This is a genomic window from Microbispora sp. NBC_01389 (assembly GCF_045040095.1).
Classification (GTDB): domain Bacteria; phylum Actinomycetota; class Actinomycetes; order Streptosporangiales; family Streptosporangiaceae; genus Microbispora.
In genome coordinates this window covers 7057952-7460551 of the sequence record NZ_CP109552.1, presented here as the reverse complement: position 1 = coordinate 7460551, position 402600 = coordinate 7057952, and the positions used below count along the sequence as shown (strand labels likewise).

At 71.8% G+C, this 402600-nt stretch carries 350 protein-coding genes, 4 tRNA genes, 1 other RNA gene and 4 pseudogenes (1 of these 359 running past the window's edge); 194 read left to right on the top strand and 165 right to left on the bottom strand.

Features of this window, described 5'->3' with window-relative positions:
* The first annotated feature begins 106 nt into the window (after nt 1-106).
* From OG344_RS32895 to OG344_RS32800, 20 genes are all read left to right on the top strand, one after another.
* Entirely contained in the window at nt 107-1390 is a 1284-nt protein-coding gene (locus OG344_RS32895) for a bifunctional folylpolyglutamate synthase/dihydrofolate synthase (protein WP_405086415.1), read from the top strand.
* 17 nt (nt 1391-1407) lie between these two features.
* Nucleotides 1408-1746 carry a DUF4233 domain-containing protein gene (locus tag OG344_RS32890; protein ID WP_405086414.1) on the top strand — a complete coding sequence of 113 codons (339 nt, stop codon included), beginning with the start codon at nt 1408-1410 and terminating at the stop codon, nt 1744-1746.
* An 11-nt stretch (nt 1747-1757) separates the two neighbouring features.
* Nucleotides 1758-3299, top strand: a complete 1542-nt coding sequence (locus OG344_RS32885; protein WP_405086413.1) for a hypothetical protein — start codon at nt 1758-1760, stop codon at nt 3297-3299.
* A 133-nt stretch (nt 3300-3432) separates the two neighbouring features.
* On the top strand, nt 3433-3843 hold the full coding sequence (gene ndk, locus OG344_RS32880) for a nucleoside-diphosphate kinase (protein ID WP_117408856.1): 411 nt from the start codon (nt 3433-3435) through the stop codon (nt 3841-3843).
* Between the two features lie 219 nt (nt 3844-4062).
* Nucleotides 4063-5094: a rod shape-determining protein gene (locus OG344_RS32875; protein WP_405086412.1), complete on the top strand. Its 1032-nt coding sequence runs from the start codon at nt 4063-4065 to the stop codon at nt 5092-5094.
* Nucleotides 5095-5103: 9 nt separating this feature from the next.
* Complete coding sequence (mreC, locus tag OG344_RS32870) at nt 5104-6147, top strand: rod shape-determining protein MreC (protein WP_405086411.1); 1044 nt, start codon at nt 5104-5106, stop codon at nt 6145-6147.
* Between the two features lie 3 nt (nt 6148-6150).
* A complete protein-coding gene (gene mreD / locus OG344_RS32865; RefSeq protein ID WP_327047086.1) occupies nt 6151-6669 on the top strand; it encodes a rod shape-determining protein MreD in 519 nt (172 codons plus the stop codon).
* A complete protein-coding gene (gene mrdA, locus OG344_RS32860) occupies nt 6666-8723 on the top strand; it encodes a penicillin-binding protein 2 (protein WP_405086410.1) in 2058 nt (685 codons plus the stop codon). Before mreD ends, mrdA begins: the two co-directional genes overlap by 4 nt.
* Before the next feature lie 10 nt (nt 8724-8733).
* Complete coding sequence (gene rodA / locus OG344_RS32855; protein ID WP_405086409.1) at nt 8734-9906, top strand: rod shape-determining protein RodA; 1173 nt, start codon at nt 8734-8736, stop codon at nt 9904-9906.
* A 155-nt stretch (nt 9907-10061) separates the two neighbouring features.
* Nucleotides 10062-10310 carry a hypothetical protein gene (locus OG344_RS32850; RefSeq protein WP_327047083.1) on the top strand — a complete coding sequence of 83 codons (249 nt, stop codon included), beginning with the start codon at nt 10062-10064 and terminating at the stop codon, nt 10308-10310.
* Between the two features lie 54 nt (nt 10311-10364).
* Nucleotides 10365-11816 (top strand): hypothetical protein, encoded by a 1452-nt coding sequence (locus OG344_RS32845; protein ID WP_405086408.1) that lies wholly within the window; start codon nt 10365-10367, stop codon nt 11814-11816.
* Entirely contained in the window at nt 11813-12694 is an 882-nt protein-coding gene (locus OG344_RS32840; RefSeq protein WP_405086407.1) for a phosphotransferase family protein, read from the top strand. The genes OG344_RS32845 and OG344_RS32840 overlap by 4 nt, the downstream gene beginning before the upstream one ends.
* A 71-nt stretch (nt 12695-12765) precedes the next feature.
* On the top strand, nt 12766-14688 hold the full coding sequence (locus tag OG344_RS32835; RefSeq protein WP_327047080.1) for a TIGR03960 family B12-binding radical SAM protein: 1923 nt from the start codon (nt 12766-12768) through the stop codon (nt 14686-14688).
* Between the two features lie 69 nt (nt 14689-14757).
* Complete coding sequence (locus OG344_RS32830; protein ID WP_405086406.1) at nt 14758-15528, top strand: TIGR03936 family radical SAM-associated protein; 771 nt, start codon at nt 14758-14760, stop codon at nt 15526-15528.
* Nucleotides 15529-15715: 187 nt separating this feature from the next.
* On the top strand, nt 15716-18676 hold the full coding sequence (locus OG344_RS32825; protein WP_405086405.1) for an Rne/Rng family ribonuclease: 2961 nt from the start codon (nt 15716-15718) through the stop codon (nt 18674-18676).
* A gap of 186 nt (nt 18677-18862) precedes the next feature.
* On the top strand, nt 18863-19177 hold the full coding sequence (rplU, locus tag OG344_RS32820) for a 50S ribosomal protein L21 (protein WP_150940557.1): 315 nt from the start codon (nt 18863-18865) through the stop codon (nt 19175-19177).
* 44 nt (nt 19178-19221) lie between these two features.
* Complete coding sequence (gene rpmA, locus OG344_RS32815; protein WP_030505847.1) at nt 19222-19479, top strand: 50S ribosomal protein L27; 258 nt, start codon at nt 19222-19224, stop codon at nt 19477-19479.
* A gap of 117 nt (nt 19480-19596) precedes the next feature.
* Nucleotides 19597-20946 (top strand): GTPase ObgE, encoded by a 1350-nt coding sequence (gene obgE / locus OG344_RS32810; protein WP_327047078.1) that lies wholly within the window; start codon nt 19597-19599, stop codon nt 20944-20946.
* 47 nt (nt 20947-20993) lie between these two features.
* The gene (gene proB / locus OG344_RS32805; protein ID WP_405086403.1) at nt 20994-22103 is read left to right on the top strand and encodes a glutamate 5-kinase; all 1110 of its coding nucleotides are present in this window, start codon (nt 20994-20996) and stop codon (nt 22101-22103) included.
* A gap of 45 nt (nt 22104-22148) precedes the next feature.
* A complete protein-coding gene (locus OG344_RS32800) occupies nt 22149-23453 on the top strand; it encodes a glutamate-5-semialdehyde dehydrogenase (protein WP_405086402.1) in 1305 nt (434 codons plus the stop codon).
* A gap of 15 nt (nt 23454-23468) precedes the next feature.
* Here the strand turns inward: OG344_RS32800 and OG344_RS32795 are convergent, their stop codons facing one another.
* Nucleotides 23469-24131, bottom strand: coding sequence for a response regulator transcription factor (locus tag OG344_RS32795; RefSeq protein ID WP_327047075.1), 663 nt, complete (start codon nt 24129-24131; stop codon nt 23469-23471).
* 137 nt (nt 24132-24268) lie between these two features.
* Between OG344_RS32795 and OG344_RS32790 the strand changes: the two genes are divergently transcribed.
* Complete coding sequence (locus OG344_RS32790) at nt 24269-25879, top strand: protein kinase domain-containing protein (RefSeq protein ID WP_405086401.1); 1611 nt, start codon at nt 24269-24271, stop codon at nt 25877-25879.
* Nucleotides 25880-25909: 30 nt separating this feature from the next.
* On the opposite strand, the gene OG344_RS32785 is transcribed toward OG344_RS32790, so the two are convergent.
* The gene (locus OG344_RS32785; protein WP_327047073.1) at nt 25910-26920 is read right to left on the bottom strand and encodes a M48 family metallopeptidase; all 1011 of its coding nucleotides are present in this window, start codon (nt 26918-26920) and stop codon (nt 25910-25912) included.
* A gap of 116 nt (nt 26921-27036) precedes the next feature.
* Between OG344_RS32785 and nadD the strand changes: the two genes are divergently transcribed.
* From nadD to OG344_RS32765, 4 genes are all read left to right on the top strand, one after another.
* Complete coding sequence (nadD, locus tag OG344_RS32780; protein ID WP_405086400.1) at nt 27037-27648, top strand: nicotinate-nucleotide adenylyltransferase; 612 nt, start codon at nt 27037-27039, stop codon at nt 27646-27648.
* 517 nt (nt 27649-28165) lie between these two features.
* Nucleotides 28166-28570 carry a ribosome silencing factor gene (gene rsfS, locus OG344_RS32775; RefSeq protein ID WP_405086399.1) on the top strand — a complete coding sequence of 135 codons (405 nt, stop codon included), beginning with the start codon at nt 28166-28168 and terminating at the stop codon, nt 28568-28570.
* Nucleotides 28571-28595: 25 nt separating this feature from the next.
* Complete coding sequence (locus tag OG344_RS32770) at nt 28596-29231, top strand: histidine phosphatase family protein (protein WP_327047070.1); 636 nt, start codon at nt 28596-28598, stop codon at nt 29229-29231.
* A gap of 109 nt (nt 29232-29340) precedes the next feature.
* Nucleotides 29341-29413, top strand: a tRNA-Ala gene (locus OG344_RS32765).
* Nucleotides 29414-29439: 26 nt separating this feature from the next.
* On the opposite strand, the gene OG344_RS32760 is transcribed toward OG344_RS32765, so the two are convergent.
* Nucleotides 29440-30825, bottom strand: coding sequence for a Dyp-type peroxidase (locus OG344_RS32760; protein WP_405086398.1), 1386 nt, complete (start codon nt 30823-30825; stop codon nt 29440-29442).
* A 169-nt stretch (nt 30826-30994) separates the two neighbouring features.
* Between OG344_RS32760 and OG344_RS32755 the strand changes: the two genes are divergently transcribed.
* From OG344_RS32755 to OG344_RS32720, 8 genes are all read left to right on the top strand, one after another.
* Nucleotides 30995-32089, top strand: a complete 1095-nt coding sequence (locus tag OG344_RS32755) for a glutamate--cysteine ligase (protein WP_405086397.1) — start codon at nt 30995-30997, stop codon at nt 32087-32089.
* Nucleotides 32090-32258: 169 nt separating this feature from the next.
* Entirely contained in the window at nt 32259-32612 is a 354-nt protein-coding gene (locus OG344_RS32750; protein WP_405086396.1) for a hypothetical protein, read from the top strand.
* Nucleotides 32609-32995, top strand: coding sequence for a hypothetical protein (locus tag OG344_RS32745; protein WP_327047066.1), 387 nt, complete (start codon nt 32609-32611; stop codon nt 32993-32995). Before OG344_RS32750 ends, OG344_RS32745 begins: the two co-directional genes overlap by 4 nt.
* 116 nt (nt 32996-33111) lie before the next feature.
* Nucleotides 33112-34371, top strand: coding sequence for a CynX/NimT family MFS transporter (locus OG344_RS32740; protein ID WP_405086395.1), 1260 nt, complete (start codon nt 33112-33114; stop codon nt 34369-34371).
* Nucleotides 34372-34424: 53 nt separating this feature from the next.
* Entirely contained in the window at nt 34425-35114 is a 690-nt protein-coding gene (locus OG344_RS32735; protein ID WP_405086394.1) for an SRPBCC family protein, read from the top strand.
* Between the two features lie 189 nt (nt 35115-35303).
* Entirely contained in the window at nt 35304-36062 is a 759-nt protein-coding gene (locus OG344_RS32730) for a dienelactone hydrolase family protein (RefSeq protein ID WP_405086393.1), read from the top strand.
* A 334-nt stretch (nt 36063-36396) separates the two neighbouring features.
* Complete coding sequence (locus OG344_RS32725; RefSeq protein WP_405086392.1) at nt 36397-37290, top strand: DMT family transporter; 894 nt, start codon at nt 36397-36399, stop codon at nt 37288-37290.
* A gap of 304 nt (nt 37291-37594) precedes the next feature.
* Nucleotides 37595-38641, top strand: coding sequence for a LacI family DNA-binding transcriptional regulator (locus tag OG344_RS32720; protein WP_405086391.1), 1047 nt, complete (start codon nt 37595-37597; stop codon nt 38639-38641).
* Between the two features lie 278 nt (nt 38642-38919).
* Here the strand turns inward: OG344_RS32720 and OG344_RS32715 are convergent, their stop codons facing one another.
* A complete protein-coding gene (locus OG344_RS32715; protein WP_405089227.1) occupies nt 38920-39471 on the bottom strand; it encodes a hypothetical protein in 552 nt (183 codons plus the stop codon).
* On the opposite strand from OG344_RS32715, the gene OG344_RS32710 reads away from it, so the two are divergent.
* From OG344_RS32710 to OG344_RS32645, 14 genes are all read left to right on the top strand, one after another.
* Nucleotides 39352-41343 (top strand): DUF222 domain-containing protein, encoded by a 1992-nt coding sequence (locus tag OG344_RS32710; RefSeq protein WP_405089221.1) that lies wholly within the window; start codon nt 39352-39354, stop codon nt 41341-41343. The genes OG344_RS32715 and OG344_RS32710 overlap by 120 nt on opposite strands.
* Nucleotides 41344-42016: 673 nt before the next feature.
* The gene (locus tag OG344_RS32705; RefSeq protein WP_405089220.1) at nt 42017-43006 is read left to right on the top strand and encodes a LacI family DNA-binding transcriptional regulator; all 990 of its coding nucleotides are present in this window, start codon (nt 42017-42019) and stop codon (nt 43004-43006) included.
* A gap of 79 nt (nt 43007-43085) precedes the next feature.
* Nucleotides 43086-44081, top strand: coding sequence for an ABC transporter substrate-binding protein (locus tag OG344_RS32700; protein WP_327047058.1), 996 nt, complete (start codon nt 43086-43088; stop codon nt 44079-44081).
* An 88-nt stretch (nt 44082-44169) separates the two neighbouring features.
* Nucleotides 44170-45681, top strand: coding sequence for a sugar ABC transporter ATP-binding protein (locus tag OG344_RS32695; RefSeq protein WP_405086390.1), 1512 nt, complete (start codon nt 44170-44172; stop codon nt 45679-45681).
* Nucleotides 45678-46724, top strand: coding sequence for an ABC transporter permease (locus tag OG344_RS32690; protein ID WP_405086389.1), 1047 nt, complete (start codon nt 45678-45680; stop codon nt 46722-46724). The genes OG344_RS32695 and OG344_RS32690 overlap by 4 nt, the downstream gene beginning before the upstream one ends.
* A complete protein-coding gene (gene yjfF / locus OG344_RS32685) occupies nt 46721-47707 on the top strand; it encodes a galactofuranose ABC transporter, permease protein YjfF (protein ID WP_405086388.1) in 987 nt (328 codons plus the stop codon). The genes OG344_RS32690 and yjfF overlap by 4 nt, the downstream gene beginning before the upstream one ends.
* Before the next feature lie 45 nt (nt 47708-47752).
* A complete protein-coding gene (gene araB, locus OG344_RS32680; RefSeq protein WP_405086387.1) occupies nt 47753-49402 on the top strand; it encodes a ribulokinase in 1650 nt (549 codons plus the stop codon).
* Complete coding sequence (locus OG344_RS32675) at nt 49399-50058, top strand: L-ribulose-5-phosphate 4-epimerase (RefSeq protein WP_327047053.1); 660 nt, start codon at nt 49399-49401, stop codon at nt 50056-50058. Before araB ends, OG344_RS32675 begins: the two co-directional genes overlap by 4 nt.
* Nucleotides 50055-51536, top strand: coding sequence for an L-arabinose isomerase (gene araA / locus OG344_RS32670; protein WP_405086386.1), 1482 nt, complete (start codon nt 50055-50057; stop codon nt 51534-51536). The genes OG344_RS32675 and araA overlap by 4 nt, the downstream gene beginning before the upstream one ends.
* Nucleotides 51537-51639: 103 nt before the next feature.
* Nucleotides 51640-51712: transfer RNA gene (locus OG344_RS32665), tRNA-Ala, on the top strand.
* Nucleotides 51713-51997: 285 nt separating this feature from the next.
* Complete coding sequence (locus OG344_RS32660; protein ID WP_405086385.1) at nt 51998-52615, top strand: class I SAM-dependent methyltransferase; 618 nt, start codon at nt 51998-52000, stop codon at nt 52613-52615.
* A gap of 39 nt (nt 52616-52654) precedes the next feature.
* Nucleotides 52655-54100, top strand: coding sequence for a SpoIIE family protein phosphatase (locus tag OG344_RS32655; protein WP_405086384.1), 1446 nt, complete (start codon nt 52655-52657; stop codon nt 54098-54100).
* Nucleotides 54101-54174: 74 nt separating this feature from the next.
* Nucleotides 54175-54247: transfer RNA gene (locus OG344_RS32650), tRNA-Ala, on the top strand.
* Between the two features lie 45 nt (nt 54248-54292).
* Nucleotides 54293-54499 carry a DUF6203 family protein gene (locus OG344_RS32645; protein ID WP_405086383.1) on the top strand — a complete coding sequence of 69 codons (207 nt, stop codon included), beginning with the start codon at nt 54293-54295 and terminating at the stop codon, nt 54497-54499.
* A 7-nt stretch (nt 54500-54506) separates the two neighbouring features.
* Here the strand turns inward: OG344_RS32645 and OG344_RS32640 are convergent, their stop codons facing one another.
* Nucleotides 54507-55550: a GlxA family transcriptional regulator gene (locus tag OG344_RS32640; protein WP_405086382.1), complete on the bottom strand. Its 1044-nt coding sequence runs from the start codon at nt 55548-55550 to the stop codon at nt 54507-54509.
* A 71-nt stretch (nt 55551-55621) separates the two neighbouring features.
* On the opposite strand from OG344_RS32640, the gene OG344_RS32635 reads away from it, so the two are divergent.
* From OG344_RS32635 to OG344_RS32610, 6 genes are all read left to right on the top strand, one after another.
* On the top strand, nt 55622-56881 hold the full coding sequence (locus OG344_RS32635) for an MFS transporter (protein ID WP_405086381.1): 1260 nt from the start codon (nt 55622-55624) through the stop codon (nt 56879-56881).
* A complete protein-coding gene (locus tag OG344_RS32630) occupies nt 56878-57579 on the top strand; it encodes a peptidyl-tRNA hydrolase (protein WP_405086380.1) in 702 nt (233 codons plus the stop codon). The genes OG344_RS32635 and OG344_RS32630 overlap by 4 nt, the downstream gene beginning before the upstream one ends.
* Before the next feature lie 76 nt (nt 57580-57655).
* Entirely contained in the window at nt 57656-58681 is a 1026-nt protein-coding gene (locus OG344_RS32625; RefSeq protein WP_405086379.1) for a hypothetical protein, read from the top strand.
* Nucleotides 58682-58719: 38 nt separating this feature from the next.
* Nucleotides 58720-59307 (top strand): nucleoside triphosphate pyrophosphatase, encoded by a 588-nt coding sequence (locus OG344_RS32620; RefSeq protein WP_327047044.1) that lies wholly within the window; start codon nt 58720-58722, stop codon nt 59305-59307.
* 10 nt (nt 59308-59317) lie between these two features.
* Nucleotides 59318-60124 (top strand): EI24 domain-containing protein, encoded by an 807-nt coding sequence (locus OG344_RS32615; RefSeq protein WP_405086378.1) that lies wholly within the window; start codon nt 59318-59320, stop codon nt 60122-60124.
* A 111-nt stretch (nt 60125-60235) separates the two neighbouring features.
* Complete coding sequence (locus OG344_RS32610) at nt 60236-61348, top strand: DUF4192 domain-containing protein (RefSeq protein WP_405086377.1); 1113 nt, start codon at nt 60236-60238, stop codon at nt 61346-61348.
* Here OG344_RS32610 and OG344_RS32605 read toward each other — a convergent pair.
* The gene (locus OG344_RS32605) at nt 61327-61677 is read right to left on the bottom strand and encodes a hypothetical protein (RefSeq protein WP_327047041.1); all 351 of its coding nucleotides are present in this window, start codon (nt 61675-61677) and stop codon (nt 61327-61329) included. The two genes, OG344_RS32610 and OG344_RS32605, sit on opposite strands and share 22 nt — an antisense overlap.
* 225 nt (nt 61678-61902) lie before the next feature.
* Here OG344_RS32605 and OG344_RS32600 point away from each other — a divergent pair, with 225 nt between their 5' ends.
* Nucleotides 61903-62427: a DUF4870 domain-containing protein gene (locus OG344_RS32600; protein WP_405086376.1), complete on the top strand. Its 525-nt coding sequence runs from the start codon at nt 61903-61905 to the stop codon at nt 62425-62427.
* A 53-nt stretch (nt 62428-62480) separates the two neighbouring features.
* Here the strand turns inward: OG344_RS32600 and OG344_RS32595 are convergent, their stop codons facing one another.
* From OG344_RS32595 to OG344_RS32575, 5 genes are all read right to left on the bottom strand, one after another.
* Nucleotides 62481-64067, bottom strand: coding sequence for an ATP-dependent DNA ligase (locus OG344_RS32595; RefSeq protein WP_405086375.1), 1587 nt, complete (start codon nt 64065-64067; stop codon nt 62481-62483).
* A gap of 65 nt (nt 64068-64132) precedes the next feature.
* Nucleotides 64133-65608: a glycosyltransferase family 39 protein gene (locus OG344_RS32590; protein WP_405086374.1), complete on the bottom strand. Its 1476-nt coding sequence runs from the start codon at nt 65606-65608 to the stop codon at nt 64133-64135.
* 330 nt (nt 65609-65938) lie between these two features.
* Nucleotides 65939-66313, bottom strand: a complete 375-nt coding sequence (locus OG344_RS32585; RefSeq protein ID WP_150932449.1) for an FKBP-type peptidyl-prolyl cis-trans isomerase — start codon at nt 66311-66313, stop codon at nt 65939-65941.
* 165 nt (nt 66314-66478) lie between these two features.
* The gene (locus OG344_RS32580) at nt 66479-67189 is read right to left on the bottom strand and encodes a general stress protein (protein WP_405086372.1); all 711 of its coding nucleotides are present in this window, start codon (nt 67187-67189) and stop codon (nt 66479-66481) included.
* A gap of 95 nt (nt 67190-67284) precedes the next feature.
* The gene (locus OG344_RS32575; RefSeq protein WP_405086371.1) at nt 67285-68724 is read right to left on the bottom strand and encodes a GuaB1 family IMP dehydrogenase-related protein; all 1440 of its coding nucleotides are present in this window, start codon (nt 68722-68724) and stop codon (nt 67285-67287) included.
* A gap of 104 nt (nt 68725-68828) precedes the next feature.
* On the opposite strand from OG344_RS32575, the gene OG344_RS32570 reads away from it, so the two are divergent.
* Nucleotides 68829-69338 (top strand): effector binding domain-containing protein, encoded by a 510-nt coding sequence (locus OG344_RS32570; RefSeq protein ID WP_327047035.1) that lies wholly within the window; start codon nt 68829-68831, stop codon nt 69336-69338.
* A gap of 13 nt (nt 69339-69351) precedes the next feature.
* Here OG344_RS32570 and OG344_RS32565 read toward each other — a convergent pair whose 3' ends face one another.
* Nucleotides 69352-70470, bottom strand: coding sequence for a CaiB/BaiF CoA transferase family protein (locus OG344_RS32565; RefSeq protein WP_405086370.1), 1119 nt, complete (start codon nt 70468-70470; stop codon nt 69352-69354).
* 235 nt (nt 70471-70705) lie between these two features.
* Between OG344_RS32565 and OG344_RS32560 the strand changes: the two genes are divergently transcribed.
* On the top strand, nt 70706-72076 hold the full coding sequence (locus tag OG344_RS32560) for an FAD-binding oxidoreductase (RefSeq protein WP_405086369.1): 1371 nt from the start codon (nt 70706-70708) through the stop codon (nt 72074-72076).
* Nucleotides 72077-72105: 29 nt separating this feature from the next.
* Nucleotides 72106-73362 carry a class I SAM-dependent methyltransferase gene (locus tag OG344_RS32555; protein WP_405086368.1) on the top strand — a complete coding sequence of 419 codons (1257 nt, stop codon included), beginning with the start codon at nt 72106-72108 and terminating at the stop codon, nt 73360-73362.
* A 6-nt stretch (nt 73363-73368) separates the two neighbouring features.
* Here OG344_RS32555 and OG344_RS32550 read toward each other — a convergent pair whose 3' ends face one another.
* A complete protein-coding gene (locus OG344_RS32550) occupies nt 73369-74904 on the bottom strand; it encodes a long-chain-fatty-acid--CoA ligase (RefSeq protein WP_405086367.1) in 1536 nt (511 codons plus the stop codon).
* A 154-nt stretch (nt 74905-75058) separates the two neighbouring features.
* On the opposite strand from OG344_RS32550, the gene OG344_RS32545 reads away from it, so the two are divergent.
* On the top strand, nt 75059-76333 hold the full coding sequence (locus OG344_RS32545; RefSeq protein ID WP_405086366.1) for a cytochrome P450: 1275 nt from the start codon (nt 75059-75061) through the stop codon (nt 76331-76333).
* Nucleotides 76334-76379: 46 nt separating this feature from the next.
* Here OG344_RS32545 and OG344_RS32540 read toward each other — a convergent pair whose 3' ends face one another.
* Nucleotides 76380-77630: a hypothetical protein gene (locus OG344_RS32540; RefSeq protein ID WP_405086365.1), complete on the bottom strand. Its 1251-nt coding sequence runs from the start codon at nt 77628-77630 to the stop codon at nt 76380-76382.
* Between the two features lie 471 nt (nt 77631-78101).
* Here OG344_RS32540 and leuS point away from each other — a divergent pair, with 471 nt between their 5' ends.
* Both leuS and OG344_RS32530 read left to right on the top strand, forming a co-directional pair.
* A complete protein-coding gene (gene leuS, locus OG344_RS32535) occupies nt 78102-80564 on the top strand; it encodes a leucine--tRNA ligase (RefSeq protein ID WP_405086364.1) in 2463 nt (820 codons plus the stop codon).
* 180 nt (nt 80565-80744) lie between these two features.
* Nucleotides 80745-82421 carry a cellulase family glycosylhydrolase gene (locus OG344_RS32530; RefSeq protein ID WP_405086363.1) on the top strand — a complete coding sequence of 559 codons (1677 nt, stop codon included), beginning with the start codon at nt 80745-80747 and terminating at the stop codon, nt 82419-82421.
* 69 nt (nt 82422-82490) lie between these two features.
* Here the strand turns inward: OG344_RS32530 and OG344_RS32525 are convergent, their stop codons facing one another.
* Both OG344_RS32525 and lexA read right to left on the bottom strand, forming a co-directional pair.
* The gene (locus OG344_RS32525; RefSeq protein ID WP_405086362.1) at nt 82491-83588 is read right to left on the bottom strand and encodes a MalY/PatB family protein; all 1098 of its coding nucleotides are present in this window, start codon (nt 83586-83588) and stop codon (nt 82491-82493) included.
* An 85-nt stretch (nt 83589-83673) separates the two neighbouring features.
* Entirely contained in the window at nt 83674-84387 is a 714-nt protein-coding gene (gene lexA, locus OG344_RS32520; protein ID WP_405089219.1) for a transcriptional repressor LexA, read from the bottom strand.
* A 429-nt stretch (nt 84388-84816) separates the two neighbouring features.
* On the opposite strand from lexA, the gene nrdR reads away from it, so the two are divergent.
* From nrdR to OG344_RS32480, 8 genes are all read left to right on the top strand, one after another.
* Nucleotides 84817-85275 (top strand): transcriptional regulator NrdR, encoded by a 459-nt coding sequence (nrdR, locus tag OG344_RS32515; protein ID WP_327047024.1) that lies wholly within the window; start codon nt 84817-84819, stop codon nt 85273-85275.
* A 121-nt stretch (nt 85276-85396) separates the two neighbouring features.
* Nucleotides 85397-89332, top strand: a complete 3936-nt coding sequence (locus OG344_RS32510; RefSeq protein WP_405086361.1) for a vitamin B12-dependent ribonucleotide reductase — start codon at nt 85397-85399, stop codon at nt 89330-89332.
* Between the two features lie 234 nt (nt 89333-89566).
* Nucleotides 89567-90499 carry an AAA family ATPase gene (locus OG344_RS32505; RefSeq protein WP_405086360.1) on the top strand — a complete coding sequence of 311 codons (933 nt, stop codon included), beginning with the start codon at nt 89567-89569 and terminating at the stop codon, nt 90497-90499.
* Nucleotides 90496-90975 (top strand): hypothetical protein, encoded by a 480-nt coding sequence (locus OG344_RS32500; RefSeq protein ID WP_405086359.1) that lies wholly within the window; start codon nt 90496-90498, stop codon nt 90973-90975. Before OG344_RS32505 ends, OG344_RS32500 begins: the two co-directional genes overlap by 4 nt.
* Entirely contained in the window at nt 90972-91490 is a 519-nt protein-coding gene (locus OG344_RS32495; protein ID WP_405086358.1) for an HORMA domain containing protein, read from the top strand. The genes OG344_RS32500 and OG344_RS32495 overlap by 4 nt, the downstream gene beginning before the upstream one ends.
* Nucleotides 91487-92374 carry a CBASS oligonucleotide cyclase gene (locus tag OG344_RS32490; protein ID WP_405086357.1) on the top strand — a complete coding sequence of 296 codons (888 nt, stop codon included), beginning with the start codon at nt 91487-91489 and terminating at the stop codon, nt 92372-92374. Before OG344_RS32495 ends, OG344_RS32490 begins: the two co-directional genes overlap by 4 nt.
* Nucleotides 92371-93291 carry an S-4TM family putative pore-forming effector gene (locus tag OG344_RS32485; protein WP_405086356.1) on the top strand — a complete coding sequence of 307 codons (921 nt, stop codon included), beginning with the start codon at nt 92371-92373 and terminating at the stop codon, nt 93289-93291. Before OG344_RS32490 ends, OG344_RS32485 begins: the two co-directional genes overlap by 4 nt.
* 949 nt (nt 93292-94240) lie before the next feature.
* Nucleotides 94241-95590: a glycoside hydrolase family 30 protein gene (locus tag OG344_RS32480; RefSeq protein WP_405086355.1), complete on the top strand. Its 1350-nt coding sequence runs from the start codon at nt 94241-94243 to the stop codon at nt 95588-95590.
* A 140-nt stretch (nt 95591-95730) separates the two neighbouring features.
* On the opposite strand, the gene OG344_RS32475 is transcribed toward OG344_RS32480, so the two are convergent.
* On the bottom strand, nt 95731-96249 hold the full coding sequence (locus tag OG344_RS32475; RefSeq protein WP_405086354.1) for a hypothetical protein: 519 nt from the start codon (nt 96247-96249) through the stop codon (nt 95731-95733).
* 582 nt (nt 96250-96831) lie between these two features.
* Here OG344_RS32475 and OG344_RS32470 point away from each other — a divergent pair.
* Complete coding sequence (locus OG344_RS32470) at nt 96832-97458, top strand: NADPH-dependent F420 reductase (RefSeq protein ID WP_405086353.1); 627 nt, start codon at nt 96832-96834, stop codon at nt 97456-97458.
* 7 nt (nt 97459-97465) lie between these two features.
* Here OG344_RS32470 and OG344_RS32465 read toward each other — a convergent pair whose 3' ends face one another.
* Nucleotides 97466-97900 (bottom strand): YbjN domain-containing protein, encoded by a 435-nt coding sequence (locus OG344_RS32465; protein WP_405086352.1) that lies wholly within the window; start codon nt 97898-97900, stop codon nt 97466-97468.
* A 154-nt stretch (nt 97901-98054) separates the two neighbouring features.
* Between OG344_RS32465 and OG344_RS32460 the strand changes: the two genes are divergently transcribed.
* On the top strand, nt 98055-99119 hold the full coding sequence (locus tag OG344_RS32460) for a cobalamin-independent methionine synthase II family protein (protein WP_405086351.1): 1065 nt from the start codon (nt 98055-98057) through the stop codon (nt 99117-99119).
* A 4-nt stretch (nt 99120-99123) separates the two neighbouring features.
* Here OG344_RS32460 and OG344_RS32455 read toward each other — a convergent pair whose 3' ends face one another.
* The 4 genes from OG344_RS32455 to OG344_RS32440 all read right to left on the bottom strand — a co-directional run bounded on the left by OG344_RS32455 (nt 99124) and on the right by OG344_RS32440 (nt 101618).
* Nucleotides 99124-99690 carry a carboxymuconolactone decarboxylase family protein gene (locus OG344_RS32455; protein ID WP_405086350.1) on the bottom strand — a complete coding sequence of 189 codons (567 nt, stop codon included), beginning with the start codon at nt 99688-99690 and terminating at the stop codon, nt 99124-99126.
* 156 nt (nt 99691-99846) lie between these two features.
* The gene (locus tag OG344_RS32450) at nt 99847-100287 is read right to left on the bottom strand and encodes a hypothetical protein (protein ID WP_405086349.1); all 441 of its coding nucleotides are present in this window, start codon (nt 100285-100287) and stop codon (nt 99847-99849) included.
* Nucleotides 100288-100579: 292 nt separating this feature from the next.
* The gene (locus OG344_RS32445) at nt 100580-100786 is read right to left on the bottom strand and encodes a DUF397 domain-containing protein (protein WP_327047016.1); all 207 of its coding nucleotides are present in this window, start codon (nt 100784-100786) and stop codon (nt 100580-100582) included.
* On the bottom strand, nt 100773-101618 hold the full coding sequence (locus OG344_RS32440) for a helix-turn-helix domain-containing protein (protein ID WP_405086348.1): 846 nt from the start codon (nt 101616-101618) through the stop codon (nt 100773-100775). The genes OG344_RS32445 and OG344_RS32440 overlap by 14 nt, the downstream gene beginning before the upstream one ends.
* Nucleotides 101619-102012: 394 nt before the next feature.
* Between OG344_RS32440 and OG344_RS32435 the strand changes: the two genes are divergently transcribed.
* Entirely contained in the window at nt 102013-102177 is a 165-nt protein-coding gene (locus OG344_RS32435; protein ID WP_405086347.1) for a hypothetical protein, read from the top strand.
* A gap of 247 nt (nt 102178-102424) precedes the next feature.
* Here the strand turns inward: OG344_RS32435 and OG344_RS32430 are convergent, their stop codons facing one another.
* From OG344_RS32430 to OG344_RS32420, 3 genes are all read right to left on the bottom strand, one after another.
* The gene (locus OG344_RS32430; RefSeq protein WP_405086346.1) at nt 102425-103423 is read right to left on the bottom strand and encodes a sulfite exporter TauE/SafE family protein; all 999 of its coding nucleotides are present in this window, start codon (nt 103421-103423) and stop codon (nt 102425-102427) included.
* Between the two features lie 105 nt (nt 103424-103528).
* A complete protein-coding gene (locus OG344_RS32425; protein ID WP_405086345.1) occupies nt 103529-104095 on the bottom strand; it encodes a carboxymuconolactone decarboxylase family protein in 567 nt (188 codons plus the stop codon).
* A gap of 184 nt (nt 104096-104279) precedes the next feature.
* Nucleotides 104280-105335 (bottom strand): hypothetical protein, encoded by a 1056-nt coding sequence (locus OG344_RS32420; protein WP_405086344.1) that lies wholly within the window; start codon nt 105333-105335, stop codon nt 104280-104282.
* A gap of 81 nt (nt 105336-105416) precedes the next feature.
* On the opposite strand from OG344_RS32420, the gene OG344_RS32415 reads away from it, so the two are divergent.
* Nucleotides 105417-105995: a TetR/AcrR family transcriptional regulator gene (locus OG344_RS32415; RefSeq protein WP_405086343.1), complete on the top strand. Its 579-nt coding sequence runs from the start codon at nt 105417-105419 to the stop codon at nt 105993-105995.
* A gap of 101 nt (nt 105996-106096) precedes the next feature.
* Here OG344_RS32415 and OG344_RS32410 read toward each other — a convergent pair whose 3' ends face one another.
* From OG344_RS32410 to OG344_RS32370, 9 genes and pseudogenes are all read right to left on the bottom strand, one after another.
* Nucleotides 106097-106474, bottom strand: a complete 378-nt coding sequence (locus OG344_RS32410) for a pyridoxamine 5'-phosphate oxidase family protein (RefSeq protein WP_405086342.1) — start codon at nt 106472-106474, stop codon at nt 106097-106099.
* Nucleotides 106475-106541: 67 nt separating this feature from the next.
* Nucleotides 106542-106844 (bottom strand): annotated as a pseudogene (locus OG344_RS32405) (pyridoxamine 5'-phosphate oxidase family protein); the annotation flags it as partial.
* Nucleotides 106845-106931: 87 nt separating this feature from the next.
* A complete protein-coding gene (locus tag OG344_RS32400; RefSeq protein WP_327047008.1) occupies nt 106932-107090 on the bottom strand; it encodes a hypothetical protein in 159 nt (52 codons plus the stop codon).
* A gap of 90 nt (nt 107091-107180) precedes the next feature.
* Entirely contained in the window at nt 107181-107633 is a 453-nt protein-coding gene (locus OG344_RS32395) for a carboxymuconolactone decarboxylase family protein (protein ID WP_405086341.1), read from the bottom strand.
* Entirely contained in the window at nt 107630-108574 is a 945-nt protein-coding gene (gene sigJ / locus OG344_RS32390; protein ID WP_405086340.1) for an RNA polymerase sigma factor SigJ, read from the bottom strand. The genes OG344_RS32395 and sigJ overlap by 4 nt, the downstream gene beginning before the upstream one ends.
* Nucleotides 108575-108625: 51 nt before the next feature.
* The gene (locus OG344_RS32385) at nt 108626-109627 is read right to left on the bottom strand and encodes a LacI family DNA-binding transcriptional regulator (protein WP_405086339.1); all 1002 of its coding nucleotides are present in this window, start codon (nt 109625-109627) and stop codon (nt 108626-108628) included.
* Between the two features lie 43 nt (nt 109628-109670).
* Nucleotides 109671-110528 (bottom strand): carbohydrate ABC transporter permease, encoded by an 858-nt coding sequence (locus OG344_RS32380; protein ID WP_405086338.1) that lies wholly within the window; start codon nt 110526-110528, stop codon nt 109671-109673.
* Nucleotides 110528-111421, bottom strand: a complete 894-nt coding sequence (locus OG344_RS32375) for a carbohydrate ABC transporter permease (RefSeq protein ID WP_405086337.1) — start codon at nt 111419-111421, stop codon at nt 110528-110530. The genes OG344_RS32380 and OG344_RS32375 overlap by 1 nt, the downstream gene beginning before the upstream one ends.
* A gap of 40 nt (nt 111422-111461) precedes the next feature.
* On the bottom strand, nt 111462-112775 hold the full coding sequence (locus OG344_RS32370) for an ABC transporter substrate-binding protein (protein ID WP_405086336.1): 1314 nt from the start codon (nt 112773-112775) through the stop codon (nt 111462-111464).
* A gap of 192 nt (nt 112776-112967) precedes the next feature.
* Between OG344_RS32370 and OG344_RS32365 the strand changes: the two genes are divergently transcribed.
* Together OG344_RS32365 and OG344_RS32360 are read left to right on the top strand one after the other, a co-directional pair.
* Nucleotides 112968-114989, top strand: coding sequence for a beta-galactosidase (locus OG344_RS32365; protein WP_405086335.1), 2022 nt, complete (start codon nt 112968-112970; stop codon nt 114987-114989).
* Nucleotides 114990-115110: 121 nt separating this feature from the next.
* Nucleotides 115111-116205 (top strand): arabinogalactan endo-beta-1,4-galactanase, encoded by a 1095-nt coding sequence (locus OG344_RS32360; RefSeq protein ID WP_405086334.1) that lies wholly within the window; start codon nt 115111-115113, stop codon nt 116203-116205.
* A 46-nt stretch (nt 116206-116251) separates the two neighbouring features.
* Here OG344_RS32360 and OG344_RS32355 read toward each other — a convergent pair whose 3' ends face one another.
* Nucleotides 116252-117448 (bottom strand): RNA-guided endonuclease InsQ/TnpB family protein, encoded by a 1197-nt coding sequence (locus OG344_RS32355; RefSeq protein ID WP_405086333.1) that lies wholly within the window; start codon nt 117446-117448, stop codon nt 116252-116254.
* Between the two features lie 29 nt (nt 117449-117477).
* Here OG344_RS32355 and tnpA point away from each other — a divergent pair, with 29 nt between their 5' ends.
* Nucleotides 117478-117705, top strand: a complete 228-nt coding sequence (gene tnpA, locus OG344_RS32350; protein ID WP_405089218.1) for an IS200/IS605 family transposase — start codon at nt 117478-117480, stop codon at nt 117703-117705.
* Nucleotides 117706-117874: 169 nt separating this feature from the next.
* Nucleotides 117875-118282: a hypothetical protein gene (locus OG344_RS32345; protein WP_405086332.1), complete on the top strand. Its 408-nt coding sequence runs from the start codon at nt 117875-117877 to the stop codon at nt 118280-118282.
* An 8-nt stretch (nt 118283-118290) separates the two neighbouring features.
* On the opposite strand, the gene OG344_RS32340 is transcribed toward OG344_RS32345, so the two are convergent.
* Nucleotides 118291-118548, bottom strand: a complete 258-nt coding sequence (locus OG344_RS32340) for a hypothetical protein (protein ID WP_405086331.1) — start codon at nt 118546-118548, stop codon at nt 118291-118293.
* A 163-nt stretch (nt 118549-118711) separates the two neighbouring features.
* On the opposite strand from OG344_RS32340, the gene OG344_RS32335 reads away from it, so the two are divergent.
* The 5 genes from OG344_RS32335 (at nt 118712) to OG344_RS32315 (ending at nt 127192) form a co-directional block, all read left to right on the top strand.
* Nucleotides 118712-120994: a TIM-barrel domain-containing protein gene (locus tag OG344_RS32335; RefSeq protein ID WP_405086330.1), complete on the top strand. Its 2283-nt coding sequence runs from the start codon at nt 118712-118714 to the stop codon at nt 120992-120994.
* A 22-nt stretch (nt 120995-121016) separates the two neighbouring features.
* Nucleotides 121017-122378, top strand: a complete 1362-nt coding sequence (locus OG344_RS32330; RefSeq protein WP_405086329.1) for an extracellular solute-binding protein — start codon at nt 121017-121019, stop codon at nt 122376-122378.
* An 85-nt stretch (nt 122379-122463) separates the two neighbouring features.
* The gene (locus tag OG344_RS32325; RefSeq protein ID WP_405086328.1) at nt 122464-123366 is read left to right on the top strand and encodes a carbohydrate ABC transporter permease; all 903 of its coding nucleotides are present in this window, start codon (nt 122464-122466) and stop codon (nt 123364-123366) included.
* The gene (locus tag OG344_RS32320) at nt 123363-124202 is read left to right on the top strand and encodes a carbohydrate ABC transporter permease (protein WP_405086327.1); all 840 of its coding nucleotides are present in this window, start codon (nt 123363-123365) and stop codon (nt 124200-124202) included. Before OG344_RS32325 ends, OG344_RS32320 begins: the two co-directional genes overlap by 4 nt.
* 59 nt (nt 124203-124261) lie before the next feature.
* Complete coding sequence (locus tag OG344_RS32315) at nt 124262-127192, top strand: glycoside hydrolase family 3 C-terminal domain-containing protein (protein WP_405086326.1); 2931 nt, start codon at nt 124262-124264, stop codon at nt 127190-127192.
* A 153-nt stretch (nt 127193-127345) separates the two neighbouring features.
* Here the strand turns inward: OG344_RS32315 and OG344_RS32310 are convergent, their stop codons facing one another.
* Both OG344_RS32310 and OG344_RS32305 read right to left on the bottom strand, forming a co-directional pair.
* Nucleotides 127346-127780 (bottom strand): hypothetical protein, encoded by a 435-nt coding sequence (locus OG344_RS32310; RefSeq protein ID WP_405086325.1) that lies wholly within the window; start codon nt 127778-127780, stop codon nt 127346-127348.
* Between the two features lie 177 nt (nt 127781-127957).
* Nucleotides 127958-128284 (bottom strand): DUF1330 domain-containing protein, encoded by a 327-nt coding sequence (locus tag OG344_RS32305; RefSeq protein ID WP_405086324.1) that lies wholly within the window; start codon nt 128282-128284, stop codon nt 127958-127960.
* 213 nt (nt 128285-128497) lie between these two features.
* Between OG344_RS32305 and OG344_RS32300 the strand changes: the two genes are divergently transcribed.
* The 4 genes from OG344_RS32300 to OG344_RS32285 all read left to right on the top strand — a co-directional run bounded on the left by OG344_RS32300 (nt 128498) and on the right by OG344_RS32285 (nt 133783).
* Nucleotides 128498-130000, top strand: coding sequence for a protein kinase domain-containing protein (locus OG344_RS32300; RefSeq protein WP_405086323.1), 1503 nt, complete (start codon nt 128498-128500; stop codon nt 129998-130000).
* 2 nt (nt 130001-130002) lie between these two features.
* Nucleotides 130003-131442 carry a serine/threonine-protein kinase gene (locus OG344_RS32295; protein ID WP_405086322.1) on the top strand — a complete coding sequence of 480 codons (1440 nt, stop codon included), beginning with the start codon at nt 130003-130005 and terminating at the stop codon, nt 131440-131442.
* A gap of 51 nt (nt 131443-131493) precedes the next feature.
* Nucleotides 131494-133431, top strand: a complete 1938-nt coding sequence (locus OG344_RS32290; RefSeq protein ID WP_405086321.1) for a hypothetical protein — start codon at nt 131494-131496, stop codon at nt 133429-133431.
* A gap of 97 nt (nt 133432-133528) precedes the next feature.
* A complete protein-coding gene (locus tag OG344_RS32285) occupies nt 133529-133783 on the top strand; it encodes a hypothetical protein (protein ID WP_327046987.1) in 255 nt (84 codons plus the stop codon).
* Between the two features lie 7 nt (nt 133784-133790).
* Here the strand turns inward: OG344_RS32285 and OG344_RS32280 are convergent, their stop codons facing one another.
* Nucleotides 133791-134138: a hypothetical protein gene (locus tag OG344_RS32280; RefSeq protein WP_327046986.1), complete on the bottom strand. Its 348-nt coding sequence runs from the start codon at nt 134136-134138 to the stop codon at nt 133791-133793.
* A gap of 344 nt (nt 134139-134482) precedes the next feature.
* Here OG344_RS32280 and OG344_RS32275 point away from each other — a divergent pair, with 344 nt between their 5' ends.
* The 5 genes from OG344_RS32275 (at nt 134483) to OG344_RS32255 (ending at nt 142312) form a co-directional block, all read left to right on the top strand.
* Entirely contained in the window at nt 134483-135694 is a 1212-nt protein-coding gene (locus tag OG344_RS32275; RefSeq protein WP_327046985.1) for an ROK family transcriptional regulator, read from the top strand.
* 178 nt (nt 135695-135872) lie between these two features.
* Nucleotides 135873-136778 (top strand): TolB family protein, encoded by a 906-nt coding sequence (locus OG344_RS32270; RefSeq protein ID WP_405086320.1) that lies wholly within the window; start codon nt 135873-135875, stop codon nt 136776-136778.
* A gap of 343 nt (nt 136779-137121) precedes the next feature.
* The gene (locus tag OG344_RS32265; protein WP_405086319.1) at nt 137122-140034 is read left to right on the top strand and encodes a glycoside hydrolase family 3 C-terminal domain-containing protein; all 2913 of its coding nucleotides are present in this window, start codon (nt 137122-137124) and stop codon (nt 140032-140034) included.
* Nucleotides 140031-141032, top strand: a complete 1002-nt coding sequence (locus OG344_RS32260) for a LacI family DNA-binding transcriptional regulator (RefSeq protein WP_405086318.1) — start codon at nt 140031-140033, stop codon at nt 141030-141032. Before OG344_RS32265 ends, OG344_RS32260 begins: the two co-directional genes overlap by 4 nt.
* On the top strand, nt 141029-142312 hold the full coding sequence (locus OG344_RS32255; RefSeq protein WP_405086317.1) for a GH1 family beta-glucosidase: 1284 nt from the start codon (nt 141029-141031) through the stop codon (nt 142310-142312). The genes OG344_RS32260 and OG344_RS32255 overlap by 4 nt, the downstream gene beginning before the upstream one ends.
* A 39-nt stretch (nt 142313-142351) precedes the next feature.
* On the opposite strand, the gene OG344_RS32250 is transcribed toward OG344_RS32255, so the two are convergent.
* Nucleotides 142352-143413, bottom strand: coding sequence for an isopenicillin N synthase family dioxygenase (locus tag OG344_RS32250; protein ID WP_405086316.1), 1062 nt, complete (start codon nt 143411-143413; stop codon nt 142352-142354).
* Nucleotides 143414-143605: 192 nt separating this feature from the next.
* Here OG344_RS32250 and OG344_RS32245 point away from each other — a divergent pair, with 192 nt between their 5' ends.
* Nucleotides 143606-144994: a sensor histidine kinase gene (locus OG344_RS32245; protein WP_405086315.1), complete on the top strand. Its 1389-nt coding sequence runs from the start codon at nt 143606-143608 to the stop codon at nt 144992-144994.
* Between the two features lie 18 nt (nt 144995-145012).
* On the opposite strand, the gene OG344_RS32240 is transcribed toward OG344_RS32245, so the two are convergent.
* Nucleotides 145013-145789: a DoxX family protein gene (locus OG344_RS32240; RefSeq protein ID WP_405086314.1), complete on the bottom strand. Its 777-nt coding sequence runs from the start codon at nt 145787-145789 to the stop codon at nt 145013-145015.
* An 81-nt stretch (nt 145790-145870) separates the two neighbouring features.
* Nucleotides 145871-147460, bottom strand: coding sequence for an MFS transporter (locus OG344_RS32235; RefSeq protein WP_405086313.1), 1590 nt, complete (start codon nt 147458-147460; stop codon nt 145871-145873).
* 222 nt (nt 147461-147682) lie between these two features.
* Between OG344_RS32235 and OG344_RS32230 the strand changes: the two genes are divergently transcribed.
* Together OG344_RS32230 and OG344_RS32225 are read left to right on the top strand one after the other, a co-directional pair.
* Entirely contained in the window at nt 147683-150031 is a 2349-nt protein-coding gene (locus OG344_RS32230) for an AAA family ATPase (RefSeq protein ID WP_405086312.1), read from the top strand.
* Nucleotides 150032-150203: 172 nt separating this feature from the next.
* Nucleotides 150204-151904, top strand: a complete 1701-nt coding sequence (locus OG344_RS32225) for an ABC transporter family substrate-binding protein (RefSeq protein WP_405086311.1) — start codon at nt 150204-150206, stop codon at nt 151902-151904.
* Here the strand turns inward: OG344_RS32225 and OG344_RS32220 are convergent.
* The 5 genes from OG344_RS32220 to OG344_RS32200 all read right to left on the bottom strand — a co-directional run bounded on the left by OG344_RS32220 (nt 151892) and on the right by OG344_RS32200 (nt 156245).
* A complete protein-coding gene (locus tag OG344_RS32220) occupies nt 151892-152830 on the bottom strand; it encodes a biotin-dependent carboxyltransferase family protein (protein ID WP_405086310.1) in 939 nt (312 codons plus the stop codon). The genes OG344_RS32225 and OG344_RS32220 overlap by 13 nt on opposite strands.
* A complete protein-coding gene (locus tag OG344_RS32215; RefSeq protein ID WP_405086309.1) occupies nt 152827-153450 on the bottom strand; it encodes an allophanate hydrolase subunit 1 in 624 nt (207 codons plus the stop codon). The genes OG344_RS32220 and OG344_RS32215 overlap by 4 nt, the downstream gene beginning before the upstream one ends.
* Entirely contained in the window at nt 153447-154205 is a 759-nt protein-coding gene (locus tag OG344_RS32210; protein ID WP_327046971.1) for a 5-oxoprolinase subunit PxpA, read from the bottom strand. The genes OG344_RS32215 and OG344_RS32210 overlap by 4 nt, the downstream gene beginning before the upstream one ends.
* 72 nt (nt 154206-154277) lie before the next feature.
* Complete coding sequence (locus OG344_RS32205) at nt 154278-155780, bottom strand: hypothetical protein (RefSeq protein WP_405089217.1); 1503 nt, start codon at nt 155778-155780, stop codon at nt 154278-154280.
* Between the two features lie 210 nt (nt 155781-155990).
* Nucleotides 155991-156245: a hypothetical protein gene (locus tag OG344_RS32200; RefSeq protein ID WP_327046970.1), complete on the bottom strand. Its 255-nt coding sequence runs from the start codon at nt 156243-156245 to the stop codon at nt 155991-155993.
* A gap of 448 nt (nt 156246-156693) precedes the next feature.
* Here OG344_RS32200 and OG344_RS32195 point away from each other — a divergent pair, with 448 nt between their 5' ends.
* From OG344_RS32195 to OG344_RS32185, 3 genes are all read left to right on the top strand, one after another.
* Nucleotides 156694-158778, top strand: coding sequence for a SpoIIE family protein phosphatase (locus OG344_RS32195; RefSeq protein ID WP_327046969.1), 2085 nt, complete (start codon nt 156694-156696; stop codon nt 158776-158778).
* Between the two features lie 218 nt (nt 158779-158996).
* Nucleotides 158997-160691 (top strand): RNA polymerase sigma factor, encoded by a 1695-nt coding sequence (locus OG344_RS32190; protein WP_405086308.1) that lies wholly within the window; start codon nt 158997-158999, stop codon nt 160689-160691.
* 156 nt (nt 160692-160847) lie between these two features.
* Nucleotides 160848-161768: a hypothetical protein gene (locus OG344_RS32185; RefSeq protein ID WP_327046967.1), complete on the top strand. Its 921-nt coding sequence runs from the start codon at nt 160848-160850 to the stop codon at nt 161766-161768.
* A gap of 1 nt (nt 161769) precedes the next feature.
* Here OG344_RS32185 and OG344_RS32180 read toward each other — a convergent pair whose 3' ends face one another.
* Nucleotides 161770-162519 (bottom strand): YaaA family protein, encoded by a 750-nt coding sequence (locus OG344_RS32180; protein WP_405086307.1) that lies wholly within the window; start codon nt 162517-162519, stop codon nt 161770-161772.
* Between the two features lie 72 nt (nt 162520-162591).
* Nucleotides 162592-165048, bottom strand: a complete 2457-nt coding sequence (aceE, locus tag OG344_RS32175; RefSeq protein WP_405086306.1) for a pyruvate dehydrogenase (acetyl-transferring), homodimeric type — start codon at nt 165046-165048, stop codon at nt 162592-162594.
* 33 nt (nt 165049-165081) lie between these two features.
* On the opposite strand from aceE (OG344_RS32175), the gene OG344_RS32170 reads away from it, so the two are divergent.
* A complete protein-coding gene (locus OG344_RS32170; protein ID WP_405089216.1) occupies nt 165082-165726 on the top strand; it encodes a GntR family transcriptional regulator in 645 nt (214 codons plus the stop codon).
* Between the two features lie 35 nt (nt 165727-165761).
* On the top strand, nt 165762-166505 hold the full coding sequence (locus OG344_RS32165; RefSeq protein WP_405086305.1) for a GNAT family N-acetyltransferase: 744 nt from the start codon (nt 165762-165764) through the stop codon (nt 166503-166505).
* Nucleotides 166506-166630: 125 nt separating this feature from the next.
* On the opposite strand, the gene OG344_RS32160 is transcribed toward OG344_RS32165, so the two are convergent.
* Nucleotides 166631-166861 carry a hypothetical protein gene (locus OG344_RS32160; protein WP_150932318.1) on the bottom strand — a complete coding sequence of 77 codons (231 nt, stop codon included), beginning with the start codon at nt 166859-166861 and terminating at the stop codon, nt 166631-166633.
* A 245-nt stretch (nt 166862-167106) separates the two neighbouring features.
* Here OG344_RS32160 and OG344_RS32155 point away from each other — a divergent pair, with 245 nt between their 5' ends.
* The gene (locus tag OG344_RS32155; RefSeq protein WP_327046962.1) at nt 167107-169179 is read left to right on the top strand and encodes a DNA topoisomerase IV subunit B; all 2073 of its coding nucleotides are present in this window, start codon (nt 167107-167109) and stop codon (nt 169177-169179) included.
* A 23-nt stretch (nt 169180-169202) separates the two neighbouring features.
* Here OG344_RS32155 and OG344_RS32150 read toward each other — a convergent pair whose 3' ends face one another.
* The 5 genes from OG344_RS32150 to OG344_RS32130 form a co-directional block, all read right to left on the bottom strand.
* A complete protein-coding gene (locus OG344_RS32150) occupies nt 169203-169490 on the bottom strand; it encodes a hypothetical protein (RefSeq protein ID WP_405086304.1) in 288 nt (95 codons plus the stop codon).
* Between the two features lie 131 nt (nt 169491-169621).
* Entirely contained in the window at nt 169622-169780 is a 159-nt protein-coding gene (locus OG344_RS32145; RefSeq protein WP_405086303.1) for a hypothetical protein, read from the bottom strand.
* A gap of 70 nt (nt 169781-169850) precedes the next feature.
* Nucleotides 169851-170174, bottom strand: a complete 324-nt coding sequence (locus tag OG344_RS32140) for a hypothetical protein (RefSeq protein ID WP_327046959.1) — start codon at nt 170172-170174, stop codon at nt 169851-169853.
* A 14-nt stretch (nt 170175-170188) separates the two neighbouring features.
* On the bottom strand, nt 170189-171199 hold the full coding sequence (locus OG344_RS32135; protein WP_405086302.1) for an SPFH domain-containing protein: 1011 nt from the start codon (nt 171197-171199) through the stop codon (nt 170189-170191).
* Between the two features lie 121 nt (nt 171200-171320).
* Nucleotides 171321-171821 (bottom strand): carbonic anhydrase, encoded by a 501-nt coding sequence (locus OG344_RS32130; protein ID WP_327046957.1) that lies wholly within the window; start codon nt 171819-171821, stop codon nt 171321-171323.
* Between the two features lie 136 nt (nt 171822-171957).
* Between OG344_RS32130 and OG344_RS32125 the strand changes: the two genes are divergently transcribed.
* Complete coding sequence (locus tag OG344_RS32125; RefSeq protein WP_405086301.1) at nt 171958-172332, top strand: VOC family protein; 375 nt, start codon at nt 171958-171960, stop codon at nt 172330-172332.
* 4 nt (nt 172333-172336) lie between these two features.
* On the opposite strand, the gene OG344_RS32120 is transcribed toward OG344_RS32125, so the two are convergent.
* Nucleotides 172337-174838 (bottom strand): DNA topoisomerase (ATP-hydrolyzing) subunit A, encoded by a 2502-nt coding sequence (locus OG344_RS32120; protein WP_405086300.1) that lies wholly within the window; start codon nt 174836-174838, stop codon nt 172337-172339.
* A 237-nt stretch (nt 174839-175075) separates the two neighbouring features.
* On the bottom strand, nt 175076-175651 hold the full coding sequence (locus OG344_RS32115) for a GNAT family N-acetyltransferase (protein WP_405086299.1): 576 nt from the start codon (nt 175649-175651) through the stop codon (nt 175076-175078).
* Nucleotides 175652-175736: 85 nt separating this feature from the next.
* Between OG344_RS32115 and OG344_RS32110 the strand changes: the two genes are divergently transcribed.
* Entirely contained in the window at nt 175737-177848 is a 2112-nt protein-coding gene (locus OG344_RS32110) for a RecQ family ATP-dependent DNA helicase (RefSeq protein ID WP_405086298.1), read from the top strand.
* A gap of 32 nt (nt 177849-177880) precedes the next feature.
* Here OG344_RS32110 and OG344_RS32105 read toward each other — a convergent pair whose 3' ends face one another.
* Complete coding sequence (locus tag OG344_RS32105; protein ID WP_405086297.1) at nt 177881-178774, bottom strand: carbohydrate kinase family protein; 894 nt, start codon at nt 178772-178774, stop codon at nt 177881-177883.
* 280 nt (nt 178775-179054) lie between these two features.
* On the opposite strand from OG344_RS32105, the gene OG344_RS32100 reads away from it, so the two are divergent.
* From OG344_RS32100 to OG344_RS32090, 3 genes are all read left to right on the top strand, one after another.
* Nucleotides 179055-181736 (top strand): GNAT family N-acetyltransferase, encoded by a 2682-nt coding sequence (locus OG344_RS32100; RefSeq protein ID WP_405086296.1) that lies wholly within the window; start codon nt 179055-179057, stop codon nt 181734-181736.
* Nucleotides 181737-181893: 157 nt separating this feature from the next.
* Complete coding sequence (locus OG344_RS32095; protein ID WP_327046950.1) at nt 181894-182472, top strand: DUF5998 family protein; 579 nt, start codon at nt 181894-181896, stop codon at nt 182470-182472.
* A 115-nt stretch (nt 182473-182587) separates the two neighbouring features.
* Nucleotides 182588-183796, top strand: a complete 1209-nt coding sequence (locus OG344_RS32090) for an alkaline phosphatase family protein (protein ID WP_405086295.1) — start codon at nt 182588-182590, stop codon at nt 183794-183796.
* A gap of 61 nt (nt 183797-183857) precedes the next feature.
* On the opposite strand, the gene OG344_RS32085 is transcribed toward OG344_RS32090, so the two are convergent.
* Together OG344_RS32085 and OG344_RS32080 are read right to left on the bottom strand one after the other, a co-directional pair.
* Nucleotides 183858-184334, bottom strand: coding sequence for a hypothetical protein (locus tag OG344_RS32085; RefSeq protein ID WP_405086294.1), 477 nt, complete (start codon nt 184332-184334; stop codon nt 183858-183860).
* 155 nt (nt 184335-184489) lie between these two features.
* A pseudogene (locus OG344_RS32080) lies at nt 184490-184711 on the bottom strand (response regulator transcription factor); the annotation flags it as partial.
* 67 nt (nt 184712-184778) lie between these two features.
* Here OG344_RS32080 and OG344_RS32075 point away from each other — a divergent pair.
* The gene (locus OG344_RS32075; RefSeq protein ID WP_405086293.1) at nt 184779-185657 is read left to right on the top strand and encodes a sulfurtransferase; all 879 of its coding nucleotides are present in this window, start codon (nt 184779-184781) and stop codon (nt 185655-185657) included.
* Nucleotides 185658-185659: 2 nt separating this feature from the next.
* Here the strand turns inward: OG344_RS32075 and OG344_RS32070 are convergent, their stop codons facing one another.
* Together OG344_RS32070 and OG344_RS32065 are read right to left on the bottom strand one after the other, a co-directional pair.
* Entirely contained in the window at nt 185660-188569 is a 2910-nt protein-coding gene (locus tag OG344_RS32070; RefSeq protein ID WP_405089215.1) for a CHAT domain-containing protein, read from the bottom strand.
* A complete protein-coding gene (locus OG344_RS32065; RefSeq protein WP_405086292.1) occupies nt 188569-189129 on the bottom strand; it encodes a hypothetical protein in 561 nt (186 codons plus the stop codon). Before OG344_RS32065 ends, OG344_RS32070 begins: the two co-directional genes overlap by 1 nt.
* A gap of 34 nt (nt 189130-189163) precedes the next feature.
* Between OG344_RS32065 and OG344_RS32060 the strand changes: the two genes are divergently transcribed.
* Nucleotides 189164-190561, top strand: coding sequence for an RNA-guided endonuclease InsQ/TnpB family protein (locus tag OG344_RS32060; protein ID WP_405086291.1), 1398 nt, complete (start codon nt 189164-189166; stop codon nt 190559-190561).
* A gap of 58 nt (nt 190562-190619) precedes the next feature.
* Here OG344_RS32060 and OG344_RS32055 read toward each other — a convergent pair whose 3' ends face one another.
* Nucleotides 190620-191141 carry an RNA polymerase sigma factor gene (locus tag OG344_RS32055; protein ID WP_405086290.1) on the bottom strand — a complete coding sequence of 174 codons (522 nt, stop codon included), beginning with the start codon at nt 191139-191141 and terminating at the stop codon, nt 190620-190622.
* A gap of 46 nt (nt 191142-191187) precedes the next feature.
* On the bottom strand, nt 191188-192231 hold the full coding sequence (locus tag OG344_RS32050; RefSeq protein ID WP_405086289.1) for a S8 family peptidase: 1044 nt from the start codon (nt 192229-192231) through the stop codon (nt 191188-191190).
* 205 nt (nt 192232-192436) lie between these two features.
* On the opposite strand from OG344_RS32050, the gene OG344_RS32045 reads away from it, so the two are divergent.
* A complete protein-coding gene (locus OG344_RS32045) occupies nt 192437-192934 on the top strand; it encodes a DUF3145 domain-containing protein (RefSeq protein ID WP_036404524.1) in 498 nt (165 codons plus the stop codon).
* 74 nt (nt 192935-193008) lie between these two features.
* Here OG344_RS32045 and OG344_RS32040 read toward each other — a convergent pair whose 3' ends face one another.
* The 9 genes from OG344_RS32040 to OG344_RS32000 all read right to left on the bottom strand — a co-directional run bounded on the left by OG344_RS32040 (nt 193009) and on the right by OG344_RS32000 (nt 201549).
* The gene (locus OG344_RS32040; RefSeq protein ID WP_327046943.1) at nt 193009-194481 is read right to left on the bottom strand and encodes a carboxyl transferase domain-containing protein; all 1473 of its coding nucleotides are present in this window, start codon (nt 194479-194481) and stop codon (nt 193009-193011) included.
* Between the two features lie 14 nt (nt 194482-194495).
* Nucleotides 194496-195728, bottom strand: a complete 1233-nt coding sequence (gene fabF / locus OG344_RS32035; RefSeq protein ID WP_327046942.1) for a beta-ketoacyl-ACP synthase II — start codon at nt 195726-195728, stop codon at nt 194496-194498.
* A 90-nt stretch (nt 195729-195818) separates the two neighbouring features.
* Nucleotides 195819-196058, bottom strand: a complete 240-nt coding sequence (locus tag OG344_RS32030; protein WP_405086288.1) for an acyl carrier protein — start codon at nt 196056-196058, stop codon at nt 195819-195821.
* A 78-nt stretch (nt 196059-196136) separates the two neighbouring features.
* Complete coding sequence (locus OG344_RS32025) at nt 196137-197093, bottom strand: beta-ketoacyl-ACP synthase III (RefSeq protein ID WP_327046940.1); 957 nt, start codon at nt 197091-197093, stop codon at nt 196137-196139.
* Nucleotides 197090-197986: an ACP S-malonyltransferase gene (locus OG344_RS32020; protein WP_405086287.1), complete on the bottom strand. Its 897-nt coding sequence runs from the start codon at nt 197984-197986 to the stop codon at nt 197090-197092. The genes OG344_RS32025 and OG344_RS32020 overlap by 4 nt, the downstream gene beginning before the upstream one ends.
* Before the next feature lie 117 nt (nt 197987-198103).
* The gene (locus OG344_RS32015) at nt 198104-199252 is read right to left on the bottom strand and encodes a PucR family transcriptional regulator (protein WP_405086286.1); all 1149 of its coding nucleotides are present in this window, start codon (nt 199250-199252) and stop codon (nt 198104-198106) included.
* Between the two features lie 172 nt (nt 199253-199424).
* Complete coding sequence (locus OG344_RS32010; RefSeq protein ID WP_405086285.1) at nt 199425-199868, bottom strand: DUF350 domain-containing protein; 444 nt, start codon at nt 199866-199868, stop codon at nt 199425-199427.
* A gap of 13 nt (nt 199869-199881) precedes the next feature.
* Entirely contained in the window at nt 199882-201045 is a 1164-nt protein-coding gene (locus tag OG344_RS32005; RefSeq protein ID WP_405086284.1) for a glutathionylspermidine synthase family protein, read from the bottom strand.
* 3 nt (nt 201046-201048) lie between these two features.
* On the bottom strand, nt 201049-201549 hold the full coding sequence (locus tag OG344_RS32000; protein ID WP_327046935.1) for a hypothetical protein: 501 nt from the start codon (nt 201547-201549) through the stop codon (nt 201049-201051).
* Between the two features lie 110 nt (nt 201550-201659).
* Here OG344_RS32000 and OG344_RS31995 point away from each other — a divergent pair, with 110 nt between their 5' ends.
* From OG344_RS31995 to OG344_RS31980, 4 genes are all read left to right on the top strand, one after another.
* Nucleotides 201660-202661, top strand: coding sequence for a PHP domain-containing protein (locus tag OG344_RS31995; protein WP_405086283.1), 1002 nt, complete (start codon nt 201660-201662; stop codon nt 202659-202661).
* 23 nt (nt 202662-202684) lie between these two features.
* Complete coding sequence (locus tag OG344_RS31990) at nt 202685-202960, top strand: helix-turn-helix transcriptional regulator (protein ID WP_405086282.1); 276 nt, start codon at nt 202685-202687, stop codon at nt 202958-202960.
* A 123-nt stretch (nt 202961-203083) separates the two neighbouring features.
* Nucleotides 203084-203797, top strand: a complete 714-nt coding sequence (locus OG344_RS31985; RefSeq protein WP_405086281.1) for a helix-turn-helix transcriptional regulator — start codon at nt 203084-203086, stop codon at nt 203795-203797.
* A gap of 246 nt (nt 203798-204043) precedes the next feature.
* Nucleotides 204044-204439 (top strand): VOC family protein, encoded by a 396-nt coding sequence (locus tag OG344_RS31980; RefSeq protein WP_405086280.1) that lies wholly within the window; start codon nt 204044-204046, stop codon nt 204437-204439.
* 384 nt (nt 204440-204823) lie between these two features.
* Here the strand turns inward: OG344_RS31980 and OG344_RS31975 are convergent, their stop codons facing one another.
* Nucleotides 204824-206680, bottom strand: a complete 1857-nt coding sequence (locus OG344_RS31975; RefSeq protein ID WP_405086279.1) for a trypsin-like peptidase domain-containing protein — start codon at nt 206678-206680, stop codon at nt 204824-204826.
* Between the two features lie 174 nt (nt 206681-206854).
* Nucleotides 206855-209608, bottom strand: a complete 2754-nt coding sequence (gene aceE, locus OG344_RS31970; protein WP_405086278.1) for a pyruvate dehydrogenase (acetyl-transferring), homodimeric type — start codon at nt 209606-209608, stop codon at nt 206855-206857.
* Nucleotides 209609-210142: 534 nt separating this feature from the next.
* On the opposite strand from aceE (OG344_RS31970), the gene OG344_RS31965 reads away from it, so the two are divergent.
* The 8 genes from OG344_RS31965 (at nt 210143) to OG344_RS31930 (ending at nt 214022) form a co-directional block, all read left to right on the top strand.
* Nucleotides 210143-210337, top strand: a complete 195-nt coding sequence (locus OG344_RS31965) for a DUF1918 domain-containing protein (protein WP_150932243.1) — start codon at nt 210143-210145, stop codon at nt 210335-210337.
* 9 nt (nt 210338-210346) lie between these two features.
* On the top strand, nt 210347-210754 hold the full coding sequence (locus OG344_RS31960) for a secondary thiamine-phosphate synthase enzyme YjbQ (protein WP_327046928.1): 408 nt from the start codon (nt 210347-210349) through the stop codon (nt 210752-210754).
* Nucleotides 210755-210895: 141 nt separating this feature from the next.
* Nucleotides 210896-211324: a DUF3052 domain-containing protein gene (locus OG344_RS31955; protein WP_327046927.1), complete on the top strand. Its 429-nt coding sequence runs from the start codon at nt 210896-210898 to the stop codon at nt 211322-211324.
* Between the two features lie 72 nt (nt 211325-211396).
* Complete coding sequence (locus OG344_RS31950) at nt 211397-211852, top strand: peroxiredoxin (protein ID WP_405086277.1); 456 nt, start codon at nt 211397-211399, stop codon at nt 211850-211852.
* Nucleotides 211853-211926: 74 nt separating this feature from the next.
* On the top strand, nt 211927-212280 hold the full coding sequence (locus OG344_RS31945) for a hypothetical protein (protein ID WP_327046926.1): 354 nt from the start codon (nt 211927-211929) through the stop codon (nt 212278-212280).
* Nucleotides 212277-213248 carry an ROK family protein gene (locus OG344_RS31940; RefSeq protein WP_405086276.1) on the top strand — a complete coding sequence of 324 codons (972 nt, stop codon included), beginning with the start codon at nt 212277-212279 and terminating at the stop codon, nt 213246-213248. The genes OG344_RS31945 and OG344_RS31940 overlap by 4 nt, the downstream gene beginning before the upstream one ends.
* Before the next feature lie 15 nt (nt 213249-213263).
* Nucleotides 213264-213338: transfer RNA gene (locus OG344_RS31935), tRNA-Val, on the top strand.
* A gap of 339 nt (nt 213339-213677) precedes the next feature.
* Nucleotides 213678-214022, top strand: coding sequence for a DUF6247 family protein (locus tag OG344_RS31930; protein WP_405086275.1), 345 nt, complete (start codon nt 213678-213680; stop codon nt 214020-214022).
* A 655-nt stretch (nt 214023-214677) separates the two neighbouring features.
* Here OG344_RS31930 and OG344_RS31925 read toward each other — a convergent pair.
* Nucleotides 214678-215337: a response regulator gene (locus tag OG344_RS31925; protein ID WP_405086274.1), complete on the bottom strand. Its 660-nt coding sequence runs from the start codon at nt 215335-215337 to the stop codon at nt 214678-214680.
* Nucleotides 215334-216557 carry a sensor histidine kinase gene (locus OG344_RS31920; RefSeq protein ID WP_405089214.1) on the bottom strand — a complete coding sequence of 408 codons (1224 nt, stop codon included), beginning with the start codon at nt 216555-216557 and terminating at the stop codon, nt 215334-215336. The genes OG344_RS31925 and OG344_RS31920 overlap by 4 nt, the downstream gene beginning before the upstream one ends.
* 210 nt (nt 216558-216767) lie before the next feature.
* On the opposite strand from OG344_RS31920, the gene OG344_RS31915 reads away from it, so the two are divergent.
* Complete coding sequence (locus tag OG344_RS31915; protein WP_405086273.1) at nt 216768-217394, top strand: hypothetical protein; 627 nt, start codon at nt 216768-216770, stop codon at nt 217392-217394.
* 181 nt (nt 217395-217575) lie between these two features.
* Here the strand turns inward: OG344_RS31915 and rph are convergent, their stop codons facing one another.
* A complete protein-coding gene (rph, locus tag OG344_RS31910; RefSeq protein WP_405086272.1) occupies nt 217576-220197 on the bottom strand; it encodes a rifamycin-inactivating phosphotransferase in 2622 nt (873 codons plus the stop codon).
* A 272-nt stretch (nt 220198-220469) separates the two neighbouring features.
* Here rph and OG344_RS31905 point away from each other — a divergent pair, with 272 nt between their 5' ends.
* Both OG344_RS31905 and OG344_RS31900 read left to right on the top strand, forming a co-directional pair.
* Nucleotides 220470-221138: a HEAT repeat domain-containing protein gene (locus OG344_RS31905; RefSeq protein WP_405086271.1), complete on the top strand. Its 669-nt coding sequence runs from the start codon at nt 220470-220472 to the stop codon at nt 221136-221138.
* 6 nt (nt 221139-221144) lie between these two features.
* A complete protein-coding gene (locus tag OG344_RS31900; RefSeq protein ID WP_405086270.1) occupies nt 221145-222155 on the top strand; it encodes a HEAT repeat domain-containing protein in 1011 nt (336 codons plus the stop codon).
* Nucleotides 222156-222212: 57 nt separating this feature from the next.
* Here the strand turns inward: OG344_RS31900 and OG344_RS31895 are convergent, their stop codons facing one another.
* The 4 genes from OG344_RS31895 to OG344_RS31880 form a co-directional block, all read right to left on the bottom strand.
* Entirely contained in the window at nt 222213-222692 is a 480-nt protein-coding gene (locus OG344_RS31895) for a hypothetical protein (RefSeq protein WP_405086269.1), read from the bottom strand.
* Between the two features lie 24 nt (nt 222693-222716).
* Nucleotides 222717-225383 (bottom strand): DUF222 domain-containing protein, encoded by a 2667-nt coding sequence (locus OG344_RS31890; protein WP_405086268.1) that lies wholly within the window; start codon nt 225381-225383, stop codon nt 222717-222719.
* Between the two features lie 185 nt (nt 225384-225568).
* Nucleotides 225569-225901, bottom strand: coding sequence for a hypothetical protein (locus tag OG344_RS31885; protein ID WP_405086267.1), 333 nt, complete (start codon nt 225899-225901; stop codon nt 225569-225571).
* Nucleotides 225902-226235: 334 nt separating this feature from the next.
* On the bottom strand, nt 226236-228065 hold the full coding sequence (locus tag OG344_RS31880; protein ID WP_405086266.1) for a glycosyltransferase family 39 protein: 1830 nt from the start codon (nt 228063-228065) through the stop codon (nt 226236-226238).
* 781 nt (nt 228066-228846) lie between these two features.
* Between OG344_RS31880 and OG344_RS31875 the strand changes: the two genes are divergently transcribed.
* Together OG344_RS31875 and OG344_RS31870 are read left to right on the top strand one after the other, a co-directional pair.
* Nucleotides 228847-230094 (top strand): hypothetical protein, encoded by a 1248-nt coding sequence (locus OG344_RS31875; RefSeq protein WP_405086265.1) that lies wholly within the window; start codon nt 228847-228849, stop codon nt 230092-230094.
* Between the two features lie 35 nt (nt 230095-230129).
* The gene (locus OG344_RS31870) at nt 230130-230741 is read left to right on the top strand and encodes an FMN-binding negative transcriptional regulator (RefSeq protein WP_327046915.1); all 612 of its coding nucleotides are present in this window, start codon (nt 230130-230132) and stop codon (nt 230739-230741) included.
* A gap of 54 nt (nt 230742-230795) precedes the next feature.
* On the opposite strand, the gene pntB is transcribed toward OG344_RS31870, so the two are convergent.
* The gene (pntB, locus tag OG344_RS31865; RefSeq protein ID WP_405086264.1) at nt 230796-232202 is read right to left on the bottom strand and encodes a Re/Si-specific NAD(P)(+) transhydrogenase subunit beta; all 1407 of its coding nucleotides are present in this window, start codon (nt 232200-232202) and stop codon (nt 230796-230798) included.
* Nucleotides 232203-232204: 2 nt separating this feature from the next.
* Nucleotides 232205-233767, bottom strand: coding sequence for a Re/Si-specific NAD(P)(+) transhydrogenase subunit alpha (locus OG344_RS31860; protein WP_405086263.1), 1563 nt, complete (start codon nt 233765-233767; stop codon nt 232205-232207).
* Nucleotides 233768-233961: 194 nt separating this feature from the next.
* On the opposite strand from OG344_RS31860, the gene OG344_RS31855 reads away from it, so the two are divergent.
* Nucleotides 233962-235455, top strand: coding sequence for an AAA family ATPase (locus OG344_RS31855; protein WP_405086262.1), 1494 nt, complete (start codon nt 233962-233964; stop codon nt 235453-235455).
* 79 nt (nt 235456-235534) lie between these two features.
* Here OG344_RS31855 and OG344_RS31850 read toward each other — a convergent pair whose 3' ends face one another.
* Both OG344_RS31850 and OG344_RS31845 read right to left on the bottom strand, forming a co-directional pair.
* Nucleotides 235535-236335 (bottom strand): ABC transporter permease, encoded by an 801-nt coding sequence (locus OG344_RS31850; RefSeq protein WP_405086261.1) that lies wholly within the window; start codon nt 236333-236335, stop codon nt 235535-235537.
* 29 nt (nt 236336-236364) lie between these two features.
* Nucleotides 236365-237084 (bottom strand): ATP-binding cassette domain-containing protein, encoded by a 720-nt coding sequence (locus OG344_RS31845; protein ID WP_405086260.1) that lies wholly within the window; start codon nt 237082-237084, stop codon nt 236365-236367.
* Nucleotides 237085-237247: 163 nt separating this feature from the next.
* Between OG344_RS31845 and OG344_RS31840 the strand changes: the two genes are divergently transcribed.
* Both OG344_RS31840 and OG344_RS31835 read left to right on the top strand, forming a co-directional pair.
* Complete coding sequence (locus OG344_RS31840; RefSeq protein WP_327046909.1) at nt 237248-238426, top strand: histidine kinase; 1179 nt, start codon at nt 237248-237250, stop codon at nt 238424-238426.
* Nucleotides 238401-239066, top strand: a complete 666-nt coding sequence (locus OG344_RS31835; protein ID WP_405086259.1) for a response regulator — start codon at nt 238401-238403, stop codon at nt 239064-239066. The genes OG344_RS31840 and OG344_RS31835 overlap by 26 nt, the downstream gene beginning before the upstream one ends.
* A 32-nt stretch (nt 239067-239098) precedes the next feature.
* Here the strand turns inward: OG344_RS31835 and OG344_RS31830 are convergent, their stop codons facing one another.
* Entirely contained in the window at nt 239099-239308 is a 210-nt protein-coding gene (locus OG344_RS31830) for a hypothetical protein (protein WP_405086258.1), read from the bottom strand.
* A gap of 159 nt (nt 239309-239467) precedes the next feature.
* Here OG344_RS31830 and OG344_RS31825 point away from each other — a divergent pair, with 159 nt between their 5' ends.
* Together OG344_RS31825 and OG344_RS31820 are read left to right on the top strand one after the other, a co-directional pair.
* Nucleotides 239468-240160, top strand: coding sequence for a hypothetical protein (locus tag OG344_RS31825; protein ID WP_405086257.1), 693 nt, complete (start codon nt 239468-239470; stop codon nt 240158-240160).
* Nucleotides 240161-240176: 16 nt separating this feature from the next.
* Nucleotides 240177-242303, top strand: coding sequence for a histidine kinase (locus tag OG344_RS31820; RefSeq protein WP_405086256.1), 2127 nt, complete (start codon nt 240177-240179; stop codon nt 242301-242303).
* Between the two features lie 192 nt (nt 242304-242495).
* Here OG344_RS31820 and OG344_RS31815 read toward each other — a convergent pair whose 3' ends face one another.
* The 4 genes from OG344_RS31815 to OG344_RS31800 all read right to left on the bottom strand — a co-directional run bounded on the left by OG344_RS31815 (nt 242496) and on the right by OG344_RS31800 (nt 246676).
* The gene (locus tag OG344_RS31815) at nt 242496-243521 is read right to left on the bottom strand and encodes an NAD-dependent epimerase/dehydratase family protein (RefSeq protein WP_405086255.1); all 1026 of its coding nucleotides are present in this window, start codon (nt 243519-243521) and stop codon (nt 242496-242498) included.
* A gap of 121 nt (nt 243522-243642) precedes the next feature.
* Entirely contained in the window at nt 243643-244896 is a 1254-nt protein-coding gene (locus OG344_RS31810) for an RNA polymerase sigma factor (protein WP_405086254.1), read from the bottom strand.
* Nucleotides 244893-245291 (bottom strand): YciI family protein, encoded by a 399-nt coding sequence (locus tag OG344_RS31805; RefSeq protein ID WP_405086253.1) that lies wholly within the window; start codon nt 245289-245291, stop codon nt 244893-244895. Before OG344_RS31805 ends, OG344_RS31810 begins: the two co-directional genes overlap by 4 nt.
* Nucleotides 245292-245383: 92 nt before the next feature.
* Nucleotides 245384-246676 (bottom strand): endo-1,4-beta-xylanase, encoded by a 1293-nt coding sequence (locus OG344_RS31800; protein WP_405086252.1) that lies wholly within the window; start codon nt 246674-246676, stop codon nt 245384-245386.
* Nucleotides 246677-246871: 195 nt separating this feature from the next.
* On the opposite strand from OG344_RS31800, the gene OG344_RS31795 reads away from it, so the two are divergent.
* The gene (locus tag OG344_RS31795; protein WP_405086251.1) at nt 246872-249124 is read left to right on the top strand and encodes a hypothetical protein; all 2253 of its coding nucleotides are present in this window, start codon (nt 246872-246874) and stop codon (nt 249122-249124) included.
* On the opposite strand, the gene OG344_RS31790 is transcribed toward OG344_RS31795, so the two are convergent.
* From OG344_RS31790 to OG344_RS31780, 3 genes are all read right to left on the bottom strand, one after another.
* Nucleotides 249114-249737, bottom strand: coding sequence for a maleylpyruvate isomerase family mycothiol-dependent enzyme (locus OG344_RS31790; protein ID WP_405086250.1), 624 nt, complete (start codon nt 249735-249737; stop codon nt 249114-249116). The two genes, OG344_RS31795 and OG344_RS31790, sit on opposite strands and share 11 nt — an antisense overlap.
* A gap of 69 nt (nt 249738-249806) precedes the next feature.
* Entirely contained in the window at nt 249807-251144 is a 1338-nt protein-coding gene (locus OG344_RS31785; RefSeq protein ID WP_405086249.1) for an RNA polymerase sigma factor, read from the bottom strand.
* Nucleotides 251145-251158: 14 nt separating this feature from the next.
* On the bottom strand, nt 251159-251482 hold the full coding sequence (locus OG344_RS31780) for a YciI family protein (RefSeq protein WP_204285203.1): 324 nt from the start codon (nt 251480-251482) through the stop codon (nt 251159-251161).
* Here OG344_RS31780 and OG344_RS31775 point away from each other — a divergent pair.
* The gene (locus OG344_RS31775; RefSeq protein WP_405086248.1) at nt 251379-251891 is read left to right on the top strand and encodes a sporulation protein; all 513 of its coding nucleotides are present in this window, start codon (nt 251379-251381) and stop codon (nt 251889-251891) included. The two genes, OG344_RS31780 and OG344_RS31775, sit on opposite strands and share 104 nt — an antisense overlap.
* On the opposite strand, the gene OG344_RS31770 is transcribed toward OG344_RS31775, so the two are convergent.
* The 3 genes from OG344_RS31770 to OG344_RS31760 all read right to left on the bottom strand — a co-directional run bounded on the left by OG344_RS31770 (nt 251816) and on the right by OG344_RS31760 (nt 257468).
* Nucleotides 251816-253039 (bottom strand): cation diffusion facilitator family transporter, encoded by a 1224-nt coding sequence (locus tag OG344_RS31770; RefSeq protein ID WP_405086247.1) that lies wholly within the window; start codon nt 253037-253039, stop codon nt 251816-251818. The genes OG344_RS31775 and OG344_RS31770 overlap by 76 nt on opposite strands.
* 122 nt (nt 253040-253161) lie before the next feature.
* Nucleotides 253162-256743, bottom strand: a complete 3582-nt coding sequence (locus tag OG344_RS31765) for a BTAD domain-containing putative transcriptional regulator (protein ID WP_405086246.1) — start codon at nt 256741-256743, stop codon at nt 253162-253164.
* Nucleotides 256743-257468: a hypothetical protein gene (locus OG344_RS31760; protein ID WP_405086245.1), complete on the bottom strand. Its 726-nt coding sequence runs from the start codon at nt 257466-257468 to the stop codon at nt 256743-256745. Before OG344_RS31760 ends, OG344_RS31765 begins: the two co-directional genes overlap by 1 nt.
* Nucleotides 257469-257614: 146 nt before the next feature.
* Between OG344_RS31760 and OG344_RS31755 the strand changes: the two genes are divergently transcribed.
* Both OG344_RS31755 and OG344_RS31750 read left to right on the top strand, forming a co-directional pair.
* Nucleotides 257615-258991 (top strand): FAD-binding oxidoreductase, encoded by a 1377-nt coding sequence (locus OG344_RS31755; RefSeq protein ID WP_405086244.1) that lies wholly within the window; start codon nt 257615-257617, stop codon nt 258989-258991.
* Nucleotides 258992-259098: 107 nt separating this feature from the next.
* Nucleotides 259099-259617, top strand: a complete 519-nt coding sequence (locus OG344_RS31750) for a hypothetical protein (protein WP_405086243.1) — start codon at nt 259099-259101, stop codon at nt 259615-259617.
* Here the strand turns inward: OG344_RS31750 and OG344_RS31745 are convergent.
* Complete coding sequence (locus tag OG344_RS31745; protein WP_405086242.1) at nt 259608-260516, bottom strand: MOSC domain-containing protein; 909 nt, start codon at nt 260514-260516, stop codon at nt 259608-259610. The genes OG344_RS31750 and OG344_RS31745 overlap by 10 nt on opposite strands.
* Before the next feature lie 233 nt (nt 260517-260749).
* Nucleotides 260750-261460: a Crp/Fnr family transcriptional regulator gene (locus OG344_RS31740; RefSeq protein ID WP_405086241.1), complete on the bottom strand. Its 711-nt coding sequence runs from the start codon at nt 261458-261460 to the stop codon at nt 260750-260752.
* A 179-nt stretch (nt 261461-261639) separates the two neighbouring features.
* Here OG344_RS31740 and OG344_RS31735 point away from each other — a divergent pair, with 179 nt between their 5' ends.
* The 3 genes from OG344_RS31735 to OG344_RS31725 all read left to right on the top strand — a co-directional run bounded on the left by OG344_RS31735 (nt 261640) and on the right by OG344_RS31725 (nt 265247).
* A complete protein-coding gene (locus OG344_RS31735) occupies nt 261640-262380 on the top strand; it encodes a hypothetical protein (protein WP_405086240.1) in 741 nt (246 codons plus the stop codon).
* 22 nt (nt 262381-262402) lie between these two features.
* Nucleotides 262403-262738, top strand: a complete 336-nt coding sequence (locus OG344_RS31730) for a hypothetical protein (protein ID WP_405086239.1) — start codon at nt 262403-262405, stop codon at nt 262736-262738.
* A 157-nt stretch (nt 262739-262895) separates the two neighbouring features.
* A complete protein-coding gene (locus tag OG344_RS31725; protein WP_405086238.1) occupies nt 262896-265247 on the top strand; it encodes a S8 family serine peptidase in 2352 nt (783 codons plus the stop codon).
* 345 nt (nt 265248-265592) lie between these two features.
* On the opposite strand, the gene OG344_RS31720 is transcribed toward OG344_RS31725, so the two are convergent.
* Complete coding sequence (locus OG344_RS31720; RefSeq protein WP_405086237.1) at nt 265593-266006, bottom strand: DUF1876 domain-containing protein; 414 nt, start codon at nt 266004-266006, stop codon at nt 265593-265595.
* Here OG344_RS31720 and OG344_RS31715 point away from each other — a divergent pair.
* On the top strand, nt 266005-266859 hold the full coding sequence (locus OG344_RS31715) for a universal stress protein (RefSeq protein WP_405086236.1): 855 nt from the start codon (nt 266005-266007) through the stop codon (nt 266857-266859). The genes OG344_RS31720 and OG344_RS31715 overlap by 2 nt on opposite strands.
* Before the next feature lie 34 nt (nt 266860-266893).
* On the opposite strand, the gene OG344_RS31710 is transcribed toward OG344_RS31715, so the two are convergent.
* The gene (locus OG344_RS31710; RefSeq protein ID WP_327046894.1) at nt 266894-267328 is read right to left on the bottom strand and encodes an Hsp20/alpha crystallin family protein; all 435 of its coding nucleotides are present in this window, start codon (nt 267326-267328) and stop codon (nt 266894-266896) included.
* Nucleotides 267329-267501: 173 nt separating this feature from the next.
* On the opposite strand from OG344_RS31710, the gene OG344_RS31705 reads away from it, so the two are divergent.
* Nucleotides 267502-267900, top strand: a complete 399-nt coding sequence (locus OG344_RS31705) for a cupin domain-containing protein (RefSeq protein ID WP_405086235.1) — start codon at nt 267502-267504, stop codon at nt 267898-267900.
* Nucleotides 267901-267931: 31 nt separating this feature from the next.
* Here the strand turns inward: OG344_RS31705 and OG344_RS31700 are convergent, their stop codons facing one another.
* Both OG344_RS31700 and OG344_RS31695 read right to left on the bottom strand, forming a co-directional pair.
* Nucleotides 267932-268474 (bottom strand): hypothetical protein, encoded by a 543-nt coding sequence (locus OG344_RS31700; protein ID WP_405086234.1) that lies wholly within the window; start codon nt 268472-268474, stop codon nt 267932-267934.
* A gap of 170 nt (nt 268475-268644) precedes the next feature.
* On the bottom strand, nt 268645-268935 hold the full coding sequence (locus OG344_RS31695) for a hypothetical protein (protein ID WP_117408272.1): 291 nt from the start codon (nt 268933-268935) through the stop codon (nt 268645-268647).
* 151 nt (nt 268936-269086) lie between these two features.
* On the opposite strand from OG344_RS31695, the gene ppgK reads away from it, so the two are divergent.
* The 3 genes from ppgK to hrpA all read left to right on the top strand — a co-directional run bounded on the left by ppgK (nt 269087) and on the right by hrpA (nt 275227).
* Entirely contained in the window at nt 269087-269824 is a 738-nt protein-coding gene (gene ppgK / locus OG344_RS31690) for a polyphosphate--glucose phosphotransferase (protein ID WP_327046889.1), read from the top strand.
* A gap of 351 nt (nt 269825-270175) precedes the next feature.
* The gene (locus OG344_RS31685; protein WP_405086233.1) at nt 270176-270859 is read left to right on the top strand and encodes a winged helix-turn-helix domain-containing protein; all 684 of its coding nucleotides are present in this window, start codon (nt 270176-270178) and stop codon (nt 270857-270859) included.
* 267 nt (nt 270860-271126) lie between these two features.
* A complete protein-coding gene (hrpA, locus tag OG344_RS31680; RefSeq protein ID WP_405086232.1) occupies nt 271127-275227 on the top strand; it encodes an ATP-dependent RNA helicase HrpA in 4101 nt (1366 codons plus the stop codon).
* A gap of 9 nt (nt 275228-275236) precedes the next feature.
* Here hrpA and OG344_RS31675 read toward each other — a convergent pair whose 3' ends face one another.
* A complete protein-coding gene (locus OG344_RS31675; RefSeq protein ID WP_405089213.1) occupies nt 275237-276022 on the bottom strand; it encodes a gamma-glutamyltransferase in 786 nt (261 codons plus the stop codon).
* 99 nt (nt 276023-276121) lie between these two features.
* Nucleotides 276122-276320: pseudogene (locus OG344_RS31670) on the bottom strand (gamma-glutamyltransferase); the annotation flags it as partial.
* 142 nt (nt 276321-276462) lie between these two features.
* Between OG344_RS31670 and OG344_RS31665 the strand changes: the two are divergent.
* The gene (locus tag OG344_RS31665; protein ID WP_405086231.1) at nt 276463-277116 is read left to right on the top strand and encodes an HAD family hydrolase; all 654 of its coding nucleotides are present in this window, start codon (nt 276463-276465) and stop codon (nt 277114-277116) included.
* A gap of 117 nt (nt 277117-277233) precedes the next feature.
* Here OG344_RS31665 and OG344_RS31660 read toward each other — a convergent pair whose 3' ends face one another.
* Nucleotides 277234-277686: a MarR family winged helix-turn-helix transcriptional regulator gene (locus OG344_RS31660; RefSeq protein WP_405086230.1), complete on the bottom strand. Its 453-nt coding sequence runs from the start codon at nt 277684-277686 to the stop codon at nt 277234-277236.
* Nucleotides 277687-277739: 53 nt separating this feature from the next.
* Here OG344_RS31660 and OG344_RS31655 point away from each other — a divergent pair, with 53 nt between their 5' ends.
* Nucleotides 277740-278903: a serine hydrolase domain-containing protein gene (locus tag OG344_RS31655; RefSeq protein ID WP_405086229.1), complete on the top strand. Its 1164-nt coding sequence runs from the start codon at nt 277740-277742 to the stop codon at nt 278901-278903.
* Between the two features lie 202 nt (nt 278904-279105).
* Here the strand turns inward: OG344_RS31655 and OG344_RS31650 are convergent, their stop codons facing one another.
* The 3 genes from OG344_RS31650 to OG344_RS31640 form a co-directional block, all read right to left on the bottom strand.
* Entirely contained in the window at nt 279106-279675 is a 570-nt protein-coding gene (locus tag OG344_RS31650) for a hemerythrin domain-containing protein (RefSeq protein WP_405086228.1), read from the bottom strand.
* Nucleotides 279676-279757: 82 nt separating this feature from the next.
* Entirely contained in the window at nt 279758-281401 is a 1644-nt protein-coding gene (locus OG344_RS31645; RefSeq protein ID WP_405086227.1) for a serine/threonine-protein kinase, read from the bottom strand.
* Between the two features lie 34 nt (nt 281402-281435).
* Nucleotides 281436-282761, bottom strand: coding sequence for an SGNH/GDSL hydrolase family protein (locus tag OG344_RS31640; RefSeq protein WP_405086226.1), 1326 nt, complete (start codon nt 282759-282761; stop codon nt 281436-281438).
* A 239-nt stretch (nt 282762-283000) separates the two neighbouring features.
* Here OG344_RS31640 and OG344_RS31635 point away from each other — a divergent pair, with 239 nt between their 5' ends.
* The gene (locus OG344_RS31635) at nt 283001-283798 is read left to right on the top strand and encodes a tyrosine-protein phosphatase (RefSeq protein WP_405086225.1); all 798 of its coding nucleotides are present in this window, start codon (nt 283001-283003) and stop codon (nt 283796-283798) included.
* Between the two features lie 36 nt (nt 283799-283834).
* Here the strand turns inward: OG344_RS31635 and OG344_RS31630 are convergent, their stop codons facing one another.
* Nucleotides 283835-284983, bottom strand: a complete 1149-nt coding sequence (locus OG344_RS31630) for a Gfo/Idh/MocA family oxidoreductase (RefSeq protein WP_405086224.1) — start codon at nt 284981-284983, stop codon at nt 283835-283837.
* A 16-nt stretch (nt 284984-284999) separates the two neighbouring features.
* Nucleotides 285000-285905: a PAC2 family protein gene (locus OG344_RS31625; protein ID WP_327046880.1), complete on the bottom strand. Its 906-nt coding sequence runs from the start codon at nt 285903-285905 to the stop codon at nt 285000-285002.
* A 253-nt stretch (nt 285906-286158) separates the two neighbouring features.
* On the opposite strand from OG344_RS31625, the gene OG344_RS31620 reads away from it, so the two are divergent.
* Nucleotides 286159-287127: a 4-epi-cubebol synthase gene (locus OG344_RS31620; RefSeq protein WP_405086223.1), complete on the top strand. Its 969-nt coding sequence runs from the start codon at nt 286159-286161 to the stop codon at nt 287125-287127.
* A 63-nt stretch (nt 287128-287190) separates the two neighbouring features.
* Here the strand turns inward: OG344_RS31620 and OG344_RS31615 are convergent, their stop codons facing one another.
* Entirely contained in the window at nt 287191-289302 is a 2112-nt protein-coding gene (locus OG344_RS31615) for an ATP-binding protein (RefSeq protein WP_405086222.1), read from the bottom strand.
* A gap of 194 nt (nt 289303-289496) precedes the next feature.
* On the opposite strand from OG344_RS31615, the gene OG344_RS31610 reads away from it, so the two are divergent.
* The gene (locus tag OG344_RS31610) at nt 289497-289664 is read left to right on the top strand and encodes a hypothetical protein (RefSeq protein ID WP_405086221.1); all 168 of its coding nucleotides are present in this window, start codon (nt 289497-289499) and stop codon (nt 289662-289664) included.
* Here the strand turns inward: OG344_RS31610 and OG344_RS31605 are convergent.
* Both OG344_RS31605 and OG344_RS31600 read right to left on the bottom strand, forming a co-directional pair.
* Nucleotides 289661-290179: an ATP-binding protein gene (locus OG344_RS31605; RefSeq protein ID WP_327046876.1), complete on the bottom strand. Its 519-nt coding sequence runs from the start codon at nt 290177-290179 to the stop codon at nt 289661-289663. The two genes, OG344_RS31610 and OG344_RS31605, sit on opposite strands and share 4 nt — an antisense overlap.
* 13 nt (nt 290180-290192) lie before the next feature.
* Entirely contained in the window at nt 290193-290399 is a 207-nt protein-coding gene (locus OG344_RS31600; protein ID WP_327046875.1) for a DUF5999 family protein, read from the bottom strand.
* A gap of 295 nt (nt 290400-290694) precedes the next feature.
* Here OG344_RS31600 and OG344_RS31595 point away from each other — a divergent pair, with 295 nt between their 5' ends.
* Entirely contained in the window at nt 290695-291060 is a 366-nt protein-coding gene (locus tag OG344_RS31595) for a LytR/AlgR family response regulator transcription factor (RefSeq protein WP_405089212.1), read from the top strand.
* 82 nt (nt 291061-291142) lie between these two features.
* Here OG344_RS31595 and OG344_RS31590 read toward each other — a convergent pair whose 3' ends face one another.
* The gene (locus OG344_RS31590) at nt 291143-291802 is read right to left on the bottom strand and encodes a response regulator (RefSeq protein WP_405086220.1); all 660 of its coding nucleotides are present in this window, start codon (nt 291800-291802) and stop codon (nt 291143-291145) included.
* A 137-nt stretch (nt 291803-291939) separates the two neighbouring features.
* Here OG344_RS31590 and OG344_RS31585 point away from each other — a divergent pair, with 137 nt between their 5' ends.
* On the top strand, nt 291940-293817 hold the full coding sequence (locus OG344_RS31585; protein WP_405086219.1) for a DUF4118 domain-containing protein: 1878 nt from the start codon (nt 291940-291942) through the stop codon (nt 293815-293817).
* A gap of 54 nt (nt 293818-293871) precedes the next feature.
* Here OG344_RS31585 and OG344_RS31580 read toward each other — a convergent pair whose 3' ends face one another.
* The 3 genes from OG344_RS31580 to OG344_RS31570 form a co-directional block, all read right to left on the bottom strand.
* Nucleotides 293872-294759, bottom strand: coding sequence for a sensor histidine kinase (locus OG344_RS31580; RefSeq protein ID WP_405086218.1), 888 nt, complete (start codon nt 294757-294759; stop codon nt 293872-293874).
* 335 nt (nt 294760-295094) lie between these two features.
* Entirely contained in the window at nt 295095-296069 is a 975-nt protein-coding gene (locus OG344_RS31575) for an ABC transporter permease (RefSeq protein WP_405086217.1), read from the bottom strand.
* On the bottom strand, nt 296066-298711 hold the full coding sequence (locus tag OG344_RS31570; RefSeq protein WP_405086216.1) for an alpha/beta fold hydrolase: 2646 nt from the start codon (nt 298709-298711) through the stop codon (nt 296066-296068). The genes OG344_RS31575 and OG344_RS31570 overlap by 4 nt, the downstream gene beginning before the upstream one ends.
* A gap of 167 nt (nt 298712-298878) precedes the next feature.
* Between OG344_RS31570 and OG344_RS31565 the strand changes: the two genes are divergently transcribed.
* Nucleotides 298879-300081 carry a hypothetical protein gene (locus OG344_RS31565; RefSeq protein ID WP_405086215.1) on the top strand — a complete coding sequence of 401 codons (1203 nt, stop codon included), beginning with the start codon at nt 298879-298881 and terminating at the stop codon, nt 300079-300081.
* A 6-nt stretch (nt 300082-300087) separates the two neighbouring features.
* Here the strand turns inward: OG344_RS31565 and OG344_RS31560 are convergent, their stop codons facing one another.
* Together OG344_RS31560 and OG344_RS31555 are read right to left on the bottom strand one after the other, a co-directional pair.
* Nucleotides 300088-301125: a copper resistance D family protein gene (locus OG344_RS31560; RefSeq protein WP_405086214.1), complete on the bottom strand. Its 1038-nt coding sequence runs from the start codon at nt 301123-301125 to the stop codon at nt 300088-300090.
* Complete coding sequence (locus OG344_RS31555) at nt 301122-301958, bottom strand: copper resistance protein CopC (RefSeq protein WP_405086213.1); 837 nt, start codon at nt 301956-301958, stop codon at nt 301122-301124. The genes OG344_RS31560 and OG344_RS31555 overlap by 4 nt, the downstream gene beginning before the upstream one ends.
* A gap of 179 nt (nt 301959-302137) precedes the next feature.
* Between OG344_RS31555 and OG344_RS31550 the strand changes: the two genes are divergently transcribed.
* Complete coding sequence (locus OG344_RS31550; protein WP_405086212.1) at nt 302138-303394, top strand: CynX/NimT family MFS transporter; 1257 nt, start codon at nt 302138-302140, stop codon at nt 303392-303394.
* A 12-nt stretch (nt 303395-303406) separates the two neighbouring features.
* Here the strand turns inward: OG344_RS31550 and OG344_RS31545 are convergent, their stop codons facing one another.
* Nucleotides 303407-305608 (bottom strand): alpha/beta fold hydrolase, encoded by a 2202-nt coding sequence (locus OG344_RS31545; protein ID WP_405086211.1) that lies wholly within the window; start codon nt 305606-305608, stop codon nt 303407-303409.
* Nucleotides 305609-305794: 186 nt separating this feature from the next.
* Between OG344_RS31545 and OG344_RS31540 the strand changes: the two genes are divergently transcribed.
* Nucleotides 305795-306370 (top strand): GNAT family N-acetyltransferase, encoded by a 576-nt coding sequence (locus OG344_RS31540; RefSeq protein ID WP_405086210.1) that lies wholly within the window; start codon nt 305795-305797, stop codon nt 306368-306370.
* Nucleotides 306371-306395: 25 nt separating this feature from the next.
* Here OG344_RS31540 and OG344_RS31535 read toward each other — a convergent pair whose 3' ends face one another.
* Nucleotides 306396-307406 (bottom strand): LacI family DNA-binding transcriptional regulator, encoded by a 1011-nt coding sequence (locus OG344_RS31535; RefSeq protein ID WP_150932038.1) that lies wholly within the window; start codon nt 307404-307406, stop codon nt 306396-306398.
* A 234-nt stretch (nt 307407-307640) separates the two neighbouring features.
* On the opposite strand from OG344_RS31535, the gene OG344_RS31530 reads away from it, so the two are divergent.
* Together OG344_RS31530 and OG344_RS31525 are read left to right on the top strand one after the other, a co-directional pair.
* Complete coding sequence (locus OG344_RS31530; RefSeq protein ID WP_327046862.1) at nt 307641-309017, top strand: cellulase family glycosylhydrolase; 1377 nt, start codon at nt 307641-307643, stop codon at nt 309015-309017.
* Between the two features lie 151 nt (nt 309018-309168).
* Nucleotides 309169-310395 carry an FAD-dependent oxidoreductase gene (locus OG344_RS31525; RefSeq protein ID WP_327046861.1) on the top strand — a complete coding sequence of 409 codons (1227 nt, stop codon included), beginning with the start codon at nt 309169-309171 and terminating at the stop codon, nt 310393-310395.
* On the opposite strand, the gene OG344_RS31520 is transcribed toward OG344_RS31525, so the two are convergent.
* The 5 genes from OG344_RS31520 to OG344_RS31500 are packed head-to-tail and all read right to left on the bottom strand — an operon-like array spanning nt 310358 to nt 316003.
* A complete protein-coding gene (locus tag OG344_RS31520) occupies nt 310358-311338 on the bottom strand; it encodes a hypothetical protein (RefSeq protein WP_405086209.1) in 981 nt (326 codons plus the stop codon). The genes OG344_RS31525 and OG344_RS31520 overlap by 38 nt on opposite strands.
* A 2-nt stretch (nt 311339-311340) precedes the next feature.
* Nucleotides 311341-312276, bottom strand: a complete 936-nt coding sequence (locus OG344_RS31515; RefSeq protein ID WP_405086208.1) for an SCO2521 family protein — start codon at nt 312274-312276, stop codon at nt 311341-311343.
* 8 nt (nt 312277-312284) lie between these two features.
* The gene (locus tag OG344_RS31510) at nt 312285-313256 is read right to left on the bottom strand and encodes an SCO2522 family protein (RefSeq protein WP_405086207.1); all 972 of its coding nucleotides are present in this window, start codon (nt 313254-313256) and stop codon (nt 312285-312287) included.
* Nucleotides 313253-314167, bottom strand: a complete 915-nt coding sequence (locus tag OG344_RS31505) for an SCO2523 family variant P-loop protein (RefSeq protein WP_327046857.1) — start codon at nt 314165-314167, stop codon at nt 313253-313255. Before OG344_RS31505 ends, OG344_RS31510 begins: the two co-directional genes overlap by 4 nt.
* The gene (locus OG344_RS31500) at nt 314168-316003 is read right to left on the bottom strand and encodes an SCO2524 family protein (RefSeq protein WP_405086206.1); all 1836 of its coding nucleotides are present in this window, start codon (nt 316001-316003) and stop codon (nt 314168-314170) included.
* Nucleotides 316004-316372: 369 nt separating this feature from the next.
* Between OG344_RS31500 and OG344_RS31495 the strand changes: the two genes are divergently transcribed.
* Together OG344_RS31495 and OG344_RS31490 are read left to right on the top strand one after the other, a co-directional pair.
* On the top strand, nt 316373-317392 hold the full coding sequence (locus OG344_RS31495; RefSeq protein WP_405086205.1) for a 2-hydroxyacid dehydrogenase: 1020 nt from the start codon (nt 316373-316375) through the stop codon (nt 317390-317392).
* A gap of 88 nt (nt 317393-317480) precedes the next feature.
* On the top strand, nt 317481-319199 hold the full coding sequence (locus tag OG344_RS31490; protein ID WP_405086204.1) for a thiamine pyrophosphate-binding protein: 1719 nt from the start codon (nt 317481-317483) through the stop codon (nt 319197-319199).
* Here the strand turns inward: OG344_RS31490 and OG344_RS31485 are convergent.
* The 3 genes from OG344_RS31485 to OG344_RS31475 are packed head-to-tail and all read right to left on the bottom strand — an operon-like array spanning nt 319196 to nt 322424.
* Complete coding sequence (locus tag OG344_RS31485) at nt 319196-320131, bottom strand: GNAT family N-acetyltransferase (protein WP_405086203.1); 936 nt, start codon at nt 320129-320131, stop codon at nt 319196-319198. The genes OG344_RS31490 and OG344_RS31485 overlap by 4 nt on opposite strands.
* Nucleotides 320128-321348, bottom strand: a complete 1221-nt coding sequence (locus tag OG344_RS31480) for a M20 family metallopeptidase (RefSeq protein WP_405086202.1) — start codon at nt 321346-321348, stop codon at nt 320128-320130. The genes OG344_RS31485 and OG344_RS31480 overlap by 4 nt, the downstream gene beginning before the upstream one ends.
* Nucleotides 321345-322424, bottom strand: coding sequence for a dipeptidase (locus tag OG344_RS31475; protein ID WP_405086201.1), 1080 nt, complete (start codon nt 322422-322424; stop codon nt 321345-321347). The genes OG344_RS31480 and OG344_RS31475 overlap by 4 nt, the downstream gene beginning before the upstream one ends.
* Nucleotides 322425-322509: 85 nt before the next feature.
* On the opposite strand from OG344_RS31475, the gene OG344_RS31470 reads away from it, so the two are divergent.
* From OG344_RS31470 to rnpB, 4 genes are all read left to right on the top strand, one after another.
* Entirely contained in the window at nt 322510-323364 is an 855-nt protein-coding gene (locus tag OG344_RS31470; RefSeq protein ID WP_405086200.1) for a Nif3-like dinuclear metal center hexameric protein, read from the top strand.
* A 10-nt stretch (nt 323365-323374) separates the two neighbouring features.
* Nucleotides 323375-324115: a zinc ribbon domain-containing protein gene (locus tag OG344_RS31465; protein ID WP_405086199.1), complete on the top strand. Its 741-nt coding sequence runs from the start codon at nt 323375-323377 to the stop codon at nt 324113-324115.
* 65 nt (nt 324116-324180) lie between these two features.
* Complete coding sequence (locus OG344_RS31460) at nt 324181-325374, top strand: bifunctional RNase H/acid phosphatase (RefSeq protein ID WP_405086198.1); 1194 nt, start codon at nt 324181-324183, stop codon at nt 325372-325374.
* Nucleotides 325375-325454: 80 nt separating this feature from the next.
* An RNA gene (gene rnpB / locus OG344_RS31455) (RNase P RNA component class A) lies at nt 325455-325846 on the top strand.
* 76 nt (nt 325847-325922) lie between these two features.
* Here rnpB and OG344_RS31450 read toward each other — a convergent pair.
* Nucleotides 325923-326558 (bottom strand): hypothetical protein, encoded by a 636-nt coding sequence (locus tag OG344_RS31450; RefSeq protein WP_405086197.1) that lies wholly within the window; start codon nt 326556-326558, stop codon nt 325923-325925.
* A gap of 261 nt (nt 326559-326819) precedes the next feature.
* On the opposite strand from OG344_RS31450, the gene OG344_RS31445 reads away from it, so the two are divergent.
* Nucleotides 326820-328250 carry a DUF4041 domain-containing protein gene (locus OG344_RS31445; RefSeq protein WP_405089211.1) on the top strand — a complete coding sequence of 477 codons (1431 nt, stop codon included), beginning with the start codon at nt 326820-326822 and terminating at the stop codon, nt 328248-328250.
* 362 nt (nt 328251-328612) lie between these two features.
* Nucleotides 328613-329239 carry a DUF6461 domain-containing protein gene (locus OG344_RS31440; protein WP_405086196.1) on the top strand — a complete coding sequence of 209 codons (627 nt, stop codon included), beginning with the start codon at nt 328613-328615 and terminating at the stop codon, nt 329237-329239.
* A 515-nt stretch (nt 329240-329754) separates the two neighbouring features.
* On the opposite strand, the gene OG344_RS31435 is transcribed toward OG344_RS31440, so the two are convergent.
* The 10 genes from OG344_RS31435 to OG344_RS31390 all read right to left on the bottom strand — a co-directional run bounded on the left by OG344_RS31435 (nt 329755) and on the right by OG344_RS31390 (nt 340026).
* Nucleotides 329755-330579, bottom strand: a complete 825-nt coding sequence (locus tag OG344_RS31435; protein ID WP_405086195.1) for a S8 family serine peptidase — start codon at nt 330577-330579, stop codon at nt 329755-329757.
* A gap of 29 nt (nt 330580-330608) precedes the next feature.
* The gene (locus OG344_RS31430; RefSeq protein WP_405086194.1) at nt 330609-330983 is read right to left on the bottom strand and encodes a hypothetical protein; all 375 of its coding nucleotides are present in this window, start codon (nt 330981-330983) and stop codon (nt 330609-330611) included.
* A 165-nt stretch (nt 330984-331148) separates the two neighbouring features.
* A complete protein-coding gene (locus OG344_RS31425; protein ID WP_405086193.1) occupies nt 331149-331898 on the bottom strand; it encodes a hypothetical protein in 750 nt (249 codons plus the stop codon).
* Between the two features lie 122 nt (nt 331899-332020).
* On the bottom strand, nt 332021-332305 hold the full coding sequence (locus OG344_RS31420; RefSeq protein ID WP_405086192.1) for a YiaA/YiaB family inner membrane protein: 285 nt from the start codon (nt 332303-332305) through the stop codon (nt 332021-332023).
* Between the two features lie 204 nt (nt 332306-332509).
* Nucleotides 332510-333049, bottom strand: coding sequence for a type II toxin-antitoxin system PemK/MazF family toxin (locus OG344_RS31415; protein WP_405086191.1), 540 nt, complete (start codon nt 333047-333049; stop codon nt 332510-332512).
* 142 nt (nt 333050-333191) lie between these two features.
* A complete protein-coding gene (locus OG344_RS31410; protein WP_405086190.1) occupies nt 333192-334202 on the bottom strand; it encodes an NAD-dependent epimerase/dehydratase family protein in 1011 nt (336 codons plus the stop codon).
* 130 nt (nt 334203-334332) lie between these two features.
* A complete protein-coding gene (locus OG344_RS31405) occupies nt 334333-336612 on the bottom strand; it encodes a SulP family inorganic anion transporter (RefSeq protein WP_405086189.1) in 2280 nt (759 codons plus the stop codon).
* A gap of 53 nt (nt 336613-336665) precedes the next feature.
* The gene (locus OG344_RS31400; RefSeq protein WP_405086188.1) at nt 336666-338576 is read right to left on the bottom strand and encodes a hypothetical protein; all 1911 of its coding nucleotides are present in this window, start codon (nt 338574-338576) and stop codon (nt 336666-336668) included.
* 183 nt (nt 338577-338759) lie between these two features.
* Entirely contained in the window at nt 338760-339305 is a 546-nt protein-coding gene (locus OG344_RS31395; protein WP_405086187.1) for a YbhB/YbcL family Raf kinase inhibitor-like protein, read from the bottom strand.
* 226 nt (nt 339306-339531) lie between these two features.
* Entirely contained in the window at nt 339532-340026 is a 495-nt protein-coding gene (locus OG344_RS31390; protein WP_405086186.1) for an ATP-binding protein, read from the bottom strand.
* Nucleotides 340027-340163: 137 nt separating this feature from the next.
* Between OG344_RS31390 and OG344_RS31385 the strand changes: the two genes are divergently transcribed.
* On the top strand, nt 340164-341006 hold the full coding sequence (locus OG344_RS31385) for a GntR family transcriptional regulator (protein WP_405089210.1): 843 nt from the start codon (nt 340164-340166) through the stop codon (nt 341004-341006).
* A gap of 16 nt (nt 341007-341022) precedes the next feature.
* Here the strand turns inward: OG344_RS31385 and OG344_RS31380 are convergent, their stop codons facing one another.
* From OG344_RS31380 to OG344_RS31360, 5 genes are all read right to left on the bottom strand, one after another.
* Complete coding sequence (locus OG344_RS31380) at nt 341023-342018, bottom strand: aminoglycoside phosphotransferase family protein (protein ID WP_405086185.1); 996 nt, start codon at nt 342016-342018, stop codon at nt 341023-341025.
* Nucleotides 342015-344576 (bottom strand): hypothetical protein, encoded by a 2562-nt coding sequence (locus OG344_RS31375; protein WP_405086184.1) that lies wholly within the window; start codon nt 344574-344576, stop codon nt 342015-342017. The genes OG344_RS31380 and OG344_RS31375 overlap by 4 nt, the downstream gene beginning before the upstream one ends.
* Before the next feature lie 496 nt (nt 344577-345072).
* Nucleotides 345073-347235, bottom strand: coding sequence for a hypothetical protein (locus OG344_RS31370; RefSeq protein WP_405086183.1), 2163 nt, complete (start codon nt 347233-347235; stop codon nt 345073-345075).
* Nucleotides 347232-347930: an ABC transporter ATP-binding protein gene (locus OG344_RS31365; protein ID WP_405086182.1), complete on the bottom strand. Its 699-nt coding sequence runs from the start codon at nt 347928-347930 to the stop codon at nt 347232-347234. The genes OG344_RS31370 and OG344_RS31365 overlap by 4 nt, the downstream gene beginning before the upstream one ends.
* 56 nt (nt 347931-347986) lie before the next feature.
* Nucleotides 347987-348298 carry a hypothetical protein gene (locus tag OG344_RS31360; protein ID WP_405086181.1) on the bottom strand — a complete coding sequence of 104 codons (312 nt, stop codon included), beginning with the start codon at nt 348296-348298 and terminating at the stop codon, nt 347987-347989.
* On the opposite strand from OG344_RS31360, the gene OG344_RS31355 reads away from it, so the two are divergent.
* Nucleotides 348273-348494 carry a hypothetical protein gene (locus OG344_RS31355; RefSeq protein WP_405086180.1) on the top strand — a complete coding sequence of 74 codons (222 nt, stop codon included), beginning with the start codon at nt 348273-348275 and terminating at the stop codon, nt 348492-348494. The genes OG344_RS31360 and OG344_RS31355 overlap by 26 nt on opposite strands.
* Nucleotides 348495-348727: 233 nt before the next feature.
* A pseudogene (locus OG344_RS31350) lies at nt 348728-348881 on the top strand (helix-turn-helix domain-containing protein); the annotation flags it as partial.
* 98 nt (nt 348882-348979) lie between these two features.
* Here OG344_RS31350 and sepH read toward each other — a convergent pair.
* The 3 genes from sepH to OG344_RS31335 all read right to left on the bottom strand — a co-directional run bounded on the left by sepH (nt 348980) and on the right by OG344_RS31335 (nt 354855).
* Nucleotides 348980-351832, bottom strand: a complete 2853-nt coding sequence (sepH, locus tag OG344_RS31345) for a septation protein SepH (RefSeq protein WP_405086179.1) — start codon at nt 351830-351832, stop codon at nt 348980-348982.
* A 462-nt stretch (nt 351833-352294) separates the two neighbouring features.
* Nucleotides 352295-353587 carry a D-arabinono-1,4-lactone oxidase gene (locus OG344_RS31340; RefSeq protein WP_405086178.1) on the bottom strand — a complete coding sequence of 431 codons (1293 nt, stop codon included), beginning with the start codon at nt 353585-353587 and terminating at the stop codon, nt 352295-352297.
* A gap of 77 nt (nt 353588-353664) precedes the next feature.
* Nucleotides 353665-354855 carry an MFS transporter gene (locus OG344_RS31335; protein WP_405086177.1) on the bottom strand — a complete coding sequence of 397 codons (1191 nt, stop codon included), beginning with the start codon at nt 354853-354855 and terminating at the stop codon, nt 353665-353667.
* Between the two features lie 264 nt (nt 354856-355119).
* On the opposite strand from OG344_RS31335, the gene OG344_RS31330 reads away from it, so the two are divergent.
* Entirely contained in the window at nt 355120-356307 is a 1188-nt protein-coding gene (locus OG344_RS31330; protein ID WP_405086176.1) for a lytic transglycosylase domain-containing protein, read from the top strand.
* Nucleotides 356308-356316: 9 nt separating this feature from the next.
* On the opposite strand, the gene OG344_RS31325 is transcribed toward OG344_RS31330, so the two are convergent.
* Nucleotides 356317-357303, bottom strand: coding sequence for a ferrochelatase (locus OG344_RS31325; protein WP_405086175.1), 987 nt, complete (start codon nt 357301-357303; stop codon nt 356317-356319).
* 141 nt (nt 357304-357444) lie between these two features.
* Here OG344_RS31325 and OG344_RS31320 point away from each other — a divergent pair, with 141 nt between their 5' ends.
* Complete coding sequence (locus tag OG344_RS31320; protein ID WP_405089209.1) at nt 357445-359400, top strand: prolyl oligopeptidase family serine peptidase; 1956 nt, start codon at nt 357445-357447, stop codon at nt 359398-359400.
* A 125-nt stretch (nt 359401-359525) separates the two neighbouring features.
* Entirely contained in the window at nt 359526-360347 is an 822-nt protein-coding gene (locus tag OG344_RS31315; RefSeq protein ID WP_405086174.1) for an inositol monophosphatase family protein, read from the top strand.
* A 146-nt stretch (nt 360348-360493) separates the two neighbouring features.
* Here OG344_RS31315 and OG344_RS31310 read toward each other — a convergent pair whose 3' ends face one another.
* On the bottom strand, nt 360494-360658 hold the full coding sequence (locus tag OG344_RS31310) for a hypothetical protein (protein WP_405086173.1): 165 nt from the start codon (nt 360656-360658) through the stop codon (nt 360494-360496).
* A 243-nt stretch (nt 360659-360901) separates the two neighbouring features.
* Between OG344_RS31310 and OG344_RS31305 the strand changes: the two genes are divergently transcribed.
* The 5 genes from OG344_RS31305 to OG344_RS31285 all read left to right on the top strand — a co-directional run bounded on the left by OG344_RS31305 (nt 360902) and on the right by OG344_RS31285 (nt 365838).
* Nucleotides 360902-361555 carry a response regulator transcription factor gene (locus OG344_RS31305; RefSeq protein ID WP_327046807.1) on the top strand — a complete coding sequence of 218 codons (654 nt, stop codon included), beginning with the start codon at nt 360902-360904 and terminating at the stop codon, nt 361553-361555.
* Nucleotides 361556-361578: 23 nt separating this feature from the next.
* Complete coding sequence (locus tag OG344_RS31300; protein WP_405086172.1) at nt 361579-362880, top strand: sensor histidine kinase; 1302 nt, start codon at nt 361579-361581, stop codon at nt 362878-362880.
* A gap of 257 nt (nt 362881-363137) precedes the next feature.
* A complete protein-coding gene (locus OG344_RS31295) occupies nt 363138-363437 on the top strand; it encodes a DUF4193 domain-containing protein (RefSeq protein ID WP_030454398.1) in 300 nt (99 codons plus the stop codon).
* 19 nt (nt 363438-363456) lie between these two features.
* A complete protein-coding gene (locus OG344_RS31290) occupies nt 363457-364209 on the top strand; it encodes a hypothetical protein (RefSeq protein WP_405086171.1) in 753 nt (250 codons plus the stop codon).
* A gap of 231 nt (nt 364210-364440) precedes the next feature.
* On the top strand, nt 364441-365838 hold the full coding sequence (locus OG344_RS31285; protein ID WP_405086170.1) for a trehalose-6-phosphate synthase: 1398 nt from the start codon (nt 364441-364443) through the stop codon (nt 365836-365838).
* Here the strand turns inward: OG344_RS31285 and OG344_RS31280 are convergent.
* Nucleotides 365828-366145, bottom strand: a complete 318-nt coding sequence (locus OG344_RS31280; RefSeq protein ID WP_405086169.1) for a DUF4235 domain-containing protein — start codon at nt 366143-366145, stop codon at nt 365828-365830. The genes OG344_RS31285 and OG344_RS31280 overlap by 11 nt on opposite strands.
* Nucleotides 366146-366214: 69 nt before the next feature.
* Here OG344_RS31280 and valS point away from each other — a divergent pair, with 69 nt between their 5' ends.
* The 6 genes from valS to OG344_RS31250 all read left to right on the top strand — a co-directional run bounded on the left by valS (nt 366215) and on the right by OG344_RS31250 (nt 372658).
* Nucleotides 366215-368758, top strand: coding sequence for a valine--tRNA ligase (valS, locus tag OG344_RS31275; protein ID WP_405086168.1), 2544 nt, complete (start codon nt 366215-366217; stop codon nt 368756-368758).
* Between the two features lie 68 nt (nt 368759-368826).
* A complete protein-coding gene (locus OG344_RS31270; RefSeq protein WP_405086167.1) occupies nt 368827-370119 on the top strand; it encodes an AI-2E family transporter in 1293 nt (430 codons plus the stop codon).
* 64 nt (nt 370120-370183) lie between these two features.
* Nucleotides 370184-370621: a dUTP diphosphatase gene (dut, locus tag OG344_RS31265; protein ID WP_327046800.1), complete on the top strand. Its 438-nt coding sequence runs from the start codon at nt 370184-370186 to the stop codon at nt 370619-370621.
* Between the two features lie 46 nt (nt 370622-370667).
* Nucleotides 370668-371345, top strand: coding sequence for a DUF3710 domain-containing protein (locus tag OG344_RS31260; protein WP_405086166.1), 678 nt, complete (start codon nt 370668-370670; stop codon nt 371343-371345).
* Between the two features lie 235 nt (nt 371346-371580).
* Nucleotides 371581-371973, top strand: a complete 393-nt coding sequence (locus tag OG344_RS31255; protein ID WP_150931955.1) for an OB-fold nucleic acid binding domain-containing protein — start codon at nt 371581-371583, stop codon at nt 371971-371973.
* A gap of 16 nt (nt 371974-371989) precedes the next feature.
* On the top strand, nt 371990-372658 hold the full coding sequence (locus OG344_RS31250; protein ID WP_327046798.1) for a DUF3159 domain-containing protein: 669 nt from the start codon (nt 371990-371992) through the stop codon (nt 372656-372658).
* 63 nt (nt 372659-372721) lie between these two features.
* Here the strand turns inward: OG344_RS31250 and OG344_RS31245 are convergent, their stop codons facing one another.
* Complete coding sequence (locus OG344_RS31245; protein WP_327046797.1) at nt 372722-373390, bottom strand: TrkA family potassium uptake protein; 669 nt, start codon at nt 373388-373390, stop codon at nt 372722-372724.
* Complete coding sequence (locus OG344_RS31240) at nt 373390-374058, bottom strand: potassium channel family protein (protein ID WP_405086165.1); 669 nt, start codon at nt 374056-374058, stop codon at nt 373390-373392. Before OG344_RS31240 ends, OG344_RS31245 begins: the two co-directional genes overlap by 1 nt.
* A 108-nt stretch (nt 374059-374166) precedes the next feature.
* Between OG344_RS31240 and OG344_RS31235 the strand changes: the two genes are divergently transcribed.
* The 4 genes from OG344_RS31235 to OG344_RS31220 all read left to right on the top strand — a co-directional run bounded on the left by OG344_RS31235 (nt 374167) and on the right by OG344_RS31220 (nt 379255).
* The gene (locus tag OG344_RS31235) at nt 374167-376209 is read left to right on the top strand and encodes an APC family permease (protein ID WP_405086164.1); all 2043 of its coding nucleotides are present in this window, start codon (nt 374167-374169) and stop codon (nt 376207-376209) included.
* Between the two features lie 23 nt (nt 376210-376232).
* Nucleotides 376233-377519: a class I SAM-dependent RNA methyltransferase gene (locus OG344_RS31230; RefSeq protein ID WP_405089208.1), complete on the top strand. Its 1287-nt coding sequence runs from the start codon at nt 376233-376235 to the stop codon at nt 377517-377519.
* Between the two features lie 80 nt (nt 377520-377599).
* A complete protein-coding gene (locus OG344_RS31225; RefSeq protein WP_405086163.1) occupies nt 377600-378517 on the top strand; it encodes an LLM class F420-dependent oxidoreductase in 918 nt (305 codons plus the stop codon).
* A 45-nt stretch (nt 378518-378562) separates the two neighbouring features.
* Nucleotides 378563-379255, top strand: a complete 693-nt coding sequence (locus OG344_RS31220; RefSeq protein WP_405086162.1) for a hypothetical protein — start codon at nt 378563-378565, stop codon at nt 379253-379255.
* 119 nt (nt 379256-379374) lie between these two features.
* On the opposite strand, the gene OG344_RS31215 is transcribed toward OG344_RS31220, so the two are convergent.
* Nucleotides 379375-379947 carry a TetR/AcrR family transcriptional regulator gene (locus tag OG344_RS31215; protein ID WP_405086161.1) on the bottom strand — a complete coding sequence of 191 codons (573 nt, stop codon included), beginning with the start codon at nt 379945-379947 and terminating at the stop codon, nt 379375-379377.
* 87 nt (nt 379948-380034) lie between these two features.
* Between OG344_RS31215 and OG344_RS31210 the strand changes: the two genes are divergently transcribed.
* The gene (locus tag OG344_RS31210; RefSeq protein ID WP_405086160.1) at nt 380035-380406 is read left to right on the top strand and encodes a DUF4267 domain-containing protein; all 372 of its coding nucleotides are present in this window, start codon (nt 380035-380037) and stop codon (nt 380404-380406) included.
* A 154-nt stretch (nt 380407-380560) separates the two neighbouring features.
* Here the strand turns inward: OG344_RS31210 and OG344_RS31205 are convergent, their stop codons facing one another.
* The 3 genes from OG344_RS31205 to OG344_RS31195 all read right to left on the bottom strand — a co-directional run bounded on the left by OG344_RS31205 (nt 380561) and on the right by OG344_RS31195 (nt 382870).
* Nucleotides 380561-381190, bottom strand: a complete 630-nt coding sequence (locus OG344_RS31205) for a DUF6879 family protein (RefSeq protein WP_405086159.1) — start codon at nt 381188-381190, stop codon at nt 380561-380563.
* 313 nt (nt 381191-381503) lie between these two features.
* A complete protein-coding gene (locus OG344_RS31200; protein WP_405086158.1) occupies nt 381504-382100 on the bottom strand; it encodes a DUF1707 domain-containing protein in 597 nt (198 codons plus the stop codon).
* A 2-nt stretch (nt 382101-382102) separates the two neighbouring features.
* Complete coding sequence (locus tag OG344_RS31195) at nt 382103-382870, bottom strand: PadR family transcriptional regulator (RefSeq protein WP_405086157.1); 768 nt, start codon at nt 382868-382870, stop codon at nt 382103-382105.
* Between the two features lie 357 nt (nt 382871-383227).
* Here OG344_RS31195 and OG344_RS31190 point away from each other — a divergent pair, with 357 nt between their 5' ends.
* On the top strand, nt 383228-383950 hold the full coding sequence (locus OG344_RS31190) for a metal-dependent hydrolase (protein ID WP_405086156.1): 723 nt from the start codon (nt 383228-383230) through the stop codon (nt 383948-383950).
* A 208-nt stretch (nt 383951-384158) separates the two neighbouring features.
* A complete protein-coding gene (gene acnA / locus OG344_RS31185) occupies nt 384159-386933 on the top strand; it encodes an aconitate hydratase AcnA (RefSeq protein ID WP_405086155.1) in 2775 nt (924 codons plus the stop codon).
* Nucleotides 386934-387002: 69 nt separating this feature from the next.
* Here acnA and OG344_RS31180 read toward each other — a convergent pair whose 3' ends face one another.
* Together OG344_RS31180 and OG344_RS31175 are read right to left on the bottom strand one after the other, a co-directional pair.
* Complete coding sequence (locus tag OG344_RS31180) at nt 387003-387335, bottom strand: type II toxin-antitoxin system PemK/MazF family toxin (RefSeq protein ID WP_405086154.1); 333 nt, start codon at nt 387333-387335, stop codon at nt 387003-387005.
* Nucleotides 387325-387651 carry a ribbon-helix-helix protein, CopG family gene (locus OG344_RS31175; RefSeq protein WP_405086153.1) on the bottom strand — a complete coding sequence of 109 codons (327 nt, stop codon included), beginning with the start codon at nt 387649-387651 and terminating at the stop codon, nt 387325-387327. The genes OG344_RS31180 and OG344_RS31175 overlap by 11 nt, the downstream gene beginning before the upstream one ends.
* A 448-nt stretch (nt 387652-388099) precedes the next feature.
* On the opposite strand from OG344_RS31175, the gene OG344_RS31170 reads away from it, so the two are divergent.
* Together OG344_RS31170 and OG344_RS31165 are read left to right on the top strand one after the other, a co-directional pair.
* Nucleotides 388100-389368, top strand: a complete 1269-nt coding sequence (locus tag OG344_RS31170) for an RNA-guided endonuclease InsQ/TnpB family protein (RefSeq protein ID WP_405086152.1) — start codon at nt 388100-388102, stop codon at nt 389366-389368.
* 196 nt (nt 389369-389564) lie between these two features.
* A complete protein-coding gene (locus OG344_RS31165) occupies nt 389565-390290 on the top strand; it encodes a TSUP family transporter (RefSeq protein WP_405086151.1) in 726 nt (241 codons plus the stop codon).
* 58 nt (nt 390291-390348) lie between these two features.
* Here OG344_RS31165 and OG344_RS31160 read toward each other — a convergent pair whose 3' ends face one another.
* Both OG344_RS31160 and OG344_RS31155 read right to left on the bottom strand, forming a co-directional pair.
* Nucleotides 390349-392307 carry an alpha-L-fucosidase gene (locus OG344_RS31160; RefSeq protein WP_405086150.1) on the bottom strand — a complete coding sequence of 653 codons (1959 nt, stop codon included), beginning with the start codon at nt 392305-392307 and terminating at the stop codon, nt 390349-390351.
* A gap of 353 nt (nt 392308-392660) precedes the next feature.
* Nucleotides 392661-393374, bottom strand: coding sequence for a FadR/GntR family transcriptional regulator (locus OG344_RS31155; RefSeq protein ID WP_405086149.1), 714 nt, complete (start codon nt 393372-393374; stop codon nt 392661-392663).
* Nucleotides 393375-393817: 443 nt separating this feature from the next.
* Between OG344_RS31155 and OG344_RS31150 the strand changes: the two genes are divergently transcribed.
* From OG344_RS31150 to OG344_RS31140, 3 genes are read left to right on the top strand one after another with little or no spacing between them, the layout of a single operon-like run.
* Nucleotides 393818-394906, top strand: coding sequence for a sugar ABC transporter substrate-binding protein (locus OG344_RS31150; protein WP_405086148.1), 1089 nt, complete (start codon nt 393818-393820; stop codon nt 394904-394906).
* Nucleotides 394907-394911: 5 nt separating this feature from the next.
* Nucleotides 394912-396483: a sugar ABC transporter ATP-binding protein gene (locus OG344_RS31145; RefSeq protein WP_327046781.1), complete on the top strand. Its 1572-nt coding sequence runs from the start codon at nt 394912-394914 to the stop codon at nt 396481-396483.
* On the top strand, nt 396476-397528 hold the full coding sequence (locus OG344_RS31140) for an ABC transporter permease (protein WP_405086147.1): 1053 nt from the start codon (nt 396476-396478) through the stop codon (nt 397526-397528). Before OG344_RS31145 ends, OG344_RS31140 begins: the two co-directional genes overlap by 8 nt.
* A 130-nt stretch (nt 397529-397658) precedes the next feature.
* On the opposite strand, the gene OG344_RS31135 is transcribed toward OG344_RS31140, so the two are convergent.
* Nucleotides 397659-397877, bottom strand: coding sequence for a hypothetical protein (locus tag OG344_RS31135; protein WP_405086146.1), 219 nt, complete (start codon nt 397875-397877; stop codon nt 397659-397661).
* 177 nt (nt 397878-398054) lie between these two features.
* On the opposite strand from OG344_RS31135, the gene OG344_RS31130 reads away from it, so the two are divergent.
* The gene (locus OG344_RS31130; RefSeq protein ID WP_405086145.1) at nt 398055-398702 is read left to right on the top strand and encodes a hypothetical protein; all 648 of its coding nucleotides are present in this window, start codon (nt 398055-398057) and stop codon (nt 398700-398702) included.
* On the opposite strand, the gene larE is transcribed toward OG344_RS31130, so the two are convergent.
* Together larE and OG344_RS31120 are read right to left on the bottom strand one after the other, a co-directional pair.
* Nucleotides 398626-399504: an ATP-dependent sacrificial sulfur transferase LarE gene (gene larE / locus OG344_RS31125; RefSeq protein WP_405086144.1), complete on the bottom strand. Its 879-nt coding sequence runs from the start codon at nt 399502-399504 to the stop codon at nt 398626-398628. The genes OG344_RS31130 and larE overlap by 77 nt on opposite strands.
* 13 nt (nt 399505-399517) lie before the next feature.
* A complete protein-coding gene (locus OG344_RS31120; RefSeq protein ID WP_327046773.1) occupies nt 399518-400807 on the bottom strand; it encodes an L-fuconate dehydratase in 1290 nt (429 codons plus the stop codon).
* Between the two features lie 168 nt (nt 400808-400975).
* On the opposite strand from OG344_RS31120, the gene OG344_RS31115 reads away from it, so the two are divergent.
* The 3 genes in view from OG344_RS31115 to OG344_RS31105 are tightly spaced (each overlapping or abutting the next) and all read left to right on the top strand, a layout consistent with a single transcriptional unit that may run on beyond the window.
* On the top strand, nt 400976-401824 hold the full coding sequence (locus tag OG344_RS31115; protein WP_327046772.1) for a fumarylacetoacetate hydrolase family protein: 849 nt from the start codon (nt 400976-400978) through the stop codon (nt 401822-401824).
* A complete protein-coding gene (locus OG344_RS31110; protein WP_327046771.1) occupies nt 401821-402579 on the top strand; it encodes an SDR family oxidoreductase in 759 nt (252 codons plus the stop codon). Before OG344_RS31115 ends, OG344_RS31110 begins: the two co-directional genes overlap by 4 nt.
* A protein-coding gene (locus OG344_RS31105) for an aldo/keto reductase (RefSeq protein ID WP_405086143.1) crosses the window boundary here: on the top strand, nt 402576-402600 show its beginning. It continues 896 nt past the right edge of the window; 25 of the gene's 921 nt are visible here — the first part of the coding sequence; the start codon lies at nt 402576-402578; the stop codon falls past the right edge of the window. Before OG344_RS31110 ends, OG344_RS31105 begins: the two co-directional genes overlap by 4 nt.

Here is a 402600-nt window from a genome sequence, read left to right as displayed (position 1 = left end):
TTTTTGTGCCCCGAATCCGGCCCCGGCCACGGGTGTGCGGTGAAGGGCGACGACGACGTCCCGTACGCTGAGGGTCGTGGAATATCGAGCCGTCGAGCAAGCGATCATGGAGCGAGGGGTTGAGTGGGATTTCGATCCCTCTCTCGATCGGATCGCCGCGCTGATGGAGATCCTCGGCGATCCCCAGAAGTCGTACGAAGTCGTTCACATCGCGGGGACCAACGGGAAGACGAGCACCGCGCGCATGACCGAGGCTCTGCTGCGCGAGCGCAACCTCCGCGTCGGCCGCTACACGAGCCCGCACCTGCAGTCGATGCGCGAACGCATCTCCATCGACGGTGAGCCCCTCTCGGAGGAGCGGTTCACCGAGGTGTACGAGGACATCGCGCCCTACCTGGAGATGGTCGACGCCAGGGTGGGCAGGCTCAGCTTCTTCGAGGTGCTGACGGGGATGGCGTTCGCCGCGTTCGCCGACGCACCCGTGGACGTCGCGGTCGTCGAGACCGGCATGGGCGGGACCTTCGACGCGACCAACGTCGCCGACGGCACGGTCGCGGTGATCACCCCTGTCGCGCTCGACCACACCGACTATCTCGGCCCGGACATCGCCACGATCGCCGGCGAGAAGGCGGGGATCATCAAGCCCAAGGCGACCACGGTGCTGGCGCAGCAGGCGCTGCCCGCCGCCGAGGTGCTGATGCGGAGGGCCGCCGAGGTCGGCGCGGTCGTCGCCCGGGAAGGGCTCGAGTTCGGAGTGCTGCACCGCGAACTCGCGATGGGCGGCCAGATGCTCCAGCTCAGGGGCCTCAAGGGCGTGTACGAGGACGTGTTCCTGCCGTTGTACGGCGCGCACCAGGCCGGCAACGCCGTCGGCGCCCTGGCGGCCGTCGAGGCGCTGACGGCCGGTGACGACCCCCTGGGCGACGAGGTCGTACGGCAGGGGTTCGCCCAGGCGAGCAGCCCGGGGAGGCTGGAGGTCGTACGGCGCGGGCCCACCGTCCTGGTCGACGCGGCGCACAATCCCGCGGGCATGGAGGCGACGGTGGACGCCCTGACCGAGTCCTTCGGCTTCACCCGGCTCGTCGCCGTGGTGGCGGTGATGGCGGACAAGGACGTGGAGACGATTCTGGACCTCCTCGAACCGGTGACCGAGGAGATCGTCGTCACCCGCAACTCCTCCCCGCGGTCCCTGAGCCCCGACGATCTGGCGGTCCGCGCGCAGGCCGTCTTCGGCCCGGACCGCGTCCACATCGAGGACCGGCTGGACGACGCGATCGACACGGGCATCGGGCTGGCCGACCAGGGAGACGAACGGGGCTCCGGGGTCCTGATCACCGGGTCGGTGGTCACAGCCGGGGACGCCCGCGTTCTGCTGAAGGCCGCCAGGTGAGGGCGGAGCACGGCGGCGTGTTCGAGGTGACCCCCGGCATGCGGCGGCTCTGCGCGAGCGTTCTCGGCATGCAGGCGATCGTCGTCGCGCTGGTGACTCCTGTGGCGATCACCATCAACCACGTGTCCCCGGCGCTCGCGGTGACCGTCGGGCTCGGCCTGGCCGTCCTGTGCGTGCTGATCGCCGGCCAGCTGAAGCGGCCCTACGCCTATATCGCGGGCAGCGTGCTGCAAATCCTGACAATCGCTACGGGATTCCTGGTCCCGGCCATGTTCTTCCTCGGGGTGATCTTCGCTGCCCTGTGGATAACGGCCATCTTCGTCGCTCGCCGTGTCGAAGGGGCGACGAAGCGCTAAAGTCGGCTTCCATGGCCGTCCCTCCCGTACCGCAGGCACGGGCCGCCGTGCCGGTCCGTGCCGTGCGCGTCCCCATGCTGGTCGACGTCGTCATCGGGCTGCTCACCGTGGTCGCCCTGCCCCTCGCGGTCGTCGCGATCCCGAACACGATCTCCGTCGTGGCGGCGCTGCTGCCGCCGGGCGTCTCGCAGATCGAGATGATCCGCGCGCACGGTCTCGCGCTGCCCGCCATGCTGGTGACCGTGCCCATCGCCGCGATGGCGGTGCGCAGGTTCCGCGCGGCGCCGATTCTCGTCGCGGGGCTGGCACTGCTCGCGCTCGCGGACGCGGCGGGCGGGTACACCGAGACGGTCGCGCTCGTCGGCGTGCTGCGCGTGCTCCACGGAATCGGCGCGGGCATGCTCGTCCCGGCCACGCTCGCCGCGGTGGCCGAACGTCCCCGCCACCGGGTGCTGCTGCCGATCTGGGCCGGCGCGCTCGCCGCGTCGCTGCTGTCGGCGCAGGCCCTGGCCCTGTGGGCGATCCGGGACGTGTCCTCCTGGCGGGTCACTCTCCAGCCGTACCCGCTGCTCACCGGGGTCGCGCTGGCACTCGCCGCGGTGTACCTCGTCCTGTGGATGGTCACCGGCGGCGCCGGTACGGCCGCCGCGGAGGGTGAGCGGCAGGTCCTGCCCCTGTCACGGCCCACCTCCGCCGAACGCGGCAGGCTCGGGCTGGCCGTCGTGCCCGCCACGGTGATCGCGGCGCTGGGCGTGGGCGTCACCTTCGACTGGCCGCCCATGCTGGTGGTCGCCGCGGCGGCGCTCGCGACGGTGGCGATGCTGGCACTCGCGGCGTTCGGCGCCTTCGAGGGGCAGGGCGGCCGGACCCTCGCGCTCGTCAACGTGGCCGTCGGGCTGGTCGTGCTGCCGACCGCCGCGCAGCTGACCTACATCGAACTGGGCGGCCCGCTGGGTGGTCCCGGACTGCTGGGCCTGTGGGTGCCGTTCCTGGTGGCGGGGCTGGCCGCGCTCGCGGCGGCCGTCCTGGCGGGCAGGGCGCCGGAGACGTCCGCCACGCGGATGACCGCTCTCGGCCTCGCCGCCGTGGTCGGCGGGCTGTGCGCGGTCAGGCTTCTCGTCCCCGCACCCTCCGGCACGCCGCTGATGGTGCCGTTCGTCCTGCTGGCCGCCGGGGCGGCGGTGGCGCTGGTCGGCGCGTTCCGGCTGGCGGGCCTCGGCTCCGCGCTGCTTGGCCTGTCGCTGTGCTTCCCCGCGGTGCTCGCCGGCTTCCTGCTCGGCACCGGGATCCAGGTCAACCGGCTGCGTGAGGCCGCCGGATCCGCCCTGGCCGGGAAGGACGGGGGGAACGCGCTCGTCAAGGGGTTCGTCGACGCGCTGCACATGTGGGCGCTGGTCGGGGGCTTCGTCGTGGTCGGGGTCATCGTGCTCTCGTCGGTCCTGGCACGGCGGAGTGCCGCCGCCATGTCCGCCGGTCAGGTGGTGATCCCCCTGCCGACGCCCTCTCCCGAGGGCGACGACGCCGGGCCGCAGGAGCCGGACACCGTCCACTGACCACGCCGGGCGAGCGGAGTGGCGGGCCCGGACCGGTAAGCTGCCGTTGCGTTGGAGCTCCCAGGCATGCCCGGGAACCGGCGGGTCGGGCGCCACGTGAGCGTCACCCACGACGACAATAGGAGAGAAGACCGTGTCCGAGCGTACGCTTGTCCTGATCAAGCCCGACGGGGTCCGTCGCGGGCTCGTCGGGGACGTCATCGGCCGCATCGAGCGCAAGGGCCTCAAGATCGTGGCGATGGACCTGCGCACGCTCGACGCCGAGACGGCGAAGGCCCACTACGCCGAGCACTCCGAGCGCCCGTTCTTCGGCGAACTGGTGGAGTTCATCACCGGCGGCCCGCTCGTCGCGATGGTGCTGGAGGGCCCGCGGGCCGTCGAGGCGTTCCGCGCGCTGGCCGGGCTCACCGACCCCGTGAAGTCCGCGCCCGGCACCATCCGCGGCGACCACGCGCTGGAGATCGGCGAGAACGTCGTCCACGGCTCCGATTCGCCGGAGTCCGCGGCCCGGGAAACCAAGATTTTCTTTCCCGACCGTTTCTAGTCCTTGCCCCGCGAGAGGCCCCGGTTTAAACCGGGGCCTCTCGTGTTTTCCCAGGTGGTGACCGAGCTTAGGCCGGGGCAGGCCGGTTTTTCCGAGGGCTTGGGAGCTCGATGCGCCCAGTGATGAGCACGTGCCGTTACGATTCGAATGCGATGCGTCATCCCGCACTCCCGCTGAACCCGGTAACCGCTCACCACCTGAAGGAAGGCTTCCTTCCGCATGGGCAGCAAGCTGACATTCCTGGGCCGTGACATGGCTGTCGACCTTGGCACGGCGAACACTCTCGTCTACGTCCGAGGGCGCGGCATCGTCCTGAACGAGCCGTCCGTCGTCGCCATCAACGTCACGACCGGCAAGATCGTGGCAGTTGGGGTCGAAGCGAAGCGGATGATCGGACGGACGCCCGGAAACATCGTCGCGATCCGGCCCCTGAGGGACGGGGTCATCGCCGATTTCGATGTGACCGAGCGGATGCTGCGGTACTTCATCCAGAAAATCCACAAACGCCGGCACTTCGTGCGCCCGCGCATCATCGTGGCCGTACCCAGTGGGATCACCGCGGTGGAGCAGCGCGCGGTGAAGGAAGCGGGCTACCAGGCCGGCGCCCGCCGCGTGTACATCATCGAGGAGCCGATGGCGGCGGCGATCGGGGCCGGTCTGCCGGTCCACGAGCCGACCGGGAACATGGTCGTCGACATCGGCGGCGGCACCACCGAGGTGGCCATCATCTCGATGGGCGGCATCGTGACCAGCCAGTCGATCCGCGTCGGAGGCGACGAACTCGACCAGGCGGTCATCGCCTTCGCCAAGAAGGAGTACTCCCTGATGCTGGGGGAGCGCACGGCGGAGGAGGTCAAGATCGCGGTGGGCTCCGCCTGCGCGACCGGTGAGGACTTCCATGCCGAGGTACGGGGCCGTGACCTGGTCACCGGCCTGCCGAAGACCGTCGTCATCAGCGCCGAGGAGATCCGCCGGGCGATCTCCGAGCCGGTCAACGCGATCGTGGACGCCGTGAAGTCCACGCTCGACAAGTGCCCGCCGGAGCTGTCCGGCGACCTCATGGACCGGGGGATCGCCGTGGCCGGCGGCGGCGCCCTGCTGCGCGGCATGATCGACCGGCTGCGCGAGGAGACCGGGATGCCGGTCCACCTCGCGGAGAACGCGCTCGACTCGGTCGCGCTGGGCTCGGGGAAGTGCGTGGAGGACTTTGAAGCCCTCCAGCAGGTGCTCGTGCCTGAGCCCCGCAGCTAAGGAGCGGTCATGAGAGACACCCGCCGCGCCCGTCTCATGCTCGGCCTCCTTCTCGCCGTCGCGCTGATCCTGATCACCGTGGACAACCGGGCGGGGAGCGACCGCTTCCTCGGCCCGGTGCGCGGCTTCGCGGGGGCGGTGTTCGGGAAGGCCGAACGCGTCGGCGCCGCCGTGACCGGGCCCATCACCGGCTTCGTCGGCATGCTGCGCGACGCGCCGTCGGCCCGCCGCGCCATGGGCGACCTTCGCAAGGAGAACGCGCGACTGCGGGACGAGGTCTCCGCGCAGCGGCTCGACCGGGCGCGGTCCGACAAGCTGGACCGCATGCTCGGGCTGGCGGGGCTCGGCCGCTACCGGATCGTGCCGGCCCAGGTCGTCGCGCGGCGTACGGTGGCCGGGTTCGAGGACACGGTCGAGATCGACGCGGGGGAGGCCGACGGGATCCGGGCCGACATGACCGTGCTGAGCGACCAGGGGCTGGTCGGCAGGGTCATCCAGGCCGGCCCGTCCAGCTCGACGGTCGCGCTGCTGACCGATCCGGCCCTGTCGGCGGGCGCCCGGCTGGAGGGCGGCAACGAACTCGGCGTCGTGAACGGGCTCGGCGAGGCGGGCGGCGGCGGCAACCTGATCAAGTTCCGGCTGCTCGACTCCACCGTGCCGATCGGGGTGGGACGGCGGATCGTGTCGTTCGGCTCCCAGCGGAGCCTGCCGTACGTGCCCGGCGTGCCGATCGGGGTCGTCGAGCGGATCGACAACACCCCCGGCGAGGTCACCAGGACCGCCTACGCGCGGCCCTTCACCGACTTCTCCGCGCTGGACGTCGTCGGGGTCGTGGTCGCGGCGCCGAAGCGGGACCCCCGCGACTCCGTGCTCCCGCCGGTGCCGCCGCCACCGCCGAAACCGCGGCCGCGCGAAGATCGGCGGACCGGCGAGCACAGGACCGGTCAGAGGTCGCTCGAGGACGGGTTCGGCCTCCGGCGGGCCGCGCCACCGAGTGACACGCAGGCCCGCGAGGGTGCGGCGGCCGGCGCCGGCCGCGGCGGGAGGAACTGAACGATGCTCCGCAACGTCACCGCGGCGCTGCTGCTCTTCGTCGCCCTGGTGCTGCAGGTCAGCCTGGTGAACCGGCTGCTGTTCATGTGGGCGCCGGACCTGGTGCTCCTGACGGTCGCCGTGCTCGCGGCCAAGCGCGGGCCGCTGCCGGGCGCGGTCATCGGCTTCTGCGGCGGGCTCGCCTACGACCTGCTGCCGCCCGCCAACCACACGCTGGGCCAGTACGCGCTGGTCCTGTGCTTCCTCGGCTACGCGGCCGGTCGCATGGGCGAGCGCCTGCCGCTGCTCGCGATGGCGGCCTGCGCCGTGCTCGCGCCCGGCATGGTGGCCGGCCTGGGCGCACTGCTCGGCGCGCCGGGGGTCACCTGGGGCGTGCTGGCGACGGCGTGGCCCCGGGCGGCCGTCTGCAATCTCGTGGCCGCTCCGCTGGTGCTGTGGGCGGTCAACGCCCTGTACGGCGGCCGCCGCGGACGCGCGGGTCGTACGGAGCTGGTTCCGGGCTATAGACGGGGGGCGGCATGACACGGTTGCGCGGGCGGCTGATCGTCCTGCAGGTGATGGTCATCGCCATGATCGTCGTGCTCGTCGTCCGGCTGTGGCAGGTCCAGGTGGTGCAGGGATCGCGCTTCGTCACGGTCGCGACGGAGACGCGCACCCGCGAGGTGCGGGTGCCCGCCCTGCGGGGGGCGATCCTCGACTCCTCGGGCCGGCCGCTGGTGCGCAACCGCACGACGCTGGTGGTCTCGGTGGACCGCGGCCGGCTGGAGCGCATGCCGGACGGCGGTGACGCGGTGCTGCGGCGGCTGTCCGGCGTGCTGAAGTTGCCGCTGCCGAAGCTGAAGATGGAGATCCGGGCGTGCGGGCCCGGCGTCAGCCGCCCGTGCTGGCCCGGCTCGCCGTACACGCCGATCCCGGTGGCGACGAACGTCAACCCCAGGGCGGCGCTGCAGATCCTGGAGCGCCAGGAGGACTTCCCGGGGGTCACCGCCGACATCCAGGCGATGCGCGACTACCCGAACGGCAAGGACGCCGCCCAGCTTCTGGGCTACCTGCAGCCGGTGACGCAGAGCGAGCTGGAGAAACGCGAGGGGCTCAAGGCCGACTACTCGGGCGTCGACCTCACCGGCCGCGACGGGCTGGAGCGGACCTACGACGCCGCCCTGCGCGGCACGGCGGGCCTGCGCGCCGTCCAGGTCGACCGGATGGGCAAGGTCATCACGGTCGACCAGCAGTCCGATCCGGTGGCTGGCGACATCCTGGTGACCAGCATCGACGCCAAGGTGCAGCGGATCGTGGAGAAGTCGCTCGACCAGGCCATGCAGGAGATCCCGAACTCCGACGGGGCGGCGGGCGTGGTGCTCGACGTGAAGACCGGCCGGGTGATCGCGATGGCGAGCCGGCCCAACTACGACCCCAGGGTCTGGACGGGCGGCATCACCGAGAAGGACTACCGGCGCCTCCTTTCCGACAAGTCGGGCAAGCCGCTGGTGTCGCGGGCGATCGCGGGCGAGTACGCCCCCGGTTCGACGTTCAAGATCAGCTCAGCCTCGGCGATGATCGCCGACGGTGAGTCGCTGCACGGCACCTTCCAGTGCCCCAGCGCCTACACCGTCGAGGGCAGGTCCTACCCGAACGCGGGCGGCATGAGCCTCGGCGCGATCTCGCTCCACGAGGCGCTGGTGAAGTCGTGCGACACCGTCTTCTACAAGTCCGGATACGAGGAGTGGCTGCGCGACGGCGGCAAGACGCCCAAATCGAAGGTCAAGGAGCCGATGCCGAACATGGCCAAGGCGTACGGCTTCGGTCGCCGCACCGGCATCGATCTGCCCGGCGAGTCGCCCGGCCGCATCCCCACCCGCGCCTGGAAGCGGGACCTCTACAACTCCACCAGGGCCGAGATGTGCAGGCGGGCCAAGATCGGCTACCCGGAGATGAAGAACGAGAGCCGCGCCGCGTTCGCCAAGCGGCTGGCCAACGAGAACTGCCTGGAGGGCATGATCTTCCACGCGTACGAGGCGGTGAACCTGTCCATCGGCCAGGGCGACGTCCTCGTCACGCCGCTCCAGCTCGCGCGGGCGTACGCCGCGCTCGTGGGGGACGGCAACGTGCGCAGCCCGCGGCTGGGCTGGGCGCTGATGCGGCCCGACGGCACGCTGCACAAGGAGATCCCGGTGCCGGTGGAGTATCACCTGCCGGTCAGCGACGAGACCCGCACCTACATCCGCAAGGCGCTCAGCGAGGTGCCGTCGGACGGCACGGCGGCCGGCGCGTTCCGCGGGTTCCCGCTGAACATCGTGAAGATCGGCGGCAAGACCGGCACGGCGGAGGTCTACGGCAAGGAGGACACCTCGTGGTTCGCCTCCTTCGCGCCCGCCGACAACCCGCGGCTGGTCACGGTGGTCATGGTGGCACAGGGCGGCTTCGGCGCCTCGACCGCCGCGCCCGCCGTACGGCGGATCTGGGAGGGCATCTTCGGCCTCGGCAAGGGCGACGACAACAAGCCGGTCCAGCCGGCGCTCCCCGACGGCAAACCGGTCACGCGGCTGCCGGCCATCAGCCGCGACGGGACCCAGTGAGGCGCCTGCCATGACCGAGGCCATGAGGGTGGGACGCGGATCGCTGGCGCGGCGGGCGATCGGCCGCGGCGCGGTCGTCTGGCGGATGGACTGGCTTCTCCTCGGCGCGGTTCTCGCGCTCAGCGTCGTGGGCACGCTGCTGGTGTGGTCGTCGACCAGGACGTGGTCGTCCATCGAGCCGACCGCGATGGCCAAGAAACACGTGATCAACCTGCTCATCGGGCTGGCCCTCTACAGCGCCGTCGCCGTGAGCGACTACCGGTGGCTCCGCACGTACGCGCCGGTCCTGTACGCCGTGGCGCTCGTGGGGCTGGTGCTCGTGCTGACCCCGATGGGTTCCACGATCAACGGGCACCACTCCTGGATCATGGTCGGCGGCGGCTTCGCCGTGCAGCCGGACGAGCTGGCCAAACCGGTGCTCGTGCTGATGCTCGCGCGGCTGCTCGCGCGGCCGTCCGAACGGGATAAGGACCGGCCGCGGGCCCTGAACGTCGCGCTGTGCCTCGCGCTGACCGGCGTGGCAGCGGGCCTCATCATGCTCGAACCCGACCTCGGCACGACGATGGTGCTCGCGACGATCACCGGCGCGATCATCGTGCTCGCCGGGGTGCGCAAGCGCTGGGTGGCCGCCGGGATCCTGCTCGCGGCCACCGCCGGGATCGCGGTGTGGTCGCTGGGGCTGCTCAAGCCGTACCAGGTGGCGCGGTTCACCGCGCTGCTCGACCCGTCGAGCGACCCCCGCGGCGTCGGTTACAACAGCAGGCAGGCCCTGGTGGCGATCGGGTCGGGCGAGTTGTTCGGCAAGGGGCTGTTCCACGGTGGGCAGACCACCGGCCGCTTCGTGCCCGAGCAGCACACCGACTTCATCTTCACCGTCGCGGGGGAGGAGCTCGGCTTCGTCGGGTCCGTCGCCGTGGTGGCGCTGCTCGGCCTGATCCTGCTGCGCGGCGCCCGGATCGCCCAGACGTGCAACGACCGGTTCAGCGCGCTCGTCGCCGGTGGGGTCGTCGCGTGGCTCGCCTTCCAGACCCTCGTCAACGTCGGCATGACCATCGGCATCATGCCCATCACCGGCGTGCCGCTGCCGTTCGTGTCCTATGGCGGCACCGCGACGTTCGCGAACATGACGGCGGTGGCCGTGCTCCAGGCGATCCACCTCAGATCGCGGCCCTTCTCGTCCTGACGTCGTGCTGATGTCGTCCTGATGTCCTCGTGACACTCGCATGAGAGCGGTTCGCAGGGTGGCGGATCCCGGCTCTCACTGGCGGCCGCACGGCGCGGCGAACAGTATGGGAACGGAACAGGTTCGGGGGCTGAACGAACCATTACGGAGGAACGGTGACTCCGGACAACGAGGCGCGGGACCGCCAGCGTGCCCTTGAACTGCTGCGCAGTGCCTTTCCCGACTACCGGATCGTGTACGGCGGCGGCCGGTGGGCCGCCGCGGCCGCGGGCGACCCGCCGACGGTGTGGTTCGCCGAGACGCCGGCGAGCCTGTGCGGACAGCTCTTCACGGCGCAGTTGCGCAGCGGCGGGAGAATCGCGCCCCTCCGGGTGGAGGAGAGCGACTCGCAGTGCGCGAGGTGACCGGTTCGTGACATCGACACCATTAGCGTGCGGGTGTCACCACTGGGAGAGCCGATGACGACACCCTCACGAGGCGGGGACCGGTCCGCCATCCAGATCGCCGGCGGTATCCGCGAGCGCACCCTCGCCGCTCTCGGGGACCCGCCCACGACCGCGGTCTTTCACCAGATCGCCGAGGAGATCCATCTCTGCTGCCCGCGGCTGTCGCGCTTCAAGTGCCTCCGGCTGTCGTACGGGTGGACGGTCGAGGAGGCGATCGAGCGCTTCCACGCGATGTGCGACCGTGAGCGGATCAAGCGCCGGGGGCTCACCGAGCGGTCCTGGCGGGAGTGGGAGGCCGGGGCCCGCCCCGACCGTGACTACACCGACCTGCTGTGCCGGCTGTTCGAGACCGGGCCGGTGCAACTCGGGTTCGCCCGCGACTACACGCCGGAGGAGATGCGCCGCCCGGAACCGGGGCAGCGCGGGCCGTGGGCGCGCGGCGCGGCGCCGGACCTGGTCACGGCCGCTGCCCGGGAGGCCAGCGAGCACGCCGAGCGGGCCGAGACGAGCGAGGTCGGCGACAGCGTGCTGGAGCGGCTGCGCACCCAGGTGATCTGGCTGTCGCGGCGGTACGTCTGGGAGTCGCCGCTGCCGCTGTTCGTCGAGATGCGGGTGCTGCAGGAGCAGGCCCGGCGGGCGCTGGAACGGCGCGTCCACCCGGCCCAGGCCGGTGAGCTCTACTTCCTGGCGGGCACGCTGTGCGGTCTCATGGCCAACGCCAGCATGGACATGGGCCGCCGGATGCCCGCCGACACCCTCGCCCGCGCCGCCTGGACGTACGGCAGGATCGCCGGGCACCAGTCGCTGATGGGGTGGGCGCGCGGCATGCAGGCGTCGGTGGCGCTGTGGGACCGGCGCTACGAGGACGCGGCGGGCTACGCCGAGGCCGGCCTGACCCACCTCCCGAGGGGACAGGGCGGCGCGCGCCTGCACATGCTGCGCGCCCGCGCCGGCGCCATGCTCGGCTGGACCCGGGAGGCCGAGGACGACCTGCTCAAGGCGGCCGACGCCCGAGAGCAGGGGGCGGGAGACGAACTGCACGACGGCTTCGCCGGCGAGTTCGCCTTCCGGCCCGCCAAGCACGCCTACTACACGGCCGTCGCGTACCTCCACCTCGGCCGGCCGGACCGCGCGATCGACCAGGCCCGCGCGGCGCTCGACCTGTACGCGCGGGAGGACCGGCAGAACAGGTCGTACGGTTGCGAGGCGATGGCCGCGGCCCACCTCGTCGCCGCGCATCTGCTGGAAGACGATCCCGCCGGGGCGGAGCGGGCCATGGCGCCGCTGTTCGACCTGCCGCCCGAGCGCAGGATCGACAGCCTGGCCGAGACTCTGCAGGCCGCCCGGCCGCGGATGGGCGGCCCGCTCGCCGACCGGCTGGAGGCGTTCTGCGCGTCCGGCCTGCCCCAGTCGGCGGCCCGCGCGTTGCCGGAGGCGCCGGTGACCGAAGGAGGCGTGGGATGACCGTCTCCACCGTCGCGGGCACCCCGCCCGCGCTCGCGGAGGCCTGCCGCCTGGCGGGGCTCGACGCGTCCGGCGCCCGGCTGCTGCGCAGCTTCGCCAACGTCGTCTACCACCTGCCGGGCGAGGGCGTGGTCGTCCGCCTCGCCGAGACGGGCGCCCCCGGCAAGTACGACCGGCTGGTCACCTCGCTCAAGGTCACGAGGTGGCTGCACGAGCGGGGCTTCCCGGTCACGCTGCCGCTCGACGTGCGCCAGCCCCTCGCGGTGGAGGGCTGCCTGGCGACCTTCTGGCACTACGAGGAGGGCGCGGGCGACGGCGACCCGGTCCCGCTCGGCCTTCTGCTGCGCCGCCTGCACTCCCTGCCGCCCGTGCCGTTCGAGCTGCCGACCTTCGATCCCTTCGGCCGCGTGCGGCGGGCCGTACGCGCGAGCCGCGTGCTGGACGACGAGGAACGGGAGTGGCTGCTGGAGCGGTGCGGGGCACTGGAGGATGCGTACTACGAGCGCGTCGAGTTCGCGCTGCCGTACGGGCTGGTCCACGGCGACGCGCACCGGGGCAACCTGATCCGCACGCGGGACCGGCTGCTGCTGTGCGACTGGGACTCGGCCGGCGCCGGGCCGCGCGAGCTCGACCTGGTTCCCACGCTGCAGGGCGCGCGGTTCGGCGTGTCCGACGCCCAGCGGGACGGCTTCGCCCATGCCTACGGGCACGACATCCGGGACTGGCCGGGATATCCGGTGCTGCGCGACATCCGGGAGCTCCAGACGCTGACGGCCGCCCTGCGCATCGGGCACCGGGACGCGGCGGCGCTCGCGGAGCTGCGTCACCGCCTGGCCTCGCTGCGCGCCGGGGACGACCGGCTGTGGCACCCCTTCTGAGCCCTCCTGGAGCCCCACGAGGGTCGGCAAGATCCGCAGGGGCCACTCCCGGAAGCCGATACCCTGGAGGCATGTCTGTCGAGTCGTTGTTTCCCCGCCTGGAGCCGCTGCTGCCGAGGGTGCAGAAGCCGATCCAGTACGTCGGGGGCGAGCTGAACTCGACGGTCAAGGACTGGGACGAGGCGACCGTCCGGTGGGCCCTGATGTATCCGGACGCCTACGAGGTCGGCCTGCCCAACCAGGGGGTGCAGATCCTCTACGAGATCCTCAACGAGCTGCCCGAGACGCTGGCCGAGCGCACCTACGCGGTGTGGCCCGACCTCGAGGCGCTCATGCGGTCCGAGGGTCTCCCGCAGTTCACCGTGGACGGCCACCGGCCGGTTCGCGCGTTCGACGTCCTCGGGGTGTCGTTCGCCACCGAGCTCGGCTACACGAACCTGCTCACCGCGCTCGACCTGGCGGGGATCCCGCTGGAGGCGGCGGACCGCACCGGCGAGGACCCGATCGTGCTGGCGGGCGGCCACGCCGCCTTCAACCCGGAGCCCATCGCCGGCTTCCTCGACGCCGCCGTGCTCGGCGACGGCGAGCAGATCGCCATCGCGATCTCCGAGGTGCTGCGCGAGTGGAAGTCCGAGGGCAGCCCCGGCGGCCGTGACGAACTGCTGATGCGCCTCGCCTCCACGGGCGGGGTGTACGTCCCGAAGTTCTATGACGTCGAGTACCACCCGGACGGCCGCATCATGCGGGTCGTCCCCAACCGCGACGGCGTGCCGTCGCGCGTCTTCAAGCACACGGTCATGGACCTCGACGAGTGGCCGTACCCGAAGAAACCGCTGGTCCCGCTGGCCGAGACCGTGCACGAGCGGTTCAGCGTCGAGATCTTCCGGGGCTGCACCCGGGGCTGCCGCTTCTGCCAGGCGGGCATGATCACCCGTCCGGTGCGGGAGCGGTCGATCACCACGGTCGGCGACATGGTCGAGGCGGGGATCAAGGAGTCCGGCTTCAGCGAGGTCGGGCTGCTGTCGCTGTCCAGTGCGGACCACTCCGAGATCGCCGACATCACCAGGGGCCTCGCCGACCGTTACGACGGCAGCCAGATCGGGCTGTCCCTGCCCTCCACCCGGGTCGACGCGTTCAACATCGACCTCGCCAACGAGCTGTCCCGGAACGGCCGCCGGTCCGGGCTGACGTTCGCGCCGGAGGGCGGGTCCGAGCGGATGCGCAAGGTGATCAACAAGATGGTCACCGAGGAGGACCTGATCCGCACGGTGACCACCGCCTACTCCAACGGCTGGCGGCAGGTGAAGCTCTACTTCATGTGCGGGCTGCCGACGGAGGAGGACGTGGACGTCCTCGGCATCGCCGACCTGGCCAAGAAGGTCATCAGGGCGGGCCGGGAGGCGACCGGCTCGCGGGACGTCCGCTGCACGGTCTCCATCGGCGGGTTCGTGCCCAAGCCGCACACGCCGTTCCAGTGGGCCGCCCAGTGCGACCACGAGACGGTGGACCGTCGGCTACGGGCGCTGCGCGAGGCCCTGCGCTCCGACAAGGAGTACGGCAGGGCCATCGGCTACCGCTACCACGACGGCAAGCCGTCGATCGTGGAGGGGCTGCTGTCGCGGGGCGACCGCCGCGTGGGCAGGGTCATCCGGGCGGTCTGGGAGGACGGCGGCCGGTTCGACGGCTGGAGCGAGCACTTCTCGTTCGAGCGGTGGATGGCCGCGGCCGAGCGGGCCCTGGAGGGCGAGCCGGTGAACGTGGAGTGGTACACGATCCGTGAGCGGGACGAGCACGAGGTGCTCCCTTGGGACCACCTCGACGCCGGTCTCGACCGCGAGTGGCTGTGGCAGGACTGGCAGGACGCGCTGGGCGACGTCGAGGTCGAGGACTGCCGCTGGACGCCCTGCTACGACTGCGGCGTCTGCCCGACGATGGGTACGGAGATCCAGGTCGGCCCGACGGGCAGGAAGCTCCTGCCCCTCACGGTGATCTGACGCCCGCGCACTGCCTGGACGAACTGCCCGACAAGACGACTGACCGATATTGGAAGGACGACGGAACTGGTGAAACCCGTTCCCGAGGGGCCCGCGCCCGAACCCACGGTGCAGCGCCTGCGCGTGCGTTACGCCAAGCGGGGGCGGCTGCGCTTCACCAGCCACCGCGACATCTCCCGCGCCGTCGAGAGGGCGGTGCGGCGAGCGGGGATCCCGGTGGCCTACAGCGCGGGCTTCAACCCGCACCCGAAGATCTCCTACGCGGGCGCCGCCCCCACCGGGGTGGCGAGCGAGGCCGAATACCTGGAGATCGGCGTCAACCGGGCGTGCGATCCACGCCGGGTGCGCGACGACCTCGACGCCTCGCTGCCGCCGGGACTGGACGTGCTCGACGTGGTCGAGGCGCGGGACGGCGGCCTGGCGGACCGGCTGGAGGGCTCGGTCTGGGAGTTGCGGCTCCCGGGAACCGAACCGGGGGAGGCCGAGCGGGCGGTGAAGGAGTTCCTCTCGGCCGGCCACGTCGAGGTGGAACGCCTGACCAAGAAGGGAATGCGGCGGTTCGACGCCCGCCACGCGGTGCGTACGCTGACCGTCGTGGAGGGGCCGGAGAAGACGGCAGGTCAGGAGCCTGTTCAGCCGTGTGTCATACTTCGTATGGTTGTTCGGCACGAAACACCTGCCGTACGACCCGATGACGTGCTCATGGGGCTGCGTCTCGTGGCAGGCTTCGCGCCGCCGTCACCCGCTGCGGTGACCAGGCTGGCGCAGGGGCCCCTCGACGCGGTGACCGGTGAGCCCGCCGACCCGTTCGACCTCGACCGGGCAGGCGAAGAACGATAAGACTTGCCGCCGCGGCGCCGACAGGAGGCCCGGCGGACCGCGAGAGACGAGAGCCTCCGCGCGGCGCGGAGACGTGCCCGGGGGCTGACGGGAGAGCGCCCGCATGCTCGACAACGAGCCCACTGACGGGGCTGTGAGCCTTGACGGTGAAACGACAACCGAAGACCGCGGCCAGGCCGGGGGGAACGTGGTTTCCTCCGGTGCGGTCCGCGCGTCCACACCACGCCGCCGGTCGGCGAGCCGGCCCGCCGGGCCACCGCCCGAGCCGGACGAACTGCCGCCGCCGGTGACCACGGTGGCCGCCGCTGCCGCGCCCAGGGCGGCGGAGCCCGCTGTGGCCACCGGACCCGCTGTGCCGGAGCAGGCAGGTCGGCCGGAGCAGGGGCAGCCGGGACAGGAGGCGCCGGTCGTCCAGGAGCGGCCGAAGCGGGTCACCCGCCGCCGCGCCAAGACCGCCGAGCCGCCGGCCACAGAGTCTGCCGCCGAGCCCGCCCCGGCGGAGACGCCGGTCGCGGAAGCGCCGGTTGTGGAGACGCCGGTGCCCGCCCAGGCCCCGGCCGGTGACGACGTGGCCCCGGCCGCCGCTCCCGAGCCGGTGAACACCGGGACCGCGAGCGCTGATACCGCGACCACCGGCACCCCGACCACCGGCACCCCGAGCACCGGCACCCCGACCACCGGGCCGGTGGACGGCGGGAACGACGAGTCGGCCGCGCCCACGCGGCGCCGCCGCAGCCGCAAGCGGACGGACGCGCCGGAGCAGGCCGAACCGGCCGAACAGGCCGAGACGCCCGCGCCGGCCGAGGAGACACCCGCGCCGCGCCGCCGCCGCCGTGCCCGCGCGGACGAGTCCGCACCGGAACGATCCAGGGCGATGAGCGCCGCGGAGGCCGAGGTTGCCGCCGCGCTGGGGCTCAACCTGCCCGACGAGGAACCGCTGGACGACGAGCCGCTCGACATCGAGGACATCGACGTCGAGGAGACCGGTGAGACCGAGGAGGAGAACGGCCGGCCGGACGTCGTGGCCGACCCCTTCGGGCTGTCCTCCCGGTCGCAGCCCTCGCCCTCGGTGACCTTCCAGGCGCCGTCGGCGCTGTTCCATCCGCTCTTCCAGGCTCCCGACCCCTTCGCGGTGCCCGTGCAGCGGCCCGCGGCGCCCGCCCCGGCACCGGTGACGGCAGACGACGAGGACATCGAGCAGGAGGAGCCCGAGGAGCTGGAGGAGCCGGAGGAGTCCGCCGATCAGGGCGAGCAGGGCGAGGACGAGTCCGACGGCAGTGGCCGTCGCCGTCGCCGCCGCCGTGGCGGCCGGGGCCGGGGGAGCCGGACGAGGGACGCCGACGAGGGCGAGGAGTCCGAGGACGAGGGCGACGAGCCGCAGGCCGCGCAGGACGACGACGAAGACCGCGAACAGGCCGAGGACGAGTCCGACGGCCAGAGCGGCACCCGTCGCCGCCGCCGTCGCCGCCGCAGGGGCAGCGAGGAGGCCGAGCCCACCCCCGACGACCCGCCGAACACCGTCGTCCGCATCCGGGCGCCGCGCGCGACCCGGTCCACGTCCGTCGACGAGGTCCAGGGCGTACGGGGATCGACCCGGCTTGAGGCGAAGAAGCAGCGCCGCCGCGAGGGCCGCGAGCTGGGCCGCCGCCGGCCGCCGATCATCACCGAGTCGGAGTTCCTGGCCCGGCGCGAGTCGGTCGAGCGGATCATGGTGGTGCGCCGCCAGGGCGGCCGCACCCAGATCGCGGTGCTGGAGGACGGAGTCCTCGTCGAGCACTACGTCAACCGCGAGTCGAGCCAGTCGTACGTCGGCAACGTCTATCTGGGCAAGGTCCAGAACGTGCTGCCCTCGATGGAGGCCGCGTTCGTCGACATCGGCAAGGGCCGCAACGCGGTGCTGTACGCCGGCGAGGTGAACTTCGACACCGCCGGGCTGGAGGGCCAGCCGAAGCGGATCGAGGCGGCGCTGAAGTCCGGGCAGTCGGTGCTGGTGCAGGTCACCAAGGACCCGATGGGCCACAAGGGGGCCCGGCTGACCTCCCAGATCAGCCTCCCCGGCCGCTACCTCGTCTACGTGCCGGACGGCTCGATGACCGGGATCAGCCGCAAGCTGCCCGACAAGGAGAGGACCCGGCTCAAGCAGATCCTGCGCAAGGTCATGCCGGAGAACGCGGGCGTCATCGTGCGCACCGCCGCCGAGGGCGCCTCGGAGGAGGAGCTCGCCCGCGACGTGGCCCGGCTGTCGGCCCAGTGGGAGAACATCCAGCGCAAGGCCAAGTCGGCCAGCCCGCCGGAGCTGCTGTCGGGCGAGCCCGACCTGACCGTCCGGGTGGTCCGCGACGTGTTCAACGAGGACTTCGCCTCGCTGGTCGTCGAGGGCGACGAGGCGTGGACGACCGTGGACGAGTACGTCCGCTACGTCGCCCCGCACCTCACCGAGCGGCTGTCGAAGTGGCAGGAGGAGGCCGACGCCTTCTCCGCCTACCGGATCGACGAGCAGATCGCCAAGGCGATGGAGCGCAAGGTCTGGCTGCCGTCCGGCGGCTCCCTGGTGATCGACCGGACCGAGGCGATGACCGTCGTCGACGTCAACACCGGCAAGTTCACCGGGCAGGGCGGCAACCTGGAGGAGACGGTCACCCGCAACAACCTGGAGGCGGCCGAGGAGATCGTCCGGCAGCTCAGGCTGCGGGACATCGGCGGCATCATCGTCATCGACTTCATCGACATGGTGCTGGAGGGCAACCGCGACCTGGTGCTCCGGCGGCTGCTGGAGTGCCTGGCGCGGGACCGCACCAAGCACCAGGTGGCCGAGGTCACCTCGCTGGGCCTGGTGCAGATGACCCGCAAGCGGGTCGGCCAGGGCCTGCTGGAGGCGTTCTCCACGCCATGCGACTGCTGCCACGGGCGCGGGATCATCGTGTCGACCGAACCGGTCGAGGGCAAGCCCGAGCCGCGCGGCACGCAGGGCAAGATGGCCGTCGAGAAGGCGGTGGCCGACAAGCTGGCGGCGAACGAGGGATCGGTCGCCGCGGCGTCGGCGTCGGCGCGTGAGAGCGTGACCGACGCCATCGACTCAGACGAGAGTGAAGGCTCCGCGCCGTCCTCCCGGGGACGGCGACGTTCCCGCAGGAAGACGGCGGAGTAGCGACTTCCTCACCCGGCGGTCCGCTCGGTTCGACCTGGGTGCCGGATATCCGGTACCCTGGTCATCCGGTGCGCCTGGTGTTGGCGTGCCCGGCTTCGCGCGCCTGCCCGGACCGCCGGTCGTATATCGACAGCAGCTGGATGCGGGGCGCGGCATCTCAGCATTAGCCAGTAGAAGGGTTCCGCGGTGTACGCGATCGTTCGTTGCGGCGGCAGGCAGCAGAAGGTCTCCGTCGGGGACGTCCTCGAGGTGGACAAGGTCGCCGGTGAGGTCGGCTCATCGGTGTCGCTGCCGGCGGTGCTCGTCGTCAACGACGGCGATGTCACCACCGACGCAGCCACTCTCTCCCGGTTCCAGGTGCTCGCCGAGATCCTCGGCGAGACCAAGGGACCGAAGATCCGCATTCTGAAGTACAAGAACAAGAGTGGCTACAAGAAGCGCCAGGGTCACCGCCAGCGGTACACCCAGGTCAAGGTCACCGATATCAACCCCGGAAAGTAGTCTCCCGGGGGATACCCCGGCTTACCCCCGACAGGGAGTGAACCATGGCACACAAGAAGGGCGCCTCGTCCACCCGGAACGGCCGTGACTCGAACGCCCAGCGCCTTGGCGTGAAGCGCTTCGGCGGCCAGCTGGTGAACGCGGGCGAGATCATCGTCCGTCAGCGCGGCACGCACTTCCACCCCGGCGACAACGTCGGCCGCGGCGGCGACGACACGCTGTTCGCCCTGGCCACCGGCCGGGTGCAGTTCGGCACCAAGCGCGGTCGCCGCGCGGTGAGCATCGTCCCGGCCGCGGAGTAGATCCGCCCGGACACCTGTAGCAGCACGATGAGGCGGATCGAGCATTCGGTCCGCCTCATTCGTTTTCTCCGGCCGCGTTCCGGCCGGTTCCGGCACGGCAGTAAGGGGGAGCGGCTGATGGCCGACTTCGTGGACCACGTCGTCCTGCACATCAAGGCGGGTGACGGGGGCAACGGCTGCGCCTCCATCCACCGGGAGAAGTTCAAGCCGCTGGGCGGGCCGGACGGCGGCGACGGCGGCCGCGGCGGGGACGTCATCCTCGAGGTGGACCCCAACACCTCGACCCTGCTCGAATACCACCACCGGCCGCACCGCCGCGCGGGAAACGGCAAGCAGGGCACGGGCTCGAACCGCGACGGCGCCAACGGCGAGGACGTCGTCCTGCCGGTGCCCGGCGGCACGGTCGTGAAGAACGCCAGGACCGGTGAGGTGCTGGTCGACCTGATCGGCTCGGGCACCCGGTACGTCGCCGCGCAGGGCGGCTTCGGCGGCCTCGGCAACGCCGCGCTCGCCAACGCCAAGCGCAAGGCTCCGGGCTTCGCGCTGCTCGGGGAGCCGGGTGACGAGGCCGAGATCGTGCTCGAACTCAAGACCGTCGCCGACGTCGCGCTGGTGGGTTTCCCCAACGCGGGCAAGTCGTCCCTGATCGCGGCGCTCTCCGCGGCCCGGCCGAAGATCGCCGACTATCCGTTCACCACCCTCGTGCCGAACCTCGGGGTCGTCACGGCCGGAGAGACCGTCTTCACGGTCGCCGACGTGCCCGGGCTCATCCCCGGCGCCTCGGAGGGCCGGGGCCTCGGCCACGAGTTCCTGCGGCACGTCGAGCGCTGCTCGACGATCGTGCACGTGCTCGACTGCGCCACGCTGGAGCCGGGACGCGACCCGGTGACCGACTTCGACGTGATCGAGGCCGAGCTCGCGGCGTACGGCTCCCTGCAGGACCGGCCGCGCCTGGTCGCGCTGAACAAGGTGGACGTCCCCGACGGCCGGGACCTGGCCGACATCGTCACACCCATTCTGGAGGAGCGTGGCGTACGGGTCTTCGAGATCTCCGCGGCCAGCCACGAGGGCCTGCGGCCCCTGTCGTACGCGATGGCCGAGATGGTGGCGGCGGCCCGGGCGCAGGCCCCGGTCGAGGAGCCCACGCGCCTGGTCATCCGGCCCAGGCAGCTCGGCGAGGCCGGGTTCTCCGTACGCCGGATCGACGAGAACCGCTTCCAGGTGACCGGCGAGAAGCCCGAGCGGTGGATCCGCCAGACCGACTTCTCCAACGACGAGGCCGTCGGCTACCTCGCCGACCGGCTCGACCGGCTCGGCGTCGAGGATGAGCTGGTCAAGGCCGGCGCGACGGCCGGGGCGGAGGTCGTCATCGGACCGATGGAGGGCGGCTACGTCTTCGACTGGCAGCCGTCGCGGGGCGCCGAGGCGGTCCTCGGGCCGCGCGGCACCGACCTGCGGCTCGGCTGACGGGAGACGCCGGTGGCAGGGGGAGACGAGCGGGAGGGGGAGACGACGTGACGGGCAGGCAGCGGATCGGCGAGGCCGGGCGGCTGGTGGTCAAGGTGGGATCGTCGTCGCTGACGACCCCCGGCGGCACGATCGACGTCGACCGGGTCGACGCGCTGGTGGACGTGCTGGCCGCCCGGCGGCTGGTGGGCGCGCAGATCGTGCTGGTGTCGTCCGGGGCGATCGCCGCCGGGCTCGGCCCGCTCGGGCTGCGCGCCCGGCCCAAGGACCTCGCCACCCAGCAGGCCGCCGCCTCGGTGGGGCAGGGCGTGCTGATCGCCCGTTACACCTCCTCCTTCGCCAGGTACGGCTTACGCGTGGGGCAGGTGCTGCTGACGGCCGACGACATGATGCGCCGCTCGCACCACCGCAACGCCCAGCGGACGCTGGCCCGGCTGCTTGAGCTCGGCATCGTCCCCGTCGTGAACGAAAACGACACCGTGGCCACCGACGAGATCCGGTTCGGCGACAACGACCGGCTGGCGGCGCTGGTGGCCCACCTCATCCACGCAGACGGCATGGTGCTGCTGTCGGACGTGGACGCGTTGTACGACGGAGATCCCCGCAAGGAGGGCGCCGCCCGCATCGCGGAGGTCAGCGGACCGGAGGACCTGGAGGGCGTCGAGCTCGGCACCTCCGGCCGGGTCGGCACCGGCGGCATGATCACCAAGGTGGAGGCGGCCCGCATCGCCACCGGGGCGGGCGTGCCGGTCGTGCTCACGGCGGCGGCGCACGCGGCCCAGGCGCTCGCGGGGGCCGACATCGGCACCTGCTTCCATCCGGGGGGCCGCCACCCCGGCACCCGGCTGCTGTGGCTCGCCCACGCGACGACCGGGCGCGGCCGGCTGCACCTGGACGCCGGCGCGGTCGAGGCCGTGGTGGGGCGGCGGATGTCGCTGCTGCCCGCCGGCGTCGTGAAGGTCGAGGGCGACTTCGCGGCCGGCGACCCGGTCGACCTGTGCGCGCCGACGGGCGTTGCGGTCGCCCGCGGCCTGGTCAACTACGACGCGGGGGAGATCCCCGACCTGCTCGGCCGCTCCACCCGGGAGCTGGCCAGCGCACTCGGCCCGGAGTACGAGCGTGAGCTGATCCACCGGGACGACATCGTGATCCTGTAGTCCCATCCTGTAGTCCACCGAGAAGAAGCGACGGAGCGCGAGGCAATGTCCGAGGCAGTGTCTGAGGTTGTGACCGGGGCTGTGACCGGGGCTGTGTCCGAGAAAGAGGAGTTCCTGGAGGTCGCGCGGGCGGCCAAGGACGCCGCGGCGGCGCTCGCGCCGTTGCCGCGCGCGCCGAAGGACGCGGCGCTGCGTGCCGTGGCCGACGCGCTGGAGGCGGCCACGGACGAGATCGTCGCGGCCAACGCCGCCGACGTGGACCAGGCCAGGGCGAACGGCGTGCCCGAGGCGATGATCGACCGGCTGCGGCTGGACGCCGCCCGGATCGCGAACATCGCCGCCGCCGTCCGCGAGGTGGCCGACCTGCCCGACCCGGTCGGCGAGGTCGTGCGCGGCAGCACACTGCCGAACGGCCTGGAGCTGCGTCAGGTGCGGGTGCCCCTCGGGGTCATCGGCATTATCTACGAGGGCAGGCCCAACGTCACCGTGGACGCGGCGGCGCTGTGCCTCAAGAGCGGCAACGCCGTGCTGCTGCGCGGGTCGTCCAGCGCGTACTCCTCCAACACCGCGCTCGTGCGGATCATGCGGGAGGCGCTGGCGGAGACCGAGGTGCCGGCGGACGCCGTACGGCTCGTGCCCGGACAGACCCGCGAGTCGGTCCGGCACCTCATGCGCGCCCGGGGGCTGGTCGACGTGCTGATCCCGCGCGGCGGCGCGTCGCTGATCAACAGCGTGGTCGAGGAGTCGACGGTGCCGGTCATCGAGACCGGGGTGGGCAACTGCCACGTCTACGTGGACGCCGACGCCGACGTCGAGACCGCCCTGAAGATCCTGGTGAACGCCAAGGCGCAGCGGCCCTCGGTGTGCAACGCCGCCGAGACGTTCCTGGTGCACGCCGCGATCGCCGACGAGTTCGTCCCCAAGGCGCTGACGGTGCTCAAGGACGCGGGGGTGACCGTCCACGGCGACGAGCGGGTGCGGTCCTACGGCGCCGACGTCGTGCCGGCCACCGAGGAGGACTTCACCACCGAGTATCTTTCGCTCGACGTCGCCGCCGCGGTGGTCGACTCGCTCGACGACGCGGTCGCGCACATCCGGCGGTACGGCTCGGCCCACACCGACGCCATCGTGACCCGGTCCCAGCAGGCCGCCCGCAGGTTCGTCGCGACCGTGGACAGTGCCGCGGTGGCGGTCAACGCCTCGACCCGCTTCACCGACGGCGGCGAGTTCGGCTTCGGCGCGGAGATCGGCATCTCCACCCAGAAGCTGCACGCCCGCGGGCCGATGGGCCTGCCGGAGCTCACCTCCACCAAGTGGATCTACATCGGGGACGGGCACATCCGGGTGTGACCCTGAGACCCGGGCTCAGACGCGGGTGAGCACGGGACGCGAGCCGAGGCCCGCGTCCCTCGCCCGCAGCGCCGCGTCCACCCGGCTCGGCGCCTCCAGCTTGGTCAGCACGTTGCTCACGTGGTTGCGCACGGTCTTGGTGGCCAGGCACAGCTCGCGGGCGATCTCGGCGTTCGACCTGCCGTCGGCCAGCCGCTCCAGGATCTCGTGCTCCCGCTGGGTGAGGCCGGGAAACGGGCTGCGGGCCGGCGGCGTGGTCAGGCGGTCCAGCAGCCGGGGGGCCAGCCCGCCGCCGAAGACGACCTGCCCGTGGGCCACCGACGTGACCGCCGCCGCGATCTCCGAGGGGCGTGACCCGGTGAGCAGGTAGCCGTACGCCCCGGCGCGGAGCGCGCCCGTGAAGCCCGCCTCGCCGTCGTCGGCGCCGAGCGCGAGCACCCTTACGGCGGGGCAGCGGCGGGGCAGGGACTCCAGCGCGCCCAGCATGGCCAGGTCGGCCAGCAGCACCCGCGGCGACAGCCGTACGCACAGGCGGAGGGCGTCGAGGTCGTCGCACGCCGTGCCCGCGACGCGGAGGCCGGCCGCCTGGTCGAGGGCGGATCGGATGCCCTCGGCGAGCAGGGGCTTGTCGGCGGCGACCACGACGGTGATCGGGCCGGAGGAGTCGGTCATCGGCATCGCTGTCTCCGTCGTACCTGTGTTTCCGGAGCACACTCTGCCGGGCCGCACTTGTGGGACGGTTGGTGTTGGCTTGTATCGGACCTCGGCGCGCCTCCGCCGATTCGGGCGCCGGGCCCGCTATGGTTGGCGCTCCTATGGCTGGACGTCTCGGGCGGGTCGGCCCCTACACGCTGCTGGAGCGGCTGGGCCGGGGTGGCATGGGCGAGGTGTACCTCGCCGACGGCCGCCGGGGCGACCGCGTCGCCGTCAAGATGCTCCGCGACCCCATCGAGAACGACCCGGACGCGCGCTTACGCCTCGAGCGCGAGGTGCGGGCGCTGCGCAGGGTGGAGAGCCCGTACGTCGCCCAGGTGCTCGACGCGGACCTGTCGGGCGACCATCCGTACCTCGTGATGGAGTACATCGAGGGGGAGAACCTGCTCGACGCCGTACGGCGCGGCGGCCCGCTCAGGGGGCCACAGCTGATCACGCTGGCGCAGGGGCTCGCCGCGGCGCTGGCGATCATCCACGCGGGCGGGATCGTGCACCGCGACGTCAAACCGGCGAACGTGCTGCTCGGCGAGGACGGGCCGGTTCTGATCGACTTCGGGATCGCCCAGGTGCTCGACGCGACACGGGTCACGATGACCGGCACGTTCCTCGGCACGCCCGGCTACTGCGCGCCGGAGGTGTTCTCCGACGAGACGGTGGGAGAGCCCGCCGACGTGCACGGCTGGGCCGCCACGGTCGCGTTCGCGGCCACCGGGCGGCCCACCTTCGGCCGGGGCACCGCCGAGTCGCAGATGTACGCCGTGCTGAACGGCAAGGCCGATCTCGTGGGGGTGCCCCCCGCGCTGCTGCCGCTGGTGCGCGCGGCGCTGCACCGCGACCCCGCCCGCCGTCCCACGGCCGCGCTGATCGCGGACCGCCTGTCCAGGCTCGCGCGGGCCGCCGTCGACCCGCCGGACCGTGCCACTGCCACGCCGTCCGCCACGCCGTCCGCCCCGCAGCGCGGCCGGGAGAACGGCCGGGAGAACGGCGCGGGCGGGCCGGCCGTCGTACAGGTGCGCGCCTCCGCGGAGGCCGCCGCCCGCACCGGCCCGGCCCGCACCGGCCCGGCCCGCACCGGCCCGGCCCGGCCCGGCCCGAGCCCCCGGTTGCGGACCCCGTTGAGAACTCCGGTGAAGGCCTCGGCGCGGACTCAGGCGAAGTCGGCGCCCGGCCCGGCCGCGCCCGAGGGGGCGCTCGGTATCCCGACCGGGAACGCGGCGCTGGTCCTGGTCGCGCTGCTCGCGGTGCCGTGCGTGGTGACGGCGGTGATCTACCCGCCGGCCACCTTCGTGATCACCGCGACGTTCGCCGTGGTGACCAGGGCGATCTGGACGAGCCACTGGCTGGTGCGAACACGCCGGCCCGGCCGGGGGCGCACCTTCCTGCGGGTGCTGCTCTTCCCCCTCACCCTGTCGGGCTCGGCGTTGTCGGCCGTGGTGTGGCCGGGCCTGCCGGCCGCCGCGGCGGCGTTCGCCGCGATCTGGGTGGGTTCCGGCGCGAGCCTGGCGCCCGACTGGTGGTCTCAGGTGGTGCCGGTCACGATCGCCGGGGTCGCCTTCGGGGTGGTCAGCGGCGGGCTCGTCGGGCGGGAGATCGAGCGCGCCGGCGGGACCATACCGGGCCTGCGCCGGGAGGGCCTGCGGGCGCTCGCCGTGCTCGGCGGCTTCGTGCCGCTGTGCGCGGCCGCCGTACGCGCCGTCTCCTACTTTTTCTGACCTTCTGCTGACATCTTCCGAGCGGCCGGGTCAGTTCTCCCGCCGGGCGAATCGGTTGAAGATGCGCTCGCCCGCGTTGACCGCGCCCTCCGCGACGTCGCGCAGCACGCCGATGAACGGGTCCTGCGACTGCGCCCACGACTCCCGGTAGGAGTTGGCCGCGGCCTTGATCTCGTCGGTAAGCCGGGCGTCGGCGTCGTCCTCGCGGCGGGGATAGTCCCCGGCGAGGATGCGGTCGTACTCGCCGGTGCGGCGCCAGCGGTCGAGTTCGGCGACCCGGGTCACGGCGAACGGGTGGGTCGTGCCGAGCATGTTGAGGACCTTGAGCAGGCCGTCGCGGACGTCGCCCGCGGTGTCGTACTCCCTGGCCTGGTCGAGGAACGCCTCGATGTTCATCTCGTGCAGGCGCGAGCCGCCGGCGAGCTTCATGAGCGCGCGCAGCGCGGCGTCGGGGTCCTGCCCGGCGAGCAGGCCGCCCCGGTCGGCGGACATCTCCGCCTTGCGCTGCCACTCCTCCAGGGCCGCGACGATGATCCGCAGGCCGATGTAGCCGAGCGGGATCCAGGCGACCCGCGTGGCCAGCCGGGTCAGGATCGCGAGCATCGTGCCGTAGACGGCGTGGCCCGACAGGATGTGGGAGGTCTCGTGGCCGACGACGAAGCGCAGCTCCTCGGAGTCCATGAGGTCGAGCAGGCCCGTCGAGACGATGATGAACGGCTCGTCGAAACCGATCGCCATCGCGTACGCCTTGGGGTCCTGCTGCACGTAGATCTCGGGAATCCGGTGCAGGTCGAGAATGTAGGCGCTGTCGCGGCCCATGTCGTACAGGGCGCGGAACTGGGTGTCGGTCGTGCGCACGGCGGAGGCGAGGAACATCAGGCGGAGCCTGCGCTCGCTGAACAGGCCGGACGTGCGCTTGAGCACCGCGTCGAAGCCTGAGAGCGAACGCATCGCGACCAGCGCGGACCGGTCGGCGGGATGTTCGTAGGCCCGTGAGCTGATGCCGGGCAGCTGCACGCGGTTGCGATCGGGAGTGGTCATGTTCCGAATGCTATGTCTCAGGGGACGGACGCGCGCGGGACGCCGTGAGGAGCCCGGACGGCGCCCCGGGAGGGCGGTTCACGGACCGGCTGGGTGAGGACGTTAGGGTCCGTTTCATGCGAATCGGGACGGAGATCCGGCGGCTGGGTGTGATGGGCGGGACGTTCGACCCGATCCACCACGGCCACCTGGTGGCGGCGAGCGAGGTGGCGCACCACTTCGATCTGGACGAGGTGGTCTTCGTCCCGACCGGGCAGCCGTGGCAGAAGGCGGACCAGCGCGTCTCGTCCAGCGAGGACCGTTACCTGATGACCGTCATCGCGACCGCGTCGAACCCCCGCTTCTCCGTGAGCCGGGTGGACATCGACCGGCCGGGGCCCACGTACACGATCGACACCCTGCGCGACGTCGCCGCCGCGTACGGGCCGAACGTCGATCTCTACTTCATCACCGGGGCCGACGCGCTCGCGCAGATCCTGAGCTGGCGCGACGCCGGCGAGCTCTTCGACACCGCGCACTTCGTCGGCTGCACCCGGCCCGGTCACCCGCTGCAGGACCCGGGCCTGCCGGCCGGGAAGGTGAGCCTGGTCGAGATCCCCGCCCTGGCGATCTCCTCCTCCGAGTGCCGCGACCGCGTGGCCGCCGGGGAACCCATCTGGTATCTCGTTCCCGACGGCATCGTGCAGTACATCAACAAGCGCCGCCTCTACCGGGACCCGGCCGGCTGAACAGGGGCGGAACCAAGGGGGGGCGAGGGACGCGTGGTCATGGACGCCCCGCGCCCGCCGGATCGCTCTCCGTGGTCAAATGTCCCGAGGTCACCGGGCAGGCTTGCGTCAACTCCCTGGAAACCTTCGGGCTCGGCGATACAGGATCGGAGTACGGCCGCGAGGCACGATGCCGGCACGGGACACGGCACCGGAACCGGCCAGTCGCAGCGGGTCCCGCACGTCAAGCCGACCAGGCATCACCACAAGACGAGGCATCACCACCACCACTGACGACCGGCCCGCGCGGTTCCGCGGGCGACCGGTCCGATGCGACCCCGCACCCGTACGGGCGCGGGGCCGTGCGCGTCTCTCCGGCGGAATCATCGGGCGCGGAAGGACGTTGTATTTCCGATCCCGGGCATAACTCCGGTATCGACAGGGTGTGGCGGTAGGGTCTCCACGGAAAAGCGGGTTGTACGGGGGCCGCGGACTGTGCACCCTTGAAGAACCCGTCAACGGAGGACAGAACCGAATCGTGACAGCATCCGAGAGAGCGGCAGAGCTTGTGCGGGTGGCGGCCGAGGCCGCCGCCGAGAAGCTGGCCGACGACATCATCGCCTACGACGTCAGCGAACAGCTCGTCATCACCGACGCCTTCCTTCTCTGCTCCGCGTCCAACGACCGGCAGGTCCGCGCGATCGTCGACGAGGTCGAGGAGCGGCTGCGCGTCGAGGCCGACGCCAAGCCCGTACGCCGGGAGGGCGAGCGGGAGGGCCGCTGGGTCCTGCTCGACTACCTCGACATCGTGGTCCACGTGCAGCACGAGGAGGACCGCGCCTTCTACGCGCTGGAGCGCCTGTGGAAGGACTGCCCGTCCATCGAGCTGCCGGAGAGCGTACGGCGGGTCGCCGCCCAGCGCGGCCGCGGGGCGAACCCGTGACGGACGCCATCGCCGGGGCGGTGTGATGGGCCGCCGCGTGGTCTGCCTGCGGCACGGGCAGACGTTGTGGAACGTGGAGAAACGCTTCCAGGGGCACACCGACATCGCGCTGGACGAGACGGGGATCGCGCAGGCCGCCCGGGCGGCCTCCCTGCTCGCGGCCCTGCGGCCGACGATGCTCGTCGCCTCCGACCTTCGCCGCGCCTACGACACCGCCTCCGCCCTCGGCCGGCTCACCGGCCTCGACGTCATGGTCGACAAGGACCTGCGCGAACGCGGCGGCGGGGAGTGGGAGGGCCTGACCCGCGACGAGATCAGGGCGGGCTGGCCGGTCGAGTACGAGGCGTGGGAGGCGCCGGGCGGCGAGGACGTCGCGCACGTCGCCGACCGGGTGGCCGAGGCGGTCGAGCGCTGGGCGGGCCGCCTGGCCGACGACGGCCTGCTGGTGATCGCCTCGCACGGCGCCGCGCTGCGGCTCGGCCTCTGCCGCCTGCTCGGGCTGCCGCAGGAGCTGTGGTCGGCGCTCGGCAGCCTGGGCAACTGCTCGTGGTCGGTTCTGGAGGAGGGCCGCCGGGGATGGCGCCTGACGGAGCACAACGCGGGCACCCTGCCCGAGCCGGTCAGCAGCGACGACAGCCCCGCCGCCACCGCGGACGGCTGATACGCCTGTCACCGGTGTTACAGATGTGACCGGTGACGATTAGGTAAACGGAAGGGCATGGATATATGCTCTCCGAGCGCCGCGCCGGGAGGACTCGGAGCGGTGGCAAGGGGCTATAGCGCAGCTGGTAGCGCACCTCCATGGCATGGAGGGGGTCTGGGGTTCGAGTCCCCATAGCTCCACCCACTCGGTGGCGATCAGTGGGGCGTCACAGGCTCTTGAGGTAGGCGAGCGACGGCATGAAGAAGTATTCGCCTCCCTTCATCGTCACCGTCTGAGGAACCTGCTTCTGGGGAGCGCTCAGCTTCTTGCCGTCCCACGCTGTGGGGAAGCGCGCCTTGACCTCCCGGCCGCCCTGGCCGATCACGGGGTCGTGGCCGGTGCCCGCGGCGGGGAAGCCGGGCTCGTCGGCCCAGCTCTGCTGGGTGAACTCGAACTGGGACTGCAGGCTGGAGTTGAACGCCATGAACAGCAGCCCCACGCCGCCGGTCGGCCGGGTCGCCGGGGGCGCGTCGTCCCACGGCTTGTCGGTGCGCCTGCCGTACGTCTGCCCGCGCCGCGCCATCATGACCCCGAGCGCCCGCTCCAGCCCGCCGTCGCGGGAGTCACGGGGGTTGGCCTTGCGGATGTGCGCGCTCACCGGGCATCTGGACCCGGGGTCGTCACGGTAGTTGAAGTCGTTCTGCACCGGGTGGTCATCGGCGCTCGGCCTGCCGTGCAGCCGCAGCGGCGTGCCATTGCGGAACCGGCCCACCAGCATCGCGCCGGCGAGCGGCCGGTCCTCTCCCTTGAAGCCGAGCGCGTCGGCGAGGGCCTCCTCGGCCTCGCGGAACGCGCGGACGTTCTGCTCCAGCTTGCGCAGCACGAGGTAGGTGCCGAAGTGGCGGCTCGGGTGCGGGGCGAGGGGGTCGGCGGCGAGCACGTGGCTCAGCGGGAAGAACGGGTTCCAGTTGGCGCCGGGCTCGGCGGTCACCTGGTCGGCGAGGAACAGCGGCTGGCTGCGGCCGTCCACGTAGCCGAAGTGCTCGATGCCCCGGCCCTGGGCGTCGCGCAGACCCTCGCCCTTCTCCTCGCCGAGGATCTTCGCGGTCTTCGGCAGCAGCGCGAGGACGCGCGTGCGCGTCGCGGCGACAGGTTCGGGGGTGGCGTCCCCGATCAGCACGACCGCGTGGATCTCTCCTTGGTAGTGCTTCTCCCACGCGCCGACCGCCGGGTCGCTCAGGGTGTCTTTGCGCCGTTTCATCCCTGACTTGAACGCGTTGTCGGTGAACTTGGTGGTGGATTCGCCCAGTTTAAGATAACCGGGCTTGCTGATGCCGACGCCGACGTACGGCGTGCCCCGCTTCTTCGAGCGGTTGAAGTCGCGCACCTCCTCAAGGTGCTTCCTGGCCGACTTCATGAGCGGCACCAGGGCGCGCAGGAACCGCCTGCCGTCCGCGCCGTCGCCGAAATGCACGAGCAGCAGGGACATGCTCTCGCGTACGTGCGCCTGCAGGATGTTCGGCTGCAGGTTGTCGAGCATCGCCTTGGTGTCGGCGTCCAGTTTCGCCGAGTCCCAGGCGAGCGGCTTTCCGTTGGACAGGTTGACCGGCATGTCGGTTCCTTTCCCACTTAGTGGAAATATCAGGCCTCCACCGATGAGAACCATCATCCATGGAAAAGGTTCGGCGTACCGGCGAATCGGTGGCGGTCTCGGTGGCCCCGGGTTTCGCCGGTCCGCCCTGGCCAGGCTTACTTTCCGTAGCGGGGGTAGGGGCCCGGGCATGATGAAGAGACGGCCTGTCGGCGTTGAAGAGGAGTTTCTTGTCGTCGACCTCCAGTCCCGGCGTCTCACGCCGCTGGCGGAGTCGATGCTGGAGCGGCTGCCGGACGAGGGGTTCTCGGCCGAGTTGCAGCGATCGGTCGTGGAGACGAACAGCACCCCGTTGGAGGACCTGAGCGACGTACGGGCCGAGATCGTACGGCTGCGCCAGGCGCTCGTCGCGGCCGGCGAGCCGCTGGGCGTGGGCGTCATCGCCGCCGGGACGACCCCCAACACGGGCATCGAGGGCTACACCTTCACCCCGGGGGAGCGCTACCGCTACCTGTCGGAGTCCTACCGGTTCCTGGCCGAGGAGCAGCTCATCTGCGGGGCGCAGGTGCACGTGGAGATCCACGACAGGGACGTGGCGGTGCTCGCCGCCCAGCGCGTCGAGGCGTGGCTTCCCCCGCTGCTCGCCATCAGCGCCAGCTCGCCGTTCTGGATGAACGAGGACAGCGGCTACGCCAGCAGCCGGGCGCTGACCTGGCAACGGTGGCCGACGGCCGGGCCGATCGGCCCGTTCGCCGACGCCTCCGAGTACGACAGGACGGCCGAGGACCTGGTCGCCTCCGGGGTGATCAAGGACGCCGGCATGATCTATTACGACCTGCGGCTCAGCGCCCACGTGCCGACGGTGGAGATGCGCGTCTGCGACTCCTGCCCCCTGGCGGACGACGTGGTGCTGCTGGCCGGGCTCTTCCGGGCCCTCATGAGCAGGGAGATCGAGGCCGTGGAGCGGGGTGAGCCGCCGGCGGGGGAGCAGCGTCTCGCGCTGCTGCGGGCGGCCAACTGGCGGGCGGCCCGCGACGGGCTGGAGGGCGAGCTGTTGTCGCCCGTGACCAGCCGGCCGGCCCCGGCGCCGCGGCTCGTCGCGTGGATGCTGGAGGAGCTGCGGCCGACCCTGGAGGAGCTCGGCGACTGGGAGATCGTGTCGGAGCTCGCCAACGAGGCACTGCTCCGCGGCAGCTCCGCCTCCCGCCAGCGGGGTGCGTTCGCCGTCAACGGCAGGGCCGAGGACGCGGTCGACCTGCTGCTCGCGGAGACCCGGCAGAGCTAGGTCGTGTCTGCTGGATCAAGCCCTGCCGCGCGTGGCCCAGGCGGCGCCTCGCCGCGTTGTCACCTCACCCGCGAGATCGAGTGCGGGCCGGGTCGCGCGAGGGGGTGAGCGGGCGGGCCGATAACCTTCTGGCCATGCCTCCACTGTCCGCCCACCCCCTGAGCACGGCATGAACGGCGCCTACTCGGGCTGGCTGATCGGCGCGGCCCTGCTGCTGGCGCTGGCCGCCGTGGTCACCACCGTACGGAACCGGCCGATGGGGCCGGTGCTGCTGGTGGGGCTGGGGCTGCTGGAGATCGCCGTGCTCGCGCAGGCGGGGTTCGCCCTCGCCGGGATCGGACGCGTCGCGGAGAAGGCGACCTTTGTCGGATACCTGGCGGGGACCGTGGTGATCCCGCCCGCCGCGGTGTGGTGGGGCCGGGCGGAGCGCACGCGCTGGGGCCCCGGCGTCATCGCCGTGGCCGCCTTCACCGTGGCCGTCATGACCGGGCGGCTGCTGCAGGTCTGGGACATGGTCCCGTGAGTGACGCGGCCGTACGGTCCGGGCCCGGGCGGGTGCTCGTGGCCGTGTACGGCGTCTTCGCGCTGGCCGCGACCTCCCGCGCCGCCGTGCAGATCGCCACGCGGTTCGCCGAGGCGCCCCTGGCGTACGCGCTGTCGGCGTTCGCGGCGGTCGTCTACCTCGCCCTGACGGTGGCGCTGGCCCGCGGCGCCGCCCGGGCGGCGCTCGCCGCCTGCCTGGTCGAACTGATCGGCGTGCTGGTCGTCGGCACGCTCAGCCTGGCCGACCCGGCCGCCTTCCCGCACGCCACGGTGTGGTCGGGGTACGGCAGCGGGTACGGCTTCGTGCCGCTCGTGTTGCCCGTGGTCGGCCTGCTGTGGCTGCTGCGCGGCGTCCGCCGCTGACAGTCCTCTCCACGACCCCTCTCCACGACTCTCAGAACCGGGAACAAACGAGGAGTTTGAGGCCTTTGGTAGGGTGTCAAACGTAGGATGACCGGATGAGGGGAGTTGTTGCGGCGATGAGTGCCGTCGTCACGCGGATGGCCACCGGTGGGGCTCCATGGAGGGCCGCGTGGAGAGCGCCGGGCGGGTCGATGGCGTGGCTGATCGCCGGCGGCATCGCCCTCGCCGCGCTGAACCTCCGCACCGCGGTGACCAGCGTGGGCACCGTCCTCGACGAGGTGAGCACCGGGCTCGGCATGTCCGGCGCGACGACCGCGCTGCTGACCACGCTGCCGGTGGTGAGCTTCGCGCTGTTCGGGGCGCTGACACCGGCCATGTCCCGGAGGATGGGGGAGCACCGGCTGCTGCTGACCGCCATCGTGCTGCTCGCCGCGGGTCAGGCCGTCCGTTCCCTCGTCGACTCGGCGGCGCCGTTCATGGCGGCGAGCACGGTCGCGCTGGCGGGCGGCGCGGTCGGCAACGTCGTCATCCCCACACTGATCAAGAAGCACTTCCCACGGCGGTCGGGCGCCATGACGACCGTCTACTCGACCGCCCTTGCGGCCGGGACGATGGTGGCCGCCGCCGCGACCGTCCCCGTGCAGCAGGCCGCGGGCGGCAACTGGCACGTGGCACTCGGGGTGTGGGCGGCCCTGGCCGCCGTGGCCGCGATTCCGTGGCTCGCGCTCAGGCGCGGTGAGCCGGAGCGGCGTAGCACCCCCGCCCGGGCGGCCGGCGAGAGCCTCCTGCGCAGCAGGCTCGCCTGGGCCGTGGCCGGTTACTTCGGGTCGCAGTCGCTCATCGCCTACGTCATGTTCGGCTGGCTGCCGCTGCTGCTGCAGGACAACGGCTACACGAGCGGACAGGCCGGGGTGGTGCTCGCCGTGTTCACCGGGCTCGGCATCCCGATCTCGATGGTGGTGCCCACGCTGGCGACCCGGCTGTCCGGGCAGCGCCCGCTGGTGATCGCGTTCGCGGTCCTGTACGCGGCCGGCTTCGCAGGGATGCTGACCGGGCACGCGATGTGGGCGTGGGCGATGCTCGTGGCGCTCGGCGGCGGCACCTTCCCGCTGGCGCTGGCGATGCTGGCGCTGCGGACCCGGACGGCGCCGGGCACCGCCGCCCTGTCCGCCTTCGGGCAGAGCGCCGGATACCTCATCGCGGGCGCGGGCCCGATCACGTTCGGTCTCCTCCACCAGGTGAGCGGTGGCTGGGCGCTGCCGTTCTGCCTGCTGTTCGCCGCGCTCGCCGTACAGGTCGTCACTGGATGGTACGCGGGCGGCGACCGGACGCTGGAGGACGGGGGCGCTGCCGGGGCCTCTCCCCTCCGGGTTTAGGCCGCCCTCAGGGGGCAGGGCTTGTCGTGCAGCCGAAGAGAGAAGGAGGAGGCATGAGCTCGATCGAACAGTCCATCGATGTGAATGTCCCGATCCGCACCGCGTACAACCAGTGGACGCAGTTCGAGAGCTTCCCGGAGTTCATGGAAGGCGTCGAGTCGGTCAAACAGATCGGCGACACGCGCACCGACTGGGTCGTCGAGATCGCGGGAGTCCGCCGGGAGTTCCAGGCGGAGATCACCGAGCAGCACCCCGACGAGCGCGTGGCCTGGCGCTCACTGGACACGCCGCGGCAGGCCGGGGTCGTCACGTTCCACCGGCTCGGCGACGACACCACCCGCGTCACCCTCCAGATGGAGTACGACCCCGAGGGCTTCCTCGAGAAGGCGGCCGACGCTCTTCAGCTCGTGCGCATGCGCGTCAAGGGCGACCTGGAGCGTTTTAAGGCCTTCATCGAGTCACGCGGCGGCGAGACCGGCGCCTGGCGCGGCGACGTGCCCGGCCCGCACCAGCAGGGCGGAACGGGTTCCGGCGGCGTGTCCGGCGGCGTGTCCGGCGGGGGTTCCGGCACGGGCTACGACATCGGCGAGCCGATGCCGCCGCAGACCGTGAACCCCGACTACCCGCGCGAGACGCCGCTTCCGGCGCCCGGCAGCGGACCGATCCCGCCGGCGCCCGGTACGGGCCCGCTTCCCGGCAGCGGACCGCTGCCGCCGCGGGACACCCCCGGCCCGGTCATCTAGGCCTGCGGCCGACGAGGCGCGTGGGATCCGAGAGGCCCATCTCCTGAGGGACGGGGAGATGGGCCTCTTTCTCGTTATCAAGCCGGAATTCGAGGATTATCGGCAATTTATTTTGTCATGATATGATGGGATTAGAGTGTTATAGCCTTTCGGGCGTCGTTCATTCTGATTATGAAGGGATGCCCGCCCGTGTGCTATGACGCCGACGCCGTACCTCCCGTTCACGGTGCTCCGCGCACGACCACGTCGTCTGAGCGCCTCGTCCTGATCTCGGGCGACGGGGCGGAATTCGCGGCGTTCCTGTCCCGTCCCGGAACACCCACCGGCGCCGCCGTGCTCGTCCTGCCCGACAATCGGGGCCTGTCCGGGTTCTACGAGCAGCTGGCCGTACGCCTCGCCGAGCAAGGGCATCCAGCGCTCGTGATCGACTACTTCGGCCGTACGGCGGGGACCGGCCCGCGGCCGGCCGGCTTCCCGCACATGGAGCACCTGGGCAGGGCGCACAAGGACACCCTTTTCGCCGACATCGCCGCCGGGGCGCGATACCTGCGGGCAGAGGGGCATCAGGACGTCGTCACGCTCGGCTTCTGCTTCGGCGGCAGGCTCGCGTTTTTGGCGGCCCGCCCCGAGTTCGGATTCCGCGGCGTCATCGGCCTGTACGGATATCCGGACACGATCTTCGGCAACCCCGGCCCCACCCAGCTGGCCGGCGAGCTGCGCGGCCCGATCCTCGGGCTGTTCGGCGGCGCGGACGAGGGCATCTCCCCCGAGGTGGTGAAGGCCTTCGGCGAGGCGCTGGACGGCGCGGGCGTCGAGCACGAGTTCGTCACCTATCCGGGAGCACCGCACAGCTTCTTCGAGCTCGGCCGACCGGAACTGGCGGAGGCCTGCGCCGACGCGTGGTCGCGCATCCTCGGACTCCTGGAAGGCGTGCCTGCTCGGCCCTGAGCAGAGCTGCCGCGCTGCCGTTGTGCTGCCGTGCTACCGGGGGCCGGACAGCGGACAGCGGACAGCCCGAGGCGACCTGACCTCGCCTCGGGCTGTCACGATGCCAAGACTACGACTTCGATGCCCGGCCGCGCGCACCGGCACCCCCCAAATGCCGGAAAAGCCGATGTCGTGTTTCGGGAGAGCCCGTTAGTGTGGCCCGCGTGCCAATGATCGTCTCTCCGCCGCCCGCCCGATAGCGGGCGGCGTCATCAGGTGAGCCGGGCCCGGAGGGCCCGGCCGGTGGCCCCTGCCCGCGTACGGGAATCGGGCCCACCTCACCGGAGAGACATCGATGAACCATGCTCCAGCCCTGTCCGTACGGCAGGGTCTTGTCTACGTGTCCACCGCCGCGGCCGCCTGGGGAACCGGCGGCGCGGCGGGGGCGATGCTCCATGACGCGGGCCGGCTGAGCCCCGTCGCCGTGTCCTTCTGGCGCTTCACCTGCGGGGCGGCGCTTCTGCTCCTGGTCGCGCGCGGCCGCCCTTCCTGGCGGGCGGTGCTGCTCGTCGGCCCGGCCATGGCGGTGTGCCAGGCCGCCTACTTCGCGGCGATTGCCGAGACCGGCGTCGCGGTCGCGATCATGATCACCATGGGGGCGGCTCCGCTCTTCGTGGCGGCCGGCGGCCGGATCTTCCTGCGCGAGCCCCTGGGCCGTACGGCTCTCGCCTGCGCCGGGCTCGCGCTCGCCGGGCTGGCCATGCTCACGGGAGGAGCGGCCGCCCCGGCCGGCGCGGCCGGCGCCGGTTACTGCCTGGTGTCGGCTGCCGCCTACTCCTTCGTCACCCTCGCGACCCGCCGCATGCCCGCGGAGGGCGTGGCGGTGTGGGGCTTCGCCGGGGGCGCGCTGTGCCTGCTCCCGCTCGCCGTGGGCGGGGGACTGCTGCCCACCGGGCACACGATGACCAGCGTGCTGCTGCTCGGCTATCTGGCGATCGTGCCGACCGCGCTCGCGTACCGGTTGTTCTTCACCGGCCTGGGCGTCGTGGGTGGTGTCACCGCGTCGGTCGTCTCGTTGCTCGAACCCCTCGTCGCGGCCGTCGCCGGTGTCGTCCTGCTGGGGGAGCGCATGACCGCCGTACAGGTGGGCGGGGGAGCCCTCCTCCTGTGCGCCCTCGCCTGGCTCGCCCGCGCGGAGTTGCGCGATGGGCCGGTGCGGGGGTCACGACCAGGGAAGCCGAGCTGTTAACGGTACCATCAGGTGGGTGGTGTGAAGCGTGCGATCACCAGGCGGAACGGTCCTTTTCGGGGCGTGTCCCGCGGTGATCGCCGCCGGTGCTCACACCGTGCGCCGGTGCCGGCATCGCGTCGGCAGCGCGTTGGACCAGTGGCGGACTCGTCGTGGCGGACTCGTAGCGGTTCGTGGCGGACTCGTAGCGGTTCGTGGCGGGTCGCTGCGGTTCGTGGCGGGTCGCTGCGGTTCGTGGCGAGTCGTGGCGGTTCGTGGCGGGTTCGTTCAGGGCGACTGATCGGAAAGAGCGGGGACGCGGGGGATGACGATGGTGCGGCCTGGAGAGAGCCCGGCCGAGCGCCCGAGGGCGGCGGTCATGGAAGACGTCGCGGAGCTGGCGGGGGTGTCGGCGATGACGGTGTCGCGGGTGCTGAACGCTCCGGAGAAGGTGCGTCCGGAGACGCGGGAGCGGGTGCTGGCGGCGGTGCGGGAGCTGGACTACCGGCCGAACTCGGCGGCGCGGATGCTGGTGACCGGGCGGTCGGGGGTGCTGGGGGTGGTGTGTTTCGACACCACGTTGTACGGGCCGGCGTCGACGTTGTTCGGGGTGGAGCAGGCGGCGCGGGACAGTGACTATCTGGTGAGCATCGCGAGTCTGCCGGTGCTGGATCGGCGGTGGATCGGGCGGGGGGTGGATCGGCTGCGGTCGCAGTCGGTGGATGGGGTGATCGTGGTGGCGCCGCATGAGTCGGCGGCCGAGGGGGTGCGGCAGCTTCCGGCGGGGTTGCCGGTGGTGGTGGTGGGTGGGGGCGGGGATGTGCCGGTGCCGGTGGTGGCGGTCGATCAGGTGGCGGGGGCGGCGCGGGCGACGCGGCATCTGCTGAGTTTGGGGCATCGGACGGTGTGGCATGTGGCGGGTCCGCCGAACTGGGTGGATTCCCGTGGTCGTCTTTCGGGGTGGCGGTCGGTGCTGGAGGCGGAGGGCCGGGTGGTGCCCGAGCCGTTGGTGGGTGATTGGACGGCGTCGTCGGGTTATGAGCTGGGGCGGCGGCTGGCGGCCGATGGCGGGGTGACGGCGGTGTTCGTGGCCAACGACCATATGGCGATGGGGGTGTTGCGGGCATTGCGGGAGGCGGGGCGGCGGGTGCCCGAGGATGTGAGCGTGGTGGGGTTCGATGACGTGCCGGAGGCGGCGTATTTCTGGCCGCCGCTGACCACGGTGCGGCAGGACTTCGGCGAGCTAGGCCGGCAGGCGTTCCGGCTCCTGCTGCACCGCATCGCCGACCGTGACGTCGGGCCGGCGCGCCTGGTCGAGCCCGAACTCGTGGTCAGGGAGAGCACGGCCGCCGCTCCACCGTCCTCGGCGTAACCGGGACGCGGGTCGTTTTCAATGGCCGGCTATCTCAGCACAATAATGGGCTAAATAGAAACATCTGCGTCGCCGCTATCGTCCTTCGCCTGTAGCTCCAACATATCCCGGTGCGCGCTTGTCGCCCGATGCCGGTTCGTGGAAAAATTAGTACAGGATTTCGAATCGGCGAAGGGGATGTGATGGATCTGTCCGACTTCGGTCCTGATCACCCGCATGATTCAGATATCGCCGACGACTGGTGGGATCGTCTGGTCGCCGGCTCACCACTGTGGTCTTCAGAGGGTTCTCTGGCCCGTGAATTCGTACCGATCGCCGATTCCGAAGGGCGAAAGCGCGCCGGTCGGCTCGATGCCCCGGCGAATCCCGCCTTGATTAAGGTATTCGCGACTCGTTCCGGTGCCGCTCCCGGTGACGACCTCGTCGACGGTGACGAAACCGCGAGTGACGCTTCTCCTGATGGCACTCCTCGGGGTGGCGGTGATGCGTCCGGTGGCGTTTCGGCTGGTGCTTCCGATGGCGTGTCTGACGGCGTCTCTGGCGCTGGCCGGGGCGACGCTGGCCGGAATCGGGATGCGGGCCGTGATCGGAATGGCGGCAGCGCGCCTGGTGGTGCGTCTGATGGCGGCGCGTCTGATGGTGCCTTCGGTGGTGCTTCCGGCTCGGGGTCGTCGTGGGTGGCGGTGGCGGCTCTTGTCGAGGCGGCTCGGGTGGTGGCGTTGGTGCCGGTGCCGGAGGACGCGGGTGTGTGTCTGGCCGAGGCTGAGGAGTTGCTCGCGGCCCGTGATCGGATCACTTCGGCGTTGGCGGCCCGGGTGGGTCGTGTCCATCGGGCGGGGGAGGCGAAGAACCACGGGCATGCGTCCACGAAGTTGTGGCTGCGTAGCGCTGGGGGGATGACGCCTGCGGGGGCGGGGCGCCTGTTGACGATGAGCATGGAAGTGCACCGTCTTGCTGAGGTGCGTCGCCTGTTCGCGGAGGGTGGCTTGGCCGAGGGGATTGTGGAGGCGATCTGCACGGCCACCGCGGGGTTGACCGATGAGCAGGCGGCGACGGCTGAGCGGATTCTGCTGGAGTTGGCGAACTCGGCGGGTGCGGCGGAGGTGGCGAAGGCGGGGCGGTACCTACGCGCGGTGCTCGACCCCGATGGGCATGAGAAGGATGAGCAGGCGGATTTCGATCGCCGGTTCTTCCGGGTCCGCCGGCGTAGGGGCGGCGGTGTGGAGGGGGAGTTCTACCTGCCGGTGGAGGCGGCCGCGCGGTTGCGGCACATGCTGGACGTCTACGCCAAGCCGAAGGCGGAGGGTGATGACCGGCCGTTGAGTGTGCGGAACGCGGATGCGTTGATCGCGTTCCTGGAGAACAAGATCGTCACTGAGCTTCTGGTGCTGGTCAACGCCGAATCCCTTCCCGACGACCCTCCGAGTGGCACTGCCTGCGACGAGGGTGAGCCCATCATCGACGACGGCGAGCCCACCATTGAGGAGCCCTCCGGCGAAGAGCGCGCTGACGAAGAGCCCGCCGGCGAAGAGTCAGACGAAGAGCCGGGGGGTGCGGAGCCGGGCACACGGCCATCGGCCGTCGGTCCCGAACGCACAGCCACCAGCCCCGAACGCACAGGCACTGTGCCCCCGGCGGGCGGTGATCACTCAGCCGGCGAGGACGGTAGCTCGACCGTCGCGCCCTCCGCAGGAGACGACACCTCCCCTGCAGCCTCCAGTGCCGCCTCCCGCGCCGCCTGTCGTGCCACCTCCAATGCCGCCGCGGGTGCGGGCGCGGATGCCGCCGCGGGTGTGGGCGCGTGTGGGGGCGCTGACGGGCTGGAGCCTGTCACCGGCCGCGCGGCCGCCGGTAGCTCGCCCATGGACGGTCCGGCTGCCGCCTGGCCGCACTTCGACCCCACCGGCAGCGACGAGCACGGCCACGAGCGCGGCGACCTGCGCGACTGCGATGACGTTCAGCAGGACCACGCCGACGACCCTGACGCAGACCCTGACGACGACTCTGACGACGACCCCGGCACTCAGGAAGAGGGCATCGAGCGAGGACACCGCAGAAACCGAGCGCGGCCGCAGCAGGCACCCCCGCAGCAGGCACGCCCGCAGCAGACGCATGCTCCTGATCCCCCACCCGAGCCCGACGCCCCGCCGGATGCGGAAGGGAGCGACTGCCCGGGAGGCGACGCTTGGCCTGGCGGTGGCGCCTGGCCGGGAGGCGACACCTGGGCCGGGGTGGGAGCCGACGCGCCGCCGGGGGTGGGGCGCAATGTGCCGCCGGGGGTGTGGTTGCGGGGGTTGCCGGGGCTGATCCTGGCGACCGGGCATCTGCTGCCCGTTGTGAGCGTGCATCGGCTGGCCCGCAGCAGCAGCCTGGTGAGGATCGTGATGAACGCCGCCGGGCAGGTCCTGGACATGGGCCGCAAGGTCAGGTTGGCCACCCCCGCCCAGCGCCGGGCGGTCTTCGCCCGGTACGCCACCTGCTGGGTCGACGGCTGCCCCCTGCCCGCCACCATGTGCCAGATCGATCATTGCGACAACTGGTGCAGCGGCGGGCTGACCGACCTCAAGCTGCTCGGGCCGGCGTGCCAGTTCCACAACCGCGACCGCTACCGCCACCCCACCCGCTACACCCGCCGCGAGATCGGCGACGACCGCTGGACCTTCACCTACCGCAACCCCCGAACCACCCGGCGACGCGAATGAGTCACCGACACGCGGATCGGCGCCCGCAGGAGTGGAAGCCGTGCCCGCAGGAGTGGAAGCGGCGCCCGGCGCGGAAGTGCGCCGCTCTGTTCGCCGAGCTTCCTGCTCGCCGTGGTTCTGCCCCCGGGGGTCTGTCCGGCGGGATTGAGGATCAGCCTGCGAAGGCCGATGGCGGCGGCCTCGAAGGGCGGGTAGCGACCGGAATGCCGGTAACGAGCAGGCATGCCCAAGTGGGTCGGCGGCTGGATCCGCTGGGAGCGGGGCGATGGTTTCGGGCACGGATGGGATGCCGCTGGGATGCCGCTGGGATGCCGCCCGCGCCGGCGCCCACTGCCACCGCTCAGGACGATCCCGTCATCACGCCAAGTAACCACCGCGGATGCCCGCGAGGCCGGTGAACAGGTGTTTCCGGTCATGCGATGCGCTCCTCAAATGGTTCTGTTAACGATAACATAGCGTCCGGGACGATGGGTGAGCGTTAACAGCCGAGTTTCGGTCATCAGTAAAGGTCTATGCGGCATGTCCGTCAATAAGGTGTTACCAGGATGTTTCGGCGTAACCGGACCGTGACCGGCGACCTCCTTGACGCAGGGTTGTGTTAACGCTCACAGTTCTTGCCAAGCAGTTGAGAGGAGCGACCGTGGGACCCAGCGTCGAGCGCCGCCCGCCCGTCATGGCCGACGTGGCCAGGCTGGCCGGAGTGTCGCACCAGACGGTCTCGCGGGTGCTCAACGATCACCCGAACGTCCGCGCAGAGACCCGCACCCGGGTCATGCGGGCCATCGACCAGCTCGGATACCGCCGCAACCTCGTCGCCCGGGCACTGGTCACCAAGCACTCGCGCACGCTCGGCGTCGTCAGCTTCGATACGACGCTGTACGGCCCGGCGAGCACGGTATACGGAATCGAGCAGGCCGCCAGGGACGCGGGCTACTTCGTGAGCATCGTGAGCCTGCGGACCATTGACAGGGCCGGCGTGAACGACGCGATCGGCTACCTCGCCGAGCAGGGCGTCGACGGCATCGTCGTCGTCGCTCCGCAGCGATCGGCGGCCCGTGCGCTCGACGACCTGCCGGCGGGCATGCCCGCCGTGGCCGTCGAGGGCTGGCATCAGGGCGACGTCTCCGTGGTGAGCGTCGACCAGGTCGAGGGAGCCAAGCTGGCGACCTCGCATCTGCTCGGCCTCGGCCACGAGACCGTCTGGCATGTCAGCGGCCCCGCTGACTGGCTGGAGGCCGAAGGGCGATGTGAGGGCTGGCGCGCGGTACTGACCGAGGCGGGGCGCCGCGTACCCGACCTGCTGACCGGAGACTGGAGTCCTCGATCGGGCTACCAGGCCGGAAAGCACCTCGCCGCGATGGTCGGCGACGTCACCGCGGTGTTCGTCGCCAACGACCAGATGGCGCTCGGCCTGCTGCGGGCGTTCACGGAGGAGGGGGTGAAGGTCCCCGAGCAGATCAGCATCGTGGGCTTCGACGACATCCCTGAGTCGGAGTTCTTCTCCCCACCGCTCACCACCATAAGACAGGACTTCGGGGCCGTCGGCAGGCGCAGCATCGACGTGCTGCTCCGGCAGATCGAGTCGAACGAGCCGTTGCCCTATGAACGGCTCGTGGTGCCTCCCCAGTTCGTACGAAGGGGAAGCACGACCGGCGTGCGCTAGCCGTACGGAAATCAACCAATTGATCGGCGCTGACCACCTGACCTGTGTTAGCGCTAACAGCGATGAAAGGATCCCCCCAGTGTTGAAGAGGATCTCGGCACTGATCCTGGCGGGCGCTACCGCCCTGACGATGGCCGGATGTGGCGGTGGCGACGGCGACACGTCGGCCAGCGGCGGCTCGTCCGGCGGTGGCGACGACAAGATCGTTATGGGCTTCTCGCAGGTCGGCGCGGAGAGTGGCTGGCGTACCGCCAACACCAAGTCCGTCCAGGAGTCGGCCAAGGAGGCCGGCGTCGACCTGAAGTTCTCCGACGCCCAGCAGAAGCAGGAAAACCAGATCAAGGCCATCCGCTCCTACATCCAGCAGAAGGTCGACGTGATCGCCTTCTCGCCGGTCGTGGAGTCGGGCTGGGACACCGTGCTCAAGGAAGCCCAGACCGCGAAGATTCCGGTCATCCTGACCGACCGGGCCGTGGATTCCAAGGACACCAGCCTGTACAAGACCTTCCTCGGCTCCGACTTCGTCGAGGAGGGCAAGAAGGCCGGCCAGTGGCTGGTCGACGAGTACAAGGACAGCAAGGACACGGTGAACATCGTCGAGCTGCAGGGCACCACCGGCTCGGCGCCCGCCAACGACCGCAAGGCGGGCTTCGGCGACGTCATCTCGGCCGATCCGAAGTTCAAGGTCATCGCTTCGCAGAGCGGCGACTTCACCCGGGCCAAGGGCAAGGAGGTCATGGAGGCCTTCCTCAAGTCCAACCCCAAGATCGACGTGCTCTACGCGCACAACGACGACATGGGCCTCGGCGCCATCGAGGCGATCGAGGGCGCGGGTAAGGTCCCGGGCAAGGACATCAAGATCATCACCGTCGACGCGGTGCACGACGGCATGCAGGCCCTCGCCGACGGGAAGATCAACTACATCGTCGAGTGCTCCCCGCTGCTTGGCCCCCAACTGATGGACCTCGCGAAGAAGGTCGTCAAGGGCGAGCAGGTTCCGCCGCGCGTGGTGACCGAGGAGACCACCTTCACCCAGGAGCAGGCCAAGGAGGCTCTGCCCAACCGCCAGTACTGATCGTAAGCACTGCTTTCCTCACCGGGCCGCCTCTTCCCGGGGCGGCCCGGTGCCGCGACAGTGATGAGGACGAGAGAGGGGCTCCGCTATGGCCGCGCCCGCGCCGATCCTGCGGATGAGCGGGATCGGCAAGCAGTTCCCCGGCGTGAAGGCGCTGGACGACGTCGACTTCCGGCTGCTGCCGGGAGAGGTGCACGCCCTGATGGGTGAGAACGGCGCCGGCAAGTCGACGCTCATCAAGGTGCTTACCGGCGTCTACGACATCGACGCCGGCGAGATCGAGCTGGAGGAAAGGCGGGTCGCCTTCTCCAGCCCGCTGGCCGCCCAGCAGGCGGGCATCAGCACCGTCTACCAGGAGGTCAACCTCTGCGCCAACCTCTCGGTGGCGGAGAACATCTTCATCGGCCGCGAGCCGCGCCGGCTCGGCCGGATCCAGTGGAAGAAGACGCGCCGCCGGGCGGAGGAGATCCTCTCCCGACTCGACCTCGACCTCGACGTGTCGGCGCCGCTGTCGTCGTACTCGCTGGCCATCCAGCAGATGGTCGCGATCGCGCGGGCAGTGGACATCGACGCGAAGGTGCTCATCCTGGACGAGCCCACCTCCAGCCTGGACGCGGGGGAGGTCGCCCAGCTCTTCCGGGTGATGCGCCGGCTCAAGGAGCAGGGCATCGCGATCCTGTTCGTCTCGCACTTCCTCGACCAGATCTACGAGATCTCCGACCGCATGACGATCCTGCGCAACGGCACGCTCGTGGGGGAGTACCTCACCAAGGAGCTGAGCCAGGTCGAGCTGGTCGGCAAGATGATCGGCCGCGAGCTAGCCGACCTGGAGAAGCTGGAGGGCCGCCCGCCCGCCCATGAGGCCGCGCCGCTGGTCGAGGCCGAGCAGCTGGGCCGGTCCGGTGCGATCGAGCCGTTCACGCTCACCATCCACGAGGGGGAGGTCGTCGGCCTGGCCGGGCTGCTCGGCTCGGGCCGTACGGAGATCGCCCGGCTGCTGTTCGGCGCCGACCACGCGGGCACCGGCGCACTGAAGATCGACGGTCAGGCGGTCAGCCTGCGCACGCCCCGTTCGGCGGTCGCCCGCAAGATCGCCTTCTGCTCGGAGAACCGGCGGACGGAGGGGCTCATCCCCGACCTCACGGTCCGGGAGAACGTCATCCTGGCGCTGCAGGCGGCCCGAGGCTGGACCAGGCCGATCCCGCGACGCAGGCAGGACGAGCTGGTCGACAAGTACATCTCCGCGCTGAACATCCGCCCGGCCAATCCCGAGCAGCTGGTCCGGAACCTGAGCGGCGGCAACCAGCAGAAGGTGCTGCTGGCCCGCTGGCTGATCCTGGAGCCCCGCCTGCTCATCCTCGACGAGCCCACCCGGGGCATCGACGTCGGAGCCAAGGCGGAGATCCAGCGCCTGGTCGCCGAGCTGTCGGACGGCGGGATGGCCGTGCTGTTCATCTCCGCCGAGCTGGAGGAGGTGCTGCGGCTCAGCCACAAGGTCGGCGTGCTGCGCGACCGCCGGCTGGTCGCCGAGCTGGACAACGACGAGGGCCTGACCACCGACAGACTCACGGAGACGATCGCGAGCGGAGCCATCTCATGACGCGGTTCCTCAGACACCGGCTGTTCTGGCCCGTCGTCATCCTGGTCGCCCTGCTGGCGCTCAACCTCGTCTTCACCGACAACTTCTTCCGGGTGCAGATGAAGGACGGCCACCTCTACGGCAGCCTCATCGACATCGTCCGCTTCGGCGCTCCGCTGATCCTCGTCTCGATCGGTATGACGCTCGTCATCGCCACCAGCGGCATCGACCTGTCGGTGGGGTCGGTCGTCGCCATCGCCGGCGCGCTGGCCTGTCTGCGCATCAGCGACCTGGGCGACCAGAACTCGATCGGCGGGGTCCTCGGAGCGGTCGGGATCGCGCTGGCGCTCTCGGCCGTGCTCGGCGTGTGGAACGGCCTTCTGGTCGCGGGCATCGGCATCCAGCCCATCATCGCCACGCTGATCCTGATGGTCGCCGGGCGCGGGCTGGCCCAGCTCATCACCGACGGCCAGATCACCACGGTCAACAGCTCGCCGTACAAGCTGATCGGCGGCGGCTACTGGCTCACGCTGCCGTTCTCGATCATCATCGTGGCGGTCGTGTTCGCGCTCACCGCGTTCCTCACCCGGCGCCTCGCGCTGGGCCTGCTCATCGAGTCGGTCGGCGGCAACGCCGAGGCGAGCCGCCTGTCGGGCATCAGCGCCCGCGGCGTGCTCATCACGGTGTACGCGTTCTGCGGGCTGTGCGCGGGCATCGCCGGACTGATGATCAGCTCGAACGTCTCCAGCGCCGACGGCAACAACGCCGGTCTGTGGATCGAGCTCGACGCCATCCTCGCCGTCGTGATCGGCGGCACCTCCCTGGCGGGCGGCCGCTTCTCGCTCGGCGGGACGGTGCTCGGCGCGCTCATCATCCAGACGCTGACCACCACCATCTACTCCATCGGCGTCCCGCCGGAGACCACGCTGCTGTTCAAGGCGCTCGTGGTGACGATCGTCTGCCTGCTGCAGTCCCCGGCCTTCCGCGAGAAGGCGTTCCACCGCCGCAGGCGCCCGCAGGCGTCGAGCCCGGTGGCCGAAGAGAAGGTGAGGGTCTCGGCATGACGAGCGTCACCGGTCTGCTGGACCTCCGCCGCACGGTCCCGCAGAAGTACATCCCCGTCATGGTGACGGCGGGTCTGTTCGTCGCGATGTTCGTCGCGGGCGGCATCCGCTACCGGGGCTTCGCCACCGGGCAGATCGTCCTCAACGTCTTCATCGACAACGCGTTCCTGCTGGTCGTCGCGGTCGGGATGACGTTCGTCATCCTCACCGGCGGCATCGATCTGTCCGTCGGATCGGTGGTCGGGCTCTCCACGATGGTCAGCGCCAGCCTGCTGAAGGACGGCTGGCCGGCGTTCGGGGTCATGGCCCTGGTGCTGCTGATCGGCGCGGTGCTCGGCCTGGGCATGGGCGCGATCATCCACTACTTCGAGATCCAGCCGTTCATCGTGACGCTCGCCGGGATGTTCCTCGCCCGCGGCCTCTGCTACACGATCAGCACCGACTCGATCCCGATCGAGAACTCGACGTTCACGGCGATCGCCCAGACGCGGATCGACCTCGGCGGCGACATGTGGGTCTCGCCGAGCGTGCTGATCGCGCTCGTGGTCGTGCTGGCCGCGGCGTACGTGCTGCACTACACCCGGCTAGGGCGCAACGTGTACGCCACCGGGGGCAGCGAGCAGTCGGCCCTGTTGATGGGCCTTCCGGTGGCCCGGACGAAGATCGCCGTCTACACCGTCAGCGGGTTCTGCTCGGCGCTCGGCGGCCTGCTGTTCGCCTTCTACTCGCTGTCGGGATACGGGCTGAGCGCCGTCGGCATGGAGCTGGACGCGATCGCCGCGGTCGTCATCGGCGGCACGCTGCTCACCGGCGGCAGCGGCTACCTGCTCGGCACCGTGCTCGGCGTGCTCGTGCTCGGCCTGATCCAGACGATCATCAGTTTCGAGGGCACGCTGAGCTCGTGGTGGACCAAGATCTTCATCGGCCTGCTCCTGTTCGCCTTCATCCTGCTGCAGCGGGTGATCACCGCCAGGCGCAGATAGCGCGGGCCCGGGTCCCCTCTCCCTTCTCCCTGGTTTGGAGTGCTTGTGAGCGCTAACAGCGAGCGTTACGTCATCGGCGTCGACTACGGCACACTGTCCGGCCGTGCCGTGGTGGTGCGGGTGAGCGACGGCGAGGAAGTGGGCGGCGCCGTCCACGAGTACGCCCATCGGGTGATCGAGGAGGCGCTGCCGGGCTCGGGGGTCCGCCTCGGGCCCGACTGGGCGCTGCAGTCACCGGCGGACTGGATCGACGTGTTGCGGCACGCGGTGCCGAAGGCCCTGGCCGCCGCGCAGGTCCCGGCCGATCGGGTGGTCGGCATCGGCACCGACTTCACCGCCTGCACGATCCTGCCCGTCACCGCCGACGGCCACCCGCTGTGCGAGCGCTTCCCCGAGCGGCCGCACGCCTGGCCGAAGCTCTGGAAGCACCACGCGGCCCAGCCCCACGCCGACCGGATCAACGCCCTGGCCGCCGAGCGCGGCGAGCCGTGGCTGCCGCGGTACGGCGGCAAGATCTCCTCGGAGTGGCAGTTCGCCAAGGGCCTGCAACTGCTGGAGGAGGACCCGGAGCTCTACGGCCTGGCCGACCGGTGGATCGAGGCGGCCGACTGGATCATCTGGCAGCTCGCCGGCGTGGAGACCCGCAACGTCTGCACCGCCGGATACAAGGGGATCTTCCAGGACGGCGCCTATCCGTCGGAGGACTTCCTGGCCGCGCTCAATCCCGGCTTCGCGGGTTTCGCCGGGAAGCTGGGCGCCGACCTGGCGCCGCTCGGCGGCCTCGCCGGCCGGCTGACCGCGCGGGCGGCCGAGTGGACGGGCCTGCCCGAGGGGATCGCCGTCGCGGTCGGCAACGTCGACGCGCACGTCACCGCGGCCGCGGCCGACGCTGTGCGGCCGGGTCAGATGGTCGCCATCATGGGCACCTCCACCTGCCACGTCATGTGCTCCGACCAGCTCGCCGAGGTGCCCGGCATGTGCGGCGTCGTGCGCGACGGCATCGTCCCCGGGCTGTGGGGCTACGAGGCGGGCCAGTCCGCCGTCGGCGACATCTTCGCCTGGTTCGTGGACAACTGCGTGCCCGCCTCGTACGCCGAGCGGGCCGCGGAGGCGGGGCTCGGGCTGCACGAGTACCTGACCTCGCTCGCGGCCGGGCAGAAGGTCGGGCAGCACGGGCTGGTCGCGCTCGACTGGCACGGCGGCAATCGTTCGGTTCTGGTCGACCACACCCTGTCGGGGGTCGTTGTCGGGCAGACGCTCGCCACCCGCCCCGAGGACGTCTACCGCGCGCTCATCGAGGCCACCGCGTACGGCGCACGCACGATCGTGGAGACCTTCGAGGCCGCCGGGGTGCCGGTCGAGGAGTTCGTGGTCGCCGGCGGCCTGCTGAAGAACCGGTTCCTCATGGAGATCTACGCCGACGTGCTGCGCCGCCCGCTGTCGGTGATCGGCTCCGACCAGGGACCGGCGCTGGGCTCGGCGATCCACGCCGCCGTCGCCGCCGGGGACTACCCCGACATCACCGCCGCCGCGGCGGCGATGGGCAAGCGCGAGACCGCGGTGTACGCGCCCGACAAGGAGCGGGCCGACGCCTACGACCGGCTGTACGCCGAGTACCGGAGGCTGCACGACCACTTCGCGGACGGTGATCTCCTGCACCGGCTCCGCGCGATCAGGAACGAGGCCAGTGCATGATCGAAGAACTGCGCAGGACCGTGTGCGGGCTCCACGCCGAGCTGGTGCGGTACGGCCTGGTGGCGTGGACGGCGGGCAACGTCTCGGGCCGGGTGCCCGGGGAGGACCTGTTCGTCATCAAGCCGAGCGGCGTGTCGTACGACGACCTGACGCCCGAGTCGATCGTGGTGTGCGACCTGGACGGCCATCTCGTCGAGGGCGACCTCGCGCCCTCCAGCGACACGGCGGCGCACGCCTACGTCTACCGGCACATGCCGGAGGTGAACGGCGTCGTGCACACGCACTCCACGTACGCCTCGGCCTGGTCGGCCCGCGGGGAGGCGATCCCGTGCGTGCTCACCGCCATGGCCGACGAGTTCGGCGGCGAGATCCCGGTCGGGCCGTTCGCGCTGATCGGCAACGACGACATCGGCAAGGGGATCGTGGAGACCTTGACAGGTCACCGTTCCCGTGCGGTGCTGATGCAGAACCATGGAGTGTTCACCATCGGGGAGTCGCCGAAGGCGGCGGTCAAGGCCGCCGTCATGTGCGAGGACGTCGCCCGCACCGTCCACATCTCCCGCCAGCTCGGTGAGCCGCTGCCGATCGCCTCCGGCGACGTCGACAGCTTGTACGACCGCTATCAGAACGTCTACGGACAGAGGAGTCACCTGTGAGGTTTTGGTTCCTGACCGGCAGCCAGGGCCTGTACGGCGAGGACACGCTGCGGCAGGTGGCCGAGCAGTCCCAGCGCATCGCCGAGACCCTCGGCGAGGGCCTGCCGTTCGAGCTCGAGTGGCGGCCGGTGCTCACCGACGCGGCGGCGATCCGCCGGGTGTGCCTGGAGGCGAACGCCGACGACGAGTGCGTCGGCCTGATCGCGTGGATGCACACGTTCTCCCCGGCCAAGATGTGGATCGCGGGCCTGGACGCGCTGCGCAAGCCGCTGCTGCACCTGCACACGCAGGCGAACGTGGAGCTGCCGTGGAGCTCCATCGACATGGACTTCATGAACCTCAACCAGGCGGCCCACGGCGACCGCGAGTTCGGCTACATCCAGTCCCGGCTGGGCGTGCCGCGCAAGACCGTCGCCGGGCACGTCAGCGACCCCGCGGTGGTGGCGCGGATCGGCACCTGGGCGCGGGCGGCGGCCGGCCGGGCGGAGGTCGGCTCGCTGCGCCTGGCCCGCTTCGGCGACAACATGCGCGACGTGGCGGTGACCGAGGGCGACAAGGTCGAGGCGCAGCTGCGGTTCGGGGTGTCGGTGAACACCTACGGCGTCAACGAGCTGGTCGAGGCCGTGGACGCCGCCTCGGACGCCGACGTCTCCGCCCTGGTCAAGGAGTACGACGACCTCTACCGGATGGCGCCCGAGCTGCGCGTGGGCGGCGACCGGCACGAGTCGCTGCGCTACGCGGCGCGCATCGAGCTGGGCCTGCGCCACTTCCTGGAGGGCGGCGGCTTCAAGGCCTTCACCACCAACTTCGAGGACCTCGGCGGGCTGCGCCAGCTTCCCGGCCTGGCCGTACAGCGGCTGATGGCCGACGGCTACGGCTTCGGCGGCGAGGGCGACTGGAAGACGTCGGTGCTGCTCCGCACGCTCAAGGTGATGGCGGCGGGCCTGCCCGGCGGCACCTCCTTCATGGAGGACTACACCTATCACCTCACCCCCGGCGAGGAGGTCATCCTCGGCGCGCACATGCTGGAGGTCTGCCCGACGATCGCGTCGGACACCCCCTCCTGCGAGATCCACCCGCTGGGCATCGGCGGGCGCGAGGACCCGGTCCGGCTCGTGTTCGACGCCGAGCCCGGCTCCGCCGTGGTGGTCGGCCTGTCCGACATGGGCGAGCGGTTCCGGCTGGTGGCCAACGAGATCGACGTGGTCGCCCCGCCCGAGCCGCTGCCGGCCCTGCCGGTCGCGCGGGCCGTCTGGCGGCCCCGGCCCGACCTGCGCACCTCCGCCGAGTCCTGGATCACCGCGGGCGCCCCGCACCACACCGTGCTGTCGTCGGCCGTCGGGGCGGATGAGCTGACCGACTTCGCCGACATGCTCGGCGTCGAACTGCTCGTCATCGACGAGGCGACCACTCCCCGGCAGTTCGCGAAGGAACTGCGGTGGAACCAGGCCTACTACCGGCTCGCGCAGGGATTCTGACGTCCGCACGGCCCTTCCCCCTTCTCAGGGGCTTCCCGGGGGAGGGGCCCGTCCGCCGGTTACCCGCCTCCACGCGGACTCCTATACACTGGCTGCGTCGCACGGGGCTATAGCGCAGCTGGTAGCGCACCTCCATGGCATGGAGGGGGTCTGGGGTTCGAGTCCCCATAGCTCCACACACAGGAACACACAGGATCGCCGAAGGGCGGCCGGACCGCGTGACTCGCGGTCCGGCCGCCCTTCGGCGTCGTTCCCCGGCTGGTCAGACACACCGGCGACATAAGGGTTGACAATGATCATTGACTCGATTTCCTGCCAAAAAGCCTAAATAGCTTCGGTATGTCTTGACTTGGTGGGGCGAAGCCCCCTATCTAGAAGAAAGCAAATACAGCTGATCACCAATGGCGGCCATGATGACAATCGAGTCAGGACCGGACAATCCGCGTCGGGAGTACCGAGCCATGCAGGCTGAGGCGTTCAATCGCATCGGCGCCCGGTACGACGAGGCGTTCCCACACAAGGAGGGACAGGTCACCGCCGGTGAATGGTTGATCAAGCAGCTCCAGCCGGGAGCGCGGGTCCTCGACGTGGGCTGCGGCACCGGCGCTCCCACCGCGCAGCAGTTCGCCGAGGCGGGCTGCGAGGTCACCGGCATCGACATCTCCCCGGTCATGCTCGACATAGCCAGGAAGAACGTGCCGGTCGGCACGTTCTTCGAGACCGACGTGCTCGACCTCGACGCCTCGCTCGGCACGTTCGACGCCGTGACGGCCTTCTTCAGCCTGCTCATGCTGCCCCGGCCGCAGATCGAGCGGGCGCTCGGCCGGATCCACGCCGTGCTCGCGCCCGGTGGCCTGTTCTCGCTGAGCATGGTGGAGATCGACCTCGACGACGTGCCCTTCCAGTTCCTCGGCGCGCCGGTGCGGGTGACGGGGTATCTGCGCGACGAGTTGCGCGGGATCGTCGAGGCCGCGGGATTCACCGTGCTGTCGGAGAACCACATCTCGTACGCGCCGGCGACCACGCAGGCGCCGCCGGAGATCCAGCTCTTCGTCAACTGCCGGCGTGACCATCGCTGAACGGCCGCATCCGTGTGGGGAGACGGGGATCCGTCGACCATGCTGCACGACGTCAGCGCGATCGTCCGGGCCGTGGGCGACAGCCCCGGCCCGGAGGAGGCGACCAGGGCCCTGTGCGAGGCGGCGGTGCCGGGGCTGGCCGACGCCGCCGCGGTCTACGTGGACGGCGCCGTCTGGCACCGGGTCGATCCCGGCGAACGGCTCCCGCTGCGGTGGACCGGCGACGACGCCGGTAGTGAGAGCGCCCTGCTCGACGGGCGCCTGCTCGCCGTGCCGCTCCGGGCGTACGGAACGGTCGTGGGCTGCGTGCTGCTGGCGCGCGACGCCGGGCGGCCGCCCTTCGGCCCGGCGGACCTGTTCGCCGCGGGACAGTTCGCCGTTCCCGTGGCGCTCACGATCTTCCACGGCCGGCGCGACCGCAGCCAGGTCGAGATCGTCGAGACGCTGGAGCGTGACATGCGCCCGGGCGCCCCGCCCGACCTGCCCGGGCTGGAGATCTCCTACCGGTACCGGCCGGCGGCCGAGCGGGTGGGCGGCGACTGGTACGACGTGATCCCGCTGCCGGGCAGCAGGGTGGCCCTGGTCGTCGGCGACGTGATGGGGCACGGGCCCGCCGCCGCGGCCGTGATGGGCCGGCTGCGCACGGTCGTGCAGACCCTGGCCGCGCTCGACCTCCCGGCCGAGCAGGTGCTCCACTCGCTCGACGACGTGGCGCAGCGGCTGGCCGAGCAGACCATCACGACCTGCGTCTACTGCGTGTACGACCCGGTGCTGCGCCGGTGCACGATCGCGAGCGCGGGCCACCTGCCGCCGATCCTCCTGGGCGCGGACGGCCGGGCGGAGGTGCTGTCGCCGCCTCGGTGCCCGCCGATCGGGCTGGGTCGCACCCCGTTCGAGACGATGGAGATCGCGGCGGAGGACGGCAGCATGCTCGTCCTCTACACCGACGGGCTCGTGGAGGAACGCGGGGAGGACATCGGCCAGAAGGTGGAGGATCTGCGCCGCCGGCTCTCGGACGGGACGCCGATCGAGGACCTGACCGACGCCGTGCTGTCGGCCGCCCGGGCCGACGACGTCACCATGCTGGCCATCCGCTTCCGCGGCATCCCGAGTGAGCACGTCGCCCAGTGGATGATGGAGCCCCAGCCGATGACGCCGTCGCGGGTCCGCGGCCTGGTCCGCCGTACGCTCGACGCGTGGGGTCTCGCGTCGATGACCCCCGTGGCCGAGCTGCTCGCGTCGGAACTCGTCACCAACGCCGTACGGCAGACGTCGCGGCCCGTGACGATCAGGCTGCTGCGCACCGACCACCTGCTCTGCGAGGTCAGCGATGACAACCACCGTCTTCCGGTGCAGCGCGAGCCCGGGCTGCTCGACGAGGACGGCAGAGGGCTCTACCTCGTGGGCCAGCTCGCCGAGCGCTGGGGGACGAGCCGGGTCGCGGGTGGGAAGACCGTGTGGTTCTCGATGCCGATCCCCGGCTGACGGGATCTTTTTCGGTTAGGCGCTGCCCCGGAAGTCCTATACACTGGCGACGCGCCGCTGGGCGGCGTGGGTAAGGGGCTATAGCGCAGCTGGTAGCGCACCTCCATGGCATGGAGGGGGTCTGGGGTTCGAGTCCCCATAGCTCCACCGAAACAGCGATTATCGCGCCCGTCCCGGGTAGGGGCGAGCGTCATGAAGAGAATCCTTCAGCTCGTCGTCACCCGCTGGCTGACCCGTACGCCGATCGGGATGGTCGTGCTCGGCCTCGGCTGGCTGTTCGCGCGCAAGCGGCGCGCGGATCAGCGGCAGCAGGCGCAGACCCAGGTGCGCCGCGCGCCGGGCCGCCGGTCGGACGACCGGTACGACCGGCGGAGGCCGGTCGCGGGCGGCCGCCGCTGATCATTCCTCAGGAGAGCGCGGCCGGGGTGCGGAACGTCTGCCGGTAGGCGAGCGGGGACACCCCGACGGCGGCGTGCAGATGCTGCCGGAGTGAGACCGCGCTGCCGAACCCCGCCTTCCCGGCGATCGCGTCGACCGGCAGATCGGTGGTCTCCAGCAGATGCCTGGCGTGCGCGACGCGCTGCCCGGTGAGCCACCTGGCCGGGCTGAGGCCGGTCTCCTCCCGGAACCTCCGGGTGAAGGTCCGCACGCTCATGCGGGCGTGCGCGGCGAGGACGGTCAGGTCGACCGGTTCCGCCAGATGTTCCAGCATCCACGTCCGGGTGGGGGCGGTGGTCGTCCCCGCCGGGTCGGGCAGCGGCCGCTCGATGTACTGGGCCTGCCCGCCCTCGCGGAACGGCGGCGTCACGCACCGGCGGGCGGTACGGTTGGCCACCTCCGTGCCGTGGTCGCGCCGGATCACGTGCAGGCACAGGTCGATGCCCGCCGCCACCCCGGCCGAGGTCAGCACATCGCCGTCGTCGATGAACAGCACGTCCGGATCGAGCCGTACGCGGGGGAAGAGGGCGCGGAAGACCGCGGCGTTGCGCCAGTGGGTCGTCGCGGGCCGCCCGTCCAGCAGACCGGCGGCGGCGAGCACGAAGGCGCCGGTGCAGATCGAGATCAGCCGGGCCCGCCCGGCGACCGCCAGCAGCGCCTCGCGCACCTCCTCGTCGAGCGTGCCGTCCGTCAGCGCGCGCCCGTCGTGTACGCCCGGGACCACCACCGTGTGCGCCGTGGCGAGCACGTCCAGGTCGTGGTCGGGGAGGACGCGGTAGCCCGCCCGGGTCCGCACCGGCCGGCCCCCCGGGGAGCAGGTGACGACCTCGTAGAGCGGCCCACGTCCGGGGTCACGTCCGGGGTCACGTCCGGGGTCACGTCCGGGGTTACGGCGAGCGGCCAGGAACACCTGCCCGGGGATGCCCAGGTCGAGCGGCGCGAAGTGGTCCAGGACCATTACGGCGACGCGGTGCGGGCCGGAATGCGGCGCGGGGTGCGGCGCGGAATGCATGGCCGGATTCTTTCACATGTTGACCTCCCGGCCACTGTCCGCCCGGCGGGCGCGACGGGAGGATACTCGCCATGAAGTCGATACACCGTGCCTGGACAGTGGCCGCCGTCGCCTTCGTCGCGATCATCGGGGCGGCCGGCTTCCGGGCGACGCCCGGCGTGCTGATCATGCCGCTGCAGGACGAGTTCGGCTGGACGAGGGGCACCATCTCGCTGGCGGTGTCGGTCAACCTCATGCTCTACGGGCTGTGCGCGCCGTTCGCGGCGGCCCTGATGGACCGCTTCGGCATGCGCCGGGTGGTCGCCTGCGCTCTGCTACTGGTGGCCGTCGGCAGCGGCCTCACCGTGTTCATGACCGCGAGCTGGCAGCTCGTCGCGCTCTGGGGGGTCCTGGTCGGGGCGGGCTCCGGCTCGATGGCGCTCGTCTTCGCCGCCACGCTGACCGACCGCTGGTTCGTCCGGCACCGCGGCCTGGTCACGGGCGTGCTCACGGCCGGCGGTGCCACCGGGCAGCTGGTCTTCCTCCCACTGCTCGCCCACCTCGTGGAGGAGCGGGGCTGGCGGCCGGCCTCGCTCACGGTGGCCGGGGCCGCGCTCGCCGTCGTTCCCCTTGTGTGGTTCCTGCTCAGGGACACCCCCGAGGAGATCGGCCTGACCGCCCTGGGGGCCGACGGGCCGGTCGTCCGTACGCCGGGAGGGGGCGCCGCCGCGCGGGCCGTACGGGTGCTGCGGGACGCGGCGCGCACCCGCTCCTTCTGGTACCTCGCCGGGGGCTTCGCCATCTGCGGCGCGAGCACCAACGGCCTGGTCGGCACCCACTTCATCCCGGCCGCCCACGACCACGGCATGCCCGAGACCGTCGCGGCCTCGCTGCTGGCCGTCATCGGCGTGTTCGACATCGCCGGCACGATCTTCTCCGGGTGGCTGAGCGACCGCGTGGACGCGCGGCTCCTGCTCGTCGTCTACTACGCCCTGCGCGGGCTGTCGCTGCTGGTCCTGCCGCAGTTGTTCGCCGCCACGACCGAGCCGAGCATGCTGGTGTTCATCGTCTTCTACGGCCTCGACTGGGTGGCCACCGTGCCGCCGACCGTGGCCCTGTGCCGCAGGATCTTCGGCGCGGACGGCGCGGTGGTGTTCGGCTGGGTCTTCGCCTCCCACCAGGTCGGCGCGGCCGTCGTCGCCACCGTGGCCGGCGTCACCCGCGACCATCTGGGGAACTACGACCTGGCGTGGTACGGCGCCGGTGCGCTGTGCCTGCTCGCGGCGCTCATGTCGTCCCGTGTCGTCACGCGTGTCCGGGACCGCCGCGATGCTGCGATCCTTGTCGGGTGACCGAGCGCGTTCTTCCCCTGGTCGTACGCATCGAGCGGGCGGCGCCGCCGCGCCGCACCGACGCGCTGGAGGCGGCGGCGACCGCCGTGCCCCGGCTGCTCGACCACGCGGAGAACGGGCACGAGTGGGACGGGGACGAGTGGGACGGGGACGAGTGGGACAGGGAGATCGCCGAGTGGCAGGACGGCCGGATCAGGAAGGTGGTCAGGCGGGCCCGTGGGGCCGAGTGGCGGCGGGCGCTCGCCCTGCCCGGGATCACCGTCGCCGTGCGCACGGCCGAGGTGCGGGTGCATCCGCCGGTGCCGCTGGACGACTGGCCGCGTGACCTCGCCCGGCTCCAGGTGTCGGGCACCGATCTGGCGGACGCCCCCGACGACGCCGTTCCGCCGGAGCCCGGCCCCGATGACGTGGTGCTCTGGGTCAACCCCCGGCTGACGATGACGGCGGGCAAGGCGATGGCCCAGGCGGGCCACGGCGCGCAGTTCGCCTGGTGGGGCGCGGGCGAGGCGGACAGGGCGGCCTGGCGCGGGCGCGGCTTCGCCGTACGCGTCCGGACGGCGGGTCCCGGCCGGTGGGACGCGCTGGCCGCGAGCGGCCTGCCGGTGGTCCGGGACGCCGGGTTCACGGAGATCGAACCCGGCTCGGCGACGATCGTCGTGGACGCCCCCTGGCTGCGGGCGGGCGTTCCCGATCTGTGATGGGGAAGGCACCCGAAAAACCGGGATATGCCGTACGCTCCCGATCGTGTCACCTGGGGACAATGGGACGAAGGCCGTGCCTTCCTACATAGCGGCCGAGGCCGAGACCACGCCACTGCCGAAGATCACGGTCCCGCCGCCGGCACCGGCGTCGAACTCCGGCAAGGGCCTCGGGGACCTGCCGATGCGGGTGGTCTACCGGGCGGTCGTCGTGGCCGCGGGGGTCGGCATCCTGGGCGCGGGTGTCGCCTTCGTGGTGCTCGGCCGGGGCGCTCCCGCTCCGGTCGCCCAGGGGGCCGCCCAGCAGGGAGCGACGCAGCAGGGAGCGACGCAGCAGGTGGTCCTGCCGAGCGGGGTGGCCAGCCCGGCCGCGGTGGCGGGCGACGTGGGAACCGGCGGGGGGATCGGCACGGCGACCGAAGCCGTGGCCACGCCCGGCCTGAGCCCGCTGTCCAGTGCCAGCCCGCTCAGTGCCAGCCCGCAGGCCGGTGTGAGCCCGCCCGGTGTGAGCCCCGAGCCCTCGCCGGGCTCGCCCGACACCGCGATGGCGGCGGCCCTGCACGATCCCCGGGTGCCCACGCTGCCCGCGAACGAGCGCGAGCTGCGCCGCCGGCCCGGGCATCCGGCCCACATCCGCGGCCTGGTCAAGGACCGGCGTTCCGGCGTCGCCCTGCCGCGCTTCACCAAGTCGTGGACGCTCGCCAAGGCGAGCCCGTTCGCCTCCCGGCAGGTGCTGCCGAAGGTCAAGGGGATGTCGTACCGGGGGCTGCTGGTCTCCTGCCCGGTGCCGATCCCGCAGCAGGCGACGCTGCGCGACACCGCCTTCCTGGCGGCGCGGTGGACGCTCAACCACCATCCGTCCGGCGCGACGATCACCTGGACTGCCTCCCAGCCGATGAAGGCGGGCAAGCGGGAGGGCTGGCTGCTGGGATACACCGTGCACTACACGGTGAAGGGCAAGAAGCGGACCTCGGCGGCGGCGCTCGCCCTCGTGGACGTCCCGGACAGGAAGCCCGCCGTCGTGTTCGTCACGATCCCCGACAGCCAGAAGAAGCGCTGGCGCGACATCAACGCCGTGATGTCCTCCGTCAAGGCGCTCTGAGACCCGGATCCGCTGCGCGCGGCACTAAGCTTCGCGGTGTGACGGAACTGATACTCGCCTCCGCCTCACCCGCCCGGCTGGGCGTCCTGCGGTCGGCCGGGCTCGACCCCAAGGTGATCGTCAGCGGGGTCGACGAGGACGCGATCACGGCCGCCACTCCCGAGGAGCTCTGCCTGAAGCTGGCCGTGGCCAAGGCCGTCGCGGTGTCGCGGACGCTCGGCGACGGCTACGTGATCGGCTGCGACTCGGTGCTCGAACTCGACGGCGTCGCGTACGGCAAGCCGGGGACGCCCGAGGAGGCGGTGCGCCGCTGGCACATGATGCGCGGCAGGACCGGCCGGTTGCTGACCGGGCACTGCGTCATGGACGTCGCCGGGGGCGGCACGCGGTCCGAGGTCGCCGCGACCATGGTGCGGTTCGGCACCCCGTCGGACGAGGAGATCGGCACGTACGTCGCGAGCGGCGAGCCGCTGCGGGTGGCGGGGGCGTTCACCCTCGACGGCCTGGGCGGCTGGTTCGTGGAGGGCATCGAGGGCGACCACGGCAACGTGCTCGGCATCTCGCTTCCGCTGCTCCGCCGCCTGCTCGCCGATCTCGGCGTGCCGGTGACGCGCCTTTGGCGCTAGCCTGCCCGCCATGAGTGGCATCGAGCGGCCCGCCGGGCGGCGTGGCGTCGGCGGTTTCGCCGAGGGGATCGGCTTCTGCTTGCGGGGTCTCGCGTGGGTCGCCCGGCATCCCCGCTGGTGGGTGTTCGGGCTGATCCCGGCCCTGATCGCGCTCGTGCTCTACGTCGCGGCGCTGGGGTGGCTGGGCACGCACGCCACCGACGTCGCGGCCTGGGTGACGCCGTTCGCCGACGACTGGAGCTGGCGCGACGTGTTCCGCACGCTGGTCGGCGTGATGATCGTCGTGGTGGGTCTCGCGCTCGCCGTGCTGACGTTCACCGCCGTCACCCTCGTGATCGGCGACCCATTCTACGAGAAGCTCTCGGAGAAGGTCGAGGAGGATCTGGGTGGAGTTCCCGGCGTCGACCTGCCCTTCTGGTCGTCGCTGCTCCGTTCGGTCCGCGACAGCCTCGTGACGCTGTGGTACGTCGTGCTGTTCACGGTGCCGCTGTTCGTGCTCGGGTTCGTGCCGGTCGTGGGCCAGACCGTGGTGCCCGTGGTCGGCGCGTTCGTCTCCGGATTCTTCCTCACGGTCGAGCTGACCGCCCTCGCCATGGAGCGGCGGGGCCTGCGGCGCAAGGAGCGCTTCGCCCTGCTCCGCGCGAACCTGCCGGTCACGCTCGGGTTCGGCGTGCCGCTCTTCGTCGCGTTCATGGTGCCGCTCGTCAGCGTGGTCGCGATGCCGGGCGCCGTCGCCGGCGCCGCCATGCTCGTGCGCCTCCGGCTCGCGCCCGCGGCCCTGCCGGGAGGCCAGGCCAGGGACACGAAACCCGTCTGACGGGGGCCGACGGGGTCCGGGCGCCCACCCGGCCCTCCACAGGTGGCGGGTTGTCCCCAGGGCCGGATGACGGCCGTCCGGGCGGGGCGCCGTCCGGCGAGGCTGTCCGCCATGACGACTCCGAAGCTCGTGCTCTCGACCCCGGCGGACATCCTCTCCGCCGTGCCCTACCTCGTCGGTTTCCACCCGGCCGACAGCCTCGTGGTGACCGGGTCCACCGGTCCCGAGGTGCGTCTGACGACGCGGTGGGACCTCCCGGCCGATCCCGGGGAGCTCGACCGGCTGGTCCCGTTACTCCGCCGCGAGGCGGTGACCTCCGCGTTCCTCGTGGGCTACGGCCCGGGCGCCCTCGTGACCCCCGTCGTCGACGAGGTGACCCGGCTGCTGCGGGCCGGGGACATCCGCGTGACGGAGAGCCTGCGGGCCGAGGGCGGGCGCTACTGGTCCTACTCCTGCGGCAGCGCGACCTGCTGCCCGGCCGAGGGCACGCCGTACGACACCGGCGGCAGCCGGGTCGCGGCCACGGCGGTGATGCACGGGCTGGTCGCGCTGCCCGACCGGGGCAGCCTGCGCCGCTCCGTCCAGCCGTCCGGCGGGACGCGGATGCGGCAGGCCACGCTCCGCGTCGTGGCGGCCCTGCGCACGCGCCTCGCGGCCCGTCACGCAGTGGCCGAGGCGGCGACTGAGGCGGCGACTGAGGCGGCGACTTCGGCGGCGGACCTGGACGAGGAGGTCGCGCGGTTCGTCGGCGAGGCGCTGGAGCGGGTGCGCGCCGCGATCGGCCTGTACGACTCGGGGGGCAGGCTCGGCGACGAGGAGGCCGCGCGGCTCGGGCTGGACCTCGCCGTGATCAGGGTGCGGGACGAGGCGTGGGCGCTGATCGACGACCGGGACGCGCACCTCGCATTGTGGCGTGACCTCACCCGGCGGCTGGAGCCGCGCCACGCCGCGCCCGCGGCCTCGCTGCTGGCGGCGGCCGCGTGGCACCGGGGGGAGTGCGCGCTCGCCGGCATGGCGCTGGAGCGGGCACTCGCCGCTGATCCGGGCTACTCGATGGCGTTGCTGCTACGGCAGGCGCTGACGCACATGATGTCTCCCGCCATGCTCCGCGACCGCATGCCCACCCCGGCGGAACTCGACGACGAGATGGGCGCCCCGAGAGCCGTCTGGCTCGCGCCGCTGCGCGCGCTGCTGGCGCCGGCTCAGACCGGGTCGCTGTCCTGAGCCTGACGACGGCGCTCGTTGTAGGCGCGCATCCGCGCGGGATACCCGGTGAGCTGCACGTCGTAGACCGGCAGGGCGAGATCTCTGGCGACCTTGGCGATGACGGCGGGCGATCCGACGCGGCGGCGGGTCCACTCCCCGTCGTGGGCCACGGCCACCGCCGTGGTGTCGGTGGCGAAGGTCTCGGGCTCGACGTAGAACTCCACACCACGCCGGGTCTTGGCGAACTCGATGAGCGCCTCGATGTCGGCGTCGGTCGCCTCGCGGTCGAACTTGGCCACGCGGACACCGCGCCGCCGCCGGAGCCCGTAACGATCTCGCCATCTCATAAGTGCTTGTATACCGTGCCGCAGATCACGATGGTGTTAAGGGAACGGTCTCGGGGCCATGTCGGGGATGTCCCTGATGTCGGGGGCGCCTCTCCGGAGCAGGATGGAGGCAGACTGGAGACAAGCCGAGCAGGCCGTCGACGGAAGGCGATATTTCTGATGCCCGCGACAGCGACACCACCGTGGCAGGGCCACCCGGCCCCCATGCCGCACCCTCAGTTGCGCGTGACGAACCAGGACCGTGAACAGGTGGTCGAGCACGTCAAGGCGGCCTACGCCGAGGGCAGGCTCGACAAGCACGAGATGGACGAGCGGCTGGACCGGGCGATGACCGCCCGCACCCACGCCGACCTCATGCCGATCATGAACGACCTGTACGGCGCCCGGCCGGCGTACGTGCCCAGGCCGCCCGCGTCCTTCGCTCCCGCCTCCGCCGTGGAGGGAGGCGACCGGGCCGGAGCGGCGGCCGCGCACCTGTTCGCACTGGCGGGCTTCTTCGTCGTCGGCCCCCTGCTGATGATGGTGACCGCGGGCCGCACGTCCCCCTACATCAGGCGGCACGCGGTGGAGGCGCTCAACTTCCACCTCACCGTGATCGGCGCGACCATCCTGCTGCCGTTCACCGTCGTCGGGGTCGTGCTGGTGCCGGTGGTCTGGGTCCTCGGGCTGGTCCTGTCCGTCGTCGGCGGGGTGTCGGCGATCGCCGACACCGAGTTCCGCTATCCGCTGACGGTCCGCCTCGTGAAGTAGGCCTCGTGAAGTAGGCCTCGTGAAGTAGGCCTCGTGAAGTAACGCCGGAAACGTCAGGGCATGATCGCGCGGACGGCGGCGACGGTGTCGGCCTCCTCCGGCCGCTTGTCCGGGCGGTAGCGCAGCACCCGGGCGAACCGCAGCGCCATGCCCCCGGGATAGCGGCTGGACCGCTGCACCCCGTCGAAGGCGATCTCCACCACCAGCGCGGGCGGGAGCATGACGACGTGGCTGCCCCCAGAGCCGTCCCCAGAGCCGCCTGCGGGGCCGTCTGCGGGGCCGTCGGCAGGGCTGCCCGCGGGGCTCTCGGCGATTCGCAGGAACTGCTCGGTCTGCCAGGTCAGCAGTTCGTCGGTGAGGCCCTTGAACGTCTTGCCGAGCATCACGAAGCCGCCCGTCTCCGGGTCGTAGGCGCCGAGGTGCAGGTTCGACAGCCAGCCCCGGCGTCGTCCGCTGCCCCATTCGGCGGCCAGCACGACCAGGTCCAGGGTGTGCCGGGGCTTCACCTTGATCCAGCCCGCTCCCCGCCGGCCCGCGGCGTACGGCGTGCCCAGCGACTTCACGACGACGCCCTCGTGCCCTCGTCGCACCGCGTCGCCGAAGAACGCCTCGGCCTCCTCGGCGTCCCCGGTGACCAGGCGCGGGGTGATCAACCCGGCCGGGACCGTCGTCTCCAGCGCGGCGTGCCGCTCCCGGTCGGGCAGGTCGAGCAGGTCGGCCCCGTCCACCCGCAGGGCGTCGAAGAAGAAGACGGTCAGCGGCACGGTCTCCCGCAGCGACGCGACGCCGGTCCTGCTGGCCACCCGCCCCGAGGTGACCTGGAACGGCTCGGGACGGCCGTCGGGACGCAGGGCGAGGACCTCGCCGTCCAGGACCAGATCGGTGCCGGGCAGGCCCAGCACCGCCTCGACCAGCTCCGGAACCTGACCGGTGATGTCGTCGAGCGTACGGGTGAAGACGGCGACGTCGTCGCCCGACCGATGCGCCTGGACCCGTACGCCGTCGAGCTTCCACTCGACCGCGGCGGGAGCGCCGGCCTTCTCCAGCGCGGCGGTCACACTGGCCGCGCTCTGTGCGAGCATCGGCGCGACGGCCCGCCCGACCTCCAGATGGAACGCCTTGAGCTCCGCCACCCCGCCGCGCAGCGCCGCCGCCCCGACGGCCGGCAGCGAGCCGCGCAGGGTCAGGGCCCGGCGCACCTCGGTGGAGGGCACGTCCGCCGCCCTGGCGATCGCCTCGATCATCACGCCGTCGAGCGCCCCCTGGCGCAGCTCGCCCGTCAGCAGCCGGTGCAGGAACGACTGCTCCTGCCGCGTCACGGCGCCGAACAGCTCACCGAGCAGTTCCCGGCGCGCGGCCTGCGAACCCGTCCCCGACTGGGCCTTGATGCGTCCGAGCAGCGCGTCGATCTGGCCGAGGGTCGCCGTCGCGATCTGGCGGGGCTCGGGAAGGTCGGAGAGGCTCCGCCAGCCCACGCCGATCTGACGCTGCGGCAGCTCTCCCGACAGGTAGGCGATGGCGATCTCGGCCTCGTCCGGGCCCACCCGGCCGAGCAGCTCGGCCAGGTGCCTGATCTTTGCCAGCCGCGCCGAGTCCGCCGCCACGGCCGCGGACGTCCGGGCAAGGTCGATCAGCAACACAACGTAATCCTGCCCTACCGGATGGGCACGTGCCCAGGCAGGGGGCGAATCGCAGGAAGTCGCGGTCAGCTGTAGTGACGCACGAGCGGCCACAGCTCGCGCCAGGGCCGGAGGGGATCGCGGCAGACCGTGATCGGCCTGCCCTGCTCCTCGCCCGGCATCCCGGTCACCGTGCCCACGACCGAGCATTCGGCGAAGACCGTGCGGAGACCGTCGAGCGGATAGCCGACGGAGACCGCCACCCGGGTCCCCTCCGGCGGCGGGCCCCACCACCACAGCTCGTTGTGGCCGCTGTAGACCGCCGGCAGGCCGAAGTCACCCGCCCAGCGGCGCAGCGCGCCGGCCTCGCCGTAGTTCCCCGCGAGCAGCACCGCCCCCGCCCGCTCGCCGGCGGGCAGCGTGCCCACCACCCGCCCGGTCTGCGCCGCCAGGTCTCGCATGCCCACCGACTCGCGGGCGACCTCGTTGATCGCCGCGACCGGCGTGCCCGCGAGGGACGCGGCCGGGACCACCGGCAGTGCCAGGACCACCGCGACCACGGCGTTGAGCGCCAGCGCCACGACGAGGACGGGCCGCCTCCGCCATCCGGCCGCCGTCACGCACCCGGCCGCGAACAGGTAGAGCAGGAAGGCGCCGGCGTAGTCGGGGCGGCCGCCCGAGAACAGGATCAGGGCGCAGGCCACGGGGTAGGCCAGGGCGAGCGAGCGGACCCGCCGGTCACGCCAGAGCCGCAGCCAGCCCGCCACGCACACCACCGCCTGAGGAGGACCCAGCAGCAGGATCTGGAGGGGGATGAAGGCGGCGCGGTTGTCGGCCCCCTCGTCGATGCGCAGGGCCTCGGCCATCTGGAGTTGCGGCCAGTTATGGGTGACCTGGTAGGCCAGGTTGGGCGAGGCGATCGCCAGGGCCAGGAGGGCCCCGAGCCACAGGCGCCTGTCCCGCAGCGCCTCGCGCGGGCCGGCGACGACGAGGCCCAGGCCGGCGCAGCCGAGCAGCAGCACGATCAGGTCGCGGTTGTAGGACGCGATCCCGGCCAGCAGTCCCGTCCAGAGCCAGTAACGGCCGTCGCCGCGCAGCAGCACCCGTAGCAGGCACAGCGTGACCGCGAGCCACAGCACGAGATCGGGGGTGAGGGTCAGCAGCGAGTGTCCCGCGATCAGCGGAAGCACCGCGCCCGCCGTGCCGGCCGCGGCGAGGACCTGCGCGGCGCGGCCTGTGTCCGAATCCCGGGCGCCCAGCTCCCGGGCGACCAGCGCGGCGAGGACGACCAGCGCCCCGGCGCACAGGGCGGGGACGATCCGGAGCGCGACGACCGTGTCCCCGAAGACCGCCGTCGACAGCCGGGCGATCATCGGGGTGAGCGGCGGCGTATCGAAGTATCCGAGCCGGGGGCGCTCGCCCAGCATGCGGAAGTACAGCTCGTCGCGGTGGTAGCCATACCAGGGGCTCACCGCGAGCAGCACGGCCACGACCGCGGCGGCGAGCGCGACCACGGCCCGGGGCGGCCGGACGAGGGATGGCCGGCCGGGGGGCGGCTGCACTGGGGTTGGCTGCACTGGGGTTGGCTGCGCGGGGGTTGGCTGCGCGGGGGTTGGCTGCACGGGGGACACGGTGCTCGCCGGGGCGCCCGCCCCGGCGCTCGGAGGCTCGGCCACACGGGGACCGTCATGAGAGGAGACGTCGTGAGAGGAGCCGTCGTGAGAGGAGCCGTCAGGAGGGGGATCGCCGGTCATACGGCAATCATCCCCGATGCGGCCGGGACCTCACAGGCCCCGCCGGGCGGCGTCCCCCGGTCCCGGACCCGCACCGGACGCCCGATCCCGGACGCCCGGACGTCCCGGGGCACGCGTGGCCGGACGGCGGGGGAGCGGTCAGCCGACGCCGAGCAGGTCGACCACGAAGATGAGCGTCTCGCCCGGCTTGATGACGGTGCCCGCGCCGCGGTTGCCGTACCCGAGGTGCGGGGGGATCGTCAGCCGCCGGCGGCCGCCGACCTTCATGCCGGCCACGCCGCGGTCCCAGCCGGCGATGACCCGGCCGCCGCCGAGCGGGAACTGGAACGGCTGCCCGCGGTTCCAGGAGGCGTCGAACTCCTCACCCGAGGAGAACGCCACTCCGACGTAGTGGACGGTCACGTTCTGCCCCGGCCTGGCCTCCGGGCCGGTCCCCTCCACGAGATCGGCGATCTCCAGGTCGGCGGGCGGCTCGCCCTCGGGGAAGTCGATCTCGGGCTTCTCCAGTGCCACGTGGGTCTCCTGTTCTGTCCGTGCCGGACGTTCCGGCGGCAGACGACTCTACCGCCAGGCTCGTGCGGTGATCCCGCGACGGCGGCCGACACGACGCCTTCCCCGCCGGGTCCGGAAGCAGGCGGGGAAGGCGTCGTCGTTCGCGTGAGAGCGCGCGGGGGGACGTCACATCCTGCGGCCCCTCGACAGCCCGGACTCGTCCCGCGTCTCCCTGTCGCGGGCGTCCTCGTCGAGGACGTCCTCCGCGCGCTCCTCGTCCGTACGGAGGTCCTCCTGCGGGGCGGTGTCGCCGGAGACCGGTGGAGGCGGCGTCACAGGTACGGTGACGGGCGGCGTGGCGGACGGTGTGGCGGGCCCTGCAGACGGCGGCCGTGGGACGACGACGGTGTCGGCCGGCCGCACCCCGCCCTGCAGCAGGGCCTGCGCCTGGTCCAGCATGGGGGCGGCCACCAGCACGTCGTAGCGCCCGGCGACGATCGAGCTCCGGGAGGAGAAGTCGCGCGTCCCGCCGGTGAAGGCGTGGCCGACGAAGCCGAAGGCGGCGCCCGCGATGGCCCCCCACAGGATCGACCACAGCACGAGCCCGAAGAACGAGGTCGTGGTCGAGGTGAACAGCCCGAGGAACATGCCGACGATGAGTCCGAAGACCGCGCCGCTGATCAGGCCGGTCAGCGCGGCCCTGCCGTTGGTGAGCCGCCCGGTGACGGTCTCCTCCAGGCGCAGGTCGCTACCGATGATCGCGCTGTTCTCCACCGGGAAACCGGCGTCGGACAGGGTGTCGACGGCGCGCTGCGCCGCGGCGTAGTTGTCGTAGCTGACCAGCAGCCGTCTGTCGACCGCCGGACTGGCCGGCTCCGCGGCCGGTGAGTACTGCATGAGCGCCTCCGCTGGACGATCCGGGATAGTGCGGCCGGTACGAGGAACCCCACTACCCCGGCGGAGCCCGATATTCCTGCCGGGAATCGGCGCGGTCACCAGCTCTGGTGCAGCGGCATGCCCTCGCTGTAGCCGGAGGCGCTCTGCACGCCGACCACCGCCCGCTCGTGGAACTCCTCCAGCGTGGTGGCGCCCGCGTAGGTGCAGGAGGACCGCAGGCCGGCCACGATGGCGTCGATCTGGTCCTCCACGCTCGGCCGCGCGGGGTCGAGATACATCCGGGAGGTCGAGATGCCCTCCTCGAACAACGCCTTGCGGGCCCGCTCGAACGGCGTGTCCTCAGCGGTGCGCAGCCGTACGGCGCGGGCGGAGGCCATGCCGTAGTTCTCCTTGTACTTGCGGCCGTCGGCCGCGGTGCGGGTGTCGCCGGGAGACTCGTACGTGCCGGCGAACCACGAGCCGATCATGACGTTGGCGGCGCCCGCCGCGAGCGCGAGCGCGACGTCGCGGGGATGGCGCACGCCGCCGTCGGCCCAGACGTGCCGCCCGAGACGGCGGGCCTCGGCCGAGCACTCCAGCACGGCGGAGAACTGCGGGCGCCCGACGCCGGTCATCATCCGGGTCGTGCACATGGCGCCCGGCCCCACCCCGACCTTCACGATGTCGGCCCCTGCCTCGACCAGGTCGCGTACGCCCTCGGCGGTGACGACGTTGCCCGCCGCGACCGGCACGGCGGGGTCGAGCGCGCGCACGGCCCGCAGCGCGCCGATCATCTTCTCCTGGTGGCCGTGCGCGGTGTCGACCACGAGCACGTCGACGCCGGCGTCGAGCAGTTCCTTGGACTTGGCGGCCACGTCGCCGTTCACCCCGACCGCGGCCGCGATCCTGAGCCGGTTTCGGGCGTCGACGGCGGGCTGGTAGAGGGTGGAGCGCAGCGCCCCGGTGCGGGTGAGGATCCCGACGAGCCCGCCGTTCTCGTCCACGACGGGGGCGAGCCGGTGGCGGCCCCCGTGCAGCGCCTCGAACGCCGCCTGCGGGTCGATCCCGCGCGGCAGCGTCTGCGGCGAGGGGGTCATCACCTGGGAGAGCTGGGTGAACATGTCGACGCCGTGGCAGTCGGCCTCGGTCACCACGCCGACCGGGCGCTTGTCCCAGTCGACCACGATGACCGCGCCGTGGGCCCGCTTGGGCAGCAGGGTCAGCGCCTCTCCGACGGTGTCGTGCGGGGTGAGGGCGATGGCCGTGTCGTGGACCAGGTCGCGGTTCTTGACCCAGTCGACGACGTCGGCCACGACCTCGATCGGGATGTCCTGGGGGATGACGGCGACGCCGCCGCGGCGGGCGATCGTCTCGGCCATGCGACGGCCGGCGACGGCCGTCATGTTGGCGACGACGACGGGGATCGTGGTGCCGGTTCCGTCCACCGTGGACAGATCCACGGCCAGGCGGGACCCGATCGCGGAACGGGAGGGCACCATGAAGACATCGCTGTACGTGAGATCGTAGGGCGGCGTCACATCGTTGAGGAATCGCACGTTTGCCCAGCCTACGTTGTGAGCGGTCATTTCCGGCATTCCCGCCCGCCGATGAGAGCAGACCCGGACACGGGATACATTGACCTCGCCTGAGAGGAGCACAAGTGATCATCGTCGACCGTCCGGAGACGCTTGTCGTCGGCTACGTCGTACGGACGACCAACGCGGCGGAGGCCGACCCCTCCCTCGCCCGGCTGCCGGCCCTGTGGGCCCGCGCCGGAGCGCCGGGGGCGTTCGCCCACGTGCCGGGCCGGGTCGACGAGAACCTGTACGCCGTGCTGACGGACTACGAGAGCGACCACAACGGCGCCTACACACAGATCGTCGGCGTGGCCGTGCACACGGCCGCGCGACTGCCGGAGAGCATGGTCGCCGTACGGGTGCCCGGCGTGCCCTCGCTGAAGGCCGAGGCGCGGGGGCCCCTGCCCGGGGCGCTGATCGACGCCTGGCGGCAGGTGTGGCAGCACACCGAGTCGGGCGCGACCCCCGCCCGCGCCTTCACCACCGACCTGGAGATCCACCACCCCGGCGGAGCCGACCTGTACGTCGCGACCCTGCCGTCCTTCGGCGAGCCCTCCGGGCCCCCGGCGCAGGTCCAGGCCGCACCGGCCTGATCAGCCGGCCTGATCAGGCCAGGACGCCGGCGGCGCGCAGCGCGTCCGCCTCGTCGCCGGACAGCCCCCACGCGCTCAGGTCGTGCAACCGGGTGGCGGGGGACAGGTCGCCGTGCCCGGCGCCGGGCAGCCGGGGCGCGGGCGCGGCCTGCGGAACCCCGCCGACCTCCACGAACGTGCCGCGCGCCACGTTGTGCGGGTGCCGGGCCGCCTCGCGCGGGTCGAGCACCGGGACCACGCAGGCGTCGGAGCCCTCGAAGACCGCCTCCCACTCGGCCCGCGTACGGGACCGGAACGCCTCGGCCAGCCGTTCGCGGATGACCGGCCAGTTGGCCCGGTCGTCGCGGGCGGGCAGGTCGCCGATGCCCATGCGGCCGAGCATCTCCGCCCAGAACCGCGGTTCCAGCGCGCCCACCGCGAGGAACCCGCCGTCGGCCGTCTCGTACGTGTCGTACATGGGGGCGCCGGTGTCGAGGAGGTTGGTCCCGCGCGGACCCCACTGCCCGCCGTGCACCGCGCCGTGGAACATCGAGAACAGCAGCGCCGCGCCGTCGACCATCGCGGCGTCCACCACCCGGCCGCGGCCGGTCCGCTCCCGCTCGATCAGGGCCAGCAGCACGCCGTACGCGAGCATGAGCCCGCCGCCGGCGAAGTCGCCGAGGACGTTGACGGGCGGGGTGGGCCTGCCGCCCGCGCGGCCCAGCATCGACAGCACTCCCGCGATCGCGATGTAGTCGATGTCGTGCCCCGCGGTGTGGGCGAGCGGGCCGTCCTGGCCCCAGCCGGTCAGCCGGCCGTACACGAGCCGCTCGTTGACGGCGTGCAGGTCGGCGGGCCCGATGCCGAGCCGCTCGGCGACGCCCGGGCGGAACACCTCGATCACCACGTCGGCCCGCTCCGCCAGCCGCCGGAACGCCGCCGCGCCCTCGGGCGACTTGAGGTCGAGGCCGATGGTCCGCTTGCCGCGGTCCATCACCTCCCGCCGGGGCTCGTCGTCCACCGCGGCCACCCGGTCGACGCGCAGCACCTCGGCGCCGTGGTCGGCGAGCATCATCCCGGCGAACGGCCCGGGCGCGAGCCCGGCCAGCTCCAGCACCCGGATCCCCGCCAGCGGCCCCGGTGACCTCTCCATGCGTTCCTCCTCACCACCCAGTGGAACACACCCGTCGGCCCAGGTCCTGACGGTTTCCACAGTTACGGCAGGGGCGCGCGAGGCGAAGAACACGGGAAGGATACGATCTGTGCCGACGGGGTGTCGCGAGGCTACTCGATAGTTTTCGCGGGCGTAACGTGTCTACTCTGGTCTGCGTCCCCGTCCGGGGATAGCGTGCCAAGAGGCGATCACTACGATCCATGGGGGTGGTGTCATGCCAGAGCGCACGGCCAGTATGACCGCCCATACAAAAGCCGTCGAGCAGATCAGGGACTCCTACGCCGCCATCCCCGAAGACGCCGCTCCTCGGCTGGCCAAGGCCACGACGAACCTGTTCCGCTTCCGCGCACCGGCCAAGACGGCGGCGCTGTCCGCCCGTGACCTGGACCAGGTCATCCACGTCGACCCGGTGACCATGACGGCAGAGGTCCAGGGCATGACGACGTACGAGAACCTGGTGGACGCCACGCTGCCGCACGGGCTCATGCCGCACGTCGTGCCGCAGCTGAAGACGATCACGCTCGGCGGCGCGGTCACCGGGCTCGGCATCGAGTCGAGCAGCTTCCGGGACGGCCTGCCGCACGAGTCGGTGGAGGAACTGGAGATCCTCACCGGCGACGGGCGGATCGTGGTGGCGAGGCCCGAGGGCGAGCACGCCGACCTGTTCCGGTCCTTTCCCAACTCCTACGGCACGCTCGGCTACGCCCTGCGCATCCGGATCAAGCTGGCCCGGGTCAAGCCGTACGTCAAGCTGACCCACATCCGCTTCGGCGACGCCCACAAGTGCATGCTCGCCATGCAGGAGATCTGCGAGAGCCGCGAGTACGACGGCGAGCCGATCGACTTCGTCGACGGCACGTTCTTCGGCCCCGACGAGCTGTACGTCACCGTCGGCTCGTTCTCCGACCGGGCGCCCTACACCTCCGACTACACCGGCATGCGGATCTATTACCAGTCGATCCGCAGCCGCGCCCGCGACTGGCTCACCGTCCGCGACTACCTGTGGCGCTGGGACACCGACTGGTTCTGGTGCTCGCGCGCCTTCGGGGTGCAGCAGCCGCTGGTCCGCTCGCTCCTGCCGCGCCGGTGGATGCGCTCGGACGTCTACCGCAGGCTCGTCGGCCTCGACCAGAGGTACGGCCTGACGGCCAGGATCGACCGCTGGCGGAACAACCCCGTGCACGAGTCGGTGATCCAGGACGTCGAGGTCCCGGTCGAGCGGGGCGCGGAGTTCCTGGAGGTCTTCCACCGCGAGGTCGGCATGACCCCGGTCTGGATGTGCCCGCTCAGGGCGACCGGCGAGTGGTCGCTCTATCCCCTCGAACCCGGCCGCCTGTACGTGAACTTCGGCTTCTGGGGGATGGTGCCGCTGCCGCGCGGCCAGTACGACGGGTATCACAACCGGCTGATCGAGCGTGCCGTGCACGCGCTCGACGGCCACAAGTCGCTGTACTCCACCTCCTTCTACGGTCGTGAGGAGTTCTGGCGGCTCTACAACGGGGACGCCTACTGGCCGGTCAAGAGTGCCTACGACCCGGGCGGCCGGCTGCTGGACCTGTACGACAAGTGCGTCAGGGCCAGGTAGGTGGGCGTCAAGACGTCGGGAGAGGTGCAATGACTCTTGCGGAGATCTTCGAGAAGATCGTCGGTCCTGACGCGGGCGTCGAGTTCGTCGCCTACGACGGCAGCAAGGCGGGATCCCCAGGTGCGGATGTCCGCGTCGAGGTGAAGACGCCGGCGGCGGTGGCCTACCTCGCGCAGGCGCCGGGAGAGCTCGGTCTCGCCCGCGCGTACATCGCGGGGCACATGGACGTGCACGGTGACATGTACACCCTGCTCGACCGGATGTGGTCGCTGACGATCAACGACCTGCCCCTCGGGGAGAAGGTGGCCGCCGTCCGCTCGCTCGGGCTCAAGCCGCTGCTGATGCGCGTCCCGCCGCCGCCGCAGGAGGCGCGGCGGAGCACGCTGGCGAAGCTCGGCAGCCGGCACGCCAAGCAGCGCGACGCCGAGGTGATCCACCACCACTACGACGTCTCCAACCAGTTCTACGAGTGGGTGCTCGGCCCCTCCATGGCGTACACCTGCGCGGTCTTCCCCCGGCCGGACGCGACGCTGGAGGAGGCGCAGCACACCAAGTTCGACCTGGTCGCCAAGAAGCTGGACCTCAAGCCCGGCATGCGGCTGCTCGACGTCGGCTGCGGCTGGGGCGGCATGGTCATGCACGCGGCCAAGGAGTACGGCGTGAAGAGCCTCGGCGTCACGCTGTCGCGCCAGCAGGCCGAGTACGCGCAGAAGGCCATCGCCGAGGCCGGGCTGTCGGAGCTCGCCGAGGTCCGTTTCACGGACTACCGCGACATCGCGGAAGCCGGTTTCGACCGGGTCAGCTCGATCGGCCTCACCGAGCACATCGGCAAGGACAACCTGCCGTCCTACTTCTCCTTCCTCTACGGCAAGCTCAAGCCGGGCGGGCGCATCCTCAACCACTGCATCACCCGCCCGACCAGCACGGAGAAGACCCTGAACAAGGGCGGCTTCATCAACCGCTACGTCTTCCCCGACGGCGAGCTCGAGTCGGTCGGCCACCTGATCCGTCAGATGGAGGACATCGGCTACGAGGTCCGGCACGAGGAGAACCTGCGCGAGCACTACGCGCTGACCCTGCGTGAGTGGTGCAGGAACCTCGACGAGCACTGGGAGGAGGCCGTGGAGGAGGTCGGCCAGGGCACCGCCCGGGTCTGGCGGCTCTACATGGCCGGGTGCGTGGTCGGGTTCGAGCGCAACAAGGTGCAGTTGCACCAGGTGCTCGGCGTCCGGCTCGACGAGGGACGGTCGCACGTGCCGCTCCGCCCGTCCCTCGACTGGCCGTGACGGGTCCTACCGCAGCTCACGCTTGAGGATCTTGCCGGTGGCGGTCATCGGCAGGGACTCGCGGAACTCCACGATCCGCGGGTACTTGTAGGCCGCCATCGTCTCCCTGCTCCACGCCACCAGCTCCTCCTCGGTGGTCGTGTCGCCGGGCGTGCGGATGACGTACGCCTTGACCTCCTCGCCGTGCGACTCGTGGGGCACCCCGACGACCGCGGCGAGCGAGACCGCCGGGTGGGTCATGAGGACCTCCTCGATCTCCCGGGGATAGACGTTGAACCCACCCCTGATGATCATGTCCTTGGCCCGGTCGACGATGAAGTAGTAGCCGTCCTCGTCGCGCCGGGCCATGTCGCCGGTGCGGAACCACCCGTCCCGCATGACCTCCGCGGTCGCCTCGGGCCGGTTGTGGTAGCCCTTCATGACGTTGTGGCCGCGGACGGCGATCTCGCCGATGCCGTCCGCGTCGCCGACGGTGTTCCCCTCGGCGTCCACCAGCCTCATCTCGACGCCCCAGATCGGGGTGCCGATCGAGCCGGCCTTGGCGGGGCGGCCCGGCTGGTTGAACGAGGCCACCGGCGAGGTCTCCGACAGGCCGTAGCCCTCCAGGATGTCCACCCCGAACGTCGCGCTGAAGTCCTTGAGCACCTCGACCGGCAGCGCGGACCCGCCGGAGGCGGCGGTGACCAGCGACGACGGCACCACGGCGGCTCCTGTGCGCACCGCGGTGAGCATCGCCCAGTACATCGTCGGCACCCCGGCGAAGAGCGTGACCTCCTCCCGCTGCATCAGGGCGAGGGCCCCGGCCGGCTCGAAGCGCGGCATCAGCACGAGCGTGGCGCGGCGCCGGAACCCGGCGTTCATCAGCACGGTCTGGCCGAAGGAGTGGAACAGCGGCAGCGTCACGAGGTAGGCGTTCCGGTGATGGCGCTGGAACATCTCGTCGCTGATGACGGCGTTCATCACCATGTTCTGGTGGGTCAGCTCGGCGCCCTTGGGCTGCCCGGTGGTGCCGCTCGTGTAGAGGATGACCGCCGTGTCCTCCGGGGAGGTCTGCACGGTCTCGAACTCGCCGGGCATCCCGTCCAGCGCCGCCCACAGCGTCTCGCCGTACGCGGACTCGGTGGCGAACGGCGTTGCCGGCAGCACGACGAAATGCTCGGCCCGCCCGGCCTCGGCGAACCCGGCCCGGCCGCGCTCGCCCAGCGGCAGCTCCGGCGTGCCCTCGAAGCAGAAGAACGCCTTGGCGTCGGAGTCGTCCAGGTGATAGGCGATCTCCCTGGCCTGCAGCAGCACGTTCAGCGGGACCACGGTCGCGCCCGCCTTGAGGATCCCGTAGTACACGAACGGGAAGTACGGCAGGTTCGGGCAGGCGAGGGCGACCTTGTCGCCCCTGCCCACACCGCGGGCGGTGAGCAGATTGGCGACCTGGTTGGCGATGGTGTCCACGAGTGAGTACGGCAGGCGGAGGTCGCCGAAGACGACCGCGGTGGCGTCGGGCGTGTCACGTGCGCTGTCCTCCAGCACGACGGCCAGGTTGAGCATCTGCCGCTCCTCTTTCTGTCGGACGCGTGGTCCATACCAACCGGTAGGTACCTCAGCGTAACGGCTGGTTCGCCCGATTTTGAGGGCTCATCACCTTCTCTGTCGCTGTGGCAGACTGGCCACGTCGTTCTGGTCGTCGTCGAAGGGCGGGTCCATGACAACGCGGCCCACGGGGCGGGCGCCCATCACCTCCGTGCCGGACGTCGACCTGTCGAGCTGGGACTTCTGGGCCCGGCCGGACGAGGAGCGGGAGCACGCCTTCCGGCTGCTGCGCGACCTGGACACGCCGGCCTTCTTCGCCGAGCCCGAGATCAACTTCGCCGGGACGCGCGGCCCCGGCTACCACGCGCTCGTACGGCACGCCGACATCCTGGAGGCCAGCCGCACGCCGGAGATCTTCTGCTCCGGCGACGGCGGGGCGACCAACATCCCCGACCTGCCCGCGGAGTTCACCGAGTATTTCGGCTCGATGATCAATATGGACGACCCGCGGCACGCCCGCCTGCGGCGCATCGTCTCCCGGGCGTTCACCCCACGCATGATCAGGCAGTTCGAGGCCGACGTCGAGGCGGCGGCATCCCGCATCGTGGACGACCTGCTGGAGACCGGGCCGGGCTGCGACTTCGTGACCGAGGTGGCCGCCACGCTGCCACTGAAGATCATCTGCGACATGGCGGGCATCCCGGAGAAGGACTACGGCTTCGTCTTCGACCGGTCGAACGTCATCCTCGGCGCCACCGACCCCGAGTACGGCGGCGATCCGCAGGGCATCGCGCACGCGCTGCTCACCGCCGCGATGGAGCTGCAGCAGCTGGTGCAGGACCTCGCCGCCCACCGGACCGGGCGGCCCACCGGCGATCTCATCTCGTCGCTGGTCAACGCCAACATCGACGGAGAGCGGCTGACCACGCAGGAACTCGCCTCGTTCTTCATCCTGCTCGTCGTGGCGGGCAACGAGACGACCCGCAACGCCATCTCCTCCGGCATGCGCCTGCTCACCCTCAACCCCGATCAGCGGCGGCTCTGGCTGGAGGACTTCGAGGGCCGGGCGCCGCGCGCCGTCGAGGAGATCGTCCGGCTGGCGGCGCCGGTCAACTACATGCGCCGCAAGGTCACCCGGGACCACGAGATGAACGGCACGTTCTACCGCAAGGGCGAGAAGGTGCTGCTGTTCTACTGGGCCGCCAACCGGGACGAGCGGGTGTTCGGCGACCCGCTGCGGTTCGACCTCCTGCGCGACCCCAACCCGCATGTCGGGTTCGGCGGCCCCGGCCCCCACTTCTGCCTCGGCGCCCACCTGGCCCGCCGCGAGATCACCGTGATGTTCCGCGAACTGCTGCGCCGGGTCCCCCGCATCGAGGCGGGCGAGCCGGAGCGCCTGCTGTCCGGCTTCATCAACGGCGTCAAGCACATGCCCTGCACGTTCTGACGGCGCATGTTCTGACGGCGCATGTTCTGACGGCGGGGCGGGTTCCTCAGCGGATCGGCTTGATCGACCGGACGACCGTGTTGACGTCGGGCAGCAGGTCGTTCTTCAGCTCCGGCACCGCCATGTAGACGATCGTGGGCAGGTCGGCGCCGGTGTCGACGGCGGCGATCACGACCGTGGTGGAGCCGCCGTCGGCGGTCACCTTGTAGGAGGCCAGCAGGCCGGTCAGGCCACCCCGCGACAGGCGCTGCTGGGCGGTCTTGGTGACCTTGTTGTCCTTGGGGAACTGCGTCTGGCGGGCGCGGTACATGACCGCGCTGAGGACGGAGCCCAGCTTGTCGGGCGTCGTGTACTTCACCGCGAGAGACTGCGCCAGCGGCCCCGACATCACCACGGCGAACTCCCGCTTGCCCTTGGTGGTCATGCCGGCCGGCACGTACTGCCGGGTGGTGAAGCCGTACGTCGCCTTGGTCTGGGCGGGGTCGGCGTCCGCCTGCCAGGGGCCGCCGAGCCTCGGCAGCGTGATCCCACCGGCGGTGTCGGTGAGCACGCCGTTCACCGGCGAGGGGGTGCCCTTGTAGAAGGGCAGCTGCGGCACCTGTGCCTGTGGCCTGGCACTGGCGCGGGGCGCGGTGGCCGAGGGCTGGGGCGGGGTCGCCGCCTCGGCCGACCTGCCCGAGCTGAGCGGCCCGGCGCCGAACGCCCAGACCAGCACCGCCACGAGCACGGCCACGACCGAGGCCACCAGCGCGTACAGCCAGACCGGACGGCCGGGCTCGTCGTCCTCGTACTCGTCGATCGCCCGGTAGTTCTCCCCGAAGACCGTGTTCCACAGCTCCTGCTGCCGGTGCGCCGGAGGCGTCTTGGGCCCGCTGATCTGTCCCGCCGTCACGAACGGCCGGTACGGGTCGTCCGGCTGGGGCGGGGGCGGCGGAGCCGTGGAAACCGGCGGCTGGGCGTGCTGGGAGACGGGCCGGGAAGGCGGGGAGAGGGGCTGGGAGGTCTCGGCGTACGACCGGACCGAGGGGGTGAACGGGGCGGCCGGGGTGGCGGGGCCGGCCGGGCCCGCGGGAGAGCGCGGCGGCGGGCCGGGCTCGCCGAAGGCGGGGGTGGGCATGCGCGGAGCCGCGCCGGGCGGGGGACCCGCCATGGTCGCCGCGTCCGTGTCGCGCGGCGCCCCTTCGACGAAGGAGCGCACCGTGGGCGTGAAGGAGGCCGACGGGGGGATCTCGGGCCAGGCCGGGGGGACCTCCGGCCAGGCCGGCACCCGCTGGGGCTCGCTGCGGTCCGAGGGCACGCTACCTCCCGAGATCATGCCCGAATTGGGGGTGCCTGGCATGATCTCATGGGAGCCGGGGGCTGCCGCAGCGAAACCGGAGAATGCCCCGCGGAACTGCTCACCGGTGGGGTCGGTGGGCGGGTCCTGCATCGGCAAGTCCGGAGGCGGGAAAAAGTTGGCCACGCAAGCACAGTAAGCGAGCGGACATAAGAGGTCACAACGGAACTATCACCATCGGGTATCGCACTCTGACACGCGAGGTCAGCCCCGGGTGATCGAAACCGCGGCCAGGTGGGCGACTGCGCTACGCTTGACACGCGTGCCGCCACCCTGCACCGCGTCACCTGCACTGGGCCACCCCACACGGGGGCATCCGTCTCACCGCTCGGCGCGTGAGAGCGCGCAGGCGCGGGCCACCCCGATCGTATGGCAGGGGTTGCCCGGGCGGGCGTCATCAACCCTGATTCTGCCGCCGGGCGAGGAGTGGAAGTGGACGAGCCGGTGTACGACCCGCAGGCGCTGCAGGCCAAGTGGCTGCCGCGGTGGGAGGAGTCGAACCCCTTCGCGGCGGTCGAGGACGCCGCGGACACCAGGCCGCGCAAGTACATGCTCGACATGTTCCCCTACCCCTCCGGTGACCTCCACATGGGACACGGCGAGGTCTTCGCGATCGGCGACGTCGTCGCGCGGTACTGGTTCCAGCAGGGCTACAACGTCCTGCACCCCATCGGGTGGGACTCCTTCGGCCTGCCCGCCGAGAACGCCGCGATCAAGCGCAACGCCCACCCGGCCGAGTGGACGTACGCCAACATCGAGACGCAGGCGCACTCGTTCAAGCGGTACGCGATCTCCTTCGACTGGTCGCGCCGCCTGCACACCAGCGACCCGGAGTACTACCACTGGAACCAGTGGCTGTTCACCCGCTTCTACGACCGGGGTCTGGCCTACCGCAAGGGCGGCCTGGTCAACTGGTGCCCCCAGGACCAGACCGTGCTGGCGAACGAGCAGGTCGTGGGGGGCAGGTGTGAGCGCTGCGGCGCCGACGTGGTCCGCCGCGAGCTGACCCAGTGGTACTTCAAGATCACTGAGTACGCCGACCGCCTGCTCGACGACATGGCGCGGATCGAGGACGGCTGGCCCGAGCGCATCCTGACGATGCAACGCCACTGGATCGGCCGCTCCACCGGAGCCGACGTCCGGTTCGAGATCGAGGGCCGCGACGAGCCGGTCACCGTCTACACGACCCGCCCCGACACGCTGTACGGCGCGACGTTCTTCGTCGTCGCCGCGGACGCCCCGCTGGCGGAGGAGATCGTCGCCCCCGAGCAGGCCGAGGCGCTGGCCGCCTACCGCGCCGAGGTCGCCAAGCTCTCCGACATCGAGCGGCTGTCCACCGAGAAGGAGAAGACCGGCGTCTTCCTGGGCGTCTACGCGGTCAACCCGGTCAGCGGGGAGCGCATCCCCGTCTGGGCCGCCGACTACGTGCTGTCCGACTACGGCCACGGCGCGATCATGGCGGTGCCCGCCCACGACCAGCGCGACCTCGACTTCGCGCGGAAGTTCGGCCTGCCGGTGAAGGTCGTCGTGCACACCGGCCTGGCCGACCCGGGCGGAACCGGCGTCGCCACCCCCGGCGAGGGCACGCTGGTCAACTCCGGCCCGCTCGACGGGCTGACGAAGGCCGAGGCGATCGGCAAGATCATCCAAGTCCTGGAGGAGCGCGGCACCGGCAGGGCCGCGGTCAACTACCGCCTGCGCGACTGGCTGCTGTCGCGGCAGCGGTTCTGGGGCACGCCGATCCCGATCATCCACTGCGTGGACTGCGGCGAGGTCCCGGTGCCGGACGACCAGCTGCCGGTCAGACTGCCCGACCTGCGCGGCGCGGACCTCCAGCCGAAGGGCGTCTCGCCGCTGGCCGCCGCCACGGACTGGGTCAACGTCTCCTGCCCCAAGTGCGGCGGCCCCGCCCAGCGGGACACCGACACGATGGACACGTTCGTCGACTCGTCGTGGTACTTCCTGCGCTACTGCGACCCGGGCCACACCGGCGGCCCGTTCGACGTGGAGAAGGTCGGCAAGTGGGGCCCGATCGACCAGTACGTCGGGGGCGTCGAACACGCCGTGCTCCACCTGCTGTACGCGCGGTTCTTCACCAAGGTCCTGCACGACATGGGCCTGGTCGGCTTCACCGAGCCGTTCCTGCGCCTGCTCAACCAGGGTCAGGTGATCAACCGGGGCAAGGCGATGTCGAAGTCGCTGGGCAACGGCGTGGACCTCGGCCAGCAGATCGACAACTACGGGGTGGACGCCGTCCGGCTGACGATGATCTTCGCCGGCCCGCCGGAGGACGACATCGACTGGGCCGACGTCTCGCCGGCCGCGTCGCAGAAGTTCCTGGCCCGCGCGTTCCGCGTGATGACGGAGGCCGGAGCGGCGTCCGCCCCCGGGACGGGCTTCTCCGGGGGCGACGTCGAACTGCGCAAGGTCACGCACCGGACCATCGACGAGGTCACCCGGCTCGTCGACGGCCACCGCTTCAACGTCGCGGTGGCCCGCATGATGGAGCTGACCTCCGCCGCTCGCAAGGCGATCGACGCCGGCCCCGGCGCCGCCGACCCCGCCGTCCGCGAGGCCGCCGAGACCCTGGCGGTCATGCTGTCGCTGGTCGCGCCGTACGTCGCGGAGGAGGGCTGGGAGCGGCTCGGCCACGCGCCGTCGGTCGCGCAGGCGGGCTGGCCGCAGGCCGATCCGGCGCTGCTGGTGCAGGAGTCGGTCACGGCCGTGGTCCAGGTGGCGGGGAAGGTCCGCGACCGGCTGGAGGTGTCCCCGGACATCTCCGAGGCCGACCTGGAGGCGCTGGCCCTGGAGTCGGACAAGGTCAGGCCCTACCTGGACGGCGCGCCGCGCAAGGTCATCGTGCGGGCGCCGAAGCTCGTCAACATCGTCCCGTGACCGGACGTTGACGATCGGGCAGCTGTCCGGACAAAATGACGTCCGAGCCACAAAACAAGTCATACAGATGAGGCGTGCGGTCAGGGCATGCCGCGACCACCACCGCTCCGGCGGTGGTCTGGGGCGCGCGCCTGACCGTACGGCTCACCGGTGGCGTGCGCCCCTCGTGGGAGGCACGTCTTGTACAGACGCATTCTCGGCGGGCTGGCGACCGCCGTCGCGATGGCGGCGACCGTGCTCGTCGCCACCGGTACGCCGGCCAACGCGGCCGGCACGGGCACCGGCTACCTGCACACCAGCGGGAACAAGATCGTCGACAGCACCGGCGCCACCGTCCGGCTGACCGGCATCAACTGGTTCGGCATGGAGACCGACAACAAGACCTTCCACGGGCTGTGGGCCAACAACCCGTGGAAGAGTCAGCTCGACCTCATGGCGAACCTGGGCTACAACACGATCCGGGTGCCGTACTCCGACGACGCGCTGAAGGCGGGCGCGCAGGCGACGAGCGTCAACACCTACTCCAACCCCGATCTCATCGGCCTGTCCCCGCTGCAGATCCTCGACAAGATCGTGGACTACGCGGGCCAGAAGGGCATGCGGATCATCCTCGACCGGCACCGGCCGACCAGCGCGGGCCAGACGGCGCTGTGGTACACCTCCGGCGTCCCCGAGTCGACCTGGCTCGCCAACTGGAAGTCGCTGGCCCAGCACTACGCCGGCAACACCACGGTGATCGGTGCCGACCTGCACAACGAGCCGCACGCCGACGGCACCAGCCCCAACGCGATCGGCTCCTGCTGGGGCTGCGGCGACCAGGCGCGCGACTGGCGTCTCGCGGCCGAGCGGGCGGGCAACGCGATCCTCTCCGTCCAGCCCAACTGGCTGATCTTCGTGGAGGGCGTGAGCTGCCCGAGCGGCGGCCTGAACAACACCTGGGACAACGACACCAGCAACGACGAGGACTGCGGCTGGTGGGGCGGCAACCTCACCAAGGCCGGGCAGTTCCCCGTCCGGCTGAACGTCGCCAACCGGCTCGTCTACTCGCCGCACGAGTACGCCACGTCGGTCTACCGGCAGGCGTGGTTCGACGACCCGACGTACCCGGCGAACATGCCGGCCATCTGGGACAAGTACTTCGGCTACATCTACAAGCAGAACATCGCGCCGATCATGGTGGGCGAGTTCGGCACCACGCTGGCCAGCAACACCGACAAGATCTGGCTCCAGGAGCTCATGAAGTACATGGGCACCGGGGTGAACGGCATGTCCTTCACCTACTGGTCGTGGAACCCGAACTCGGGTGACACGGGCGGCATCCTGAAGGACGACTGGGCCACCGTCGACCAGGCCAAGCAGAGCATCATCTCGCCGTACCTGATCCCGCCGGTGGGCGGCAATCCGCAGTCGCCCTCGGCCTCTCCGTCGGCGACCCCGCCGAGGTCCCCGTCGGCCTCCCCGTCGGCCTCTCCGTCGGCGTCTCCCTCGGCTTCTCCGACTCCGCCGAGGTCGCCGTCGGCGTCACCGTCCGCGTCTCCCAGCGGGAACGGGGGCAAGTCCTGCACCGCCACCTACAAGATCGTCAACGAGGACAGCGGCGGCTTCCAGGGTGAGGTCACGGTGAAGGCGGGCGGCTCCGCCATCTCGGGCTGGACCGTGAAGTGGGCCTTCCCGAACGGGCAGAGCATCAGCCAGCTCTGGAACGGCACGCTCAGCGCCAGCGGATCCAACGTCACGGTGACGAACATGTCCTACAACGGCGCGCTCGGCGCCGGGGCGTCCACGGCGTTCGGGTTCAACGCGAGCTGGTCCGGCACCAACGGCGTGCCGTCGCAGGTCACCTGCACGGCGAGCTGAACGGCGGCGAGCTGAGCAGGCGGCCTACTTCACGGCGGCCTACTTCACGGCGGCCTACTTCACGGCGGCCTACTTCACGGCGGCGGCGATCCTGGCCAGGATCTCCTCCAGGATCGGCGCCGACGTCGCGAAGTTGAGGCGGGCGAACGTGTCGCCACCTCCGTAGTTGGGGCCCGGGTTGAGCCTGACCCGGGCCTCCCTCTCGACGAAGGAGGCGGCGTCGGGGATGCCGAAGTCGAGCCACGCGAGATAGGTGGCGTCGGGCATGCGGTAGCCCACCCCGGCCGGGAGCCGCTCGGCGATGAGCCGGCGGTTGCGGTCCAGGATCGCCAGCACCTCCTCCAGCCACGTCTGGCCGTGCCGCCACGCGGCCACCGTGGCCTCCACTCCGAGGACGCTCGGCGCGCCGTAGATGTGGGCGGGCTGACGGCCGAGCGCGTCCCTGACGTCCCTGGCGCCCACATGGGCCACCGAGCAGTGCAGCCCGCCCATGTTGAACGCCTTGCTGGCGGAGGTCAGCGTGACCGTCCGCTCGGGCAGGATCGTGGCGAACGGGATGTGCCGGGCCGGGGCGTACGTCAGGTCGGCGTGGATCTCGTCCGCGATCACCAGCGTGCCGTGCCGGTCGGCGTACGCGGCGAGTTCCTCCAGCTCCTCCCGGGTGAACGACCGGCCCGACGGGTTCTGCGGGTTGACCAGCAGGAGCACGCGTACGGGCTCGGCGGGGACCTCGAACCGGCCCTCGGCCGTCAGCGGCATCGGCACGAGGCGGCGGCCCATCCCGGTGATGGTGACGAGGAAGGGGTCGTAGGCCGGGACGTGCAGCGCCACGGCGTCGCCGGGCTCCGTCATGAGGTGCAGCAGCACCTGGAGGGCCTGGTTGAGGTCGGTGTAGGACCGCACGTGCGCGGGATCGGCCCGCCAGCCGTACCTCGCCTCCATCCGCTCGGCGAACGCCTCGGCCAGCGGCCCGGCGGTCGGCTCGTCCAGCCACGCGGGATAGCCGAGATCCGTGGCCGCGCGTCGCGCGACGGCCTCCCGGACCGCCTCGGGCACCGGGAAGTCCATGTCGGCGACCCAGGCGGGGATGACACCGGGCGCGGCCAGGGCCCACTTGATCCCGTCACGGGTGCGGGCGGCCTCCAGGGAGAGCGAGTCGAGTTTCACGGGACTCACCCTAATCGCCGGATATCGGTCATCCGGAGGGCAGTCATGCCGGCGTCCCGCGGTGGGACGCCGGCACAGGGCCTGACTACAGCTTGCGCAGGACGGCCGTGACCTTGCCGAGCACGGTGGCCTCGTCGCCGGGGATCGGCTCGTAGTTCGGGTTGTGCGGCACCAGCCACACGTGCCCGTCCTTGCGCTTGAACGTCTTCACGGTGGCCTCGCCGTCGATCATCGCCGCGACGATGTCGCCGTTGTCGGCGACCGGCTGCTGCCGCACCACGACCCAGTCGCCGTCTGCGATGGCGGCCTCGATCATCGAGTCGCCGGAGACCTGGAGCAGGAACAGCGTGCCCTCGCCGACGAGCTGCTTGGGCAGCGCGAACACGTCCTCGATGCTCTGCTCGGCGAGAATGGGGCCACCGGCGGCGATGCGGCCGACCAGCGGCACGTACGCCGCGGTGGGCCGGTTGAAGCCGCTCTCCTCCTCGGCGGCGTCCGGGTCGACCCACAGGACCGGCTCGCCGGGGAGCCTGACCTCCAGCGCCCGGGGGCGGTGCGGGTCCCGGCGGAGGTAGCCCTTACGCTGGAGCGCCGTGAGCTGGTGCGACACGCTGGAGGTGCTGGTCAGCTGGACGGCCTCGCCGATCTCCCGCATGGACGGCGGATAGCCGCGCTGCTGGACCGAGTCGCGGATCACCTCGAGGATCTTCCGCTGCCTGGGGGTGAGGCCAAGCGAGTCGCGCCGACGAACCGCGAGGTCGCTGACGCCATTCGCCTGCTCACTTCGGTCACTCACGATGCCACCTCTCAATCCGTGTTCCTCATGTCGCACAGAGCGACCGTACCGCGATTCAAGATCACCGTCAAACAATTGTTCGATATCCAGCGAAATCGCCGATCTCGCCGTTCTCCTCATCGTACGGGAGTTCGATCGATCCCGTGTTCGATTTACCCGATCTTCTCGGCCGGTCGTTCGCCCGGCTCAGAAGGAATGGAGAAATCCGGGCGCGAAAACGCCGTACGGCCTATTCCCGCGTCCCGGGACAGGGGATGCGCCTGAGGCGCGTGGGACGACACGCCAGGCGAGCAGGAACTTCCCCCGCCACGCCCGGTTCGACTTGCGTTCAAGGACGGGCACTTCTACCGTTGGACCCCAACATCTAGTAGTCACAGCGGTGTAAGTTCACTACACCTTGTGTTCGGGATGTGCGTTCAGGGAGGCGATGAAGTGCACTGTCCGTTCTGTCGCCACCTGGACACACGGGTCGTGGACAGCCGCGCAGCCGAAGACGGGGCGGCCATCCGCCGCCGCCGCACCTGCCCCGAATGCGGGCGCAGGTTCACCACTCAGGAGACCGTGCTGCTCATGGTGAGCAAGCGCAGCGGGGTCACCGAGCCGTTCTCCCGGGAGAAGGTCGTCGCGGGCGTACGGCGGGCCTGTCAGGGACGCCCGGTCGGCGAGGACTCCCTCGCCCAGCTCGGGCAGCGCGTGGAGGAGACCATCCGGGCCACCGGCGCCGCGGAGATCGCCTCACACGAGGTGGGGCTGGCCATCCTTGGCCCGCTCCGCGACCTGGACGAGGTGGCGTACCTGCGGTTCGCGTCGGTCTACCGGAGCTTCGAGACGCTGGCGGACTTCGAAGCCGAGATCGAGCGGCTCAGGGCGGCCCACGGCGGCGGGGAGTAGCCGCCGGCCCCGGAAGCCGGCGCGGCGGGCGGGCGAGAAGCGAGCCGTGCGGCGTGACGACGAGGGTGTGACGAGCGTGGTCGGAAAGAGGGGCTCCACCGGGCCCCGGGAGGGGGAAGTCATGACGGAGACCGTTAGCGGCACGGCGGCGGGGGCGGGAGGCCGGGGAGCGAAGCGCCCGCGCAGGGGCCTGAAGATGAAGCGCATCTTCACAACCCCGGGTGTCCACCCGTACGACGAGGTCCGCTGGGAGCGGCGCGACGTCGTGATGACCAACTGGCGCGATGGCTCGGTCAACTTCGAGCAGCACGGCGTGGAGTTCCCCGCCTCCTGGTCGGTCAACGCGGCCAACATCGTGACCACCAAGTACTTCCGGGGCGCGGTGGGCACCGCGCAGCGCGAGTCGAGCCTGCGGCAGCTCGTCGACCGGGTGGTGGGCGTCTACACCAGGACCGGCGTCGAGAACGGCTACTTCGCCTCCGAGGAGGACGCGGAGATCTTCGACCACGAGCTCAAGCACGCGCTGATCCACCAGATCTTCAGCTTCAACTCCCCGGTCTGGTTCAACGTCGGCACCCGCTCCCCCCAGCAGGTGAGCGCCTGCCAGCCGTACGACGCCATGGTCAGCACCCCGGCGGGTCTTGTGCCGATTGGCGAGCTCGTCGAGGCGGACGCGGTCGGCGCCAAGGTCTACGACGCGCACGGGCTGACCAGAATCGTCGCCACCAAGGCGAACGGTGTCAAGGACGTGCTCCGGATCCACACGAAGGCCGGGTACACCCTCGACGTGACCGCCGACCACCTCGTCTGGAAGGCGACCGGCGAGGGGACGGGGCGCTTCGTCGAGGCCGGCACGCTGCGGCCGGACGACCAGCTCGAGTGGCACCGGCGTGCCGCCTACGGCGAGCGGGAGATCGACCACCACGAGGTGGCCGAGGCGGCGCTGGCGGGCTGGCTCCAGTCCGACGGGTTCGTCGGCCAGTACGAGGGGACGAACCGCTCCCTCACGATCGAGGCCATCACCGTCACCCCCGCCGAGCTGGCCTGGGTCACCAGGGCGCTGGACGAGGTCCTGCCGGGTGTCCACCGCAAGGAGCGCGCGGTGGAGACACAGGACGCCTCGCTGGACTGCCGCAGGACCCGCCTCTACGGGCGGGGGCTTGAGGAGTTCGTCGAGGCGTGGGGGCTGCGCGCGCGAGGGACCGACATGGAGGTCCCGGCCCGGCTCCGTACGGCGCCGCTGCCGGTCGTCGCCGCGTATCTGCGCAGCGTGTTCCAGGCCGAGGGCTTCGTCTCCATGCGGGAGCGGTCGGCCGTCGTCGAGGTCGACATGATCTCCGAGAAGCTGGTCCGGGGCATGCAGGCGCTGCTGCTGCGCTTCGGGATCTACGCCCGGGTGGGCTTCAAGAAGGACGCGCGCGAGGACCGGAAGGGCTGCTGGACCCTGCGCATCCAGTCCGCGGGCGACCGGCGCGCCTTCGCCGACGAGATCGGCTTCGTCGACCCGGTGAAGGCGGAGAAGCTGGAGCGCACGTTCGACCTTCCCGGGCTCCCCGCCCACGACACCAAGCGGCTCGAGATCGCGCGGATCGAGCACCTCGGTCCCATGGAGGTCTACGACATCCAGACCGAGAGCGGCGAGTACCTGTCCGGCAACCTGCGGGTCCACAACTGCTTCATCCTCGCGGTGGACGACACGATGGAGTCGATCCTCGACTGGTACAAGGAAGAGGGTGTGATCTTCAAGGGCGGCTCGGGCTCGGGGGTCAACCTCTCCCGGATCCGCTCGTCCAAGGAGCTGCTGTCCAGCGGCGGCACGGCGAGCGGCCCGGTCTCGTTCATGCGCGGCGCCGACGCGTCCGCCGGAACCATCAAGTCGGGCGGCGCCACCCGCAGGGCGGCGAAGATGGTCGTCCTCGACGTGGACCACCCCGACATCGTGGAGTTCATCGAGACCAAGGCGCGCGAGGAGGACAAGGTCCGCGCGCTGCGCGACGCCGGGTTCGACATGGACCTCGGCGGCAAGGACATCGTGTCCGTGCAGTACCAGAACGCCAACAACTCGGTCCGCGTCTCGGACGAGTTCATGCGCGCCGTGGAGGCCGGGTCGAACTTCGGCCTGCGGGCCCGGCTGACGGGCGAGGTCATCGAGGAGGTGGAGTCCCGGTCGCTGTTCCGCAAGATGGCGCAGGCCGCCTGGGAGTGCGCCGACCCCGGCGTGCAGTACGACGACACGATCAACGACTGGCACACCTGCCCGGAGACCGGGCGCATCACGGCGAGCAACCCCTGCTCGGAGTACGTCCACTTGGACAACTCCTCGTGCAACCTCGCCTCGATCAACCTGCTGAGGTTCCTGCGCGACGACGACAGCTTCGACGTCGCGAACTTCGTGAAGATCACCGAGTTGATCATCACGGCGATGGACATCTCCATCACCTTCGCCGACTTCCCGACGCAGAAGATCGCCGAGACCACCCGGGCGTACCGGCAGCTCGGCATCGGGTACGCCAACCTGGGCGCACTGCTGATGGCGACCGGCCACGCGTACGACTCCGACGGCGGCCGGGCGATCGCCGCGGGCATCACCTCGCTGATGACCGCCGTGTCCTACCGCCGCTCGGCCGAGCTCGCCGGGATCGTCGGCCCGTACGACGGCTACCAGCGCAACGCGGAGCCGCACAAGCGGGTCATGCGCAAGCACGCCGCGGCCAACGACGACCTGCGCACGCTCGACGACATGGACAAGAGCCTGCACGCCGAGGCCACCCGGCAGTGGCAGGAGTGCCTCCGGACCGGGGAGAAGAACGGCTACCGGAACGCGCAGGCCTCGCTGCTGGCACCCACGGGAACCATCGGGCTGATGATGGACTGTGACACCACCGGCATCGAGCCCGACCTGGCGCTGGTCAAGTTCAAGAAGCTCGTCGGCGGCGGCTCGATGCAGATCGTCAACCAGACGATCCCGCGGGCGCTGCGCCGGCTCGGCTACCTTGAGGAGCAGGTCGAGGCGATCGTGGAGTACATCGCCGAGCACGGTCACGTCGTGGATGCCCCCGGCCTGCGGCCGGAGCACTATGAGGTGTTCGACTGCGCGATGGGGGAGCGGGCCATCGCCCCGATGGGCCACGTCCGGATGATGGCGGCGGCCCAGCCGTTCCTGTCCGGCGCGATCTCCAAGACCGTGAACCTGCCCGAGTCGGCCACGGTGGACGACATCGAGCAGGTCTACCTGGAGGGCTGGCGGCTCGGCCTCAAGGCGCTGGCCGTCTACCGCGACAACTGCAAGGTCGGCCAGCCACTGTCGATCGCGAAGAAGGCCTCCGAGGAGGCGCCCGCCGCGGAGATCGCGGAGAGGGAGTCTGTCGTCCAGGTCGTGGAGGTCGCGCGGCCGACCCGGCGGCGGATGCCGAACCAGCGGCCCAGCACCACCACCCGCTTCACGGTGGGCGGGGCGAAGGGCTACATGACCGCCTCGTCCTACCCCGACGACGGACTGGGCGAGGTCTTCCTCAAGATGTCCAAGCAGGGCAGCACGCTCGCGGGGGTGATGGACGCCTTCTCGGTGGCGATCTCGATCGGCCTCCAGTACGGCGTGCCGCTGGACACGTACGTGCAGAAGTTCGTCAACATGCGGTTCGAGCCCGCCGGGATGACCGACGACCCGGACGTCCGGATGGCGCAGTCCGTGATGGACTACATCTTCCGGCGGCTCGCGCTCGACCACCTGCCGTACGAGGACAGGGCGGCCCTCGGCATCTTCTCCGCCTCGGAGCGGGCCGCGCAGCAGCGGGGCGAGGAGCCGGCCGCGATCCAGGACCTCGACACGGCCGCACTGGCGCAGTCGGCGCCCATCGAGAAGCGTGCCGACGCACCGGCCGAGGGAGTGGCGCAGCCGGTGGCGGCGCCCGAGCCGCGCCGGTCCGGGGCCTCGCTGGAGAGCCACCAGGGCCGTACGGCTGACGCGCCGCTGTGCCTGACCTGCGGCACGAAGATGCGCCCGGCCGGAAGCTGCTACGTCTGCGAGGGCTGCGGCAGCACCAGCGGCTGCAGCTGACCTCGGGTGTAGATTCCGTGTCCCCTCGGTGGGTGGCGTGACCGCTCACCTGTTGGGCCGGAAACGGCATACCAGGTACGACAAGGTGTCCCCGTGAGCCACCAGCTCACGGGGACACTCTCAGACTGCGCTCGGACACCAAGGACCCCGATCGATCGGTCGCTGGGGGGGGACCGCGGCGTGCCGGACGGGTGACGCATCAAACGCGAAATCATACGGAGGGGGAGACCCTCGATGAAGCAAACCAGCCATCCCGACATGGTGGCCCTCACGCAGGTGCGACGCGGGCTACCCAACTCAGACGCGATACCCGGCCTGGCGGACGCCCGCCTGCTGCCGGACCAGGAGTTCCACAGCGACTGGGACACCATTGTGCTGGACGGAGACCTCAAGGAGCGGGTGCTGCGACAGGCGGTGGTCTCGGTACAGGTCCGGCACCGGGTTGCGTTCCACGCTATCCCGCTGCACGGTGTCATCCTCCTCAGCGGCCCACCCGGCGTCGGTAAGACGACTCTGGCCCGAGGACTCGCGGACCGGGTCGCCCGTAGCGTTCGTCTCCCAGGCCGAACGCAGTGGGCCTTCCTCGAGGTCGACTCGCACGCCCTGGCCAGTTCCTCGCTCGGCAAGAGCCAGAAGAGTGTCCACCACCTGTTCAACGACGTCATCGGCGAACAAGCCGCCACCGGGCCAACCATCGTGTTGCTCGATGAGGTCGAAACTCTGTTTACCGACCGCTCTCAGTTGTCGATGGAGGCCAACCCGATCGACGTGCACCGTGCAGTCGACGCCGGGCTGGTCGCGCTTGACACCCTGGCCAAACGCCACCCTGACCTGTTGCTGATCGCCACGACCAACTTCGCCGACATCCTGGACCCTGCACTGGAGTCCCGTGCAGACCTCATTCTGCCGGTGCCCCTGCCCAGCACCGAAGCGCGGCAGACTATCCTCGAAGGCGCCTTGCATGCCCTCGTCACGGCGTTCGACGCCAGCACGGACCTCCTATCGCCGCAGACCCTGCGCGCCGCCGCCGATGCGAGTGAAGGCCTGGACGGCCGCCGGCTGCGAAAGGCTGTCGCGGAGGCGTGCGCCCTCGAGGAGTCCGCCGCCGCCAACCCGGCGCGCCTCACCCCGGCCGCCCTTATCGCCTCCCTGAGGGGAGTCCGGTGACCGTCCTCGCCCGCCGCGTCGCCAGCCTCCCAGTCCGGACCGCAGGCGATACTTGGCTGACGATCGTGGACCTGCTCTCCGCGCCGGGCACCGCAGCGCACAACCAACTGCTCGCCGCCTCCAACGTGGCTGCCATGCTCATCTCGGAGGAGTACACGGCCGACAACCCCATTGATGTCGCACCGGTCTTCGGTCCCCGAGTGCGCATCTACACCCTTCACGGGGACAATGCAATCGAGGATAACGACGCAGTCCTGCCCCTGCCTTCAAAGCCGGTTGTCGGTGACGGCTGGGTGGTGTCGCTGCCCTGCGGCGAGGACGACTTCGACGATGCGAGCGAGGCTCTGTCCGGCGTGCTCGGTGTCATCGTGCGCCCGCTCGGTCAGGAGAAGGCCACAGCAGCCTCCACGGCCAACACTGGAGGGATAACATCCGCACCGGGCGTGATCATCGACCTGTCCGGAGGGCTGAAGTGAGCACCCGCGTCACCGTGTCCACGTCCACGCACGCCACAACGTACGTGGCCGACAAGCTCCTGTACGGCGTCAAGCGGCTGGTGAGAGGTGTCGGCTTGCCGGTCACGAAACTGGTGGGTGACTGGGCAGTGCTCGAGAAGGGCATCGCCAGGTGGCTCGACACCGGACACCTGACCGGCCTCGTCCTCGAGATCTACACCGAGGGCTCGTCCGTGCCTAGCGGACTGGTCGGCCGCTTCGACTTTGGCATCGACTACGGGTACGCCCCCGACGGCGGCGGCGACCTGTGGTTCGACACCGCCGCTGTTGCCTTCGCCCTGAAGAAGGCCGGCGTCTCGGTCACGCGGTGCACCTACCGCGTCATCGCCACCACCGCTGCCGGGCGTCCAGACGTCGAGGGCTGGAGCAGCACGACCCTGCGCAGCACCGCTGGCTTCACCCAACAACCACTCGGGACGGCCATCACTGGCGGAAGCCTCGGCGCCAACCTGAGCTATCACCGGAGGACAGCATGATTACCGTCGGTGACGCCTTCGAGAAGTTCAAGTCCCGGTTCGAGGCCACCACGACCGAGGAGCAGAACGCCTCCGCCCGGCAGCAGCGCATCCGTGGGCAACTTGACGCTTCCGAACTGGAGATTCGCAAGGACTTCCTCACCGGGTCCTATCGACGGGAGACCAAGACGAAGCCACTTCGGGATGTGGACATCTTCATTGTCCTCTCCGACCTGGCGTACCTGTCCGAGCACCCCGTGGTCGTGCTCAGTGACGTCCAGAAGATCCTCGAACCGCACTACCCGGGCAGGACGGAACCGGACAGGTTCGCCGTCCGCGTGGATTTCGGAGTGCAGCTCGTCGACGACACCAGCGGTGAGGTGATGAGCTTCGACGTCGTCCCCGCGTTCGACCACGAGGACGGGGGCTACCTCATCCCCGACGACTTCACCGGACAGTGGGTACGCACCGACCCAACCGTCCATGCGGCCATGGCCACTGCCGCCAATAAGGTGTACGACGGCCGGTGGAAGCCGCTGGTGAAGATGGTCAAGAAGTGGAACGACCACGCCAGCAAACCGATACAGCCGAGTTTCCTCATCGAGGTCATGGCGTTGGAGATCCTGGCGGGCGCGTGGGGCGGGTCATATCCGCGCGAACTCCGCGCGTTCTTCGCTGAGGCGACGGCACGTATCGGGGAACCGTGGCCGGACCCGGCCAGGCTCGGCCCCAATGTCAGCGGGCAGCTCGAAGCCGACCCCTACCAGCGCTCGGCTGCGCAGGCCGCGCTGCGGGACGCGGAGCGCGCGTGCACGCACGCGCTTCGGCTTGAGCAGCAGGGCCGCATTGGGGACGCACTTGAGGCATGGCAGGGCCTGTTGGGACCGGCGTTCGCTAAGTCGTGACCACCAAGCCTGCGGCGCTCAAGCCGGCAGCCGTCGGCCGAGCATCGAACCTGCTCGCCCGGCAGAACGAGTCGGCGCACCTGGAGCGTCTACGCGCCTACAGCTACCGCTACAAGGTCGCGCAGCGCTGGCGCACCCTGCGCCTCTTGGGAACACTCGTGTTCGCTGCCATCGCCCCCGTCATCGCCTGGCGAGCGGACAAGGGCGTCTCCGACGTGCTCGCGGCCGTCGCCGCCGGCTGGCTCGTTCTGGGCCGCACCGCGCTGGAGCAGCTGGAGCGACGAGCGTACCTGCGCGCCGTGCGCCAGCAGGAGTTGTACGACGTCAAGCTCTTCGGACTGCCCTGGAACGCGACGCTTTGTGGTCCTGAGCCTGTCCGCTCCGACATCACTAGCGATGCGGGCCACCCGCCCATGAACGCGCGTCGGAACAAGCGCTACCTCGACTGGTTCACAGTGGACCTGTCCGGCGTCCGCCATCCGGTGGACGTCCTGATCTGTCAGCACCAGGCCCTCGCCTGGTCACGCAAGGACCGCCAAGCCTACGCAGCTTTCCTGATCGTCTCCGGATTGCTATGGCTCTTGCTCGGCCTGACCGTCGCGGTACAGCTCCACCTCACCCTCGCCGAGTACCTGGTCGCGCTGTTCCTGCCGACTGCACCCGCCATGCTGGACACCGGCGAGCTGGGAAGCAGCTTCCTCAAGAGCGCCGGAGTCGGCGAGGGCGTGGAACGCCGCGTCGAAGTCGCTGTCGCGGCGGGGCGGGGGGACGCGACCGCAGTCAATCTCCAAGACTGCCGCTCGTTCCAGGACGCGGTCTTCAACAATCGCGCCCAATCCCCGCGCGTTCCGCACTGGTTCTATCGCCTCAGACGCCGCCGATCAAACGCCCTAACGAGGGCTGCGGCCGGGAGCTGACGCACCGCGGTCACGACGGTCCTGCAACGGCGCCGCGGCCGCCGGATCCCGGAGAAAAATCTGGGAGGGGTAGCGGGAGCAGAACAGGCATGGCAGCGACGTCCCCTTGAGTGGGGGCTAACGGGGGAATCGCCGTTCCGGCGCAGGCGAAGACGTCGGCATCTCTCGGTCCCACGGGGAGGTGCTGCGCCACGAATAAGGACGATCAGCCGCCGCAAAGTCCTGCCGTTCCTATGAGTTCAGACTACATCTCCATCACCGTCCCTCTGCACCGGATTACGACCCCGGCCAGGTCGAGGCTGCCCTCGGCATTTCCTCCCCCTCGGAGCGGGCGGCGCCGGTCCGGGGCCTCGCTGGAGAGCCACCAGGGCCGTACGGCTGACGCGCCGCTGTGCCTGACCTGCGGCACGAAGATGCCCGGCCGGAAGCTGCTACGTCTGCGAGGGCTGCGGCAGCACCAGCGGCTGCAGCTGACCTCGGGTCATACCCGTGAGCGAAGGGGGCCGGCGGACTCGCCGGTCCCCTTCCTTGCGTGAGATGACCGCAAGGCCCGCGGTTCCATCGAAAGTTTCGATCACGATGCGATAGTTTCCGCTCCGAGCTGTGAACGGATCATCGGTGCCCGCCGAGTGTCGTGCGTGCGCCGGTCGGTACCGCACGGCCGGGGGGAGTGCCCCCCACAACCCCACTAAGGCGTTGAACAGGGGAGACGGACCCACATCGCGGACACTCCCCTCATCGCACGATGAACCGAAATTTTCGGGAAATCTCCTGACATATTGAGTCAAATCTTTCGGCGTGTTATCTCTGTGAGTGTTCCGATCCGGTGTCGCCCACCTCGGCCTGAGCCCCCCACCGACCGCTCCGCGCCGCGCCGCGGCCACGCGACACCGGCCCTGCCCCGAGGTGCCTTCACGGGCGCGCCAACCCCCTCGACACCGGAGTAGCCATGCGTAAACACGCCTTCGCGGCCGCACTGCTCGTCGCTCCACTGATCGGGCAGGCGCAGCCGGCGGCCGCGTCGACGGTCACCATCGACATCGACGACAGCGTGAAATATCAGAAGATCGACGGGTTCGGCGTCTCCACCGCGTTCCGGCGGAACGAGCTGATCAAGGCCCTGCCGGAGGACAAGCAGCAGGAGATCCTCGATCTGTGGTTCAGCCGCGAGAAGGGGGCCGGGCTCAGCATTCTCCGGCTCGGCATCGGAGCGAGGCCGGCGGGCAGCCCGTACGACCAGATGGTCTCGATTCAGCCGGACGACCCGGGCGGCCCGACGGCGCCGCCCAGGTACGTCTGGGACGGCGACGACAACAGCCAGGTCTGGATAGCCAGGGCCGCCCAGAGGTACGGGGTGAACCGCTTCTTCGCCGACGCTTGGAGCGCGCCCGGCTACATGAAGGACAACGGCGACGCGAGGAACGGCGGCACGCTGCTGCCGGAGTGGCAGCGGGCGTACGCGAACTATCTCGTGCAGTACACGAAGTTCTACGCGCGGGAAGGCGTCAGGATCACCGACCTGGGCTTCACGAACGAGCCCGACTGGACGGCCGGCTACGAATCCATGCGCTTCACGCCCGAGCAGGCCGCCCGGTTCGTCAAGGTGCTCGGCCCGGTGGCCAGGGCCGCGGGCGTGAACATGGTGTGCTGCGACTCGTTCGGCTGGGACCAGGCCAAGACGTACACGCAGGCGATCGAGGCCGCCCCGGAGGCCGCACGCTGGGTGAGGGTGCACAGCGGCCACTCCTACGCCAGCCCCCCGACCTCCCCGCTGCCGACGGACCGCAACACGTGGATGTCCGAGTGGGGCCCCGGCGGCAGCACGTGGGACGAGAGGTGGGACGACGGCAGCGGCCAGGACGGTATGACGGTCGCGCAGGCCGTCAACGACGCGCTGACACTCGGCGACGTCTCCGGCTACATCTACTGGCTGGGGGCTTCGAGCGGGGCCACCAGGGCGTTCATCCGCATCGACACCACGACGAAGACCTACCAGGTGTCGAAGCGGCTGTGGGCGATGGCCGCCTACAGCAGGTTCATCAGGCCCGGCGCGGTGCGGCTCGGTGCGACGGCCTCCGACCCCGGCCTGAAGGTCTCCGCGTTCCGCAACGCGGACGATTTCCGCGTCGTCGAGATCCTCAACACGGGTACGGACTCCGTCACCTGGGACAAGATCAAGGGCCACGGCCGGGCCAGGGCCTACCTGACCGACGAGAACAACGCCGTGGCCCCCATCCCCCTGCGGGGCAAGGGCGTGACGATCGCGCCGCGCGCCCTGACGACGATCGTCCTGGGCTGAGCCGCCCCGCGTAATTGGCGCGCAGCCCCATGAGCACTGATCGCCGAGGGGTGGCGGGAGAGTCCGCCGCCCCTCGGCTTATGCGCTCAGCAGGCCGGTTGGAAGTGAATCTGTCACCGTGCCGAATGTAGTCCATCGATTCACACGCGGTCGTCATCTTGGTCGCCGCTCGATTTGGGGACACCCAGGTCAGTACGCATCATTGAGCGCAGGCGCTTGTTGTGACTCCAAAACTGATCGCCATGTTTGAAGGCTGCCTCCAGAGAGTCGCCTTCCCGCGTTGCTCCGGATTCCAGCCGCTTGGCCAGCCCGAACCAGGTACTTAGGTGTTCTCGCACGGCGCCTGCGGCGCTTAGGACGTCGTCGGGAGCCGTCATCTGCGCTTCCGCGTGTCTTTCGATGTACAGCCGCCGCGATTCTTCGAGTTCGTCCCGTACATCATCGTCGACTTGCCCACGCTGGATGGCGTGCAGGAAGTCGATGATGGCCGCGCGATGCCTTCTGATGGCGATGTTCAGCGCCACATAGCATGCGCGCCGTTGCTCAAGCACCGCCTTGCGTTGGGCACGCTCGTGCTCTTCCTGCCGCTGGGCTCTACCCAGTTCGAACTCCTGCTGCCTGCTCCGCAGTGCCGTCCGCTGGGAGTAGAGGGACGTCACTACAGCTCCGACTACAGCGATCAGGGAGGTAACAAGGGCTGTGATATTGGCTGTCAAGGTAGCTCCAGGACAGACGAGACGGATTGGGGGAGGAAGACGCCATTTTGTCGGCTTCGGCGGTTGTGGGAGGACGCGACAGCGAGGTGACTTGTCCAGATCGCCGGCATGAGTCGCACATACGCGCGGATCGGCCCGGGCATGGGGCTGAGACCGTGCTTACAAGCATCACTCATTCGCCGCCACAAGTAGTCGTCGGTGCTGAAACGCCTGAGTCTAGTGGTAGCAATGCCCTTCTGATAATCACGAAAACTCCTCGAAAATCCTGACCGCCGGAGCGGGCAGCTATGGATAGCGCGTCCAAATGCTCCGGCCCCGCTTCCCGCACAGGTCGCGCAGGAGCGCGGTGAGGACCCGGCCGCGAGTCAGGACGTCGAAATCGCTGCCCTGGTGTCTCCCACTCGCGTCCGCCTGGGAGGCATCCACCTTCCCCCGCCGGGACCGTTGCGAGGGCCAGAGCGAGCCGTCGTCCTACGGGACACGCCGGCCGGGAATGACACCGGTGGTTCCCGTGTTGCCGCAGCCATGGTCATCGGATTCATCGGCAGCGGGAAGATCGGCGGCACCCTGGCGAAGCTGGCGGTCGACGCCGGCCACTCAGTGGTGCTGAGCAACTCCCGCGGGCCCCAGACGCTATCCGAACTCGCGGCCCGGCTGGGCCCGGACGCGCGTGCCGCCACCCCGGCCGAGGCCGCGGCGGCGGGCGACATCGTCGTCGTCACGATTCCCTTCGGGCGTTACCGGGAGGTCCCGGTCGAGCCGCTGAAGGGCAAGACGGTCATCGACACGAACAACTACTACTTCGAGCGGGACGGCCGTTTCCCCGAGATCGACTCGGGTGAGACCAGCGACAGCGAGGTGCTCGCCGCGCACCTGCCGGAGGCCCGCGTCGTGAAGGCCTTCAACTCCATCAGCCACGTCCACCTGGCCGAGCAGGGCCTGCCCGCCGGTGCGGCGAACCGGCGGGCGCTGCCCATCGCGGGCGACGACGCCGAGGCGAAGAAGCAGGTGGCCGAGCTCATCGACTCCTTCGGCTTCGACGTGGTCGACGCCGGCCCGCTCGCCGAGGGACGCCGGTTCCAGCGGGACAGGCCCGCCTACGGCCCGCGTCTCACCATCGCCGAGCTGCGCGCCGCCCTGGCCGAGGCCTGAGCGCCGGTCAGCCGGACTCGAAGGCGATGCGGCCGGTGAGCCAGCGGTAGAACTTGATCGAGAACCTGACCCAGTGGGCGATCACGGTGCTCAGGTGCTCCCTGGTCACTCCGGCGCCGATGTAGAGCTGGGAGTCTCCGACCAGCCGGAGGGCGCCGTTGTCCTGGGTGAAGGTGTAGACCTTCGGCCACATGGTGTCGGCATTCCACTCGTTGAGCGCCGTGAGCAGCATCGGCTTGTCGTCCACCGAGTAGGGCCTGTCGTAGAAGGTGCGGACCGTGAACAGGTCTCCCTCCTTGCCGAACAGGAAGAAGATGGTGAGGTGGGCGGTGGAGATCGCCAGGTCGCCCTCTGTGTCTATCGTGTGCTCGATGTCCAGCTCGTCCAGGATCTCTTCGACGAGTTCCCGGTCCGGCTGGACGACCGCTGGGGAAGGCGTCACGGATCCCATCCTGCCGCATCGGGCGTACGCCACGGGGGCGGTCGTGACAGGGGAGCCGACAGAGAACTGAGGCGGCCGCCGATCCGGAGCGCGTGGTAGGCGCGCTTACCGAAAGGTGATTGAACGGCCACGAAGCGTCACTTACGCTCACGCCATGAGCATCCCCACCGAACCCATCGGCAGCATCCCCCGCCCCCCGTCCCTGCTGGCCGCTCTGGCCGGTCACGCCGAGGGGCGGGTGAAGGACGGCGAACTCGCCGCACGGCAGGAGGAGGCCGTCGCCGACACCATCGGCAGGCTGGAGCGGATCGGCTGCCCGGTCGTGGTCGACGGCGAGCAGGCCAAGCCGAGCTTCGCCACCTACCCCGTCGCGGGACTGGAGAGCCTCGATCCGGACGGCGCGGTCATCCCGTTCGCCGACGGCCACACCCGGCAGCTGCCCCGGCTCGCCGAGGGGCCGTTCCGCTACGCCACCCGCGCCGACACGTATCTGCTGGCCGCCCGGCGGCACACGGACCTGCCGGTCAAGCAGGCCGTGATCGCGCCCTCCGCGCTGAGCCTGCTGTATCCGCCCGACGGTCTTGACGGCTACTCCCGTGAGGAGTTCCTCGACGACCTGGTCGCCGAGGCCGAAGCGGACATCCGCGCCTGTCTCGACGCGGGCGCCCACGTGGTGCAACTGGACTTCACCGAGGGCCGCCTGTCGCTCAAGCTCGACCCCTCCGGGGGCCTGCTGGACGATTTCGTCGCGCTCAACAACCGGGTGCTGGAGCGCTTCACGGCGGCCGAGCACGCCCGGATCGGCGTGCACACCTGCCCGGGCGGCGACCAGGACTCCACGCACAGCGCCGACGTGGACTACGTCGATCTGCTGCCGAGGTTGTTCCGGCTCCAGGCGGGCAACTTCTACGTCCAGCTCGCCAGCGAGCCCGACCGGGAACGGGTGCTCGCTGTTATCGCGGACGTCCTCCCGGCGGACGCCAGGATCTTCGTCGGCGTCGCCGATCCGATCGATCCGGTGGTCGAGACGAGCGAGCAGGTGCGCGACCGCGTCCTGGAGGCCGCCCGGCACATCCCTCCTGACCGGCTGGGCACCTGCGACGACTGCGGGTTCGCGCCGTTCGCCGACGACACCTCGACGTCGCGGGAGACGGCGTTCGCCAAGATCAACGCTCGGCTGGAAGGCACCCACCTCGCCGCACAGGCATTGGGGCTGTGACCCGTCAGGGGCGTGCGGCGGCCTCCGCCTCGGGCGGCTCGGCCACGTAGCCCTCCGAGACGATCCACTCGGCCATGGCGGAGTACCCGTCGGGGTCGTCGGGCGCGATCGTGGCGAGGCCGTCGACGTAGCGGTTGAACATGCAGAACGCCGCGGCGATGAGCACGGTGTCGTGGATCTCCAGATCGGTCGCGCCCTCGGCCCGCGCCGCGGCCACCTCCTGCTCGCCGACCTCGCGCCCGCCGCGCTGTACGGCCGCGGCGATGCCCAGCAGGGCCCGCAGCTTGGCCGGGATCGGGGCCGCCGCCGGGTCCCGCCGCACCTGTTCGACGAGCGCCATCCCCTCCGGCAGTTGCGCGGCCGCGAAGGCGGCGTGGGAGGAGTAACAGAAGCGGCACTCGTTCAGCGCCGACACGTACGCCGCGATCAGCTCCCGGTCGCCCCGCGAAAGAGTGCTCTCGCCACGAAGCAGCGTCTCCGCGAGCGCTTTGAGCGGACGTGCGGTCTCGGGGCGGAACTCGAAGAGACCGCGGATTCCCGGCGCGTCCGACCCCAGGGTGATGTGAGGCATAACCGCTCTCCTTTGCCGGCGGATGAGGAACAGGCGCTCTCCCAGCAGCGTCGGACGGCACAGCGGCCCGCGACTACTTCCCGCGTGCTCTCCCGAACCCCAGCCGGCACCGACGACGCCCTCGCCATCTGCGGCGACGGCCGGCGGCAGGTCAGGTCAGCCGCTGCCGAGCTGATCCAGGTTCTCCAGCAGAATTCGAGCCTGCTGGGTCTCCGGGTGGTCCCGGCCCAGGATCGCGTCCATCTCGGGGAGCAACCCGCGCAGGAACACGCCGGCCTGCCGCCGTTCTCCCAGCTTGATCAGCAGGGCCGCGATCTCTCGGCGGAGCAGTAGGGCGAGGAGATCGGATTCGCCCCGGGCCGCCTGGACGTCGGCGAGCAGGCTCGTCATCTGACGCAGCGCGACCTCGTTCTGGCTGAGCGCGGCGTTGCTCAACGCCTGGTTGTATCGGCAGTCCAGCACCGCGGGGTGTCGCGCTCCGAGCACCTCCGCGAGTGTGGGAAGCACCTCGTCGAAGTCGCTCAGCGCTGCCGCGTAGTCGCGCGCCACGAAACGTGCGTTCGCGAGGTCCATCCGCAGGGCGAGCAGCAGTTGCATGAGCGACCACGCCGATGAGCCTCGCTCCGGGCGTATCCACAACGCCTGGATTCAGGCCGTCGACCTGCACGCCATCCCCCTGGAGGGGCTCCCCCAACAGTTGTGGCTCGGCCTCGTCCTCGGTTGCGGCGATCCCGAACCCCGCATTCACCTACAGATCGATGAGCGACGAAGCGATTACCTTCAGCGACAATGCCGCCGCTTCTCGGAGCGGTAGGAAGTGAGCCCGGGAAGGTCCCTCCGGGGGAGGGGTCCCGGGCTCGCGGCTTTCCGAGCGCGACAGCCGGGGCAGTCAGACCTCGAACTCGCCGCTCTTCACGCCGGCGATGAAGGCGCTCCACTCGCCCGGCGTGAAGGCCAGCACCGGGCCTGAACGGTCCTTGCTGTCCCGTATGGCTATAGTCCCCGGCAGACCCGTGGCCACCTCGACACAGTTGTTGCCGCCACCACTGAAACTGGACTTGCGGAATTCGGCATCGGACAGATCAGGGGAGATCATGCTCACTCCTCGCCGCGGCAATGAGCTCTGCGGACTTCTCAGGGGACAGACAGATGCTGACAAGACGTTCGAACATCAGCATAAGCCGCCGCACCTGATCGGCCGCTTCGACGTACACATCACCGGCTGGTCCTTCGACGTACCCGACATCCGGGTCCTCATCGTCGAAACTCAGCACCGAAAAGGCGCCTTCCACACCGCCATGAGCACCGGCTGTCAACGGGAGGACCTGGATCGTGACGTTGGGCCAGGTCGCGGCTCGAAGGATGTCGTCAAGCTGGTGAGCCATGACGCCTGGTGCTCCCACGGGGCGGCGTAGCATGTGTTCGTCGACAAGGATGTGGAGCGTCGGCGCTCGCGACCCCACCAGGTTGATTTTCCGTGCCATCCGGGCATCCACGTGCCGGTCCACTTCCTCGGCGGTCAGCTCCGGTCTTGCCGCACAGATGATCTCGCGGGCGTAACCCTCGCTCTGCAATAGGCCAGGTACGAGGATCGGCTCCCACGTATGGATAGCGGTCGCCTCGGTCTCAAGCGCGATGTAGGAGCCGGTGAAGACGTCGCTGTAGGCGGTCCACCACCCTCGTTTGCCGGCGTCCTTGCCGAGCTGGACCAGCCCGGCCTTCCCGGTGTCGTCCACGCCGTACAGATCGCAGGCATTGCCGATATCGGCCGCGCTCGGCAGCAGTCGCGCGTTCTCGACTCGGTTGAGCTTGGATCGGCTCCAGCCGAGGTGGCGAGCTGCCACCTCTGGCGAGAGGCCCGCCTGCTCGCGTAGTCGCCGAAGCTCGCGGCCAAGGCGGCGGTGCCGGACGGTGGGACTTCGCGTCATGGTGCCTCAGTCTCGTCGGGGGTAAGTAGGCACAGTTCCTTGCCAACTCGCACTGTGCGAGTCATGATGCCAATGGTACCGCTACTATCCGTAAGGAAATCATGACAGAGGAGAACGGACGGGGGTGCGCTGAACACCTTGTCCCCAGGCGCGGTCACCCATCGCTCCGCTAAGGAAGCCCATCGCGATCCAGCCGGGGTTCACGCACCTTGCGGATCGTCGTCCCGCCGGTACCACCGGTTGCCAGCACTCTCACCTGCACATAGGTGATACGAAACGCGGACCCGCCCGCCCGCTGCACACGATCGGACGGGTCCTGATCAGGATGGAGGTCCTGACTATGCCCAACGATAGGGCTACCGTGCCCGGTACGGAGTTCGCCGGGTGGCGGATCATGAGAAGTGACGCCGGGCGGCTGTGGGCCAGCCGCGAACAGCCTTTCCCTCCAGCGGCCGAGGAGGCGGGCGCCTGCCGCACTGTCGACGGCGACGACCTGCGCGAACTCTGCCAGGCCATCGCCCAGCAGGAGAGCATCGCCGAGATGGCGGTGACACTATGACCGGTAACGACGTCGAACTGATGCTCGCCGAGACCCGCAGCGCCGCAATGCACCTCATCGGCCTGGCCGCCCTCGGCGTCGTGGAGACCCCGCCGACTTCACCCGGCTGACGGCCGGCAGGGGTCGGGTCCGCGACCGCTCGACAGCGGGTACGGCATAGGTCGTACCCGCAACACGCGCCCCTTGGACGCAGTCCCGACGCCGCCGCCCTGCCGATCACGATCGGGCCGAGATCGGCAGGGTCTCGCTACCAGGAGGCCGTCGGGAACCAGCCGTAGCCGAACATGGCGGGCAGGCGGACGTCCCAGTAGAGGAACGTGAAGGCGCCGACCACGAGGAAGGCCACGGCCGTGATCGTCGCCACCCGCGCCGGACGAGCCGTGAGCCACCGGGTGAAGCGGCCCCTGGTCGCGTACACGAGCACGGCGAAGAGCAGGGCCATCAGCGTGATGTTGCCGAGCGACTGCAGCACGAACACGGCCGCTCCGTAGAACGGATTGTGCGTCTCCGCCGCGTACTCGAACAGCTTGTGGAACAGCGGGAACGGCCGCCCGGTGAGGAACCCGCCGATCAGCGCGCCGACCACGACGAGCCGGGCGTGCGGGAACCGCTGGGACAGGCGCGCGAACGGGTCAGGTACGACGCGCAGGGCGGCCAGGCCGAGATAGCCGAAGGCCAGGCCGATCAGCCCGAAGACCACCGATGCCTGGATGAGCCGGGGCGGGAGGCCGGAGGCCGGTTGCGCCGCCGACAACTGGGGTAACCGCTCGCCGGCCAGTGCCCCGATCGCGCCGTACGCCGCGGAGACGACGACCATGCCGAGCACGAGCCGGCTGAGCGGCCGCAGAGCCGCCCGCGGCGAGACGCCGCCGTCCGCTCGCGTCGCCACCCTGTCCGAGGCGTCGGCGTCCGCGTTGGCGTGGTCGGGGCGCTGGGCCTGGGCCAGGGGTGCGATCGCGCCGAACACGGCGATGTTGCATGCGGTGAAGGTCCCGGCCAGGCCGGAGACGAAGGCGAAGACGGTGCCGGCGACGAGGCCGGCGATCTCCGTGTGCTTGGCGTCGTGCCCGAGCAGCGTGTTGGCCACGTTGTCGCCGATGACGCTGTCCACGAAGCGGAACGACCACAGCGCGGCGATCAGAGCACCGGCCAGCACGCTGAGCACGATGATGAGCCCGCGGCGCGGGGGGACGTCGGCAGGGTGAACGCCGGACTGGGGGATGGGGAGGGGGATGGTCCGAGCCATGGGACACCTTTCACCAGTCGATGATGCGGGGCGGTGCGATGGCCGGGCGTGGGGCGGGCGAGCGTGCCGTCGGCCCGGTTCGGCGCTGGCGAACGCGAAGGGGGGTCAGGACCGCCGGGGGAGCTGGGTCTCGGCGAGCAGGGCCAGGTAGCCGACGTCGGCGATGCGCCGGGCCCGGGCGGCGTACAGATCCGGGTCGTCGGGAGCGACCGTGGCCAGGCCGTCGACGTACCGGTTGAACATGCAGAACGCGGCGGCGATCAGCACGGTGTCGTGGATCTCCACATCGGTGGCGCCCTCGGCGCGCGCGGCGGCCACGTCCTCTCCGGTGACATCACGCCCGCCGCGCTGTACGCCGGCCGCGATGCGCAGCAGGGCCCGGAGCTTGGGTGAGATCGGCGCCGTGTCCGGGTCCCTTCTCACCTGATCGACCAGGGGCATGCCCTCCGGAAGTTGCTCCGCCGCGTACGCGGCGTGGGAGGAGAAGCAGTAACGGCAGGCGTTGAGCGAGGAGACGTACGCCGCGATCAGTTCGCGCTCACCGCGTGTCAGCGTGTTGTCGCCGCGCAGCAGTACCTCCACCAGCGCGTTGAGCGGATGCGCGGTCTCAGGGCGGAAGTCGAACAGGCCGCGGATTCCCGGTGCGTCGGAGCCGAGGGCGATGTGGGGCATGGCGCTCCCTTGCTGTGAGGGGGAGTGGGAATTCCTCAAGCAGGGTCAGCCAGAAGATCAGTCCAGTCAACGCTCCATATTGCTCAATCGGTGGCCCGAACCGGCCACGAGGGCGAGCGCCAGAACCGCTTCCTTGGTGAATCGTCCTCGGTCGCGGCGACCCCGAACCCCGCGGCGTCGGGCTTCAGTCTCTGACCACGAACTCGGCGCCGGCGGCCAGCGCCACCTCGGGGCCGAAGAGCCTGGCCGGGGTGAACGCGCCGGGGCGGCCCTCGCCCTTGGCCAGGCGCTGGGCCACCTCGGTGACGGCGCCGACCGTGAACGTCATGCCCTCGCCGGTGCGCAGCCAGCCCTCACGCACGCGACCGGACGGCCACTCGACTCGGGCGCGGCCCCAGGATGATCGGCGCGGGCGCTCCTTGGCCGTGGTAGTCGTGATGCGGGCGAGCCGCCGAGTGGCGAAGCCGGCCAGGCCGGGCAAACGCAGCATGCCACCGATCATCGGCAGAGCCGCTCGGACGGCAGGGTTGGCCGGGGCGAGAGCCGAGGCGCCGATCACCGACGGGGCACCGCTGGCCTGCCAGGCCGCGAAGAGCTCGCCGCTTCCCAGGGAAGCGGTGGTGACCACGTCGCCGTCGGGGGTGGTCAATCGCTCGGCGGCACCGCCGGCCCGGGCGCGTACCATCCGGCCCTGCCGCACCTCGCGGCCGCCGTCGAGCAACGTGCGCACGATGGTGGCGGCCAGGGCTTCGCCGAGGGCGCCGGGTTCGATCGCTACTGACGCGATGGCGTCGACGCGTACTCGCGAAGGCTTTTCCTCGGCCGCCAGCAGATGCAGCAGGATGCTCTCGGTCGCTAGCACGCCGAAGCCCGCCCCGGAGACCAGCGTGCGACCGGTCGCCGCCGCCTCCCGGTCCATGCCGTGGAGCACCTCGAACGCGCCCAGTTCGCCGGCGACGTCGACGTAGTGGGTGCCTGGCGGGCAGGCCCGCGCGACCTGCGGCGCCGTGACCGTGAACGGTCCCACCGTGTTGATCACGACGGCCGGCGCCTCGGTGGCCAGCCGCGCGCAGACCTCGTCGAGCGAGCCGGTCACCGCCCGGGCGTCCGGACTCACCCGGGTCAGCCGCTCCCGATTGCGGCCGGCCAGCACCAGCTCGGCGCCCGCCTTCTGCAGACGCTCCACCGCCTCCCGGCCGACCCGTCCGGTCGCGCCGAGCACCCAGATCTCACCCGTCATGTCCGCCTCCATCAGTCATGGCACGTCGTGTCATCACTATCGCATAGCACGACACGGCATGTCATCACTAGGATCTGCCGCATGGGTCGATGGCAGCCGGGTGCGCGAGAACGGCTCGAACAGGCCGCGCTCGATCTCTTCCTCGAGCAGGGCTTCACCGAGACCACCGTGCCGCAGATCACGGCGCGGGCCGGGCTCACGACCCGTACGTTCTTCCGGCACTTCGCCGACAAGCGTGAGGTGCTGTTCGCCGGCGAGGAGTTGGTGCCCGAGCAGGTGGCCCGCCTCATGGCCGAGGCCCCGCCGTCGCTCGGCCCGATGGAACTGATCACCGAGGGCCTGGCCCCCGCCGCGGCCGAGATCTTCGAGGGTCGCAGCCTCGACTACCTGCTACGCCGACGGGCCGCGATCGACGCGGAACCCGCCCTGCGTGAGCGCGAGCTGCGCAAGTTCTCGCTGATGTCGGAGGCCCTGGAACAGGGCTTCCGCGACCGCGGCGTCGACGACCTGACCGCCCGGCTGGCGGCCGAGATCGCCGTGACCACGTTCCGGATAGCGGTGACCCGCTGGCTCAACCAGCACGGCGACCCCGACCTCCCGGCCACCATCAACCAGACCCTGGCGGCAATGAGGCACCTGACGAGTACGCCGTCGACTTGAAGCCGCGGCCCGCCTGAGGACGATGAGGCTCGACCGGCGCGAAGCGAAGACCCGGGGAGCGCCGGTCAGGGGCCCGTGCAGCGGAAAGCTCGGGGGCGCCGTCAGAGGCTCGTGCCGGGGCGGGTGAGGATGTGCGGGGGGATGGGGTGATGGGCGGCCCGGGGGTCGGTCAGGGGAGGCTGCCACGACGTGGCGAGCGGCAGGACTCCGGCCCAGACGTCGTGCGGGTCGTCGGCGTCGTCGGGGTGGCCCTCCCGCACCTTCACCGACGCCTCGTCGAGCGGGACCGCGAGGATCGTGGTCGCGGCGAGCTCCCTGCGGTTCGGCCGCCGGGCGTGGTCCCACTGGCCGGGGGCGACGTGCTCGGTCAGGAGGCGCAGGGCGGCGAGCTTCTCGTCGCCCTCCAGCACGCGCGGCACGCCGTAGATCATCGCGCTGCGGTAGTTGACCCCGTGCTCGAAGACCGAGCGGGCCAGCACGAGGGCCGTCCACGTGGGTGATCGTCACGCAGACTGTCGCGCCCCCGGTGAGACTCCGGCTGGCCACCGAGCCGTGTACGTAGAGATGGTCCGCGTCGAACCCGTAGACGGTGGGCACGACCATCGGGTCGCCATCCACCACCACGCCCAGATGGCAGACGAACCCGGCCCGGAGCACGTCGAACAGCGCCTCCCGGCCGGTGCGGCCCTGCTCGCGCAGGCGGCGGTGCCGGGTCCGCTCCGTGGCCGACAAAGGGGCCGACAAAGGGGCCGACAAAGGGGCCGACAAAGGGGCCGACAAAGGGGCCGACAAAGGGGCGGACAAAGGGGCCGGCGAAGAAGCGGGCAAAGGGGCGGACAGGTCACTCATGAGGGGACATCCAACCAGGTCCCTGTGGAAGGCGCGGCCCGCCCGGCGGGCACGCCGGGCGGGCCGATCACCGCGTGTCGAGCAGGGTCAGGCCGCCGAGGTGGGACCCGACGTGCGGGGAAAACGGATGACGTTCCCGCCCGTGTAGGCCTTGAAATCGACGATCTTCCTGTCCTGCTTGGGCCTGCGGCGCAGGGCGGGCCTGATGTCCCTGACCTTCGCGAGTGACGGCACCACCGTGACCATGTTGCATCCCCCCGACCGTGATGGTTCCGTTACCTTTCAGAATAGATACAGGAGGACCGGTAAAGAGGGCGTAAAGCCTCAGCGGTCAGGTCAGACCCCCGTGCCGGGGACCGTACGGCTGATGACGCAGATCCGGTTCCAGGCGTTGATCTGGGCGACGGCCACGATCAGCGCGGCCAGTTCCTCCGGGGAGTAGTGCCGCGCCGCCTCCGCCCAGACCTCGTCCGGCACCGGGTCGGGCCGGTCGGCGAGCCGGGTCGCGGCCTCGGCCAGTGCCAGCGCGGCCCGCTCGGCGTCCGTGTAGTACGGCGCCTCCCGCCAGGCGGCCACCGACCACAGCCGCTCGTCGCTCTCCCCGGCCTTCTTCGCGTCCCGGGCGTGCATGTCCACGCAGAACGCGCAGCCGTTGATCTGGCTGGCCCGGATCTTGACGAGCTCCAGGGTGGCGTGCGGCAGGCCGCACCCGTGCAGGAACCGCTCCACCCCCCGCATCGCCTCGATCGCCTCCGGGGCCAGCTCACGCACACTGATTCTCGCGGTCAACGTCGGTTCCTCGTCTCGTCGGCCCGCGTCAGGCGGGCGAGTTTCTCCGGGTTCAGGACCATGTCGACGGTGGTGATCCGGCCGTCCGCGACGGTGAGCCCGATCACGGTCACCAGCCGGCCCTCGCGGTAACGCAGCAGCCCGGGCCGGCCGTTCACCGAGGCGGGCACGATCTCGGGTCGGCCGAACCTGCGCAGGCCCATCAACAGCCGGGCGACCTTGGCGGAGCCCAGGACGGGCCGCCGCGCCGCGCGCACCACTCCGCCGCCGTCACTGCGCAGCACGACCTCCGGGTCGAGCAGCGCGAGCAGCGCGCCGATGTCGTCGCCGAGGCAGGCGCGGGCGAAGGCGTCCACCACTCGCCGGTGCGCGGAGGGATCCACGTCGAACCGGGGAGCGCGGGACGCGACGTGCGCCCGCGCCCGGGCGGCGAGCTGCCGGCAGGCGGCCGGGCTGCGTCCGACCGCCTCGCCCACCTCGGCGAACGTCAGGCCGAACACGTCGTGCAGCACGAAGGCGGTCCGCTCGGCCGGGCTCAGCGACTCCAGCACGACGAGCATGGCCATGCTGATCGACTCGTCCAGCGTCACCCGCTCGGCGGGTCCGGTGCCGACAAGCCCGCCGGAAGCGGGACCGGTGAGAACAGGCTCGGGCAGCCAGGGCCCCACGTACTCCTCCCGGCGGTGCCGGGCCGAGCGCAGCACGTCGAGGGCGAGCCGGGAGACGGTGACCACCAGCCACCCGGTCGCGTCGCCGATCTCCGCGCCGCCCTCCTCCTGGTGGCGGCGCAGCCGCAGCCAGGCGTCCTGCACGACGTCCTCGGCCTCGTCGAGGCTGCCGAGCAGCCCGTACGCGACGCCGAGCAGCCGGGGCCGCAGCGCCTCGAACCCGGCGCCCCCGCCGGTCACGCTGTCGATCACGCCGTCGTCATGGTCGTTCACGTCGTGAGGACGAGACAGCCCCTCCATGTGTGACATGGCCTCGCCCCGAGGTCAGGCGGAGTCGCGCACGACCAGTGTCGTGGGGAGGATGACCGGGTCGACGCGGTCGGCTCCGTCGACCAGTTCGAGCAGCAGGCGTACGGTCTCCTCGGCGACCTGGGCGAGCGGCTGCCTGATCGTGGTCAGCGGCGGGTGCGTGGAGACGGCGATCGACGAGTCGTCGAAGCCGCCCACCGCCACGTCGCCGGGCACCCGCCGGCCCGCCGCCCGCAGCGTCGCGAGGGCCCCGGCCGCCATCAGGTCGGAGGCCACGAACACCGCGTCGAGGTCGGGCGCGCGCTCCAGCAGCCGCGCCATCGCGCTCTCGCCGCTGAGCCGGCTCCAGTCACCGTGCTCGATCAGCCGCCGGGACGCCTTGCGGCCGAGCACGTCGGCGAAGCCCTCCAGCCGCTGGATGCCGCCCGGGGTGTCCATCGGGCCGGTGATGGTGGCGATCCTCCTGCGTCCCCGCTCGACGAGGTAACGCGCCATCTGCCGGGCGCCCTCGCGGTCGTCGGCGGCGGCGTACGGGATCGCGTTCTCCCGTCCGACCACCGCGCCCTGCGCGACCGCCGGCACCCTGGTCTTCACCAGGGCGTCCGCCAGCGCGTCGCCGGCGTGGGCGGACACCAGGAACACCCCGTCGGCGTGGCCGCCGCGCACGTAACGGAGCACCCGTTCGCGGTCCCCGTCGTCGCCGGCCAACATGACGACGAGGGAGACGTCGCGCTCGGCCAGGCGGCGGATCGCGGTGCGGATCAGCACGCCGTAGTTGGGGTCCTCGAAGACCTTCTCGTGTGGTTCGGACAGCACCATGACCACCGACCCCGTCCGCTGCGTGACCAGGCTGCGGGCGTTGCGGTTGACGATGTAGCCGGTCTCGGTGATCGCCCGGCGGACGGCGGCGTGGGCGGCGGGGCTCACGTACCGGTCGTCGTTGAGCACGCGGGAGACCGTGCCGCGCGAGACACCGGCCGCCGCGGCGACGTCGTGGATGGTCGGACGCTTCCCCATATGCGTAATTGTCCCCCGCCGATCAGCGTGTTTGCCCCGCTCGTCAGCTTTTCACGGCTCCGCCGGACAGGTCGGCCCGCCAGTGGCGCTGCATGGTGAGGAACAGCGCGACGAGCGGGACGAGCGACAGCAGCGTCCCCGTGATGATCAGGTTGTAGAGCGAGGGCTGGTTGGCTCCCGCGGCGAGCAGGGTGTAGAGGCCGACCGTCAGCGGGAACCGGTGGTCGTCGCCCAGCATGATGAATGGCAGCAGGAAGTTGTTCCAGATCGCGACGAACTGGAACAGGAAGATCGTCACCATGGCCGGGGTGAGCATCGGCAGCGCCACCCGGCGGAACAGCCGCCACTCGCCCGAGCCGTCCAGCCGGCCCGCCTCCAGCAGCGAGGCCGGGATCGCGGCCCGCGCGTAGATCCTGGCCAGATAGACGCTGTACGGGCTGAGGATCTGGGGCAGCAGCACCGACCAGTAGGTGCCGGCCAGGCCGGCCTCGGAGAACAGCAGATACTGCGGGATCGCGAGCACGACGGGCGGCACCAGGATCCCGCCGACGAGCAGGTTGAAGATCAGGCCGCGGCCGCGGAAGGCGTACGTGGCGAGGGCGTATCCCGAGACGGTCGCCACCGCGGTCGCCAGGAGCGCGCCGCCCCCGGCGTACAGGACGGTGTTGAGCAGCCACAGCCAGAAGACGCCGTCGCGGTAGGCGAACAGGTCGGCCAGGTTGGACAGCAGGCCGGTGCCGGGCGCGAAGGTCGGAGTGGAGAAGAGCTCGGCCCTGGACTTGGTGGCCGCGACCACCACCCAGCTCACCGGGAACAGGGTGTAGACCGCGCCCAGCACGAGCACCCCGGTGGGGACGATCCCGGCCGGCCGGCGTGTCCCGGCCGGCGTGGCGGCGGCCATCAGTCCTCCCCGAACGCGTGGTTCTTCACGATCCGCAGGAAGCCGAGCGACACCACGAGGGAGATCCCGGCGATCACCATGGACGTCGCGGCGGCCGAGTGGAGGTCGCCGGTGACGAACGCGTCGCGGTACACCTTCATCAGGGGGCTCCAGGTCGAGCTGATCGTGTTCGTCAGCGGCCGCAGCGTGGTCGGCTCGGTGAACACCTGGATGGTCGCGACGACGGAGAACACGGTGGTCAGGACGATCGCCGGGACCAGGATCGGAATCTTGATCCGCAGCGCGATGCCCAGTTCGCCCGCGCCGTCGATCCTGGCCGCCTCGTAGTACTCGCGCGGCACGGCCCGCAGGTTCGTGTACAGGACCAGCATGTTGAAGCCGGTGCCGCCCCACACCGCCACGTTGGCCATCGAGAACGTGACCAGGCCGGCGCCCAGGAACGGGTGGTCGCCGAACGGGCTGAGCCCGGGCAGGTAGAGGAACCCCCACATCAGCGTGGCGGCCACCCCCGGCACGGCGTACGGTAGGTAGATCGAGATCCGGGTGATCCTGGCCAGCCGCACGTGCGCGGCGTCGAGCATCAGCGCGAACACCAGGGCGAGCCCCAGCATCAGCGCGAGCACGAGCGCGCCGTAGCCGAGGACGCGCAGCCACCCGGCCCACAACTCGCCGTCGCCGATCGCCGCGGCGTAGTTGCCGAGCCCGGCGAAGACCTCCGTTCGGGCGCCTGCGCCGAGGCCGAGGCCGTAGACCTTGGTGCGGCGCAGGCTCAGATAGCCGGTGTAGCCGATGGGCAGGGCCATGAACAGCGTGAACAGGACCATCGCCGGGGCGAGGAACAGGTAGGGCACGGCGCCCGCGCGGGGAGCGCCCTTCCGGGTCCGCGTCGTCACTGGGCGGGTCGTCAGTGGGCGGGTCGTCACTGGGCGGTCGTCACTGGGCGAGGGTGAAGCCGGTCTTGCGCATGTCCGCGACGGTGGTGTCCTGCATCGTCCGGACGGCGGCGGTGAAGTCCGACCTGTCCGCGACGGCCTTGTCGAAGGCGTCCCGGTAGGCGTTGTACGTCACGTTCACGTCCGGGCCGAAGGTGAAGCCGCGGGCGGTGGCGCCGATTGCGGCGGCCTGCTTCCAGAAGTCGGGCTGGGTGGAGAAGTAGCCGGGGGCCTCGGTCATGAGCGCGGCGCCCTTGGTGGAGGCCGGGTAGACCGCGCCCTCTCCGATCAGCAGCCCGAGCGCCTGCGGGTCGGTGTTCAGCCAGGTGGCGAACGTCGCCGCCGCGGCCCTGCTGGGCGACTTGGCGGCGACGGCGGTGGAGGAGCCGCCCCAGAAGCCGCTGTGGTTCTCGCCGGCGTTCCACTGGGGGAGCGGCGCGACGGCCCACCTGCCCTTGCCCTTCGGCGCGTTGCTGGACAGCACACCCGGGCCCCACACCGCCGACGGCCAGGTGAGCAGCCTGCCGTCGTTGAGCGCCTTGTTCCACTCCGGGGTGAAGTAGGGCATGTCGTCGATGACACCCTCCTTCACCAGGCCACCCCAGTAGGAGGCGACCTTCCTGGTGGCCTCGTCGTCGACCGCGACCTTCCAGGCGTCGCCGTCGATCGACCACCACTGGGCGCCCGCCTGCTGGGCGAGCCCGGCGAACCAGCCCGGGTCCTTGCTGGAGAACGTGCCGAGGAAGACCTTCGGGTCCTTCCCGCGTACGGCGCGGGCGGCCTCGGCGTACTCGTCCCAGGTCTTCGGCACCTCGAGGCCGTACTTCTCGAACAGGTCCCGCCGGTAGTACAGCATCATCGGCCCGCTGTCCTGGGGGACCGCGTAGACGGCGTCGGTGCCGAGCGTCACCAGCCCCCAGACGCCCTCGCCGAACTCTCCCTTGGCCCGCGCGGTCTCCGCCCTGATGTCGGCCACGGCGCCGGCGGCGACGAAGGAGGGCAGCATCTGGTATTCGGCCTGGACCAGGTCGGGCGGGTTGCCCGCCCTGGCGGCGGTGAGGAACTTGGCCGCCGCGTCGTCCCCGCCCGCCTGTTTGCTCACCGTGACCTGGATGTCGGGATGGGCCTGGTTCCACACGCTGACGATCTTGTCCATGTTCGGGACCCAGGTCCAGTACGTGAGCGTGACCGGCCCGCCGGACGCGGCCCCGCCGCCGGTCGTGGCGGACGGCTCGCCGGAGCCGCCGGAGCAGGCCGCGCCGAGCGTGGCGACGAGGATCGCGGCCGTGGCCAGCGCTGACCGGTACACGCGCATGTGTTCCTCCAGGCGGGGGGATGGAGAATCTCTGGGAGCGTTCACAGAGTGAAGAGTCACTCCCGTGCTGTCAATGGCCGTTACGCGGTTGTTAAGGGTCCTCCCTTATCTGGGTGAATCGCCTCAGACCTTCTCGGAGCGTCAGTTGTGGACTACTGTGCACGTTCACAGAAGAAGAGCTGAGGGGGAGACGTGCCCGGTTATCCCGTCCTGCCCGCGGGCCTCGCCTACGGCGGCGACTACAACCCCGAGCAGTGGCCGGAGGAGGTGTGGCGGGAGGACGTCCGGCTGATGCGGGAGGCCGGGGTGAACCTGGTCACCGTGGGCGTCTTCAACTGGGGACTGATCGAGCCGCGGGAGGGCGAGTTCGACTTCGCCCGGCTCGACCGGATCCTCGACCTGCTCCACTCGGCGGGCGTGTACGCCGGCCTCGCCACTCCCACCTCCTCGCCGCCCACGTGGTTCCGTCACCGCTATCCCGGCAGCCGCCTCGTGGACGAGGAGGGCCGCGTGCTCGGCGGGGGCTCCCGGCACAGCTTCTGCTCCAGCTCGCCCGACTACGCCGCCGCGTCGGAGCGGGTCGTCGCCGCCCTCGCCGCCCGGTACGCCGGGCACCCCGCCGTGGCCATGTGGCACGTGCACAACGAGTACGGCTGGGCCAACGCGCACTGCCACTGCCCGGTCTCGGCCGAGGCGTTCCGCGCCTGGCTGAGGGAGAAGTACGGCGAGGTCGGCGCGCTCAACGCCGCCTGGGGGACGGTCTTCTGGGGGCTGACCTACGGCTCGTTCGACGAGGTCGAGCCGCCCGTCGCCGCCCCGCCCGGCCTCCTCACCGGCCTCCGGCTCGACTTCATGCGCTTCTCCGTCGACGCCCACATCGCCTGTTTCCGCCGGGAACGCGAGACGATCCGCCGCTTCGGCGACCAGCCCGTCACGACCAACTTCATGATCCCCAACTGCAAGCCGATGGACTACTGGCGCTGGGCGGAGGAGGTCGACGTGGTGGCCAACGACCACTACCTCGTCGCGGAGCGCCCCGACTCGCACATCGAGCTGGCCCTGGCCGCCGATCTCACCCGGTCGGTCGCCGGTGGCCGTCCCTGGATGCTCATGGAGCACTCGACCGGCGCGGTGAACTGGCAGCCGCGCAACGTCGCCAAGCGGCCGGGGGAGATGCGCCGCAACACGCTCGCCCACGTGGCGCGGGGCTCGGACGCGGCGATGTTCTTCCAGTGGCGCGCCTCCCGCCACGGCGCGGAGAAGTTTCACTCGGCGATGGTGCCGCACGCCGGCGCGGACTCGGAGGTCTGGCGTGACGTGGTCGCGCTCGGCGCGGACCTCCGCCGTCTCGGCGGCGTGCGGGGGGAGCGGGTGACGGCCGAGGTCGCCCTGGTCTGGGACTGGGAGTCCTACTGGGCCGTCGAGTTCGAGTGGCGGCCCTCGGCCGACCTGCGCTTCCGGGACCGCGTGGAGGCCTACTACGAGGCGCTGTGGCGCGAGCACGTCACCGCCGACTTCGTCCACCCGTCGGCCGACCTGTCGCCGTACCGGCTGGTCGTCCTGCCCAGCTCCTACCTGCTCGGCGAGGGGGCGGCCAAGAACCTGCACCGTTACGTGGAGGCGGGCGGCCACCTGCTGGTCTCGTGCTTCTCCGGGATCGTCGACGAGAACGACACCATCCATGCGGGGCCGCACCCCGGGGCGCTGCGCGAGGTGCTCGGCCTAACGGTCGAGGAGTTCCACCCGCTCCGCGAGCACGAGAGGGTGCCGCTGCGGCGATCGGCGGAACCCGGAGACACCGGCCCGGCGGGCCGGATCTGGTCCGAGCGCGTACGGCTCGCGGGGGCGCGGGCCGTGCACGACTTCGCGGGCGGTCCCGACGCCGGGCATCCCGCGGTCACCCGGCACGACCTGGGCGGGGGCACGGCGTGGTACGTCGCCACCGCGCTCGACCCGGCGCCGGGCGACGGCGCGCACGACGCCGACCTGCGCGGGCTGGTCACCCGGGTCCTCGACCACGCGGGCGTCTCCCGGCCGCGCGGCCTGCCCGACACCCTGGAGGTGGTCCGGCGGGGCGCCCACCTCTTCCTCCTCAACCACGCGGACGACGCGGTGACGGTCGGCGGGGTGACCGGAACGGGAGTGCTGGACGGCGCCGCCTACACGGGGTCGGCGACGGTGCCCGCCGGAGGCGTCGTCGTGGTCCGCCTGTGAAAGCACATGACATGAAAGTGTGTGAAAGCACCTGAAATCAGCTGAAAGCTCCCCTGGTGCTGCCGGGGGCGGGGGATTCTTTCGGGGGAATCCGTCACATCCTTCCCTGACCGGAGGACACATGAGAAAGTTCCTGGCGACGCTCGTCGCCTGCGCCGCCGCCGCGGCTCTGGCCGCCGGGCCGCCGGCGCTCGCCGCGGCCCCGCTGACCATGCTCGGCGCCGACGTCTCCTCCGTACAGCGCGCCCTGGATCTGGGCGCGAGGTACTACGACGCGGCGGGCAACCAGAGGGACCCGCTCGACATCCTCAAGGGCGTCGGCGTCAACTACGTCCGCCTGCGGATCTGGAACAACCCCGCCAGCGGCTACAACAACAAGGCCAAGGTGCTGCAGTACGCCAGGACGGTCAAGTCCAGGGGCCTCAAGCTGCTGATCGACTTCCACTACTCCGACACCTGGGCGGACCCGGGCAAGCAGTACAAGCCCGCCGCCTGGTCCGGCCACGGGATCGGCCAGTTGCAGAGCGACGTCTACAACTACACCTACGACGTGTGCTCAAGCCTCAAGGCGCAGGGCACGACCCCCGACAGCGTGCAGATCGGCAACGAGATCAACGTCGGCATGCTGTGGAACGACGGCAAGGTCGTCAACAACGACTTCACCAACCTCAGCCTGCTGCTCAAGGCGGGCTACAACGCGACCAAGGCGTGCAACGCCGGCACCCAGGTGATCATCCACACCGCGGACGCCGACAGCGACGCGAACGCCCGCTGGTTCTACGACGGCATCAGGGCCAAGGGCGTCGCCTGGGACATCACCGGCCTGTCGTACTACTGCATGTGGCACGGCACGCTGTCCAACCTGTCCTGGGTGATCTCGGACATGCGGTCGCGCTACGGGAAGCCCGTCGTCATCGCCGAGACGGCGTATCCGTTCACGGCCGACAACGCCGACTCCACCGGCAACTCGGTCACGTCAGGATGCTCCGGGTACGGCCTCACCTGGCAGGGGCAGGGCGCGCAGTTCGCGGCGGTGCAGAACACGGCCCGCGACGCGGGCGCGATCGGCGTCTTCTACTGGGAGCCGACCTGGTACGCCGTGCCCGGCAACGGCTGGGACCCGGCCGACATCAACGGCAGCGGTGACGGCTGGGACAACATGGCCGTGTTCAACTGGACCGGCCACATCAACCCGAACGTCAGGTGGACCCCTTGACGCGCTCCCTGGCCTGAGGGCCGGGGATTCAGTCCGTGCCGCGTGTTCACGCGGCACCTCTGAGGCTTCCTGCTTCCTCGCGCTGTGCCAGGCCGGCGCCTGGTCTTACCTGCGCTCCACAGGCGTTTGGTCTCTCCGCCCGTCCGGCGGCGAGAATGTTCTTGGCGGCGTTGACGTCCCGGTCGTGGACCGCCCCGCAGGGGCACTGCCACGACCGGACGTTCAGCGGCATGGACGCCGCCAGTGCCCCGCATTCCGAGCACAGCTTGGAGGAGGGGAACCACCGGTCGATCCGGTGAAAGACCCGCCCGTGCAGGCGGGCTTTGTACTCCAGCATGCCGGCGAAGGCCGACCAGCCCGAGTCATGCACGCTCTTGGACAGCCTCGTGCGCGCCAGCCCCTTGACCGCCAGGTCCTCCACGTAGATCGCTTGGTTGTCGCGAATCAACTTCGTGGACAGCTGGTGGTGGAACTCGCGGCGCGCGTCGGCGACCTTCGCATGCTTTCGGGCTACAGCGAGCCGGGCTTTGGCCCGGTTGTTCGACCCCTTGGCCTTGCGGGACAGCGCCCGCTGGAGGTGGGTGAGTTTCTTCTCGGCCCGGCGCAGGAAACGCGGGGCGTCGATCTTCCGCCCGTTGGACAGGACCGCGAAGGCGGTCAGTCCGAGGTCGATCCCGGTCTCCGGCTCGACCGGCGTGAGCGGGCGCTCGGCGACCTCGACCACGAACGAGGCGAAGTACCGCCCGGCGGCGTCCTTGATCACCGTCACCGATGAGGGTTCGGCGGGCAGGTCCCGCGACCAGCGCACCGCGACGTCTCCGATCTTCGGCAGGCGCAGCTTCCCGCCCGCCGTGATCGCAAACCGGGCGTTCTTGGTGAAGCGGATCGCCTGACGGTTGTCCTTCTTGGACCGGAACCGGGGCGGGGCGACCTTCGGCCCCTTGCGTCTACCGGTGATGGAGGCGAAGAAGTTCCGGTAGGCGGTGTTCAGATCGGCAAGTGCCTGCTGTAACACCACGGCGGACACCTCGCCCAGCCAGGAGCGTTCCGGGGTCTTCTTCGCCTCGGTGATGACCCGCGTGGACAACTCCCCGTCGCAGATGTACGGCAAGCCCTGCTCGTGGGCGTCGGTCCGTGCGCGCAGCCCGTCGTTGAACACCACCCGAGCGCACCCGAAGGCCCGCGCCAGCGCTTGACGCTGACCCGGCGTCGGGTGAAGGCGGTAATTGTACCGGAGCTGCACACCACGATTTTACCGAAAGTGCATGGCCGATTACCGGGAGACATCAGAACCGGCAGGCATGTGTTTTCGTCCTACACGCACACGTGGTTGTCGTGACCACGCTCCGGCATCGGGTGTTCACCGGGGCACACCCGGAGCGCATGGAGCAGATCACGCGGGACCTCTGCACGGACTTGGCGTGCGAAGTGGCCGAGTTCAACGGCGAGGCCAACCACGTGCACCTGCTGGTGAACTTCCCGCCCACGGTCGCGTGCTGAGACGCCGATCCGCCTGACGGCGAATCAGCTTTCCCCGCCCCGCTACGCGGGACAGTCCGCTTCACCTCCGGCCTGAAGGGAGCACTGCGGACGAATCCGGTAGCAGCGGTGGTACACCTGTGAGGTGAGCCGGAAAGAGCTGAGGACCGTTATGGAAAGCATGGGAACGATGCGTGTCGCACTGTTGTCGCTGGCGGTTCTTTCCATGGCGGCCCTGACGGGCCCGGCCGAGGCGACGACGGCGCCGAGGAAGTCGCTGGTCGAGCTGCGCGAGCAGGGCGGGTTCGCGGGGCTGGACGACCGTGTCCGCGTCTACACCGACGGCTGCGCCCTGCTGAGCCGCCGTACGGGCCCGGCGGTGCGCAGGTGCCTGACGGCGTCCGAGTGGCGCGGGCTGCGCGGAGCTTTGAAGAATCTGCGGCTCGGCCGGTCCGAGGCCCCGCCGCAGGGGGCCGACTTCCTCGCGTACGGCCTGGCCTACCAGGGGCGGCGGGTCACCCGATACACGGTGCCGCCGTCCTGGCGGCCGGTGGTGGACAGGCTGGAGAAGATCCTGGTGAAGTACCGCCCGCGTTAGCGGGGAGATCACGGCTCGGGGACGGCCTCCCACTCGCGGCAGGGGCTGAGCGCGTAGTGGTGGTAGATCATGCCGATGGCCGGTTGCGGCCAGCCGGGCATCGCGTCGCCGGCCGTGTCACCGGCCGTGTCACCGGCCGGGGGAGGGGCCGGCTCGCCGATGTCGGCGGCGCTGACGGACTGCCCGCCCGGACCGCAGACGCAGCCGGGGCTGCCCTCGTGGCCGATCACGTCGTCGATCGGCATCACGTGTACGAACCTGTCCATCCACATCACCCGCCCTTGACCGAGGATTGCGGACACATTACCTGAATATGTCATAAACGGGAATAACCTGCGCAAACTCCACTCTCGTCGGGCCATTGATTTTTGTTGGGATGGACGGCAAACTAACTCCACAATCGCCGGATGAGCTTGATGGAGTGCCGCAATGCCGTACCGCCCCCCGTTGGTCGCGCGCGAGTTCTTCGTGGCCGATCCTCCCGAGTTACCGGTGCGTGAGCCGGGCGAGACGGGCCTGTCCGCGCTGACCGGCGCGGAGGTGGTGGCCGCCGACGGGCAGGGGGTGACACTCAAGGGCTCCACCTCGGCGGAGGAGACGCTCGTCGTGCAGATCACGGCCGCGGGCGAGGGGGTGATCCGGGTGCGGCTGTCGGAGGACCCCGACGCCCGCACCCGGTCCGCCCGCGCGATCGGCATGGTCACCCCCGGCGAGTACGCCGGGACCGTCGTGGAGGCGAACCACAGCCGCGTCGTCGTCGAGGCCGGGTCGCTGCGCGCCGAGGTGCGGCTGAACCCGTGGAACCTGCGCTTCACCGACCGGGCCGGCCGGACGCTGGTGGAGCAGGACCCGGGCCACGCCGACATCAGCGGCCGCCTCCGCACGCTGCCGTTCGGCCGTTCCACCGTCGACGGCGCCCCCGTCGCCTATCACGACACGTTCGTCGCCCCGGCAGACGAGGCGTTCGGCGGGTTCGGCGAGTCGTTCACGCCGCTCGACAAGCGCGGCCAGCGCCCGCTCATGTGGAACTTCGACGCGTTCGGCGCCGAGTCGCAGCGCGCGTACAAGAACGCGCCCTTCTACCTGTCCAGCAGGGGATACGGCATCTGCGTCGACAGCGGCACGCCGGTCGAGTTCGACATGTGCCAGTCCACCCACAGCGCCGTGCAGATCGTCGTGCCCGACGACCTCATCGACTACTACGTGATCGCGGGGCCGACTCCGGCCGAGGTGCTGGACCGGTTCGACGGGCTGACCGGCCGGCCGGAACTGCCGCCGAAGTGGGCGTTCGGCACCTGGATCTCCTCGGGCTTCTTCCGGGACAGCCAGGAGCGGGTGCTGGAGCGCGCCAGGAAGATCAGGGAGCGCGGCATCCCCTGCGACGTGCTGCACCTCGACTGTTACTGGCAGGCGGACGGCCACTGGTCCGATCTCCAGTGGGACCCGGAGACGTTCCCCGACCCGGCGGGCATGCTCGCCACGCTCAAGGAGCAGGGATTCCGGGTCTGTCTATGGATGAACTCCTACATCTCGCATCTCAGCCCGGCCTTCGCCGAGGCCGCCGGGAAGGGCTACTTCCTCAGGCGGCCCGACGGCGAGACGTACGTCGCCGACACCTGGCACGGCTCCTATCCCGCCTGCGGCATCGTCGACTTCACCAACCCCGAGGCCGCTGAATGGTTCAGGGGACTGTTGCGCGACCGGCTGCGCGAGGGCGTCGCGGCGTTCAAGACCGACTTCGCCGAGGGCGTGCCGGCCGACGCGGTGGCGTTCAACGGCATGACCGGCACGGACCTGCACAACGTCTACACGCTGTTGTTCAACGACCTCGTCGCCGAGGTGACCCGCGAGGTCAACGGGCACGGCCTGGTCTGGGCGCGCTCGTCCTTCCTCGGCGGCCAGCGCCACTCGGCCCAGTGGAGCGGCGACGTCGACACGACCTACCCCGCGATGGGCAGCACGATCAGGGGCGGCCTGTCGCACGGCCTGTCCGGGGTCCCGTTCTGGAGCCACGACGCGGGCGGTTTCACCGGCACGCCCACCCCGGACCTCTATATCCGCTGGTCGCAGTTCGCCGCGCTCTCCCCGCTCGTACGGTTCCACGGCACGACCACCCGGGAGCCCTGGGAGTTCCCGCCGCACGCCGAGCAGGCCGCCATCGAGGCCCTGCGGCTGCGCTACCGGCTCATGCCGTACATCTACTCGGCGGCCGTCACCGCGGCCGAGACGGGCGCGCCGATGCTGCGCGCCCTCTGCGTCGACCACCCGGACGACCCGGTGGCCTGGCAGGCCGATCTGGAGTACCTTCTCGGAACCGACCTGCTCGTCGCCCCGATGACCTCCGCCGACGGCACCAGGAAGGTCTACCTGCCCTCGGGGGTGTGGGTGGACTACTGGACCGGCCAGACGGTGGACGGCGGACGCTACGTCACGGTGTCGCCGCCGCTCGACCGGATCCCCCTGTTCGGACGGCACGGCTCGATGGTCCCGGTCACCGAGCCGGGTGACACCGTGGCCGACGACCCGTGGATCTCCCTGCTCGTCTTCGGCCTGCCGGAGCGCGAGAGCCGTACGACGATCAGGGACCTGGACGGGGACACGAGGGTCAGGGCGGTGTGGGACGGCGACCGGCTGACCGTCACCGCCGAGGGCCCCAAGCGGATCGGCGGCGTCGAGTTCGCCGGCCCCGGCGCCCCGGTCGTCATCAACTGAACAATCCCCCTGGAGAACAACCATGGTCAAGTTAGGCAGGAGCGCGGCGGTGGCGGCACTGGCCGCGGCCGTCCTGGCGCTCGGCGCGTGCGGCGGGAGCGACGGCAAGTCCGAGGGCGGCAGCGCGAGCGGCGGTGGTTCCGCTGAGGCCAGGACGCTCACCCTCTGGCACTACGAGACGGGCAACAGCGCCATGGGCACCGCCTGGGCCGAGGCGATGAAGGAGTTCGAGGCGAGCCACCCCGGCGTCAAGGTGAAGTTCGAGGAGAAGGGCTTCGAGCAGATCCAGAAGACCGCCGGCATGGTCCTCAACTCCGACGAGGCCCCGGACATCATGGAGTACAACAAGGGCAACGCGACGGCGGGTCTGCTGTCGAAGCAGGGCCTGCTGACCGACCTGACGGAGGAGGCGACCAAGCGCGGCTGGGACAAGCTGCTCAGCCCGTCGCTGCAGACCACCGCGAAGTACGACGAGCGGGGCATCATGGGCTCGGGCAAGTGGTTCGGCGTGCCGAACTACGGCGAGTACGTGATGGTCTACTACAACAAGGACATGTTCGATAAGGCGGGCGTGAAGGTGCCCACCACCTTCGACGAGTTCACCGCGGCACTCGACACGTTCACGAAGAAGGGCACCACGCCGATCGCGATGGCGGGCGCCGAATACCCCGCCCAGCAGCTGTTCTACCTGCTCGCCCTGAACAAGGCCAACCGCGCCTGGGTCGACTCCTTCGAGCTCTACAAGGGCAAGGTCGACTTCCACGGACCCGAGTTCACGTACGCCGCCCAGACCATCTCCGACTGGGTGAAGAAGGGCTACATCGCCAAGAACTCGGCCGGCATGAAGGCCGAGGACATGGGCGTGGCGTTCATCGGCGGCAAGTTCCCGATCATGGTGTCGGGCAGCTGGTGGTTCGGCCGCATGCAGGAGGAGATCAAGGGCTTCAAGTGGGGCTCGTTCCTCTGGCCCGGCCAGTTCGCACCCGAATCCAGCAGCATGTGGCCCGGCCAGTTCGCACCCGGATCCAGCGGCAACATCTGGGTCGTGCCGGAGAAGTCCAAGAACAAGGACCTCGCCTACGACTTCATCGACATCACGATGAAGAAGGAGGTCCAGAACCTGCTCGGCAACTCCGGCGGCATCCCGGTCGCGGCCGACCCCGCCGCGATCACCGACGAGCGGAACAAGGAGCTCATCGAGAACTTCAACAAGCTCTCGACGCAGGACGGCCTGGCCTTCTACCCCGACTGGCCCGCCCCCGGCTACTACGACGTGCTCGTCTCCGGAGTGCAGGAGCTGATCAACGGAGACAAGAAGCCGGAGGAGGTCCTGGACGAGATCGCCCAGCCCTACAACGACAACCTCGCCGACATCGGCAACTAGGAGACTCGCCGCACCCTCCTCCGACCCCGGCGGCGGGATCACCTGACCGGTCTCCGCCGCCGGACCCACCCTGAAAGGTCCGCACATGGCACCACCCGACGCGGGTGCCGCCCGCCCGCGCGGGAGGGGCGGCTACTGGCTCTACCTCCTGCCGAGCCTGGTGCTGTTCCTCGCGATCATCGTCGTGCCGTTCCTGATGAACGTCGCGACGAGCTTCACCCGCTGGTCCGGCGTCGGCACTCCCACCTGGATCGGGCTCGACAACTACACGAAGCTCTTCCGGGACGAGCGGTTCTGGGCGTCCTTCCAGCACAACGTGGCGCTGATCGTCGCGATGGCGGTGGTGCCGACGGTCGTCGGCCTGGTGCTGGCCGCCGCGTTGTTCGACTACATCGCCAGGCGGTTCGGCGCGCGTACGGCCTCGGCCCTGCGCGCGGCGTTCTATCTGCCGCAGGTGCTGCCCGTCGCGGTGGCCGGCGTGGTCTGGGGCTGGATGCTGCACCCGTCGTACGGCGCGGTGAACCAGATCTTCGGGCTCAAGGTCAACTGGCTGGGCGACCCCGACCTGGCGCTGGCCACGGTGATGGCGATCATGGTGTGGTTCCAGCTCGGCTACCCGGTCGTCATCTTCATGGCCGGGCTCCAGCGGGTGGACCCCTCGCTGTACGAGGCGGCCGAGATCGACGGCGCCTCCTGGTGGCGCAGGTTCTGGCACATCACGATCTCGCAGATCCGGCCGGAGATCTTCGTGGTCCTGCTCACCTGCACGATCGCGGCGCTCAAGGTGTTCGGCCCGATCTTCGTGCTCACCCGGGGCGGCCCGGGCTCGGCGACGATGGTGCCGTCGTACTTCTCCTACCTGAACTTCTTCCAGAAGGTGAACGTCGGATACGGCTCGGCGATCGCCACCGTGCTCGCCCTGATCATCGTCGTGGTGACCTTCCTCTTCCTGCGCGTCCAGGACCGTGACCAGGAGCGTGACTCGTGACCTCCGATCGCCACTTCGGCCAGCCGGGGCGCTGGGCGGTCCTCGCGGCGCTGGTCGTGCTCGCGGTCGTGATGCTCGTCCCCTTCGCGATCGTCACGCTCAACGCGTTCAAATCGCCGGCCGAGTACTCGTCGGGCGGCCCGCTCAGCCTGCCGCACGGGCTGTACCTGGACGGGATCGTCGCCTTCTGGCAGCGCGTCGACTTCGGCCTGAAACTCTGGAACAGCCTCCTGATCAGCGGCGTCGTCGCGGTCGCCGCGGTGCTGCTGTCGGTGCTCAACGCGTACGCGCTGGGGATCGGCCGGGTCCGCGGCCGGCTGTGGCTGCTCGTGCTCTTCCTGGTCGCCAACACGCTGCCGCAGGAGGCCCTCGTCTACCCGCTGTACTTCCTGGCGAAGCAGGCGGGGCTGTACGACTCGAAGCTCGCGGTCATGCTGATCTTCACGGTGATCCAGGGGGCCTTCGGCACCTACCTGCTCTCATCGGTGCTCGGGCGGTTCCCCCGGGGGATCCTGGAGGCGGCCGAGCTCGACGGGGCGAGCAGATGGCGGATCCTGTGGGGGATCGTCGTGCCCATCAGCCGGCCGACCCTCACCGTGCTGCTCATCTTCTTCTTCATCTGGACGTGGAACGAGTTCTTCCTGCCGATGGTGTTCCTCATCTCCAACGACAACCAGACCGTGCCGGTCGCCCTCGGCGTCCTGCAGGGGGAGAAGATGATGGACGCCACCATGTCCAGCGCGTCCGCGCTGCTCGGCATCGTGCCGGCCGTGGCCTTCTTCCTGATCTTCCAGCGCACGCTGACCCGCGGCATCACGGTCGGCGCGCTCAAGTAAGTCCCCGTTAAGAGAACCCACCCGAGAAGAAACGCGTCACTACCTGACCTGGAGGCGCAATGTCCCGTCGCCGTTCGGCGATGCTGTCCGCGTCGGCCGCCCTGGCTCTGGCTCTGAGCCTGGGCGCCGGCCCTGTGCGGGCGGCCGGCGACTATCCGTTCCGAAATCCGTCGCTGCCGCTCGCGCAGCGTGTCGACGACCTGCTCGGGCGGCTCACGCTCGACGAGAAGGTGTCGATGTTGCACCAGTACGCCCCGGCGATCGACCGCCTCGGCGTCGGCATGTTCAAGAGCGGCACCGAGGCGCTGCACGGCGTGGCCTGGTCGACCGACATCGACAACAACGGCGCCGTGGTCACCGCCACCGGCACCGTCTTCCCCCAGGCGCTCGGCCTGGCCAGCACCTGGGACCCCGCCCTGATCAAGCGGGTCGGCTCCGCCGTCGGCGACGAGGCCCGCGGCTTCCACGCGCAGAACCCGCGCGTGTGGGGGCTCAACCTGTGGGCACCCGTCGTCAACCTGCTGCGCGACCCGCGCTGGGGCCGCAACGAGGAGGGATACTCCGAAGACCCCCTGCTCACCGGCGCCATCTCCACGGCGTACGGATCGGGCATGGAGGGCGACGACCCCGACCACCTCAAGTCGGCGCCCACCCTCAAGCACTACCTGGCCAACAACAACGAGATCAACCGGGACGTCACCTCCTCGGAGCTGCCGCCGCGGGTCAAGCACGAGTACGACGAGGCGGCGTTCAAACCGGCCATCTCCGCGGACGCCGCGACCGGCGTGATGGCGTCCTACAACCTCGTCAACGGCCGGCCCAACACGGTCAGCCCGGACCTGAACGACGTCGTCCGTTCCTGGACGAACCGGACCCTGTTCAACGTCTCCGACGCCTGGGCGCCGAACAACCTGGTGCAGAGCGAGAAGTACCACGCGACCCAGGCCGAGGCCGACGCCGCGCTGATCAGGGCGGGCCTCGACAGCCTGACCGTCGACGACACCAACGGCGGGCCGACGGTCGCGGCGGTCAAGGAGGCCCTGTCGAAGGGGCTGCTGACCCAGGCGGACGTGGACAACGCCGTGCGGCACCAGCTCAGCATCCGGTTCCGGCTCGGTGAGTTCGACCCGTACGGCGGGCCGTACGGGAAGATCACCAAGGACGTCGTCAACAGCCCGGCGAACCAGAGGCTGAACCGCGAGACCGCGGCCAAGGCCATGGTTCTGCTGAAGAACTCCGGCGGCGCGCTGCCGCTGAAGCCCGGCAAGAAGGTCGCCGTGGTCGGCCCGCTCGCCGACGTCCTCTACACCGACTGGTACTCGGGCGCCCTGCCGTACAAGGTGACCCCGCTCGCCGGGATCAGGGAGCGCGCGAAGGCGGTGTCCTCCTCCGAGGGCGTCGACCGGATCGCCCTGAAGGACGTCGCCACCGGGAAGTACATCAGCGCGCCCGCCACCGGGGGAGACCTTAAGGAGAGCGCGGCCACGGCCGGCGCGACCGAGCAGTTCGACGCGTTCGACTGGGGCCAGGGCGTGCTGACGCTGCGCAGCGCGGCCAACGGCAAGTACGTCAGCCGGGCCAACTGGGCGACGCTCGCCAACACCGCCGACCAGCCGTCCGGCTGGTTCGTGCAGGAGCAGTTCAAGCTGGAGCAGCAGACCGACGGCACCTTCCTGCTGCGGTACGCCGGCTACGAGACGAGCGAGAGCTGGTTCGGCCCGAACGCGTACGTCAAGGCCGAGGCGGACGGCACACTCAGTCTGACCACCGCCGACCAGGCCACGCACTACGCCAAGGAGGTCGTCTCCCGCGGCGTGGACGACGCGGTCGCCAAGGCGAAGGCCGCCGACGTGGCGGTCGTCGTTGTCGGCAGCATGCCGTTCATCAACGGCCGCGAGGCGCACGACCGCACCGACACGAACCTCGCCGAGGGCCAGGAGGCCCTGGTCAGGGCGGTGAAGAAGGCCAACCCCAACACGGTCGTGGTGCTGCAGAACAGCTACCCGACGACGATCAACTGGGAGCAGGACAACGTCCCGGCCATCCTGTGGACCACCCACGCGGGCGCCGAGACCGGGCACGGCCTCGCCGACGTGCTGTACGGCGACGTCAACCCGGCGGGACGGCTGACCCAGACGTGGTACCGGTCGGCCGGCGAGCTGCCGGACATCCTCGACTACGACATCGTCAAGAGGGACCGCACCTACCTGTACTACCGGGGCAGGCCCCTCTACCCGTTCGGGTACGGCCTGTCGTACACGTCGTTCGCCTACCAGGGCCTGAAGGCCGTGCCGAAGGGCGACGCGTACGAGGTCTCGGTGAAGGTGACCAACACCGGCTCCCGGGCCGGCGACGAGGTCGTGCAGCTCTACACCCACCAGCACCGGTCGCGGGTGAAGCAGCCGGTCAAGCAGCTGCGCGCGTTCCAGCGGGTGCCGCTGGCGCCGGGGCAGACGAAGACGGTCACGATGACCGTCAAGAAGGCCGACCTCGCCCTGTGGGACGTCACGCGGAACAGGTGGACGGTCGAGAACGCGACTCACGACATCCTCGTGGGATCCTCGTCGGAGGCCGTCCGCCAGCGCTCGACGATCAATGTCAAGGGCGAGGACATCCCGCACCGCGACCTGTCGACGACCACCCGGGCGATCGACTTCGACGACTACTCGGGCGTCCACCTGGTGGACGAGACCAAGGTCCGCGGTGACGCCGTGGCGGGCGCGGACGGCGGCTGGATCGCGTTCAAGGACGTCCAGCTCCGCAAGCCCGCGAAGGTGACCGTGGGTGTGGCCTCCGTGGCCGGCGGGAGGATCGAGGTGCGCCTCGGCTCCCCGAACGGCACGAAGGCGGCCACGATCCCGGTCGCCGCGACCGGCGGCGTCTACCAGTGGGCCGCCGCCACCGCTCCGGTCTCCGGCGCGAACGGCGTGAAGGACGTGTACCTGGTCTTCACCGGCGACGTCCGGATCAAGGACCTCACCCTGAGCTGAGCCTCGGGCGGCAGGACCGGACCGGACATCGAGGACGCCCCGCGGGTGAGCACCGCCCACCCGCGGGGCGTTCCGTCGTCGTACGGCGGCAGCCGGCCGGCACCCGTCACCACTCCGCCGCCGTCACCGCCGCCGCCGTCACCGCCGCCGCCGTCACCACCGGCCGGAGCGGGACACCCAGGCGTTCTGGTTGAACCAGCAGGGGCCGCCCCGCCGCCTGCAGACGTTGCCCTGGGAGTTGGAGGTGCCGTTCACTCCTATCGTGGCCTGCTGCAGGCCGTTCGCGTTCTTGAGGCTGCCGAGCACCATGTAGCCCCCGAAGGTCCTGCCGTTGCCCATGTTGATGCGGGACCCGTTGCCGTTGTTGTCGGCCGCGACGAAGCCCCCGCTCCCGCCCCCGCCTCCGTGTCCGCCGCCGGACAGCGGCACGGCGTACGCGGCGGTCGTGAGGCCGGCCAGGGAGCCGAACGGGAGTCCCGCGCCGAGGGCCGCCGTGACCACGGCCATGACCGCGGCCGTGACCGCGATCGCGACACACCGGCACCGGGCCACCCGGGTGAGCGCGTCGCGCGCAGCATGCACCTTCATCTCCGCCGGCTCCTTGGGTGGACGTGCGAACGCGTCGCCTTCCGCGACCGCAATCGCGGCATACCCCGATGGGCGGGGCCGCTCCCGGTCCACGGCGAGCCCCGACGCAGCGGATACTGTTCCTTTCCCGGCACCCGGCGACTGCCGGGCATTCGTCCCAATCGCAGGCGGCGCGGGTCAGGCCGGCGTCAGCACGTCCAGCGCTCTGTGGTCCTCGTCCACCCCCGGGAGGAGCACGGCGTCACCGGAGGAGTTCCGCGTGCGCAGCGGCAGGATCTCCTGGTAGGCGGGCGACCGGTACCAGGCCCTCGCCGTGTCGAGGTCGGGGAACCCGATGACGATCAGGGTCTGCGGCCAGCTGCCCTCCAGCAACTCCGCCGCGCCGCCGTGGATGACGAAACGGCCGCCGAACGGCTCCAGCGTGGCGTCGATGCGCCGCAGGTACTCGACGATGTCCGCGCCGACGGCGACGTCGCGGAGCTGGGCGATGGCGTAGGCGGGCATGGTTGCTCCTGTGGCCGGGCGGCGGTGCCGGGGACGGGCGTCCCCACCTGGCTCCGAGCATGTCCCAGGCCGGTCACGGAGGCGATGACCCGTGAGGTAATGCCCGGGCGGCGGAGCCGCCCGCGTCTCGCCCGTCGGACGGGACCGTCGATAAGTCGGACGGGACCGTCGATAAGGAGGGCGATCGATCACGCTTTCGCTATTCTCCCCGTTATGGCCGAATCGCTGGGGGAGCCACTGGCCTCGCGATACCACCTGCTGCGCCCGCTGGGCTCCGGCGGCATGGGCCGGGTATGGCTGGCCAGGGACCCGGTGCTGGACCGCGAGGTGGCCGTCAAGGAACTGCGTCTCCCCGAGGGGCTCGGCGAGCGGGAGCGGGCCGAGCTCGTCGCCAGGGTCATGCGCGAGGCCGAGGTCACCGCGCGGGTGCGGCACCCGGGGATCGTCGCGCTGCACGACGTGCTCCTCCAGGACGGCAGGCCGTGGATCGTCATGGAACTGCTCCGCGGCCGGGACCTCGCCGCGCAGGTCGCGTCGTCCGGGCCGCTGCCGTACCGGCAGGTGGCCGACCTCGGCGCCCGGCTCCTGGAGGCGCTGTCGGCCGCGCACGCCCAGGGCGTGCAGCACCGGGACGTCAAGCCCGGCAACGTCTTCCTGACCGCCGACGGCCGGGTGGTGCTCACCGACTTCGGCATCGCCCGGCCCACCGGTCAGGCGTCGATCACCGAGGCGGGGCTGCTCGTCGGCTCGCCGGGCTTCATCGCGCCCGAGCGGCTCGCGGGCGACCGCGGGGGCCCGGCCGCCGACCTGTGGTCGCTCGGGGCCACCCTCTACACGGCGGTCGAGGGCGTCCCGCCGCACCAGGGCACCCAGGCCGAGGTGATCGCGGCGACGCTCACCCGCGACCCCCGGCCACCGGTGCTCGCGGGGCCGCTCGGCCCGGTGCTGACCCGGATGCTGGCCCGTGACCCCACGCACCGCCCGGACGCGGGCGCGACGCTCGCGACGCTGCGCCGGATCGCCGACGGCGGCACGCCCGGCCCGGAAGCCCGGACCGACGCCCCGGCCGGGCCCGCCCGGCGCCGCCGGTGGTGGATCGCGGCCGTCGCCCTCGCCGTGGCGGCCGCCGCGGTGCCCCTGACGGCGTACGCGCTGCGGGACGGCGAGCCCGGCACGCCCCCGCCGCGGGTCTCGCCGGTCTTCACCCGCGCCGTGGACCTGTGCCGGGCGCTGTCCGGAGCGGAGGTACGCCGGATCCTGGGCGCCCCGGCGGACCCGCGTCCGGAGAAGGCGGGCTGCCAGTGGGCCGTCACCGGCGCGGGCGTCGAACTGGGCGCCGAGACCGACTCCGACACCCCGGAACCGTGGGCGCTGGACCTGGCCTCCGCGCGGACGCTCATGCAGGGGCTGCGCCGGCAGTACGCCTCGGGACCGCGCGACGGCGACCTGATCTGGTACGAGGTCGGGCTCGACCGGAAGACCCAGGTCGTCGAGTCGGCCGCGCGGGACGTGCCGGGGCTGGCCGACGAGGCCTTCGCCGTGGACGTCACCACGCCGGAGGGCACGGCGAAGGCCGCCTGGGTGTACTTCCGCCTCGGCGACCTCGTGGCCGTGCTGCGGTACGCCCACCTGGACGTGACGTCCCCGGCCCGGCTGCGGGACGCGGCGGTCGCGGCGGCCCGGTCGGCCGCCGGCGGCCTGAGCGGGCTGGCGTAGCCGTGGAGGTGCTCGCCGGGCGGTACCGCCTCACCGAACGGCTCGGTGAGGGGGGTGGCGGCACGGTCTGGCGTGCCCACGACGAACTGCTGCGCCGCGAGGTGGCGATCAAGCAGCTCCGCGTCCCGCCGGACCTGGACGACCGGCGGCTCGCCGAGTTCCTCGGGCGGGCCGTCGACGAGGCCCGGGCGGCGGGGCGGCTGAGCCACCCCTCGATCGTGACGATCCACGACGTCGTCGGGCACGCCGGACAGCCGTGGATCGTCATGGACCTGGTGCCCGGCCACTCCCTCGACAGGATCGTCCGCGAGCACGGGCCGCTGCCCTCCGAGCGGGTCGCGGAGATCGGGCTGGCCGTGCTCGACGCGCTGGAGGCGGCCCACGCGCGGGGCATCCTGCACCGGGACGTGAAGCCGGCCAACGTGCTGATCGGGCCGGACGGCCGGGCCCTGCTCACCGACTTCGGCATCGCCGCGCCGATGGGCGAGGGCGGCGCCTCCTGGCGCAGTTCGGCCGGGTCGCCCGCCTACATGGCGCCGGAGCGGTTCCGGGAGGAGCCCGATGGGCCCGCCTCGGACCTGTGGTCCCTCGGGGCCACGCTCTACACGGCGGCCGAGGGCGAGACGCCCTTCCACCGCCCCACCGCCGCCGCGCTCGTCGCCGCCGTCCTGCTCCACGAACCGCCGCCGATGACGCGGGCGTCCCGGGTGCTGGCCTGGATCGTGCTCGCCCTGCTCGACAAGGACCCGGCGCGGCGCCCGCCGCCCGAGGTCGTGCGGCAGGCCCTGCGCGCCGCCGCCGCGCGGCCCGTCCCCGCTCCCGCCGTACGGCCCGCCCGATCGTGGCGCCTGGCCGTCGTGGCGGCCCTGGTGATCGTGGCGGGCCTTGCGGCGGGCCTCGGCGCCTGGCTCCTCACGTCGGGGCGGGACGAGGGCGGCGGGCGCTTCGCCGCCGTCCCCTACGCCTGCCGCAGCCTCACCGACACGCAGATCCGCGACCTCCTCGGCGCCGCGCCCCGCCCGGAGCCCTCCTGGGGCCAGGGGAGCGAGGGCGGCGGAGGCGCGCGGCAGGGCGGAGACGGCGGAGGAGGCGCGGGCGGATGCGCGTGGACCGAGCGCGTCAGCGGGCACGCGGGGACGATCACCGTCGGCTTCCGGCTCCCCGGCGACGGCGCGGGCGAGGCGGCCGCCGCCCGGGAGCTCGCCTCGGAGCGGGCGGCACGGGGCGCCGCGGCGCGCGACCGCCCGGGGGTCGCCGACGAGGCGTTCGCCTGCGACACGGCCGACCCCGGAGCCGGGACCACCGGCGCCACGGTCTGGTTCCGCCTCAGCAACCTCGTCGTCGAGGTGGCCTACCGGCGCACCGGTGACCCGTCGGTCACCCAGGCCGACCGGAGCACCGCCGAGCGCGCCGCCGAACTCGTCGGTATCGGACTCGGCTGAGGTCGCCCCTCCATTCGACCCTCCCGTTCGCACCCCCTGTAGGAGATCGAGATGACCAGCGGTGACGACAGCCCCGTCGGCCCCGGCGGGAACCCGCCCGAGGACCGGCCCTCGCGAGGCGGGCCGCCGTACCCGCCGCCCTACCAGCCCCCCCAGCAGCCCCCCCAGCAGCCCCCCCAGCAGCCCTCGCAGCAGTCGCCGTACCCGCCGCCGCCCCAGCCCCCGTACGGCCCGCCGCCCGGCGCCGCCCAGCCCGGCCCGCCACAGGGCCCGCCGCCGGGTGGACAGCCTGGCCCCTACCCGGGTGGGCAGCCCGGCCAGTACCAAGGGCCGCCCCAACAGGGGCCCCCGCCCGGTGGTCATCCGGGCTCCCCACAGGGATCGCCCCCGGGCGCTGCCCCGCCCGGCCAATATCAAGGGCCGCCGCAGCACTCCCAGCCGTACCCCGAGCAGTATCCGCAGCAGTCCGGCCCGTACGGACAGCAGCCGTACGGGCAGCAGCCGTACGGGCAGTCGCCGTACCAGTCCGGCCCGCCCGGGCAGCCGTACGGGCAGCAGCAGCCCTGGCAGGGGTGGCAGGCGGCGACGCCGCCTCCGCCGGAGCTCTGGCAGATGCCGACGCAGCCGTCGGCCCCCGCGCGGCGGGGATGGGTGCTGCCCGTAGCGGCGGTCGGAGCCGTGCTGCTGGTGGCGGGAGGCGCCTTCACGTTCATGACGGTGCGGCAGGGCACGACCCCGGCCCGGCCGGTGGCGACCCCGGCCCGCCCGGCGGCCTCGTCCGCCACGGCGGCGCCGCAGGCGGCGGCCGCGGACGTGTGCGCGATGCTCGACCCGGCCGAGGCCGAGCGCCTCGTGCCACGCGCCGAGATCAACTCGTCGAGCAACGACAACCGCGGCGGCACCCTCGTCAGCTACGTCCGGTGGACCTGCGAATGGAGGAACCGGAACATCTCCTACAAGGACGTCACCCGTAGCCGCGAGATCACGGTGAACGTGTCCAGGTTCGACGCGCTCGGGACCACCACCGCCGAACAGGCGGCGCGCATCCAGTTCAACGGTGAGCTCAGCCAGTACAAGTACGGCGCGACGCACTCGGACCAGGAGCACTACTACTCGAAGCCGAGGGAGTTCCGGGAGATCGGGAACGGCGCCGTGGCCCGCTACCAGTGGACGCGGGAGGGCAAGGAGTACTGGTACTCGTTCGGCGAGGGGGCCGGACGCGTCGGTGACGTGTACTTCCAGGTGAAGTACGAGGCCAGCCAGAAGAAGAAGGAGGCGGACCTCCTCTCGGCCGAGTCCACCCAGTCGATCACCGAGGAGAACGCCCTGCGTGAGGTGAAGGGACTGCTCGCCCAGGTCGCGAAGTCGGTGACGGCTTGGCGGGCGGGGCAGCCGCTGCCCTACCACGCGCGGCCCAAGCCGAGCCCCACGCCGTCGCCCTCGCCCACCCGGATCCCGCTGCCCAGAGCCTGCGTGAACCTCAAGTCGCTGGCCGCCGGCCTGGTGCCGGGCACCGAGGGCGCGGCGGCGCGGAGCAAGGAGGGCAATTCGACCGTGACGCAGTGCCAGTGGTGGAACGACGCGCTTCCGGTCGGCGGCGGCAAGGTCCGGTGGCGCAACCTGCGCATCGCCGTGCACACCTTCTGGGACGCCGAGTCCGCCCGCTACTACCTCGTGGACGAGCGCTCGAAGACCAAGTTCACGGCGAGCAGCCGGATCGGCGGCATCCGGTGGGGCAAGGTGGAGAAGCTGAGCGGCTTCGGGCAGGACGCCTTCGGCCAGGCGATCCGGCAGCGTACGGACACGGCCCAGTCCAACCGGTACGAGATCTACGCGCTCGACGGGAAGAACGTCGTGTGGGTGCTGTTCGGCGGCAGCGACCGTCCGGAGAAGACGCCGATCAACTCGTCCGACTCGGTGCTCATGGACCCGAAGGAGGCCGCCGCCGGGGCCAAGTCGCTGGCCAGGGCTCTGCTCGACACCCTGTGACGTGAGGCTCTGTGACGTCGCGGCCTGGGGCGGCGGTGTTCGTCCGGGATCGCGCGGGTATCTCCCCCCTCGACCGCGAGTCGACGGGGGGACGACCATGGCTACGTGTGAGGTCTGCGGCAACGACTACGACATGGCCTTCGAGGTGCACAGCCAGGGGGCGGTGCACGTCTTCGACAGTTTCGAGTGCGCCATCAGCCGGATGGCTCCCGTGTGCGAGCACTGCGGGTGCCGCATCGTGGGCCACGGCGCGGAGTACGACGGCCGCTGGTTCTGCTGCGCGCACTGCGCCCGGCAGGAGGGCGCGACCAGGATCGTCGACAGGGAGGCCACCGGCGCCGGCATGCGCTGACAGATGGTCATGGTTCGAAGGCGACGAGGCGGATGACGAGAAATCCCTCTCCTTCGGGCTTGGGGGGCAGTGTCGCGCCGGGCACGGCCTCGAACACCTCGGGGTGTTCGTCGCGGGTCACGACCCCGAACAGGTCGTCCGGCGAGGCGACGCCGAGCCTCAGCACGCGCCTCGCGACGGCGTGGACACCACCACCCGCCTCCAGTTCGGCGGCGACCGCCTCCGCCGCCGACCGGCTGGACACGCGTAGCCGGGCCACCCGTGCCCGCTCCGGTGGGGCTGACCTGGCACGGAGATAGTCTTCGATCTCCCATACGAGTAGTTCGCCGAGATAGTGCGACTTATCCCTCTTCACGATGACCAGGGTCGCCTGTCGCGTTTGATTCTCGTTTGCACTCCGGTTGCCCCACCGGCCGCCGACAGCGGCCGATGCCGGGGCCGCGAGGGTGCGCTTCGGCCGGACACGCGCGGCGGCGCGGCCCCTGGATTCACGTGCCGCGTCACGGTAGGCTTTAGTTAGTTCTATAGCCAAACAAACGCGGAGGGGCGGGTGCCACCAGGGTACCGGGGAGGCGCTGGGACCGGTGGCCGGTGCCGAGCCGCGCGTGACGGAGCCGGAGCGGCCGTCCGTACCGCCGATGTCATGTTGGATTGCGCGCAATTGCGGCATGATGAGCCCAAGCGGGAACGAGGCGGACAGTGATCACTTCGCACAACGGGCCACAGCCGGCCGACTTCACGGACGTACGGGCGACCAACCTCGCCGTCGTGCTGCGGTTCGTCCGTGAGAACGCCCCCTGCTCCCGGGCCGACATCGCCTCCTCCACGGGCCTCAACAAGGCCACCGTCTCCAGCCTGGTCGCCGACCTCATCGACCGGCGCCTGCTGCGCGAGACCGGCCTGACCGAGCACCGGGTCGGCCGCCCCGCCACCATGCTCGTCCTGGACGGCTCGCCGTACGCCGCGATCGGGATCGAGGTCAACGTCGACTACATCACGGCGGTCGCCGTGGACCTCAAGGGCGAGGAACTGCTCAACTGGCGGCGCTCCTTCCCCGGCGGCACCTCGGGACCGGGGCAGGCCGTCGTCGCGATGGCGGCGCTCGCCCGGCGGGTCGTCAGCCGGATGACCAAGGAGGCCCGCCAGGTGCTCGGCCTGACCGTGGCCGTGCCCGGCCTCGTGGACGTCGACGGCATCGTGCGGGTCGCCCCCAACCTGGGCTGGCGCGACGCCGACCTGGCCGGTGACCTCACCAAGGCGCTGCGCGACCCCGGCTTCCCCGTGCTGGTCGACAACGACGCCAACCTCGCGGCGCTGGCCGAGCACCGGTTCGGGCCTCACCGCAACGCCGCCAACCTGGTGTACGTCACCGGCGAGGTGGGCGTGGGCGCGGGCATCGTCTTGGATGGCCGGCTCAGGCGGGGCGGGCAGGGCTACAGCGGCGAGATCGGGCACCTCGAACTCGACCCCGCCGGGCCCGTCTGCCGTTGCGGCCGCCGCGGCTGCCTGGAGGCCGTCGCCGGGGTCGGCGCGATCCTCGCCCACACGGCCCCCGACGCCTCGCCGTCCGATCTCGAACTCGAGATCGACGAGGTAGTGCGGCGGGCGCGGAACGACGACCCGGAGGTCCTCGGGTTGCTGGAGAACCTCGGGCGCCACCTCGGCAGGGGAATGGCGGCCGTGGCCAACCTGCTCAATCCCGAAGTCGTGATCCTCGGCGGCTACTACGTGCCGCTCGCCCCCTGGCTCGTCGGCTGCGCCGAGGAGGAGATGTACGGCCGGGTGCTCGCCCCCGGCGGGGGCGGCTGCCGCCTGGAGGTCTCCACTCTCGGGTACGGCGCCGCCGCGCTCGGGGCGGCCGCGCGGGTGCTGGACTCGGTCGACTCCGGCCGCCTGCCCGCCCAGCGCTGACCCGCGCCCCGCCGGCCCCTCTGCCGATTCCTCCTCCGCCGATGCCCCTGCCGATGCCGATGCGGCGGGCCATGACGCCGGGGCATCGGCCGGAGCGCGAGCCGTGCAGATGCCGTACGGCGGCGAACCAACCGGGCTCGTGAGGCGTCGAATGACGTTGCACCCGAGGAATTGGACAATGATGAACACTCGCCTGCTTCCCGCCGCCGTGCTCGCGGCCGCACTGGTCGCCCCCGCGACCGCCGCCACTCCGGCCGGGGCCGCCGCCGCGCCGAAGCCCCTCACCGGGGCGGCCGTCTACCTGTCCTACGGCAAGGGCTACCCGATCAGCCGTTACGAGCCCGGCAAGGGCTTCACGAAGCTGGGCGCCATGCCCATGACCGGCCAGTTCTCGGCGTCCCCGGACGGCAGGAGGATCGCCTGGATCACCGACGGCGGAGCCGTACAGGTGAGCGACGGGCGCACGGTCTCGACGGCGGCCAAGGGCGCCGGGGCCGGGGCGCCGTGCCTCACGCCGGTCTGGTCGCCCGACTCCACCAAGGTCGCGTACGTGGGGAAGGGCAACCCCGACGCCGGGTCCGTCTCGGTCGTCGGCGCGGACGGCAAGGGCCTCAGGAAGGCGGGCACGACCCTCGGGGTCTGTCACCTCGCCTGGTCGGCCGACGGCCGTTACCTCGCGGGGTACGCCGGGACGACCGAGGGCGTCTACCGGTTCGACCTCAGGACCGGCAGGTCGGTCCGGGCCAAGGGCATCGGCCTCGCCAACCACGTGCAGAGTCTGTCGCCCGACGGGATGAAGGTCGTCGTGGCGCCGCTGTCGCGGAACGCGCCCGGGGGCGACGGCTCCTGGCCCGGCGGCTTCCGGCCGGCGATCGTCGACATCGTCACCGGGAAGAAGGTCCCGATCCCGGTGAAGGGCTCGCTGATCGGCGCCTTCTACCTGCGGGACGGCCGCCTGGTCGTCCGGGTCGCCGGGAGTGCCGCCAACACCCTGGTCGTGCTGGACGCGAACGGCAGGCAGGTGCAGCGCCTGGCCGAACCCGCCGCCGCCAAGCGGCAGGCGCTGCTCCAGATCGTTCGCTGACCCGGCGGCGTGGGCCCCGGCCGGAAGCACGGCCGGGGTCCACGCACGTTCCGTGCGACCCGTTTTTCCGTCGTCCGTCCCGCCGCGCGTGGACGTCATGCGGCCCCGAATATCGGGCTGACATCGCGATGAAACAGGCGCGACGCGGGTCTTGACCTGAGACGAGTGAAAGGGCAATCTTCCGGATAAGCCCGGATTTACACGCCGGAAACGTCCGGTAGCCCTTTCGAAGCGCTTCGACAAGTGGCGCTTCCCAACCGAACAGCGGATCCACGCGACGCCCCCGCGGGCACCTCTTTCGGCAGGTCATCGAAGCGCTTCGACGCGAGAGGGAAGTCTCCAGATGAACGAACCGGCTCAGGACCCGGCATTCGGGAACCCCGCGCTCCCTCCCGCCGACCGGGTGGCGGACCTGCTCGCCAGGCTCACGCTCGACGAGAAGATCGGCCTGCTGCACCAGTACCAGGCGCCCGTCGAGCGTCTCGGCCTGCGGCCCTTCCGCACCGGCACCGAGGCCCTGCACGGCCTGGCCTGGCACGGACCGGCCACCGTGTTCCCCCAGGCCGTCGGGCTGGCCAGCACCTGGAACCCCGACCTGGTCCGCCAGGTGGGGGAGGCGGCGGGCGACGAGGTCATGGCCTTCCACCACAAGGACCCGCAGAGCGTGGGCCGCAACGTCTGGGCGCCGGTCGTCAACCCGCTGCGCGACCCCCGCTGGGGCCGCAACGAGGAGGGCTACTCGGAGGATCCCTGGCTCACCGGCGTGATGGGCACGGCGTACGCCTGGGGCCTGCGCGGGAGCCAGGAGGTGCTCAAGACGGCGCCGACGCTGAAGCACTTCCTGGGCTACAACAACGAGACCGACCGGTGCGTCACCTCCAGCGGCCTGCCGCCCCGGGTGCTGCACGAGTACGAACTGAAGGCGTTCCGCCCCGCGCTCGAATCGGGGGCCGCGGTGGCGGTCATGCCGTCGTACAACCTCGTCAACGGCCGCCCGGCCCACCTGTCGCCGCTGATCGGCAGCCACCTGCGGGAGTGGGCCCCCGACGACATCCTGGTGGTCAGCGACGCGTACGCGCCGGGCAACCTCACCACGCCGCAGGGCTACCACAAGGACCTCCCCGAGGCGTACGCGCACGCGATCAAGGCCGGGCTGGACAGCTTCACCCAGGACGACGCGGACGCGGCCGCGACTCTGGGCCACATCAGGACGGCGCTCGGCCGCGGCCTGCTGACCGAGGCCGACCTCGACGCCGCCGTGCGGCACACCCTGTCGATCAGGGTGCGGCTGGGGGAGCTCGACCCCGCCACGCCGTACGACGAGATCACCCACGACGTGGTCAACAGCCCCGAGCACCGGCGGCTCGCGCGAGAGGCCGCCCGCCAGTCGATCACGCTGCTCAAGAACGACGGGCTGCTGCCGCTGTCCGCGCCGCGCACCGTCGCGGTGATCGGCCCGCTGGCCGGCGCCCTGTTCGAGGACTGGTACAGCGGCACGCTGCCGTACCAGGTGACGGCGCTGACGGGCCTCACCGAGCGGTGCGAGACGGTCTACCACGAGGGCGTGGACCGGGTGGCGCTGCGCGCCGAGGGCGGCTACGTCGGAGCGTCGCCGGACCCAGGCGGCGGGCCGCTGTACGTCGGGAGCGAGCGGTCCTGCTTCGACGTGTTCGACTGGGGCGGCGGCGCGTTCGCCTTCCGGGCGTGCGCCAACGGACGCCACGTGCAGGCCGGCGAGGACGGCGTGCTCGTCAACGACCAGCCCGGGCCGAGCGGCTGGGAGGTGCGCCAGACCTTCCGGATCGAGGAGCGGCCGAGGGGCGTCGTGCTGCGCAACATCTCCTCCGGCCGGTACGTGACGGTGGCCGGCGGCGTAGTCCGGACGACCGACGACCCGGACGCCGCGTCCGTGCTGTCCGTCGAACTGGTCGAGAGCGGCGCCGCCCGCGCGGCGGAGGCGGCGGCCGGCGCCGACGTCGCGGTCGTCGTGCTCGGCGACCACCCCCTGGTGAACGGGCGGGAGACCGAGGACCGGACGACGCTGGCGCTGCCCGAGCGGCAGGAGGCGTTACTGAAGGCCGTCCACGCGGCCAACCCGGCCACCGTGCTGGTGATCTCCAGCGGCTACCCGTTCGCGGTCACCTGGGCGCAGGAGCACGTGCCCGCGATCGTCTGGTCGGCCCACGGCGGGCAGGAGTACGGCCACGCGCTCGCCGGCGTGCTGCTCGGCGACGACGACCCGGGCGGCCGTCTCACCCAGACCTGGTACCGCTCGGCCGCCGAACTGCCCGACCTGCTCGACTACGACGTCATCGCCTCCGACGCCACCTACCTCTACTACCGCGGCCGGCCGCTGTACCCCTTCGGGCACGGGCTGAGCTACACCCGCTTCGTCTACTCGGGCCTGGAACTGTCCACGGCGGAGGCCGGCCCGGGCGACATGGTGACGGTCCGGGTGACCGTGACAAACGAGGGCGGGCGCACGGGGGAGGAGGTCGTGCAGGTCTACACCCGCCAGCGGCGCTCCCGGGTGAAGCAGCCGCTGCGTCAGCTTCGCGGCTTCGCCAAGGTGCGGCTCGCGCCGGGCGAGAGCCGTACGGTCGAGGTGGAGGTGCCGGTCGGCGACCTGGCCTTCTGGGACGTCACGCGCGGCCGGTTCGTGGTGGAGGACGCCGCGCACACGGTGCAGGTGGGCGCGTCGTCGGGGGACATCCGGCTGTGCGCGCCGCTGTGGGTGCGGGGCGAGCGGATCCCCCCGCGGGTTCTCACCGGCCGGCCACTGGACGCGGCCGGCCACGACGAGTACGACGGGGTGGTGCTGTGCGACGCGGCGACCGTCACCGGGGACGCCGTCCGCTCCGCCTCGCCCGGGGCCTGGATCGCCTTCCGCGACTGCGACTTCGGCGGGGACTTCGGCGGGGACTTCGGGGGGGACTTCGGCGGGGACTTCGGCCGGGAGTCAGGCGGGGATCTCGGCGGGGGCTCCGCGCCGGTTCCCGGTGACGCGGGCCCGCGGACGTGCGCGCTCACGGTGTCGAGCGACGAGGGAGGGGTGGTCACGCTGCGGCTCGACGACCCCCTGACCGGGGAGGTGGCCGGTGCGGTCACCGTCCCGCCCACGGCTACCCGGCACGATTTCGTCGGTGTGAGCACCCCCCTGGCGGGAGCGGCCGGAGTGCGCGATCTTTATGTGGTGTACGAAAGCGAGGGGGTCACGGTGAGCACGCTGACTTTCCTCGGGGGACTCCGCCCGTGAGGACCGTGACGATCGCCGACGTCGCCAAGCACGCGGGAGTCGCCGTCAGCACGGTCTCCTACGTGCTGAGCGGCAAGCGGGCGATCTCGGCGACGACCCGGCAGCGGGTCCTCGACAGCGTCCGGGTGCTCGGCTACCACCCCAACGCGGGCGCCCGCGCCCTGGCGAGCAAGCGCGCGAAGGTCATCGCGCTGGTGCTGCCGCTGCGGGCCGGCATGAACCTGCCGGTTCTCATGCGGTTCGCGACCTCGGTCGTCACCACGGCCCGCCAGTACGACCACGACGTGCTGCTGATGACGGCCGACGAGGGGCCGGACGGGCTGCACCGGGTGGCCGCGAGCGCGCTGGTGGACGGGCTGCTGCTGATGGACGTGGAGATCCACGATCCCCGCGTGCCGCTGCTGCGCCGGCTCGCCGAGCCCGCCGTGCTGATCGGTTTCCCGGCCGACCCGGAAGGGCTGACCTGCGTCGACCTCGACTTCGCCCGGGCCGGCGCGCTGTGCGCCGACCACCTGGCCGACCTCGGGCGTCGCGAGATCGTCCTGCTCGGCGCGCCGTCCGTGGTCTACGAGCGGGGCACCGGCTTCGCCGAGCGGACGATGGCCGGGTTCGCCGAGGCGGCGGCGCGGCACGGCCTGGAGGCCGGGGCCTGGCCGTGCGAGGAGTCGTTCGACGAGGTCCACGCCGCGGTGAAGCGGCTGCTCGACGAACGGCCGGGGCTCTCGGGGCTCGTCGTGCACAATGAGGCGGCCGCCGGCCACGTGCTGGGGGCTCTGCGGATCCTTGGCAGGCGGGTGCCCGAGGACGTCTCGGTGGTGGCGATCTGCCCGGACGACATCGCCGAGCGGGCCAGCCCCGCGCTGACCTCCGTGCTCGTTCCCGCCGAGGACGTCGGGCGTCAGGCGGTCCGGCTGCTCATGGCCAAGCTGGAGGGCCAGGCCGTCCCGGAGTCGACGCTCCTCGAACCACGGTTGACGATTCGCGAAAGTTCACGATGATCTCATTCCCCGACGGCTTCCTCTGGGGGGCCGCGACCGCGTCGTACCAGATCGAAGGAGCGGTCCACACCGACGGCCGCGTCCCCTCCATCTGGGACACCTTCTCCCACACGCCCGGCATGGTCAGCGACGGCCACACCGGCGACATGGCCTGCGACCACTACAACCGTTATCTCGAAGACGTCGAGATCATGGCCTGGCTGGGGCTCAAGGCGTACCGGTTCTCGGTGGCCTGGCCGCGCCTGGCCGACCTGGGCTTCTACGACCGGCTCGTGGACGCCCTGCTCGCCAGGGGCATCACGCCGGTGGCGACCCTCTACCACTGGGACCTGCCGCAGTCGTCGCAGGACGCGGGCGGCTGGACCAACCGGGAGACGGCCTTCCGGTTCGCCGACTACGCCGCCGCCGTGCAGTCGCGCCTCGGCGACCGCGTCGCCACCTGGACGACGCTGAACGAGCCCTGGGTGTCGGCCTTCGTCGGGTACGGCTCGGGGCGGCACGCGCCGGGCGTGACCGACCCGGCCGCCGCCTTCACCGCGGCCCACAACCTGATGCTCGCGCACGGCCTGGGCACGCAGGCCCTGCGCGCGGGGGGCGCCGAGTCGGTCTCGCTGACGCTGAACCTGACCCCGATCCTCGGCGACCCCGAGCCCGCCCGCCTGATCGACGGGCTGGCGAACAGGCTGTTCCTCGATCCGGTGCTGCGCGGCGAGTACCCCGCCGACGTCCTCGCCCATGTGGAACGCTTCACCAAGGTGAACCTGGACGACCTGCCGACGATCGCGCAGCCGATCGACGTGCTGGGCGTCAACTACTACACCGTCAACCGGGTCGTCGCCGACGCCTCGGCGGAGGGGCACCCCGAGTATCCCGGCAGCGAGGGCATCGCCTGGGAGGACCCGCACGGGCCGGTCACCGAGATGGACTGGGAGATCAACCCGTCCGGCCTTGAGGACCTGCTCGTACGGCTCTGGCGGGAGTATCCCGGCACCCCGCTGATGATCACGGAGAACGGGGCCGCGTTCCCCGACGGGGTGTCCGACCCCGGGCGGATCGCCTATCTCGACACCCATTTCCGGGCCGCGCGGTCGGCCATGGACCGCGGTGCCGACCTGCGCGGATACTTCGTGTGGTCGCTGCTGGACAACTTCGAGTGGGCCCGCGGCTACCACAAGAGGTTCGGCATCGTCCGCGTCGACTACGACACGCTGGAGCGCACCCCCCGCGACAGCGCCCGCTGGTACCGGGACGTCATCGCCCGCGGCGGCCTGGAGGACTGACCGGAGAGCCGGCCGGCCGGGCCTTCGGGAATCTCGTGGTCACACGCTCTCCCGCGGGCCCGGTGCGGGCGGCAGCACCCGGCCGCCGAGGTGGGGGAAGACCTTCGCGACCTTGGCGGTCAGATAGTCGCCGTACGTGCCGGTGAAGGCGCGCAGGTCCAGGCCGTCCCAGCGGGGACGGCCACCGTCGCGGGCGGGCAGGGCGGGCAGCGGCGGCACCTCGCAGTCCCACCCCGGATCGAAGAAGAAGGGGAAGGACAGCCTGCCGCGCCCGGTCTGGTTGCGCACGCGGTGCGGAGTGGACCGGAAGAGGCCGCCGGTCAGCTTGTCGAGCATGTCGCCGATGTTGCAGACCAGCGTCCCGGGGATCGGCGGCGCCTCGATCCAGCCGCGGGCCGTGTGCACCTGCAGGCCGGGATTGCCGTCCTGGAGCAGCAGGGTCAGCAGGCCGTAGTCGGTGTGCTCGCCGACCCCCCATTCGTCCGGCCCCCATTCGTCCGGCCCCCACCCGCCGCGTCCGGACTCGGCCGCGGGCGGGTAGTGGAAGATCCGGAACAGGACCGTGGGCGTCGCGGTGTAGCCGGAGGCGAAGTAGTCCTCCTCCAGCCCCAGACTCAGCGCCACGCCCCGCATGACCGCCTGTCCCAGGCCGGTCAGCGCGTCCATGTACGTCCGTACGGCGGCGCGCAGTTCCGGCACCTCCTCGGGATAGAGATTGGGCCCGTGCAGCGGCCGGGGATCCTCGTGGCCGAGGTCGGCGCCGAAGTAGAGGCCCTCCTTGAGATCGGGGCGGCCGGAGGTGAGCTCGCCGCCCACAGGGAAGTATCCGCGCCAGGCCCGCCCGCCCCGGTCCATCGAGATCCGCATCTTGTGCTCGGGCGGCAGCAGGAAGAAACGCGCGGCGGCCTCCTGGAGCAGCGCGATCAGGTCGTCCGGCACCCCGTGACCGCTGATGTAGAAGAACCCGCTGTCGAGGCAGGCCGCCTCGATCCGGCGCGCGACGCCGGCGCGCTCCCGGCCGGTGTCAGGGGTGGAGGGGCCGGTGAAGGGGCTCACGTCGATGACCGGCAATGGTCCGGCAGTGTTGACCGCACTGTTCATGCCTTCAGATTCCATCATTCGGCACGCCGCCCGGAAGGCGGCTTTACACGCTTGCCGTTCGCATTGCGTACGGGATGATTTGCGAATATTAGGCATGAATCTTCAAGTTTGTCTCATTACATCCTACTTAAGATATTTAGCGTAGATTTCGGGAAGGCGGCCTATAAGGCCGTATCAGGAGTAGGCGATCGCGTGGGTTTCGGGGATCGATGGACGATCAGGAGTCGTGTCGCGTTGTTCACCGGCACGGCTGTCGCCCTGCTGTGCGTGGCGTTCTCGGTCGTGCTGGTGTGGGCGCTGGACCAGGCGGCCGGCCGGCACCTCGTCAGTGAGGTGACGACGGCGGGTGAGCGGGTGGCCTACCAGGTGGAACGCGGCCAGGCGGGGACCGTGCTGCCGCCCAAGCCCCGGGCTTCGAACGGGTCCGTGCAGGTGGTGGGCCCGTGGGGCCGGGTGCGGGCCGCGACGCCCGACATGCGGGGCAAGGCGCCCATGGCGCGCTTCCGCCCCGACGCGCCGCAGCGCAGGGCCGTCCGGGAGGTCTGCGGCGGCGTGTTCGGCCCCGGCCACTGCCGCGTCGTGGTCGCGCAGCGGGTCTACCACGACGGCAGGGACTGGACCGTCTACAGCGCCGCGCCGGTGCGGGCCTTCGACGTCCCGCTCGGGCTGGTGGCCGGGCTGGCGGCGGGGTCCGCGCTCGTCACCGCCGCCGTCGCGTACGGCGCCCGGCGCAGCGTCAGGCGGGCGCTCGTTCCGGTGAAGGCCATCCGGGACGAGCTCGACGAGATCAACACATCCGAGCTCGGGCGGCGGGTGCCGGTCCCGGCGCACAAAGGGGAGATCCACGCACTCGCCCAGAGTGTCAACTGCACGCTGGACCGGCTGGAGGAGACCCTCGAGCAGCAGCGCCGCTTCACCTCCGACGCCTCGCACGAGCTGCGCAGTCCGATCACCGCGATCCGCGCGCAGGTGGAGGACGCGCTGCTGGCCCCCGAGGACACCGACGTGCGGGAGCTCGGGGCGGCCGTGCTGCGGAGCCTCGACCGCCTTGAGGCGATCGCCGCCGACCTGCTGACGCTGACCCGCCTCGACGTCGGCGCGCCGTGCGAACGCGAGCCGCTGGACCTGGGCCGGCTCGTGGCCGACGAGCTGGGCCACCGCCGGGCCGTGCACAAGATGGTCCCGCGGCTGCCCCCCGGGGTGACCGTCCGGGGCGACCGCATCCGGCTGGGCCGCCTGATCACCAACCTGCTCGACAACGCCGACAGGCACGCCGTGTCCGCGGTGAGCCTGGAGGTGCGGCGCGACGAGTCGCCCGACGGTGACCCCCGCTTCCTGTCCGGCACCGCGGTGCTGGAGGTGCTCGACGACGGCACGGGCATCCCCGGCGACCAGCGCGAGCGAGTCTTCCAGCGGTTCACCCGCCTGGACGCCGCCCGCAGCAGGGGCGCCGGGGGCGCCGGGCTGGGCCTGCCGATCGCCCGGCAGATCGCCGAGAGCCACGGGGGCACCCTGACGATCATCGACAGCCCGCGGGGCGCTCGCTTCCTGCTGCGCCTGCCGCTGTCGCGGGAGCTCTGACGCCCTGCCGGCCGCCTCTCAGCGGGCGGGCGGCGCCTCGGCGCGGCTCTCCGTCGTGGTGTCGTCGTCCGTGGCGTCGCCGTCCCGCCGCGTACGGCGCGTGCGGGGCGCGGCGGCCCGGCGGGTCGTCGTGGACGCCTGTCCGCTCGCGGGTGTCCCGGGCGCCTCACCCGAGGCCGCGGCGTCCGTCCGGGTCACCGGTGCGGCGCCGGAGGGCGCGGGATCGGCCGCCGCGCCGGGGGATGCCGCGGACGCCGGGGAGGTTTCGCCGGCATCGCGGTCCCGGGTCTCGCGGGTGTCATGGGTCTCGCCGGGCCACGGTGGGCGCAGCGCCGCGATCACCGCGTCGGCCTCGGCGTCGGCGGCGAACTCCCCGGCCGCCTCCGCCTCGCGGCGCTTGATGACCACCATGTGGTCCACCGAGACGCGGCCGCCGCCGGTGACGGCGAGCAGCACGGACGCGGCCCCGAGCGCCACGATCAGCTCGATCGCGCCGCCCGTCAGGGGCAGGCCGGCGTCACCGGCGGTGATCACGAACACGGCGAGCGCCTCGGCGAAGAGCAGCAGCCCGACGGCCGGCACGGCGAGGCCCGCGATCAGCAGCGTGCCGCCCACCAGCTCGACCAGCATGGTGACGGCCGCCCAGAGGTAGGGGACGGGCGCGTGGAGTTCGGTGAACTGCGCCTGGGTGGCGTTGAGGCCGGCTTCGAGCTTCTGCCAGCCGTTGGCGAAGAAGATCCCGCCGACGCCCATGCGGGCGGCCAGCGAGGCCAGGTCGTGCAAGGTTTTCTTCACGGCTTCTCATCCTGGGGGCTGGGGGGCAGCGGCTTGCCTGGATACTCTCCCCGGCCCGGCCGCCGTCATGCGCGGGCCAGGTCAGGCGTCCGCGCGCTCGGGCGCCGGGGTCTCGGTGCCGGGCTCGCCGGCCGGGTGACGGGGGAGCAACAGGGCCACGGCCAGCGCGGTGAGCGCGAGCAGCGCCACGCTGACGACGACGGTGCTGTGCAGGGCGGTGACGAAGGCCGCGCGGGCGGCGGCGAGGAGCGCGTCCCCGGCGCCGCCGGCCTTCCCGGCCACGTGCGCGGCCGCGGCCAGCGACTCCCGTGCCTGCGCCATGAGGCCGGACGGGACGCCGGGGACGGTTCCGAGGGACGGGGCGTACACAATTGTGGTGATCGTCCCGAGCACGGCGATGCCGAGGCCGGCCCCGAGCTCGTAGGCGGTCTCCTCGATCGCGGCCGCGCCGCCGGCGCGCGACTCCGGCGCCGAGGCCATGATCGTGTCCGACGCCGCGAGCAGGGCGACCTCGACGCCGAAGCCGATCCCCGCGAAACACGCGGCGAGCATCAGGGGGTGCTGCTCGGTGCCCCAGGTCAGCACCGGGGCGAGGGACAGCGCGGTGAGCGCGAGGCCGCCGCCGACCGTCGCGCGCAGCCCGATCCGCCCCAGCACGTGCGCGGCGGCGAGGCCGCCCGCGACGGCCGCGACCATGAGCGGCAGCATCCGCACGGCGGCCTCCAGCGGGGACAGCCCCAGCACGAGCTGGAGATACTGCGCCAGCATCAACTCCAGGCCGACCAGCGCGAAGACGGCCAGCACCACGCAGCCGACGCCGGCCGCGAAGCCGCGCTGGCCGAACAGCCCGATGTCGAGCAGGGGGAAGGCCAGCCGCCGCTGGCGCAGCACGAACCAGGCGAGCAGCGCGGTACCGGCCACGAGGACGACGAGCGCGGGACCCCGGCCCAGCGTGTGCCCCGATCCCGCCTCCTTCAGCCCGAACGCGACCGACAGGATGCCGAGGGTGGACAGCGCGGCGCTGAGCGCGTCCCACGGGTGGTCGGCCCGCCCCGGCGAGGCGGGCAGGATCCGTACGGCGAACGGCAGCGCGACCAGCAGCAGCGGCACGTTGATGAGGAAGACCGCGCCCCACCACAGGTGCTCGACGAGCACCCCGCCGATCAGCGGCCCGACGGCCGCGCCCGCGGCGGCGACGGCGCTCCAGACGCCGAGCGCGACGGCCCGCTCCCGCCGGTCGGTGAACACCTGCCGGATGATCGACAGCGTCGCCGGCATGATCATCGCACCGCCGACGCCGAGGAAGGCCCGCGAGACGATCAGCCCGAGCGGCGTCGCGGCGAACGCCGCCGCCAGCGAGGCCAGGCCGAACACCACGTAACCGCCGAGCACGAACGGCCGCCTGCCGTACCGGTCGCCGAGCGTGCCGAACGTCACCAGCAGCGGCGCGACCACCAGTGAGTAGACGTCGATGATCCACAGAAGCTGGACCGACGACGGCTCCAGCGCGGCCGTGAGCGCGGGGACGGCGATATGCAGCACGGTCGCGTCGACCGCGATCAGGAGCAGACTGGAACACAGCAGCACGAGGACCGACCACCGGCTGACCCGGGGCTCGCGCAGGGCGCCCGCCGCGCGGACGGTGACGGACCCGACCGAAACCATGATCATAAACCGCTCAGTGCTCGCGGCCCCGCTGGAACATGCGTGGCAGCTTAGGCCATGGGAAGGGGATCTCTCAGCCCTTCCGGTGATGTCGGGAACACAGCGCCGGTTCCGTATCGTTCCAGGTGATCACAGGGACCGGCGGGTGCCCCGTCCACCGTGCCGCGCGGGGTCCACCCATTCCCTTCCCGCGTGCGGTATAACCGGGGTCGAAGCGGGGAGGCGTCGATGCGGGACTCCGACAGAGCACGGGCGGCGAGCCTCTTAAGTCGGACTGCGGCACGTGATCTGTTCGAACAGGTGCGTTTCCGCTATTTCCACCTTCCGCCGTCCGGGCGGCGTGTGCTGTTCGTGGTGCTGCTGGTCGCCGTCATGGGGGTGGCCGCCGCGCTCAACTGGTCGCTGATGCCCACCTTCATCTGCACCGTGGCGGCGCTGGCCTTCGTCGCGCTGGCGCTCAGCTATCCCCGCGCCGCCGCGACCGTGCTGGTGCTCGCCGGGTGGGGCCTCCTGCTGCCCCTGTTCATGGCGGTGTTCGGCGGGCAGACGCCCGTGCCCGGCCTGCTGATGCTGCTCGGCCCGCTGGTCGCGATCGCGGCCCACCTGATCCGGTGGGTGCCGCCCTGGCTCACGACGCTCATGTCCCTGGCGGCCGCCGGGCTGGTCGCGCTGTCGCTGTCGCCGCTGTCCTCCTCCACCGCTCTGTGGGGCGCGTACGGCGCGGCCGCCGCGGTGCTCCTCTACCGCCTGATCCTGGCCCGCAGGGCGCGGGCCGGCGCGGAGCGTGAGCCGGTCGGCGGCGAGGCCCACGAGCGGCAGCAGGTCAGGGCGGGCGGGCACCGGCCCGCCGCGGCCGAGACCGGCGCGCCGCCGCCGATCACCGTCGAGCAGGCCCTCGCCGAGCTGGAGTCCATGATCGGCCTCGAACCGGTCAAGGAGCAGGTGCGGGCCATCGCCGCGTCCATCGAGGCGGCCAGGCTGCGCAGGGAGGCGGGCTACACCAACGAGCGGCCGATGCGGCACTTCGTGTTCGTCGGCCCGCCGGGGACGGGCAAGACGAGCGTGGCCCGCACCCTCGCCAAGATCTTCTACGCCTTTGGCCTCCTGGAGACGCCCTTCGTGGTCGAGGCGCAGCGGGCCGACCTGGTGGGGGAGTACCTCGGCGCGACCGCCATCAAGACCAACGAGCTGATCGACCGGGCGCTCGGCGGGGTCCTGTTCGTGGACGAGGCGTACGGCCTGATCAACTCGGGCGACGGCCAGCCCGACCGGTTCGGCGCGGAGGCCGTGCAGACGCTGCTCAAGCGGGCCGAGGACGACCGTGACCGGCTCATCGTCATCCTGGCCGGATACGAGCGCGAGACGAACGACTTCCTGTCGTCCAACCCCGGGTTGTCCAGCCGGTTCGCCACCCGGGTCCGCTTCCCCAGCTACGACCCCGGCGAGCTGCTGGAGATCATCGAGGCGGTGCAGGAGCGCCGGGGCGACCGGCTCGCCCCCGACGCCCGTCCCGTGCTGCGCCGCCTCTTCGAGGACGTCCACCGCCGGGGGCTCGTCGACGACCTCGGCAACGCCCGCTTCGCCCGCAGCCTCGCCGAGGCCGCCGCGCAGGCGCGCGACGTGCGGGTGGTGAGCGCGGGCGGGGCGCCGCGCGGCGAGGACCTGGTGACGATCACGGCCGGTGACGTGACCAAGGCGTTCGACGAGATCACCGCGAGATACCGCGGCTACCAGGCCACGCCCACGCTGGACGAGGCGCTCGCGGACCTCGACAGGATGGCCGGGCTGGAGCCGGTCAAGCGGCAGGTCCACGCGATCACGGCTCAGCTCACGGTGGCCAGGATGCGCCAGGAGCAGGGCCTGCCGGTCCAGTCGCAGATGCGGCACTTCGTGTTCGCCGGCCCGCCCGGCACCGGCAAGACGACCGTCGCGAGGATCCTCGGCCGGATCTTCTCGGCGCTCGGCCTGCTGGCCCGTCCCGACGTGGTCGAGGCGTCGAGGGCCGACCTCGTGGGCCAGCACCTGGGCGCCACCGCGATCAAGACCAACGAGCTGGTCGACCGGGCGCTCGGCGGGGTGCTGTTCGTCGACGAGGCGTACGGCCTGGTCAACACCGGCTACTCGGGAGGCGACGCCTTCGGGTCCGAGGCCGTGCAGACCCTGCTGAAGCGGGCCGAGGACGACCGCGACCGCTTGGTGATAATCCTGGCGGGCTACGAGCGCGAAATGGACGCCTTCCTCGCCACCAACCCCGGCCTGGCCTCGCGGTTCAACCAGCGGGTGGCGTTCCCCTCCTACTCGCCGTCCGAGCTGGCCGTGATCGCCGATCTGCAGGCCGCCGCGGCCGGGGACAGGTTCGACGCCTCCGCGGGGCGCGACCTGGCCGACGTCTTCGACTGGGTCTGCCGCGAGGGGTTGATCGACGGGCTGGGCAACGGCCGCTTCGCCCGCTCGCTGTACGAGCGCGCGGCCCTGCGGCGCGACGTGCGCCTGGCCGCCCAGGGCACGGCGAACGCCGCCGAGCTGACCACGATCACCAGCGAGGACGTCCGCAGCGCGGTGGACGAGCTGTCCTGATCCGCGAGCTGTCCTGATCCGTGAGCCGTCCTGATCCCCGAGCCATCGTGATCCGCGAGCCATCGTGATGCGGAGGAGAGCCGCGGCACGGCGGTGCGTGTCCCGCTGACGCCGGTCGTCACTTCCTGCTACTAATCTAATTCGTAGGGTAGCCGGAGGAGCGGAGAGACACGTGAGACCACGACGGCCGGTCGCCCTGGCCCTGCTGGCGGCCGTGTGGACCGCGGCCGCCTGCGGCGCGCAGCGGGGGCCCGGTGAACAGGACGGCGCGCTCGCCCCCTCCCCGGTCAAGGCGTACGACATCAACCCCCTGCCCCGGGACAAGGTGAAGGACGGCGGCACCCTGCGGTGGGGGCTCGTCGACTTCCCCACCCAGTGGAACCGCAACCACGTCGACGGCGACGGCAACGCGGTCGAGGCCGTGACCGACGCGCTCATGCCGCGCACCTTCCGGTCCGACGAGCGGGGACGGCCGTCCCTCGACACCGACTACGTGACCAACGCCCGGATCACCGCCACCTCTCCGCGGCAGGTCATCACCTACTCGATCAACCCCAAGGCGAGGTGGTCGGACGGCAAGCCGATCACCTGGAACGATTTCGCCGCCCAGTGGAAGGCGATGAGCGGGCGCGACCACGACTACCGGGTCGACGCCGCCATCGCCTACGAGAACATCCAGAGCGTGGCCCGGGGATCGAGCGACCGCGAGGTGGTGGTCACCCTCGCCCAGCCGTTCAACGAGTGGCAGTCGCTGTTCACGCCGCTGTATCCCAGCGCGACCAACGCGACGCCGGCCGCGTTCAACTCCGACTGGATCAACCGGATCCCGGTGACCGCCGGGCCGTTCCGGGTGGAGCGGCTCGACGCCAAGGGCAGGACGGTCACCCTCGCCCGCGACCCCGCCTGGTGGGGGAACCGGCCCAAGCTCGACCGCGTGGTGTTCCGGACGGTGCGGCCCGACCAGATGGTGCGCGCGTTCACCAAGGGGGACGTCGACGTGTTCGAGGTCGGCCCGTCCCCCGACGACTACGCGCGGGTCAGGGAGGCGTGGGACGCGGTGGTCCGGCAGGCCGCCGGCACGCAGTACCGCCAGTTCACCCTGAACGGCGAGAGCCCGGTCCTGTCCGACGTCCGGGTGCGCCAGGCCGTCGCCGCGGCGCTCGACCGGAGTGCCCTCATGCAGGCCGACCTCAAGGGCCTCGGGTGGCCGACCGTGACCCTGGACAACCACTTCCTCATGAACAGCCAGTACGGCTACCAGGCCAACGCACGGGAGATCGGCGGCTACGACCCGGCCCTGGCCGGCCGGCTGCTCGACCAGGCGGGCTGGAAGATGTCCGGCAAGGCCCGGACGAAGAACGGCAAGCCGCTCACGCTGCGTTTCGTCGTCCCCGACGGGATCCCGCCGAGCCTCGCCGAGGCCCAGGCGGCCGGGCGGATGCTGGAGCGCGTCGGCGTGCGGACCGAGGTGCGCAAGGTGTCCTTCAACGACTTCTTCGGCAAGTACCTCATCCCCGGCGACTTCGACCTCGCCGCCTTCGCCTACCCGAGCACGCCGTACCCGGTGTCCGGCGCCTTCGACGTCTACGCCGACGGGGAGCGCGGCAAGGGCGACGACGTCGAGTGGTACTCCAACCTGGGGCGCAGCGGCAGCAAGCAGATCGACCAGGCGATGTACCGCGCCGGCAGCCTGCTCGACCCCGCCCGGGTGCCCGGCCTGCTCAACGACGCCGACCGGCTGGTCTGGAAGGAGGTCAACGTGCTGCCGCTCTACCAGTGCCCGCAGGGCGTCGTGGTGCGGTCCGCGCTGGCCAACATCGGAGCCGGCGGCTTCTACGACCTCAGGTACGAGGACATCGGCTACGCCTCCTGACGGGCGCCGCCGGGCCGGTCCGCCGCCTCCCGGTGGTGGGCCGTGGCCCGGTCGTGGGAGGCCCGCCGTACGAGCCGGAAACGCAGCAGGTCGCCCGGCCGCGCCTGGGCGACCAGCGGCACGTCGTCGGCGGCGACGACGCCGACGACCGGATAACCCCCGGTCGGCGGATGATCGGCCAGGAACACGATCGGCTGTCCGCCTGGCGGCACCTGGACGGCGCCGAGCGGCATCCCCTCGCTGGCCAGCTCACCGGGCCTGGCCCGCTCCAGCGGGGCGCCGCGCAGCCGCGCCCCGACCCGGTTGCTGTCCGCCGTGACCTCGTACGCCGCCGCGCACAGGGCCGTGAGCGCCTCCGGGACGAACCAGTCGTCGCGCGGCCCCGGCAGCACCCGGACGACCGGGCGGCGGGGCAGCGGCGGCGGGGCGGCGAAGTCGGCGAGGATCGCGGCGGCCACGGCCCCGGCGCCGACCGGCAGCGTCGCCCCCGCCCGCAGCGGAGGCGGCCCGATGCCCGACAGCGAGTCGGTCGAGCGGCTGCCCAGCACCCGCTCCACGCCGAGCCCGTCGCGCACCGCCACGTAGGTCCGCAGGCCCCTGCGGGGCGCACCCACCCGCAGCACGCCGCCGGGCGGCACCCACAGCGGCGCGTCCGTCCCGGCCGCCCGCCCGGCCGCCTCCACCGGGCACGGCGCCCCGGTGACCGCGACCCAGACGCCGGCGGTGAAGCGCAGCGCCGCCCCGCCGAAGGTCAGCTCGATGCCCGCGGCGGTCTCCACGTTGCCGACCAGCCGGTTCGCCAGCCGCAGGCTCGGCGGGTCGGCCGCTCCCGACCTTGGCACCCCCAGATGGGCGTAGCCGGGCCGCCCCAGATCCTGCACGGTCGCGTACGGCCCGGGCGCCAGGACCTCGACGCAGGCGGTCATGATCTCGCCCCCGGCCGGAACCGCACGCGCGTGCCGGGCGGCAGCATCGCCGGCGGCTCGGCCGCCGCGTCCCACACCCGCACGTCCGTACGGCCGAGCAGCCGCCAGCCGCCGGGAGAGGCCGACGGATAGACGGCGGAGTACGACCCGGCGACCGCCACCGAGCCGGGCGGCACGCTGGTGCGGGGCACCGCCAGGCGGGGTACGTGCAGCGCCGGATCCAGGCCGATCAGGTAGGAGAAGCCGGGGGCGAACCCGAGCCACCCCACCGTGAACTCGGAGGCGGCGTGCCGGGCGGCCACCTCCTCGGCCGAAAGGCCGCTGAGCGCCGCCACCTCCGCCAGGTCCTCCCCGTCGTAGACCACCGGGATCTCCACGAGCCGCCCCGGCTCGCCTCCGCCCGCCGGTGCGAGAGCCGTACGCAGGAGCGAGGCGAGCAGCGCCTCCAGGCGCGGTCGGTCGGCGGCGGGAGCCACGACGAGCACGGTCCGCGAGCCGGGCACGACGTCCTCCACGCCCGGCGGGAGATCAGCACGCAGCAGCGCGTCCAGCCGGTGGGCCGCCTCCAGCGAGCCGGTCTCCACCAGCAGCGCGTGCTCGCCCGCCGCCCGGACGGTCATGCGAACGACCCCACGACGACACCCGCGTCCAGCAGGGCCCGCCGGACGGCCGTGGCGATCCGCACCGAGCCGGGAGTGTCCCCGTGGACGCACACGGACCGCGCGCCGACCCGCACCTCACCGCCCTCGATCGTCGTCACCACGCCCTCGACGGCCATCCGTACGGCGCGGGCCGCGACCTCGTCCGGGTCGTGCAGCACCGCGCCCGGCCGCCGCCGCGGCACCAGCGTCCCCTCCGGCGTGTACGCGCGGTCGGCGAAACACTCGGCCACCGTGGGCACGCCGTGCCGGGCGGCCACCCGCGTCAGGGCCGACCCCGGCAGCGTGAGGATCGGCAGTGCCGAGGCGGCGGGGGTGAAGGCGGTGACGGCCGCCACCACGGCCTCCGCCTGCTCCTCGTCGCGGCAGGCCCGGTTGTACAGGGCGCCGTGCGGCTTCACGTACGACACGCGCCCGCCCATCGATCTCGCCATCCCGTCGAGCGCGGCGAGCTGGTAGAGCACGTCGGAGCACAGCTCCTCCGGGTCCACCTCCATCTCCCGGCGGCCGAAGCCCGCCAGGTCGCGATAGGAGACCTGGGCGCCGATCGCCACGCCGCGGTCCACCGCCGCCGCGCAGGTCCGGCGGATGATCAGCGGGTCGCCCGCGTGGAAGCCGCACGCCACGTTCGCGCTCGTCACCAGGTCGAGCAGGGCCAGGTCGTCCCCCAGCCGCCAGATCCCGTAGCCCTCCCCGAGATCGGCGTTCAAATCCATAGTGACTCTCATCCGGTGGTCTCCCTGGTCGGCCCATTCCATCCTGCCGCAGGGGGTGCGGGGGTGGAGACGTCAGAGGGGAGGTTCGTCGGGGATGTCGGCGATGTCGTCGAGGGCGGCGGCGAGCTCGTCCGGGTGGTCGCCGATGCGCTCGGCGATCTCGATCAGGACGTGCAGCACCTCGTGCCGGTCGTGCCCGAGGTCGAGCAGGCGCTGGGCGGCCTCCCACAGCTGGGGCGGGTCGCCGACCCACAGGCGGCTCGCGATCTCCTCGTGCCAGGCCAGGTGCTCCTCCAGGTCGGCGCGGTCCAGCTCGCCGGTGTGGTCGATCTCCAGCAGGATCCGCCGGTCCGCCTCGTCCGCCGGGTTGAGCAGGTCGAGGTTGGTCGCGCCGCGCATGCCTTGGAGCAGGGGAAACGCGAAGGCCCGCCGGGCCAGCGCCGACAGGTCGCCGTCGGGCAGCAGCCGTTCCACGAGGGAGCGGTCCAGCCCGAAGGTGGCCGGGTCCCGGTAGGCCTCGGTGAAGCGGCCCATGGCCTCCCAGACCGCGTCGAGCGTCGCCCGCACGCCCTGCTCCGGCAGCCCGATCCGGGGCCCCGCGAAGCGGACCCACGCCGACAGCACGTGCGGCATCGCGTCCTGCTCGGCCGGGGTGAGCAGGACCTTGCGCGGCAGCCAGTCCAGCAGGAACGTCTCGCACTTCGTGGGGCTGACCCGCGTCGGCCGGCTGAAATCCTGGTCGCAGCCGTACTCGATGATGTGGTCGGCGCACCGCGAGGCGGCCGACGGGTCCGACAGGTTCTCCGCCGCGTCGGAGGCGAGGAACTCGGCGGCCAGCATCGCCCGGCGGTCGCGGCTGTAGGGAGCCTCGGTGTGCGCGGGGGCGGGCCGCAGGCGCCCGGGCGGCAGCGCCTTGATCCGCGCCCTCGCGAAGGCGTGGTAGGCGTTGTAGCTGTCGCTGACCGGCTTCGGCCCCTTGCGGTTGTGCGCGGCGGCCCTGGCGGCCTTCATCGCGAACTCCAGCAGCGCCCGCGCCTGCTGCGGCTCCAGCTCCTCGAACCGGAGCAGCTCGTTGCCGGCGGCCTCCAGCCGGGCCTGGTCGAGCAGCTTGTCGACCTGCGAGGACACCCAGGCGTCCCGGGCCATTCCGCCCATGTTGTAGTCGACGACCACGACCAGCGCGTGCCGGTCCTCGCCGTTGTAGGCGAACGTGCAGACCACGGTGTCCTGGTCGCCGTACACGTCCCTGGAGACGTAGCAGCCGGCCGGCTTGACCGCGCCGACGCGGTCGGCCCAGCGGGGCCGGGGCACGTCGGACTCCATCAGCGCGAGCGCCGCGCCCTCCGCCTTCGCCGCCTGCCGGGCGGTGCCGAGATAGGCGACGGAGACGAGCAGGGACAGGGCCGCGGGAGTGCCCGCCTTGGCCGCGTAGTCGACCAGGCCCTCGCCGAGGATCTGCTCGACGTCGCCGCCGGGCAGCCGCCTGCCCCACCACGCGCCGAGCATGTCGGAGACCACGAGCTCCGCGTCGAGCGGGCTGCGCACGGCGAGCAGCTCCCTGGCCGCCAGCAGCATCTCCGCGAACACGTCGTCCGGCGGCCGGGTCCCCCGGGGGCCACGTCGGCGCCGGTGACTCACGAGATATCGCTCCGCTCGCTCACGGTCACCACCCTCTCGCATTCACGCCGGGAAGGGCACCAGGAACGCGGCCCGGTGACTTCCCCGTTATCTGCCGCTCCCGCCCCGCCGCGCCGTACGGCCACCGCCCGCGCGCCGTACGGCGCCTCAGCGCCGGGAAGGCGGCGCCGAGTTCACCAGCCCCAGGAGGCGCTCCCGGGCGACCCTTCCGGCGATCTCCGGCGTGACGGCCACCCCCAGATGCTCACCGCAGGCCCAGGCGTCGGCGACGCAGCGGGCGACGGTGGGCAGGGGGACGGTCAGGAACTCCGCGGCGAGCCGGGTGACCACCGGTTCCACCAGCTCCCGGAGCCTCGGCTCCGGCGATGGGCCGCCATCGATTCGTGCTGCGAGTACGGGCATGGACTGCATTCCTCGCTGAATGGGGACCTGCCGCCCCCAATTCCACCTCTTTCCCCGGCGGTGTCAACCCTTCGTTCGCTGTGATCCTGGCCGGCTCGCCGCCCTGCTCGCGGACCCGCCCGCCGTCCACCGGTGTCCGAGGGCGATGGCGGCCGGCGTCCGGGCACTCGCGGCCCACCTCTCCGAGCACTACGATGGCCCGGCCCACGGCGTAAGCCCGCGACCGGTCGCGCGCGACCGAGCGGGAAGCGAAGCGGGCGGCCAAGAAGTAGGCCGGATCTTCCTGCGCGAGGTGCCGGTCTTTGACAGGATGCGTTGACCGCATGGCTGGCGGGGCTTCCGTCCGCGCATGCCGATCGCCGATGATGTAGGGCAGATCGCGCTACCAAATCACAGTTATGGAGATGTGCCTCGTGGGAGACGCTGGCACGCGACGGAGGTGCCGACCATGAGCGCCGAAACCTCCGTGCCCCGGCCCCGGGAGTCCGGTTTGGACATCTCAGACTCCGACCTCTTCAGAGGCCTGATGTCGGAGGCGCCCTTCGCCTTCGCGTTTTTCGACCCCTCCGGGCGGTTCGTCCGAGTCAACTCGACCTTCACCGAGTTGACCGGCCATCCTGTCGAGTCGCATCTCGACCGCCTCCCGGCCGAACTGCTGCCGGCCGACCTGACGGCCCTGATCGAGTCGGCGCTGCGCCGGATCGCCGACGAGGGCCTGCCGGTCACCGACCAGGCGTACCCGACCAGGGCGGAGAACGGCGACGCTCGGCACTGGACCGTGTCGTTCTTCCCGATCCGCGGTGACGACGGCGTGCTCGGGACCGCCCTGTTCGGGGTGGACCTGACCGACCGGCAGATGGACAAGGAAGAGCTGGAGCGCAGTGAGGAGCGCTACCGGTCTCTCGTGGAGTCGCAGCAGCAGCTCGTCTGGATCACCTCGCCGAACGGCGGGGTGATCGAGGACGCGCCCCAGTGGCGGGCCGTCACCGGCCAGGGCCTGGAGGAGTACCTCGCGCACGGCTGGCTGGAGGCGGTGCATCCCGACGACCGCCCCGGCACCGACGAGGCGTGGCGCGAGGCCCTGCGCGGCCGGACGATGTTCGAGTGGAGCTACCGGGTGCGCACCCGGGCCAGCGGCTACCGGCACTTCGAGGTGCGGGCCGTCCCGATCATGCGGCTGGGCCGCGTGGTGGAGTGGGTCGGCGCGAACACCGACGTCACGCCGCAGCGCGAGGCCGAGGACATGCGGGGACGGCTGACCGACCAGCTCGGCGCGGCCGCCCTGCGCACGGCCCGGCTCCAGGGCGCGACGGCGCAGCTCGCCGAGGCGCTGACGGTCGAGCAGGTGGTGCAGGTGATCATCGACGTCGGGCGGACGGCGCTGGCCGCCGACCACTCGGCCGTCGCCCTCCTCGACGAAAACAACAGGGCCACCCTGAAGGTGATCAACAGCGGTGGCACCCCCGACGCGCCGGGCGAGGACATCGATCTCGCCCATCCCAGCGTCATGACGATGGCGGTGAACAGCCGCCGGCCCGTCTTCGCCGAGTCCCTGGACAGCCTGCGCACCCAGCTCGTCGACGCCGGCGCCGACGAGACGCAGATCGCGAAGTTCCTCGCGCAGACCGAGGAACGGGCCTGGGTGGGCCTGCCGCTGCTCGCGGCCGGCCGTGCGCTCGGCGCACTGCGGTTCTCGTTCAACCGGTCGCAGAAGATCTCGCAGGAGGACGGCGTCTTCCTGGAGGCGCTCGCCGGTCAGTGCGCGCTCGCGGTCGAGCGGGCCACGCTGTTCGAGCGTGAGCACCGCACCGCTGAAACGTTGCAGCGGAGCCTGCTGCCCGACCGGCTGCCGGTCGTGCGCGGCCTGGCCCTGGCCCAGCGTTTCCGCTCCGGCTCCCGGCACGTGCAGGTCGGCGGCGACTGGTACGACGCGTTCGTCCTGCAGGACGGGCGGGTCGCGGCCGTCGTCGGCGACGTCATGGGCAAGGGCGTCAAGGCCGCCGCCGGGATGGGCCGGATCCGCAACGCCATGCGGGCGCTCGCGCTGAACAACCCGCCGCCCGCGGCGGTGCTCACCGGGCTGGACAGGGTGTTCGAGGCCACCGAGGAGGAGGAGCAGGTCACGACGCTGGCGTACATGGTCGTCGAGCCTGGGACCGGGGAGGGCACGCTGGCCCTGGCCGGTCACCCGCCGCCGCTGCTGGTCTCGCCGCAGGGCGTCGGCCTGCTGCACGAGAGTGAGCCCGGCACGCCGCTGGGCTGGGCCACCAGCCGCAAGCAGGGCCGGTTCTGCGTGCCTCCCGGGCACACCGCCGTGCTGTACTCGGACGGGCTCGTGGAGAACCGTAAGCGCGGTCTGGACGCCGGGCTCAGGGAGCTCTCAAGCGTCGTGGCCGAAGCGCCGCCGGAAGTCGTGAGCCATCCGCATATGCTGCTCGATTTCCTGGTGGAGCGCATGCTGTCCGGGTATGAACAGGATGACGACGTAACGGTACTTGCGGTCCACGTCCCACCGGCCACGAAGAGTGACTGAATGAAACAGTCATAACGGTTGCTTTCGGGTATCAGTGACCTCCGTCCGTACGCAGTAGTCTCTCGGTCGGCCTAGGGTGGAGGGGCAACCGGCGGGACGCGGCCGTATCACGGACCTTGGCGTGCCACAATGGCATGTCGCGGTTCGCGCGACCACACCACCGGAAAAGAAGAAGAACCTGGGTCCATTCTCGCCATGCGTTCGTTCGAGAGGTGTTCGTGTCGCCTGCAAGTTCGACTCGCTCGAAGCCGTCGGAGCTGAACGAGCCAGTGATTCAGCAGCTCCTCGAGCGTGGGCGCTCGCAGGGTTTCCTCGAGTCCGAGGATGTCCGCAAGGCCTTCGAGGAAGCGGACATCCCGATGTCGCAAGCCGCTGGATTCCTGCGAAGCCTCAGCAAGGAGGGCGTGACCGTCGTGGTGACGGCCGCCGACTCCGCGGCTCCCAAGCGTTCTCGAGGTCAAGCCAAACGCCGCACCACCGCGCCCGTCAAGAAGAGCACCAAGTCCGCGGCGGCCAAGGAGTCGCAGCCGGAGACCGTCACCGCCGTGGTGACCGACTCCGCGCCGGTCGCCAAGCCCGCCCCCGCCAAGCCGGCGGCGAAGAAGGCGGCCCCGGGCAAGCCCGCCGCGGCGGCCAAGCCGGCTCCCGGCAAGCCCGCTCCGCCGAAGAAGGCCGCGCCCGCGGCCAAGGACGCCACGGCGGCCCCCGCCGCCGGTCCCGAGGGCAAGGCGCCCAAGGCGGATTCCAAGCCCAAGTCCGCCGAGGACGAGGAGGACATCGACCTCGAGGGTGACGTCGACATCGAGGACTTCGAGCTGGACGTCGAGGACGTCGAGATCGAGGCCGAGGCCGAGGCGGAGCCCGAGACCGAGACCGAGACCGAGGCGGAGCCCGAAAGCGAAGAGCCCAAGGCCGAGGCGCTCGTGCAGTCCGAGGACGAGGTGCTGATCCTCACCGACGACGATGACGACGCGCCCGTCGCGCAGGTCGCGGCGGCCGGCGCCACCGCCGACCCGGTGAAGGACTACCTCAAGCAGATCGGCAAGGTGCCCCTGCTCAACGCCGAGCAGGAGGTCGAGCTCGCCAAGCGGATCGAGGCCGGCCTGTTCGCCGAGGAGCAGCTCGCCCAGGAGGCCGACAACCTCCCGGTCGACGTCCGCGCCGAGCTGGAGTGGATCGCCGAGGACGGCCACCGCGCCAAGAACCACCTGCTGGAGGCCAACCTCCGCCTGGTCGTGTCGCTGGCCAAGCGCTACACCGGGCGCGGCATGCTGTTCCTGGACCTGATCCAGGAGGGCAACCTGGGCCTGATCCGCGCGGTCGAGAAGTTCGACTACACCAAGGGCTACAAGTTCTCCACGTACGCCACGTGGTGGATCCGGCAGGCGATCACCCGGGCCATGGCCGACCAGGCGCGGACCATCCGCATCCCGGTCCACATGGTCGAGGTGATCAACAAGCTGGCCCGGGTCCAGCGGCAGATGCTGCAGGACCTCGGCCGCGAGCCCACGCCCGAGGAGCTGGCCCGCGAGCTCGACATGACCCCTGAGAAGGTCATCGAGGTGCAGAAGTACGGCCGCGAGCCGATCTCCCTGCACACGCCGCTGGGCGAGGAGGGCGACAGCGAGTTCGGCGACCTGATCGAGGACTCCGAGGCCATCGTCCCGGCCGACGCGGTCAGCTTCACGCTGCTGCAGGAGCAGCTGCACTCCGTTCTCGACACGCTGTCGGAGCGGGAGGCGGGCGTGGTGTCGATGCGTTTCGGTCTCACCGACGGACAGCCGAAGACCCTCGACGAGATCGGGAAGGTCTACGGCGTGACCCGCGAGCGGATCCGCCAGATCGAGTCGAAGACGATGTCCAAGCTGCGCCACCCGTCCCGGTCCCAGGTCCTGCGCGACTATCTCGACTGAGACACGAGTCGATCGTCCTTCGGCCCCGCGGGGAAGGCCGGAGGACGATTAACTTTTCCGTAACATCGTGGTAGCACCATGGGCACGCTGTCGCTCCTAGGCTCGCGCCTCATGGGAGTGATCGGAGTGGATCGGGCACGTGCTCGGGGGCCACGAATGATCCCGGACCGCCCGTGGGCGGACACCATCCTCGACGAGGCGGTCATCTCCGCCCAGCGGGGAGACATCGGACCGGCGATCGCCGCTCTCGCCGCGAGCAGGGGTGACCCGGAGACACGTTCACTGCGGGTGGAGGCGCTGTCGCGCGCCCTCGTCGGCGCGAGCCGGTTCATCGAGGCGCCGCTCGCCTACGACCAGGGCAATCCCGACCTGTGGCTGTGGCTGGGGCGGACCCGGCTGGAGGAGGCCTGGGAACTGCGGCCCGACGTCCGGGCCAGAGCCGTGCAGGCCGACCGGCTGCACGCCTACCAGTCGGCGATGGAGAGCGCGAGGCAGCCGCTGCTGGCGGCGGCGGCGCTCGCCTCCGGCGACCCGGTGCCGTGGGAGTGCCTGATGTGGCTGGCCGTCGGGCTGGACCGGCCGCGGGCCGACAAGGACGCGGTCTGGCACGAGTGCTCCCGGCGGTGGCCGTCGCTCTACTCCGCGGCGGTGGTCCGCCTGATCACCCTGTCGCCGGGCTGGGGCGGCTCCGCCCAGGAGACGCTCGCCTTCGCCCGCTCGGCCGCCGCGCACGCTCCCGAGGGCAGCCCGCTCCCGGCGCTGGTGCCGCTGGCCCACTTCGAGATCACCGCTGCCGGCCGGGCGCCGATGTCCCGGGGAGGATGGTTCCCCTTCGATGCGCAGCGCGACATCGTCTCGGCCGCCGGGCACTGGTCGGAGCGGCGGTTCGGCGGCGCGCACCCCCGGGCGATCGAGGCGCACAACGCCTTCGGCGCCGCCTTCTTCCTCGCGGACCTGCGCCGCCCGGCACGCGCGCATCTCAGCAGGACGGACGGCCGGTTCAGCCGCCTGCCCTGGTCGCATCTCGGCGATCCCGGTCAGCAGTACCGCCGGGCCTGCGCCCGGCTCAACCTCTGACTCACTCGCCCACGATCACGTCGAGGGTCCGCGGCCGGTTCCCTCCGGCGGGCGCGGCCAGTTCGACCCGGTGCCCCAGCCCCGCCAGCAGGTCGGCGAGGTCGCCGGCCGTACGCGGCCGGTCAGGGGTTTCGACCAGCGAGCGGGCGACCACGCCGCGCGTGGCCTTCGCCATGTGGCTGACGACCGTCCGCTTCCCGGCCGCCTCCCTGAGCACCCGTACGGCCACGCCGCGTTCGCCGGGCTGCCAGGCGGCGGCGTACGTCGCGGACCGCAGGTCCACCACCAGGCCCTTCGTCGCGTCGAGCACCCCAGCGATCGACGGCCGCCAGAACGCGGCCAGGCCGCCCATCGGCGGCAGTCGCACGCCCATGGACAACCGGTACGGAGGCACCCGGTCGGAGGGGCGCAGCAGGCCCCACAGGCCGGAGAACACGATGATCCGCCGGTCGGCCCGCCGCCGCGCCTCGGGGGAGAGGGCGCCGAGGCCGAGGTTGTCGTACAGCACGCCGGTGTAGAGGTCGGCGACGGGCAGCGTGCGCGCCGCGGGCAGCGTCCGGTTGCGCTCGATCTCACCGGACTGCCCGTCCGAGAGGCCCAGCACGTCGCGTGCCCCAGGCGTGTGGCAGAGCGAGACGAGGGCGTCGAGGACCTTCTCGCGCGGGGAGGCGAGTTCGGGGAAGCTCAGCCGGCGGGCGCGGGAGGTCCCCCGCTCGGCCTTCCCCTCCGACGGAGGCAGCAGGATGAGCACGATTCCGCAGCTTACTGCGCCCCCGCCGGAGAGGTTCGCGGCCGGGGCGCTGCCGCAGAGAGATGTGCTCCCTCACCCCCGCCCGGTCTCCACCGCCTTGAGCACGGCCTCCGCGATCGAGCGCGGATCCACCCCGAAATGCCTGCGGACCGCCTCGCGGGTGCCCGACAGCCCGAACCCGTCGGTGCCGAGCGAGGTCCACGGCCGGTCGATCCACGGGCTGATCTGGTCCGGCACCGCCCGCATCCAGTCGCTGACCGCGATCACCGGCCCCGAGGTCCCGGCCAGGGCCCGCCGGATGTACGGCACACCGGTCGTGGTCATGGCGTCGCGGCGCAGCTCGCTCCAGGAGGTGACGGACCACACGTCCACGCCCACGCCGTACTCCTCCCGGAGCAGGCGCTGCGCGGCCAGCGCCCAGTGGATCGCGGTGCCGCTGGCCAGCAGGTGGGCGTCACCGCCGCCGGCGGCGTACCGGTAGACGCCCCGGAGGATGCCCTCCTCCACCCCCTCGGGCATCGCGGGCTGCGGCAGCGGCTCGTTGTACAGGGTCAGGTAGTAGAACACGTCCTCGCCGTCGGGGCCGTACATGCGCCGGAGCCCCGCACGCACGATCGTGCCCACCTCGTAGGCGAAGGCGGGATCGTAGGCCAGGCACGCGGGGTTGACGGAGGCGAGGAGCTGCGAGTGGCCGTCGGCGTGCTGCAGGCCCTCCCCGGTCATCGTCGTCCGGCCGGCGGTCGCGCCGACGAGGAACCCGCGGCCGAGCTGGTCGGCCAGCGCCCACATCTGGTCGCCGGTGCGCTGCCAGCCGAACATCGAGTAGAAGATGTAGAAGGGGATCATGACCTCGCCGTGGGTGGCGTAGCTGGAGGCCGCGGCGGTGAACGACGCCATCGACCCGGCCTCGGTGATGCCTTCCAGCAGGATCTGCCCGTCGATCGCCTCCTTGTACGACAGCAGCAGGTCCCGGTCGACGGACTCGTAGCGCTGGCCCAGAGGTGAGTAGATCCTGGCCGTGGGGAACAGCGACTCCATGCCGAACGTCCTGGCCTCGTCCGGCACGATCGGCACCCAGCGGCGTCCCGTCTCCGGCTCCTTCATCAGGTCCTTGACCAGGCGGACGAACGCCATCGTCGTGGCCACGGGCTGCTTCGAGCCCTTCTCCAGGGCCCGGAACGCCGCCTCCCCCGGGGCCGGCAGGGGGCGGTGGGAGACGGTGCGGCGGGGGACGGGTCCGCCCAGGTCGCGGCGCCGTTCGGCGGCGTACCGCGCCTCCGGCGAGCCCGGCCCGGGGTGCAGGTACGGCGGCAGGTCGCCGTCGAGAGCCTCGTCCGGCACCGGCAGGCCGAGCCGGTCGCGCAGGGCGCGGAACTCGTCCTGGGTGAGCTTCTTCATCTGGTGGTTGGCGTTGCGCGCCTCGATCCCCGCGCCGAGGGTCCAGCCCTTCACCGTCTGTACGAGGACCACCGTGGGCGCGCCCCGGTTGTCCAGGGCCCTGCGGTAGGCCGCGTACACCTTCCGCGGCTCGTGGCCCGCCCGCGACCCGCCGACGACGCGCCGCAGGTCCTCGTCCGTGTACGGCACGTCGAGCCCTTGGAACAACCGCTCCCTGATGTAGGAGCCCGCCGAGGCGGCGAACGTCTGGAACTGCCCGTCCGGCACCTCGCCCAGCCGTGCCACCAGTTCGTCCGAGTGGAGCAATTCGTCCCATTCCCGGCCCCACAGCGCCTTGACGACGTGCCAGCCCGCGCCCGTGAATACGCTTTCGAGCTCCTGTACGACGCGCGTGTTGCCCCGCACCGGTCCGTCGAGCCGCTGGAGGTTGCAGTTGATCACGAACGTGAGATTGTCGAGTCCTTCGCGGGCGGCCAGGGTGAGGGCGGCCGTGGACTCCGGCTCGTCCATCTCGCCGTCGCCGAGGAAGGCCCACACGTGGCTGCGCGAGGTGTCCTTTATGCCTCGATTGTGCAGATAGCGGTTGAACCTGGCCTGGTAGACCGCGTTGAGCGGACCGAGCCCCATGGAGACGGTGGGGAACTGCCAGAAGTCCGGCATGGACCGCGGATGCGGGTACGACGGCAGCCCGCCCTCGGGCTCGCGCCTGAACAGGTCGAGCTGGGATTCGCTCAGCCTGCCCTCCAGGAAGGCCCGGGCGTAGACGCCCGGGGAGGCGTGGCCCTGGAAGTAGACCTGGTCGTGGCCGGCGTGGAAGAAGTGATTGAAGCCCACCTCGTACAGCCAGGCGGCGGAGGCGTAGGTCGCCAGGTGGCCGCCGAGCCCCAGCCGGCTTCCCCTGGTGATCATGGCCGCGGCGTTCCACCGGTCGTACGCGGCGATGCGTTCCTCCAGTTCGAGGTCGCCCGGGTAGACCGGCTCCTCGTCCGTCGGCACGGTGTTGAGGTAGCGGGTGCTCGTGGCCAGCCGCCTCAGCAGGTAGCCGGCCCGCTCGGGGCCGGCCGCCCGGCGCACCGCCTCGAGGGATTCGAGCCACTCGGCGGTCTCCTGGGGATTCGGGTCTACATCCATGGATCCATTAAACACCCAATGATCGATCATAGGATGTATGGCCTACGGCCTATCATCGGTCGCGTGGAACCCGTCGTACGGTCGCCGCTTCGCGACCAGATCCGGCAAGCCGTGCTCGACGGCCTGATCAGCGGCCGATGGAAGCCCGGCGACCGCCTCGTCGAGCGGCGCATGGCGGCCGAGCTGGGCGTCAGCCAGGCCCCGGTGCGCGAGGCGCTGCGCGAGCTGGAGGCCCTCAGGCTCATCGAGTCCGCGCCCAACAAGGGCGCGCGGGTCCGCAGGCTCACCAGGAGCGATCTCCGTGAGGTGTACGAGGTGCGGGCGGGCCTGGAGGAGACGGCCGTCCGGCTGGGCACGCCCCGCGCGGAGTCGCTGCGTGCGCATCTGCGCCGCCTGCACGAGGCGGCGTCCGCCGGTTCCCCGCACGATCAGGTGCGGCACGGCGTCGCCTTCCATCGCGAGATCGTGAAAGCCTCGGGCAACACGGTGCTGCTGTCTGTGTGGGAGTCGCTCGGCATCGAGGTGTGGACCCACCTGTCGATCCGCCTCTTCCGGACGCACCCGCACGAGAACGCCGCCGACCACGAACCTCTCGTGGAGGCGTTCGAGCGGGGCGACCCCGAGGCGGGCGTCCTGCTCCGCGAGCACGTGCTGGGCTACGCCCCGGCCGAGCCCTGAACCCGGAGCCGTGCGGGCCGGTTAGGCTGCGGCGGGTGAGTCAGGACACGGCGAAGTTCGACCTGCTGGTGGACGAGGGCTGGCCGGCGCCCGGCCGGGCCGGGGAGGGAAGCTGGGTATACCGCCATGCCGGCGGGGTGACGAAGCGGGCCAACTCGGTGCTGCCGCTGGGGGAGCGGGCGGACCTGCCGGAGGCGGTGGACCGGGCGGAGCGCTTCTACGCGGGCGTCGGCCTGCCGTGCGTGTTCTCCGTGGGCATGGGCGCGACGCCGGGGCTCGACGAGGAACTCGACCGCCGGGGATACCGGCTGGTGGACCCCACCCTGGTGATGACCGCGCCGCTGCCAACCGGCGCGCCGGACGTGGAGGTGGCGGGCGCGCCGTCCGAGCGGTGGCTGCGCACCTGGTGGAGCGTGGACGGCGGGCGGCACGCCGCGACCGGGGACGCCCCGGCGCGGGTGTGGGCCGAGCGGATCGTCACCGGGGTGCCCGCCGGTTACGCCCTCCTCGGCGGCGACGCCTCCGGGGACGGGGGCGCGGTGGGCCGGGGCGTGCCGCAGGGCCGCTGGCTGGGGATCTACTGCATGGCCGTCCAGCCGCACGCCAGGCGGCGCGGGCTGGGCGGGGCCGTGCTGCGCGCACTGACCGCCTGGGGACGGCGGCAGGGCGCGGACAGCGCCTACCTGGTGGTCACGGAGGCCAACACCGCGGCCCGCGCGCTCTACGAGCGGGAGGGCTTCGGCGTCGCCGGCCGCTACCACTACCGCGTACGGCCCTGACGGGCGCCGCGGTCGGGTCGGGTACGGCGGGACGGCATGGAGACGGACGGGAATCGAGGGAATCTATGGTGACGGCGCACCGAGCCGACGTCGTCGTCGTGATGCTCAGGCACGCCGTCTATGGGTCAGCGCTCGCCGTCAGGGGCGATCGCGGGGGATGCGGAGAGTCGGGCCGACTCGTCCTGGATCTCAGCACCTTTGCCGCGCAGGACAGCCACGTGCTGACGCCCGTGGTGGGCGCAGAACAGCAGCTCCCCGCCCACGGGCAGGGTCGCGCGGATGTAGGCCTGAGCACCGCACCGGTCACACCGGTCCAGGGCCGTCAGCGGCTTGGCGGGGGCGAGAGCTCCAGTCACGTATCGCCTTTCGGGTCGCCCCACGGTGCGGGGTCGTTGGCGTCAGTCACTTGGGACAACATCTAACCGGATGCGGGCGTTCCCAATCGTGCTCCGGCTACGCCGAGAGCAGAATGCCCCTGGAAGTGACCGGGATCACAGCGGAAGTGCCGGTCAACCCGCTGTGCCTGGCAAGCTTGTACGCGTACAAACAGAAGTGACGTTAAGCTGCGTACGCGTGTTCGATTGATAGGTGGGAGCTGGGTGTGACTGCGGTTCGCGCGGAGACGGGGTACACCGCCCGTCATCTCTCTGTGCTCGAAGGCCTCGAGGCCGTCCGCAAGCGCCCGGGGATGTACATCGGTTCCACCGACACCCGCGGTCTCATGCACTGCCTGTGGGAGATCGTCGACAATTCCGTCGACGAGGCGCTGGGCGGCTTCTGCACCCGGATCGAGGTCGAGTTGCACCGCGACGGCTCGATAGAGGTGCGTGACGACGGGCGCGGCATCCCCGTCGACGTCGAGCCCAAGACCGGCCTGGCCGGAGTCGAGCTGGTCTACACCAAGCTGCACGCGGGCGGCAAGTTCGGCGGCGGCTCCTACGGCGCCTCGGGCGGCCTGCACGGTGTGGGCGCCTCGGTGGTCAACGCGCTGTCCTCGCGCCTCGACATCGAGGTCGACCGCGACAGCCGGATCCACCAGATCAGCTTCCGGCGGGGAGTGCCCGGCCTGTTCGACGGCGAGGGCCCCACCGCGAAGTTCCGCAAGAAGTCCGGCCTGCGCGACGGCGGCGCCGCCCGCGGCAAGGCCACCGGCACCCGCGTCCGCTTCTGGGCCGACCGTCAGATCTTCCTGCCCGAGGCCGAGGTCTCGCTCGACGAGATCCACGTTCGGCTGCGCCAGACGGCCTTCCTGGTGCCGGGGCTCACCCTCGTCGTACGGGACAGCCGGGGCGAGGAGCCGGCCGAGGAGACCTTCCGCTTCGACGGCGGCATCAGCGAGTTCACCGAGTTCCTCGCCCGTGACGAGGCCGTGTGCGAAGTGATGCGGCTGCAGGGCGTGGGCCACTTCCACGAGACCGTCCCCGTGCTCGACGACCAGGGCCACATGACGTCGACGGAGGTCGAGCGGGAGCTCACCGCCGACGTCGCGATCCGCTGGGGCAAGGGCTACGACACGACCATCCGCTCCTTCGTGAACGTGATCGCCACGCCGAAGGGCGGCACCCACGTCGCCGGGTTCGAGCGGGCACTGGTGCGCACGGTCAACGAGCAGCTCCGGGAGACCCGGCTGCTCAAGAACGGCGACGAGCCGGTCACCAAGGAGGACATCCTCGAAGGCCTGACCGCGGTCGTCACCGTACGGGTGCCCGAGCCGCAGTTCGAGGGCCAGACCAAGGAGGTGCTCGGCACCTCGGCGGCCAGCCGGATCGTCGCCCATGTCGTCTCCCGGGAGCTCAAGGCGCAGTTCGCCAACCCCAAACGGGGACAGAAGCAGCAGCTGCGCGCGGTCCTGGAGAAGGTCGTCGCCGCCGCCAAGGCCCGGATCGCGGCGCGGGAGCACCGGGACAACCAGCGGCGCAAGTCCGCCCTGGAGAACTCGGCGCTGCCGGCCAAGCTGGTGGACTGCCGCAGCGACGACGTGGACCGCAGCGAGCTGTTCATCGTGGAGGGCGACTCCGCGCTGGGCACCGCGAAGCTGGCCCGCGACTCGGAGTTCCAGGCGCTGCTGCCGATCCGCGGCAAGATCCTCAACGTGCAGAAGGCGTCGGTCGCCGACATGCTCAAGAACGCCGAGTGCGCCGCGATCATCCAGGTGGTGGGCGCGGGCTCCGGGCGTTCGTTCGACATCGCGTCCGCCCGGTACGGCAAGATCATCCTGATGGCCGACGCGGACGTGGACGGCGCGCACATCCGGTGCCTGCTGCTGACGCTCTTCCACCGGTACATGAAGCCGATGGTCGAGGCCGGGCGGGTGTTCGCCGCGGTGCCGCCGCTGCACCGCATCGAGGTCACCAACCCCGGGCGCGGTCAGGACAAGTACGTCTACACCTACAGCGACGCCGAGCTGCACAAGGTCCTGCGCGACCTGGAGCGGCGCAACAAGCGCTGGAAGGACCCGGTGCAGCGCTACAAGGGCCTCGGCGAGATGGACGCCGACCAGCTCGCCGAGACGACCATGGACCCCCGCCACCGCGTCCTGCGCCGGGTGCGCATCGAGGACGTGGAGGAGGCCGAGCGCATCTTCAGCCTCCTCATGGGCAGCGACGTCGGCCCGCGCCGCGAGTTCATCATCGGCAGCGCCGCCGAGGTGGACCGCGACCACATCGACGCCTGACCGGCGCCCCGCCGGGCATCGGCTCACCAGCAGTCATAGCCGGAGACGTGGTCGGCCTCGGGGGTGGAGGTCACCCTGTGGCAGAAGTAGGTCCCGGACGGGAGGGTGATGCTCCCCGCGGTGCCGGTGCCCGACCCCGTGCAGTCGCCGGCGAGGACGACGTAGACGTCCGGGTTGAGCGCGGGGAGTAGGGCGCCGTACGTGCAGGTGTAGTGGGCGGTGCCCAGGGCCGCGGCGGGGGCCGCGGTGACGCCGGTCACCAGCACGGCGGCGGCGCAGATCGTGAGCGCGCGCTTGAACAGAGCGTTCATGGGGGGTGTCCTTTACCGGGGAGGGAGGTGCGGACGCGTGCACCCCTACCCGGCCGGCTCCGGACCGATCCGCCACGCGGTGTCCGGAAGCGGTCAATCCCCGGACACGGCCATGACCACCGGAGGCCGCGTCAGGGCTTGACCTCGCGCAGACGCCCGGTCTCGACCTCGTAGACGAAGCCCCGCACCGAGTCCTTGTGCGGGACGAACGGGTCGGCCGTGATCCGGTTGATCGACTGGATGACGTCGGCGTCCAGGTCGGGGACCACCCCTCCCGCGTTGCGGATCACGGTAATGTGACGGAGGGTGAGGCTCCAGCGCCTCAAGGTGACGCGTGGAGCCTCGGGCCTTCCGGAGGGCTCAGCCGGACTCGATCTCCAGGGTGCTGACGCGGTTGCGCGCCTCCAGCATGCCCTGCCGGTAGCGCTCGTCCCAGTCGGGATCGTCGTCGGCGATGGCGCGGACCGTCTGCCTGGTCAGCTCCACCGGGCCGTTCCTGCCGGGCGCGACCTTGCGCACCACGATCAGCGTCCACCCGTTCTCCATGACCGTGTCGGCCTCCCAGCGGGGAGGGCCGCCCGCGTCCCGCCGGGACGCCGGGCCCGACCGGCGTACGACCGCGAAGAGCAGGTACAGGAGCACGGCGAGCACGATGAGCGTCACCGGAAGGGTGAGCAGGCGCATCGGATCACGACCCTTTACTTGGTGGGCAGAGCGACGCCACCAGTATTGCCCGGCGCGTAGACCGTGATGCCCTGGGGCAGGGCCTTCAGCTTCTCGATCTCGGCACACGTGGGGCACTTGTTGTAGCCGTCCTGCCGGGCCTTGTTGGCGTCCGCCTCGGCGCGGGCCTGGGCGACCTTCGCCTGCGCCTCGGTGACCTTCGCGAACGCCGCCTGCGCCTGGTTCACCGCATCCTGGACCTCCGAGGGCAGGGTCACCCGGGAGAGGTTGAAGTGGATGCCGGTGAGGTAGTCGGCGCCGAGGGTCGCCTTCAGGTCCTCGGCCAGGCTCGTGTTGACCGCGTTCTGGATCTTCGCGATGTTCGCGTTGTTGCCCTGCTGCGGCGTGCCCCCGCCCTGCTGGCTGCTGTTGTTCTGCACGAGGGCGCAGGAGGAGACGAGTTCGGCGCAGCGGAAGTTGTTGATCTGCGTGCGCAGGTCGTTGTCGATCACCGGCCGGATGATCTGGTCGAGGAACGCCGACCAGCCCTCGTCGCCCTGCCAGGGGTAGTAGGTCCCGCCGTTGGTGCTGCGGAACTTCCGCGTGCCGAACTTGTCGTCGAACGACTTCAGCGTCTGGTGGTCGAGGTTGAGGCCGAAGTAGAGCGTGCCCTCGATGCCCATGTTGACGCCGTCGCCGCTCGGCACGTTCACGACGTCGACGCCGGACCTCTCGCCGTGGCCGCCCTCCGAGGTGATCGTGTAGAACCGCTGCTGGGCGGGGTAGCGGTGCATCTGCGACCACCAGCCGATCCAGGTGACCCCGGAGCCGGGGTCGATGATCTGGCGGACCTTGTTGTCGTCCAGCGGGCCGCCGTCGCGGACGACCGCCACCTCGCCGCCGGTCGTGCGCTCGAAGCCCTGGAAGGCGCCGTACAGGGCCGGCACCCCGGCCACGATGAGCGCGAGGATCAGGACGACGGTGAGCCCGCGGAACGACCGGCGGGAGGCGCCGCCGGACGCGGCGGAGGAGGTGTGGCTGGGCATATGTGCTCCTGGGGGTGGAGTGGCGGGAGGTGTCAGATTTTCGTCAGTCGCCATGAGAACGTCAAAGCCACCATCCCAGGTTCCGTCCTCGCGCCGGCCGCGCCCCCTCCGTACGGCGGGGTCAGATCTCGATGGGCTGGAGCCTCCCCGTGTGCACGTCGTACAGCGCGCCGCCGACGACGAGATCCGCCGGCAGGTACGGGCTGGACGTGATGCGGGTGATGTCGTGCCGCAGCGCCGCCGGCTGGTCGGGAACGGTCCGGAACTCCAGGCTGCGGGTGTCGATGCCGTACTCGTCGGCCATGAGGTTGTGGACGTCCTCGTCGGTCGACTTGGACATCCGGCAGTCGGTGTGGGGCATCACCAGGACCCGGTTCACGCCGAGCAGGTAGACGGCGAGGACGAGGGTCCGCAGGACGTCGTCGGTCACCCGGGCGCCCGCGTTGCGCAGGATCTTCGCGTCGCCGGCCGTCAGGCCGAGCAGTCCGAGCGGATCGATGCGGGAGTCCATGCACGTCACCACGGCGAGGCCGCGCGCGGCCCGGCCCGTGAGGCCGGAGTGCGAGAACGTGCTCGCGTACTTCTCGTTGGCGGCCAGGAGATCATCGAAAGCACCGGTCATGTCAGAGATGTTGCCCGATCCCCTTTCAGCGGTCGGCGCGGGGGTAGCGGATTTCCCTCTCCGTGTCGCCTGGCCCTCACTGCGACACCGGTATACAGTTTTCACTGGTGTTGCAACGAAAGGAGAAAGATCCCTCATGAGCGGTGTCGCGCGGATGCGCACGGTCGTGCTCGACTGTCCGGAACCAAAGGCCCTGGCCACCTTCTACGCGGAGGTGCTGGGGTGGAAGGTCGCCTACGAGGAGGGAGACGAATGGGTCACGCTCGCCGGTGACGACCAGGTCCGCGTCGCCTTCCAGCGTGTCCCGGACTACCGGCCCCCGCAGTGGCCCGGCTCCGAGCACCCCCAGCGGTTCCACCTGGATCTGACCGTGGACGACATGGCCGAGGCGGAGAAGCGGGTGCTCGCCCTGGGAGCGGTCAGGCACGAGCACCAGCCGGGCGAGGACGAGAACTGGACGGTCTTCCTCGACCCGGCCGGACACCCGTTCTGCCTGATCCCGCCGGACTGACGTCTCAGCCCGGAGTGCCGGAGGCGGCCTCCTCGCCCTCGCCGTCGCCGTCGCCGTCCGCGCCGAGCGCGCCCCCGATCGCCGCGATGGCGTGTACGAGGCGTACGCCCGAGCCGTCGCGGCGGCCGAGCTCCTCCGGCAGCGGCACCGGCCTGCCGGTCGAGGACACCGCCTTGACCGGCGTGGGCCCCGCGTAGGCGAGCAGCAGCACGTCCTCGCCCTTGAGGAAGCGCTGGGCGCGTACGCCGCCGGTCGCCCGGCCCTTCGGGGGGAACTCGGCGTAGTCGGAGACCTTGCCCGCGCCCATCTGGGTGCCGGGCAGGGCGGTGGAGGAGCCGGCGATCGTCACGACGCGGGCCTCCAGGGCGGGATCGACGGCGCCGAAGAAGACCACCCGGGCATCGCCCTCAAGGCGCACGCCGGCCATGCCTCCGGCGGGACGGCCCTGGGGCCGTACGACGGAGGCGGAGAAGCGCAGCATCTGCGCGTCCGAGGTGATGAAGACCAGGTCGTGATCGGCCGAGGTGAGCTCCACCGCGCCCACCACCACGTCGCCGTCCCGCAGCCCGATCACCTCGAACTCGTCGCGGTTGACCGGGTATTCGGGCACCACCCGCTTGACCACGCCCTGGCTGGTGCCGAGCGCGAGGCCCGGCCCGTCGGGATCGAGCGAGCCGAGCCCGACGACCTTCTCGTCCGGTTCCAGCGAGACGTACTCCGACACCGGATGCCCGCCGGCCAGGGAGGGCGGGTTGGCCGAGGGCGGCAGGGCGGGCAGATCGAGCACCGAGACGCGGATGACGCGGCCCTTGGAGGTGACCACGCCGACCTCGCCGCGCACGGTCGAGCGGACCACCGACACCAGCACGTCGTGCGCCGCCCGCTCGCCCTCGCCGGAGATCGGCGAGGCGTCGGTCGTACGCGCGAGCAGGCCGGTGGACGACAGCATGACCAGGCAGGGGTCGTCAGGCACCTCCAGTGGCACGACGGCGGCCCTGGCGGCGTCCGACGACTCCAGCAGGACGGTGCGGCGCGGCGTGCCGTACGTCTTGGCGACCTCGGCCAGCTCGGCCGACACGACCTTGCGCAGCCGGTCCTCCGAGCCGAGGATCTCGTTCAGCTCGGCGATGTCGGCCTGGAGCTGCTCCTTCTCCCGGTCGAGCTCCAGCTTGTCGTAGCGGGTGAGGCGCCGCAGCGGGGTGTCGAGGATGTAGTTGGCCTGGATCTCGCTCAGCCCGAAGGTCTCCATCAGCCGGGCGCGGGCCTGCGCGGAGTCGTCCGACCCGCGGATCACCTGGATGACCTGGTCGATGTTGAGCAGCGCGACGATGAGGCCGTCGACCAGGTGGAGCCGTTCCTCGCGCCTGCGCAGCCGGTACGCCGAGCGCCTGCGCACCACGTCGAGCCGGTGGGCCACGTAGACCGAGAGCAGCTCGCGCAGGCCCAGCGTGCGCGGCTGGCCGTCGACCAGCGCGACGTTGTTGATGCCGAAGGTCTCCTCCATCGGCGTGAGCCGGTAGAGCTCCTCCAGCACGGCCTCGGGGTTGAAGCCGTTCTTGATCTCGATGACCAGGCTGAGGCCCTTGTGCCGGTCGGTCAGGTCCTTGAGGTCGGAGATGCCGGTGAGCCTCTTGGAGGTCACCAGCTCCTTGATCTTCGTCACGACCCGTTCAGGGCCGACGTTGAACGGCAGTTCGGTGACGACGATGCCCTTGCGCCTCGGGGTGACCTGCTCGACCGTCGCCTTCGCCCGCATCTTGAACGTGCCGCGCCCGGTCTCGTACGCGTCCCTGACGCCGTTCAGGCCGATGATCATGCCGCCGGTCGGCAGGTCGGGGCCGGGCACGAACCGCATGAGCTCGTCGAGCGTGGCCTCCGGCTTCCTGATGAGATGCCGGGCCGCCGCGACGACCTCGCCGAGGTTGTGCGGGGCCATGTTGGTGGCCATGCCGACCGCGATGCCGGAGGCGCCGTTCACGAGCAGGTTGGGGAACGCCGACGGCACGACCGACGGCTCGGTCTCCTGGCCGTCGTAGTTGGGCTTGAAGTCGACCGTCTCCTCGTCGATCGACTGCACCATCAGCATCGCCGCCGGGGCGAGCCGCGCCTCGGTGTACCGCATCGCCGCGGGGGAGTCGTCGGGGGAGCCGAAGTTGCCGTGGCCGTCCACCAGCGGCAGGCGCATCGAGAACGGCTGCGCCAGCCGGACGAGCGCGTCGTAGATGGCGGTGTCGCCGTGCGGGTGGAGCTTGCCCATCACGTCGCCGACCACGCGGGAGGACTTGACGTGCCCGCGGTCGGGGCGCAGGCCCATCTCGCTCATGGAGTAGAGGATGCGCCGCTGGACGGGCTTGAGTCCGTCGCGCGCGTCGGGCAGCGCGCGCTGGTAGATCACCGAGTAGGCGTACTCAAGGTAGCTCGCCCGCATCTCGGCGGACACGTCGATGTCGACGATCCGCTCCTCGAAGTCCTCGTCCGGCGGAGGTGTCGTCGTGCGTCGGGCCATGTGGATTCCTGCGTGTCGAGGAGCCGGGCCCCGGCCGTCGGGGCCGGGGAGGGGCGAACGTCGGTCGTGAACATCGAACATTCTGCCGAGAGTTCGCCATGTTCGCGACTCACCACCCTACTGCCGGGCCCGTGCCCTCCGTTCCGGCTTCGCCGGTGCGCCCGCGCGTACGGCCGCCGCCACGCGCCGGTCTCCCTGATCACAGGGGTGGCCGGGCATGCGATCAGGGACGCGGCGTCAGGTGCGGGGGCCGGCGCCGGGCCAGGGGCCGGGCGTCTCGCCCTCGTCCTCGTCGCCCGGCGCGTTCAGCTTCTCGTCGTAGACGCGGAAGCCCCGGGCCCGGTAGTTGGCCAGCGCCGCCGGGCCGTCCAGGGAGCAGGTGTGCACCCAGACCCGCCGGGCGGGCTCCAGGCCGGGCCACCGGCTCGCGATGTCCCACGCGCGGGCCGCCGCCTCGCCGAGCAGCCATCCGCCGAGGCCCTGCCCGATCGCGTACGGCAGCAGCCCGAAGTTGGTGATCTCGACCACGCCGCCGTCCTGCGCGACCAGTTCGGCGTACCCGGCGGGTGTGCCGCGCACCCAGGCCACCCAGGTCTCGACGCCCGGCCGGTCGAGCCAGTCCTTCCACTGCTTGTAGGCCCACGGCAGCCGGTTGGTCCACTGCCAGTCGCCGCCGACCGCGGTGTAGAGGAACCGGCTGAACTCGGGGCTGGGCAACTCCGCCCGGACGATCTCGGCGGGGAGCGCGGGCTTCCGGCCGGGCCGCAGGTCAGAGGGGCTGGTCTGTTCGAGATACCACGTGGTGACGTCCATAACGGGGCTCATCCAACCACTACGCCCGCCGGTCACTTCGCGCTCGGGGCCGAAACGGTCGGCCGGACCTGGTACCAATGGGCGGGTGAGCGAAGAAGAGGTGACGCTGCGGGAAGAGGCGGAGGCCCGGCTGCGGGCGCTCGCCGGAGACCACGCGCGGCTACGTGACGACCAGTGGGCCGCCATCAAGGCCCTGGTCATGGACCGCAGGCGCGCGCTGGTGGTGCAGCGCACCGGCTGGGGCAAGTCGGCCGTCTACTTCATCGCGACCGCGCTGCTGCGCGAGCTCGGCGAGGGGCCCACGGTCATCGTCTCCCCGCTGCTGGCGCTGATGCGCAACCAGATCGACGCCGCGGAGCGGGCCGGCATCCGCGCGGAGACGATCAACTCGGCCAACCCCGAGGACTGGGAGAAGGTCTACGGCCAGGTCGCCGAGGGCATGGTCGACGTGCTGCTGGTGAGCCCCGAGAGGCTGAACAATCCCGACTTCCGCGACCAGGTGCTGCCCGAGCTGGCCGCGAGCGCCGGGCTCCTGGTGATCGACGAGGCCCACTGCATCTCCGACTGGGGGCACGACTTCCGGCCCGACTACCGCAGGCTCCGCACCCTGCTGGCCGAGCTGCCGTCGGGCATCCCCGTGCTCGCCACGACCGCCACCGCGAACGCCCGGGTCACCCGCGACGTCGCCGAGCAGCTCGCCGTCACCCAGGAGTGGGACGAACTGCCCGGCGGTGAGGTGTTCGTCCTGCGCGGCCCGCTGGAGCGCGAGAGCCTCCACCTGAGCGTCGTACGGCTGGGTGGAGCCGGTCAGCGGCTCGCCTGGCTGGCCAGGACGCTCCACGACCTGCCGGGCTCCGGCATCGTCTACACGCTGACCGTCGCCGCCGCCCAGGAGATCGCCGCGTACCTGCGTGAGCAGGGCCACCCGGTCACCGCGTACACCGGGCAGACCGAGGCGGCGGACCGGCTGGCGGCGGAGGCCGACCTGCTCGGCAACCGGGTCAAGGCGCTGGTGGCGACCTCGGCGCTGGGGATGGGGTTCGACAAGCCCGATCTCGGCTTCGTCGTCCACGTGGGCGCGCCGGCCTCGCCCGTGGCGTACTACCAGCAGGTGGGCCGGGCCGGTCGCGGCGTCGAGCGGGCCGAGGTCATCCTGCTGCCCGGTTCGGAGGACCGGGAGATCTGGGCCTACTTCGCCTCGCTCGCCTTCCCCCCGGAGGGGGTGGTGAGGGCGACGCTGGAGGCGCTCTCGCAGGCGGGCGTGCTGTCCACTCCCGCGCTGGAGACGAGGGTCGACCTCAGCCGGAGCCGCCTGGAGATGATGCTCAAGGTGCTCGACGTGGACGGCGCCGTCCGCCGGGTCAAGGGCGGCTGGGAGGCCACCGGCGAGCCGTGGAGCTACGACACCGAGCGCTACGCCAGGGTGGCCGCCGAGCGCCGGGCCGAGCAGGAGGCGATGCTCGGTTACATCACGACCACCGAGTGCCGGGAGCGGTACCTGCGCCGTCATCTCGACGACGAGACGGCCGAGCCCTGTGGCCGGTGCGACAACTGCACCGGCGCCCACCGTTCCGCCGAGGTGCCGGAGGAGGCCGTACAGGCCGCTCGGCAGCGGCTGGCGCGGCCCGGCGTGGGGATCGAGCCGCGCCGGCAGTGGCCCACCGGCCTGCCCGACCTGAAGGGGCGGATCAAGCCGGAGCTGTGCGCGGAGCCGGGCCGCGCGCTCGGCCGCCTCACCGACATCGGCTGGGGCACCCGGCTGCGGGAGCTGTTCGCCGCGGGCGACGGGCCGGTCCCCGACGACGTGTTCGCCGCGGTCGTCGAGGTGCTCAAATCCTGGGAGTGGGCGCGGCGCCCGGTCGGCGTGGTCGCGATGCCCTCGGGGTCGCGGCCGGTGCTGGTCGAGTCGCTCGCCGAACGGCTGGCCCAGGTGGGCCGCCTGGAGCACCTGGGGACGCTCGGCTACCGTGACGGATCACCGGCGGCGAGGCACAACAGCGCCCAGCGGGTGGCGGCCATCCGGGGGACGCTCGCGATGCCGCGGGAGCTCGCCGCCCGGATCGCCGCCCTGGACGGACCGGTTCTGGTGGTGGACGACCGCGTCGACACCGGCTGGACGATGGCGCTCGCCGCCGCCCAGGTCCGCCACGCGGGCGCCCCCGCCGCGCTTCCCCTCGCCCTCGCCGTCACGAACTAGTCCCGGGACGGCCGTCACCGGCCCGCGCTCGGCTAGAGGCGGGGGCGGGCGCCGAGGTTGGAGATGCACCGGGCGGCGAGGGAGTTGCCCGCGGCCAGGGCCTCCGCGGCCGGCTTGCCGTCCAGCCAGACCGGCAGGAAGCCGGCGGCGAAGGCGTCCCCGGCGCCGGTTCCGTCCACCACCCGGTCGACGACCTCGCCCGGCGCCCTGACCGGCTCGGGACGGCTGTTGGAGTACCAGAGCGAGCCCTCGGCGTTGACCTTGATCACCACCTGGGGGAACCAGGCGGTCAGCACCTTCGCGGCCGAGGCGGGGTCGTCCCTGCCGGTGAGCACCTTGGCCTGGTCGGCGTTGGCGAACAGCAGCTTCGCGCCGTCGGTCCACTCCAGGAACGGTTCGGCGCCGGTCCGCTCCAGCGGGGCGGAGGAGGAGCAGTCGACGGAGATCGACATGCCCGCCCGGCGGGCCATGTCGAGAGCGGCGAGACCGGCGTCGCGCGAACCCTCGTTGATCAGCGTGTAGCCGGACACGTGCAGGTGCCCGCCGGCGCTGAACAGGTCACGCGGCAGGTCCTCGGGGGACAGCGCGGCGTTGGCGCCCGGGTCGGAGAGCATGGTCCGCTCGCCCTTGTGCGTGACGAGGACGACACAGGTGCCGGTCGGCCGCTCGGGGTCCATGACGAGCCGGGCGTCCACGCCGTAGCCCATGAGCTCCATGTCCCGGTTGCGGCCGGTGATGTCGGCGCCGCGGCGGCCGATGAAGGCCACCTCGGAGCCCTCCACGGCGAGCCAGGAGGCGATGTTGGCGCCGGATCCGCCGCCGTGCATGGTCACGACGGCAGGGGTGTCGCTCGCCCTCGCGAGAGGGAACTTCGCGCGTGCGACCGCGTCCGTCATGAGATCGCCCACCACGACGACCCGCGTCATGCTGTCACCACCTTGCCAACTGGCTAATGGGGGCGAGCCAGGCCCCGAGGAGGGGCGGCGTCCGCTCCGTGCTGTAGAGGCTGACGCCCAGAAACCTAACAGCTTCCAGGGGCGCCGTGGGTGGAGAGCGGACAGACGGGAACAGTCGATGCACAAGCGTTGTCCAACTCGTCCCCCCACGGTTGGTAGATCCCTTATAAGCGGTCTCGCGCGAGTATCCCGATAAGTAAGTAGAAATACCCCAATCACTGCTAAGCCGGGCACGGATAATCTCGGGTGCGTGCACCCTCAGTACCCCGCTCACTGGGAGGCGGACGTCGTGCTGTCCGACGGCGGCACCGCCCATGTCCGCCCGATCAGGCCGGACGACGCCGGCATGCTGCGCTCCTTCTACTCACGCCTGTCCGCGGAGTCCATCTACTTCCGATACTTCGGTCCGCGCCCCCGGTTGACCGACAAGGACGTCGCATTCTTCACGAATGTCGACTACGACAACCGGGTCGCCCTGATAGCCACGATCGGCACGGAGATGGTGGCGGTCGTGCGGTACGACCGCGTACGGCCACGCGACCACGCCGAGGTGGCCTTCCTGGTCGAGGACGCCCACCAGGGCAGGGGAGTGGCCTCGGTGCTGATGGAGCACCTGCGGGCCGCCGCCCGCGAGCGCGGGATCAAGACGTTCATCGCCGACGTGCTGCCCGGCAACCACCGGATGACGGGCCTGTTCCGCCAGGCGGGATACACGGCGCAGAGCCAGTTCGAGGACGGCGTCGTCCGCATGACGCTCGACCTGTCGAGCACCGAGACGGCCCTGGAGGTGCGGCTGGCCCGCGAGCACCGCGCCGAGGCCCGCTCGATCGCCCGCCTGCTCACGCCGGAGTCGGTCGCGGTGATCGGCGCGAGCCGCGAACCGGGCGGCATCGGCCAGGCGGTGCTGCGCAACCTGCTCGCCGCCGACTTCACCGGGCCCGTCTACCCCGTCCACCGGCAGGTGCGGGCCGTGGCCGGCGTGCCGGCGCACCGCAGCGTGTCGGCGATCGACGGCGAGGTGGACCTCGCCGTGCTGGCCGTGCCCGCCGAGGGCGTGCTCGAACTGGTCGAGGAGTGCGCGCGGAAGGGCGTGAAGGGCCTGGTCGTCGTCTCCTCCGGGTTCGGCGAGACCGGTCCGGAGGGCCTCGCCCGCCAGGAGGAACTCGTCCGCATCGCCCGCGCGTACGGCATGCGGGTGGTGGGTCCCAACTGTCTCGGCATCGCCAACACCGACCCCGCCGTACGGCTCAACGCGACGCTCGCGGCGACCCTGCCGGGCCGGGGGAGGGTCGGCTTCTTCAGCCAGTCGGGCGCGCTCGGCACCGCGCTGCTGCAGCGGGTGGCGCAGCGCGGCATGGGCATCTCGACGTTCGTCTCGGCCGGCAACCGGGCCGACGTGTCCGGCAACGACCTGCTGCAGTACTGGGAGGAGGACCCGGCGACCGACGTGATCCTCCTTTATCTGGAGTCCATCGGGAACCCGCGCAAGTTCACCCGGCTGGCCCGGCGGATCTCCCGGTCCAAGCCGATCGTGGTGGTCAGGTCGCGGGGGGTGCCCGGGGGGCACGCCGCGCCGGTGCTGGCCCTGCCCGACACCGCGCTGAGCTCGCTGTTCGCGCAGGCGGGGGTCATCCGGGTCGACGACCTCGTCCAGCTCTTCGACGTCGCCCAGTTGCTGGCGCACCAGCCCCTGCCGGCCGGGCCGCGGGTGGGCGTCGTCGGCAACTCCGACGCCCTCACGCTGCTGGCCGAGGAGGCGTGCGCGGGCGCGGGCCTGGAGCCCCGCCCGCCGGTGAACCTCGGTGCCCGGGCCGGCGCCGCCGAGTTCGCCGCGGCGCTGCGGAGCGTGCTGCCCGAGGTGGACGCCGCCGTCGCGATCTACATGCCGCCGATCCCGGGCGACTGCCGCGAGGTCGCCGGGGCGCTGCTCGACGCCGCGCGGGAGTCGGGCAAACCCGTGCTCGCCACCTTCCAGGGTCGGCTGGGCATGCCGGACGAACTGCGCGTCCCGGGCGCTCCCGGCGACGAGGCCCCCGGGCGGGGGTCGATCCCGTCGTACCAGGCCCCGGAGGAGGCGGTCCGCGCGCTGGCCCACGTGGTGCGGTACGCCCACTGGCGCCGGGAGCCCCTCGGCCTGGTGCCGCAGGTGGACGGGATCGACCCGGACGCGGCGCGGCGGATCGTCGCCGACGCGCTCGCCGGAGAGACGGCCGGGGATGCCGTGGACGCCGTGGACGCCGTGGACGCGGCCGGGGACGGCGAGGCCGAGCGGGAGATCGACGCGACCGCGCTGCTGGCCTGCTACGGCATCGAGGTGTGGCCGGCGTACGTCGCGGGCGACGCGGAGGAGGCCGTCGCCCTCGCCGAGCGCGTCGGCCCGCCCGTGGTGATCAGGTCGGCCGACCCGGAACACGTCCGCCGCGCGGGCGCCGTCCGCGTCGGTCTCACCGACGCCGCCGGGGCCCGGCAGGCGTACGCCGGTCTGGCCGCGCTGCTCGGGCCCGGCACCCCGCTCGCGGTGCAGCGCATGGCTCCGCAGCCCGCGGTGCCGGCCGTCGTCGGGGTGACGCAGGATCGGTACTTCGGCGCGGTCGTCACGTTCGGCCTCGGCGAGGTCACCGCCCGGCTGCTCGGCGACCAGGCGCACCGCCTCGCGCCCCTCTCGGTGGAGGACGCGGCGGCGCTGGTGCGGTCGGTGCGCGCCGCGCCGCTGCTGTTCGGCGAGTACGGCTACCAGCCGGTGGCGGTGGAGGCGCTGGAGGACCTGCTGGTGCGGGTGGGGTCGCTGGCCGACGCGCTGCCGGAGGTCGTGCGGATGGACCTCGACCCGGTGCTGGCGGGCGCGTCCGGCGCGGTGGTGCTGGGCGCCCGCGCCGTCCTGCGGCCCGTCACCACGCTGCGCCCCGACGCCGGCCCCCGCCGCCTGCGCTGACGTGGCGAGCGCTCAGGAGCACGGCGGGCCACTGACGTACTCCCCTGCGGGAAGGGCGCGGGAAAGCGGGGCCCGGAGGGCGTGCGGCGCGGCGCGGACGGAAAACCCGTCCCGCCGGGGTGTGAAACAGGTGTCCCTTACAGGGCAGGATGGACCCATGAGGGAAACCCGAGTCTCCGCCGCGGGCTTGCGCGAGGCCATAGATCGCAGCGGCTACTACCCGGATCTGGTGGCCGACGCCGTCGACTCCGCACTCGGCAGCGAGCAGGTGACGGCGTACGTCGTGCACCACGAGGCGACGTTCGACCCGGCGATGGAGGTGCGCAGGCACGTCACGGTGCTGGTCCTGTCACCCACCCGGCTGCTGGTCTGCCACACCGACGAGCATCCGCCGGCGGAGGGCATGCCCGCCTCGCATGCCTCCACCACCACGGAGGCGGTGCGGCTCAGCCGCATCCAGTCGGTCGCCGTGACCAGAGTCGTGCCCGACCCCGCGTCGTACGCGCCGGGTACCTCCCCCACGGAGGTCACGCTGACGATCGGATGGGGCGCGATCTCACACGTCGACCTCGAACCGGCGACCTGTGGCGACGAGAACTGCGAGGCCGACCACGGCTACACCGGCGCGATCACCGCCGACGACCTGTCGCTGCGGGTCAGCGAGGCCGCCGACGGGCCGGAGGCCGTCAGCCATGTGCTGGCCTTCGCCAAGGCGCTGTCCGAGGCCACCATCTGAGAGGACCGTCTGAGAGGTCAACCGTCCAGGAGAACGCCGCCTGAGGAACGTCCCGTCACGCAGGGGAGCCGGCGGGCACTCCCCGACGCCGTCCCTCGTCCCGCCGGGAGGCAACGTGATCGATCCCCAGCTTCCAGCGGCGTCGCGCGGGACGTCCGGGGCGGCATCCGGCGGGGCGTCCGAGGCTTTCGGGGCCGTCGCCGAGGGGCCGCCGGCCGTGCCGTACGTGCCCGCGTACGGCACGGCCTCGCTCGCCGACCTGCCGGGCTCGATGCTCGCCTCCCTCGGCCTGTCCACGGACAACACGCTGGCGCTGGAGCCGGCCGCGCGGGTGTGCCTGTTCCTCGTGGACGGGCTCGGGGCCGAGATGCTGGCCGCCCATCCCGGAACGGCGCCGTTCCTGTCGGCCCACCTCCGCGGCACGCTCACGGCGGGCTTCCCGTCCTCCACCCCGACGAGCCTCGCCACGCTCGGCACCGGCGCGCCTCCGGGGGAGCACGGCATGGTGGGGATCCAGATGGCGGTGCCGGGGGAGGGCAGGCTGTTCAACTGCCTGCGCTGGACCGCGCCCGGCCTGCCCGTCGACCCCGACGTCTGGCAGCCCGCCGAGACCGTCTACCAGCGCATGGCCGCGGCGGGGGTGGATCCCGTCTACGTCGCGCCCGCCTCCTTCGACGGCACCGGACTCACCCGCGCGGTCTATCGGGGCATGCGCTACTGGGCGGCGGAGACCGCCGGCGAGCGTGTCGAGGCGGTGCGGCACGCGCTGCGGGAGACCTCCTACGTCACCGTCTACTACGGCGACGTCGACCGGGCCGGCCACGTCGGCGGCTGGGGCGGCGGCGCGTGGCTCGAACAGCTCGCCGTCGTCGACCGCATGGCCGAACGCATCGCGGAGTCCCTGCCGCCGGGAGCCGTCCTGTACGTCACGGCCGACCACGGCATGATCAATGCCACGGACAAGGTCGACGTGGACCTCCGTCCCGACCTGCGGGAAGGCGTGCTCATGCTCGGCGGCGAGGCCCGCGCCCGCCACGTCTACACGAGGCCGGGCGCGGCGGCGGGGGTCCTGGAGACCTGGCGCGAGGCGCTGCGCGGGCGCGCCTGGGTGGTGACCCGCGAAGAGGCCGCCGACACCGGCTGGTTCGGGCACCGCGTCCGACGCGAGTGGCTCGGCCGCATCGGCGACGTGCTGGCGGTGCCGTACGGCGAGTGCGTGATCGTGGCCTCGGCCGCCGAGCCGGTGGAGTCGTCCCTGACCGGCTACCACGGATCACTGACCCCGGCCGAGCAGAACGTGCCGCTCCTGGAGATCCGCCGCTGACCGGTCACCGATCGGTGAACCGCGCCGGGATCTCGCCTTCTCGAGAGCGGCTCGCCGGGGGTCAGGGGGTCGTGGTGAGGGGAAGGCCGCCCAGCAGGCGGTCACGCAGGGCGTCGCCGCGGATGCCGATCTCGGTGAGGTCGTCGGGGCCGGGGGCGCCGGTGACCAGCAGTTCGGGCGCGAGGAGGCGGCTGAGCGGGGCCTCGGGCGCCGGGTCGGCGAGACAGCCGATGGGAGCCGTGGACAGGTCGAGGTAGGCGGGGGCGAGGGTCCTGCCATGGAGGGTGCCGGCGACCAGGTCGGGGCAGAACTCGTTCCAGAAGATCGAGACGGTGGCGCGCAGGTCCCCGTGGATCATCACCAGCTTGTCGGTCATGTCGCCGACGAAGGTCTCAGCCGTCACGTGGCCGTGCACAACCAGCTTCGCGTCACCGGCCAGGTAGATGTTCCTCGCCCGCAGGTTCCCGAGGACGATCAGCGCGGCGGCCCCGTCGTCCACATCGGTGATGTTGCCGTCGACGACCAGGTCGCCGTCCACGACGTACCCGGTGGCCGCTTCGGGCGTGCCCTCCCGCCACGGCGTCCGCTCGTGCTCGTCGAGGGGGAGCCACCAGCTCGAAACCGCTGCCGCCCACCGGGCCCGTTCGCCTTCCCGCGGCAGACACAGGCGCCACGGCGCCGGGCGCGGCGCGGTCAGGGATCGGGCGTGACGGGACGGATGAGGCCGCTCTCGTACGCGAAGACCACCACCTGGGCGCGATCACGTAGCCCGAGCTTGACCAGCACGCGGCTCAGATGCGTCTTGACCGTCGCCTCGGCCAGATGCAACGCCGCCGCGACCTCGGCGTTGGACAGTCCGCGCGCCACCTGCACCAGCACCTCGTGCTCGCGCGCGGTCAGCCGCGCCAGCCGATCGGGGGCCGGGCGGTGGCGACGGCTTGGCACAATTGGCTGTGCCACCGTACCGGCCAGGAGGGGTCTCATGAGCGAGCGAGTCGGGGAAGAGCGGACCGGGGAGCAGCGGATCGGGGAGCACCGCGGCGGGGAGCACAGCCCGCTGATCACTCCCGAGGAACTCGCCGCGCTCGCCGGCGTCACGATTCTCGACGTCCGCTGGCGGCTCGGCGGGCCGCCCGGCATCGAGTCGTACCGTGAGGGGCACGTGCCCGGCGCGGTCTTCTGCGACCTGAACGCCGATCTCGCCGCCCCGCCCGGCCCGGCCGGGCGGCATCCGCTGCCCTCCCCCGAGGATTTCGGCGCGGCCATGCGCCGCCTCGGGGTGTCGGGCGCGCGCCCGGTGGTCGTGTACGACGACGCCGACTCGACGTCGGCCGCCCGGGCGTGGTGGACCCTGCGCTACTTCGGCCACGGCGATGTCCGCGTGCTGGACGGCGGCCTGCGGGCCTGGACCCGGGCCGGGCTTCCGGTCTCCAAGGAGGAGGGGCCGGTGACGCCGGGAGACTTCACCGCCCGGCCCGGCGGGATGCCGGTGCTCGACGCCGGGCAGGCGGCCGCGCTCGCGGCCGACGGCGTGCTGCTCGACGCGCGGGCGGCCGAGCGGTACCGGGGCGAGGTGGAGCCCGTCGACCCGGTCGCCGGTCACATCCCCGGCGCGGTAAGCGCCCCCACCTCCGAGAACGTCGAACCCGGCGGGCGGTTCCACAGCGGGTCGTTCCTCCGGGAGCGGTTCAACACGCTGGGGGCCGTCGAGGGCGTGCCCGTCGGGGCCTACTGCGGGTCGGGGGTGACGGCCGCGCACGAGGTGCTGGCACTGGAGATCGCCGGACTGCCCGCCGCCCTGTACGCCGGCTCGTGGTCCAACTGGGTGGCCGACCCCGGCAGGCGCGTCGCGACCGGCTGACCTCATCCCGGGCCGAGGCGGCCGTCGCCGAAGCAGACGAAACCCGGCACGGCCGTCTTCTCCGACGCCAGGGCCAGCGCCTCGGCGGGGGAGCGGCCGTCCGCCAGCAGCGTGTGGAGAAGCGTCATCAGCGCCGGGGCCTCGTCGTCGCGGACCGGCACGACTCCGGCGACCACGCACGCCGCGCCCCGGTCGAGGAAGGTCCCCGCGAGTCCCAGCACCGCGCCGTCCACCGGCGCGTGTGCCATCCCGGCGTCGCAGGCCGACAGGATGACGAGCCGGGGCATCCGGCGCGCGGTCAGCAGGTCGTACGCCATGAGCGGCCCGTCGTCCAGCGTGATGTGCGACAGCATGGGCCCGCGCGGGCTGAACAGGCCGTGGGCGGCGACGTGGAGCACGTCGGCCCGCTCCAGCGCGCGCAGCACCTCCGCCCTGGAGGCGCCGACGCGCCGCGCCCGCCGATGCGCGGCGGCGACCATCGCGGCCTCGGCGGCGGCATGGTCGAGCCCCGGGCCCGCCACCGACAGCACCAGCGGATCGCCGCCGGGCGGAGCGGGGGCCGGGGCGAACCATCGGGCGGCGTCCGCCGCGACCGACACCGGCCGTCCGCGCAACGAGGGAAGCAGCGGCCAGGGCAGCGTGCCCAGCGCACCGGTGGGCACGATCGTCACCGGCCCGGCCGCCCCCTGCCCCGGAGAGCCCGGAGAGCCCGGAGAGCCCGGAGAGCCCGGAGAGGCGAGCGTGCCGGGACCGCTCAGGAGCAGCCGGTCGAGGGCGGACAGTTCGAGGGCCACCGCCGCGTCGTCGGCGCCCGCCGGATGACCGGCGTCGCGCAGGACACGGCGGCGCAGACCGTACCGGATCCGCTTGGTCGCCTCCACCGCCGCCTGATAGGAGCCCAGGGCGCGCAGCGCGCACCCGCCGGCGCCGGCGGTGACGGCGAACAACTCGTCACCACGCCGCACCAGCTCGACGAGGAGCCCGGCCCCGGCAAGCCGGTCCCCGAGCAGAGGCACGGACAGAGGCACGGACGGGCGCGCGGGCTCGGGCCGGATCTCGCGCCGCGTCCCAGCCCGGGTCGCAGCACATGTCCCGGCTGGAATCTCGGGCGGGCGCTCCGAGCGGTTCTCAAGCGGCGGGAGCGGCGGCGGTGCGCCGCGCACGACTGCCCGCCACCGCTCCGACCACTCCAGCACGGCCCAGGCGTCGCCCGTGCGGCGGGCATGGTCGATGGCGATCTCCAGGCCGAACGAAGCGAGATCTTCGGCGGGCCGTGCGGCGTGGGCCCGCAGCTCCGCGTCCCGCTCAGGCGCGCGAACGTCCTCCGAAGCCGCGCCGCCCGCCGGCTGGGCGGTCCCTGCCTGTAGGGCCGTGTCGCCGCTGGTCTCGGCGTCCGCGCCGCTCCCCGGATGGGTGGCTTCGATGCCGCGGGCGGCGGCGGCCAGGGCTTGGGCCAGATCCCCGTCCAGGTGGTGCCGCAGGGCCACCGCGTGCCAGCGGACGAGTGGGCGCGTCGCGGTGGCGGCGGCGATCCGCAACTGCTCGCGGGCGCGGCCGAGCGCGCCCAGCCGTACGGCCGAGGCGGCGGCGGTGAGCCGCAGCGCCGAAGACGCCGCGGACCACCCGCAGGCAGCCAGTTCGTCGGCACAGGCCACCAGTTCGGCGATCAGGTCGTCGCCCGGTGCTTCCAGGGAGGCCGGTGCTTCCAGGGAGGCCGGTGTCTCCGGGGAGCCGGGCTCATCCTGGGCGCTGGGCGTTCCCGAGGTATTGGGCGTTTCCGGGGCGCCGGGAGTCGAGCCGCCCGCCGGACCGGTGAACCCGTCCCGTGGGCGGTCGGTCGTGCCCGCCAGGCGGGCCCGCAGGACGACCTCCGTGGCCAGCGGCAGCCAGGCGGTCCTGCCCTGCGCGGCCAGTTCCGCGTACGCGGTGCGCGCGGTCGCGCCGGCGAGCCGGGCGTCCCCGGAAAGAAGGGCGGTCTGGGCGAGCGACAGCCGCGCCTGGGGGATCGCCGCGTGCGCCTGCGCGGCCACCAGCTCGGGCACGGCCTGTTCGAGCAGCGCGCGTGCCTCGCCGGGTAGCCGGGCGGCCACGAGCGCCTCGGCGAAGTCCGTCCGCATCGCGGCGAGCCGCTCGGGAAAGCCGAACAACGTCTCCTCCGCCGCGCGGTACCGCGTGAAGGCCGCGGCGATGTCGCCCCGGCGGGCCGCCACGAACGGCAGGTTGCCCTCCGCCAGCATCACGAGATGGTCGAGGCCCGCGCACCTGGCGATCCGGGCGCATCGGGCCAGGTCGGCCTCGGCCCTTCCGTACCGCTCCAGGTAGGCGTGGGCGAGGCCGCGGTTGAGCAGCGCGCCCGCCTGGAAGCGGGGATCTTCGCCCAGCGGGCCGATCGCCCGGTCGCAGTGCCGCACGGCCTCCGCGTGCCGCCCGAGCAGCATCAGGGCGACCGACCGCTGCACGTCCAGCCTCGCGAGGTCGGTCCCCGTGAGGTGCCGCTCGGCGAGGCCGGCCAGGCGCAGCCCGCCCTCGGGATCGCCGAGCTGGGCCCGGACCGTGACGAGCGACATCCACGCCTGGGCCACCCGCCGCGGATGCTCCCGCGCCGCGTCGATCGCCTCTCGCAGGCGTTCCTCGGCCAGCTCCAGGTCGCCCAGCTCGCGGGCCGCCAGCGCCGACGCGCGCAGCGCCACCGAGGCCGCCTCGCCGTACGGCCCGCCCGCCTCCGCCCGCCGGGTCAGCTCCAGCACGGCCCGCGCCTCCGACAGGGCCCGCCGCGGATCGGTGCCCGAGAGCCGTACGGCCGCCTCGGCCCGGCCGACCAGCCGGTCGAGGGCTCGGTGAGGCTCATGGGAGGGGCCGGGGCGGGGGCACGGTCCCGAGGGGTCCGGCGGGTGGGCGGGCCGTCGCGACATCACGGGCGCACGCGGAGCCAGCGGGTGAAGACGGGCGGCCGGCCGGGTCGATGGCAGACCACGCTGACCCATCCGGGCGGCAGGCCCGTGACCGCGAAGTGCCCCGTCTCGGAGAGGACGCGGACCTTGCCGACGTGCGGGGTGCGCACCTCGATCCTGGCGTCCGGCCCGGGGGCGGGGGACACCTGCCCGGCCACCTCCATCCGCCCACCGGCGATGGTCGTCTCCAGGTCGATGACCAGGCCCGCCGCGCTGAACCTGCGTACGTGCGCCGGGGTGTCCCGGTCGTCCGCGGCGGCCGGCCGCCACGACTCGTCCCTCGCTCCGGCGGCGCCCGGCTCCCCGGCCGCGGCATCCGTGCCGGACGAGATGCCGGACGAGGTGCCGGACGCGGGGGAGGAGCGCGCTCCGGGCGGCGCGGCGAGGTCCACCGGCCCGGCGGGCACCCCTCCGGGCACGCGCAGGTGGAACACCGCCCGGGCCGCGGCCGAGACCCCCTCGGGCACGGGGTCGGCGCCCGCTCCCATGCGCAGGGCCGCGATCAGGTATTCCTCCCTCATCGGCGCTCCTCGTGCCTCGTCGTCCCGCTTCCACGTGGCCACCCTGCGGGGCCGGCCCGGTTCTCGCTCACCGAAGCCTCCGGAGGAAGCCCGCCTTCAGGGCCGGGAGGAATCCGGACCCCGCAAGGGGCGACCCGGCGAACAGCCTGGAGCGCCAAACGCTCATCACTGCCTGCTTTCGCTCACCGGCCAGGCAAGAAGATGGCACGATGCGAACATGCGTACGGCCTACAAGGTGCGGGTCTACCCCACGGCGGAACAGGCAGCGGTGCTGAACCGCACGTTCGGCTGCGTACGCCTGGTCTGGAACACGGTCCTGGCTTGGCGGCGGGCCCGCCACGCCGAGGGTGTGAAGACCTCCTACGCCCGGACCGACCGGTACCTGACCGAGCTGAAACGCGACCCCGGGTTCGCGTTCCTGTATGAGGTCTCCAGTGTTCCGCTGCAGCAGGCGCTGCGGCACCAGTACAAGGCGTTCGTGAACTTTTTCGCCGGACGCGCCCGATACCCGCGTTTCAAGTCGCGGCGCGGCCGCCAGTCGGCGACCTACACCCGCTCGGCGTTCCGCTGGCGCGATGGGCGGCTGTACCTCGCGAAGATGGGCGACCCGATCGAGTTCGTATGGTCCTGGCCCGGCATCGACCCGGCCACGATCGACCCGGCCACGGTGATCGTCTCCCGAGACCCTGACGGCCGCTGGTACGCCTCCCTGGCCGTGGAAACCAGGGCGGGAACCAGCCCGGAAACCGGGGCGGAGATCGGAATGGAGACCGGGGCCGAGAGCGAGACTGGAGTCGGGCCGTGGCCCGCCACCGGCAGCTATATCGGGATCGACCTCGGCGTGAGCGACTTCGCCGTCCTGTCCACCGGTGAGAAGATCCCCAACCCGCGCCACCTGGAGCGTACAGTCCGTAACCTGGCCCGCTACCAGCGGCGCATGGCCCGAAAGGCCAAGGGATCGACCAACCGGGCCAAGGCCAGGGCGAAGGTCGCCCGCGCCCACACCAAGGTGCGTGACGCGCGCGCCGACTTCCTGCACAGAACCAGTGCCCGGCTGGTGCGCGACCACGATGTGATTGTGATCGAAGACCTCAACGTCAGGGGGATGGTCCGCAACCGCTTCCTGGCGCGGGTGATCTCGGATTGCGGGTGGGGTGAGTTCCGCCGCCAACTGGAGTACAAGACCGCCAAATACAACCGCTACCTGGTGGTGATCGACCGCTGGCATCCAAGCTCGAAGATGTGCAGCGCGTGTGGGCATCTGCTCGTCGCGCTGTTGCTTTCCGCCCGGCACTGGACGTGCCCGGGTTGCGGTACCCGGCACGACCGGGACATCAATGCCGCGAAGAACATCCTGGCCGCTGGTCGAGCGGTGTCTGCCTGTGGAGCTGATGTGAGTCATTCCGGGTCCCCTGGGTGCGGTCGGTTGTGAAGCAGGAAGCCCAGCCCGCGAGGGCGGGAATCCCCCGCCTTCAAGGCGGGGGAGGAAGTCAATCCGGTTCCTCCATCAGCGCGCGCAGGCGGGACATGCATCGGGCCCGGGTGGGCCCGATGCTGCCGACCGGCAGGTCGAGCCGGACCGCGATCTGGGCGTACCTCGCCTCGGGATGCAGCACGTAGAGGCGGATGAGCGAGCGGCAGGGCTCCCCGAGCAGGTCGAGCCGCCGCCACGCCTGCCTGCCGAAGTCGGCGTCGACCACGGCCGCCGTCGGGTCGGGCTGCGCCGTGTCCGGCACGTCCAGGTCGGCGACCACCTCACCACGGGCCCTGCGGCTGAGCCGGGCGGCCTCGTGCCGGGTGGTGGTGACGAGCCAGGCGCCGATCCGGGCCGGGTCGCGGATGGCGCCCGCGTTCTCCACGAGCCGGAGCCAGGCGCACTGCACCGCGTCGGCGGCGTCGGCGGCACTGAGCCCGAACGCCCGCGCGACCGCCCACATCCGGCCGTCGAACCGGGCGACCAGGTCCTCCCAGCCGGCCTGGTCGATGGTGGCGAACGAGTCGTCTGTCGGCATGTTGTCACTCTTCGCGCTCGGGGGAATGCGAATGGTGACCGAAACCCTATCGATCCCCGGTCATCACGACCACCCCGAGATCCCCGGCCCGCCGCCCGTCCCGCAGCAGGCGCCGTACGGCCTGATCGGGCGGAACCTCCCGGCACAGGCGGGCGACCGCGCCGGAGACCGCGGCGGCGGCGAAGGACGTGCCGCTCCAGGAGGCGTAGCCGTGGAAGTCGCGGTGTTCCAGGAAGCTGCTGACGAGCCCGACGCCGGGCGCCCACACGTCCACCCAGGGCCCGTACGCCGAGAAGGACGCGCGGTCGTCCCCGTCGAGCGCGCCGACCGCGACGACGCCTGGCAGGGCGGCGGGCCAGAAGGGGCGTGCGGAGGCCGTGTTGCCGGCGCAGGCGACGACGGCGGGGAAGGCGGCGAGCGCCTCGGCCAGCCCCAGGGGCGGCCCGTCGTCGAAGGTGTGCCCGCCGAAGGAGAGGTTGAGCACGTCGGCCGGCCCGCCGCGCAGCACGGAGAGGGCGCCCAGCAGCGCCGCCTCGTCGCTGACCCCGTCGCTGTCGAGGACGCGCAGGGCGCGCAGGCGCGCGCCGGGGGCGTGCCGCAGGATGAGCCCGGCCACGAACGTGCCGTGCCCGGCCTGCCGGTCGAGCACGCCGTCACCGTCGGCGTCGGGCGTCTCGGCGATGTCGGCGTGGTACCACCGCGCCAGCCAGGGATGCGGGGCCAGGCCCGTGTCGAGCACCGCGACGGTGACCTCGCAGGGCTCCCCCGGCTCGTACGGCGGAGGCGGCGCGGGGGAGGGCGCCCCGCCGGGCCCGCCGAAGAACAACGGCTGGCCCCACAGGACGTGGTTGGGGGAGGCGGCGTGCCCGCGGTCGCGCAGCGTGGCCGTCAGGTCGATCACGTCGGCGTCCGGCGCGAGCCGTACGCGGTGGACGCGGCCCGTCCCGCGGCCCGTCCTGAGGAGCGGCCCGGGGAGCGGTTCGGCGGCGAGCGCCCACCGGGCGACGGCGGCGGGGGCGGAGGTCAGCAGTTCGCCGGGGCGGATGAGGGCGGGGAGCCCGGGGACGGGCTCGATGAGCCGGGTGCGCATTCGCGGAGCCTTTCCGCGACCTTTCCGGGGAGATCGCGGAAGGTGTCATTCCCAATGCAAAGAGTTGCCAAGCACCATTCGGTATGACCCCCCTCTGGTGCCAGGCTGCGACGGACGGTAGTCTCTCCTACAGTCATCCAACCGTGATCATCTCAAACCGTGAGGCCGTTGGGGAAGGCGCACCTCATGCGAATTGGGAGGTCCGGTGGCTGCTGCTCGCGGCGTCCTGTACGTCCACTCGGCTCAGCCTGCGCTGTGCCCGCATATCGAGTGGGCCGTCGCAGGCGTTCTTGGCGTGCCCGTCGACCTGACGTGGACCGCCCAGCCCGCCGCGCCCGGGACCTTGCGGGCCCAGGCGGAGTGGGAGGGCCGTCCCGGCACCGCCGCGGCGATCACGTCGTCGCTCATGGGCTGGCAGCGCATCCGCTTCGAGATCACCGAAGACGCCTCGCCGGGCGTCGACGGATCCCGGCACGCCTACACGCCGACGCTTGGGGCCTTCACGGCCGTCGTCGGCGCGAACGGCGACATCCTGGTCCCCGAGGACCGGCTACGCAACGTCATGCTGATGGCGGCCCAGGGCCGGGTGGTCCTGGAGGACGAACTCGACCGCCTGCTCGGCAAGCAGTGGGACGAGGAGCTCGAGTCGTTCCGCTACGCGGGCGAGGGGGCCCCGGTCCGCTGGCTGCACGCCGCCGTCTGACCCCGCCGTCTGGCCCCGCGGAGACGCGGAAGCGCCGGTCCCCGTGATCGGGGGCCGGCGCTCACAAGAAGCGATCAGAGCGGGATGTTGCCGTGCGCGCCGCGGGCCGGGGTGGCCTGCGCGAGTACCCGGGCGATCGCGCCGCGCGTCTTGGCCGGCTCGATGACCTCGTCGACCACGCCGAGGTCGATGGCGCGCTGAAGGCCGCCCGCGGCCTTCTCGTGCTCCTCGGCCAGCCGGGCCTCCAGCGCGGCCCGCTCCTCCTCCGGCACGGCGGCGATCTCGCGCCGCTTGATGATCCGCACCGCCGCGACCGCGCCCATGACCGCCACCTCCATGGTCGGCCAGGCGAACACGCGGGTCGCGCCGAGCGAGCGGGAGTTCATCGCGATGTACGCCCCGCCGTACGCCTTGCGGGTGATCAGCGTGACGCGGGGCACGGACGCCTCGGCGAAGGCGTGCAGCAGCTTCGCGCCGCGCCGGACGACGCCGTCGTGCTCCTGTCCGACGCCGGGGAGGTAGCCCGGCACGTCCACCAGCACGATCAGAGGAACCCCGAAGGCATCGCACATCCGGACGAACCGGGCGGCTTTCTCGGCCGACGCGGAGTCGAGGCAGCCGCCGAGCCGCATGGGGTTGTTGGCGATGACACCGACGGTGCGGCCGCCGAGCCGGCCGAGGGTGGTCACGATGTTCGGCGCCCACTTGGGCTGAAGCTCCACGCCGGGCTCGTCGAGCAGGCCCTTGACCAGGGGATGGACGTCGTACGCGCGGCGCGGGTTCTCGGGGAGCACGGCACTGAAGTCGACCTCGTCCACCTCGCGCATCCGGCCCTGGTGACCGAGGAGGCCGGCGAGCTGGCGGGCCTTCAGCAGGGCCTCGGGCTCGTCCTTCGTGACGACGTGGACGACTCCGCTGCGCTTGCTGTGCGGCTCCGGGCCGCCCAGGGCGGCCATGTCGATCTGCTCGCCGGTGACGCTGCGGACGACGTCGGGCCCGGTGACGAAGATGCGGCCGTTGTCGGCCAGGATCACGATGTCGGTCAGGGCCGGTCCGTACGCGGCGCCGCCGGCCGCCGGGCCGACGACGACGGAGATCTGGGGCACGACGCCGGACGCCTTGGTCATGGCCGCGAACACCCGGCCCACGGCGTGCAGCGACTCCACGCCCTCGGCGAGGCGGGCGCCGCCGCAGTGCCAGACGCCGATGACCGGCACCCGCTCGCGGACGGCCACGTCGTAGGCGTGGACGATGTGCTCGCAGCCCTCCGCGCCCATGGCGCCGCCCTGGATGCGGGCGTCGCTGCAGAACGCCACGACCGGCACGCCGTCCACCCGTCCGGTCACGGCCAGCACGCCGCTCCCGTCCTCGGGGGTGATCCGCCGGATCGAGTCCTCGTCCAGCAGGTGACCGAGGCGCACCAGGGGGTCGCGAGAGTCGACGGCCGCCGCTTCGGCGGTCGCGGGCGCCGTCTCCCTGGCTGCCGCGGTCGCGCCGTCAGCCGTCGTCCTTCTGTCGGCCGTCGTCCCGCTGTCGAGCACAGTCATTCGAGACTCCCTTGTCAAACCGTCGTGAAGGCCACGGCGACGTTGTGGCCGCCGAACCCGAAGGAGTTGTTCACGGCTGCGATCTGCCCCTCGGGCAGGTCGCGCGGCTTGTCGCACACGATCTCGACGCCGATGCCGTCGTCCAGGTCGTCCACGTTGATCGTGGGGGGGATCAGCCGCTCGGCCAGCGTCTTGATCGTGAAGACCGACTCGATGCCGCCGGCGCCGCCGAGCAGATGCCCCGTCATCGACTTGGTCGAGGTGACGAGGACGTGCGAGCCGAACGACTTCTCGACCGCCTGGGCCTCGATCACGTCGCCCGCGGGGGTGGAGGTGGCGTGCGCGTTGACGTGCAGGATGTCGCGCCCGGTCAGCCCGGCGTCGGTCAGGGCCTGGGTCATCGCCGTGACGAGCCCCCGGCCCTCGGGCTCGGGCTGGGTGATGTGGTGGGAGTCGGCGGACAGGCCGAGGCCCGCCACCTCGGCGTAGATCCGGGCGCCGCGGGCCACCGCGTGCTCGTACGACTCCAGCACGACGAGGCCGGCGCCCTCACCGAGGACGAAGCCGTCACGGCCGCGGTCCCAGGGGCGGGAGGCCCGCTCGGGCTCGTCGTTCCGGGTCGACATGGCCCGGGCCGCCGCGAAGGCCGCCACGTTCAGCGGGTGGATCGCCGCCTCCGTGCCGCCCGCCACGACGATGTCCGCCCGCCCGGCGCGGATCATGTCCAGCGCGTACCCGATGGCTTCGGCGCCGGAGGCGCAGGCGGAGACGGTGGCGTGGACGCCGGCCCTGGCGCCCAGTTCGAGGCCCACCCAGGCCGCCGGGCCGTTGGGCATCAGCATGGGCACGGTGAACGGCGACAGCCGCTGCCAGCCCCGCTCCTTGAAGGTGTCGTAGGCCGACAGCGTCGTGCCGATGCCGCCGATGCCGCTGGAGACGCAGACCCCGAGCCGCTCGGCGGGCACCTCGGGGGCACCCGCGTCCTGCCATGCCTGGCGGGCGGCGATCAGCGCGAACTGCTCGCTGCGGTCGAGCCTGCGGGCCTCCGGCCGCGGCAGGACCTCGGCCGGATCGACGGCCGCCACACCGGCGAACTTCACCGGCACGGAGTCGACCCAGTCCTCGGTGAGCGGGCGGATGCCCGACCGCCCCTCGAGGAGCGCCGACCAGGTCGATGCGACGTCTCCACCGAGGGGCGTCGTCGCGCCGAGCCCGGTGACCACGACACGTACCCGGTCCTTACTCACTTCGTCTGCACTCCTCTTGCTGTTCGGGGCGTGAAGGGACCAGACATGCCCGGCCGCTCCCGGTGGCGCGGGCAGGGCACGTCCGGTGGTTCAGTTCTGGATGAAGCTGATGACGTCCTTGACGGTCTTCAGGTGCTTGAGCTGGTCGTCGGGGATCTCGACGCCGAACTCGTCCTGGGCCGCGACGGCGATCTCGACCATGGAGAGCGAGTCGATGTCGAGGTCGTCCACGAAGCTCTTCTCCGGGGTGACCTCCGCGGCCGGGATGCCGGTGATCTCGTTCACGATCTTGCCGACGCCCGCGAGGATCTCCTGCTCGGTCAGTGCCATGTCGCGACTTCTCCTTGTTGTGTTTTCCTGGTTCGTCTGGGTCGCCCCAGATCCGTACGGCGGGCCGTACGGGGTCTCTCAGGGGATCTCGATCACCTGGGAGGCGTAGGTGAGGCCGGCGCCGAAGCCCAGCAGCAGGGCCAGGCCGCCCGACGCGATCTCGCCGCGCTCGATCATGCGGGAGAGCGCGAGCGGGATGGACGCGGCCGAGGTGTTGCCGGCGAGCACGATGTCCTTGGCGACGACGGCGTTGCCGGCGCCGATCCTGCGGGCGATGGCCTCGACGATCCGCAGGTTCGCCTGGTGGGGGACGAAGGCGGCCAGGTCGGCGGGGTCCACGCCGGCACGCTCGCAGGCCAGCATGGCCACGGGGTGAAGGGTGGTCGTGGCCCAGCGGAACACCGCCTGACCCTCCTGGTGGAGGAAGGAGTTCCGGTCCTTGATCATGATCGCGTCGGCCTTGTCGCCGGCGCTGCCCCAGGCCACCGGGCCGATGCCCGGCCGGTCGGAGGGGCCGACGACGACGGCGCCCGCGCCGTCCGCGAAGATGACGGCGGTCGACCGGTCGTCGCGGTCGACCCACTGGCTGAGCTTCTCGCTGCCCACCACCAGCACGTTGGTCGCCGACCCCGTCCGTACGGCGTCGGACGCGGCGGCCAGGGCGTAGCAGAACCCGGCGCAGGCGGCGTTCAGGTCGTAGGCGCCGGGCGCGGTGATGCCCAGTCGGTGGGCGACGCGGCCGGCGGCGTTGGGGATGGGCGCCTCGGTCGTGCAGGTCGCCACGATCACCAGGTCGATGTCGTCGCTCGACAGGCCGCTGGCGGCCAGCGCCTTGCCGCCCGCCTGGACCGCGAGGTCGATCTCCGACTCCTGCGGCCCCGCGATTCGGCGCTCCTTGATCCCGACGCGGCTCTGGATCCACTCGTCGTTGGTGTCGAGCCGCGCGGCGAGGTCGTCGTTGGTGACGACCTGCGCGGGCTGGTAGCCGCCGAACGCGAGGATCCGCGCGGCGGGCGCGCCCTGGCCGAGTCTCATCCCAGCACCTCCCGGGCCGTGTCGAGGTCGGCGGGGGTCTTGAGCGCGACCGTCCGGACGCCGGGCATGGCGCGCTTGGCCAGGCCCGTCAGCGTGCCGCCGGGCAGCAGTTCGATCATGGTGGTGACCCCCCGCTCGGCCATCGTCGCCATGCAGGCGTCCCACCGAACGGGGCTGGCGACCTGGGTCACCAGCCGCTCCAGGAACTCGCCCCCGGCGGTGACCGCCGCGCCGTCGGCGTTGGACAGCAGCGTGACCGACGGTTCGGCGGGGGTGACGGTCGCGGCCTCGGCGCGCAGATGATCCACGGCGGAGGCCATGTGGACGGTGTGGAAGGCTCCGGCGACCGCCAGGGAGCGCACCCGCGCCCTGGCCGGCGGGTCGGCCGCGAACGCCTCCAAGCGCTCCAGCGTGCCTCCCGCGACGATCTGGCCCGCGCCGTTGATGTTCGCGGGGGTGAGGCCGTGCCTGTCCAGCGCGGCCAGGACCTCGTCCTCCGCGCCGCCGAGCACCGCGCTCAAGCCGGTCGCGGTGACGGCGGCGGCCTTGGCCATCGCCATCCCGCGCTCCCGCACCAGGGCGATGGCCTGCTCGGAGGTCAGCACCCCGGCGACCACGGCGGCGGCGAACTCGCCCACGCTGTGCCCGGCGACCAGGCCGGGCCGTACGCCCAGCGTCTCGAAGGCCGCCAGGGCCGCCGCCACCAGCAGCGGCTGGGCCACGGCGGTGTCACGGATCTCGTCGGCCCCGGCGGTCGTCCCGTACGACGCGAGATCGAGCCCCGCGATGTCGGACCACGCGGAGATTCGGTCCCGGAACGCGGGGATCTCAAGCCATGGACTGAGGAATCCTGGGGTTTGGGCGCCTTGGCCCGGAGCGACGATGACGAGCACGTACTCAACCCTGCCCTGTAGAGGTCCACCACACTGATGGAGATCCGAACGAACTTTGTGGAGGTGGCGTTGTGGGGTACCTACAGTTTCGGTGTCGAGATGATTAAGGAGCCCGGCTCAGGTTACGGACAGGCGACCGAGTATCAGACCAACCTGGAGGGTGAATGCGGACCTGCCCTCCGTCGGCTGGTATCCGGTCAGCTCCGTGATCTTCCGTAGACGGTACCGCACCGTGTTGGGGTGGACGAACAGCAGCCGCGCGGTCGCCTCCAGCGAGGTCCCCTGCTCCAGGTACGTCGCGAGGGTGTCGAGCAGCGGGGTGCCGGCCAGCGGCTTGTAGACGTTCTCCACGAGCTGGGCGCGGGCGTCCTCGTCGCCGTCCAGAGCGCGTTCGGCCAGCAGGTCCTCGGCGAGCACGGGCCGGGGCGCGTCGGGCCAGCCGGCCGCGGCGCGCAGCCCGGCGATGGCGGCGCGGGCCGACCTGGCCGCCGCGTGCAGGTCGGGCACCTCCGGCCCGATCACGACCGGCCCGGGCCCGAAGCGCGACACGACGCCGCGCGCCGCGTCCTTGACGCCGTCCGCCCCGCCCACGATCACGATGAGCCGGTCGCCCTGCACGCCGGCCAGCAGCTCGTGGCCGATCCGGCGGCCCTTGTCGCGCAGCCCGTCGATGACGCTCTGCGGGTCCTCGTCCGGGGCGAACCCCGCGAAGACGACGACCGGCGTGGAGGTCCAGCCGAGCGCGGCGGCCCACGAGTGCAGGCCGTCGTCGACCTGGCCGCGCACCAGCGCGTCCACGATCAGCGCCTCCAGCCGCGCGTCCCACGAGCCGCGCGCCTCCGCCTCCCTGGCGTACACCTGGGCGGCGGCGAAGGCGACGTCGCGCGTGTAGCGCAGCATGGCGTGCCGCAGCAGCTCCGCGCCGCCGGGCGCGGCCAGCTCCTCCACCTGCGCCTCGACGACCTCGACGACGATGCGGACGAGGTCGACGGTCTGCTGCAGCGAGACGCTGCGCTTCAGCTCGCGCGGCGCGGTGCCGAAGAACTCGATGCTCGGCGTCGGCCTGCCCTCGCCCGCGTGGCCGAACCACTCCACGAACGCCGCGATGCCGGCCTGCGCCACCAGCCCGACCCACGACCTGTCCTCCGCGGACAGCGCCCGGTACCAGGCGAGCCGCTCCTCCATCCGGGCCATCGCGGCGGTCCCCAGGCTGCCCATGGCGCGGTCGAGCCGCCGCGCCGTGTCCTCCCGGATCCGATCGCTCATCGGCACATCGTCTCCGGCCCTCCGGGTGACACCCTCGCTCTGCCTGTCCGTACGCACCTGTCCGCCGTTTCGCGCGCCCCGTTCGCTCACGTCCCCTAGCGTGCCAGGTCGCCGCGCGGAGCGCGCTCCCGGTCCCGTACGGCGCGTTGCGACGGCGTCGGCCGGCGGGGCGTCAGAGGACGGCGACCGCCGTGATGAGGCCGATGAAGAAGTGTGTCACCCCGAGGAGCACGGCGGCGGGCCGCAACGCGTCGTCGCGGACCAGCTCACGCACCGAGATCCCCGCGATCTTGTCGAAGGCGATCATGCCGAGCGTCTGCACGGCGATGCCGACCAGCCCGAACACGAGCGTCGCGAGCAGGCCCTCGCGCAGTTCGCCGCCCGACGACCAGATGGACGCCGCCACAACGAGCGCCACGCCGGCCACGCTGGAGGTGGCGAGCACGGTCGCGTTGGGGTTGCGGTCGGTGCGGATCACCGTGCTGAGCCTGCCGGGGGTCGCCAGGTCCACGACGTAGAACCCGGCGACGAGCAGCAGCACGCCGAGGACGGCGTACGAGACGATCGCCAGGGCGCCGTGGCCGAGCACACCGGCGAGAGAGGTGGTGGTGTTCACGGGGCCTTCGCTTTCAGCCGTGGATGCGATGGGGGACGAATGAGGACGTGTCGTCGGTGACGAGGCCGGAGGTCTCCCGGATGCCGAGCCCGGCCGCCTCGTCGTCGACCACCCAGGCCCCGAGCACCGGACGCCAGCCGCCGAAGTCCGGCAGCGGCCGGAACTCCTGGTGGACGAAGCCCTCGGCGCCGTAGTCGCCGCCGGTCTCCAGCTCGACTCCGGGCGCGGAGATCCGCATGGAAGCGCCCTCGCGGCCGAGCAGCGGCTTGCGCACGTAGCCCGGCCCGGCGGCCAGCTCACGGGGCCCGTCGAGATAGGCGGGCAGCAGGTTGGGATGGCCGGGGTAGAGCTCCCACAGGATCGCCAGCAGGGCCTTGTTGGACAGCAGCATCTTCCACAGCGGCTCGATCCACGTCATGGAGACCTGCTGCGCCAGGGCCTGCGGGGCGAACGGCTCGGCGACGAGCCACTCCCAGGGATACAGCTTGCACAGGGTGCGGATGACCCGGTGCTCCATGTCGACGAACCGGCGGTTGAGCGCGTCCCAGCCGATGTCCTCCATGGCGACCGCCGCGGTGGTCAGGCCGGCCTGCTCCGCGGTCTCCTGGAGATAGCCGACGGTCATCGCCTCCTCGCCCGTCTCGTCGGCGCTGGTCCACCCGAAGTGGACCGGGCCGGTCTGGAGCGTGAGGGACTTCCAGCGGTCGATCAGGCGCTCGTGGATCGAGTTCCACTGGTCGTCGCCGGGATGGGCGTCCTTCAGCCAGAACCACTGCACGACGGAGCTCTCGACGAGGCTGGTCGGGGTGTCGGCGTTGTACTCCAGCAGCTTGGCCGGTCCGGTGCCGTCGTAGCGGAGGTCGAAGCGGCCGAAGAGGTGCGGGTCGCGCCGCCGCCACGACTCGGCGACGGCCGTACGGCAGTGCGGGGGGATGCCGAGGTCGGCGTACCGGTCGTGGGTCACGACATGGTCGGCCGCCGCCAGGCACATCCGGTGCAGCTCCTCGACCTGGTCCTCCAGGCTGAGCACCTCGTCCAGCGTGAAGACGTAGTGGACGCCCTCGTCCCAGTAGGGCCGGGTGAGGCCCTCGGGGTGGGCGGACCGGTGGTAGGCCAGGCCCTGCGACTCGATGATCGCCGCCCAGTCCTCCCTGGGCGCCGAGGTCTGCCTGCGCACCCGTCAGCCACCGCCGCCGCTGTGGAACCCGAATCCGCCCCGCTGGATCACCCGTCCCGTATGGCTGGTGATCCGGGCGTCGGCGGGCCGCACCGTCGTCCCGTTGTACACCCGGGCGCCCGTGCGGCTGCCGCCGTAGTACCAGCGGTACGCGCCGTGCGAGCCGCCGTAGTGACGATGGTCGTCGTCGTCGCAGTAGTGGTCGTCGACGACCAGGTAGGAGCCGTCCGGGTTGGACGTCGAGGTGTCCACGCAGTCCGCGCCGACCTCCTCGTAGTCGTCCTGGGCCGCGCAGAAGCCGACGAGCAGCACCGACAACACGCCCAGCGTGCCGAGCTTGACCGCCGTGGACGACTTGCCGCCGCCCTCGGGTGGCGGCGGAGCCGGCGTGTGCCCCGCCTGGCGCGCCGGCCACTGCGCGCCCGTCGAGGGGGGATGAGGCGGCGGCGAGGAGCCGCCGGAGGGCGGTGTTCCGCGTGGGGGACTGTCCTCTGGCTCTGGCAATCCGGCTCCTGCTCTCGAGATCGGCACACATTATCGTCTCGTCGGACGAACGGGACAGCCCGGTTCGTGGTTCCGGATCGGCGCGCGCGGCCCCGGGTAGCGTGCCCGGTGTGGACCCAGTCGAGGCGCTCAAGCGCATCGCCTTCCTGCTGGAGCGGGCCGGCGAGCCGACCTACCGGGTGCGCGCCTTCCGCGCCGCCGCCGCCGCGATCGCAGACCTGCCCCGGGAGGAGCTGGTACGGCTCGCGCGCACCGGCGGGCTGACGGACCTGAAGGGCGTCGGCAAGGTCACGTCCCTGGCCGTCACCGAGGCGCTGGACGGCGTCGTGCCGACGTACCTCCGGCGTCTGGAGGACACCGCGGACACCGACCTGGACGAGGCCGCGCGGGCGCTGCGGTCGGCGCTGCGCGGCGACTTCCACAGCCACTCGGACTGGTCGGACGGGGGGTCGCCGATCGAGGAGATGGCCGCCGCCGCCCGGGAGCTCGGCCACGACTACCTGGCGCTGACCGACCACTCGCCCCGGCTGACCGTGGCGCACGGGCTGTCCGCCGACCGGCTGAGGCGGCAGCTCGACGTGGTCGCCGCGCTCAACGAGACGTACGCGCGGGACGGCGGCCCGCCGTTCCGAATCCTCACCGGCATCGAGGTGGACATCAACACCGACGGCTCGCTCGACCAGGAGCCGGAGCTGCTCGGACGGCTCGACGTCGTGGTGGCGAGCGTCCACTCGTTGCTGCGGATGGACGCTGACGACATGACGCGGCGGATGGTCACGGCGGTGGCCGACCCGGACGTGGACGTCCTCGGGCACTGCACGGGCAGGGTGGTGCGGGGCCGCGGCCGGCCCGAGTCGCGCTTCGACGCCGAGATCGTCTTCGAGGCGTGCCGGAGGTTCGGGGTCGCCGTGGAGATCAACTCGCGGCCCGACCGGCTCGACCCGCCCAAGCGCCTGCTGCGTCTCGCGTACGAGATGGGCTGCGACTTCGCGATCGACTCCGACGCGCACGCCCCCGGCCAGCTCGACTGGCAGCGGTTCGGCTGCGAGCGGGCGGCCCTGTGCGGCATTCCGGCGGAACGCATCCGCAACACCCGGCCGGGGGGCACTTGAGGTGATAGGGCTGTGGCGTCTGGGTGATACGGGCGATCGACCGGGCACTGCGCGGGCGGCACGTGCTGCGCCTGGAGTACGCCGGCACCAAGGGCGTGCCCACCGTCAGGGACGTCGAGCCCGGCATCTGCCTCGGCGGCAGGGGCGGGCACTGGTATCTGGTGGCCTGGTGCCGGCTGCGTGCGGACGTGCGGGTCTTCCGGCTCGACCGGATCTCCCGGGCGGAGGTCACCGAGGAGCGCTTCCCCGAGCCGGGCCGCGACCACCTGGCCGACCTCGCCGAAGCCGCCGGCGGCTGACGGGCGCACCGCCGGGGCCTTGCGGCGGAGAGCGGGCCCGATGAGGTTCGAAGCAGAGCCGGGACGACCGGAGTCGAACGGGTCAGCGAAAAAATGTCGGTGGGGTGGCCTACCTTCGGGGGCGTGAACCGTACCGACCGGCTCTACGCGATCGTCGAGGACCTGCGGGCGATCTCCCCGCGCTGCCGGTCCGCGCGTGAGCTCGCCCAGCGTTTCGAGGTGAGCTCGCGGACCATCGAGCGGGACATCTCCGCGCTGCAGCAGGCCGGCGTGCCCATCTACGCCGAGGTCGGGCGCAGGGGAGGGTACGCCCTGGACAGGAGCATGTCCCTGCCCCCGCTCAACTTCACCCCCGCCGAGGCCGTCGCGGTGGCGATCGCCCTCAGCCGCACCGAGCAGCAGCCCTTCGCCGACGAGGCGCGCAGCGCGCTGCGCAAGCTCGTCGCCGCCATGCCGGGCCCCGAGGGGGAGCGCGCCCGTCAGCTGGCGGCCCGCGTCCAGATCCTGACCGAGGAGAAGCCGGAGTCGCGATACACCGGGTCCATCGGCCGGGTCATCGAGGAGGCCCTGCTCAAGGGCCTTGTCCTGCGCATCCGGTACGCCGACGCCCAGGGCGTCCTCACCGCGAGGGAGGTGGAGCCCGGGGCGTTCGTCGGCGGGCGGAGCGGGTGGTGGTATCTGGTGGCGTGGTGCCGCCTGCGCGACGCCGTCCGCGTCTTCCGGCTCGACCGGATCGCCGACGCCGCCCTCACCGAGGAGCCGGTGCCCGGACGGCCTCTGGAGGCCTTCGACGCCGACATACCGCACATGATCGCGCGAACTCCGGCACTCGACTGAAGTATTCGAAAAAACGTTCGCGATGGCGCGGAAACACCGACAGGGGGGTGTCGCGAGGGGCTGGGAGTCTCTACTCACGCGAGCGGCGCACCGGTCCCGGCCCGCCCCGATCCGGTCCGCCCCGCTCAGCCCGCCGCCCGGCGTGCGCTTCTACGCAGACAGCACGTGGAGGCGCCGGGAGGAGACACTGAGCGGCTCGACAGAACTCCACAGAGCTGCACAGACTTCAGAGGAAGAGAACCGACGATGACGACTCCCGCCGAACCCGCAGTCAACACGGTCGCCTGGTTCGAGATCGCGAGCGACGACCCCGAGGGCGTCCAGCGGTTCTACGGCGACCTGTTCGGCTGGCGCTTCCGGACCGACGAGAACTCCGACGCGATGGGCATGGACTACCGGCTCATCAGCTACGCCGACGACGCCGAGGTGCAGGGCGGAGTGTTCGCCACCGGGGGCGACATCCCCGGCCACGCCATCTTCACCGTGATGGTCCGCGATGTCGTGGAGACCTGCCGGCAGGTGGAGGCCCTCGGCGGAAAGGTGCTCAGCAAAGCCGTGGGCAACGACAAGGGGCCCGACTTCGCCTACCTCCACGACACGTCGGGCAACCTCTTCGGCATCTTCGCCCCCCCTGCCTCCTGACCCTCCACATGCCCACGCTCCCGGAGACAGGTGGCCCGGCGCCCAGGTGGTCCGGCGCCCGGTGCAGGTGAGGGTGGGCGTGATGCGTCAGTAAGCTTCGCGACGGCCGGTGCGACCGGCCGGTGCGTACCGAGGCCGTCCGGACGCCCGCCGGGACTTCGTCCCGTGCTTCCCCTGCGGCGCCTTTCCCCCGGGTCCTTCCCCTCCGGGCCGCCAAGGGCGCACGGACGGCCCTTCCCCGCCCTGGCCGCGCACGCCCCTTCCGGGCGGGCCGGGCTGGCCGGCCGTCCGCACGGGGTGCCCGTGCGGACGGCCGGCGGAGGCGTCACCTCGCGTGCCCGGCGGAGCGGAGGGCGTGGGGAAGACGCCCTCCTGCCCGGCGCGTCACGCGTCCGGCTGACGGTGCTGCAACTGGCGGCGCAGCTCGGCGATCTCCCGCTCCAGGTCGGCGACCTGGGGAGCGTCGGCGCCGGCCGGGGCCTGGTCCGGGACGGGCTGCGACGGCTGCGGACGGCCCGGCTGCTGCGCGTACGGCGACGGAGTGGGGCGCACGTACTGCGTCGCGCCGTCGGGCCGCTGGGGCTCCCCGCCCTCGCCCGGCCGCTGGGGCTCCCCGCCCTCGCCCGGCCGCTGGGGGTCGTACCCTCCGGGACGCGGAGGCTCGTAGCCCCCACCGGAGCGCTGGGCGTCGCCGCCGGCCGGCGGCAGGCTCTGCGGCTGCCAGCCCTGGGGCAGCACCTGGCCGTTCACCGGCTGCTGTCCGTAGCCGCCGCCCACCTGCGCGGGGTAGGAGGCGCCGTTCGGGCCGGGGAAGGGACTCCCGCCGTACGAGGGCGTGGGCGCCCGGCCCTGCGGGGAGGCGGACGCCTTCCCGCGCCTGCGCAGCACGAGCAGCAGCAGGAGGCCGCCGCCGACCAGGACCAGGGCGCCGGCTCCGGTCGCGATCCACACCCACATCGGCTGCGGGGTCTCGTCCCTGCCGGACGAGATCGCCTGCTGGGAGTCGGTGATGTACTTCGCGACGTACGGGTGGCTCGGGAACAGCGCCTGGACCTCGCGGAACTTCGGCAGCGCGTCCTTGTAGTGCCGCAGGAAGAAGTCGTCGAGCGCCTCGTTGTACTTCGTCGTCGTCATCGACGCGGAGGGCTTGACGTTCTTCTCGTTGAGCTTCTCCTTGATGATCGAGACCGGGAGCACGAAGCTCTCGTTCTCCGACGCCTCGCCGTTCTCGCTCACGGTGCCGGCGATCAGCATGCCGACGACCTTGCCCGCGCGGCTGAAGACCGGACCGCCGGAGTTGCCGTGGTAGGAGGGCGCCTGCGTCTGGATGTACGGCACGCCTTCCTGGGTGCTGCGCTTGGCGTTGTACGGCCCCTCGGTCAGCGCGGGGTCGAGCTTCGACTCGACGCTGAACCACGGGGTGTTGGTCACCAGGCCGGGGAAGCCGCTGATGTAGAGCGTGTTGCCGGTCTGCACGTCCGCGTCGTCGCCGAGCGGGACCGTCGGCAGGTTCTGCTGGCCGTTGACCTTGAGCAGGGCGAAGTCCTTGCCCGGGTAGCTCTCGCCCACCGACACGAGCTCGGCCGGGACCTCCTTGGCCGTCTTGTCGACGCCGCCGCCGGGGAGGCTCTGCAGCACCGACAGGCTCTTCTGCAGACCGCGGATCTGCAGGTGGCTGGTGTTGAAGGTGACGTAGACCTGCTGGGCGAGCTCCAGGAGCTCCTTGTCGGCCTCGATGCCCTGCAGCCCGTTGATGATCTCCTTGGCGTCCTGCTTGTTGAACTTCTGCAGCGCCTGCTGCGCGAAGGTCTGCGACAACTCGTCGTCGTTCAACTCGACGCAGTGCGCGCCGGTGACCATGTAGCCGTCGGGGGTCACCCACCAGCCCGTGCACATGCCGCCGACCTGCGCCTTGGCGGTGCGTTCCGGCGTGACGGGCTCAAGGTACCGGTCGACGTCGGCCGCCATGCGCTGGAACAGGAACTTGGCGATGCTGCGTTCGTCGGAGGGGATCTTGCCGGCGATCACGGACTGGGTGGCGTCGTTGACCAGCTGCTGGAACGGTCCCTGCTTGACCTGGCTGGTCGGGACGACGACCTCGCCCGAGTAGGTGAGGCTGGTGAGCTGGACGGCCGGGTGCGTGCGCGCGGCCAGTTTGGTGCCCACGGGCACCTCGTCTGCGGTGTCCGCCGAAGCGGGAGCGGCGGTGACGACCACGGCGACGGCCGCCAGCGCGGCCATTCCTCCGGTCAGTCTGCCGAGATAATTTCTGAACGTTCCATCCACGGCAGCAATCGTGGAGGTTTGGTCTTGTTTCTTGCTTGGAGGTGGCTTGGGACTGCTTGGAATGGACACGCAGACGGCCCCCGCCCGGAGGGGCGGAGGCCGTCGATCGTGGTTCCCGCGTCAGCCCGGTCAGACGCCCATGGACTGGGTGTCGTTGGTCTCCGGCGTCTGCTGGGCCGTCACCTCGGTCACCCCGTTCTTGAGGTGATACCGGGCGATCGCCTCCTGCAGCGTCTCCGCCTTGACCTCGCCCCGGCGGGCGAGCTGGGTCAGCACGGCCAGCGTGATCGAGGCCGCGTCCACGTGGAAGTGGCGGCGCAGCGCCGACCGCGTGTCGGACAGGCCGAACCCGTCGGTCCCGAGCGAGGACCAGTCACCCGGCACCCACTGGGAGATCTGGTCGGGGACGGCGCGCATGTAGTCGCTGACCCCCACGAACGGCCCCGGCACGCCGGACAGCTTGGTGGCGACGTACGGCACCCGCTGCTCGGCGTCGGGGTTGAGCAGGTTGTGCTCCTCGACGGCGAGGGCGTCCCTGCGCAGTTCGCTCCAGGAGGTGGCCGACCAGATGGCGGCCGACACGCCCCAGTCCTCCGCCAGCATCCGCTGGGCCTCCAGCGCCCACGGGGCGGCGACGCCGGACACCAGGATGTTCGCCTTCGGCCCCTCGCCGGCGGCGGGCGCGAAGAGGTACAGGCCCTTGAGGATGCCCTCCACGTCGACGTTCTCCGGCTCGGCCGGCTGCGGGTAGGGCTCGTTGTAGACGGTCAGGTAGTAGAAGACGTCCTCGGGCCGCTCACCGTACATCCTCCGCAGACCGTCCCGCACGATGTGCGCGATCTCGAACCCCCAGGCCGGGTCGTACGACACGGCGGCGGGGTTCGTGGAGGCGATCAGCGGGGTGTGGCCGTCCTCGTGCTGCAGGCCCTCGCCGTTCAGCGTGGTCCGGCCGGCCGTGGCGCCGAGCAGGAAGCCCCGGCCCATCTGGTCGCCGAGCTGCCACATCTGGTCGGCGGTCCGCTGGAACCCGAACATCGAGTAGAAGATGTAGACCGGGATCATGTGCTCGCCGTGCGTGGCGTAGGTGCTGCCGGCCGCGATGACCGAGCCCATCGAGCCGGCCTCGCTGATCCCCTCGTGCAGGATCTGGCCCTCGGTCGACTCCTTGTACGACAGCAGCAGCTCGCGGTCGACCGCCTCGTACGTCTGCCCGTGCGGCGAGTAGATCTTGGCGGTCGGGAACATCGCGTCCACACCGAACGTGCGGGCCTCGTCCGGGATGACCGGCACGAACCGCGCGCCGATCTCCTTGTCACGGATGAGGTCCTTGAGCAGGCGGACGAACGCCATCGTCGTGGCGACGTTCTGCTTGCCCGAACCCTTGCGCAGGCCCGCATACACCGGGTCGCCGGGGAGCTTGAGCGGCTTGGCGCGGATCACCCGCTTGGGCAGGTAGCCGCCGAGCGCCGCCCGGCGCTCCTTCATGTACGCGATCTCCTCGTTGTTCTCCCCGGGGTGGAAGTACGGCGGGATGTCGGCGTCGAGGTCCTTGTCGGGGATGGGCAGGTAGAGCCGGTCGCGGAACTCCTTGAGCTCGGCCTTGCTCATCTTCTTCATCTGATGCGTCGCGTTGCGCGCCTCGAAGTCCTTGCCGAGCGTCCAGCCCTTGATCGTCTGGGCCAGGATGACGGTCGGCTGGCCGACGTGCTCGCGGGCCGCCTTGAACGCGGCGTACACCTTGCGGTAGTCGTGCCCGCCGCGCGACAGCTTGCGGATGTCGTCGTCCGACATGTGCTCGACCATCTTGCGCAGGCGCGGGTCGCCGCCGAAGAAGTTGTCGCGGATGTAGCCGCCCGACTCGACCGAGTAGGTCTGGAACTGGCCGTCGGGGGTGGTGTTCATCTGGTTGACGAGCACGCCGTCGACGTCGGCCGCCAGCAGCGGGTCCCAGTCGCGGCCCCAGACGACCTTGATGACGTTCCAGCCGGCGCCGCGGAAGTACGACTCCAGCTCCTGGATGATCTTGCCGTTGCCGCGCACCGGACCGTCGAGCCGCTGCAGGTTGCAGTTGATGACGAAGGTGAGGTTGTCGAGCTCCTCGCGGGCGGCCACGCCGATCGCGCCGAGTGACTCGGGCTCGTCCATCTCGCCGTCGCCGAGGAAGCACCAGACGTGGCTGCGGCTGGTGTCCTTGATCTTGCGGCTGAGCAGGTAGCGGTTGAACCGCGCCTGGTAGATCGCGCCGATCGGGCCGAGGCCCATCGAGACCGTGGGGAACTCCCAGAAGTCCGGCATGAGCCGGGGGTGCGGGTAGGAGGGCAGGCCCTTGATCCCGTGCGACAGCTCCTGGCGGAACGCGTCGAGCTGGGGCGCGTCGAGGCGGCCCTCAAGGAACGCGCGCGCGTAGATCCCCGGGGCCGCGTGGCCCTGGATGAAGACCTGGTCGCCTGACTCCCCGTGGTCCTTGCCGCGGAAGAAGTGGTTGTAGCCCACCTCGTACAGCGAGGCGGCGGAGGCGTAGGTGGCGATGTGGCCGCCGACGTTGGTCCGCGCGTTCGCCCGGGTGACCATGACCGCCGCGTTCCAGCGGATGTAGGCCCGGATGCGGCGCTCGACGTACTCGTCTCCGGGGAACCAGGGCTCGCGCTCGGGGGGAATGGTGTTGATGTAGTCCGTGCTGCGCAGGCCGGGTACGCCGACCTGGTGTTCCCGGGCGCGCTCGAGCAGCCGGAGCATCAGGTAGCGGGCGCGGGTGCGGCCCTCGGTCTTGATGACGTTGTCGAGCGATTCGAGCCATTCGTTGGTCTCGCTCGGATCGACATCAGGCAACTGGCTGGGTAGGCCGTCACTGATGATCGAAAAACGCTGGCGTCCGGAAGCCACTGGGTCTCGCCTTCCGAGAATGGACTTTGGTCTCGTCGGATCTGTTACGTCGGTGTTGCCTGCAGCGATGCGCTCAGCGCTTGGTCGCGGCGTTGCGGTCGTCTTCCATCCTGTCTCGTCCCACCGGAAAGCGCATCTCTACTTCCCGGTAACCGAACCGTCCCCGCTGGCAGCGGACGCGGCTTGGCCTAGACCACCGATGGTAGGACGATTTTCGCAGACTGCACATTCCATGTTGCCCCCGGGTTTCCCCCAGAGCGAACGGGTGGCGTTCCCCCTGGTCACCCCAGGTGCCGTCCGCTCCCCCCTACCCCCGCTGGCGCCGCTTCACTCGGGCCGTTCCGTACGGCCCCGGCGAGGGGTGGACGGGCGGTGCTCCGGGCGTTCGCCACGGTCACGGGGAAGGCCCCAGCAGGTCTGTGGGCTTACGTAACGTTTTGGTATGAGTTGTCCCTCCCTCTGTGGAGGGCAGGGTTTCTCCCCTTTCCAGGTGGCGATAGCCGTACCAGGCTCTGGAAGAGGGGGAGGAGTGGGATGCACGCAGCGGTAGGAGACCGGCTCGTGGTGCACAGCGCCGTCGTGGGCGAGCACGAGAAGCACGGTGAGATCATCGAGGTCCGCGGTCCAGAGGGCGGTCCGCCGTTCCTGGTGCGGTTCGAGGACGGGCACGAGGCGCTCGTCTTCCCCGGGCCGGACGCCGTCGTCGTCGCAGCTCAGCGCGGATCGTAAGATCACGGTGTGAAATCGACGGTGATCGAGGTGCGGACCGGCGCGCGGGAGCGCGTACACGACATCACCCGGGAGTGCGCGGACTTCGCCCGCGACTGCGGGGGAGACGGGCTGCTGCACGTCTTCGTCCCGCACGCGACCGCGGGCGTGGCGCTGCTGGAGCTCGGCTCCGGCAGCGACGAGGACCTGCTGGCCGCTCTCGGCGACCTGCTCCCCGCGGATGACCGGTGGCGGCATGCCCACGGCTCCAGGGGGCATGGAAGGTCGCATGTCATGCCCGCACTCATTCCGCCGTACGCCACGGTTCCCGTCCTGGGGGGCCGTCTCGCGCTGGGGACCTGGCAGTCGGTCGCCCTGGTCGACCTCAACGTCGACAACCCCGACAGGCGGGTCCGTTTGTCGTTTTTGACCGATTAAGAGATAACGGTGCGGGTCACCCGTCGTGGCGACCGTTGACGACGACCGGTCGCAGCGTGTGGACTGTGCCGAAGCATGGCTCTCAATGAGCCGCGACAACCGCAGACATGGGCGGGGTCACCCCAAGCAGGAGGGATGAACGTGAGCGCGACCGCGGGTCAGGCGCAAGGCGAGCGCGGCCTGGCCGAAAGACTCGGCCTCAAAGCCGGTCAGGTGGTGCAGGAGGTCGGCTGGGACGAGGACTGCGACGAGGCGCTGCGCCAGTCCATCGAGAACCTGACCGGCAACGAGCTGGTGGAAGAGGACTACGAGGACGTCGTCGACGTCGTGTTGCTGTGGTGGCGTGACGGGGACGGAGACCTCTTCGACGCACTGAGCGACGCCATGACGGCACTCGCCGACGGCGGCCAGATCTGGCTGCTCACCCCGAAGGCGGGGCGCGACGGCCACGTGGAGCCCAGCGACATCGGTGAGGACGCGACGACCGCCGGGCTTTCCCAGACGAGCAGCGTGAGCGCCGCGAGGGACTGGTCGGGCACGAGGCTCGTCGCCCCGAAGGCCCGCCGCTGATCGTCGCCCTGCCGTACGGCCCGGGGATGCCGTACGGCAGGCTGATGGGCGGACACCTGGGAGGGACTGATCATGACGGTTGAGGTCGGGCAGCGGGCTCCGGACTTCGCGCTGAAGGACCAGCACGGTGTGCCCGTGCGGCTCTCCGACCTGCGGGGCAGGCGAGTGGTGCTCGTCTTCTACCCCCTGTCGTTCAGCCCCGTCTGCCACGGCGAGCTCGCGGCGATCCGCGACGGGTTCGCCGGCTCACTGCCCGCGGACGTCCAGGTGCTGGCGGTCTCGGTCGACTCGATGTTCAGCCAGCGTGCCTGGGCCGACCAGGAAAACTTCACGTTTCCTCTGTTGTCGGATTTCTGGCCCCATGGTGAGGTCGCACGGGCGTACGGTGTCCTCGATGAGGACAGGGGGCTCGCCCTCAGGGGCACGTTCGTCATGGACGCCGAGGGCGTCGTGCGCTGGAAGGTCGTCAACCCGATCGGCTCCGCACGCGACCTCGACGAGTACCGCAAGGCGCTCGCGGCGGTCTGATCGTTTCATCGCCTGACTCCGGGCATTGCCATATACGGTTTTCGTCCCCTCGCTCGCCCCATTTGGAGGCCACGATGCCCTGCTACAGGTGCGGGGCCCGGCAGATCGACCCTGTACGCGGCTCAAGCCCCTGGAAGCGCGCCGTACGCCGCGAGGCGCAGGTCCTCGTCTGCCCGGACTGCCAGCGTGTGCACGACCTCGACCTCGACACGTGCGCCTCGTGCGGCTCGATCGCGTTGATCTGCCGCCTGGGGGAGATCGAGTGCCGCTCCTGCGGAGAGATACGGCTCGCCCGCGCGGGTGAGCCGCTCGTCGCGGCGGGCTCCTCCGGCTCGGCGGGGTCCGCCGGGCCTTCGGGCTCGTCCGGCCTGTCCGGCCTGGCGGCGGAGGTGGAGGCCGCGCTCAGCCGCGTGCTCGGGCGCCCGTGACGCATCCGTCCGTGACGTATGTGGTCGCGCTCGATGTGGGCGGCACCTCGCTGAAGGGCGGGCTCGTCACCCGGGCCGGCGAGGTCACCGTCCTCACCGGTCGTCCCACATGCCGGGAGAACGGCCCGGAGGCGGTGGTCGAGGCGGTGCGCGCCTACGTCGGCGAGATCGCCGCACTCGGGCGGTCGCGGTACGAGGGTCCCCCCGCCGGGGTCGGGCTCGCCGTCCCGGGCATCGTCACCTCCGCCACCGCCGTCTACTCGGCCAACATCGGCTGGCGGGACGTGCCGGCCGAGGCGTTCGTGCCCGCCGGCGTCCCCGTGCGCCTCGGCCACGACGTCCGTACGGGCGGGCTGGCCGAAAGTGTGTTCGGCGCCGGGCGCGGAGTCGCCGACTTCCTGTTCCTGCCCATCGGCACCGGCATCGCCGGCGCGGTCGTGCTGCGCGGCGATCCGTACGGCGGGGCGCACGGCTGGGGCGGCGAGATCGGGCACGCGCCCGTCTGGCCCGCGGGGGAGAAGTGCGCCTGCGGGCAGACCGGCTGCCTGGAGACCTACGCCTCCGCCTCGGCCCTGGCCCGCCGCTTCACGGCCCGTTCGGGGCGTACGGCCACCGCCAAGGAGGTGGTGGAGCTCGCGGTCGCGGGGGACGCGGCGGCCGCCGAGGTGTTCGGCGAGGCGGTCGAGGCCCTGGCCATCGCCCTCGCGTCGTACGTGCTGCTGCTCGACCCCGCGTTGATCGTCCTCGGCGGCGGCCTGTCGGAGGCCGGCGCGGCGCTGCTCGAACCCCTGAGGGAACGGCTGGCGGGACGGCTGACCTTCCAGGAGCCTCCGCCGCTGCGTACGGCCGCCCTCGGGACCCGGGCGGGCATGCTCGGCGCGGCCCTGCTGGGCTGGCAGGCGGCAGGGGAGCAGGACGTAGGCGCTGACTGGCCTATCGATGTGCTCAGAGGCGGGTCCGTGTCGTAAGGTGTAGACCGGTCCGGGCGGTTAGCTCAGCGGTAGAGCACTCGCCTTACAAGCGAGGGGTCACTGGTTCGAACCCAGTACCGCCCACCAGGTGAAACGGCGTATTGCCGATCTTGTTTTCGCGGACCGAGTGACTATCATTTCGGGGAGCATGTCGGGGAGCGCGACCTCCCGTTTTTAGCGTCGTTCGAGGCCGAGCCGGACCTTGCCGCGCGGCATGAGATCCCGCGCCCCGAGAGGGGGCGCTGACACAACCCCTACGGCACTGGTCTTCATCTCGATCTCCGCCAGGCAGCGGCCGCTGCTCGTGCCGCGCCAGTGGTCGGTGAGTCACGTCCTGGAGGCGCGCGTCGGCCCGCGGGCCAAGTCACCTTCTCAAGTCGCGAGTTTGCCTGGGCCGCATCGAGTGCGTGTACATACACTGACGGCATGAGCGCCCAACCGCAGGAGTTCACCCCCGAAGGTCCCCTGCCGGAGAAGAACCTGCGTGCCATCCGTAGGGCGTTGGTCGTGCCACAGGACCGAGATGGGTTCGATGCAGGTCTTGACGTCGTCCTGGCCGAGGTCCGCGCCAGCTTGGACCTCGGTCGGTTGAGCGAGTTCATCCACACCTGGTGGCTGATCGCGTGTGACTCGGCCAAAGATCAGCAGGGCCGCAGAGACGTCTACGAACGGGCTGCCCGCGTCCAGGAACTGGCTGACGTCGGCAAGCCGATCCCTCGAGGCGACAAGACGTGGCGCCAACTGCTGGCGGAGCGCGGGGCCGAGCGGTAGGTGTACTCGATCGTCGAGCCCGATCCCGTCGCTCAAGAACAGATCGCTGCCCTTCCCGAGTATGCCTTGCGGTATCTGGCCGGGGGTACTGGACCTGGTTGAGCTTGAGCCCTGGGCCGGTGGACCGCAATCGCCAAGCAAGCCGGACGGCAACATGCGGGTCATGCCGTTTGGAGAGCGTGGGCTGGTGACCTATCTCGTCATGGAGCCCCAACGCGAGGTGTATATCGTTCGCGTGCAGTGGATTTAGTTTCTGGCTTGATGGCAGGCGCGGCGCGCTGGGTGACAATCGCCGTGGACGGCGAAGCCGTCATCGCCAACGCGCTCCTCAGTCGAGGAACACCGGGAACACGCGGGATAGCGAAAATGGCCCGGGGTCGTCCGCCTGCCCTACGGCCGGGAGCGTGACGACCACCAGGACTGTGACGACCCGATCACCCACTGGGCCGAGCTGCCCACTCTGCCGGGCACGACCGTGCGATACCTCGTAGGCGAGGAGGCGAAGACCGCTCGGGCGAACGCCTTGGGCGAGGGGACATAACGGCGTTCATGGCGTGCAAGCAGTGGCGTGGCATCGTCACCGCCTGGCGGTGACCGCACCGTGGAGGGATCGAGGTGGCGGCTGCACGATCGCCCGGCTGATGCGCGGCCGAGGTCAGTGGCCGGGGTGGACGAGGCCGCATTCGTAGGCGAAGACGACGGCCTGGACCCGGTCGCGGAGACCCAGCTTGGCGAGGATGCGGGTGACGTGGGTTTTGACCGTCGGCTCGCTGAGGTAGAGCTCCGCGGCGATCTCCGCGTTGGAGCGGCCTCGGGCGATGAGCATCAGTACCTCCAGTTCGCGCGGGGTCAGCCTTTCGAGCCCGGCCGGACGGTCAGAGCCCGGCCGTGGGCGGCGGACGTAGTCCTCGATCATTCGCCGGGTGATCTCCGGTGCCAGCAGTGCCTCGCCCGCGGCGACCGTACGGACGGCACCGGCCAGCTCGCGCGGCGGGGCGCTCTTGAGCAGGAAGCCGCTCGCCCCGGCCCGCAGCGCCTGGTAGACGTACTCGTCCTCGTCGAATGTCGTGAGCATGAGGATGCGCGCCCGGCAGGAGCCGCCGTTCAGCAGGTGGCGGGTCGCCTCGATGCCGTCACGGCGCGGCATGCGGATGTCCATGAGGATGACGTCGGGCTGCAGCACGGACCCCCGGTCGACGGCCTCGATGCCGTCGACCGCCTCGCCGACCACCTCGATATCGTGCTGACCCTCCAGGATCGAGCGGAAACCGCCGCGTACGAGGGCTTGGTCGTCGACGAGCAGGACCCTGATCATCGCTGGCCCGCCTCCAGCGGCAACTGTGCCGTGACGGTGAAGCCGCCGCCGGGTGCGCCCACTGTCTCAAGCGAGCCGCCGTAGAGCCCGACCCGTTCGCGCATCCCGATCAGGCCGTGCCCGACGCGGTTGGTGTCTGCTCCGCCCGATCCGCCGGTCCGCCCGGTGTCGCGGACGATCACCCGTACGGACTGGTCGTCGTAGTGCAATCCGACCTGCGCGGTGGTCGGCGCGGCGTGTTTCAGCACGTTGGTGAGCGCCTCCTGCACGATCCGGTAGACGGTGAGGTCCACGCCGGGTGGGAGCGGACGGCCCGGACCCTCCACGGTGAGCTCGACCGGCAGGCCGACCGCGGCCATGTGGTCGACCAGTTCGGCCAGGTCGGCCGTGCCCGGCTGCGGCTTGAGCGCGAGCTGGGCTCGTTCCCCGCGCAGCAGGCCGAGCATGCGCCCGAGTTCGCCGACGGCCTGCCGTCCGGTCTCCTGGATCGAGCGCAGCGGCGCTCGCGCCTTCTGCGGGTCGCGGTCGAGCAGGTCTTCGGCGGCGCCCGCCTGGATGACCATGACGCTGACGCAGTGGGCCACGATGTCGTGCAGCTCACGCGCGATGCGGGCGCGCTCGTCGGCGATCGCGACCCGGATCGCTTCCTCGCGCTCGGCCTCCAGTCGCCGGGCCCGGGCGCGGTCGTCGGAGTGGCTGCGGCTGCGGGCACGCAGCACCCGGCCGGCGACGAAGCACACGGCCAACGGCACCGCGACGAACGGGACGTTGCCGACGGTGCCGGACTCCGGGTTGCGCAGGAACACCACGACCAGGCAGACACCGATGGCCGCCACACCGATGAAGGCCCGCGCCGGCACGCTGTGCCGGGCCACCGAGTAGGTGGCGACCAGGATGGGCAGGAAGTCGCCCCACAGGGTGACCGTCAGCGGCGTCGCCAGCATCGGCCCGGCGATCGCGACCGCGAGGATCACGGCGGTGGCGAGTGGTGTCACCCGGCGCAGCGCCAGGATCGAGGTCGCCACCAGCGTCGAGGCGACCACGGCCCGCATCGGGCCGTACGGCGTCGAGTTGTCGAGGTTGAACGCAAGGTCGGCCTGGGCGAAGCCGGTGATCGCAAGGGCAAGCAGCGCGTCGGGGAACAGCCCGGCCGGCCTGTGCCGCAGCCACGCACGTGCCGGCGACTCCACCCGGACCTGGGCCGGGTTTGTCACGTCCATCACACCCGCAAGTTACCTGCGGGCGCGTTCGCGTGGCGTCATCCGCAGGTCGCATTTCCGGCAGCGTGGTTCGCGACCGGGGGATGAACCGGTGCCGACCCCGGTACGACGACGCCGCGGGTGCGCAGGGCCGACGCTGAGTACGCGCCGCCGACGGACGGCATCGCACACAGTGCCTGGCGCTGCAAACCATGGAGGAGACCAATGACCGTGAACGTGAGACGCCTCGCCGGATGGGCGCTGATCGTCGGCACGATCGTCGCGGCGGCGGGCTACCTCGCCGCCAACCTGCTCGCGCCGGGCAGCGGCGACGAGGTGTTCCGCTACCAGAACTGGCCGCTGTTCGAGGGGATCGCGCTGGTCGGGAACGTCATCATCGCGCTGGGGCTGCCGGTGATCCTGACCTTCGCCGGGCGTGCGCCGAAGCTGCACATCGTCGGCTACGTCGGCATATTCGCCGCGTTCGTGATGCTCAACGTCGGCGAGGGCACCACTGAGGCGTTCGTCAAGCCGTATCTGGTCGGCCACGGCGGAATCCCCGCAGAGGAACCGGCGGGCTTCGCGGTTTTCGAGGGTGTCGCGCTCCTGGCGCTGGTCGTCGGCTCGATCTGCCTCGGCATCGCGGTGCTGAGGGCGCGGACGCTGCCGTGGTGGATCGGGGTCGCGTTGATCGTCTCATGCCTCATCGGCGCCCTCGGGCTGCCCGGGGCCTGGTTCCTGGTGCCCGACGGCGTCTTCTTCGCGGCGCTGTTCGCCATCGGCGTCCTCGCCCTGCGGGGGCGGCCGGACGGTACGCCCGCGACGGTCGGCCAGGCGGTTGTCAGCGCCCAGGGGTGAGCTTCGACAACCGCCCTGGACGAGCCTGAACGGCCTGGACAACGGTGGTTGGTACGTCCGGGTCAGGGCGGGCGCCGGTGCCGGTCTCGCCCCTTCCCGGGCCGGCTTGCTGGCGAGGGCGGCCAGGCGGCCCGGGTAGAGTTTTCCGGCTCGTGGTGAATCGTCGGCCTGATGTGACGGTTCAGTCGAGGATCTGGACGTATCCGTCGGTCCCGTGGACGCGGATCCGCTGCCCGTCGCGGATCAACCGGGTGGCCTGCTCCACTCCCACGACGGCCGGCAGGCCGTACTCGCGCGCGATCACCGCCCCGTGCGTCATGAGGCCGCCCACCTCCGTCACCAGTCCGGCGACGGAGACGAACAGGGGGGTCCAGCTGGGGTCGGTGTAGGTGGTGACCAGGATGTCGCCCGCATCGAGGTCGGCCTGCGCCATGTCCAGGACGACACGGGCACGGCCTTCGACAGTCCCGGCCGAGACCGGGAGGCCCACCAGTGCGCCGGGCGGGGCGTCGTCACGCAGATACCGGCCGGTGACGGCCTCGCCGTCCGACGTGAGGACCCGGGGCGGTGTGAGCGCCTCGTACGACCGGAACGCCTCCCGCCTCTCCAGGATGAGCTCGGCGTGCACGTCGCCGGTGCGCACGACCTCACGCAGTTCCTCCAGTCGGAGGAAGAAGAGGTCGTCCTGCTCCCGCAGGACGCCGGACCGGACCAGGCGGTCGGCCTCCCGCAGCAACGCCTGCTTGTAGACGAAGTAGCGGCTGACCATGCCGTACTTGGGATACTCCCGGTATCCGGCGAAGGTGCGGACGCGGTCGATCATCCGCTTGGTCTCCTCGGCCTTCTGCTCCCCGCCGGGCAGGGCGCGCAAGCGCGTCAGCAGGTCCTGCTCCTTCCGTCGCGCCTCCTGGAGTCCTTGTTCGAAGCGCCGCTTGCCCGCGCCCGGCTCGAAGTTCCTGACGTTGCCGAGGATGCTGGGCACGAGCGTGGCGGGTCGCTCGCTCCAGCGCGTCCTGGTGATGTCGATCTCGCCCGTGCAGCGCATGCCGTACTCGTCGAGGTAGCCCCGGATGGCGTCACGCGCCTCCCGTCCGCCGGGAAGCCCGGGCAGCCCGGCCGGCTCGGCCGGCTCGGCCGGCTCGTCCAGGAAGCCGTCCCCCTCCCGGCCTTCGTCCGCGACGCGCTGCAGGAACGCCACGACGTCCGGGTACGGCCGGATCGCGTCCGCGACGTCGAGGAGCGCCAGCCCCATCTCCGACGTGACGTTGTGGGGGACGGACTGCGTGAGCACGTCGGCCGCGTTCTTCTCGCCCAGCCATGTCTCGAGGTGGTCGTTGAGCCACCAGGCCGCCTCCATCCCCGCCATGATCACCTGGAAGCTCCGCGGATCGAACAGGACGCGCTTCAGCTCCGCGATGTCGGCGAAGACGAAGTCGAGCAGCGCCGGGCCGGAGAGGCCCTGGATGTCACGTCGCAGGGTGGCGACGGACGCCTGACCGCGCCGGATCAGCTCGGTTACGACGGCGGGATCGGTCTCGATCGGGGCGGGTGGGCCGGCGGCGGGCGCGCCGCCGGAGCCGTCGTCCGGAAGTGAGCGGAGGAAGTCGCCGCGGTCGACGACGGTCTGCAGCGCGTCCCGAATGAGCGGGTCGGACCTCCCCAGGGTCCCGATGAGGTTCGCGCGACCCGCGGGTGTCGCCAGCATGGGAGCGACGTCGACGAACAACCGCCCGCCCGCCTCGTGCATCGGCCGGGGGGTCGTCAGCTGCCACAGGGAGAGCCCCAGCGGCTTCATCGCGTCGGTCATCATCTGCTGGTGACCGACGGAGACGTAGACGTGGTTGTCCTGGTCGTCGGTCGCGGGGATGGGGAACAGGGTGGTGATCGGCCTGCTCTGGACGATGTGGAACTCGTCGCCGGCCAGGCACCATTCGATGTCCTGCGGCTGGCCGAAGTGCGCCTCGATCCGCCGGCCCAGCCGCACCAGGCGCACGACCTGCGCGTCGGTCAGAGCCGGCCGAGTCTGCCGCCGCGGCTCGACCGGCACCTCCTGGGTGCCGCCTCCCGGCGCCGCCTCGACGAACCGCGACTTGGCGGCGACGGTCGTGGTCACGACCTGGTCGTCGCGCACCGTGTGGACGTCGCCGGAGACCAGACCGGAGACGAGCGCCTCCCCGAGCCCCCAACCGGCCTCCACGGTGGCGATCTTCCGGTTCGAGGTCACGGGGTCCGCGGTGAACAGGATCCCGGCCGCGTCCGGGAACACCATGCGCTGGACGACCACGGCCATCCGCACCTTCCGGTGGTCGAAGCCGTTCCGGAGCCGGTAGGTCACCGCCCGCTCGGTGAACAGCGAGGCCCAGCACCGCCGGACGTGCCGGAGGATCTCCACCAGGCACACGACGTTCAGGTACGAGTCCTGCTGGCCGGCGAAGGACGCGGTCGGCAGGTCCTCGGCCGTCGCGCTGGAGCGCACCGCGTAGGAGGCGTGCTCCCCGAGCCGGGTGAGCGATTCGCCGATCTCCGCCACCAGATCGTCGGGAATGATGACGCCTTCGACGACGCGGCGGACATCCGCGCTGAGGGCGCGGATCGCCGCGCGGTCGTCCGGTCGTACGCGGGGCAGCAGGTCAAGCTGAGCGTCGATCGACGGCGCATCGGCCACAATCCGCTGAAAGGCGTCCGTCGTGACGCAGAAGCCGTCCGGCACGCGGATGCCGTCGATTCGCGCGAGTTCGCCCAGGTGCACCCCCTTTCCGCCGACGTCAGCGACATTCGTCGAGTCGATTTGCTCGAAACCCATCACGTAGCGCAATTCCGTTGCTCCATCGCTCGTCGGATCGGTTCGCGACGGGCAGTATGAAGCAATTCTTTTAGCCTCATGAAGTTCGCCGATCTGATATACAGTGAAACTGGAGGGGAGTGGTGTGCGCCTCGCGCACGGTTCGACCCCGACCACCTCTCCCGGCCCCCTGACCGAACCGCCGGCGTCGACCCGCGGACATCTCCTGGCCTGGCCCCGCTTGACCTTGACACAGTGACAAGGCCTTCACTGTGGTCAAGGAGGTGATCCCGGTGACCACGCCGGAAGAGGACACGAACACGACGCGAGCTCTGCAGGGATTGGACAGCAGCAGCTCCTCGGTACGGTTGCGGGCGGTGCTCGCGGTCGGTACGACCCCGGACCCGCGGTTCGTCGGCAGGCTCGTCGAGCGATGCGGGATCGAGCCCGATTTCTACGTACGCGACATGCTCACATGGGCGCTCACCCGCCACCCGTCAACGGTGACGGTGCCGAAGCTCATCGGCGAACTGCGTTCGGAACGTGCGCAGGCGCGGAGTCAGGCGTTGCACACGCTGTCCAAGATCGGGGATCGGCGGGCATGGCCGGCGATCACACGGGAGCTGCTGACCGACGGCGACGACGAGGTGGCGCGGAGCGCCTGGCGGGCAGCGGTCGTACTCGTGCCCGAAGGCGCGGAATCCGAACTGGCCGGCGTGCTGGCGACACAGCTCGGACGCGGCGAGCGCGAGACGTCGTTGAGCCTCAGCCGGGCGCTGATCGCGCTCGGTGAGGTGATCACGCCGGCCCTGCACGCTGCGACGACGAGTCGCGACCCTCGCGTGCGTCAGCACGCGAACGCCACGGAACGGCTGCTGCGCGACCCGGAGGCGGGGTTCGAGTTCGCCATCGAGGAGGCGAAGCGCGTCTCGGTCCTCGGCACGGGGGGCCAGGAGGGGTGACAGGCGATGCTGATCGGTGACGTGGCACGACGGTCCGGGGTCAGCGCCCGGATGCTCAGGCATTACGAATCGCTCGGCCTGGTGCGGCCGACGGGCCGCACCGAGTCCGGCTATCGGGAGTACTCCAGCGCGGACATCCGGCGGATTTTCCATATCGAGAGCCTGCGGTCATTGGGGTTGTCGCTGCGTGATGTCGGGCGCGCGCTGGACGATCCCGGCTTCACGCCCTCGGGGCTCGTCGACGACCTCATCCGCCAGTCGCGAGAACGTATCGCGGCCGAGACGGAGCTGCTCACGCGACTGCGTCGGATCGGCGCCGCGTCTCCCGCCGACTGGGAGGACGTCCTCCGAATCGTGGCGCTCCTCCAGGCCCTGGGGTCGGACAGCGCCGGAAAGCGCCAGCGCGCGGCCCTGTCCTCGGCCGAAGAGGTCACGGTGCCGGTGGAGGCCCTGGTCGAGGCGGCGTTGAGCGAGCCGGACCCGAACGTCGCCGGAGCCCTTCGATGGGCGCTGGAGCGATCGGGCGACGGCGCGGTGGCGCTGCTCGCGGAGGGCCTCGGCTCACCGGTGGCCGAGGTGCGGCGACGCGCCGTCCAGTCCATCGCCGAGATTCCGGACGACGAGGCGACCGCATCGCTGCGGGACGCCCTCACGAACCGCGACGTCGTGGTCCGCAGGTGCGCGGCTCTGGCGCTCGGGGCACGTGGAGTGGCCGACGCGGTCCCGACACTCATCGACATGATCGTCGTGGGGGCGAACGACGTCGACGCGGCCGACGCGCTGGGCGCGCTGGCGAGTGATCCCGCGCTGGCCGATCAGATCGCCACCGGGCTCGCCGGCCGCCTCGCCCACGGCGCCGGCGACCCGTCCGCACGTCTGCGGCTGGCACAGGCGCTCGCGGACGTCCCCGGGCCCACGACGTCACGCGCACTCGCGGACCTGTCCCGTGACGAGGACCGTGCCGTCGCGCTCACCGCGACGTACATTCTCACGCTGCGCGACGAGGGGCACCGCTGACAGGGGCCCTGCTCAGGGACATCGACGCCTACGCCGCTCAGAACTCGTCGGCGCCGCTCACCTGAGTGATCTCGAAGATGTGGCGAGAGGCGGCGCAGACGGTCTCCAGCACATGGATCGGGAGGTCGTCTGCTGAGTAGGCGGCGCGCACGATCTGGACCACCCACTCGCCGGGGCCGAGATCGAGCGTGACCGCTTCCTCCCCCTCCTGGTGGCCACCCGCACCGGCACCTCGTCGGCGAGCAGCAGCTTGCGCCGGGCCAGCACCGGCGTCCCGGGCTCGACCCGCAGCCCCGCCGCCACGTGCCCCGGCGCGGGCTCCGGCCCGACGTACAGCATCGTGCGGCCGGCCCGCACTCCCTGCCGCTCCGCCTCGGTCAGAAACAGCGAGGCCGAGGCCCGTACGGCGGGCTGCGACGGCAGGGACCTTCGCACCACCACGCGCGGCTCCCCCGCAGGCTCCGCGACCCGCTCTCCCAACTGCTCCCCCACCTGCTGCCCCTCCTGTTTCCTGGCATGGGGTTCCCTCCCACGCACGCCACGACTCTAGGCGACCCACCTTCAGGTCACCCCCGGAGATCGTCGCGCGCTGCGGGGATTGCGGTAGGTGAAGGCCCAGCGGTCGTCTCCTATCGTGCGGCGGGTGTAGCGACTCGGGTGGCGGTAGCGGTCGCGGTTGTGGAACTGGCACGCCGGCCCCAGCAGCTTCAGGTCGGTCAGCCCGCCGCTGCACCAATTCTCGGCGTGGTCGACTTGACAGAGGGTGGCGGGCAGGGGGCAGCCGTCGACCCAGCAGGTGGCGTACCGGGCGAAGACCGCCCGGCGCTGGGCCGGGGTGGCCAACCTGACCTTGCGGCCCATGTCCAGGACCTGCCCGGCGGCGTTCATGACGATCCTCACCAGGCTGCTGGTGCGGGCAAGCCGGTGCACGCTCACCACGGGCAGCAGGTGCCCGGTCGCCAGGATCAGCCCCGGCAACCTTCGCATCCACACCCCGGGCGGCACATTGCCGCCCGCTCCCGGCGGACTGCTCCCCGGCGGAGCGTCGGCTCCCACCCCCGCCCATGCGTCACCTCCCGGCCAGGCGCCACCGCCAGGCCAAGCGTCGCCTCCCAGCCGGGCACCGCCGCCGTGTTCCGCACCCGGCGGAGCGTCGGCTCCCACCCCCGCCCAGGCGCCACCGCCAGGCCAAGCGCCATCGCCAGGCCAAGCGTCGTCTCCCGGGCAGGCGCTCCCTTCCGTATCCGGCGGGGTGTCGGGCTCGGGTGGGGGATCAGGAGTATGCGTCTGCTGGGGGCGTGCCTGCTGCGGGGGTGCCTGCTGCGGCCGCGCTCGGTTTCTGCGGTGTCCTCGCTCGATGCCCTCTTCCTGAGTGCCGGGGTCGTCGTCAGAGTCGTCGGCGTGGTCCTGCTGGACGTCATCGCAGTCGCGCAGGTCGCCGCGCTCGTTGCCGCGCTCGTTGCCGCGCTCGTGGCTGCGCTCGTGGCTGTCGGTGGGGTCGAAGTGCGGCGCGGCAGCCGGGCCGTCCATGGGCGAGCTACCGGCGGCCGCGCGGCCGGTGACAGGCTCCTGCCCGTCAGCGCCCCCACCCGCGCCCCCACCCGCGCCCGCGCCCGCGCCCGCGCCCGCGGCGGCAGGGGAGGCGGCGCTGGAGGCGGCACGGCAGGCGGCACTGGGCGCGGCAGGGGAGGCGGCGCGGGAGGTGTCGTCTCCAGCGGAGGGCGCGACGGTCGGGCAGCCGTCCTCGCCGGCTGAGCGATCCCCGCCCGCCGGGGGCACGGTGGCTGTGCGTTCGGGGCTGGTGGAGGTGCGTTCGGGGCTGACGGCCGATGGCCGTGCGCCCGGCTCCGCACCCCCTGGCTCTGCGTGTGGTTCTTCGTCTGGCTCTGCGTGTGGTTCTTCGCCGGCGGGCTCCTCAATGGTGGGCTCGCCGTCGTCGATGATGGGCTCACCCTCGTCGCAGCCAGTGCCACTCGGAGGGTCGTCGGGAAGGGACTCGGCGTTGACCAGCACCAGAAGCTCAGTCGCGATCTTGTTCTCCAAGAACGCGATCAACGCATCCGCGTTCCGCACACTCAACGGCCGGTCATCACCCTCCGCCTTCGGCCTGGCGTAGACGTCCAGCAGGTGCTGCAACCGCGCGGCGGCCTCCACCGGCAGGTAGAACTCGCCCTCCAGCCCGCCGCCCCTGCGCCGGCGCACCCTAAAGAACCGGCGATCGAAGTCGGCCTGCTCGTCCTTCTCATGCCCGTCGGGGTCCAGCACCGCCCGCAGATACCGCCCCGCCTTCGCCACCTCCGCCGCACCCGCCGAGTTCGCCAACTCCAGCAAAATCCGCTCAGCGGTGGTGGCCTGGTCATCGGTCAGCCCAGAGGTGGCGGTGCAGATCGCCTCCACAATCCCCTCGGGCAGGCTGCCCTCGGCGAACAGGCGGCGGACCTGCGGCAGACGGTGCAGCTCCATGCTCATCGTCACCAACCGGCCGGCCCCCGCAGGGGTCATCCCCCCAGCGGACCGCAACCACAACTTCGTGGACGCATGGCCGTGACTCTTCGCCTCCCCGGCCCGATGGACACGACCCACCCGGGCGGCCAACGCCGACGTGATCCGATCACGGACCGCAAGCAACTCCTCCGCCTCGGCCAGACACACACCCGCGTCCTCAGGCACCGGCACCAACGCCACCACCCGAGCCGCCTCACCAACCGCCGCCACCGCCACCCACGACGACGACCCGGCATCACAGGCACCGCCAGAAGCACCACTGGAAGCACCACTAAAGGCACCCTCGGAGGCGCCACCATCGACGTCTCCGGCGTCGGCACTCGGGGCGTCGGGGCCGACGCTGTCAGGGCCGAGAGTGCCGCGGCCGGCATCTCCTGTGTGATCCGCAGCGGGCGGACAACCGGCTTCGGGGCCGGGAACGGTAGCGCCGTCAGAAGAATCCTCAAGGGACTGGCCCTTCGCGACTTCGTCGCTGACGGGGTCGTCGACGGCGGCGGTACCGGCACGAGTCGTAAATGCTCGAATAAAGGGAGAACTCGCCGGAGCGCCGAATCGGCTCGCGTGATTCCGCGCATCGGAATCGACGATCGGCACATATTCGCGGGCAAGCGCCCCGTCGGCAGACCACAGGGGCGAACCGGCGATGAGCCGATCCCACCAGTCGCCATCACCGTCATCCTTCGAACGAGGGAGGCGCCCAGGATCAGTGTCGAATAGATCCATCACACCTCCTCGCCAATTCGAAAACCTGTGTTAATTCTTCCACAGCAACCCGGCGAAGACACACCCGCGAAAGCGATTTGTTGGAGCCACAGATGGCCCGAATCCTCGGCCTATAGAAGGGACGATGGCCGATTCATCCACCCTTATAGATGGGAGAGTTGGCGCCACCAGTGAGACCGGCTCGGTCAGGTCCCTTGACGTGGCCGCGCGGTCACCCGGGTACCGGCGGCGAGGTGATCCTGCAGGTCGGCGTGGCGGAACCGGTAGACCGGACCGACCACCCGCAGCAACCCCAGTCGATGCGCGTCGTCCAGGAAGTCCATCACTTGCCCCAGCCGCCCGGTCAGCGAGGCCGGATCGGCATGGGGGTCGATGTAGGCGGCACGCAGGAGCCGTAGGCCGAGAGGGGTGGCCGTCAGCTGTGACAGCCCCGGCTCTCCGGTACGCAGGCCGTTCAGAACGTTCTCCCAGACCAGGCCGGGTGCCCGCGGCAGGCATGCAGGCAGGTGCGCAGGCACCCTTCGGCGTCGGCCGGGGTGAGCGGCGCCGGCGCGATGACGGCCGCGGACGGCAACGGCTGCTTCGCGTCGTCGACGGCCTCGGCCAGTTCCTCCGTACGACCGGTGAGAGTGTACGACTCCGCCGCGTCCAGAGAGGCGGGCGTGTCGCTTCGCGCCCCCGCGCCCCCGCGCCCCCGCCCCCGCGCCCCCGCGCCCGGTCACCGGGCCGTCATGGGTGACCGTCTTTCCATCGATTAGGTCGCGGATGACGTCCACGCACTCGCGCAGGCGGGCGTCACGGACGTCCTTACGCGGCGGAGCCCGGCCCCACCGCCGCCGGGGCCATTGCGGGCTAACCGGTGCAGTGGTTCTCGGCGATGGCTGTGTTCGCGGCGGTGCTGCCGAGGGACGCCGCCGTGGTCCAGTCGGCGCAGGCGGCGCGGGTGTCGCCCAGGCGGGATTCGGCCGTGCCGCGCTGGTGATAGGCGTCGGCGTATCCGGGAAACAGCCCGATCGCCGTGTTCAGATCGGATACGGCCCCCTGCGGGTTGCCCAGCTCGGTCCCGGCGACACCCCGGAGGTAGTACGCCTCCGCCAGTTGCGGGTCGTACTGAACGGCGGTGGAGAGGTCCGCGTACGCCCCCCGGTAGTCGCGCAGGGCGATCCTGGTCTTCCCGCGCTCGTTGTAGCCGGCGGCGAAGGTCGGCAGGCGCGACACCACGTCGTCGAGTTCGGTGAGCGCCCCCGAGTAGTCGCCGTTGTGATACTTCGTCATGCCCAGGTAATGGTGCGCGAGCATGAAGTCGGGGTCGAGCGCGACGGTGCGCTCGAAGTCCGCGGTGGCGCCGTCGTACACGCCGTCGCGGAACCTGGCGATGCCCCGCGCATTGTACGTGAACGCCACGCCGGGTTCCTTGGCGATGGCGTCGCTCATGATGGTCTCCGTGTTCCGCCAGGCGGTGTTCCGGATGACCGTCAGCGTGGTGAAGAACGCGACGAACGCCGCCATCGCCCCGATCAGGGAGACCCGCAGCCAGCGGTCACGGTGCCGGATCGCCTTCTCGGCGAGACAGGCCGCGATCAGGAACAGGCCGAGATAGGGCAGGTACGCGTACCTGTTCGCGTGGTAGCCGTCGATGAGGAGCACTGCCTGGGCCGGGGCGACGCCGGCCAGGAAGAACCCGAGCCCGAAGACCACGACCCTGCGGGCCCGCTTGACCAGCAGGAGAACGGCGGCTCCGGCCACGAGGGCGAGCGGGCAGAGGAAATAGGGCCAGGACAGCGGTGTGTGGGGGTACTCGTAGGCGAGGGACAGGTGCAGCGGATAGACCAGCTGCACCAGGTGGTTGCCCACCGCCGAGCAGGCCAGGAGGAACCGATCGAGGATCGTGTACCCCTGCGGCGGGACCACGTCCTCCCGCACGTTCAGCGCGACGAGAACCGCGACCGCGGAGACGGCGAGAAAGGGAGTCTTCTCCAACAGCAGGCGCCGGGACGGCCGGCGGCCCCGGTAGAAGTCCACGAGGAACAACAGGAGGGGCAGCACGACCGCGGTCGACTTGGAGAGCACGGCCAGCCCGAAAAGGAGCATCGACCAGACCAGCGGCGGCCACCGCTCCGACTCCAGATGACGCAGGTACGCCAGCAGCGCGGCCAGCGAGAAGAGCGTGGCCAGCAGGTTGCTGCGGGTGGAGATCCAGGCGACCGTGTCCACGTTCACCGGATGGATCGCGAACGCCGCCGCCACGAAGGCGGCCGGGAAGAGGCGCTCGGTCAGCCGGCGGATCAGCAGGAACACCAGGACCACGTTGACCAGGTGCAGCACCACGTTGGTGAAGTGATAGACGCCCGCCGCGCCCTGCCCGAACAGGTAGTCCACCGCGTACGACACGTACACCAGCGGTGTGTACATGAACTGGAGCGGAGTGGTGAACCAGTGGCCGATGTTGGCCGCGCTGAACTCCCGGATGGAGAGGTTGTCGATCACGCCCTCGGGATCGTCGAAGTAGACGAAGCCGTTGCCGATGCCGTTGGCGTGCACGGCGAAGGCCACCGCGACGATCGCGAACAGGATCTGCCGTCGCAGGGTCCGCTCCTGCGAATCGCCTGAGTCCCCGCGCGCGACCGCGGTGCGAGCGTTTCGGCGGGCGGCCGGGCGGGTGGCCGGGCGGGCGGGCGTCATCGCACCTCTCCAGCGGCTGATGGGCACCGGGCCCGCCCGGACGGCGGGCCCGGTGCCCTGTCGGGTGAGTGCAGGGCGATGGAGGCCGACCGGACTCCGCCCCTGGTGCGCGGTTTTCTCGACATCACGCAACTTCCTGTGTCATTGCACATGGGGCCTACGCGGATGGGAAACCGGCCGCGGCGCACGCGCCTGTCATACGCGATGTGCAGCGGAGCAAATACGACGCCGTGAGACGTGTCAAGGACCCGGCCCTTCTCCGCGCGGACCGCCCGCAGGCGAGGACCGGGGCGCTTCTGTTCCTGACCAGGGATCCGGCGCGGCCCCGCCTGAGCTGTTCCGATGAAAATTTCACCTGCGCCGCCGTCTGGCGCGACCCCGGTCGCCCCCGGCGTGGCGGAGTGTTCATCCGGCCGGTCCGGCCGCGGGCGCCGAACCGGCCCGCGATCTCCGGCGATGGAATTTTCAGGCCGGGCACCGGCCGGCCCGTACGGCGAGGGAGCGAACCCCGACGTCAGCGGTGGCCACCGGACATGGAAGGCGCGGGAAGTGGCTTTCGTGCGGATTCGGACTGGCGCGCGGCCTGCGGACCTTGACATCATCTCCGATCATGGGCGCGTCCGCGCTCGCCCGTACGGCCCCCGGTGCGGCAGGACCCCCGGCGCGCCCGCGGCCGCGCGGAGCACGACCGGTCCGGCGGCAGACTCCGCCGGAGGCGGAAGGACGTACGGCCACCGCGCACGCACGGCGGTGCCGGCAGGTGCGAGTGGAGGGGCGGCACGTGACGGCTTCTGTCCAGGAGACCGGCCGCGACCCGGAGCACGGGGAGCGGGCCGGGACGGACCCGGAGGAGCGCGGGCCGGACGCGGAGGAGCCCGGGCGCGGCGACGAGAGTCCTCCGCCGGAGGGCGCCTCCGCCGAGGCGGCGGAGCGGAACGCCACGGTCCGCGACGCGCTGCTGCTGTGGGTCGGGACCAGGGCCGGGATCATCCTCATGGCGGTCTACGGCATCCTGGCCGTCTCCGGCACCAACCGGGCCCCGCTGCTGGAGCGGTGGCACTACTGGGACGTCGACCTGTTCCGGGAGATCGCGGAGTTCGGCTACGGCGGCGACCCGAGCCAGGACCCCGACCCCGGGCTGCCGGCCTTCTTCCCCGGCCTGCCGCTGGCGCTTCGCCTGGTCCACCTGGTGGTCCAGGACTGGACCCTGGCCGGACTGATCATCTCGTTCGTGGCCGGCGCGGTGGCGATGGTGGCGCTGGCCAAGCTCGCCGACCTGGAAAGGCCCGTCGGCGCCGGGCGCTGGGCGGTGCTGGCCCTGTTGCTGTGCCCGCCCGCCGTCTTCCTGTTCGCCGGTTATTCCGAGGCGCTCTTCCTCGCCTTCGCGCTGCCCGCCTGGCTGGCCGTACGGCGCCGCCGGTGGCCGGTGGCCTGCGCACTGGCCGCCGGGGCGTCCTGCGTACGGGTGACCGGCCTGTTCCTGGCCGCGGCGCTGGTGACGGAGTTCGTCGTCAGCAGGATCCGCAGGGACGGCTGGACCGGCTGGCGGGACGCGCCCTGGCTGCTGCTGCCGTTCGCGCCGATCGCCGCCTACTCCGTCTACCAGCACTCCCGTACGGGCGACTGGCTGGCCTGGATCCACGCCCAGGAGGCCGGCTGGGGCCGTCGGATGGTCTGGCCCTGGGAGTCGTTCCGCTCGACCTGGGACATGACCGGAGACGCCACGTTCGGGCCGATGTTCCGCCTGGAGCTCGCGGTGGCGATCGTGGGGCTTCTCCTGCTCGTCTGGCTCCTGGTCACCCGCCGCTGGGCCGAGTTCGTCTACGTCGGGCTCCAGGTGGCCGTGCTGACCACGTCGACGTTCTACATGTCGATGCCCCGGGGAGCGCTGCTGTGGTGGCCGCTGTGGGTGCTCGTCGGCCGCACGGCCGCCCGGCGCCGATGGGTGATCATCCTCTACGCCACGGTGATCGGGCCGCTCACGGTGCCGATGGTCATCTCCTTCATGAACAGCTCCTGGACCGGCTGACCACCGCCCGGGCGGATTCGACCTAAAGTGGGAGGATGCTGATCCACCCGTGGGACGCCGCGTCGGAGGAGGAGGCGCTGGCCTTCGTCCGGGCGAGTGAGTTCGGCCACCTCGTCGCGTCGGGACGCGGCCGCGACGTTCCGGTCGTCGTGCCGACCCAGTTTCTCCTCGCCGACGCCTCGACGGTCCTGCTGCATCTGGCCCGGCCCAACCCCGTCTGGGCCGCGATCGCGGAGAACCCTGCGGTCCTGCTGTCCCTGGCCGGAGACTGGGCGTACGTCAGGGGTGCGTGGAAGGCGCTGCCGGGCACCGGTGAGGACCCCCGGCTCGGCATCCCGACCACCTACTACGCCGCCGTGCAGCTGGTCTGCCACGCGGAGATCGTCGACGACGCCGAGGGCAAGGCGGAGATCCTCCGCGCCCAGCTCGCCCGGCTCGACCACGGGCTCGCCGATCCCGCGGAGCACCGCAGGTCCCTGCCCGGGATCCGCGGCCTGCGGCTCTCGATCCAGAAGATCGACGGCAAGTTCAAGTACGGCGGGAACGTGGACGAGGCCCACCGCCGGTACGTCGCCGAACGGCTCGCGGAGCGCGGCGGCCCCGGGGACGAGGCCGCCCGAGGTCACCTCCTACGCCGGCTGGGCTGACCGGCCGGCGCGACCCGGCGGTCAGCGGGATGGCGGGCTGGGGCGATCCGGCGGTCAGAGCGCGGCGACGATCTCCTCGACACGCTGCCGGGCGTCGCCGAAGAGCATCCGGGCGTTGTCGCGGAAGAACAGGGGGTTCTGCACGCCCGCGTAGCCGGTGGCCATCGACCGTTTGAAGACGACGACCCGGTCGGCCTCCCACACGCGCAGGACGGGCATCCCGGCGATGGGGCTGCCGGGGTCGTCGACGGCCGCCGGGTTGACGGTGTCGTTGGCGCCGATGACCAGGACGACGGACGTCCCGGCGAAGTCGTCGTTGATCTCGTCCATCTCCAGCACCACGTCGTACGGCACCTTGGCCTCGGCGAGCAGGACGTTCATGTGGCCCGGCAGGCGGCCGGCGACGGGATGGATGCCGAAACGGACCTCCACCCCGCGGTCGCGGAGCCTCCGGGTGAGCTCGGCCACGGGATACTGCGCCTGGGCGACCGCCATGCCGTACCCGGGAGCGATGACCACCGACTTGGCGTCCTTGAGCAGTTCGGCGGTGTCGCCGGCCGTGATCTCCTGGTGCTCCCCGTAGTCGGCCTCGACGGCATGCCCCGCCTCGACGCCGAAGCCCCCGGCGATCACCGACAGGAACGAGCGGTTCATCGCCTGGCACATGATGTACGACAGGTAGGCGCCGGACGAGCCCACCAGCGCGCCGGTGACGATCAGAAGGTTGTTGTCGAGCAGGAAGCCGGACGCCGCGGCCGCCCAGCCGGAGTAGCTGTTGAGCATGGAGACCACGACGGGCATGTCGCCGCCGCCGATGGAGGCGACGAGGTGCCAGCCGAGCGACAGCGCCACCACGGTCAGCGCGACGAGCAACCCGAGGCTGGGGGAGGCCACGAAGAGCACGGTCAGGACCGCGAACGCGGCGAGCGCGCCCAGGTTCAGGTGGTTCTTGCCGGGCAGGGTCATGGGCCTGGCGTCGATCCGGGCCGACAGCTTGAGGAACGCGACGACCGACCCGGTGAAGGTCAGCGCCCCGATGAACACCCCGACAGACACCTCGGCGTGATGGATGCCCAGGAGCGAGCCGGCGGCCTCCGGCCGCGCCGCGCCGCCCTCCTCGACCTGGAGGAAGCCGTTCCACCCCACCAGGACGGCGGCGAGGCCGACGAAGCTGTGCAGGATGGCGATCAGTTCCGGCATGGCGGTCATCTCGACGACCCGGGCCCGCCAGAGCCCGACGGCGGCGCCGATCGCCATCGCGGCCACGAGCAGGGCGACCGCGAGGGTGTGGCCGCCGTCCGCGGCGAGGGCGACCGTCGCGGCGAGGGCGACGACCATGCCGGCGACGCCGGACACGACACCGGAGCGCGCGGTCTCGTGCCTGGACAGGCCGGCGAGGCTGAGGATGAACAGCAGGGCCGCGACGATGTAGGCGGCCTGCGCGGCGGTGGTGAGGGTCACGGTCAGCTCCTCGTGAACATGCCGAGCATGCGCCGGGTCACGGCGAAGCCGCCGAAGATGTTGATGCTCGCCAGCAGGATCGCGACGAACGCCAGGGCGGTGACCACCCCGCCCCCCTGTCCGATCTGCAGCAGGGCGCCGACGACGATGATCCCGGAGACGGCGTTGGTGATCGACATCAGCGGCGTGTGCAGCGCGTGGTGGACGTTCCCGATGACGTAGTAGCCGATCACGATCGACAGGACGAAGACGGTGAGGTGCTCGATCAGCGCGTTCGGCGAGAGGGCGGTCAGCAGGAACAGCGCGACGGCGACGGCGGCGACGAGCAGGTGCCGTCGCCGGCCCGGCGGGGGGGACGGCGTCACCGCGGGCGCCGGAGGCGCCGCCGGGGCCGCGGCGGGTGCGGCGGGTGCGGCGGGGGCCGCGCTGACCGCGATCGGCGGGGGCGGCCAGGTCTTCTCGCCGTCGCGGACGACGGTCATCGCCCGCTGCACGGGGTCGTCGAAGTCCAGTCTCAGGTGGCCGTCCTGGTCCGGCGTGAGCAGCTTCATCAGGTTCACGAGGTTGGTGCCGTACAGCTGCGAGGACTGCGCGGGGAGCCGCCCGGCGAGGTCGGTGTATCCGATGATCGTCACGCCGTTGCCGGTGACGACCACCTCACCGGCCCGGGTGCCGGCGACGTTCCCACCCTGCGCGGCGGCCATGTCCACGATGACGCTGCCCGGGCGCATCAGCGCCACGTGCTCAGCCGTGAGCAGCGTGGGGGCGGGCCGCCCGGGGATGAGCGCCGTGGTGACGACGATGTCCACGTCCGCGGCCTGCTCGGCGTACATCTCGGCGGCACGCAGGTCGTAGTCCTGCGAGGTCTCCCTGGCGTACCCGTCCGCGCCCGACCGCTGGGCGACCCCGACGTCGAGGAACTCCGCGCCGAGCGACCGCACCTGTTCGGCCACCTCGGGCCGGGGGTCGGTGGCCCGCACGATCGCTCCCAGGCTGACCGCCGTGGCCGTCGCCGCCAGCCCTGCCACGCCCGCCCCTGCCACGAGGACCTTCGCCGGCGGGATCTTCCCGGCCGCGGTCACCTGGCCGGTGAAGAACCGCCCGAACGCGTGCGCCGCCTCGATCACCGCGCGATACCCGGCGATGTTCGCCATCGAGCTCAGCACGTCGAGCGACTGCGCGCGGGAGATGCGCGGCACGGCGTCCATCGCCAGCACGGTCACCGGCCGCCGCGCGAGCGAGTCCAGCAGGCCCGGGTTCGCCGCCGGGCCGATCAGGGAGACGAGCGTCGCGCCGTCGGGCAGCGCCACGATCTCCTCCTCCGCCGGGGCGTTCACCTTCAGCACAACGCCGGCGCCCCACGTCTCCTCCCGGCCGCCGATCCGCGCGCCCGCCCGGACGTACGCGTCGTCGGTGAAGCCCGACCTCTCGCCGGCGCCCGATTCGACGATCACTTCGTAGCCGAGTGAGAGCAGTTGCGGGAGGGTGGCCGGGGTGGCCGCCACCCGGGTCTCACCCGGCGCCGATTCGGCGACGACGCCCAGGCGCTGAGCTGGATGACTCATCGCGGCAATGGTCCTTCCTGTCACGCGGGTCGCCGGGTGGCCGGCCGGACAGCCATGAAGGGGCGAATGCGGTGTGATGCGACGTACGGAGGAAGTGTCCCCAGTTTCCCCCTTTGGGATCAAGGCATCGCCGCAGTAGTTCCGTCATCGATAATCACCGGTGAAATGCCGCGAAGCCTGTCACTGTGGACGGCATGGATCTCACCGACGCCGAGCACCTGGCTCGGGCGCTGAGCGACCTTCTCCACGAGGCCCGCCGGAGCATCGACGAGGGCCGGGAGCCTCCCGAGCTCGTGGCGCGGGTCACCGGGCACCTCGGGTGCGACCTGCGGCACGTGGTGAACGTCGCCGAGAGCTTCCCCAGCTGGGAACACGTCAACCTGCAGCGCGGCACGGACGCGTACCTGGCGGCGTACAGCCCCGGCGCCGAGTGGGCGGGCGTCATCGGCCCGGGGCGTGAGCACACCGAGCTCGTCGACATGCTCGCCGCCGCCGCCCGCGGCTGGGAGCGGTTCGAGCCGGGCGCGGTCGACTACGCGACGGCGGCGACCGGGCCCGACCGGACCACGGAGGTCGTCTCGCTCGGCCTGGTCCTGACCCGGTCTCCGGAGGGCGTTCCGGTCGTGCTGAGCCTGCGTGGCCCCCACGAGCACGCGGGGCCGGACTGCCGGCTCGTCGTGCTCGCCCCCGACCGGACGAGCGCGACCGCCACCCGCGACGAGGTCGAACGTCTCATGCGCGCCGACGACGTCTACCGAGGGCAGGTCCTGTCGTTCCAGTGGAGCGAACACCGGGGCAACGACCTCGTCACCTTCCTGCCCCGGCCCGACCTCGACGCCGAGCAGGTGATCCTGCCCGAAGGCGTGCTCGGCACGATCGAACGGCACATCGTCGGCATCGCCGAGCAGGCCGACCGGCTGCGCGCGCACGGGCAGCACCTCAAGCGCGGCCTGCTGCTGCACGGCCCGCCCGGCACCGGCAAGACGCACACGGTCCGCTACCTCATGGGCCGGATGACCGGCTGCACCGTCATCGTGATGACGGGCGCCGCGATCCGCTTCGTCGCGCAGGCGGCCGGTCTCGCCCGGCGGCTGCAACCGGCGATCGTCGTGCTGGAGGACGTGGACCTGGTGGCCCGCGACCGCTCCTTCACCGAGGACGGCAACCCGCTGCTGTTCGCCCTGCTGGACGCCATGGACGGCGTGGGGGCGGACGCGGACATCACGTTCGTGCTCACTACGAACCGCGCGGACGTGCTGGAGCGGGCGCTGGCCGACCGTCCGGGCAGGGTGGACCTCGCCGTGGAGATTCCCAGACCCGACGCGGCGGGCCGGGCCGCCCTGTTGCGCCTGTACGCCCGTGACCTGCGGCTGGAGGCCGACTTGGAACCGGTCGTCGCGAGAACCGAGGGCGCCACCGCGTCGTTCTTCAAGGAACTGCTGCGCCGGGCCGTGCTGTCCGCGCTGCGCGGCGGAGACGGGGCACCCGTGCTCACGGACGAGCACGTCGGGCAGGCGATGGAGGAGATGCTGGGCGAGCGCGAGGCGCTGACCAGGTCTTTGATCGGCGCGGGGGAGCGGAGCCCGGACGACGACGAGGAGGCGGTGGCGTTTCCGTCGATCACCGGTGGAGGCCCGGTGGCCGGTTCCTACGTTTCGAGGCTCCGCCTCGGTTTCGACGGGTCCTGACGGCGGCGGCACCCACGCCCATGCCGCCCGCGCCTCCGGCCTCGGGCGCCGGCCGGGCCACCCGTGAGAAGGCCGCCGGTCACGTCACCTCCTTGCGGAGCAGGCGGATCAGGCCGGCGGTCATCGGGACGACGATCCACAGTGCGGCGGACGCCGCGAGCCGGGCGCCGTCGCTCCAGGTCAGGTCGCCGGTCATGAGAGGCGCGGACGTGGTGCCGAGGTCGAGCCATCCGGCGAGGGCCGCGCCGACCGGGCCGAGCCGGGCGGCCGCGCTCCACAGCATCGGAGCCGACAGACAGATCACGATCGCGGCCGGCGCGTTCAGGAGCAGGGCGCCGAGGGCGAGGCCCATCGCGGTGACCAGGACGTTCGCCCCGGTCCAGCCGAGCAGCGCGGCGGGATCGACCTCCCAGGCGGCGGGCACGTTCCGGACGCCCGCCGCGACGGCCGTCACCGGCATTGCGACCAGCATGGCCAGCAGCGAGAGCGCCACCGTCGCGACCAGAGGCGGCACGCACTTGGCCGCGAGGACGCGATGACGCCGTGGTTCGAGCACGAAGGTGGTCAACGCGGTGCGGTGCGTCCACTCGCCGGTCATCGTGAGGATGCCGAGCACCGGGAGCAGGGTGCCGAGGGCGATCCCGGCAGTGAAGATCAGCCTCTGCGGTTCCGGGCCGGCCACGGTGGCGCGTGCGGCGACGGACGCGATCACCAGCGCGACCAGGAGCACCGTGATGATCTTCCCGCTGCGGGTGTCGGCGAGCTTGCGGGTCTCGACCCGCAGCAGCCTGCGAAAGGGGATGGGCGTGCCCTCGGTGGTCGTGCCGTCCTCCGCGACCGCGTCGCGCGGGCCTTCGGGGCCGTGTGTGCGGGTGGTCATCCTGCGGTCCTCCGTAACCGGGCCGTGGGTCATTTAGGGGGCACCTTGCGGGCGGTGGTCGCGGTCAGTTCGAGGAAGGTCCGTTCGAGGCCGCCGCCCCGGCCGAGTTCGGCGGCCGTGCCCCGGGCGAGCACGCGGCCCCGGCCGATCACGACGATGTGGTCCGCCACCTGCTCCACCTCGTGCAGCAGGTGTGAGCTGAGCAGCACCGCGCACCGGGCGCCGGCGAGGTCGCGCAGCAGGCGGCGCATCCAGTGGATGCCCTGCGGATCGAGACCGTTGACGGGCTCGTCCAGGACGAACGCCTCCGGACGGCCGAGGAGCGCGTGCGCGATCCCGAGCCGCTGCCGCATCCCGAGTGAGTAGCCGCCGACCCTGCGCCTGCTCTCCTGCTCCGTCAGCCCCACCAGGCCGAGCACCTCGCCGACCCGTGCGCGCGGCAGACCGAGGGTGAGCGCGCCGAGCGTCAGCACCTCCCGGCCGGTGCGGCCCGGGTGCCGGGCCCCGGCGTCGAGCAGCGTGCCGACCCGCAGCCCCGGACAGGCCATCTCGGCGTACGGGCGGCCCAAGACGGTCGCCGTGCCCGAGGAGGGGCGGGCGAGCCCGACCAGGATGCGCAGGGCCGTCGACTTCCCGGCGCCGTTGGGGCCGAGGAAGCCGGTGACGCTCCCGGGCTCGACGGTGAAGGACACGTCGTCAAGCGCCTTCACCGTGCCGTAGTCCTTGCTGACGTGCCTGAACTCGATCACGGTGCCAGTTCATCGCGGGCCGGTAGGCCGCCGCATCAGACCGGAGGCCGCCGGCGCCGGACTTTGGGTGGCACTTCCACCTCGGCGATCGATACCTTCGGCTGCCCACAGGTGGACCCAGGTCGCTAAGAGCAGGTCAGCGCGGTCTCTAGGCTGTGGGGCTGTGCGTGTCCGACCGGAGTACCAGCCGCCCCTGGACAGGCGGGGCGTCGCGCTGCGCTACCTGTGCGCCGCGGTGCCCATGCTGTTCCACGGGGTGGTGCTGGCCTGGCTCGTCGCGCAGGACGGGAGCCGCCTCGCCCAGGCGCTGATCGACGTGGGGCTGGGCGTCCTCGGTCTGGTCCTGATGGGGTGGCGGCGCCGGTGGCCGTGGCAGATCGCGGTGGCGACCGTCCTGCTGACCGCCGTCTCCGCCACGGCGACCGGTCCCGCGCTGGTCGCGTACGTGTCGCTGGTGACCCATCGCCGGTGGAGCCGGACGATCCCCGTCGCGGTCGTGTCGGTGCTGTGCCTGCTGGCCGGCGCCGTCCAGGACGGGGTCACCCAGGCCACGTACGTCTCCACGGTGTCGGGGGTGACGATCCTCGGCGCGCTCACGATCTTCGGTCTCTACCTGCGCGGACGCCGCGACCTGGAGCTTTCGCTGCGGGAGCGGGCGCTGGCCGCCGAGCGCGAGCAGCGGCAGCGGATCGAGCGGGCGCGGCTGGCGGAGCGCGTCAAGATCGCGCAGGAGATGCACGACGTGCTCGCGCACCGGATCTCCCTGCTGGCGATGCTGGCCGGGGGACTGGCGTACCGGACGGACCTCACTCCCGAGCAGACGCGCGAGGCCGCGCTGGCCATCCAGGAGAACGCGCACCAGTCGCTCAACGAGTTGCGCACGGTGCTGGGCACGCTCCGCGACGACGGCGCGCTGGAGGCGCCGCAGCCGGGCCTGGATCACCTGGACGCGCTGTTCGGCGAGGTCCGCGCCGCCGGTCAGCGGGTGGAGGTGGACGACAGCGTCGACGGCCGGGACCGGCTTCCCGCGCCGACGGGCCGGCACGCGTACCGGATCGTGCAGGAGGCCCTCACCAACGCGCGCAAGCACGCGCCGGGCAGCCTGGTCACCGCGGAACTCGGCGGCCGGCCGGGGGAGGGCCTGCGGATCCGGGTGACGAACCCGGCAGGGCCCGGCTCGTCCCCCGGGCCCGGCGGCAGGCTGGGTCTGGTGGGTTTGGCGGAACGGACCCGGATGGCCGGCGGAACCCTCAGCCACACGATTCGGGATGGCTGTTTCATCCTCGATGTCCGATTGCCATGGGAGACTGCGGATCGTGACCCGACTGGTGCTGGTGGATGACGACCCGATGGTGCGGACCGGCCTGCGCCTCATCCTCGGCGGGGAACCCGACCTGGACATCGTCGGCGAGGCGGAGGACGGGCGGCGGGCCATGGAGGTGATCCGCGACCTGCGCCCCGATCTTGTGCTGCTGGACATCCGGATGCCCGGCCAGGACGGGCTGACCACCACCGAGATGCTGCGCGCCTGGCCGGAGCCGCCGCGGATCCTCGTGCTCACCACGTTCGACGCCGACGAGATGGTGCTGCGGGCGCTGCGGCTCGGCGCGGACGGTTTCCTGCTGAAGGACACCCCGCCACCCCGGATGATCGAGGCGGTCCGCGCCGTCGCGAAGGGCGAGCCCGCGCTGTCCCCGAGCGTCGCCAGGCAGGTGATCGCCGCGGCCACCGCCGGACGGGAACCGGCCCGTCCGCAGGCGAGCACGGAACTCGGCAGGCTCACCGAGCGGGAACTGGAGGTCGCGATAGAGATCGCGCGGGGCGGCTCCAACACCGAGATCGCCGAGCGCCTCTACATGAGCGTCGCCACCGTGAAGGCGAACATCACCAGGATCTTCGCCAAGCTCGGCGCCGGCAACCGCGTGCAGGTCGCGATGAAGGTGCGTGACGCGGGCCTCCTGCCGGACACCTTCGCCGAATAGTCCCGGGCCGGACGGCCCGCGGACAGCATTTATCAGACACTCCCTGGGCTTAGCGCCGCGACACGACCGATGAAGGTGGCCATCTCCGTCCCCGGCAGCCGCGTGATCGCTATGACGGTCTGGACGAGCAGGGCCACCTCGAGCAGTGCGAGCCCGGTCAGCGGGACAAGACCCATGGGACGGTCACGGATGGCGGCGACGAGGCCGATCAAGGCGAACAGCAGCGCCGCGCCGATCGGCATGCCGGAAATCTGCTGATCACCACGCGCCGTACCGTCCGCGGCGGAGAGGAAACAATCCCGCATGCACCGGGACCTCAAGCTCTGCTGCCCGGGACCGGGGGCGACGACTGTGAGAGCGACAACGACATAGTCACGCTCTTAGTCCACAGGAGACAGACCATGGACATTCGCACCGCTTCCCGCGTCGCGGGCGCAGTCTCACTGATCGTCGGATCATTGGCCCTCGCCATCCCGATCGAGATCACCGACGACGACGCCCCGATCGCGGCTCAGCTCCAGGACTACGCGAACCACTCCGCTCTCGCGATGCTGTCGAACATCGTCCTCCTTCCCGTGATCTTGATGGTCCCCGCGGTGATCTATGCCGCCCGGTTGGTACGCCGGGGTGCGCCGAGCCTGGCCTTCGTCGGCGGTGGACTGTCGGCGCTCGGCTGGCTCGCCGGCTTCATGAGCATTGGCGCGGGACAGATCGCGCTCTATCAGGGCTCCAAGCTCGCCGACCAGACAGGCGCGGCGGCGTTGATCGACAAGATGAACGGCGATCCGGTTTACGGCGCTCTCATGGGCATCTTCGTCCTCGGACACGCGATCGGCATGATCGTGCTTGGCGTCGGGCTGTGGCGCTCACGTGCGGTCGCGCCCTGGGTCGCCGCGCTGTTCATCGCCTATCCGGTCGGGCACGTCGTCGGACACGCGATCAGCCCGGTCATCGACGCGATCTCCAGCGTGCTCCTGCTGGTCAGCGCCGTGGCCGTCGCAGCCAAGATCCTGCGCACTCCGAACGAGCAGTGGGACCTACCGGCGGGCGAAGGCGTCGCCGCAGCCGAGCCCGTCGCCGGTGTGGCGGCGTAGCCCCCGCGGTGGCGTGATGACCCCCGACGAAGCCACCTCCACCGAGGCGCACAACACCCGCGATCAGGCCGGCCTCGGCCTGATCACAGGTCGTGTCACCGCCTCGCCCAGCGGTACACGAACGCTCCAAGACACTTCCCGGCGACCCGCCCTTAGCGGACAATCGACGCTGATGGCTTCGAAGCTCAGACTCGTCGTCTCGGCCACGGTGACGCTGGCCGTGCTCTTCGCTGCGGTAGGCGTGGCATTGATCGGCACCGGTCACCTGAGCTGGCTGTCCATCCTGATTTCGGTAACCGCAGTGGTGTACCTGGCGGTCGCTTTCGTCGGCGCGGCGATACTGCGAACACAGCCGCACAGCCGGACCGGCTGGATCTTCCTCATCTCCGGCACGGCGGCGCCGATCGCGTCCGCGCTCAATGCCGCCGCCGATGTCGGGGCGCAGGTCGGCAGGATCGACGCCGCGTCGTGGATTTACCTGGCGCAGATTCCGTTTGCTCTTCTCAGCGTGCCCCTGATGGCGACCTTCGGGATCCTGCTCTTCCCCGACCGCCGCCTGGACACACGGCGCCGGCGTGTGCTCGGGCGAGTCTTCGCCGTCGAGCTTCTCGTGCTTCTGGTGTGGGCGCTGCTCTCGCTGGAATCGATTGACGTGCCAGGGCTCTACAACCCCATCGGGGTGCCGGGCGCCGACGCGCTGGTGATCAGCATCCTCCTCGTCGGACCGCTCAGCCTGCTGGCGTGTATCTCGCTGTGGCGCTTCGCCCGGCGCGACACCGGCCCGTACACACCTGCCCTGCGTACCGCCGCTCGGGTTTCCTTCGTCGTGCCCGTCTCCTACATCGCGTGTGTGATCGCGGGATTCACCTCCGGAGACACCGCGCCCATCGCAGTCCTGGAGAACTGCGCGGCGATCGCGCTTGGAGCCGCGGCGTGGATCGGCATCGCGAGGCACGGACTGTTCAACACCCGTGCGGTGCTCAATCGGGCACTGGTGTACGGGTTTCTGAGCTTGGCGCTCGTCGCGGTCTGCCTCATCGTGGTCGTTTCACTCGGCCTGTTCTTCGGCGGTCTCGTGCCGCAGGTCGTCGCCGCGGTGATGGCCGCCCTGGCAGTGTTGCCGCTGCGTGACCTGGTGCAACGCCGGATCAACCAGCTTGTTTACGGGTTTCGAGACGATCCGGCGGCCGCGTTCGCCCGACTCGGCGACCGGCTGGACGCGGCCGGGGTGCCCGAGGACATCCTCCCGGCCGCCGTTCGTACGGTTGCCGAGGCTCTTCGACTCCCGTACGTGGCGATCGAAGTGGGCGGCGAGGTGCTGTGCCGTCACGGGCGCGCGGTGCCCGGCGAGACGGAGGCACTGCCGCTGCCCTTCGCCGGCGAGACGATCGGGCATCTGATGTTGCAGACCCGCAGCGACGGCGACTTTTCGGCGGACGAACGACGGCTGCTGGCGGACTTGACGAAGCAGGTAGCCGTGGCGGCCCGAGCAGTAGTGCTGACCCAGGCGCTGCAGTCCTCGCGGCAGCGGCTGGTGACGACGCGTGAAGAGGAGAGGCGGCGGCTGCGCCGCGACCTGCATGACGGTCTCGGCCCCACGCTCGCCGGCATCGCGCTGGGCGTCGACACAGTACGCCGGGCGACGCCGCCGGACGGGTCCATCGCGGAACTGCTGGTGAGGCTTCGCGAAGCCACCGAGTCGGCGGTCGACGACATCCGGCGCCTCGTCTATGACTTGCGGCCTCCGATCCTCGACGAGCTGGGGGGTTATGTCCTCAAGGGCGCCGAACCCGAGACCATCCTGCGCTCGATCCTCGTCGTCTCGGCAGGTGAGGTGATCTTCGGTTCCGCGATCGCCTCGCGCCTGACCCAGCTCTTCGCGGTCGGCAGCGGCACCACCGTCACGCCCTTCCCCAACCTCACCAGCCGCGAACGCGACATCCTCGCGCTCATGGCCACAGGCGCGAACAACAGGACGATCGCGATGCGCATCCGAGTGACCGAGAAGACGGTGCGCAACAATGTGTCGAACATCTTCGCCAAACTGCACGTCGCTGACCGAGCGGCGGCCGTGGCGCGGGCGCGCGACGCCGGGCTGGGTTCGTCACCGCCGCAGCCCGGGTCTCCGGCTCTTCCGGGTTGAACGCGCGGCAAGTGCACGCGGTGCATCCCGCCCTCGTAGGTCGCGGCGTTGACGAAGGCGACGCCGCGATCGCGGGCCTCGTCGAGCAGCGGCTCGGCCTCGCGAACAGCAGCGGCACGTGGCCGACCTGCGCGGGAGAGTCCTCCCTGCGAGAAAGGGGCGTCATCCTGGGCGTCCTCCCGTCGTACGCCGTCATCCCCGGGCGGGCGCCAGCCGTGCCACGGCCGCGGCGGCGAGCCGGTGGCCTTCGGCGAGGCGGGCCAGCACCGCGTCGGTCCCGGCGTCCGGCCGGGTCTCGTCAGGACGGGCGGATCGCCAGGCGTGCAGCCGCCTGGCCCCTTCCGCCCAGGTGACGACCGGCCGGAACGACGGGACGAACCGCCTGATCTTCGTGGTGTCGAACAGCGCGGTGTGCGCCAGGTCGCCGACGACGAGGTCGGACCAGAACCAGTCCGGCGCGATGACCGGCAGGAACTCCGAGGGCAGGTGGAGGAGCCGGGCCGTGGTCCCGGCCGTGCGCGCGACGACCTCGTAGATCTCGTTCCAGGGCAGCGCCTCGTCAGAGGTGATGTGGAAGTCCTCGCCGATCGCCTGCCAGTTGCCGATTAGGCCCACGAGGCCGACGGCGAAGTCGTCGGCGTGCGTCAGCGTCCACAGACTGGTGCCGTCGCCGGGCACCACGATCTCGTCGCCGCGCGCGACCCGGTCCCACGCCGTCCACTCGCCGGGCAGCGGGGGATGCGCGTCGTCGTACGTGTGCGACGGGCGGACGATCGTGACGGGGAAGCCACGCTCCTCGTACGCGCGCCGCAGGACGTCCTCGGCCGCGATCTTGCCCCGGGCGTACGCCAGGTAGGGGTTGCGCCGGGCGGTCGACTCCGTGAACGGCGCCCGCCGCACAGGCTTGTGGTAGACGGAGGCGCTGCCGATGTGGACGTACTGGCCAATCCGGCCGTCCAGCAGGTCCACCGTCGCGGCGGCGTCCTCGGCGCCGTAGTCGAGGAAGCCGACGACGCAGTCGTACGTCCGGCCGGCCAGGGCCCGGCGCAGCGCGTCGCCGTCCCGGACGTCGGCGGTCAGCGTCGTGACCCCGTCCGGGAGGGGGCGGCGGGTGGTGCGGCCCCGGTTGAGCACGTGGACGTCGAGCCCCCGGCGTACTGACTCGGCCACGCAGGCCGAGCTGATCGTTCCCGTACCGCCGATATAGAGGACCTTCACACGCACTCCGAATCGTAGGGCGACGGACGGGCCGTCCGGGGTGGCGGCCGTCTGGAAATTTTCGACACAAATGCGAAACTGTCGGTTTCGGCGGCAACCTAGAGCGCGTCGTCGTCCCACGTCAAGAACGTGCCGCCGCGAGGCGGGCGGCGCGCATGACGAGGTGGTCGCGCTCGGGGACGCTGGCCGTACGGCCCGCCGCCGCCCGGTAGGCGTCGATCGCGGCGGCGTGGTCGCCGGCCATCTCCAGCAGGTGGGCGCGGGTGGCGAGCAGGCGGTGATGTCCGGTCAGCGGGCCGTCCGCCAGCGTGCCGAGCAGGGCGAGGCCGGCGGCGGGCCCCCGGACCATGGCCAGGGCCACCGCCCGGTTGAGCGTGACCACCGGGTTGGGTGACAGACGCTCCAGCAGGCCGTACAGCGCGAGGATCTGCGGCCAGTCGGTCTCCTCGGCCGTCACCGCCTCGTCGTGGAGCGCGGCGATCGCCGCCTGGATCTGGTATGGCCCGGCCGCGCCTCCGGCCAGCGCGGCGGTCAGCAGCGCGACGCCCTCGGCGACCGCCGCGCCGTCCCACCGGCTCCGGTCCTGCTCGGCGAGCGGGACGGGCATGCCGTCGGCGTCGGTCCTGGCGTTCCGGCGGGCGTCGGTGAGCAGCACGAGCGCGAGCAGCCCGGCCACCTCGCCGTCGCCGGGCAGCAGCGCGTGCAGGGTCCTGGTCAGCCGGATGGCCTCGCGGGACAGCTCCACGCGCTGCAGACCGGGACCCCCGCTGCTGGCGTACCCCTCGCTGAAGATCAGGTAGAGCACGTGCAGCACGGAGGCGAGACTCGCCGCACGCTCCTCCGGCCCCGGAGCGCGGAAGGGCACACCCGACGACCGGATGCGCTGCTTGGCCCGGCTGATCCGCTGGGCCATCGTCGCCTCCGGCACCATGAACGCCCTCCCGATCTCGGCGGTGGTCAGCCCGCCGACGGCCCGGAGCGTGAGGGGGATCGCCGACGCGGGCGTCAGCGTGGGATGGCAGCTCAGGAACAGGGTGATCAGTGTGTCGTCCCCGTCCGCCTCGTGCACCCTGTCCACCGGAGGGCGGGTCCAGTAATCCGCGGGCATGCGCGCGGCCACCAGTTCCTCGCGCCGGCGGCGCGCCTGCTCACTGCGTATCTGCTCGATCATCCGCCGGTACGCGACCTGGATCAGCCAGCCCCTCGGGCTGGCCGGGACGCCCTCGGCCGGCCACTGCGCGAGGGCGTCGAGCATCGCCTCCTGAACCGCGTCCTCGGCCGCGTCGAAGTCACCGTACCTGCGGGTGAGCACGCCGACGACCTGCGGCGCCAGCGGGCGCAGCAGGTCGTCGAGCGAGGGTGGCGTGGTGCTCACAGCTCCTGCGGCGGGGCCGACATGACCTGGCGCACCTCGATCGGCATGCGAAGCGGCTCGCCGCCCAGGCCGGGCGCGGCCGAGATGTGCGCGGCCAGCTCGTACGCCCGATCCGGCCCCTCGCAGTCGACGATCCAGTAGCCGATCAGGAACTCCTTGGTCTCCGGGAACGGGCCGTCGCTGATGACCGGGACGCCGCCCTGGCCGGCCCGCACGATCCGCGTCTGGCCGGGCATCGCGAGCCCCTGGGCGTCCACCAGTTCGCCGGACTCGACGAGTTCGCGCTCCACGTCCTGCATGAACCGGATGTGCGCCGTGACGTCCTCCGGGGACCAGGTGTCCATCGAGGGGATGCCGCTCTGCGGGCCGAACTGCATCAGCAGCATGTACTTCATCGCGTGTTCCTCCTGTCCGCGCCCCCGGCGGGGGCTTCCACCCTCAGGTAGAAGCAGGGCCGCCGGTTCTCGACATCCTCGCGGAGAAGGCCTCAGAGATTCACCTCGGCGGTGCCCGTGCCCGGCTCGTCCAGGGAGAACACAGCCGTCCGCTCGGCTGCCGACACCTCGTACTCGCCGAGGAAGCCGGTGAAGCGCACCCGGCCGTCGTCGTCGGTGACCATCGTCGTGGGCGGCAGCCACCACTCGTCCTTGACGAGCGAGCGCAGCGCCTCGTACGACGGCTTGGGCGTGCCGTCGACCCGGACGAAGCCGCCCGGCGCGCCGAGCCAGCCGCCGTCCGACAGTCCCCAGTAGGTCATCGCCTCGACCGACGGGTGCGACAGCAGCGTCTTGTAGTGGCGCACGACCTCGTCGGCCTGGCGGGCCTCACCCTCGGGGGTCGTCGGCCACTCGGGGATCTGGTAGTCGTTCAGGTCGACGATCTCCTCCGGCATGATGTGGCCGGAGACGATCGTCGTCTCGGTGAAGTGGATGGGCAGGCCGTACCGCGCGAAGCGGTCGATGGTGGCGAGCGTCTTCGCCTCGCCCCAGTAGCCCTGGTGCATGTGGCTCTGCAGGCCGAGCACGTCGATCTGGACGCCCGCCTCCAGCACGCCCTCGATCAGGCACTCGTACGCCGCGGACATGTCGAAGTCGTTGAGCAGCAGCGTGGCGTGGGGGTTGGCCTCGCGGGCCGCGTCGAAGACCATCCGGACCATCGGGATGCGGCCCATCTCGCGGCAGATCCGGGTGATGCCGTTGTCGTACTTGTCGAAGATCGGCATGATCACGACCTCGTTGACAACGTCCCACATGTCGATCACGCCGGCGAACTCGGTCACCTCGCGCCGGATGCGGTCCGCCTGCGCCTTGGCGATCTCGGCGTTCGGCAGGTCCATCAGCCAGTCGGCCGTCTCCGTGTGCCAGGCCAGCGGGTGCCCCTTCACCACGCACCCCCGGTCGGCGAACCACCGCGCCGCGGTGAGTATCCGCTCGGTGTCCGGACGGCCGCGTTCGGGCTCGAACCATCTCCAGTAGAAGGGCAGCGTGGCGAAGTTGAACACGTCGAGCCACAGGTCGGCGACCTCCTGTGAACCGGTGGCGGCCGGCTGGTCCGGCGCGGGGGGCTCGCCGTTCGCCAGCGGGATGAAGTCGACGCCGATGCAGCCGAAGAGGAACTTGTGCCGCCGCTGCGCGACGACCACCTCCTGACCGGCCAGCGGCGCGCCCTGCGCCGTCACGGTCAGCGTGGCGTCCGCGGTGCGGTGCTTCCTGATCAGCGGGTCGAGGTCGGAGGAGGAGGGGTCGAAGCCGGAGGGGTCGAAGGCGGAGCGCGACGACATGGGCGGCCTCCAGGGAGTGCGCGGGGCGGAGGACCCTCTCCGAGAGCCTCCACGCTCCGGCCGGAGGGGTCTCATGATCTACAGCACAGTATCGCTTGTCTCCGGAAAGGCCCAGGCTGCCTGAAAGGTGCAGGCATCGGCCGGAACGCACAGCGGGCTATCGCCAGAAAGTCCATGCGCTGTCACCATGAGCGCATGAGAGTCCCGGCAGGGTGGCGGCGCGCCGCCCTTCCCTCCGCGGGGCTGGCCGCCGTCGGCGGCCTCGGCTACGGCCTGACGAAACTCTCCGACTCCACCGCCGCGGCCAACTGGGCCCAGCTCGCGAGCGTGGCTCTCGCCGTGTTCGCCCTGGTCCCGCCCTTGATCAGCAGCTGGAGGCAGCGGCAGCCGGGCGGGACGAGCACGGTCGAGCAGATCGACCGCGCCGAGCGGACGCTGCGGGTGCTGGTGCGGGAGCAGTGGCGCGAGGAGATCGTCATGCGCGAGCTCGACCGGCCCGTCCGGCTGCCCGTCCGCTGGAAGATCTCCGGCCTCGACGTGATGGACCATGACGAGCGGATCGACGGGGAGCGACTGCTGCGCTCCTGGTTCGGCCTCGGCAAGGTGCGGTTCGACGGGCGCACCGACCGGATGCCCGAGATGGCCGGACGGTTCCGCAAGCTCGCGCGGCGCCGGCTGGTGATCATCGGTGCGGTCGGCATGGGCAAGACCACGCTGGCCGTCCTGCTGCTCAGCGAACTGCTGAAGGAGCACCGGGAGGGCGACCCGGTGCCCGTGCTGCTGTCGATGTCCGGGTGGGACCCGTCGGCCGAGCCCGTCCACCGCTGGCTGGCCAGGCGGTTGCGGGAGAACTACCCGGCGCTGCGCGCGTCCGGATTCGGCCCCGACGCGGCGCGCGGCCTCGTGACGTACCGGCGGATCCTGCCCGTCCTCGACGGCCTCGACGAACTGCCGCGCCCGGTGCGGTCCAAGGTGATCGACGCCCTGAACGACGCGGCGGCCGTCGAGGCGCTCATCCTCACCTGCCGTACGTCGGAGTACCTGGCCGCCGTGGGCGCGGGCGGCGGCGCGCCGCTGGCCGGCGCGGCCGTCATCGAGCCCAGGGCGGTGAAGAGCGCGGATGTCATCTCCTACCTCCTCGACCGGCTCGCGCCCGGCCAGCGGGCCGACTGGACCGAGTTGCTGGCCACGCTGAAGGGCGAGCCGGACGGCCCGCTGGCCGAGGCCCTCTCCACGCCGCTGGTCGTGTGGCTGCTGTACAAGGTCTACATCGAGACCCGCGCCAACCCGGCGCCGCTGTGCGACCCCGGACGCTTCGACACGGCGGACGCCGTCACCGAGCATCTGCTCGACAACCTCGTCCAGGCGACGTTCTCGGCCGCCCCGCCGGACGACGACCCCGACGAGCGGCACGAACACGACCATCCGTTCCGCCCGCAGCGGTCATGGGACCCGGAGGAGGCCCGCGGCCGGCTGGCCTTCGTCGCGCACCACATGTCCGAGACCGGCAGCAGGGACTTCCGCTGGTGGCACCTCCACCGGTCGGTGCCGCGGCGTACGAGCATCCTGATCGGCGGCGTGTCCGTCGGCCTGACGGTCGGGACGACCGTGGGACTGGTCAGCGACGCCGTCGTCGCGCTGCGCAGCCCGCACGCGGGCAGCCTGCGCGACGCCCTGCTGTTCGGCCTCGCCGGTGGGCCGGTGGGCGGCCTCGTGGGCGGGCTCACCGGCGGGATCATCCTGGAACGCCTCAAGGGCTACTCGCTGGAGCCGGCGTACGCGAACCTGCGCTGGCGGGGCGACGTCACCGGTCTCGCTGGGCAGGTGGCGCTCGGGCTGGTGACGGTGCTCCCGGTCGGCATGGTCGCGGCGTTCGCCCTGTGGCGGGTCGCGGGGATGTCCTCCGAGGTCGGCGGCCTGGTGCTCTACGGGCTCGTCGTGGGAGTCATCGGCGGCGTCACCCTTGGGCTGAACAAGTGGGTGACGACCCCCCTGACGAACGACCGGCCGCAGGGACCGGTGACCACGCTCCGGCGGGATCTCCGGCTCGTGTACGGCCGGTCCCTCACGTTCGGCACCGCGCTCGGCCTCGCCTTCGGCGTCGCCGGCACACTGGTGGACGGGTTCTCCGGGCTGCTGCGCGGCGCCGAGGCCGGGATCGCCTTCGGCCTCGCCGGTGGTGTCGTGTTCACCCTGACCTTCGGGTTCACCGGCGCCAGCTCGACCTACCTCGTGGCCGTCGCCATGCTCCGGGCCCGGCGCCGTGCCCCGCTCCGGCTGATGACCCTCCTGGAGGACGCCCATCGGGTCGGGCTGCTCCGCCAGGTGGGGCCGGTGTACCGGTTCCGGCATGAAAGGCTCCAGGACCGCCTCGCCCACCTGCACCGTCACCCCGGCGAGAACCGCCGACCCCACCGCTCAGCGGGTAATACAGGGCTCAGCGGGTGAAACGGGCGCTGGGCTCGCCGCGCAGCCGTCCCTCGGGCAGCCTGCGGCCGGACAGCACCAGGACCAGGTCCTGCGCCGCGCCGGTGAGCGGGGTGCCCGACCCGAACGACCAGTCCACGTCGTCGGCCCGCAGCTCGATCCCGTCGAGATCGACGCCGAAGTAACGGCGGGCTCTCGGCGACAGCGCGCCGTCGAGCAGCACGCGCAGCCGTTCGCCGGGAATCGGCCGGTCGATCCCGAGGGCCACGGTGATGTCCATCCCGTGGATCACGTCGTGCGACAGCGCCCCCTCGAAGCCGCCGCCCGGGGGCCGCCACGGGTGCTCCGCGTTGTCCCGCAGGCACGCGGTCAGCTGCTCCGCGGTCAGCGAGGCGGTGTCGCGGCGGGCGAGCCGGTCGGCCAGCCGGTCGAAGTTCCCCCGGGCCACGACCAGCCCGGCCAGCACGCGGGGCCCCGAGTGGCGGTAGGGCAGGGTCAGATGCGCCACGACCTCCCGCACCCGCCAGCCCGCGCACAGCGACGGCGCGTCCCACGCCCGCGGCGGCAGCCCGCTCAGCAGGTCCGCCAGCTCGCGGCGCTCGGCCGCGATCAGCCGCCGTATGTCCGTTCCCATCTGTCCGCCGTCCTTCCGGTCGCATGCCTGTACGTCCTACCGACGAACGGGCGCGGCCCGGACGGACACCTACTCCAGGGCCGCGAGACGGCGGGCGAGATGACGGCGTTCCGCGCCGGTCGCCGCCAGACCCATCGCCTCCCGGTAGGCGTCGCCCGCCTCGGCCGTACGGCCCAGGCGGCGCAGGAGGTCGGCCCGGGCGGCGGGCAGCAGGTGGTAGCCAGCCAGCGCGCCCGACTCCCGCAACGCGTCGAGCAACGCCAGACCGGCGGCGGGACCGGCCGACATCCCCACCGCCACCGCCCGGTTGAGCTCGACCACGGGAGACGGGACCAGCCCCGCGAGCCGCGCGTACAGGATGGCGATCTGGGCCCAGTCGGTGTCCTCCGGGCGGGCGGCGGTGGCGTGACAGGCGGCGATGGCCGCCTGAACCTGGTAGGGGCCGGGACGGCCCCGCAGCAGCGCGCCGTCCAGGAGGGCGACGCCCTCGGCGATCCGCGCGGCGTCCCATCGGGTGCGGTCCTGCTCCTCCAAGACCACCAGGTCGCCGGCCTCGTCCTGGCGGGCGGCGCGGCGGGAGTCGTGCAGCAGCATGAGCGCGAGCAGGCCCGCCGCCTCGGGCTCGTCCGGCATCAGCCGCACCAGCACCCGGCCCAGCCGGATCGCCTCGGCGGCGAGGCCGGGCCGCATCGGCCCGGCGCCGGACGTCGCCGAGTAGCCCTCGTTGAACAGCAGGTACAGCACGGCGAGCACGGCCGGGAGGCGCTCGGGCAGCAGATGCGCCGGCGGCACCCGGTAGGGGATCGCCGCGTGCCGGATCTTCTGCTTGGCCCGGGCCAGGCGCTTGGCCATCGCCTGCTCCCCGACCAGGAACGCGCGGGCGATCTCGGCGGTGGTGAGCCCGGCGAGGGTCCGCAGGGTCAGCGTCACCCGGGCCTCCGGTGCGAGCGCCGGGTGGCAGCAGGTGAAGATCAGCCGCAGCCGGTCGTCGGGCACGTCCGGCTCGTCGCCGGGCTCCGGTGCGTACGGCACGCCGTCCTCCCGCATCGCGTCCGCGACCTCCCGCAGCTTGACGGCGCCGGCCGCCTCGCGGCGCAGCCGGTCCACGGCCCGGTTGCGCGCGGCGGTGGTCAGCCACGCCCCGGGCCGGCGCGGCACGCCGTCGCGCCGCCAGGCGCGCAGGGCCAGGGCGAACGCGTCCTGCGCGCACTCCTCGGCCAGGTCCCAGTCGCCGGTCCAGCGGATGAGCGTCGCCACGAGCTGTCCCCACTCCTCCCGGAACGCCTCGGCGACGGCGGCCTCGACCGGGGGCGCCGGGGTCCCGGGCGTCGCGACGTCGGGCGATGCGACGTCGGGCGTTGTGGCTCGGGATGGTGTGGCGTCGGGCGGTGTGGGTCCGGGTCTCATCGCGGGAGCACGCCTCACGGCGACACGAGCGGGCGGATCTCGATCGTCCCGTACGCCGCGGCGGGGTGGGCGGCGGCGATCTCGATCGCCTCGTCGAGGTCGGCGCACTCGATCAGGCAGAACCCGCCGATCTGCTCCTTGGTCTCGGCGAACGGGCCGTCCGACAGCAGCACCTCGCCGCCACGCACCCGCAGCGTGGTGGCGTCGTCCGGCGGGCGCAGCCCGGCCCCTCCCTTGAGCACGCCACGCTCCAGCATCGTCTCCGACCACCCGCCGCAGCCGTCGTCCGCGTGTTCCGCCGCCGACTCGTCGCCGCAGATCAGCAGCACGTACTTCATCGGTCCTCCTCTTCCGAGTCTCCCATCCTGTCCGTACGACGAACGGGACGGCCCGGAACGGACACGGCCGTTCTACCAGGAGATCGATTATCACGCGGGACCCGAGTGGCGGCGCTACTTCAACGAGCTCGAGCTGACCTTCATCGCCGGGCCGCACTCGATGGACGTGATCCTGGAGGCCGACAAGAGGGGCGGCTTCCTCACCTCCGGTCACGACGTCTACAACCGGTTCCAGGTGGGTACGGCGACCACCCCGGTGCGGTGGAGCAGTCGCCGCGCGACGGCACGGCCTCGATGGCCCGCCACCGCGGCCGGTTCTGACCCTCCGGCGGGTCAGCCGGGGTGGCCCGCCGGGTGGTGGTCGTGGCGGCGATCCTGCCGGTCCTCGTGCCGGTGGATCCGGCGGTGATCGCGGCGCTGATCCTGGCGCTGATCTTGGCGGTGGCCGTCGAGGACGGCGTGGTGGTCCACACCGTCATCCGGCAGCGGGTCGGGGTGCACGATCGCGGCGGTCAGGCGGGGCACGGTGTGGATAAGGTTGTGCTCGGCCTCGACCGCGACCCGGTGGGCCTCCACCACGGTCGACCCCGCGTCGACGATCACCTCGCACTCGGCCCTCAGCCGGTGCCCGATCCAGCGCAGCCGCACCTGGCCGACGTCCAGCACGCCCGGCGTGCGGCGGAGGGTCGCCTCGGCGAGGTCCACGAGGGCGGGGTCGACGGCGTCCATCAGCCGCCGGTAGACCTCCCGCGCGGCCTGCCGCAGCACCATCAGGATCGCGACCGTGATCAGCAGGCCCACGGCGGGGTCGGCCCAGGTCCACCCCAGCGCGGCCCCGCCCGCCCCGGCCAGCACGGCCAGTGAGGTGAAACCGTCGGTGCGGGCGTGCAGGCCGTCGGCGACGAGCGCGGCCGAGCCGATCTCCCGGCCGACCCGGATGCGGTGCCGGGCGACCAGTTCGTTGCCGGCGAAGCCGACCAGGGCCGCCGCCGCGACGGCCCCGAGATGGGTGACCTCCCGCGGCTCCAGGAGCCGTACGATCGCGGCGTACGCGGCGGCGGCCGAGGAGGCGGCGATCGTCAGGACGATGACCACGCCGGCGAGGTCCTCGGCCCGTCCGTAGCCGTACGTGTAGCGGCGGGTCGGCGGTCGGCGGCCGAGCAGGAACGCGATCCCGAGCGGCACGGCGGTCAGGGCGTCGGCCGCGTTGTGCAGCGTGTCGCCGAGCAGCGCCACCGACCCCGACAGCGCCACGACCACCGCCTGCACCAGAGTCGTCGCGCCGAGACCGGCCAGCGACACCCACAGCGCGCGCATGCCCCGGGCGGAGGACTCCATCGCCGGGTCGATCTTGTCGGCGGCCTCGTGCGAGTGCGGCCGCAGCAGGTGCGCGACCCGCTCCCACAACCCGCCCCCACGGTGCCCGTGTCCGCTGCCGTGCCCGTGTCCGTGCCCGCTGCCGTGTCCGTGCCCGTGTCCGTGTCCGTGCCCGTGCCCGTGTCCGTGCCCACTGCCGTGTCCGTGACCGTGCTCAGGACCGGCCTGTTCCTGGCTCATTGCACAACCATGCCTCGGAAAAGCCGTCGCGGCATCTCGACAACAGCGTGCCCGGCGCAGTTGCGAGCGTCCCGCAGCGGCACCCCGTCCGCGGCGGCCCCTGAACTGGGAACCAGCCGGGATCAGCCGCCCGAGATCTCCCGTACGAGCGCCTCGCTGCGGCGGACGAGATGGGGCAGGCCGAGCCGGCGGTGGGCCTCGCGCGCCGCCTCGGCGTGCGCGAGCGCGGCGGAGGCGTCGCCGGTCCGGTGCAGCAGCCCGGCGACCACGTCGTGGAGTGTTCCCCAGGTGACGCAGCCGGTGCCCATGATCACCAGCTCGTGGGCGGTGGGCCGCAGCTCCGCGAGCATGGCGTGGGGATCGGGACGGCCGAGCCGCGCGGCGACCAGACCCCACTGCCAGGCGACGAACTGCCACGCCCAGTCGCGCGGCCGGGCCGCGCCCCACCGGTCGATGAGGCGGTGGGCGAGGCCGATGTCGTCCGCCTGCAGGGCGGCCAGGACGGCCGTCGGCCGCGCGATGACGTTGGACTCGTCGCCCGCGGCCTCGACCAGATCCCGCAGCAGCGGACTCGGCCGATCCTGGCACCAGTCCACGAAGAACGCGTAGACCAGTTGCAGGACGTCCGGCCCCCAGAGGCTGGTCCGGCGGAAGCTGCCGGTGCCGAGGGCCACCAGGCGCTCCATCTCCGCCCAGTCGCCCGCCAGCATCGCCCGCCCGGCCGCGGCGTACGTCACCTGTGTCTCGATCTCCGGCATCCGCACCTCGGAGGTCAGCCGCAGGCAGCGGGCCAGTTCCGCGTCGTAGTCGGCGAGCAGGCCCGCCTTCAGGAACCCGGGCATGCGGTGCAGGCGGGCGATGATCTCGGTGGCCCGGGGGAGGCCCGGAAGGCCCAGCGTCTCCTCGGCCGCGCGGTAGCGCTCCTCCTCGTTCTCCGGTGTCCAGGCCGCGATGACGAAGTTGTTCAGCGTGCGTGCCAGCAACCGGGTGTCACCCGTACGGCGGGCCAGCTCCACGGCCTCCAGGGCGTGCCGGCGGCCCTCCCCGCGCCGCTCGCCGTAGTACAGCTCGACGGCGAGCGTGCCGAGCAGCTCCGCCCGGGTCCCGGCGGCCTCCGGGTCCAGCCGGGAGAGCTGGTCCTCCAGCACGGTCACCATGCGCTCGTCCACGACGCCGTACGAGCGCCAGTTCCACAGCGTGACGCCGCCGAAGACCGTGGCCGCCTCGATGACGGCCGCGTCGTCGCCGAGGGCGGTGGCGAGCGTCACGGCCTCGTCGAGCGCGCTCCGCGCGCCGTCCACGTCGCCGGTCACCCGCCGGGCCCGGCCGAGGCCGATCAGCAGCGAGCAGCGGGTGGCCGGGGGCCCGGCGGCGCAGGCGTCGAGCGCCTGCTCCCAGTAGAGGACGGCCTCGTCGTAGGCGAGTCGCGCGGTCGCCTGCCCGGCCGCCTCCACGGCGTACGCGACCGCTTTGCCGGAGTGGCCGACCCGGGCGGCCAGCGCGAAGTGGTGGGCCAGCGCGGGCAGCCGCGAGGCGGCCTCGCCCCATCGCAGGCTCTCGATCGCCTCGCCGACACGGCCGTGGAGCTGGGCGCGCTGCCTCCGGCTGAGCCCGGAGTACAGCGCCTCCTGCACCAGTGCGTGCGAGAAGCGGTAGTCCCAGCCGCCGTCCACCTCGACCAGCAGCCCGGTCGCGACGGCGGGTTCGAGCAGCATCATCACCCGGGAGCCGCCGATGCCGGTCGCGGTCTCCAGCACGTCGGCGTCGACGTCCCGGCCGATGACGGCGGCGGCGCGCAGCAGGGTCTGGGAGTCCTCCGGCAGCCGCGACACCCGCTGGTTGATCACGTCGCGTACGCCGTCGGGCACCGCGAGCGCCAGCACGTCCGCCGCGCCGACCCGGCCGCCGGTGTGGGTGCTGGTCAGCAGGCGCAGCAGCTCGCCGAGGAAGAACGGGTTCCCGCCGGTCCTGTCGTGCAGCGCGCGGGCGAGCTCGGGCCCGGAGCCGGCCCGGCCCGCCTCACGCAGGTAGTCGGCGATCTGCTCGGGAGTGAACGGCGCGACGCTCATCCGCTCGGTGCCGCGCTGGCGGGTCAGCTCGCCGAGCGCCTCGGTCAGCGCCTGCCTGCCCGTCGCGGGCTCGGGCCGTACGGTCGCGAGCACCAGCAGCGGAAGGCGGTGCAGGTCGGCGCCGAGGAAGGTGAGCAGCTTCAGCGACGCCGCGTCGGCCCAGTGGAGGTCCTCCACCACGACCAGGAGCGGGGTGGCGGCGGCCCGCCGTGCCAGCGCCCGCGCCACGGCGTCGTGCAGCAGGAACCGGGCGGTGTCGGGGTCGGCCGTGGTTGTCCGGTCGCCGTCCGTGTGGTCGCCGTCCGACAGGCGATGGGCGAGGCGGGTGAGGTCGCCGGCTGCCTCGCCGCCCGTCTCGCCGCCCGTCTCGCGGTCCGTCTCAAGGGCGTGCAGCGCCTGGATCCAGGGCCAGAACGCGGGAGCGCCGCTTCCCTCGACGCATCTGCTCCATGCGACCACGGCTCCGCGCCCGGCCGCCATCTCCGCGGCGGCCTCCGCGAGCCGGGTCTTGCCGATGCCGGACTCCCCGCTGACCAGGAACACTCCGCCCACGCCCCGGCGCAGGTCGCCGAGCCGTTCGGCGATCCGGCGCAGGTACGGCTCCCGCCCCACGAGGCCCGGCGTTCCGGAGCCCGGCGTTCCGGAGCCCGGCGTTCCGAGGTCCGGCGTTCCGAGGGCGGACGCGTCCGGGGCGCCGGGCGCGGCGTCGTCCCTGCCCGAAGAGACCGGCGTGTCCGGGATGTCCGCTGCGAGCCCGGCGAGCGGTGCCGGGCCCGAGGCCGCGGGCGGCCACGGGCCCGCCGGCGACTCGTCCTGGTGCAGGATCGCCTGCTCCAGCCGCCGCAGCTCCGGGCTCGGATCGAGCCCCAGTTCGTCGTCCAGCAGCGTACGGCAGCGCTGGTAGGCCGCCAGGGCCTCGGCCTGCCGGTGTTCCCGGTACAGGGCGCGCATGAGCAGCGCCCACAGCCCCTCGCGGTAGGGGTCCCGCTCCAGCAGGCGCTCGGCTTCGACCGCCACCTCGGCCGCCCGGCCCAGCGCGAGCCACGCCTCCGCCCGCACGGTCAGCGCGGAGAGCCGGGTCTCGGTCAACCGCGAGATCGTGGACCGGGCGAACGGCTCGTCGGCGAGGTCGGCCAGCGGTTCGCCGCGCCACAGGGCCAGCGCGGGCCGGAGGATCCGGTCGGCCTCCTCGGGACGGCCGGCGGCGAGGGCGGCGTGCGCGGCCTCGGCGGCCCGGGTGAACCGCTCGGCGTCGATCTGGTCAGGCTCGACGTCGAGCAGGTAGCCGGGTTCCCTGGTGCGCAGCACCTGGGCGGGCGAGCGCGGGCTGCGCCGCGGTTCGAGCGTCCTGCGCAGATGCGAGACGTACGCCTGGAGCGTTCCCGTGGCGCTGGAGGGCGGCTCGTCGCTCCACAGCCGGTCGATGAGCTGGTCGAGCGGCACGACGTGGGGCGCGTTCAGCAGCAGCAGCGCCAGCACGGCGCGTTGCTTGCGCGAGCCGAGGTCGAGGACGGTTCCCGCGGCGTCGGCCACCTCCACGGTGCCGAGAAGGCGGAAGTCCAGAGCGGAGTTCCACCGGTCGGCCCGGCCCGGGCGAGGTGCCGGTAATCGCCCGCCGTCGAGGCTCGTCCGCATCACAACTCCCGAACAAGCCACACGGCCCTAAGTCGGATTTCGGGCTCATCATACTCAGATGTCCGGTGATCCTCGCCAGCGAACACATGGCCGGTCCGCTCGATTCGCTCGGCGAAACCGGCGTCCTCCAACAGGGCCCGCATCGCGGCGTCCCCGAAGCCGGACCCGGGTCCGTCCCCAGTGCCGTCCCCAGTGCCGGCGTGGAAGACGACGGCCCGGATCCCGTCCGCGCGCAGTTCCATCAGCAGGTCGTCGAGCAGGCGGCGGACGAGCCCTCCGCCCAACGCGCCATCGCGGTCCGGCGGGGCGACGGTGAGGGCGCGCAACAGGGCCCAGCGCCCGTCGCCCGCCGTGTCGCCCACAGCGTCGCCCGCCGCGTCTCCCACAGCGTTGCCCGCCGTGTCGCTCCCGCCGGTCCGGGCGCGCGGGGGCTCCGCCGTCTCCAGCAGCGCGGCGGCGAGGGGCGCGGCGGCGGCCGGGCCGGCGAGGTCGGCCAGCACGTAGAGGCGGCAGCGCGCGGGCGGGACCTCCCGCAGGGCGAGCGGCAGCGCCGGGCCGAGGATCTCGGCGCCCGGCGCGCCCGCGTGCGCGGGCACCTCGCGCAGCAGCAGCGTGCTCGGCGGCGGAGGGCCCCCCTGCTCGCCGGGCCACAGCTCGCCGGGGCGCTGCTCGCCGGGACCCGGTTCGCCGGCGTACGGCGGCCGCTCGTTCGTTGGCGACGACATCGCCCCAGCGTGTGCGGGGGCTCTTGGACGTCTCTAGGAGTTCGCTTGGTCCGTCCCACCGGCCGGCCGCGCGGGCGGCGCAAGAACATCCCAAGCGGTGGCTGCGACAAATGTGACCGTCAATGACAGCGACATCGAGGACGGACATGGACAGCACCATCGAGGACGCACTCCGCGGGCAGGTCACCGGGCGGGTCCTGGTCCCGGGGCAGGACGGGTACGCCGAGGAGGCCGCGGGGTTCAACCTCGCCGTACGGCACCGGCCCGCGGTGATCGTGGCTGCGGAGGGCGCCGCCGACGTGGCCGCGGCCGTACGGTTCGCCGCCGCGCACGGACTGCCGGTGGCGGTCCAGTCGACCGGCCACGGAGCCGTGCAGGCGGCCGACGGCGCGCTGCTGATCAGCACCCGCGCGATGCGGGAGATCACGGTGGACGCCTCCGCCCGCACCGCCGTGATCGCGGCGGGCTGCACCTGGGGCGAGGTGATCGCCGCCGCCGCGCCGTACGGGCTGGCCCCGCTGTGCGGCTCGGCGACCGGCGTCGGCGTGGTGGGCTTCACGCTCGGGGGCGGCATCGGGCCGATCGCGCGGACCTTCGGCTTCGCCGCCGACCACGTGCGGGAGATCACCGTGGTGACCGGCGACGGCGTGGCCCGCACGGCCGGCCCCGAAAGCGAGCCGGACCTCTTCTGGGCGCTGCGCGGCGGCAAGGCCGGCTTCGGCGTCGTCACCTCGATCACCGTGGACCTGCTGCCGCTCACCCATCTCTACGGCGGCGGCCTGTTCTACGCGGCCGAGGACGCCGGGCGGGTCCTGCACGCCTACCGCACCTGGGTGGGCACGCTGCCCGAGGCCACCACGACCTCGGTCGCGCTGCTTCGCCTGCCTCCGCTGCCCGAGCTGCCGCCGCAGCTCAGCGGCAAGTTCGTCGTCCACCTGCGAGTCGCCCACGTGGGGGAGGGGCAGGAGGCCGAGGACCTGCTCGCGCCCATGCGGGCCGTGGCCGAGCCGGTGCTCCAGGCCGTCGGGCCCCTGCCGTACGCGGCGATCGACTCCATCCACCAGGACCCCGCCGGGCCGATGCCGGTCGCGGATCGGGGGGTGCTCCTGCGCGAGCTGACCGGGGAGACCGTGGAGGCGCTGCTGGCGGCGGCCGGGCCGGACGTGCCCGCGCCGCTCGCCCTCGTCGAGATCCGCCAGCTCGGCGGTGCGCTCGCCCGGGAGCCCAGGCTGCCGAACGCCGTGGGCGGGCGGGACGCCGGCTTCTCGCTGCTGGCGATCGGCGCGCCGGTGCCCGAGCTCATGGAGACGGCCGTCCCCGCCGCCGTACGGGCGGTGACCGAGGCCGCCGCGCCCTGGGGCACCGGCGGCACGCAGATCAACTTCCAGGGCGGCGCACTGGCTCCCGAGGAGATCTCGCGGGCCTGGCCGGCGGAGACGCTGCGGCGGCTGGCGAAGCTGCGGGAGGTCTACGACCCGGCGAACCTGTTCCGCTTCGGCCACGTCGTTCCCCGCGAGGGCTGACCACGTCCGTACGGCCGCCTCCCGCCTCTTGGCGACAAGCCGCATCAGTGCGGCCGTACGCCTGCTCGACGGCCCTTGACTGGAGGGAAACGACGAGGGGGACACAGATGCGCGGGCACAGGGACCGGCTCACTCCGGGCGAGGCACTCCAGGTGGCGCTGACGGCTGTCGGCGCCTTCCAGGGCTACGTGCAGCACGCCGACTCCAAGGTGGCCACGGTGACCACCGTGCACCTCGGTGCGGCAGCGGTGGCGGCCACGCAGATCGGGGTGCTCGCCGGTCTCCGGGCACCCGGCAGGCCGGTGCTGCTCGGCGTCGCCGCAGTGGTCCTTCTCGCGCTCTACGCGGCGGGGTTCTTCGTCGCGGGTTACCACCTCGTCCAGGGCCTGCGGCCCAGGCTCGGCGGGCCGGCGGGCCCGAACAGGTTCGGCCTGGCGGGCGGCGAGCCCGGGTCGTCGCCGCCGGCGAACGTGACGCGGCAGGAACAGGAGGCCTGGCTGCTGGCGGGCAGGCTCGCCGAGCTGAGCCGGGACAAGCACCTCAGGGTGGGACGGGCACTGCCCTGGACGGCGCTCATGCTCGTCGCCACCCTGCTGTGGCTGGCGCTCGGAGGTCTTTACGGCTGACCGGAGCCATCCGGCGGCGACCCGGCCTTCCCGATCGGCTCGCTCCCGCCTCGCCGGCCGATCACCGGCCCCGCGGCGGCGAAGGCGGGCCTGAGGCGCCCGCCCTGGACCGGCCGGACTTCGTCGCCGACTCTCAGCTCGCCGAGGTTCCTGGGCGCCAGGCGGATGCCGAACCAGGTCTTCCCGTCCCAGCGGCGGTGTCTGGCCAGGGTTCTCAGGGGCTCCTTGCCGCGCTCCTGAGTGGCCGGGTCCCAGATGGTGGCGGCGCAGCGGTCGCACGACACCGAGACGCGGAAGTCGATCTCGCCGATGCGGACCGACGTCCAGGCGTCCTCCGCGAAGGGCTCCGCGCCGTCGACGACGAGGTTGGGCCGGAAGCGGGCGACGTCGAGGGGGGCCGGAGGATGCTCCCCGCGTTCCACGGCGCCTTCGGCGATCCAGTCGTCCAGGCGCCGGAGCGAACCGGTGGAGACGAGATGGAGGGGTCCATCCCAGAGGCCGCCGGACACCTCGGTGACCGTCCGGCGTCCGGGGTCGTCCAGCCAGACCAGGCGGGCGGGCCTGCCGAGCAGGCGGGTGAACCATTCGTGGGCGTCGGCGTGGGCGAGCACGGCCCGGTCGAGGGCGGAGCAACCCAGCGCGATCGTGTCGCCGGCGGCGGGGGGAACCGTGAGTTCGCCCATGCCCCGCGCCGAGAGGCGGAGGCCGCCTTCGGGGGTCTCGGCGGCCGAGACGGAGAGGAGCCGGGGGTGCTCGCCCACCCAGATCAGTTCACCCAGCGGGTCCACCACGCCCCAGCGGCGGTCGCCTTCCAGACCCCAGGGGAGGACGCCGGCGGAGAGGCGGGGAACGCCCTTGCCGGACTTGATGGGGTAGGTGCGGATCTCCGCGAGTTCCATTGCGCAAGAATAAGAGAAAGCGCTCTCTCGGGGTATGGGGCCGCGTTCACGGGGCGTCCGGAACGGGGTCCCGGGCCCTTTCGGATATGCGTTTCGCCTGTTCTTCGACAAGGTGGCCTGGCCCGTTCGTGAAGCCTCGCAGCGGTTTGGGGTGAAAGACTCATCGCGGGCTCCGACGAAGCCGGCTCGCACCTTCACCGGCACGCGTCCCGCGGGATTGCCGGCAGCGTCTTTCAGCCGGCCGGCCGGAGGCTCAGGCCGGCGAACGCGGTCAGGCCTTCCATGTCCCGGACGACCACGCCGCGGTGGCGCTGCAGGACGAGCTCCCGGGCGGTCAGGTCGTGCATCGCCTTCTGCACCGTACGTTCCCTGATCCCGACCAGCTCTCCCAGCTCGGCCTGGGTGACGGGCACGCCGACGTCGACGCCCTCCCGGTGGGGTCTCCCGTGCCGTACGGCCAGGTCGACCAGGACGCGGGCCAGGCGGACGTCGGCCTCGTATCCGGCGAAGTCGAGCCGCCGGCGGTTGGCGAAGCGCAGCCGGTCCATCGTGACCCGGCTGAGGGCGGCCGCGACCTCGGGAGCGCGGGCGAGATGAGCCGTGAAGACGGGCCCCTTCACAACACAGACGAGTGATCGTCCGCAGGTCGTCACCGTCGCCGTGCGCGGGCAGTCGCCGAAGGCGGCCGTCTCGCCGACGACGTCACCGGACGCCCGGATCGACAGCAGCGTCCGGGACCCGTTCTCGGCGAGAGCCGTGACCTTCACCAACGCGTCGAGCAGCAGGTAGACCGCGTGGCCCGGGTCGCCCTCGCGGACGAGGACGTGCCGGCCCGGACAGGTCACCGGAGAGCCGAGGCGGAGGAGATCCTCCCGCGCGGCCTCCGGGAGCCGGTCGAGCAACGATCCGGGCGACCACGGCCGTCGCCCGCTCCTCCGCGTCACGTGGGCACCCCCAAACGAAGTATGACCGGCGGGGGGCTCCATGTCACCGGGTCCCGGCCGGGCCGAACGCCAAGACGCCCTTAGTCAGTCATTACGCTCATAACGTTGTGAAGCCGATCCGTCACGCGATGTAATCACATCGGCGATGGGCCGGACCTACTGGCTCCGAAGGAGTGACTATGACGTTCACAGCTATGCACCCCGCGTCCATGGCGACCACGCTGGGCTACGGCTCCCAGCACCAGATCACGCCGCTGCAGCTCGCCCAGCAGGTTCCGGGGCTGCAGCAGCAGGTGTCGCCCCTGGCGCTGATCCAGCAGGAGGAGCAGATCCTCCCGCAGGAGCACCTGGTGAGCCCGGTGACCTTCTGGACCAAGGTCGCCAGGCACAGCGTCCGCTACGGCGCTCCCGCCGCCCGCCAGATGCTGGAGAGCGTGCTCTACCAGCACCAGGCGCAGCAGCAGATCCAGGCCCAGATCCAGCAGCAGCAGGTGCAGCAGCAGATCCAGGCCCAGATCCAGCAGCAGCTTCAGCAGCAGATCCAGCAGCAGGCTCTGCCGCCTCAGGTGCTGCAGGCGCTGCAGGCCATCCAGGCCCAGGCCCTGCAGGTCCCGCAGGTCCCGCAGGCCGCCTACGCTCACCCGTACGCGCAGGCGTACGCGGCCCAGGCGTACGCCCAGCCCTACGCGGCCCAGGCGTACGCGCAGCCCTACGCGGCCCAGGCGTACGCGCAGCAGCCCGGCCAGCAGGTCCCGCAGCTCGGTGGCCAGGCCGTCCTGCCCCAGCACGTCCAGGCGGCGTACGGGCAGCAGGGCCCGCTGACGATGCAGCCGCTGAACCAGGCGTACGGCCAGCTCCACCAGCAGGCCGCACAGCAGGTCCCGGCGCAGGTCCCGGCCCCGGCCGGTGCCGGACTCTGAGCGGAGGAACACCGTGGAGTCGATGGGTCCCGGGATGGGTGTCCCCGGAATGGGTCCCGGCGTGGGTCCCGGGACGGGTTCGCCGACGCCCCCGGCCACGGGAGTGACGGCGGGGCAGCCGGCGCCGGCGGCGCACCTGCAGGCGCACCTGCAGGCGCACTGTGCCGTGACGCTCCAGCGGCTGTACGAATGGCTGCAGACGTCGATCCCGCAGGCGCCTCAGGTCGCGGGGGTCATCCCGCTGCTGGTGCAGGCGGTGCAGCTGTACCGGGCCGGGCGGTACGAGGCGTGCCTGGCACAGATCCAGTACGCGCTCGGCGTCGTCGCCCCCGGACGGCCCATGGTTCCACTGCTGTGACGTGATCACCTCGGTGGCCCGGACCGGTCGGCGGCCGGTCCGGGCCCCCGCCGTCCCGAGACCGGCGAACCGTGATGCGTGATGACAGAGCCTGAACTGCCGGCCACGCCGCGCGCGGCCGGTGACACCAGTCTGAGCTGGGGAGAGTCGAGCCGTTGTGACCACTAACGACAAGCCCAAGGACGCAATCGGGGAGCCGCGCCCGGCGACCCCACGGGGGCGGCAGGCGTCGCGCCAGGCGCCGCGGCCGGTGGAGCCCCGGCCGCGGCGCTACATGGTGGCGGCGTTGCCGCAGCCGGACCCGGCGGCGCCGGGAGCCGCCGCGCCGGCGTACGACGACGACACGGTGCGCAGGCTGCTGGAGGACGACCCCGAGGTGCGCGTGCTGCGCCGCGTACGAGGACGGGCGGCGGGATACCCGGGGGCCGCGGTCCCGGGGTTCCCCGCCGTGGTCGTGGCGGAGACGACCCCGGAGCACGTCGAGGCGCTGCGCCGCCAGTATCCGCAGCTGCACGTCGAGCGCGACCGGCTGCTGACCTACAGCGAGGTGCCGCGGCCACCGCGCCGGCGGCGGCCCGCCCCGGTGGTGGCGCCGCCCGGCCTGGAGAGCACGTTCGCCGTCCTGGTCAGGGACGCGGACGGCACGCCGCTGCCGGGCGCGAGCGTCCTGGTGACCGGGCACGGCTGGCCGGGCCAGGCGGTCACGGGAGCCGACGGGCGCGCCGTGGTCACGATGGCGGGGGAGACGCCCGAGTCGATCACCGGGCTGACGGTCCGGCCGCGCTCGGGCTACTGGAGCGTGCACGTCGAGCGCCCCGCCCTGTCGACCACCCGGGACAACCTCGTCGAGCCGGTGCGCCTGGCCGAGACCTTCGGCGGCTTCCCGGACCGGCAGGTCTTCGGCTGGGGCCAGCAGGCGATGAACCTCGACCGGCTGCCCCCCACGCTGCGGGGCGCGGGGATCAGGATCGCCATCGTCGACTCCGGGGCCGACATCCGCCACCCGGACCTGCGCGAGCGCGTACGCGCCGGGATCGACCTGGTCGACGCCGAGCCCGAGGGATGGACGGCCGACACGGCCCACCACGGCTCCCACTGCGCGGCCGTCATCTCGGGCGCGGACGACGGCCGGGGCATCGTGGGCTTCGCCGTCGAGGCCGAGGTGCACGCGTGCAAGATATTCCCGGGCGGGCGGTTCAGCGACCTCATCGAGGCGCTCGACTACTGCGTCGAGCAGGGCGTCGACGTCGTCAACCTGAGCCTCGCGAGCAGGCACCACTCCCCGCTGGTCGCCGCCAAGATCGAGCAAGCCCGGGAGGCGGGGGTGGCCTGCGTGGTGGCCGCGGGCAACGACGGGGGACCGGTCGCCTTCCCCGGCACCCTGCCCGGCGTGCTGACCGTCGCCGCCGTCGGCAAGGCCGACGCGTTCCCGCCCGGCACCGCGCACGAGGCCGAGATCGACGGTCCCGTCACCGGTGACGGTTACTTCTCACCCCGCTTCACCTGCCGTGGGCCCGAGATCGACGTCTGCGCTCCGGGCGTCGCCGTCCTGTCGGCCGTGCCTCCGGACGCGTACGCCGTCCTGGACGGCACCTCGATGGCCGCGCCGCACGTCGCCGGCCTCGCGGCGCTCGTGCTCGCCCATCACGGCGACTTCCGCGCCGCCTACGCCGGTCGGGACGCGCGGCGGGTCGACCGCCTCTTCCAGATCATCAGGTCGAGTTGCGTGCCGCTGAACCTCGGGGACGTCCACCGTACCGGCGCCGGGATGCCGAACGCCCTGCGCGCCCTCGCGCCCGCTCTCGCGCAGATCACGCCAGAGCCGGCCGGGACGGACCCGCTGCTCGGTCGTCTCGCCGCCGAGATGACGGAGGCCGGGCTGCTCGCGCCCGCCGGACAGGGCGGCCGATCCGGGCATCCCGCTTATCCAGGGCAGACCGGTCAGGCGGGTCCGGGGGCGCAGCACGGCCTCGCGGGGCAGGCCGCGTACGCCGTGGGCGGCACGGCGAACGGGCCCATGTCCGGAGGCTCCCTTCCGGGCGGGCTCATCCCCGGCGGCACCCGCGGGGACGCCAAAGGCGGCGTCTCCGGCTTGGACCCGCGCGGCGGAGCCGGAGGCGGAGGCTCCCCGGGCAGGCGCGGGAGCGGCTCGTCCGATGGTCCGTCCGGTGGCCCCTCCGGTGCTCCGTCCGGTGGTCAGTCCGCCACCCGGTCGTACGCCACCGGTTCGACGGGATCGGGCCGGGCGCAGGGCGCCCGCGGCGGGGCCGGTGAGGCGGCGCCGGCGGTGGACGTCACGACCGGCGGCGGCGCGCGGACGGCGAACGGCTCGCCCCCGGCCGCGACGGGCTCATCGATCGGCTCACCGATCGGTTCACCGACTGGCCCGCCGATGGGGCCATCGGTGATCCCGGGGACGGGCACGCCGGTCGGCGCCGCGCCGTACGAGCAGGCCGCCCTGGCCTGGCTGACCGAGGAGATGCGCGCCGCCGGGCTGATCCTGGGCTGACCGTGACCCGATCTGACCGTGACCCGATCTGACCGTGACCCGATCTGACCGTGGGTCGAGCGGGCTGACCGTGGTTTGGCGGGACTGCTGGGGGACGGCAGGTGAGGAGACCCCGGCCCGGGCGCGGGGCCGGGGCGCCGGCGGCGACCCGCCTCAGCAGGGCCCGGCGGGACCCCGGCAGGACCGAGGAGGGCCCAAGGGCCGGCAGGCTCTCCCGACAGGCCCCCGGCAGCCCCTCACCTCGGCGGGACTCTCAGCGGGATCTCTCGGTAGGGCCGGATACGGGCAGGACCTCTGGGCCCGGCAACGCCTCGGCGGGACCTCTCGGCAGGGCCTGGCGGGACCTCAGTAGGACTCGTACGCGGGCCCGGCCAGCTGGGCCACGTCCTCGGCTCCGTCGCCGATCAGTTTTGACCCCAGGTCGGCCAGCGCGCGCCCGGCCGCCAGCTCGTCGCCGATCTCCGGCACCGGCCTGTCGGCCGGGTTGCGGCGGGCCCGGCCCACGCTCTCGTGCCGCCGCCCGGAGGGCGTGTAGAGCACGGCGGTCGCCGTGGTGACGTCGTCCTCGTCGTCCTCGTTCACGAATATCTCGACGGTCCAGCGCTTCGATTCCATGCGGACCACCTCCCAGGAGTCCAGCATCCCTCTGTGCCCGTACGGCCCCGGCACCCACCCCGTCGTGGGGACCACGCGGCCCTGAAGCGCCTCCCCCGGCGGTGGTCCCACCGTCGAGGAGGCGGCCGAGGAAGGAGCGCCCATGCCCGGCCAGATCGTCGTCGGCACCGACGGCTCGCCCGCCGCGACGGCCGCCGTGCGGTGGGGCGCGGACGACGCCGCCCGCCGCGGCTGCCCGCTCCGCCTCGTCTCGGTCGTGGACCACTGGGCGTACGGGATACCGAAGTTCCCCACCTCGGGCGGCGATCCGCTGATCCGGCACGCCGAGCGGGCGCTCGCCGCCGCCGCGGCCGTGGTGCGCGAGCACCGGCCGGACGTGCCGATCAGCGCGGAGATCGTCGAAGGCATCCCGGCCCGCACGCTGCGGGACAGGGGGAAGGAGGCCACCGAGATCGTCCTGGGCAGCAGGGGGCTCGGCGGCTTCGCCGGCATCGTCGTCGGGTCGGTCAGCTCCCACGTCGCCGGGCAGGCCGCCTGCCCGGTCGTCGTCGTACGGCCGGGCTGGTCCGGAGGCCGCGGCGAGATCGTCGTGGGGGTGGACGACTCGCCCGAATGCGATCCGGCCCTGGCGTACGCCTTCGAGCAGGCGAGGCTGCACGGCTGCGGCCTGCGGGCGGTGCACGCGTGGCGGCTTCCGGCCCACCCGCTCGCCCCCGAGATCACCTACGACGTGGAGGAGGTGCGCGAGGCCGGCAGGCGCGTGCCCGAGGAGAAGCTGGCGGGCCCGCGCCGCAAGTATCCGGACGTGGCGGTGCGCGAGGAGAGCGTCTACGGTCACCCCGTCGACGCGCTCATTCAGGCGTCGCGCACCGCCGGCCTGCTCGTGGTCGGCTCGCGCGGCCGTGGCGCGCTGGGGTCGGCGATGCTCGGCTCGGTCAGCCGGGGCGTTCTGCACCATGCCGACTGCCCCGTCGCCGTCGTACGGCCGCCGTGCTGAACCGTGTCCCGCGGGCCTGACACACCCGGACGGGTCAGTCTTTCCCCTGTCCTTCCGGCCGCTCGATCGGGATGCGCCTGCGCTCCTCCCGCTCCTCGGCGAGCCGTACGCTCACCTCAAGGATGCCCTTGTCATAGGTGGCCTTCACGTCGTTCTCATCCACGTTCGGGGGCAGCACGATGGACCGGGTGAAGGTCCCGTACCGGAACTCGGTCCGGTGCCCCTGCCGCTCCTCGTGGCGCCTTTCGGCGTGGATGGTCAGGACTCCGCTCGACACACTGATCTCGACGTCCTTCTCCGGGTCGATGCCGGGCAGTTCCGCCCGCAGCACGTACCGGCCGTCCCTGACGTAGTCCTCCAGCCGCATCTGCTGGCCGGCCATCGGCCTCATCGCGGCCAGCGGCGCCTCCAGCAGGTCGAACAGGTCGGGCACGAGGCCCCGGGACTCCCGCCGCATCGGAACGCTCATGGCTGTCACCTCCATTCGGCAGAACTCATCAAGAAAGACGTACCCAGGCATGAATCGGACAAATCGCCATGGCTGGGTGGTGCCGCCTGATGCAGGATGGTGATCGTGATGCCGGCAGGGCCGAGGCACGGCTTCGGCATGGCTCGACCGGCCCGCGGCGAAGGGAGTGCGCGTTGAGGTTCGTACGGGAAGGCGACATGAAGGCCACCCGGCCGGGACCGGACAGGTTCACCGACGGCGTGTGGGAGGCGGAGGCGCTGGAGACGGTGCGGCCGGACGGCCTGAGCGCCCAGCGCTTCTCCTACGCCCCGCAGGCCCGCTCGGGCTGGCACACCCACGAGGGGGAGCAGGCGCTGCACGTGCTGTCGGGACGCGGGGTGGTGGTGCGCTGGGGCGAGACCGAGGGCACGCCCATCGGGCCGGGCGACTGGGTCCACGTGCAGCCGGGCGAGAAGCACTGGCACGGCGCGGCCGCCGACGACACGCTGGTGCACATCGCCGTCACGGCGAGCGGCAAGACCCACTGGCACGGCCCGGTGACCGACGAGGAGTACCACGCCGGCCTGGGCTGATCGGCGACCGGGCCGCCCGGCCACGACGCCCTCAGCCGGTGACGATGACGAGGCAGGCCCGGGAGCGCACGTCGTGGCGGGCGTAGTACCGATCCTCCTGCTCGGCCCAGCGCCGCCAGTGCGGCGCGTACGTTTCGCCGTCGCGGGCGAGCGCCCGCGCCCGGCGGACCTCCTCGGCGGCCTCCAGCCAGACCAGCCCGCTGAGGTACGGCCCGGCCTCGCGGGCGCCGCAGCCCACGCCTTCGATCACGAGGGTGTCCGCCTCGGCGATCTCGTGCCATTCCGCGTACTCGCCACGTGCCCAGTCGTAGCGGCGCCAGCGTGCCGGGCGGCCGAGGCCGAGCGGCCGCAGCACCCACTCCAGCAGGGCGTCCACCCCGGCCTGCAGGCCGTCCCAGCCGTCGTACAGGTCGTCCATGCGGACGACCGGCGCGGCGAGCGCCGCGGCCACGGCGGCGGCCAGCGTCGACTTGCCCGCACCCGAGCGCCCCTCGACGGCCAGGACGCGGGTGCCGCCCGCGCGCGGGGGCCGCGTGCGCAGCCGGCGCGCGACGGCGGCGGCATCCGGTGTCACGCGCACCGAGCCTAACGAACCGGCCGAGTACGGCCGGCGCCCCTCCGCTCATCCACGGAGGGGGCTGACCCCCGCCACGGCCAGGCCGAGCAGCCGGACGGCCTCGGCGGCGGCGTCCCGGAGGGGCCGTCCGCTCCCTCCGGGACGCTCGCGGAGCTCCCGGCCGAGTGCTAGACGCCTGCGCGGGTAGGGCGGCGGATGTCGCTGCTCTGCTCCTGCCACTCGGGGGTCTCGCGCCCCTTCTCCTCGGACATCTCCTCAAGCTGCAGGGCGATGCCCATCGCGAAGAAGGTCGGGGCCCACTCGCCGACGAACAGCGCCCAGCGGTCCGCGCGTTCGATGCCCGCCTGCTCGTATTTGTTCGAGATGATCCAGGAGGCGATCGACATGCCGATCGACCCGAACGCCGCGCCGTACATCATGTTGGAGCGGAGCCCTATTTTGTGAAGCGTCTTGATCATGGTGTCCCCCTTGTGGTGGTTTGCCCCCATTTGTGGGCTACCCGGCCTCTTCTGACGTAACCCGCCGCACCCGCGACGGCGTGCGATACTCGCCACCGCGCATGAGGAGAGGCCGGCGGGGTAGCCGTGAAGCCGGACCGGGAGGGAAGTCATGGAAGTTCTGGGCATCGACATCGGCGGCTCGGGGATCAAGGGCGCCACCGTGGACACGCTCACCGGGACGCTCACCCGCGAGCGCCTGCGCGTCCCGACACCGCGCCCCTCCTCGCCGGGGGCCGTCGCCGCGGCGGTGCAGGTGATCGTGGACCACTTCTCCTGGACCGGCCCGATCGGCGTCACCTTCCCCGGGGTGGTCCTCGACGGCGTCATTCGTACGGCCGCCAACGTGGACAAGTCGTGGATCGGAGTGAAGGGCGCCGACCTGTTCGGCGACCAATCGGTCGTTCTCAACGACGCCGACGCGGCCGGGGTCGCCGAGATGACGTTCGGCGCGGGGCGGGGCAGGCCCGGGGTGGTCCTGATGCTGACCTTCGGCACCGGGATCGGCAGCGCGCTGTTCGTGGACGGCCGGCTGGTGCCCAACACCGAGTTCGGCCACATCGAGATTCGCGGCAAGGAGGCCGAGCACCGCGCCTCCGACCGGGTGCGCGAGGAGGAGGATCTCGACTGGGGCAAGTGGGCCGAGCGCGTCGAGGAGTACCTCGCGCACATGCGCGACCTGCTGTCTCCCACCCTGATCGTCGTCGGAGGGGGCGTGAGCAAGAAGGCGGAGAAGTTCCTGCCGCACGTCCACCTGGGGGACACCCCCGTGGTGCCGGCCGTGCTGCTGAACGAGGCCGGGATCATCGGCGCCGCGATGGCCGCGGCGGGGGCCGCGCGCCTGCCCTGAGTCCGCCTGTCTTGGGTCCGCCTGCCCCCAGTTCGGCGTGCCCCGAGTTCGCCTGTCTTGGGTCCGCCTGCCCCGGGTCGGCCTTCTCTGTGCCGGCTTGATCCTGAACGATAGATCTCCCTTATTCCTACCTGGACAGCGGGTAATCTCGCTGTCATGATTGACTCATGAGCTCCTCGGGCGGGTTGACCCAGCGCCGGCACATCGACCTGCTGCGCGTCTGCGCCGCCGCCTGTTGACCACCTGCCGGCGACTCGCCGGCGTCCGGCCGGCGACCGTGGTCACCACCATCCCGTAAGACAGGCATTCCGTACGCGACAGGCCCTTACGTGACAGGCGAGGAGAAACGACATGTCCCACCAGAATGTGATCGAATCCGGCGTGCGTGGGTACGAGCACGGCCACGAGCCCCCCGACCCCGGGCAGGGCTCCGTGCTCGGCGTGCTTCCCGTGCCGGGCACCGGGGCCGCGCTGATGATCGTGGGCTATCTCGTGCCCGCGGACAGCTCTCTGGACGTACCGGCCCGGACGCCCCGTCCGGCCGCCGCCGAGGAGAGTGACGCGGTGAGCGGGGCGGCCCGGGCGGCCGTCGAGTTCGCGGGGTCCGCCATCGCGGGCAGCCCGTCGTGCACCGGATCCGACATCGCGGGCATGCCGCCGTCCGCCGGTTCCTCCGGGGCGCCGGCCACGCGCGAGCGGCCATCCGGACCGGCGTGGCACGAGCTTTCCGCCGCGTCCTTCGCGGAGGAGGACCTGGTCCTGGACCGGACCGCGCGGGTGGCCCGCAGCGGCGGCGAGGAGATCGAGCTCACCTACCGGGAGTTCGAGCTCCTCGACTATCTCACCGCCGCGCCGGGCCGGGTCTACAACCGCCGCCAGCTCATGGCGGCCGTCTGGGACCGGTACGACGAGGAGGGCGGGCGCACGGTCGACGTACACGTGCTGAGGCTGCGCCGCAAGCTCGGCAGGTACGCGGGCCGGATCGTCACCGTCCGGAACGTGGGATACAAGTACCAGCCCCCGCGCCGCCACTGAGGCCGCCGTCTGAGGCCGCTGTGTGGGGCCGCCGTCCGGGGCGTCCGTCGTCGGCGCCGCGACGACCGGGCACGGCCCTGACCGGCCCGTAAGCCGGCCGCGAGCCCATTGCGAAGCCCATTGTGAGCCCACTCTGAGCCGACTGTGGCCGGCCGTGGCGGGGGTGCCCGGCCGGCCCTCGGCGGCCTCCTCCGGCGGGCCGCCCGCCGTGCGGATCGAAAACGGCTGGCAGATCGGCCGGGGTCGTTGCCTATCCTTGAGCCTGGAATGAACACGCTCGCCGATCTCCAGGGCCGTATCCCCGATCTGATGCTGCGCGACCAGCGCAGGCTGCGCCGCCGTATCGACGGCATGCGCCGGGTCCGCGACCGCGCCTCCCGTCAATCCGTCGTCCAGGAGATCGCGGGGGACGTGGAGGCCGCCGAACGCCGCGTGGCCGAGCGCCGCGCGGCCGTGCCGGTCATCAGCTATCCCCCCGATCTCCCGGTCAGCAAGCACAAGGACGACCTGCTCGCGGCAATCAGGGACCACCAGGTCGTGATCGTGGCCGGGGAGACCGGGTCGGGCAAGACCACCCAGATCCCCAAGATCTGCCTGGAGCTGGGCCGGGGCGTCCACGGGGTCATCGGGCACACGCAGCCGCGCCGCATCGCCGCCCGCACGGTCGCCGAACGCATCGCCGAGGAACTCTCGATCGACCTCGGATCGGCGGTCGGCTACAAGGTCCGCTTCACCGACCACTCCAGCGACGGGACGCTCGTCAAGCTGATGACCGACGGCATCCTCCTCGCGGAGATGCAGACCGACCCGCTCCTGCTGCAGTACGACACGCTGATCATCGACGAGGCGCACGAACGCAGCCTCAACATCGACTTCATCCTCGGCTACATCCGCCAGCTCCTTCCCCGGCGGCCCGATCTCAAGGTCGTCATCACCTCCGCGACCATCGACCCCGAGCGATTCGCCCGGCACTTCGCCGCTCCGGGCGGCGCCCCGGCGCCGATCGTCGAGGTGTCCGGCCGGACCTACCCCGTCGAGGTGCGCTACCGCCCGATCGACGAGGACGACGACCAGACCCAGGCCATCGTGGACGCGGTGGACGAGCTGTGCGCCGAGGGGCCGGGCGACATCCTGGTCTTCCTCAGCGGCGAGCGGGAGATCCGCGACACCGCCGACGCGCTGAAGGGACGCCCGGAGGAGGTCCTCCCGCTGTACGCGCGGCTGACGGCCGCCGAGCAGCACCGGGTGTTCCAGTCTCACCGGGGCCGCCGGATCGTGCTGGCCACCAACGTGGCCGAGACCTCGCTGACCGTGCCGGGCATCAAATACGTGGTCGACCCCGGCACGGCGCGGATCTCCCGGTACAGCCACCGGCTGAAGGTGCAGCGGCTGCCGATCGAGCCGGTCTCCCAGGCCTCGGCCAACCAGCGCAAGGGCCGCTGCGGCCGGACGTCCGACGGCGTCTGCATCCGCCTCTACTCGGAGGAGGACTTCCTCTCCCGCCCCGAGTTCACCGACCCCGAGATCCTCCGTACGAACCTGGCGAGCGTCATCCTGCAGATGACCTCGCTGGGCCTGGGCGACATCGCGGCCTTCCCGTTCGTGGAGCCGCCGGACAGCCGCCAGATCAGGGACGGCGTCACCCTGCTGGTCGAGCTGGGCGCCCTCGCCGACCGCAGTGCCGACCGCAGTGCCGACCAGAGCGCCGACCAGAGCGCCGAGAGCGATGGCGAGCGGAGTGGCGAGCCGGACGGTGAGCGGAGCGCCGATCGACGTGCCGATCCACGTGCGGGCCGGGGCGCCGAAAGGGCCGGAGGACGAGGGGGCCGGGGCGGCGGGGAGTTCCGGGGTCCCGGGCGCGAGGCCGGGCAGGGGCCGCAGCTCACCCCGGTGGGACGCAGGCTGGCCCAGCTGCCGGTCGATCCGCGGCTCGCCCGGATGGTGCTGGAGGCGGAGAAGAACGGCTGCGCCCGCGAAGTGATGATCATCGCCGCCGCGCTGTCCATCCAGGACCCGCGCGAGCGGCCGGCCGACAAGCAGCAGGCGGCCGACGAGAAGCACCGCCGCTTCGCGGACAAGGAATCCGACTTCCTGACCTATCTCAACCTCTGGAACTACCTGCGCGAGCGGCAGAAGGAGCTCTCGTCGAGCGCGTTCCGGCGGCTGTGCAAGGCCGAGTTCCTCAACTACCTGCGCGTACGGGAGTGGCAGGACATCGACAGCCAGCTCCGCCAGGTGGCGCGGACGCTGAACGTCGTGCCGAACAGCGCGCCCGCCGATCCCCGGCGCGTGCACGAGTCGCTGCTGGCCGGCCTGCTGTCGCACATCGGCGTCAAGGACGTCGAGGCCAAGCGCAGGCAGGACGGCCCGCGCCGGCCGCTCACCGAGTACATCGGCGCCCGCAACGCCCGTTTCGCCATCTTCCCCGGCTCGGCCCTGGCCAAGACGCAGCCGCAGTGGGTCATGTCGGCGGAGCTGGTCGAGACCTCCCGGCTGTGGGCCCGCGTCAACGCCAAGATCGAGCCCGAGTGGATCGAGCCGCTCGCCCAGCACCTCGTCAAGCGCACCTACAGCGAGCCGCACTGGGAGAAGGACCAGGCCGCCGTCGTCGCGCTGGAGAAGGTCACCCTGTACGGCGTGCCTATCGTGACCGAGCGGAAGGTCAACTACGGCCGCATCGACCCCGAGCTCAGCCGTGAGCTGTTCATCCGGCACGCGCTGGTCGAGGGCGACTGGCGGACGCACCACAGGTTCTTCCACGACAACCGCAAGCTGCTCGACGAGGTCGGGCAGCTGGAGGAGAAGGCCCGCCGCCGCGACATCCTGGTGGACGACGAGACGCTGTTCGACTTCTACGAGCAGCGGATCCCCGCCGAGGTGGTCTCGGGCCGGCACTTCGACAGCTGGTGGAAGAAGGCGTCCCGCGAGACGCCCGAGCTGCTGACGTTCACCCAGGAGATGCTGGTCAACGACAGCGCCGGGGTCAGCGCCCGCGACTACCCCGACGCCTGGCGGCAGAACGGCCAGCGGATGCGGCTCACCTACCGGTTCGAGCCCGGCGCCCCGGAGGCGGGGGAGGCGGACGGCGTGACCGTCCACATCCCGCTCGCCGTACTCAACCAGGTGGAGCCGGACGGCTTCGACTGGCAGATCCCGGGTCTGCGCGAGGACCTCGTCACCGCCCTCATCAGGTCGCTGCCGAAGAACCTGCGCCGCAACTTCGTGCCCGCGCCCAACTACGCCAAGGCCGTGCTGGAACGCGTACGGGCGGGCGGCGAGCCCATCCTCGGCGCGCTTGAGCGCGAGCTGCACGCGATCACCGGGGTGGCGATCCCGCGCGACGCGTGGGCGCTCGACCAGCTGCCCGCGCACCTGCGGATCACCTACCGGGTGGTCGACGACCGCAGGCGCACGGTGGACGAGGACAAGGACCTGGAGGCGCTCAAGCTGCGGCTCGCCTCCAAGCTGCGCGCCACCCTGTCGAGGGCCGCCGACGACCTGGAGCGCGACGGGCTGCGGAGCTGGACCATCGGCACCCTGCCGAAGGTGTTCGAGCAGGGCAGGATGCGCGCGTACCCGGCCCTGGTGGACGAGGGCGGCAGCGTCGCGGTCCGGATGTTCGACACCGAGGCGGAGCGGGACCAGGCCATGTGGGCGGGCACCCGGCGGCTGGTGCTGCTCAGCGTGGTCAGCCCGGCCAAGGCCATCCTGCGCGGCCTCACCACCGCGCAGAAGCTCGCCCTCAGCCGCAGCCCGCACGGCGGCGCCGCCGCCCTGTTCGACGACTGCACGGAGTGCGCGGCCGACCGGCTGATCGCCGAGGCGGGCGGGCCCGCGTGGGACGAGGCCGCCTTCGAGCGGCTGCGCGACCACGTGCGCGCCTCGCTGTTCGAGACGACGGAGGAGGTCGTCGGCCGGGTGGAGCGTGTCCTCGCGGTGTGGCACACCGCGCAGACGCGGCTCGACGCGCTGGGCGGCGCCGTCGCCGACCTCGCCGCCGACGTCCGCGACCAGCTCGACGCGCTGGTCCACCCGGGGTTCGTCACCGAGACGGGGTACGACCGGCTGCCGGACGTGCTCCGCTACCTGCGCGCGGTCGAACGGCGGCTGGACAAGCTTCCCGACGACCCCGGCCGCGACCGCGAGTGGATGCACCGGGTGCACGACGTCGAGGACGACTACCGCGACCTGCTCGACCGGCTGAAGCCCGCCGAGCGGGACGACAAGGCCGTACGGGACATCCGGTGGATGATCGAGGAGCTGCGGGTGAGCTTCTTCGCCCAGCAGCTCGGCACCCCCACGCCGGTCTCCGAGAAGCGCATCCGCAAGGCCATGGAGCAGGCAGAGTCCGCCGCCCGGTCCGGGTGACCCCCGGCGTCAGCGGCCCAGCGCGGCGCCGATGAGGGCGCGGGGGTCGGCCGCTCCGGCGAGCATGCCCGACGGGAGCAGGTCGATCAGATGGGCGTGCCCGAAGTCCGTGCCGTACGCGGCCGTCCCGACCGGATGGCCGCGCTCGCGCAGGCCGTCCGCCCACGGTGCCCCCTCCTCGACCTCGACCCCCTGATCGGACCGCCAGGTGTCGAAGCCGGTGTCGCCGCCGCTCAGCCGCCACCGGGGGGCGCCGACGGCCGCTGACGGCGTCTGCCGGTGCAGGAGGAGACGGGTGACGATCTGCAGCAGGATCTGCGGCTGGGCGTCCCCGCCCATCGTGCCGAGGACCGCGCGCAGGGTCCCGTCCGGCCGGGTGACCAGCGCCGGGCACAAGGTGTGGGGCGGCCGGCGGCCCGGGCCGTACTCCGCGAAATGACCAGGCGTGAGCGAGAAGCCGATGCCGCGGTTGTGCAGGTTGATGCCGGTGTTCGGCTCGAAGAGCAGGCTGCCGAAGCCCGATGCGTTCGACTGGATGAGCGAGACGCCCATGCCGTCCCCGTCCACCGCGCACAGGTACGTCGTGTCGCCGGGCGCGGCGGGGGCGGCGGGCAGCGGCGAGCGGCGCCCGGGATCCACCAGGGCACGCCGGGCGGCCGCCGTCTCCAGGGGCGCGACGGCCGTCTCGTGCAGCACGCCGAGGCGGTCGTGCCCGGCCGCCCTGGCCGACTCCACCATCAGGTGCGCCCAGCCCGGGTCGGCGGGATCGGCGGGCGGGCCGAGCCCGGCGAGGATCTCCAGCGCGAGCAGCAGCAGGTAGCCCTGCGAGCGCCAGCCAGCCGTCCGCGCAGCCCGGCACCGGAACCGACCGGACGTCGAACAGGTGCGGCATGCGGTCCCGGCCCTCCGCCCGCAACCGTACGGGGTCCGCGCCCGATCCCGCGCGCCCGGACGCGTTGAGCGCGGACACGGCGCCGTCGTGGACGAGCGCGAACAGGTCGCCGCCGAGACCGCACAGGTGCGGGGCGGTGACCGCCAGCACGGCGGCCGCGGCGAGGGCGGCGTCCACCGCGTTGCCGCCCCGGTCGAGCATCGCGACACCCGCCGCGGAGGCCAGGTGGTCGGCCGTGCACACCATGCCGTTCAGGGCGTACCGCGTGTCGCTCACGACCGGTGATCGTACGTCACGCCGTAGAGTGGCTGCCGTCAATCAGGACGTAAGGGATGGGATGGTCATGGTCCGGGCGCTCGTGTTCGACGTGGGGGAGACGCTCATCGACGAGACCCGGATCTGGTCGCGGTGGGCCGACCGGCTGGGCGTGCCGCGCCTGACCTTCCTGGGCGTCCTCGGCGGCATGGCGGCCCTCGACCGGAGCCACCGGGAGGCGTTCGAGCTGGTCAGGCCGGGGATCGACGTCGAGGCCGAGATCGAGGCGTGGCGGCGTGAGGACCCGGCCGGGCTGCGCGAGAACTTCGACGCCGACGACCTCTACCCCGACGTCCGGCCCGGCCTCGCGGCGCTGCGCGCGGCGGGGTACGACCTGGTCGTCGCGGGCAACCAGCCGCCCCAGGCCTACGACGCGCTGGTCGCGATGGACCTGCCGGTCGACGGGGTCCACACCTCCGCCGCCTGGAACGTGGAGAAGCCCGACCCCGCGTTCTTCGCCAAGGTCGCGGCCGTGTGCGGGCACGAGCCGGGGGAGATCCTCTACGTGGGCGACCGCCTCGACAACGACGTCCTGCCGGCCGCGGCGGCGGGGATGCGGACGGCCCTGCTGCGCCGGGGCCCCTGGGGCCACCTGCACGCCGCCCGCCCCGAGGCCGCCCGCGCCGACCTGGTCGCCGACGGCCTCGCCGACCTCGTCCATCTGGTCCCCGCGCTCACCTGAGCCGGAGCTTCCAGCCACCCGGCCGGCAGGAGGCCGCGCCGGGAGCGGAGGCGTCTCCGGCCTGGCGTGGCCGGTGGTCGTTCCGCCTACCCCGGCGCAGCGGGCGGGAGGGCGTCATTACTGGGGACGGAGCCGGCGGGAGAGCAGGTCGTTCAGGGCGCCGGTCTCCCGGGCGAGTCGGTCGAGCGACGCCAGGAACTCCTCAGGTGCGTCGAGGAGGCCGAGCATCCCGGCGGACACCTCGGCGCGGGCGGTGCGGCCCGCCTCGACAGCGGCCCGGCCGTACGGCGTGAGTTCGATCATCCGTGCCCGCTGGTCGCCGGGATCGGTGCGGCGCGCGACGTAGCCGACGCGTTCCATCTCGGCCGCCACCTTGGACGCGCCCTGAGGGGTCATGCCGAGCAGCCCGGCCAGGTCGGAGACGCGTACGGGGCCCTGGAGCAGGTGCTGGAACACGTACCCGTGCACCGTGCGCACCCGGTCGTGCCCGGCCGCGGCCATCCGGGCGCGGACCTCGGCGTCGCAGGCCGCGGTGAGGGCGGCGAACAGCAGGGTCAGGTCACTTGACACCACAGGAGGATACTCAAATACTCAACCTTGGTTTCGCAACCTAGGTTGAGTAAATGGAGGGCGCAGTGTGGTGTGATCCCGCGTTCCGGCCCGTCGCCGAGGCGTTCCGGCAGGTGTGCGACGGACGACCCGGCGGCGCGGCCGTCGCCGTGTACGCGGACGGGCGGCTGGTGGTGGACCTTTGGCACGGTACGGCCGACCGGGACGGCCGCCGTGCCTGGGAGCGCGACACGGTCGTCAACGTGTTCTCCGCGTCCAAGGGGGTGCTCGCGACGCTCGCGCACCTGTACGCCCAGCGCGGGCTGCTCGACCTCGACGCCCCGGTGGCCCGCTACTGGCCCGGGTTCGCCACCGCGACCACCATCGCCGACCTGCTGGCGCACCGGTCGGGGCTGCCCGCCGTCCGCCGCACGCTGCCGCCGGGCTCGCTGTTCGACTGGGACGCCATGACCGGCGCGCTCGCCGCGGAAACCCCGTGGTGGTCGCCCGGCGAGCGGCACGGATACCACGCGGTGACCTTCGGCTGGCTCGTCGGAGAGGTCCTGCGCCGGGTCGGCGAGCGGCCGGTGCGTGATCTGGTCCGCGACGAGTTGCGCGTACCCGGTCTGTCGATCGGCCTGCCAGCAGCCCAGGCGGGCAGAGCGGCCTACCTGGCGCCCCCGGAGGCGCCCCCGGAGGCTGCCCCGAAGGAGGCCGGGCAGGGTGGGCAGGAGGGCGGGCCGGACGCCGCAGCGCCGGCGCTGGCATCGGCCATGGCGGACCCCGGATCGATCACCATGAAGGCCTTCTGCAACCCGCCGGAGCAGCTCACGCCCGGCCTGGTCAACACCGCACGCTGGCGCGCCGCCGAGATCCCCGCCGCCAACGGGCACGCCACCGCCAGGGCCCTGGCCACCCTGTACGGCAGGCTCGTGGCGGGTGAACTGCTCCATCCCGACGTGCTCGGCCGGGCCGTCGCGTCGCGAAGCGAGGGACGCGACGAAGTCCTGCTGGCGGAGACCAGGTTCGCCCTCGGCTACATGCTGCCCAGCGAGATCCGGCGGTTCGCGCTGAACCCCCGCGCCTTCGGGCACAGCGGATCCGGCGGCGCGCTCGCCTTCGGCGATCCGGACGCGGGCATCGCCCTGTCCTACACGCCCAGCCACCTCATCACCAGCCCCGCCGGACCCGACCCGCGGTGGGAACCCCTCGTCGCGGCCCTCTACGCCTGCCTGTGACCGGCCCTGGCACGACCCCCGGCCTCCGGGCCGGTACGCCAGGGATCGGCGACCGGCCCGAGCCATCGGCAGGTATCTGCTTCAGGCGAGGGCGAGGGCGAGGGCGAGGGCGAGGGCGAGGGCGAGGGCGAGGGCGAGGGCGAGGGCGAGGGCGAGGGAGGCTAGGGGCTCCGGGCCGGTCGCCGGCGGGACACGGGAGGGCTCAGCTCTGCTGCTTCTTCTGCCTGATCGCGGCGACGAGCTCGTCCTTGCTCATCCCGGACGCTCCCTCGAGCTCCAGCTCCTTGGCCTGGTGCAGCAGCTCCTCCTTGGTGCGCGAGCGCGGCTTGATCGGCTTGGCCAGCACCTCGGCCTTCCGCCTGCTGAAGGACTTGCCCGCGCGCACCCGCTCCTCCAGGGAGACGGCCTGCTCCAGGGCGGGGAGGATGTCGTTCTCCTCCTCCTCGACGTGGTGGGTGACCGCCTTCACGAGCTCCTGCAGCAGGGTGTCGAACGCCGTGCTCTCCGGGTGGGTCTCCAGCAGCCGCGAGAGCATCTCCTCGGCCTCGTGGTGCTCCTCGGCGCCGTGGTGGACCTCTTCCTTCTCCTCCGGCCGCCGCCTGGCGAGCAGGGGGTAGACCACGTCCTCCTCGCCTTCGCTGTGGGCGATGAACTTCGCCGCCAGCTCCGCGAGCAGAGCCGGACGGTTCTCCGGCATCTTCTGGAGCCGTTCGAACAGCGACTCCACATCGCGGTGATCTTCTTTGATCAGGCCGATGACGTCGGTTGCCATGGGTTTCCTCCCGTGCGTGGACGCGCTCGCACTACCCGGCGCAACGCCACTCACACCGCAACCACCCCAGAACAAGCAGAGACTAGGAGTCCCTGGTCAGGTCGCCGGTGTAGGCGAAGATCCTGGCGTCGTCGGTGTGGCGGTAGGCGAGGGCGTCGCCCTTCCGGGTGAGCATGACGTCGCCCGGTACGCAGCCGTCCACGTCCTCCAAGCGGAAGGTGAGCGTGGGGCCGGAGCCTCCCGTCAGCCGCAGCGTGCCCTCGCAGGAGCTCGCCGGCTCCTTCCACCTGCCGGTCTTCTCGCCTCGCCGCAGTTCGATCTCGATGTCGTACTCGCCCATCAGTGGGACGTCGGGCGCGATGTGACCCTGCCACCTGCCCGCGAACGCGGCCGGAATCGCGGCCGCCGTCGTGGTCGTGACAGGGGGAGAGGACGGCGTGGAGCCGCCTTCGGGCGAAGCGGTCTCCGTTCCGGTCGTCTTCGTTCCGGTCGTCTGGGCGCCGGTCGGCTCCGTGCCGGTGGGATAGGAGCCGGCCGTGTCGGCCGTCGGCACCGGGCTTGTGGACGTAGCGGGGGAGGTGCCGTCAGGCGCGGCGGCAAGGCGCGGGACCAGCAGCGCCGCGCTGATCCCGAGAGCCGCCACGACCGTGCCCGCCCCGGCCAGGAGGCGGGCGCGCGAGCCCCCACGGGCCGTGCCGCCGGGAGAGGTGACCGCCGCACCGGACCCTGCTGGACCGGACCCTGCCGGACCAGGCCCTGCCGGACCAGGCCCTGCCGGACCGGACCCTGCCGGACCGGACCCTGCCGGACCGGACCCTGCTGCCTGGGGCTCGGGCGCACCGGACGGCTGGCGCGGGAGCGTTCCGTACGAGTCGCCGCCGGCGGCCGGGGCGGCTCCGCCGCTCACGGCGGCACCCGCGCGCAGCGGGTCGGGCGCGCCGGCGACCAGTGTGAGCAGCAGGTCGCGGGCGGACGGCCGGGCCGCCGGATCCTTCGCCAGGCACCGCTCGACCAGCGCCCGCAGCGACGGCGGCAACGGCGTCAGGTCGGGGGAGGCCGTCATGATCCGGTGCAGCACGGCGGCGACGTTGTCGGCGCCGAAGGCCGCGCGGCCGGTGGCGGCGAAGACGATCGTGGCTCCCCACGCGAAGACGTCGGACGCGGGCGTGGCCGGCTGCCCGGCGATCTGCTCGGGCGCCAGGTAGGCAGGGGTGCCCACCGGCCCGGCCGTGATCGTCTGGCTCTCGCCCTGGCGGGCGATGCCGAAGTCGACCACCCGCGGGCCGTCCGGCCCCAGCAGCACGTTGCCCGGCTTGAAGTCGCGGTGCACGATCCCCGCGGCGTGGATCGCCGCGAGCGCGGTCGCCGTGCCCACCGCGAGCCGGTCGAGGTCGCCGCCGCGCAGCGGGCCCGAGGCGGCCACCCGCTGCTGGAGCGAGGGGCCGTCGACGAACTCGCTGACGATGTACGGCCGGCTCCCCTCCACGACCGCCGTGATCACCTTGGCCGTGCAGAAGGGGGCGACGCCGCGCATGGCGTCGAGCTCGCGGGCCAGCCGTTCGCGCACGATGGGGTCGAGCCCGGTCTTGAGCACCTTGACCGCGACCCGCTCGCCGTCCGGCCCGTGGCCGAGGTAGACGACGCCCTGGCCGCCCTCGCCGAGCCGGCCGCCGAGGCGGAACCCGCCGAGCGTGCGCGGGTCTTCAGGCTCAAGGGGGGCAACCATGGACAAACGGTAGCGACCCCTGGGCCGATCCGGGTCACAGGGCGCGGAGGTTCACCGTGTAGGCGAGCCTGCGCCGGCCGGCGTCGCTCAGGTGCAGATGGTCGCCCGAGTCGTACGACGCGGCGAGCTGCTCGGGGAACTCGGCGTCGCGCACGGCCCTGTCGAAGTCGAGGACGCCGTCGAACGCCTTGCTCGTGCGGATCCACTGGTTGAGCCGCAGCCTGACGTCCTCGCGTTCCGGCGTCCAGGTGCCGAACCCGTAGAACGGGGTGAGCGTGGCGCCCACCACCTTGATCTTGCGGGCGTGCGCGAGGGCTATCAGCCGCTTGTACCCGTACGCGAGGGGTTTGATCGAGGTGTACTCACCCCGGGAGATGTCGTTGATGCCCATGAACACGACGACGGTCCGTACGCCGGGCTGGGTGAGCGCGTCGCGGTAGAACCGGCTGAGACCGCTCGGGCCGATGCCGGAGCGCAGCAGCCGGTTCCCGGCGATGCCCGCGTTGAGCACCGCCATTCTGCGCGACGGCGAGACCCGGACCATGCGCTGCCGCAGATAGTCGGTCCAGCGGCGGTTGGCGTCGGTGTTCTGGCCCGCGCCGTCGGTGATCGAGTCGCCGAAGGCGACGACCGAGCCCGCCTTCGACGTGGTCTCGACCGCGATGCGGTCCAGGAAGTACCACTGCGTGCTGGTGTAGGTGAAGCCGTCGGCGGTCTCCTCCGCCGCGTGGTCGCCGGGGTCGGACAGGAACGTCGTGGCGTAGGCGCGCTCGTGCCCGGTGATGCCGCCGACCGTGCCCGGCAGAAAGAGGCTGACGACCAGGGCGGAGCCGGCGACGATCCGGCCCGGGATCGGATCGCTCCAGACGGCCCGCCCGGCCGGCACCCGCACCGACTTCCGGCCGCCGAAGGTGACCTGCCGGTTCGTGCCGGTGAGGATCTCCGCGCCGTACGCCTGGGCGCCCACGTGGACGTGGGCGAAGGTCACCGGCGCCGTCCCGAACACGTTGGACAGGCGCAGGCGCGTTCCGCCTCCGCCGGCGCTCACGCGCACGACCATCCGCACGGTCTGCCCGCCGAGAGCCGCCACCACGCGGTCGGTCGAGGTGGTCCAGGCGCCCACCAGGCGCTGCCGGGCGGGCGTGTCCCCCTTCCGCCGGGAGGCCGCCGACGAGGCCGCCGAAGCCGACGACGAGGCCGCCGCGCGAGACGCGGCCGTGGCGTTCGCTGGGGCGTTCGCCGGCGCGTTCGCGGTCGCCGGAGACGCCGCGTGGACCGGTGCCGTGGGGAGCGCGGTGGTCGCGCCGGTCACGGCGAGGGCAAGAGCGGCCATGGTCAACCGGTGAGCCGGCCGTGCCATCCGGGTCCTCCAAGTGGGTCGGGCCGCCTGGGCGGGTCGACGGCGGCGGGGCGATCGGCCGCCGGAACCGTTGATCGTAGAGCATGCGCGCCGCCCTACATTACGGGTCTTTGCCGGAGTCCGGGGAAGAACTTGACGGGTACGAGTGATCATCCGCGCGGTCCCGGCCCCGAGGGGGTTTCGGACCTTTCACTCTGCCCACATTCTTCCGTCACAGAGGGGCGGATAGGCTCGGAATGATGAATGCACACAAGCGTTGGATCGTTCTCGAAGGCGCGGCGAACGTGCGGGACCTCGGCGGGCTCCCCACCGAGGACGGCGGGACCACGGCGCCCGGCCGGATCCTGCGGGCCGACAACCTGCAGGGCCTCACCACCCGTGACATCGCGCTGCTCGTGGGCGACCTCAAGCTGCGGCACGTCGTCGACCTGCGGTCGGGCACGGAGGTGCGCCTGGAGGGGCCCGGACCCCTGACCCGCCTGCCGGAGGTCGCCGTACACCATCACAGCCTGTTCGCGGAGGGCGGGCGGTTCACCGACGTCGAGGCCGACACCATCGACGACAGGGCGCTGCCGTGGCAGGACGAGCGGAGCGAGGAGGACCTCGCCGAACTGCGGGTAACCGGCTACTACTACGGCTACCTGCGCGACCGGCCCGACTCGGTGGTGGCCGCGCTGCGGGTGCTCGCCCGTGACGACGGCGCGGCCGTGGTGCACTGCGCGGCGGGCAAGGACCGCACCGGGGTGGTCTGCGCGCTGGCCCTGGCCGTCGCCGGGGCCACCCGGGAGGCGATCATCGGCGACTACGTCGCGACCGGGGACCGGCTGGCGGGCATCCTCGCCCGCCTGCGGGCCAGCCCCACCTACCGCGCCGACCTCGACGGAAAGCCGGTCGACAGCCACCTGCCGCGGCCCGATTACATGGCCCAGTTCCTGTCCACCCTGGACGACCGGTTCGACGGCCCTCTCGGCTGGCTGCACGCCCACGGCTGGACCGGCGCCGACACCGAGGCGTTGTACGGCCGCCTCCGCGGCTGACCAGGCCGGGACCGGAGAAGTCGTGGGCGGCCGGGCTCACTCCCCGTGCATGGGGACGGGCACCACCTGGCCGAGGGACGCGGAGAGCCGGGCCGCCTCGAGGACGGCGATCGTCGCGACGGCCTCCTCCGCGGGCACCGGCGGCGGCGCGCCGTCGCGCAGGCAGGCCACGACGCCCTCGTAGAACCGCTGGTAGGCGCCCGGCTCCGTGGGGACCGGGCGGACGTCGCCCTCCACCCCGAGGGAGCCCCAGCGCTCGGGCGGCTCCGTGCCCCAGCCTTCGTGCCGTTCCGTCCCCCAGCCTTCGCGTGGCTCGGTGCCCCAGCCGTCACGCGGGCCCTCGCCACGGCCGAAGTCGTCGGGCCCCGGGCGCTCGCCCGCGCGCAGGCGCTCCTCCTGGGGGTCGAGGCCCCACTTGACGTAGGCGGCGCGGGAGCCGAGCACCCGCAGCCTCGGGCCCGGTTGACCGGCCACCGCGCTCATCCACAGATGCGACCGGGTCCCGCTCCGGTGGGTCAGCGCCACGAACGCGTCGTCGTCGTTGCGGATCCCGGCCCGCCTGACATCGGTCTCCGCGTACACGTGGGCGACCGGGCCGAACAACGTCAGGGCCTGGTCGACCAGATGGCTGCCGAGGTCGAAGAGCGTGCCGCCGACGTCCTCGGGGCCGCCCGCCTCGCGCCAGCCGCCCTTGGGCACCGGCCGCCACCGCTCGAACCGCGACTCGAAGCGGCGGACCTCGCCCAGTTGGGGCAGCAGGCGGCGCAGCGTGAGGAAGTCGCCGTCCCAGCGCCTGTTCTGGAAGACCGTCAGCATGAGGCCGCGGTCACGGGCCAGCCGTACGAGGTCGCGGGCCTCGTCGGCGGCGCCGGCCAGCGGCTTGTCGACGACCACGGGGAGACCGGCCTTGAGCGCCTCGGCCGCCAGTGGCACGTGGGTGCGGTTCGGCGTCGCGATCACCACGAGGTCGCAGGCGTCCCACAGGTCCTCCGCCGACGCGACGACCTCGGCTCCGGGGTGGTCCGCGCGTACCCGCCCGGCCCTGCCGGGATCGCGGGTGACGACGGCGGACAGGCGCAGCCCGGGGGTGGCGGCGATCAGCGGCGCGTGGAAGAAGGACCCGGCCGGGCCGAAGCCCGCGAGCCCGACCCGGATGCCGGAAGGCGGAGTGAGCGGGGAAGACATGATCGGCGGGCCGGTTCTAACCGTCGTGGTCGTCGCGTTCGGCGAGGAACGCCTCGAACTGGGCGGCGAGCTCCTCACCCGTGGGCATGGGCGTGTCCTCCGCGAGCAGGCTATCCCGCGTGGCGCCCGACTGGAACGCGTCATACTGCTGCTCAAGGCCGTGGATCGCGCCCGCGAGCTCGTCGGAGGCCGCGATCTGCTCCTCGATCTCGGCCGTGGTCTTCTCGGCCGCGTCCCGGAGGGCCTCCGTGGGGAACACCAGCCCGGTGCCGCGGGTGATCGCCTCCAGCGCCGTGACGGCGGCCTGCGGATACTCCGCCTGGGCGAGGTAGTGCGGCACGTGGATCGCGTAACCGAGGGCGTCGTGTCCCTTGGCCCCGAGACGCAGCTCGATGAGCCCGGCGAGACTGCCCGGCACCCGGACCTTCCCGAACGGGCTGTCCTGCCCGTTGACGAGGTCGGGGCGGCTGGCGTGGGACGTCAGGCCGAGCGGCCGGGTGTGCGGGACGCCCATCGGGATGCCGTGCACGGTGACCAGCGTACGGATGCCGAGCCTGGTCACCAGCATGCCGACGGCCTCGGTGACCAGCTCCCACTCCCGGTCGGGCTCGGGCCCGCTCATGATGAGGAACGGGGTGCCGGTGACGTCACGGGTCAGGTAGACGGCCAGCTCCGGGGTCTCGTAGTCGGTCCAGCGGTCGGTGTCATAGGTCATCACCGGCCGGCGGGACCGGTAGTCGAGCAGCCGGTCGACGTCGAACGTCGCGATTACCCGGTGCTCCAGCTCGGCGAGGAGGTGCCCCAGGGCCAGCCGCCCCGTCGCGCCGGCGTCGACGAACCCCTCGAAGTGGTAGATCAGCACCGGATCGGTCAGCTCGGGAAGGTCCCCGTCGAGCCGATAGAGATCCGTGGGGTCGGACACGTGTCCCAGCCTTTCTCACGAAGCCTTTACCTACTGAACCTACGGGGTGCCCGGTCGATTCCGCGGCGGTTGCGGCGACCTTATCGGTGGACGCTGTCCAACGGGCATCGGGACCCGGAGCCGGACCGGCCGCGCGCCGGGCGCCCCGGCCCAGTCTGAACGGCGTGAACCGGCTGCCCCGAATCGCTGACCGATGTGTCCTTAATCGGGGCAAGGGTGGTCTCTGTCTCCCCGGCGGGATCATCCTTGTCGGATGGCTACTGCGAAAGCGGATTCCCCCAGTGGGCACCTCCTCCGCATCCCCAAGCTCGCCTGCCCCTTCCCCCGCGCGGTGAACCCCCACGTGGACGTGGTGGACCGGGACACGCTGGCCTGGCTGGCCGCCTCCGGCATGATCACCGGCGACCAGTTCGAGCGTTTCCGGCTCGCCCGGTACGGATGGCTCGGCGCCCGCACCTACCCGTACGCCTCACGGGAGCTGTGCCAGCTCGTCACCGACTGGTGCGTGTGGCTCTTCGCGTTCGACGACGCCTACTGCGAGTCGGACCGGCGGGCGGCCGAGATCGCCCGGGCCCTGCCCCAGCTCTACACCGTCGTGGAGGACGCCGAAGAAGGTGGTGCGGTCGAAGACGTCTTCGCCCGGGCGCTGCTCGGCATCAGGACCCGCATCGCCGCCCACGCCACCCCCGACCAGCTCGACCGCTGGCGCACGACGACCAAGGACTACCTGTTCGCCCAGGTGTGGGAGGCCGCCAACCGGGAGGACGACGTGCTCCCCACCATCGACGACTACGTCTTCATGCGCCGCAGGACCGGCGCGATGCTCACCGTCTTCGCGCTGATCGACGTGGCGGCCGGGGCGCGCCTCACGGTGGACGAGTGGCTCCACCCCGCCGTCCACGAGATGACCGGGCACGCCAACGACGTGGTCGTCTGGGACAACGACCTCATCTCCTACGCCAAGGAGCGGGGGCAGGCGAACATCCGCAACAACCTCGTCAGCGTGCTGGCCGGGCACACCGGCTGCGGTGTCCAGGAGGCGATGGACCGGATCGGCGTCATGCGCGACGAGGCGGTCGCCGCCATGGTGGCGCTGACCCCCGCCACCGAGGCGCTCGGCTTGCCCGCGGTCGACGCGTACGTGCGGGGCCTGAAGTTCTGGGTCAGCGGCAGCGTGGACTATTCGCTGACCAGCTCCCGGTACGCCTGCGCCTGGCAGTGACCCAGCCGACCCAAAACAGCCCAAAACAGCCCGGAACGCCCCGCGACAGCCTGATCGGCCCGGTCAGTCCTCCGGAAGATCGTCGTCGAGATCGTCCAGCGCGTACTCGACGAGGTCGGCCAGGCTGAACCGGGCCCCGGCGGCGTACGCCTCGTCGTAGGCGGTCTCGCCGACCAGCTTCTTGCACTCCTTGACGCACTGCTCGTGCTCGGTCGTGAAGAACGGCGACCCGAACTGCGGCAGCCCGAACGTCCGCCAGTTGGCCTGGGCCGCCCCGAGGAGGGTCGCCGTCCGTTCCGGCTCACCGGCCTCCAGGTTCAGCCTGGCGAGGTTGTCCACGCACAGGACGATGCCGAGCACGTCGTGGAAGCGCCGCTTGATGCGCAGCGCCTCCTTGCACGCCACCAGGGCCTCGTCCAGCCGCCCGGTCTCCCGGTGGACGAGGGAGGTGACGTACCAGGCGTAGGAGCGCAGCCACAGCTCATCACGCTCCTGGCACACCTGGAGGCAGTCGGCCAGCAGCGTCTCGGCCTCCTCGAACTCGCCCTGCGCGAGCAGCACCATGGACAGCTCGACGATCGCCGGGAGCAGGCCCGGATTCAGCTCGCGGCCGCCCCGGTGGAACTCGATCGCGACGCCGAGCAACGCCGTCGCCTTCTTCGCGTCGCCCTGCAGCATGGCGGCGGTGCCCTGCATCTTCGTCGCCAGCAGCACCGCGCCCGAGTCGCCCACCCGCACAGCGTCGGTGCTGCACTGCTCGGCCGCGGCGAGCGCGCCGGCCATGTCGCCCTGGGCGCTGCGGATGTAGGCCAGCACCCACAGCGCCTTGCAGCGTTCCCTGCTCGGCACCGGGCTCGCCGTGAGGGCGCGCTCCAGGTAGACCACGCCCTCACGGGCGAAGCCGCAGGCCACCCAGAGGAACCACAGGGCCGACAGCAGTTCCAGGCCGATGCGGGCCTCTCCCGGCGTCGACAGGCAGTAGTCGAGGGCGACCCGGATGTTGTCGTGCTCCTGGCGCATCCGGCTGAACCAGTGCACCTGGCGGGGGCCCGACCAGGAGTGCTCGCTGAGCTCGGCGAGCTGGAGGTAGTAGTCGCGGTGGCGCCGCCGGAGGTCCTGCGTCTCGCGGAGCTTGTCGAGCCACTCGCCGCCGTACTGCCGCAGCGTGTCGATCAGCCGGTACCGCTGCCCGGCCGGGGTGGCGAAACCCAGCAGGACCGACTTGTCGACCAGGCCGACGATCACGTCGAGGATCCGGCCGGCGGGCAGGGCGTCGCCGGCGCAGACCTGCCGGGCCGCCTCGATGTCGAAGTCGCCGGCGAACACCGACAGCCGGGCCCACAGCAGCCGCTCGGCGGGCTCGCACAGCTCGTGGCTCCACCCGATCGCCGCGCGCAGCGTCTGGTGCCGCGGCAGCGCCGTACGGCTGGCCCCCGCGAGCAGGCTGAACCGGTCGGCGAGCAGGGCGAGGATCTGCTCGACCGACAGCGTGCGCAGGCGTACGGCGGCCAGTTCGATCGCCAGCGGGATGCCGTCGAGGCGGCGGCACAGCTCGGCGACGGCCGCGACGTTGTCCTCGTCCACCGCGAAGTCGGGCACCACGGCGGAGGCCCGCGTGCCGAACAGCTCGACCGCCTCGTTGGTGAACGGGTTCTCCGACGGGCCCTCGCCGGGCACCGCGAGCGGCGGCACGGCCACCGTGTGCTCTCCCGCCGCGTTCAGCGAACGGCGGCTGGTCGCGAGGATCCGCAGCTGCGGCGCCGTGCCGAGCAGGTCCTCCGTGAGCTGGGCGCACGCGTCGACCAGATGCTCGCAGGTGTCCAGGATGAGCAGGATCTCCCGCTCGGCCAGCCATTCGGCGAGGGTGTCCGACCCCTCGCGCGGCGACTGGTCCGCGATGCCGAGCGCGGCCGTGATCGTGTGGTAGACCATCGCCGGGTCCCGCAGGCGGGCCAGGTCGACGTACCAGACGCCGTCCCTGAACCGCCGCCGCACCTGATGCGCGAGACGCAGTGCGATGCGGGACTTGCCCACTCCGCCGATGCCCGTGACCGTGATGAGCCGGGACTCCTGCAACCTCTGCCTGAGCGACGCGAGCAGTCGTGTCCGCCCGACGAAGCTGGTGAGCTCCACGGGCAGGTTGCCCTCTTGCCGCCATCCTGCTGGCGCTGCCATGCCGCCTCACGGGGGGTTTGTCCGGCGTGCTCCCTGCTCCGGCATCGTACCCGCGCCGCCGCCGGCTGTCCGGTCGTACGGGCGTGAGGCCGGCACGCCGGCGAGGCTGATGTTTCTGCCCACACCGGAAGGAGTCCCAGGGCGGCGCGATCGGCGTTTCCGCGGCCGCCGCCGGAGCCGATAGAATCGAGAGTGTGAGTGTGCGGCATCCGGATGACATGCGTCCGGTGGACCTCTTCGACGAGGGACTGCCGGTGCTGCCAGACCAGACCAGCGACGACACCGACCTCGGGTGGGGCGAGTGGCGCTCCGGCTCCGACGTCTCCCACCTGATCGAGGAGCGCCCGCCCCACTGGGACTAGGGATTCACCGGGAGTTCGAACCAGACGGCCTTGCCCCTGCGGGTGGGGCGCACGCCCCAGGCGCGGGACAGCGTGTCGACGATCAGCAGTCCCCGCCCGCCCTCTTCGTCGCACTGTGCCGTTTGGTTGCACGGTGCCGTCGGGTCGTGAGGTGACGTGCCGCGCGCCCGGACCGGAACGCGGGCCTCGTCCTCGACCTCGCAGCGCAGGGTGTCGTCCCGCAGCAGCAGGAGAGTGAGCAGGGGTGCTCCCCGCCCGTGCCGCATGGCGTTGGCGACCAGTTCGCTGACGAGGAGTTCGGCCACCTCCGTCACCTCCCGGTCCCCGCCGGCGCACCAGTCGCCCAGTGCGGCGCGGACGAACCGGCGTGCCAGGCACGTGGACGACGAGTCGGCGGGCAGGGCCCAGCAGGAGCGGTGGACGGACGGCAGGCCGGCGTCCACGGCGGCCGGGTGCCGACCACGCGGCACGTCGTCGTCCGGCCGCCTGCTCAACGGGACGAGCGAGCACATCATGACGTCCCCGCCTTCACGCGGCCCGCGCGCAGCGGGCCCGGTGCGCGGGACGGCTCCGGCCGTCTGGCAGCAGTTCGCCGGTGTCCTCGAACACCACGACGCCGTTGCAGAGCAGGCCCCACCCCTGCTCGGGATGGAACGCCACCAGCCGGGCGGCGTCGTGGTCGTGCGCGTCCGCGGGCGGACACTGCGGAGTGTGCGGGCACGTGTCCGGGCACATGCGGGTCACCTCGATCCTTCACATGTGGAGGAGGGTTCGCGGGGGGTCAGGCCCGGCCTGGTGGTCCCATAGGCCCGAGTCTCGTGACGGTCGGTCAGCATCGCCGCCTTCTTCCTGTCCCGGGTGACCTCGCCCGTTTCGCGCGTCGCCCGCTCACCCTTCCCACGATCGCGCGCGGAAGGCCCGTCGTCTGCGCGGGCAGCCCCCATGCCGCGGGAGTGTTCACCGGCACGCCCGGATGCCCGCTACCTGCAATGACGTGGGCGGGACCCGATGGCAGTCTGGTTGTGTGCCCATGCGGTGTCTAATCGTCGACGACAGCGATCACTTCAAGGAGGCCGCCCGCCTGTTGCTGGAAGCGGACGGCATCGCCGTCGTTGGCGTCGCGTCGACCACGGCCGAGGCCCTGCTTAGCCTGCGGGAGCTCCGGCCGGATCTTGTGCTGGTCGACATCGATCTGGGTGAGGAGAACGGCTTCGACCTGGTGTTGCGGCTCTACGAGGAGGCGGGGGGGTGCCCGCCCCGGATCATCCTGATCTCGACGTACGACGAGCAGGACTTCGCCGAGATGATCGAGACCAGCCCGGCCCTCGCCTTCCTGTCCAAGCCGAGCCTGTCGGGGCGGGCCATCGCCGAGATCCTGCGCGGAGCGGACGCCTGAACCGGCCGTTCCGGTCCCGGCCAGGCCGACGTGGGCGCGGCCGAAGGGTCGTCGTGCCCGTCCAGGTGCACGCCGTACGGCGTCAGCGGGCGTCGAGGAAGGCGAGCACCGCGAGAACCCGGCGGTGGTCGTCCTCGGCCTCCGGCAGCCGCATCCTCGACATGATGCTGCGCACATGCTTCTCGACGGTGCCCTCGGTGATCCACAGTTTGTGCGCGATCCCCGCGTTCGAGCGGCCCTCCGCCATCAGGGCGAGCACCTCGCGCTCACGCTGGGTGAGCTCCTCCAGCGGATCGTGCCGGCGGCGGGCGTTGATCAGCTCCGCGACGAGGCTGGGATCGACGACCGAGCCGCCGTGGACGATGCGTTCGAGCGTCTCGACGAAGTCGGACACCGCGGTCACCCGGCTCTTGAGCAGGTAGCCGACCCGGTGGCCCGCCGCGAGCAGCTCCATCGCCTGGTCGACCTCGACGTGCGCCGACAGTAGCAGGATGCCCACGTCGGGGAGCTCCGCACGGATGACCTTGGCCGCCTCGACGCCCTCCGTGGTGTGTCCTGGGGGCATCCGGATGTCGATGACGGCGAGGTCGGGGTGATGCTCCCGGACAAGGGCGAGCAGCTCGGACGCGTTCCCCGCCTGGCCGGTGACCTCGAACCCCCCGCGCTCCAGCAGGCTCGCGAGCCCCTCCCGCAGCAGGACGTCGTCGTCCGCCAGCACCACCCGCCTCGGAGTCTCGTCCACCGTTCCGCCGCCTTCCGCGTGCGCCCCGCCACCCGCGCCCAGGGCCGGGCTCGATCGTGCCCCGGCGATCGGGGCGGTCTGCCAGGGTCGTCCGATCCGCGTCGACGTGGTGCGAACAGGCCGCGTAACGTGGGCTTATGCGCGCGCGAATGCTGTCGTCGCTGCTACGCGTGACGCGCCCGCCCTTCCTGGTGGGCGTCATCGTCGGCGTCGCATGCGTGACGGCGGAGACTTTTCTGGCTTTCCTGCTGGAGCGGGTGGCCCCCCCGAACGCCCTGAATGTAGTTTATCTGGTCGGTGTTCTCGTGGTGTCCTACCTGTGGGGCCTGGGGCTCGGCATGCTGACCGCGCTGGCCAGCGGCTTCGTCTACGACTTCTTCCTGGTCGTGCCCCGCCACACGGTCACCGTCTTCGGCAGCTGGTCGTGGATGCCAATGCTGATCTTCCTGGTCGTCGGGCTGCTGGTCAGCGCCGCCGCCGCGCTGATGCGGGCGCTGCTGATCGAGGCGGAGGAACGCCGCGGCGAGGCCGATCTTGAGGCCGCCACGGCCCGTCTCCTCCTGCGCGCCGAGCACCTGCGCGCCGCGCTGCCGGTCGTGGCCCGTCGTCTGGCGCAGGGCCTCGGCCTGCCGTTCCTGGCCGTGGAGCTCGGAGCGGCCGGCGTCGAGGACCCCGGCAAGGTCACACTGCCGCTGAGCGACGACGACGTACGGCTCGGCACGCTCGTCGCGCCCGCCGACCTGCCGGCGGCGACGCTGCGCCGCCTCCGGGAGCGCGTGGTGCCCTCGCTGGAGGCGGTGCTGGCGGCGGCGTGCGATCGTGAGGCCATCGGGAACGCCCTGGCCGCGAGCCGGGACGAGCTCGCCAGGGTCGCCCAGGAGCAGGCCGGACTGCGCCGGGTCGCGACGCTGGTCGCGCGTGGCGTCCGCCCGGCGGAGATCTTCGGCGCGGTCGCCCGCGAGATGGGGCTGATCGTGAACGCGGACCACACGGCGGTCGAACGGTACGAGACCGACCGGACGGTCGCCCTGATGAGCTTCTGGAGCGCCTCGGACGACGTCCCCGCGCCGCCGTTCGGCTCGCACCGGCCCCTCCGGGAGGACGGCGTGTCCTCCCTCGTCCTGCGCACGGGACGGTCGGCCAGGATGGCCGCGGCCGGGGGGACGGCCGAGGGGACGGCAGGGGGCGCGGCGGGAGAGCTGGACACCTGGGTCAGGGACGAGAAGGTGGTCGCCGCGATCGCCAGCCCGATCGTCGTCGAGGCCCGCCTGTGGGGCGTGGTGATCGCCTTCTTCCGCGGCCTGGAGCCGCAGCCGGAGGACGTCGAGGAACGCATCCGCGACTTCACCGAACTCGTCGCCACCGCGATCTCCAACGCCCAGGCCCGCGACGAACTCGCCGCCTCACGCGCCCGCGTGGTCGCCGCCTCGGACGAGACCCGGCACCGCATCGAACGCGACCTGCACGACGGGGCCCAGCAGCGCCTCGTCTCCCTGGGGCTGCAACTGCGGATGGCGGAGACCGCCGTGCCGCCCGAACTGCCGAAGCTCAGGGAACAGCTGTCCCACATGGCCGAGGGCCTGACGCTGGTGCTGGAGGATCTGCGGGAGCTGTCCCGCGGCATCCACCCCGCGATCCTGTCCAAGGGCGGCCTCGCGCCGGCCCTGAAGATGCTCGCCCGCAGATCGCCGGTCCCCGTCGATCTGCGGGTGCGGGTCGACGGGCGTCTTCCCGAACGGGTCGAGGTGGCGGTCTACTACGTCGTCTCGGAGTCGCTGACGAACGTCGCGAAGCACGCGCACGCCTCGCTGGTGTGCGTCGACGTCGAGGCGGTGGGCGAAGCCGCGCGGGTCGCGATCCGCGACGACGGGAAGGGCGGCGCGGACCCGCACGGGGGTTCCGGTCTCATCGGCCTCCTCGACCGCGTCCAGGCCCTCGGCGGCACGATCGAGGTCACCAGCCCGCCCGGCCACGGCACCACGCTGACGGCCGTCATCCCGGTCGGCGGCGGCTGAGATCCCGTTCGCCGCCCGTCACGCGACCCCGGCCGCGGGTGACCCGGGTGATGGTCAGGGCCGGAGGCCGGGTGAGGGGCCGGTGAGAGGCAGGCGGACGACGAAGCGTGCGCCGCCCTCCGCCGCGTTCTCCACGGCGATGGTCCCGCCGTGCGCCCGGGCTATCTCGCCCGCGATGGCCAGACCGAGACCGGGACCCCCCCGGCAGCGGCTGCGGGACTCGTCCAGCCGGCCGAACGGCTCGAACACTCTCTCCCAATCGGCTTCGGCGATGCCGCTCCCGTCGTCGGAGACGGCGAGCTCCGCGCGGTCGCCCACCGGGCGCACCTCCACCAGCACCCTGCTTCTGGCGTGGCGCTGGGCGTTGTTCAGGAGATCGCCCAGCAGGCGGTGGATCTCGTGGTCGACGACGTGGACCACCACTCCGGGGATGAGGTTCAGCAGCACCGGCACCCGGGCCGTCCGGCTGGAGACCACCGCCTGGACCAGCTCCGCCAGGTCGGCCGGCCTTCTCTCGTGGGCGGGCTTCGTACCCGCCTTCACGAGCGTCAGCAGGTCGGAGACGATCGCCTGGAGACGGTCGACGTCGCGTAGCGTGTGCCCGACGAGCTCGGAGAGATCCGTCTCCACGGGATGCAGGCCGGCTTCCTCCAGTTGCGTCCGCAGCCCGGCCAGAGGAGTGAGCAACTCGTGGGCGGCGCCCGCCAGGAAGCGGCGCTGCCGGTCGGCCGTGGGGTCCGATCGTCTCGCGTCCCCGAGCCGATCCGGCGTGCTTTCTGCGGCGTCCCGGGCCGGGCCGGTCTCGTCCTCGCCCTGAGCGACGGACACGCGACGGTCCGGATCGCCGACGAGTGCGGGGTCGCGGTACACGACGGTCATCGCGCTGGGGCCGTGCCGGTCGTCGCCGCCGTGCGGCCGGACGAACCGGAAGCAGACGCCCACGGCCCGGGCGGCCAGTGTGGGCCCGCTGGAAACACCCGGTACGGTGCGTCTCCCGTCAGTGTGAGGACAATCGGCGACACCTGCTCACCCCCGGCTATCGTCGTCGCGTTCCGCGTCGGTCTCGTACGTCGTCCGGTCCCGGCGCCGTGGGGCCTCGATCACCGGGCTGCCCGGTCGGCGCACGGCGCCGGCCCTGTCCGCGACCGGCTCCGGTAACAACGATGACTCGGCGGGCACCCGCTCGTCTGCGGTGGAAGCCTCCATCCCCGGCCCCATGCCAGCCTTCCCCGGGCATTCCGGCTAGCCGGAATGCCCGGGGGCCCGCAGGGGCCTGGTCAGGAGACGACGTCCCGGCGCCGGAAGCGGCGGAAGGCGAGGGCGATGATGATCGCCGAATAGGTCACCGAGATCGCCACGCCCTTCACCATGCCGCTGTAGTCGGGCTCCGGCGCGAGCGCGTCGAGCCATGCGGCGTTCCAGAACGTGGGCAGGAACTCGCGCAGCGAGCCCAGCGCCTCGACCGCCTGGAGGATGCTGCTGACGATCACCAGGCCGACCGCGCCGCCGACCGCGCCGAGCGGGGAGTCGGTGGTCACCGACAGCAGGAAGGCCACCGAGGCGACCACCAGCTGGCTGACCAGGGCATATCCGATGACGACGGCGAACTTCGGCAGCACGTCGGCGGCGGGGATCACCTCGCCCGTCCCCGGCACGGTGATGTCGTTCCACCCGAAGGCGAGCGTGCCGGCGAGCAGGGCCATCAGCGGGAGCACGGTCACCGCGGCGGCCGAGTACGCCAGCGCCACCACCAGCTTCTGGCGCAGCAGCCGGTCGCGGGGGACCGGGGCGGCCAGCAGGTAGCGCAGCGACGACCAGCTCGCCTCGCTCGCCACCGTGTCGCCGCAGAACAGCGCCACGGCGACGACCAGCAGGAAGCTGGCCGACACCGACAGGGCGAACGCCGCGAAGTTGAGCCCGCCCGCCGTGGCGAGGTCCGACAGCCGGAGGCTGCCCTGGCCCCGCGCGGCCGGGCCGAACTGGAACGCCACCACGAGCACCCAGGGCAGGGCGAGCAGCACGCCGAACATCGCCATCGTCCGGCGGCGGCGTAGCTGCCGGACGAACTCCACCCGCAGCGGCAGTGTGCGTCCCGGCGCGTATCCGGGCGCGTGCCCGGCCGCTCGTCCGGGCGCGTGATCTTCCGCGTCGTTCCCGTGCGCGTCCCGCCCGTCGTGCCGCGCGGGCGCGACCCGCCCGGCGGCGGGGACTTCTCCGGTCAGGTCCGGGGCCGGTCGTTCCACGGGGCTCATCGGCGCTCTCCGATCAGGTCGAGGAACACGTCCTCCAGGCGCGGGCCGGCGCCGCCCGCGGTGGTCGCGGCGCCGAGCAGGTCGCCGACCGGCCCGGCCGACACCAGCCGCCCGCGGTGCATGACGACCACGTGGGTGCAGGTCTGCTCGACCTCCGCGAGCAGGTGGCTGGAGATGATGACCGTGCGCCCCCCCTCGGCGTACGCCGTGAGCACCCGGCGCATCTCGGCGATCTGCGGCGGGTCGAGGCCGTTCGTCGGCTCGTCGAGCACGAGCAGGTCGGGGAGGCCGAGCATGGCCTGCGCGATGGCCAGGCGCTGCCGCATGCCCTGGGAGTAGGTGCGTACCGCGCGGTCCAGGGCCGCGCCGAGCCCGGCGATCTCCAGCGCCTCCTCCAGGTGCGCGTCCTGGGCCGGCCGGCCGGTGGCCCGCCAGTACAGCTCCAGATTGGCCCGCCCGGACAGGTGCGGCAGGAACCCGGGCCCCTCGACGAACGACCCCAGCCGCGACAGCACGGGAGCCCCCGGCACCACCCGGGTGCCGAAGATCCGAATCTCGCCCTCGTCGGGATGGATGAGACCCATCAGCATGCGCATGGTGGTCGTCTTGCCCGCGCCGTTCGGCCCGAGCAGGCCGAGCACCTGCCCCTTCTCGACCCGGAACGAGAGGCCGTCGACCGCCTTCTCGCCGTTGCGATAGCGCTTGACCAGCCCGCTGATCACGAGGGGCACCTCGGCCGGCTCGCTGTCCGCCACCCGTTCGCCGAGAGGGGCCGGGTGGCGCCTCGCGGCCCGCCCGGTCAGCAGGAGGACCACAGCGATCACGATCGCGGCGAGCGGCAGGGCCCACGTCCACCAGGCGGGACCCGTGGCGGGCGTCTTCAGCGCCGCGAAGCCGGGGACCTCCAGTGCCGGGGACTCCAGCGCGATCCGGTAGACGGCCGGCGCGGCGGGAGTCGCGTAGCCGAGGTCGGTGGTCGACACCACCACCCGCATCCGGTGCCCGGCGTCGAAGCGCCTGTCGACGGCCGGGAGGGTCACGGTGACCGGCGTGCCCGCCTCGCTCGCGGTCACCCGCAGCGGTGCGACGAGGCCGGACGGCAGCACCGGGAGCGACCCCCCGGAGACGTCGTAGAGCTTGGCGAACAGCGTGGCCTCGCCTGTGCCGTAGACCTTGATCCGGACGGCCGGGCTGCCGGTGACCTGGGTGGGCCGGGCCAGCGGGGCGGACTCGAAGACGGCCGCCTGGCCGGGCATGTCCAGCGCGACCGACACGCCGCCGGCGGCGGCGCCGCCGAGCAGCCCGCCGAGGCCGGGCACCGCCGAGATCGACGCCGGCGACCCGCCCGCGGGGTTGGCGACCGGCTGGGCGGCGCCGCGAAGGGCGATCGTGGTGCGTTCCCCGCCCGCCAGGCCCGGGTATCGGCCCGCGGTCGCGTGCAGGAGCACGGGGCGCCGGGTGCCCGGGTCGCGCCCGCCGTCCCGGGTCACGGTGAACGCGCCCGGGGCCGCGCCGGCGGGAACGGGGGAGCCCGGCTGCTTGAGATAGCGGTCGAACCAGCCGGCCGTCTGGTCGGACAGCCAGTCCGCCTCGCCGTCGCCGCCGTCGTGGCCGCCGTTGAACCAGGCCACCTCCACCGGGGCGCCGGTCGCGGCGATGGCCCGGGCGTTGGCGTCGGCGTGCGAGAGAGGGAACAGCGAGTCGCGCTGGCCCTGCACGAGCAGGGCCGGCACCTTGATCCGGCCGGGCACGGAGATCGGGCTCGACCGCCGGAGGAGATCGACGGCCTCCTTGGTGGCCCTGCCGGTCTCGGCCACCTTCTGATACATCGCGCAGATCTCCGGCAGGAACCGCCCGCACTGGACCTGCTCCGCCGTCCCGCCTCCCGGAGACGTGCCGCCCGTGGACGTGCCGCCGGCGAGGCCCCCGGCGCCGAGACCCCCGGCGAGACCCCCGGCGAGACCCCCGGCGCCGAGGCCGCCGTCCGGGGCCAGCCGATCGGCGGCGGCGCTGAAGAAGATGCCGGCCCACATCTTCTTGAACACGCCGTTGGCCGGCCCGCCGCCCGAGGCGTCGGGGAAGAGCGCGTCGGCGAGGTCGTACCAGGTGATCTGGGGCACGATCGCGTCGATCCGGCTGTCGTAGGCCGCCGCCATCAGCGCGATCGCCCCGCCGTACGAGCCGCCGGCGATGCCGACGCGCGGGTCGCCGGGGGAGTCGAGACGCACCTCGGGCCGCGTGGCGAGCCAGTCGACCAGCCCCCGCACGTCCTTGACCTCGTAATCAGGGGAGTCGAGCGCGATCTGGCCCGTCGAGCGGCCGAACCCGCGGGCCGACCAGGTCAGCACGGCGTAGCCCCGCCCGGCGAGCCGCTCCGCCTGCTCGCGCATGCTGTCCTTGCTGCCACCGAAACCGTGGGCGAGCAGCACGGCGGGGGCCCTGCCGCCGGAGGCGGCGGGATAGAAGGTGGCGTCGAGATCGACGCGCTGGTCGCCGGACGGCCCGTCGAGCACGGGGATGATCAGATCGCGCCCATGGACGGCCGGGCCCGAGGGCCACAGGGCCCACGCCACCCCTCCGGCCACCAGGATGACCAGCGTGACCACGATCGCGAGGGCACGCCGCCCACCCGGAAACCTCATGTCGCGATACTACTTGTCTCTCCTGAGAGCGGGCTGAGGAGCCCGCCTCACCTGTGGACAACCGGTCCGCCGCACCGGGCCCGGCCTCCCTCGGCATGCGAATCGTGATGATGCATCGGGGTAATCCCTGATTGCGCCTGGCCTTGGGGGGCGGCATCATTTCGCGCGTGAACGGAACGCCGCTGAAGCAAGTCCCCACGCGTGTCGCCGAGTGGGCCCTTCCCTACTGGACCCGGGGGGAGGCGGGCAGGCAGACCCCGTCCGACCTGTTCCGGGTGCTCTACGCTGGCTGGCTCGCGGCGTTCGCCCTCAAGGTGCTCGGGTCGAGCTGGGACGTGTCGTGGCACTTCAAGTGGTTGCGCGACGACCTCGCCCCGCCGCATCTGCTCAACACCGTCGGCACGGCGATCGCCGTCGCGCTGACCATCGTGCACTGGTACACCGGCTACGGGGTGGACCGCGCGGCCTCCCGCCTGATCGTGTGGGGCACCGGCGTCTTCCTCATCGCCATCCCGCTCGACCTGATCAACCATAAGGTCAACGGCATCGACATCACCGCGTGGAGCCCCTCCCACGCACTGCTGTACATCGGCACCGCGCTGATGCTCGCCGGAGTGATCCGCGGCTGGTACCTCGGCTCGGGGCGCTACGCCGGGATCACCCGTGGGCGGCGGACACTGGTGCTGGGCGGGCTGTTCACGTTCTTCCTGGAGAACGCGCACTTCCCCGAGCTGCAGCAGGAGTACGGCGTGCTGGAGCTGGCCTCCTGGGACCGCGGCCAGCCGTACGCCGAGCCGACGCTGCTGAACTTCGCGGCCGAGCAGATGGGACAGGCCGTCGACCGGGCGATGGTGCTCAGGTTCTCGCTGCCGATCCCCGACGTCGTCTACGCCGTGTACGCGGGAGTGGCCGGCGTCGCGATCCTGGTCTTCGCCCGGGTCATGATCGGCCGCCGCCTCACCGCCACCGCGATCACCGGGGGATACCTCGCCTACCGCTGCCTGATCTGGCCGCTGCTCGTCGGCGGCGGGTTCCCGCCGTCGACCATCCCGTTCTTCTTCCTGCTCGCCGGGCTCGGCGTCGACCTGGCCTTCCTGGTGCCGATCCGGCTCCTGCGCCCGCTCGCGGGCGGCGTGCTCGCCACCGCCGGCGTGTACGGAGGCCTCATGGCGCAGGACCGCCTGCTGGAGGCCCCGCCGTACGCGCCGGAGGCCTGGCCGTACGCGCTCGCCGGGCTGGTGGTCGTCTGGTACGCCGTCGAGTGGTTCGCCGGGCGCAAGGGGCTGACGGCGGCCGACGCGGAGGCCAGGGACGCCCGGGAGAGGGAGGCGGCGGACTCCGGATCGCCCGCCTCCACGTCGCCGGTCTGAGCACGTTCAGGCGACGGGCGTCCGCGTCAGCGCCACCGCGACGCCGAACGCGAGGCCCATCACGGTCACTTCGAGCGCGGCCCAGGCGGCGAACGCCGTGGGCTCGCGCCGGGTGATCGCCGGTAGCAGCCGCCAGCGGATGTTCGCCCCCAGCAGCGCGATCACCCCGGTGAGCACCGCCTTGGCGACCACCAGCCAGCCGTACCGGGTGGTCAGGAGCGATCCGGGCAGGGTCTCGCCGGGCGCGAGCGCGAGCTCCACCAGGCCGTTGAAGAGCCCGGAGAGCCCCACCACGAGCAGGGCGAAGGTCGCCAGCCTGGAGAACCTGGGCAGCGTGGGGGCAAGCAGGTCGCGGTGGCGCGGGAGCAGCACGCCGAGCGCGACCAGGCCGCCCACCCAGGCGCACGCGCCGATGACGTGCAGCTCCATCGACACCATGCTGAGGTCGTGCCAGTACCAGTTCGACGCGTGCCCGGTCACCGGCAGCGGCAGCAGCCCGAACCCGGCGACGAGCACCCGCAGCTCGGCCGGCACCTTCTCGCCGAAGCGCACCGCGAGCATCCCCACGGCGGCGCTGGCCAGGGCGCACGACGCGCTCACGATCATGCCCTGCCCCGAGCCGATGCCGTTCACGTACGCCGCGACGTCCGGCATTCCTCCCGGCATGACCTCGGCGGCGCCGAGCACGGCCGACAGCAGCGCCGCCGCGCACCAGACGAGGGAGAAGACCACGGCCCAGTGCCGCGCCCTGGCGGCGACGGGCTCGGTCCTGTCCGGATCGTCGAAGCCGAGCAGCTTGGGGAGCAGGCTCAGGCCGAGGGCCGCGGTGGCGGCGAGATCGAGGACGAGCCGGACGACCGGCAGGCCGTACTCCACGACCGCGCCCGGCATCGGGATGCCCGGCGCCGCCTCCGTACGGGTGAGCCACGTCGCGGTCACGACGGCGAGGACGGCGGCCACGGTCAGCCCCGCGACCGGGATCCGGGTCGTGGCAGGCGTGGCCCGGCGGTGCGCCGTGGCGGGCCGTTCCGTGGTCGCGGTCATCCGGCCTCCCCGGCGGCGGAGTGGCCCGGCGCCGCGTTCGCCGCGCGGCGGTCGTGCCGGAAGAGGACGAGAGTGCACAGCGCCAGCAGCGCCGCGGTGAAGATCAGCAGCCCCCAGACCCAGCCTCCGCCGCCCTGGCCGCTCGCCGCCGCGGAAAGCCCGGCTCCGGGCTTCGGGTCCACCGTCCGCACGTCGACCACCGCGGTGTTCACGTAGCCGACCGGGAGGGTGAACCGGATGGTGCCGGTGACCGGATGGCCGTCGTTCGACACGATGCGGTAGCCGATGGCGTACGACCCGGCGGGGACGTTGAAGGCCTTTCCCGGGGCGGCCGGTGGTCGCACCGCGATCGAGATCTTCCCGGCCTCGACGGTGACGTCGCCGTGCTCGTAGTGCGCGCCGTCCGGCCCGGTCACGGCGATCCGGGCGAAGTCCCGGCGCACCGCCTGGTCGAACGTGAGCGTCACGGTGTGCGGCAGGTCGCCGAGCACGGCGCCGTCCTTGGGGTCGCTGGACACCAGCACGTTGTGCGCGCTCGCGGGCGTCGCCACCAGCGTGACAGCGAGCAGGGCGAGCAGAGACGGCACGAGCAGGGCGAGCACAGGCGCAGCGAGCAGGGCGAGCAGAGGCGGCACGCGCAGGGCGAGCATCCGTGCGATGGGCCGGGCGGGCACCCCTGACACGCGCCGGGCGGGCGCGGGCGGCACGGGCCGCGCGGGCGTCCGTGGCTCAAGCCGGGCGGGCGCGGGCAGGGAGGTTCGTCCGGCCGTACGCCGGCCGCCGCGCGGGGCCGGGGCGTCATGGCACGTCCGGGCGCGTGCGACCTGGTCCACCTGCCTTGCCTTTCTTTTGCCGGGCACCGACCCTGACATGGTCCCACTGATCCCGCGCCCGGAACGCCCCGGGCGGGCGCGTACGGCTGGGACCGCCGGTTGAGCGCGCGCCGGGCGGAGGCCAGCATGGGGGCACGATCATCGGCCCGGCCGCCGTCCCGACCGCGAGGAGAAGCCTCTTGACCCCCCAGCTCTCGTCAGGTGAGTCCCAGCGCGACCCGGCCCGAGAAGCGCCGGCGTCGCGCTCGCCCTGGGTGACGATCATCGTCATCTACCTGGCCGGGGTCGCCGCGGCGATGAGCCTCGGCAAGTTCTCCCCGGTGGAGCCGCAGGTGACGGCGCAGTTCGGGCTGTCGTCGTCGCAACTGGGCTGGGTGATCTCGGCGGTGGTCGCGCTCGGAGCCGTCGCCGGCCTGCCGGCCGGCTACCTGGTCCGCCGGGTCGGCGCGGCGAGGTCCCTGGTCGTCGCTCTCGTGCTGATGGTGGCGGCGAGCGCGCTGAGCGCGGCCGCCGGAAACCTCACCTGGCTGCTCACGGCCCGCGTCGCCGAGAGCGCGGGCTACCTGCTGGTCTCCATCACCTGCCCGGCGCTGATCCTCCGTCTCGCGCACGAGCGGGATCGAGGGGTCGCCCTGTCCGGCTGGGCGACGTTCGTGCCGGTGGGCATCGGACTCAGCACCCTCGCGGGAGGCGCCGTGGGCACGGCCCTCGGCTGGCGCGGCTGGGTACTGCTGATCGCCGGGACGACGCTGGTGATGACGGTGGTCGTCCGGGCGCGGCTGCCGTGGGCGTCCGCTCCCGAGACCGATCCCGAGACCGCGGCCGGGTCCGTGCCCGGCGCGCGGGCGCTGGCGTGGCCCGCGCTGCTCACCGTGGCCTTCTGCCTGATGGTCCTCGTGACCATTCCGGTGATCGTGCTGCTGCCGACGCTGCTGATCAAGGAGCATGGGTTGTCGGCCGCCGCCGCCGGCGCCCTGACCTCGGTGATCTCGTTGGCCGGGGTGCCGGGAGGGCTGGCCGTGGGGCTCCTGCTCCGCAGAGGGGTCCCGCTCGGGGCGCTGGCGGCGTCCGGACTGCTGGTCGTGCCGGCCGCCTGGCTCACCTACGCCGGTGGGGGGTCGCTCGCCGCCGCGGTGACGGGCGCGGGAGTGATCTCGCTGGAGAACGGCTTGCTCGGAGCCCTCGTCTTCGCCGCCCTCCCGCAGGTGCTGGAGCGGCTCGACCACGCCGACGCGGGAAACGGCCTGGTGACCCAGATGGGCAGCCTGGGGTCGCTGCTCGGCCCTCCGCTGTTCGGCCTCGTCGCCGGGGCCTTCGGGTACGGCGCCGCCGTGCCGGTCATCGTGGCTGGCATGGCGGCCTCGGTCGGGATCCTGCTGCTGGTGGCCCGGCACGTGAGCGGGCGGGCGCGGCGGGTCACGCCGGAGACCGGCTGAGCCGCGGGCCCGTCAGGCCAGCAGCCAGCCGTACAGCCAGGCGACGAACGCCATGCCCGTCAGAGCGGGGACGATCCTCGCGGCGCCGGCGGTGAGCCGGAACGCCTCGATCACCGACAGCACGGTGCAGACGACGGCCAGCAGGCCGAACCACGCCAGGGCGGGAGGCACCCCGATCGACAGGGTGACGGGATCGGCGACCGCCGACAGGCTGAGCGCCGACAGCGCGCCGAGCACGACACCCGCGAGACCCGCGAGCGCGCTCAGCCCGCCGCCACGGCGGCGCAGGAGGGAGACCAGCCCCACGAGCAGCTGCACGGCGGCCACGAGGAGGAACGCGGCGGGGATCGCGAGCGGAACGGGCGACCGCAGCATCCGGTAGACCGAGGAGGTGAGGAGGAGGTCGCCCGGCCGGACCATCGGGTACGGCGCGGCGCCGGGGTCGCACGGCCGGGTGGCCGACGCCGGGTCGGCCAGGAACGCGGCGATCGTCCGGCGGCCGCACTCGCTCGACAGGAAGACCCCGTGCCCGACGCCGTCGAACTCGGTGAACCGGGCGCCCGGCACCGCCGACACCGCCTCACGGGCGGCCTCCGGCGGCGTGGTCGGGTCGTAACGCCCCCCAAGGGCCAGGATCGGCACCCCGCTCGCGGCCACCGCCCTGCCCCCGGTGGTCGTGCTCCTGGCCGCCCTGCCCCTGGTGGCCGCGCCCCCGGTGGTCGTGCTCCCGGCCGCCCTGCCCCCGGTGGCCGCGTCCCTGGTCGCCGTGGCTCGGGCCGCTACGTTCCCGGTCGTCGCGTTCGCGGTCGCCGTGTCTCCGGTCGCCGTGTCTCCGGTCGCTCTGGCCCCGGTCGCTCTGGCCCCGGTCGTGCCCCGCGTGCGCGTGTCCGCGACCGCGGAGCGTCCGGCGATGGTGGCGTCCGCGCCGACGGCGGTGACCGCCGGGTCCGGGGTCAGCGCGTCGGGCTCGGTGCGGGAGGCCGGGAGCCCCCAGGCGCCGCACACCGCGGCGTCGACGACCCCGGTGAACAGCCGCGGACGCGCGGAGCCGGGGAAGGAGTTGCCCGGCGTCTCGTCCTGGCACTGGACCGCGTAGTACAGGCCCCACTCGTGCGAGGTGAGCCCGTCGCCGGCCTGGTCGACCAGGGGCTGCAGCAGCTCGGTGCGTCCCCTGGCCAGCCCGTCCACGAGAGCCGGCACGATCGGGATCACGTCCGTCTCGTGCAGGGCCTCCGCCAGGAGCGTGGCCACGTCGTCCCCGTTGAGCCACACGGTCAGCCGCTTGCGGGTCAGCGGGTCCCGGGTGTCGTACGCGGCCGGGTGGGCGTTGAGCGCGGCCACCGCGGCGTCGAACCGGGTGGTGAGCCCCAGCTTGGCCATGGTGGCCATGAGCGAGCCGGGCGACTCGTCGTACCACCTGGCGCGTGGGGGGAGGAGGGAGTCGAGCACGACCCCTCGGCTCCCCTCGGGGTCGAGCGCCGCCGCCCGTAGCATCGGGCGGGTCGAGTAGCTGACGCCGAACAGGTACCACCGCCGGTAGCCGAGCGCGGCCCGCAGGTCGACGATGTCGGCCGCGATCTCGGCGGTCCGGTAGCCGCGCAGGTCGACGTGCTCGCTCTCCAGCCGGGACTGGCAGGCCCCGGCCCGCCGCACGACCGCCGCCGTCTCGTCCACGGTGGGGCCGGGCGTGCGCAGGGTGTCCACGATCCCCTCGACGATCTCCGGACAGCTCAGGCGTGGCTCGGAGTAGCGCCCGCCGCGCTGCTCCAGCACGACCACGTCGCGGCCGGGAAGCATCCGCGTGAGCAGCCCGGTGAGCGGGAGCGAGGCGGAGCCGGGGCCGCCGCTCATGTAGACGACCGGGTCGGCGTCCTGCGCGCCCGCCTGACCTGGCGCCTGCACTGTGGCCTGCGCGCCCGCCTGCCCTGGTGCCTCCCCTGGCGCTTCCCCTCCGGCGCGGTGCACCGCGTAACCGACCTTGATCGTCCTGCTGTTGGGGACGTCACGCCGCTCGGGCACCAGAAGATAGCCGCACGTCGTGCCGGCGGGAACCGTCACCGGGCACGGCCGCTCCTCGACGGGCGCCGTCCGCGTCTCCCCGGCCGCCGCGGCGGCCTCGGACCGGCCGGACGCCGGCGCCGCGACGGCCGCCGACCCGGCGCCTTCCATCAGCATGAGGGCCGCGACGAATGCCGCGACGGCCGCTCCGCGCACACTCCGCAACCGTCTGCCCCGTCCCGCGAACCCGGCGATATCGGCAGAAACCTTAGCGTGTCCCTTGGTCATCTCGCCCGCGTTCGCCACATGCGCCGTCGGCCGGACGATCAGCGCGCCGCTCGCCGGCTCTCCTCCCGGGAAAGCGGATGACCGGGAGGCGGCCCGAGCGCGAGAATGCGCCCCATGCCCCAGGCGACGTTGCGTACCGACCGGATCGAGCTTGTCCCGCTGGCCGGCGAACACCTCCAAGACGAGATCGAGCTGGACGCCGACCCCGAGGTCATGCGGTACCTCACGGGCCGTGCCCGCGACCGTGCGGAGGTCGAGGTCCTCCATCGCCGGAGGCTCGCCGCCGCGGAGCGCGTCGACGGGCTCGGCTTCTGGGCCGGTCTCGTCGACGGGCGGTTCGCCGGCTGGTGGATCCTGGAGCCCCCCACCCGCGCCGACCAGGGCCCGGCCGAAGGGCAGGCCGAACTCGGCTACCGGCTCCTGCGCCGCCACTGGCGGCAGGGGCTCGCCAGTGAGGGAGCCCGCGAACTTCTGCGGCACGCCTTCGAGGACCTGCGGCTGTCCCGCGTCTTCGCCGAGACGATGGCGGTCAACACCGCCTCCCGCGCGACGATGCGCGCGATCGGCATGCGGCACGTCCGCACGTTCCACCCGGACTGGGAGGAACCTCTCCCCGGCAGTCATCTCGGCGAAGTCGAGTACGCGATCACCCGGGAGCGGTGGCTCGCCTCCCGGGCGGACGGAGCGTAGGGGCCCGGCCGATCGGTCACGGTTCTCATCGCGGCCTGGCGGTGCTCTCCCTGATCACCAGATCGGTGGACAGCTCGACCCTGCGGGCCTCGGTGTTCTCGCCGCGGCCCATGGCCAGCACCATCCGCGCGGCGAGCGCCGCCATCTCCTCCAGAGGCTGGCGTACCGTGGTCAGCGGCGGCCACGCGGAACTGGACAGCGGCAGGTCGTCGAAGCCGACCACGCTGAGGTCCTCCGGCACCCGCAGGCCGCGCTGGCGCGCGGCCTCGAACACGCCGAACGCCTGCATGTCGCTGCCCGCGAAGATGGCCGTCGGGGGAGTGTCCAGCGAGAGCAGCGAGTGGCCGTGGTCGTGGCCCGAGTTGACCAGGAAGTCGCCGTACCGGATGAGCTCCGGGTCGATGGACACCCCCGCGGTCTCGAGCGCCGCCCGGTAGCCGTCGATCCTGGCCCGGCTGCAGAGCATGTCGGGCGGGCCGCCGATCATGCCGATCCGGGTGTGGCCGAGGTCGAGGAGGTGACGCGTGGCCGCCAGGCCGCCGTGCCAGTTGGTCGCGCCGACCGACGCCACCCCCGGCGGCGGCTCGCCCTCGGGGTCGACGACGACGAACGGGATCGAACGCGCGCTGAGCTGGCCCTGCTGACGCACGGACAGGCGTGAGCTGACGATGATGACGCCGTCGGTCCGCCGTGCCGCGATGCGCTCCAGCCAGTCGCGCCCGGGACCCGCGTGCGTGTGCAGCACCGAGATCACCACGCTCGCCGCCGCCTCGTGCGCGGCCTGCTCGGCCCCCCGCACCAGCTCCATGGCCCACGGGCTCTCGATCTCGGCGAACACCAGGTCGAGCAGACCGACGGGGCCGTCGCCCTGTCCGGTCCTGCGCTGGTAGCCGTGCTTCTGCAGGAGGCGCTCCACCCGCTGGCGGGTCTCCGGCGCCACCTCGGGGCGGCCGTTGATCACCTTGGACACGGTCGGAACGGAGACCCCGGCCTCCTCCGCTATCTGGGCGATGGTCACCCGCCTTTTCACTGGCATGCTGCAGATCGTAGCCGAAAGTTTCGGGGGGCCCGTACCGGATACCCCCTGATGGCTCGGATATCACAGGTGATCAAGGCCGCGATGCTCTTGACGCTTAACGACCGTGTTACATATTCTCCGGTCCGCGAAAACATTCGGATATCAGCCGAAACTTTTCAAGCGAGGGGCCGGGAGAGGCAGAGTCCGTCGCCCCTCCGGCCACGCCACTGGTTTCGAGGTTAAGGAGAATCGATGACGCTGCTGCGCGTGTCCGGATCCCGGCTGGTGGACGAGACGGGTGACACGGTCCGGCTCCGGGGGGTCGGCCTGGGCGGCTGGCTCAACATGGAGAACTTCATCACCGGCTACTCGGCCAACGAGTCCTCGATGCGCGCGGCGGTCCGCGGGGTGCTCGGCGAGGAACGCTACGAGATGTTCTTCGACCGCTTCCTGACCTCGTTCTTCACCGAGGCCGACGCCGACCTCCTGCGCGACATGGGCGTCAACTGCGTCCGGATTCCGGTGAACTACCGTCACTTCGAGTCGGACGACCGGCCGTTCGAGATCGTCGAGCGGGGATTCCGCCACCTCGACCGGGTCGTCACGATGCTCGGCGAGCGCGGTGTCTACAGCGTCATCGACCTCCACGCGCTTCCCGGGGCGCAGAACCAGCACTGGCACTCCGACAATCCCACCCATGTCGCCTCATTCTGGCAGCACCGGCACTTCCAGGACCGGGCGGTCCACCTGTGGGAGGCGGTGGCCGACCACTACAAGGACAATCCGTGGGTGGCCGGCTACAACCCGGTCAACGAGCCGGGCGACTCCAGCGGCCAGGTGGTCGGCCCCTTCTACGACCGGCTGGTCAAGGCGCTGCGCGCCGTCGACCCCGCCCACGTGCTGTTCCTGGACGGCAACACCTACTCGACCGACTTCTCGGTGTTCCGCGAGGTGTACGAGAACACGGTGTTCGTCTGCCACGACTACGCCCTGGCCGGCTTCGCCCACGGAGGGCCGTACCCCGGCTACACCCGGGGCGAGTGGTGCGACCGCGAGGAGCTGGAGCGCGCCTTCGCCCGCCGCACCGCGTTCCAGCGCGAGACGGGCACCCCGATCTGGGTGGGCGAGTTCGGGCCCGTCTACACCGGCGACCCCGCGGTGGACGAGCAGCGCTACCGGATCCTGAGCGACCAGCTGGAGATCTTCGATGCCAACGAGGCCGGCTGGTCGATCTGGACCTACAAGGACGTCGGCCTGCAGGGCCTCGTCTGCGCCGGCGGAACGTACATGGAGCGGTTCGGGCCCTTCATCGCGAAGAAGAAGCGCCTTGGCGCCGACCGGTGGGGCTCCACGATGGAGGAGACGGCCAACGAGCTCGCGCCGCTGCACCGCGTGATCGACACCGAGTTCCCCTCCTGGAACCCCTACCCCTGGGGCGCCCGCTACCAGACCGACGACCTCATCCGCCACATTCTGATCGCGCAGGCGCTGCTGCCCGAGTACGCCGAGCTGTTCGGCGGGCTGGACGACGGCGAACTGGTCGCGCTCGCCGACTCCTTCGCCCTGTCCGAGTGCACCAGGCGGGAACCGCTGATCCGGCTGCTGACCGCGAACCTGTCCGCGCCCTAGTTGACCGACTCGGGAAGGGGCACGTTCCCGAATTCCCGCCTCGGCGCGGGCCGGCGGGATACAGTGCCGCGAGGCCACCTGTCTGTGACCTTCTTGAACGGCCCTTACTCGCCTACTGTCGAAGCGAGGGGATGGCGAACTGGGAGCCCGCGTGCCTGGAAGCTGCGACGTCGTGATCATCGGTGGTGGAGTGATCGGCTGTGCGATCGCGCACCGGCTCGCCGCGCGGGGCACGAAGGTCGCGGTCGTCGACTCGGGGCCGCGGCTCGGGCTCGGCGCCTCCGACGCGGCCATGGGCGGCATCCTGACCCAGACGGAGCCGTCCTGCCTCGGCCCGCTCAGCGTCGTCATCAAGCGCAGCCGGGACATCTATCCCCGGTGGCTGGAGGAGGTCGGAACCGCCTCAGGCCTCGCGGTCCCGGTGCTGGAGGGCGGAGACATCCAGGTAGCCCTCGACGAGGCCGAGATGGAGCGCCTCGAGTCCGAGGTCCTGCCCGCGTGGAAGAACTCGCCGTTCCCGGTGGAGCGCCTGACCGCCGCCGACGCCAGAGACCTGGAGCCCCTGCTGAGCGATCGGGTGGTCGGGGGGTTCCTGCTGCCGCAGGAGCTCGCCCTCGACCCCCGCGTGCTGATGGCCTCGCTGGGCCGCGCGGTGCTGGGGCACCCGGGGATCCAGGTGCACAGCCAGGCGCACGCCACCGCCCTGCGCTCCACGCCGGGCGGCGTCGAGGTGGACCTGCACGACGGCCGCCGTCTCCGCGCGGAGACGGCGGTGGTCGCCGCCGGCCACCTGAGCGGGGTTTTCCTGCCGCGTCTCCGCGAGCACCTGTTTCCGATCAAGGGAGTCGCGTTCGACCTGCGGCCTCCCGGCGCCACCACATACCCCCTGCGCCACCACGTCTTCGCGGAGTTCACCGACGGTGAGCGGGAGTACTTCCCCTACCTCGTGCCGCGGCACGACGGCCGGGTGGCCGCGGGCGTCAGCTACGAGGAGAACGTCGGTGACGTGACGGTGACCGCCGAGGCGATCGAGGAGATCCGGCAGGGCGTCGCCACCCTCATGCCGGAGGCGGCGACCTGGCCGGTCGGCAGGCGCTGGGCCGGCCTGCGGCCCGGCAGCGCCGACCACAGGCCCGTCCTCGGCCAGGTGGACGACCACGGCAGGGTCGTCGCCGCCACCGGCCACACCGGCCTCGGCGTCACCCTCGCCCCCGTCACGGCCGAGCTGGTGACGGCACTGGTCATGGGGGAGGTGGGCGCGCCGGAGCGGGAACTGCTCGACGTGTGCCGGCCCGACCGTCCCTTCCCGCCCGCGCCGCTCCCGCCCGCGCCACTGGCGCCTACGCCGCCGGCGTCGCCGCCTCCCACAGCTCGCTGAACCGCTCCGCGCGCTCCCGCACGCTCTCCTGGTCCCGTACGAGGATCGTGCTGTGGATGACCGGCGCGATGTCGTCGCCGAGCTGGGGGGCGGGGTTGGACTCGTAGTAGACGACCCCGTCGAACAGGATGAAGTCCGACAACGAGCCGCGCAGCATGGGCGGCGCGTCGGTCAGCAGGAGCGTGCGCACCTCGATCCCGACCCCGGACTGCCACTTCCACACCCTGCGGAACGCGTCGGAGTCGAGCCGTTCGGAACGATCCATGACGAACACCCGGCGCACCCGCACCCCGCGCTGGACGAGATCGCGCTGGAGCTTGACGTAGCGCTGCCCGAGATCGGTGTGCCAGAAGCCGCCGGCGAACTCGATGTCGCGGGCGTCCACGCTGGTCAGGCTGATCGCGTCCAGGCTGACCCGGGTGTTCTTGGCGAGGGCGAGCAGCCAGTCGCGGTCCTCGCCCTCGTAGAGGGCGTATCTGCCGTCGGTCAGCTCGCCGAGGAACTTCGCCATCCGGCTGATCTCGTGGTGCACCAGGCTCTTGACGAGGTCGGGCATGTCGTCGCGGATCTTGGTGGCGTTCCGCACCAGGTCGGCCACGCCCCTGGTGTGCAGCGACGACATCTCCATCAGGCCGAAGAGCTTGCTCGCCTCGTTGATCCTCGTGAAGCTGTCGGCCACGAGGGTGTGGGTCTTCGAGTGCTGTCTGCTCTGCTCCTGCCGTACGGTCTCCAGCTGGTCGTCCACGTCGACCAGGAACTGCACGACGAAGGCGACGCCGCTGATGAACGTCGCGAGCAGCAGGCTCCACAGGTCCTCGTTCGGGCCGTGGATGAGCGCGTTGCTCACGAGATAGCTGACGCCGCCCACGAGCACGGTCACGAGCGCCTTGCGCACGATCCTCGGCACGAGCGTGGGGGGCGGCTCCGGTTCCGCTCCGGTCACGGTCACCTCCCTCCGGTTTCGGCGTTCGCGCTGAGCAGGGCGAGGGTGTGCACCGCCACCTGGTCGCGGACACGGTCGACCAGCGACCGCCACTGGCGGCTGAATCCCGGCCGCCGCTCCAGGCTCTCCCAGAACGGCGTCAGCCGCTCCTCGACCCGGGCGGCGGGCATCCACAGGTGCAGCAGGTGATCGACGGCGGGCGACAGCCGGGCCGCCACCTCGGCCGCCGGGGTCGCGCCGACGCGCGCCCGCTCGACGACGACCAGCAGCGAGGTGAGCAGCCAGTCGTGCATCGCCAGGTCCTCGCACAAGTCCACCACGGCGGGCGTGAAGGGGCCGGGATGCGTCAGGCGCAGCGAGCGCTCCTGCTCGGTGTGCAGGGTGAAGCCGATCGACGGGTCGCCGGTCTCCGCCACCCAGCGCAGGATCGTCCGCGGCATCCGGAAGGGCGCCCGCCGGTTCAGCAGCGGGGACGTCTGGACGAGGTCGAGAAAGCGGCCGGTGACCGCCGTCAAGTCGAGGCAGCCGTGGCCGCGCGGGGCGCCGTCGCCGGCGAACCCCTCGGCGATGTCGGCCGCCCTGGCCTTGCCCAGGACCTCGACGACGCCCGGCCGGGCCAGGTAGTGCGACCAGGACAGCCGCCGGTCGGTCTCCGAGCGCGTCACCCGGACGTACGACGAGCCCTGGGCCACCCGGCCCCCGGTCACCGCGCAGCGGGACACGACGGTGCCGACGCCCCTGATCCGCGAGCCGGAGGCGGCGGGCAGCACGCAGTCCACTCCGGTCAGCCGCTCGGGCGACAGCGCGTGGACGATGGGGCGGCGGGACACCCGCACGGTCTCCCCGGTCATCAGCCCGAGCACCTGCCGGCACGCCGGCTCGGAGATCTCCCCGGAGTTCTGCAGCAGCCCGGTGTGGACCTCCCCCATCACCAGCATCGGACTCCTCAGGTGAAGACGTAGGAGACGCGGTCGACGAGCTCCTCTTCGAGCCGGACTCCTTCGCTCTCACTCCGGGCCGCGACCTGCCGCAGGACCTCGTCGTCCACCGCGACCTGGCTGAGGATCGTCCGCACGGCCAGCTCGACGGGCAGGAACCGGGGGGAGAGGACGGAAAGCGTGGTGTACGCGCTGAACGGCGCGGCCTGGGGGTTGATCCGGACCACGGCGGGCAGCCGGTCCCAGTCGCCGGGCCAGCCTCCCTCCAGGGGCACCGGGGGCAGCGGCACCCGGCCCTCGTCGCGCAGCAGGCCGAGCCGCAGGAGCTGCCAGACGGCGGCGAGGAAGGGGCACGACCAGGTGCGCCGGGCCCCCCTCTCGTCCCACAGCTCCACGTCCACGAAGATCGAGTGGCCGCGCTTGGCGTTCTGGGTGGGGGGCTCCCAGGGCCGGGCCTTTCCCATCGCCTGCAGCGGGTTGGTGAGGGGCGAGCGGGAGCCGTTGCACAGCCAGCCTGTCTCCTTCACCGGCGGGCGGGACCCGTCGGTCTCCGGCGGCGGATCGTCGACCAGGCGGTCCTCGACCAGCCGGGCCGGCTCCACGGCTCCGGACCGCCCGTCCTCGAACTGCGCGCACGCCGACTCGCGGGCCAGGTAGTCGATGGTCAGGTCGTGTTCGGCCGCCGCCTCCAGGATCATCGGGACCAGCTCGGCCGGCGTGCTGAACCGGCTGAAGTAGTCGTCGACGAGGAAGCAGGTGCTCACTCGGGCCCGGCCCCCGGGCACCCGCTCCCGCCACACGGAGCGGATGGTGGCGAGCCACGGCGCGACCCTGCGGAACTGCTCACGTAACCGGGCCGGGCCCGCCTCGAAGTCCTCCATGTAGAGGTGCCCGAGCTCGACGGACACGTGCGAGAGGGGGACGGAGGCGATCCTGCGCTCGGCCGCCACCTCGCCGAACGTCGCGTGCAGCGGCGTCACAGGCCCTCCCACGCGTTGTCGTCGACGATCTTCTTGGCGAGATCGTCGAACGCGGCGGCGGTCTCGACGTTGGCGATCTTGCTGGCGAGCACGTCCTCGTCGGTGATGAGCTGCTCGCGCCACTGGAGCACCGGGTCCAGCGGCACCTTGCCCAGCATCGTCGTACGGCCGACGCCGTGCCGGCCCGCGAGCTCGCGCAGCTCGCTGTCGCAGGCGCTCAGCCAGGCCCGCTGCTCGTCGCGCAGGCCGACCAGCTCCGCCGCGTCCGGCTCCAGCACGGCCGTGCGCACGAAGCGGATGCGGTCGCGCAGGACCTCCGGGTCGTGCCCGAACCGGGTGCCGACGTCGAACAGCCCGTCCGTGCCGGTGACGAGCCCGTCGGCCGCGATGATGTGCTGGCGCGTCCAGCGGTGGAAGACCAGCCAGCGGAACGGGACCGCGGGCATCCGCACGGTCGCCGCCAGGACCAGCTCGGCGGTGAACGACCGGCCGGCGCTGACGTCGACCATGCACAGGTCGAACTCCTCCTCCAGCCGTCCGAACAGCTGGACGCACCGCCCGACGACCTCCTCGGAGAGCGCGGACAGCTCGCCGCCGCCCTCGCTGCCCGGCAGCAGCGTGAGCCGTCCCGCGCCGGGCGGGCGGGTGCGCAGCCCCTCGCGGTCGGACTCGGCCCACACGTCCACCCGCCGCGGCTGCGGGCAGTCGCCGCGCAGGTACTCGTGCAGCCCGCTCTCCCGCGTGCCGCGCGCCACCGCGCTGACGCTGAAGATCGCTCCGGCCGTGGGGGAGCCGAAGTCGAAGTCGAGATAGCAGACGTCGTTGCCCTGCAGGGCGTGCCGGTAGGCGATGTTGGTGCCGGTGACCGAGCGCCCGGTCCCGCCCTTGTCCGAGATCGCGAAGACCAGCACTCAGATCGCCTCCGACGCGCTGTCGCGGGCGGCGGCCAGCCGTTCGAGGTCGAGCAGCGCGTCGTTGATCAGCGCCTGGGCCGTCGCGGGCCGGTCGCTGATGATCGTCCTGGCCCGCTGGAGCGCGGACTGGATAGTGCGCAGCTTGGGCTGGATCGTCTGCCCGGCCACCAGCGGCCGGGTGACCATCTCCTGGTCGAGCAGGTGCTCGGCCTCCCCGAGCATCTGGAAGGCCAGCTCGACGAGCTGCGGGCTGCGCAGCGGCGGCTCCCCGCTGGCCGTCGCCGCGGCGACGAGGAACTCGGCGACCCGTTCCGAGAAGTACCAGGACGGCTCCTCGTCCCGCGCCTCGATGCCGGTGAAGACGTTGCCCGGCTGGTCCCAGAGGCCGGCGGCCGGGCCGCCGGTGTGGCGGCGCAGCAGGATGTGCCGCCAGATCTGGTCGGCGAGCGTGAGCAGGCGCTCCCGCATGCGGGTGTTCTGGGCGATGCTGGCGGCCCAGATCGTCCGCTTCAGCAGCGTGATGGCGAAGTCGGACACCATCCAGAGGAGGTGGGGGCCGAGCTCGTCGCTGCCGTGCAGGTTGACCGGAACACCGGGGGAGTGCATGAGCACCGGCGGATCGCCCGGAACCGCCCTGCGGATGATCCTGGCGCGGATGGCCAGCTCCTCCAGCACCGCGCCGACCCGGTCGAGGTCGACGTCGGCCGACCGGTTGTTCACCAGGCTCTGCACCACCATGGCGGTGACGCCGAGGCTGTAGTAGTCCGACTCCTTCTCGTCGACCGTCCGCCAGGGGATGTCCTCCAGCGGCCAGGTGCCCCGCCCGTACGTCGCGATGGTGCGCCAGTAGAGCTGGGTGAGGTCCCAGCGGCGCTGGATGGCCTCGGCGAGCGTGATCTGGTCGTCGTTGAGCAGGCTCAGGACTCTGGTGCGCGGGGAGAACAGGTCGGAGATGCCGACGAGGGCGTTCACGGTGAAGTACAGGAACGGCGTGGCGGCGGCGACGCCCTCCGGCTGGGGGCCGATGTCGAGCGGCGTGGGGACGGCGGGCGCGTCCTTCACGATGCCCCACGTCCAGCCGCACTCGAACAGCAGGTTCTCGTTGTCGAGGTCGACCTGGCTGCCCGAGCCGATTGACAGGTCGCGCAGGCCGGCCCGCACCGGCCGCAGCTCGCGCCGCAGGTCGTCGAGCACCCGGCGGGTGGGCGCGCCGGTCTGGTTCACCGTGCGCAGCAGCGCGCGGCCCTCCGGGGAGGCGGGGTCGAAGGCGTTCACGGTGAAGCTGCGCAGCAGGCCCGCCATCGCGGCCGTGAGGCGTTTGCCGGCCAGGTCCTCCAGCTCGCGGATCTCGCCGCGGATGGACTGGCGCCGCACGCTCTGCCGGAAGACCTTCAGGAAGCCGAGTGTGCCGAGCGCGAGGGTGACCGACATCGAGAACGAGTCGACCACGTCGAGCTGGAGCTGTTCCGGGCTGACCTTGGCGTCGTCCTCCTGGGTGCGGAAGTAGCTGCCGCCGGAGAAGACCGGGCGCCCGTCCTCGGCGGTGTAGGTGCGCAGGTACTGGCCGATGACCTTGAGCAGCAGCTTGGGGATCTCCACGGAGTCGCCGAGCACGGTGAGCGCGGCCAGCACGTCGTCGCCGGTCTCGTTAGGCGTGTCCAGCCGGAATCCCGGCAGCTCGGAGGCGGGGTACATGAAACAGAGGAGCTGCTCGGCGTCGGAGATGGAGTTCGACCCGTCCCGGCCGCCCCACGCCCAGGCGCCGTCCCGGTAGGAGGCGCGGGCGGCCGCCTCCCACAGCTCCAGAAGCTGCTGTCGCGGCTGGAGTCTCATACGGGCCCTCTCTTGCGCTGCCTTCGCTTGCCTCGGGTCGCCTATAAGGGGCTGTCAACCGGGGGCGGGCCGAGGACCGGTGTTCCCGTGGCCCACCTGGAAAGCTCCTTGCGGGGAGTTGGTGCGTACCCGGCACATGGCTATCAATATTCTGTATATCATTGAACTCGCACTTCGTCGCTAGAACCACCCGCGATAATTGGCATTCCAGCTGGGCTGCAGTGATTCCGGAGCCTACGGAAATCAGTAAGAGGCGGGTCCTGAACCGAGAGATACATAATGGTCCACCCAGTGGCTGCCGGGGCCGGAACATTCGGCGACGCCGCGACGTCACGGGCGGACGGTGTGAAGCCGCCGGAGAGTGCCGGGATGGTCCTCGTCACCGGCGCCGGCATCGACACGAAGCTGCTGGCGCCGCTGGAGGAGCGGCACAATCTGAAGGTGCTGTACCCGCCCGGCCCGCTGGACGAGGCCGGGCTCGGCGACCACCTGAGGCAGCACGTGCGCGCCTACCTCCACGGAGGCGAGGAGAGGGCGACCGGCGGCGTGCTGCGCAAGGCGACGTCCCTGGAAGTGGTCGCCTTCGTGGGGGTGGGCTACGAGAACTTCGTCGACGTGCCGACGGCCGACGAGCTGAACATCGCCGTCACGAACACCCCGGGGGCGGCGACGGACGCGGTCGCGGCGTTCACGGTGGGTCAGATCATCAATGCCAACTGGCTGATCCCCCATCATCTGGGCCCGCCGCTCCCCGGCTGGGAGGGCCCCGGCGACATGCCGCACGAACTGGGCGCACGCCGTGTCGGCATCCTCGGGATGGGGGCGAACGGCCAACGTATCGCCGAGATCCTGTGCGACGGCTTCCGCGTGACCGTCACCTACCACAGCCGCACCCGGAGGGCGGATTTCGAGCGGAAACGGAACGGCCGCCTCTCCTATCGGGGGTCGGTGTCCGAACTGGCCGAGGTGAGCGACATCCTCGTCGTCATGGTGCCGGAGACCGACGAGACCAGGTCGATGATCGGTTCGTCGCTGATCGCGCTGATGCCGCCGGGGTCGGTCATCGTCAACACCGCGCGCCCGGCGATCGTCGATCCCTACGCCCTGTACGCCGGGCTGAGCGAGGAGCGGGTGCGCATGGCGGTGTTCGACGGCTTCTACGACCCTGACTCCGGCATCGGCGCGGAATTGCGCCGGGATTTCGGCGACCGCCTTCTCGTAACCGGCCACATCGCCTCCCATACCCAGGAGACGATGAACCGTATGATCACTCAGGCTGTCGCGTCCATCGACAATTACCTGACAAATGGGACAGATCAGTACGAGGTAGGCAAACGCCACGATAAGTTTAGGGCGGCGCCTCGGGTGACATGCGGACAGGCATCATAATTCGCTCCCGAAGGGCGTACGCGGTGCGCGACGGGGGAAACTCCAGAGAGTAAACCCAGGTAAACCCCTTCTCTCCCCGGGAAGTGACGTGGCCACCGAGGACCCGATCCATTCCAAGGGGACGCCCGCCGCGATCACCGGTGCCCGTGCCCTGGTCAGGACGCTGACGGCGCACGGCATCGACACGATCTTCGGCATACCGGGCACCCACAACCTCGCGATCTACCAGGAACTCTCCCGCGCCGGCGTGCGATGCGTCACGCCGCGGCACGAGCAGGGCGCGGGATACGCCGCCGACGGGTACGCCAGGGTGACCGGCAGGCCCGGCGTCGTCGTCACCACCACCGGTCCCGGTGTGGTCAACGCGGCGACGGCGATCGGGCAGGCGTACTCCGACTCGTCCCCGATCCTGCTCGTCTCCCCGGGCGTCCCGACCGGCCATCCCCGCGACGGCCGCGGCTACCTGCACGAGAGCAGGGACCAGTCGCGGGCGATCGGCGCCCTGTGCGACTGGAGCCACCGTGTGACGAGCGTGCGGGAGATCCCCGCCGCCGTCGCCCGCGCCTTCGGGCACTTCGCCGAGGGACGCCCCCGGCCGGTCCACGTCGAGATCCCCGCCGATCTGCTCGACCTGGAGGGCCAGGTCAAGATCGTCCCGCCGTACCGGGTCATGCCGCGCGAGCCCGATCCGCCGGCCCTGGACGAGGCGGCCGGCCTGCTGCGTTCGGCGCGCCGCCCGGGTTTCGTGCTGGGCGGCGGCGCCCAGCGGCCGGGCGCCGCCGAGCCGCCGGTGGGCCGCCTGGCGATGCGCCTGGCGGAACGGTTCGGCGCGCGGGTCGTCACCACGGTCAACGGCAAGGGCGCGGTGCCGGAGAGCCATCCGCTGGCGCTCGGCGCCACGCTGCACCTCGCGGCCGTCCGCCGCTGGCTCGCCGGGTGCGACGTCGTGCTGGCCGTCGGCACCGAGCTGGGACCGGCCGACCTGTGGGAGGACCCCTTCGCCCTCACCGGCCGCCTCGTACGGATCGACATCGACCCTGGGCAGATGCACGGTGACCACGTCGCCGACGTGGCGATCGTCGCGGACGCCGAGCGCGCCATGCGCGGCCTGGCCGAGCGGCTCGACGTGCGGCTCGACGGGCGGCTCGACGGGCAGGCCGACGTGCGGGCTGGCGTGCGGGCCGACGGGCGGGGAGACGGGCGGGCCGGCGGGCGGGGAGACGCGCCGGGCCCGGAGCGGGAGCCGGGCGTGGGCCACGAGACGGAGCTCCAGGACCTGGTCCGCCGGTGGTCCGGCCAGCTCGCGGCGCTGCGCCGCGCCATGCCGCCGGAGACCGTCGTGGTGGGGGACAACTCCATGTTCGTCTACCACGGCGCGCTCGTCGGCATGCCGATGGACCCGCCCGGCCGATTCCTGTTCCCGACCGGGTTCGGGACCCTCGGTTTCGCGCTGCCGGCCGCCATCGGGGCGAAGCTCGGCCGCCCGGACCTGCCGGTGGTGGCGCTGGCGGGCGACGGGGCGTTCCAGTTCACCCTGCAGGAGCTGGCCACGGCCGTGGAGCTGCGGCTGAGCCTGCCGATCGTGGTGTCCCTCAACGGCGGTTTCGGGGAGATCCGGGAGGAGATGCTCGCCCGCGGCATGACGCCGGTCGCCGTGGACCTGCACGCGCCGGACTTCCCCGCTCTCGCCGCCGCGTTCGGCGCGCGGGGCCTCGCCGTCAAGACGCCCGGTGAGCTGGAGGAGGCGGTCACCGAGGCCCTGCGCGCCCCGGTGCCCACGGTGATCGCCGTACCGGAAGGGGATTAGCCCGATGAGGAGGTAGCCGGGTGGGTGGCGGGCGCGGCCGCCGCCGGACGGCGTCCGCGCACCCGGCCGGGCCGTCGCTCGACGACGTAGCAGCCGTCGGCGAAGCCCGACACCCGGCCGCCCTCCGCCATCAGGCCGCCGAGCACGTCGCGTACGGCGTGCCGCCACGCCGCGGCCGTCCCGGGGTCGCGGCGGCGCAGCGTCTCCATGTCCGCGGGCACGGCGACGAGCACCGCCGGGGCGTCCGTACGCAGGACCCGGGGCCGCCCGTCCCGTTCGGCCAGCGCGGCGCCCGCGCCGTCCGCGCTCGCCGGCCGGTACGGCACGCCGGCGCAGGCCCGCGCCACTGCCGGGGCGCCGAGCCGCCAGACCGCGAGGAGCCGGTCGGACTCGTCCCCGGCGTTCAGCGCGTCGCCCATCGAGCCGTAGAAGTCGGGCAGGTACTCCTCCGGCCGTGCGGCGAGCTTGGCCAGGTTGAAATGGGCGTTGCGCCGGACCAGCGGATCGAAGGTCCAGGTGATCCGGCTCAGCCCGCGGCGCAGGGCCCAGGCGCGCTGGTGCAGCTTGAGCGCGAACCCGGCGCCCGGCCGCACGGTGCCCGTCACGTGCGAGTGCAGCACCTCGCCCGCGGGCGCGGCGAGGAAGCCGGCACACGCCCCGACGAGATCGGGTCCGTCGAACGCTCCCGCGACGTATCCGCCCGCGTGCGACAGCGCCCGCATCAGCTCCGCGGTGACCGGCGGGTTCCACGGCTCGGGTCGCCAGATGCCGTCGAACAGCCGGACCACCCGGCCGAACTCGTCGTTCGTGCTCAGCTCCGCGACGCGGAGGCCGCGGCCCGCCGCCGCGGCCCGCGCCCGGCGGCCGGCGTCGGCGGCGCGCCCGCCGCGCGGCGGGCGCGGCCCGCCGGTCTCCCCGCCGCCCGCGTTCACGCGCTGCCCCCGGCTTCCGGACGACCGGTCTCCACATGGCCGGCTCCCACGCGGCCGGGAGGCGCGCCGGGGTCGCCGTCCGTCGTGTCCCCGGCTTCCGGACGACCGGTCCCGCCGGCCAGGACGTACGCGGTGAGCGCGGCCACCAGGCGGGCGCGGGCCGGCATCTCGGCGACCACGACGTGCTCCCCGGGGGCGTGCGCGCCGCCGCCGACCGCGCCCAGGCCGTCGAGCGTGGGGCAGCCGGCTCCGGCGGTGAAGTTGCCGTCCGAGCCGCCGCCGACCGTCACCCCCCGCAGCGGCGCCATGCCCAGCTCACGCGCGGTCCGTACGGCGACCTCGAAGAGCCCGGCGGAGGCGGCGGGGTCGAGGGGCGGGCGGTTCGGCCCGCCGCGCAGCTCAAGGCGTACGCCCGGGGTATGGGGGGTGAGCGCGCGCATCAGCTCGTCCACCCGGCGCTGCGCGGCCTGGTCGGGCACCCGCACGTCGACCGCGACCCGGGCCCGCGCGGGCACGGTGTTGGTGCTCGTCCCGGCGGCCAGCATGGTCGGGGTGACCGACGTGGCCCCCGCCCTGGACGACGACCCGACCTGCTCGCCGATCGCCGCGACGGCCAGCACCTGATGGGCCAGCTCCACGGCGGCGTTGGCGCCCAGCTCGGGTTCGAGCCCGGCGTGCGCGGCTCGCCCGTGCACGATCAGCTCGTACCGCGAGATGCCCTTGCGCGCGGTCTTGAGCGCGCCGCCGTCCGCACTGGCCTCCAGCACGAACGCGGCCGCGCACCGCGCCGCGATCGACTCGATCAGCGGGCGGGAGGTCGGCGAGCCGAGCTCCTCGTCACCCACGACGAGCACGCTCAGGCCGTCGGGGGACGGCATCGAGGCGGCCGCGTGGAACAGCTGCACGAGCCCGGCCTTCATGTCGAACACCCCCGGCCCCCGCGCCACGCCGTCCGCGACCGACCAGGGGTGCTCGCGCAGCGTGCCGACGGGCCAGACGGTGTCGTGGTGGCCGAGCAGCAGCGCCCGCGGCGCGCCGAACGACCAGAGCAGGTGCGTCACCCCGTCGATCACCAGGATCTCCGGGTCCGCCCCGAGCAGCCTGCGGCCCAGCGCGGCCACGACCCGGGCGCTGCGCGCCACCGCCTCGTGGTCGCTGGAGTACGACTCGCAGAGCACGAGCTCTTCGAGGTCGGCCAGCATCGCGTCGAGATTCACCGCGCGGGCTGTCCCTCTCCCGCCCCTTCGGGCGCCGGCCGGCCCAGCTCGGCCCGGAACAGGCGCATCACGTTCGCGCCCAGGATCTTCTGGGTCTCCTCCTCCGAGAATCCCCGCTTGACCAGCGCGTCGGTCACCAGCGGAAGCCCGCGCGGCCCCTCCAGGCCGGGGATCGCCGCGTCGGCGTCGATCCCCGAGTAGCCGAAGCCCTCGCAGCACGGCGGGGTGAGGTCCTCGCTGACCTCGCGCATGAAGTCGGGGCCGAGGCCCACGTGGTCGATCCCGGCGACAGAGGCGACGTGCTCGATGTGGTCCACCAGGTGGTCGACGGTGGCCGAGCGGGCGTCCTCGGTGAGGAAGGCGGCCAGGAAGTTGACGCAGACCACGCCGCCGCCCGCGGCGACGCCCCGGAGCTGCTCGTCGGTGAGGTTCCTGTGGTGGTCGCGCAGGGCGCGGGCCGAGGAGTGGGTCGCGATGACCGGCCGGGCCGCGATCTCCAGCACGTGCGCGACCCCCGTCGCGCCCAGGTGCGAGATGTCGAAGAGCATGCCGAGCCGTTCCATCTCGCGGAGGGCCTGGACCCCGTGGCTGGTGAGCCGTGAGCCGGTGCCGTCCTGGCCGCTGCCGTCGGCGAGAGCCGTACGGCCCCAGTGGGCGATCGACGCGACGCGGACCCCGAGCCGGTGCAGGGTCGGGATCAGCTCCACGCTCTCGTCGATCCCGGGCATGCTCTCCAGGGCGAGGACCAGGGCGATCCGGCCGAGGGCGAGGGCCTCGTCGATCTGCTGCCCGTCGTGGCACAGCGCGACCGCGTCCGGGTTGCCCTCGGCCAGCACGTGGGCACACTCGATCATGCGCAGGGTCTGGCGCAGCGCCCCCTCCGGGCGAAACCAGCTGTCCACGAACACCGGCAGCACCTGCACGTCGACCCCGCCCTCGACGAGCTGGGGCAGCCATCGGTCGCGGAAGAACGCGGACCAGATCTCCGGGGGCCTGGCGGAGACGGTCATCAGTAGGTCGTTGTGCGTGTCGGCGACCACGAATCTGTCGTGCGGGCTCTGCTGACCATCGGGCACGGCGGGGGTCCTTCCCTGAGTCGGGTCCTCGAAGGGGACGTTACCTTTCCCGGGCCGTCCCGCGGCCAGACGGTAGTGTGCGCGGGTGGATTCGATCTCCTCCTGCGCCCTCGCCGAGGTCGTCGCGCGCCTGGACGCGTTGTACGACCCCTCCTGGGCCGAGTCGTGGGACGCGGTGGGCCTCGTCTGCGGCGACCCCGAGCAGCCCGTACGGAAGATCCTCTTCGCCGTCGACCCGGTCGCGGTCGTCGTCGACGAGGCCCTCGCCTGGGGGGCCGACCTCGTCGTCACCCATCACCCGCTCTATCTGCGCGGCACCACGAGCGTCGCCGCGACCACCTTCAAGGGCCGGGTCGTCCACCGGCTCATCCGCGGCGGCGCCGCGCTGTACGCCGCGCACACCAACGCCGACGTGGCCGACCCCGGCGTCTCCGACGCGCTCGCGCGGGCCGTCGGCCTCGCGGGCGACCTGCGGCCCCTCCAGCCCGCCGCGGACGACCCGCGCCGGGGGCTCGGCCGGATCGGGGACCTGCCCGTCCCGATGCCGCTGCGGGAGTTCGCCGCGCTGGCCGCCGCCGGACTGCCGCGTACGGCGGCTCCGCTCCGCGTCGCGGGCGACCCGGACCGCACGGTGCGGACCGTCGCCGTCTGCGGCGGCGCCGGAGACTCCCTCCTGGGCACGGCCCGGGCGGCGGGGGTGGACGTCTACCTCACGGCCGACCTCCGGCACCACCCGGCCGGCGAGCACCTGGAGGCGGGCGGGCCCGCGCTGGTCGACGCCTCACACTGGGCCACCGAATGGCCCTGGCTCGCCGACGCCGCCGAGCGTCTGACGTCAGTGTTGGCGGCAGGTGGCACTACTGTTGAGGCGCGCGTCTCGGGCGCCGTCACCGACGCCTGGACGGCGACCACCACCGACTTGGACCCCCGAGCATCTTGAGGGATTTGGGATGAAGGCCGCACCGGAAGCACAGAAGCGTCTGCTCGATCTCGCGGAGCTCGACACGAGTCTCGACCGGGTGCGGCATCGCCGCCGCACCCTGCCCGACCTGGCCGAGATCGACGAGCTGTCCAAGAGGCTCGCGCGGCTCGCCACGCAGGTCATCGGCGCCGAGACCGAGGCGGGCGACCTCGCCCGTGACCAAACCAAGGCCGAGTCGGACGTCGACGCCGTACGCGCCCGGGTCGACCGCGACACCAAGCGCCTCGACTCCGGGCAGGTCTCCTCGCCCAAGGACCTGGCGAGCCTCCAGTCCGAGATCACCTCGCTGCGGCGCAGGCAGTCGGACCTGGAGGAGGTCGTGCTGGAGATCATGGAGCGCCGGGAGGCGGCGGACGCCCAGGTGGAGTCGCTCAGGTCCGAGCGTGACAAGGTCACCGGGACGCTGCGGGCCGCCGAGGAGCGCCGCGACGCGGCCTTCGCCGAGATCGACAAAGAGGGCGGCGAGCTGACCGGCCGCCGGGGCGCGGTCTCCGCCGACATCCCCGCCGACCTGCTCGCCCTGTACGAGAAACTGCGCGAGCAGAGCGGCGTCGGCGCGGCCATGCTGCAAGGTGGCCGGTGCCTCGGCTGCCGTACGAGCCTGTCGATCGCCGACCTCAACCGCATCCGGGCCGCCGCCCACGACGAGGTGGTCCGCTGCGAGGAGTGCCGCCGGATCCTCATCCGTACGGCCGAGTCCGGGCTGTGACCCCGGCCACGTGAACGACGAGGGCGTGCGGGTGACTGGGGCGTGTGGATGACGGGGGTGTGTGGATGACAGGGGGGTACGTCATCGAGGCCGACGGCGGGTCGCGGGGCAACCCCGGCCCGGCCGGGTACGGCGCGGTGGTCAAGGACGAGGCCGGGCACGTGCTCGCCGAGGCGGCCGAGTCGATCGGCACCACGACCAACAACGTGGCCGAATACCGCGGGTTGATCGCCGGGCTCGGGTCGCTGCTCGCGCTCGGCGCGGAGGGAGCCCGGGTCGAGGTGCGGATGGATTCCAAGCTGGTCATCGAGCAGATGGCCGGGCGCTGGAAGGTCAGGCACGAGGGGCTGCGCCCGCTCGCCCTGGAGGCGGCGGCCCTGGCCCGGCGGCTCCGCGTCACCTGGACGTGGATCCCCCGGGAGCGCAACACGCACGCCGACCGCCTCGCCAACGAGGCGATGGACGCCGCCGCCCGGGGGGAGACCTGGCGCCCGGGCCCGGCCGCCTCCGCCCCACAGTCTCCGCCCCCCACCGGCCCCGGTGTGGGGCCCGGCGGAGACGCCGCGGGCGGCCTGGCCGGCTCCGGCGGAGTCGCCGGAGCCGACGACCGGGGCGGGCACGGGTGGATGCCCGGGGCCACCCGGACCGCCACGTCGCTGCTGCTGCTCCGGCACGGGCAGACGCCGCTCTCGATCGAGAAGCGGTTCTCCGGGCTCGGCGACCCGGAGCTCACCCCGACCGGGCTCGCGCAGGCCGAGGCCGCCGCCGCGCGCCTGGCGCGCCGACAGCGGCAGGTCGAGGTGGTCGTCACCTCTCCGCTCACCCGCGCCCGGCAGACGGCGGAGGTCGTGGCGTCCCGTACGGGTTCGGCGGTGCTGGTCGACGAGGACCTGCGCGAGACCGACTTCGGGGCGTGGGAGGGGTACACGTTCGCGGAGATCCAGCGGCGCTGGCCCGGCGAGCTGGCCGCCTGGTTGGCCGATCCCGGCGTCGCGCCGCCCGGCGGCGAGAGTTTCGCCTCGACCGCCCGGCGGGTCGAGCAGGCGAGGGAACGCATCCTGAAGGCCCACGAGAGCCGCAGCGTCGTCGTGGTCTCCCACGTGACCCCGATCAAGACACTGATCCGCTTCGCCCTGGGCGCGCCGCCCGAGGCCCTCTACCGGATGCACCTCGATGTGGCCTGCCTGTCGGCGATCGACTACTACGCCGACGGTCCCTCCGTCGTACGGACGGTCAACGACACGGCGCACCTCGGCTGAGGTCACCACCCGCCGGAGCCGCGGCGCCGTGCCGTGCCGGGGAACGGAGCGGGAGCCGATAGGCTTGGCTTCACGGTGGACGAGCCGGCCGGGCGGCCGCGTCAGGGCCTCGCGCCCTGCCGAGGAAGGTCCGGGCTCCACAGGGCAGGGTGGTCGGTAACGCCGACCCGGGGCGACCCGCGGGACAGTGCCACAGAAAACAGACCGCCCCCTTCCCGGGGGTAAGGGTGAAACGGTGGTGTAAGAGACCACCAGCGCCCACGGTGACGTGGGCGGCTCGGTAAACCCCACCCGGAGCAAGGTCAAGAAGGGACGTTCTCCGGAACGTCCCGCGCGCGACGTTCGAGGGCTGCCCGCCCGAGCCGCGCGGGTAGACCGCTTGAGGCCGCCGGCAACGGCGGTCCTAGATGGATGGCCGCCGGTCAGCCCCCGTGGCTGACCACAGAACCCGGCCTACAGGCCGGCTCGTCCACCCTGTCCTCCTCTGACCTGCGGTGAAGCCGTGATCGGGCAAGATCAAGCGGCCGGAGGGCACAATGGGGGCATATTCAGGTGAGCCCGCCCGCCGCGGCGAAGGCGTGGTCCAGGGCCGTGCGAGTCATGTCCACCGGCACTCCCGCTGAGAAGATCGCGGGCTTCAGGACATCGGCGTTGAAGTGGTCGCGCCGGATCAGGTTCCCGCGCGCCGTCCGAAAGAGCACGTCCTCAGGCTTGTGCCTGTCGATGTACTCGGCCAGCGCACGAGCGAGAACGGCCGGTATCGGAACGTCACGGACAGAAGCTTTCGTCTTCGGCGGAGCCAGCGTCGGACGCGACGAGGGCGAGGCGTCCTTCTTGTCCTCGGCCCGCTTCTCGCGGTCCCACACCTTCTCGCCCGAGGGCGGCGTCCCGGAGTTGTTGGAGTCGATTCCCAGCCGCTCCTTCAACGCCACCACCGTCGCAGTCAACTCGGCGATCTGTGCGGCCTGCGTCTGGATGGTCTCGGCTTGCCTGGCGATCCCCGCCCGCGCGGCGGCCAGCTCAGCCTCACGCTCGGCCAGCAACGCACGCAACCGCGTACTGACCGCCCGGACCTCGATGACTTCCCGCCGAGTCTCGGCCAGTTCCTGCCGCAGGGCGGCCAACTGCCGCGCGAACTCCTCCATCGAGGTCGCGCCAGGCAGGGGATTCGGCAGCTCGGACATGATCGGCGATCATCATGCCGGACATCGACCGGACCGGATCGCCAAACCAACGACGTCGAGATCAAGAGACGTGTGAACGATTACGCGAAGACGACTCCCATACCGCCTGCTCCGAGATCCTTATTTGCCCTCTGTGTCTGGGGTCTGCCGTTGGCAGGCGTCCCTGCGAATTATTGAGGTTGTTGTAAACCAATGAGCCGAGGTGGCTGTCTTCTTGTGGCATGTGTCGCGACGGGGCACATGGTGGAGGAGGGCGTGACGATGGAGTACCGGTTCAATTCGCCTCCCGGATGGCCGGTTCCTCCTGTGGGCTGGCGGCCGCCGGAGGGATGGCAGCCGAATCCGTCATGGCCTCCGGCGCCGCCGGACTGGGAGTTCTGGGTTCCTGTACAGCCGTCGCCCCCGCCTTCTGCGCCTCCGGTTCAGCCGCAGCCTGCTCCCTCTCCAGCGGTACCAGAGCGCAGCGGTGGGGGGCTATTCGGCGGCAAGAAGAAGCTGGAGGCAGAGAACGCCGAGTTGCGCGCGTGGGTCGAGCGGCTGGGTGGCATGGACGCCGTGCGCGTCTCAGCGATGACCGAGGCGCTGCATGCCGAGCATCAGGGACTGCAGACGGCTGTCGCTGATGCCACGCGGCGTCTGCGCGAGGTCGAGCGGTTGATCGTACAGACCGAGGAGACCGTGCTGTTGCAGGAAGCCGGTGTCTATGAGTACCGGCACCCGTTGAGTGACGCGGTGGCTTACAAGGAGCGGCTGGCGCAGGTCAAGGCGCACATAAAGGAGTTGTCCAAGGACGGCAAGGCGGTGCTGGGTTCCACCGGCTGGCAGGTCAACGGGTCGGCGGCCGAGGGGCGCCGGATGGTGCGTGACTTCTCCAAGCTGATGCTGCGTGCTTACAACGCCGAGGCCGACAACTGTGTGCGCACGATGCGCCCGTACAAGCTGCAGTCGGCGGTCGACCGCCTGGAGAAGGCGGTGGAGATGATCGTCAAGCTCGGCAAGACGATGAGCATCCACGTCAGCGGTGACTACCACCGGTTGCGGGTCTACGAGCTGGAGCTGACCGCCGACTACCTGGCCAAGCAGGAGGAGGAGAAGGAGCGCACCCGTGCCCAGCGGGAGCAGCAGCGTGAGGAGGAGGCCGCGCGGCGGGAGTTCGAGCGGGAGAAGGCCAGGCTCCGCAAGGAGGAGTCCCATTACCGCTCCGCGCTGTCGAAGCTGCTGGCCAAGGGGGATGAGGCGGGGGCGGATGAGCTCAAGGCGAAGCTGGAGGAGATCGGCGCGGCGGTCAGCGACGTCGAGGCGCGCGAGGCCAATGTCCGGGCCGGCTATGTGTATGTGATCTCCAACATCGGTGCGTTCGGCGAGGACGTCGTCAAGATCGGCATGACCCGCCGTCTGGAACCCGAGGACCGTGTCCGGGAGCTGGGCGACGCCTCGGTGCCGTTCAAGTTCGACACCCACGCGATGATCTTCAGTGACGACGCGGTCGGGCTTGAGGGGCGGCTGCACGCCGCGTTGAACGACCGGCGCGTCAACAAGGTCAACCGTCGCCGGGAGTTCTTCCACGCAACGCCCGCCGATGTCAGGGACCTGCTGCAGAAGATCGCGGGCCAGCACCTTCTGGAGTACCGGGACACTCCCGAGGCCCTGGAATGGCACCAGTCGGTTCACGTCAAGGCGGCGGCGGGCTGAGCCGAATCGCGCGCCTGGTCGGCGTGCCCCGAAGGCACATTGGGGGCACATTGGGGGCACATGGCGTTAGGAGGCGGCGGAGAACAATGTCAGAGGACGGCAGTGTTCCCGCAGGTCAGACGGCATGCCGCTGATCTGCGTGCAGGTCACGAGCAGGCTGGATTAGAACCCGGCCTACAGGCCGGCTCGTCCACCAGCCGCCTCTCCGAGCCGGGCCGACTGCCGGATCACTCCCACCAGGGGCACACCAAGCGCGGGGGAGGAAGGTCGCCGGGGGCAGATGCACGCGAGGCGGGGCTTGACCCTCGACCCGAGCCCGCTGTCGCTTCGCCTGATCGAAGGATCGGGGAAGAGCTGAAGGAATGAAACTCATGGCGCCCGCCACCGCTGACGACTACGCCTGGCAGAGCGATTGGGAGGAGATATACACGGTCACATTCGTCCGCGGCCACGATGAGCGGGAGACGCTGCGCAGGTTCGGGATCGCCCAGGCGGACATGCGGCCGTACGACTGGGAGGACATCTGGGAGCGCGTCGAGGAGACCGACGGAGAATCCGACCTGGTCGTCGTGACCCACGTGAACGGGTGGACGATCGCCTTCGAGGCCTCCGGTTGGGAGGGCAACCGGCCGGAGACGTTGCGGGAGCTGTCCCGGGGAGGTGAGGCGGTATCTGTCATGCGGCATGACTACACCGCATCCCATCGCTTCGCGCATGCGGTCGACGGTGGACTGCGCACGGCCTTCCGGCTGGAGTGGCCCCAGGAACGCTGGGGAGCGCAGCCCGACGCCCTGAACGCCGACATGCGCGAACTCGGACTCACGCCTGCAGGCCTACAGGAGGAGTGCCGGTACCGGCACGAGACCGTGGCGCCCGCGCTCGCGTTGGCCAGCCGCGTCTCCGGGGTCCTGTTCCACCGGGACATGGTCGAGAGTGACGCTCCGCTCGGCGGGATCATCACCGGTCCCGTACCCGACGACCCCAAGTAGGCCCTGCCGATCCGGCCTCTGCCTGACCAACTCCGTGACGACACCGGCGAACGACGCCGAGCGCAGGTGGGCGACGGCGGACTACAACGGCAGGTTGAAGCCGACTGCGCTGAGCTAATTGTGTCTTGTCCCGAATATCGCGTCGGCCGGTGACTGATTCGGCCGAGGACTGCTGCGCCCCCGAAGGGCGGAGGACATACGTGACGCCGCGATGAGGGCCGCAGGGCCGAAGACGAAGCACAGAGGCACGATCGCCGCAGGACCGCTTTCGTCGACGGCGTAGACGCCGACCGCCGCGATCGCCGACAACAGCAGTCCTTGCATCGCGATTCTCGCCCGCCGGTTCGGAAGCGGCATGACCGCCCAGATCATCGCCACGAGAAACATTCCCCACACCAGGAATACGCCGGAACCCACACCGCACACCCTTTCGTCAGGTCAGGCGTAGCCCACGCTACTCACGCAGGCCGCACATCGCTGCCGGGATTTACGCATTTCCAGAGACAGTGCTGTTGCTATTCGTCGGTCTCTTCGCAGGGGATCCACCGCATGCCGGCGGGGGTGGCGACCGTGCCGATGCCGCTGCGGTCCCATCCCAGCTGGGCCACGGCGAAGATGTTGTCGGCACGCCCTCGTAATCCGGCCATGGCCGGACACGTCGTCTTGTTCGGCTCGTTGCCCGCCGCGACCGTCAGCATTTGTACGTCTCCGGCCGCCGCCACGGCGGCCTCGCAGAGATCGCAGGTGCCGTCGCAGGCGAACAACCCCCAGCGGCGTGAGTAACAGCCGAGGCTGATGTTGACGCACACCGGCGACGACGTCTTCCGCGCGAAGTCGCGGACCCATTCGATCCCCTTGACGAGGTCGCGGGGAGTCGCGCGGCCGTTTCCGTCGGCGACCTTCACGTTGAGCAGACGCGGCCGGCGGGTCAGGCCGTCCGCGAGGATGAGCGCCACCATCGTCCCGTGGCCGTTCGTGTCCTCGTCGTCGGGTTCCGTGGTCAGGTTCGTCCCGTCCACGATCAGCCCGCGCAGGAGGGGATGACGGGAGAGCAGGCCCGTGTCGAGGATGGCGTAATACTCGGGCGTGGTTTCCTGGCGCTTCTTCGTCAGTTCTCGCCAGATTCCGGGCCACGCGGACTCGAACGCGTCCGCGTCGAATCCGGCTCCCGCCTGCGCCTGCCTGTACGCCGTCTTCACCGCCTGTTCGCGGAAGGCGATCATCTGCTCCGTGTCCGCCGGACGGAGATACGTGCCGGTGTCGTCGTCGAAAACGTACTGCAGGTATCTGCCGGGTGAGCTGCCCTCGTCTCCGGCGATCTCGACAATGCGCTCATCCATATGAGCCGTGACCCACGACATGCGCCGGCCTAGGTGAAGAGGGAAATGATCAGAAGGACCACGCCGACCGCCACCAGAACGGCGCAGATTCTGCCGCCGAACTCGGCGAACCACTCGGTGAAGCCCTTCCGGCCGCCGTCTCCCAGAACGGTCACCTGTGCCGGCAGTTTGACGGCCACGATCCCCGCCAGCAGTGCGCCCACCACCATCACCGCGAGTCCGACGCTCGTGGTCTCCGCCTTGGCCCCGGCGACCTCGCCCTTGAACTCGACGACCCCGCCCAGGCCCAGTATCGCCACCACGGCCCCCGCCACGGCGAGCAGAAGTCCCGTGATGATGAGCACCGTGTAGGTGACCGAAATTCGGGTCCTGTTGGTTTTCTTGCCCGTACGCCCTTTGCCCATGTTGCCGCTCCAGAGCCCAGATCCACACAGAACCAACGTGAAAGGATCTATATCACATCTTCTTCGGCAGCATCCACGGTTCCACAGAGAAGGAAAAAAGGCGGCACTCGCGGCTAAGGCTCCGAATTCTGTTGTTTGTCCGGTTCGATGGCGCGGGTTCGAGAATCACGAGAAGCGTTCGATGGTCACGGGGATCGGGCCCGCGTGACGTATCGCCGTCGTCAGGCTCCGGAGCAGCGGCCGGAGGGCGTCGTCGCACGTGGTGCCCAGATGTGCCGTGAGATCCACGCAGCAGGCGACGCCGGGCCCGATGCGACGCAGTTCCCAGGTGAAGACGTCCCGCGCCGTCCGCAGTCCGCCCGTGCCGGCGATCCGGGTACGCGGGTCGTCGGCGTCCTCGGCGAGCGTGATGACCTCCGGTGCGAGGCGGGCGAGGCCGGGGAGCCGGAGGTCGCCCGCGAACAGGACGCGGTAGACCCGGGAGTCGTGGCCCCCGCGGGAGCCTCCTTCCGGGCCGAGCCGCAGGGGAGCGGAGTCCGGGAGGGCGAGGGTGTCGCGGAAGCACTCCCGCAGCGTCGCCTCACCGGGGAGTTCGCCTCCCCCGAGGCGGTGACAGACGGCCTCGGCGTCCGTACGGCCGGCGGCGGCCACCCGGGCGCGCAGTCGCGGATCCTCGCGCATGGCCCGCCCGAAGGCCGCCGAGCTCTGCCAGGCGCGGTCGTCCGTGCTCCACCGGGCGGTGTTCAGGCCGATGGTCCGATGGTCGCCGGCGAAGACGAATTCCTCGACGACGAGACCCTCCGCCGGAAAGGCGCCAGGCCCCGTCTCGGGTGTGATCAGGTAGTAGTCCAGGGCCGGCTGGGCGCTGGCGCCGGCGGTTGCCGAGAGTCCGGCGCGGTGGGAGTCACCAGCCACGGCCCTACCGTACTGATCCGCCCCACATCCGAAGCGCCGTTACCTCAGAGGCGAGGTGACCTCAGAGGCGAGGCGCCTCCGTCCCTCCGATCAGGATGGGGCTCGCGGGCGCCGCCAGCCGTTCAGTCGGCGCGGAAGGGGTCGTGCTCGGCGAGCAGCTTGTCGAGCCTGGCCTGGTCCACCCGGCTGACGACGGTCGCCTCCTCCTGGCGGTCCCGCACGCACTTGGCCAGCGTGAAGGTGGAGGTCACCACGTACATCAGCCCGAGGGCGAGGAACGACCGCACCCAGGTCGTGACGGGCAGGTAGAGGATCCCGGCGGCCAGGCCCGCGAGGGAGATCACGAAAGAGATGACGGCCTGCAGGTAGAAGGCCGTCGTCGTCGTGCTCTTCACTGATTTCGTCATGCCGCCCATGCTGTGTGACCCGCGTCGCGCGGACATGAGCGCCGATACTCAGTTACCCGTGAGTACGATCTCTCGGCCGGGTGGCTGGGCGGCCGGCGGCGGAGGGGCCGGGGCGGCCCGCGGGCAGGGATCGGAGCAGGCGGCGGCCCCAGGCGCGCGGGCTCAGGCGCTTGGGCTCAGGCGCTTGGGCTCAAGTGCGTGGGCTCAGTTCGGGGAGATCTCGTGGAGCCGGCAGACCTGACGCCAGACGCGGGGGTCGAGCGTGCCCGCCCTGTCGTCGAACGAGGCGGAGGGCACCCGGACCGGCCCGGTGAGGTCGAGGAAGCTGTTGTGGTCGGCGCTCTGGTCCCACGTGCGGGTGGGGATCTCGATGTGATCGGGGCGGTCGCTCCGGTCCTGGCTGGTGATCTTCAGGACCTCCGCGCCGCCGCGGTACGTCCTGAGCACCACGCAGGGACGCACCTTGTGCCCGGGCCCGTCCTCGTACGGCACGTCGGCCCACCAGATCTCACCCGGCTGCGGGCCGGTGCGCTCCCCGCCGGCGGCGCCCGTCCGGGTTCCGCCGCGGGCCGTACGGGAGGAGGGTCGGACGCCCCCTGACGGCCGCGCCGTCCCGCCCGGAGGACGCGGCGCGGGCCGGCGGCGCGACGTGCCGCGGGCGGGCCCGCGGGACGTCTGGCGGGCACGTCCGGACGCGACCCACGCGGCGAGCGTGATCAGTACGGCCACGATCAGAAGAGCCACCCAAAGCATGCCCGACAGCCTACGGCCCAGGCGCATCTCGGGCGGCCCCGAATTTCTGCGTCCGATGTCGCCGTGGTCGTGCACGGTGTTCCGGCCCGCGGCTTCCGGGGCCCGGACCCGGCTCCTCGGGCCGGGGAGCGCGTCAGCGGGCGTCCCAGGCGGCGAGCACGCGGCGCTCCTTGTCGGGGTCGATGCCGCTGCCCACCCGTACGCCGCGGAAGCTGCGCCGCTCCTCCGGGATGTCCTTCAGCCACTCCCAGGTGTCGCGCACCGTCTCGCGCAACGGGCGGCAGGTGAGACCGGCGGCGACGGCCTTGGCGGAGGAATGGGTCCACACGGCGAGGCTGTCCGCGCCCGGGTACCACAGCGGAAGCTCGGTCCACGGCTCCACACCCTGAGCGGTCAGGAAGTCGTCGTCGGCCCAGACCAGCTCCGCGCCGGAGCCGGTGACCTCAACGCAGTCGCCGAGCCAGCTTCCGAACGTGGCCCTTCCGGGCACCCCGCCCGTGATGTAGCGGCCCGTCGTGCCCGCGGCCGCCTGGTCGAGCGTGAACGCCGCGATGTCGCGGGCGTCGATGAGCTGGATCGGCAGCGCCGGGTCGCCGGGCGCGAGCACCCGGCCGCCCTTGGAGACGCGGTGGAGCCACCAGGGCAGCCGGCCGACGTTCTCGTGCGGGCCGAGGATCAGACCGGGCTGGACGACCAGGGGGGCGCCGTCGAAGTGCTGCTCGACCGCGCGCTCACAACCGGCCTTGAGCACGCCGTAGTCGCCGAACTCGGCGTCCGCGTCAGGGGGACACTCGTGGGTGGGGAAGGTCTCGTCGAGGCCCGTCTTGTCGGGCCAGTCCGGGTACGCCGAGATGCTGGAGATGAAGGTGTAGTGCGGGGCGTGCCCGGACAGCGCCCGCACCGACTCCAGGACGACGCTGGGGACGAACCCGCAGACGTCCACGATCGCGTCCCACCGCCTGCCGCCGGCGAGCCGCCGCAGGTCGCCGGTGATCTCGCGGTCGCCGCGCACCGCCTCCACACCCGGCAGGTCCGTCCCGCTCCTGCCCCGGTTGAACGTTGTGACCTCGTGACCGCGCCGCAGCGCCTCCTCCACGATGGCCCGGCCCAGGAACACCGAACCACCGATCACCAGAATTTTCATACGGTCATCCTTGGCGCTGCGGCGCGCGGCGTCCGCCCGGTTTCACGATCGGCGGACATCGTCCGCTCACAGCGGAAGCAGCCCTGCCGGCCGGTGCGGCCCGGCCGGTGCGGGCCACGGCCGGTGCGTCTCAACCGGTGGTGCGCAGCTCCGGGACCGGGGTGAAGCGCTCCTGCTCCAGCGCGTGCACCCGTGCCGCGCCGATGTCGAAGTACAGGCCCGTGAGCTCCAGCCTGCCCGCCCGTACGCGCTCGTCCACGAGCGGGTGGGTCCGCAGGTTGTCGAGCTGCTGGATGACGTTGATCCGGCACAGCCGGTCGAGCGGCCCGGCGTCGTCGGCGTCCTGCCCGGGCCCGGCGGCGACGAACCGGGCCAGGCTCTGCCGTCCGTGCCGCAGCCAGGCGCGCAGCGCCGGCAGGTCGGGCACCTCGCCCAGCAGGGCGGCCATCGCGCCGCACCCGGAGTGCCCGCAGACGGTGATCGTGCGGACCTCCAGCACGTTCACGGCGTACTCCATCGCCGCCGCGACCGAGTCGTCCGGCGGGGCCGCGCCCGCCCGCGGCACGAGGTTGCCGATGTTGCGCACCGTGAACAGGTCGCCGGGGCCGCTCGCGGTGATGATGTTGGGCACGATCCGCGAGTCGGCGCAGGTGATGAACAGGTGTGACGGCGACTGCTTGCGGGCCATCCGGGTGAACAGGGCACGGGCCATCGGCGCGGTCCTGCGCTGGAACTCACGCGTCCCCCGCAGGAGGTCGGGCACGCCCTGCGGCTCGCAGATCACGGTGTCGCCGTCGTGGCCCGCGGCGCCCCCGCCGTCCGCCCCGATCACCTCGAAGGACCCGTACGGGTGCGCGCCGACGGGGCGCCGATAGGCCCAGGGCAGCCACCAGCGGTCGTGCCGGGGCGGGATCCTCGCGGGGAAGAGCCGCCCGCCGCTGATCGCGGCGGAATACCACTCGCCGTGCGGCTCGTCCACGTCGATGACGCCGCCGGCGCGTTCGTGCTCCAGCCGCCAGTCGTGCAGCGCCTCGAAGGCGGCGTTGTCCATGAAGTCGAGGTGCAGGTCGAGCTCCACCGCCGACCCCGCCGGGATGGCGCGCAGCGCCTCGGTCAGCCGGGGCACGCCGAGGAACGTCAGCGATCCCGTGACGACGACCCGCCAGCGCCGCTCCCCGTCCTGGCGCACGTCGACCGAGACCCACGCGAGGCGGCGCAGGGCGAGCAGGGCGGCCAGCGCGAGGCCGATCGCCACACCCTCGGCGAGCCCGACCAGCACGACCCCGGCCATCGTCACGGCATACACCGGCACCTCGCGGTGGTTGCGCAGGTTCCGTACGTGCCCGAGGTTGACCATCTGCACGCCGATGAAGAGCAGCAGCGCCGCGAGCGCCTCCAGGGGGATCAGCGCGATCATCCAGGCGAAGGCCGCGGTGAACAGCAGCACCCACACGCCGTGCAGGACCGTGGACCAGCGGCTGCGCGCGCCCGCCCGCGCGTTCGTGGTCGTACGGACGACGACCCCCGCCACCGGCAGGCCGCCGAGCACGCCGGACACCACGTTCCCCAAACCCTGCGCGGTGAGCTCGCGGTCGAGGTCGGCGCGGGGGCCGTCGTGCAGGCGGTTGGACGCCACGCAGGTCAGCAGTGACTCCACCCCCGCGAGGAGGGCGACGAGCAGGACGGCTCCGGCGATCGCGTGCCAGTCGCCCTGTGGCGCCAGCGGCCCCTGGAGGGAGGAGAACCCGCCGCTGAGGTCCACCTTCGTCAGGTCCCAGCCCGACACCCCCGCCGTCAGCGTCGCGATCATGAGCGCGGCCAGCGGGGCGGGCACGGCACGCAGCCGGGGGATCCGGCCCCACACCAGCAGGACCGCGATCGTCAGCACGCCGACCAGCACGGCGTGCGTGTGGTTGTCGACGATCTGCGCGGGCAGTTGGAGCACGTTCTCCAGCGCGGAGCGCTGCGGGCTGCCGCCGAGCACGATGTGCAGCTGGGAGAGCGCGATCACGGCGCCGACTCCGGCGAGCATGCCGTGGACGACGGCGGGGGAGACCCCGAGGGCCGCCCGCGCCACCCGCAGCGCGCCGAGCCCGACCTGGAGCAGCCCGGCCATCGCCGTGATGGCGCAGGTCGCGCGCCAGCCGTACGTGTGGACCAGTTCCGCGACGACCAGGGAGAGCCCGGCGGCCGGGCCGCTCACCTGGACGACGGACCCGCCGAGCGCCCCCGCGACCACCCCGCCGACCACCGCCGCGACGAGGCCGGCCGCGAGGGGGGCTCCGGACGCGACCGCGATGCCGAGCGACAACGGCACGGCCACCAGGAAGACGACCAGCGAGGCGGGCACGTCATGGCGGAGCACGGACTTCCAGTCACGATGCGGGACTGTGCCGTCACTGATAGTCATTGGCCGACGATACGTCAGCCATGGAGACCGTCACCAGGCAGGGAACGGGAAAGTCACCGGTAGTAGTCGGGATAGTCGGTGTCGGGGTCACGGTGGCTGCCCCGGCGGCGGCCGCCGGCCGACGTGGAGGCGTCGCCGTACAGCTCGTCGTAGGAGGGCCAGTTGCCGCCGATGTTCTGCTCGGGCCACGACGACTGCGTGCCGCCGTACCCCTGCTGCTGGTCATGGCCGTACTGGCTCTGTCCCGACGGCGCGTCATAGCCCGCCGACTCGTACGGCGAGGCGGAACCGGGCGTGGCGCCCGTCACGCTGTCGGAGGCGTCGATCGACGCCCAGCCCGGGTTCACCTCGTACGACGGCGTGGCCGGCGGCGCGTCCGGCGACGGGACGGGATAGGAGGGCTGACCGGAGTGGTCCGCCTGGTAGCCGTCGTAGGTGGGGGTCTGGTAGGTCTCGGCGTTCGGCCAGGAGGACGAGCCGTGCGACGGCTCGGGGTCGTCCAGGACGTCCCGCGCTGCCGCCCAAGTGGTGCCCGGCTCGGGAACCGAGGCGGCGGGGACCGGCGGATAGCTGCCGCTCACCGGCCAGCCGGGGTCGGTGGCGCTGCCCTGGTTTCCGGGAGCGGGGTTGCCGACGGCCGGCTCCTGCGTGGAGGAGTACGAGGGGCGCGCGGCCGGGAACGGGCCTGTCGAGGCCTGGGAGGGGTCGTAGGCGTCGGCGCGGGCAGGCTGCCGGGCCGTCCACGGGTCGAAGGCGCTCTGGGGCGCAGGCTCGGCCAGGGCGTCGGCGGGCGGGACGGCAGGCTGAACGGGAGGCACGGCCGCCTCGAACGCGCCGCTGCCGCGGGCCGAATCGTAGCTGCCCATGACGAAGGACCCGGTCTCCGGTGCGGGGGAGGCCGGCGCGGCGTCGTAGGGGCCCGCGGCGTGGCTGTCGTAGGGGCCCGTGCCGCCGGCGGACGGGAACGGGCCGGTGGCCGCGGCCCGGTTGAAGAAGCCGGTGTCCCCGGACGCGGCCATGGGGCCGGTGTTCGACGGGGCGCCGCCCAGGGCGTCGGCGCCCTGCGGAGCCGGATACGAACCGGTGCCCGACGGCGTGGTGAACGGGCCGGTGCCCGCGGACACCGGGAAGGGGCCGGTGCCGGGGGGGACGTCGTAGGAACCGCTCGGCTGACCCGCGTCGGCGGCCGCGGTGCGGCGGGCCGCCCGCGACGACCTGCCGGCCCTGCCGGACCTGCCGGGCCTGCCACCCTGCGTACCGGCCGGTGCTCCGGCCGGTGCTGTTCCGGTCGGGGGGGCGGCGGGGGCGTCGAACGGGCCGGTGGCGGGGGAGCCGGGCGCCTCGAGCGGGTCGGGCGTCGGCGCGGCGAACGTCATGGTCTTCTGCTCGGCCATCGCCGAGGCGGGAACGGGGGCGTCGGCGCGGCCGGACGCGGGGCGCGGGGGCAGGGGAGCCTGCACGGTCGCCGCGTCGGCGTCGGCCGCCTGCTCCTGAGACGCGCTCGCCGGGCCGGAGGTGTCCTTGAGGGGCCGGGGAGTGGCCATCCTCGCGGCGATCGTGCCGCCGAAGCCGCCCTCGTCGGCGCGTACGCGCGACCAGTAGTCGTCGTCGTAGTCGTCCGGCTCGCCCCACTCGTCCACGCCGCGCTTGCCGCGGGCGGCGGCGGGCTGCTTACCGCCGCGCTGCGCGGGCCGCGCCTGCCGGCTTCCGGGGCGAGTGCTCGCGGGCCGCGGCTTGGGGGCCTCGGGCTCGGGCTCCTCGAAGGCGTCGAACCCCTTGGGGAAGCTCTCGAAGAACGTCTCCTCGGCCGGCCGGCGTGGCTTGGGACCCTTGTTCTCGGCCATCGCCTTGATGCGCTCGGAGGAGAGAGCGCTCTCTCTGCGGTTCATCGACCGCATGCCCAGCGCCACGACCAGCAGCACGAGAAGCACGACGGCGACAAGACCGATAATGACCGCAGTCATAGCACCACCTTCAAGGCCATGGCCTTTCTGCGGCGCCGGTGAGGTCGCGCGGCCATCGACGCGACCTGTCCCCTCTGGCCACCTGCGCTCAGCAATTGGAACCGATTCTGCTCGACCACAATGACCGTTGTCACACCCTAGGTGAAGATTGGTGTAGCACGACTACCTCCGGTGCCCAGCATGTCACTCGATCGTGGTCGCCGTGAGGCGTCCACGGGCGATGGTGTGGCTCGCGATGCTCTCCAGCGTCCGCGCGAGGCCGGCACCCTGCTCCAGACTGAGCTTCGCGTCCAACGCGTAGACAGTGAAACGGTAGCTGCCATCGGTCCGGCATGGGGGCGTATAGCCCACCTTCCCGCTCGTCGTCCTGCCCAGCCGGGCACCCCGGGGGACGTCGTTCATGCCGAGCTCGGTCGTGTCGGGATTGATGTCGAACACCACCCAGTGCACCTCCGGCCCGCCGTGCGTGCTGCTGTCGTCGACCACGAGGGCCACGGACTTCGCGCCAGACGTGCCCGACCAACGAAGAGGCGGGTTCCCCTGCCCCCCCTTGCAGGAGTAGTCCTGCGGCAGGGGGGCGCCGTCGCGGAACTGCGGGCTGGACACGCTGATGACGTCGAGGTTCTTCGGCGATCCGCCGCCGATGATCGCACAGCCCTGCGTGGCCAGCATGAGCGCCGTCACCGTGACGGCGGCTCCCGCGACCGCTGATTTTCTCGGCGACCCCATGCCCGTTGATGCTACGCGGATTGGACAGGTGCCCCGACCGCATCGCGATGATCCGTACACCCGCCCCTGCCCGCCTTGGCCGGTTGACCTCCACTTTCTCGCCGTACGATCCATATGACCGAAAAGTGAGTGTGGAGCGCTCCGGAGCCTGGCCCCCAACGGCCCCACGAACCAGCCACCGACACGACCCCTCACCAGGGCGATGAGGACTCGCAGGAGCTGCCCTTCAGCAGATGCTTCTCGGGTCGGCCAGGAGTTCGGCCCAGACGGCGTGGCCGATGGCTTGGGTGCCGCGGAAGCCGACCCGCGATGCCAGGGCGGAGACGATGACCAAACCTCGCTGCCGCTCGGCCAATTCATCCTCTTTCCGCTGCTTGAAACTGGGGGTGCCGCCCCAGCCGCAGTCGTAGACGGAGATGCGGACGATCTCGGGCTTCCGGGTGACCTCGACGATGAACGTGCCGCCAAGCTCGCCACTGCTCGTGTGTACGACGGCGTTCGCGGCGAGTTCGGCGGCGATCTGCTCAAGGTCGTCGCCCAGAGGGGAGTCTTCCAGCAGGAACCGGACGAAGCGGCGGGCGCGGGACACCTGCTCCAGGCGGCCGGGGAAGGTACGTCGCCAGGCGAGACCGCCTGGCCGAAGCCGGATCATCGCGTCGACGAGTTCCGGCCGCACCTCACCGGAGCGCGCGGGCGAGAGGGTGCTGGTGTCATTGGTCATCTGGCCCGTCCTTCTCGCGGGGGAAGTTGCCTAGGTAACCTAGGCATGCTCGTACGATTACGTTCCGTGACTTCCGTGTCAAGGGAATCAGCGAAAACCCAGCTAGGCAGGCTAGGTAAACCTAGACTTCCGGTGTGATGAGCCTTGACCCCGACGATCCGCGGCCGCCGTACAAGCAGGTGGCCAACGCACTCAGGGCGGCGATCCTTACCAAGACATTCGAGCCGGGGGAGAAGCTTCCCTCCGGGACCGAGTTGGCTGCCATCTACGGTGTGGCACGGATGACCGTCCAGCAGGCCATCCGGCTTCTGCGGGACGAAGGGCTCGTCGTCTCCCGGCAGGGGAGCGGTGTGTTCGTCCGGGAGCGGACCGAGCGTCCCGTCGAACTGCGTCCGCACCTGGAGCGGGCCTTCGAGCAGGGGGATGTCTCGCTCGACTTCGCCGGGTTCTCAGGCGAGACCCTGGCGGGAGTGCTTCAGGAGCCGCTCGACAAGGTCCGCATCGGGAGGCTCACTCCCGACTCGATCTCGCTACGCATCCTCATCCCGGACATGGAGCAGCCGATGCTCCTGCCGCGCCTTGCCGACGGCCTTGCCGACGAAAGTGGCATCAGACAGCGAACCCGGCGGATTCTGCGTCGGAGCATCCAGCTCGTCACCGATAGCGTGCACGAACTCGCCGATCTCGGCCTCGTGCGGAACGCCTCGGTTGAGGTGCGCGCCTATGCGGCCACGCCGTTCTTCAAGCTGTACGTGATCAACCACGAGCAGGTGTTCTTCGGCTTCTACCCCGTCGTCCGCCACACGGCTCGCCTCGATGGCGAGCGCAAGGAACTCTACGACGTCATGGGCAGGGACACCGTGCTGTTCCACCATTCGTTGACGGACGACCCCTCATCGACTTCATCGCAGTACGTCTCCCAGGCCCGGGCGTGGTTCGAGAGCGTATGGACCACGATCAGCCATGAGGTGGATTTCTAACAGACGACGGGTACGGTCAATCCCGTCGTACCGACTTCTCGATCGTCTCGCGGGACACCGGCTCAGGGTCACCCCAGACGGCCGCCGCCGCGGCGTGTTTGGCGAACAGCTTGTCGATCAGATCCTGCTCTTCCGAGGGCGTCAGCTCTCCGGAGGAGATCAGCTGCCTGTAGCGGATGGTGTCGACGATCGCCGACTTCACCCGTTCGTGGGCGAGGTAAGCGTCCAGATCTCGCTCCCAGCCCCGCGTCAGCTCCGGAGCCATCGCGGCGAGCCACAGACCGAGCACGGCCTCCTGTTCGTCGTCCTGGTAGGCCATCTTGTGGAAGTGCACGGCAAGCTCATACAGCGGGTCACCCCAGAGGGCGAGCTCCCAGTCGAGAAAGATCGTGCGCGTGCCATCGACGATCATGTTCTTCCGGTGCACGTCGGAATGCAGGAGCCGGAAGGGGCGTGCGGTCATGGCCGGCCATCGTGCTCGCACCACGCCGAGCGGATCGGTGGGGATACCCAGCTCCGCGAACAGCCAGGCGAACTCGTCGCCGAAGGCGTCGTAGACGCGTTGCGTGGTGTCGGACAGGACGTTGGCGAAAGCGGACGTGTCCCCGTCGGCCGGCCAGGTTTGCGGTAGGTCGGGGAGATCCTCGCGGGGCACCCTCGCGAGTTGCGAGAACAGCTCCACAACCGCGTCCAGGACGACCGGAGGGACACGGTCACCGCGCGGCGCCACGTCGTCCACGACGAGGCCGGGGATGAACTCGTGTATCTGGTACGCGGGTGATGCCGAAACGTGCAGCAGGTGGGGAGCATGAGTCACATACGGCGCGATGACCGATAAGACTTCATGTTCCGGCCAGATCCGCAAGTCGACTTCGTCGGCTTCGTGCAGGGGGATTCGCACGATCACCGGGCCCGACGCGGTGTCGATGCGGACGTTCTTGTTGTAGAATCCGCTGCTCCCCGGCGCCTTCAGAGCGGCCTCGTACGCGGCCCGGTAGACGTCCCCCGTCATCCCAGCAGCCTTCGCAGGTAGTGCGTCATGCGATCCTCCAACGCGTTGTGGGAGTCGACCGGTTCAATCGCGGCCCAGGCCCGCTGGGCGGCGGCCTTCACCTTCTCATCCGGCCGGTTCACGAGTTCCAGCAGCCGGTCGGCGACGACGATCAGTGTGGGGTAGACCTCCACGCTGAGGAGCTCGTCGACCGCCCAGCGTGCTGAGATCGCCACGTTGTCCGGCTCTCCACGGCGCAGGTGCAGGCACGCCCGCAGAAGCTCTGCGCGGGCCCGGCCTGAGCGATAGCGGGCTTTCTCCAGGGCCGCGCAGGCCGCGTCGAGCGCTTCATCGGCCTCGGCGTGACGCCCGAGCGTCAGCAGAGCTTGGCCGAGAGCGCTGTAGGCCTTACCGATCTCGTGGATGGCGCCGATCTCGGAGTTGACCTCCACGGCCTGCTTCGCGACGGCGACCGCGGCGGTCGGATCAGTCCACGCCAGCAGCTCCGCTCGATTGGTCGCGACCAGTGCCGTCCCGATGATGGTCTCCGCCTGCTCGTAGTGCCACACCGCTTCGTCCAGATGCCGTTCCGCGGCGACGAAATCGTACGAGAAGCGAAGCGCCAGATGACGTAGCCGGGCCAGGTCACCCCGGAGCACGAGGTCGTCGTCAGGGCACTCCCTCGTGACCTGCTCCGCCAGCTCGAAGGCCCGCCGGAACCGACCCTGAGCCATGTGCAGATCGGCGGCCCACAGGCCGGCCGGACGCCTCGCCGGTCCGTCGTGTACGGCCAGGACGTCGCTGTAGATCCGCAGAGCGCGTGCGGTCCGCCCGGCGATTCGCCGGCCATGCGCGGCGGCCACCGCGAGACGCGCGCCGGGCTCCGTCCCCATCCGCCAGGGCGCGTCGGGCGTCAATTCGTTGATCCGGTCCGAGTCACCGAGCAGTACGGCCGCCTCGGCAGCGAGGCAGGCGGCGGCTTCCTCAAGAGCCGGATCGTCTCGGCCGTCAGGCCCGTCGAGATAGGCCCGTAGATCCGCGATCAGGCCGCTGATGCCCCGGGCTCCACCACGGGCGGTGATGCGGTCGGCGTACACCAGCAGCTTTTCGGCGGTCAGTGCGTGCGCGTGCAGGCCGTGAAAGACGAGCTCACGCATGCCGGCGGAATCCTCGGCTCGCCTGCTCCAGAGAAGGTGAAGGGTGTGATGGGCTTCGCCGATCATCTCTGCCGAGAGCCGTGCCCGCAGCATCTCGGCCATGAGCTGGTGCAGATGGAAACAGCCGTTGCCCGCCGGGTACAGAAAGGAGTAGGCGATGAGGCCCTCCCACGCCAGCCTGCCCCCGGGCAGGTGGAAGGCCGCCGCCAGACCCCGGAACAACTCGTAGTCGAAGGTCCGGGTCACGCTGAGCAACTGCAGGTAGCGGCGCTCCTCGGCGGTCACATGATGAAGGAAACGCTGAGCGATCTCATCCTGGGAGATCGCATGACCGTCGGCCTGGCTGTCGGTGGCCAGGTGCAGGTAGAACGGCAGCCCTACGCTCGCCTGTGCGATGACGCGACGCTGGACGGGATCGCTCATGCCGCCGTCGGCCAATAGTTCCAGCCGCGCCTCCATCGGCAGTCCTTCGACAGGAAAGTCTCTGACGACCTGCCGCCAGTCCAGATCGTGGACCTCCCAGTTCAGCCGCTCCCTACTGGCGATCACCGTCAGGCCACGATCGAGCTGTGCCGCCAGGTCGCGAAGCCAGGCATCGTCGCCGGGCGCACGGCCCAGGGCTTCGTAGGCGTCCACGAGAATCACGTACGGTTCGTCCTCACTGCCGGCGCGCAGGTCTTCGGCGAACATGAAGGTGACGGCGTCGACTACCGCCGCGCCGGGAAGCGTGTCGAGCTGCCGGAGAATCTCGTTCTCCCGTAGACGGCGGCGATGCTTACGGCTGCTGTGGCCCTTTTCCAGAAGCTTCAGCAGCCCTACTGCGGTGCCGAATATCGGTACGCCGGCGGCAGTGTCGAGAACTTCGGTCAGAACCTCGCTGCGCTCCACGAAGGGCAACTCGGCGCGGGTGAGAGCCAGGTGCGGATGAAGGCGCTGCCACAGCACCGCGTAGGCGATGTCGTAGCGGTCGAATCGGACACCCTGCTCGCCGAGCTGCATGCGGAGTACGGCGAGGGCGTCCTCCTGCTGCCGGTGAGCGGGCACCTGCAGGTCGAGTGAAGCGATTCGGTGGGACGCCTTGACCCGTTCGCCGAACTCGCGAAGTAACCGTGACTTGCCGATGCCGCCGACGCCGGTGATGTTGAGGACACGAGGCTCTTGTCCGATCCGGGAGAGTTCCTCATCGAAAGCCGCGAAAGCGGCTTCTCGATCCACGAATGGGCGCTGCAACGCCGCAACCCGGCGAAAACGGGGTCCGAGGGGCATTCCACTTCTCTCGGTATGGGGGCCGTCGTGTGACGTGCCCACCAATGAAAACGGCAAGGGTGCGGAGTGGTCAACGACTTTCGAGAGCTCCGCATCCGCATTCCAATTTTCGGTGCGTCGTAGCCGACGCATCACGGCCACGATCTTGTTGATCATGCTTTTTGCGGCAAATCTCCGCACTCCTGGCGCCGTCGCTCTGCACGCTGTCATCGCGCCTGGAGCAGCGCTGGCATCCTCTTGGTATCCATCGGCGTGGCGGTGAAGGTCACGCCGTAGCGGGACCATGCCAGAGCTGAGTCATGTGGCGATGCTCCAGGATCATTCAAGCTCCGCATCCGCACCGAAGGTAGTCGTCCTCGTTCGCCCGTAGCAGTGCGAGGTCTTCGCTTGTAGCGGCGATTAGGATGCCCTGGCGGCGCCCGCGGGCTCCGGGCCCGCAACGCGTTGCGACCCCTTGTAGGGGCGATGTCAGAACCTCAAGGAACTTCGGCCCAGCACGGTACGCATCCTGGCGGCCTGCTGGAGCGCATCATGCTGATCCTGGCCCGCCGGGACCCAGGCGGGTCGTGTCCACGGGACTGATCTTATCCGCGCTGGCACATACGCCGAGGCCGTACAGCTGTCTGGTCCGTGTCATCCCGGTAGAGCACGATCAGTCGGCGGCTGGCCGCCAGCGTGTAGCGGCCCGGATCGCGCCCAGTCCGGCGGCGAAGCCGATCGCGAGAGCGAGCATCAAGGCTCCGATCACGCACGTCGTGAGAAGGGACCAGGAGAAGACGCCGGCCCGTGTCATGGCGGTGAAGAACGTGCCTTGCCAGGCCGCGATGAAGGTTCCGAACGCGAGGGCGATCACTGTGGGCACGGTGAGGTTCCACAGGGCGATCCCGGCGAGGAATCTCCGGCGTTCGGTGAGGACGGCCAGCGGTGCGACTGCGGTCGTAAATAACAGGAACTCCGCGGTTGAGCTGAAGGCGACGGCGAGGGCGAGGACCGCCAGCGTGAGGATGGTGAGCAGCCTCACCCATTCGGCCATTTTCGCCAATCGGTTGGCGCCCAGCAGCCAGGTATCGTACGGCCGCTCCACCTCGGCCATGCCGAAGGACCGGTTGGCGGCTTCCTTCACCCGTCCGCTGAGGTTGTCCGTGCCCAGTGGGGAGACCACGGCGATCGCGTCCGCGGCCGCCACCTGGATGGAGGGGTTCCCCTCGCGGAGGTCGACCCTGCCGCCGCGGCTGATGTATTGCTCGAGGACCGCAGCGCGGGCGTCTCCGTCCGTCAATCGAAGCGCGGTCGCGGGGCAGGCGATCCCAAGGGACCGGATCGCCGTACAGGACCCGCGGAGCCCGGACGCGTCCGCTGGCTCCTTCGCGATGGTGACCAGGAGAATGGTCGCGGTGGCAGGAAGGGTGCGAGTGAACGCGGTCACCGTCGCAGTCGTCATCGCCATCGGGGTGACCACGAGCACCGAGTCGTGCAGGCGCTGCCGGGCGGCCTGGGCGTGCCGGGTTGACTCGCCCAGGCGGCTGGACCAGACCTGGGCCTGAGTGATCACGCCGAGTCCGATGACGGCGACGGCGACGAGGCGGACGATGACGCCGGGCCGGGCCTGAGCCCAGCGCCCGGCGACGAGGGCGTCGCCGCGGCCGGCCCACGCGCCGAACGAGGCGGCAGACTTTCCCCATCGGCGGATCACCACACCGGCGGCGGAGGGCAGCATTCCCCACAGCAGCGCCGTACCGCCGATGTAGGCCAGGAAGCCAGCCAGCTTGGACATGTAGGGGGTGCTGACAACCGCGACCAGCCCAAGGACGCCGGCGTACAACCGCCAACGGGGAATCGCGTCGGCGAACAGGCGCGGGCGGGTGCTTTTGCCGTCCGGGGTGGCGCGGTGCAGTCCCACGATCACCGAAACCATGAGGCCGCACCCGGCGAGTGCGATCAGCGGTGCGGCCCAGGCCCAGGCGCGCAGATCCGCCGAGTTGATCACCTGGTCGATGAGGGGGATCCGCACATCCCACAACGACATAACGAGGTAGGAGAGGCTTCCTGCAAGCGTGCCGGCGGCGGTGGGAACCGCGGCTTCGCCCAGATGGACCAGCGCCAGGTGCCGGCGGTCCGCGCCGAGCACGGTCATCAGATGCGTACGCCTGTCCCTGGAGGCCGACCCGGCGCGTGCGGCGACGACGAGCAACACGACGCTCGCGCCACCCAGGGTGATGCCGATCGTACCGAGAAGCTGGCCGATGGATACCCGGTTAAGGGTGTCCACCATCGGCGTTGATCGCTCGTGTCCGATCCGGCTGACCTTGAGCCACCCTCGATGATCGGAGACGACCGGGCGTACGTAGGCCAGCCGCTCGGACGGGGTCGCAAGCCCGGCGGAGCCGATGAGCCCCGCGAACGTGCCGTACCTCGCCTTGATGTCCTCCGCCGCGCCCGCGCGCAGCAGTTCCGGCGACAGGAACGCCTCGCCCGGCTTCGGCCAGCGGGGCAGTCCGGGAGGCGGGGAAACCCGGGACGATCGCGGCTCCACGTACATCACCTGGTGGGGTGTCGTGCCGAGGGCGTCACGGCCGTTCTTGTAGAGCGCGACGACTGGATCGTTCGCACTCCGTGTGAACCGCACACCCCGAGCCGCCTCGCGCCGGTCCCACCCGTCGTATGTGGCCACAACCGCGAGGCAGGACATGAACACCGATGTCAGGACCGCCGCCGCCGCGATCAGTGCGAAGAAGCGCACTCGCCCGCCCGCCGACCGCCTGCCCGCGGTGAAGCCGATCCGCAGTAGTTGGCGCGTCAGCGCTGGCCGGCTCATATGTAGTCTCCGACGAGGCGGCCGGCGACCAGATCGAACCGGCGATCCGCCCGTGCCGCGACGGCCTGGTCGTGCGTCACGATCACAAGCGCGCGTCCTCGCCGCTCTGGCAGCTCGAAAAGAAGATCTGCCACCGAATCCCTGCTGCTCTGGTCCAGGGCGCCGGTCGGCTCGTCGGCGAGGATGAGCGGGGCATCCGTGATCAGCGCCCGGGCCACGGCCGTACGCTGCCGCTCTCCGCCGGACAGGTACGCAGTGGGTGTCTGGTCGAGTGGGATACCGAGATCGGCGAGGAGCGCCCGGGCCGAATCGTAGGCTGACCGCCGATCGACACCCGCGAGGAGGGCGGCCAGGGCCACGTTCTCCACCGGCGACAGCTCCGGGAGCAGTTCGCCGAACTGGAACACCATCCCGATATACCTGCGGCGGTGGGACGCGAGCCGTTTGCGTGGCAGTGAGGTGATGTCCTCGCCCGCCAGCCATATCCGCCCGCTTTTCGGCCTGGTGAGCCCCAGAACGCAGGTCAGCAAGGTGGTCTTCCCCGTCCCGCTCGGCCCGCACAGGACGGTCGACTCCCCCTGATGAACAACCAGGTCCAACCCCGCGAATATCTCCGCACCCGCGACCGAGTAACTGAGGTTTTCGACGTGCAGCAACGGCGACCGCCGAGAATAATCCAAAGTCACGCCCTCCACGCGAACACGATGCCGGGTAAGCGCGCGAGCACTCGCCCGGCATCGCCTACCAGATACTATGAGCCCCAGTCACTGCAGTCGTCCGGCCATGCTGGGATGGTCTCGCAGGCCCGAAGTTTGGTGACCGTGGAGCCGGTGTCACTGTCGATGTATTTGCCGTCGCCGCCAGTGACCCCGTAGGACCGCATGGTGCCTGGAGAGGCGCTCCGGTAGTACTGGTTGTAGACGTGGCACGGATTCGTGGCCCAGCACTTGTTGATGAGGCGCACGACATTGCTGCCGTACGTGTAGGATTGCGCGGAGTGAGCGCTATTGGTCACGTTGATGGCGTAGGCGCTGGCGATGGGCGCGACGGCGAAGGTCGCCAAGGCTGCACCTGCCAGTGCGGTGAACGCTCTTGTGGGTGGCTTTAACCTGCTCAGCACAGGTATCCTCCTTCTTGCATCGACGGATGCGCTGTGGGCGGAGGGCTTCGAGGTTTTCCGCCCACAGCTTGACGATTCTTTTCGATCTTTACATACCGCCAGTCAGAAGATCAAGACATCTGATGCAAATCGCGGCTGACGGTTCGAACGCGACGGAATCGAGACTACTCAAGTAAAAAGCATTGACCGACCGCACTATCCGAGCTGAGATGGGTTTTTAGGCTCAAGGGGGATTGGTCGGTTGCGACTTACGCGGGTGGACGCGCAGCGTCCCAGGTTCGATGTGATTCGGTTCCCCTAAAGGGTCGGATTTGGGGAGTCTGGCCCGTAGGGATGCCTGCGTACCAAGATTCACATGGTCCGGAGGTCCTCATGCCCCGCCGTAATGCCCCGCTGACCGAAACTGGCAGACTCCGGCTCATGCGTTGCATCGTCGAGGACGGCTGGAGTCAGCCGCGCGGCCGCACGCTTCCAGGTCTCCCATACCGCCGCCGCCCGCTGGGCCTGCCGCTATCGACAGATGGGCCCATCCTTTGGGCCTGGTGCGATGCCATCAAGCCAGCTGTGCGATGACAGTCCTGCAGATGTGGGCGCGTAGCAGCCGGCAGAACGCTGTCGCGCTTATCAGTCCTGCTTGCGAGCACCGAACATGATCTCGTCCCAGGTTGGTACGGAGGCCCGTCGGCCACGCGACTTTCGAGGACGCGGGGGAGCGGGCTTCGGCACCGGAGGGGCGGGAGTCTCGGGCTTCGACTCCTTCGGACCCTCCTTGGCGGTGTCCTTCGGGCTGTCCTTCAGCCCTTCCTTCGTGCCGCCCTTGGCCTCGTCTCCCGGACGGTCTCCCGCTCGCCGTGCTCGCGGCTGAGGGGCCGGGGTGGCGGCCTCAGCGGGCGGTGCGGGCGCGGGAACGGCGGGTCGCGTCTCCTGGACCGTGTCAGCCGCGGCGGCGGGTGTGGCAGGCTCCGCTGAGCCTTTCGCCGCGGCTTCCGTCCCAGCGCCCGCCGAAGTGCTCGCCCCGGTATCCGTTTCCGTGGCCGATGCCGCGACTTCGGCAGTTACGGTGTCAGCCCCTGCCGGGCTGTTCACCGCTGCGGAGGCACCGTCATCGGCCTTGGCCGACCCGCCGCCCACGGCGGCGCTCGTGCCCGATGGCCTGGTGCTCGCCGCGTCGGTGTTCGCTGAGCCGCCGGTGGTCGTGTCCTCGGCCGACGCTTCGGGTGCTGTGCCACCCGGCGCGCTGGGAGTGCTGCCCTCGGCCGCGTCCGCGCTCTCGACGGCTGCTTTCGTGGTGGCCGTGTGGGTGGCGGTGCCCGGCGCTTCGGTCGCCTTCGCGACGGTCTCTGCTTGCTGCGGCGTCTCGGTGCGAGGGCCCTCAACGGCCGGAGCGTCGCTGTCCGCGCTCTTGGTGGTTGACGAGGCGGCTGCCGCTGAAGCGTCGGCAGACGACGCGCTGACGGGCGTAGAGGCAGCGGAGGCAGGTGCTGCGACGTTGCTTGTCGCGGCCTCCGTCACCGGCCGGGTACCGACGTCCGATTCGCGAGCCTCGGCATCCGCCTTCAGGGCGGGGGTCGAAGCGGCGACTGGAACGTCCGTTGTGGCCTGCGCCGTCGGCTCAGTGGCGGCCGTGGGCCGCGTCTCCCCCTCAGCGGCGGGGGTCGCAGCGACAGACGGGGTGGAGGACGGAGCATCGGAACCGGGTGTGACCGCCGCAGCGGTCCCCTTGACGTCCGGAGCCGTCGTGGGGCCGGGCCGTGAATCCGCCGTCACGGCATCGGCGGCAGTTCGAGATTCGGCTGGGGCGCCATCGGAGGCGGTCGGAGAGTCGATGGCGGCGTCGGCGTGAACATCCGGCGCAGGGGCGGGCGTGACGGCCTGGACGGCAGGCGACGCGTCCGCACCCGAATCCGTCCGGTCGCCGACAGGGCCATCCTCGCTGGCCGTGAGCCGCGGCGGCACGGGCGCGTCCGCGCCACGCTCCGCCTCCGCGCCCGAGGTCGCGGGCGTGACGGGCTGCGCGGCGTCCGTCGCGGTGGCGCTCTGCGCAGCAGAGGGAGCGGAGGCGGTAGGAGCGGCCTGCGCCGCAGGGGGCGCGGAGGCGGCAGGCGTGGCCGAAGGCTCGGGTTCGGTCCGTGCGGCAGGCGTGGCGGTCGCGGTAGCGTCCGGGGCCGAAGCAGGCTCGGGTTCCGTTCGGGGCGGAGGCGGCGCGTACGCTGCGGCGTCCGGGACCGGGGTGAGCGGCGCGGATGGGGTGGACGGCGCGGGCGGGACCGTGTCGTACCGGTCCCGGCTCACGGGAGGAGCGGACTGAGGCGCGTCGTAGGGGTCCCGGCTCGCCGGGGGAGCGGGCGGGGCGGCGTCGTACGGGTCGCGGGCCGGTGGAAGGGCCGGCGGGAGGGCGGGCGGCGCGATCTGCTCGGGCGCGGAGATCAGCGACTGCGGCAGCCGGAAGGGCACCGGGGTGAGCTCCGGACGGTAGGCGGCCAGCTCCTCCTCGGACGGATCCGTCCGTCCGGGGTCGCGCCGCGCGGCGGGGTCCTGCTGCCGCCCGGGCTCCGGGCGCAGCGGAGTGCCCAGCCGCGGCAGCGGCTCGACGAAGGCGGCGGTCTCGGCGAAGCCCGCGGGCTCGGCCCGCGGCGGCTCATAGCGCACGGGCTCGGCACGCGCGGGCTCGGGACGCGACGGCTCATAGCGCACGGGCTCGGCACGCGCGGGCTCGGGACGCGACGGCTCATAGCGCACCGGCTCGGGCCGCACCGGCTCGGGCCGCACCGGCTCGGGGCGGAACGCGGACTCGTCGCGGCTGCGGACCTCGTTGGGCAGCGGCGGCACGGGTGCGAGCTTGGAGGCGAGCCGGGGCACGAACGGCCGCACGGTGGCGTCGTCCGCCTGGTCCGGCTCGACGTACTCGGCGGCCGACAGGCGCATGGCCTCGTCGTCGTTCGGTGTGATGTGGCGGCGGCGGGGGTCGAAGAGCCACTCGGCGTGCCGGGTGTGACCGTTCCAGACGAAGCCGAGCCGCACCCGCCAGAGGTTGTCGTCGCGCTTGGCCGAGTCCCAGTCGATCTCGTCGGCGGGCACGCCGCGCCGGGTGAGCCGCTCGGCCACCAGCTCGCCGAGCGTCGGCCCGGGGGTGGTCTCGCCGGGCATCCGGACCGCGACCCGCTGGGCCTGCTGGGCCATGTACTCGCGCTCCTGGAGAACGGGCCCCTCGAACCAGCGGACTCGTTCCACCGGGATGCCGGCGGTGGCCGCGATCTCCTCCGCGGTCTCGCCGGCACGGATGCGCGTCTGGATCTCCTTGGGACGCAACGGGCTCTCCACTTCGATCTCGTACTGGCCGAGACGGGAGAAGTTGCCGCGAACCGCAGCACGGAGCCGGTCGTCGACGGGCAGCGTGAAGCGCGTGCCCCGCCCGGCCGTCGCCAGGACGAGGTACGTTCCGTCTTCACTCACCGCGACGAGACGGAGCTCCTGCATGCGAGTCCCTTCGTCGTCGTGCTCTGTCTTCCCCCGGACCCTTGAGTCTCTCGCGTGAACCGGTTGCCTTCCAGCACCGTACCCGGCATGTCCGAACATCGCCTCGCCAGGGGGCGAGGCAGATGTTGTGACCCCGGTCACATTTTTGACGTTCACTTCGCCGCAACCCATTGGTCATGATCGACCGGGAAGGCGGCACCCGGAACGCGAGAGTGAGGGTCGTGTCTCGGATGGCGCGCGCCCACGGCCCGTCCGTACGGCACGGCGACGGCGCACGTGCCGTACGCCGTGCGGCCGGACCTGCGGGAGGGTCTCATCGCTTGCGTTGCTCCCTCGGTTCGAGTGGCGCGCCGGGCTCCGGTCTGCCCGTGCTCCGCAATGTGCCTGCCCCGGGGGAGGCTTGGGCAACACGACACGCGGAAGACGCCGGACCGTGGAGAGGGACTTTACGCGGCGATGGGGTCAGCCATCCCGCGACGCGCCGAGGACCCGGTCGAGGTAATCGTTGGCGAACAGCCCGTCGGGGTCCATCTCACGGCGCAGCGCCACGAAGTCGCCGAACCGGGGATAGACGCCACGCAGGTAGTCCGCGTCGCGGGTGTGCAGCTTGCCCCAGTGGGGCCGGCCCTCCATCCGGGTCATGATCTCCTCGACGCCCGCGAAGTACTCCGGGTCGGGCGCGCCCCGGTAGACATGGCAGGCCACGTACGCCGAGTCCCGGCCGTACGCGGTGGACAGCCAGGCGTCCGAGGGCGGCGTGACCCTGACCTCCACCGGGAACGTGACCGGCCGGCCCGACCGGTCCAGCAGGTCCCTGACCTCCCGCAGCGCGCGGGCGAGATGGCGGCGCGGGATCGCGTACTCCGTCTCCAGGAAGCGGACCTCCCGGACGGAGGTGAAGACGCGGTGGGAGACGTCCACACTCTCCGACGTCCCCAGCAGCCGCGCGGACGCCCGGTTGATCGCGGGCGCCGCCCGGGGAAAGCGGGCCCCGAGGGCGCAGGCCGCGCCGAACGCCGTGTTCTCCAGGAAGACCTCGTCGAGCCACCTCCTGAACGCCGCGGGCGGCCGGGCCGGGCCGGCGTCGCGGTTGTTGCGCTTGACCAGGCAGGTGTCGGTGTGCGGCAGCCAGAAGAAGTCGAGATGGTCGTCGCCCCCGGTCAGGTCGTCGAGCGTGTCGAGGATCCGGCCGAACGCCATCGGTTCCCGTCTGGCCCGCAGCAGGAACGCGGGCTCGACCCGGAACGTGACGGCGGTGAGGATGCCGAGCGCGCCCAGCCCGACCCGGGCCGCGTCGAACAGGTCGCCCTCCCGTACGGTCGCGACCGAGCCGTCGGCGAGCACCATCTCCAGCTCGGCGACCTGGTCGGCGAGCCCTCCGGTGTGCCTGCCGGAGCCGTGGGTGCCGGTCTGGATCGCCCCGGCGGCGGTCTGCGCGGTGATGTCGCCCATGTTGGCGAGCGCGAGCCCCCGCCGGTGGAGCTCCTCGTTGAGCGCGTGGAGCGGCGTGCCCGCGGCGACCTTCACCCAGCCGTCGCCCGCGCCGAGCACCCCGGTCAGGGCATGCGGCCGCAGCAGGACGCCGTCGGTCAGCGCCACCCCGGTGAACGAGTGCCCGGTGCCGGTCATGCGGACCCGGCGGCCCGCTCTCGCGGCGTCCCGTACGGCGTCCGCGACCTCGGCGGCCGAGGCGGGGGTGCGCACCTCGGCGGGCGTGACCGACTGGTTGCGCGCCCAGTTGACGAAGGCGTCCATGCTCTCCATCCCATGCCCGGCAGTGAACGTGAACACTACTCATAACGCCCGCGCTGCCTACACGCCAAAAAAGAGCGTCAGCCGGCCCGCTGCCGTACGCGGGCCAGCGCCGAGCCGCCGAGACCGACCGCGATGGCGAGCAGCGCGCACCCGTAGGAGAAGCCGTACGCGTTGGACGCGCCGTAGGCGTCGGTGAGCCGCCCGCCCGCCCACGCGCCGACGGCCACCCCGAGGCCGATGGACGTGGAGATCCACGCCATGCCCTCGGTGAGCTGCCCGGCCGGGACCATCCGCTCGATGAGCGAGAACCCGGTGATCAGCGTGGGGGAGATGGACAGCCCGGCGAGGAAGAGCGCCAGGGCCATCGCGCGGATGTCGTCCATCAGCAGCACCGGGGTGAACCCGGCCGCGAACAGCGACAGCCCCCGGACGAACCGGCTGCGCAGGCTGATCTTCCAGTGCCGGGAGCCGAACCACAGGCCGGAGATCATGCTGCCGGCCGCGACCGAGGCGAGCAGCAGCCCGGCCGCCGCCTTGTTGCCGTGCTCGTCGGCGAAGGCCACCGTGATGATGTCGATCGAGCCGAACACCGCGCCCATGGCGAGGAAGACGGCCGACAGCAGCGCCACCCCCGGGATCGCGATCGGCGACCCGCCCGACCTCTGGTGCCGGACGACCGGCGGCTGGGTGCCGCGCAGGCAGGCGAAGACCAGCGTGCCCGACAGGGCCAGGACGATCGTCGCGATGAGCCCGGCGTAGGCGTTGACGCCCGTCGTCAGCGCGGTGACGAACGCCGGGCCGCCCACGAAGATCAGCTCGTCGGCCACCGACTCGAACGAGAACGCCGTGTGCAGCCGGGAGGGGTCGTCGAGCACGTGCGACCAGCGCGCTCGGACCATGGAGCCCAGCGACAGGCCGGTGGCGCCGGACGCCACGCCCGCCACGTACAGGGCCCACTGGGGGGTCCGGGCGTGCGCGCACAGCATCAGCGCGGTGATCGAGGCGGCGTGCAGGAGGATGAACGGGACGAGCACCCGCGCCTGGCCGAAGCGGTCCACGAGCCGCCCCGACAGGGGCGCGGCGACCGCGAAGGCCACCGAGACGGTCGCCGCGACCGCCCCGGCGGTCGCGTACGACCCGGTGACGGCGTTGACGAGCAGGATGACCCCGATGCCGAGCATCGACATGGGCGCCCGCCCCACGAACCCCGCGAGAACGAAGCCCTTGACTCCGGGCGTGCCGAACAACCCGCGATACGGCCCGACCATTGGTGTTTCCCCTTCAGCACGATCTCGGCACGTGAGTGCGTGTGCGTCCGGGCCTGCCGTTCGGACAGCGGCGGCGGCCTGCGGAGGGTTCCGGTGAGAACTCCTGAGGCACGCGGACGTCGTTTATTTCCGGTTTCGACTATTTCCGGGTTCGACCATCCCCTGCCCGCCTATCATGGGGCAAGTGATTTTCCGTCGCCGGGGGTGCGGGGTCTGACTGTGCTTCTCCGCTCTTCCTACGCTACCGGGCGCATCCGTCCCATCGTGACCGGGCTCGCGGTCGTGATCGTCAGTGTGCTCGCCATGGGTGTCGCCGCCATCGTGACCTGGCCCGACGCCGGCGCGCTCGCGGCCGGCGCGAGCCGTGCGGACGGAGACGTGGCCGGTGACGTGGCCGGTGACCGGCCGCGTCCGGACGAGGCGCTTCCGGCCGCGCGGGCCACCACGGCCGCCCTCGTGCCCGACCGCACGCTGCCGTCGAGCGCGCCCGTCGCCGGCGGCCCGGGCGTGCAGGTCACGCCGCCGCGGCTCCTGGCGATCTCCCCGGCCACGGTCCCGGCGGAGACGCTCCGAAAGATCGCCACGCTGCCGCACGTGCAGAAGGTGGCGGTCACCGACGGCGGCGCGGTCCGCGTCTCCGGTACGGCCCTGCGCCTGCTCGCGGTCGACCCGGCGCAGTTCCGCTCCTGGACCCCCAAGCGGGTCGCCGAGCACCCGGAGGTGTGGAGCGCGCTCGCCCGGGGCGAGCTGGTCGCCGACAGCGGGACGATCAAGCGTCTCGGCATGGCGCTGGGCGTGGACTACCAGATCGACGGCGGCCCCCGGCTGCGGGTCGCGGCCTCGGCCTCGCTCGGGCTGCCCGACATCGACGGGCTGGTCAGCCGGGACGTGGGGCAACGGCTCGGCTTCCCCGGCGGGGTCGTGGTGCTCGTGCACGGCGACCCCGGCAAGGTGGACCGGGACGCGGTCGCCCGCCTGCTCGGCAAGGGCGCGCAGGTCGTGCGGATCGGCGCGGAGAGCGAACGGCCGCCGAAGGCCGCGGCGCCGCAGGGCCAGGCCCTGGTGGGCAGGCCGGAGAGCTACCTCGAGCTCTACCAGCGCTCGGCGACCGTGTGCCCCGGCCTCTCGTGGACCGTCCTCGCCGCGATCGGCCAGGTGGAGAGCAGCCACGGCCGCAACAACGGCCCGTCGTCCGCCGGGGCGCTCGGGCCGATGCAGTTCATGCCCGCCACCTGGAAGTCGTACGGCGTGGACGGCGACGGCGACGGCAAGGCGGACATCTGGAGCCCCTTCGACGCGGTGCCGTCGGCGGCCACCTACCTGTGCGCCAACGGGGCGGGCCAGGGCGGCGAGAAGCTCAGGAAGTCCGTGTGGTTCTACAACCACTCCTGGGACTACGTGAACAAGGTGCTGTCGCTCGCGGACGCCTACGCCCGCACGTACGCCTCCTGACTCAGGACTCTAGGAGGGCCGGCGGGCGGGGGCCGGGCAGCAGGTGCCCGGGCACGGCGCGGGCGCGGGTTCGGCGAGCAGCTCGGCCACCATCGAGACGAACCGCGGATGGGTGCCGGCGGTCGCGGCCCTGGTGAGCGGCAGGCCGAGCTTGGCCGCCAGGTCGGCGGCCTCCGTGTCGAGGTCGTAGACGACCTCCATGTGGTCGGACACGAACCCGATCGGCACCAGCGTCACGGCCGGCACGCCCTCGGCGTGCAGCGCCTCCAGATGGTCGCAGACGTCCGGCTCCAGCCACGGCACCTGCGGCGGGCCGCTGCGGCTCTGCCACACCAGGTCCCACGGGCGTCCCGCGTCCACCTGCTCGACCACCAGCCGCGCGGTCTCGCGCAGCTCGGCCTCGTACGCGCCCCCGGACGGGCCGGCGGTGCGCGCCATGGAGACGGGGATGCTGTGCGCGGTGAAGACGAGCCGGGCGCCGGTCCGCACGTCCTCGGGGAGCGCGGCGAGCGCGTCGCGGGTGTTGTCGGCCATCGCGGCCACGAACCCGGGGTGGTCGTAGTAGTGGCGCAGCTTGACGATCTCGGGAGCCCCCGGCACGGCGGCGCGGGCGCGGTCGATGTCGTCGAGGTACTGCCGGCAGCTCGAATAGGAGCGGTAGGCCGCGGTGACGAAGGCCGCCGCCCGGCGGACCCCGTCCTCCTTCATCCGCCGGACCGTGTCCTCCAGGAACGGATGCCAGTTGCGGTTGCCCCAGTAGACCGGAAGGTCAACCTCCAGCGCGTCGATCAGCTCCCGGCACTGCCGGTTGATCGGGCTGACCCCGCCGAACCGCTGGTAGTGCGCCTCGACCTCCAGCAGCCGCGCACGCGGCACGCCCCGGCCGCGGACGACGTTCTCCAGGAACGGCATGACGTCCCCGGGCCCTTCCGGCCCGCCGAACGAGACGACGAGCAGAGCGTCATACCCGGCGTCGGACCCCGTGGTGCTCCCCATGAACGACAACACTATCGGGGGGTCGAGACGGGCGGCCCGGGCGAGTAGGTTCGAGCGGTGACCCAATTTCCCGACCCCCGCGAGTACCCCGGGATCCGTGAGTACCCCGGCCTCCGTGAGTACCCCGATATCCGCGAGTACATGGCCCTGCCGCGCGTGGCGTCGCTGCGACTGTCACCCGACGGAACCCGGCTCGTGTCCGTGGTCCAGTCCCTCAACCCCGACGGCAGGTCGTACGGAACGGCGCTGTGGGAGATCCCCCTCACCCCTGACGGCGAGCCGCACCGGCTGACGCGGTCGGCGAAGGGGGAGGCGGGCGCGGAGTTCGCCCCCGGCGGAGGCCTGCTGTTCGTCTCCCGGCGCCCCGACGAGACGGTCGAGGAGGCCGGCGGCGAGGTGCCCGCGCTGTGGCTGCTGCCCGAGCGGGGCGAGCCCGTACGGCTGGCCACCCGCCCCGGCGGGATCGGCGCGGTCCGGGCGGCCGGCGACGTGGTGGTCTACGCGTCGGAGGTGCTGCCCGGCGACGCCGCGACCGAGGAGGAGCGCCGTAAGGGCCGCGAGGACGACGGCGTCAGCGCGATCCTGCACGAGGGCTACCCGATCCGCTTCTGGGACCACGACCTCGGCCCGGCGCAGCCCCGGCTCTTCGCGGGCCGCGCCACCCGGGACGGCCTGGAGGACGTCCGGGACCTGACCCCCGAGCCGGGCGGCGCGCTGCGCGACGCCTCCTTCGCGGTCGTCCCCGACGGCTCGGCCGTGATCACCGCCTGGCGGGAGTTCCTGCCGAACGGCGCGGGGCGCACCGACCTGGTCGCGATCGATCTCGCGGACGGGTCGCGGCGGACGCTCGCGACCTCGCCGGAGCACGACTTCGGCGGGCCGGTCCTGGTGTCGCCCGACGGGCGGCACGTCGTCTGCACCCGGGAGCGGCACGGCACGGAGCGGGTCTCGGTCACGGTCGACCTGTGGGTGATCGACCTGGACACCGGGGTGGGACGGGCCGTCGCCGAGGAGATCTTCCCCTCGTCGGTCGCGTGGGCGCCCTCGTCGGCGGAGCTCTACGTCGCCGCCGACGACCGGGGCCGCCGCCCGGTCTTCCGGGTCTCCCTCGACGCGCCCGCCGGCTCGGGGCCGACCCGGCTGACCTCCGACGACGGCGCCTACGCCGAGCTGTGCCCGGCCGCTGGAGGGGAGGTCTACGCCCTGCGCGGCGCGGTCGACTCGCCGCCCGCGCCGGTGCGGATCGACCCGGACGGCACGGTGACCACGCTGCCCTCGCCCGTTCCCGCGCTCGACCTGCCGGGCACTCTGACCGAGGTCACCGCCACGGCCGACGACGGCACCGAGATCCGGGGCTGGCTGGTCGTCCCCGCCGGGGCGGCCGCCGAGAGCCCGGCGCCGTTCCTGCTGTGGATCCACGGCGGGCCGCTCGGGAGCTGGAACGACTGGAGCTGGCGCTGGAACCCCTGGCTGATGGCCCGGCACGGATACGCCGTGCTGCTGCCCGACCCCTGCCTGTCCACCGGGTACGGCCAGGGCATGATCGACCGGGGCTGGGGCGACTGGGGCCCGGTCACCCACGCCGACCTGATGGCGATCACCGACGAGTGCCTGAAGCGGCCGGAGATCGACGAGCAGCGGACGGCGGCGATGGGCGGGTCGTTCGGCGGTTACATGGCCAACTGGGTCGCCGGGCACACCGACCGTTTCCGGGCGATCGTGACGCACGCCTCCCTGTGGAACCTGGAGCAGTTCGCGGGCACCACGGACGGCGCGGACTACTGGCAGCGCGAGTTCGGCGCGCCCGGCTCGGCCCGCTACGAGCGCCTCTCGCCCCACCGGTGGCTCGGCGAGATCAGGACGCCGATGCTGGTGATCCACGGCGACAGGGACTACCGCGTGCCGATCGGCGAGGGCCTGCGGCTGTGGTGGGACCTCCAGCGGTCGGGGGTCGAGGCGAAGTTCCTCTACTTCCCCGACGAGAACCACTGGGTGCTGGGGCCCGGCAACGCGATCGCGTGGTACGAGACCGTCCTGGCCTTCCTGGGTCAGCACGTGCTCGGGGAGGAGTGGCGCCGCCCGGCCTCCCTGCGGTGACCGTCCGAGAGCCTTCGATCCCGGTTTGGGAGGATGTGCGGGTTACCCGTGGCCGTTCCGCTCCGGCGGACGGCCCCGGGTGATCAACGACGGACGATCACCGACTCAGGAGGGGGCACACCGGCATGGACGAGCGGGAGCGGCAGGACGACGGCGTACGGGAGGAGGAGCTGCTGGAGCTGGCGGCCCGCATCGCGGAGGAGGCCGGCCAGATGCTGCTCGCCAAGCGGCCCGCGCGGCCCGAGGTGCTCGCCACCAAGTCGAGCCCCACCGACGTCGTCACCGCGCTGGACCGGGCCGCCGAGGAACTGATCCGCGCCCGCATCGCCGAGGCCAGGCCGGGTGACGCGGTCCTCGGCGAGGAGGGCGGCGACACCCCCGGCGAGGGCGTGGTCCGCTGGGTCGTCGACCCCATCGACGGCACGGTCAACTTCCTGTACGGCGTGCCCGACTGGGCGGTCAGCATCGGCGTCGAGGTGGACGGCGAGATCGTCGCGGGGGTGGTCAACAACGTCCCGCGCGGTGAGCTGTTCACCGCCCGCCGGGGCGGCGGCGCGTGGCTGCGGGGCGAGCGGCTGCGCTGCAACACCGGCGTCCCGCTCGACCGCGCGCTCGTCGCGACCGGCTTCGGCTACGGCGCCGCCCGGCGCCGCGTGCAGGCCGAGGTGGTCGCGCAGGTGGTGCCGAGGGTCAGGGACATCCGGCGGGGCGGCTCCTGCGCGATCGACCTCTGCTCGGTGGCGGCGGGCCGGGTCGACGCCTACTACGAGCGCGGCGCCAACTACTGGGACCACGCCGCGGGCGGCCTGGTCGCCACCGAGGCGGGGGCGCGGCTCGGCGGCCTGAACGGCAGACCGGTCAGCCCCGACATGGTGCTCTGCGCCGCGCCCGGGCTCTTCGAGGAACTGCACGACCTGCTCGTCCCCCTCGACCCCGAGCGGGACTGACCACCACATCCCCACCACATCCCCACCACATCCCCACCACATCCCCACCACATCCCCACCAAATCCCCGGCACATCCCCGGCACATCCCCGGCACAGGCGAGGGGGCCCGCCGTCCGGCGGGCCCCCTCGTCAGGTGACGGTGCGGTCAGCGGTTGATGGAGATGCCGTGATCCTCCGCGAGGCGGTGCAGGTCCTCGATCTCGGCGGTGAGGGTGTCGGCGAGGAAGTCGTCCCCGCTCGTCGTGGCCTCTTCAAGACCCTTGTAGGCCTGGTCGAGCCTGGATTCGATCGTGGTCGTGAACTCGCCCATCTCACCTTCTTTCTCAGGGGGCGGACGTGTGTCATGGGGACGCCGGCGCGGATTCCGCTCAGGAGAGACGCGCCTACCCCGGCACACGACATGGAGGGTGCCCGGGGCCATACCCATAACCGGACCGACCGCAAACCTGTGAATTTATGTGCTCTACGTCACGTAGAGTGCCGGAGCCGCTTACCGGCGGCTTACGCCGGTCAGGGCCACAATGAGGCGTCCGTACCAGCGAGGAGGACCGTGATGCGCGTTCTAGTGGTGGAGGACGAGAGGGTGCTCGCGGACGCGATCGCCACCGGCCTCCGCCGGGAGGCGATGGCCGTGGACGTCGCCTACGACGGCGCCGCCGCCCTGGAGAAGACGGGATACATCGACTACGACGTGATCGTGCTCGACCGCGACCTGCCGAGGGTCCACGGTGACGAGGTGGCCCGCCGCCTGGTCGCGGAGCGGTCCGCCTCGCGGATCATCATGCTCACCGCGGCGGGCGACGTCGACGCCAAGGTGGAGGGGCTGGAGCTCGGCGCCGACGACTACCTGGCCAAGCCGTTCGTCTTCATGGAGCTCGTGGCCCGGGTGCGCGCGCTCGGGCGCCGGTCCGCGCCGGCGCTGCCGCCCGTGCTGGAGCGGGCCGGGATCCGGCTCGACCCCGGGAAGCGCCAGGTGGCCCGGGACGGCGCGGAGATCCACCTCACCAAGAAGGAGTTCGCGGTGCTGGAGGAGCTGATGCGCGCCGAGGGCGTGGTCGTGAGCCAGGAGGACCTGCTCGACAAGGCGTGGGACGAGAACATCGACCCGTTCACCAACGTGGTCAGGGTGACGATGATGACCCTGCGCAAGAAGCTGGGCGACCCGCCGGTCATCGAGACGGTGCCGGGCGTCGGTTACCGGCTGTGACGCGCGGCCGGATGTCGGACCCGATGGGCACCGGTCCCTACCGCAGCCAGGTTCCGCCGCCGCCCAGCGGGCCGCCCGCCTGGGACGGCCCGCCGCCCCTGATCGCCCATCCCGTCCAGCGGGCCAACCTCCTCGACGAGATGCGGTCGCTGCAGAACCGCGTGAGCATCCGCTGGCGGCTGACCCTCACGTACGCCGCGCTGGTCTTCGTCGCCGGCGCGCTGCTGGTGATGGTCATGTACGTGCTGGTCGGTCACGCGATCAACGTCGGCTGGCAGAGCGTGCCGAAGATCCTGCTGCCGCCGAGCGTGCCGCAGGAGGTGATCGACGAGTTCAACAACAACTACGCCAACCTCCAGGCGGAGGCCACGGCGGCGGCGCGGGGCGAGCTGCTGCAGCGGTCGCTGCTGGCGCTGCTCGGCGTGGGCATCTTCGCCCTGATCCTCGGATACGTCGTGGCCGACCGGGCGCTGCGGCCGATCATCAAGATGACGGCCACCGCGCGGAAGCTGTCGGAGACCTCCCTCGCCCACGAGCGCATCGACCTCCAGGGCCCCGACGACGAGCTGAAGGAGCTGGCCGACACGTTCGACGCCATGCTCACCCGGCTCAACACCGCCTTCGACGCCCAGCGGAGGTTCGTGGACAACGCCTCGCACGAGCTGCGCACGCCACTGGCGATCAACCGCACCGTGCTGGAGGTGGCCCTGTCCGACCCCGAGGCGTCGGACGACCTCAAGGTGCTCGGGCGCACGCTCCTCGGCACCACCGCGCGCAACGAGCGGCTCATCGAGGGCCTGCTGCTGCTCGCCCGCAGCGAGCGGGAGCTGTCGGTGCGGAGGCCCGTGGACGTGCAGGAGGTGGCGAGGACGGCGGTGGAGCAACTGGCCGCCTACGCCGAGGAGGAAGAGGTCACGGTCGAGCACGATCTTCATCCCGCCGCCACGACGGGCGACCCCGTTCTCGTCGAACGCTGCCTCTCGAACCTCGTCGAGAACGGCATCAAGCACAATCTCGGTCCCGGCGGAAAAGTATGGGTCCGTACGGGAATGGTGGACGGGGGTGCCGTTGTTCAGGTCGCGAACACGGGACCGCACGTTCCCGCGTACGAGGTGGAGAGCCTGTTCGAGCCGTTCCGGCGGCTGAACGCCGACCGGGTTCAGTCCGCCAAAGGCGCGGGTCTCGGCCTGTCCATCGTGCGCGCGATCGTCCGGGCGCACGGCGGAACGGTCGTCGCCGTCCCCCGCGACGGGGGTGGGCTCGTGGTGACGGTGCGACTCTCCGGAAACGGGGTTTCTCCGGGGATGCCGCAGTCGGCGCGCTGATGGAGCGTGCGCGCCGTACATGTGGTTGGATGTGCCGTCGAACACGGTGGGGATACCGCCGATACTGTGGTTTTCGCCATATTTGGCTAACCGCAGTCCCCGGCGGTGCACGCCACCCGTGTCGGGAGGTTCAGTGTTCGTTCAAGCGGGTACCGATTGCACGATTTTCCGGCCCCGCGGGCACAACACCGGCCTCCCGAGCGTTAAGACGCGCGACACAGGGCGCAGGCAGATAGATGAGGGGGATGGAGTAGCAGATGGCTACCGACTACGACAGCCCGCGTAAGACCGACGACGACCTCAGCGAGGACAGCCTCCAGGAACTACAGGCGCGCCGCAGCGACAAGTCGTCGGGCAGCATCGACATCGACGAGACCGATCTGGCCGAGTCGCTGGAGCTGCCGGGGGCGGACCTGTCGAACGAGGAGCTCTCGCTTCGGGTGATTCCTCGGCAGGCCGACGAATTCACCTGCTCGCGGTGCTTCCTGGTGCACCACCGCAGCCAGCTGGCCTCGGAGAAGAACGGCCAGCAGGTCTGCCGCGAGTGTGCCGCCTAGGAGACCCTGAGGAGGGTCCGTGACTTCAGACGCGGATCGGACGAACGACGAGGTGGCCGACCTGGTCGGCAAACTCGTGGCCCCTGAGGAGACGGACGGGGCCGAGCGGCGACGGCTGCTCGGCCGCCTCGGCAAAGTCTTGGCGCAGTCCGCCGGCAGGGCGCGCGAGCGGGGGACCGGCCGGGGCCGGTGGCTGGCCGACGTGTTCATGAACATCGCCCCGCGGTTACCGATCAGGGACCTGGAGACGCTGCGGGAACACCACTACGAGCTCACCGGCGACCAGCTCGCCGACGACCTCGTCCGCACCGCCGCCAAGGCGACCACGGCGGTCGGCGCGGTCGGCGGAGCGCTCGCCGCCGCCGAGTTCGCCGCCCCGCCCCTGCTGCTGTCCGCGCCCGCCCAGATCGTCGCCGAGACGCTCGTCGTGGCGGCCATCGAGGTGAAGCTCCTCGCCGAGCTCCACGAGGTGTACGGCGTGCAGGTGCCCGGAAACGGCTCCCAGCGGGCGGCCGCGTTCGCCCTCGCCTGGTCGAAACAGCGGGGCGTCAATCCCCTCGCCCCCGGCTCGGCCACGATCGCGCTCGGCACCGCCGCGAAGACCGCGCTGCGCAACCGCCTGATGCGCACGCTCGGCCGGCACCTCACCACCCTCGGCCCCTTCCTCACCGGAGCGGTGGCGGGCGCCGCCCTCAACCGGGCCGCCACCAAGAAGCTCGCCGCCGCCGTGCGCGCGGACCTGCACCGCCGGCCCGCCCTCCCGCCGAGCTGACCCCCGTTCCCGGGCGGTAGGGCCAGGTGGCCATCCCAATCGGCACTCTCCGGGCGTCCCGATGTTCCGGGTAGAGAAATGTCACCGATTGGTCTAAACCACTTGGCGAGGCCCCGTGAGCTGCGTGAGATCATTCTCACAGTTTCAACTGTGAATTGTGCACGTCATTACGGGTATGGGGTCGCCTGGTGGCTTTCCGTATGGTGGTCACAAGCGACCCTGGAGGGGTTCATGCGTGATGGCACCAGCTCTTTTCTGATCGTCGCGAACCGGCTGCCGGTCGACCGCGTGGGTGAGAACGAGTGGCGTCGCAGCCCCGGGGGACTGGTGACCGCCATCGCGCCCGTCATGCAGCGGCGTGACGGCGCCTGGCTCGGCTGGACCGGCGCGGCGGGGGAGGAGCTCAAGCCGTTCGACCACGACGGCATGCAGCTGATCCCCGTTCCGCTGTCCCAGCTCGAGGTCGAGCTGTACTACGAGGGGTTCTCCAACGCCACCCTGTGGCCGCTGTACCACGACGTGGTCGCCACCCCGATCTACTCCCGGGTGCTCTGGGACGCCTACAAGGCCGTCAACGACCGGTTCGCCCGGGCCGCCGCCGAGGCCGCCGCCCCCGGCGCGGTCGTGTGGGTGCAGGACTACCAGCTCCAGCTCGTGCCGGCGATGCTGCGCAAGCTGCGGCCCGACCTGAAGATCGGGTTCTTCCTGCACATCCCGTTCCCGCCGGGCGAGCTGTTCTACCAGCTCCCCTGGCGCAAGGAGATCCTGGAGGGCCTGCTCGGCGCCGACCTGGTCGGCTTCCAGCGGCCGGGCGGCGCCGCCAACTTCCTGCGCCTGTGCCGCCGCCTGCTGGGCCTTCAGCACCTGCGCAACGAGATCCAGCTGGAGGACCGGACGGTGCGCGCCGAGTCGTTCCCGATCTCGGTCGACTTCGGCGAGCTGGACCAGCTCGTCCGCGAGCCGCGCGTCCAGGAGCGGGCCAGGGCGATCCGGGCCGAGCTGGGCGACCCCGAGCACATGCTGCTCGGCGTCGACCGGCTCGACTACACCAAGGGCATCGGCCAGCGGCTCAAGGCGTTCGGTGAGCTGCTCGACGACGGGTCGGTCAAGCCGGGCGAGGCGGTGTTCGTCCAGGTCGCGACGCCGACGCGGGAGCGGGTCGCCGAGTACATCCGATTGCGGGGCGACATCGAGCTGCGGGTGGGCCGCATCAACGGCGAGCACGGCATGCTCGGCCGCCACCCGATCTCCTACCTGCACCAGTCGTACAACAAGGAGGAGCTGGCCGCGTTGTACTGCGCGGCCGACGTCATGGTCGTCACGCCGCTGCGCGACGGCATGAACCTGGTCGCCAAGGAGTACGTCGCCTGCCGCCACGACCTGCGCGGCGCGCTGGTGCTGAGCGAGTTCGCCGGGGCGGCCGAGGAGATGCGCCAGGCCTACCTGGTCAACCCGTACGACATCGCCGGAATGAAGCGCGCGATGCTGGCCGCGATGCGGGCGACCCCGCACGAGCTCGGCCGCCGGATGCGCACGCTGCGGCGCAGGGTCGCCTCACACGACGTGGACAGGTGGGCCAGTGACTTCCTCACGGCCCTGGAGTCCGGGGAGCCGGCGCCTACGGAGTGAGGTCGCGGGCGGCGTCCTTCCAGGAACGCCACTTCCTGGCCGCCGCCCGGGTCGCCACGATCCGGGTGACCTCGATGCCGAGGCCCATCACGACGGCGTAGGCGATCGCCTCGCCGAGGCCGATGTCCGGGGAGTCGGCGCTCGCCGGGGGCTCCTTGCCGGTCGCCTTCTCCCAGGCGTACGCCAGCACCTTGCGGGAGGCGAAGCCCACCACGAGGCCCAGCAGTCCGCCGATGATCCGCCACTGCATGTCGGGCTTATCCGACAGGCCGAGTTCCCGCTTGGCCGCGCGAGCCGTGTCCGCCATGATTCCTCCTCCGTAACGACCTTAGTGTCTCCCCTCGGGGAGACGCACCACGCCATACCATGTGGTGGCATGACCGAACAGCGACTCCCCGCAGCCATGCCCGAGAAACCTGCTCTCGACGGCCTGGAGGCGGTATGGGTAGCGCGCTGGGAGGCCGCCGGGACCTACCGGTTCGACCGGTCCCGCGGCAGGGACGAGGTCTACTCCATCGACACCCCGCCGCCGACCGTGTCCGGATCCCTCCACGTGGGGCATGTCTTCTCCTACACGCACACGGACACGATCGCCCGGTACAGGCGGATGCGGGGACGCGAGGTCTTCTACCCGATGGGGTGGGACGATAACGGCCTGCCCACCGAGCGCCGGGTGCAGAACCACTTCGGCGTCCGCTGCGACCCCTCCGTGCCGTACGACCCGGACTTCACGCCGCCGGAGAAGCCGGACCCCAAGCGGCAGGCGCCGATCTCGCGCCGCAACTTCATCGAGCTGTGCGAGCGGCTGACCGCCGAGGACGAGAAGGCGTTCGAGGAGCTGTGGCGCCGCCTCGGCCTGTCGGTGGACTGGTCGCTGACCTACGCGACCATCGACGCCGGCGCCCGGGCCGCCTCGCAGCGGGCGTTCCTGCGGGGCCTCGCCCGCGGCGAGGCGTACGTCGCGGAGGCGCCCACCCTGTGGGACGTCACGTTCCGCACCGCCGTGGCCCAGGCCGAGCTGGAGGACCGGGAGTGGCCCGGCGCCTTCCACCGCATCGGCTTCGACCTGTCGCCCGCGCAGCGCGAGCAGGGGTTCGGCGAGCGCGTGTGGATCGAGACGACCCGGCCCGAGCTGATCCCGGCCTGCGTGGCCCTGGTCGCCCACCCCGACGACGAGCGGTACCGGCCGCTCTTCGGCACCACCGTGCGCACCCCGGTCTTCGGGGTCGAGGTGCCGGTCGTGGCCCACCACCTGGCCGAGCCGGACAAGGGCTCGGGCATCGCGATGATCTGCACCTTCGGCGACGTGACCGACGTGACCTGGTGGCGCGAGCTCGACCTGCCGACCCGGCCGGTGATCGGCTGGGACGGCCGCCTGCTCCCCGAGCCGCCGCACGGCGTGCCCGCCGGGCCGTACGCCGAGCTGGCGGGCCGCACGGTGCACGGCGCGCGGGAGCGGATCGTCGGGATGCTGCGCGAGTCGGGCCACCTGGACGGCGAGCCGCGCGCCGTCCGGCGGCCGGTGAAGTTCTACGAGAAGGGCGACCGCCCGCTGGAGATCGTCACCACCCGGCAGTGGTACATCCGCAACGGCGGCAGGGACCTCGCCCTGCGCCGCGCGCTGCTCGACCGGGGCGGGGAGCTGGAGTGGCACCCGCCGCACATGCGGGTCAGGTACGACAACTGGGTGGAGGGCCTGGCCGGCGACTGGCTGATCTCGCGCCAGCGGTTCTTCGGCGTGCCGATCCCGGTCTGGTATCCCCTCGACGCCGAGGGCGAGCCCGTCCACGAGGCGCCGATCACCCCGCCGGAGGGGGCGCTGCCCGTCGACCCCTCCAGCGACGTGCCGCCCGGCTACACCGAGGACCAGCGCGGCAAGCCGCTCGGCTTCGCCGGCGACCCCGACGTCATGGACACGTGGGCGACCTCCTCGCTGACCCCGCAGATCGCCGCCGGGTGGGAGCGCGACGACGACCTGTTCCGCCGCGTGTTCCCGATGGACCTGCGGCCCCAGGCCCACGAGATCATCCGTACCTGGCTGTTCTCGACGGTCGTGCGGTCGCACCTGGAGCACGGCGGGCTGCCCTGGCGGCACGCGGCGATCTCCGGGTGGATCCTCGACCCGGACCGCAAGAAGATGTCGAAGTCCAAGGGCAACGTGGTCACGCCCATGGGCCTGCTGGAGGAGCACGGCTCCGACGCGGTCCGCTACTGGGCGGCGAGCGGCCGGCCCGGCACCGACACCGCCTTCGACACGGGCCAGATCAAGATCGGCCGGCGGCTGGCCATCAAGATCCTGAACGCGTCGAAGTTCGCGCTGGGCTTCCGGTCGGGCGGGGGCGGGGAGGTCAAGGAGCCGGTCGACCTGTCCATGCTGGCCGCGCTGCGGACGGTCGTCGACGAGGCCACCGAGGCGTTCGAGGCGTACGACTACACGCGGGCGCTGGAGCGGACCGAGCGGTTCTTCTGGTCGTTCTGCGACGACTACGTGGAGCTGGTCAAGGCTCGCGCGTACGCCGGGGACGCGTCGGCGGTCGCCGCCCTGCGCGCGGCGCTCGGCGTGCTGCTGCGGCTGTTCGCGCCGTTCCTGCCGTTCGTGACCGAGGAGGTCTGGTCGTGGTGGCGGGAGGGGTCGGTGCACCGCGCCGCCTGGCCGTCTCCGCGGGACCTGCCCGAGGCGGAACGCGGCGACCCCGCGGTGCTGGAGGCGGTGGCCGAGGTGCTGCGCCGGGTGCGGCGGGCCAAGTCGGAGGCCCGGAGGTCCATGCGGGCCGAGGTGTCCCGGCTGACCGTGTCGGGCGACCAGGCCGGCCTCGTCAGGCTCGCCCAGGACGACCTGTGTGCGGCGGCCAACGTCGAGGAGTTCGTCCTCGAGCCCGGCGACGCCCCCCTCGACGCCGTGGCCGAACTGGCCGCCTGACGGGGCCGCCGGCAGACGGAAGGTAAAACGACTGCGCGCCGCACCCCCGGGCATGCCAGGCTGGAGCCGTGATCCCGTCCAAGAGGCGATCCCCCGAGGGGGTGCCGCCGACACTCGCCACGCTGGCGGCGTGGAGCTGGCGGCTGCTTCTGGTGGGCGCGGCGATCTACGTGCTGGCGATGATCATCGGCAGGATCAGTTTCGTGGTCCTGCCGGTGGCCGTCGCGCTGCTGCTCGCCGCGCTGCTGTATCCGCTCACCAGGCGGCTGCGGGAGGCCGGGCTGCGGCCGATCTACGCGACGTGGATCACGATGCTCCTCGGCCTCGCCGTGATCGTGGGCATCGGCATCCTCATCGGCACCCGGGCGAACGAGGAGTTCCCCGGGCTGGTCGCGCAGATCCAGCTCACCGCGCGCAACCTGCAGGGCTGGCTGCTGCACGGCCCCCTTCACCTGAAGGAGGCCCAGATCGCCGACATCGTCGACCAGCTGAGCCGGCAGGTCAACGAGCAGCGCAGCCAGATCACCAGCACCCTGCTGACCGGCGCCACCGCGTTCGTCGAGGTCCTGGCCTCGATCGTCCTGCTGCTCTTCGTGACGTTCTTCCTGCTCAAGGATGGCGACCGCATCTGGGCCTGGTTCCTGCGCGGCTTCGGCGGGGCCGCGCCCCGCGTCGACCGGGCCGGCCGGGCCGCCTGGGTGACGATCTCCCACTACGTGCACGGCACGGTGGCCGTCGCGGCCATCCACGGCATCGTGATCGGCATCGTGCTCGCCGGGATGCGGGTGCCGCTGTGGGCACCGCTCGCCGTGCTCATCTTCTTCGCGAGCTTCATCCCGATCGTCGGCATCCTCTTCGCGGGGGTGATCGCGACGCTCGTGACCTTCGGCTCGCAGGGGTGGGTCTACGCCCTGGTGTTCGTCGGCGTCCTCGTGGTCGAGCAGCAGCTGGAGAACCATGTGCTCCAGCCGCTGATCGTCGGTCGCGCGCTGGCCTTCCACCCGCTGGCGATCATCCTCGTCCTGGCCGTCGGCGGCGTGCTCGGCGGCATCGCCGGGGCGGCCGTGGCGGTGCCGCTCACGGCGGTCATCTACCGCGCGCTCCCGGAGCTGCGCTCCGATCGGCCCGCCATCGAGCCGTCGGGGGACGGGGGAGACGCGGGCCCGCCGGACGGCCCTCCGGGGCCCGCCGCGCCCGCCCCGGAGCCTGCCTCGGAGCCCGCCCCGGAGCCCGCCCCGGAGCCCGGGCACGCCGGTTTCGCGGCCGGGAGGGGCGGGGAGGCGGAGGAGGACCGGCCCACGGGGACGGCGCCGCCGTCCTCCGGCGCGGGAGAGGCGGTGTCGCCCCAGCGCAACGGGTAGGGTCTTGCCTCATGAGCAGCCCTGTGCCGAGCGCCACATCGCCGGCGGGAACCGAGGCCGCCGCGTGAGCGTCGAGATCCTGATCCACCGGCTCGATCCGGGCCTGCCGCTGCCCGCGTACGCGCACCCCGGCGACGCCGGGGCCGACCTGTACGCGGCGGAGGACGTCGAACTGCTGCCCGGGGAGCGGGCCGTCGTGCGGACCGGCGTCGCGATCGCGCTGCCGGACGGCTACGCGGCGTTCGTGCATCCGCGTTCGGGCCTCGCCGCCCGGCACGGGGTCACGCTGGTGAACGCGCCCGGCACGGTCGACGCCGGCTACCGGGGCGAGATCAGGGTCACGATGATCAACACCGACGCCAAGGACGCCGTACGGCTCCGGCGGGGCGACCGGATCGCCCAGCTCGTCGTCCAGCGGGTGGAGCGTGCGGCGTTCTACGAGGTGGACCGGTTGCCCGGCTCCGTACGGGGCACGAACGGGTTCGGCTCGACCGGGAGCTGACAACCCCGGGCACGGGTACGCCCGGCACGGGCAGGACACGAGGAGAGTGAGCGAAGTGTTTCGACGCCGGCGACGCGCGGAGGAGGAGACCGCACCGGCCGTCCGGGAGGACAGCCCCGCCCCGGCGCGGACGACGGGCCCCTGGGACGCGGCGGACGACTACCCGGAGGCCGAACGGGTCGACCTGGGAGGCCTGCGCCTGCCCGTCGACCCCCGGTTCGAGATCCAGCTCAGGGTGGACGGCGACCAGATCACCGGGGTGATCGTCCTGCTGGAGGGGAGCCTGCTGCAGGTCCAGGCGGTCGCCGCGCCCAAGCGGAACGGCGTCTGGGACGAGATGCGGGCCGACGCCGTCCGGGACGTCACCGCCGCGGGCGGGGCCCTGGAGGAGCGGGACGGGCCCTTCGGCCCCGAGCTTGTGGGCCGGGCCCCCGCGCAGGGCCAGACGGAGCCGCAGCCGGTGCGTTTTCTCGGCGTGGACGGCCCCCGCTGGTTCCTGCAGGCCGTCATCAGCGGCCCGGCGGCGGCCGGCGGGGAGGCAGGCGACGTCCTGGAGGACGTGGTCCGCGGCATCGTGGTGGTCCGCGGCGACGAGCCGATGCCGCCCAGGGAGGTGATCCCGCTGCGTCTTCCGGCGGAACGGCAGCCCGCGGACGAGCAGGCGCCCGGCCGGGAGGAGCTGCGGCCGTTCGAGCGCGGCCCGGAGATCAACGAGATCCGCTGAGCGGCGCGTCCGGCCCGCCGGGACCTCCCCGCGGGCCGGGCTCCCGGCGCTCCGGGACCTCGCCCGCGGGCCGTTGGCGAATCGGGGGCAAGCCCTGCCCTCGCCGTCCTTCTGACCGGCCGGCGTTCTCACGTATGCTGCGGGGAGGCATGGCCCGGGAACGGACACCCGGGGTGGAGCCAGACGATGGGTCCCCCCGCGGGGACAGCGAGCGAGGAAGCCGGGTGAGCGACCGATGGACACGCCGGAGCCTGCCAGACGGGGCGGACTGCGGGGTCTCCTGCGGCGGCTGACCACCAGCCAGGCCGAGCTGGAGGCCGCCGAGCTCCGGGAGGACCTGGAGCAGGAGGGGGCCACGCCCATCGCCCGGTGCGGTGAGCGCCAGCGTTCCTGCGTGGCGGGCACGCTGCGCACCGTCACCCTCCGCCCGCGCGGCGGCGCGCCCGCCCTGGAGGCGGAGCTGTACGACGGGTCGGACGTGATCGACCTCGTCTGGCTCGGCCGCCGCAGGATCGCCGGGATCGAGCCCGGCCGGGTGGTGCGGGCCGAAGGGCTGATCAGCGTCCAGGACGGGCGTAAGGTCATGTTCAACCCCCGCTACGAGCTGCGCCCGGCTGGTGGCCCTTGATCTCTCAGGAGACCGTATGAGCACAGCGGACATGACGGCCCCCGCGGCGCACGCCACCGTTGAGGCGGCCGTTCGTGCCCAGATGAGCAAGGCGCTGGGCGGCAAGCGGGGGATCGTCGAGGCGGCGGTGCCCACGATCGCCTTCACCGGCACGTGGATGGCCACGGACGACCTGAAGACCTCGCTGATCGTCGGCATCGGCTCGGCGGTGGCGCTCCTGCTGGTGCGGATCGCGCAGCGGACCACGCCGCAGTTCGTGCTCAACAGCCTGGTGGGCATCGGGATCGGCGCGTTCTTCGCCGCGCGCACCGGCGACGCCAAGGACGTCTTCCTGCCCGGGATCCTCTACAACGGCGCCTACGCGGCCGGCATGCTGCTGTCGATCGTGGTCCGCTGGCCGCTCGTGGGCTTCCTGATCGGTTCGGTGACCGGCGACCCGACGGCCTGGCACAACGAGCCCGCCCTGGTGCGGCTGTGCGCGCGGCTGACATGGCTGCTCATGCTGCCCTGCCTGCTGCGCGTTTTGGTGCAGCTGCCGCTCTACCTGGCCGACCACGTGACCGCGCTCGGCATCAGCAAGATCGCTCTGGGCTGGCCGCTCCAGGTGGCCGGGCTGGCGGCGATGGTGTGGGTGCTCGCCCGGGGCCGCACGCCGATCGAGCCGCCCGCCCAGCCGTCCGTCTGACCCTCCGCCGGTACGGCCGCGCGCCCCGGCGTTTCCCGGTCCGGGGCGGCGGGCGCCGTACGGTCAGGAGCGCTCGTGGGCCGACAGCAGTTCGGTGAGCTCCTCCTCGACCTCCTGGCTGGCGACGAACAGCAGCTCGTCGCCGGCCTCCAGCGGGTCGTCGGCCGAGGGGACCAGCACCCGGCCCTCCCGCAGGATCGCGACCAGGGCGGAGTCCACCGGCCAGGGGACCGAGCCGGTCCGCTGGCCCACCACCGGCGCGTCGTCGGCGAGGGTGAGCTCCACCAGGTTGGCCTGCCCCTGCCGGAAGGTCATCAGGCGCACCAGGTCGCCGACGCTGACCGCCTCCTCGACCAGGGCCGACAGCAGGCGCGGGGTGGAGACGGCGACGTCCACGCCCCACGACTCGTTGAACAGCCACTCGTTCTTCGGGTGGTTGACGCGGGCCACCACCCGGGGCACGCCGTACTCGGTCTTGGCGAGCAGCGAGACCACGAGGTTGACCTTGTCGTCGCCGGAGGCGGCGATGACCACCTGGCAGCTGTTCAGCCCGGCCTCGTCCAGCGAGGAGATCTCGCAGGCGTCGGCCAGCAGCCACTCGGCCCGGGGCACGCTGTCGATCTTGATGGCGCGGGGGTCGATGTCGATGAGCAGGACCTCGTGGCCGTTCTCCAGAAGCTCCACCGCGATGGAGCGGCCGACCGCTCCGGCGCCGGCGATGGTGACGCGCATCAGTGCTCCTCGTCGGACGGCGCGGCGGACAGCACCTTGTTGACCCGGTCCATGTCGTTCTCGGCGGCGACCAGGTGGAGGATGTCCCCCTCCTGGACGACGGTCGCGTCCCTGGGCACGAGCGCCTCGCCCATCCGGTTGACGAAGGCCACCCGGGCGCCGGTGGCGTCCTCGATGACCCTGGCCCGGGTGCCGATCCAGCCCTGGTGGAAGGCCACCTCGGCGAGGACGACCGTACCCGTCGGGTCGCGCCACAGGGGCTCGGCGCCCTCGGGCAGCACCCGGCGCAGGATCTGGTCGGCGGTCCAGCGGACCGTGGCGACGGTGGGGATGCCGAGCCGCTGGTAGACCTCGGCCCGGCGGGGGTCGTAGATGCGGGCGACCACGTTGTCCACGCCGAACATCTCGCGGGCGACCCGCGCCGAGATGATGTTGGAGTTGTCGCCGCTGCTCACGGCCACGAAGGCGGCGGCCGAGGCGATGCCCGCCTCTTCGAGGACGTCGCGGTCGAAGCCGATGCCGGTGACCCTGCGGCCCCGGAACCCGGCCCGCAGCCGCCGGAAGGACTGCGGGTCGCGGTCGATGACGGCGACCGAATGGCCGTTGTCCTCCAGGATGTGGGCCAAGGTCGAGCCGACCCGCCCGCATCCCATGATCACGATATGCATGCTCCCCCGCCGTGGGTTCTTGTGGCGGACTCCTATGGGAGACAGTATGTCGCCCTCACCCCCACCGCATGACCCGGGCACCGGGCGGGGGCACTAGGCTCAACAGACGTGTCCAAGGTGCCAGATCTTGTCAAGCGGCTCCTCGTGGGGCGTGCTCTGCGCAGCACCGCGCTCCACCACCAGCTGCTGCCCAAGCGTGTGGCGCTGCCGGTCTTCGCGAGCGACGCGCTGTCCTCGGTCGCGTACGCGCCGCAGGAGATCCTGGTCATCCTGTCGCTCGCCGGGGTCGGTCTCTACGCCATCAGCCCGTGGGTCGCGGCGGCGGTCGTCCTCGTCATGCTCGTCGTGGTCGCGTCCTACCGGCAGAACGTGCACGCCTACCCCAGCGGCGGCGGCGACTACGAGGTGGCCACGACGAACCTCGGCCCCACCGCCGGGCTGACCGTCGCGAGCGCCCTGCTCGTCGACTACGTGCTGACCGTGGCGGTGTCGGTCGCCAACGGCGCCGACTACGTGGGCGCGACGATCCCGTTCGTCGCCGAGCACCGCCCACTGGTGGCGATAGCCATCGTGACACTCCTGACGATCATGAACCTGCGCGGCATCCGGGAGTCGGGCGTCGCGTTCGCCGTCCCCACCTACGCCTTCATGGCCGCGGTCATCGGCATGATCCTCTGGGGCCTGTTCCGTCTCGTCGTGCTGGGACAGGAACTGCGCGCCCCGACGGCGGGCTACCGGCTCCTCGCCGAGCAGACGAACCTCGCCGGGTTCGCGCTGGCGTTCCTGGTGCTGCGCGCCTTCTCCTCCGGCTGCGCCGCGCTGACCGGCGTCGAGGCGATCAGCAACGGCGTCCCGGCCTTCCGCAAGCCCAAGAGCAGGAACGCCGCGACGACGCTGCTCATGATGGGGCTCATCGCGGTCACGATGTTCGGCGGGATCATCTTCCTCGGCCTGGCGTCCGGGGTGAAGGTGACCGACCCGGTCACCGCGCCCAGGGACCTCATCATCGACGGGCACCCCGCCGGCCCCGGCTACTACCAGCAGCCGATCATCGCGCAGGTCGCCTCCGCCGTCTTCGGCGACGGCTCGGCCCTGTTCGTCGTCATCGCCGCGGTGACCGCGCTGATCCTGTTCCTGGCGGCCAACACCGCGTTCAACGGCTTTCCCGTGCTGGGGTCGATCCTCGCCCAGGACCGCTACCTGCCCCGGCAGCTCCACACCCGCGGCGACCGCCTGGCGTTCAGCAACGGCATCGTCATCCTCGCGGCCGGGGCCTGCCTGCTCATCTGGGCGTTCGACGCCGACGTCAGCAAGCTGCTCAACCTCTACATCCTCGGCGTGTTCGTCTCGTTCACCCTCAGCCAGATCGGGATGGTCCGGCACTGGACCCGGCACCTGAGAACCGAGAGCGACGCGAGGGTCCGCTTCCGCATGATGCGCGCACGGGTCATCAACGGCTTCGGCGCGGTCATGACCGGGCTGGTGCTCGTCGTCGTGCTGGCGACCAAGTTCACCCACGGCGCGTGGATCGTCTGCCTCGCGATGCCGCTGCTCTTCCTGATGATGAAGGGAATCAGGCGGCACTACGACCGGGTCGCCGCGGAGCTCGCCGCGCCGGAGGAGACCGAGGTCGACGAGTCGATGCTGCCCGCCCGCAACCACGCGGTCGTCCTCGTCTCCAAGATCCACAAGCCCACGCTCCGGGCCCTCGCGTACGCCAGGGCGACCCGGCCGTCGAGCATCGAGGCCGTGTCCGTCAGCGTGGACGCCGGCGAGGCGAGCAAGCTCAAGGACGAGTGGGACCGGCGTGGCATCGGGGTGCCGCTGAAGATCCTCGACTCGCCGTACCGCGAGATCACCGGCCCGGTGCTGGAGTACGTCAAGTCGCTGCGCCGCAGGTCGCCGCGCGACGTCGTGACCGTCTACATCCCGGAGTACGTGGTCGGCCGCTGGTGGGAGCACCTGCTGCACAACCAGAGCGCGCTGCGGCTCAAGGGCCGCCTGCTGTTCAAGCCCGGCGTGATGGTCACGAGCGTGCCGTGGCAGCTCGCCTCCTCCGACCGGCTCAGGCGCCGCAGGGAGCCGTCCGCCCCCGGGGCATCCCGCCGTTCCTACCAGCAGCCGTCGAAGGACGCGCAGGTCGGGGCATGACCGATATGAAAGGGGCCGGCCTGATGAACGGGAACGGCAGTACGGCAGCGCAGGAGTCCGAAGGGACGCTCCCCGCGCGGCTCGAAGTGACCGTGGGCGCGGTCGCCCACGGCGGCTGGTGCGTGGCCAGGCACGAGGGCCGGGTCGTGTTCGTCCGGCACGCGCTGCCGGGCGAGCGGGTCGTGGCCGAGGTCACCGAGGAGACCACGCGGTTCCTGCGGGCCGACGCGGTCGAGATCCTGGAGGCCTCACCCGACCGGGTCACCCCGCCCTGCCCGTTCGCCGGCCCCGGCCGGTGCGGCGGGTGCGACTGGCAGCACGCGTCGCTGGAGGCGCAGCGCCGGCTCAAGGCCGACGTCGTCGCCGAGCAGTTGCGGCGCCTGGCCGGGCTGGACCACAAGGTCGTGGTCGAGGAGGTGCCGGGGGCGCCGGACGGCCTCGGCTGGCGCACCCGCGTGCAGTTCGCCGTCGACCGGGATGGCTCGGCCGGGCTGCGCAGGCACCGGTCGCACGAGATCGAGCACATCACCGGCTGCCTCATCGCCCATCCCGCCGTCGAGGAGGCCGGGGCCGAACGGCTCGCCTGGCCCGGAGCCTCCTCGGTGGAGGTGGTGGCGGCCTCCGGCGGGGACCGGGCCGTGATCGTCGAGCCCCTGCCGCACCGCCGGGCGACGATCCCGGACGTGGACGCCGCGGTCCTCCTCGACGAGGGCAGGCGGGGGACCCGCGCGCTGCGCGGCCGGGCCTCGCTGACCGAGCGGGTGGGGGAGCGGGACTTCCGCGTCACCGCGAGCGGGTTCTGGCAGATCCACCCCGGCGCGGCCGCCACGCTGCTCGGCGCGGTGCTCGACCTCGGCCGCCCCGAGCCGGGGGAGTGGGCCCTCGACCTCTACTGCGGCGCCGGCCTGTTCGCCGCCGGCCTCGCCGAGAGGGTCGGCCCGGAGGGCGCCGTGCTCGGCGTCGAGGCGGACCCGCAGGCCGTCCAGGACGCCCGGATCAACCTCCGCGACCTGCCGCAGGCGCAGGTCGAGCGGGGGAAGGTCGAGGAGGCCCTCGACCGGCTCAGGATCGAGCGGGCCGACCTGGTGGTCGCCGACCCGCCCCGCGCCGGCCTCGGCCGCCCGGTCGTCGAGCGCGTCGCGCGCCTGGATGCCCCGCGCATCGTCTACGTCTCGTGCGACCCCGCCACCCTGGCGCGGGACATCGCCTGGTTCGCCCCGTACGGCTATCGCCTGGAGGACCTGCGGGCCTTCGACCAGTACCCGATGACCCACCACGTCGAGTGTGTGGCGCTGCTCGTGAAGGAGTGATCCGGCCCTGACCCTGCGTCCCTCGCTCCGGCGGGCCGGGGGCGCGAGGCGGGTTATCCCGAAGGCGGGATAATGGACGGATGAAATTGAGGATCTTCACCGAGCCGCAGCAGGGCGCGACCTACGACGACCTGCTCCGGGTGGCGCAGACGGCCGAACGCCTCGGCTTCGACGCCTTCTTCCGGTCCGACCACTATCTGCGGATGGGGGACGGCGACCCGGGGCCGGGTCCCACCGACGCCTGGATCACCCTGGCCGGGCTCGCCAGGGAGACCTCGCGCATCCGGTTGGGCACGCTGGTGACCGCCGGGACGTTCCGGCTGCCCGGCCCGCTGGCGATCAGCGTCGCCCAGGTGGACCAGATGAGCGGCGGGCGCGTCGAGCTGGGCCTCGGCACCGGCTGGTTCGAGGAGGAGCACACGGCGTACGGCATCCCGTTCCCGCCGCTGGGTGAGCGGTTCGAGCGCTTCGAGGAGCAGCTGGAGATCGTCACCGGGCTGTGGGCGGCGGCCAAGCCGTTCTCCTTCGACGGCGCGCACTACCGGCTGGTGGACTCGCCCGGCCTGCCGAAGCCGGCGCAGCGGCCGCGGCCGCCCCTGATCGTCGGCGGCGGGGGCGCCAAGCGGACCCCGCGGCTGGTCGCGCGGTTCGCCGACGAGTACAACGTGCCGTTCCTCCTGCCCGAGGACACCGCCGCCGCCTTCGACCGGGTCAGGGCGGCGTGCGAGGCGGCGGGGCGGGAGACCGCCCTGCTGTCGGCGGCGCAGATCGCCTGCGTCGGCCGGGACGAGGCGGAGATCGCCCGGCGGGCCGCCGCCGTCGGCCGGGAGGTCGGCGAACTCCGCGTCAACGGCCTGGCCGGCACCCCGCAGGAGGTCGTCGAGAAGATCGGCCGGTTCGCCGAGATGGGCGCGGAGCGGCTCTACCTCCAGATCCTCGACCTGGACGACTTGGAGCACCTGGAACTGATCGCCGCCGAGGTGCTGCCGCACGTGTGAGAAGCCGGTAGCCGGTGAAAGGGGGCATCCGGCACACTTTGCCGGGTGCTCCTGACGATCACGACGACCCTGCGCCCCGCGACGGACCTCGGTTATCTCCTGCACAAGCATCCAGGCCGGGTGCAGGAGTTCGGGCAGTCGTTCGGCACCGCGCGGGTCTTCTACCCCGAGGCGGACGGGGACCGGTGCACGGCAGCGCTGCTGCTGCTGGAGGTCGACCCGGTCCGGCTGGCCCGCTCCCGGGGCTCGTCCTCGCCCGACTTCTCGCTGAGCCAGTATGTCAACGACCGGCCGTACGCCGCGTCGTCGCTGCCCGCGGCGGTCGCGATGCTTGAGACGGCGGCGGAACGTGGCCTGGATGTAGGCGCTCTGCTCGACCGCACCCGCCGCCGCGCTCACAACGCTGCCCTGTTCCGCGACGCCTATGCGCGTTACTGCTGGCCGGTCTCGGGTCTCGACGGCGTACGGCTCGCACCGTTCCAGATCCTTGCCTGCGAGGGCAGGGCGACGGCGGTGGACGAGCCGCACGAGTGGCACCTCGAAACCCTCGGCCTGATCGACTCCCCGCTCGTGCGCCGCAGGTTCACCGGCAGGAAGCGCTCACTGGCGCTGCGGGAGCACGCGCTCGGGCTGGAGGCGCCGGCGCGCCTCGCGGAGGGGGAGCCGCTCTGGCGCATCTACGAGGCGGTCTTCGCCGTTATCGCGCTGGAGTCCGAGCCGGTCGATCCCCGTCTGTGAGACCGGACAGCCCCCGGGTACGGCCTTCCACTCACGCGACGGGAGCCGTACCCGGGGGCCGGGTTCAGCGGACCGGGCTCAGCGGGACAGTGTTCAGCGGGACTCGGCCGCGGCCGGGCTCAGTCCGTGAAGCGGGCCAGGAACAGCCCGAGTCTGAGCTCGTGGTGCTCGCGTGGCAGCCGCCCGCCGCGCATGAGGGTCACCAGGCCGTGCAGGGCCGCCCAGAAGGTCTCGGTCAGCGCGCCCAGGCTGTCGCCGCCCGAGTAGGGACGGACGGCCTCGGCCAGCTCGCCGAAGGCCGCCTGCAGGGCGGGCGGCGCCTCGGGGGTGGCGAACGGCAGCGGGACGATCTGGCTGAACATCACGTCGTAGAGGGCCGGGTGCCGGTCGGCGAAGGCCATGTAGGCCGCGCTGACGCCGGCGATGGCGCGGCGGGCGTCCGGCGCCGCGGTCCTGGCCGCGCGCAGGTCCACGGCCAGGTCGGCGCAGCCCTCCACGGCGACGGCCGCCATGATCGCGTCCTTGCCCTTGAAGTGGCTGTAGAGCACCGGCTGGCTGTACTCGACGCGCTCGGCCAGCCGCCGGGTCGTGACCGCTTCCCAGCCCTCAGCCTCGGCCAGCTCCCGGGCCGCCGTGATGATCAGCTTCTCCCGCTCGGCGCGCTCACGCTCCCTGCGTGACTGGATCGACATGGCTGAACTCTAGCAGTGCTAGCGTTTATGGCATTGCTCTGCTAGCGTCATTAGTGTTCCTAGCGCTGCTAGTTTCTGGAGAGAGACATGCTCACCCCCGTCGCGTACGGCCTCGCCGTCGTCCTCAACCTGTTCGTCCTGTTCATTGGAGCCCGTTTCCTGCTCGCGCCCCACGCGGCGGCCGCCGGCTACGGCGTCCCGGCCAAGAAGGACGGCGACGTCGCCTACCTGACGATCAAGGGCCTGCGTGACGGGGGCTACGGTCTGCTGGGCCTGGCCCTGCTGGCCTTCGCCGGCGCCCGCGCCGAGGCCTGGTACATGCTGATCGTCGCTCTGTTGCCTCTGGGCGACACCCTGATCGTGTTGCGCAACGGCGGCACCCGGGCGGTCGCCTTCGGCATCCACTTCGCGACCGCCGTGATCGTGCTCATCAGTGCCGCTCTGCTCTTCGCCGTCTGACCCCGCACGCGTCGCACCACTTTGTGGAAGGACTCCCAAATGTCGCTGCCGCCGCCGGCCCGGTGGCGGGTGCTCGCCATCCTGCGCACGGTGCTGGAGGAGCACCGGCGGGACGGGGCCTGAGCCCTGTCCCGCCGGCCGGGACGGGCGAGTCTCAGGGGTGGCCGGGGCGGGAGAGGATGCGCCACGGCGAGGGAGGCGGCAGGGGCGCCACCTCACGATCGTGGAAGGCCACCATGTCCTCCGCCTCCGCGTACAGCTCGGCGATGATGCGGGCGCATTCGGCGATCACGTCGGCGTCCGTGATCCGCCGGCCGCCCAGGTGCGCCCCCATGTCGTCGTAGAGGACCTCGTACATCAGGCCGGGGCCGAGGATGAGCAGCTCGGGCAGCGGCGTGCGCTCCTCCAGGTGCCGCACCGACCGGGCGTGCAGCGCCCGCGCCCGCTCGCCCGCCCGGGTGCGGGCCGCGAGCAGGACGATCTCCCACTGCAGGTACGGCGTCGGCGGCGTCTCCACGATCCGCAGGCGGCGTAGCTCCGCCCTGGGCGGGAGGTCGTCGGCGAAGCGCATCTCGCCCATCAGCGCGAGTGCCCGGTCCCAGTCTCCGCTCACCATCGCGACCCAGCTCGGCGTGTCGGGCTCGTGGAAGTGCTGGGCGCGTTCCAGTTTCCACACCACTCCCTCCACCTCGCGCAGGTGCTCGTAGAGCTCGGTCCGGTACTCCGCCGCGTGGAGGGTTTCTCCCGCGACCTTTCTGACGTGCTCGAACGCTTCTCCGGGCATGGGGCCTCCTCGGCCGAAGCCGATTTGTGGTCGGAGCGCGCGCGGCCCCGGCCCGGATCGAGGAACGCGGCGCGCGTCGGTCTTCCGCGGACGTGTGGCGCGTGTCAGTTCCCCGTCGAGTTGCTGCACGCGCTCGTATCCGCGGCGTCCAGCAATCTGATCCTGATCTGCCTCGTCCCCGCCGTTCGCTCGGTCTGCGGCACCACCTCGGGTTCCGGCTCGGCTGTCTGCATCTCACCCTCCGTTCATCGGGGTGGCCGCAAACTCTCCCCCGAGGGCGACATGTCGATCGTTGGCCTCCGCCGATGCCGGGTCAAGGCCCAATTCGCGATCGGTGCGGCCGGTGCCGGTGCCGCGCGAGGCGGAGGACCGTCGTCACCAGCCAGGCCAGGAACAGCAGCTTGGCGACCAGGAACAGCGGCCAGGCGAACCCGGAGACGAACGCGACCACGAGGACCACCGCGGCCACGATCGGCAGGACCGGCGGCCCGACCCTCGGACGCCTCGCGCCCGCCCGGTACGCCGCGTGCGGTCCCCAGGCCCCCGGGTACGGCCCACGGGCCGCGCCGTACGGTCCCCAGGCCGCCGGGTGGCCGTGACGGTGATGCCAGGGGTACGGCGGTTCCGGCGGGGGAGCCGCCGCCCGGAAGCCGGGGAGGAGGTCGGCGGTCACCCGCCGCAGGTCCTCCTCCGTACGGGCGGCGAGGGTGGTGTCGAGGCGCTCGTCGAGTTCCTCCCGGGTGATGCGGCCCTGCGAGAACGCGTCGTGCAGGACCCGCATCACCTCGTCGCGCTCCCTGTCGCCGATGCGCAGGGCGCCGCCGGCGGGAGGCCGGCCGGCCCCGCCGCGCCTGCCGCCGGTGTCGCCGGTGTCGCCGGGGAAGAAGCCGGGCGAGGTGGGAAAGCCCATGATCACTCCTCGGCGGGGTCGCCGTCGGCGAGAATCCGGTAGAGCTGCCGCCGGGTCTCGGTCAGGACCTGCCTGGCCTGCGTGATCTGCCCGTCGCTGCCCGACTGGGCGATCTGGAACAGCGCCGACGCCGCCTGCCTGGACAGGCCGAACAGCTCGTGAACGTTGTCCCCGATGTCCGGCGTCATCTCCTCCCAGGGCGCGCGGACCTCGGTCTCGTGCTGCGCGACGTACTCCCGGCCCGCCTCGGTGAGCTGGAACGTCTTGCGCCCGTCGCTCTCGTCGGCACGGACCAGGCCCTCGTCGCTGAGCTGCTGGAGCGCGGGGTACACCGCGCCCGGGCTGGGCTTCCAGCCGCCCTGGCTGCGCTCGGCGATCTCCTGGATGATCTGGTAGCCGTTGCGCGGCTCCTCCGCGAGCAGGGCGAGGATCGCCGCGCGCACGTCACCGCGCTTGGCCTTGCGGGGCCGCCCGAAACCCCGGCCGCCGAACGGGAAGTTCCCGCCCCCCCACGGCCCGAACGGGCCGCCGGGGCCGCCCGGGCCGAAACCGCCCCACGGGCCGCGCCCCCGCATGCCGCCCCTGTGCCGGTGCTCGTGCGCACCCGCCTGCTGATGCTCCTGGTGCCACATGGCCGCCTCCTTCATGTTCGCGTACGCCCGGCGCAGGGCGCGCCGCAGATGGCGGCGCATCTCGTCGCGGAGCGCCTCCCGGGCGTCGTGGTGGCCGTGGCCGGCCCAGGGCCCGCCGAACGTGTGTGCCTGGCTCATCGCGTGTCCCTTCCTCCCGATCCGTTCTCGATGCTTCAACGATATATCGAGATTGTTCTCCGGTGCATGCCGGGAAGAGTGATGTAGCTCACCCGGAACTTTTTCCGGCTGTCGGGAACACCGGCCGAGACCGTAGCGTTATCTGGCACAGGCGGGATCGTTCTGCTCTGGGAGGGCTGGGGGGTGCTCTTGGAGCGGGGCGATCCCGCACCCATTCGCGGCGGCTGGCGCCGCCGCGTTCTCCGGCTCCGGTACGGCCCCAGGACTGACGACGGGAGCCGGCACAGGCCCGGCCTCGTGGGCGCTTCGCGGATTTTGTCGGTGCTTTGCCGTACAGTCTCAAGGCGTGATCTTGACATGATGGGGCACTCGCACGCCCTGAGCGGTGCGGCGGTGTGGCTCGCGGTCGCGCCGGCCCTGGTGGCGCTGCCGGGCGCGGTGGGCCATGTGGAGCTGGCGACGCTGACGGGCCCGATCCTCACTCCGCCGGAGCTGGTCGCGGGGGCGGTGGTCTGCGCGGGCGCGGCCATGCTGCCCGACCTCGACCATCCCAGCGCCACGATCGCCCAGACGTTCGGCCCGGCGACCCACCTGCTGAGCAAGGGCGTCAACTTCGTGAGCGGCGGGCACCGGCACGCGACGCACTCGCTGTTGTTCAGCGTCGTGATGGGGGTCGGCGCGCACCTGCTCGGCGACCGCTACGCGGTGGGCCGCGACATCCTGGTCGTCCTGATGATCGGCCTGGCGCTGCGCGCCGTGGGGCTCGGCGTGCCCGGCAAGACGCTCATCTCCGCGGTGGTGAACATCGGGATGACCGCCGCGCTGTTCCTGACGTTCATGGTGCTCGGGGTCACCTACTCCTGGCTGGGGATCGCCATCGGGGTCGGCTGTCTCGTGCACGTGATCGGCGACTGCCTGACCGAGCGCGGCTGTCCCGTCTTATGGCCGATCAAGGGGCGCTGGCTCCTGCCGTACGACATCGGCATCAAGACCGGCAGGGCGTTCGAGAAGCAGTTCCTCGGCCCGGCCCTGTCGATCGTGGTGATCGCGCTGCTCTGCCTGCGGCTGATGCCCGCCTGAGCGCGGGCCGCCGGACCGTGTGAGGCGCGCGACCCGGGCGCCTACCCGCAAGTAACTTGATGTCGAGATATCGGGAGAGATATCTTGATGTCGAGACATCCTCACGCCGCACCGGTAAGGGTGACCTGATTGTCAGGAGTGTTCCTTCGGTGCGGGAGGATGCATAGCGAACTTGTGAACAAGCCCGGAACCTGGGGAGGCGACCTTCGTGTCCGCGAACAGCTTCGGCAGCCGTGACACGCTGCGCGTCGGCGACGCGTCGTACGAGATCTACCGGCTGGACGCCGTCGAGGGGTCGGCGCGCCTCCCGTACAGCCTGAAGATTCTGCTGGAGAACCTGCTGCGCACCGAGGACGGCGCGAACATCACCGCCGGCCACATCCGCGCACTCGCCGGCTGGGACCCGAACGCCACGCCGAGCGTGGAGATCCAGTTCACCCCCGCCCGCGTGATCATGCAGGACTTCACCGGCGTCCCGTGCGTGGTGGACCTCGCCACCATGCGTGAGGCCGTCCGCGACCTGGGCGGGGACCCCGCGAAGATCAACCCGCTGGCGCCCGCCGAGATGGTCATCGACCACTCGGTCATCGTGGACTACTTCGGTCACCCCGACTCCTTCCAGCGCAACGTCGACCGGGAGTACGAGCGCAACCGCGAGCGCTACCAGTTCCTGCGCTGGGGCCAGACGGCCTTCGACGAGTTCAAGGTCGTCCCGCCGGGCACCGGGATCGTCCACCAGGTCAACATCGAGCACCTGGCCCGGGTCGTCATGATCCGCGACGGCCGGGCGTACCCCGACACCTGCGTGGGCACCGACTCGCACACCACGATGGAGAACGGCATCGGCGTCCTCGGCTGGGGCGTCGGCGGCATCGAGGCCGAGGCCGCGATGCTCGGCCAGCCGATCTCCATGCTGATCCCCCGGGTGGTCGGGTTCAAGCTGACCGGCAAACTGCCCGCCGGCGCCACCGCGACCGACCTCGTGCTCACGATCACCGAGATGCTGCGTAAGCACGGTGTCGTCGGCAAGTTCGTCGAGTTCTACGGCGAGGGCGTCAGCAGCGTGCCGCTGGCCAACCGCGCCACGATCGGCAACATGAGCCCGGAGTTCGGCTCCACCTGCGCCATCTTCCCGATCGACGGCCAGACGATCGACTACCTCACGCTGACCGGCCGCTCGCCGGAGCAGGTCGCGCTGGTCGAGGCGTACGCCAGGGAGCAGGGCCTGTGGCTCGACCCCTCGGCCCCGGAGCCTGCCTTCAGTGAGTACATCGAGCTCGACCTGTCGACCGTCGTCCCGTCGATCGCCGGGCCGAAGCGCCCGCAGGACCGCATCCCGCTGGCGGACGCCAAGTCGGCCTGGCGCGCGGCGGTGCGCACCTACGTCACCGACGAGAGCATCGAGGGCCCCGCCGACGAGGCGTCGGCCGAGTCGTTCCCCGCCTCCGACTCCCCGGCGATCTCCCATTCGGGGGCCGGGGACGTGCCGCACGCGGTGCGGCGGAACGGCGAGCGGCCGCACCGCCCGACGACGGTCACGCCGGCGGACGGCGCCTCGTTCGAGATCGACCACGGCGTGGTCACCATCGCCGCGATCACCTCCTGCACCAACACGTCCAACCCGTACGTCATGCTCGGCGCGGCCCTGCTCGCCAGGAACGCCGTGGACAAGGGCCTGGCGCGCAAGCCGTGGGTGAAGACCTCCCTCGCCCCGGGCAGCCAGGTCGTCACCGGCTACTTCGAGCGGTCCGGCCTCCAGCCGTACCTCGACAAGCTGGGCTTCAACCTGGTCGGCTACGGCTGCACCACCTGCATCGGCAACTCCGGCCCGCTGGACCCGGAGATCTCCGAGGCGATCCAGGAGAACGACCTCGCGGTCACCGCCGTGCTGTCGGGCAACCGCAACTTCGAGGGGCGCATCAACCCCGACGTCAAGATGAACTATCTGGCCTCGCCGCCGCTGGTCGTGGCGTACGCGCTGGCCGGGACCATGGACGTCGACCTGAACAACGAGCCGCTCGGCGTCGGCGCCGACGGGCAGCCGGTCTTCCTCAAGGACATCTGGCCCGCGCCCGAGGAGGTCGCGGCCGTGGTGTCGGAGTCGATCGGCCAGGACATGTTCCTGCGCGACTACGCCGACGTGTTCAAGGGCGACGAGCACTGGCGGTCGCTGCCGATCCCGACCGGTGACACCTTCGAGTGGGACGCTGACTCGACGTACGTCCGCAAGGCGCCGTACTTCGACGGCATGCCCGCCAAGCCCGAGCCGGTTACCGACATCAGGGGCGCCCGGGTCCTCGCCAAGCTGGGCGACTCGGTCACGACCGACCACATCTCGCCCGCCGGATCGATCAAGGCCGACACCCCGGCCGGTCGTTACCTGCGCGAGCACGGCGTCGAAGTCAGGGACTTCAACTCCTACGGCTCCCGCCGCGGCAACCACGAGGTGATGATCCGCGGCACCTTCGCCAACATCCGGCTGCGCAACCTGCTGCTGGACGGCGTGGAGGGCGGCTTCACCCGCGACTTCACCAAGGGCGGGGAGCAGGCGTTCATCTACGACGCCTCGCAGAACTACCAGGCCGCCGGCATCCCGCTGGTCGTCCTGGCCGGCAAGGAGTACGGCTCGGGCTCGTCGCGCGACTGGGCGGCCAAGGGCACCGCGCTGCTCGGCGTCCGCGCCGTCATCGCCGAGTCGTACGAGCGCATCCACCGGTCGAACCTGATCGGCATGGGCGTGCTGCCGCTGCAGTTCCCCGAGGGCGAGACGGCGCAGTCGCTCGGCCTGACCGGCGAGGAGACCTTCGACATCACCGGTGTCGAGGAGCTCAACGCCGGTGGGACCCCCGCCACCGTGACCGTTCGGGCCGGGGACGTCGAGTTCCAGGCGGTGGTCCGGATCGACACGCCGGGAGAGGCCGACTACTACCGCCACGGCGGCATCATGCAGTACGTCCTGCGCTCCCTGCTCGCCAAGAGCTGACCCGCGTCCGCGTCGGACCTGACGTCGTCCTGGGCAGGATTCAGTCCCGCCCAGGACGACGCCGTCGCCCTACAGCATGTCGGCGACCCAGTCGGTGATCTCCGCCATCACGTCGGGCGGGACGACTCCGATTCTTGTGCCGAATCGTTCGGGTGAGAGCGCACGTAGCTGTTCGACCATCGCCCAGCTCGTCTTCGGCAGCCCCGTCTCCTCGGGCGTCATCTCGATGTGCGTATCCCAGTCGCGGAAGCGCGTCGTCAGCGGCACGGCGAGCACGGGGTCTCGTACAAGCCTGTTGAAGATGTCGTTGCTGACGACGACGGCAGGCCGGTTGTACCCTTGCTCGCGGCCGATCGGCTCGCCGAGGCCAGCCCACCAGATTTCGCCTTGCCTAGCCTTCATTCCTCTCCTTGGGTCCGTCGGGGAGTTCCTCCGGTGGATCGAGCAGACCTTCCCACTCCGGGGCGATGCGATTCGACGGAGGGCCGAGCCACAGGTCGCGCTCCGCGACGTACTCCGCCCAGCTTTCGGGGTCTTCCCTTCGCGTCCGCTCTATCTGCGCCGCGACACGCTGCCAGCGGAGCTTCTTCCGGTGTTCCCTCACGGCGTCCTCGACCAATGCGGTCATGCTCTTGCCTTCCTGCTCCGAGAGTCGCGCTATCAGGTCTCTGATCTCGACACTGACCCGGATCGTCGTGTGGCGTTGCTCGCTGCTCATACTGCGAGGCTACGATGCTGTCTACAAAAGGGTCTACCGACCTGTGGGCCAGTGCTCCGGCGTTCACGCCGGGGGTGAAGGCCCACGCGGGAGTGCCCGCCAGGGCGCGAGCGTGCCCTGGCCCTCCGCCCGTGAACAGGTCGGCTCATGGGTCACGCCCTGGCGGGAGAGGTGCTCACACTGTCCGCTCACATGGGTCGTTTCCGCTGGGTCGATGGAGTGCTTGAGGAACCGTGAGCGGTGTGTTGCCCACGCTTGTGGCGAGGTGGCAGCCGCACCCAGAAGTGCCCGCTCCACGGGGTACCAGCGGCCGGGAGCGCTGTATATCTCGCTGGGATCCGCTCCGAGACGCCCCTTCGGTGCGGTTGGCGTCCGCGCCGTAGATCGAGTGGTGACTCACGGTGTGGATTCCGTCACGGTGGCGTAAACCCGGGGGTACGATCCGGGTGTGGAGGTGGCCAGGCAGGCGCGTGCGCATGTGGCGCGACTCGACCTGAGCACGGCCCAGGTGGCGGTGCTGGACGGTCAGGCGCATACGGCCCGCGCGCTGTGGAACCTGCTGCACGAGTTCTGCACCTTCCGGCAGGGCCGGTTGGCGACGGTGAAGGAGTGCGACGCGGCGATCCGGGCGGCCCGCCGGGAGATCGACTGGATGGGGCGGTTGCCCGCCCAGGCGGCCCAAGCGGTGCTGAAAACCTACCGGCAGGCGTGGGCGAACTTCTTCGACCCCGCCCATCCCGCCGGGCGGCCCACGTTCAAGAGCCGGTCGCGGACCCGGCCGGCGGTGGATGTGCCGCAGGCCCGCGACCTGAACATCACGCGGCTGAATCGGCGGTGGGGTGCGGTCAGTCTGCCGAAGGTCGGGCGGGTGCGGTTCCGGTGGACGAGGGATCTGCCCGGCGTCACCAGGGGCGGCCCGGCCGGGCGGATCACCGGCGCGCGCCTGGTCAAGGACGCCTTCGGGTGGCAGATCGTGTTCCGCACCGAAGCAGTGGTCGGGGCGGCCCCGGCCGCCCACCGGGGCGAGCGGGTCGGGATCGACCGGGGGATCACCGTCGCCCTGGCGTTGTCGGACGGCACGATGCGCGAGCACGGGCCCTGGTTGCGCGACGGCGAGAAGGAACGCCTGCGCCGGCTGGAGAAGACCTCGGCCCGCCGGCGCCGCACTCGCGTTCCCGGCCGGCCCGCGTCCAAACGGCTGGCCCGCACCTATGACCGGATCGCCCGGCTCCGCGCGACAGCCAAGCGCCGAGCCGTGAACTGGCAGCACCAGACCACCACCGAACTCGCGCGCACCTTCGGCGTGGTCGTGGTGGAAGACCTGACGATCACGAACATGGTCCGCTCCGCGACCGGCACGATCGAGCGCCCCGGCCGGAACGTGCGGCAGAAGGCGGGGCTGAACCGCGCCATCACCGGGCAGGCGTGGGGCCGCACGGTCACCCTGCTGGAGTACAAGACCCGTGATCGCGGCGGGCTGGTGGTGAAGGTGCCCGCACCGGGCACGTCGCAGACCTGTCACCGGTGTGGGCACCGTGACCCGGCGGCCCGGGACAAGATCAGGTACGCCTGTGCCAATCCCGCGTGCGGGTGGGCCGGGCATGCCGACACCAACGCCGCGATCAACATACGCAACGCCGCAGGAACCGCGGTGTCAGGACGTGGAGACCTCGGGGCTGCCCGGTCCGCGAAGCGTCAACCCCCGCGCGCCGCCTGACCGCGACACGACGGGAGAATCTCCGGCCTTCAGGCCGGGGAGGAGTTCAAAGAAAACGCTATGGCGCTGTCAGCGGAAGTCTAGGGACCCGTTGACTACTCTCGCAACACTTTTCGATTACTGACGGTGATTGTCTGAGTTCCCGGGCTGGATAACCGGTTGCCGCGGCGTGGGGAGCCCCCGCTAGGGTCCCGCCATGGATCACGAGGTGGCGCTGCTGCTGGTCGCGGGCGTGGCCGTCTTCGCGGGGGCGGTCGTCCAGGGCGGGGTGGGGTTCGGGCTCGGCCTGGTGGCGGCTCCGGTGATCACCCTGCTCGACCCGGCGGTGATGCCCGGCGCGGTGCAGGTCGTCAACCTGACGATGCCACTGTTCACGCTGGCCCGGGAGTGGCGGAGGACCGAGTGGCGGGGCGCGGGCTTCGCCCTCCTCGGCAGGCTGCCGGGAAGCGCCGTCGGGGCGCTGGTGATCGTCTACGTCGGCACGGCGACGCTGGGCGTGCTGGTCGGCGTCATGGTGCTGGCCGCGGTGGTGCTGACGGCCCGGGCCGTCGCGGTGCCCCGCAACGGCGCGACGCTGACCGCGGCCGGGTTCGTGTCGGGCGTCACCGGTACGGCCACCGGGATCGGCGGGCCGCCGATCGCCCTCGTCTACCAGAGCGCCCGCGGCCCGGAGATCCGGGCGACGCTGGCGACGTTCTTCTGCCTGAGCGCCGCGCAGTCGCTCGGCATCCTCGGCCTTCTCGGCAGGCTGCCGGCCCGCGCGCTGGTCGCGGGGGCGGCTCTGGTGCCGTTCGTCCTGCTCGGCCACGCCGCGTCGGGACCGCTGCGCCGCTATCTCGACGGCGGAAGGGTGCGCGCGGCCGTCCTCGCCGTGGCGGCGGTCTCCGCGTGCGCCCTTCTCGGCCAGAGCCTCGCCCGGTGAGCCCGTGCGTGCCCGGCGGACGGCGGCCCGCCCCCGTGAGGGCGGACCGCCCGGCGGGTCAGACCCCGGTGACGGTCCACTGGTTGTTGGCGCTGCTGTTCGGCGTCCACATGCCGACGGCGGAGCCGGCGCTCGTGTAGCCCATGCCGTCGAGGGACGTCCCGGTGCCGCGGTTGACGATCTGGTGGCGGCCGTTGCCGACGTCGTTCAGGCGCCACTGCTGGTTGTTGCCGCCGTTCCAGGCCGCCTGCCTGGCGTTGGCGCCGTTGGTGGTGTCTCCCCAGCTGTCGGCCACCATGCCGTTGGTGCGGTTGACGATCCGGTACCAACCGCCGCCCAGGTCGACCAGCTGCCACTGCAGGTTGTTGCTGCCGTCCCAGTTCCACTGCTTGAGGTTCGAGCCCGACGCCACGTTGCCGCCGCTGTCCAGCACCAGGCCGGTGGCGGCGTTGGCGATCCGCACGTAGCCGGTCGGGGTGCCGCCGGAGCCCGGGGAGGGGATCTGGCCGTTGAAGGTCAGCTTGACCACGTACGCGGGGGCGGTGAACGGGGCGTTGGACGACAGCATCGAGATGTGCAGGCCCGAGCCGTCCTGGGTGCGGTTGGGCAGGTTGGTGTACTGGCCCGCCGAGGAGCCGAGCAGTTGCACCGAGGCCAGATTGTTCAGGTTGATCCGGTTCGAGCCCAGCGTCGCGATGTTCAGCGTGGCGCCCGGCCAGCCCAGCACGGTGGCGTACAGGACCGTGTTGTCCTTGCTGCGGGTGAACCGGATGTCCTGCGCGGTGCCCGCCCGAGGGGTGGTGAAGGAGCCGCCGCCCATCTGCGTGGGCCCCTCGCCGAAGACCGACCAGGCCCGGGTGGCGTAGACGGACTCGCCGAAGCGCTTGAGGTAGTCGCCGATGCCGAGCAGGATCGTCCGCTGCCCGGAGGGGATGGTGCCGTCGGCCATCGGGGCGATGTTGAGGAGCATGTTGCCGTTCTTGCTGACCCGGTCGATCAGCGAGTGCAGCATGGCGTTGAGGGAGTAGTAGCCGATGCCGTTCGTGTAGCACCAGCTGGAGCTGGAGATGCTGTCGTCGGTCAGCCAGTAGGGGGTCTGGATGCCCGCCGGGCCGCCGCGCTCGTAGTCGACCACCTCGCCCTTCGTGTTGTATCCGTCCTTGTACGTGGCGACGACGTCCTTGTTCCAGGCGACCGCCTGGTTGTAGTAGTACGACAGGAAGTTCAGCCGGTACGACTCGGGGATCTGGGTGAGGTTGAAGTCCTCCCAGATGACGTCGGGCTGGTAGCCGTCGATGACCTCCTTGAGCTTGTCGTACCAGAGCTGGTATTCGGTGGTCTTGTCGAGCTGGCCGTACAGCTTCTTGAGGCTGGTGCTGGACTGCGACGGAACCCACTGGTAGAAGCCGGTGAAGTTGTAGGCGTGGTGCATGGCCACCAGAAGCTTGAGGCCCTTGGCCCGGATGGCGTCGGCGTGCAGCCGCAGCAGGTCGAGCCTGGGCCCGGTGGCGACCGAGTTCCACTCGTTCACCCGGCTGTTCCACATGGAGTAGCCGTCGTGGTGCTCGGCCACCGGCCCGGCGAACTTCGCCCCGGCGTCGGCGAACAGCTGCGCCCACTCGTCGGGGTCGAAGTTGCCGCCGGCCGACTTGAGCTTCGGCGCGAACTGCACGAAGTTGCCGGCCTTGTCCCGGGCACCGTTGATGAAGTTGTGGTAGGGCCAGGCCGATGGGTCGCCGAAGACGCTCTTGTGGTGGTTGTTCTCGTTCGACCCACTGTTGTACATGTTGCGCGGATACCACTCGTTGGCGTACGCGGGGACGCTGAAGACGCCCCAGTGGAAGTAGATGCCGAACTTGGCGTCCTGGAACCATTCGGCGGCCGGCGGGTGCTGGTCGACCGAGGACCAGCTCGCGCTGTAGCTCTGCGGGCCGGCGGTGGCCCATGCGGGGCCGGCTTTCAGCACACCTGCGGCGGTGGCGGCCGCGGCCGACGCGAGCAACTGACGGCGGCTCATCCGGAACGAGGGCGAAGACATACGCGTGCCTTTCGGAGAGGGGTTCTGTGGTGCCGCGTACGAGGGTTACTGCTAAGACATGGGATGTCTTTGTAAGGCGGGGCAAGGAGTCTGTCCAGACCCAACCGAGCCGGACGTCCGCCGCCGCCCCCTGTGCCGCCTCCCGGCGCGATGCCGGAACGGCGTCGAACCGCGCACCTCTGGCGACGTTCGCCCATGCCGAACCCTCTGGCGGCCGGGGCCGGGCCCGCTCTGGGATCGGCACCCACGGTGGCGCACCCCGGATGACGGGAGCTCTCCCAAAGGCATGGGATGTCTGTAAGTTTCACAACCCGGCCTCGCCGCCGGTGTGGTCACCTCGGCGGTTCGTCCGCGGGGCCGGGCGCCGAAGGGCCGAGGTTCTCCTTGAGCCAGGTCTCCGTGGTGTTCACGTGCAGCAGCGCGGCCGCCTGGGCGAGGGGCGCGTCGCCGTCCGCGAGCGCCCGGTAGATGGCGGCGTGCTCGGCGATCGTCCGGCCGGCCGCGTTCTCCACCACCAGCCCGCGCCACACACGGGCGCGGAGCGTCCGGCCGGCGATGCCGGCGAGCAGCGCGCACAGCGACTGGTTGCCCGTGGCCGCGAACACGGCGCGGTGGAAGGCGTCGTCGTGGTGGTTGAGCAGCTCCACGTCATCCTGGGCGGCGATCATCGCGTCGAGGTGACGTCCGACCTCCGCGAGCTGGGCGGCGGTGATCCGGGTGGCGGCCAGGGCCGTCGCCACCGGTTCGAACAGCCGCCGCACCTCGGTGATCTCCAGGAGGTCGTCGCCCCGCATCATCTCCACCGCGAGACCGACGCCCTCCAGCAGCAGTTCCGGCTTGAGGCTCGTGACGAAGGTGCCGTCGCCCCTGCGCACCTCCAGCACGCGGGTGGTGACGAGGGAGCGGACGGCCTCCCGGAGCAGGTTGCGGGACAGCCCGAGCTCGGCGGCGAGGTCCTGCTCCGGCGGCAGCCGCGCGCCCGGGGGCAGGGTGCCGTCCTTGATGAGCTGCCGGATGCGTTCGATCGCCTGCTCGGTCAACGACATACCCGAATCCTCGTACGCGGGGGCAGTGAACAGCCACACGGACCCGTGGTGTGCAGGCCCTGGAGCGCCGGATATGGGGCGGCCGGAAAGGGCCGGCAGTGCCCGGAGCTCACGGAAGGTCACTCCGCCGTCTCCTGCTGTGGCGGGAAACATGCGATGTATTCGGTCAGGCCTCCTCGCGCCGCCGAGCCACGGAACCGGTTGCACTCCCAAGTGGAGCGGCACTTTATCCAGGAATTTCGGGGGTTTCGGTGATTGCGACGCCCGGAGGTCTGGACACTGACCTGGTTTTGGCCATAGAAAGACATCCCATGTTCTGTCAATAATGAGCACGTCCGAGGGCAGCCTCGCCGGAGGCTCGCGCGTCCCGGCGCGGGCTCGATCGCATCTGCGGGCGCGATCGGCCACGGCAGGCCCGTCGTGGCGATGCAGAAGGAGAGACTATGAGAAGCAGACGCTTCGGGGCCGTGCTGATTCTGGCCGCTTCGGGCTGCCTCGCCGCCGCGTGCGGGGGGAGCGGCGGTTCCGGCGGCGAGGGGACCGCGGCCTCCGGCGGGACGGACACGGCGGCGAAGCCGGTGGTCGGCGTCGACTACCCGCGGTCGGACACCGACTTCTGGAACTCCTACATCCAGTACGTGCCCAAGTTCGCCGACGAACTGGGCGTCGACCTCAAGACCACCAACTCCCAGAACGACGTCGCCAAGCTGGCCGCGAACGTGCAGACGCAGATCGGCCAGGGCGTCAAGGCCGTGGTCATGGCGCCGCAGGACACCGCCGCGGTGGCCCCCACGCTGCAGCAGCTGGAGGGCAAGAAGATCCCCGCCGTGCTGGTGGACACGCGCCCCGACACGGGGAACGCGTTCATGGTCGTGCGCGCCGACAACCGCGCGTACGGGGAGAAGGCCTGCAAGTTCCTGGGCGAGAAGCTTCAGGGCAAGGGCAAGGTGGTCATGCTGGAGGGCGACCTGGCCTCCATCAACGGCCGGGACCGCACCGAGGCGTTCGACGACTGCATGAAGCAGAACTACCCCGGCATCACGGTCTTCGGCGAGGCCACGAAGTGGGACGGCGCCGTGGCCGCGCAGAAGCTCTCCACGAGGCTCACCGCGAACCCGGACATCAAGGGCGTCTACATGCAGTCGAGCTTCGCTCTCGCCGGCACGCTGCAGGTGCTGAAGCAGCGTGACCTCCTGGTGGCGCCGGACGACCCCAAGCACGTCTTCATCGTCTCCAACGACGGCATTCCCCAGGAGCTCAAGGACATCGCCGCCGGGAACATCGACGCCACCGTCTCGCAGCCCGCGGACCTCTACGCCAAGTGGGCGCTGTCGTACGCGCAGGCCGCGGCCGAGGGCAAGACCTTCCAGCCGGGCCAGACCGACCACGACAGCACCATCATCGAGGTGCGGCCCGGCCTGCTGGAAGACCAGCTCTCCGCGCCTCTGGTCACGGCGGACGGCGGTACGTACGGTGACATCTCCAGCGTCAAGCACGACGACAAGTCGCTGTGGGGCAACAACCTGAGCTGAGAGGCATGACAATGGGCGATTTCGCGGCAGGGCCCGCGAGCCCTTCGCCCGCCCGTGACGGCGTGCCGGTCCGCACCGGCCCGCCCGTCGCCGAGGCGGAAAGCATCACCAAGAGATACGGCGAGACGACGGCGCTGGACCGCGCCCACATCACGATCAGGCAGGGGGAGACCCACGCGCTCGTCGGACGGAACGGCGCCGGCAAGTCGACGCTGGTCTCCATCCTCACCGGCCTGCAGGCGCCCGACGAGGGCGAGGTCCGCTTCGCCGGGACCCCCGCGCCGCGGTTGTCCGACCGCGACGCGTGGCGGGAACGGGTCGCCTGCGTCTACCAGAAGTCCACGATCATCCCTGAGCTGACCGTGGCGGAGAACCTGTACCTGAACCGGCACGACCGCAACCGGTTCGGACTGGTCGGCTGGAAGGGCGTGTGGCGGAAGGCCGCCGAGCTCCTGGAGGCCTGGTCGGTGGACGTCGACGTCCGCCGGCCGGCCGGGGAGCTCGGCGTGGAGCAGCGGCAGTTCGTGGAGATCGCCCGGGCGTTGTCGTTCGGCGCGCGGTTCATCATCCTGGACGAGCCGACCGCGCAGCTCGACGGCGCGGCGATCTCCCGGCTCTTCGACCGGATGCGGGCGATGCGGGACCAGGGAGTGACCTTCCTGTTCATCAGCCATCACCTGCAGGAGATCTACGAGATCTGCGACACGGTCACGGTGTTCCGGGACGCCCGGCACATCCTGACCGCGCCGGTGACCGACCTGCCGCAGGGCGAGCTCGTCGCGGCGATGACCGGGGAGGCGGCCGGCCTGCGGGAGCACGCCGTCCGCCCGCCCGTCCCGGACGGCACCCCGGTGGTCCTCGACGTCCGGGGACTGACCGACGGCGACGTCTACCGGGACGTCGACCTGCGGGTCCGCGAGGGAGAGATCGTGGGCCTGGCCGGCCTCGGCGGCAGCGGGAAGACCGAGCTCGCCGAGACGATCGTCGGCCTGCGGGCCCCGCAGGCCGGGATCATGGAGGTGGCCGGCGAGCGCCCGCGTCCGGGGAGCGTGCCGGACTCGCTCGCGGCGGGCGTGGGGTTCGTCCCCAGGGACCGGCACCACCAGGGGCTCGTCCCGCTGATGTCGATCGCCGACAACACCACGATGACCGTGCCCGAGCGGCTCGGGTCGGCGGGGTTCGTCAGCGGGCGCCGCAGGGACGCGCTGGCCCGCGAGATGATCGGCAATCTGGCGATCAAGACTCCCGGCCCGGACCTGCCGGTCTCCGGGCTGTCCGGCGGCAACCAGCAGAAGGTGGTGATGGCCCGCGCCCTGGCGAACGACCCCCGCCTGCTCGTGCTGATCACCCCGACCGCCGGGGTCGACGTCCGGTCGAAGGAGTTCCTGCTCGAAAAGGTCGAGGAGATCGCCGGAAACGGCACCGGTGTCGTGATCGCCTCCGATGAACTTGACGATCTGCGGCTGTGCAACCGGGTGCTCGTGCTGTTCCACGGCCGGGTCGTCGCGGATCTTGCCGCCGGCTGGCACGACCACGAGATGGTGGCCGCCATGGAAGGAGTCGACCTCGATGCCTGAGACCACCGCCGCCCACCCCGGGACGGGGCACCCCCAGGGCTCCGCGCCGCCGGAGAGCGCGGAGACGGGAAGGCGCCGCTCTCCGATCCCGCTGGCCCGGCTGCGGGACTTCGCCCTGGTCCCCGCGATCATCGTGATCGCGATCGTCGGCCAGATCGTGAGCCCGATCTTCCTGCAGGCCGACAACCTGATCAACATCCTGCAGACGATGTCGGAGATCTCGCTGCTCGTCCTGGCGCAGACGCTCGTGCTGGTCGCCGGCCGGATGGACCTGTCGCTGGAGTCGACCTTCGGGCTGGCTCCCGGGGTGGCCGCCTGGCTGACGGTCGCGGCGGGGGCGGGACACGGGCTCGGGCTGGTGCCCGGGGCGTGGGCGATCCCGATCACCCTCCTGGTCGGCGTGCTCGTCGGAATGGTGAACTCGCTGTTCATCGTCCGATTCGGGCTCAACGGCTTCATCGTCACGCTGGGCATGCTCATCGTGCTGCGCGGCCTTCTGACGGGCATCTCCGGCGGGCAGACCTTCTTCAACCTCCCGGCGCCCATGGCCTACCTCGGCTCGGCGATGTGGTTCGGCGTGCCCGCGTCGATCTGGATCTGCCTGCTGCTGTTCGCGGCCGGGATCGTGCTGCTGGGGTTCACCCGGTTCGGGCGCGCGTTGTACGCCATCGGCGGCAACGTGGACGCCGCCAAGGCGGCGGGCATCCGTACGGACCGGGTGCTGTGGATCACGCTGATCTCCGCCGGCGCGCTGGCCGCGCTCGGCGGGCTCCTGCTGTCGGGCCGGCTCGCCTCCGTCGCCGCCTCCCAGGGGAACGGAGCGATCTTCACGGTGTTCGCGGCCGCCGTCATCGGAGGGGTCAGCCTCAACGGAGGCAAGGGAACGGTGTTCGGCGCGTTCACCGGCATCCTGCTGCTCTACATGATCCAGAACGTCCTGACGCTGGCGGGCGTGCCCGCCCAGTGGATCGACGCGCTCAACGGGGGGATCATCCTGACCGCCCTGGCGATCTCCCGGCTGACCGGGGGCAAGTCACAGAACTGAGGGGTTCCGGGCACTGAGGGGTTCCGGGCACTGAGGGGGTTCCGGCAGCCCGGGCACGGCTGCCGGAACGCCTTCGCGCGGCCGCCGCACCATGCCGGGCCGGATCACGGGCACAGCTCACGGGCACAGCTCACGGGGTCGCGGCGGCGACCGACTCCCGGAGGCGGACGGGCATCGGCACCCGGTGCACCGTGCCCTCCCGGACCGTGCCCTCCCGGACCGTGCCCTCCCGGACCGTGCCCTCCTGCGCGGTGCCCTCCGGCGCGGCGTCGTCACCGTCACGGCCCATCTCCGCGAACAGGACGTCCACCGCCCTGCGGCCCAGGACCCAGGGAGGCCCGGGGAACACGACGATGGTCCCCGGGCTGGAGATCTACCGACCTGTGGGCCAGTGCTCGGCGTTCACGCCGGGGGTGAAGGCCCACGCGGGAGTGCCCGCCAGGGCGCGAGTGTGCTCTGGCCTTCCGCCCGTGAGCAGGTCAGCTCATGGTCACGCCCTGGCGGGAGATGCTCACCTCCATCAGCGGTGCTGGACGGTCAGGCGCATACGGCCCGCGCGCTGTGGAACCTGCTGCACGAGTACTGCACCTTCCGGCAGGGCCGGTTGGCCTCGGTCAAGGAGTGCGACACCGCGATCCGGCAGGCCCGCCGGAAGATCGACTGGATGGGGCGGCTGCCCGCCCAGGCGGCGCAAGCGGTGCTGAGAACCTACCGGCAGGCGTGGGCGAATTTCTTCAACCCCGCCCATCCCGCCGGGCGGCCCACGTTCAAGAGCCGGTCGCGGACCCGGCCGGCGGTGGATGTGCCGCAGGCCCGCGATCTGCAGCTCACGCGGGTGAACCGGCGGTGGGGTGCGGTCAGTCTGCCGAAGGTCGGGCGGGTGCGGTTTCGGTGGACGAGGGATCTTCCCGGCGTCACCAGGGGCGGCCCGGCCGGGCGCATCACCGGAGCCCGCCTGGTCAAAGAAGCCGATGGCTGGCACATAGTGTTCCGGACCGAACGCCAGGCGCCCGCCCCGGCCGCCCACCCCGGCGAGCGGGTCGGGATCGGTGGTCGCGCCTGTCACCGGGCCTATCACTGGGCCCACCACCGGGCCCTCAGGAGGGGAGCAGCGGCAGCAGGGCGTTCAGCCGCCCGGGCGCGAAGCCTGAGAGATCCAGCGAGCAGAAGGTGAAGCCGGCGCCGCGGACGGCGGCGTCGACGCGCTCGCGCGCCTCGGTCACGCGTGGGATCTCGTCCCGCGGCACCTCCACCCGGGCGAGCGTGCCGCCCGCGTGCGCGCGCACCCGGCACACCGGGAAGCCGAGACCGCGCAGCGCGGCCTCGGCGGCCTCGACCCTGGCCAGCACTTCTGGCGTGACCGGGTCGCCGTAGCTCACCCGCGAGGCCAGGCACGGCGCGGCGGGCTTGTCGGCGGTGACCAGCCCGAGCCCGCGGCTGACCAGGCGGACGCCGGCCTTGGTCAGCCCGGCGTCCACCAGCGGCGCGACGGCTCCGCGCTCGGCCGCGGCCCGCTGCCCCGGGCGGTGGTCGCCGAGGTCGTCGAGGTTCGTCCCGAGGGCGACCCGGGCGCCCATCGCCGCCGCCAGCGGCGCGACGGCGTCGAACAGCGCCGACTTGCAGTGGTAGCACCGGTCGGCGCCGTTGGCGGCGTACTCGGGCCGTTCGGCCTCGTCGGTGCACACCTCCAGGTGGGCGAGGCCGTGGCGCCGCGCGAACGCGCGGGCGGCGGCCCGCTCGGAGGCGGCCAGGCTGGGGGAGACCGCGGTGACGGCGAGGGCCCGCCGGCCGAGCACCCGGGCGGCGGCGAAGGCGAGCAGCGCGGAGTCGGCCCCGCCGGAGTAGGCGACGACGAGCGCGTCCTCCCGGCGCAGCCGGGCCGTCAGCCGCTCCAGGGCGTCGTCAGCCGTGTCGCCGGCCGTGTCGCCGGTCGCATCGCCGGCCGTGTCGTCCGACCTGCCCGGGCGGTCACTCATCGGCGCCTCCACGTCAGCCTCCCCAGCGGTGCCCGTCAGGGTAGCGGTAGCCGGCGACGGACTCGTCGTGCATGCGGGCGTTGTAGCCGGGCGCGCCGGGCAGCCGGTAACGGCCCCGGTCGATGTGGACCGGGTCGACGAAGTGCTCGTGCAGGTGGTCGACGTACTCCAGGACGCGCCCCTCCAGGCTGCCGCTCACGCAGACGTAGTCGACGACCGACATGTGCTGGACCAGCTCGCACAGGCCCACCCCGCCCGCGTGCGGGCAGACGGGCACGCCGAACTTGGCCGCCATCAGCAGGATCGGCACGATCTCGTTGACCGAGGCGAGCCGGCACGAGTCGATCTGGCAGAAGTCGATCGCCCCGGCCTGCAGGAGCTGCTTGAACATGACCCGGTTGTGCGCGTGCTCCCCGGTGGCCACGCCGACGGGCGCGATCGCCTTGCGGATGGCCGCGTGGCCGAGCACGTCGTCGGGGCTGGTCGGCTCCTCGATCCACAGCGGCTCGTACGGCGCCAGCCGGTTCACCCACTCGATGGCCTGGGGCACGTCCCACACCTGGTTGGCGTCGATCATGAGGGTCAGGTCGCCGATCTCCTCGCGGGCGATCGCGAGGCGGCGCACGTCGTCCTCCAGGTTGGCGCCGACCTTGAGCTTGACGTGGGTCCAGCCGTCGGCGACCGCCTCGCGGCACAGGCGGCGCAGCTTGTCGTCGTCGTAGCCGAGCCAGCCCGGTGTCGTGGTGTAGCCGGGGTAGCCGTGCGCTGCGAGCTCGGCGATCCGCTCCTCACGGGTCGGAGCGAGCCGGGCCAGCATCTCGACGGCCTCGTCCGGGGTCAGCACGTCGGACAGGTAGCGGAAGTCGCAGGCCGCGACCAGCTCCTCGGGCGTCATGTCCGCCACGAACCGCCACAACGGCTTGCCGGCCCGGCGGGCGGCGAGGTCCCAGGCGGCGTTCAGCACGGCCGCCGCGGACAGGTGCACCACCCCCTTCTCCGGGCCCAGCCAGCGCATCTGGCTGTCGGACATGATCTGGCGGTAGAGACCGCCGAGGTTCCCGGCCAGCTCGTCGACGTCGCAGCCGGTCAGCCGTGCTCCGATCTGCCGCGCGGCGGTCACGCACAGGTCGTTGCCACGTCCGATGGTGAACGTCAGGCCGTACCCGGCGAGATCGCTGTCCGTCTGCAACACGACGTACGCCGCGGAGTAGTCGCCGTCCGGGTTCATGGCGTCCGACCCGTCGAGCGTCGCGGAGGTCGGGAACCTGATGTCGATCACGTTCACCGAGGTGATCGTCGGCATGGGCGAACTCCAAATGATCCGATGAATGTGATTCGAACAGTATGGTCACGTCCACCTGAGGTCAAGTAAGTCGGCAAACATCCCAATCAACGGCTTTACTTCAACCCGATGAATCTGACAGGCTCGTCACCACACTTGCCCCTGTGAACCAGTCGGAGAAGACAGATCGTGAAGCTGTTGCGGGTGGGTCCGCCGGGTTCTGAGCGGCCCTGTGTCATGGGTCCCGGCGACCGGGTGCTGGACCTGTCGTCACTGACGACGGACATCGACGGCGCGTTCCTCGCGGGAGGAGGCGTCGACCGGGTGCGGACGGCCCTGGCGGAGGGCTCGCTGCCCGAGGCGGAGCCGTACGAGCGGGTCGGAGCGCCGGTGGCGAGACCGGGGAAGGTCGTCTGCATCGGCCTGAACTACTCCGACCACGCCGAGGAGACCGGAGCCGCCCTCCCGGCCGAGCCCGTGGTCTTCATGAAGGCGTCGAACACCGTCGTCGGCCCCGACGACGACGTCCTGGTGCCGCGGCGCAGCGTGAAGACCGACTACGAGGTCGAGCTGGCCGTCGTCCTCGGCGGCACCGCCCGCTACCTGTCCTCCCCGGAGGAGGCGGCCGGTGTGATCGCCGGATACGCGATCTCCAACGACGTCTCCGAGCGGGAGTTCCAGAACGAGCGCGGCGGCCAGTGGGACAAGGGCAAGTCGTGTGAAACTTTCAACCCCCTCGGCCCCTGGCTGGTGACGCCCGACGAGGTCGGCGACCCCCAGGCCCTCGGCCTGCGGCTGTGGGTGAACGGCGAGCAGCGCCAGAACGGCGACACCAAGAACCAGATCTTCGGCGTGCACCACGTGATCTGGTATCTCAGCCAGTTCATGGTGCTGGAGCCCGGCGACGTGGTGAACACCGGCACCCCCGCCGGGGTGGCACTCGGCCGCGGCCCCCAGGCCTACCTGCGGGAGGGCGACGTGGTCGAGCTGGAGGTCGACGGCCTCGGCCGGCAGCGCCAGCGGATGGGACGCGCATGAGCGAGATCGGGGGCGGCGCCGGAGGCGAGTTCGAGGGGCTGGTGGCGGTGGTCACCGGCGGCGCCTCGGGCATCGGCAGGGCGGTCGCCGAGGAGCTGACCGCGCGGGGCGCCCGGGTCGCGGTGCTCGACCTCAAGGACACCGAGTTCACCTGCGACGTGACCGACGACGCCGCCGTACGGCGGGCGGTCGCGGCGGTGGCCGAGCGGTACGGCCGGATCGACGTGCTGGTGAACAACGCGGGCATCGGCGCGGCGGGCACGGTCGCCGACAACGACGACGCCGAATGGCTGCGGGTGTTCGACCTCAACGTCGTCGGGATCGCGCGCGTCACCCGGGCGGCCCTGCCGCACCTGCGGGAGTCCCCGCACGCGGCGGTCGTCAACACCTGCTCGATCGCCGCCACCGCGGGGCTGCCGCAGCGGGCGCTGTACTCCGCCTCCAAGGGGGCCGTGCTCGCGCTGACCCGCGCGATGGCGGCCGACCACATCCGCGAGGGCATCCGCGTCAACTGCGTGAACCCCGGCACCGTCGACACCCCCTGGGTGGGGCGGCTGCTGGACGCCGCCCCCGACCCGGCCGCCGAACGGGCCGCGCTGGCCGCCCGCCAGCCGCACGGCCGGCTCGTGACGGCGCAGGAGGTCGCCCACGCCGTCGCGTACCTCGCCAGCCCGAGGGCGGGGTCGACCGCCGGGACCGAGCTGGCCGTGGACGGCGGCATGGCCGGCCTGCGACTGAGGCCGGTGGGCTCGTGAAGGTGTCCCTCGGGCCCTACG

What these genes read in the sequence shown, in the direction of transcription:
- OG344_RS32895 (WP_405086415.1), top strand. Translation starts at nt 107, where the DNA reads ATGGAGCGAGGGGTTGAGTGGGATTTCGATCCCTCTCTCGATCGGATC.
- OG344_RS32885 (WP_405086413.1), top strand. Translation starts at nt 1,758, where the DNA reads ATGGCCGTCCCTCCCGTACCGCAGGCACGGGCCGCCGTGCCGGTCCGT.
- OG344_RS32875 (WP_405086412.1), top strand. Translation starts at nt 4,063, where the DNA reads ATGGGCAGCAAGCTGACATTCCTGGGCCGTGACATGGCTGTCGACCTT.
- mreC (WP_405086411.1), top strand. Translation starts at nt 5,104, where the DNA reads ATGAGAGACACCCGCCGCGCCCGTCTCATGCTCGGCCTCCTTCTCGCC.
- mreD (WP_327047086.1), top strand. Translation starts at nt 6,151, where the DNA reads ATGCTCCGCAACGTCACCGCGGCGCTGCTGCTCTTCGTCGCCCTGGTG.
- mrdA (WP_405086410.1), top strand. Translation starts at nt 6,666, where the DNA reads ATGACACGGTTGCGCGGGCGGCTGATCGTCCTGCAGGTGATGGTCATC.
- rodA (WP_405086409.1), top strand. Translation starts at nt 8,734, where the DNA reads ATGACCGAGGCCATGAGGGTGGGACGCGGATCGCTGGCGCGGCGGGCG.
- OG344_RS32845 (WP_405086408.1), top strand. Translation starts at nt 10,365, where the DNA reads ATGACGACACCCTCACGAGGCGGGGACCGGTCCGCCATCCAGATCGCC.
- OG344_RS32840 (WP_405086407.1), top strand. Translation starts at nt 11,813, where the DNA reads ATGACCGTCTCCACCGTCGCGGGCACCCCGCCCGCGCTCGCGGAGGCC.
- OG344_RS32835 (WP_327047080.1), top strand. Translation starts at nt 12,766, where the DNA reads ATGTCTGTCGAGTCGTTGTTTCCCCGCCTGGAGCCGCTGCTGCCGAGG.
- rpmA (WP_030505847.1), top strand. Translation starts at nt 19,222, where the DNA reads ATGGCACACAAGAAGGGCGCCTCGTCCACCCGGAACGGCCGTGACTCG.
- obgE (WP_327047078.1), top strand. Translation starts at nt 19,597, where the DNA reads ATGGCCGACTTCGTGGACCACGTCGTCCTGCACATCAAGGCGGGTGAC.
- OG344_RS32800 (WP_405086402.1), top strand. Translation starts at nt 22,149, where the DNA reads ATGTCCGAGGCAGTGTCTGAGGTTGTGACCGGGGCTGTGACCGGGGCT.
- OG344_RS32795 (WP_327047075.1), bottom strand. Translation starts at nt 24,131, where the DNA reads ATGCCGATGACCGACTCCTCCGGCCCGATCACCGTCGTGGTCGCCGCC.
- OG344_RS32790 (WP_405086401.1), top strand. Translation starts at nt 24,269, where the DNA reads ATGGCTGGACGTCTCGGGCGGGTCGGCCCCTACACGCTGCTGGAGCGG.
- OG344_RS32785 (WP_327047073.1), bottom strand. Translation starts at nt 26,920, where the DNA reads ATGACCACTCCCGATCGCAACCGCGTGCAGCTGCCCGGCATCAGCTCA.
- nadD (WP_405086400.1), top strand. Translation starts at nt 27,037, where the DNA reads ATGCGAATCGGGACGGAGATCCGGCGGCTGGGTGTGATGGGCGGGACG.
- OG344_RS32770 (WP_327047070.1), top strand. Translation starts at nt 28,596, where the DNA reads ATGGGCCGCCGCGTGGTCTGCCTGCGGCACGGGCAGACGTTGTGGAAC.
- OG344_RS32760 (WP_405086398.1), bottom strand. Translation starts at nt 30,825, where the DNA reads ATGCCGGTCAACCTGTCCAACGGAAAGCCGCTCGCCTGGGACTCGGCG.
- OG344_RS32755 (WP_405086397.1), top strand. Translation starts at nt 30,995, where the DNA reads ATGATGAAGAGACGGCCTGTCGGCGTTGAAGAGGAGTTTCTTGTCGTC.
- OG344_RS32750 (WP_405086396.1), top strand. Translation starts at nt 32,259, where the DNA reads ATGAACGGCGCCTACTCGGGCTGGCTGATCGGCGCGGCCCTGCTGCTG.
- OG344_RS32740 (WP_405086395.1), top strand. Translation starts at nt 33,112, where the DNA reads ATGAGTGCCGTCGTCACGCGGATGGCCACCGGTGGGGCTCCATGGAGG.
- OG344_RS32735 (WP_405086394.1), top strand. Translation starts at nt 34,425, where the DNA reads ATGAGCTCGATCGAACAGTCCATCGATGTGAATGTCCCGATCCGCACC.
- OG344_RS32725 (WP_405086392.1), top strand. Translation starts at nt 36,397, where the DNA reads ATGAACCATGCTCCAGCCCTGTCCGTACGGCAGGGTCTTGTCTACGTG.
- OG344_RS32720 (WP_405086391.1), top strand. Translation starts at nt 37,595, where the DNA reads ATGACGATGGTGCGGCCTGGAGAGAGCCCGGCCGAGCGCCCGAGGGCG.
- OG344_RS32715 (WP_405089227.1), bottom strand. Translation starts at nt 39,471, where the DNA reads ATGGACACGACCCACCCGGGCCGCCAACGCCGAAGTGATCCGATCACG.
- OG344_RS32705 (WP_405089220.1), top strand. Translation starts at nt 42,017, where the DNA reads ATGGCCGACGTGGCCAGGCTGGCCGGAGTGTCGCACCAGACGGTCTCG.
- OG344_RS32695 (WP_405086390.1), top strand. Translation starts at nt 44,170, where the DNA reads ATGGCCGCGCCCGCGCCGATCCTGCGGATGAGCGGGATCGGCAAGCAG.
- OG344_RS32690 (WP_405086389.1), top strand. Translation starts at nt 45,678, where the DNA reads ATGACGCGGTTCCTCAGACACCGGCTGTTCTGGCCCGTCGTCATCCTG.
- yjfF (WP_405086388.1), top strand. Translation starts at nt 46,721, where the DNA reads ATGACGAGCGTCACCGGTCTGCTGGACCTCCGCCGCACGGTCCCGCAG.
- OG344_RS32675 (WP_327047053.1), top strand. Translation starts at nt 49,399, where the DNA reads ATGATCGAAGAACTGCGCAGGACCGTGTGCGGGCTCCACGCCGAGCTG.
- OG344_RS32660 (WP_405086385.1), top strand. Translation starts at nt 51,998, where the DNA reads ATGCAGGCTGAGGCGTTCAATCGCATCGGCGCCCGGTACGACGAGGCG.
- OG344_RS32655 (WP_405086384.1), top strand. Translation starts at nt 52,655, where the DNA reads ATGCTGCACGACGTCAGCGCGATCGTCCGGGCCGTGGGCGACAGCCCC.
- OG344_RS32645 (WP_405086383.1), top strand. Translation starts at nt 54,293, where the DNA reads ATGAAGAGAATCCTTCAGCTCGTCGTCACCCGCTGGCTGACCCGTACG.
- OG344_RS32640 (WP_405086382.1), bottom strand. Translation starts at nt 55,550, where the DNA reads ATGCATTCCGCGCCGCACCCCGCGCCGCATTCCGGCCCGCACCGCGTC.
- OG344_RS32635 (WP_405086381.1), top strand. Translation starts at nt 55,622, where the DNA reads ATGAAGTCGATACACCGTGCCTGGACAGTGGCCGCCGTCGCCTTCGTC.
- OG344_RS32615 (WP_405086378.1), top strand. Translation starts at nt 59,318, where the DNA reads ATGAGTGGCATCGAGCGGCCCGCCGGGCGGCGTGGCGTCGGCGGTTTC.
- OG344_RS32610 (WP_405086377.1), top strand. Translation starts at nt 60,236, where the DNA reads ATGACGACTCCGAAGCTCGTGCTCTCGACCCCGGCGGACATCCTCTCC.
- OG344_RS32605 (WP_327047041.1), bottom strand. Translation starts at nt 61,677, where the DNA reads ATGAGATGGCGAGATCGTTACGGGCTCCGGCGGCGGCGCGGTGTCCGC.
- OG344_RS32580 (WP_405086372.1), bottom strand. Translation starts at nt 67,189, where the DNA reads ATGCAGTACTCACCGGCCGCGGAGCCGGCCAGTCCGGCGGTCGACAGA.
- OG344_RS32565 (WP_405086370.1), bottom strand. Translation starts at nt 70,470, where the DNA reads ATGGAGAGGTCACCGGGGCCGCTGGCGGGGATCCGGGTGCTGGAGCTG.
- OG344_RS32560 (WP_405086369.1), top strand. Translation starts at nt 70,706, where the DNA reads ATGCCAGAGCGCACGGCCAGTATGACCGCCCATACAAAAGCCGTCGAG.
- OG344_RS32555 (WP_405086368.1), top strand. Translation starts at nt 72,106, where the DNA reads ATGACTCTTGCGGAGATCTTCGAGAAGATCGTCGGTCCTGACGCGGGC.
- OG344_RS32550 (WP_405086367.1), bottom strand. Translation starts at nt 74,904, where the DNA reads ATGCTCAACCTGGCCGTCGTGCTGGAGGACAGCGCACGTGACACGCCC.
- OG344_RS32545 (WP_405086366.1), top strand. Translation starts at nt 75,059, where the DNA reads ATGACAACGCGGCCCACGGGGCGGGCGCCCATCACCTCCGTGCCGGAC.
- OG344_RS32510 (WP_405086361.1), top strand. Translation starts at nt 85,397, where the DNA reads ATGACGGAGACCGTTAGCGGCACGGCGGCGGGGGCGGGAGGCCGGGGA.
- OG344_RS32505 (WP_405086360.1), top strand. Translation starts at nt 89,567, where the DNA reads ATGAAGCAAACCAGCCATCCCGACATGGTGGCCCTCACGCAGGTGCGA.
- OG344_RS32490 (WP_405086357.1), top strand. Translation starts at nt 91,487, where the DNA reads ATGATTACCGTCGGTGACGCCTTCGAGAAGTTCAAGTCCCGGTTCGAG.
- OG344_RS32480 (WP_405086355.1), top strand. Translation starts at nt 94,241, where the DNA reads ATGCGTAAACACGCCTTCGCGGCCGCACTGCTCGTCGCTCCACTGATC.
- OG344_RS32470 (WP_405086353.1), top strand. Translation starts at nt 96,832, where the DNA reads ATGGTCATCGGATTCATCGGCAGCGGGAAGATCGGCGGCACCCTGGCG.
- OG344_RS32460 (WP_405086351.1), top strand. Translation starts at nt 98,055, where the DNA reads ATGAGCATCCCCACCGAACCCATCGGCAGCATCCCCCGCCCCCCGTCC.
- OG344_RS32455 (WP_405086350.1), bottom strand. Translation starts at nt 99,690, where the DNA reads ATGCCTCACATCACCCTGGGGTCGGACGCGCCGGGAATCCGCGGTCTC.
- OG344_RS32450 (WP_405086349.1), bottom strand. Translation starts at nt 100,287, where the DNA reads ATGCAACTGCTGCTCGCCCTGCGGATGGACCTCGCGAACGCACGTTTC.
- OG344_RS32445 (WP_327047016.1), bottom strand. Translation starts at nt 100,786, where the DNA reads ATGATCTCCCCTGATCTGTCCGATGCCGAATTCCGCAAGTCCAGTTTC.
- OG344_RS32440 (WP_405086348.1), bottom strand. Translation starts at nt 101,618, where the DNA reads ATGACGCGAAGTCCCACCGTCCGGCACCGCCGCCTTGGCCGCGAGCTT.
- OG344_RS32435 (WP_405086347.1), top strand. Translation starts at nt 102,013, where the DNA reads ATGAGAAGTGACGCCGGGCGGCTGTGGGCCAGCCGCGAACAGCCTTTC.
- OG344_RS32430 (WP_405086346.1), bottom strand. Translation starts at nt 103,423, where the DNA reads ATGGCTCGGACCATCCCCCTCCCCATCCCCCAGTCCGGCGTTCACCCT.
- OG344_RS32425 (WP_405086345.1), bottom strand. Translation starts at nt 104,095, where the DNA reads ATGCCCCACATCGCCCTCGGCTCCGACGCACCGGGAATCCGCGGCCTG.
- OG344_RS32420 (WP_405086344.1), bottom strand. Translation starts at nt 105,335, where the DNA reads ATGACGGGTGAGATCTGGGTGCTCGGCGCGACCGGACGGGTCGGCCGG.
- OG344_RS32415 (WP_405086343.1), top strand. Translation starts at nt 105,417, where the DNA reads ATGGGTCGATGGCAGCCGGGTGCGCGAGAACGGCTCGAACAGGCCGCG.
- OG344_RS32400 (WP_327047008.1), bottom strand. Translation starts at nt 107,090, where the DNA reads ATGGTCACGGTGGTGCCGTCACTCGCGAAGGTCAGGGACATCAGGCCC.
- OG344_RS32385 (WP_405086339.1), bottom strand. Translation starts at nt 109,627, where the DNA reads ATGGGGAAGCGTCCGACCATCCACGACGTCGCCGCGGCGGCCGGTGTC.
- OG344_RS32380 (WP_405086338.1), bottom strand. Translation starts at nt 110,528, where the DNA reads ATGGCCGCCGCCACGCCGGCCGGGACACGCCGGCCGGCCGGGATCGTC.
- OG344_RS32370 (WP_405086336.1), bottom strand. Translation starts at nt 112,775, where the DNA reads ATGCGCGTGTACCGGTCAGCGCTGGCCACGGCCGCGATCCTCGTCGCC.
- OG344_RS32360 (WP_405086334.1), top strand. Translation starts at nt 115,111, where the DNA reads ATGAGAAAGTTCCTGGCGACGCTCGTCGCCTGCGCCGCCGCCGCGGCT.
- OG344_RS32345 (WP_405086332.1), top strand. Translation starts at nt 117,875, where the DNA reads ATGCGTGTCGCACTGTTGTCGCTGGCGGTTCTTTCCATGGCGGCCCTG.
- OG344_RS32340 (WP_405086331.1), bottom strand. Translation starts at nt 118,548, where the DNA reads ATGGACAGGTTCGTACACGTGATGCCGATCGACGACGTGATCGGCCAC.
- OG344_RS32335 (WP_405086330.1), top strand. Translation starts at nt 118,712, where the DNA reads ATGCCGTACCGCCCCCCGTTGGTCGCGCGCGAGTTCTTCGTGGCCGAT.
- OG344_RS32330 (WP_405086329.1), top strand. Translation starts at nt 121,017, where the DNA reads ATGGTCAAGTTAGGCAGGAGCGCGGCGGTGGCGGCACTGGCCGCGGCC.
- OG344_RS32325 (WP_405086328.1), top strand. Translation starts at nt 122,464, where the DNA reads ATGGCACCACCCGACGCGGGTGCCGCCCGCCCGCGCGGGAGGGGCGGC.
- OG344_RS32315 (WP_405086326.1), top strand. Translation starts at nt 124,262, where the DNA reads ATGTCCCGTCGCCGTTCGGCGATGCTGTCCGCGTCGGCCGCCCTGGCT.
- OG344_RS32310 (WP_405086325.1), bottom strand. Translation starts at nt 127,780, where the DNA reads ATGAAGGTGCATGCTGCGCGCGACGCGCTCACCCGGGTGGCCCGGTGC.
- OG344_RS32305 (WP_405086324.1), bottom strand. Translation starts at nt 128,284, where the DNA reads ATGCCCGCCTACGCCATCGCCCAGCTCCGCGACGTCGCCGTCGGCGCG.
- OG344_RS32300 (WP_405086323.1), top strand. Translation starts at nt 128,498, where the DNA reads ATGGCCGAATCGCTGGGGGAGCCACTGGCCTCGCGATACCACCTGCTG.
- OG344_RS32290 (WP_405086321.1), top strand. Translation starts at nt 131,494, where the DNA reads ATGACCAGCGGTGACGACAGCCCCGTCGGCCCCGGCGGGAACCCGCCC.
- OG344_RS32285 (WP_327046987.1), top strand. Translation starts at nt 133,529, where the DNA reads ATGGCTACGTGTGAGGTCTGCGGCAACGACTACGACATGGCCTTCGAG.
- OG344_RS32270 (WP_405086320.1), top strand. Translation starts at nt 135,873, where the DNA reads ATGATGAACACTCGCCTGCTTCCCGCCGCCGTGCTCGCGGCCGCACTG.
- OG344_RS32265 (WP_405086319.1), top strand. Translation starts at nt 137,122, where the DNA reads ATGAACGAACCGGCTCAGGACCCGGCATTCGGGAACCCCGCGCTCCCT.
- OG344_RS32255 (WP_405086317.1), top strand. Translation starts at nt 141,029, where the DNA reads ATGATCTCATTCCCCGACGGCTTCCTCTGGGGGGCCGCGACCGCGTCG.
- OG344_RS32250 (WP_405086316.1), bottom strand. Translation starts at nt 143,413, where the DNA reads ATGAACAGTGCGGTCAACACTGCCGGACCATTGCCGGTCATCGACGTG.
- OG344_RS32235 (WP_405086313.1), bottom strand. Translation starts at nt 147,460, where the DNA reads ATGATCATGGTTTCGGTCGGGTCCGTCACCGTCCGCGCGGCGGGCGCC.
- OG344_RS32230 (WP_405086312.1), top strand. Translation starts at nt 147,683, where the DNA reads ATGCGGGACTCCGACAGAGCACGGGCGGCGAGCCTCTTAAGTCGGACT.
- OG344_RS32220 (WP_405086310.1), bottom strand. Translation starts at nt 152,830, where the DNA reads ATGACCGCCTGCGTCGAGGTCCTGGCGCCCGGGCCGTACGCGACCGTG.
- OG344_RS32215 (WP_405086309.1), bottom strand. Translation starts at nt 153,450, where the DNA reads ATGACCGTCCGGGCGGCGGGCGAGCACGCGCTGCTGGTGGAGACCGGC.
- OG344_RS32210 (WP_327046971.1), bottom strand. Translation starts at nt 154,205, where the DNA reads ATGGATTTGAACGCCGATCTCGGGGAGGGCTACGGGATCTGGCGGCTG.
- OG344_RS32205 (WP_405089217.1), bottom strand. Translation starts at nt 155,780, where the DNA reads ATGCTGCTGGCGGCCAGGGAGCTGCTCGCCGTGCGCAGCCCGCTCGAC.
- OG344_RS32200 (WP_327046970.1), bottom strand. Translation starts at nt 156,245, where the DNA reads ATGCCCGTACTCGCAGCACGAATCGATGGCGGCCCATCGCCGGAGCCG.
- OG344_RS32195 (WP_327046969.1), top strand. Translation starts at nt 156,694, where the DNA reads ATGAGCGCCGAAACCTCCGTGCCCCGGCCCCGGGAGTCCGGTTTGGAC.
- OG344_RS32185 (WP_327046967.1), top strand. Translation starts at nt 160,848, where the DNA reads ATGATCCCGGACCGCCCGTGGGCGGACACCATCCTCGACGAGGCGGTC.
- aceE (WP_405086306.1), bottom strand. Translation starts at nt 165,048, where the DNA reads ATGGATGTAGACCCGAATCCCCAGGAGACCGCCGAGTGGCTCGAATCC.
- OG344_RS32170 (WP_405089216.1), top strand. Translation starts at nt 165,082, where the DNA reads ATGTATGGCCTACGGCCTATCATCGGTCGCGTGGAACCCGTCGTACGG.
- OG344_RS32150 (WP_405086304.1), bottom strand. Translation starts at nt 169,490, where the DNA reads ATGAACGCTCTGTTCAAGCGCGCGCTCACGATCTGCGCCGCCGCCGTG.
- OG344_RS32140 (WP_327046959.1), bottom strand. Translation starts at nt 170,174, where the DNA reads ATGCGCCTGCTCACCCTTCCGGTGACGCTCATCGTGCTCGCCGTGCTC.
- OG344_RS32135 (WP_405086302.1), bottom strand. Translation starts at nt 171,199, where the DNA reads ATGCCCAGCCACACCTCCTCCGCCGCGTCCGGCGGCGCCTCCCGCCGG.
- OG344_RS32130 (WP_327046957.1), bottom strand. Translation starts at nt 171,821, where the DNA reads ATGACCGGTGCTTTCGATGATCTCCTGGCCGCCAACGAGAAGTACGCG.
- OG344_RS32125 (WP_405086301.1), top strand. Translation starts at nt 171,958, where the DNA reads ATGAGCGGTGTCGCGCGGATGCGCACGGTCGTGCTCGACTGTCCGGAA.
- OG344_RS32120 (WP_405086300.1), bottom strand. Translation starts at nt 174,838, where the DNA reads ATGGCCCGACGCACGACGACACCTCCGCCGGACGAGGACTTCGAGGAG.
- OG344_RS32115 (WP_405086299.1), bottom strand. Translation starts at nt 175,651, where the DNA reads ATGGACGTCACCACGTGGTATCTCGAACAGACCAGCCCCTCTGACCTG.
- OG344_RS32105 (WP_405086297.1), bottom strand. Translation starts at nt 178,774, where the DNA reads ATGACGCGGGTCGTCGTGGTGGGCGATCTCATGACGGACGCGGTCGCA.
- OG344_RS32095 (WP_327046950.1), top strand. Translation starts at nt 181,894, where the DNA reads ATGAGGGAAACCCGAGTCTCCGCCGCGGGCTTGCGCGAGGCCATAGAT.
- OG344_RS32075 (WP_405086293.1), top strand. Translation starts at nt 184,779, where the DNA reads ATGAGCGAGCGAGTCGGGGAAGAGCGGACCGGGGAGCAGCGGATCGGG.
- OG344_RS32070 (WP_405089215.1), bottom strand. Translation starts at nt 188,569, where the DNA reads ATGTCGCGACGGCCCGCCCACCCGCCGGACCCCTCGGGACCGTGCCCC.
- OG344_RS32065 (WP_405086292.1), bottom strand. Translation starts at nt 189,129, where the DNA reads ATGAGGGAGGAATACCTGATCGCGGCCCTGCGCATGGGAGCGGGCGCC.
- OG344_RS32055 (WP_405086290.1), bottom strand. Translation starts at nt 191,141, where the DNA reads ATGCCGACAGACGACTCGTTCGCCACCATCGACCAGGCCGGCTGGGAG.
- OG344_RS32050 (WP_405086289.1), bottom strand. Translation starts at nt 192,231, where the DNA reads ATGCGCACCCGGCTCATCGAGCCCGTCCCCGGGCTCCCCGCCCTCATC.
- OG344_RS32040 (WP_327046943.1), bottom strand. Translation starts at nt 194,481, where the DNA reads ATGACTGTGCTCGACAGCGGGACGACGGCCGACAGAAGGACGACGGCT.
- OG344_RS32030 (WP_405086288.1), bottom strand. Translation starts at nt 196,058, where the DNA reads ATGGCACTGACCGAGCAGGAGATCCTCGCGGGCGTCGGCAAGATCGTG.
- OG344_RS32025 (WP_327046940.1), bottom strand. Translation starts at nt 197,093, where the DNA reads ATGAGACTCGGCCAGGGCGCGCCCGCCGCGCGGATCCTCGCGTTCGGC.
- OG344_RS32015 (WP_405086286.1), bottom strand. Translation starts at nt 199,252, where the DNA reads ATGAGCGATCGGATCCGGGAGGACACGGCGCGGCGGCTCGACCGCGCC.
- OG344_RS31980 (WP_405086280.1), top strand. Translation starts at nt 204,044, where the DNA reads ATGACGACTCCCGCCGAACCCGCAGTCAACACGGTCGCCTGGTTCGAG.
- OG344_RS31975 (WP_405086279.1), bottom strand. Translation starts at nt 206,680, where the DNA reads ATGGCCGCGCTGGCGGCCGTCGCCGTGGTCGTCACCGCCGCTCCCGCT.
- OG344_RS31965 (WP_150932243.1), top strand. Translation starts at nt 210,143, where the DNA reads ATGCACGCAGCGGTAGGAGACCGGCTCGTGGTGCACAGCGCCGTCGTG.
- OG344_RS31950 (WP_405086277.1), top strand. Translation starts at nt 211,397, where the DNA reads ATGACGGTTGAGGTCGGGCAGCGGGCTCCGGACTTCGCGCTGAAGGAC.
- OG344_RS31945 (WP_327046926.1), top strand. Translation starts at nt 211,927, where the DNA reads ATGCCCTGCTACAGGTGCGGGGCCCGGCAGATCGACCCTGTACGCGGC.
- OG344_RS31930 (WP_405086275.1), top strand. Translation starts at nt 213,678, where the DNA reads ATGAGCGCCCAACCGCAGGAGTTCACCCCCGAAGGTCCCCTGCCGGAG.
- OG344_RS31925 (WP_405086274.1), bottom strand. Translation starts at nt 215,337, where the DNA reads ATGATCAGGGTCCTGCTCGTCGACGACCAAGCCCTCGTACGCGGCGGT.
- OG344_RS31920 (WP_405089214.1), bottom strand. Translation starts at nt 216,557, where the DNA reads ATGGACGTGACAAACCCGGCCCAGGTCCGGGTGGAGTCGCCGGCACGT.
- rph (WP_405086272.1), bottom strand. Translation starts at nt 220,197, where the DNA reads ATGGGTTTCGAGCAAATCGACTCGACGAATGTCGCTGACGTCGGCGGA.
- OG344_RS31900 (WP_405086270.1), top strand. Translation starts at nt 221,145, where the DNA reads ATGCTGATCGGTGACGTGGCACGACGGTCCGGGGTCAGCGCCCGGATG.
- OG344_RS31890 (WP_405086268.1), bottom strand. Translation starts at nt 225,383, where the DNA reads ATGGATCTATTCGACACTGATCCTGGGCGCCTCCCTCGTTCGAAGGAT.
- OG344_RS31880 (WP_405086266.1), bottom strand. Translation starts at nt 228,065, where the DNA reads ATGACGCCCGCCCGCCCGGCCACCCGCCCGGCCGCCCGCCGAAACGCT.
- OG344_RS31870 (WP_327046915.1), top strand. Translation starts at nt 230,130, where the DNA reads ATGCTGATCCACCCGTGGGACGCCGCGTCGGAGGAGGAGGCGCTGGCC.
- OG344_RS31860 (WP_405086263.1), bottom strand. Translation starts at nt 233,767, where the DNA reads ATGAGTCATCCAGCTCAGCGCCTGGGCGTCGTCGCCGAATCGGCGCCG.
- OG344_RS31855 (WP_405086262.1), top strand. Translation starts at nt 233,962, where the DNA reads ATGGATCTCACCGACGCCGAGCACCTGGCTCGGGCGCTGAGCGACCTT.
- OG344_RS31850 (WP_405086261.1), bottom strand. Translation starts at nt 236,335, where the DNA reads ATGACCACCCGCACACACGGCCCCGAAGGCCCGCGCGACGCGGTCGCG.
- OG344_RS31830 (WP_405086258.1), bottom strand. Translation starts at nt 239,308, where the DNA reads ATGCCGATCGGCGCGGCGCTGCTGTTCGCCTTGATCGGCCTCGTCGCC.
- OG344_RS31825 (WP_405086257.1), top strand. Translation starts at nt 239,468, where the DNA reads ATGGACATTCGCACCGCTTCCCGCGTCGCGGGCGCAGTCTCACTGATC.
- OG344_RS31820 (WP_405086256.1), top strand. Translation starts at nt 240,177, where the DNA reads ATGACCCCCGACGAAGCCACCTCCACCGAGGCGCACAACACCCGCGAT.
- OG344_RS31805 (WP_405086253.1), bottom strand. Translation starts at nt 245,291, where the DNA reads ATGAAGTACATGCTGCTGATGCAGTTCGGCCCGCAGAGCGGCATCCCC.
- OG344_RS31800 (WP_405086252.1), bottom strand. Translation starts at nt 246,676, where the DNA reads ATGTCGTCGCGCTCCGCCTTCGACCCCTCCGGCTTCGACCCCTCCTCC.
- OG344_RS31795 (WP_405086251.1), top strand. Translation starts at nt 246,872, where the DNA reads ATGAGAGTCCCGGCAGGGTGGCGGCGCGCCGCCCTTCCCTCCGCGGGG.
- OG344_RS31790 (WP_405086250.1), bottom strand. Translation starts at nt 249,737, where the DNA reads ATGGGAACGGACATACGGCGGCTGATCGCGGCCGAGCGCCGCGAGCTG.
- OG344_RS31785 (WP_405086249.1), bottom strand. Translation starts at nt 251,144, where the DNA reads ATGAGACCCGGACCCACACCGCCCGACGCCACACCATCCCGAGCCACA.
- OG344_RS31780 (WP_204285203.1), bottom strand. Translation starts at nt 251,482, where the DNA reads ATGAAGTACGTGCTGCTGATCTGCGGCGACGAGTCGGCGGCGGAACAC.
- OG344_RS31770 (WP_405086247.1), bottom strand. Translation starts at nt 253,039, where the DNA reads ATGAGCCAGGAACAGGCCGGTCCTGAGCACGGTCACGGACACGGCAGT.
- OG344_RS31765 (WP_405086246.1), bottom strand. Translation starts at nt 256,743, where the DNA reads ATGCGGACGAGCCTCGACGGCGGGCGATTACCGGCACCTCGCCCGGGC.
- OG344_RS31760 (WP_405086245.1), bottom strand. Translation starts at nt 257,468, where the DNA reads ATGTCGTCGCCAACGAACGAGCGGCCGCCGTACGCCGGCGAACCGGGT.
- OG344_RS31755 (WP_405086244.1), top strand. Translation starts at nt 257,615, where the DNA reads ATGGACAGCACCATCGAGGACGCACTCCGCGGGCAGGTCACCGGGCGG.
- OG344_RS31750 (WP_405086243.1), top strand. Translation starts at nt 259,099, where the DNA reads ATGCGCGGGCACAGGGACCGGCTCACTCCGGGCGAGGCACTCCAGGTG.
- OG344_RS31745 (WP_405086242.1), bottom strand. Translation starts at nt 260,516, where the DNA reads ATGGAACTCGCGGAGATCCGCACCTACCCCATCAAGTCCGGCAAGGGC.
- OG344_RS31735 (WP_405086240.1), top strand. Translation starts at nt 261,640, where the DNA reads ATGACGTTCACAGCTATGCACCCCGCGTCCATGGCGACCACGCTGGGC.
- OG344_RS31730 (WP_405086239.1), top strand. Translation starts at nt 262,403, where the DNA reads ATGGGTCCCGGGATGGGTGTCCCCGGAATGGGTCCCGGCGTGGGTCCC.
- OG344_RS31715 (WP_405086236.1), top strand. Translation starts at nt 266,005, where the DNA reads ATGCCCGGCCAGATCGTCGTCGGCACCGACGGCTCGCCCGCCGCGACG.
- OG344_RS31720 (WP_405086237.1), bottom strand. Translation starts at nt 266,006, where the DNA reads ATGGGCGCTCCTTCCTCGGCCGCCTCCTCGACGGTGGGACCACCGCCG.
- OG344_RS31710 (WP_327046894.1), bottom strand. Translation starts at nt 267,328, where the DNA reads ATGAGCGTTCCGATGCGGCGGGAGTCCCGGGGCCTCGTGCCCGACCTG.
- OG344_RS31695 (WP_117408272.1), bottom strand. Translation starts at nt 268,935, where the DNA reads ATGATCAAGACGCTTCACAAAATAGGGCTCCGCTCCAACATGATGTAC.
- ppgK (WP_327046889.1), top strand. Translation starts at nt 269,087, where the DNA reads ATGGAAGTTCTGGGCATCGACATCGGCGGCTCGGGGATCAAGGGCGCC.
- OG344_RS31685 (WP_405086233.1), top strand. Translation starts at nt 270,176, where the DNA reads ATGTCCCACCAGAATGTGATCGAATCCGGCGTGCGTGGGTACGAGCAC.
- hrpA (WP_405086232.1), top strand. Translation starts at nt 271,127, where the DNA reads ATGAACACGCTCGCCGATCTCCAGGGCCGTATCCCCGATCTGATGCTG.
- OG344_RS31665 (WP_405086231.1), top strand. Translation starts at nt 276,463, where the DNA reads ATGGTCCGGGCGCTCGTGTTCGACGTGGGGGAGACGCTCATCGACGAG.
- OG344_RS31655 (WP_405086229.1), top strand. Translation starts at nt 277,740, where the DNA reads ATGGAGGGCGCAGTGTGGTGTGATCCCGCGTTCCGGCCCGTCGCCGAG.
- OG344_RS31650 (WP_405086228.1), bottom strand. Translation starts at nt 279,675, where the DNA reads ATGGCAACCGACGTCATCGGCCTGATCAAAGAAGATCACCGCGATGTG.
- OG344_RS31645 (WP_405086227.1), bottom strand. Translation starts at nt 281,401, where the DNA reads ATGGTTGCCCCCCTTGAGCCTGAAGACCCGCGCACGCTCGGCGGGTTC.
- OG344_RS31640 (WP_405086226.1), bottom strand. Translation starts at nt 282,761, where the DNA reads ATGGCACGGCCGGCTCACCGGTTGACCATGGCCGCTCTTGCCCTCGCC.
- OG344_RS31635 (WP_405086225.1), top strand. Translation starts at nt 283,001, where the DNA reads ATGAATGCACACAAGCGTTGGATCGTTCTCGAAGGCGCGGCGAACGTG.
- OG344_RS31630 (WP_405086224.1), bottom strand. Translation starts at nt 284,983, where the DNA reads ATGTCTTCCCCGCTCACTCCGCCTTCCGGCATCCGGGTCGGGCTCGCG.
- OG344_RS31620 (WP_405086223.1), top strand. Translation starts at nt 286,159, where the DNA reads ATGGCTACTGCGAAAGCGGATTCCCCCAGTGGGCACCTCCTCCGCATC.
- OG344_RS31615 (WP_405086222.1), bottom strand. Translation starts at nt 289,302, where the DNA reads ATGGCAGCGCCAGCAGGATGGCGGCAAGAGGGCAACCTGCCCGTGGAG.
- OG344_RS31605 (WP_327046876.1), bottom strand. Translation starts at nt 290,179, where the DNA reads ATGATGTGCTCGCTCGTCCCGTTGAGCAGGCGGCCGGACGACGACGTG.
- OG344_RS31600 (WP_327046875.1), bottom strand. Translation starts at nt 290,399, where the DNA reads ATGTGCCCGGACACGTGCCCGCACACTCCGCAGTGTCCGCCCGCGGAC.
- OG344_RS31595 (WP_405089212.1), top strand. Translation starts at nt 290,695, where the DNA reads ATGCGGTGTCTAATCGTCGACGACAGCGATCACTTCAAGGAGGCCGCC.
- OG344_RS31585 (WP_405086219.1), top strand. Translation starts at nt 291,940, where the DNA reads ATGCGCGCGCGAATGCTGTCGTCGCTGCTACGCGTGACGCGCCCGCCC.
- OG344_RS31575 (WP_405086217.1), bottom strand. Translation starts at nt 296,069, where the DNA reads ATGAGCCCCGTGGAACGACCGGCCCCGGACCTGACCGGAGAAGTCCCC.
- OG344_RS31570 (WP_405086216.1), bottom strand. Translation starts at nt 298,711, where the DNA reads ATGAGGTTTCCGGGTGGGCGGCGTGCCCTCGCGATCGTGGTCACGCTG.
- OG344_RS31560 (WP_405086214.1), bottom strand. Translation starts at nt 301,125, where the DNA reads ATGACCGCGACCACGGAACGGCCCGCCACGGCGCACCGCCGGGCCACG.
- OG344_RS31540 (WP_405086210.1), top strand. Translation starts at nt 305,795, where the DNA reads ATGCCCCAGGCGACGTTGCGTACCGACCGGATCGAGCTTGTCCCGCTG.
- OG344_RS31535 (WP_150932038.1), bottom strand. Translation starts at nt 307,406, where the DNA reads ATGCCAGTGAAAAGGCGGGTGACCATCGCCCAGATAGCGGAGGAGGCC.
- OG344_RS31530 (WP_327046862.1), top strand. Translation starts at nt 307,641, where the DNA reads ATGACGCTGCTGCGCGTGTCCGGATCCCGGCTGGTGGACGAGACGGGT.
- OG344_RS31515 (WP_405086208.1), bottom strand. Translation starts at nt 312,276, where the DNA reads ATGCTGGTGATGGGGGAGGTCCACACCGGGCTGCTGCAGAACTCCGGG.
- OG344_RS31500 (WP_405086206.1), bottom strand. Translation starts at nt 316,003, where the DNA reads ATGAGACTCCAGCCGCGACAGCAGCTTCTGGAGCTGTGGGAGGCGGCC.
- OG344_RS31495 (WP_405086205.1), top strand. Translation starts at nt 316,373, where the DNA reads ATGGTCCTCGTCACCGGCGCCGGCATCGACACGAAGCTGCTGGCGCCG.
- OG344_RS31465 (WP_405086199.1), top strand. Translation starts at nt 323,375, where the DNA reads ATGAAGGCCGCACCGGAAGCACAGAAGCGTCTGCTCGATCTCGCGGAG.
- OG344_RS31460 (WP_405086198.1), top strand. Translation starts at nt 324,181, where the DNA reads ATGACAGGGGGGTACGTCATCGAGGCCGACGGCGGGTCGCGGGGCAAC.
- OG344_RS31450 (WP_405086197.1), bottom strand. Translation starts at nt 326,558, where the DNA reads ATGTCCGAGCTGCCGAATCCCCTGCCTGGCGCGACCTCGATGGAGGAG.
- OG344_RS31445 (WP_405089211.1), top strand. Translation starts at nt 326,820, where the DNA reads ATGGAGTACCGGTTCAATTCGCCTCCCGGATGGCCGGTTCCTCCTGTG.
- OG344_RS31440 (WP_405086196.1), top strand. Translation starts at nt 328,613, where the DNA reads ATGAAACTCATGGCGCCCGCCACCGCTGACGACTACGCCTGGCAGAGC.
- OG344_RS31435 (WP_405086195.1), bottom strand. Translation starts at nt 330,579, where the DNA reads ATGGATGAGCGCATTGTCGAGATCGCCGGAGACGAGGGCAGCTCACCC.
- OG344_RS31430 (WP_405086194.1), bottom strand. Translation starts at nt 330,983, where the DNA reads ATGGGCAAAGGGCGTACGGGCAAGAAAACCAACAGGACCCGAATTTCG.
- OG344_RS31420 (WP_405086192.1), bottom strand. Translation starts at nt 332,305, where the DNA reads ATGACGAAATCAGTGAAGAGCACGACGACGACGGCCTTCTACCTGCAG.
- OG344_RS31410 (WP_405086190.1), bottom strand. Translation starts at nt 334,202, where the DNA reads ATGAAAATTCTGGTGATCGGTGGTTCGGTGTTCCTGGGCCGGGCCATC.
- OG344_RS31405 (WP_405086189.1), bottom strand. Translation starts at nt 336,612, where the DNA reads ATGACTATCAGTGACGGCACAGTCCCGCATCGTGACTGGAAGTCCGTG.
- OG344_RS31400 (WP_405086188.1), bottom strand. Translation starts at nt 338,576, where the DNA reads ATGACTGCGGTCATTATCGGTCTTGTCGCCGTCGTGCTTCTCGTGCTG.
- OG344_RS31395 (WP_405086187.1), bottom strand. Translation starts at nt 339,305, where the DNA reads ATGGGGTCGCCGAGAAAATCAGCGGTCGCGGGAGCCGCCGTCACGGTG.
- OG344_RS31390 (WP_405086186.1), bottom strand. Translation starts at nt 340,026, where the DNA reads ATGACCAATGACACCAGCACCCTCTCGCCCGCGCGCTCCGGTGAGGTG.
- OG344_RS31385 (WP_405089210.1), top strand. Translation starts at nt 340,164, where the DNA reads ATGAGCCTTGACCCCGACGATCCGCGGCCGCCGTACAAGCAGGTGGCC.
- OG344_RS31380 (WP_405086185.1), bottom strand. Translation starts at nt 342,018, where the DNA reads ATGACGGGGGACGTCTACCGGGCCGCGTACGAGGCCGCTCTGAAGGCG.
- OG344_RS31375 (WP_405086184.1), bottom strand. Translation starts at nt 344,576, where the DNA reads ATGATCAACAAGATCGTGGCCGTGATGCGTCGGCTACGACGCACCGAA.
- OG344_RS31370 (WP_405086183.1), bottom strand. Translation starts at nt 347,235, where the DNA reads ATGAGCCGGCCAGCGCTGACGCGCCAACTACTGCGGATCGGCTTCACC.
- OG344_RS31355 (WP_405086180.1), top strand. Translation starts at nt 348,273, where the DNA reads ATGGGCGCGACGGCGAAGGTCGCCAAGGCTGCACCTGCCAGTGCGGTG.
- sepH (WP_405086179.1), bottom strand. Translation starts at nt 351,832, where the DNA reads ATGCAGGAGCTCCGTCTCGTCGCGGTGAGTGAAGACGGAACGTACCTC.
- OG344_RS31340 (WP_405086178.1), bottom strand. Translation starts at nt 353,587, where the DNA reads ATGGACGCCTTCGTCAACTGGGCGCGCAACCAGTCGGTCACGCCCGCC.
- OG344_RS31335 (WP_405086177.1), bottom strand. Translation starts at nt 354,855, where the DNA reads ATGGTCGGGCCGTATCGCGGGTTGTTCGGCACGCCCGGAGTCAAGGGC.
- OG344_RS31325 (WP_405086175.1), bottom strand. Translation starts at nt 357,303, where the DNA reads ATGGGGAGCACCACGGGGTCCGACGCCGGGTATGACGCTCTGCTCGTC.
- OG344_RS31320 (WP_405089209.1), top strand. Translation starts at nt 357,445, where the DNA reads ATGGCCCTGCCGCGCGTGGCGTCGCTGCGACTGTCACCCGACGGAACC.
- OG344_RS31315 (WP_405086174.1), top strand. Translation starts at nt 359,526, where the DNA reads ATGGACGAGCGGGAGCGGCAGGACGACGGCGTACGGGAGGAGGAGCTG.
- OG344_RS31310 (WP_405086173.1), bottom strand. Translation starts at nt 360,658, where the DNA reads ATGGGCGAGTTCACGACCACGATCGAATCCAGGCTCGACCAGGCCTAC.
- OG344_RS31305 (WP_327046807.1), top strand. Translation starts at nt 360,902, where the DNA reads ATGCGCGTTCTAGTGGTGGAGGACGAGAGGGTGCTCGCGGACGCGATC.
- OG344_RS31300 (WP_405086172.1), top strand. Translation starts at nt 361,579, where the DNA reads ATGGGCACCGGTCCCTACCGCAGCCAGGTTCCGCCGCCGCCCAGCGGG.
- OG344_RS31295 (WP_030454398.1), top strand. Translation starts at nt 363,138, where the DNA reads ATGGCTACCGACTACGACAGCCCGCGTAAGACCGACGACGACCTCAGC.
- OG344_RS31285 (WP_405086170.1), top strand. Translation starts at nt 364,441, where the DNA reads ATGCGTGATGGCACCAGCTCTTTTCTGATCGTCGCGAACCGGCTGCCG.
- OG344_RS31280 (WP_405086169.1), bottom strand. Translation starts at nt 366,145, where the DNA reads ATGGCGGACACGGCTCGCGCGGCCAAGCGGGAACTCGGCCTGTCGGAT.
- valS (WP_405086168.1), top strand. Translation starts at nt 366,215, where the DNA reads ATGACCGAACAGCGACTCCCCGCAGCCATGCCCGAGAAACCTGCTCTC.
- OG344_RS31255 (WP_150931955.1), top strand. Translation starts at nt 371,581, where the DNA reads ATGGACACGCCGGAGCCTGCCAGACGGGGCGGACTGCGGGGTCTCCTG.
- OG344_RS31250 (WP_327046798.1), top strand. Translation starts at nt 371,990, where the DNA reads ATGAGCACAGCGGACATGACGGCCCCCGCGGCGCACGCCACCGTTGAG.
- OG344_RS31245 (WP_327046797.1), bottom strand. Translation starts at nt 373,390, where the DNA reads ATGCGCGTCACCATCGCCGGCGCCGGAGCGGTCGGCCGCTCCATCGCG.
- OG344_RS31240 (WP_405086165.1), bottom strand. Translation starts at nt 374,058, where the DNA reads ATGCATATCGTGATCATGGGATGCGGGCGGGTCGGCTCGACCTTGGCC.
- OG344_RS31230 (WP_405089208.1), top strand. Translation starts at nt 376,233, where the DNA reads ATGAACGGGAACGGCAGTACGGCAGCGCAGGAGTCCGAAGGGACGCTC.
- OG344_RS31225 (WP_405086163.1), top strand. Translation starts at nt 377,600, where the DNA reads ATGAAATTGAGGATCTTCACCGAGCCGCAGCAGGGCGCGACCTACGAC.
- OG344_RS31215 (WP_405086161.1), bottom strand. Translation starts at nt 379,947, where the DNA reads ATGTCGATCCAGTCACGCAGGGAGCGTGAGCGCGCCGAGCGGGAGAAG.
- OG344_RS31210 (WP_405086160.1), top strand. Translation starts at nt 380,035, where the DNA reads ATGCTCACCCCCGTCGCGTACGGCCTCGCCGTCGTCCTCAACCTGTTC.
- OG344_RS31205 (WP_405086159.1), bottom strand. Translation starts at nt 381,190, where the DNA reads ATGCCCGGAGAAGCGTTCGAGCACGTCAGAAAGGTCGCGGGAGAAACC.
- OG344_RS31200 (WP_405086158.1), bottom strand. Translation starts at nt 382,100, where the DNA reads ATGGGCTTTCCCACCTCGCCCGGCTTCTTCCCCGGCGACACCGGCGAC.
- OG344_RS31195 (WP_405086157.1), bottom strand. Translation starts at nt 382,870, where the DNA reads ATGAGCCAGGCACACACGTTCGGCGGGCCCTGGGCCGGCCACGGCCAC.
- OG344_RS31190 (WP_405086156.1), top strand. Translation starts at nt 383,228, where the DNA reads ATGATGGGGCACTCGCACGCCCTGAGCGGTGCGGCGGTGTGGCTCGCG.
- OG344_RS31180 (WP_405086154.1), bottom strand. Translation starts at nt 387,335, where the DNA reads ATGAAGGCTAGGCAAGGCGAAATCTGGTGGGCTGGCCTCGGCGAGCCG.
- OG344_RS31175 (WP_405086153.1), bottom strand. Translation starts at nt 387,651, where the DNA reads ATGAGCAGCGAGCAACGCCACACGACGATCCGGGTCAGTGTCGAGATC.
- OG344_RS31165 (WP_405086151.1), top strand. Translation starts at nt 389,565, where the DNA reads ATGGATCACGAGGTGGCGCTGCTGCTGGTCGCGGGCGTGGCCGTCTTC.
- OG344_RS31160 (WP_405086150.1), bottom strand. Translation starts at nt 392,307, where the DNA reads ATGAGCCGCCGTCAGTTGCTCGCGTCGGCCGCGGCCGCCACCGCCGCA.
- OG344_RS31155 (WP_405086149.1), bottom strand. Translation starts at nt 393,374, where the DNA reads ATGTCGTTGACCGAGCAGGCGATCGAACGCATCCGGCAGCTCATCAAG.
- OG344_RS31150 (WP_405086148.1), top strand. Translation starts at nt 393,818, where the DNA reads ATGAGAAGCAGACGCTTCGGGGCCGTGCTGATTCTGGCCGCTTCGGGC.
- OG344_RS31145 (WP_327046781.1), top strand. Translation starts at nt 394,912, where the DNA reads ATGACAATGGGCGATTTCGCGGCAGGGCCCGCGAGCCCTTCGCCCGCC.
- OG344_RS31140 (WP_405086147.1), top strand. Translation starts at nt 396,476, where the DNA reads ATGCCTGAGACCACCGCCGCCCACCCCGGGACGGGGCACCCCCAGGGC.
- larE (WP_405086144.1), bottom strand. Translation starts at nt 399,504, where the DNA reads ATGAGTGACCGCCCGGGCAGGTCGGACGACACGGCCGGCGATGCGACC.
- OG344_RS31120 (WP_327046773.1), bottom strand. Translation starts at nt 400,807, where the DNA reads ATGCCGACGATCACCTCGGTGAACGTGATCGACATCAGGTTCCCGACC.
- OG344_RS31110 (WP_327046771.1), top strand. Translation starts at nt 401,821, where the DNA reads ATGAGCGAGATCGGGGGCGGCGCCGGAGGCGAGTTCGAGGGGCTGGTG.